The sequence below is a fragment of the Pseudomonas lini genome, from assembly GCF_030812475.1.
In the GTDB taxonomy this organism is placed as follows: Bacteria; Pseudomonadota; Gammaproteobacteria; order Pseudomonadales; family Pseudomonadaceae; genus Aquipseudomonas; species Aquipseudomonas lini_A.
On sequence record NZ_JAUSSR010000006.1, the window covers coordinates 1 to 381,054 of the forward strand.

General features: G+C 59.5%; 356 protein-coding genes, 1 other RNA gene and 5 pseudogenes. 212 read left to right on the plus strand and 150 right to left on the minus strand.

Going from position 1 to position 381,054, the window contains the following annotated elements; all coding sequences use genetic code 11:
* The 7 genes from J2W17_RS12650 to J2W17_RS12680 all read left to right on the plus strand — a co-directional run.
* Positions 1-507, plus strand: a 507-nt coding sequence (locus J2W17_RS12650) for an NAD(P)(+) transhydrogenase (Re/Si-specific) subunit beta (protein ID WP_307334118.1), incomplete at its 5' end; no start/stop codon positions are given.
* Between the two features lie 190 nt (positions 508-697).
* A complete protein-coding gene (locus J2W17_RS12655; RefSeq protein ID WP_307334121.1) occupies positions 698-2,191 on the plus strand; it encodes an acetyl-CoA hydrolase/transferase family protein in 1,494 nt (497 codons plus the stop codon).
* Between the two features lie 320 nt (positions 2,192-2,511).
* Complete coding sequence (locus J2W17_RS12660; RefSeq protein ID WP_307334124.1) at positions 2,512-2,727, plus strand: DUF1127 domain-containing protein; 216 nt, start codon at positions 2,512-2,514, stop codon at positions 2,725-2,727.
* A 376-nt stretch (positions 2,728-3,103) separates the two neighbouring features.
* Entirely contained in the window at positions 3,104-3,421 is a 318-nt protein-coding gene (locus tag J2W17_RS12665; protein ID WP_064675289.1) for a DUF2388 domain-containing protein, read from the plus strand.
* A 107-nt stretch (positions 3,422-3,528) separates the two neighbouring features.
* Positions 3,529-3,846 carry a DUF2388 domain-containing protein gene (locus J2W17_RS12670; protein WP_307334129.1) on the plus strand — a complete coding sequence of 106 codons (318 nt, stop codon included), beginning with the start codon at positions 3,529-3,531 and terminating at the stop codon, positions 3,844-3,846.
* Between the two features lie 25 nt (positions 3,847-3,871).
* On the plus strand, positions 3,872-4,192 hold the full coding sequence (locus tag J2W17_RS12675) for a DUF2388 domain-containing protein (RefSeq protein WP_307334132.1): 321 nt from the start codon (positions 3,872-3,874) through the stop codon (positions 4,190-4,192).
* The gene (locus J2W17_RS12680; RefSeq protein WP_444965461.1) at positions 4,192-6,150 is read left to right on the plus strand and encodes a DUF7844 domain-containing protein; all 1,959 of its coding nucleotides are present in this window, start codon (positions 4,192-4,194) and stop codon (positions 6,148-6,150) included. Before J2W17_RS12675 ends, J2W17_RS12680 begins: the two co-directional genes overlap by 1 nt.
* A gap of 12 nt (positions 6,151-6,162) precedes the next feature.
* Here the strand turns inward: J2W17_RS12680 and trpA are convergent, their stop codons facing one another.
* Both trpA and trpB read right to left on the minus strand, forming a co-directional pair.
* Positions 6,163-6,975, minus strand: coding sequence for a tryptophan synthase subunit alpha (gene trpA, locus J2W17_RS12685; protein ID WP_307334139.1), 813 nt, complete (start codon positions 6,973-6,975; stop codon positions 6,163-6,165).
* Positions 6,975-8,225 carry a tryptophan synthase subunit beta gene (gene trpB, locus J2W17_RS12690; RefSeq protein ID WP_307334142.1) on the minus strand — a complete coding sequence of 417 codons (1,251 nt, stop codon included), beginning with the start codon at positions 8,223-8,225 and terminating at the stop codon, positions 6,975-6,977. Before trpB ends, trpA begins: the two co-directional genes overlap by 1 nt.
* 112 nt (positions 8,226-8,337) lie before the next feature.
* Between trpB and J2W17_RS12695 the strand changes: the two genes are divergently transcribed.
* Positions 8,338-9,255 carry a LysR family transcriptional regulator gene (locus tag J2W17_RS12695; protein ID WP_307334145.1) on the plus strand — a complete coding sequence of 306 codons (918 nt, stop codon included), beginning with the start codon at positions 8,338-8,340 and terminating at the stop codon, positions 9,253-9,255.
* Here the strand turns inward: J2W17_RS12695 and J2W17_RS12700 are convergent.
* Positions 9,228-9,554: a DUF883 family protein gene (locus J2W17_RS12700; RefSeq protein ID WP_064675282.1), complete on the minus strand. Its 327-nt coding sequence runs from the start codon at positions 9,552-9,554 to the stop codon at positions 9,228-9,230. The genes J2W17_RS12695 and J2W17_RS12700 overlap by 28 nt on opposite strands.
* A gap of 153 nt (positions 9,555-9,707) precedes the next feature.
* Between J2W17_RS12700 and J2W17_RS12705 the strand changes: the two genes are divergently transcribed.
* Both J2W17_RS12705 and J2W17_RS12710 read left to right on the plus strand, forming a co-directional pair.
* Positions 9,708-9,923, plus strand: coding sequence for a dodecin (locus J2W17_RS12705; RefSeq protein ID WP_064675281.1), 216 nt, complete (start codon positions 9,708-9,710; stop codon positions 9,921-9,923).
* 123 nt (positions 9,924-10,046) lie between these two features.
* The gene (locus J2W17_RS12710) at positions 10,047-10,268 is read left to right on the plus strand and encodes a DUF1161 domain-containing protein (RefSeq protein ID WP_307334154.1); all 222 of its coding nucleotides are present in this window, start codon (positions 10,047-10,049) and stop codon (positions 10,266-10,268) included.
* A gap of 68 nt (positions 10,269-10,336) precedes the next feature.
* Here J2W17_RS12710 and J2W17_RS12715 read toward each other — a convergent pair whose 3' ends face one another.
* Positions 10,337-11,338, minus strand: a complete 1,002-nt coding sequence (locus J2W17_RS12715; protein WP_307334157.1) for an LLM class flavin-dependent oxidoreductase — start codon at positions 11,336-11,338, stop codon at positions 10,337-10,339.
* 241 nt (positions 11,339-11,579) lie between these two features.
* On the opposite strand from J2W17_RS12715, the gene J2W17_RS12720 reads away from it, so the two are divergent.
* The gene (locus J2W17_RS12720; RefSeq protein ID WP_307334160.1) at positions 11,580-12,011 is read left to right on the plus strand and encodes an OsmC family protein; all 432 of its coding nucleotides are present in this window, start codon (positions 11,580-11,582) and stop codon (positions 12,009-12,011) included.
* Positions 12,012-12,199: 188 nt separating this feature from the next.
* Positions 12,200-12,433 (plus strand): DUF1161 domain-containing protein, encoded by a 234-nt coding sequence (locus J2W17_RS12725; protein ID WP_307334163.1) that lies wholly within the window; start codon positions 12,200-12,202, stop codon positions 12,431-12,433.
* A 6-nt stretch (positions 12,434-12,439) separates the two neighbouring features.
* Here J2W17_RS12725 and J2W17_RS12730 read toward each other — a convergent pair whose 3' ends face one another.
* Both J2W17_RS12730 and J2W17_RS12735 read right to left on the minus strand, forming a co-directional pair.
* Positions 12,440-12,865: a PA0061/PA0062 family lipoprotein gene (locus J2W17_RS12730; protein WP_307334165.1), complete on the minus strand. Its 426-nt coding sequence runs from the start codon at positions 12,863-12,865 to the stop codon at positions 12,440-12,442.
* 40 nt (positions 12,866-12,905) lie between these two features.
* Positions 12,906-13,328, minus strand: coding sequence for a PA0061/PA0062 family lipoprotein (locus J2W17_RS12735; RefSeq protein ID WP_307334168.1), 423 nt, complete (start codon positions 13,326-13,328; stop codon positions 12,906-12,908).
* Between the two features lie 59 nt (positions 13,329-13,387).
* On the opposite strand from J2W17_RS12735, the gene J2W17_RS12740 reads away from it, so the two are divergent.
* Entirely contained in the window at positions 13,388-14,464 is a 1,077-nt protein-coding gene (locus tag J2W17_RS12740; RefSeq protein WP_307334172.1) for an aminopeptidase, read from the plus strand.
* A gap of 54 nt (positions 14,465-14,518) precedes the next feature.
* Here J2W17_RS12740 and J2W17_RS12745 read toward each other — a convergent pair whose 3' ends face one another.
* Both J2W17_RS12745 and J2W17_RS12750 read right to left on the minus strand, forming a co-directional pair.
* Entirely contained in the window at positions 14,519-15,169 is a 651-nt protein-coding gene (locus tag J2W17_RS12745; protein ID WP_307334175.1) for an HAD family hydrolase, read from the minus strand.
* A 44-nt stretch (positions 15,170-15,213) separates the two neighbouring features.
* The gene (locus J2W17_RS12750) at positions 15,214-15,759 is read right to left on the minus strand and encodes a gamma carbonic anhydrase family protein (RefSeq protein ID WP_307334178.1); all 546 of its coding nucleotides are present in this window, start codon (positions 15,757-15,759) and stop codon (positions 15,214-15,216) included.
* Positions 15,760-15,821: 62 nt separating this feature from the next.
* On the opposite strand from J2W17_RS12750, the gene prlC reads away from it, so the two are divergent.
* The gene (prlC, locus tag J2W17_RS12755) at positions 15,822-17,900 is read left to right on the plus strand and encodes an oligopeptidase A (protein WP_307334180.1); all 2,079 of its coding nucleotides are present in this window, start codon (positions 15,822-15,824) and stop codon (positions 17,898-17,900) included.
* Positions 17,897-18,184, plus strand: coding sequence for a YheV family putative zinc ribbon protein (locus J2W17_RS12760; RefSeq protein WP_307334183.1), 288 nt, complete (start codon positions 17,897-17,899; stop codon positions 18,182-18,184). The genes prlC and J2W17_RS12760 overlap by 4 nt, the downstream gene beginning before the upstream one ends.
* A gap of 332 nt (positions 18,185-18,516) precedes the next feature.
* Here the strand turns inward: J2W17_RS12760 and J2W17_RS12765 are convergent, their stop codons facing one another.
* Complete coding sequence (locus tag J2W17_RS12765; protein ID WP_307334187.1) at positions 18,517-18,822, minus strand: hypothetical protein; 306 nt, start codon at positions 18,820-18,822, stop codon at positions 18,517-18,519.
* A 232-nt stretch (positions 18,823-19,054) separates the two neighbouring features.
* Here J2W17_RS12765 and J2W17_RS12770 point away from each other — a divergent pair, with 232 nt between their 5' ends.
* The 3 genes from J2W17_RS12770 to J2W17_RS12780 all read left to right on the plus strand — a co-directional run bounded on the left by J2W17_RS12770 (position 19,055) and on the right by J2W17_RS12780 (position 22,697).
* Positions 19,055-20,113, plus strand: a complete 1,059-nt coding sequence (locus J2W17_RS12770) for a PA0069 family radical SAM protein (protein ID WP_307334190.1) — start codon at positions 19,055-19,057, stop codon at positions 20,111-20,113.
* A gap of 242 nt (positions 20,114-20,355) precedes the next feature.
* On the plus strand, positions 20,356-21,087 hold the full coding sequence (locus J2W17_RS12775) for a carbonic anhydrase (protein WP_307334194.1): 732 nt from the start codon (positions 20,356-20,358) through the stop codon (positions 21,085-21,087).
* An 83-nt stretch (positions 21,088-21,170) separates the two neighbouring features.
* Positions 21,171-22,697, plus strand: coding sequence for a SulP family inorganic anion transporter (locus J2W17_RS12780; protein WP_307334197.1), 1,527 nt, complete (start codon positions 21,171-21,173; stop codon positions 22,695-22,697).
* 142 nt (positions 22,698-22,839) lie between these two features.
* Here the strand turns inward: J2W17_RS12780 and J2W17_RS12785 are convergent, their stop codons facing one another.
* Positions 22,840-23,490: a hypothetical protein gene (locus J2W17_RS12785; protein WP_307334200.1), complete on the minus strand. Its 651-nt coding sequence runs from the start codon at positions 23,488-23,490 to the stop codon at positions 22,840-22,842.
* Between the two features lie 371 nt (positions 23,491-23,861).
* On the opposite strand from J2W17_RS12785, the gene coxB reads away from it, so the two are divergent.
* The 4 genes from coxB to J2W17_RS12805 all read left to right on the plus strand — a co-directional run bounded on the left by coxB (position 23,862) and on the right by J2W17_RS12805 (position 28,264).
* Positions 23,862-24,989 carry a cytochrome c oxidase subunit II gene (gene coxB, locus J2W17_RS12790; protein ID WP_307334203.1) on the plus strand — a complete coding sequence of 376 codons (1,128 nt, stop codon included), beginning with the start codon at positions 23,862-23,864 and terminating at the stop codon, positions 24,987-24,989.
* A gap of 82 nt (positions 24,990-25,071) precedes the next feature.
* Complete coding sequence (gene ctaD / locus J2W17_RS12795) at positions 25,072-26,661, plus strand: cytochrome c oxidase subunit I (RefSeq protein WP_064675263.1); 1,590 nt, start codon at positions 25,072-25,074, stop codon at positions 26,659-26,661.
* A gap of 138 nt (positions 26,662-26,799) precedes the next feature.
* Entirely contained in the window at positions 26,800-27,351 is a 552-nt protein-coding gene (locus tag J2W17_RS12800) for a cytochrome c oxidase assembly protein (RefSeq protein WP_307334210.1), read from the plus strand.
* Positions 27,352-27,376: 25 nt separating this feature from the next.
* Entirely contained in the window at positions 27,377-28,264 is an 888-nt protein-coding gene (locus J2W17_RS12805) for a cytochrome c oxidase subunit 3 (RefSeq protein WP_307334215.1), read from the plus strand.
* Between the two features lie 71 nt (positions 28,265-28,335).
* Here the strand turns inward: J2W17_RS12805 and J2W17_RS12810 are convergent, their stop codons facing one another.
* Positions 28,336-28,539 carry a twin transmembrane helix small protein gene (locus J2W17_RS12810; protein WP_008152470.1) on the minus strand — a complete coding sequence of 68 codons (204 nt, stop codon included), beginning with the start codon at positions 28,537-28,539 and terminating at the stop codon, positions 28,336-28,338.
* Between the two features lie 70 nt (positions 28,540-28,609).
* On the opposite strand from J2W17_RS12810, the gene J2W17_RS12815 reads away from it, so the two are divergent.
* Genes J2W17_RS12815 through J2W17_RS12835 form a run of 5 tightly spaced genes read left to right on the plus strand, consistent with a single transcriptional unit; the run spans position 28,610 to position 32,518 of the window.
* Complete coding sequence (locus tag J2W17_RS12815; RefSeq protein WP_307334221.1) at positions 28,610-29,350, plus strand: SURF1 family protein; 741 nt, start codon at positions 28,610-28,612, stop codon at positions 29,348-29,350.
* Positions 29,316-29,909, plus strand: coding sequence for a hypothetical protein (locus J2W17_RS12820; protein WP_307334224.1), 594 nt, complete (start codon positions 29,316-29,318; stop codon positions 29,907-29,909). Before J2W17_RS12815 ends, J2W17_RS12820 begins: the two co-directional genes overlap by 35 nt.
* 10 nt (positions 29,910-29,919) lie before the next feature.
* Positions 29,920-30,999 (plus strand): COX15/CtaA family protein, encoded by a 1,080-nt coding sequence (locus tag J2W17_RS12825; protein ID WP_307334226.1) that lies wholly within the window; start codon positions 29,920-29,922, stop codon positions 30,997-30,999.
* Positions 30,987-31,886 carry a heme o synthase gene (cyoE, locus tag J2W17_RS12830; RefSeq protein ID WP_307334230.1) on the plus strand — a complete coding sequence of 300 codons (900 nt, stop codon included), beginning with the start codon at positions 30,987-30,989 and terminating at the stop codon, positions 31,884-31,886. The genes J2W17_RS12825 and cyoE overlap by 13 nt, the downstream gene beginning before the upstream one ends.
* On the plus strand, positions 31,883-32,518 hold the full coding sequence (locus J2W17_RS12835; RefSeq protein WP_307334233.1) for an SCO family protein: 636 nt from the start codon (positions 31,883-31,885) through the stop codon (positions 32,516-32,518). The genes cyoE and J2W17_RS12835 overlap by 4 nt, the downstream gene beginning before the upstream one ends.
* 187 nt (positions 32,519-32,705) lie before the next feature.
* Here the strand turns inward: J2W17_RS12835 and J2W17_RS12840 are convergent, their stop codons facing one another.
* From J2W17_RS12840 to J2W17_RS12850, 3 genes are all read right to left on the minus strand, one after another.
* Complete coding sequence (locus J2W17_RS12840; RefSeq protein ID WP_307334235.1) at positions 32,706-33,479, minus strand: MetQ/NlpA family ABC transporter substrate-binding protein; 774 nt, start codon at positions 33,477-33,479, stop codon at positions 32,706-32,708.
* A 76-nt stretch (positions 33,480-33,555) separates the two neighbouring features.
* Positions 33,556-34,230 carry a methionine ABC transporter permease gene (locus J2W17_RS12845; RefSeq protein WP_307334238.1) on the minus strand — a complete coding sequence of 225 codons (675 nt, stop codon included), beginning with the start codon at positions 34,228-34,230 and terminating at the stop codon, positions 33,556-33,558.
* Positions 34,230-35,237, minus strand: a complete 1,008-nt coding sequence (locus J2W17_RS12850) for a methionine ABC transporter ATP-binding protein (protein ID WP_307334242.1) — start codon at positions 35,235-35,237, stop codon at positions 34,230-34,232. Before J2W17_RS12850 ends, J2W17_RS12845 begins: the two co-directional genes overlap by 1 nt.
* Before the next feature lie 271 nt (positions 35,238-35,508).
* Between J2W17_RS12850 and katE the strand changes: the two genes are divergently transcribed.
* Positions 35,509-37,650, plus strand: a complete 2,142-nt coding sequence (gene katE / locus J2W17_RS12855; RefSeq protein WP_307334245.1) for a catalase HPII — start codon at positions 35,509-35,511, stop codon at positions 37,648-37,650.
* 118 nt (positions 37,651-37,768) lie between these two features.
* Here the strand turns inward: katE and J2W17_RS12860 are convergent, their stop codons facing one another.
* The 4 genes from J2W17_RS12860 to zur are packed head-to-tail and all read right to left on the minus strand — an operon-like array spanning position 37,769 to position 40,565.
* Positions 37,769-38,485, minus strand: a complete 717-nt coding sequence (locus tag J2W17_RS12860; RefSeq protein WP_307334249.1) for a PA5502 family lipoprotein — start codon at positions 38,483-38,485, stop codon at positions 37,769-37,771.
* A 37-nt stretch (positions 38,486-38,522) separates the two neighbouring features.
* Complete coding sequence (gene znuB / locus J2W17_RS12865) at positions 38,523-39,311, minus strand: zinc ABC transporter permease subunit ZnuB (RefSeq protein WP_307334252.1); 789 nt, start codon at positions 39,309-39,311, stop codon at positions 38,523-38,525.
* Positions 39,304-40,083 (minus strand): zinc ABC transporter ATP-binding protein ZnuC, encoded by a 780-nt coding sequence (gene znuC / locus J2W17_RS12870; protein ID WP_307334255.1) that lies wholly within the window; start codon positions 40,081-40,083, stop codon positions 39,304-39,306. Before znuC ends, znuB begins: the two co-directional genes overlap by 8 nt.
* Positions 40,083-40,565 (minus strand): zinc uptake transcriptional repressor Zur, encoded by a 483-nt coding sequence (gene zur / locus J2W17_RS12875; RefSeq protein ID WP_307334258.1) that lies wholly within the window; start codon positions 40,563-40,565, stop codon positions 40,083-40,085. Before zur ends, znuC begins: the two co-directional genes overlap by 1 nt.
* 66 nt (positions 40,566-40,631) lie before the next feature.
* On the opposite strand from zur, the gene J2W17_RS12880 reads away from it, so the two are divergent.
* Positions 40,632-41,552: a zinc ABC transporter substrate-binding protein gene (locus J2W17_RS12880; RefSeq protein ID WP_307334261.1), complete on the plus strand. Its 921-nt coding sequence runs from the start codon at positions 40,632-40,634 to the stop codon at positions 41,550-41,552.
* A gap of 118 nt (positions 41,553-41,670) precedes the next feature.
* Here J2W17_RS12880 and J2W17_RS12885 read toward each other — a convergent pair whose 3' ends face one another.
* Both J2W17_RS12885 and J2W17_RS12890 read right to left on the minus strand, forming a co-directional pair.
* Positions 41,671-42,621, minus strand: coding sequence for a homoserine kinase (locus J2W17_RS12885; RefSeq protein ID WP_307334265.1), 951 nt, complete (start codon positions 42,619-42,621; stop codon positions 41,671-41,673).
* A gap of 62 nt (positions 42,622-42,683) precedes the next feature.
* Positions 42,684-42,971 carry a DUF2782 domain-containing protein gene (locus J2W17_RS12890; RefSeq protein WP_064675246.1) on the minus strand — a complete coding sequence of 96 codons (288 nt, stop codon included), beginning with the start codon at positions 42,969-42,971 and terminating at the stop codon, positions 42,684-42,686.
* Positions 42,972-43,045: 74 nt separating this feature from the next.
* On the opposite strand from J2W17_RS12890, the gene polA reads away from it, so the two are divergent.
* On the plus strand, positions 43,046-45,814 hold the full coding sequence (polA, locus tag J2W17_RS12895; RefSeq protein WP_307334271.1) for a DNA polymerase I: 2,769 nt from the start codon (positions 43,046-43,048) through the stop codon (positions 45,812-45,814).
* Between the two features lie 415 nt (positions 45,815-46,229).
* Here polA and yihA read toward each other — a convergent pair whose 3' ends face one another.
* Positions 46,230-46,871, minus strand: coding sequence for a ribosome biogenesis GTP-binding protein YihA/YsxC (gene yihA / locus J2W17_RS12900; protein WP_064680584.1), 642 nt, complete (start codon positions 46,869-46,871; stop codon positions 46,230-46,232).
* 191 nt (positions 46,872-47,062) lie between these two features.
* Here yihA and J2W17_RS12905 point away from each other — a divergent pair, with 191 nt between their 5' ends.
* The 7 genes from J2W17_RS12905 (at position 47,063) to J2W17_RS12935 (ending at position 54,382) form a co-directional block, all read left to right on the plus strand.
* Complete coding sequence (locus J2W17_RS12905) at positions 47,063-47,353, plus strand: c-type cytochrome (RefSeq protein WP_128874650.1); 291 nt, start codon at positions 47,063-47,065, stop codon at positions 47,351-47,353.
* Positions 47,354-47,399: 46 nt separating this feature from the next.
* Positions 47,400-48,011, plus strand: coding sequence for a c-type cytochrome (locus J2W17_RS12910; RefSeq protein ID WP_307334282.1), 612 nt, complete (start codon positions 47,400-47,402; stop codon positions 48,009-48,011).
* A 199-nt stretch (positions 48,012-48,210) separates the two neighbouring features.
* Positions 48,211-48,852 carry a thiol:disulfide interchange protein DsbA/DsbL gene (locus J2W17_RS12915; RefSeq protein WP_307334285.1) on the plus strand — a complete coding sequence of 214 codons (642 nt, stop codon included), beginning with the start codon at positions 48,211-48,213 and terminating at the stop codon, positions 48,850-48,852.
* A gap of 14 nt (positions 48,853-48,866) precedes the next feature.
* Positions 48,867-49,745, plus strand: a complete 879-nt coding sequence (locus J2W17_RS12920; RefSeq protein WP_307334288.1) for an endonuclease/exonuclease/phosphatase family protein — start codon at positions 48,867-48,869, stop codon at positions 49,743-49,745.
* Complete coding sequence (locus tag J2W17_RS12925) at positions 49,742-51,808, plus strand: diguanylate cyclase (RefSeq protein ID WP_307334292.1); 2,067 nt, start codon at positions 49,742-49,744, stop codon at positions 51,806-51,808. The genes J2W17_RS12920 and J2W17_RS12925 overlap by 4 nt, the downstream gene beginning before the upstream one ends.
* 102 nt (positions 51,809-51,910) lie before the next feature.
* A complete protein-coding gene (locus J2W17_RS12930) occupies positions 51,911-52,693 on the plus strand; it encodes an N-acetylmuramoyl-L-alanine amidase (protein WP_307334295.1) in 783 nt (260 codons plus the stop codon).
* A gap of 75 nt (positions 52,694-52,768) precedes the next feature.
* On the plus strand, positions 52,769-54,382 hold the full coding sequence (locus J2W17_RS12935; protein ID WP_307334299.1) for an EAL domain-containing protein: 1,614 nt from the start codon (positions 52,769-52,771) through the stop codon (positions 54,380-54,382).
* A 7-nt stretch (positions 54,383-54,389) separates the two neighbouring features.
* Here J2W17_RS12935 and J2W17_RS12940 read toward each other — a convergent pair whose 3' ends face one another.
* The gene (locus J2W17_RS12940) at positions 54,390-56,180 is read right to left on the minus strand and encodes an ATP-binding protein (RefSeq protein ID WP_307334301.1); all 1,791 of its coding nucleotides are present in this window, start codon (positions 56,178-56,180) and stop codon (positions 54,390-54,392) included.
* Between the two features lie 10 nt (positions 56,181-56,190).
* On the minus strand, positions 56,191-57,537 hold the full coding sequence (gene algB, locus J2W17_RS12945; RefSeq protein WP_307334305.1) for a sigma-54-dependent response regulator transcription factor AlgB: 1,347 nt from the start codon (positions 57,535-57,537) through the stop codon (positions 56,191-56,193).
* 436 nt (positions 57,538-57,973) lie between these two features.
* Between algB and J2W17_RS12950 the strand changes: the two genes are divergently transcribed.
* From J2W17_RS12950 to J2W17_RS12970, 5 genes are all read left to right on the plus strand, one after another.
* Positions 57,974-58,261, plus strand: a complete 288-nt coding sequence (locus tag J2W17_RS12950) for a hypothetical protein (RefSeq protein WP_307334308.1) — start codon at positions 57,974-57,976, stop codon at positions 58,259-58,261.
* Between the two features lie 80 nt (positions 58,262-58,341).
* Complete coding sequence (locus tag J2W17_RS12955; protein ID WP_003380232.1) at positions 58,342-58,506, plus strand: DUF1328 domain-containing protein; 165 nt, start codon at positions 58,342-58,344, stop codon at positions 58,504-58,506.
* A 2-nt stretch (positions 58,507-58,508) separates the two neighbouring features.
* Entirely contained in the window at positions 58,509-58,973 is a 465-nt protein-coding gene (locus J2W17_RS12960) for an inhibitor of vertebrate lysozyme family protein (protein WP_307334318.1), read from the plus strand.
* 704 nt (positions 58,974-59,677) lie between these two features.
* The gene (gltP, locus tag J2W17_RS12965; RefSeq protein WP_307334322.1) at positions 59,678-61,009 is read left to right on the plus strand and encodes a glutamate/aspartate:proton symporter GltP; all 1,332 of its coding nucleotides are present in this window, start codon (positions 59,678-59,680) and stop codon (positions 61,007-61,009) included.
* Between the two features lie 204 nt (positions 61,010-61,213).
* Entirely contained in the window at positions 61,214-62,443 is a 1,230-nt protein-coding gene (locus J2W17_RS12970; RefSeq protein ID WP_307334326.1) for a nucleoside recognition domain-containing protein, read from the plus strand.
* Positions 62,444-62,561: 118 nt separating this feature from the next.
* Here the strand turns inward: J2W17_RS12970 and J2W17_RS12980 are convergent, their stop codons facing one another.
* The 9 genes from J2W17_RS12980 to J2W17_RS13020 form a co-directional block, all read right to left on the minus strand.
* The gene (locus tag J2W17_RS12980; RefSeq protein ID WP_307334329.1) at positions 62,562-63,188 is read right to left on the minus strand and encodes an ABC-type transport auxiliary lipoprotein family protein; all 627 of its coding nucleotides are present in this window, start codon (positions 63,186-63,188) and stop codon (positions 62,562-62,564) included.
* Entirely contained in the window at positions 63,185-64,123 is a 939-nt protein-coding gene (locus tag J2W17_RS12985; protein ID WP_307334332.1) for an MlaD family protein, read from the minus strand. Before J2W17_RS12985 ends, J2W17_RS12980 begins: the two co-directional genes overlap by 4 nt.
* 1 nt (position 64,124) lies before the next feature.
* Positions 64,125-64,928 (minus strand): ABC transporter ATP-binding protein, encoded by an 804-nt coding sequence (locus J2W17_RS12990; RefSeq protein WP_307334335.1) that lies wholly within the window; start codon positions 64,926-64,928, stop codon positions 64,125-64,127.
* Positions 64,925-66,073, minus strand: coding sequence for an ABC transporter permease (locus J2W17_RS12995; protein ID WP_307334338.1), 1,149 nt, complete (start codon positions 66,071-66,073; stop codon positions 64,925-64,927). Before J2W17_RS12995 ends, J2W17_RS12990 begins: the two co-directional genes overlap by 4 nt.
* Before the next feature lie 55 nt (positions 66,074-66,128).
* On the minus strand, positions 66,129-67,157 hold the full coding sequence (locus J2W17_RS13000) for a DUF5924 family protein (protein WP_307334341.1): 1,029 nt from the start codon (positions 67,155-67,157) through the stop codon (positions 66,129-66,131).
* Between the two features lie 64 nt (positions 67,158-67,221).
* Positions 67,222-68,598, minus strand: a complete 1,377-nt coding sequence (locus tag J2W17_RS13005; RefSeq protein WP_307334344.1) for a M16 family metallopeptidase — start codon at positions 68,596-68,598, stop codon at positions 67,222-67,224.
* Positions 68,599-68,791: 193 nt separating this feature from the next.
* Positions 68,792-70,450 carry a Na/Pi cotransporter family protein gene (locus J2W17_RS13010; protein ID WP_307334347.1) on the minus strand — a complete coding sequence of 553 codons (1,659 nt, stop codon included), beginning with the start codon at positions 70,448-70,450 and terminating at the stop codon, positions 68,792-68,794.
* Between the two features lie 303 nt (positions 70,451-70,753).
* On the minus strand, positions 70,754-71,521 hold the full coding sequence (locus J2W17_RS13015; RefSeq protein ID WP_307334350.1) for a TerC family protein: 768 nt from the start codon (positions 71,519-71,521) through the stop codon (positions 70,754-70,756).
* Between the two features lie 85 nt (positions 71,522-71,606).
* The gene (locus J2W17_RS13020; RefSeq protein WP_307334353.1) at positions 71,607-72,914 is read right to left on the minus strand and encodes a CitMHS family transporter; all 1,308 of its coding nucleotides are present in this window, start codon (positions 72,912-72,914) and stop codon (positions 71,607-71,609) included.
* A gap of 316 nt (positions 72,915-73,230) precedes the next feature.
* Between J2W17_RS13020 and J2W17_RS13025 the strand changes: the two genes are divergently transcribed.
* Positions 73,231-73,632: a GFA family protein gene (locus J2W17_RS13025; RefSeq protein ID WP_307334356.1), complete on the plus strand. Its 402-nt coding sequence runs from the start codon at positions 73,231-73,233 to the stop codon at positions 73,630-73,632.
* On the opposite strand, the gene J2W17_RS13030 is transcribed toward J2W17_RS13025, so the two are convergent.
* The gene (locus J2W17_RS13030; RefSeq protein WP_307334359.1) at positions 73,633-73,959 is read right to left on the minus strand and encodes a DOPA 4,5-dioxygenase family protein; all 327 of its coding nucleotides are present in this window, start codon (positions 73,957-73,959) and stop codon (positions 73,633-73,635) included.
* Between the two features lie 84 nt (positions 73,960-74,043).
* Here J2W17_RS13030 and J2W17_RS13035 point away from each other — a divergent pair, with 84 nt between their 5' ends.
* Complete coding sequence (locus J2W17_RS13035) at positions 74,044-74,709, plus strand: NAD(P)-dependent oxidoreductase (protein WP_307334362.1); 666 nt, start codon at positions 74,044-74,046, stop codon at positions 74,707-74,709.
* 90 nt (positions 74,710-74,799) lie between these two features.
* On the opposite strand, the gene J2W17_RS13040 is transcribed toward J2W17_RS13035, so the two are convergent.
* Positions 74,800-75,750 (minus strand): choline sulfate utilization transcriptional regulator, encoded by a 951-nt coding sequence (locus J2W17_RS13040; RefSeq protein WP_307334367.1) that lies wholly within the window; start codon positions 75,748-75,750, stop codon positions 74,800-74,802.
* Between the two features lie 114 nt (positions 75,751-75,864).
* Between J2W17_RS13040 and betC the strand changes: the two genes are divergently transcribed.
* The 3 genes from betC to J2W17_RS13055 all read left to right on the plus strand — a co-directional run bounded on the left by betC (position 75,865) and on the right by J2W17_RS13055 (position 80,119).
* Complete coding sequence (gene betC, locus J2W17_RS13045; protein WP_307334374.1) at positions 75,865-77,379, plus strand: choline-sulfatase; 1,515 nt, start codon at positions 75,865-75,867, stop codon at positions 77,377-77,379.
* A 16-nt stretch (positions 77,380-77,395) separates the two neighbouring features.
* Positions 77,396-78,316 (plus strand): choline ABC transporter substrate-binding protein, encoded by a 921-nt coding sequence (choX, locus tag J2W17_RS13050; RefSeq protein ID WP_307334378.1) that lies wholly within the window; start codon positions 77,396-77,398, stop codon positions 78,314-78,316.
* 234 nt (positions 78,317-78,550) lie between these two features.
* Positions 78,551-80,119, plus strand: a complete 1,569-nt coding sequence (locus J2W17_RS13055; RefSeq protein WP_307334381.1) for a SulP family inorganic anion transporter — start codon at positions 78,551-78,553, stop codon at positions 80,117-80,119.
* A gap of 156 nt (positions 80,120-80,275) precedes the next feature.
* Here the strand turns inward: J2W17_RS13055 and aroE are convergent, their stop codons facing one another.
* Positions 80,276-81,097 (minus strand): shikimate dehydrogenase, encoded by an 822-nt coding sequence (gene aroE / locus J2W17_RS13060; RefSeq protein ID WP_307334384.1) that lies wholly within the window; start codon positions 81,095-81,097, stop codon positions 80,276-80,278.
* A gap of 13 nt (positions 81,098-81,110) precedes the next feature.
* Positions 81,111-82,025 carry an oxygen-dependent coproporphyrinogen oxidase gene (gene hemF / locus J2W17_RS13065; protein WP_307334387.1) on the minus strand — a complete coding sequence of 305 codons (915 nt, stop codon included), beginning with the start codon at positions 82,023-82,025 and terminating at the stop codon, positions 81,111-81,113.
* Positions 82,026-82,204: 179 nt separating this feature from the next.
* Between hemF and J2W17_RS13070 the strand changes: the two genes are divergently transcribed.
* Entirely contained in the window at positions 82,205-83,182 is a 978-nt protein-coding gene (locus J2W17_RS13070) for an NADPH:quinone reductase (protein ID WP_307334390.1), read from the plus strand.
* Positions 83,183-83,293: 111 nt separating this feature from the next.
* Here the strand turns inward: J2W17_RS13070 and J2W17_RS13075 are convergent, their stop codons facing one another.
* The 3 genes from J2W17_RS13075 to J2W17_RS13085 all read right to left on the minus strand — a co-directional run bounded on the left by J2W17_RS13075 (position 83,294) and on the right by J2W17_RS13085 (position 86,118).
* The gene (locus tag J2W17_RS13075) at positions 83,294-83,851 is read right to left on the minus strand and encodes an L-threonylcarbamoyladenylate synthase (RefSeq protein ID WP_307334394.1); all 558 of its coding nucleotides are present in this window, start codon (positions 83,849-83,851) and stop codon (positions 83,294-83,296) included.
* A 54-nt stretch (positions 83,852-83,905) separates the two neighbouring features.
* Complete coding sequence (gene dprA / locus J2W17_RS13080; RefSeq protein ID WP_307334397.1) at positions 83,906-85,012, minus strand: DNA-processing protein DprA; 1,107 nt, start codon at positions 85,010-85,012, stop codon at positions 83,906-83,908.
* Between the two features lie 80 nt (positions 85,013-85,092).
* Positions 85,093-86,118 (minus strand): LysM peptidoglycan-binding domain-containing protein, encoded by a 1,026-nt coding sequence (locus J2W17_RS13085; RefSeq protein ID WP_307334400.1) that lies wholly within the window; start codon positions 86,116-86,118, stop codon positions 85,093-85,095.
* A gap of 166 nt (positions 86,119-86,284) precedes the next feature.
* Between J2W17_RS13085 and def the strand changes: the two genes are divergently transcribed.
* From def to J2W17_RS13110, 5 genes are all read left to right on the plus strand, one after another.
* Entirely contained in the window at positions 86,285-86,791 is a 507-nt protein-coding gene (def, locus tag J2W17_RS13090) for a peptide deformylase (protein ID WP_064680548.1), read from the plus strand.
* Positions 86,792-86,848: 57 nt separating this feature from the next.
* A complete protein-coding gene (fmt, locus tag J2W17_RS13095) occupies positions 86,849-87,808 on the plus strand; it encodes a methionyl-tRNA formyltransferase (protein WP_307334407.1) in 960 nt (319 codons plus the stop codon).
* Positions 87,805-89,115, plus strand: a complete 1,311-nt coding sequence (gene rsmB / locus J2W17_RS13100; protein WP_307334410.1) for a 16S rRNA (cytosine(967)-C(5))-methyltransferase RsmB — start codon at positions 87,805-87,807, stop codon at positions 89,113-89,115. Before fmt ends, rsmB begins: the two co-directional genes overlap by 4 nt.
* A 22-nt stretch (positions 89,116-89,137) precedes the next feature.
* Positions 89,138-90,511 carry a Trk system potassium transporter TrkA gene (gene trkA, locus J2W17_RS13105; RefSeq protein WP_307334413.1) on the plus strand — a complete coding sequence of 458 codons (1,374 nt, stop codon included), beginning with the start codon at positions 89,138-89,140 and terminating at the stop codon, positions 90,509-90,511.
* 177 nt (positions 90,512-90,688) lie between these two features.
* On the plus strand, positions 90,689-91,003 hold the full coding sequence (locus tag J2W17_RS13110) for a tetratricopeptide repeat protein (RefSeq protein WP_307334416.1): 315 nt from the start codon (positions 90,689-90,691) through the stop codon (positions 91,001-91,003).
* A gap of 7 nt (positions 91,004-91,010) precedes the next feature.
* Here the strand turns inward: J2W17_RS13110 and J2W17_RS13115 are convergent, their stop codons facing one another.
* Both J2W17_RS13115 and tag read right to left on the minus strand, forming a co-directional pair.
* The gene (locus J2W17_RS13115; RefSeq protein WP_154849514.1) at positions 91,011-91,898 is read right to left on the minus strand and encodes a lysophospholipid acyltransferase; all 888 of its coding nucleotides are present in this window, start codon (positions 91,896-91,898) and stop codon (positions 91,011-91,013) included.
* A 40-nt stretch (positions 91,899-91,938) separates the two neighbouring features.
* Positions 91,939-92,496, minus strand: a complete 558-nt coding sequence (gene tag / locus J2W17_RS13120) for a DNA-3-methyladenine glycosylase I (protein ID WP_307334420.1) — start codon at positions 92,494-92,496, stop codon at positions 91,939-91,941.
* Positions 92,497-92,577: 81 nt separating this feature from the next.
* Between tag and glyQ the strand changes: the two genes are divergently transcribed.
* The 4 genes from glyQ (at position 92,578) to J2W17_RS13140 (ending at position 96,986) form a co-directional block, all read left to right on the plus strand.
* On the plus strand, positions 92,578-93,531 hold the full coding sequence (gene glyQ / locus J2W17_RS13125) for a glycine--tRNA ligase subunit alpha (protein ID WP_307334423.1): 954 nt from the start codon (positions 92,578-92,580) through the stop codon (positions 93,529-93,531).
* Positions 93,528-95,582 (plus strand): glycine--tRNA ligase subunit beta, encoded by a 2,055-nt coding sequence (gene glyS / locus J2W17_RS13130; RefSeq protein ID WP_307334426.1) that lies wholly within the window; start codon positions 93,528-93,530, stop codon positions 95,580-95,582. The genes glyQ and glyS overlap by 4 nt, the downstream gene beginning before the upstream one ends.
* A 10-nt stretch (positions 95,583-95,592) precedes the next feature.
* The gene (gene gmhB, locus J2W17_RS13135) at positions 95,593-96,126 is read left to right on the plus strand and encodes a D-glycero-beta-D-manno-heptose 1,7-bisphosphate 7-phosphatase (RefSeq protein ID WP_307334429.1); all 534 of its coding nucleotides are present in this window, start codon (positions 95,593-95,595) and stop codon (positions 96,124-96,126) included.
* A gap of 80 nt (positions 96,127-96,206) precedes the next feature.
* A complete protein-coding gene (locus tag J2W17_RS13140) occupies positions 96,207-96,986 on the plus strand; it encodes a lysophospholipid acyltransferase family protein (protein ID WP_307334433.1) in 780 nt (259 codons plus the stop codon).
* Positions 96,987-97,339: 353 nt separating this feature from the next.
* Here J2W17_RS13140 and J2W17_RS13145 read toward each other — a convergent pair whose 3' ends face one another.
* A complete protein-coding gene (locus tag J2W17_RS13145; RefSeq protein WP_307334436.1) occupies positions 97,340-98,872 on the minus strand; it encodes a PAS domain-containing sensor histidine kinase in 1,533 nt (510 codons plus the stop codon).
* 171 nt (positions 98,873-99,043) lie between these two features.
* Between J2W17_RS13145 and J2W17_RS13150 the strand changes: the two genes are divergently transcribed.
* The gene (locus J2W17_RS13150; RefSeq protein WP_307334439.1) at positions 99,044-99,763 is read left to right on the plus strand and encodes a response regulator transcription factor; all 720 of its coding nucleotides are present in this window, start codon (positions 99,044-99,046) and stop codon (positions 99,761-99,763) included.
* Between the two features lie 163 nt (positions 99,764-99,926).
* Here the strand turns inward: J2W17_RS13150 and gyrB are convergent, their stop codons facing one another.
* From gyrB to dnaA, 4 genes are read right to left on the minus strand one after another with little or no spacing between them, the layout of a single operon-like run.
* Positions 99,927-102,344, minus strand: coding sequence for a DNA topoisomerase (ATP-hydrolyzing) subunit B (gyrB, locus tag J2W17_RS13155; RefSeq protein ID WP_064680829.1), 2,418 nt, complete (start codon positions 102,342-102,344; stop codon positions 99,927-99,929).
* A 5-nt stretch (positions 102,345-102,349) separates the two neighbouring features.
* Entirely contained in the window at positions 102,350-103,453 is a 1,104-nt protein-coding gene (gene recF / locus J2W17_RS13160) for a DNA replication/repair protein RecF (protein WP_307334444.1), read from the minus strand.
* A gap of 20 nt (positions 103,454-103,473) precedes the next feature.
* Positions 103,474-104,577, minus strand: a complete 1,104-nt coding sequence (dnaN, locus tag J2W17_RS13165; RefSeq protein ID WP_064680536.1) for a DNA polymerase III subunit beta — start codon at positions 104,575-104,577, stop codon at positions 103,474-103,476.
* A gap of 39 nt (positions 104,578-104,616) precedes the next feature.
* Entirely contained in the window at positions 104,617-106,137 is a 1,521-nt protein-coding gene (dnaA, locus tag J2W17_RS13170; protein WP_307334448.1) for a chromosomal replication initiator protein DnaA, read from the minus strand.
* 566 nt (positions 106,138-106,703) lie between these two features.
* On the opposite strand from dnaA, the gene rpmH reads away from it, so the two are divergent.
* The 26 genes from rpmH (at position 106,704) to J2W17_RS13300 (ending at position 134,431) form a co-directional block, all read left to right on the plus strand.
* Complete coding sequence (gene rpmH, locus J2W17_RS13175) at positions 106,704-106,838, plus strand: 50S ribosomal protein L34 (RefSeq protein ID WP_003213577.1); 135 nt, start codon at positions 106,704-106,706, stop codon at positions 106,836-106,838.
* Positions 106,839-106,854: 16 nt separating this feature from the next.
* Positions 106,855-107,256, plus strand: a complete 402-nt coding sequence (gene rnpA / locus J2W17_RS13180; protein ID WP_201116479.1) for a ribonuclease P protein component — start codon at positions 106,855-106,857, stop codon at positions 107,254-107,256.
* Complete coding sequence (yidD, locus tag J2W17_RS13185) at positions 107,249-107,494, plus strand: membrane protein insertion efficiency factor YidD (RefSeq protein ID WP_074872215.1); 246 nt, start codon at positions 107,249-107,251, stop codon at positions 107,492-107,494. The genes rnpA and yidD overlap by 8 nt, the downstream gene beginning before the upstream one ends.
* Positions 107,495-107,496: 2 nt before the next feature.
* Positions 107,497-109,185 (plus strand): membrane protein insertase YidC, encoded by a 1,689-nt coding sequence (gene yidC, locus J2W17_RS13190; RefSeq protein ID WP_307334453.1) that lies wholly within the window; start codon positions 107,497-107,499, stop codon positions 109,183-109,185.
* Between the two features lie 79 nt (positions 109,186-109,264).
* Positions 109,265-110,635: a tRNA uridine-5-carboxymethylaminomethyl(34) synthesis GTPase MnmE gene (gene mnmE / locus J2W17_RS13195; RefSeq protein ID WP_307334456.1), complete on the plus strand. Its 1,371-nt coding sequence runs from the start codon at positions 109,265-109,267 to the stop codon at positions 110,633-110,635.
* 656 nt (positions 110,636-111,291) lie between these two features.
* Entirely contained in the window at positions 111,292-113,190 is a 1,899-nt protein-coding gene (mnmG, locus tag J2W17_RS13200; RefSeq protein ID WP_307334459.1) for a tRNA uridine-5-carboxymethylaminomethyl(34) synthesis enzyme MnmG, read from the plus strand.
* On the plus strand, positions 113,187-113,831 hold the full coding sequence (gene rsmG, locus J2W17_RS13205) for a 16S rRNA (guanine(527)-N(7))-methyltransferase RsmG (RefSeq protein WP_307334463.1): 645 nt from the start codon (positions 113,187-113,189) through the stop codon (positions 113,829-113,831). The genes mnmG and rsmG overlap by 4 nt, the downstream gene beginning before the upstream one ends.
* A gap of 18 nt (positions 113,832-113,849) precedes the next feature.
* The gene (locus J2W17_RS13210) at positions 113,850-114,647 is read left to right on the plus strand and encodes a ParA family protein (protein WP_128874600.1); all 798 of its coding nucleotides are present in this window, start codon (positions 113,850-113,852) and stop codon (positions 114,645-114,647) included.
* A gap of 9 nt (positions 114,648-114,656) precedes the next feature.
* Positions 114,657-115,529: a ParB/RepB/Spo0J family partition protein gene (locus J2W17_RS13215; protein ID WP_307334474.1), complete on the plus strand. Its 873-nt coding sequence runs from the start codon at positions 114,657-114,659 to the stop codon at positions 115,527-115,529.
* A gap of 148 nt (positions 115,530-115,677) precedes the next feature.
* Positions 115,678-116,085 (plus strand): F0F1 ATP synthase subunit I, encoded by a 408-nt coding sequence (locus tag J2W17_RS13220; protein WP_007948092.1) that lies wholly within the window; start codon positions 115,678-115,680, stop codon positions 116,083-116,085.
* Between the two features lie 16 nt (positions 116,086-116,101).
* Positions 116,102-116,971 carry a F0F1 ATP synthase subunit A gene (gene atpB, locus J2W17_RS13225; RefSeq protein WP_307334481.1) on the plus strand — a complete coding sequence of 290 codons (870 nt, stop codon included), beginning with the start codon at positions 116,102-116,104 and terminating at the stop codon, positions 116,969-116,971.
* A gap of 133 nt (positions 116,972-117,104) precedes the next feature.
* On the plus strand, positions 117,105-117,362 hold the full coding sequence (gene atpE / locus J2W17_RS13230; protein ID WP_002555987.1) for a F0F1 ATP synthase subunit C: 258 nt from the start codon (positions 117,105-117,107) through the stop codon (positions 117,360-117,362).
* Positions 117,363-117,416: 54 nt separating this feature from the next.
* Positions 117,417-117,887: a F0F1 ATP synthase subunit B gene (locus J2W17_RS13235; protein WP_154849492.1), complete on the plus strand. Its 471-nt coding sequence runs from the start codon at positions 117,417-117,419 to the stop codon at positions 117,885-117,887.
* Between the two features lie 12 nt (positions 117,888-117,899).
* Entirely contained in the window at positions 117,900-118,436 is a 537-nt protein-coding gene (locus J2W17_RS13240; protein ID WP_307334487.1) for a F0F1 ATP synthase subunit delta, read from the plus strand.
* Positions 118,437-118,457: 21 nt separating this feature from the next.
* Positions 118,458-120,002, plus strand: a complete 1,545-nt coding sequence (atpA, locus tag J2W17_RS13245) for a F0F1 ATP synthase subunit alpha (protein WP_307334488.1) — start codon at positions 118,458-118,460, stop codon at positions 120,000-120,002.
* 50 nt (positions 120,003-120,052) lie between these two features.
* Positions 120,053-120,913, plus strand: coding sequence for a F0F1 ATP synthase subunit gamma (gene atpG, locus J2W17_RS13250; protein WP_150799964.1), 861 nt, complete (start codon positions 120,053-120,055; stop codon positions 120,911-120,913).
* 27 nt (positions 120,914-120,940) lie between these two features.
* Positions 120,941-122,320: a F0F1 ATP synthase subunit beta gene (gene atpD, locus J2W17_RS13255; RefSeq protein WP_307334493.1), complete on the plus strand. Its 1,380-nt coding sequence runs from the start codon at positions 120,941-120,943 to the stop codon at positions 122,318-122,320.
* 45 nt (positions 122,321-122,365) lie between these two features.
* Entirely contained in the window at positions 122,366-122,791 is a 426-nt protein-coding gene (locus J2W17_RS13260; RefSeq protein WP_010465460.1) for a F0F1 ATP synthase subunit epsilon, read from the plus strand.
* A gap of 116 nt (positions 122,792-122,907) precedes the next feature.
* The gene (gene glmU, locus J2W17_RS13265) at positions 122,908-124,275 is read left to right on the plus strand and encodes a bifunctional UDP-N-acetylglucosamine diphosphorylase/glucosamine-1-phosphate N-acetyltransferase GlmU (protein ID WP_307334495.1); all 1,368 of its coding nucleotides are present in this window, start codon (positions 122,908-122,910) and stop codon (positions 124,273-124,275) included.
* Between the two features lie 240 nt (positions 124,276-124,515).
* Positions 124,516-125,292, plus strand: coding sequence for a DeoR/GlpR family DNA-binding transcription regulator (locus J2W17_RS13270; protein ID WP_307334498.1), 777 nt, complete (start codon positions 124,516-124,518; stop codon positions 125,290-125,292).
* Between the two features lies 1 nt (position 125,293).
* Positions 125,294-127,126, plus strand: coding sequence for a glutamine--fructose-6-phosphate transaminase (isomerizing) (gene glmS, locus J2W17_RS13275; RefSeq protein WP_307334501.1), 1,833 nt, complete (start codon positions 125,294-125,296; stop codon positions 127,124-127,126).
* Positions 127,127-127,246: 120 nt separating this feature from the next.
* Positions 127,247-128,149, plus strand: a complete 903-nt coding sequence (locus tag J2W17_RS13280) for a LysR family transcriptional regulator (RefSeq protein WP_307334504.1) — start codon at positions 127,247-127,249, stop codon at positions 128,147-128,149.
* Positions 128,150-128,279: 130 nt separating this feature from the next.
* The gene (locus J2W17_RS13285; RefSeq protein ID WP_307334507.1) at positions 128,280-128,906 is read left to right on the plus strand and encodes a glutathione S-transferase family protein; all 627 of its coding nucleotides are present in this window, start codon (positions 128,280-128,282) and stop codon (positions 128,904-128,906) included.
* Positions 128,907-128,970: 64 nt separating this feature from the next.
* Positions 128,971-131,001, plus strand: a complete 2,031-nt coding sequence (locus J2W17_RS13290; protein WP_307334510.1) for a pyridoxamine 5'-phosphate oxidase family protein — start codon at positions 128,971-128,973, stop codon at positions 130,999-131,001.
* Between the two features lie 111 nt (positions 131,002-131,112).
* A complete protein-coding gene (locus J2W17_RS13295) occupies positions 131,113-132,309 on the plus strand; it encodes a DUF3142 domain-containing protein (RefSeq protein ID WP_307334513.1) in 1,197 nt (398 codons plus the stop codon).
* On the plus strand, positions 132,296-134,431 hold the full coding sequence (locus J2W17_RS13300; protein ID WP_307334515.1) for a hypothetical protein: 2,136 nt from the start codon (positions 132,296-132,298) through the stop codon (positions 134,429-134,431). Before J2W17_RS13295 ends, J2W17_RS13300 begins: the two co-directional genes overlap by 14 nt.
* On the opposite strand, the gene J2W17_RS13305 is transcribed toward J2W17_RS13300, so the two are convergent.
* On the minus strand, positions 134,432-135,061 hold the full coding sequence (locus J2W17_RS13305) for a LysE family translocator (RefSeq protein WP_307334518.1): 630 nt from the start codon (positions 135,059-135,061) through the stop codon (positions 134,432-134,434).
* Positions 135,062-135,206: 145 nt separating this feature from the next.
* Here J2W17_RS13305 and J2W17_RS13310 point away from each other — a divergent pair, with 145 nt between their 5' ends.
* The 6 genes from J2W17_RS13310 to cfaB all read left to right on the plus strand — a co-directional run bounded on the left by J2W17_RS13310 (position 135,207) and on the right by cfaB (position 143,158).
* Positions 135,207-135,680 carry an Lrp/AsnC family transcriptional regulator gene (locus tag J2W17_RS13310; protein ID WP_307334521.1) on the plus strand — a complete coding sequence of 158 codons (474 nt, stop codon included), beginning with the start codon at positions 135,207-135,209 and terminating at the stop codon, positions 135,678-135,680.
* A 123-nt stretch (positions 135,681-135,803) separates the two neighbouring features.
* Positions 135,804-137,762, plus strand: a complete 1,959-nt coding sequence (gene hflK, locus J2W17_RS13315; RefSeq protein WP_307334944.1) for a protease modulator HflK — start codon at positions 135,804-135,806, stop codon at positions 137,760-137,762.
* Positions 137,759-138,790, plus strand: coding sequence for a protease modulator HflC (hflC, locus tag J2W17_RS13320; RefSeq protein ID WP_307334522.1), 1,032 nt, complete (start codon positions 137,759-137,761; stop codon positions 138,788-138,790). The genes hflK (J2W17_RS13315) and hflC overlap by 4 nt, the downstream gene beginning before the upstream one ends.
* Complete coding sequence (hflK, locus tag J2W17_RS13325; RefSeq protein WP_307334527.1) at positions 138,787-139,845, plus strand: protease modulator HflK; 1,059 nt, start codon at positions 138,787-138,789, stop codon at positions 139,843-139,845. The genes hflC and hflK (J2W17_RS13325) overlap by 4 nt, the downstream gene beginning before the upstream one ends.
* Positions 139,842-141,755 carry a cation-translocating P-type ATPase gene (locus J2W17_RS13330; protein WP_307334529.1) on the plus strand — a complete coding sequence of 638 codons (1,914 nt, stop codon included), beginning with the start codon at positions 139,842-139,844 and terminating at the stop codon, positions 141,753-141,755. Before hflK (J2W17_RS13325) ends, J2W17_RS13330 begins: the two co-directional genes overlap by 4 nt.
* Positions 141,756-141,970: 215 nt before the next feature.
* Entirely contained in the window at positions 141,971-143,158 is a 1,188-nt protein-coding gene (cfaB, locus tag J2W17_RS13335; RefSeq protein WP_307334531.1) for a C17 cyclopropane fatty acid synthase CfaB, read from the plus strand.
* Here the strand turns inward: cfaB and cls are convergent.
* The gene (gene cls / locus J2W17_RS13340) at positions 143,155-144,594 is read right to left on the minus strand and encodes a cardiolipin synthase (protein ID WP_307334534.1); all 1,440 of its coding nucleotides are present in this window, start codon (positions 144,592-144,594) and stop codon (positions 143,155-143,157) included. The genes cfaB and cls overlap by 4 nt on opposite strands.
* 131 nt (positions 144,595-144,725) lie before the next feature.
* On the opposite strand from cls, the gene J2W17_RS13345 reads away from it, so the two are divergent.
* Positions 144,726-145,247: a DUF3617 domain-containing protein gene (locus J2W17_RS13345; RefSeq protein ID WP_307334538.1), complete on the plus strand. Its 522-nt coding sequence runs from the start codon at positions 144,726-144,728 to the stop codon at positions 145,245-145,247.
* 65 nt (positions 145,248-145,312) lie between these two features.
* Here J2W17_RS13345 and J2W17_RS13350 read toward each other — a convergent pair whose 3' ends face one another.
* Both J2W17_RS13350 and folE2 read right to left on the minus strand, forming a co-directional pair.
* Complete coding sequence (locus J2W17_RS13350) at positions 145,313-146,218, minus strand: His/Gly/Thr/Pro-type tRNA ligase C-terminal domain-containing protein (protein ID WP_307334946.1); 906 nt, start codon at positions 146,216-146,218, stop codon at positions 145,313-145,315.
* 214 nt (positions 146,219-146,432) lie between these two features.
* Entirely contained in the window at positions 146,433-147,329 is an 897-nt protein-coding gene (folE2, locus tag J2W17_RS13355; RefSeq protein WP_307334541.1) for a GTP cyclohydrolase FolE2, read from the minus strand.
* A gap of 111 nt (positions 147,330-147,440) precedes the next feature.
* Between folE2 and zigA the strand changes: the two genes are divergently transcribed.
* A complete protein-coding gene (zigA, locus tag J2W17_RS13360) occupies positions 147,441-148,649 on the plus strand; it encodes a zinc metallochaperone GTPase ZigA (protein WP_307334544.1) in 1,209 nt (402 codons plus the stop codon).
* A gap of 93 nt (positions 148,650-148,742) precedes the next feature.
* Here the strand turns inward: zigA and J2W17_RS13365 are convergent, their stop codons facing one another.
* The gene (locus J2W17_RS13365; protein WP_307334547.1) at positions 148,743-149,099 is read right to left on the minus strand and encodes an NADH:ubiquinone oxidoreductase; all 357 of its coding nucleotides are present in this window, start codon (positions 149,097-149,099) and stop codon (positions 148,743-148,745) included.
* 27 nt (positions 149,100-149,126) lie between these two features.
* Between J2W17_RS13365 and J2W17_RS13370 the strand changes: the two genes are divergently transcribed.
* Positions 149,127-150,095, plus strand: a complete 969-nt coding sequence (locus J2W17_RS13370; RefSeq protein WP_307334549.1) for a CobW family GTP-binding protein — start codon at positions 149,127-149,129, stop codon at positions 150,093-150,095.
* 58 nt (positions 150,096-150,153) lie between these two features.
* Here the strand turns inward: J2W17_RS13370 and J2W17_RS13375 are convergent, their stop codons facing one another.
* Positions 150,154-150,567: a DUF3301 domain-containing protein gene (locus J2W17_RS13375; protein WP_307334552.1), complete on the minus strand. Its 414-nt coding sequence runs from the start codon at positions 150,565-150,567 to the stop codon at positions 150,154-150,156.
* 117 nt (positions 150,568-150,684) lie between these two features.
* Here J2W17_RS13375 and pdxY point away from each other — a divergent pair, with 117 nt between their 5' ends.
* Entirely contained in the window at positions 150,685-151,557 is an 873-nt protein-coding gene (gene pdxY, locus J2W17_RS13380; RefSeq protein ID WP_307334555.1) for a pyridoxal kinase PdxY, read from the plus strand.
* 49 nt (positions 151,558-151,606) lie between these two features.
* Here the strand turns inward: pdxY and J2W17_RS13385 are convergent, their stop codons facing one another.
* The gene (locus tag J2W17_RS13385) at positions 151,607-152,089 is read right to left on the minus strand and encodes an acyl-CoA thioesterase (protein WP_307334558.1); all 483 of its coding nucleotides are present in this window, start codon (positions 152,087-152,089) and stop codon (positions 151,607-151,609) included.
* A gap of 283 nt (positions 152,090-152,372) precedes the next feature.
* Here J2W17_RS13385 and J2W17_RS13390 point away from each other — a divergent pair, with 283 nt between their 5' ends.
* Complete coding sequence (locus J2W17_RS13390; RefSeq protein ID WP_307334562.1) at positions 152,373-154,136, plus strand: cation:proton antiporter; 1,764 nt, start codon at positions 152,373-152,375, stop codon at positions 154,134-154,136.
* 23 nt (positions 154,137-154,159) lie between these two features.
* On the opposite strand, the gene J2W17_RS13395 is transcribed toward J2W17_RS13390, so the two are convergent.
* From J2W17_RS13395 to uvrD, 3 genes are all read right to left on the minus strand, one after another.
* Positions 154,160-154,567, minus strand: coding sequence for an SMI1/KNR4 family protein (locus tag J2W17_RS13395; RefSeq protein ID WP_008007803.1), 408 nt, complete (start codon positions 154,565-154,567; stop codon positions 154,160-154,162).
* A 135-nt stretch (positions 154,568-154,702) separates the two neighbouring features.
* Complete coding sequence (locus J2W17_RS13400) at positions 154,703-155,575, minus strand: Tim44 domain-containing protein (protein WP_064680494.1); 873 nt, start codon at positions 155,573-155,575, stop codon at positions 154,703-154,705.
* A 298-nt stretch (positions 155,576-155,873) separates the two neighbouring features.
* Positions 155,874-158,057, minus strand: coding sequence for a DNA helicase II (gene uvrD, locus J2W17_RS13405; RefSeq protein ID WP_307334569.1), 2,184 nt, complete (start codon positions 158,055-158,057; stop codon positions 155,874-155,876).
* A 258-nt stretch (positions 158,058-158,315) separates the two neighbouring features.
* Here uvrD and J2W17_RS13410 point away from each other — a divergent pair, with 258 nt between their 5' ends.
* The 3 genes from J2W17_RS13410 to J2W17_RS13420 all read left to right on the plus strand — a co-directional run bounded on the left by J2W17_RS13410 (position 158,316) and on the right by J2W17_RS13420 (position 162,623).
* Positions 158,316-161,189, plus strand: coding sequence for an EAL domain-containing protein (locus J2W17_RS13410; RefSeq protein ID WP_307334572.1), 2,874 nt, complete (start codon positions 158,316-158,318; stop codon positions 161,187-161,189).
* A gap of 135 nt (positions 161,190-161,324) precedes the next feature.
* Positions 161,325-162,191 (plus strand): transcriptional regulator HexR, encoded by an 867-nt coding sequence (hexR, locus tag J2W17_RS13415; RefSeq protein ID WP_064680491.1) that lies wholly within the window; start codon positions 161,325-161,327, stop codon positions 162,189-162,191.
* Positions 162,192-162,410: 219 nt separating this feature from the next.
* Positions 162,411-162,623: a PA3496 family putative envelope integrity protein gene (locus J2W17_RS13420; RefSeq protein ID WP_307334577.1), complete on the plus strand. Its 213-nt coding sequence runs from the start codon at positions 162,411-162,413 to the stop codon at positions 162,621-162,623.
* Here the strand turns inward: J2W17_RS13420 and J2W17_RS13425 are convergent.
* Positions 162,565-163,527: a LysR family transcriptional regulator gene (locus J2W17_RS13425; protein ID WP_307334580.1), complete on the minus strand. Its 963-nt coding sequence runs from the start codon at positions 163,525-163,527 to the stop codon at positions 162,565-162,567. The two genes, J2W17_RS13420 and J2W17_RS13425, sit on opposite strands and share 59 nt — an antisense overlap.
* Positions 163,528-163,717: 190 nt before the next feature.
* Between J2W17_RS13425 and J2W17_RS13430 the strand changes: the two genes are divergently transcribed.
* Together J2W17_RS13430 and oadA are read left to right on the plus strand one after the other, a co-directional pair.
* A complete protein-coding gene (locus J2W17_RS13430; RefSeq protein WP_307334583.1) occupies positions 163,718-165,133 on the plus strand; it encodes an acetyl-CoA carboxylase biotin carboxylase subunit in 1,416 nt (471 codons plus the stop codon).
* An 11-nt stretch (positions 165,134-165,144) separates the two neighbouring features.
* Positions 165,145-166,953, plus strand: a complete 1,809-nt coding sequence (gene oadA, locus J2W17_RS13435; protein WP_307334585.1) for a sodium-extruding oxaloacetate decarboxylase subunit alpha — start codon at positions 165,145-165,147, stop codon at positions 166,951-166,953.
* 103 nt (positions 166,954-167,056) lie between these two features.
* Here oadA and J2W17_RS13440 read toward each other — a convergent pair whose 3' ends face one another.
* Positions 167,057-167,893 (minus strand): amino acid ABC transporter permease, encoded by an 837-nt coding sequence (locus J2W17_RS13440; protein WP_307334588.1) that lies wholly within the window; start codon positions 167,891-167,893, stop codon positions 167,057-167,059.
* A complete protein-coding gene (locus J2W17_RS13445; RefSeq protein ID WP_307334590.1) occupies positions 167,890-168,711 on the minus strand; it encodes an ABC transporter substrate-binding protein in 822 nt (273 codons plus the stop codon). The genes J2W17_RS13440 and J2W17_RS13445 overlap by 4 nt, the downstream gene beginning before the upstream one ends.
* A 111-nt stretch (positions 168,712-168,822) precedes the next feature.
* Here J2W17_RS13445 and J2W17_RS13450 point away from each other — a divergent pair, with 111 nt between their 5' ends.
* The gene (locus J2W17_RS13450) at positions 168,823-169,722 is read left to right on the plus strand and encodes a homocysteine S-methyltransferase family protein (protein WP_307334949.1); all 900 of its coding nucleotides are present in this window, start codon (positions 168,823-168,825) and stop codon (positions 169,720-169,722) included.
* Between the two features lie 129 nt (positions 169,723-169,851).
* Here J2W17_RS13450 and J2W17_RS13455 read toward each other — a convergent pair whose 3' ends face one another.
* From J2W17_RS13455 to J2W17_RS13465, 3 genes are read right to left on the minus strand one after another with little or no spacing between them, the layout of a single operon-like run.
* A complete protein-coding gene (locus J2W17_RS13455; RefSeq protein ID WP_307334592.1) occupies positions 169,852-170,523 on the minus strand; it encodes a GNAT family N-acetyltransferase in 672 nt (223 codons plus the stop codon).
* Positions 170,520-170,987, minus strand: a complete 468-nt coding sequence (locus tag J2W17_RS13460; RefSeq protein ID WP_307334595.1) for a GNAT family N-acetyltransferase — start codon at positions 170,985-170,987, stop codon at positions 170,520-170,522. The genes J2W17_RS13455 and J2W17_RS13460 overlap by 4 nt, the downstream gene beginning before the upstream one ends.
* Before the next feature lie 9 nt (positions 170,988-170,996).
* Positions 170,997-171,620, minus strand: a complete 624-nt coding sequence (locus tag J2W17_RS13465; RefSeq protein WP_307334596.1) for an FMN-binding negative transcriptional regulator — start codon at positions 171,618-171,620, stop codon at positions 170,997-170,999.
* Positions 171,621-171,710: 90 nt separating this feature from the next.
* Between J2W17_RS13465 and pdxR the strand changes: the two genes are divergently transcribed.
* Positions 171,711-173,261, plus strand: coding sequence for a MocR-like pyridoxine biosynthesis transcription factor PdxR (gene pdxR, locus J2W17_RS13470; RefSeq protein WP_307334598.1), 1,551 nt, complete (start codon positions 171,711-171,713; stop codon positions 173,259-173,261).
* 27 nt (positions 173,262-173,288) lie between these two features.
* Here the strand turns inward: pdxR and J2W17_RS13475 are convergent, their stop codons facing one another.
* The 7 genes from J2W17_RS13475 to aspA form a co-directional block, all read right to left on the minus strand.
* Positions 173,289-177,836: a dermonecrotic toxin domain-containing protein gene (locus tag J2W17_RS13475; RefSeq protein WP_307334600.1), complete on the minus strand. Its 4,548-nt coding sequence runs from the start codon at positions 177,834-177,836 to the stop codon at positions 173,289-173,291.
* 229 nt (positions 177,837-178,065) lie between these two features.
* Complete coding sequence (locus tag J2W17_RS13480; protein ID WP_307334602.1) at positions 178,066-179,181, minus strand: polyamine ABC transporter substrate-binding protein; 1,116 nt, start codon at positions 179,179-179,181, stop codon at positions 178,066-178,068.
* A gap of 13 nt (positions 179,182-179,194) precedes the next feature.
* On the minus strand, positions 179,195-180,226 hold the full coding sequence (locus J2W17_RS13485; protein WP_307334603.1) for a histone deacetylase family protein: 1,032 nt from the start codon (positions 180,224-180,226) through the stop codon (positions 179,195-179,197).
* A 278-nt stretch (positions 180,227-180,504) separates the two neighbouring features.
* The gene (locus tag J2W17_RS13490; RefSeq protein WP_307334605.1) at positions 180,505-181,503 is read right to left on the minus strand and encodes an AraC family transcriptional regulator; all 999 of its coding nucleotides are present in this window, start codon (positions 181,501-181,503) and stop codon (positions 180,505-180,507) included.
* A gap of 175 nt (positions 181,504-181,678) precedes the next feature.
* Positions 181,679-182,683: an asparaginase gene (locus J2W17_RS13495; protein WP_307334608.1), complete on the minus strand. Its 1,005-nt coding sequence runs from the start codon at positions 182,681-182,683 to the stop codon at positions 181,679-181,681.
* A 176-nt stretch (positions 182,684-182,859) separates the two neighbouring features.
* Positions 182,860-184,311 carry an alanine/glycine:cation symporter family protein gene (locus J2W17_RS13500; RefSeq protein ID WP_307334610.1) on the minus strand — a complete coding sequence of 484 codons (1,452 nt, stop codon included), beginning with the start codon at positions 184,309-184,311 and terminating at the stop codon, positions 182,860-182,862.
* Positions 184,312-184,843: 532 nt separating this feature from the next.
* On the minus strand, positions 184,844-186,268 hold the full coding sequence (aspA, locus tag J2W17_RS13505) for an aspartate ammonia-lyase (RefSeq protein ID WP_307334612.1): 1,425 nt from the start codon (positions 186,266-186,268) through the stop codon (positions 184,844-184,846).
* A 180-nt stretch (positions 186,269-186,448) separates the two neighbouring features.
* Here aspA and J2W17_RS13510 point away from each other — a divergent pair, with 180 nt between their 5' ends.
* A complete protein-coding gene (locus J2W17_RS13510; RefSeq protein ID WP_307334614.1) occupies positions 186,449-187,360 on the plus strand; it encodes a LysR substrate-binding domain-containing protein in 912 nt (303 codons plus the stop codon).
* A 55-nt stretch (positions 187,361-187,415) separates the two neighbouring features.
* Here the strand turns inward: J2W17_RS13510 and J2W17_RS13515 are convergent, their stop codons facing one another.
* Positions 187,416-188,018 (minus strand): reprolysin-like metallopeptidase, encoded by a 603-nt coding sequence (locus J2W17_RS13515; protein ID WP_307334616.1) that lies wholly within the window; start codon positions 188,016-188,018, stop codon positions 187,416-187,418.
* A gap of 464 nt (positions 188,019-188,482) precedes the next feature.
* Here J2W17_RS13515 and purE point away from each other — a divergent pair, with 464 nt between their 5' ends.
* The 4 genes from purE to J2W17_RS13535 all read left to right on the plus strand — a co-directional run bounded on the left by purE (position 188,483) and on the right by J2W17_RS13535 (position 191,051).
* On the plus strand, positions 188,483-188,974 hold the full coding sequence (gene purE / locus J2W17_RS13520) for a 5-(carboxyamino)imidazole ribonucleotide mutase (RefSeq protein WP_017341565.1): 492 nt from the start codon (positions 188,483-188,485) through the stop codon (positions 188,972-188,974).
* 11 nt (positions 188,975-188,985) lie between these two features.
* Positions 188,986-190,068, plus strand: a complete 1,083-nt coding sequence (locus J2W17_RS13525; protein WP_307334620.1) for a 5-(carboxyamino)imidazole ribonucleotide synthase — start codon at positions 188,986-188,988, stop codon at positions 190,066-190,068.
* 113 nt (positions 190,069-190,181) lie between these two features.
* Entirely contained in the window at positions 190,182-190,427 is a 246-nt protein-coding gene (locus J2W17_RS13530; protein ID WP_150800010.1) for a GlsB/YeaQ/YmgE family stress response membrane protein, read from the plus strand.
* Positions 190,428-190,514: 87 nt separating this feature from the next.
* Positions 190,515-191,051, plus strand: coding sequence for a DUF3299 domain-containing protein (locus tag J2W17_RS13535; RefSeq protein WP_307334951.1), 537 nt, complete (start codon positions 190,515-190,517; stop codon positions 191,049-191,051).
* 136 nt (positions 191,052-191,187) lie between these two features.
* Here J2W17_RS13535 and J2W17_RS13540 read toward each other — a convergent pair whose 3' ends face one another.
* Together J2W17_RS13540 and J2W17_RS13545 are read right to left on the minus strand one after the other, a co-directional pair.
* Positions 191,188-192,087: a D-hexose-6-phosphate mutarotase gene (locus J2W17_RS13540; RefSeq protein WP_307334623.1), complete on the minus strand. Its 900-nt coding sequence runs from the start codon at positions 192,085-192,087 to the stop codon at positions 191,188-191,190.
* 87 nt (positions 192,088-192,174) lie between these two features.
* Entirely contained in the window at positions 192,175-192,579 is a 405-nt protein-coding gene (locus J2W17_RS13545) for an acyl-CoA thioesterase (RefSeq protein WP_007896491.1), read from the minus strand.
* 365 nt (positions 192,580-192,944) lie between these two features.
* Here J2W17_RS13545 and J2W17_RS13550 point away from each other — a divergent pair, with 365 nt between their 5' ends.
* From J2W17_RS13550 to J2W17_RS13585, 8 genes are all read left to right on the plus strand, one after another.
* Positions 192,945-194,243, plus strand: a complete 1,299-nt coding sequence (locus tag J2W17_RS13550) for an MFS transporter (RefSeq protein WP_307334626.1) — start codon at positions 192,945-192,947, stop codon at positions 194,241-194,243.
* A 308-nt stretch (positions 194,244-194,551) separates the two neighbouring features.
* On the plus strand, positions 194,552-195,550 hold the full coding sequence (locus tag J2W17_RS13555; RefSeq protein ID WP_307334628.1) for a phosphate ABC transporter substrate-binding protein PstS: 999 nt from the start codon (positions 194,552-194,554) through the stop codon (positions 195,548-195,550).
* 222 nt (positions 195,551-195,772) lie between these two features.
* Complete coding sequence (locus J2W17_RS13560) at positions 195,773-198,055, plus strand: ABC transporter permease subunit (RefSeq protein ID WP_307334630.1); 2,283 nt, start codon at positions 195,773-195,775, stop codon at positions 198,053-198,055.
* A 69-nt stretch (positions 198,056-198,124) separates the two neighbouring features.
* Complete coding sequence (gene pstA / locus J2W17_RS13565) at positions 198,125-199,741, plus strand: phosphate ABC transporter permease PstA (protein ID WP_307334953.1); 1,617 nt, start codon at positions 198,125-198,127, stop codon at positions 199,739-199,741.
* Positions 199,742-199,923: 182 nt separating this feature from the next.
* Positions 199,924-200,757, plus strand: coding sequence for a phosphate ABC transporter ATP-binding protein PstB (gene pstB, locus J2W17_RS13570; RefSeq protein WP_307334632.1), 834 nt, complete (start codon positions 199,924-199,926; stop codon positions 200,755-200,757).
* 119 nt (positions 200,758-200,876) lie between these two features.
* On the plus strand, positions 200,877-201,638 hold the full coding sequence (gene phoU, locus J2W17_RS13575) for a phosphate signaling complex protein PhoU (protein WP_008150055.1): 762 nt from the start codon (positions 200,877-200,879) through the stop codon (positions 201,636-201,638).
* 289 nt (positions 201,639-201,927) lie between these two features.
* Positions 201,928-202,839 (plus strand): response regulator, encoded by a 912-nt coding sequence (locus J2W17_RS13580; RefSeq protein ID WP_307334635.1) that lies wholly within the window; start codon positions 201,928-201,930, stop codon positions 202,837-202,839.
* A 244-nt stretch (positions 202,840-203,083) separates the two neighbouring features.
* Positions 203,084-203,980 carry a peptidoglycan DD-metalloendopeptidase family protein gene (locus J2W17_RS13585; protein ID WP_307334637.1) on the plus strand — a complete coding sequence of 299 codons (897 nt, stop codon included), beginning with the start codon at positions 203,084-203,086 and terminating at the stop codon, positions 203,978-203,980.
* 144 nt (positions 203,981-204,124) lie between these two features.
* Here the strand turns inward: J2W17_RS13585 and J2W17_RS13590 are convergent, their stop codons facing one another.
* The 3 genes from J2W17_RS13590 to phoB all read right to left on the minus strand — a co-directional run bounded on the left by J2W17_RS13590 (position 204,125) and on the right by phoB (position 207,717).
* The gene (locus tag J2W17_RS13590; RefSeq protein ID WP_154849332.1) at positions 204,125-205,465 is read right to left on the minus strand and encodes a hemolysin family protein; all 1,341 of its coding nucleotides are present in this window, start codon (positions 205,463-205,465) and stop codon (positions 204,125-204,127) included.
* A gap of 123 nt (positions 205,466-205,588) precedes the next feature.
* On the minus strand, positions 205,589-206,875 hold the full coding sequence (gene phoR / locus J2W17_RS13595) for a phosphate regulon sensor histidine kinase PhoR (protein ID WP_307334956.1): 1,287 nt from the start codon (positions 206,873-206,875) through the stop codon (positions 205,589-205,591).
* Positions 206,876-207,027: 152 nt separating this feature from the next.
* On the minus strand, positions 207,028-207,717 hold the full coding sequence (gene phoB / locus J2W17_RS13600) for a phosphate regulon transcriptional regulator PhoB (protein WP_128874514.1): 690 nt from the start codon (positions 207,715-207,717) through the stop codon (positions 207,028-207,030).
* Between the two features lie 152 nt (positions 207,718-207,869).
* On the opposite strand from phoB, the gene J2W17_RS13605 reads away from it, so the two are divergent.
* Positions 207,870-208,256 (plus strand): COG4315 family predicted lipoprotein, encoded by a 387-nt coding sequence (locus J2W17_RS13605; RefSeq protein ID WP_307334642.1) that lies wholly within the window; start codon positions 207,870-207,872, stop codon positions 208,254-208,256.
* Positions 208,257-208,432: 176 nt separating this feature from the next.
* Here the strand turns inward: J2W17_RS13605 and ubiA are convergent, their stop codons facing one another.
* Both ubiA and J2W17_RS13615 read right to left on the minus strand, forming a co-directional pair.
* Entirely contained in the window at positions 208,433-209,323 is an 891-nt protein-coding gene (ubiA, locus tag J2W17_RS13610) for a 4-hydroxybenzoate octaprenyltransferase (protein WP_307334644.1), read from the minus strand.
* Positions 209,323-209,886 (minus strand): chorismate--pyruvate lyase family protein, encoded by a 564-nt coding sequence (locus J2W17_RS13615; protein WP_307334646.1) that lies wholly within the window; start codon positions 209,884-209,886, stop codon positions 209,323-209,325. Before J2W17_RS13615 ends, ubiA begins: the two co-directional genes overlap by 1 nt.
* A gap of 198 nt (positions 209,887-210,084) precedes the next feature.
* Between J2W17_RS13615 and J2W17_RS13620 the strand changes: the two genes are divergently transcribed.
* The 3 genes from J2W17_RS13620 (at position 210,085) to J2W17_RS13630 (ending at position 211,886) form a co-directional block, all read left to right on the plus strand.
* Entirely contained in the window at positions 210,085-210,252 is a 168-nt protein-coding gene (locus J2W17_RS13620) for a rubredoxin (protein ID WP_007954349.1), read from the plus strand.
* Positions 210,253-210,269: 17 nt separating this feature from the next.
* The gene (locus tag J2W17_RS13625) at positions 210,270-211,418 is read left to right on the plus strand and encodes an NAD(P)/FAD-dependent oxidoreductase (RefSeq protein ID WP_307334649.1); all 1,149 of its coding nucleotides are present in this window, start codon (positions 210,270-210,272) and stop codon (positions 211,416-211,418) included.
* A gap of 192 nt (positions 211,419-211,610) precedes the next feature.
* Entirely contained in the window at positions 211,611-211,886 is a 276-nt protein-coding gene (locus J2W17_RS13630; protein WP_003177201.1) for an HU family DNA-binding protein, read from the plus strand.
* A 107-nt stretch (positions 211,887-211,993) separates the two neighbouring features.
* On the opposite strand, the gene J2W17_RS13635 is transcribed toward J2W17_RS13630, so the two are convergent.
* A complete protein-coding gene (locus J2W17_RS13635) occupies positions 211,994-212,269 on the minus strand; it encodes a DUF6124 family protein (RefSeq protein ID WP_307334658.1) in 276 nt (91 codons plus the stop codon).
* Between the two features lie 515 nt (positions 212,270-212,784).
* On the opposite strand from J2W17_RS13635, the gene J2W17_RS13640 reads away from it, so the two are divergent.
* Positions 212,785-213,174, plus strand: a complete 390-nt coding sequence (locus tag J2W17_RS13640) for a helicase (protein WP_307334660.1) — start codon at positions 212,785-212,787, stop codon at positions 213,172-213,174.
* Positions 213,175-213,296: 122 nt separating this feature from the next.
* Here J2W17_RS13640 and J2W17_RS13645 read toward each other — a convergent pair whose 3' ends face one another.
* The 6 genes from J2W17_RS13645 to exbB all read right to left on the minus strand — a co-directional run bounded on the left by J2W17_RS13645 (position 213,297) and on the right by exbB (position 220,216).
* The gene (locus J2W17_RS13645) at positions 213,297-214,697 is read right to left on the minus strand and encodes an aminoacyl-tRNA deacylase and HDOD domain-containing protein (RefSeq protein ID WP_307334663.1); all 1,401 of its coding nucleotides are present in this window, start codon (positions 214,695-214,697) and stop codon (positions 213,297-213,299) included.
* Positions 214,698-214,775: 78 nt separating this feature from the next.
* Positions 214,776-216,851 (minus strand): ATP-dependent DNA helicase RecG, encoded by a 2,076-nt coding sequence (gene recG / locus J2W17_RS13650; protein WP_307334665.1) that lies wholly within the window; start codon positions 216,849-216,851, stop codon positions 214,776-214,778.
* Between the two features lie 9 nt (positions 216,852-216,860).
* Positions 216,861-217,790: a hydrogen peroxide-inducible genes activator gene (locus J2W17_RS13655; RefSeq protein ID WP_307334667.1), complete on the minus strand. Its 930-nt coding sequence runs from the start codon at positions 217,788-217,790 to the stop codon at positions 216,861-216,863.
* A gap of 279 nt (positions 217,791-218,069) precedes the next feature.
* On the minus strand, positions 218,070-218,819 hold the full coding sequence (locus tag J2W17_RS13660) for an energy transducer TonB family protein (protein ID WP_307334669.1): 750 nt from the start codon (positions 218,817-218,819) through the stop codon (positions 218,070-218,072).
* Positions 218,816-219,244 (minus strand): TonB system transport protein ExbD, encoded by a 429-nt coding sequence (gene exbD / locus J2W17_RS13665; RefSeq protein ID WP_150745142.1) that lies wholly within the window; start codon positions 219,242-219,244, stop codon positions 218,816-218,818. The genes J2W17_RS13660 and exbD overlap by 4 nt, the downstream gene beginning before the upstream one ends.
* A gap of 6 nt (positions 219,245-219,250) precedes the next feature.
* The gene (exbB, locus tag J2W17_RS13670) at positions 219,251-220,216 is read right to left on the minus strand and encodes a tonB-system energizer ExbB (protein WP_307334672.1); all 966 of its coding nucleotides are present in this window, start codon (positions 220,214-220,216) and stop codon (positions 219,251-219,253) included.
* 187 nt (positions 220,217-220,403) lie between these two features.
* On the opposite strand from exbB, the gene J2W17_RS13675 reads away from it, so the two are divergent.
* Complete coding sequence (locus J2W17_RS13675) at positions 220,404-221,261, plus strand: SDR family oxidoreductase (RefSeq protein ID WP_307334674.1); 858 nt, start codon at positions 220,404-220,406, stop codon at positions 221,259-221,261.
* A 138-nt stretch (positions 221,262-221,399) separates the two neighbouring features.
* On the opposite strand, the gene J2W17_RS13680 is transcribed toward J2W17_RS13675, so the two are convergent.
* The 6 genes from J2W17_RS13680 to J2W17_RS13705 form a co-directional block, all read right to left on the minus strand.
* Entirely contained in the window at positions 221,400-222,140 is a 741-nt protein-coding gene (locus J2W17_RS13680) for a hypothetical protein (protein ID WP_307334676.1), read from the minus strand.
* Positions 222,141-222,213: 73 nt separating this feature from the next.
* Positions 222,214-222,594: a RidA family protein gene (locus tag J2W17_RS13685; protein WP_003229509.1), complete on the minus strand. Its 381-nt coding sequence runs from the start codon at positions 222,592-222,594 to the stop codon at positions 222,214-222,216.
* A 24-nt stretch (positions 222,595-222,618) separates the two neighbouring features.
* Entirely contained in the window at positions 222,619-224,724 is a 2,106-nt protein-coding gene (spoT, locus tag J2W17_RS13690; RefSeq protein WP_307334679.1) for a bifunctional GTP diphosphokinase/guanosine-3',5'-bis pyrophosphate 3'-pyrophosphohydrolase, read from the minus strand.
* A 56-nt stretch (positions 224,725-224,780) separates the two neighbouring features.
* Positions 224,781-225,044: a DNA-directed RNA polymerase subunit omega gene (rpoZ, locus tag J2W17_RS13695; RefSeq protein ID WP_007894670.1), complete on the minus strand. Its 264-nt coding sequence runs from the start codon at positions 225,042-225,044 to the stop codon at positions 224,781-224,783.
* 166 nt (positions 225,045-225,210) lie between these two features.
* The gene (gene gmk / locus J2W17_RS13700; RefSeq protein ID WP_307334682.1) at positions 225,211-225,831 is read right to left on the minus strand and encodes a guanylate kinase; all 621 of its coding nucleotides are present in this window, start codon (positions 225,829-225,831) and stop codon (positions 225,211-225,213) included.
* Between the two features lie 12 nt (positions 225,832-225,843).
* Positions 225,844-226,707, minus strand: coding sequence for a YicC/YloC family endoribonuclease (locus J2W17_RS13705; protein ID WP_307334684.1), 864 nt, complete (start codon positions 226,705-226,707; stop codon positions 225,844-225,846).
* 268 nt (positions 226,708-226,975) lie between these two features.
* Here J2W17_RS13705 and rph point away from each other — a divergent pair, with 268 nt between their 5' ends.
* Both rph and J2W17_RS13715 read left to right on the plus strand, forming a co-directional pair.
* Complete coding sequence (gene rph / locus J2W17_RS13710) at positions 226,976-227,698, plus strand: ribonuclease PH (protein ID WP_046045041.1); 723 nt, start codon at positions 226,976-226,978, stop codon at positions 227,696-227,698.
* Positions 227,699-227,726: 28 nt separating this feature from the next.
* On the plus strand, positions 227,727-228,095 hold the full coding sequence (locus tag J2W17_RS13715; RefSeq protein ID WP_307334689.1) for a DUF4870 domain-containing protein: 369 nt from the start codon (positions 227,727-227,729) through the stop codon (positions 228,093-228,095).
* Between the two features lie 174 nt (positions 228,096-228,269).
* Here J2W17_RS13715 and J2W17_RS13720 read toward each other — a convergent pair whose 3' ends face one another.
* Positions 228,270-229,049, minus strand: a complete 780-nt coding sequence (locus J2W17_RS13720) for an exodeoxyribonuclease III (protein ID WP_007934608.1) — start codon at positions 229,047-229,049, stop codon at positions 228,270-228,272.
* A gap of 82 nt (positions 229,050-229,131) precedes the next feature.
* On the opposite strand from J2W17_RS13720, the gene pyrE reads away from it, so the two are divergent.
* Entirely contained in the window at positions 229,132-229,776 is a 645-nt protein-coding gene (gene pyrE / locus J2W17_RS13725) for an orotate phosphoribosyltransferase (RefSeq protein WP_307334691.1), read from the plus strand.
* A gap of 181 nt (positions 229,777-229,957) precedes the next feature.
* Here the strand turns inward: pyrE and argB are convergent, their stop codons facing one another.
* The 4 genes and pseudogenes from argB to coaBC all read right to left on the minus strand — a co-directional run bounded on the left by argB (position 229,958) and on the right by coaBC (position 234,325).
* Positions 229,958-230,863 (minus strand): acetylglutamate kinase, encoded by a 906-nt coding sequence (gene argB, locus J2W17_RS13730; protein WP_307334693.1) that lies wholly within the window; start codon positions 230,861-230,863, stop codon positions 229,958-229,960.
* A gap of 39 nt (positions 230,864-230,902) precedes the next feature.
* Positions 230,903-232,306 (minus strand): annotated as a pseudogene (locus tag J2W17_RS13735) (phosphomannomutase/phosphoglucomutase); the annotation flags it as partial.
* A gap of 349 nt (positions 232,307-232,655) precedes the next feature.
* Positions 232,656-233,111 (minus strand): dUTP diphosphatase, encoded by a 456-nt coding sequence (dut, locus tag J2W17_RS13740; RefSeq protein WP_307334695.1) that lies wholly within the window; start codon positions 233,109-233,111, stop codon positions 232,656-232,658.
* A gap of 5 nt (positions 233,112-233,116) precedes the next feature.
* Positions 233,117-234,325, minus strand: a complete 1,209-nt coding sequence (coaBC, locus tag J2W17_RS13745) for a bifunctional phosphopantothenoylcysteine decarboxylase/phosphopantothenate--cysteine ligase CoaBC (RefSeq protein ID WP_307334958.1) — start codon at positions 234,323-234,325, stop codon at positions 233,117-233,119.
* A gap of 136 nt (positions 234,326-234,461) precedes the next feature.
* Here coaBC and radC point away from each other — a divergent pair, with 136 nt between their 5' ends.
* The gene (gene radC / locus J2W17_RS13750) at positions 234,462-235,136 is read left to right on the plus strand and encodes a RadC family protein (protein WP_307334697.1); all 675 of its coding nucleotides are present in this window, start codon (positions 234,462-234,464) and stop codon (positions 235,134-235,136) included.
* A 136-nt stretch (positions 235,137-235,272) separates the two neighbouring features.
* Here the strand turns inward: radC and J2W17_RS13755 are convergent, their stop codons facing one another.
* Positions 235,273-236,859 (minus strand): ABC transporter substrate-binding protein, encoded by a 1,587-nt coding sequence (locus J2W17_RS13755; protein ID WP_307334700.1) that lies wholly within the window; start codon positions 236,857-236,859, stop codon positions 235,273-235,275.
* A gap of 444 nt (positions 236,860-237,303) precedes the next feature.
* On the opposite strand from J2W17_RS13755, the gene rpmB reads away from it, so the two are divergent.
* Positions 237,304-237,537, plus strand: coding sequence for a 50S ribosomal protein L28 (gene rpmB / locus J2W17_RS13760; RefSeq protein WP_003176907.1), 234 nt, complete (start codon positions 237,304-237,306; stop codon positions 237,535-237,537).
* Positions 237,538-237,548: 11 nt separating this feature from the next.
* Complete coding sequence (gene rpmG, locus J2W17_RS13765) at positions 237,549-237,704, plus strand: 50S ribosomal protein L33 (protein ID WP_007894709.1); 156 nt, start codon at positions 237,549-237,551, stop codon at positions 237,702-237,704.
* Between the two features lie 85 nt (positions 237,705-237,789).
* Here rpmG and J2W17_RS13770 read toward each other — a convergent pair whose 3' ends face one another.
* From J2W17_RS13770 to J2W17_RS13785, 4 genes are all read right to left on the minus strand, one after another.
* The gene (locus tag J2W17_RS13770; protein WP_307334703.1) at positions 237,790-238,065 is read right to left on the minus strand and encodes an I78 family peptidase inhibitor; all 276 of its coding nucleotides are present in this window, start codon (positions 238,063-238,065) and stop codon (positions 237,790-237,792) included.
* 143 nt (positions 238,066-238,208) lie between these two features.
* Positions 238,209-238,427 carry an I78 family peptidase inhibitor gene (locus J2W17_RS13775; protein WP_307334705.1) on the minus strand — a complete coding sequence of 73 codons (219 nt, stop codon included), beginning with the start codon at positions 238,425-238,427 and terminating at the stop codon, positions 238,209-238,211.
* Positions 238,428-238,543: 116 nt separating this feature from the next.
* Complete coding sequence (locus J2W17_RS13780) at positions 238,544-238,756, minus strand: hypothetical protein (RefSeq protein WP_307334707.1); 213 nt, start codon at positions 238,754-238,756, stop codon at positions 238,544-238,546.
* Between the two features lie 191 nt (positions 238,757-238,947).
* Positions 238,948-239,310: a cupin domain-containing protein gene (locus J2W17_RS13785; RefSeq protein WP_307334709.1), complete on the minus strand. Its 363-nt coding sequence runs from the start codon at positions 239,308-239,310 to the stop codon at positions 238,948-238,950.
* Between the two features lie 235 nt (positions 239,311-239,545).
* Between J2W17_RS13785 and J2W17_RS13790 the strand changes: the two genes are divergently transcribed.
* Both J2W17_RS13790 and J2W17_RS13795 read left to right on the plus strand, forming a co-directional pair.
* Positions 239,546-241,039 carry an aldehyde dehydrogenase gene (locus J2W17_RS13790; protein WP_307334711.1) on the plus strand — a complete coding sequence of 498 codons (1,494 nt, stop codon included), beginning with the start codon at positions 239,546-239,548 and terminating at the stop codon, positions 241,037-241,039.
* Between the two features lie 189 nt (positions 241,040-241,228).
* Positions 241,229-242,374 (plus strand): MFS transporter, encoded by a 1,146-nt coding sequence (locus tag J2W17_RS13795; RefSeq protein ID WP_307334713.1) that lies wholly within the window; start codon positions 241,229-241,231, stop codon positions 242,372-242,374.
* 32 nt (positions 242,375-242,406) lie between these two features.
* Here J2W17_RS13795 and J2W17_RS13800 read toward each other — a convergent pair whose 3' ends face one another.
* Both J2W17_RS13800 and J2W17_RS13805 read right to left on the minus strand, forming a co-directional pair.
* A complete protein-coding gene (locus J2W17_RS13800) occupies positions 242,407-243,972 on the minus strand; it encodes a phospholipase D family protein (protein ID WP_307334714.1) in 1,566 nt (521 codons plus the stop codon).
* A 59-nt stretch (positions 243,973-244,031) separates the two neighbouring features.
* On the minus strand, positions 244,032-245,465 hold the full coding sequence (locus tag J2W17_RS13805; RefSeq protein WP_307334716.1) for an aminotransferase-like domain-containing protein: 1,434 nt from the start codon (positions 245,463-245,465) through the stop codon (positions 244,032-244,034).
* 179 nt (positions 245,466-245,644) lie between these two features.
* Here J2W17_RS13805 and J2W17_RS13810 point away from each other — a divergent pair, with 179 nt between their 5' ends.
* Positions 245,645-245,890: a DUF1127 domain-containing protein gene (locus tag J2W17_RS13810; RefSeq protein ID WP_307334718.1), complete on the plus strand. Its 246-nt coding sequence runs from the start codon at positions 245,645-245,647 to the stop codon at positions 245,888-245,890.
* 145 nt (positions 245,891-246,035) lie between these two features.
* Here the strand turns inward: J2W17_RS13810 and J2W17_RS13815 are convergent, their stop codons facing one another.
* Positions 246,036-247,349 (minus strand): NAD(P)/FAD-dependent oxidoreductase, encoded by a 1,314-nt coding sequence (locus J2W17_RS13815; RefSeq protein WP_307334721.1) that lies wholly within the window; start codon positions 247,347-247,349, stop codon positions 246,036-246,038.
* A 147-nt stretch (positions 247,350-247,496) separates the two neighbouring features.
* Here J2W17_RS13815 and J2W17_RS13820 point away from each other — a divergent pair, with 147 nt between their 5' ends.
* On the plus strand, positions 247,497-247,850 hold the full coding sequence (locus tag J2W17_RS13820) for a YkgJ family cysteine cluster protein (RefSeq protein ID WP_064680422.1): 354 nt from the start codon (positions 247,497-247,499) through the stop codon (positions 247,848-247,850).
* A gap of 125 nt (positions 247,851-247,975) precedes the next feature.
* Here J2W17_RS13820 and J2W17_RS13825 read toward each other — a convergent pair whose 3' ends face one another.
* Positions 247,976-248,464: an Lrp/AsnC ligand binding domain-containing protein gene (locus J2W17_RS13825; RefSeq protein WP_003206849.1), complete on the minus strand. Its 489-nt coding sequence runs from the start codon at positions 248,462-248,464 to the stop codon at positions 247,976-247,978.
* Positions 248,465-248,620: 156 nt separating this feature from the next.
* Here J2W17_RS13825 and dadA point away from each other — a divergent pair, with 156 nt between their 5' ends.
* The 6 genes from dadA to J2W17_RS13855 all read left to right on the plus strand — a co-directional run bounded on the left by dadA (position 248,621) and on the right by J2W17_RS13855 (position 255,033).
* Complete coding sequence (gene dadA, locus J2W17_RS13830) at positions 248,621-249,925, plus strand: D-amino acid dehydrogenase (protein ID WP_307334726.1); 1,305 nt, start codon at positions 248,621-248,623, stop codon at positions 249,923-249,925.
* The gene (locus J2W17_RS13835; protein ID WP_307334729.1) at positions 249,897-250,250 is read left to right on the plus strand and encodes a RidA family protein; all 354 of its coding nucleotides are present in this window, start codon (positions 249,897-249,899) and stop codon (positions 250,248-250,250) included. The genes dadA and J2W17_RS13835 overlap by 29 nt, the downstream gene beginning before the upstream one ends.
* Before the next feature lie 110 nt (positions 250,251-250,360).
* Positions 250,361-251,434, plus strand: a complete 1,074-nt coding sequence (gene alr, locus J2W17_RS13840) for an alanine racemase (RefSeq protein ID WP_307334731.1) — start codon at positions 250,361-250,363, stop codon at positions 251,432-251,434.
* A 126-nt stretch (positions 251,435-251,560) separates the two neighbouring features.
* Positions 251,561-252,109 (plus strand): cupin domain-containing protein, encoded by a 549-nt coding sequence (locus tag J2W17_RS13845; protein WP_064680419.1) that lies wholly within the window; start codon positions 251,561-251,563, stop codon positions 252,107-252,109.
* 170 nt (positions 252,110-252,279) lie between these two features.
* A complete protein-coding gene (locus J2W17_RS13850) occupies positions 252,280-252,705 on the plus strand; it encodes a c-type cytochrome (protein WP_307334735.1) in 426 nt (141 codons plus the stop codon).
* Between the two features lie 405 nt (positions 252,706-253,110).
* Positions 253,111-255,033 (plus strand): acetyl-CoA hydrolase/transferase C-terminal domain-containing protein, encoded by a 1,923-nt coding sequence (locus J2W17_RS13855; RefSeq protein ID WP_307334737.1) that lies wholly within the window; start codon positions 253,111-253,113, stop codon positions 255,031-255,033.
* 128 nt (positions 255,034-255,161) lie between these two features.
* Here the strand turns inward: J2W17_RS13855 and J2W17_RS13860 are convergent, their stop codons facing one another.
* A complete protein-coding gene (locus J2W17_RS13860; RefSeq protein ID WP_020799401.1) occupies positions 255,162-255,734 on the minus strand; it encodes a xanthine phosphoribosyltransferase in 573 nt (190 codons plus the stop codon).
* A 69-nt stretch (positions 255,735-255,803) separates the two neighbouring features.
* Complete coding sequence (rep, locus tag J2W17_RS13865; RefSeq protein ID WP_307334740.1) at positions 255,804-257,813, minus strand: DNA helicase Rep; 2,010 nt, start codon at positions 257,811-257,813, stop codon at positions 255,804-255,806.
* A gap of 262 nt (positions 257,814-258,075) precedes the next feature.
* On the opposite strand from rep, the gene J2W17_RS13870 reads away from it, so the two are divergent.
* A complete protein-coding gene (locus tag J2W17_RS13870; protein WP_307334742.1) occupies positions 258,076-259,749 on the plus strand; it encodes a putative bifunctional diguanylate cyclase/phosphodiesterase in 1,674 nt (557 codons plus the stop codon).
* A 142-nt stretch (positions 259,750-259,891) separates the two neighbouring features.
* Here the strand turns inward: J2W17_RS13870 and J2W17_RS13875 are convergent, their stop codons facing one another.
* Positions 259,892-261,289, minus strand: a complete 1,398-nt coding sequence (locus tag J2W17_RS13875) for a NorM family multidrug efflux MATE transporter (RefSeq protein ID WP_307334745.1) — start codon at positions 261,287-261,289, stop codon at positions 259,892-259,894.
* Positions 261,290-261,447: 158 nt separating this feature from the next.
* On the opposite strand from J2W17_RS13875, the gene J2W17_RS13880 reads away from it, so the two are divergent.
* Together J2W17_RS13880 and J2W17_RS13885 are read left to right on the plus strand one after the other, a co-directional pair.
* On the plus strand, positions 261,448-262,368 hold the full coding sequence (locus J2W17_RS13880) for a LysR substrate-binding domain-containing protein (RefSeq protein WP_307334747.1): 921 nt from the start codon (positions 261,448-261,450) through the stop codon (positions 262,366-262,368).
* A 206-nt stretch (positions 262,369-262,574) separates the two neighbouring features.
* On the plus strand, positions 262,575-263,789 hold the full coding sequence (locus J2W17_RS13885) for an aldose 1-epimerase family protein (RefSeq protein ID WP_307334749.1): 1,215 nt from the start codon (positions 262,575-262,577) through the stop codon (positions 263,787-263,789).
* Between the two features lie 49 nt (positions 263,790-263,838).
* Here the strand turns inward: J2W17_RS13885 and J2W17_RS13890 are convergent, their stop codons facing one another.
* Both J2W17_RS13890 and J2W17_RS13895 read right to left on the minus strand, forming a co-directional pair.
* Complete coding sequence (locus tag J2W17_RS13890) at positions 263,839-265,335, minus strand: YifB family Mg chelatase-like AAA ATPase (RefSeq protein ID WP_307334751.1); 1,497 nt, start codon at positions 265,333-265,335, stop codon at positions 263,839-263,841.
* 793 nt (positions 265,336-266,128) lie between these two features.
* Complete coding sequence (locus tag J2W17_RS13895) at positions 266,129-266,593, minus strand: hypothetical protein (RefSeq protein ID WP_307334753.1); 465 nt, start codon at positions 266,591-266,593, stop codon at positions 266,129-266,131.
* A 256-nt stretch (positions 266,594-266,849) separates the two neighbouring features.
* Between J2W17_RS13895 and J2W17_RS13900 the strand changes: the two are divergent.
* Positions 266,850-267,112: pseudogene (locus tag J2W17_RS13900) on the plus strand (HigA family addiction module antitoxin).
* 4 nt (positions 267,113-267,116) lie between these two features.
* Here J2W17_RS13900 and J2W17_RS13905 read toward each other — a convergent pair.
* Positions 267,117-267,637, minus strand: a pseudogene (locus J2W17_RS13905) (BRO-N domain-containing protein).
* Between the two features lie 452 nt (positions 267,638-268,089).
* Entirely contained in the window at positions 268,090-268,350 is a 261-nt protein-coding gene (locus J2W17_RS13910) for an accessory factor UbiK family protein (protein ID WP_121733396.1), read from the minus strand.
* 414 nt (positions 268,351-268,764) lie between these two features.
* On the opposite strand from J2W17_RS13910, the gene glnK reads away from it, so the two are divergent.
* The 4 genes from glnK to sutA all read left to right on the plus strand — a co-directional run bounded on the left by glnK (position 268,765) and on the right by sutA (position 271,543).
* A complete protein-coding gene (gene glnK, locus J2W17_RS13915; protein WP_002555808.1) occupies positions 268,765-269,103 on the plus strand; it encodes a P-II family nitrogen regulator in 339 nt (112 codons plus the stop codon).
* A gap of 34 nt (positions 269,104-269,137) precedes the next feature.
* The gene (locus tag J2W17_RS13920) at positions 269,138-270,475 is read left to right on the plus strand and encodes an ammonium transporter (RefSeq protein ID WP_307334757.1); all 1,338 of its coding nucleotides are present in this window, start codon (positions 269,138-269,140) and stop codon (positions 270,473-270,475) included.
* A gap of 213 nt (positions 270,476-270,688) precedes the next feature.
* On the plus strand, positions 270,689-271,114 hold the full coding sequence (locus J2W17_RS13925; protein WP_154849247.1) for a secondary thiamine-phosphate synthase enzyme YjbQ: 426 nt from the start codon (positions 270,689-270,691) through the stop codon (positions 271,112-271,114).
* A 102-nt stretch (positions 271,115-271,216) separates the two neighbouring features.
* The gene (gene sutA, locus J2W17_RS13930; protein ID WP_307334760.1) at positions 271,217-271,543 is read left to right on the plus strand and encodes a transcriptional regulator SutA; all 327 of its coding nucleotides are present in this window, start codon (positions 271,217-271,219) and stop codon (positions 271,541-271,543) included.
* A gap of 204 nt (positions 271,544-271,747) precedes the next feature.
* Here sutA and J2W17_RS13935 read toward each other — a convergent pair whose 3' ends face one another.
* From J2W17_RS13935 to lptM, 6 genes are read right to left on the minus strand one after another with little or no spacing between them, the layout of a single operon-like run.
* Positions 271,748-272,455, minus strand: a complete 708-nt coding sequence (locus J2W17_RS13935; RefSeq protein ID WP_307334762.1) for an HAD family hydrolase — start codon at positions 272,453-272,455, stop codon at positions 271,748-271,750.
* Entirely contained in the window at positions 272,452-273,351 is a 900-nt protein-coding gene (gene xerC, locus J2W17_RS13940) for a tyrosine recombinase XerC (protein ID WP_307334764.1), read from the minus strand. The genes J2W17_RS13935 and xerC overlap by 4 nt, the downstream gene beginning before the upstream one ends.
* Before the next feature lie 2 nt (positions 273,352-273,353).
* Positions 273,354-274,079 carry a DUF484 family protein gene (locus tag J2W17_RS13945; RefSeq protein WP_307334766.1) on the minus strand — a complete coding sequence of 242 codons (726 nt, stop codon included), beginning with the start codon at positions 274,077-274,079 and terminating at the stop codon, positions 273,354-273,356.
* Positions 274,080-274,092: 13 nt separating this feature from the next.
* Positions 274,093-274,923, minus strand: coding sequence for a diaminopimelate epimerase (gene dapF / locus J2W17_RS13950; protein WP_307334768.1), 831 nt, complete (start codon positions 274,921-274,923; stop codon positions 274,093-274,095).
* A 4-nt stretch (positions 274,924-274,927) separates the two neighbouring features.
* Positions 274,928-276,175 carry a diaminopimelate decarboxylase gene (lysA, locus tag J2W17_RS13955; RefSeq protein ID WP_307334770.1) on the minus strand — a complete coding sequence of 416 codons (1,248 nt, stop codon included), beginning with the start codon at positions 276,173-276,175 and terminating at the stop codon, positions 274,928-274,930.
* 9 nt (positions 276,176-276,184) lie between these two features.
* Positions 276,185-276,370: an LPS translocon maturation chaperone LptM gene (lptM, locus tag J2W17_RS13960; protein ID WP_307334772.1), complete on the minus strand. Its 186-nt coding sequence runs from the start codon at positions 276,368-276,370 to the stop codon at positions 276,185-276,187.
* Between the two features lie 398 nt (positions 276,371-276,768).
* Between lptM and cyaY the strand changes: the two genes are divergently transcribed.
* The 3 genes from cyaY to rnk all read left to right on the plus strand — a co-directional run bounded on the left by cyaY (position 276,769) and on the right by rnk (position 278,017).
* Positions 276,769-277,101, plus strand: a complete 333-nt coding sequence (gene cyaY, locus J2W17_RS13965; RefSeq protein WP_307334775.1) for an iron donor protein CyaY — start codon at positions 276,769-276,771, stop codon at positions 277,099-277,101.
* Positions 277,102-277,105: 4 nt separating this feature from the next.
* A complete protein-coding gene (locus tag J2W17_RS13970) occupies positions 277,106-277,324 on the plus strand; it encodes a DUF1289 domain-containing protein (protein WP_307334777.1) in 219 nt (72 codons plus the stop codon).
* A 282-nt stretch (positions 277,325-277,606) separates the two neighbouring features.
* Positions 277,607-278,017: a nucleoside diphosphate kinase regulator gene (rnk, locus tag J2W17_RS13975; protein WP_307334779.1), complete on the plus strand. Its 411-nt coding sequence runs from the start codon at positions 277,607-277,609 to the stop codon at positions 278,015-278,017.
* Between the two features lie 8 nt (positions 278,018-278,025).
* Here rnk and J2W17_RS13980 read toward each other — a convergent pair whose 3' ends face one another.
* The 3 genes from J2W17_RS13980 to J2W17_RS13990 form a co-directional block, all read right to left on the minus strand.
* Positions 278,026-280,872 carry a class I adenylate cyclase gene (locus J2W17_RS13980; RefSeq protein ID WP_307334781.1) on the minus strand — a complete coding sequence of 949 codons (2,847 nt, stop codon included), beginning with the start codon at positions 280,870-280,872 and terminating at the stop codon, positions 278,026-278,028.
* 215 nt (positions 280,873-281,087) lie between these two features.
* Complete coding sequence (locus J2W17_RS13985) at positions 281,088-281,333, minus strand: TIGR02647 family protein (RefSeq protein ID WP_307334783.1); 246 nt, start codon at positions 281,331-281,333, stop codon at positions 281,088-281,090.
* Positions 281,334-281,604: 271 nt separating this feature from the next.
* Positions 281,605-281,901 (minus strand): hypothetical protein, encoded by a 297-nt coding sequence (locus tag J2W17_RS13990; RefSeq protein WP_307334785.1) that lies wholly within the window; start codon positions 281,899-281,901, stop codon positions 281,605-281,607.
* Positions 281,902-282,026: 125 nt separating this feature from the next.
* Between J2W17_RS13990 and J2W17_RS13995 the strand changes: the two genes are divergently transcribed.
* Positions 282,027-282,686, plus strand: a complete 660-nt coding sequence (locus J2W17_RS13995; protein ID WP_307334787.1) for a glutathione S-transferase family protein — start codon at positions 282,027-282,029, stop codon at positions 282,684-282,686.
* Positions 282,687-282,818: 132 nt separating this feature from the next.
* Here the strand turns inward: J2W17_RS13995 and argH are convergent, their stop codons facing one another.
* Entirely contained in the window at positions 282,819-284,213 is a 1,395-nt protein-coding gene (gene argH, locus J2W17_RS14000) for an argininosuccinate lyase (RefSeq protein WP_307334789.1), read from the minus strand.
* Between the two features lie 345 nt (positions 284,214-284,558).
* Between argH and J2W17_RS31120 the strand changes: the two are divergent.
* The 8 genes and pseudogenes from J2W17_RS31120 to rsd all read left to right on the plus strand — a co-directional run.
* Positions 284,559-284,678: pseudogene (locus J2W17_RS31120) on the plus strand (sensor histidine kinase); the annotation flags it as partial.
* Positions 284,675-285,421, plus strand: coding sequence for a LytR/AlgR family response regulator transcription factor (locus J2W17_RS14005; protein WP_128872557.1), 747 nt, complete (start codon positions 284,675-284,677; stop codon positions 285,419-285,421). The pseudogene J2W17_RS31120 and the gene J2W17_RS14005, both read left to right, overlap by 4 nt.
* Before the next feature lie 142 nt (positions 285,422-285,563).
* Entirely contained in the window at positions 285,564-286,505 is a 942-nt protein-coding gene (gene hemC / locus J2W17_RS14010; RefSeq protein ID WP_307334792.1) for a hydroxymethylbilane synthase, read from the plus strand.
* Positions 286,502-287,269 carry a uroporphyrinogen-III synthase gene (locus J2W17_RS14015; RefSeq protein ID WP_307334794.1) on the plus strand — a complete coding sequence of 256 codons (768 nt, stop codon included), beginning with the start codon at positions 286,502-286,504 and terminating at the stop codon, positions 287,267-287,269. Before hemC ends, J2W17_RS14015 begins: the two co-directional genes overlap by 4 nt.
* A gap of 16 nt (positions 287,270-287,285) precedes the next feature.
* Positions 287,286-288,428, plus strand: a complete 1,143-nt coding sequence (locus J2W17_RS14020; protein ID WP_307334796.1) for a uroporphyrinogen-III C-methyltransferase — start codon at positions 287,286-287,288, stop codon at positions 288,426-288,428.
* Entirely contained in the window at positions 288,425-289,663 is a 1,239-nt protein-coding gene (locus J2W17_RS14025; RefSeq protein ID WP_307334798.1) for a heme biosynthesis protein HemY, read from the plus strand. Before J2W17_RS14020 ends, J2W17_RS14025 begins: the two co-directional genes overlap by 4 nt.
* Before the next feature lie 280 nt (positions 289,664-289,943).
* Complete coding sequence (locus tag J2W17_RS14030; RefSeq protein WP_307334800.1) at positions 289,944-290,495, plus strand: disulfide bond formation protein B; 552 nt, start codon at positions 289,944-289,946, stop codon at positions 290,493-290,495.
* A 178-nt stretch (positions 290,496-290,673) separates the two neighbouring features.
* Complete coding sequence (gene rsd / locus J2W17_RS14035) at positions 290,674-291,132, plus strand: sigma D regulator (RefSeq protein ID WP_150798684.1); 459 nt, start codon at positions 290,674-290,676, stop codon at positions 291,130-291,132.
* Between the two features lie 76 nt (positions 291,133-291,208).
* Here rsd and J2W17_RS14040 read toward each other — a convergent pair whose 3' ends face one another.
* Positions 291,209-291,874 (minus strand): FKBP-type peptidyl-prolyl cis-trans isomerase, encoded by a 666-nt coding sequence (locus tag J2W17_RS14040; protein ID WP_307334803.1) that lies wholly within the window; start codon positions 291,872-291,874, stop codon positions 291,209-291,211.
* Positions 291,875-292,066: 192 nt separating this feature from the next.
* Here J2W17_RS14040 and J2W17_RS14045 point away from each other — a divergent pair, with 192 nt between their 5' ends.
* Complete coding sequence (locus J2W17_RS14045; RefSeq protein WP_307334805.1) at positions 292,067-293,164, plus strand: AlgP family protein; 1,098 nt, start codon at positions 292,067-292,069, stop codon at positions 293,162-293,164.
* Here J2W17_RS14045 and J2W17_RS14050 read toward each other — a convergent pair.
* Positions 293,161-293,625 carry a TIGR02444 family protein gene (locus J2W17_RS14050; RefSeq protein WP_307334807.1) on the minus strand — a complete coding sequence of 155 codons (465 nt, stop codon included), beginning with the start codon at positions 293,623-293,625 and terminating at the stop codon, positions 293,161-293,163. The genes J2W17_RS14045 and J2W17_RS14050 overlap by 4 nt on opposite strands.
* Positions 293,626-293,675: 50 nt before the next feature.
* On the opposite strand from J2W17_RS14050, the gene abc-f reads away from it, so the two are divergent.
* The 5 genes from abc-f (at position 293,676) to J2W17_RS14075 (ending at position 299,759) form a co-directional block, all read left to right on the plus strand.
* On the plus strand, positions 293,676-295,586 hold the full coding sequence (abc-f, locus tag J2W17_RS14055) for a ribosomal protection-like ABC-F family protein (RefSeq protein ID WP_307334809.1): 1,911 nt from the start codon (positions 293,676-293,678) through the stop codon (positions 295,584-295,586).
* The gene (locus tag J2W17_RS14060) at positions 295,586-296,167 is read left to right on the plus strand and encodes a mechanosensitive ion channel family protein (RefSeq protein WP_307334811.1); all 582 of its coding nucleotides are present in this window, start codon (positions 295,586-295,588) and stop codon (positions 296,165-296,167) included. Before abc-f ends, J2W17_RS14060 begins: the two co-directional genes overlap by 1 nt.
* Before the next feature lie 225 nt (positions 296,168-296,392).
* A complete protein-coding gene (gene rhtB, locus J2W17_RS14065; protein WP_150747929.1) occupies positions 296,393-297,025 on the plus strand; it encodes a homoserine/homoserine lactone efflux protein in 633 nt (210 codons plus the stop codon).
* A gap of 254 nt (positions 297,026-297,279) precedes the next feature.
* The gene (locus tag J2W17_RS14070; RefSeq protein WP_307334812.1) at positions 297,280-299,178 is read left to right on the plus strand and encodes a cytochrome c/FTR1 family iron permease; all 1,899 of its coding nucleotides are present in this window, start codon (positions 297,280-297,282) and stop codon (positions 299,176-299,178) included.
* A 125-nt stretch (positions 299,179-299,303) separates the two neighbouring features.
* Positions 299,304-299,759, plus strand: coding sequence for a YaiI/YqxD family protein (locus J2W17_RS14075; protein WP_307334814.1), 456 nt, complete (start codon positions 299,304-299,306; stop codon positions 299,757-299,759).
* A gap of 95 nt (positions 299,760-299,854) precedes the next feature.
* On the opposite strand, the gene elbB is transcribed toward J2W17_RS14075, so the two are convergent.
* A complete protein-coding gene (gene elbB / locus J2W17_RS14080) occupies positions 299,855-300,523 on the minus strand; it encodes an isoprenoid biosynthesis glyoxalase ElbB (RefSeq protein ID WP_307334816.1) in 669 nt (222 codons plus the stop codon).
* A 115-nt stretch (positions 300,524-300,638) separates the two neighbouring features.
* On the opposite strand from elbB, the gene J2W17_RS14085 reads away from it, so the two are divergent.
* Positions 300,639-301,874: a sterol desaturase family protein gene (locus J2W17_RS14085; RefSeq protein ID WP_307334818.1), complete on the plus strand. Its 1,236-nt coding sequence runs from the start codon at positions 300,639-300,641 to the stop codon at positions 301,872-301,874.
* Here the strand turns inward: J2W17_RS14085 and J2W17_RS14090 are convergent.
* Positions 301,855-302,487: a DedA family protein gene (locus J2W17_RS14090; RefSeq protein WP_064680375.1), complete on the minus strand. Its 633-nt coding sequence runs from the start codon at positions 302,485-302,487 to the stop codon at positions 301,855-301,857. The two genes, J2W17_RS14085 and J2W17_RS14090, sit on opposite strands and share 20 nt — an antisense overlap.
* 205 nt (positions 302,488-302,692) lie before the next feature.
* On the opposite strand from J2W17_RS14090, the gene hemB reads away from it, so the two are divergent.
* Both hemB and ppk1 read left to right on the plus strand, forming a co-directional pair.
* Complete coding sequence (gene hemB, locus J2W17_RS14095) at positions 302,693-303,706, plus strand: porphobilinogen synthase (protein ID WP_307334820.1); 1,014 nt, start codon at positions 302,693-302,695, stop codon at positions 303,704-303,706.
* A gap of 18 nt (positions 303,707-303,724) precedes the next feature.
* The gene (ppk1, locus tag J2W17_RS14100) at positions 303,725-305,947 is read left to right on the plus strand and encodes a polyphosphate kinase 1 (protein WP_307334822.1); all 2,223 of its coding nucleotides are present in this window, start codon (positions 303,725-303,727) and stop codon (positions 305,945-305,947) included.
* Between the two features lie 260 nt (positions 305,948-306,207).
* On the opposite strand, the gene ppx is transcribed toward ppk1, so the two are convergent.
* The 5 genes from ppx to J2W17_RS14125 all read right to left on the minus strand — a co-directional run bounded on the left by ppx (position 306,208) and on the right by J2W17_RS14125 (position 310,787).
* Positions 306,208-307,710, minus strand: a complete 1,503-nt coding sequence (gene ppx, locus J2W17_RS14105) for an exopolyphosphatase (RefSeq protein WP_307334824.1) — start codon at positions 307,708-307,710, stop codon at positions 306,208-306,210.
* Between the two features lie 218 nt (positions 307,711-307,928).
* Positions 307,929-308,666: an amino acid ABC transporter ATP-binding protein gene (locus J2W17_RS14110; protein WP_307334826.1), complete on the minus strand. Its 738-nt coding sequence runs from the start codon at positions 308,664-308,666 to the stop codon at positions 307,929-307,931.
* Positions 308,653-309,303 (minus strand): amino acid ABC transporter permease, encoded by a 651-nt coding sequence (locus J2W17_RS14115; protein WP_307334828.1) that lies wholly within the window; start codon positions 309,301-309,303, stop codon positions 308,653-308,655. The genes J2W17_RS14110 and J2W17_RS14115 overlap by 14 nt, the downstream gene beginning before the upstream one ends.
* Positions 309,300-309,980 carry an amino acid ABC transporter permease gene (locus tag J2W17_RS14120; protein WP_307334831.1) on the minus strand — a complete coding sequence of 227 codons (681 nt, stop codon included), beginning with the start codon at positions 309,978-309,980 and terminating at the stop codon, positions 309,300-309,302. Before J2W17_RS14120 ends, J2W17_RS14115 begins: the two co-directional genes overlap by 4 nt.
* A 21-nt stretch (positions 309,981-310,001) precedes the next feature.
* Positions 310,002-310,787: a transporter substrate-binding domain-containing protein gene (locus J2W17_RS14125; protein ID WP_307334833.1), complete on the minus strand. Its 786-nt coding sequence runs from the start codon at positions 310,785-310,787 to the stop codon at positions 310,002-310,004.
* Positions 310,788-311,095: 308 nt separating this feature from the next.
* Between J2W17_RS14125 and trxA the strand changes: the two genes are divergently transcribed.
* The 4 genes from trxA to J2W17_RS14145 all read left to right on the plus strand — a co-directional run bounded on the left by trxA (position 311,096) and on the right by J2W17_RS14145 (position 315,506).
* Entirely contained in the window at positions 311,096-311,425 is a 330-nt protein-coding gene (gene trxA / locus J2W17_RS14130; RefSeq protein WP_007899382.1) for a thioredoxin TrxA, read from the plus strand.
* Between the two features lie 246 nt (positions 311,426-311,671).
* Complete coding sequence (rho, locus tag J2W17_RS14135) at positions 311,672-312,931, plus strand: transcription termination factor Rho (RefSeq protein WP_007942421.1); 1,260 nt, start codon at positions 311,672-311,674, stop codon at positions 312,929-312,931.
* A 140-nt stretch (positions 312,932-313,071) separates the two neighbouring features.
* A complete protein-coding gene (ubiD, locus tag J2W17_RS14140) occupies positions 313,072-314,538 on the plus strand; it encodes a 4-hydroxy-3-polyprenylbenzoate decarboxylase (protein WP_056738783.1) in 1,467 nt (488 codons plus the stop codon).
* Positions 314,538-315,506 carry a CDP-6-deoxy-delta-3,4-glucoseen reductase gene (locus tag J2W17_RS14145; RefSeq protein ID WP_307334837.1) on the plus strand — a complete coding sequence of 323 codons (969 nt, stop codon included), beginning with the start codon at positions 314,538-314,540 and terminating at the stop codon, positions 315,504-315,506. Before ubiD ends, J2W17_RS14145 begins: the two co-directional genes overlap by 1 nt.
* A gap of 14 nt (positions 315,507-315,520) precedes the next feature.
* Here the strand turns inward: J2W17_RS14145 and J2W17_RS14150 are convergent, their stop codons facing one another.
* On the minus strand, positions 315,521-316,003 hold the full coding sequence (locus J2W17_RS14150; RefSeq protein ID WP_307334839.1) for a sn-glycerol-3-phosphate transporter: 483 nt from the start codon (positions 316,001-316,003) through the stop codon (positions 315,521-315,523).
* Positions 316,004-316,343: 340 nt separating this feature from the next.
* Between J2W17_RS14150 and J2W17_RS14155 the strand changes: the two genes are divergently transcribed.
* Complete coding sequence (locus tag J2W17_RS14155; RefSeq protein ID WP_307334841.1) at positions 316,344-317,012, plus strand: gamma-glutamylcyclotransferase; 669 nt, start codon at positions 316,344-316,346, stop codon at positions 317,010-317,012.
* On the opposite strand, the gene glpT is transcribed toward J2W17_RS14155, so the two are convergent.
* Positions 316,988-318,337 (minus strand): glycerol-3-phosphate transporter, encoded by a 1,350-nt coding sequence (gene glpT / locus J2W17_RS14160; protein ID WP_307334843.1) that lies wholly within the window; start codon positions 318,335-318,337, stop codon positions 316,988-316,990. The genes J2W17_RS14155 and glpT overlap by 25 nt on opposite strands.
* Before the next feature lie 322 nt (positions 318,338-318,659).
* On the opposite strand from glpT, the gene J2W17_RS14165 reads away from it, so the two are divergent.
* The gene (locus J2W17_RS14165) at positions 318,660-319,274 is read left to right on the plus strand and encodes an energy transducer TonB (RefSeq protein WP_307334845.1); all 615 of its coding nucleotides are present in this window, start codon (positions 318,660-318,662) and stop codon (positions 319,272-319,274) included.
* Positions 319,275-319,337: 63 nt separating this feature from the next.
* Here J2W17_RS14165 and J2W17_RS14170 read toward each other — a convergent pair whose 3' ends face one another.
* Positions 319,338-320,315 (minus strand): NADPH:quinone oxidoreductase family protein, encoded by a 978-nt coding sequence (locus J2W17_RS14170; protein WP_307334847.1) that lies wholly within the window; start codon positions 320,313-320,315, stop codon positions 319,338-319,340.
* A 150-nt stretch (positions 320,316-320,465) separates the two neighbouring features.
* Here J2W17_RS14170 and J2W17_RS14175 point away from each other — a divergent pair, with 150 nt between their 5' ends.
* On the plus strand, positions 320,466-320,873 hold the full coding sequence (locus J2W17_RS14175; RefSeq protein ID WP_307334849.1) for a flagellar basal body-associated protein FliL: 408 nt from the start codon (positions 320,466-320,468) through the stop codon (positions 320,871-320,873).
* A gap of 141 nt (positions 320,874-321,014) precedes the next feature.
* On the opposite strand, the gene J2W17_RS14180 is transcribed toward J2W17_RS14175, so the two are convergent.
* Positions 321,015-321,467: an EVE domain-containing protein gene (locus tag J2W17_RS14180; protein ID WP_307334852.1), complete on the minus strand. Its 453-nt coding sequence runs from the start codon at positions 321,465-321,467 to the stop codon at positions 321,015-321,017.
* A gap of 194 nt (positions 321,468-321,661) precedes the next feature.
* On the opposite strand from J2W17_RS14180, the gene J2W17_RS14185 reads away from it, so the two are divergent.
* On the plus strand, positions 321,662-321,817 hold the full coding sequence (locus J2W17_RS14185) for a hypothetical protein (RefSeq protein ID WP_307334853.1): 156 nt from the start codon (positions 321,662-321,664) through the stop codon (positions 321,815-321,817).
* A 35-nt stretch (positions 321,818-321,852) separates the two neighbouring features.
* On the opposite strand, the gene J2W17_RS14190 is transcribed toward J2W17_RS14185, so the two are convergent.
* The 4 genes from J2W17_RS14190 to J2W17_RS14205 form a co-directional block, all read right to left on the minus strand.
* The gene (locus J2W17_RS14190) at positions 321,853-322,458 is read right to left on the minus strand and encodes a 5-formyltetrahydrofolate cyclo-ligase (protein WP_064680358.1); all 606 of its coding nucleotides are present in this window, start codon (positions 322,456-322,458) and stop codon (positions 321,853-321,855) included.
* 85 nt (positions 322,459-322,543) lie between these two features.
* Positions 322,544-322,722: non-coding RNA, 6S RNA (gene ssrS / locus J2W17_RS14195), on the minus strand.
* A gap of 30 nt (positions 322,723-322,752) precedes the next feature.
* Entirely contained in the window at positions 322,753-323,070 is a 318-nt protein-coding gene (locus J2W17_RS14200) for a cell division protein ZapA (protein ID WP_007942435.1), read from the minus strand.
* Positions 323,067-323,276 carry a TIGR02449 family protein gene (locus J2W17_RS14205; RefSeq protein WP_307334855.1) on the minus strand — a complete coding sequence of 70 codons (210 nt, stop codon included), beginning with the start codon at positions 323,274-323,276 and terminating at the stop codon, positions 323,067-323,069. Before J2W17_RS14205 ends, J2W17_RS14200 begins: the two co-directional genes overlap by 4 nt.
* A 208-nt stretch (positions 323,277-323,484) precedes the next feature.
* Between J2W17_RS14205 and J2W17_RS14210 the strand changes: the two genes are divergently transcribed.
* The 9 genes from J2W17_RS14210 (at position 323,485) to gcvP (ending at position 335,746) form a co-directional block, all read left to right on the plus strand.
* Positions 323,485-324,045 carry a YecA/YgfB family protein gene (locus J2W17_RS14210; protein ID WP_307334857.1) on the plus strand — a complete coding sequence of 187 codons (561 nt, stop codon included), beginning with the start codon at positions 323,485-323,487 and terminating at the stop codon, positions 324,043-324,045.
* 27 nt (positions 324,046-324,072) lie between these two features.
* The gene (pepP, locus tag J2W17_RS14215) at positions 324,073-325,407 is read left to right on the plus strand and encodes a Xaa-Pro aminopeptidase (protein WP_307334859.1); all 1,335 of its coding nucleotides are present in this window, start codon (positions 324,073-324,075) and stop codon (positions 325,405-325,407) included.
* Positions 325,404-326,591, plus strand: coding sequence for a 2-octaprenyl-6-methoxyphenyl hydroxylase (gene ubiH / locus J2W17_RS14220; RefSeq protein ID WP_307334861.1), 1,188 nt, complete (start codon positions 325,404-325,406; stop codon positions 326,589-326,591). The genes pepP and ubiH overlap by 4 nt, the downstream gene beginning before the upstream one ends.
* Before the next feature lie 109 nt (positions 326,592-326,700).
* On the plus strand, positions 326,701-327,918 hold the full coding sequence (locus tag J2W17_RS14230; RefSeq protein WP_307334960.1) for a 2-octaprenyl-3-methyl-6-methoxy-1,4-benzoquinol hydroxylase: 1,218 nt from the start codon (positions 326,701-326,703) through the stop codon (positions 327,916-327,918).
* Between the two features lie 187 nt (positions 327,919-328,105).
* Positions 328,106-329,110: an extracellular solute-binding protein gene (locus J2W17_RS14235; RefSeq protein ID WP_150747900.1), complete on the plus strand. Its 1,005-nt coding sequence runs from the start codon at positions 328,106-328,108 to the stop codon at positions 329,108-329,110.
* A gap of 228 nt (positions 329,111-329,338) precedes the next feature.
* Positions 329,339-330,955 (plus strand): ABC transporter permease, encoded by a 1,617-nt coding sequence (locus J2W17_RS14240; RefSeq protein ID WP_307334864.1) that lies wholly within the window; start codon positions 329,339-329,341, stop codon positions 330,953-330,955.
* A gap of 156 nt (positions 330,956-331,111) precedes the next feature.
* Entirely contained in the window at positions 331,112-332,194 is a 1,083-nt protein-coding gene (gcvT, locus tag J2W17_RS14245; RefSeq protein WP_307334866.1) for a glycine cleavage system aminomethyltransferase GcvT, read from the plus strand.
* A 50-nt stretch (positions 332,195-332,244) separates the two neighbouring features.
* Positions 332,245-332,628: a glycine cleavage system protein GcvH gene (gene gcvH, locus J2W17_RS14250; RefSeq protein ID WP_307334868.1), complete on the plus strand. Its 384-nt coding sequence runs from the start codon at positions 332,245-332,247 to the stop codon at positions 332,626-332,628.
* Positions 332,629-332,872: 244 nt separating this feature from the next.
* Positions 332,873-335,746, plus strand: coding sequence for an aminomethyl-transferring glycine dehydrogenase (gcvP, locus tag J2W17_RS14260; RefSeq protein ID WP_307334871.1), 2,874 nt, complete (start codon positions 332,873-332,875; stop codon positions 335,744-335,746).
* A 196-nt stretch (positions 335,747-335,942) separates the two neighbouring features.
* Here the strand turns inward: gcvP and J2W17_RS14265 are convergent, their stop codons facing one another.
* From J2W17_RS14265 to J2W17_RS14275, 3 genes are all read right to left on the minus strand, one after another.
* Positions 335,943-336,260 (minus strand): DUF2388 domain-containing protein, encoded by a 318-nt coding sequence (locus J2W17_RS14265; RefSeq protein WP_010466645.1) that lies wholly within the window; start codon positions 336,258-336,260, stop codon positions 335,943-335,945.
* Between the two features lie 82 nt (positions 336,261-336,342).
* Positions 336,343-338,127: a GspE/PulE family protein gene (locus J2W17_RS14270; protein WP_307334873.1), complete on the minus strand. Its 1,785-nt coding sequence runs from the start codon at positions 338,125-338,127 to the stop codon at positions 336,343-336,345.
* A 90-nt stretch (positions 338,128-338,217) separates the two neighbouring features.
* Positions 338,218-338,556 (minus strand): hypothetical protein, encoded by a 339-nt coding sequence (locus J2W17_RS14275; RefSeq protein WP_307334875.1) that lies wholly within the window; start codon positions 338,554-338,556, stop codon positions 338,218-338,220.
* Positions 338,557-338,682: 126 nt separating this feature from the next.
* Here J2W17_RS14275 and J2W17_RS14280 point away from each other — a divergent pair, with 126 nt between their 5' ends.
* Positions 338,683-339,147 carry an Lrp/AsnC family transcriptional regulator gene (locus J2W17_RS14280; protein ID WP_064680346.1) on the plus strand — a complete coding sequence of 155 codons (465 nt, stop codon included), beginning with the start codon at positions 338,683-338,685 and terminating at the stop codon, positions 339,145-339,147.
* Between the two features lie 113 nt (positions 339,148-339,260).
* Here the strand turns inward: J2W17_RS14280 and J2W17_RS14285 are convergent, their stop codons facing one another.
* On the minus strand, positions 339,261-340,628 hold the full coding sequence (locus J2W17_RS14285; RefSeq protein ID WP_307334879.1) for a CYTH domain-containing protein: 1,368 nt from the start codon (positions 340,626-340,628) through the stop codon (positions 339,261-339,263).
* A 177-nt stretch (positions 340,629-340,805) separates the two neighbouring features.
* Here J2W17_RS14285 and argE point away from each other — a divergent pair, with 177 nt between their 5' ends.
* The 11 genes from argE (at position 340,806) to J2W17_RS14340 (ending at position 353,408) form a co-directional block, all read left to right on the plus strand.
* Positions 340,806-341,990, plus strand: coding sequence for an acetylornithine deacetylase (gene argE / locus J2W17_RS14290; protein ID WP_307334881.1), 1,185 nt, complete (start codon positions 340,806-340,808; stop codon positions 341,988-341,990).
* A gap of 226 nt (positions 341,991-342,216) precedes the next feature.
* Positions 342,217-343,515, plus strand: coding sequence for an amino-acid N-acetyltransferase (gene argA / locus J2W17_RS14295; RefSeq protein ID WP_064680343.1), 1,299 nt, complete (start codon positions 342,217-342,219; stop codon positions 343,513-343,515).
* 656 nt (positions 343,516-344,171) lie between these two features.
* Positions 344,172-345,500: an OprD family porin gene (locus J2W17_RS14300; RefSeq protein ID WP_307334883.1), complete on the plus strand. Its 1,329-nt coding sequence runs from the start codon at positions 344,172-344,174 to the stop codon at positions 345,498-345,500.
* 551 nt (positions 345,501-346,051) lie between these two features.
* Positions 346,052-347,389, plus strand: coding sequence for an OprD family porin (locus tag J2W17_RS14305; protein WP_307334885.1), 1,338 nt, complete (start codon positions 346,052-346,054; stop codon positions 347,387-347,389).
* A gap of 291 nt (positions 347,390-347,680) precedes the next feature.
* Positions 347,681-348,319 carry a peroxiredoxin gene (locus tag J2W17_RS14310; RefSeq protein ID WP_307334887.1) on the plus strand — a complete coding sequence of 213 codons (639 nt, stop codon included), beginning with the start codon at positions 347,681-347,683 and terminating at the stop codon, positions 348,317-348,319.
* Positions 348,320-348,653: 334 nt separating this feature from the next.
* Positions 348,654-349,247: an NADPH-dependent FMN reductase gene (ssuE, locus tag J2W17_RS14315; protein WP_064680338.1), complete on the plus strand. Its 594-nt coding sequence runs from the start codon at positions 348,654-348,656 to the stop codon at positions 349,245-349,247.
* A gap of 104 nt (positions 349,248-349,351) precedes the next feature.
* Positions 349,352-350,317 (plus strand): sulfonate ABC transporter substrate-binding protein, encoded by a 966-nt coding sequence (locus J2W17_RS14320; RefSeq protein WP_307334890.1) that lies wholly within the window; start codon positions 349,352-349,354, stop codon positions 350,315-350,317.
* Positions 350,318-350,342: 25 nt separating this feature from the next.
* On the plus strand, positions 350,343-351,491 hold the full coding sequence (gene ssuD / locus J2W17_RS14325; protein ID WP_307334892.1) for an FMNH2-dependent alkanesulfonate monooxygenase: 1,149 nt from the start codon (positions 350,343-350,345) through the stop codon (positions 351,489-351,491).
* 8 nt (positions 351,492-351,499) lie between these two features.
* A complete protein-coding gene (ssuC, locus tag J2W17_RS14330) occupies positions 351,500-352,282 on the plus strand; it encodes an aliphatic sulfonate ABC transporter permease SsuC (protein ID WP_307334894.1) in 783 nt (260 codons plus the stop codon).
* Positions 352,279-353,085, plus strand: a complete 807-nt coding sequence (ssuB, locus tag J2W17_RS14335) for an aliphatic sulfonates ABC transporter ATP-binding protein (protein ID WP_307334896.1) — start codon at positions 352,279-352,281, stop codon at positions 353,083-353,085. The genes ssuC and ssuB overlap by 4 nt, the downstream gene beginning before the upstream one ends.
* Positions 353,086-353,192: 107 nt before the next feature.
* A complete protein-coding gene (locus tag J2W17_RS14340; protein WP_003229256.1) occupies positions 353,193-353,408 on the plus strand; it encodes a TOBE domain-containing protein in 216 nt (71 codons plus the stop codon).
* A gap of 202 nt (positions 353,409-353,610) precedes the next feature.
* On the opposite strand, the gene J2W17_RS14345 is transcribed toward J2W17_RS14340, so the two are convergent.
* Positions 353,611-354,249, minus strand: coding sequence for a TetR/AcrR family transcriptional regulator (locus tag J2W17_RS14345; protein ID WP_307334897.1), 639 nt, complete (start codon positions 354,247-354,249; stop codon positions 353,611-353,613).
* Positions 354,250-354,474: 225 nt separating this feature from the next.
* Positions 354,475-355,851, minus strand: coding sequence for a glutamine synthetase family protein (locus J2W17_RS14350; RefSeq protein WP_054616983.1), 1,377 nt, complete (start codon positions 355,849-355,851; stop codon positions 354,475-354,477).
* Between the two features lie 278 nt (positions 355,852-356,129).
* Between J2W17_RS14350 and J2W17_RS14355 the strand changes: the two are divergent.
* The 8 genes and pseudogenes from J2W17_RS14355 to J2W17_RS14395 all read left to right on the plus strand — a co-directional run.
* Positions 356,130-356,447 (plus strand): annotated as a pseudogene (locus tag J2W17_RS14355) (gamma-glutamyl-gamma-aminobutyrate hydrolase family protein); the annotation flags it as partial.
* A 100-nt stretch (positions 356,448-356,547) separates the two neighbouring features.
* Positions 356,548-357,906, plus strand: a complete 1,359-nt coding sequence (locus J2W17_RS14360; RefSeq protein WP_064680331.1) for a glutamine synthetase family protein — start codon at positions 356,548-356,550, stop codon at positions 357,904-357,906.
* A gap of 60 nt (positions 357,907-357,966) precedes the next feature.
* Positions 357,967-359,331 carry an aspartate aminotransferase family protein gene (locus J2W17_RS14365; RefSeq protein WP_307334902.1) on the plus strand — a complete coding sequence of 455 codons (1,365 nt, stop codon included), beginning with the start codon at positions 357,967-357,969 and terminating at the stop codon, positions 359,329-359,331.
* A 196-nt stretch (positions 359,332-359,527) separates the two neighbouring features.
* Entirely contained in the window at positions 359,528-360,625 is a 1,098-nt protein-coding gene (locus J2W17_RS14370; protein WP_307334962.1) for a polyamine ABC transporter substrate-binding protein, read from the plus strand.
* 249 nt (positions 360,626-360,874) lie between these two features.
* A complete protein-coding gene (locus J2W17_RS14380; RefSeq protein ID WP_307334904.1) occupies positions 360,875-361,972 on the plus strand; it encodes a polyamine ABC transporter substrate-binding protein in 1,098 nt (365 codons plus the stop codon).
* Positions 361,973-362,041: 69 nt separating this feature from the next.
* Positions 362,042-363,184 (plus strand): ABC transporter ATP-binding protein, encoded by a 1,143-nt coding sequence (locus tag J2W17_RS14385; protein ID WP_307334906.1) that lies wholly within the window; start codon positions 362,042-362,044, stop codon positions 363,182-363,184.
* A 35-nt stretch (positions 363,185-363,219) separates the two neighbouring features.
* Positions 363,220-364,101: an ABC transporter permease subunit gene (locus J2W17_RS14390; RefSeq protein WP_373459981.1), complete on the plus strand. Its 882-nt coding sequence runs from the start codon at positions 363,220-363,222 to the stop codon at positions 364,099-364,101.
* Positions 364,098-364,991 (plus strand): ABC transporter permease subunit, encoded by an 894-nt coding sequence (locus tag J2W17_RS14395; RefSeq protein ID WP_064680325.1) that lies wholly within the window; start codon positions 364,098-364,100, stop codon positions 364,989-364,991. Before J2W17_RS14390 ends, J2W17_RS14395 begins: the two co-directional genes overlap by 4 nt.
* A gap of 151 nt (positions 364,992-365,142) precedes the next feature.
* Here J2W17_RS14395 and J2W17_RS14400 read toward each other — a convergent pair whose 3' ends face one another.
* The gene (locus J2W17_RS14400; RefSeq protein ID WP_307334911.1) at positions 365,143-365,784 is read right to left on the minus strand and encodes an HD domain-containing protein; all 642 of its coding nucleotides are present in this window, start codon (positions 365,782-365,784) and stop codon (positions 365,143-365,145) included.
* Positions 365,785-366,123: 339 nt separating this feature from the next.
* Between J2W17_RS14400 and J2W17_RS14405 the strand changes: the two genes are divergently transcribed.
* A complete protein-coding gene (locus J2W17_RS14405) occupies positions 366,124-367,089 on the plus strand; it encodes a GlxA family transcriptional regulator (protein WP_307334913.1) in 966 nt (321 codons plus the stop codon).
* Between the two features lie 306 nt (positions 367,090-367,395).
* Here J2W17_RS14405 and J2W17_RS14410 read toward each other — a convergent pair whose 3' ends face one another.
* A complete protein-coding gene (locus tag J2W17_RS14410; RefSeq protein ID WP_307334916.1) occupies positions 367,396-369,807 on the minus strand; it encodes a penicillin acylase family protein in 2,412 nt (803 codons plus the stop codon).
* Between the two features lie 111 nt (positions 369,808-369,918).
* Positions 369,919-370,500 (minus strand): DUF6436 domain-containing protein, encoded by a 582-nt coding sequence (locus tag J2W17_RS14415; protein ID WP_307334917.1) that lies wholly within the window; start codon positions 370,498-370,500, stop codon positions 369,919-369,921.
* Positions 370,501-370,597: 97 nt separating this feature from the next.
* On the opposite strand from J2W17_RS14415, the gene J2W17_RS14420 reads away from it, so the two are divergent.
* Entirely contained in the window at positions 370,598-371,545 is a 948-nt protein-coding gene (locus J2W17_RS14420; protein WP_307334919.1) for an alpha/beta hydrolase, read from the plus strand.
* 120 nt (positions 371,546-371,665) lie between these two features.
* Here the strand turns inward: J2W17_RS14420 and J2W17_RS14425 are convergent, their stop codons facing one another.
* A complete protein-coding gene (locus J2W17_RS14425) occupies positions 371,666-372,418 on the minus strand; it encodes a DUF2059 domain-containing protein (protein ID WP_307334922.1) in 753 nt (250 codons plus the stop codon).
* A 108-nt stretch (positions 372,419-372,526) separates the two neighbouring features.
* Here J2W17_RS14425 and J2W17_RS14430 point away from each other — a divergent pair, with 108 nt between their 5' ends.
* Positions 372,527-373,159, plus strand: coding sequence for a 2OG-Fe(II) oxygenase (locus tag J2W17_RS14430; protein WP_307334925.1), 633 nt, complete (start codon positions 372,527-372,529; stop codon positions 373,157-373,159).
* 2 nt (positions 373,160-373,161) lie between these two features.
* On the plus strand, positions 373,162-373,641 hold the full coding sequence (locus J2W17_RS14435; RefSeq protein WP_307334927.1) for a DUF523 domain-containing protein: 480 nt from the start codon (positions 373,162-373,164) through the stop codon (positions 373,639-373,641).
* A gap of 149 nt (positions 373,642-373,790) precedes the next feature.
* Here the strand turns inward: J2W17_RS14435 and J2W17_RS14440 are convergent, their stop codons facing one another.
* On the minus strand, positions 373,791-374,378 hold the full coding sequence (locus tag J2W17_RS14440) for a transporter substrate-binding domain-containing protein (RefSeq protein ID WP_307334929.1): 588 nt from the start codon (positions 374,376-374,378) through the stop codon (positions 373,791-373,793).
* Positions 374,379-374,513: 135 nt separating this feature from the next.
* Between J2W17_RS14440 and J2W17_RS14445 the strand changes: the two genes are divergently transcribed.
* Positions 374,514-374,939: a DUF4399 domain-containing protein gene (locus J2W17_RS14445; protein WP_307334931.1), complete on the plus strand. Its 426-nt coding sequence runs from the start codon at positions 374,514-374,516 to the stop codon at positions 374,937-374,939.
* Positions 374,940-375,060: 121 nt separating this feature from the next.
* Here J2W17_RS14445 and serA read toward each other — a convergent pair whose 3' ends face one another.
* Positions 375,061-376,290, minus strand: coding sequence for a phosphoglycerate dehydrogenase (gene serA / locus J2W17_RS14450; protein ID WP_307334933.1), 1,230 nt, complete (start codon positions 376,288-376,290; stop codon positions 375,061-375,063).
* Between the two features lie 205 nt (positions 376,291-376,495).
* Between serA and J2W17_RS14455 the strand changes: the two genes are divergently transcribed.
* From J2W17_RS14455 to J2W17_RS14470, 4 genes are all read left to right on the plus strand, one after another.
* Entirely contained in the window at positions 376,496-377,890 is a 1,395-nt protein-coding gene (locus J2W17_RS14455) for an FAD-binding oxidoreductase (RefSeq protein WP_307334935.1), read from the plus strand.
* Between the two features lie 37 nt (positions 377,891-377,927).
* The gene (locus J2W17_RS14460) at positions 377,928-378,593 is read left to right on the plus strand and encodes a fumarylacetoacetate hydrolase family protein (protein WP_307334937.1); all 666 of its coding nucleotides are present in this window, start codon (positions 377,928-377,930) and stop codon (positions 378,591-378,593) included.
* Positions 378,594-378,851: 258 nt separating this feature from the next.
* Entirely contained in the window at positions 378,852-379,781 is a 930-nt protein-coding gene (locus tag J2W17_RS14465) for an SdiA-regulated domain-containing protein (protein ID WP_307334939.1), read from the plus strand.
* A gap of 216 nt (positions 379,782-379,997) precedes the next feature.
* Entirely contained in the window at positions 379,998-380,915 is a 918-nt protein-coding gene (locus J2W17_RS14470) for an SdiA-regulated domain-containing protein (RefSeq protein ID WP_307334940.1), read from the plus strand.
* The last annotated feature ends 139 nt before the right edge of the window (positions 380,916-381,054 follow it).

Genomic DNA, 381,054 nt, shown 5'->3' on the forward strand with positions numbered 1-381,054 from the left:
GCTGACGACGCGACCTTCCTGCTGACCAACGCCGACACCGTGATCATCGTTCCGGGCTACGGCCTGGCGGTCGCCCGGGCGCAGCACGCGCTGAAAGAGCTGACCGAGAAGCTGACCCATCGCGGCGTGACCGTGAAGTACGCGATCCACCCGGTTGCCGGCCGTATGCCGGGCCACATGAACGTGCTGCTGGCCGAGGCCGAAGTGCCTTACGACCAGGTGTTCGAGATGGAAGACATCAACTCCGAGTTCGGCCAGGCCGACGTGGTGCTGGTACTGGGCGCCAACGACGTGGTCAACCCGGCGGCGAAGAACGATCCGAAGTCGCCGATTGCCGGCATGCCGATTCTCGAAGCGTTCAAGGCCAAGACCATCATCGTCAACAAGCGCTCCATGGCCAGCGGCTATGCCGGCCTGGACAACGAACTGTTCTACCTCGACAAGACCATGATGGTCTTCGGCGACGCCAAGAAAGTCATCGAAGACATGGTCAAAGCCGTCGAGTAATAGCTGCTTCAACGCAATACCCAAAACCCCGGCCCTTATCAGGCTGGGGTTTTTTATTGCCGTTGAAATGATCCGCCAACCCGACCAAAGGCTCTAAATCAGGGGTCGGCATTCGACCATGGTAGCGGGACGGATTTTTTTCAAATCACTAGACTGCACACCTTGCTTTCGTTGCCCGAGATAAACCTCCATGTACCGTGATCGTATTCGCTTGCCTTCGTTGTTGGACAAAGTGATGAGCGCCGCTGACGCAGCCGCTCTGATTGAGGACGGCATGACCGTCGGCATGAGTGGTTTCACTCGCGCCGGCGAAGCCAAGGCCGTGCCCCATGCATTGGCCGAACGCGCCAAGCTGACCCCGCTGAAAATCACCCTGATGACGGGCGCGAGCCTGGGCAACGACCTCGACAAACAACTCACCGAAGCCGGGGTGCTGTCGCGACGCATGCCATTCCAGGTCGATAGCACGCTGCGCAAGGCGATCAACGCTGGCGAAGTGATGTTCATCGACCAGCATCTTTCGGAAACCGTGGAGCAGCTACGCAACCAGCAGCTCAAGCTTCCGGATATCGCGGTGATCGAGGCCGTGGCGATCACCGAGCAAGGCCACATCGTGCCGACCACTTCAGTCGGCAATTCGGCCAGCTTCGCGATTTTCGCCAAACAGGTCATCGTTGAAATCAACCTGGCACACAACCCGAATCTGGAAGGTCTGCACGACATCTATATTCCGACCTATCGCCCGACTCGCACACCGATTCCGCTGGTGAAGGTTGACGACCGGATCGGCAGCACCGCCATCCCGATCCCGGCGGAAAAGATCGTTGCCATCGTAATTACCAATCAGTCCGACTCGCCTTCCACCGTGTTGCCGCCGGACGTCGATACCCAGGCTATCGCCGACCATCTGATCGACTTCTTCAAGCAGGAAGTGGCAGCCGGACGCATGACCAACAAGCTTGGCCCGCTGCAAGCCGGGATTGGCACCATCGCCAATTCGGTGATGTGCGGTTTGATCGACTCGCCCTTCGAAGACCTCACCATGTACTCCGAAGTGCTGCAGGACTCGACCTTCGACCTGATAGACGCCGGCAAACTGAGCTTTGCGTCCGGCAGTTCGATCACGTTGTCGGCGCGTCGCAATACCGACGTTTTCGGCAACCTGGAGCGCTACAAGGACAAACTGGTCCTGCGCCCGCAGGAAATCTCCAACCACCCGGAAGTGGTGCGTCGACTGGGCATCATCGGCGTCAACACCGCGCTGGAATTCGACTTGTACGGCAACGTCAACTCCACCCATGTCTGCGGCACGCGGATGATGAACGGGATCGGCGGCTCAGGCGACTTCGCGCGTAACGCGCACCTGGCAATCTTCGTTACCAAGTCGATCGCCAAGGGCGGCGCAATCTCCAGCGTGGTGCCCATGGTCAGCCACGTCGACCACACCGAGCATGACGTCGACATCCTCGTCACCGAGGTCGGGCTGGCCGACCTGCGCGGCCTGGCACCGCGGGAGCGGGCTCGCGTCATCATCGACAACTGCGTGCACCCGGATTATCGCCAGGCGCTGGATGATTACTTCACAGCTGCATGCGCATTGGGTGGCCATACCCCGCATATCCTGCGCGATGCACTGAGCTGGCACATGAACCTCGAAGAAACCGGGCGCATGCTTGCGGTCTGACGGGTTACAGATAGCGGCTGACGCAATGACAGTTTCGCCAGCCCGCTATTGCCAAGCCATTATGTGTTTAAAACTGTACTGCTGTACCGGTCTTTTCCTACAGTTTTCCCTTACCTTTCCATACCAAAAGTGCAAATATGCACCATATTAGTGCAGATAGGTACAGTTGCCTCAATTTCGACCAGTACACTGCCTATTAACAGTTAACTGGTCCCTCACAATACAGGTGAACTGTATCTACAGGGACTGGCCAAACAAGAGGATCATTGGCATCAGTTAAACCACTACCTAATCCCGCCACGAGCGGAAGGATGCTTACCATGGAACGTACACTCAGTTCCGAACTGTTCTTCGAAGACACCAGCGCAAAAACCCAGACTTCCATGCCGTTGCGCGTTCTCGCCAACCTGATGTTGTGGCAGCGCCGCATCTCCAGCCGCCATCAATTGGCTCGTCTGGATTCGCGTCTGCTGGCTGACGCCGGTATCAGCGAATCGCAACGCTACGAAGAGCTGAGCAAGCCGTTCTGGCGCTAAGTAGCGTCGCTGGCTCTGACCCTCAGGGTCCACCGCCAGCAACCCGAATTGAATAAACAAGACCCGTCGTGGGAAACCGCGACGGGTTTTGTCGTTTCAGGACGTAGAAAAGCAATACCAGTACAGTTACTATTAATATAATATTAACCGATACACTTTGCAGGAGCTGTCGAAGGCGGCGATCTTTGATCTGGCATACAAGATCAAAAAGATCGCAGCCTTCGGCAACTCCTACACCTATCGTTTCTACTATGGGCTGTTCGAATCCATCCCTGACAGCCTAATATCTAACCAGAACGTGGCGAACGCGGTATCACAGGCGTCTGATCTTCAGACACTGCGCCATCTCCCAATCGGTTCACCAAGGAGTTACATCATGTCCCGTCTTCGCTTGCTCAGCGCTGCAGCCCTGCTTGCCGTGGCCGCCAATGCCCACGCCACCAGCTTCATCGTGACCACCGATGCCGTCGTCGGCGCACTCAAGGCCACGTCCGATGCGACCTCCGATGTCACTTCTTCCTTCCGCGATGACAAGATCGTGCGTGCTGCCCGCGACGACGCCGCCAGCTTCGTGGCCAGTGAAGGCGCCATCCGTGGGGTGAAACTGGAAAGCGCCCTCGACCACATCCGTCAACAGGCGCCTCAACTGAGTGCCACGGATGCGCAGCTGGCCCAGGCCATACTGACGATCTAAGCGACGTCGCTCACTTGGGACACTCGCGTAGTGTCCCAATGTTTCAAGGCTGGCTCTAGACCGGGCGTTGCGCTAGCCTTGAGACTCGCTTTCAGCTACCGAGCCTCATGCGTTTTCTTTCAAATCTGTTGATCACTCCGTTGTTTGCGACAGCTTGCTGGGTGGGCCCGGCCCATGCCTACGACGCCTTCAACCTGTCGACACAAGGCATCGTCGTCACCGGCTACGCCACCACCATGGTGTCCGCCGCTCCCTTCGACCGCAAGTTGCTGCTCGCCGCACAGGATGACGCTGCTGCGTTCGTTGCCAGTGACGGCAAACTGCGGGGCGCGCAACTGGAGGCTGCCCTGGTCTACCTGCGCAGCACCCAACCGAAACTTCATGCAAGCGACCTTGAACTGGCGCAGGCAATTCTCGTCCAATAGTTATCCTTATCTGCGGAGTCGTTCCATGCGTAGCCCCCTGATTGCTGCTGCCCTTGGCCTGTTGTTGTTGGCCGATGTGACCCAGGCGCACACCTTGGTCGCCACCAGTAACATCATCATCGATGCCTCCCGGCGCACCATTGATTTCACATCAGACACCACCACGTCCATTCGCGATTCGAAAATCATCCGCGAAGCCCACGACGATGCCGCCAGCTTCGTTGCCAGCGAAGGTGAAATTCGTGGAGCACACCTGGAAGCTGCCTTCGACACATTGCGCACCCGCGTGCCGGAAGCCCGGGACGCCAGTGACCTGGTGCTCGCCGAAGCCATCCTCGCACTGTGATGTCGCTTGGTGCCTGGCTGTTGGCCGGGGTCCTGTTGCTGCTTGGCAACACGGCCCAGGCTGGCCTGCAATTACAGCTCAAGACCCAAGGGTTGAGCCCCGCACAACAGCAGGCCAGTCAGGCGCTGCTCGATGAAGCCATGCAGGCATTGCCGCCGCGCTTCATCGAGCAACTCGACCGCAAAATCGATGTCGGCTGGACCGATGAGATGCCAGGCGACGCCTACGGTCAGGCATCCCTGGTGTCCGAACTCGACTTGAACCGCAACTTGCTCGCCGGCCTCACCGATGGCAGCGCTGCGACGAAAAAAACCTATCGCCCCCACGGCACTGTGCGCAGGGAATTGCTGGCCACGGTGTTGCACGAAATCACTCACATCTATGACCGGGCGCGCCTGTGGCCCGACGCCGAACGCACCCTGATTCAGCGCTGCACCCGTCGTATCAGCAGTTCGGGGCTGATCGGCATGCCCGACGAATGCCGCGGTCAGGCCGATCGACGCTTTACCCTCAGCGACGACCCGCGGCTACTCGACCTCGCCGGCTGGCCGCAGTACGTCGGCCGCCGTGGCGAGCGCGAACAATACAATCGACAAATTGCCCGCAGCCCGGACATCTACGAGACGAGCAGTCCCAAGGAGTTCGTTGCGGTCAACATGGAGTATTTCCTCCTCGACCCGAGCTACGCTTGCCGCCGTCCTGCGCTGTACCGCTACTATCAGGAACATTTCGGCTGGGCGCCCGCCGCCAAAGATACCTGCGGCAAATCCTTTGCATTCCTCAACGCCGGCAACGACTTCGCCAAACAACCTCTGGGCCAGGTCGACCCGGAACGGGTGTACGCCGTCGACTATCTGCTTGCCGAAGCCAATCAGAATTGGGTCAGCCGCTGGGGCCACAGCATGTTGCGCCTGGTGATCTGCGCCCCCGGTCGACCACGCGGACCGGATTGCCGGCTGGATCTGGATCAGCATCTGGTGCTGTCCTACCGCGCCTTTGTCGGTGATGTACAGCTGTCGAGCTGGGACGGCCTGGTGGGTAAATACCCGTCGCGCCTGTTTGTCCTGCCGCTGGCTCAGGTGATTGATGAATACACCAAGACCGAATTGCGCAGCCTGGCCTCGGTGCCGCTGAACCTTTCACGCAACGAAATCGAGAACGTGGTGGAACACGCCGCCGAGATGCACTGGAGCTACGATGGCAACTATTTCTTCCTGTCCAATAACTGTGCGGTAGAAGGCCTGAAACTGTTGCGCAGCGGCACCAACAATGCACAGCTGGTCGGGCTGGACAGCATCATGCCCAACGGATTGCTGGAAGTGCTCAAGGGTCGTGGACTGGCGGATACCAGCGTGCTGGACGATCCCCGCGAAGCGCTGCGCCTGGGCTATCGCTTTGACTCCTTCCGCGATCGTTATCAAGCGATGTTCGAAGTGCTAAAAAAGCACTTGCCGATCAAGCAGGAGAAAGTTGAAGACTGGCTGGCATTGAAAGCCGACGAACGCCGGCAATGGATTGACCGGGCCGACTTGCGCACCAGTGCGGCATTGCTGTTACTGGAGCAAGCCGCCTTCCGCCAACAGTTGGTATTGGCCCAGGACGAAGTAAAACAGCGCTATCTGGGCGCCCGGGAATTGAAGAACGGTGGCATGGACAAAGCCAACGCGACCCTGCAGCAGATTCTCGCCAACAGTGGCTTCCTCAGCCGACCGGCAGAGCTGCTCGGTACGGGCGGTTATGGTTTGCCGCAGCCAAATGAATGGCAACGCCTGGAATCGGAAAGCAGCCTGCGGCAGAAACAGCTTCAAGCGCTGACCGGCGATCTGGACAAGGAAGTGAGGGCGCTGCTCGAACCGAGCCGGGCGGCCGAGATGGCCGCCAATGAAGCCAACCTGAAGCAGGTTGGCGAACATTTGAGAAAATTGCACAAAGCGTCGGGAGGGCTGGAGTTGCCTTGAGGCACATTACCTTCAGCTAACGCGGGCCTTTCGCACGCCGTCGGCAAGGGCCGCGCACAGGCTCAACACGCCATCGACCGCCTGGGCCGGCGTCGTGGCATCGGCGATATGATCGATCAACGCCGAGCCCACCACCACACCATCCGCCAGGCGAGCGATGGCAGCCGCTTGCTCCGGTGTACGGATGCCGAAACCGATGCTGATCGGCAGATCGGTGTGGCGACGCAAGCGGGCAACCGCTTCTTCGACATGTTCCAGCGTCGCCGCGCCCGCGCCGGTCACACCGGCAACGGAGACGTAGTAAACGAAGCCGGAACTGCCGTTCAGAACGGTTGGCAGACGCACGTCATCGGTGGTCGGCGTGGTCAGCCGGATAAAGTCCAGACCGGCAACCTGGGCCGGGTCGCACAGTTCGCCGTTATGCTCGGGTGGCAGGTCGACCACGATCAGCCCATCCACGCCGGCTTCTTTGGCATCGGCAATAAAGCGCAGTACGCCGTACTTGTGAATCGGGTTGAAGTAACCCATCAGCACCAGCGGTGTGTCGGTATTGCCTTCGCGGAACTCGCGAACCATCTGCAGGGTTTTCGCCAGGTTTTGTTTGGCGCCCAAGGCACGAATGTTGGCCAACTGGATCGCCGGGCCATCGGCCATCGGATCAGTGAAAGGCATGCCCAGCTCGATCACGTCGGCGCCAGCACCGGGCAAGCCTTTGAGAATCGCCAGGGAAGTGTCGTAGCTCGGGTCGCCGGCGGTCACAAAGGTCACCAGGGCGGCACGGTTCTGTTCCTTGAGTTCGGCAAAACGCGTTTGCAGGCGGCTCATCAGTGTTTCTCCTGCTTGGACTGTTCTTGTTGAGACTGCTCTTTTTGAGAGTGTTCCATGTGGTGCATCACGGTTTGCATGTCTTTGTCGCCACGACCGGACAGGTTGACCACCATCAGGTGATCTTTGGGCAAGGTCGGAGCGCGCTTGAACACTTCGGCCAGGGCATGAGCGCTTTCCAGCGCCGGAATGATCCCTTCCAGGCGGCAGCATTTGTGGAACGCATCGAGGGCTTCGTCGTCGGTTACCGAGGTGTACTGGACGCGGCCGATGTCATGCAACCAGGCGTGTTCCGGGCCGATGCCCGGATAGTCGAGGCCGGCGGAAATCGAGTGGGCGTCGATGATCTGGCCATCGTCGTCCTGCAACAGGAACGTCCGGTTACCGTGGAGTACACCCGGCACGCCACCGTTGAGGCTGGCGGCGTGCTTACCGGTTTCGATGCCGTGACCGGCGGCTTCGACGCCGATGATTTCGACGCTGTTGTCGTCCAGGAACGGGTGGAACAGGCCCATGGCATTGGAACCACCACCGATGCACGCCACCAGGCTGTCCGGCAGACGACCTTCCTGGGCTTGCAGCTGGTCACGGGTTTCCTTGCCGATGACGGCCTGAAAGTCGCGAACCATCGCCGGGTAAGGATGCGGACCGGCGACGGTGCCGATCAGGTAGAACGTGCTGTCGACATTGGTGACCCAGTCACGCAGCGCTTCGTTCATTGCATCCTTAAGGGTGCCGGTCCCGGCCACTACCGGAATCACTTCAGCGCCCAACAGCTTCATGCGAAACACGTTGGCTTGCTGGCGCTCGATGTCGGTGGTGCCCATGTAGATCACGCAATCGAGGCCGAAACGAGCGGCCACGGTGGCCGTCGCCACGCCGTGCATGCCGGCACCGGTCTCGGCAATGATGCGCTTCTTGCCCATGCGCCGTGCCAGCAGGATCTGGCCGATGCAGTTGTTGATCTTGTGCGCGCCGGTGTGATTGAGCTCTTCGCGCTTCAGGTAAATCTTTGCGCCACCGCAGAACTCGGTCAGACGCTCAGCGAAATAAAGCGGGCTTGGACGACCGACATAGTCGCGCTGGAAGTAGGCCAATTCCTCTTTGAATGCAGGATCTTCCTTGGCCGCTTCGTATTCACGGGCCAGGTCAAGAATCAACGGCATCAGGGTTTCAGCGACGTAGCGCCCGCCGAACGCGCCGAACAGGCCGTTGGCGTCGGGGCCGTTGCGCAGATTAGTCTGGGTCATGGGTCGCTCCAGTTGAATGCGTGAGATGACAATGGGCTTAACTCTACCCCTCACACCTCTGGCTGAAAACCGATAAGATTGCCATAACCTGTCAGGAAAACTCACAGATACCATGAGCCATGACCTTCCCCCGCTGAACGCACTTCGCGCTTTCGAAGCCACTGCCCGCCTGAACAGCGTCAGTCAGGCCGCGGAACAGTTGCACGTCACCCATGGCGCGGTCAGCCGTCAACTCAAAGTACTCGAAGAGCACCTCGGGGTGAGCCTTTTCGTCAAGGAAGGACGCGGCCTTAAACTCACAGATGCCGGGATTCGATTGCGTGATGCCAGCGCTGAAGCGTTCGAGCGTTTGCGTACGGTCTGCGCAGAGCTGACGCAAAGCACCGCTGATGCGCCGTTCGTACTTGGCTGCTCGGGCAGCTTGCTGGCACGCTGGTTCATTCCGCGCCTGGGAAGACTGAATTCAGACTTGCCGGATCTGCGCTTGCATCTATCGGCCGGAGAAGGCGATCTCGATCCTCGTCGGCCGGGGCTCGATGCCCTGCTGGTGTTTGCCGAGCCACCCTGGCCGGCGGACATGCAGGTCTACGAGTTGGCCAGCGAGCGGATCGGCCCGGTGATGAGCCCGCGATTCGCCGGTTACGAAAGACTGCGAGAAGCACCGGCCACAGCGCTGCTGGACGAGCCATTGCTGCACACCACCTCTCGCCCGCAAGCATGGCCCAGCTGGGCGCAACAAAATGGAATCGACGCCAAAGCGTTGAAATCAGGTCAGGGGTTCGAGCATCTGTATTACTTGCTGGAAGCGGCAGTAGCGGGGCTGGGCGTGGCGATTGCCCCTGAACCGCTGGTGGCCGAGGACTTGAAGGCCGGCCGCCTGGTCGCGCCCTGGGGCTTCAGCGAAACCCCGGCGCAACTGGCGTTGTGGCTACCCAAGCGCGCCGCGGACGGGCGCGCCAGGCAGTTGGCGCAGTGGCTAAAGAACGAACTGCGCCAAACCGATCATTCGCCTCGTTTGAACAGCAGATAAGCTGCGAGCAAACCCAGCGCACCCACAGCCACACCCGCGGTAGTCCAAGGGTGTTCCTGGGCGTAGTCCCGTGTGGCGATTCCGGTTTCGCGGGTTTTGACTTTAACTTCTTCGTACGCATCGCTGAGCAGATGGCGCGAATGCTTCAGCGCGTTTTCGGCGTTCGTTTTCAACACTTTAAGGGTTTTACGCGACTCGTCCGAGGCGTCGTCCTTAAGGCTTTCCAGAGACTTGAGCAAACTCTCGATCTCGGCTTCCATGCTTTGCAATGAGGCTTTACGTAAAGAAGTGGTGGCCATGGTGGCTCTCCTGCATTGGTTGAGTTGCGTGTGTTGGTTGGGACTTCAGCGGTTCGAGAAAGTGCAGTAAATCTGAACTTCAACGTCGTATTAGCCGACAGAAGTAATAAGAAAATCACTGCTAGGCTGTAATCAAACCCTGAGGAGAACGCCATGACAGATCATCACACCTACAAGAAAGTCGAGCTGGTCGGCTCATCCGCCAGCAGCATCGAAGACGCCATCAACAACGCCTTGGCCGAAGCAAATAAAAGCCTCAAGTACATGGAATGGTTCGAGGTAACCGAAACCCGCGGGCACATCAAGGACGGTAAGGCTGCCCATTTCCAGGTCACGCTCAAGGTCGGGTTCCGGATTGCGAGCAGCTGAGTTTGAGCTAGTCTTCTGAACTGGCTCGCTGGCCGAGTGCCATAGGGATTGGCAATGCGCTACACAAGAACATCCGGCTGATAGCCGGATGCCCCCTATTGATCCGACCAGAGAATGCGACAGATGAAGAAGTTTATTTTAGTGGTAGTTTTGCTGACCCTTGGGAGTACAGCCTTCGCTCATGGCAAGTCATGTGAAGAACTGAAAGCCGAGATCGCCGCAAAACTTGATGCCAAGGGTGTTGCTGGTTATTCCCTGGAAATCGTCGATAAAGGCACTGGTGCTGATGGGAAAGTCGTCGGCACGTGTGAGAAGGGTACCAAGGAAATTGTCTACAAGAGATAGCTGATGCCCACGAAAAATAGGAAAGCCGACGCAATGACGTCGGCTTTTTTGTAGGCGCCGCTCGAACGTCAGCCTTTCATGACCTGCGCCAACAGCTCATAGGAATGCACACGATCGGCATGTTCGTAGAGGTCACAGGTAAAAATCAGCTCATCCGCCTGGGTCTGCTCGATCAGCACCTCCAGTTTGGCGCGAATCTTCTGCGGGCTGCCGACCATGGCCAGGCCGAGGAAATCGCCTACCGCTTCCTTCTCATGCGGCAGCCACAGGCCGTCCATGGTTTTCACTGGTGGCCGTTGCACCAGGCTTTGGCCACGCATCAACGCAAGAATCCGCTGGTAGACCGAAGTCGCCAGATAGTCGGCCTGTTCGTCGGTGTCGGCGGCTACCAAGGGTACGCCGAGCATCACGTAGGGCTTGTCCAATACCGCGGAAGGCTTGAAGTGGTTGCGATAGACGCGAATTGCCTCATGCATGAAGCGCGGTGCGAAATGGGAGGCGAAGGCGTAGGGCAAACCGCGCTCACCGGCCAGTTGGGCACTGAACAGGCTCGAACCGAGTAACCAGACCGGAACGTTGGTGCCGGTACCCGGCATCGCGATAATTCGCTGGTCTGGGGTACGTGGGCCGAGGTAGCGCATCAGTTCGGTCACGTCTTCGGGAAACTCGTCGGCGCTTCCGGAGCGCTCACGGCGCAACGCGCGAGCAGTCATTTGATCGGAACCGGGAGCGCGGCCCAGGCCCAGATCGATCCGGCCCGGGTACAGACTTTCAAGCGTGCCGAACTGCTCCGCGATGACCAGCGGTGCGTGGTTGGGCAACATCACACCGCCCGAGCCGACTCGAATGGTCGTAGTGCCGCCGGCCAGATAACCCAGCAGTACCGAGGTCGCTGAACTGGCGATGCCATCCATATTGTGGTGTTCAGCAACCCAGAAGCGGTTGTAGCCGAACTTTTCGACGTGCTGCGCCAGGTCCAGGGAATTGCGCAGCGACTGGGCTGCACTGCCATTCTCTCGCACAGGCACCAGATCGAGGGTCGAGAACTTGATATCGGACAGTCGTTTCATAAGTCTGCTTCTCCAATTGAGGGTGCAGGTTTTTCTTACAAACGAAAACCTGCCGAATCCATAAGCGTGCTTCATGCAATGAGGGCATATACCCGAGTTTCAATAGCACGGTTGGAATTCCTGCAAAATGAGGCATCAAATTAGAATGCGATGAACTTTGCACCACCGTCTATCCTCAGAACCCTAGCAACCGAAAACCACGAAGGCGCGACGATTCGCGCCGGATCTTGAGGAGGCAGACATGGCTATCACGAAAAAAGCATCGGCTCATTGGGAAGGCGACCTGAAAACCGGCATCGGTTCGATTTCCACCGAAACCGGTGTACTCAGAGAAGCACCCTACGGCTTCAAGGCGCGTTTCGAAGGCGGCAAGGGCACCAACCCGGAAGAGCTGATCGGTGCGGCACACGCGGGCTGCTTTTCCATGGCGTTTTCAATGATTCTCGGCGATGCCGGTCTCAAGGCTGACAGCATCGATACCAATGCCGAGGTCACGCTGGACCAGGTGGAAGGTGGCTTTGCGATCACGGCGGTGAAACTGATCCTCAAGGCTAAAATCCCCGGAGCGACTCAGGCGCAGTTCGAGGAATTGAGCAACAAGGCCAAGGAAGGTTGCCCGGTGTCCAAGGTGCTGAATGCGAAGATCAGCCTGGATGCGACGCTGGTCGGCTAGATCTCTGTTGCATGACAAAAGATCGCAGCCTTCGGCAGCTCCTACAGGGGTTGAGTGAATCTGTAGGAGCTGGCGGAGGCTGCGTTTTTTTCGTGCTGACACAAGTCTGACTGGCGAAAATGTGGTCGAATAAATGACAGCAGTAAAAACGCATCGATGTGCGCGCTGCCTTCGAAGGAGCTTCAACCATGAAACGTATTGCCTTGGCGATTATCTGTACTGCGCTGGCCACATCGGCCTTCGCGGCACCGAAATCATGTGAAGAACTCAAGGCCGAGATCGAGGCCAAAATACAGGCCAATAACGTCTCGTCCTACACCCTGGAAATTGTCACCAACGATGAAGTGCACGATCAGAACATGGTCGTTGGCTCGTGCGCAGGCGGCACAAGGAAAATCATCTATCAGAAGAACGACCGCTGATTCACCTCACATGAGGCAATAGGACTCTCGGTCTTCAGCGACGATTTCACGCTTGGCGTTGTACAGGCGAGCACCGGGAGTGAACGCGATCGAACGGCCTTCCAGCACATAACGCTGACCGGCTTCGAAATGATCGTAACGGATGGTCAGGTAACACAACCGTTCCGTGGGACCGCTCATCATACTCAAGCCCCCACCCCCTCCAGGCACTTCGAAGTCGAATCGAACGATCAGCTCATGGCTGCCGGGGGTAACCTGGAAAAAACGCCCGTCGCGCAATCGCTGCTTGTCCAATCGTTCAGCCATCAACAACTTGTCGTTGGGGAACGGTGTCGAAAATTCGACCCAGGCCATCTGCGGATTTACCTCCGGCAATGGGCTCTGGCAGCCGGCAACGACACTTGCAGCCAGTAATAGCATTGACCTGCGCATGATGAATTCCCTTGGATGGGGGCCTTCAGCATAACGCCGATCAGGTGCGTTGGCAGCCAGCCGGTGTCCCTTGGCCAATCACTTTTCGCTGTTGATCATAGAGCTTTGCCCACGGCCGGAAACCGATATTCCCCGCTTGCAGCTGATACCGCTGGCCTGCGTTGAAATCCTTGAATTTCACGTTCAACTGACAATCACGCCACAGCGGTTCGGCGTCGGGACCGATGTTGGTTGGCTGAACCGGAAACTGGTAACGCACCGTCAGCTCATGGCTACCGGGATGGACCTCGAAGTAGCGCTTGTCGGCAGCGGTTTTGTCATCGACTTCCAGCGCTTGCAGTGCTGTATCTTCTTGCTTTGAATCCAGGTCGATCCACGCTTGGGCCGGATCATGGCGAGGTAATCCGAACCCGGCACAACCTGTCAGTAACAACAGGCTTCCTGTCAGCATCAACGTGCGCATAGCGGAGCTCCAGTCAGGCAGGATAGTCTTGTGGGCAGACTCTCCTGGGATGATTCATTTTGATCAGGCCGCTTCCAAGCCTTGGGTTACTTGATCGCGTTTTACGCATTTTGTTTCCGGGCGTGTTGTTTTTGTTGCTCAACGGTTGCGCCAGCGTCAGCTATTACGGCCAATTGGTCAGTGGTCAGCTACAACTGCTACGGGCGCGGGAGCCGGTTTCCAGCGTGATTGCCGATCCCGGTCGCGATCAGCAATTGCGTGCGCGACTGGCTCAATCACAGAAGGCCAGGACATTCGCCAGCCAACATCTGCACCTGCCGGACAACCAGAGCTATCGTCTTTACGCTGACATTGGTCGGCCGTTCGTAGTCTGGAATGTATTTGCCACGCCGGAGTTTTCCCTGACGCCGCAAAACCATTGTTTCCCCATTGCCGGATGCGTTGCCTATCGCGGTTACTACAGTCAGAGCGCGGCCCGCGGCGAAGCGGCCTTGCAACGACTGCAAGGTATGGACGTGTCAATCGGCGGTGTCGAGGCCTATTCGACGCTCGGCTGGTTCAACGATCCGATCATCAGTTCAATGATGGGTTGGGGCGACGAGCGGCTGGCGACTTTGATCTTTCACGAACTGGCGCATCAGCGCCTGTATGTGAAGGACGACACCGAGTTCAACGAGTCTTTCGCCTCTTTCGTCGAACAGGAAGGCACTCGCCAATGGCGCGCAGTCCGAGGCCTGGCGCCGGAAGACGGCGTACAGATGAAGCGACGCGAGCAATTCCTTCAGTTGATCCTGGACACTCGCCGGCAGCTCGAATGGCTGTACGCCCTGCCACTGCCCGCCGACCAGATGCGTCATCGCAAGGCGGTAACGTTCGAGCGCTTGCGCGGTGAGTATCGACTGCTGCGTGACACCCAATGGGCTGGGGACCATCGCTACGATACCTGGATCAATGCGCCGATGAGCAATGCCCGGCTATTGCCGTTTGGGTTGTATGACCAATGGGTGGCGGCGTTTGCCGGATTGTTCCGGCAGGAAGGCGGGGACTGGGTGAAGTTTTATGCCGCAGCCGAGAAGCTGGGGGCTCTGCCGGCTGAAAAGCGCAAGGCGGCGTTGGAGGGTTTGGCTAAATCATAAAGCTTCAGTGGCTGAACGAGCCTCTTCGCCGGCAAGCCGGCGAAGGCAATTTAACTACCGCTGCAAAAATGCCTGATGCAACTCATCCAGCGTTTCGAAGTGATAGGCCGGCGCTTCGGCAATCAGCTCTACACGGCTGCCAAAACCATAGCCCACCGCCGCGGCATCCAGACCATTGCTCCGCGCGCCGATCAGGTCGTGTTTACGATCGCCGATCATCAAGGTGTTGCCCGGATCCAGGCCTTCTTCGGCCAGCAGATGAGCGATCAGCTCGACTTTATTTGTACGGGTCCCGTCCAGTTCGCTGCCGTAGATCACCTTGAAGTGTTTCGCAAAGTCGAAGTGCCTGGCGATTTCCCTGGCGAAGATCCAGGGTTTTGACGTCGCGATGTACAGCGCTCGCCCCTGTCCGCCGAGGGTTTCCAGCAACGGCGTGACGCCGTCGAAGACTCGGTTCTCGTAAAGGCCGGTGACCTTGAAGCGTTCGCGATAGAAGTTGACCGCTTCCCAGGCCTTGGGCTCGTCGAAATCGTAAAACTGCATGAACGCCTGCAATAACGGCGGGCCGATAAAGTGTTCGAGTTTGGTCAGATCGGGTTCATCGACCCCCAATTTGCTCAGGGCAAACTGGATCGAACGGGTAATGCCCTCGCGCGGATCGGTCAGGGTGCCATCAAGGTCGAATAAAACGGTCTGGTAATGCATGAAGATTCCTGGGCAATGGCGGGACGCTTTCCGTTAACAGGCACTTAGATCTGGTCGTAGCCTTCGGCCAGATGCAGGTCCTTGAGCTTTACGTAATTCGCCGCGCTATAGGTAAAAAAGGCTTTTTCCTTCACGGTCAGCGTTCGGATCTGTTTCACCGGGCTGCCCACGTAGAGGAAACCGCTTTGCAGGCGCTTGCCGGGCGGTACCAGGCTGCCGGCGCCGATGATGACGTCATCTTCCACCACCGCGCCATCCATCACGATGCTACCCATCCCGATCAGGACCCGGCTACCTACGGTGCACCCGTGGAGCATGACTTTATGCGCGATGGTCACGTCCTCGCCGATCAACAACGGGAAGCCATCGGGGTTGAACGGGCCCGCATGGGTGATGTGCAGCACACAGCCGTCCTGAACGCTGGTACGCGCGCCCACACGGATGCGATGCATGTCGCCACGGATCACTGTCAGCGGCCAGACCGAACTGTCTTCGCCGATTTCGACGTCGCCGATCACCACCGCCGATCGGTCGACAAAAGCGCCTTTGCCAAGCAGCGGCGTGTGGTTCTGATACTTGCGAAGGGTCACGATAGGCTCTCTCTCTTTTGCTGATAGCTGCGGTCGACGTCGATTGTAATTAAGATGGTGCGATGTTTCTTCCAGCCAAGGTGCCAACCGTGAGCGTGAACAACCCTCTTTTGCAGCCCTACGACCTGCCGCCGTTCTCGGCGATCCGTGCCGAGCACGTGCAACCGGCCATTGAACAGATCCTGGCTGACAACCGCGCCGCCATTATCGAGATCCTCAAAACCGAGGGCAAACAACCGACCTGGGCCGGCCTTGTGCTGGCAATGGACGAGCTCAACGATCGCCTCGGCGCGGCCTGGAGCCCCGTCAGCCACCTGAATGCGGTGTGCAACAGTCCAGAACTGCGTGAAGCCTACGAGTCCTGCCTGCCCGCGTTGAGCGCCTATTCCACCGAGCTTGGCCAGAATCGCGAACTGTTCGAGGCTTTCGAAGCCCTTGCCAACAGCCCGGAAGCCGCCGGCTTCGACGTGGCGCAGAAAACGATCCTGGAACACTCCCTGCGTGACTTCCGTCTGTCGGGTATCGATCTGCCTGAAGCCCAGCAAAAGCGGTACGCCGAAGTGCAGAGCAAATTGTCGGAGCTCGGCAGCCGCTTCTCCAACCAGTTGCTCGACGCCACCCAGGCCTGGACCAGGCACGTCACTGACGAAGCTACCCTCGCCGGCCTGACCGATTCGGCCAAGGCACAAATGGTCGCCGCGGCTCAGGCCAAAGACCTGGATGGCTGGCTGATCACTCTGGAATTCCCGAGCTACTACGCAGTAATGACCTACGCCCAGGATCGCAGCCTGCGCGAAGAAGTCTACGCGGCCTACTGCACCCGTGCGTCGGACCAAGGCCCGAATGCCGGTCAGAACGATAACGGCCCGATCATGGAAGAAATCCTCGACCTGCGTCAGGAACTGGCCAGACTCCTGGGTTTCGCCAGCTTTTCGGAGTTGAGCCTGGCCACCAAAATGGCCGAATCCAGCGATCAGGTCATCAGTTTCCTGCGCGATCTGGCCAAGCGCAGCAAGCCTTTCGCCGCCCAGGATCTGCAACAGCTCAAAGCCTATGCCGCCGAACAAGGCTGCCCGGACCTGCAAAGCTGGGACAGCGGTTTCTACGGCGAAAAACTTCGCGAGCAGCGCTACAGCGTCGCTCAGGAAGCCCTTCGCGCCTACTTCCCGATCGACAAGGTGTTGAGCGGCCTGTTCGCCATCGTCCAGCGTCTGTATGGCATCGAAATCGCCGAGCAGAAAGATTTCGACACCTGGCACCCCGATGTTCGCCTGTTCGAAATCAAGGAAAACGGCCAGCATGTCGGTCGCTTCTTTTTTGACCTCTACGCCCGCGCCAACAAACGCGGCGGTGCCTGGATGGACGGCGCCCGTGATCGTCGCCGCACCGCAGAAGGCGTTTTGCAGAGTCCGGTGGCCAATCTGGTGTGCAACTTCACCCCGGCCGACAGCGGCAAGCCGGCCCTGCTGACCCACGATGAGGTGACTACGCTATTCCACGAATTCGGTCACGGCTTGCATCACCTGCTGACCCGGGTCGAGCACGCCGGCGTATCCGGCATCAACGGCGTAGCCTGGGATGCGGTCGAGCTGCCAAGCCAGTTCATGGAGAACTGGTGCTGGGAGCCGGAAGGTCTGGCGCTGATTTCAGGTCATTACGAAACTGGCGAGCCACTGCCTCAGGACCTGTTGGAAAAAATGCTCGCGGCGAAGAACTTCCAGTCCGGCCTGATGATGGTCCGCCAGCTTGAATTCTCCTTATTCGACTTCGAACTGCATGCCACCCATGGCGACGGCCGCAGCGTGCTGCAAGTGCTCGAAGGTGTGCGCGACGAGGTCTCGGTGATGCGCCCGCCGGCCTATAACCGTTTCCCCAACAGCTTTGCGCATATCTTCGCCGGCGGTTACGCGGCAGGCTATTACAGCTACAAATGGGCTGAAGTGCTCTCGGCCGACGCCTTCTCGAAATTCGAAGAAGACGGCGTGCTCAACGCCGACACCGGTCGCGCGTTCCGCGAGGCGATCCTGGCACGCGGCGGCTCCCAGGAGCCGATGGTGCTGTTCGTCGATTTCCGGGGACGGCCACCATCGATTGACGCACTCTTGCGCCACAGTGGCCTGAGTGAGGTCACAGCCGCATGAGTGAGGGTCCTGTGATCACGAAAAAACGCTTTATCGCCGGGGCTGTCTGCCCGGCGTGTAGCACGCCGGACAAGTTGATGATGTGGAACGAAGACGAGGTCCCGCATCGCGAGTGCGTGGCCTGCGGTTATTCCGACACGCTGAATGAACAGGGTCTGTCGGTGCCCAAGGAGCTGGGCACCCGGGTAAACACCTCCGCCCTGAAGGTGCCGGATGCCAAGGTTCAGCCCGTGCAGTTCTTCCCGAACCCGAAGTTGAAGAAAAAGCCGGAAGAACAGCGTTGAGTCAAACCACCTTCCAGTCCTGAACAAACTGGAAGGTGGTATCTATTTGCCGCCTTTACTCCGCAGTTCCTTTTCAGGATGACCTGACCAAACAGCTGTCTGAAAAGGAAAAAGCCATGCCCAGCACGGCAAATTGCACTCGCAACACTGGCATTCTTAAAAACCTGCGCAATTCTTCCCCTTGGATGGAACCTTGCGCAAGATCTGTTCGTTTTCGGAGCGTTTGTTCAGCATCAGGATCAATGAGCAAGAGGTATTCGAACGGTGGCACGCCAGCGCCTTTCTATGTATGCAGCTAAAAAAACCCCATAGAGAATATTAGATATGCGCCCTCAGGGATTAATTATTTTCGAATAAGCTTTCGCCAGTCCTACCAGAATGGCTTTGTCCTGGGCATCGATAGTACCGTCGCCGTCAATGTCAGGGGTTGCTTTCATGGTAAAGGTCACGCCACCATCATTCGATACGGCCTCGCGAGTGTAGTTGCAGTCGAAAAGATAATAGAATTCTCCCCCTTTTCCGGGGTCGTAAGCTTCCTGTTTTCGAGCAAACTGCATGGAAACCCTGATTTCTTTCGGGCTGACGATAGAGGGACCCGCGAGTTGAAGAAATATGCCACGCTGATTATAGTTCGACATTAATTAAATCCTTTTAATAATGAGTTTTACGGCCACGCCGTGTAAAGGGATGGTACTGATGAATCTTCAAATAGCGCCACGGGCAAAATATTGCTCATCGTTACATGAAACTTTGAGAATTAACTTAACAAGAACAACTGACTGAAAATGAATACATCCAAGTGCCGAACGGCACTGGCGGCTTTCACTGGGCTCCTATACTGTATAGACATACAGCTAAAGGACCGCATCGATGGCTACTCCCCTACCTCCCCGCGGTCGCGGCACCGCCACCAATCCGCACAACCGCTTCGCCCAGAACCGCTCGGTGGCCGAGGATGACGGCTGGTATCAGGAAGCGCCGCTGACCCAAGGCACCGAGGTGCGGATCGAGACGGCGAAATCCATCATCACCCGCAACAACTCGCCGGACTTGCCATTCGATCGCTCGATCAACCCCTATCGCGGGTGCGAGCACGGTTGCATTTATTGTTACGCGCGGCCCAGTCACGCCTATTGGGACCTGTCACCAGGGCTGGATTTCGAAACAAAGCTGATCGCCAAGACCAATGCTGCGGATGTGTTGGAGGAACAACTCTCCAGGCGGGGCTATCAGTGTGCGCCGATCAACCTGGGCTCCAACACCGATCCCTACCAACCCATCGAGCGCGAACACAAGATCACTCGCAGAACCCTTGAAGTACTGCTGCGTTACCGCCACCCGGTAACCATCATCACCAAAGGTTCGCTGATCCTGCGCGATCTGGACCTGCTGGCCGAGCTGGCCGAACAACGGCTGGTGGCGGTGATGATCAGCCTGACCACCCTGGACGACGAGCTCAAACGCATCCTCGAACCCCGTGCGGCGGCGCCCAAGGCCCGATTGCGAGCCATTCGGGTGATGCGTGAAGCGGGAGTTCCGGTGGGTGTGTTGTGCTCGCCGATGATTCCAATGATCAACGACAGCGAACTCGAAAGCCTGCTTGCCGAAGCCCATGGAGCCGGCGCGCAAAGTGCGGCCTACATGATGTTGCGCCTGCCCCTCGAAGTGGCGCCACTGTTCGAAGAATGGCTGGCAGCCCACTATCCTCAGCGTGCAGCTCATGTCTTGAGCCTGATCCGCCAGAGTCGTGGCGGCGAGCTCTACGACAGTCGGTTCGGCAGCCGGATGCGCGGCGAAGGTCCGTTTGCCGACCTGCTGGCGCAACGTTTTGCCAAAACCATCAAACGCCTGGGGCTCAACAGGCGGGACGGTTTCGATCTGGATTGCGCAGCCTTCTGTCCGCCAGGGCGCCAGATGTCATTGATTTGAGGACAATTGGCCTATGGTTTAATAGAAGGGACCGGCCTCACATACCTTGGTCACGTTTTTTGTGACCTGGAACACAGGTACTAGAGCGTTTCATTCAGTTTCAATTAAGTTTCGGCGGCTACCTTGTTCATCGAGTGACTGACGGGTCGAGAGCCGACCTGGATGTTTTTGAAACAGCCACTGGCTTCACATCGGATAACACGGGAAAATTCCCCGACTGACTCCGCCAAAGAGGATGAATCATGAGTGACAAGGATAAACAGCCGTTGGCTGCGTCGGCTTCAGCCCAACCGGAGGCGGAAACCGCCGATGCAGCGCTGCAGCATATCGTTGACGGCTTTTTGCATTTTCATCACGAGGTTTTTCCACAGCAGGAAGAACTCTTCAAGAAACTCGCCACGGCCCAGAGCCCCAGAGCGATGTTCATCGCCTGCGCCGATTCGCGCATCGTTCCAGAGCTGATCACCCAAAGCGCCCCTGGCGATCTGTTCGTGATCCGTAACGTCGGCAATGTGGTTCCGCCGTATGGGCAAATGAATGGCGGTGTTTCCACTGCGATCGAATACGCGGTACTGGCCCTCGGCGTGCAGCACATCATTATTTGCGGACACTCCGACTGCGGGGCCATGCGTGCGGTACTCAACCCGCAAAGCCTGGAGAAGATGCCTACGGTCAAAGCCTGGTTGCGCCACGCCGAAGTGGCGAAAACCATGGTCCAGGAAAACTGTCATTGCGCTGACGAAGCCGAAAGCATGCACGTTCTCACCGAAGAGAATGTGATCGCGCAGCTGCAGCATTTGCGCACTCATCCGTCGGTGGCCTCGCGCATGGCCAACGGCCAGCTGTTTATCCATGGTTGGGTCTACAGCATCAAAACCAGCGAAATCAAGGCTTACGACGCCGATAAGGGTTGTTTCCTGCCGCTCGATGGCAGTCATCCAATTCCCGTGGCGACGCCCAAAGCGCGCTTTTAACTCCTCCTAAGTGTGGTTTAGCCGAGGCTGCCGATCGAGCAGCCTGGCTTTGCCATGCCTGAAAAAACTTCAGGAGAATCACCATGCGTGCTGCGCAACTGAAAGCTGTTCTGCCACGGGAGCTGCTGGCTTCGGTGGTTGTGTTTCTTGTGGCTTTACCCTTGTGCATGGGTATCGCTATTGCTTCGGGGTTACCGCCCGCCAAAGGTTTGATCACCGGAATCATCGGTGGCCTGGTGGTGGGTTGGCTCGCTGGATCACCTTTGCAAGTCAGCGGTCCGGCGGCAGGCCTGGCCGTTCTGGTGTTCGAACTGGTGCGTCAGCATGGCATCGCCATGCTCGGGCCGATCCTGCTGCTCGCAGGTTTTCTGCAACTGGTGGCAGGGCGTTTGAAACTGGGCTGCTGGTTTCGGGTAACGGCGCCAGCGGTGGTCTACGGCATGCTCGCCGGGATTGGCGTGCTGATCGTGCTGTCACAGATTCATGTGATGCTCGACGCCGTTCCCAAACCTTCCGGACTGGACAACCTGGCAGCCTTTCCGGCCGCTGTAGCCCAGGCCTTGCCGTCGTTTGGATGGCAGGCGGGGGTGCTCGGCCTGGCAACCATTGCAGTGATGTATCTGTGGGAAAAGTTCCGCCCGCACACCCTGCGCTTCGTTCCCGGCGCCTTGCTCGGCGTCGGCCTGGCAACAGTCGCCAGCCTGGTACTCGCATTGCAGGTCAAGCGCGTTGAGGTCCCGGCCAACCTGGCAGAAGCCATCGACTGGTTGAAACCTGCGGACCTGCTCAACCTGGCGGATCCCGCGCTGCTGATCGCAGCATTTGCAGTGGCCTTCATCGCCAGCGCCGAAACCCTGCTTTCGGCCGCTGCGGTGGACCGCATGCACAGTGGAGAACGTTCGGACTTCGATCGGGAACTGTCCGCACAGGGTGTCGGCAACATGCTCTGCGGTCTGCTCGGGGCGCTACCGATGACCGGCGTGATCGTGCGCAGTTCGGCCAACGTTCAGGCTGGCGCCACCACACGTTTTTCAACGATTTTCCATGGCCTGTGGTTGCTGGGCTTCGTACTGCTGCTTTCGAGCGTGCTGCAAAGCATCCCGGTGGCGAGCCTGGCCGGGGTTCTGGTTTATACCGGCTTCAAGCTGGTCGACCTCAAGGCGTTCCGCGGTCTCGGTCGTTATGGCCGGATGCCGATGTTCACCTACGCGGCGACCGCCTTGGCAATCATCTTCACTGATTTGCTGACCGGCGTGCTGATCGGCTTCGGCCTGACCTTGGCCAAGCTTGCCTGGAAGGCCTCACGCCTGAAAATCAGCCTGATCGATCTGCCCCGGGACGGCGAAATGGAATTGCGATTGACCGGTGCAGCCACCTTTCTCAAGGTGCCGGCGCTGACACAAGTGCTGGGGACCATTCCCGCGGGTGCAACGGTGCATGTGCCGCTCAATAACCTGAGCTACATCGATCACTCGTGCCTGGAGTTGCTTGAGGAATGGGGACGGGCCAATGCGGCCAAGGGCTCGAAACTGCTGATTGAGGCGCGGGGGTTGAAGCGCAGGTTGGAGGGGCGCTTGCGCACTACGTCCGGTGTAGGCTCAGCTACATAAATCGCCCTTTGTAGGAGCAGCCGGTCGACGCTCGATTGCTCGCGATGGATTCAAGAGCGCCGCGTTTAGCCAGTAAAAAACGCGTTATCGTTAACGACCATCGCGAGCAAGCTCGCTCCTACAGGGGCATGAAGATATTGCGTCAAGCTGCCGGTTGATCCAGCTCCAGGCCCACGCCCAGCTGGCGCGACAGGCATGGCCAGCGTTTCCATGCAGCACCGGTGTCCGGGCTGTTGAGTTTCTCTCGGTAGGCTTCCACCGACTCCAGCGCGAAACTCTCTTCGTTGAGCATCTCGTCGACGGCGTGATGCACCGCCTCATCCAGTTGGTTGGCGAATTCCTCACCGATCAAATGATGAGCAATCAGGTTGGCAACAGTCATGTCCAATGGGATCAGTGGCTGACCAAAATGCTTGATGTACAGGTCATTGACCTCTTCGACCAGGCGGTGCGCCAGATAGGCTTCATCCAGCAGGCTGTCCAGGCCAACGTGACCGGCCATGATCGCGGGGGGCTGAAGGAAGAACTGTTCGGCGATTTTCAGCACCGGCTTGATCTGCGATTCGATGCCCGCTTCCCTGGCGACTTCATTGGCTGCATCCAGCAGGTCCGGTACTTGCTCGATATACGCGGCCACAAAACGCGTCATCACGCCGTTGGCATCGACCTCTGGCAATTGGATGGCGGAGTGAAGGTGTGGCAGTTGGGTTTCCAGCTGACGAGTCAGCAGGCCGGTTTCGGCTTCGTGCTGTTGGGCTTTTTGGATCTGCTCGCGCAATGCGGCGGTGTTCATGAAAACTCCAGGGAACAAAGGCAATGAAATAGGGAAGACATAACTTAGCTGTCGTAGAAAAAATGCTAAGACGCATTTTTCATAAATGTTTCATCCTTGAGACATCTCAGTTATATCTAAGTGTGACCACTCGTCTGCATCCTTCTCCATTCGTACCCTGGAACGCAAGTCCCAGCTGTTTCACTCGATTTACGCCGCCACGTTGCGAGGTGGCAGTCGCTGTCTATACTCGGGTTGGAATGGAGTTAGCTGATGACGCCCGACTGCACACGCAGCAAGGCCTGGCAATTCAAGTTCGTAGTCTGAAAAAGCCGCTCCCTTGCCGCAGGTGAAAGCCGGCGGGATAAAAAGAACGATAAGGGGAACCCGCAATGATGCGACATCCACAAGTCTGGATGGGCCTCCTGTTGTGGTCGATTTTCAGTCCGGCACACGCCGCATGGACTGTGAATATGGCGCCTGGAGCGACTGATATCAGTCACGCAGTATTTGACCTGCACATGACCATTTTCTGGATTTGTGTAGTGATCGGCATCATCGTCTTCGGGGCCATGTTCTGGTCGATGATTCTCCACCGCCGCTCGACCGGGCAGGTGGCCGCAAAATTTCATGAAAGCACCACCGTCGAAATCCTCTGGACCATCGTGCCCTTCCTGATCCTGGTGGCCATGGCGATTCCGGCGACCGCAACCCTGATCAAGATGTACGACGCCACTGAACCGGATATCGATATCCAGGTCACGGGCTATCAGTGGAAGTGGCACTACAAATACCTGGGCCAGGACGTCGAGTTTTTCAGCAACCTGGCCACGCCCGCCGATCAGATTCACAACAAGGAAGCCAAGGGCGAGCATTACCTGCTTGAAGTCGACAAGCCCCTGGTGCTGCCGATCGGCGCCAAGGTGCGCTTCCTCGTGACCTCTGCCGACGTCATCCACTCCTGGTGGGTACCGGCTTTCGCGGTCAAGCGCGATGCGATCCCGGGGTTCGTCAACGAAGCCTGGACCCGGATCGAGAAGCCCGGCCTCTACCGCGGCCAGTGCGCCGAGCTGTGCGGCAAGGACCATGGTTTCATGCCGATCGTGGTCGAGGTCAAGGAAAAGGCCGATTACGAAAAGTGGCTGGGCGAGCGCAAGGCCGAAGCCGCGCAGCTTAAAGAGCTGACCAGCAAGGAATGGACCCTCGACGAACTCAAGGAGCGCGGCGACAAGGTCTACCACACCACGTGTGTGGCCTGTCACCAGGCCGAAGGCCAGGGCCTGCCGCCGATGTTCCCGGCGCTCAAGGGCTCGAAAATCGCCACCGGACCGATCAAGGATCACCTGAACATTGTCTTCCATGGCAAACCTGGCACGTCCATGGCTGCGTTCGGCAAGCAGCTCTCGGAAGTCGATATCGCGGCGGTCGTGACCTATGAACGTAACGCCTGGGGCAACAACAAGGGCGACATGGTCACGCCAAAAGAAGTGCTGGAGCTGAAACAGGCGGAAAGCAAATGACCCGGCCTATTGCGCATTCAAGGAACCGGTCGGGGCATCGCGCCCCGGCCCGCCCAGCCCATCTGTTTGCAGGAGACAGGCCATGAGCGCCGTTATCGATGACCACGGTCATGCCACCGACCATGCCCACGGCCCCGCCAAAGGCCTGATGCGCTGGGTGCTGACCACCAACCACAAGGATATCGGCACGCTGTACCTGTGGTTTGCATTCTCCATGTTCTTGCTCGGCGGTTCGTTCGCGATGGTGATTCGCGCCGAGCTGTTCCAGCCGGGACTGCAAATCGTCCAGCCGGAATTCTTCAACCAGATGACCACCATGCATGGTCTGGTGATGGTGTTCGGTGCGGTGATGCCGGCCTTCGTCGGCCTCGCCAACTGGATGATCCCGTTGATGATCGGCGCGCCGGACATGGCCCTGCCGCGAATGAACAACTTCAGCTTCTGGCTGCTGCCGGCGGCCTTCATCCTGCTGGTATCGACCTTGTTCACCCCCGGTGGCGGGCCGAACTTCGGCTGGACGTTCTACGCCCCGCTGTCGACGACCTACGCCCCGGAAAGCGTGACCTTCTTCATCTTCGCCATCCACTTGATGGGGATCAGTTCGATCATGGGCGCGATCAACGTGATCGCGACCATCCTCAACCTGCGCGCCCCCGGCATGACGCTGATGAAAATGCCGCTGTTCGTCTGGACCTGGCTGATCACCGCCTTCCTGCTGATTGCAGTGATGCCGGTGCTGGCCGGATGCGTGACGATGATGCTGATGGACATCCATTTCGGCACCAGCTTCTTCAGTGCGGCCGGTGGTGGTGATCCGGTGCTGTTCCAGCACGTGTTCTGGTTCTTCGGTCACCCCGAGGTGTACATCATGATCCTGCCGGCCTTCGGTGCCGTCAGCTCGATCATTCCGGCCTTCTCGCGCAAACCGCTGTTCGGCTACACCTCGATGGTCTACGCCACTGCCAGTATTGCGTTCCTGTCGTTCATCGTCTGGGCGCACCACATGTTCGTGGTCGGCATCCCGCTGGTGGGCGAGCTGTTCTTCATGTACGCCACGCTGCTGATCGCGGTGCCTACGGGGGTCAAGGTGTTCAACTGGGCGAGCACCATGTGGCAAGGTTCGCTGACCTTCGAGACGCCTATGCTGTTCGCGGTGGCGTTTGTGATCCTGTTCTCCATCGGCGGCTTCTCCGGCCTGATGCTGGCCATCGCCCCGGCGGACTTCCAGTACCAGGACACCTACTTCGTGGTCGCGCACTTCCACTACGTACTGGTGCCAGGGGCGATCTTCGGGATCTTCGCCTCGGCCTACTACTGGTTGCCGAAATGGACTGGCCACATGTACGACGAAACCCTCGGAAAGCTGCACTTCTGGTTATCGTTCATCGGCATGAACATGGCCTTCTTCCCGATGCATTTCGTGGGACTGGCGGGAATGCCCCGGCGGATTCCCGACTACAACCTGCAATTCGCCGACTTCAATATGGTGTCGTCGATTGGTGCGTTCATGTTCGGTGCCACGCAGATTTTCTTCCTGTTCATTGTGATCAAGACTATTCGTGGCGGGGAGCCTGCACCGGCCAAACCGTGGGATGGGGCCGAGGGGCTGGAGTGGAGCATTCCGTCACCGGCGCCGTATCACACGTTCACCACGCCGCCGGAAGTGAAATGAACACGCCCAACCTTGTAGGAGCAAGCTCGCTCGCGATGGTCGTCAACGATAACGCTGACAGCCTGATACCCCGCAGCGTTCTCAGGTTTTTCGCGAGCAAGCTCGCTCCTACAGGGTTTGGCGTAGAGGTTGGAAGCCATGGCTGATTCGATTTCGATGAAAAAGCTGGTCACTCGCCTGCTGTTGGTGGTGGTGGCGATGTTTATCTTCGGCTTTGCCCTGGTGCCGATCTACGACGTGATGTGCCAGGCGTTCGGCATCAATGGCAAGACCGCCGGGCAGTACGAGGGTGAACAAACGGTCGATACCTCGCGGCAAGTGCGCGTGCAGTTCCTGTCGACCAACTCCGCCGACATGTCCTGGAATTTCTACCCCAAGAGCGACGAGCTGACGGCCAACCCGGGGGCGGTGAACGAGATGATTTTCATCGCCCACAATCCGACCGACCGCCCGATGAGCGCCCAGGCAGTACCCAGCATCGCGCCCAGCAGCGCGGCGGCGTATTTCCACAAGACCGAATGCTTCTGCTTTACCCAGCAAGTGCTGCAGCCCGGTCAACGGATCGAGATGCCGGTACGGTTCATCGTTGATCGCGACATGCCCAAGGATGTGAAGCACCTCACGCTGTCCTACACGCTGTTCGACATCACCGCCCGACATCCACCGGTGGCTGTAAATACTGGCGGCTGAGCGTGCCCGATAAGGAGAACAATAAATGGCAACTCATGAGCATTATTACGTTCCGGCCCAGAGCAAATGGCCGATCATCGCCACGGTCGGCATGTTCGTCACGGTGTTCGGCCTGGCCACCTGGTTCAACGACCTGAAGGCAGCGCGGCCGGACTCCCATGGCCCCTTGATCTTTTTCGTCGGGGGCCTGTTGCTGGCTTACATGTTGTTCGGCTGGTTCGGGACAGTGATCAAGGAAAGTCGCCAAGGGTTGTACAGCGCGCAGATGGATCGCTCGTTCCGCTGGGGCATGAGCTGGTTCATCTTCTCGGAGGTGATGTTCTTCATCGCTTTCTTCGGCGCATTATTTTATGTGCGCAACGTCACAGGCCCGGCGCTGGGCGGTGAAGGTGTCAAAGGCATCGCCCACATGCTGTGGCCGGCGTTCGAATTCACCTGGCCGTTGCTGAACAACCCTGATCCGAAACTCTTCCCGGCACCCAAGGACGTGATCAGCCCCTGGGGTCTGCCTTTACTCAATACCGTGCTGCTGGTGAGTTCCAGCGTCACCGTGACCATCGCCCACCACGCTTTGAAAAGGGGCCATCGCGGCGCGCTTAAAGTCTGGCTGGCAATCACCGTGCTACTGGGCTGCGCGTTCCTCGGCTTCCAGGCCGAAGAATACATCCACGCCTACCATGAACTGGGCCTGACCCTGGGTTCGGGCATCTACGGCGCGACCTTCTTCATGCTCACCGGATTCCACGGTGCCCACGTGACCATCGGCACCATCATCCTGTTCGTGATGCTGATGCGGATCATGCGTGGGCACTTCGATAACGAGCATCAGTTTGGCTTCGAAGCGGCGAGTTGGTATTGGCACTTCGTGGACGTGGTATGGATCGGGCTGTTCGTTTTCGTCTATGTGCTCTGAAGACAGAGGCAAGCTTCAAGCGGCAAGCCTCAAGTCTGGAGCGCTTGAAGCTTGCAGCTTGTGGTTTGTAGCTACCACGGAACGTGGGACACCAGCTGGCCGCTGAAGAACCCCCAGGCAATCAAGCCGACGGTGATGGCGGCCAGAGCGACACGAACACTCAAGGCAATGACGAGGCGGTTCGAGCTGCTGTCGTCCTTGACCAGAAAAAACAGGCCGCTGAACAGGCTGACAACCGTGGCAATCAGCATCAGGACGATGGCTGCTTTGAGCATGGTGAAACTCCGGGGGAAAGGCGATGCACTTGAGTATAGCTATCGCGATTATCGACTTTCTGGCAATGCCATGAAGCGCTTCCGGCCGGGCATCGTGCCGACCCTGGTGGTCGCGCTGTTGCTGCCCATGCTGGTTTCACTCGGGTTCTGGCAGTTGAGCCGGGGCGCGGAGAAAAGCGCGCTTTTGCAAAGCTATGCCGAACGCCGGCTCGCTGAACCGATGGCCAGTACCGAGTTGCAACACACCCAGGATCCGGCCTTCCGCCGCGTTCGCCTCCACGGCCAGTTCGATGCCGCGCACAGCCTGCTGCTGGATAACCGCCAGCGCGACGGCAAGGTCGGCGTCGAACTGCTGCAACCCTTTCAGGATCAGGCTACCGGACTGTGGCTGCTGGTCAATCGCGGCTGGCTGCCGTGGCCGGACCGGCGCACCCCACCGCAATTCATCACCCCCAAAGAGGCATTGAGTCTCGACGCCTGGGTCTATGTCTCCCCCGGCGCCACTTTTCAACTTCACGCCGACCCGAACGCCACGACCTGGCCACAGCTGGTGACCGCCGTCGAGCCGGCCAGGCTCTGGACCGCGCTGGACCGTGACGGTTTTGCCTATGAACTACGCGCAGAAAGCGGCCCCGCGACTTACCAGGCCGATTGGCCGGTGGTGGCCATGGGGCCGGAAAAGCATCTGGCTTATGCCGTGCAGTGGTTCGCGATGTCGATCGCCCTGTTCGGCCTGTATCTCTATCTCGGCTGGCACAACGCAAAGGAGAAACACCATGGGAGCGGCCATGAATCCACCCAACATGTCTGAGGCGAAAACCCCACCGAGTCGGCGTAAGGGTCGCTTACAGTTGTTACTGATCCTGCTGGGGGTGATCGGCCCGATGATCCTTGCCACCGGCATGTACAAATTTCAGTTCTGGGTGCCGGAGGGCCGCAGTTATCACGGCGAGTTGATCGGCAACGGCCAGACCCGCGCGGACATCGGTGTGCAAGCGCAGGAGGAGCGCTGGCAGCTGCTGGTTACCGCCCCCAAGGCGTGTTCGGTCGATTGCCAGCAGCTGGTGTACCTGGCGCGGCAAGTCCAGATCGGCCTCGGCCGTGATGCCGGGCGCGCCAGTCACGCCCTGGCCGTGGCGCAACCGCTGAGCAGCGATTACGACGCCAGGCTGACGCGCGAGTACCCGCAACTGCAACGCTACCCCATGGACCTGACGACTTTCAGCAAGACGGCCGGGGACGCAACCGTGCCGCAGCTGTGGATCATCGACCCTCACGGCAATCTGGTGCTGCGCTACGACCCCAAGGTCAAAGGCAAAGACCTGCTCAACGACCTGCGCCATCTATTGAAACTGTCGAACATCGGATAAGGGCATCGTCATGGCCAAACCTGGATTTCGCCTCGCGCTGTTTGCCACCTTGCTGGCACTGATTGTGGTGTTGCTCGGCGCCTATACCCGCCTGACCCACGCCGGCCTTGGCTGTCCGGACTGGCCGGGGTGCTACGGCTTTATCAGCGTGCCCAACAGCGAAGCCCAACTGGCCCATGCCGAGCTGCACTTTCCCGATGCGCCTGTCGAAGCCCACAAGGGCTGGAACGAGATGGTCCATCGCTACTTCGCCGGCACTCTCGGATTGTTGATCTCGGTGTTGGCCGGCCGTGCCTGGGTACATCGGCGTCATCCTGGGCAACCGGTGAAGTTGCCGCTGTTTTTATTAGCCGTGGTGATTGCCCAGGCGGCATTCGGCATGTGGACGGTGACGCTCAAGCTCTGGCCGCAAGTGGTGACCGGGCACTTGCTCGGCGGCTTTGCGACCTTGAGCCTGTTGTTTCTGCTGACCTTGCGCCTGTCCGGCGTATTGCCGGCGCTGACGGTACCGCGTCGGTTGCAGTACTGGGCGACCGCCGGGTTGCTACTGGTCATCGGACAGATCGCTCTCGGCGGCTGGGTCAGTTCCAACTACGCGGCGGTAGCCTGCATCGACTTTCCGACTTGTCACGGGCAATGGTTGCCGCCTGCCGACTTTGCCAACGGCTTTCACCTGACTCAGCACATTGGCCCCAATTACCTCGGCGGACAACTGGACAGCGATGCCCGCACCGCGATTCACCTGACTCACCGTATCGGTGCCCTGCTGGTAACGCTGGTTTTGCTCGGGCTGGCATGGCAACTGAAGATGGTCGGCATGACGCGCCTGGCCGGGCTGGTACTGACAGCCCTCGCCGCACAAATCACCCTTGGTATCAGCAACGTGCTGTTTCACCTGCCACTGCCGGTGGCGGTCGCTCACAACGCCGGCGGCGCGGCACTCTTGCTGACATTGGTATTGGTCAACTATCACGCGCGGACCAGTCTGGTTCGGGTCAAGCAGCAAACCCCTGCACGCTGGCGCTTCAGCCCGCGTAGACATTCGGCCGGGCCCATAACAATAAAAGGAGAGATGCCATGGCGATTCTGACCGGCGAACGTCATCGCCAGGCAATCTGGCGCGACTACCTGGAGCTGACCAAGCCGAAAGTGGTGGTGCTGATGCTGATCACCTCGCTCGTCGGCATGTTCCTCGCGACCCGCGCAGGGGTGCCATGGACAGTGCTGGTGTTCGGCAACCTGGGGATCGCCCTGTGTGCCGGCGGTGCGGCGGCGGTCAACCACGTCGTGGACCGCCGGATCGATGCGGTCATGGCGCGCACTCATAAACGGCCATTGGCCGAGGGCCGGGTATCACCGGCTGCCGCACTGACGTTTGCCCTGGTCCTTGCGGTGCTTGGCCAAGCCATTTTGCTCGCCTTCACCAACCCATTGACCGCGTGGCTGACCCTCGCGTCATTGCTCGGTTATGCCGTGGTCTACACCGGCTTCCTTAAACGCGCGACGCCGCAGAACATCGTCATCGGCGGACTGGCCGGCGCCGCCCCGCCCCTGCTCGGCTGGACCGCCGCCACCGGCCACGTCAGCGCCGAACCCCTGTTGCTGGTGCTGATCATCTTCGCCTGGACCCCGCCGCACTTCTGGGCCCTGGCCATTCACCGCAAAGAGGAGTACGCCAAAGCCGACATCCCGATGCTGCCGGTGACCCACGGCGAGCACTACACCAAGGTCCACATCCTGCTTTACACCTTTGCGCTGCTGGCCGTTAGCCTGATGCCTTATGTGATCCACATGAGCGGCATCCTCTACCTGATTTGCGCACTGGGCCTGGGCGCGAGGTTTCTGCAATGGGCCGTGGTGCTGTACCGTGGCACTCGGCCGCACGCGGCGATCAACACCTTCAAGTACTCTATCTACTACTTGTTCCTGCTGTTTATCGCGCTGCTCGTAGACCACTACTTACTGTTGAACCTATGACTCGAACCCAGAAAACCGTCTTCATCCTCGTCGCCCTGATCGCGCTGGTCCTGGGGCTGACCATCAACAAAGTCCTGTCCGGCAAAGGCCAAGGGGACCCGACGGCACTGATCGATGCCGGGATCATCCTGCTGCCGCAAAGCCGCAACCTGCCGGATGTGACGATGACCGACCAGGACGGCAAGCCAGTGTCGGTCAACGAGCTCAAAGGCAAATGGTCGCTGCTGTTCTTCGGCTACACCTTCTGCCCGGACATCTGCCCGACCACCCTCGCCCAGCTGCGCCAGATCAAGAGCGAACTGCCGCCTGAGGCCGTGGACAAGCTGCAGATCGTGCTGATCAGCGTCGACCCGAACCGCGACACGCCCAAGCAGCTCAAGCAATACCTGGGCTACTTCGATCCTCAATTCATAGGGCTGACGGCGTCATCGGTCGAAGACATTCAGAAGCTGGCCAATGCGGTGAGCATCCCGTTCATTCCGGCAGACACCAGCAAGCCCAATTACACCGTCGATCACAGCGGCAATCTCGCGGTGATCGGGCCGGACGGGACGCAGCGCGGGTTTATTCGGGCGCCGTTGAATAATGTGAAGTTGGTAGCGCAGTTGCCGGTGATGCTTAACCGCAAATAAAAGCGCCACAAACCTCTGTAGGAGCGAGCCTGCTCGCGATGGTCGTTAACGATAACGCTGGAGGCCTGACACCCCGCGTTATCGTTGGCGACCATCGCGAGCGGGCTCGCTCCCACAGGGGGCCGTGTTTCAGGCATAAAAAAATGGGGCGCATTCAATGCGCCCCATTTTTCGTTAAAGCCTCAGATCAGAACGCCGGCACTACCGCGCCTTTGTACTTCTCGAGAATGAAGGCTTTCACTTCTGGGCTGTGCAAGGCAGCGACCAGCTTCTTCATCGCTTCGCTGTCCTTGTCGTCCGGACGAGATACCAGGATGTTCACGTACGGCGAATCGCTGCCTTCGATAACCAGCGCATCCTTGGCCGGATCGAGCTTGGCCTCCAAGGCGTAGTTGGTGTTGATCAGCGCCAGGTCGACCTGGGTCAGCACGCGGGGGATGGTCGCGGCTTCCAGTTCGCGAAATTTCAGGTCCTTGGTGTTTTCGGTAATGTCCTTCACAGTCGACAGGATGTTGTTCGAATCCTTCAACTTGATCAGGCCGGCCTTCGCCAGCAGCAACAGCGCACGGCCGCCATTGGTGGCATCGTTCGGGATCACTACGTTGGCGCCGCCTGGCAGTTCGGTCAGCGCCTTGTACTTGCTGGAGTAGGCACCCAATGGCTCCAGGTGGACGCCGGTCACGGCCACCAGGTTGGTGGTCTTGGCCTTGTTGAATTCATCGAGGTACGGCTGGTGCTGGAAGAAGTTGGCGTCCAGACGCTTCTCGGCCACCTGCACGTTCGGCTGGATGTAGTCGGTGAACACCTTGACCCTCAGGTCCACGCCTTCCTTGGCCAGGGCCGGTTTGACGAATTCGAGGATTTCCGCGTGCGGGACCGGGGTGGCAGCAACGGTCAGTGTGTCGGCAGCGTGGGCGGAAAAGGCTGCAACGGCAGCGAATGCGGCGAGTAGTTTTTTCATTCAGCTAACTCCATGTGAGACGCCTGTCTTCGGCGCCTGCCAGCGAATGGCCGGCTCATGCATTTAATTAAAAAGCTTATTTACGAGAAAAGTGTACGACCAGCTTGTCGCCAACGGTTTGTAGCACTTGCACCAGCACCAGCAGCAACACCACGGTGACCACCATCACATCGGTCTGGAAACGCTGGTAACCGAAACGGATCGCCAGATCGCCCAGGCCGCCAGCGCCAACCACACCGGCCATCGCCGTGTAGGACACCAGGGTAATGGCCGTTACGGTAATCGCCGCGAAGATGCCCGGGCGAGCTTCCGGCAGCAAAGCATTGGTGATGATCTGCCGCGTCGTCGCGCCCATCGCCTGAGTCGCCTCGATGATGCCGCGATCCACTTCACGCAAAGCGGTTTCCACCAGTCGCGCGAAGAACGGCGTGGCGCCTACCACCAGCGGTGGAATCGCACCGGCGACCCCCAGCGAAGTGCCGGTGATCAATACCGTGAACGGAATCATCACGATCAACAGAATGATGAACGGCAGCGAACGCAGGATGTTCACCACCAGCGACAACATTGCATAGACGCCCTTGGCTTCCAGCAATTGACGCGGGCTGCAGAGGAACAGCAATACGCCCAACGGCAGGCCCAGCAGCACGGTGAACAACAGCGAACCGAAGAGCATCAGCAAGGTATCGCCGGTGGCCAGCCAGATCTCGAACCAGTCGATATTGGCGAAGAAACTTGTCAGGACTTCCATTAGCGCAGGACCTCCATGTGGACGTCGGCTGCGGTGAAGTGAGCGAACGCCGCTTCCATGTCGCCGCCGGTCACGGCCAGGGTCAATTGCCCGTAGGGAACGTCTTTGATGCGGTCGATGCGCCCGGCCAGGATGCTGTAGTCGACACCGGTTTCCCGAGCGACGGTCCCCAGCAATGGCGCGTAGGTCGCTTCGCCCTGGAAGGTCAGGCGCACGATGCGACCCGGTACGTGAGCGAAATCATCGCGCTGTTCACTTTCATCGATCTGCTCGTCTTCTTGCACAAAGCGTTTGGTCGTCGGGTGCTTGGGATGCAGGAACACCTCGGCCACCGAACCTTGCTCGACGATCACCCCGGCGTCCATCACCGCCACCTGGTCACAAACCCGGCGGATCACGTCCATTTCGTGGGTAATCAGAACGATGGTCAACTTCAGCTCGCGATTGATCTCGGCCAGCAATTGCAGGACCGATGCGGTGGTCTGCGGGTCAAGAGCGCTGGTCGCCTCGTCGCACAGCAGGATTTTCGGCTTGGTTGCCAAGGCACGGGCGATGCCGACGCGCTGCTTCTGGCCGCCAGACAATTGCGCCGGGTACTTTTTCGCGTGGTCCGACAAGCCCACTCGCGCCAGCAATTCGGCCACACGCCGATCGATCTCGGTGCGGGACAGTTCACCGGCCAGCGTCAGTGGCAGCGCGACGTTGTCGGCCACGGTCTTGGACGCGAGCAGGTTGAAGTGCTGGAAAATCATCCCAACCTGCTGACGGAAGCGCCGCAGGCTGTTGGCATCAAGCGCGGTGACTTCTTCGCCATCGACAAAGATCTTGCCGCCGCTGGAGTTTTCCAGGCGATTGATCAAGCGCAGCAGGGTACTTTTTCCCGCGCCGGAGTGGCCGATCAGGCCGAATACCTGACCGTTTTCAATCGTCAGACTGGTCGGGTGCAGGGCGGGAATATCCTTACCGGCGACGCGGTAGGTTTTGTGGACGTTTTGAAACTCGATCACGTAGCGAACCTTGTGGGGCGCGTTAGAAAAGGATCAGCGGATAGCCGGGCGCGCATTTTAGCCTGTCTGTATAGAGGTTCTTAGCATTTATTTCGCTTTCATCCTGTCATTTGGCAATAACGCGATCAAAGGTAAGAAAAAAGGAACGGCTAAAAATGTCACCAGTCACTAATTAAGCAACTCGAAAACGCCCCCGGTAGCCGTGCCTGGGGATATCGCCCAAGAGTCCTGGTTACGACGGACGGGAATTGAAACGAGGAGTTTACGACTGATGAGCACTAAAAAGCCTGCCGCCCCCAAAAGCGCACTGGCCGGGACCGATACCCTGGACCGCGGCAACACCAACGCCAAGCTCGAAAGCCTGGAAAAATTCCGCTCCGATGCCACTGAACAGGCCCTGCGCACCAATCAGGGGGTGAAGGTCTCGGACAACCAGAACACGTTGAAAGTCGGCGACCGCGGGCCGTCGTTGCTGGAAGACTTCATCATGCGTGAAAAGATCACGCATTTTGACCATGAGCGCATTCCCGAACGCATCGTGCATGCCCGCGGGACCGGTGCCCATGGTTACTTTCAGTCATACGAAAACCATTCGGTGCTGACCAAGGCCGGCTTTCTGCAAGACCCCGCCAAACAGACCCCGGTGTTCGTGCGCTTTTCCACGGTGCAGGGCCCTCGCGGGTCGGGCGATACCGTGCGCGACGTACGGGGTTTCGCCGTGAAGTTCTTCACCGACGAAGGCAACTTCGACCTGGTGGGCAACAACATGCCGGTGTTCTTCATTCAGGATGCCATCAAGTTTCCGGATTTCGTGCACGCGGTGAAACCCGAGCCCCACAACGAGATTCCCACCGGCGGTTCGGCTCACGACACATTCTGGGACTTCGTATCGCTGGTACCGGAATCGGCGCACATGGTGATGTGGGCCATGTCTGACCGGGCGATTCCGAAGAGCCTGCGCAGCATGCAGGGTTTTGGCGTGCACACCTTCCGCCTGATCAACGCTGAAGGTAAATCGCGCTTCGTCAAATTCCACTGGCGCCCTGCCGCCGGGACCTGCTCGTTGGTTTGGGATGAAGCGCAGAAGCTCGCCGGCAAAGATACCGACTACCATCGTCGCGATCTGTGGGAGTCGATCGAGATGGGCGATTACCCGGAATGGGAGCTGGGCGTGCAGGTAGTCGAAGAGGAAAACGAGCACACCTTCGATTTCGACTTGCTCGACCCGACCAAGATCATTCCTGAAGAAACCGTACCGATTACCCCGCTGGGTAAAATGGTGCTCAACCGCAACCCGGACAACTTCTTCGCCGAAACCGAGCAGGTCGCGTTCTGTCCCGGGCATATCGTGCCGGGAATCGACTTCTCCAACGATCCACTGCTGCAAGGGCGACTGTTTTCCTACACCGATACGCAGATCAGCCGACTTGGTGGACCGAATTTTCACGAGATCCCGATCAACCGTCCGGTTGCACCCTTCCACAATGGTCAGCGGGATGCGCTACACCGCACCACCATCGACAGGGGCCGTGCCTCCTACGAGCCGAACTCCATTGACGGCGGCTGGCCGAAAGAAACCCCGCCCGCCGCACAAGACGGTGGCTTCGAAACCCATCCGGAGCGCATCGATGCGAACAAGATCCGCCAGCGCAGCGAATCGTTCGGCGACCACTTCTCCCAGGCGCGGCTGTTCTTTCACAGCATGAGCAAGCACGAGCAAGAGCACATCATTGCCGCTTACAGCTTTGAATTGGGCAAGGTCGAGCGTGAGCACATCCGCGCGCGGGAGGTGAATGAGATCCTTGCCAACATCGATCTGGAGCTGGCCAAGCGCGTCGCGCAGAACCTTGGCCTGCCAGCGCCGAAAGCCGGAACGGTCGATGTACCGAAAATTTCCCTGGATCGCTCGCCGGCCTTGAGCCAGGCCAACTTGCTGCCGGGCGATATCAAGACTCGAAAAGTCGCGATCCTGGCGGCCAATGGCGTCGACGGTGCGGCGATCGATGCGATGAAAGCGGCGTTGAAGGCTGAAGGCGCACACGCAAAACTGCTCGGCCCTACGTCGGCACCGGTGACAACTGCCGATGGCAAGGCGCTGCCGGTGGATGCGTCGATGGAAGGTTTGCCATCTATCGCGTTCGATGCGGTATTCGTGCCCGGTGGCGCGGCGTCGATCAAGGCGTTGAGCACTGATGGCGTGGCGTTGCATTACCTGCTTGAGGCATACAAACACTTGAAGGCGATTGCGTTGCATGGCGAGGCCAAGCAGTTGCTGGATGTGTTGAAGCTGGAGGTGGATGCGGGATTGATCGTGGAGAAGGATGCCGCCAAGTTGACCAAGCCGTTTTTTGCCGCGATCGGGCAGCATCGGGTGTGGGATCGGGAGCCTAAGGCCAAGGCGATTCCGGCTTAAGGTTTTGTATCGATAGAGAGGACGCCTTCGCGAGCAGGCTCGCTCCCACAATGATTGGGTTGACCACCTATCTGTGGTCACCCCATAACCTGTGGGAGCGAGCCTGCTCGCGAAGCTTTTAGGGCTTACGCGGGCTCAGAACGATCTGCGCCGGAATGTTACGCAAAATCTGCTTTTCCAGATTCAGATCAAACCCCGAATCCAGCTTCTTCACCCGCTTGGTCAGCAAGGTGGCCAACCAGGGATAATCCTGGGTGCGCGGCGCCTGAATGCTGACGTCGCACTGATAATTCACCACATCGGCTGCGATGGCATCCAGTTGCCGACGAAGTTTTGTCATGTCCGTAAGGTTAAGCGCCACCGTGGTGCTTTCCGCCGTCGGGTCGATGACTTTGGCCTGCGGCTTGGCTTCGGCCGCCATGAGCGCCGCTTCAGCCCTGTCCAGCTCCGCTTTGCGGGCATTGACGATCGCGTTGTTGACCCCACCGGTCAGCGCTGGAGCCTTGGGCATCAACACCCGGGCGCGACTCAGGGCAGTGGCGGCAGCGTTCACATCACCTTTTTGCAGCACGATCTGGCTGCGGCGCAGATAGGCTTCGGCCAGTTGGCGCTGATATTGCTCAAGGGACTGATCGTTGGGCGACTCGGCCTGCAAGGCGGCCAGCTGACCTTCCGCAGTGGCCAATTCGCTGCTGGCGAGGCTTTGTTCCAGCTGTGCAATGGCCGTTGCCCGGGCATCGGTAGGCTCGGTGGCCGCCGGTGGCGTGCTTTGGCAAGCGCCCAGCAGCAAGGAAAATGCGACAAGGAGCAGATAACGGGAGGCGAACGGCTTCATTCCTGCGACTCTCTATTTGCGCAAAAAACGAGCAAGTCTACACCCCTCGACGGGGCAGGACAAAACTCAGCAGAAACAGTGCGGCGGCCACCACCACAATCGACGGGCCCGCCGGAGTGTCCTTGAACCACGACAGCGCCAACCCGCCACAGACCGCGAGCATGCCCAGCAGGCTCGCGCCCAGTGCCATCTGCTCCGGTGACCGGGCGTGACGCTGCGCCGCGGCCGCCGGAATGATCAGCAGCGAAGTGATCAGCAATACACCGACGATCTTCATCGCCACCGCAATGACTACGGCGATCAACAGCATCAGGGCCAGGCGCAACGCCGCGACCGGCAATCCTTCCACCTTGGCCAGCTCTTCATGGACCGTGATCGCCAACATTGGCCGCCACAACGTCACCAGCAAGGCCAGCACCCCCGCACTGCCGCCGAGTATCCAGGCCAGGTCGGTGGGACTGATCGCCAGCAGGTCGCCGAACAGATAGGCCATCAGGTCGATCCGCACTTCATGCATGAAGCTTAGTACCACCAGGCCTAAAGAGAGGGTGCTCGGTGCGAGAATTCCCAACAGCGTGTCGGACGCCAGCGGCTGGCGCTGTTGCAAGGTCACCAGCAACACGGCCAACAGCAGACAACCTGCGGTAACCGCAACAGTCGGGCTCACATCCAGCAAAAAGCCCAGCGCCACGCCGAGCAGTGCGGCATGGGACAGGGTGTCGCCGAAATAGGCCATGCGCCGCCAGACCACGAACGATCCCAATGGGCCTGCGACCAGCGCCAGGGCCAGACCTGCAAGCAGGGCGTAAAGCAGAAAATCAGCCATGCTTGCAGCTATCTCCGTGAACGTGGGCCGTCGAAGCCGCGGTGACCACTGAACCATGCAGGTCATGGGCGTGGTCGTGATGGTGGTGGTAAATCGCCAGGCTTTGCGCGTTTTTGCCGAACAGCTCGACGAAAGCCGGGTCGCCGCTGACCTGCTCGGGATGTCCGGAGCAGCAGACGTGACGATTCAGGCAGACCACTTGGTCGGTAGTGCTCATGACCAGGTGCAAATCATGGGACACCATCAACACCCCGCAACCGTGACGGTCGCGCAACCGGGTGATCAGGCTGTAGAGCTCGGCCTGACCGGCGACGTCCACGCCTTGCACCGGCTCGTCGAGCACCAGCAGTTCCGGCTCACGCAGCAATGCCCGGGCCAGCAGCACGCGCTGCATTTCACCACCAGAAACACTTTGCACCGGGCTGTCGATCACCTGCTCGGCGCCAACTTCCTTGAGCGCCGCCAAGGCGCGGGCGCGATCCACCCCCGGCACCAGGCGCAAAAAACGCAGCACCGAAAGCGGCAGCGTCGGATCGACGTGCAGCTTTTGCGGCATGTAGCCGACCCGCAATTTAGGCTTGCGCCAGACGCTGCCGCTGTCCGGCTTCAGCAGGCCAAGCACGGCGCGCACCAAGGTGGTCTTGCCCGCGCCATTTGGGCCGATCAGGGTCACGATCTGCCCCGGCTCGACGCTCAGCTCGATGTTATCCAGCACGTTTTGCCCGGCGAAGGTGACGGTGACCTGTTCGAGGCGGATCAGCGCGTTGCTCATCAAGCCCCCTGGCAACCTGAACAGAGACCGACCACTTCCACGGTCTGGCCTTCGACGACGAATCCGACGTCTTTGGCGCTGCCGATGATCGCGTCGCTGATGGATGCTTGTTCAAGTTCAATGGCGGCATGGCATGCGCGGCAGATCAGGAACTGACCCTGGTGAACATGTCCCGGGTGGTTGCAACCGACGAACGAGTTCAACGAGGAAATACGGTGGACGAGGCCGTTTTCCAGCAGGAAATCCAGCGCGCGGTACACCGTAGGCGGGGCGGCGCGGCGGCCGTCCTGCTCGCTGAGCACCGCAAGTATGTCGTAGGCACCCAATGGCTTGTGGCTCTGCCAGACCAGCTCCAGCACTCGCCGACGCAAGGCAGTCAGGCGCAGCCCCTGGCGTGCGCACAGGGCATCGGCCTCGGACAATGCGCTATGAACGCAGTGAGAGTGGTCGTGGGGACGGCTGGCGATCGGTGTTTTAGGCATGAGCGGCGACGAGTTTTGTGAGAGACGTTATTATGTTACCCGTTCTCGCCTCTTCGAGTGGTCATCGTGTCCCGACTTTTTTCTATCTTTGTCGCATTTATCTCAACTTTTCTGCTGATCGGTCCGGCCCGGGCCGACGTCAAAGTCCTCACCAGCATCAAGCCGCTGCAACTGATCGCCGCGGCGGTGCAGGATGGCGTGGCGATTCCCGAAGTGCTGTTGCCGCCCGGTGCCTCGCCGCATAACTATGCCTTGCGCCCATCCGACGTGCGGAAGGTGCAATCGGTGGATCTGCTGTATTGGATCGGTCCGGACATGGAAGGCTTTCTGCCTCGGGTGCTCAATGGTCGCACGCTGCCCAGCGTCTCAGTACAACAATTGCCTGGCCTGAAACTGCGCCACTTCGCCGAGGATAACCGCTCTCACACCGAAGAAGCCGACGAGCATGACCACGATCACCGTCCCGGCAGTCTGGATGCGCATCTCTGGCTGTCGTCGGTCAATGCCCGCGTGATCGCAGCGAAAATGGCCACCGACCTGAGTGCTGCCGACCCGGCCAATGCGGTCCGCTACCAGAGCAATCTGAAGGCCTTCGATGAACGTCTGGATGCGCTGGATGTGCGGTTGAAGAAACGTCTGGCCGGCATTGAAGGCAAACCTTACTTCGTGTTCCACGAAGCCTTCGACTACTTCGAGGACACCTATGGCCTCAAGCATGCCGGCGTGTTCAGCGTCGCCGCCGAGGTCCAGCCTGGCGCCCAGCACGTCGCGGCGATGCGCACGCGGTTGCAGGAAGTCGGCAAGACCTGTGTGTTCAGCGAACCGCCGCTGCGTCCACGGCTGGCGGAAACCCTGGTGGCCGGCTTGCCGGTGAAACTGGCGGAGCTGGATGCACTGGGCGGGTATACGCCAGCGACCGCTCAGGGGTATGAGCAGATGCTGGAGAAGTTGGGGAGTGATTTGGCGGGGTGTCTGGAGTCGTTGTAACCCGGACATTTGTATCGCCGCCTTCGCGAGCAGGCTCGCTCCCACAGTTGACCGATGTGAACACAGATTTTTTGTCCACTGAAGATCCCCTGTGGGAGCGAGCCTGCTCGCGAAGCTTTTAAAGGGCGAACGGCAACGGTGTATTGACCTTTTGCCGCTGCGCCAACCGCTGCTCAAACTCCATCGGATCGTGTATCAACACATCCTGCCCGGCAAACGACTCGGCTGCGATCAACCGTGACAACCAGAATCGCACACAAGCCACCCGCAGCATGGTCGGCCACAGCTCGGCCTCTGCAGCGGTGAACGGCCGCAACGCAGCATAAGCGCCCAGCAACGCCCGCGCCCGCGGCCCGTCGATTTTCCCGTCCTCGTCCGAGCACCAGTCGTTCAAGGCAATCGCCACGTCGTAGAGCATCGGCCCCGAGCAGGCGTTGTAGAAATCGATCAAACCGGTCAGGTGCGTGCCTTCGAACATCGCGTTGTCGCGAAACAGATCCGCGTGGATGTTGGCGCGCGGCAGGGCCAGGATTTTGGTTTTCTGCCGGGTGATTTCGTCCAGCGCCCGCTGCAACAGATCGCTCTGCCCGGCAGTCAGGTGCGACAGCAACTGAGTGCCCTCCTCCTGCATCCAGTCCAGGCCGCGATCGGTCTTGCGCTTGATCATGTTGGCCTGGGTCGCCAGGTGCAGATGAGCCAGCAGTTCGCCGACCTGAGTGCAATGCTGAGCGTTGGCCTCCTTGATGTGCTTGCCGGCCAGACGCGGTTGCAACAGCGCCGGTTTGCCGGCCAGCTCGCGCAAGGCCACGCCGTCTGTGGTGCGCAGGGCGTAGGGCACCGGCAGGTCGGCGTCGTGGAGCACGTCGAGCAGCTCGATGAAGAACGGCATCTCCTGCACCGGGCCGCGCTCGACCAGGGTCAGGACAAATTCGCCCTGCTCCAGGCTGATAAAGAAATTGGTATTTTCGCTACCGGCGGCAATCCCCTGGAAATCAAGCAGGCGGCCGAGCCCGTATGGGGCGAGAAAGGTTTCCAGCTCGGGCCGAGCCAGCGGGGTAAACACAGACATGGTTAAAAACTGCCAGTACGGGCGCCGCGGTTGAGCCAGCGCCAATTAAAGTTAAGAACGGTTTACCACTCGAATATTTTCCAGGACGGAATCAACATATCCGGCTGATCCGATCGAATGAAATTTCCGTCCGAGCCATCGGCGCGCACCAGGAAATAGGGTTTACCGCCTTTCGGGGTCACCTTGATGGCATACAAAAAGCCATTTTGCCGATATTCCTGAATGGTTTTGTCGCCTTCAGTGCGGATTGTTACATCCGGGTCTGCCGAGGGCGCGTCGTCCGCCGCCATGACGGTCAATGGGGTGACTGCAAACAAGCCAGCCAACAGCAAGCGATTTAGTGTGCGCATGATAACCTTGTCCCTTTGTCGTCAACGGTCCCGCTATTCTAGCGCCGGACCCGCCGAAAAGGTTGATCCTGCTCATGAGCCAAGCCCCCCTCGTCCTGGTGGACGGTTCTTCTTACCTGTACCGCGCGTTTCACGCCCTGCCACCGCTCACCACATCCAAAGGCCTGCCGACCGGTGCGGTCAAAGGCGTGTTGAACATGCTCAAGAGTCTGCGCAAGCAGTACCCGGACAGCCCGTTTGCCGTGGTGTTCGACGCCAAGGGCGGGACTTTCCGCGACGAAATGTTCGCCGAATACAAGGCCAACCGTCCGAGCATGCCCGATGACATGCGCGTCCAGATCGAGCCATTGCACGCCAGCGTCAAGGCCCTGGGCTTCCCGTTGCTGTGCGTGGACAACGTCGAAGCGGACGACGTGATCGGCACCCTGGCCCGCAGCAGTGCAGCCGCCGACCGCCCGGTGGTGATCTCCACCGGCGACAAGGACATGGCGCAACTGGTCGACGGGCACATTACCTTGGTCAACACGATGACCGGTAGTGCGCTGGACGTGGAGGGCGTGAAGGAGAAATTTGGTGTCGCTCCCGAGCAGATCATCGATTACCTGGCATTAATGGGCGATTCGTCCGACAACATTCCGGGCGTTCCGGGCATCGGCCCGAAAACCGCTTCCGGCTTGCTGGTCGGTGTGAACGGCGGCCTGACCGAACTTTACGCGCAACTCGATATCGTGCCGACCTTGCCGATACGCGGAGCCAAAACCTTGCCGGCCAAGCTCGAAGAGCACAAGGAGATGGCGTTTCTCTCTTACCGGCTGGCGACGATCAAGATCGATGTGCCGCTGGATATCGGCCTGGACGACTTGCAAATGGGCAAGCCGGACCACGACAAACTCGCCGAGCTCTACACCCTGCTGGAATTCAAGAGTTGGTTCGAAGAGAACCAGCGCGACGCCAAGCGCTCGGGCCAGGACATTGTCGAGGTCGTCGATGAGCAGCCGGGAACCGTCGAGGCGAAATACGAAACCATCCTCGACCAAACGCGTTTCGAGATCTGGCTGGACAAACTCGCCAAGGCTCCGCTGATCGCTTTCGTCACCGAGACCAATGGCAGCGATGCCCAACACTCGCAACTGGTGGGCCTGTCGTTTTCCGTGGCGGCCAACGAAGCAGCCTACATTCCGCTGACCCATTCCTACATGGGCGTGCCGGAACAACTGGATCGCGACACCGTGCTGCTGGCGCTGAAACCGTTGCTGGAAAACCCGAATAAACTGAAAGTCGGCCAGCACGCCAAGTTCGAAACCAACATCCTGGCCAATTGCGCCATCGGTGGCGATCAAAGCAACGGGATAATTGTTCAAGGTATTGCCTTCGATACCATGCTTGAGTCCTACGTCCTGGACTCGACGGCCACCCGTCACGACATGGACAGCCTGGCGCTCAAGTACTTGGGCCAAAGCAAGACCGACATTCACGAGATCGCGGGCAAAGGTGTCAAGCAACTGTCCTTCGACCAGATCTCTCTTGAGCTGGCGGGCCCGTATGCCGCCGAAGACGCCGATGTCACCTTCCGTCTGCACCTGGCCTTGCAGGAAAAACTGGCCGCCACGCCAAGCCTGGGCAACGTGCTGAACGACATTGAAATGCCGCTGATGCCGGTACTGGCCCGTATCGAACGCCAGGGCGCGCTCGTGGACGCCAACCTGCTGGGCATCCAGAGTGTCGAGCTGGGCGAGAAACTGGTCGCCCTGGAGCGGGAGGCCTTTGCCATCGCCGGCGAAGAATTCAACCTGGGCTCGCCGAAACAGCTGGGCGTGATTCTTTATGAAAAGCTCGGTTTGCCTGTTCTCAGCAAAACCGCCAAGGGCCAGGCCTCGACGGCCGAAGCGGTGTTGGCCGAGCTGGCCGAACAGGACTACCCGCTGCCCAAGGTGTTGATGCAGTACCGCTCGCTGAGCAAACTCAAAAGCACCTACACCGACCGCTTGCCGGAGCAGATCAACACTCGTACCGGTCGCATCCATACGTCTTATCAGCAAGCCGTTGCCGCCACCGGACGCTTGTCGTCGATCGATCCGAACCTGCAGAACATTCCGATCCGCACCGCCGAAGGCCGGCGGATTCGTCAGGCATTCGTCGCGCCAAAGGGCTACAAACTGCTGGCCGCGGACTATTCGCAAATCGAACTGCGGATCATGGCTCACCTGGCCAAGGATGAAGGCTTGCTGTACGCCTTCCGCAACGACCTGGACGTGCACAAAGCCACGGCAGCGGAAGTCTTCGGGGTCGAACTGGAAGCGGTCACCACCGACCAGCGGCGTAGCGCCAAGGCGATCAACTTCGGTTTGATCTACGGCATGAGCGCCTTTGGCCTGGCCAAGCAGATCGGCGTCGATCGCAAGCAGTCCCAGGCTTATATCGACCGGTACTTCACCCGTTACCCCGGCGTGCTGGAGTACATGGAACGCACCCGCGCCCAGGCCGCCGAGCAAGGGTTTGTCGAAACCATCTTCGGTCGTCGCCTGTACCTGCCGGAAATCAACGCGAAAAACCCGGCTCTGCGCAAAGGTGCCGAGCGCACGGCAATCAACGCTCCGATGCAAGGCACCGCAGCGGACATCATCAAGAAAGCCATGGTCGCCGTGGATAACTGGCTGACCTCGTCAGGCCTCGACGCCAAAGTCATCCTGCAGGTACATGATGAATTGGTACTTGAAGTGCGCGAAGACCTGATTGACCAGGTGCGTGAGGAAATTCGCGTACACATGAGCGAAGCCGCGCAACTGGATGTGCCGCTGCTGGTCGAGGTGGGTGTGGGCAATAACTGGGATGAGGCGCACTAAAAGCGCCGTTCTGTAGCAGCGCGCTTGCTCCGGGCGGCGTTCCGACGATGGACTCAAGAGCGCCTTCTGTAGGAGCGAGCTTGCTCGCGATGGACTCAAGAACGCCGCGTTTAGCCAGTAAGCACGCGTTTTCGTTAACGACCATCGCGAGCAAGCTCGCTCCTACAGGGGGGACCATAGTCCGGAAAATGCGCGGGCTTATTTCCAATGGTTTTTTATCCTTTCAGGAACTAAACCCGTGAAACGCCACTCAGAGTTACTGAATGGCTGGTGAAGCCCTTCGATGCTCCTATGTTGTGTTAAGTGTTGGCAGATATCTGGACCCCGCCCTAGCGGTCCGGAGCTTGAACCCCGGAACTTCCCCCTCCCCATAGAAGTCCGGGGTTTTTTTTGCCCGCGATTTGACCTGTCGACTTTACTCGGCAACCTCGGCGCCCTTGTCCGCCAGTTCCATCCAGCCTGCCAACACAGTGTAGGCGTCTTCCAGGCCCATGCGTTTCGGTGCGGAAAACAGCTGGATCGTCACGGCATCGCCCCAGCCTTTGCGAATCTCCGCCTGGACCTTGAGCAACGTGTTTTTCGCCGCGCCGTAAGTCAGCTTGTCCGCTTTGGTCAGCAGAATGTGCATCGGCATGCCGGCGGCAACGGCCCAGTCGAGCATCAGCAGGTCGAAGTCGGTCATTGGATGACGGATATCCATCATCAGAATCAGACCTTTCAAACTTTCGCGGCCGCCCAGATAGGCTTCCAGGTGACGCTGCCAGTGCATCTTCAACGGGATCGGTACTTTTGCATAACCGTACCCCGGCAGGTCGACCAGACGGCGTTCATCGTCTAGCTTGAAGAAGTTCAACAGCTGCGTGCGTCCCGGGGTTTTCGAGGTTCGCGCCAGGCTGGCGTGCGTCAAAGTGTTCAGCGCGCTCGACTTGCCGGCGTTGGAACGCCCGGCGAAGGCCACTTCAAAGCCTTCGTCGTCGGGACATTGATCGACTTTGGCGGCGCTGAGCATGAAGGTGGACTGTTGGCACAGGCCGAGGATGGGGTTCTTGAATTGCATGGGATTTCCGATGTGGGCGGCGCCGGGAATGGACGCGGCAAGCGGTGTCGTTTCCGTTTCAGTGACGCCAGTATATAATGCCGCAGATTTTGTGTGCGCTTTGTCCCAGCGTAGGATGAAGTTCACGAGGGCGATTGACCTTGATTGCGCATTAGAACGCACAACGCTCTCAACCCTGAAAAGGTCGTTTTATGACGAAATGGCTGCTAGCTGCCGGTGTCTTGATGCCGCTTTACAGCGCTCAGGCTACACAGGATCCGGAAGCTGTGTACAACCGTGTTTGTGGTGCCTGTCATTCCGGCCAACTACCCATGGCGCCCAAGAAGGGCGATCAGGAAGCTTGGACGCCGAGGTTGGCGAAAGGTATGGAGACGCTGGTGCAACACGTGACCCAGGGTTTCAAGGCGATGCCGCCGCGTGGTTTGTGCATGGACTGCAGTGCCGAGGATTACCGAGCCATCATCCAGTGGATGAGCGAGTGATTCCGGTCCATAACTCTTCAACCCTTAGCCGTAGTTGGATTAGCTGATGAACAAATTGATCGTGAGTCTGCTGTTGACCGTGGGGATCTCCGGCGTAGCCCATGCTGCAGGTGATGCAACTGCTGGTCAGGCGAAAGCCGCAGTATGTGGCGCCTGTCATGGCCCGGATGGCAACAGCATGGCGCCTAACTTTCCGAAACTGGCGGGCCAGGGCGAACGTTATCTGAACAAGCAGTTGCACGACATCAAGTCCGGTAAGCGTGTCGTACTGGAAATGACCGGCCTGCTCACCAACCTGAGCGATCAGGACCTGGCCGATATCTCCGCCTACTTTGCCAGCCAGAAAGGCAGCGTTGGCGCCGCCGACCCGAAAGTCGTGTCTCGCGGTGAAGCCTTGTTCCGCGGCGGCGACCTGGCCAAGGGCCTGCCATCCTGCACCGGCTGTCACTCGCCAGACGGCAAGGGCAACGCAGCCGCCGGCTTCCCTCATCTGGGCGGTCAACATGCGCAGTATATTGCCAAGCAACTGACCGATTTCCGCAAGGAAGAAGGCGGCCGGGCCAACGATGGCGATACCAAACCGATGCAAACCATCGCCAAGAAGCTGAGCGACGAAGATATCGCGGCAGTCTCCAGCTACATCCAGGGCCTGCACTGAGACCGCCGAGGGGACGTTGCGAGGGATGCACATCTCTTGCAATGTTAACGCTCGATTAATCTGTCGATGCAAGTATAAAAAGGGTGGCCTTGGCCGCCCTTTTTTGTGGCCGCTGCCGTTACACTACAGAACTCAAGCCCGCCATGATCTGTCTGAAAACAGGTCGCGCGAGGTGACCCCATTTGTCCAGGAGTAAAGCATGCGTAATCTGATCATCAGCGCCGCATTCGTCGCTGCCAGCCTGTTCGGCATGACTGCCCAAGCCACTGAAGCCCCCGCCGCCCCCTATGTCGAACTGACCAATCCGGTTCCGGTCGCCGTGCCTGGCAAGATCGAAGTGGTGGAGCTGTTCTGGTATGGCTGCCCGCATTGCTACGCGTTTGAGCCGGTGATCAATCCCTGGGTTGAGAAATTGCCTTCCGACGTGAATTTCGTGCGCATTCCAGCCATGTTCGGTGGCCCGTGGAACGCACACGGCCAGCTGTTCCTGACCCTTGAAGCCATGGGCGTCGAAGAAAAGGTTCACGCTGCGGTGTTCAACGCCATTCAGAAAGAGCACAAGAAGCTGGTCGACAAGAATGAAATGGCAGACTTCCTGGCCACCCAGGGCGTAGACAAGGACAAGTTCCTCGCCACCTTCGACTCGTTCGCGATCAAAGGCCAGATCGTCAAGGCCACTGACCTGGCCAAGAAGTATGAAATCACCGGTGTTCCGACCATGATCGTCAACGGCAAGTACCGCTTCGACGTAGGCTCTGCCGGCGGCGCCGAGCAGGCATTGCAACTGGCAGACAAACTGATCGACAAAGAGCGAGCGGCTAACAAGGCTGCCGCCAACTAAGCGCGGGGCCTGCCATGCGCCGCTGGGGTACTGAACGCGCCGTTGGCCTGCATGATCCGCGGGTCAACGAGCATCATCTGGAATCGACGGGCCTGCCCGCAGACAGCCGCCTGCGCTTGCTCAGTTTCAATATCCAGGTCGGCATTAGTACCGAGCGGTACCGGCACTATCTGACTCGAGGCTGGCAACATCTGTTGCCGCACACCGGGCGGGCCGACAACTTGCAGAAAATCGGCAATCTGCTGGGTGACTTCGATCTGGTCGCCCTGCAGGAAGTCGATGGCGGCAGCCTGCGATCGGGCTACGTCAATCAGGTCGAACACCTGGCTCAGCTCGGTGCGTTCCCTTACTGGTATCAACAACTCAATCGCAACCTGGGTCGCCTTGGCCAGCACAGCAATGGTGTGCTCAGCCGCCTGCGTCCGTGGGCGATTGAAGATCATCCGCTGCCGGGCCCCAAGGGTCGCGGAGCGATTCTGGTGCGTTTCGGCGAGGGTCCGGAAGCGCTGGTGGTGGTCATGATGCACCTGGCGCTGGGGGCTCGCGCCCGCAGCATGCAACTGGCCTACATTCGCGAGTTGATCGGGAACTATAAGCACCAGGTGCTGATGGGCGACATGAACACCCATGCCAGTGACTTGCTGCAAAACTCACCGTTACGCGATCTGGGCCTGCTCGCACCACAGCTGGAAGCGACCTTCCCCAGCTGGCGCCCGCAACGCTGCCTGGACCATATTCTGCTGAGCCCGACCCTGACCCTGGAAAAGGTCGAGGTGCTGGCACACCCCATTTCCGATCACCTGCCGGTTGCGGTAGAAATTCGTCTGCCCGGTTCGCTCACGGCCGATGCATTGCCCGCGCTGAGTCCTGCCCATCGCGGACCCCATGAATGAGCGACGAAACACAGCGCTGGAAAGAGAAATACCTGAAAAGCGTCGAACACCAGGAAAAGCTCGAGCGCCGATGGGACGCCCGGCTCGACTTGTTGCGCCGTGGACTGGTGCGCAGCACCTTGGCGGCCGAAGGCACCGACCGCGCCGTTGACGAGTGCATGAAGGAAATGCGCGAAGTCATACGCACCAATGAGATGGATGCCGGCCTGGCCGCCCTGCTTCCACGGCTGGAAAAAGCCCTGCTCGACTCTGAGCAACGCCGCGAAACCCGGGTCAATCAGACCGGTGCCTCACTGGCCGCGCTGGTAGCGCAACTGCAAACATTGCCGCTGCCCCGGGAAGTCAGCCGCCCCCTCAAGGATTTCGCCAGACGGCTGGATGCACGGGTCAGTCAGGCGCGTGAGATTCCTTTGCTGCTCAGTGAGCTGAGCGGCCTGCAGGGCAAGGCCCTGAGTCAGCTTGAAAGCCCGGCAGAACCCGGTCGCCCTGGATTGCTGCAACGGTTGTTTGGCAGTCGTGAAGCAGATGAAATGGCGCCACAGATTGCCACCCTCGTCGCGCAGGTGCCCGCACTTGCGCCCCAGGCAACCGAATCCGTTACGTTGTCAGTAATTCCGCAAACAACTGTCGCGCGCCCGATCCATGGGTCCCAGGTATTGCTGTCTCCCGCACGCGCTGTCGCTCAGGCACCCGGTGCAATAGAAGAGTCAGCTGAAGCAACAACTTCTCCTTCAGCCCTGACGATCGTTCCTCCGGCTCTTGAGCCACTGCCCGCGCGTGAAATCCCGGCAGAAGCATCAGCTCAAGGGGACCATGAACAGCCCTTGGCGCCCAGTCCGTCCGCTTTCGCGCCGGCGGAGCATTCCTTACCGGCGACCCATTCGGGCGAACCGGCCACGACAGCAATTGCGCAAAGCCTGCCCTGCCCCGCAGTCACGACCCAAGCAATGATCGTCGTCAATCCGGAGCAAGCCGAGCAAGATAGCCTCTATGCACTCCCGGATTCGCCCGAGCCTTCCTACAGTTCGGTTGCCCAGCATATCGAGCACACGCTCCTGGGGTTGCTTGACGACCTGCCCCTTCCCGAGCGTCATCGCTCCCAAGCGGAAGCGATGCGTGATCGCCTTCGAAATGGTTTGAACTGGTACGAACTGCTGCCGATTCTCGATGATCTGGCCACGTTGATGCTGGCGATAAATGATAGCGGCCAGCACGAATTCGAAACTTATCTGCAGCAGCTCAACGAGCGCCTCGAGTTGTTCCAGCGCAACTTGCAAGCCGCCAGTGACGGCCATGCCGACAACCGCTCTGCCGCACGCGAAATGGATACGCAGATCCGCGACCAGGTCGACGGCTTACAGAGCAGCATGCAGGAAGCCGCCGATCTTGAGGGCCTCAAGCGTGCCCTGGAAAACCATCTTGAAGGTCTGCTAGGCACCATGGACCATCACCAGAAGCAGCGTGACGAGCGCGAACAGGAAGTAGCGGCGCGCCTGCAAAGTCTGGCCGAACGAGTGGCCCACATGGAACAGGAAGCCCTGGGCTACCGTGAACACCTCGAAGAGCAGCGTCAGAAAGCCCTGATCGACCCACTGACAGGCCTGCCCAACCGCGCAGCCTGGAGCGAACGGCTCGACCTTGAAATCAGCCAGTGGCAGCAACACGGCAATTCCTTGTCGTTGGCAATGCTTGATCTCGATCATTTCAAGCGCATCAACGACAACTATGGTCACCTGGCGGGCGACAAGGTACTGAAAATCATCGCTGGGGTGCTGCGCAAGCGCCTTCGCGAGACAGATTTCATCGCCCGTTTCGGCGGGGAGGAGTTTGTACTGCTGATGCCCGCTACAGGAGCGGTGGCCAGCGCGAAACTGCTGGAAAAACTACGAGCTTTCATCGAGGCCTGCCCTTTTCATTTCAAGGGTGAGCCAGTGACCATTACCCTTTCCATCGGCTTGACCGCGTTCAAAGCGGGCGAGCATAGCGATCTGGTGCTGAAAAGAGCCGATCAAGCGCTATACAGGGCAAAACACGCCGGTCGGAACCAGGTGCAAATCGGTTAGGCTCAATTGTTCCATTTTGTTTAAATCACTACGCCGTCCGTCTTCGCGCAAAACAGTACGTTACACTGTTGCATAATTGTCCTTTGCGTACTGCCTCCCGTGATGAAATTTTTTGCCCTTATTATGTCGCTGGGCCTTTTAGCCGGTTGCGCCAGCGGCCCCCGGTACGACACCAGTCATGTCTCGGTCAACCACGACAGCCGCATTCAATTTGTCGTGCTGCATTACACCTCCGCATCGCAGGAGCGCTCGCTACAGCTGCTGACCCACGGCGAAGTCAGCAGCCATTACCTGATCGGTGACGACAAAAAGGCCACCATCTACAAGCTGATGGATGAAAAAATGCGGGCATGGCATGCCGGCGAGAGCGAGTGGCAAGGCCGAACCTGGTTGAACTCCAGCTCCCTTGGCATCGAAATCGTCAATCCCGGCTTCAAGGACACTCCAAACGGCGAGCGTCTCTGGTATCCCTATAGCGAAGCCCAGATCCAGTCCCTGATCGTGTTGCTCAAGGACATCAGCGGGCGTTACGCCATCAGCCCGCGCAACATCATCGGCCATAGCGACATCGCACCGTTGCGCAAGCTCGATCCGGGACCGCTGTTCCCCTGGAAACGCCTGGCATCCGAAGGTTTGGGAGTCTGGCCGAACGAGCAGGCCGTGGCGCGCCAGCAAGCGCAATTCACCGTCCAGTTGCCGAGCATCGGTTGGTATCAGGCGCAATTGGCCCGCCTGGGTTACTCCACGCCGCAGACTGGCGAACTGGATGTGGCGACGCGCCATGTGATTGCAGCCTTCCAGATGCATTTCCGACCGACCCGCTTCGATGGCACCCCGGATGCGCAAACCGCGGCACTTCTACACGTTTTGAATCAGACAAAATAATGACGCCCGCCCGACGGTAAGGGCTTTTTCTCAATCAGCAGCTATAACTCATTGGTAATTCTTCGGATGTACCCAATGCCTGCTGCTCGAGACACATTACGTAGATGGTTCTATCGCCCCTGGTTTTTGGCGATGCTTGCTGCTGCCTTGAGCGCAACCCTGCTGATGACAGGCAGTCTGTTCGTGGCCATGCATCAGGTGGAGCAGAGCGAAAGCGAGGAGATGAACGCTCAGGGCGAACGCTTCCTGGCCCGACTGGAGCAGCTTTTCGGCCAATTGCGTGAAAGCCTCGACGACCTCGAAGCACAACCGCTACGGGGCTGCGATGACGAAATGATCGCGACCTTGCAGCAAGTCAGCTTCAATTACCGTTTCGTTTACGAAGCGGCTTACCGGGACGAATCGCGGATCTGCTCCAACCGTCCTCGCCAGGAAGGACTCTCGCTGCTACGGCCGCCGGATATCAAGGGCCCCACCTATAGCTATTGGCTGAACACTACTACCGAGCCCGATGAAAACCGTGCCGCGCTAATGCTCGGGCGGGGCAATTTCCGCGTCGCGACCTCTCGCGGGCATTTGACCGACATGGTGGACCTATCACCTGGAAGCAGCTTGCTGGTGGTACTCGACCACGGCACGCGGGCAATACCGGTGCTGGGTGTGTCGCAGGCCTGGCCCCCCACCGAACCCTGGCCGCCGAAAAGTCCCGATGCGCTGCAAGTCACGCACACCCGCTTGATTTACCGCATGCCCACCAACAATCCGGAATACCAGCTTGTCCTGATTACCCCGCGTACCGGCATGCATGTGCCTGCGGTCTGGTGGTGGCTGTTGCCGGCCAGTCTGGCGTTGGGTATCTGCGTGGGTTTTCTGGTGTTTCTGCTGGTCAAGCAGCGACAGTCGATGGACGCCGAACTGACTGGCGCCATTCGGCGAGGCGAGTTGCAGGTCTTGTATCAACCGATTTTCGACCTCGACAGCCGTAATTGTGTCGGGGCAGAAGCCTTGCTCCGCTGGCGCAGACCGGATGGCACCCTGACCAGCCCCGACCTGTTCATTCCGATGGCCGAAAACACCGGTCAGATCCGCCAGATGACCGACTTCGTCCTGCAACGCCTGCTTGAGCAGCTCGGTCATTTGTTGCGGGCCAATCCGCAGTTGTACATCTCGGTCAACCTCGCAGCCTGCGACGTCATGGTGCCGCGTATCGGCCAGGTGATGGCGCGCCTGCTTCCGCTACATCGGGTCGCGGCCAAGCAGATCGCCTTCGAGGTCACCGAGCGGGGATTGATCGACGTGGTGGTGGCCCGGGAAAACCTGCAGGCCTTGCGCGATGTCGGGCATCAGGTGCTGATCGACGATTTCGGCACAGGCTATTGCAGCCTCGCCTACCTGCAAACCCTGCCGGTGGATTGCCTGAAGATCGACAAGGCGTTCATCGACGCTCTGGGTCATGATGCCGCAAGCAGCGGCGTGGCACCGCACATCATCCACATGGCCCAGGCCCTGCATCTGAAAGTGATTGCCGAGGGCATCGAACATGAAGCGCAAGCGGCGTTTCTGAGCAGCGAGGGAGTGAAATACGGTCAGGGCTGGCTGTTCGCCCATGCGTTGAGTGCAGTGCAGTTCATCGAACTGATTACCCGTGGCCGGCGGTTAGCGGGCAGACGCCTGGATGACGAAGCGTAAAAGCCACTTACACCGACAGTGCCATATAGAACTGAGTGCCCTGCCCCGGCCGCGAATAGACGCCCATTCGTCCGCCGTGCAGTTGCACGATCTCCTTGCACAGCGCCAGGCCGAGCCCGGCGCCGCCCTTTTTACGACCGACCTGGACAAAGGGCTCGAAGATCCGCCCCTGCTGGCCATAGGCAATGCCTTCGCCGTTGTCTTCAACGCTGATGATCACCCGCTCCCCATGCCGCCTGGCCTGCAAACGTATCTGCCCCTCGGTGCCGGTATGGCGCAAGGCGTTGTCGATAAGGTTATCCAGTACCCGGTCCAGCTGAGGCTGATCGGCCTGTAGCCAGGGCAATGGCCCCAACACTTCCACCGACAGGCTGATGCCCTTCTCTACTGCCACGCCGGCATAACGTTCCCTGGCCTGTTCCAGCAAGTTATCGATGGAACACGGCGCCAGCGTGAGTTTCTGCAATCCGTTCTGATAGCGAGAGAAATTCAGCAGGTCATTGATCAACTGCATCAAGCGCTGCATCTCTTCATTCACAGTGTCCAGCAAATCGGCTTCGCGGGAGTCCCGGGGGAAATGCGCGCGCTCGCGGAACAGGCCGAACGCCATATGCATACCGGTGACCGGTGTGCGTAATTCATGGGAAGCGCGCAACACGAACTCGCTGCGCACCCGTTCAAATGCACGCTGCTCGGTGACGTCATGCAACACCATCACGGCGCCGAGAATATGACCCTGAGTGTGGCTGACAGGCGTCAGGCTATAGGTCAACAATCGCGACTCACCGTCGACCTCGATGCTCAAGTCTTCCGGCGCCCGCTCCAGGGTTCCGCCACGCAACACCAGTTGCAGCTGCCCATCAAGCTCGGGGCGCTCCAGCGCGGTGCCCAGCCCCTGGCCGAGCCGATCGATGTCCCATCCCAATTGACGCTGCGCCACGGGGTTGAGGTGTTCCAGATGGCCTTCGCGGTCGATCATCAACAAGCCGTCGTCGATGCTGTCGAGTACCGCCTGCAAACGCTGCTGACCGGCGAGCAGTTCGTCGACATTGGTCGCTTGATGCTCGCGCAAGGCTTCGGCCATGATCCCGAAGCGTTTGGTCAGCTGGTTCATTTCCTCTGCCGAAGAAATAGGCAGGGTCACTTCGAAATTACCTTGGCCGATGTTATCGGCCGCCTGGACCAAGGCCTCGATCGGTGCTCCGAAGCGCCGGGCAATGGCGTGTGCGGTCACGAAACCGATGATCAGCACCGCCAGTCCCACCAGCCCGAGCAGGCCAGCCACCAGCAGCGCTCGCTCCCGAGCCTGGCGCTCGATGGCATTGATGTTATCCAGTGCACGCTTGTGTTCGGCGATCAAGCCATTGCGCAGCGCATTGAATTTATCTGAGAGTTCACCGCTGCCACTCAAAACGCGCGACGTCTCAGGCGACTTGTCGTACGCCTCCAAGAAGCTCTGGTAGTCAGCCTTGGCCTGGGCAAAGCCGTACTGAACATCATTGCCGGAATCGGACAAAGCGATGCCTTCATCAAGCAACCGATAATAATGCTGCCTGGACTGCTCGAATGCAGCAGGATCTGGCCGCTCGCTGAGCATGATGATCAACTGGTCACCAAGGCTCTGGCGCAATTTCAACCCCAGGTCGAGGGTGACGAAGTTGTTTCGGATCAGCGCTTCCTGAGTAGCCGCCATCTGCATCACGCTGATCAGCCCGAGCAAGAGCCCGAGCAACGCTACGGTGATCAGTGCGGAAATGCTCAGGAACAGCCGAGTACGCAGCTTCATCGCCAGTTTCATCGGCCGAGGCTCACAAATTGTACTGCTTGCGTTTGCGGTACAGCGTCGAGGCATCGATACCCAACGTCTTGGCAGCCTGGTCCAGGGTGTCGGCAGTGGCAAGAACAGCGCCGATATGCGCTTTTTCCAACTCATCCAGACTCAACGCGGCACCGATGCGGGGCGCGTTGGTCAGCGGAGTTTCGGCCATGCCCAGGTGGCTGATCTCTACCCGCTCTTGCGGACAGATAATGCTAGCCCGCTCCACGACGTTGCGCAGCTCGCGGATGTTGCCCGGCCAGCGGTAGCTGAGCAGTGCTTCACGAGCCGCGTCGCTGAAACCCCGCGCCGGACGTGCGTATTCCTTGACGAAGCGAGCCAGAAAACGATCGGCCAGGTTCAGGATGTCTTCCCTGCGTTCCCGTAAAGGTGGCAGGTGCAAGGTGATTACGTTGAGGCGATAGAGAAGGTCTTCACGGAAACGGCCATCGCGCACCATGTCCTCCAGATTGAGGTTGGTGGCCGCGAGAATTCGCACATCGGCTCGGCGGGTGACCGGGTCGCCGACTCGCTCGTATTCCTTGTCCTGGATAAAACGCAGCAATTTTGGTTGCAACGTTAGGGGAAAATCGCCGATCTCGTCAAGAAACAGCGTACCGCCATCGGCCTGATTGACACGCCCCAAGGTACTTTCGCTGGCGCCGGTAAAGGCACCACGGCTGTGACCGAAGAGCTCGCTTTCCATGAGTTCGGCAGTCAGGGAGGGGCAGTTGATCGTGACGCAGGATTTCTTTGCGCGCTTGCTCCACCCATGAATGGCCTGGGACAGCTCGCCTTTACCTGTACCGGATTCGCCAAGAATCAAAATGTTGGCATCGGTGCTGGCGACCTGGCGGGCAGTTTCGAGCACCACTTTCATCGCCGGGCTGTGGGAGTCCAGACCATCCTTGGGTTTGCGCACTTCACCTTCCAGGGCTTCCAGACGAGCCGACAGCTGTCGCACTTCCAGTTGCTTGGCGGTGGCCAGGCGCAGTTGGTCGGGACTGCAAGGTTTGACCAGGTAATCGGCGGCACCGGCCTGGATCGCGTCTACCGCAGTGTCCACCGCCGAGTGCGCGGTAACGATGACCACACGCATCCACGGCGCTTGAATGCGCATTTGCGCCAAGACATCGAGTCCATTGTCTTCCCCCAGTCGTAAATCGAGGAAGCACAAGTCGAAGACCTGACGTTGCAACAAGGCATCGGCCTGTGCAGCGCTGTTGGCGGTCGCCACGCTGTAGCCTTCATCTTCGAGGCAATAGCGAAATGTACGCAGGATGGCGGATTCATCGTCCACCAGCAGAATGCGGCCTTGGTGCTCAGTGGCTGATTCCATTTTCCTACGCTCCTTAATGAATGATCTTTAATTAGTCCCGGAAAAATCGGGCAAGTTGCATGGTTGATTCTGGTCGATTCCGACTACAACAGGGTAGCTCTCTCCTTACCCTACGGCTAATCGCCTGATTTTGTTGTTTTTTTATCAGATAGCCGGTCTACAGGCGGACCACTGGTCATTTTTCTGACAGCCATGCCCTTCAGGCAATTCAAAAAACCTGAAAATTCCTACGCAGCGATCGTGCATTACGCCCGACCGCAGAAAGACCATCGTGCAGGATGCGTCCGACCCGATTTTGTCATCGCTATTAACTTATTGATTTAATTCAGTTTTTTTCTTTAGAAAAGCTGGCATGCAGGCTGCAATGACTGAGTTATCCAGGGCATTCACCTCGTTGCCCTAAATAAAATCACCACAGTGTGGGAGGAGCTTCAGGATGAGTCGCCAACGTGCCGCCCAATTGCGTATCTCGCCACTGCATATCCAACAAGGTTTGTTTGCTGTCCTGGCGCTGTTGATCACATTGATCGGCGGCCAGCAGTTTCAGCGTTGGGAGCAGAACTCGCAGCAGGAAGCGTCGCGCGTGTCGATTCAGCATCCGGTCCAGACCCATTTCAGCGCAGCCAGCAGCAGCCAGGCTGACCTCGCGCCGATGCGAATGATGGATGTCGACCAGGCCCAGCCTTTGGACGAGATGCCTCGTCAGGAACGCTGGGTGTTCTGAATAAATGAACTTGGCGCGCTCTGCGCCGGGAAAAGCACCACAAGCATTACCTCTAAAATAGAAGCGTAAGGAGAATCACCATGTTGAGCTGGGCAATCACATTCTTGATCATTGCCATCATCGCTGCAGTACTGGGCTTCGGTGGTATCGCGGGCACCGCCACGGGTATCGCCAAGATTCTCTTTGTCGTGTTCCTGGTGATGTTCGTTGTTTCGTTCTTCTTTGGCCGTCGCGGTCGAGGCTGAAAATGAGCGTTTCCTTCAAGTCACTGGCAGCCGCCCTGCTTCTGGGCGGTAGTGCCATGGTCATGGCCGCCAATGATGGCCAGACGCGCGCCAACGAACTGCTGAGCGCTGACCCTCAATACCGTGAAACCTGGCAAGACGTGGTTGAGAAAGAAGAACGCCTGCCCGACTGGGTGATGAATCTTTCCGGCGATGCCGAGCAAATGACAGCGGTTGAAGAAGACGGTGACCAGTATCTGGTAGGGCCGTTATGCGAATCCCAGGCCAAATGCCTGAATAATCGATTAATTGTGGCCGTCAGCTTCGACAAAAAGCATGCCTACGCTATGCTGGTTGAAGTACCTGCGGGATTGCCGGCCGACAAGTCGCCGACGCGCCATGCGACGTATCGCTTTCTGGGAAAACCAGACCAGGGTATGCAGGAAATGTTGAAGGAACAGCTGAAGAAAGATCCGAACTGGTACTGATTTTGAGATATGAGAGAAGCCACACTGCTTCTTTCCAAATGCGCTACCCGAGAACGGTAGACGCATGACCAAGGGGTCGGGATGTTCTGCCTGTTTCAGGGGCGGAGTGACCTACGGGTACATGGGGTGCCTGCGCAAGGGCCGGGTCAGGCAAAAAGCTGCGACGCAAGTTCGCCGATCAATCATGCTCGACGGACTTGCGAAGAGCTTCGCTGGACAACTTTTGCATTGCGTCAGGTTTCTTTCGCTTACCTGATAATCCACGCCACAAATCCTGCAACTTTCCCCAGTCAGCCTCCGCACGACCGTACATCGAGAAATATAATCGGACTTGTGCCGCTTATTTTCTCCGCGCACAGACGGAATTCTTCAGAAAAACCCTCTCGCCTCGCTGATTAAAAAACACTCAATCGTCCCTGAAATGGCAGGTTCGCGGCACTTTTGACTGCGCAAATGTCGTATTCGAACCGGTTGGGACGAGAGTTTCAGTGAAAAAAACTCATGCCGATTCGGCATAGGGTAGGCGTTTACGGCATTAGACGCCGCTCCCTTGCATCGGAATAGTTGCGCCTTTTTTCGCCTGCCAGAGAGCACTAACAAGCGCTCCGGGGCACCTTATACGGGGGCAGGTGCACAGGACTTTTTCGCCACAAGCGTTCCAGTTCCTGCATCGGTCTGAGTCAAACGCAAGTAAGGGTAAAGATATGAAGAAGGCAAAGCTTAGCCTCGCCTGGCAGATCCTCATCGGTCTGGTATTGGGGATTGCAATCGGTGCGCTGCTCAACCATTTCGGTGCCGAAAAGGCCTGGTGGATCAGTAACGTTCTGCAACCGGCAGGCGATATCTTTATCCGTCTGATCAAGATGATCGTGATCCCGATCGTGATTTCCTCGTTGATCGTCGGTATCGCGGGTGTTGGCGATGCGAAGAAGCTCGGCAGCATCGGTCTGAAGACCATCCTCTACTTCGAAATCGTGACCACGATTGCCATCGTCGTCGGCCTGGTCCTGGCGAACCTGTTCCACCCGGGTACCGGCATCGACATGAGCACGCTGGGTACTGTCGATATTTCCAAGTACCAGGCCACAGCCGCCGAGGTGCAGCATGAACACGCGTTCATCGAAACCATCCTCAACCTGATCCCGTCGAACATCTTCGCGGCTGTCGCCCGTGGCGAGATGCTGCCGATCATCTTCTTCTCGGTGTTGTTCGGCCTCGGCTTGTCGAGCTTGAAACCCGATTTGCGCGACCCGCTGGTGAGGCTGTTCCAGGGCGTTTCGGAAAGCATGTTCAAAGTCACCCACATGATCATGAACTACGCCCCGATCGGCGTTTTCGCACTGATCGCGGTGACCGTGGCCAACTTCGGCTTCGCTTCCCTGCTGCCGCTGGCCAAACTGGTGCTTCTGGTTTACTTCGCCATCGCCTTCTTCGCCTTCATGGTGTTGGGCTTGATTGCTCGCCTGTTCGGTTTCTCTGTGATCAAGCTGATGCGCATCTTCAAGGATGAGCTGGTGCTGGCCTACTCCACCGCCAGCTCCGAAACCGTGCTGCCACGTGTCATCGAGAAGATGGAAGCCTACGGCGCACCGAAAGCGATCTGCAGCTTCGTGGTGCCAACCGGTTACTCGTTCAACCTCGACGGTTCGACGCTGTACCAGAGCATCGCGGCGATTTTCATTGCCCAGTTGTACGGCATCGACCTGTCCATCAGCCAGCAATTGCTGCTTGTGCTGACGTTGATGGTCACCTCCAAAGGCATCGCCGGTGTACCGGGTGTGTCCTTCGTGGTGCTGCTGGCAACGCTGGGCAGCGTGGGTATTCCATTGGAAGGCCTGGCGTTCATCGCCGGTGTCGATCGCATCATGGACATGGCCCGCACCGCACTGAACGTTATCGGCAATGCGTTGGCCGTATTGGTCATCTCCCGTTGGGAAGGCATGTACGACGACGCCAAGGGCCAGCGCTACTGGAACTCCCTGCCGCACTGGCGCAGCAAGGAAAAGCTGCCGGCTGGCGAAACCTCGAACAGCTGACACAAAACCCTGTGGGAGCGAGCCTGCTCGCGAAAGCGGTGTGACATCCAACATTGATGTCGCCTGATACGACGCTTTCGCGAGCAGGCTCGCTCCCACAATTGGCCCGCGTATATAGCGCTTAGCAAACCCCGGAGAAATCCGGGGTTTGTCGTTTCTGGCTACCCCGCTATCATTCGCCGCATTCTTTGGGGGATTTAACTGATGCTCAATGGCCTGTGGCTCGGCTTCTTCATCGTGGCAGCCGTATCGGCGCTGGCGCAGTGGTTGATCGGCGGCAACGCCGGGATCTTCGCGGCGATGGTGGAAAGCATTTTCGCCATGGCCAAACTGTCGGTCGAAGTCATGGTCTTGTTGTTCGGCACCCTCACCCTCTGGCTGGGCTTCCTGCGGATCGCCGAGAAAGCCGGGATCGTCGAGTGGCTGGCCAAGGCACTGGGCCCATTGTTCCTGCGCCTGATGCCGGAAGTGCCGGCCGGTCACCCCGCCATCGGCCTGATCACGCTCAACTTCGCCGCCAATGGCCTGGGCCTGGATAATGCCGCCACGCCAATCGGCCTCAAGGCCATGAAGGCGCTGCAAGAGCTCAACCCCAGCGCTACCATCGCCAGCAATGCCCAGATCCTGTTCCTGGTGCTTAACGCCTCTTCCCTGACCCTGCTGCCGGTGACGATCTTCATGTACCGCGCCCAGCAAGGTGCGCCTGATCCGACGCTGGTGTTCCTGCCTATCCTGCTGGCGACCAGCTGCTCGACGCTCGTGGGTCTGTTGTCAGTGGCGGTCATGCAACGTCTGCGCCTGTGGGACCCGGTGGTGCTCGCGTACCTGATTCCCGGCGCCCTGATACTGGGTGGCTTCATGGCGCTGCTGGCGACGCTCTCGGCGACCGCCCTGGCCGGCCTGTCATCGATCCTCGGCAACCTGACGCTGTTCGGGTTGATCATGCTGTTCCTGGTGATCGGCGCGTTACGCAAGGTAAAGGTCTACGAGGCGTTCGTCGAAGGCGCCAAAGAAGGCTTCGATGTGGCGAAGAACCTGCTGCCGTACCTGGTGGCGATGCTCTGTGCGGTCGGCGTGCTGCGAGCGTCCGGGGCGCTGGATTTTGGTCTGGACGGGATTCGGCATCTGGTGGAGTGGGCCGGTTGGGACACGCGCTTCGTCGATGCCTTGCCGACCGCCATGGTCAAGCCGTTTTCAGGCAGTGCGGCCCGGGCGATGCTGATCGAAACCATGAAGACGTCCGGGGTAGACAGCTTCCCGGCGCTGGTCGCGGCGACGATTCAGGGCAGTACGGAAACGACGTTCTATGTGCTGGCGGTGTACTTCGGTGCAGTGGGCATTCAGCGCGCACGGCATGCGGTGGGATGTGCGCTGCTGGCGGAGCTGGCCGGCGTTCTTGGCGCCATCGGGGTGTGTTACTGGTTCTTCGGCTAACCGCGAACCCCTTGTGGGAGCGGGCTTGCTCGCGAAAGCGGTGTGTCATTCAGTATTGATGTCGATTGACACAACGCCTTCGCGAGCAAGCCCGCTCCCACAGGGTTCAGTGCTGGACTCAGGGTCTTTGTGGCAGAGCCGCTTTATGCCCTTGCTCAACCACCCAGGCCACCACCTGTGCCGTCAACCGGTCACTCGCCTGGCCAAACCCGGCCACCACCGCCGGCACCTTCACATCGCTCAACGGCTGACGCACTTCAAAGCGCCGGCTGGCGAGGATCCGCTGGTCATGACCGCGTACCAATAGCGCATCCAGCCGCACCACCACGCTTGCCGTGCGGTCCTGGTATTCCGTCTGGAACGCCTGCAGGTTGCCGCCCAGCTCCAGGTCCGCCTGGAAATTACTGTCATCGGTGCTCAGCAGCGACACCCGACCGTCACGCTGGAAACCATCGAGCAGACGATTACGCAGCAGCACCGGCGCCGGGTCGCTCCAGCGTGAAGCCTTGTAGCTGCTGATCAGGTCACCCTGCGGGATCACTGCGATGTTCGGGCTGTTCAATGCCTGGCTGGCCTGCGGCTTTGTCAGGCGAAGCGACCAGGGTTGCGGCATGCCTTGATAGCCTGGGGCGCTGCTTTGGGACGTCGGTAGCCGATAGACATCGGACGGCTCGGACTTGGGCAGGATCGAGCAGGAAGCTGTCAACGCAAATGCGGCGAGGACGGCGAGGCGGCTCACTTTCATGGCGTGAATTCCTTGTTCTTGTCGTTGCCGAGCAAATAACCACTGGGGTTGGCTTCCAGGCGCTGGGAAATGGCCCGCAACGACGTCAGGGTATCGCGCAATTCACGCACCGCCGGCGCCAGGCCGTTGAGGCCCTGCATCCCGCTGTTCAGCGAATCCTGATTGTTGGTGAGCAGCTTGTTGATCGTGGCGCTGCTCTGTTCCAGCGATTTCATGGCTTGTTCGGCACTGCCGAACATCTGTTTGCCCTGATCGCTGATCAAGCCGTTGGCATTGCGCATCAGCGCGGCGGTCTGCTCTAGCGTGGCCGTGGCCTGCTTGCCGATGGCACCTAGTTGCTGCATGGCCTGGCGGATGTCGCCGCGCTGATCGGCGAGGGTGCCGGTGGTTTGCTCCAGGTGTTCAAGGGTCTTGCTGACGTGCTCGACATTCTCCGAAGAAAACATCTGATTGGCGTTGTGCATCAGCACGTTCACGCCAGCCATCAGGTCGGTGCTGTCGTTGAGCAGCCGGGCGATAGGTGAGGGCGATGCAACGATCGTAGGTAAATCACCGTTCTTGCCCCTGAGCGTCGGACTCTGTGGCGTGCCACCGCTGAGTTGGATGATCGAGGTCCCGGTAATCCCGGTCAGCGCCAGTTTGGCCTCGGTGTCTTCCTTGATCGGTGTATCACCGCCCAGGCGGATGCGCGCCAGTACCCGGCGCGGATCTTTCGGGTCCAGGCGCAATGTCACCACGTCGCCGACCTTGATCCCGCTGTACTGCACGGCGCTGCCCTTGGACAAACCGCTGACCGCCTCGTTGAAGACGATTTCGTAGTCCTTGAACTCGGTGTCGACGCTGGACTTGGCCAGCCACAACCCGAAGAGCAGGGCGCCTGCCACCACAAGCACGGTGAACAGTCCGATCAATACATGATGGGCTCGGGTTTCCATGTCAGACCTCGTTTAGCTGTTGAGCGGCGGTCAGCGCCGCGCGGCCGCGAGGGCCATGGAAGTATTCGTGAATCCATGCATCGTCTGTTTCCGACACGACATCGATGGCATCGGCCACCAACACTTTCTTCTGCGCCAGCACGGCGACCCGGTCGGTGATGGTGTAAAGCGTGTCGAGATCATGGGTCACCAGAAACACGCTCAGGCCCAAGGCATCGCGCAGGGTCAGAATCAATCGATCGAATGCCGCCGCACCGATCGGATCAAGGCCGGCGGTGGGTTCGTCGAGAAACAGGATGTCCGGGTCCAGCGCCAACGCCCGGGCCAGCGCCGCACGCTTGATCATGCCGCCGGACAGCGAAGCGGGATATTTGTCCGCCGCCGACAGCGGCAACCCAGCCAGGGCGAGCTTCACCGCCGCCAGATGCTCGGCGTCGTCGCGGCTCAGTCCAGCATGCTCGATCAGGGGCAAGGCCACGTTCTCGGTCACGGTCAGCGAAGAGAACAGGGCGCCTTTCTGAAACAGCACGCCAAAGCGCCGTTCGACCAGCGAGCGCTCGTGTTCGGCCAGCGTCGGCAGGTTCTTGCCGAAGACTTTTACCACGCCTTCACTGGGCTGACGCAAACCGACGATACTGCGCAGCAGTACCGATTTACCGCTACCGGAACCGCCCACCACGGCGAGGATCTCGCCCTTGTACAAGTCCAGGTCCAGGCCCTCGTGCACACTCTGGCTGCCGAAACGATTGCACAGCCCACGGACTTCGATCACCGCCTCGGTGGGCGCTCGGGGAATTCGACTCACCAGCCCATCTCCATGAAAAACAGTGCGGCCACGGCATCGAGCACGATGACCACGAAAATCGACTGGACCACACTGGACGTGGTGTGGGCGCCGACGGATTCGGCGCTGCCGCTGACCTTGAAGCCCTCAAGGCAACCAATCGCGGCGATGAGAAACGCGAAGATCGGCGCTTTGACGATCCCCACCAGAAAATGCTGAACGCCAATATCGGTTTGCAGCAGCGACAGGAACATCGCCGGTGAAATATCCAGCGACACGGCGCAGACCACGCCGCCACCGATAATCCCCGACAGCATCGCCAAAAAAGTCAGCATCGGCAGCGCCACCAGCAGCGCCAGGACGCGCGGCACCACCAGCAGTTCCATAGGGTCGAGACCCAGGGTCCGGATGGCGTCGATTTCTTCGTTGGCCTTCATCGAGCCGATTTGCGCCGTAAAGGCACTGGCGGTGCGCCCGGCCATCAGGATCGCGGTCAGCAACACACCGAATTCGCGCAGGAAGGAGAACGCCACCAGGTCCACGGTAAAAATACTCGCGCCGAAACTCGCCAGCACCGTCGCCCCGAGAAACGCCACCACGGCACCCACCAGAAAGGTCAACAGGGCGACGATGGGCGCAGCATCCAGGCCAGTCTGTTCGATGTGCGCCACCATCGGCGTCAGGCGCCAGCGCTTGGGGCGGAACAGACCGCGGCCCATGGTTTCCAGGATCAGGCCGACGAAGCCCAGCAATTGCAGGGTGTCCTGCCAGACCGTTGCCACCGCGCGGCCGATGCGGGTCAGCAGTTGAATGCCGACGCTGGTTTGCGGCGCCTTGATCGGGACGCAGAAGTCGGTCAGCGAGCAATAGACGGTTTGCAACAGGGCGCGGTCGGCAGAGGACAGGGTGCAATCGGGATGCTCGGCCGACTTGCCAAGACGCTCGGACCCAAGCAGCTCCACCAGTAACGATGCACCGGCGGTATCGAGCGCGCCGAGGCCGTTGAGGTCAATGTGGGTACTGTCGTCGTAGCGGCCCTGCAGTTGTGCGCTCAGGCGCTTGAGATCGGTGTAATGGGCGAGCGTCCAGTCACCCGTAATCTGCAATAGAGCAGGGGTGTCAGAGGTGTCCAGTCGGGCATTGCCGGCCACTGTGCTGCTGGTCATAAGCTCCATGCTTGTTCGGCTGTTACGCAGGCCTATGTTAATAGCATGAACGGCCTTACTTTTCTTTGACCGGTGTGCTGTCCGTGATCTCGAAACGCAACACCCCGATCAACTGGCCGTCTTCGGTCAACACCCGAACCTGCCACTTGCCCGCCGGGTTGCCGGGGAAATTCTGTTTGTGGGTCCAGGCCCGGTAGCCTTCCTTGCGCCCGCCGTGAATATCCAGGGCGATGCGGTCGACCTCTTTGCCGTTGAACTGCCAGACGTGATAAATCCGCTCGTCCAGACCGCGCGGGGCATTGATCGCGGTGTAGGCGTACAGGCCGCCGCCGCGAATCTGCTCGGCGCTGACTTCATCGAGGCTGTCGCCGGGGGTGCGATCCTGCATCTGCGTGCTGATCGCCACATCGGTCATCCACAGCGTTGCCGGTGGCACCCACGATCGCAGCACCCAACCGACGCCGCCGATGCCCAGGGTGATGCTGAGGATGGCCAACGCGTTACGCACGGTCTTGATCGGGAAAATCGACGCCAGGCTCGGGAAAGACAGCACGACCGCGGTGCCCAGGGCCAGCTTGAAACTTTGCGAGGTGGTCAGGTGCAGGATGACGGGCAGGGCGGTCAGCAGTGCCGCGAACAACGTTAGCGTATGCAGCGCCAGGAACGCCCAGCGGCGCGGGGCCAGCCATTTGTAGTAGAGCGGGTCGATGATGGAAATCAGCGCGGCAATGCCCAGCATCCCGGTAAAGAATAACTGGCCGCTGTTCCAGGTGGTGGTGATCAAAAAGAAGGGCAGGACGAAGAACAGGCTTTCCTGGTGAATCATCTGCGTTGCGTAACGCAGCAACGGCTGGGGAATCTCGCGGTTGAAGATCCTGGTGAACAGCTTGGTCAGGCTGTTTTCCAGCATCAGCCAGATCCAGCTGATCAGCATGATGACGGTGATCCAGGTCGCCAGGCCTTGCTGCCGATCCACCAGCATGAAGCTGCCGACCCCGGAAATGAAACCGCCGAGCGCAATGACCCCCGGATAGCGCTTCATCAATTCCAGGATGCGCTGTACGAAAAGGGTCAGGGTAGGCATTCGGCTCTTCGCATTAGTCGTGGGAAAACTCCTCGATAGGGTACCCGCTCGCCACAGGGAATGGTTACTTTCTGCGATGAAAGCGCAACGCCAGTATCGCAGCGACCAGTAACCCTAAAACCCCGGCAATCGACCACATGAACTGGTCATCGCTCAGCAACGGTTTTTCGATCCGCAGATAGCCCGGCTGCAACAGCAGTTCACGCATGGCCTTGTTCACCTCTGCCAGCGTCACCCCTCGCAATTCCTTGGCCGGGTCGACGAAACGGCCGTCCTCGTAACTGCCAAGGGCACTCCAGTAATAATCGGCCAGTGCGCTGTTGCCTTGCACGGCCCAGGCCTGGCGGGCGATGGCCGCCTGCTTGAGACGGTTGAAGGTGTCGGCATCCAGTCCGTCCTTGAGCAACCCGGCCTTCAGCTCATCCAGTACTTGAATGGCCTGGGGCACGTCTTCGCGGTCGAGGTCTGCGTTCAGGCTCATGAAGCCGACCCCGCCAAACACCTCGCGCTCGGCGGAGGGGCCGTAGGACAAGCCATTGACCAGGCGCAATTGGCGATAGAGCGCCCAGTCCAGGTAATCCTTGAGCAAGTCGAAAGTCTGATCGTGCTGATTCTCCTGCACCGGTTCCGGTAAAAGCCAGTGCAACTTGGCGGCACCGCCGACGAAACCGTGATTGAGCGTGCGCTCATGGGCGGCGCTGATCTTGATCTCTGGCAGGGGCGGGTGATCGGTGGGATCGACCGCCACAAGCGCACCGTAGGTTCGCTCCAGATAAGCCGGCAGCAAGCGGTCGAGGTCGCCGACCACGATCAGGCTCATGTTATTGGGCGCGTACCAGGCCTTGCGTACCGTCTCCAGTTGCTCGCGGGTCAGGTAATCGACCTCAGGCCGCTCCGGGCATTTGAGACCCAGTTCCACGGCCAGCTGATTACTCGCCGTATGACCCAGATCCTGGCGATCCAGCCAGCGTTGCAGGTGGGTGTAGTGGCCACCGTCTTCGCGCTCGACCACTTGTTTGGCGGCATTGATCGAGTTGTCGTCGATCCGGGTCTGGGTCAACAGCGCCAACAGCAAGTCGAGGACCTTGCGCTGGTTCTTCGCCGGGGCCTCGATGACGAATGTGGTATCGGCATTGCTGGTGAACGCATTCCACTCGCCGCCCAGGGCCTGCATGCGTTCCTCCAGGCCGCCTTCGCCAGTGGCATCGATGCCGGTGAACAGCAAGTGTTCGAGCAGGTGCGGCAGCTCCTTGTCGGCACAGCCGAAATCATCGATACCGACGCCAACCACCAGGCGAATCGCCACATGCCCGCGTTCGGTGCCGGGCTTGAGCAGCAATTGCAGGCCGTTGGGCAGGGTATAGCCTTCAACCTGGAAGCGATCCAGGGCAAACGAAGGGAGTGAACCGAGCAACAGACAGGCGAACAACAGGCAACGCATAGCTAGCTTCCAGGCAATCAATCGGAGATCCGTGTCGTCCTTCGGACCGCCTTCGCGAGCAAGCTCGCTCCCACAGGGTTCGGTGGTGTTCACTCATTTTGTGCAACACAGCTGACCCTTGTGGGAGCGGGCTTGCCCGCGAAGGCGGCCTTGAGGCTGAATCAATGTACTGACTGACCACTGTGCCAGACGTTCAAGGCGAATGCGTGATGTCTGCCAAATCATCGACGACCAGCGCACCGGTGTCCGTCGTTTCCAGCACCACATAAGCGCTGCTGCAGAACAGCGAGTTCAGCCGCTTCATGTCCGCGATCAGCTCCAGGTGCAGCGAACTGGTCTCGATACTCTGCACGATCTTGCGTTGCAATCGGCTGACGTGAGCATGGGCCAGACGCCGCTCCTGGGCGCGAAAGCGACGCTTCTCACGCAGCAGCTGGCGGGCACTTTCCTTGTCGGCACTGAGGAACACCGACAACCCGAGGCGCAAGTTGGAAATCAACTGGCTGTGCAGCCCGGCCAATTCTTCCAGCCCAACCTCGGAAAAAGACCGGCGTTGCGAGGTTTTCTGCTGCTGGACCTTGCGCAACATGCGTTCGATCAGGTCGCTGGCGAGTTTGAGATTGATCGCCAGCTCGATGATTTCCGCCCAGCGCCGACTGTCCTGGTCGCTGAGGTCTTCCCGTGGCATTTGCGCCAGATAGAGCTTGATGGCGCCGTAGAGCGACTCCACATCATCGGTCAGGCGACGCATTTCCTGGGTGACGGCCGTTTGCTTGCCGCGCAGCACGTCGAGCATGGCTTCAAGCATGTTGTCGATCAGATCGCCGATGCGCAGGGTTTCCCGGGCGGCGTTGGCCAGCGCCAGGCTGGGGGTGACCAACGCCGTCGGGTCAAGATGCCGTGGTTTGGCGGTGCCGTTGACTTGCGGCCGTTCAGGCAGCACCCACGCACAGAACCTGGCCATCGGTCCGACACTGGGCAGCAGGATCAGGCAGCGGGCCGTGTTGTAGAGCAGGTGGAAGCCGATGACCGTTTCCTGGGGGCTGAAGTCCAGGCCATCCATCCAGTGCGCCAGGGGATCGAGTACCGGAATGATCAGCAGCAGGCCGATCAGCTTGTACAGCAGGCTGCCCAACGCCACCTGGCGGCCAGCCGCGTTCTGCATGCTGGTGCTGAGGAAGGCGAGGATGCCGCTGCCGATGTTGGCACCGATCACCAGTCCGATGGCCACGGGCAGACTGATCACCCCGGCACCGGCCAGGGTCGCCGTGAGCAGGACGGCGGCCAGGCTGGAGTAGGAAATCATGGCGAAGAGCGCGCCGACCAGGGCATCGAGCAGGATGTCGCCGGTCAGAGAGGCGAAGATCACTTTCACCCCTTGGGCCTGGGTGATCGGCGCGGCGGATTCGACGATCAGTTGCAGCGCCAGGATGATCAGCCCCAGACCGATACTGACGCGGCCCATTTGCCCCAGTCGGGTCTGTTTGCGGGACAGGAAGAAAATCACCCCGAGGAAGATCAGCAGCGGCGACAGCCACGACAGGTCCAGGGTCAGCACTCGCGCCATCAGCGCGGTACCCACGTCGGCGCCGAGCATGGTCGCCAGGGCAGGGGTCAGCGCCATCAAGCCCTGACCGACAAAGGATGTGACGAGCATGGCGGTGGCGTTGCTGCTCTGGACCATGGCCGTCACCACGATCCCCGAGATGAATGCCAGCCAGCGCCTGGACATGTTCTGGCCGATGACGTGGCGCAAGTTGGAACCGTAGACCCGCAGGATGCCGGTTCGGACGATGTGCGTGCCCCAGATCAACAAGGCCACGGCGGATAACAAATTGAGCAGGGTGAGCATGCAGGCCCCCTGTGGTGGTAGCGCCCCAATGGGGCAAAGTTGACGGTGCCGCGCTTTTTTCTACGTTCTGTACTTAAGCTGTAGTTGGCTAACGGTCTGGGCGCCAGCATCGCATAGCTAAAGAAGTGATTGAAACAAAACTGTCATAAAAACAGTTTGATGCGGATATGAAAAAAGGGCCCGAAGGCCCCGGATTTCATGTGGGAGCGAGCCTGCTCGCGAAGGACTCAAGAGCGCCGCGTTTAACCAGCAAACACGCGTTATCGTTAACGACCATCGCGAGCAAGCTCGCTCCCACAAGGGTTACTGACCCGGAACATCCTTGCGCAGTTTCACTGGATCCTGCTGTTTGCGCTTCTTCGCCATCGCGGTGCGCATCTTGATGTTGATCGTCTCCACCGCCAGCGAGAACGCCATGGCGAAGTAGACATAGCCTTTTGGCAGATGCACATCCAGAGACTCGGCAATCAACACGGTACCGACCAGCAACAGGAACGACAGCGCCAGCATTTTCAGCGAAGGGTGCTTGTCGATGAACTCGCTGATGGTGCGCGAGGCAACCATCATCACCAGCACCGCAACGATGATCGCTGCAACCATGACCGGTACGTGGGAAACCATGCCCACCGCGGTGATCACGGAGTCCAGCGAGAACACAATGTCGATGATCGCGATCTGGATGATGGTGTAGAGAAAATTGCCGCCCTTGCCTGAAGGCTCATCGCCGCTTTCGTCTTCGCCTTCCAGCGCGTGGTACATCTCCTGGGAGCTTTTCCACAACAGGAACAGACCACCGAAGAACAGGATCAGGTCACGCCCGGAAATTCCTTGGCCGAACACTTCGAACAGGTCGGCGGTGAGGCGCATGACCCAGGTGATCGACAGCAACAACAGAATCCGCGTGACCATGGCCAGGGCCAGGCCGAAAATCCGGGTGCGCTGCTGCATGTGTTTGGGCATGCGGCTGACCAGGATCGAAATCATGATGATGTTATCGATACCCAGGACGATTTCCAGGGCGGTCAGGGTAAAGAAGGCAACCCAGATTTCAGGGTTGGTCAGCCATTCCATGTGTATTCCTTTGAGCGATTGTTAAACCAGGCCGGGCCCGGACTTCAAAACCACGAAGCCTGACCCGTCATGGTGAGTCTTGGGCTTATAGAGTGCTGAACAGCGGAAAAATCCCCATCAGCAATGCGGCGACCAGTATGCACAGGCAAACCAGCACTGCCCACTTCAAGGTGAACCGCTGGTGATCACCGAAATCGATACCAGCGAGGGCCACCAACAGGTAAGTCGACGGTACCAGCGGGCTCAACAAGTGGACGGGCTGACCGACGATCGAGGCACGTGCCATTTCCACCGCGGTAATTCCGTAGTGACTCGCGGCCTCGGCAAGCACCGGTAACACACCATAATAAAACGCGTCGTTGGACATGAAGAACGTGAACGGCATGCTCACCAACGCGGTAATTACGGCCAGGTACGGGCCGAGAAAGTCCGGGATTACCGATAACAGGCTTTTCGACATCGCGTCGACCATGCCGGTGCCCGAGAGGATACCGGTGAAAATGCCCGCGGCAAAGATCAGACCGACCACGGCAAGCACGCTACCGGCATGGGCCGAGATGCGGTCCTTCTGCTGTTGCAGGCACGGGTAATTGACGATCATCGCGATACTGAAGGCCACCATGAACAACACGGGCAGCGGCAACAGGCCGGCGACCAGGGTGCACATCAGGCCCAGCGTCAGGGCGCCGTTGAACCAGATCAGCTTCGGACGCCGGGCATCCGGGAACTGGGAAACGCTGATTTCGCTGTGGTCGATTTCATCGCCCACCAGATGCAATTCACCCAGACGGGCACGTTCACGTTTACCGTAGAAGTAGGCAATCGCCAGGATCGCTACGACACCGGCCAGCATCGCGGGCACCATCGGCACAAAGATGTCGGACGGATCGACGTGCAGCGCACTGGCCGCGCGAGCGGTCGGGCCGCCCCAGGGGGTCATGTTCATCACACCACCGGCGAGGATGATCAGACCGGCCATGATCCGCGGGCTCATGCCGATGCGGCTGTAGAGCGGCAGCATGGCGGCCACGCAGATCATGTAAGTGGTGGCGCCGTCACCATCGAGGGACACCACGAGCGCCAGCACGGCGGTGCCGACCGACACTTTCAGCGGGTCGCCCTTGACCAGCTTGAGGATCTTGCGCACGGCCGGATCGAACAGGCCGGAGTCGATCATCAGGGCAAAATAGAGGATGGCGAACATCAGCATCACGCCGGTCGGTGCCAGCTTGGTGATGCCTTCGAGCATCATCGGGCCGATCTTCGGCGCGAACCCGCCGAACAGGGCGAACAGAATCGGGATGATGATCAACGCGATCAGCGCGGACAGGCGCTTGGTCATGATCAGGAACATGAACGTGATGACCATGGCAAAGCCAAGGAAAGTCAGCATGGGGATACTCCAGGCATAGCGCGGCTAGGGAATGGGCGAACCGGTTGGGTCAGCGCAGAACGGGGAGCACGAGACGTATGGGTGGAGTGGCGGCGAAGCGGCGAGTAGTAGAAGACATCAGGATCACCATTGTTGTTGTTAAATGGGCTGTGCGAGCGATAAAAACACTGGCATTGGCCAACCGGTCTGTTGCCGGCAGTGAAGCGATCCTAATCGGGGAAGCTTTCACCGAGCTTTCGCGGAGAAAAGCAATGACCGGATGTGTAACCGGTCGTCGGACCGAAAGCGTCGGTCAATACGCAGGAGGGGGAAAGTCATGAGCGAACTTCACACCGGTGGCTGCCACTGCGGGCAACTGCGCTATCAATTCAGCGGAGCGTTGCACGACATCGCCCACTGTCATTGTTCAATCTGCCGGCGGGTCAGCGGTGCGGTTGTGACCACCTGGATCACCGTGCCGGCATCGGTCTTTCAATGGCTGACCGGGGAGCCAGCGCGGTACGACTCTTCCTCGACCTGCGCACGATACTTCTGCCGCAACTGTGGCGCGCAGCTGGCGCTGGTGACACAGCTCAGTGCGGACACGATCGACGTGACCATCGCCACGCTCGACCACCCCGAACAGGCCCCGGCCGAGCGCCACATCTGGACCGACAGCCGTCTGCCATGGCTGCATCTGGACGAGCACTTGCCGTCTGAGCCAGAAGAAACACTCTGATCAAAAAATAGACAGGTCCAGCGGACGGATCGCGCCCATCCAGATCGCGTGCTCTGTATGGTCGAGCAGATCGTTACCGGTGTCCGGGTGCAGAAATACCACCAAGCCCTTGCGGTTGAGTGCCAACCACGGCAGCACGTCGCCGATGAATTGTGGCTCGAAAGCCAATTGGCAACTCCAGTCCGGGTGCGGGCCAACCGGGCGTTCGTGGACCCGCCCCATTTTCACCGGGAATAACGTCGCCGCTTGCTCACACAAGGCGCGCGCCAGCTCGATCGTGTCAGCGTTAAAATAGACATGTGCGTGGTAACCCTTGACCTGTTGCATATGGAACCCTCTGAAAACCCGTTCGAACCCTCACCGTCCCTTACAGGTCACACGCCATATACGTAAGAAACAAGGACCGCAGCCATGAAAAATGCCGAAACCCCGGTGGTGAAAGTGGTGCTTTATGGTGCCATGAGTAGCCTGGGCAGTGCGCTGATGGCTGAAATGCTGCGGCGCCAGCATGAAGTGATCGCCATTCTCGATGACCTGACCGCGCTCGCGCCGCGTCCGGGTTTACGCACCAAGACCGGGGATCTGTTCGATGCCGAACGCGTGAAGCAAAGCGTGGCCGGGAGCTCGGCGGTCATCTGCCTGCTGGATGCACCGGGTTTGCCGTTCAACAGCGAGCATGTGGAAAAAACCATCGTGCCCGGGCCCGTCGAACAAGTGCTGGCAGTGGATGCATTGATCGCCGGTATGCAGGCGAGCGGTATTGCCCGGCTGTTTCTGGTGGGTGATTTCGAGTTGCTGGATGATCCGGAGATCGAGGATCAACTGGAACGCCATGCCGCCGAAGAAATCCGCGAGGCGCTGCAAAGCAGTTCTTTGCACTGGACGCTGGTGAATGCGCCGCGCGGAGTAGCGGGGTTGACCATTGAACATTTCAGCCAGGTCAGCAGCAGCCTCGAACCGGGTCTGGCCGAGCCGCTGACCCGGTTGAACCGTGTCGCGGTCGGGATCGCCGATGAGTTGCACCTGAACCTGCATATTGGTGAGCATGTGAATTTCATTGCAGCGTCAGAACCCTGAAAGATCGCCGTCTGCGGCAGTTTCAACATTTAAATGCCTTCCCCTGTAGGAACCGGCTTGCCGGCGAAGGCGTCCTCACAGGCGCTGCTTTCACACGGCAATCGATGGCAAAGGCAACCCATTAAGCGATTGCGCACTGCTGGCCTGCTCGGCCATCAACCAGTCCACGAATTGTTGAATCAGTGGCCCCCGCCGTTTGCGCTGGGGCAGAACCACGTAGTAACCCAATCTGGAAATCACCGTTTCCGAAATCGGCCGGCACAACAAGCCTTGCGCCAACAAGTTATCCACAAGGTGGCGCCAGCCGATCGCCACGCCCTGTCCACCAATAGCCGCTTGAATCAACAATGTGTAGTTGTCGAAACGCAATTGCCCCGGTGCTGGCGCCGACGAGATACCCAGCTCGCGAAATACGCCGCTCCAGTCGAACCAGTTGCTGCTGTTTTCGCCACGCAAGTGCAGCAGAGGGAACTCCAGCAAGGTCTGAACCGGCAAGGGCAGGGGGCGATCCTTCAATAGCAGCGGACTGCACACCGGAAACACCTCCTCGCTGAACAGCCAATGGCTTTCACCCTGTTTGAAGCGGCCATCGCCGAACAACACCGCCACATCGATATCGGTGCGCAGCATGTTGAGGCTGCGTTCGCTGGTCACCAGGCTGACATCGACCTGAGGGTTGGCGGCGTGAAATCGATGCAGCCGCGGCATCAGCCAATAGGCGGCGAAAGCAAAATCGGTGGCTACCTGCAACACCTCGTGCTGTTGCTGTGCGCTGATCGCGTTCAATCCAGCGTCTATATTCTGTAACCCCGCCTGAACTTGCTGAAAAAGTATCGACCCCGCCTCGGTCAATTCAATACCGCGATAGATCCGGTCAAACAGCCGCGTCCCCAGTTGATCTTCCAACCGTTTGATCTGCTGGCTGATGGCCGGCTGCGTAGTGCCGAGCTCCACCGCAGCAGCCGTAAAGCTATGCTGCCTGGCTGCGGCCTCGAACGCGCGCAGCAAATCAAGAGACAAATCACCAAGGGCGTCATACATAAGCTGTGCTTATCCTAGTCATTGCCGCGCATGGGCTTTACCACAATCTGCATGGACTCCATGCTCAATCGCAGCACTCTCGCATAAATATTCACTATGGAATGCCGCGATCACATGAAGCGCAAGAATATTCTTTTCATCATGGCCGATCAGATGGCCGCGCCAATGTTGCCGTTCTACGGTCCCTCGCCCATCAAATTGCCCAATCTGAGTCGCCTCGCCGCCCAGGGCGTGGTGTTCGATGCTGCGTATTGCAACAGTCCGCTGTGCGCGCCGTCGCGGTTTACCCTGGTCAGCGGTCAGTTGCCGAGCAAGATCGGCGCCTACGATAACGCGGCCGATTTCCCCGCCGATGTACCGACGTATGCCCACTACTTGCGTCGCCTCGGGTACCGCACTGCATTGTCCGGCAAGATGCACTTTTGCGGCCCGGACCAGTTGCACGGTTATGAAGAGCGCCTGACCAGCGATATCTACCCCGCCGACTATGGCTGGTCGGTGAACTGGGATGAACCGGATGTGCGCCCGACCTGGTTTCACAACATGTCGTCGGTGCTGCAAGCCGGGCCGTGTGTGCGCACCAATCAGCTGGACTTTGATGAAGAGGTCGTGTTCAAGGCCCAGCAATACCTGTTCGACCACATCCGTGAGGATGGCGATCAGCCATTCTGCCTTACTGTTTCAATGACTCACCCGCATGATCCGTACACCATACCCAAAGCGTTCTGGGATCTGTACGACGACGCCGACATCCCATTGCCCGAAACACCGGAGCAGGCCGAACTGGACCCGCATTCCCAACGTTTACTGAAAGTGTATGACCTGTGGGACAAACCATTGCCTGTGGATAAAATCCGCGATGCGCGCCGTGCCTACTTCGGCGCATGCAGCTATATCGACAGCAACGTCGGCAAACTCCTGCAAACCCTCGAAGATACGGGCCTGATCGACGATACCATCATCGTATTCTCCGGCGACCACGGAGACATGCTCGGTGAGCGGGGCCTCTGGTACAAAATGCATTGGTTCGAGATGGCTGCGCGAGTACCGCTGTTGATCAGTGCGCCCGGGCAATTTGGCGCAGGTCGGGTCAGCGCAGCAGTCTCCACCGCCGATCTGCTGCCGACCTTCGTCGAATTGGCTGGCGGTTCGCTGGAACCAGGTTTGCCTCTGGACGGACGCTCACTGGTTTCACACCTGCAAGGGCAGGGCGGTCACGACGAAGTCTTTGGCGAATACATGGCTGAGGGCACCATCAGCCCGCTGATGATGATTCGTCGCGGCGCTTATAAATTTATCTACAGCGAAGACGACCCTTGCCTACTCTTCGACGTACACAACGACCCGCGCGAACAGGAAGAGCTCAGCCAGTCGCCCCAACACTTGCAACTGTTCGAGGAATTTCTCGCCGAAGCGCGCGCCAAATGGAATATCCCGTTGATCCACCAACAGGTGCTCGCAAGCCAGCGTCGTCGGCGTTTCGTCGCCAAAGCGCTGACCATCGGCAAGCTGAAGAGCTGGGATCACCAGCCGCTGGTGGACGCCAGTCAACAATACATGCGCAACCACATCGACCTTGATGATCTGGAGCGCAAAGCGCGTTATCCACAACCCTGCCAAAACCAATAATGTTAAGGGGAAGTCCATGCAAAAGTTATCCACAGCACTGACGGTCGGGCTACTGGCGCTGGGCAGTGCCTCGGCGTTCGCCGAGCAAGGCTGCGACACCGTGAAGATGGCCGACCCTGGCTGGAGCGACATTGCCGCGACCAACGCCATCACCGGTTTTCTGCTGGACGGCATGGGCTACAAGGCCAAAGTCGACACCCTTGCGGTGCCGATCACCTTTGGCGGGCTCAAGGATGGTCAGGTTGACGTTTTTCTCGGTAACTGGATGCCAGCGCAACAGGGCTTTTACGATAAGTTCGTGGCCACCGGCGATGTCACTCAACTGGCAAAAAACCTGGAAGGCACCGAGTTCACCCTTGCCGTCCCCGATTACGTCTGGGACGCGGGTGTGCATGACTTTGCCGACCTGAACAAGCACGCCGACAAGTTCGAGAAGAAGATCTATGGCATCGGCTCGGGCGCTCCGGCCAACATCTCCTTGCAGGAAATGATCAAGAAGAACGACTTCGACATGGGTCAATGGAAGCTCGTCGAGTCCAGCGAGCAGGCGATGCTGGCCGAAGTGTCCCGCGCGGTGAAAAAGCAGAAGTTCGTGACCTTCCTTGGCTGGACCCCGCACCCGATGAACGTGCAGCTGAAAATGCATTACCTGAAGGGCGGCGAGAAGTATTTCGGCGACACCGGCAGCGTCTACACCCTGACCCGCAAAGGTTATGCACAGGCCTGCCCGAACGTTGGCAAACTACTCACCAACCTGAGTTTCACCCAGGAGATGGAGAACAGCATCATGGCTGAGGTGGTGAACAAGAAAATCAGCAATGCCGCTGCGGCCAAGGCCTGGATCAAGGCCAATCCGGCGGTGCTGGATAAATGGCTGGATGGGGTGAAGACCGTGGATGGGAAGGATGCCTTGCCGGCCGTGAAAGCCAAGTTGTAAGCATTCCTGACTTCCCTGTGGGAGCGTTGCTGGCTCGCGAAGGGGCCATCAGACCTGGCATTCATGTCGCCTGACACCCCGCATTCGCGAGCAAGCCCGCTCCCACAGGACCGCGCATTTCCCTGTAGGAGCGAGCCGGCTCCCGGCGGCGTTCCGACGATCGATTTTTGCCCTTGCGCCGTAGCCACTGAAACACCACCCTGACGCCTTCTGCAGTCATCACCGAGAGGACCCATGGCCTTCCCCAGCCGCCATTCACTCTTCCCCTTCCTGACATGGCTGCCCCGGCAGACCCGAGCCAGCGTCGGCCGTGACCTGATCGTTGGCCTCAGCGGTGCAATCCTGGCCTTGCCACAATCCATTGCCTACGCCCTGATTGCCGGTCTTCCACCGGAGTATGGCTTGTACGCCGCGATCATCCCGGTGCTGATCGCCTGTCTATGGGGTTCGTCCTGGCATCTGATCTGCGGTCCTACGGCGGCCATCTCCATCGTCCTGTACGCCAGCGTCAGTCCCTTGGCCGTTCCCGCGTCAGAAGACTACGTCACGCTGATATTGGTACTGACGCTGCTCGCCGGCATTTTCCAGTGGCTGTTGGGGTTGCTACGTTTTGGTGCCTTGGTGAATTTCGTTTCACACTCAGTGGTGCTGGGCTTCACTCTCGGCGCGGCAGTGGTGATTGCCATCGGTCAACTGCCGAACCTGCTGGGACTCGACGTGCCCAACCAGGCGACAGCGTTGGACAGCTTCCTGATGCTGTTCAAGCACCTGGGTGAAGTGGATAAACCCTCCCTCGCGTTGGGGCTGGCGACGGTAGCGGTGGGCGTGCTCCTGAAATTGCTGCTGCGCCGCTGGCCGACCCTGTTGATCACCCTGATCCTGAGCGGGCTGCTGGTCTGGCTCTGGCCAGCCATGTTCGGTCACGTGAAGTTGGTCAGCGCATTCGTCGGACGCCTGCCGCCCTTCAGCCCGTTGCCGCTGGACCTGGACCTGATCCTGCGCCTGCTGCCCAGCGCGGTGGCAGTCGGAATGCTCGCCTTGGTGACGAGTCTTTCGATTGCCCGCTCCTTGTCGGCCCGTTCGCAGCAACTGCTCGATGCCAATCAGGAAGTCCGCGCCCAGGGATTATCGAACATGGTGGGGGCGTTCTTTTCCGGCTCGCTGTCAGCCGGCTCTTTCACCCGCTCGGGCCTGAGCTACGAGGCCGGCGCCTGCTCGCCGCTGGCCGGGGTTTTTTCGGCGCTATGGGTGGCGCTGTTTGCCGTCTTCGGCGCGAACCTGATCGCGCATATCCCCATCCCGGCCATGGCCGGCAGCATTCTGTTGATCGCCTGGGGTCTGGTGGACCATCGCGGGATACGCGCATTGTTGCGGGTCAGCCGCGCGGAGTTTCTGGTCATGGCGCTGACCTGTATCGCCACGCTGCTGCTGGAACTGCAGACGGCGATCTATGCCGGTGTTCTGGCTTCGCTGTTTTTCTACCTCAAACGCACTTCGCAGCCGCGGGTGCAGCATTGGCGCGACGGGGATGAAGACATTCTGCGGGTCGGCGGGTCGATCTTTTTCGGCGCCAGCCATTACCTCCAGGTGCGCCTGCAGCGGATGCACGGCGTGCGTGTAGTGATCGAGGCGCAGCAGATCAACTTCATCGACTATTCGGGTGTGGAAATGCTGCACCAGGAGGCGCGGCGGCTGTTACAACAGGATCGAAGCCTGACCCTGCGTGGGGCGCGACCACCGGTGGTGGAGGAGTTGAGAAAACTGGAAGGCGCGGAGAAATGCCCGATCCGGTTTGAGGATTGAAAGACCGCTCGCTCCTATGGGGATTGGGGCGAACATAAATTGCGTGCCCGACGGCGATCAAAATGTAGGAGCTGGCTTGCCAGCGAAAGCGATCTATCAGTTAATACAGATGTCGACTGATAGATCGCCTTCGCTGGCAAGCCAGCTCCTACAGGGTTACCCGGCGAGTTGGCGGCGGAGTTCGGCCAGCACCGGCGCCGTGTCCGGCCGCACACCACGCCACAGAAAGAAGGCTTCCGCTGCCTGTTCAGCGAGCATCCCCAAGCCATCCATCGCCACCGCCGCGCCATGCTCACTGGCCCAGCGGCAAAACGAGGTCGGTTCCTTGCCGTACATCATGTCATAGCAAACCGTCTTGCCCGGCTCGATCAAACTGCTGGCAATCGGTGGTACATCGCCCGAGAGGCTCGCAGACGTTGCGTTGATGATCAGGTCCACCGGCTCCTGCAACCAATCGAAACCACTGGCCGACACCGGTCCGAGATCAGCGAACAGTTCCGCCAGCAACTCGGCTTTTTCCACCGTGCGATTGGCGATGATCACCGATGCGGGCTGTTCGGCCAGCAACGGCTCCAGCGCACCGCGCACCGCGCCACCGGCACCCAGCAGCAGGATACGTTTGCCCTTGAGACTGAACCCGGCATTGACTGTCAGGTCCCGCACCAGTCCGGCGCCATCGGTGTTGTCACCCAACAGAGTGCCATCAGCCAGTTTGCTCAGGGTGTTCACCGCGCCGGCCCGTTGCGCCCGCTCCGTCAGGCTGTTCGCCAGGCGATAGGCGTCTTCCTTGAACGGCACCGTCACATTCGCCCCGCGACCTTCGCGGAAAAATGCCTGGGCGCAGCCGGAAAAGTCGTCGAGTGGCGCCAGCAAGGTGCCGTAGTCGAGTTTCTGCGCCGTCTGCTCGGCGAACAGACGGTGGATCAATGGCGACTTGCTGTGGCCAATCGGGTTACCGAATACAACGTAGCGATCCATCAGTATTCCTCGTTCAGGCGTTCGCCAACCAATCGCGGTCTTGCAGGAAGTATTCGGTCAGGCGCGCTTCTTCGCTGCCTGGCTCGGCTTTCCAGTCATAAGCCCAGCGAACCTTCGGCGGCAGGGACATCAGGATCGATTCGGTGCGTCCACCCGACTGCAGGCCGAAGAGCGTACCGCGGTCGTAGACCAGGTTGAATTCGACGTAACGGCCACGCCGGAACTCCTGGAATTCGCGCTGTTTTGCACTGAACGCAGTGTTTTTTCGGCGCTGCACGATCGGCAGGTACGCGTCGATGAATGCATCACCAATGGCGCGCATAAAGGCGAAGCTGGTGTCGAAATCCCACTCGTTCAGGTCATCGAAGAACAGACCGCCGATACCCCGTGGCTCGTGGCGATGCTTGATATGAAAGTAGCTGTCACACCAGGCCTTGTAGCGCGAATAAACGTCCGGACCGAACGGCGCGCAGGCCTGCTCGGCGACGCGGTGCCAGTGCACGCAGTCGTCTTCATTGCCGTAATAAGGCGTCAGGTCGAAGCCGCCGCCGAACCACCAGACCGGTTCTTCACCTTCTTTTTCAGCGATGAAAAAGCGCACGTTGGCGTGGGAGGTCGGCACATGCGGGTTGTGCGGGTGGATCACCAGCGATACGCCCAGGGCCTGGAAGCCACGGCCTGCCAGTTCTGGTCGATGGGCGCTGGCGGACGGTGGGAGACCGCTACCGAAGACGTGGGAAAAATTGACGCCGCCTTTTTCGATGACCGTGCCATTTTCGATGACCCGGGTACGACCGCCACCGCCGGCAGGCCGGGTCCAGGCATCTTCGACGAAATGTGCACCGCCGTCTTCGGCTTCCAGCGCAGCGCAAATGCGGTCTTGCAGGTCGAGCAGGTAGGCTTTTACGGCCTCGGTGCGGGTCGTCATGTCATCACCTTGAATCGGGCAAAGCTACGCGGCGCTCCATCGGAGCAGGGGCCGGCGCAAATGGGCGCGTAGCATAACATCGCAGGTGCCCCCTTCGCAGTTGACGAAGATCAAGCTTGGGCGTTGGATAGGGCGCTTGACGCAACAATTCCAGAAGCCAAGACCCAAGGAGAGTTCTGATGGCAAAGCGTATCCAGTTCCGCGCCCATGGCGGCCCCGAAGTACTCGAGTATGTCGATTACCAACCCGCAGAGCCCGGGCCGCAGCAGGTTCGCGTGAGCAACAAGGCCATCGGCCTGAACTTCATCGACACCTATTATCGCAGCGGTCTTTATCCGCCACCGTCCCTGCCATCGGGCCTGGGCTCCGAAGGCGCGGGTGTGGTCGAGGCGGTGGGCAGCGAAGTCACCCGGTTCAAGGTCGGTGATCGCGTCGCTTACGGCAGCGGCCCGCTAGGTGCCTACAGCGACGTTCATGTATTGCCCCAAGCCAATCTGGTGCATCTGCCAGATGCGATCAGCTTTGAACAGGCTGCTGGCGTGATGCTCAAGGGCCTGACCGTGCAGTACCTGCTGCGCCAGACCTACGAACTCAAGGGCGGCGAAACCATTTTGTTCCACGCGGCGGCTGGTGGTGTCGGCTCTTTGGCGTGCCAATGGGCCAAGGCCTTGGGCGTGAAGTTGATCGGCACGGTGAGTTCCCCGCAGAAAGCCGCTCTGGCCAAAGCCAACGGCGCCTGGGCCACCATCGACTACAGCCACGAAAACGTCGCGCAACGGGTGTTGGAATTGACTGACGGCAAAAAAGTCCCGGTGGTGTACGACGGCGTCGGCAAGGACACCTGGCTGACTTCGCTCGACAGCGTTGCTCCACGTGGCCTGGTGGTGAGCTTTGGCAATGCGTCAGGCGCGGTGGACGGGGTGAACCTGGGAATTCTGTCGGCGAAGGGCTCGCTGTATGTGACCCGGCCGACCCTGGCGACCTACGCCAATACTGCGCAAAACCTGCAGCGCATGGCGGATGAACTGTTTGAGATGATCATCAGCGGCAAGTTGAAGGTGGACATCAGCCAGAAGTATCCGTTGGCTGAGGCGGCGAAGGCGCAGACCGAGTTGTCGGCGCGGCGTACGACAGGTTCAACAGTGCTGTTGCCTTGAGGGCCTCTTCGCCGGCAAGCCAGCTCCTACAGGAACCAGGTCGCTCACATGTTCTGTGTACGACTCGGACCGGTAGGAGCTGGCTTGCCAGCGAAGAACGATAACGCGGTCTTAATCCGGGCGAATAACATTTCCAGTCGCCACGTCTCGAATAACGCTCGGATTCTTGCGCCCTCCCAGATTCCCACCCAGAATCAGATCAAGCTGCCCCCGGAAATACTGCTCGATACGAATCCGCGTCCGCGCCGCCGGCCGCCCCTGAGGATTGGCCGAAGTGGACACCAGCGGCCCCACCAACGCGCACAAATCCCGCACCTGCGGATGATCGCTCACCCGTAGCGCCACCGTTTCGTGAACACCCGTGATCCACTGCGGCAACATATTCTGATGCGGCACCAGCCATGTATTCGGTCCCGGCCAGGTGCTGGCCATGCGGTCCATCCACAATTCCGGGAAGTCTTCGAAAAGAAAGTCGAACTGGCGGATGTTATCGGCGACCAATATCAGACCTTTCTCCACAGACCGTCCCTTGATCAGCAGCAGACGGTCGACCGCTGCTTCGTCCCAAGGGTCGCAACCCAGGCCCCAGACCGCTTCGGTTGGATAGGCAATCACCGCGCCCGCGCGAACGGCTCGTGCGGCTTGTTGCACACGCCAACTATTGACCATGAAAAACTCTCCGGAATAAGGCTCTGCGCAGTTTACCTTTCTTCATTATAAAACCTAGCTCACCCGCGCAAACCAGCGCCCGTTTTCGCAAACCGCACGGCCCTCCATTTCCAGTTCCGTCAGCGCCACCAGCACTGTCGGCAAAGCCCAGCCGCTGGCGTCTGCCAGCGCCTCGCTGGTGTGGGGCGCTGCGTGGAGCAGCATAAGCAGTGGATGTACTGCAGCAGGCGAGGGCGTCTCGGTGGATAAGGGCAACCGTTGCCAGCCGCGCAAGGCTTCGAGTATATGCTCGATGGTTTCCACCAGCACCGCGCCGTCGCGGATCAATTGATGACAACCGCGGGCGCCGGGATGATGAATCGACCCGGGAATCGCATAGACCTCTCGACCTTGCTCTGCCGCCAGCCTCGCGGTGATCAACGAACCGCTGGCGACACTTGCCTCCACCACCAGTACCCCGAGGGACAAACCGCTTATGATCCGATTGCGCCGCGGGAAGTTGCTGGCGCTGGGACCGGCGTCCAGCGGGAACTCCGAAAGCACCGCGCTGCCCGATGCAATCATCGCTTCAGCCAACCGTCGATTGCGCTGTGGATAAAACTTTTCAAGTCCCGTGCCAAGTACCCCGACCGTTCGCCCGCCCACATCCATTGCCGCCTGATGCGCAGCGGCATCGATGCCCAGCGCCAGACCGCTGGTGATAACAAACCCGGCGCTCGCCAAGCTGCGGGAAAATGCGGCGGCAGTGTCCATGCCCGGCCGGGAAGCGCGACGACTGCCGACCATCGCCAGTTGCGGTTTTTCCAGAATTCCCGGATCGCCTGCGACGAATAACAGCGGCGGCGCATCGCTGATTTCAGCGAGCAACGCCGGGTAGTCGGGCTGGTCCCACATCAGTAAATGCTGGCCCGAACGCTCTAGCCAGGCCAATGCATGACTGGCGCCGTCGCGAATTTCACTGGCGCGCCTGGCCTCCGAGCAGGCAAGAGGCAGGCCCAGCGCACGCCAGGCACTGGCTGGCGCGCTGATGGCTTTAGACGCCGAACCGAAAGCCTCGAGCAATTTCTTGAAACGCGCAGGGCCCAGTTCCGGCAAACGATGCAGACGTAATCGAGCTTCCAGTTCCGCGGGGGAAACCGGTGAAACACCAGGTAGCGACATGGATCATCCTTGATCGTTATAGGCCCCTTTCAAAGGGGAACAAGCTGTGGATAACTCTGTTGGTAACTTGTGAAGCCTGCTTACGGATTTCGCACTTTATCCATCACCGCCAGCGAGCGGGAAGCGTTGAGCACCAGCCCGTAACTGAGCTTGTCGTAAGTGCGGAACACCATCAGCAGACCTGCACGTTCATCAGGAATCTTCACCGGTTGACCGGTGATCCGGTCCCGTACCGTTTCGCCGGTTTTCATCACGACCAGCACGTTACCCTCGGCGAGACCATCACGCTGGCCCTTGTTGAGCGTGACCACATCCAGTGCGCCGATCTGGGTAACCCCGCGTGGCACGTCGATGATCAAGCCATTGATTTCGGTTTTTGGCGAACCGGGCATGAAGGTCGAGTTGATGGATCGCTCCTCGCTGCTGAACAAGCGATCGCCGAGCCGAACTTCCTGCGTAGTGCGTTGCAGCGCCAGGGTGGCGACGTCGCCTTCGGTGGCCACAATTTCGCCACCGCCGATATCGTCGGCATTGATCCCCAGGAACTCCTTGCTCTCGGGGTCGGTATAGACCTTGCCCTGACGGAAGATCCCATAGACCGGCTGATCCGGATCGAAGTTGCCGCGAGCGAAAATGCGATCACCTGTGCCACTGAGCACCCGCTCGGCATCGCCTGCGACGATATACGGCGCCTTGTCGAAGTCCTCGACCTTGTCGACGATGCGGTTGCTCAGCAGAAAGCTGTTGATCGCTTGCAGTGGAATGCTCGGGATGGCGTCGGCCACCGGGCTGCTGCGGATACGTGGCGAGAGCTTGATGGTGCCCCGGGAAGCACCGCGATTGAGGGTCAGCCGCGGCTGGCCGTTGATATAGACCAGCGACAACGTATCGCCGGGATAGATCAGATTGGGGTTTTCGATCTGCGGATTGGCCTGCCAGAGCTCGGGCCATTTCCACGGTTCACGCAGGTATTTTCCCGATATGTCCCAGAGTGTGTCCCCCGTGACAACCGTGTATTGCTGTGGAAAACCTTCCCTGAGTTGCACTTGCCCGTGCGCAAAACCGGCCGAGGCCAGAAGGAGCAAGGCGAGTAGTGATTTCCTCATGCGGTGAATCCCTTTATTATGTGCGTTCGCGTGAAACGCCAGAGCCCTCGTGGCTCGCTTCCGGCTTGCTTATGCAAGGGAGCTACGTTTTACAACGGTAGCCGGCATCTTCGGACCCGCCAGGCCATCGACCCGACTTTACCTCACACGTGCAGCAATTGAGCTTATGGCCATTTTAGACATCCTCGAATTCCCCGATTCGCGCCTGCGCACTATCGCCAAACCAGTGGCCGTAGTGGACGACGAAGTGCGTCAATTGGTCGACGATATGTTTGAAACAATGTATGAAGCGCCAGGCATCGGCCTCGCCGCGACCCAGGTCAACGTGCATAAACGTATCGTCGTCATGGACCTCTCCGAAGACCGCAGCGAACCGCGGGTGTTCATCAACCCCGAGTTCGAAACCCTGACCGACGAGATGGAACAGTATCAGGAAGGGTGCCTGTCGGTGCCGGGCTTCTACGAAAATGTCGATCGTCCGCAGAAGGTCAAGGTCAAGGCCCTGGACCGCGACGGCCAGCCTTACGAACTGATTGCCGAAGGCCTGCTCGCCGTGTGCATCCAGCATGAATGCGACCACCTCAACGGCAAATTGTTCGTCGATTACCTGTCCACGCTCAAACGCGACCGAATCAAGAAAAAACTGGAAAAGCTTCATCGCCAGAACGCTTGATGCCCTTCTTTCAAAGGCTTGCTGCGGCAAGCCTTTTTCTTTTCAGAGATCGCTCCCATGACTGAGCCACTGCGCATTGTCTTTGCCGGCACCCCGGAATTCGCCGCCGAACACCTCAGGGCCCTGCTCGACAGCCCTTACGAGATCGTCGCGGTCTACACCCAGCCGGACCGTCCGGCGGGCCGTGGTCAAAAGCTGATGCCAAGCCCGGTCAAACAGCTGGCTCTGGAACACAACCTCCCGGTGCTACAGCCGCCGACCCTGCGCAATGAAGACGCCCAGGCCGAACTGGCCGCGCTGAAACCGGATTTGCTGGTGGTGGTCGCCTACGGCCTGATCCTGCCGCAAACAGTGCTGGATATTCCGCGCCTGGGTTGTATCAATAGCCACGCTTCCCTGCTGCCACGCTGGCGAGGTGCGGCACCGATCCAGCGCGCCGTCGAAGCCGGCGACAGTGAAAGCGGCGTGACCGTGATGCGCATGGAAGCCGGACTCGATACTGGGCCGATGCTGCTCAAAGTCACTACCCCGATCACCGGTGAAGACACCGGCGGCAGCTTGCACGACCGGCTGGCGAAAATGGGCCCATCCGCCGTGGTCCAGGCGATTGCCGGCCTCGCCGCTGGTACGCAGGAAGGTGAAGTGCAGGACGACAGCCTCGCCACTTACGCGCACAAATTGAACAAGGACGAAGCGCGCATCGACTGGAGTCGTCCGGCGGTTGAGCTGGAACGCCTGGTTCGCGCCTTCAATCCGTGGCCGATCTGCCACAGCACGCTCAATGGTGAGGCCCTGAAAGTCCTGGCTGCAAGCCTGGCTGAAGGGCAGGGCGCCCCGGGTGAAATCCTCGGCGCCAGCAAGGATGGCTTGATCGTCGCCTGCGGCGATCAGGCGCTGTGTCTGTCCCGTCTGCAATTGCCCGGCGGCAAAGCGCTGAACTTCAGCGACTTGTTCAACAGCCGTCGTGAGAAGTTCGCCGTCGGCACCGTCTTGGGTCAAGCGGCGGACGCTCAATGAACCCGCGTCTTGCCGCCGCCAAGGCACTGGCTGCAGTTCTTAACGGAAAAGCCTCACTCAACAGTTCTCTGCCGACACAAATGGACAAGGTCGAAGACCGTGATCGCGGCTTCACCCAGGACCTGGCGTTCGGCACCGCCCGCTGGCAGCCGCGTTTGTCGGCGCTGGCGGCAAAGTTGTTACAGAAACCGTTCAAGGCAGCCGACGCCGATGTCGAGGCGTTGCTGCTGGTCGGTCTCTATCAGTTGCTCTATACCCGGGTTCCGGCTCACGCGGCCATTGGCGAAACCGTCGGGTGCGCCGACAAGTTGAAAAAACCCTGGGCCAAGGCGCTGCTGAATGCTGTTTTACGCCGCGCCCAGCGGGAAAGCGAAGCGTTGCTTGCTGAACTGGAACACGATCCAGTGGTGCGCACCGCTCACCCGCGCTGGCTGCAAAAATCCCTCAAGGCCTTTTGGCCTGATCAGTGGGAAGCCATTTGTGCGGCAAACAATGCGCATCCACCAATGATTCTGCGGGTCAACCGTCGCCATCACGCGCGCGACGCCTACCTTGGGCTGCTGAGCGAAGACGGCATCGCTGCCACGCCGTGCGTCTATAGTCAGGATGGCATCATCCTCGACGCCGCAGCCGACGTGCGCAGCCTGCCAGGTTTTGCCGAAGGCTGGATCAGCGTGCAGGACGAGGCGGCGCAACTGGCCGCCGATCTGCTCGACCTGGCGCCGGGCCAACGGGTGCTGGATGCCTGCTGCGCCCCGGGCGGCAAGACCTGCCACATCCTTGAAGTCGAGCCCGAACTGGCTGGCGTAGTGGGCGTTGATCTGGAAGCCAAGCGCCTGGTGCGGGTACGCGAGAACCTCGCACGCCTGGGCCTGAGCGCGGAACTGATCGCTGCCGACGGCCGCGACACTACAACTTGGTGGGATGGCAAACCCTTTCAGCGCATTCTGCTGGACGCGCCATGCTCGGCCACTGGTGTGATCCGTCGTCACCCGGACATCAAGTTGACCCGCCAGCCCGATGATATCGCCGCATTGGCGGTGCTTCAGGGTGAGTTGCTGGACGCCATGTGGATAACCCTGGAAGTGGGCGGCATCCTGCTTTACGCCACCTGTTCCACGTTACCGACCGAGAACACCGAAGTCATCGAGGCCTTCCTCGCTCGCACGCCGGGCGCTCGTGAACTGGATATCGCCAGTCAGGCCGGCATCAAGCAGCCCCATGGTCGCCAGTTGCTGGCCCAGGAAGGCGGCCATGACGGGTTCTATTACGCCAAGCTGATCAAGATCGCCGCCGCACGCGGTTAACCGGGTTTAAGGGAGTGACTGGATGAAAATCATCATCCTCGGCGCAGGGCAGGTCGGCGGTTCGCTGGCGGAACACTTGGCCAGCGAAGCCAATGACATCACCGTAGTCGACACCGACGGCGATCGCCTGCGCGACCTCGGCGACCGATTGGACATCCGCACGGTGCAGGGCCGCGGCTCGCTCCCGACCGTGCTGCGCCAGGCTGGCGCGGATGACGCCGACATGTTGGTGGCCGTGACCAGCAGCGATGAAACCAACATGGTGGCTTGTCAGGTCGCTCACACCCTGTTCCACACGCCGACCAAAATCGCCCGGGTCCGCGAAGCGGCCTACCTGACGCGCAATGATCTGTTCGACAACGAAGCGATTCCGGTGGACGTGCTGATCAGTCCGGAGCAAGTGGTCACCAACTACATCAAGCGCCTGATCCAGCATCCAGGCGCATTGCAGGTGATCGATTTTGCCGAGGGCAAAGCCCAGCTAGTGGCCGTCAAGGCTTACTACGGTGGTCCGCTGGTGGGCCAGCAACTGCGGCAATTGCGCGAGCACATGCCGAATGTCGAAACCCGGGTCGCGGCAATTTTCCGCCGTGACCGACCCATCCTGCCCCAGGGCGATACGGTGATCGAGGCGGACGACGAAGTCTTTTTCATCGCGGCCAAGGCGAACATTCGCGCGGTGATGAGTGAAATGCGCCGTCTCGATGAGAGTTACAAGCGCATTGTCATCGCTGGCGGCGGGCAGATCGGTGAGCGCCTGGCGGAGGCCATCGAAAGCCGCTACCAGGTGAAGATCATCGAGATGAGCCCGACGCGCTGCCGCCATCTGTCGGACACCCTCGACAGTACCGTGGTGCTGCAGGGCAGCGCTTCGGATCGGGATCTGCTGATGGAAGAGAACATTGCCGACGCCGATCTGTTCCTCGCCCTGACCAACGACGACGAGGCCAACATCATGTCGTCATTGCTGGCCAAGCGCCTGGGCGCGAAGAAGGTGATGACGATCATCAACAACCCGGCGTATGTCGACCTGATCCAGGGCGGGGACATCGACATCGCGATCAGCCCGCAACTGGCGACCATCGGCACGTTGCTGGCCCACGTGCGGCGCGGCGATATCGTCAGCGTGCACTCATTGCGTCGCGGGGCGGCGGAGGCCATCGAGGCCATTGCCCACGGCGATGCGAAGTCGAGCAAGGTCATAGGTAAATCCATCGAGAACATCGGCCTGCCGCCAGGCACCACCATCGGCGCAATCATCCGTGACGAAGAAGTGATCATCGCCCACGACGACACCGTGATCGCGGCGGGCGATCATGTGATTCTGTTCCTTGTGGATAAGAAGCATATCCGGGATGTGGAGAAGCTGTTTCATGTGGGACTCAGCTTCTTCTGATCAGGGATTTGCGGTGGCCGGGCGGGCCTCTTCGCCGGCAAGCCGGTCTCGCTCCCACAATGAGTTTTTGCCGTACATATGCGTTCACTAAGGATCTACTGTGGGAGCGAGCCTGCTCGCGAAAGCTATCTTTCAGCGAAACGTCCCTTCCTGATTCTCCTCAACAAGGAATCCACCATGCTCGAATCCCTGGAAAAAATGCTCGCCAAGGGTGTGGATAACGCCTTGCTGCGCTTCGGCCTGGGCAAGGGTTACCTGGATCTCGGGGAGAACGCCAAGGCCGCCGAACATTTCCAGCGTTGTGTCGAATTCGATCCGAAGTATTCGGCAGCGTGGAAATTATTGGGCAAGGCCCATCTGGCGCTGGCGGATTATCCGGCCGCGCGCCAGGCCTGGGAACAAGGCCTGGCAGCCGCCCGCGTCCATGGCGACAAGCAGGCGGAAAAGGAAATGACGGTGTTCCTGAAGAAGCTCGAGCGTCAGGCGCACTGATCAGAGGTCAATACCAACGCTCTTCACCCGGCGGACGCTTCTTGAAGCGCTTCATGCTCCACATGTACTGGCTTGGATAAGCCCGGACATAGCGCTCGACCACCTGACTCATGGCCGCACAGGAGGTCTCGGTGTCGGTGCTGTACATGGCTTCCGGCGCGGCTTCGAGAATCACCTTGTAACCCGAACCGTCCGGCAGCCGCAGGGCATGCAGGAACACGCCGACCGCTTTGCCACCGGCGAGCATGTTCGGGACGAATTTGCTGGTCAGTGCCTGAGTAGCGAAAAACGGCACGAAGATCCCGGCCGATTCGGCGGGTTCCGGATCGGCGGGAATCCCTACCGCCCCGCCTTTGCGCACTTCCTTGATCACGCTGAGGATGCCTTCCTTGGTGGACGCGGCAACACGATTACCCAACTGCACCCGCTGCTTGCGCAGCAAATCATCCACCGCCTTCAGCTTGGGCGGACGATAGAAAATGATCGGTTTGCACTGATTGCAATAGAAGTGGTTCAACACCTCCCAGTTGCCCAGATGGCTGGTGATACCGACGACACCTTTGCCGGAGGCGAGGGCGTCCTTCAATACGTCGAGACCCTCGACTTCACGTACCAGATCGATCGAGCGCTGAGCCGGCCAGATCCAGGCGCAGGCGCTTTCGGTCAGGGACTTGCCGATATCTCTCAGACTCTGGCCGACCAGCCGCTCCCGTTCAGCCGGATCCATGTCGGGAAAGCACTTGGCAAGATTGATCCGCACCACGTCGCGGGAACGGTTGGGGGTTTTCCACATGACCCAGCCAATGGCCGAGCCGACGGCCTGCACGGCCCGCCACGGGAGCAGGGCAAACAGCCGCAGAGCGCCAACCAGCATGGCGCCTTTAAACTTTTCCACAGGTCACTCCTGATCTTGTGCTGTGCGCGAGGCGGCCATTCTAACCGCCGTTCACCAAACTCACGTAGCGATCGCAATCCCGGGTGTGGTCCATGACCATGCCCGAAGCTTGCATCAGCGCGTAGCAAATGGTCGGGCCGACGAACGTGAAACCAGCCTTTTTCAGGCCTTTGCTCATCTCAACGGCGGTCGGCGTCACGGCCGGCACTTCGGTTCGATCCTTGAAATGATTGATCACCGGCGTGCCACCGACGAACGACCAGAGAAACGCCACCGGGTCCTCCAGCGCCAGCCAGGCCTGGGCATTGCGTCGGGCCGCGTTGAGTTTGAGGCGATTGCGGATAATCCCCGGATCGAGCATCAATTGATCGATTTCCGCGTCGCTCATCTGCGCTACGCGCTGGACATCGAAGCCGAACAATACCTCGCGATAACGCTCGCGTTTACGCAACACCGTGATCCAGGACAGGCCGGCCTGGAACCCTTCGAGCAAAAGCAACTCGAATAATCCCTGCGCATCGCGTAGCGGCGTACCCCACTCCTGATCGTGATAAGCCATGTACAGCGGATCTTCGGAACACCAAAAGCAGCGTGGCATAAGGCTCCAGGGGGCGTGCGCAGGACCGAATCGGGTATACTCCCGCTCTTTAAATCGCAGCCCAAGAAACAGGTGAATTTCGTGAGCCAGCCTACGCCAGCCGTGCGTACCTTCCAAGACTTGATCCTCGCCCTCCAGCAATACTGGGCCGAGCAAGGTTGTGTGGTACTTCAGCCCTACGATATGGAAGTAGGCGCCGGCACTTTCCACACTGCCACGTTCCTGCGCGCCATCGGCCCGGAAACCTGGAACGCCGCTTATGTGCAGCCCAGTCGTCGCCCGACTGACGGCCGCTACGGCGAAAACCCCAACCGTCTGCAGCACTACTACCAGTTCCAGGTGGTGTTGAAGCCCAATCCGGACAACTTCCAGGAACTGTACCTGGGCTCCCTCAAGCACGTCGGCCTGGACCCGTTGGTCCACGACATCCGCTTCGTCGAAGACAACTGGGAATCGCCGACCCTGGGCGCCTGGGGTCTGGGCTGGGAAGTCTGGCTCAATGGCATGGAAGTGACTCAGTTCACCTACTTCCAGCAGGCGGGCGGCATCGAGTGCTACCCGGTGACCGGCGAGATCACCTATGGTCTTGAGCGCCTGGCCATGTACCTGCAAGGTGTCGACTCGGTCTACGACCTGGTCTGGACTGACGGTCCGTTTGGCAAAGTGACCTACGGCGACGTGTTCCACCAGAACGAAGTGGAGCAGTCGACCTACAACTTCGAACACGCCAACGTCGAGAAGCTGTTCGAACTGTTCGATTTCTACGAAAGCGAAGCCAAGCGCCTGATCGAACTCGAGCAGCCGCTGCCGTTGCCGAGCTACGAGATGGTGCTCAAGGCATCCCACACGTTCAACCTGCTGGATGCGCGCCGGGCGATTTCCGTGACTGCGCGTCAGCAATACATTCTGCGTGTACGCACCCTGGCGCGTTCCGTTGCGCAAGCCTACCTGCTGGCTCGCGCCAAACTGGGCTTCCCGATGGCGACCCCGGACCTGCGTGATGAAGTATTGGCCAAGCTGGAGGCTGCACAATGAGTGCTCAAGATTTTCTGGTTGAACTGGGCACCGAAGAACTGCCACCCAAAGCCCTGAACACCCTGGCCGATGCGTTCCTGGCCGGTATCGACAAGGGCCTGCAAGCCGCCGGCCTGAACTACGAGACCAAAACCGTCTACGCCGCACCGCGTCGTCTGGCTGTGCTGATCACCTCGCTGGCGACCCATCAGCCAGATCGCAGCATCAACCTCGACGGCCCGCCACGCCAGGCCGCGTTCGATGCCGAAGGCAATCCGACTCAAGCGGCATTGGGTTTCGCCAAGAAGTGCGGCGTCGACCTGAGCGAAATCGATCAGAGCGGCCCTAAACTGCGCTACAGCCAAAGCATCGCCGGCAAGCCGACCGCGAGCCTGCTGCCGACCATCGTCGAAGATTCCCTGAACGACCTGCCGATTCCAAAGCGCATGCGCTGGGGCGCCCGCAAGGAAGAGTTCGTGCGTCCGACCCAGTGGCTGGTGATGTTGCTCGGTGACCAGGTCATCGACTGCACCATTCTCGCCCAGACGGCCGGCCGTGATTCCCGTGGTCACCGCTTCCATCATCCGCAAAGCGTGCGCATCACCTCGCCAGCCAACTATTTGAGCGACCTGCGAGCCGCTTACGTGCTGGCCGATGCCAACGAGCGTCGCGAGCTGATCAGCAAGCGCACAGAAGAACTGGCGACCAGGCAGGAAGGTACTGCTATCGTTCCGCCCGCCTTGCTCGACGAAGTGACCGCGCTGGTTGAATGGCCGGTACCGCTGGTGTGCTCGTTCGAGGAACGTTTCCTCGACGTGCCGCAAGAAGCGCTGATCACCACCATGCAGGACAACCAGAAATACTTCTGCCTGCTGGATGCCGACGGCAAGTTGCTGCCACGCTTCATTACCGTGGCCAACATCGAAAGCAAAGACCCGCAGCAGATCATCGCCGGTAACGAGAAAGTGGTGCGCCCACGCCTGACCGACGCCGAGTTCTTCTTCAAGCAAGACAAGAAGCAGAAACTCGAAGACTTCAACCTGCGCCTGCAAAACGTGGTGTTCCAGGAAAAACTCGGCAGCGTCTACGACAAGGCCGAGCGCGTTTCCAGACTGGCCGCGTTCATCGCGCAGCGCATCGGCGGCAACGCAGCCTGGGCCTCCCGTGCCGGCCTGCTGTCCAAGTGCGACCTGGCGACCGAGATGGTCGGTGAGTTCCCGGAGATGCAAGGTGTCGCCGGTTACTACTACGCCCTGAACGACGGCGAGCCGGAAGAAGTCGCCCTGGCGCTGAACGAGCAATACATGCCCCGCGGTGCCGGTGCTGAATTGCCGACGACCCTGACCGGTGCGGCCGTGGCTATCGCTGACAAGCTCGACACCCTGGTGGGCATTTTCGGCATCGGCATGCTGCCGACCGGTAGCAAAGACCCATACGCCTTGCGCCGTGCCGCGCTGGGTGTGTTGCGGATCCTGATCGACAAGAAGCTCGAGCTCGACCTGAACGACGCCGTGGCCTTCGCAGTGAATGCATTCGGTACCAAGGTCAAGGTGGCCGGCCTCAATGACTCGGTTCTGGAATTCATCTTCGACCGTCTGCGTGCCCGTTACGAAGACGAGGGTGTCGATGTCGGGACTTACCTGTCGGTACGTGCCCTCAAGCCGGGTTCGGCGCTGGACTTCGATCAGCGCGTCCAGGCGGTAGAGGCCTTCCGCAAACTGCCGGAAGCTGCTGCCCTCGCGGCGGTGAACAAGCGCGTTTCGAACCTGCTGAGCAAGGTGGAGGGCTCGGTTCCTGCGGTCGTGGAAGCCAAGTACTTCGACAATGCCAACGAGTTCTCCCTGTATTCGGCGATCCAGCAGGCGGACCAGGCTGTGCAGCCGATGGCCGCGGCGCGTCAGTACAGCGAATCCCTGGCCCGCCTGGCCGCCTTGCGCGAGCCGGTGGACGCGTTCTTCGAAGCCGTGATGGTCAATGCCGACGATGCCAGGGTGCGCGCCAACCGTTATGCGTTGCTGGCGCGTCTGCGCGGACTGTTCCTCGGTGTCGCCGACATTTCGCTGCTGGGCTGAGGGATAGCTGTTGAAACTGCTGATTCTCGATCGGGACGGGGTGATCAATTATGACTCCGACGCTTACATCAAGTCGGTGGAGGAGTGGATTCCACTCCCCGGTTCAATCGAAGCCATCGCGCAGTTGAGCAAAGCCGGCTGGACGGTGGCCGTGGCCACCAACCAGTCGGGCATCGCTCGCGGCTATTACGACATCGCCACCCTGGAGGCCATGCACGAGCGCTTGCGCTCGCTGGTGGCAGAGCAGGGTGGTGAGGTCGGTCTGATCGTCTACTGCCCGCACGGGCCGGACGACGGCTGCGATTGCCGCAAGCCAAGACCCGGAATGTTGAAAACCATCGCCGCGCATTACAACGTAGCGCTGACTGATCTTTGGTTCGTTGGCGATTCCCTTGGTGACCTGGAAGCCGCCAGAGCCGTCGATTCTCAGCCAGTTTTGGTGAAGACCGGCAAAGGCGAAAAGACTTTAGGCAAGACCCTGCCAGCGGGCACCTTGATTTTTGACGATCTGGCGGCGATTGCCGCAGAACTTATCCACAATTGAGCGCTTCTGATATTCCTGGCCAAGGATTGATCGGGAGTGCGCTTATATAGACGGGCAATGCCCGCACGGTAAACGTCGCCATGTCGATACTGCAGGCCATCAGAACCTTCCTCTTTTACCTGCTGCTGGGCACCAGCTCGTTGCTCTGGTGCAGCCTGAGCTTTTTGATCGCACCTTTTTTGCCTTTCAAGGCGCGATATCGCTTTATCAATGTGTATTGGTGCCGCTGCGCCTTATGGCTGAGCAAAGTATTCCTGGGCATCAGTTATGAAATAAAAGGTGCGGAGAATGTGCCCGACCAGCCCTGCGTGATTCAATCCAATCACCAGAGCACCTGGGAGACTTTCTTTCTCTCGGCCTATTTCGAACCGCTGAGCCAAGTGCTTAAGCGTGAACTGCTCTACGTTCCGTTCTTCGGTTGGGCGATGGCCATGCTGCGACCGATTGCCATCGACCGCGACAATCCTAAAGCTGCGCTCAAACACGTGGCGAAGAAGGGCGATGAATTGCTCAAAGATGGCGTGTGGGTGCTGATCTTCCCGGAAGGAACGCGGGTGCCTTATGGCACCATCGGAAAATTCTCCCGCGGTGGCACCGCTTTGGCAGTCAATGCTGCGCTTCCGGTGCTGCCGATTGCGCACAATGCGGGCAAATTCTGGCCGAAAACCGGTTGGGCGAAAAAGCAGGGCGTTATCACCGTGATCATCGGTGCGCCCATGTACGCCGACGGCACCGGACCGCGCGCCATTGCCGAACTGAACGATCGGGTCCAGGCGTGGAACGAGCAGATGCAACGGGAAATGGGCTCGCTTCCGCCTGCTCCGCAAGCCCCGGCGGCCAGTGATCAAATGGCAGTTTGAGATTCTGTGGATAACCTGTGTATCGTTTTGCTTACAAATGCCAAATTTGGCCAGTATCTTTTTGATTTATATACATATTTCCTAAACACATAAAACGTCGGAAAAGGTGCATAAGTTTTTTCGGGGCGTAAAAAAACCGGCTGATATAGCCGGTTTTTTTATGGAGAAATGGCAGTGTACGGCCGTACCGGAGGAAACCCTATCAGAACTGCTAGTGTTGGTTTTTTGGGGCATTTGTTAGGGTGCTGAACAAAGATTCCCGCTTCAAGTCGGCGGTTCAATCAGACCTGGATGAGGAGTCTTCCGATGCCCGTTTCCCGTCACACTCCCTGCGCGTTCCACCCTATTTTTTATCACTCCTTTAACAACGGAAAATGCAGCCTGAACCGTGTGCCTTGACCCACCACACTTTGACATTCAATCCTTGCGCCATGTCGATCCATCACTGCCTTGACCATCGACAGCCCCAACCCCACGCCATCGATGCCGTGGGCTGAAGACAGTCGCCGATACTGGCTGAACAGTTCGGGCAATTCCTCTGCCGCGATGCCTTTACCTTGATCAATGATTTCGCATGTCAGCCAGCCATCAGCGCAGTTGACCTGCAAAACGATTCGGGTGCCGGGACCGCTGTACTTGATGGCGTTCTCCAGCAGATTGAACAAGGCTCGGGTCAGCAACGCCTGATCGGCCATGATCAAGCTTTCCTGCGCTACATCATCCAGGTGATGGACCATTTCGATCTGCTTCAACTGCGCAATGGTCAATGTCTGGTCGAAGACATCCAGCACCATCATCGCAAACAGGCTCGGCTGAAACTGATACGCCTCTGACTCGGCCTTGGCCAGTTGTACGAAACCGTCAGTCAAATCCAGGGCTCGACGCACCTGGCACTCGATCTGTTCGAACAACTGGCTGTCCCCGACGGATTGATGTCGGTGTACGTCCAGCAGGGCGAGAATTGCCGAATGAGGCGCCCGCAGATCGTGGGACAAAAAGCGCAACAGCACACCGCGTTGTTCCTCGGCATCACGCTCAACGCTGAGGTCGGTCAGGCTCAACAACCAACCGATAGGCGTTTCTCCGTCAACCGGCAGCAACGCAGCGCGCTCCAGACGAAGGCTGCGTTCTTTCACGTCCCTGAACTCCACCAGCGGCAAAGTCGACAAGAGCGGCCGAGGGCCGTCGACCAGTTCCGGATAGCCAAGCTTGGCCAATTGTTCCAGAACGTCGTCGCCCACCAGGTCGGCGCCGAACAGATCCCTGGCTTTACGGTTCCCCAGCAAAATTCGGCCATGAGGATCACTGATCAAGGTGGCGACAGGCAAATACTCGAGGCCATCGGCGATAAAGCGGCGGGTATCACGGGTTCGCCCCATCGCTTGTTCCAGCGCCATGATCTGTCCTTGCAGAGGATCGTCCGTCGGAAATTGGGCACGACGGCGCTCCGGAAAGACCTTTGGCTCGCTGTCCAGCCGCTCCAGTTCCCAGCCAAAATAGGTCAGCACCACACTCAACCGCCGCCAGTTCCAGATCAGGTAACCGAACAACATGCCCGCCAGACTCGCTGCAGGAGACCACCACCAGTCCAGTTTTGCCAGTCCTATGCTCATCAGCAGCGCACAACTCATGCCCGCCAAGGTCAACCAGAGCGCCAGCCTCGGACGGAGCAATAACAAACCCAAGACACAGGCCACCAGACAAATGGACAACAACGCACCCCACGCGCCTGATCCATTTCGGTGACTGGTCTCGGTATTAAATGAAAGAAGGCCCGTCAGGGGTAGCAAAAGCAAGCTTATCCACAGCCATTCGCGAACCAGTTGCCGGAACAACCTTTGGACTTGAGTCGGCTCACGACTTTCCCGGCGGCGTTCATTATTCATAGGCAATACTGTCGTAATGGTTGTAGGGAATTTCGTTCATGGGTCACAGTTCCCGGAGGAGGGTGCTTGAAGAATCATAGCGGACACGACCAACGGAAAGCTGCTTACTTTCACTCTCCAACCGAACGTGTATTGTCAGATAACATGCTGGCCGCCAAAGGAATAACGTACATGCGTGTCGCGATACTGGATGACGAACCGGCAGAACTGCGCAGGGTTGAACAGACTTTGCGGCAGATGGCCGAACCGGGTGAACCTGCCTGGTCATTGCACAGCTTTGAGCAGGGAGAGGATCTGCTACGCCAATTGCGGCGGGAAACTTTCGACCTGCTTATTCTCGATTGGCAATTGCCAGGCTTCAGCGGCCTGTCGCTGTTGCGCTGGACCCGCGAGCACATGGACGCACCGCCCGCCGCGATCATGCTGACCAGCCGCGACGCCGAAAGCGATATCGTCCAGGCGTTGAATGCAGGCGCCGACGATTACGTCAGCAAACCGTTTCGACCCAATGAACTGAAAGCCAGAGTGGCGGCAGTGTTGCGTCGGCATAGCCAGCAACGTGCGGCAGCGAATGAAGTGCTGAGCTTCAATGACCTGGTGTTCGATGATGCCGAGTTGACTGTAAGCCGCGCCGGAAAACCGATCGGGATGACTGAGCGGGAATACCGACTGGCGCGTTGCCTGTTCAGTAACCTGGGACGGCCGCTGTCCCGGGAGTATCTGTATGAGCGGTTCTGGACCCATGAAGAGATGGTGTCTTCCCGACCACTGGATACTCACATTTATCGCCTGCGCAACAAGCTTGGGTTGACGGCAGATCGCGGTTGGCAATTGTTGACGATTTACGGGTATGGGTATCGGTTGGAGAGTGTGGCGGCGGCAAGCGACTGAAGATCAAAAGATCGCAGCCTTCGCCAGCTCCTACTGGAGCGCGTTCATCCACGGATGTCGCGACGAACACGGTCAACGTAGGCGCTGCCGCAGGCTGCGATCTTTTGATCAAAAAAAAAGGCCAACGCGTGAGCGTTTGCCTTTTTATTTACAAGCAGCTGGATCAGAAATCCAGGTTGGATACCGCCAGGGCGTTGCTTTCGATGAAGTCACGACGTGGCTCGACCGCATCACCCATCAGGGTGTTGAAGATCTGATCCGCGCCAATGGCGTCTTCGATGGTGACTTTCAGCATCCGGCGCTGGCTTGGGTCCATGGTGGTTTCCCACAGCTGATCCGGGTTCATTTCACCCAGACCTTTGTATCGCTGGATGGTGTGACGCTTGGTGCTCTCAGCCATCAGCCACTCGAGCGCTTCCTTGAACTCGGTGACCGGCTTCTTGCGCTCGCCACGCTGGATATAGGCGCCGTCGTCCAGCAAGGTGCTCAGTTGAGCGCCCAGAGAAACAACCGTCTTGTAGTCGTTGCTGCCGAAGAAGTCGCGGTTGAAAGTGACGTAGTTCGACAAGCCGTGGGAGATCAGTTCGACCTCAGGCAGCCAGACATTACGCTCACGGTCTTCACGCAGGCTGGCTTTGTAGACCAGGCCAGACTTCTCGACGGTACGCAGGCGCACTTCATATTGGGCCAACCAATCCTGCATGGCGGCGTGATCGGACAGTTGCTCCATGCTCACCGCAGGCAAGTAGATGAAGTGCTCGGTCAGTTCCTGTGGGTACAGGCGTGACAGACGCTTGAGGGTCTTCATCACCAGGCGGAAGTCATTCACCAGACGCTCGAGCGCTTCACCAGAGATACCCGGTGCTTCTTCGTTCAGGTGCAGGCTCGCATCTTCCAGGGCCGACTGCGTCATGTACTCTTCCATGGCGTCGTCGTCTTTGATGTACTGCTCTTGCTTGCCTTTCTTGACCTTGTACAGCGGTGGCTGGGCAATGTAGATGTAGCCGCGCTCGATCAGCTCCGGGAGCTGACGGAAGAAGAAGGTCAGCAGCAGGGTGCGGATGTGCGAACCGTCGACGTCAGCATCGGTCATGATGATGATGTTGTGGTAGCGCAGCTTGTCGATGTTGTACTCGTCACGGCCAATGCCGCAGCCCAGCGCGGTGATCAAGGTGCCCACTTCCTGGGAAGAGATCATCTTGTCGAAGCGCGCCTTCTCGACGTTCAGGATCTTGCCTTTCAACGGCAGGATAGCCTGGGTTCTACGGTTGCGCCCCTGCTTGGCGGAGCCGCCAGCAGAGTCACCTTCCACGAGGTACAGTTCGGAAAGGGCAGGGTCTTTTTCCTGGCAGTCAGCCAGTTTGCCCGGCAGGCCGGCAATATCCAGCGCGCCTTTGCGTCGGGTCATTTCACGGGCTTTACGCGCCGCTTCACGAGCGCGAGCCGCGTCGATCATCTTGCCGACGACCAGCTTGGCTTCGTTCGGGTTTTCCAGCAGGAAGTCGGAGAAGTACTTGCCCATTTCCTGTTCGACCGCGGTCTTCACTTCGGAAGATACAAGCTTGTCTTTGGTCTGCGAGCTGAACTTCGGATCAGGCACTTTTACCGAAATGATCGCGGTCAAGCCTTCACGGGCATCGTCGCCGGTGGTCGCGACCTTGTGCTTCTTCGCCAGGCCTTCCGCTTCGATGTAGGTATTGAGGTTACGCGTCAGGGCCGAACGGAAACCCACCAGGTGAGTACCGCCGTCGCGCTGAGGAATGTTGTTGGTGAAGCACAACAGGTTCTCGTTGAAGCTGTCGTTCCACTGCAAGGCGATTTCCACGCCGATGCCGTCTTCACGCTGGATGTTGAAATGGAATACCTGGTTGACCGGGGTCTTGTTGGTGTTCAGGTATTCAACGAACGCTCGCAGGCCACCTTCGTATTTGAACAGCTCTTCCTTGCCGCTACGCTCATCCTTGAGGACGATGCCGACGCCGGAGTTGAGGAAGGACAGTTCACGAATCCGCTTGGCCAGGATGTCCCAGCTGAAGTGGATGTTCTTGAAGGTCAGATCGGAAGGCTTGAAGTGGATCTGAGTACCCGTGGTTTCGCTTTCGCCAACGATTTTCATCGGCTCTTTCGGAACACCGTGGATGTAAGTCTGTTCCCAGATCTTGCCGCTACGGCGAACGGTCAGAACCAACTCTTCGGACAAGGCGTTTACAACCGACACACCTACACCGTGCAGGCCGCCGGATACTTTGTAGGAGTTGTCATCGAACTTACCACCAGCGTGCAGCACGGTCATGATGACCTCGGCTGCCGAAACGCCTTCCTCTTTGTGCACATCTACCGGGATGCCACGACCATTGTCGCGAACGGTGATGGATTCATCCGGGTGAATGATGATGCTGATGTCATCGCAGTGGCCGGCGAGAGCTTCGTCGATCGAGTTATCGACCACTTCGAAAACCATGTGGTGCAGACCGCTGCCATCGTCGGTGTCACCAATGTACATACCGGGACGTTTGCGTACGGCATCCAGGCCTTTCAGCACTTTAATGCTCGTTGAGTCGTACGTATTTTCTTCGCTCAATGCCTTCACTCCCGATGGTCGTGGGTCTGGGTGATACGGCCCTGTTCCACGTGGAACAAAGCGACTGGCGTTTCCGTCTGCCAGCCTTCCCTCAATAATTCGTGATCTACACAAGTGATAAACACCTGGCAGCGTAAGTCTTCCAGCAAGCGGCAAAGCGCGCGACGGTGGTGCTCGTCCAATTCGGACGGCAGGTCATCCACCAGATAAATACACTGACCGCGTCGGGCCTGGCTGACCAAGTGCCCCTGGGCAATCCGCAATGCGCAAACCACCAACTTCTGCTGACCGCGAGACAAGATGTCCGCGGCATTATGAGCACCTAGTCGAAGGCGCAAATCAGCGCGTTGTGGTCCGGCCTGGGTATGACCCATTTGCTGATCCCGCTGCAGGGAACCGGCGAGTACGGCACTCAGCTCGCGGTCTTTATCCCAACCTCGGTAATAGCTGAGCGTTAAGCCCTCGAGCTCAACCAATTCGCTCAAGGTCTGTTCAAAGACTGGTTTCAAGGCTTTGATGTAAGCGCGGCGGTATTCATCAATTTCAGCGCTGGCCTGGCACAATTCCCTGTCCCAAACCGCTTGCGAAACGGCGTCAAGTGTACCATGCCGCAGCCAAGAGTTTCTCTGGCGCAAGGCCTTCTGCAAGCGCTGCCAGGTGGACATGAAGCGCGGTTCCACGTGGAACACACCCCAGTCGAGAAACTGTCTCCGAATCTTCGGCGCCCCCTCCAATAGCCGGAAGCTGTCGGGGTTGATCAGCTGCAGCGGCAGGATTTCCGCCAACTGCGCCGCGCTGCGGGCGTTCTGTCCATCAATACGGATCTGGAACTCACCTTGTCGGTCCCGTGAGATGCCGAGGGCACTGTGCCCGCCCTGAGCCAACTCCACCTGCCCAAACACCGTGCAGGCGAGCTGCTCATACTGGATGACCGGTAATAAGCGGGTGCTGCGAAACGAACGGGCAAGCCCCAGCAGATGGATGGCCTCCAGAACACTGGTTTTGCCGCTGCCGTTGGCGCCGTAAAGAATGTTGATGCGGGGAGAGGGGGAGAAGGTCACCGGGTGCAGATTGCGCACCGCGGTGACCGAGACGCGACTTAAGGACATCTAGCTTCTGCTGAGCATGATTACAGACGCATCGGCATGACAACGTAGGCCGAGTCGTCGTTGTCGGACTCTTGCACCAGCGCGCTGCTGTTGGAGTCGGACAGGATCAGTCGAACTTGCTCAGTGGTCATCACGCCCAACACGTCGAGCAGATAGCTCACGTTGAAGCCGATTTCCAGAGGGCCGCCGTTGTACTCGACACCCACTTCTTCTTCCGCTTCCTCCTGCTCCGGGTTGTTGGCCTGGATCTTGAGCTGGCCATTGGCCAGTTGCAGGCGAATACCACGGTACTTCTCGTTGGACAGAATCGCGGTACGGCTGAAGGCTTCACGCAAGGCCTGACGATCACCCAGCACCAGTTTGTCGCCGCCTTTTGGCAGAACGCGCTCGTAGTCGGGGAATTTTCCATCGACCAGTTTCGAGGTGAAGGTGAACTCCCCCGTGGTGGCGCGGATGTGATGTTGGCCCAGGACGATGCTGACGATGCCGTCCGGCTCGGTCAGCAAGCGCGCCAGCTCGAGGATACCCTTGCGCGGCACGATGACCTGGTGGCGATCCGGCTGACCGATATCGGCCTGCATCGAACACATGGCCAGACGGTGACCATCTGTTGCCACGGCGCGGATGATGCCGGCAGACACTTCCAGCAGCATGCCGTTCAGGTAGTAACGCACGTCCTGCTGGGCCATGGCGAAGCTGGTGCGTTCGATCAGGCGACGCAATTTGCTTTGCTCCAGGCTGCAGGTCAGCGAGCCAGGGCCTTCTTCCACGGTAGGGAAATCGTTGGCCGGCAGGGTCGACAACGTAAAGCGGCTACGGCCGGCCTTCACCACGAGCTTCTGCTCGTCGACCTTGATATCGATCAGCGCGTCGTTCGGCAAGCTTTTGCAGATGTCCATCAGCTTGCGCGCAGGCACCGTGATGGAGCCCGGATCTGCGGGTTCTTCGAGTTGTACACGACCGACCAGCTCGACTTCCAGGTCGGTACCGGTCAGCGACAGTTGCTGGCCTTCGACAACCAGCAGCACGTTGGAAAGCACCGGCAAGGTCTGTCGGCGCTCGACGACGCCCGCGACCAGTTGCAGGGGTTTCAACAGGGCTTCGCGTTGAATGGTGAAATGCATGGTCTAGTCCCTTGCCTTAATAAGCTGCGCTGGTGTTCATCAAGTGGTCAGTGTACGCAGCAGGTTCTTGTAGTCCTCGCGGATGTCCGCGTCGGATTCCTTGAGTTCGTTGATCTTGCGACAGGCGTGCAAAACAGTCGTGTGGTCGCGGCCACCAAACACATCGCCGATTTCCGGCAGGCTGTGGTTAGTCAACTCTTTGGACAACGCCATGGCAACCTGACGCGGACGAGCGACCGAGCGTGAACGACGCTTGGACAGCAGGTCGGAAATCTTGATCTTGTAGTACTCGGCGACGGTGCGCTGAATGTTATCCACAGAGACCAGTTTATCTTGCAGTGCCAACAAGTCTTTCAGGGATTCGCGAATCAGCTCGATGGTGATGTCGCGGCCCATGAAGTGCGAGTGGGCGATCACGCGTTTCAGCGCGCCTTCCAATTCACGAACGTTGGAGCGAATTCGCTGGGCAATGAAGAACGCCGCATCGTGTGGCAGATCGACTTTGGCCTGGTCGGCCTTCTTCATCAGGATCGCCACGCGGGTTTCCAGCTCCGGCGGTTCGACGGCCACCGTCAAGCCCCAACCGAACCGGGACTTGAGGCGCTCTTCGAGGCCTTCGATTTCTTTAGGATAGCGGTCACTGGTAAGAATGACCTGCTGTCCACCTTCAAGCAGGGCGTTGAAGGTGTGGAAAAATTCTTCCTGGGAGCGTTCCTTGCGGGCGAAGAACTGAATGTCATCGATCAGCAGCGCGTCCACCGAACGGTAGAAGCGCTTGAACTCGTTGATCGCGTTCAATTGCAGCGCCTTGACCATGTCGGCCACGAAACGCTCCGAATGCAGGTACACCACCTTGGCATTCGGATTCTTCTTTAACAGGTGGTTACCCACAGCGTGCATCAAGTGGGTTTTACCCAGGCCCACCCCCCCATAAAGGAAGAGCGGGTTGTAACCGTGCTTGGGGTTATCCGCTACCTGCCAGGCCGCAGCCCGGGCCAGTTGGTTGGACTTGCCCTCGACAAAATTCTCGAAGGTAAAGGTGCGGTTCAGGTAGCTGGTGTGCTTGAGCGCACCTTCGACCTGGACCGTGCGCTGTTCGGAGCGGACCGGGGCCTGTTGAGAACTCGCACCCGCCATAGGGTCGAAACTGTCCCGGGATGGCTCCTCACTGACTTCGGCTACTTTCTGCGTCGAACGCTTGGTCGGTAGGGATGCCGGCGCGGGAGCCGGGGCGCTGGCAGGCGCTTGAGCCGCCTGTGCCTGGGACGCAGCAGCAGCCAGCGGCGCATTGGGAGCGGCACGTGGAGCCGAACTGCGTTTGCTACCTATTAATAAGGAGAGCGCAGGCGTCATGCCATTGCCATGCTCGTCCAGCAGCTCGAGGACGCGGCCCAGGTACTTTTCGTTTACCCAGTCGAGAACAAAACGGTTCGGTGCGTAGACACGCAACTCGTCGCCTTCGGCTTCGACCTGTAGCGGACGGATCCAAGTGTTGAATTGTTGGGCAGGCAGCTCATCGCGCAAAAGCTCCACGCACTGCTGCCATAGTTCCACTGACACGGATATCCCCTAAGTCGAAAGCCGGTGAGGCAAAAACAAGCGGCCATTGTAGCGACCAGACGCCTACTTATCCACACGTAGGTTGTTCACCGCAGAAGAAGAATCGGAGTTTTACAAATAAAAAAGACGACCAATGGTCTGTGCATAAGCCCTGTGGATAACCGCCCCTAAGGTCGTTGCACAAGTGGGGGCGAAACTCGGTGGATAACCAGCCTGTGGATAACAAGGCCTTTCACACACAGCTTATCCGACAGCGCAGCACAGGCTGACCACTGTTTTCCACCGTAGTTGTCATCCTCTGTACAACGCGGCGTAGAAGGCCTTAAGGCAGTTATCCACAGATGATGGAGGCCCTAGCTTTTATAAGCTTTACAGAAAAGCTTTAAATACTTTCCTTCTTTATTTCTATATCTAGCGAAGGGCTGACACCGGCAAAACCCCTGGAGATCTATTTATAAGGAAACGCTGGTTGGAAATTGACCTAGAGGCTTGCTTTCTCTAGAATCCCCGGTCTCTTAAAACGGGGGCCATTCCGGCCCGTTGTGGACGAATCAGGTAACACGACAATGAAACGTACTTTCCAACCAAGCACCATCAAACGCGCTCGTACCCACGGTTTCCGTGCTCGCATGGCTACCAAGAACGGTCGTGCCGTCCTGTCGCGTCGTCGCGCCAAAGGTCGTGCGCGTCTGGCAGTTTGATAATCCGGCACTGGAGGTGAGTCAGGACTTCAGTCGGGAAAAGCGCCTGCTTACCCCCCGGCATTTCAAGGCAGTCTTTGACTCCCCTACCGGCAAGGTTCCGGGGAAAAATCTCCTGCTCCTTGCGCGCAACAACGATCTTGATCACCCCCGTCTCGGGCTGGTAATCGGGAAAAAGAGCGTGAAGCTCTCCGTCGAGCGCAATCGCCTCAAACGTCTGATGCGCGAATCGTTCCGTCTGCACCAGGACTCACTGGTCGGCTGGGACATCGTTATCGTCGCGCGCAAAGGTTTGGGTGACGTAGAAAACCCCGAATTGATTCAGCATTTCGGCAAACTCTGGAAGCGTCTGGCACGTAGCACGCCGGTACCAGCAGTCAAAGCCGAAACTGTAGGGGTAGACAGTCCCGATGCGTAAACTGGCACTCGTTCCGATCCAGTTTTATCGCTATGCCATTAGTCCCCTGATGGCCAGTCACTGTCGTTTCTACCCCAGTTGTTCCTGCTACGCGTATGAAGCCATAGAAAATCATGGCCTTCTGCGCGGTGGCTGGCTGGCCTTTCGTCGTTTAGGTCGCTGTCATCCGTGGAATCCCGGTGGTTATGACCCGGTTCCATCTATCCCTACCTCCCGTTCTTCTTCGATGGCCGAGTAATCATGGATATCAAACGCACGATCCTGATCGTCGCCCTGGCAATCGTGTCCTACGTTATGGTTCTTAAATGGAACCAGGACTATGGCCAGGCTGCCCTGCCGACTCAGAATGTTGCTTCCAGTACTACCGCACCGGGTCTACCGGATACGGCGACTGGCAATAATGCTTCTGTCAGTGACGACATCCCCCGCGCCGCAAGCGATACCAGTGCAACTGCACCTGCTGAAACACCAGTAGCGGCAAGCAAAGACCTCATCCAGATCAAAACGGATGTGCTCGACCTGGCAGTCGATCCACAAGGTGGCGATGTTGCCCAGCTGAAATTGCCGTTGTATCCACGTCGTCAGGACCATCCGGAAATTCCGTTCCAGCTGTTCGATAACGGCGGTGAACTGACTTACCTGGCGCAAAGCGGTCTGATCGGTACCAACGGCCCGGATGCAAACCCGGCCGGCCGCCCGGTCTACTCCTCGGAGAAGAAGACTTATCAACTGGCTGAGGGTCAGGACCAATTGGTCGTGGACCTGAAGTTCAGCAAGGACGGCGTCAATTACATCAAGCGTTTCACCCTGAAACGTGGCCTGTATGACGTAACCGTTTCTTATCTGATCGATAACCAGAGCGCACAGCCCTGGTCCGGTGCGATGTTCGCGCAACTGAAGCGTGACGCCAGCGGCGATCCTTCCTCTACCACTGCCACCGGTACCGCGACTTACCTGGGCGCTGCCCTGTGGACAAGTAACGAACCGTACAAGAAAGTGTCCATGAAGGACATGGACAAGGCGCAGCTGAAGGAAACGGTCAGTGGTGGTTGGGTTGCATGGTTGCAACACTACTTCGTGACCGCATGGATTCCGGCCAAGGGCGAAAACAACGTCGTCCAGACCCGTAAAGACAGCAAGGGCAACTACATCATCGGTTACACCGGCCCCGCAATGAGCGTCGCGCCAGGTGCAAAAGCCGAAACCAGTGCCGTTCTGTATGCGGGTCCGAAAAGCCAGGCAGTGCTCAAAGAGTTGTCCCCAGGCCTGGAACTGACCGTCGACTACGGCATTCTGTGGTTCATCGCACAGCCAATCTTCTGGTTGCTGGGACACATCCACGCCATCGTCGGTAACTGGGGCTGGTCGATCATCTTCCTGACCATGCTGATCAAGGGGATTTTCTTCCCGCTGTCGGCAGCCAGCTACAAATCCATGGCGCGCATGCGTGCAGTGGCACCGAAACTGGCAGCGCTGAAAGAGCAGCATGGCGACGACCGGCAGAAAATGTCGCAAGCCATGATGGAGCTGTACAAGAAAGAGAAGATCAATCCGCTGGGTGGTTGCTTGCCAATCCTCGTGCAGATGCCGGTTTTCCTTTCGCTGTATTGGGTTCTGCTGGAAAGCGTTGAAATGCGCCAGGCGCCGTTCATGCTGTGGATTACCGACTTGTCGATCAAGGATCCGTTCTTCATTCTGCCGATCATCATGGGCGTAACCATGTTTATCCAGCAGCAGCTGAACCCGACGCCTCCGGATCCGATGCAGGCCAAGGTGATGAAGTTGATGCCAATCATCTTCACCTTCTTCTTCCTGTGGTTCCCGGCCGGTCTGGTTCTGTACTGGGTAGTGAACAACGTGTTGTCGATTGCCCAACAGTGGTACATCACGCGTAAGATCGAAGCGGCTATGAAAAAAGCCGAGGCGTAACTTGCTCTGTGGATAACCACTCAAAACGCCCCCTAGTGGGGCGTTTTGCTATCTGTCACTTTTGTCTGGATACCGGTTTATGAGCGTACCTCGTGAAACCATCGCCGCCGTCGCCACCGCTCAAGGTCGCGGCGGTGTGGGCATCGTCCGTATTTCCGGGCCATTGGCGAGTGTTGCGGCCAAGGCTTTCAGCGGTCGAGAACTCAAGCCAAGGTTTGCCCACTACGGACCCTTTTTCAGTGAAAACGCTGAGGTCCTGGATCAGGGCATTGCCCTGTATTTTCCGGGACCGAACTCATTTACTGGCGAGGACGTGCTGGAACTCCAGGGCCATGGCGGTCCGATCGTTCTGGATATGCTGCTTAAACGCTGCCTGGAACTGGGCTGCCGCCTGGCCCGACCCGGTGAGTTCAGCGAACGCGCTTTCCTCAACGACAAACTGGACCTGGCCCAGGCCGAAGCCATCGCGGACTTGATCGAGGCGAGTTCGGCCCAGGCGGCACGCAATGCCCTGCGTTCCTTGCAGGGCGCATTTTCCGAGCGTGTGCACAACCTCACAGAGCAACTGATTGGCCTGCGGATCTATGTCGAAGCAGCCATCGACTTTCCCGAAGAGGAGATTGATTTCCTCGCCGATGGCCATGTACTGAGCATGCTCGACAAGGTACGTGATGAGTTATCCACCGTATTGCGCGAAGCCGGACAGGGGGCGCTGCTGCGCGATGGTATGAACGTGGTGATTGCCGGTCGACCCAATGCGGGTAAATCCAGCCTGTTGAACGCGCTGGCCGGTCGTGAAGCGGCGATCGTCACCGAGATTGCCGGTACCACGCGGGACATTCTTCGCGAACATATCCACATCGATGGCATGCCGTTGCATGTGGTCGATACCGCAGGTCTTCGAAATACCGACGACCAGGTGGAAAAAATCGGCGTCGAGCGGGCATTGAAGGCCATTGGCGAAGCTGATCGCGTATTGCTGGTGGTCGACGCCACCGCACCCGAGGCACTTGATCCATTCGCGTTGTGGCCTGAATTCCTGGAAACCCGTCCGGACCCGGCGAAAGTCACGCTGATCCGCAACAAGGCAGACCTGACCGGCGAAGCGATTGCCATGGAGGTCAGCGAGGATGGCCATGTCACCATCAGCCTCAGCGCCAAATCTGCCGGCGACGGGCTGGAACTGCTGCGTGACCATCTCAAGGCCTGTATGGGCTATGAACAGACCTCCGAGAGCAGCTTCAGCGCTCGCAGGCGTCACCTTGAAGCGCTACGCCATGCCAGTGCTTCCCTGGAACACGGCCGTGCACAGCTGACCTTGGCGGGTGCCGGTGAACTGCTGGCTGAAGATTTGCGCCAGGCCCAGCACGCTTTGGGGGAAATCACCGGTGCGTTCAGCTCCGATGACCTGCTTGGGCGGATCTTTTCCAGCTTCTGCATCGGTAAGTAGGAGCGAGCTTGCTCGCGATGGTGCTGAGGGCGACGCGTTTATCCAGCAAACACGCGTTATCGTTTACGTCCATCGCGAGCAAGCTTGCTCCTACAAGGGTCAGCGTTCGCTTAACTGACTGGCATTAGCCATTCGGGCCTGTCTGTTTCTCCCATCTTCTTAAATTTTCTTCCAGTGCCGAGCAGATTCTTTCTGCTTGAGCGGATTTTCCGCGCCCGTGATTTACTTATTCAGCGAATTTCTGTGGATTAAGCCCTGTGAATAACCGCCACTAAGGTCAGTTGATAACAGGGCCTGAAAACTGCGAATAACCGTCCCTGTGGATAAGCACCCGTTTAATCCACAGGCTTAAACCGGTTATCCAAGGGCCTCATTGGTACATGACCACAGGGTTTTGATCCTCTGTACATACCGATTTTAAAGGGCTGTGTAGATCTATCCACAGAAAGGTGCCTCAGTAGAAATAAACATAAAAACAAAGATTTAATAAATTTCTTTCTTTTTAATTTCTGTTAAGCCGACTTTTCCACAGCTGGTTAAATTTTGTGCAAAGGGTTCTTTAGAAAGGGCGAAGTCCCTATACTTGCCGACCAGGTCCAAAAACCTGTGCTCAAACTATTTCTGATTACCTGACTGAAGCAGGCACGAGGTGCGTGGTGGATTTCCCTTCCCGTTTTGAAGTGATCGTCATCGGCGGCGGTCATGCCGGTACCGAGGCAGCACTGGCGTCAGCACGCATGGGGGCAAAAACCCTGTTGCTGACGCATAACGTGGAAACCCTCGGTGCCATGAGTTGCAACCCTGCCATTGGCGGGATCGGCAAAAGCCACCTGGTCAAGGAAATCGATGCCCTGGGCGGCGCGATGGCCATGGCTACCGATAAAGGCGGTATTCAGTTTCGCGTGTTGAACAGCCGCAAAGGCCCGGCCGTACGAGCGACTCGTGCTCAGGCCGACCGGGTTCTGTACAAGGCCGCTGTCCGCGAAGCCCTGGAGAACCAGCCGAACCTGTGGATATTTCAACAAGCCGCCGATGACCTGATCGTCGAGCAGGAACAAGTGCGCGGTGTAGTCACCCAAATGGGTCTGCGTTTCTTCGCCGATTCCGTGGTGTTGACCACTGGCACCTTCCTCGGTGGACTTATCCACATCGGCATGCAGAATTTTTCCGGCGGTCGCGCCGGTGATCCGCCATCGATTGCCCTGGCTCACCGTTTGCGTGAATTGCCGTTGCGCGTCGGTCGCCTGAAAACCGGTACACCGCCGCGCATCGACGGTCGTTCCGTGGATTTCTCCGTGATGACCGAGCAGGCAGGTGATACGCCTATACCGGTGATGTCGTTCATGGGCTCCAAAGAGCAGCACCCGAAACAGGTCAGCTGCTGGATTACCCACACCAACGCCCGCACCCACGAGATCATCGCCGCCAACCTCGACCGTTCGCCGATGTATTCCGATGCAGGGTCGATCGAAGGGATCGGCCCGCGGTACTGCCCGTCGATCGAAGACAAGATTCATCGCTTTGCCGACAAGGAAAGCCATCAGGTCTTCATCGAACCCGAAGGCCTGACGACCAACGAGCTGTACCCGAACGGGATATCCACATCCTTGCCGTTCGACGTGCAGTTGCAGATCGTGCAATCGATCCGCGGCATGGAAAACGCACACATCGTGCGGCCGGGCTACGCCATCGAGTACGACTACTTCGACCCGCGTGACCTGAAGTACAGCCTGGAAACCAAAGTCATCGGCGGTCTGTTCTTCGCCGGGCAAATCAACGGCACCACCGGTTACGAAGAAGCCGGCGCCCAGGGTTTGCTGGCCGGAGCCAACGCCGCACTGCGTGCTCAGGGCAAAGACGCCTGGTGCCCGCGTCGGGACGAGGCATACATCGGGGTATTGGTCGATGACCTGATTACCCTGGGTACCCAGGAACCGTACCGGATGTTCACTTCCCGCGCCGAATACCGCCTTATCCTGCGTGAAGACAACGCCGACCTGCGCTTGACCGAAAAAGGTCGCGAACTGGGTCTGGTGGACGACGCGCGTTGGGCGGCGTTCTGCACCAAACGCGAAAGCATAACGCTGGAAGAGCAACGCCTGAAAAGTACCTGGGTTCGCCCAGGCACCGAGCAAGGCGATGCGATTTCCGAAAAGTTCGGCACGCCGCTGACCCACGAATACAACTTGCTCAACCTGCTGAGCCGTCCGGAAATCGACTACGCCGGTCTGATCGCCGTGACCGGTGGCGGCGCGGAAGATCCACAAGTGGCCGAGCAGGTTGAAATCAAGACCAAATACGCCGGTTACATTGATCGCCAGCAGGATGAAATCGCACGCCTGCGGGCCAGTGAAGACACAAAACTGCCTGTGGATATCGATTACACGAACATTTCCGGTCTCTCCAAAGAGATCCAGAGCAAGCTTGGTGCGACCCGTCCAGAAACCCTGGGCCAGGCGTCGCGTATTCCAGGCGTCACTCCCGCGGCGATTTCGCTGTTGATGATTCATTTGAAAAAACGCGGCGCTGGCCGTCAGTTGGAGCAAAGCGCTTGAGTTCGTCGGTCACCGCGCAACACGCAGAAGAGTTATCCACAGGTGCTCGCCAGCTTGGTGTGACCCTGTCAGACACCCAGCATGGACAACTTCTGGGTTATCTGGCCCTGTTGATAAAATGGAACAAGGCTTACAACCTGACCGCCGTTCGCGATCCGGACGAAATGGTGTCCCGACACCTGCTCGACAGTTTGAGCGTGATGTCTTTCGTCGAAAACGGTCGCTGGCTGGACGTTGGCAGCGGCGGCGGCATGCCGGGGATTCCATTGGCCATCCTGTTTCCGCAGTCCCAAGTGACGTGCCTGGACAGCAATGGCAAGAAAACCCGCTTCCTGACCCAGGTCAAACTCGAACTCAAACTGGACAACCTGCAAGTTATCCACAGTCGCGTCGAAGAGTTTCAGCCTGCACAAGCCTTCAACGGGATCATCTCCCGGGCGTTCAGCAGCATGGAGAACTTCAGCAACTGGACTCGTCACCTCGGCGACACCGATACGCGTTGGCTGGCAATGAAGGGCGTTCATCCGGCCGATGAGCTGGTAGCATTGCCGGCAGACTTCCACCTCGATAGCGAACACGCCCTGGCCGTACCTGGTTGCCAAGGCCAACGCCATCTGCTGATACTGCGCCGCACGGCATGATTGGGAACACAAGCAAGAATGGCTAAGGTATTCGCGATTGCGAACCAAAAGGGTGGTGTGGGTAAAACCACCACCTGTATCAACCTCGCAGCTTCCCTGGTCGCTACCAAGCGACGGGTGTTGTTGATCGATCTCGATCCACAGGGCAACGCCACCATGGGTAGCGGTGTGGATAAACACGGCCTGGAAAACTCGGTCTACGACCTGTTGATCGGCGAATGTGACCTGGCGCAGGCCATGCACTACTCCGAGCACGGTGGTTACCAGCTGTTGCCAGCCAACCGCGACCTGACCGCCGCGGAAGTGGTTCTGCTGGAAATGCAGATGAAGGAGAGTCGCCTGCGCAGTGCGTTGGCGCCGATCCGTGAAAACTACGATTACATTCTGATCGACTGCCCGCCGTCGCTGTCGATGCTCACGCTTAACGCACTGGTCGCTGCCGATGGGGTGATTATCCCCATGCAATGCGAGTACTTCGCCCTCGAAGGCTTGAGCGACCTTGTGGACAACATCAAGCGCATCGCCGAGCTGCTCAACCCGAACCTGAAAGTCGAAGGCCTGTTGCGTACCATGTACGACCCGCGCCTGAGCCTGATGAACGATGTGTCGGCGCAGCTCAAGGAACACTTTGGCGAGCAGCTCTACGACACGGTCATTCCGCGCAACATCCGCCTGGCCGAAGCGCCAAGCTATGGCATGCCGGCGCTGGTGTACGACAAGACTTCGCGAGGCGCGATTGCCTATCTGGCATTGGCGGGCGAGATGGTTCGACGTCAACGCAAAAACTCACGCACCGCCGCCGCCCAGGCAACTTAAGGAATCCCCATGGCCGTCAAGAAACGAGGTCTCGGACGTGGACTGGATGCACTGCTGAGTGGTCCGACTGTCAGCTCGCTGGAAGAACAGGCGGTGCAGGCAGATCAACGTGAGCTGCAGCACCTGCCCCTGGACCTGATCCAGCGTGGCAAGTACCAGCCACGGCGAGACATGGATCCTCAGGCGCTGGAGGAGCTGGCGCAGTCGATCAAGGCCCAGGGCGTGATGCAGCCGATCGTGGTTCGTCCGATCGGCAGCGGTCGCTACGAGATCATTGCCGGCGAACGTCGCTGGCGCGCCAGCCAGCAGGCCGGCCAGGAAACGATCCCGGCGATGGTGCGCGACGTACCGGATGAAACCGCGATCGCCATGGCGCTGATCGAAAACATCCAGCGCGAGGACCTCAATCCGATCGAAGAAGCGGTGGCGTTGCAGCGTCTGCAGCAGGAATTCCAGCTGACTCAGCAACAAGTGGCCGAAGCGGTGGGCAAATCCCGCGTAACCGTCGCCAACCTGCTACGCTTGATCGCGTTGCCGGAAGTCATCAAAACCATGCTGTCCCACGGCGACCTGGAAATGGGTCATGCCCGTGCTTTGCTCGGTTTGCCGGAGATTCAACAGGTTGAAGGGGCGCGACACGTTGTCGCACGAGGACTGACCGTTCGCCAGACTGAAGCGCTGGTTCGCCAGTGGTTGAGTGGCAAACCGGAGCCTGCTGAACCGGTAAAGCCGGACCCGGATATCGCCCGGCTCGAACAGCGTCTGGCCGAGCGTTTAGGCTCTGCGGTGCAGATTCGTCACGGGAAAAAGGGGAAGGGGCAGTTGGTGATCGGTTACAACTCCCTCGATGAGCTTCAAGGTGTACTTGCACACATTCGCTGAAACATTTCCTCATGTAGCGTGCAGGTGGAAATCACTACCTGACAGTTGAATAGGGGCAGAACCGCCCCTATACTCTGCGCGCATTTTGTCGGCACAAATTATGCCAAGTTATTGAATTACGGCAGCCGATCATTGGGGAGCAAAAACGATGGAGAGCCGCACGCCAAACCGCTTGCCATTCCATCGCCTGGCAGTTTTTCCGGTCTTACTGGCTCAATTTGTCGTTTTGGTACTGGCCGCCTTGGCGCTTTGGTACTGGCATGGAGTCGTAGCCGGGTACTCAGGACTCTGCGGAGGCCTGATAGCCTTGCTGCCCAATGTTTATTTCGCTCACAGGGCATTTCGGTTTTCCGGCGCCCGGGCAGCTCAAGCCATCGTCCGGTCTTTTTATGCCGGTGAGGCGGGCAAACTGATTTTGACGGCAGTGCTCTTTGCATTGACGTTCGCAGGTGTGAAGCCATTGGCGCCGCTGGCTGTATTCGGCGTCTTCGTGTTGACCCAACTGGTCAGCTGGTTCGCGCCCCTGCTGATGAGAACAAGACTTTCGAGACCTTAGGGCGTTTGAGGCAACCATGGCAGAGACAACCGCTTCGGGCTATATCCAGCACCACTTGCAGAACCTGACCTTCGGGCAGCTACCTAACGGCGGCTGGGGTTTTGCCCACACCGCAGCAGAAGCCAAGGAAATGGGCTTCTGGGCTTTCCACGTCGATACCCTCGGCTGGTCGGTCGCGTTGGGTCTGATCTTCGTTCTTCTTTTCCGCATGGCGGCAAAGAAGGCGACGTCGGGTCAGCCTGGTGCTTTGCAGAACTTCGTTGAAGTATTGGTCGAATTCGTCGATGGCAGCGTGAAAGACAGCTTCCATGGCCGTAGCCCGGTAATTGCGCCGCTGGCACTGACCATCTTCGTCTGGGTCTTCCTGATGAACGCCGTCGACCTGATCCCGGTCGACTGGATTCCTCAGTTGGCCATCCTGATCACTGGCGATGCACACATTCCATTCCGTGCCGTATCGACCACTGACCCGAACGCTACCCTGGGCATGGCCCTGTCGGTGTTCGCGTTGATCATTTTCTACAGCATCAAGGTCAAGGGCATCGGCGGCTTCATCGGCGAATTGACCCTGCACCCGTTCGGCAGCAAGAACATTTTCGTTCAAGCCCTGCTGATTCCGGTGAACTTCCTGCTGGAGTTCGTGACGCTGGTCGCCAAGCCGATTTCCCTGGCACTGCGTCTGTTCGGCAACATGTACGCCGGCGAGCTGGTCTTCATTCTGATCGCTGTGATGTTCGGCAGCGGTCTGCTCTGGCTTAGCGGCCTGGGCATTGTTCTGCAGTGGGCGTGGGCAGTGTTCCACATCCTGATCATCACCCTGCAGGCGTTTATCTTCATGATGCTGACCATCGTTTACCTGTCGATGGCGCACGAAGAGAACCATTAAGACCAGTCTCGACTGGTCTGATGTCCCACCTGGTCAAACGGGTGGGTGCCCGAACAGGGCTATGAAACGATTTGTTTTACCGCTTTAAAATCTAAAAAACCTAAACCATACGACGTAAAAGTCGGGAGGAAAGATGGAAACTGTAGTTGGTCTAACCGCTATCGCTGTTGCACTGTTGATCGGCCTGGGCGCACTGGGTACCGCAATTGGTTTCGGCCTGTTGGGCGGCAAGTTCCTGGAAGGCGCCGCGCGTCAGCCAGAAATGGTTCCAATGCTGCAAGTCAAAATGTTCATCGTTGCCGGTCTGCTCGACGCCGTAACCATGATCGGTGTTGGTATCGCTCTGTTCTTCACCTTCGCGAACCCATTCGTTGGTCAACTCGCTGGCTAATTACTCACCTTCGAGTAATTGGTGTGATGTGCAACGAACGAGCGAGGTGTTGGCGTGAACATTAATGCAACCCTGATTGGCCAGTCCGTTGCGTTCTTCATTTTTGTACTGTTTTGCATGAAGTTCGTGTGGCCTCCGGTCATCGCGGCTTTGCACGAACGTCAGAAGAAGATCGCGGATGGACTGGACGCTGCCGCCCGAGCAGCTCGCGACCTGGAGTTGGCCCAAGATAAAGCGGGTCAACAACTGCGCGAAGCTAAAGCTCAGGCAGCCGAGATCATTGAGCAAGCCAAGAAACGCGGTAACCAGATCGTCGAAGAGGCTGTTGAAAAAGCCCGTATCGACGCTGAACGCGTGAAGGTTCAGGCTCAGGCCGAGATCGAACAGGAACTGAACAGTGTCAAAGACGCGCTGCGTGCCCAATTGGGTGCTCTGGCTGTCGGCGGCGCCGAGAAGATCCTGGGTGCCACAATCGATCAAAACGCGCACGCGGAGCTGGTAAACAAACTGGCTGCTGAAATTTAAGCGAGGGCGATCATGGCAGAATTGACCACGTTGGCCCGACCTTACGCTAAGGCAGCCTTCGAGCACGCCCAGGCCCACCAGCAACTGGCCTCTTGGTCAGCCATGCTCGGCCTGGCTGCAGCAGTGTCGCAAGACGACACCATGCAGCGCGTGCTCAAGGCCCCGCGACTGACGAGCGCAAACAAGGCCGCCACGTTTATTGACGTGTGCGGCGACAAGTTTGATGCCAAGGCACAGAACTTCATTCACGTCGTTGCCGAAAACGACCGTCTCCCGCTATTGCCGGAGATCGCCGCTCTGTTTGACCTGTACAAGGCTGAACAAGAGAAGTCGGTAGACGTTGAAGTCACCAGTGCTTTTGCATTGAACCAAGAACAGCAAGACAAACTCGCCAAGGTTCTCAGTGCACGACTCAACCGGGAAGTGCGCCTGCAAGTCGAGGAAGACAAATCCCTTATCGGGGGCATTGTCATCCGCGCCGGCGACCTGGTAATCGATGGCTCGGTTCGCGGCAAACTCGCGAGCCTTGCCGAAGCATTGAAATCTTGAGTTTGAAGGGGCAGCAGAGCAATGCAGCAACTCAATCCTTCCGAAATAAGTGAAATTATCAAGGGCCGCATCGACAAGCTCGATGTGACCTCCCAAGCCCGTAACGAAGGCACAGTCGTCAGCGTATCTGACGGTATCGTGCGGATTCACGGTCTGGCCGACGTCATGTACGGCGAGATGATCGAGTTTCCGGGCGGCGTCTTCGGTATGGCTCTCAACCTGGAGCAAGACTCCGTAGGTGCCGTGGTATTGGGCTCCTACCAGTCTCTGGCTGAAGGCATGAGCGCCAAGTGCACCGGCCGCATCCTCGAAGTTCCGGTTGGTAAGGAACTGTTGGGTCGCGTTGTCGACGCACTGGGTAACCCGGTTGACGGCAAAGGTCCGCTGAACAACACCGAGACCGATGCGGTCGAGAAAGTTGCTCCAGGCGTGATCTGGCGTAAGTCGGTAGACCAGCCTGTACAGACTGGCTACAAGGCTGTCGATGCCATGATTCCTGTCGGCCGTGGCCAGCGTGAGCTGATCATCGGTGACCGTCAGATCGGTAAAACCGCTCTGGCGATCGACGCGATCATCAACCAGAAGAACAGCGGCATTTTCTGCGTCTACGTGGCAATCGGTCAGAAACAATCGACCATCGCCAACGTGGTTCGCAAGCTGGAAGAGAACGGCGCGCTGGCTAACACCATCGTCGTCGCCGCGAGCGCTTCGGAATCTGCAGCACTGCAGTTCCTGGCACCGTACTCCGGTTGCACCATGGGTGAATTCTTCCGCGACCGCGGTGAAGACGCGCTGATCGTTTATGACGATCTGTCCAAGCAAGCAGTGGCTTACCGCCAGATTTCCCTGCTGCTGCGCCGTCCACCAGGTCGTGAAGCTTACCCAGGCGACGTGTTCTATCTCCACTCCCGTCTGCTGGAGCGCGCATCCCGCGTTTCGGAAGAATACGTAGAGAAGTTCACCAACGGCGCAGTGACCGGCAAAACCGGTTCCCTGACCGCACTGCCGATCATCGAAACCCAGGCTGGCGACGTTTCCGCGTTCGTTCCGACCAACGTGATTTCCATCACCGACGGTCAGATCTTCCTGGAATCGGCCATGTTCAACTCCGGGATCCGTCCTGCTGTGAACGCCGGTGTTTCGGTATCCCGTGTGGGTGGTGCCGCTCAGACCAAGATCATCAAGAAGCTCTCCGGTGGTATCCGTACCGCTCTGGCTCAGTACCGTGAACTGGCGGCATTCGCCCAGTTCGCTTCTGACCTGGACGAAGCGACCCGTAAGCAACTTGAGCATGGTCAGCGCGTTACCGAGCTGATGAAGCAGAAGCAATACGCACCAATGTCGATCGCTGACATGGCGCTGTCGCTGTATGCCGCTGAGCGTGGGTTCCTGACTGACGTTGAAATCGCCAAGATCGGCAGCTTCGAACAAGCGCTGATTGGTTTCTTCAACCGCGATCACGCCGATTTGATGGCGAAGATCAACGTGAAGGGTGACTTCAATGACGAAATCGACGCTGGCATGAAAGCCGGTATCGAGAAGTTCAAGGCCACCCAAACCTGGTAAGCCGCAGCGGGAGCCGCAAGGCTCCCGCTTGCTAACCTGATAGGTGTTACATGGCAGGCGCAAAAGAGATTCGCAGTAAGATTGCGAGCATCAAAAGCACGCAAAAGATTACCAGCGCCATGGAAAAAGTGGCGGTCAGTAAAATGCGCAAGGCACAAATGCGCATGGCTGCTAGCCGTCCTTATGCGGAGCGCATCCGCCAGGTTATTGGCCATCTGGCCAACGCCAACCCGGAATATCGCCACCCTTTCATGATCGACCGCGAAGTAAAGCGTGTCGGTTATGTCGTGGTGAGCAGTGACCGTGGTCTGTGTGGTGGTTTGAACACCAACCTGTTCAAGGCCCTGGTCAAGGACATGGCGGTAAACCGCGAAAACGGCGTCGAGATCGATCTGTGTGTGGTAGGTAGCAAGGGTGCGGCTTTCTTCCGCAACTTCGGCGGTAACGTCGTTGCAGCTATCAGCCACCTGGGTGAAGAGCCGTCGATCAATGACTTGATCGGCAGCGTCAAGGTGATGCTGGATGCCTACCTGGACGGCCGTATTGACCGCCTGTCCGTGGTGTCCAACAAGTTCGTCAACACCATGACGCAGCTGCCGACGGTGGAGCAATTGATTCCGCTGGTGGCAACCCCGGAAAAGGAACTCAAGCACCACTGGGATTATCTGTACGAGCCGGACGCCAAAGAGCTGCTTGACGGCTTGATGGTCCGTTACGTGGAGTCGCAGGTCTACCAGGCGGTGGTCGAGAACAACGCGGCTGAACAAGCTGCGCGGATGATCGCGATGAAGAACGCTACCGACAACGCCGGTGATTTGATCAGCGATTTGCAGCTGGTCTACAACAAGGCGCGTCAGGCTGCGATCACCCAAGAGATCTCGGAAATCGTCGGCGGCGCTGCCGCGGTTTAACGGTTCAAATATTCAGAGGATCCAGCTATGAGTAGCGGACGTATCGTTCAAATCATCGGCGCCGTTATCGACGTGGAATTTCCACGCGACAGCGTACCGAGCATCTACAACGCGCTGAAAGTTGTAAGCGCGGCTGAAACCACTCTGGAAGTCCAGCAGCAGTTGGGCGACGGCGTGGTTCGTACCATTGCGATGGGTTCCACCGAAGGCTTGAAGCGCGGTCTGGAAGTCACCGACTCCGGCGCGGCCATCTCCGTACCGGTCGGTAAAGCGACCCTGGGCCGGATCATGGATGTTCTGGGCAACCCGATCGACGAAGCTGGCCCGATCGCCACCGAAGAGCGCTGGGGCATTCACCGTCCTGCGCCATCCTTCGCTGAGCAAGCGGGCGGCAACGACCTGCTGGAAACCGGCATCAAGGTTATCGACCTGGTTTGCCCGTTCGCCAAGGGCGGTAAAGTCGGTCTGTTCGGTGGTGCCGGTGTAGGCAAAACCGTAAACATGATGGAACTGATCCGTAACATCGCCATCGAGCACAGCGGTTATTCCGTGTTCGCCGGTGTGGGTGAGCGTACTCGTGAGGGTAACGACTTCTACCACGAGATGAAGGATTCCAACGTTCTGGACAAAGTGGCACTGGTTTACGGTCAGATGAACGAGCCGCCGGGTAACCGTCTGCGCGTAGCACTGACCGGCCTGACCATGGCCGAGAAGTTCCGTGACGAAGGTAACGACGTTCTGCTGTTCGTCGACAACATCTATCGTTACACCCTGGCCGGTACTGAAGTATCCGCACTGTTGGGCCGTATGCCTTCCGCAGTAGGTTACCAGCCGACCCTGGCCGAAGAGATGGGTACTCTGCAAGAGCGTATCACTTCGACCAAAAACGGTTCGATCACCTCGATCCAGGCGGTATACGTACCGGCGGATGACTTGACTGACCCGTCGCCAGCGACCACCTTCGCCCACTTGGACGCCACCGTCGTTCTGTCCCGTGACATCGCCTCCCTGGGTATCTACCCGGCGGTCGATCCACTCGACTCGACTTCGCGCCAGCTGGACCCGAACGTGATCGGCCAGGACCACTACGATACCGCTCGCGGTGTACAGTACGTTCTGCAGCGTTACAAAGAACTGAAGGACATCATTGCGATCCTGGGTATGGACGAGCTGTCGGAAGCCGACAAGCAGTTGGTAAACCGTGCTCGTAAGATCCAGCGTTTCTTGTCGCAGCCGTTCTTCGTGGCTGAAGTCTTCACCGGTGCCTCGGGTAAATACGTTTCCCTGAAAGACACCATTGCTGGCTTCAAAGGCATCCTCAACGGTGACTACGACCACCTGCCAGAACAAGCGTTCTACATGGTCGGCGGCATCGAAGAAGCGATCGAGAAAGCCAAGAAACTGTAATCCCGGCGCCCGGCAACGGGCGCTAATTTAGGTTGAGGCAATCAGATGGCTATGACAGTCCATTGCGATATCGTCAGTGCGGAAGGGGAAATCTTTTCCGGCCTGGTCGAGATGGTGGTTGCGCACGGTGCACTGGGTGATCTTGGTATCGCCCTGGGTCACGCGCCGCTGATCACTAATCTCAAGCCGGGTCCTATCCGCTTGATCAAGCAGGGCGGGGAAGAGGAGGTGTATTACATCTCCGGCGGTTTCCTCGAGGTTCAGCCGAACATGGTCAAGGTTCTTGCCGACACCGTGCAACGTGCTGCCGACCTGGACGAAGCCTCCGCTCAGGAAGCCGTTAAGGCTGCCGAGAAGGCCTTGCATGAGCGGGGCGCGGAATTCGATTACGGTTCTGCTGCCGCACGTCTGGCCGAGGCTGCAGCTCAGCTGCGCACCGTCCAGCAGATCCGCAAGAAGTTCGGCCACTAAAAGGCCATCGCTTATTGCGCGATTGATTAAAAAGGGTAGCCTCGGCTACCCTTTTTTCTTTTCCGACATTCATCACTTGGTCGCAGCCGCTGACCACCCAGGATTGGTAGCCAGTCATGTCCCTAGAAATCGTTATCCTCGCTGCCGGTCAAGGCACTCGCATGCGTTCGGCATTGCCAAAAGTCCTGCATCCAATTGCAGGCAATTCGATGCTCGGCCACGTTATCCACAGCGCCCGGCAACTTGATCCCCAGCGCATCCACGTCGTGATCGGCCATGGTGCCGAAGCGGTGCGTGAACGCCTGGCCGCCGATGATCTGAATTTTGTCCTTCAGGACCAACAGCTCGGCACCGGCCATGCCGTCGCTCAAGCCGTACCCTTCATCGAATCCGACACTGTCCTGATTCTCTATGGTGACGTGCCGCTCATCGAGGTCGAAACACTCCAGCGCCTGCTGACGAAAGTAGCGCCACAGCAGTTGGGCTTGCTCACCGTGGAACTGGACGATCCTACCGGCTATGGCCGTATCGTGCGCGATGCCGCGGGCAAGGTGACGGCCATCGTCGAACAAAAAGACGCCAACGAAGCCGAGCGAGCGATCACCGAGGGCAACACCGGCATCCTGGCCCTGCCTTTCGCAAAACTGGGCGACTGGATGAACCGTCTCTCCAACAACAATGCCCAGGGCGAGTATTACCTGACCGACGTGATCGCCATGGCGGTCAGCGATGGTCTCGTGGTGGCTACCGAACAGCCTCACGATGCGATGGAAGTGCAGGGTGCCAACGACCGCAAGCAACTCTCCGAACTTGAACGTCATTATCAATTGCGCGCGGGTCGCCGTTTGATGGCCCAGGGTGTGACGCTGCGAGACCCGGCACGTTTTGATGTGCGCGGTGAAGTGACCGTCGGTCGCGACGTGCTGATTGATATCAACGTGATCCTTGAAGGCAAGGTCGTCATCGAAGACGACGTCGTGATCGGACCGAACTGCGTGATCAAGGACAGTACTTTGCGCAAAGGCGTGGTGATCAAGGCCAACAGCCATATTGAAGGCGCAATGCTTGGTGAAGGCAGCGATGCCGGTCCGTTCGCCCGAATTCGTCCGGGTACGGTCCTGGAGGCTCGGGCACATGTGGGTAACTTCGTCGAGCTGAAAAATGCGCATTTGGGTGAAGGCGCCAAGGCGGGTCATTTGACGTACCTGGGCGATGCCGAGGTCGGTGCGCGCACCAATATCGGCGCGGGTACCATCACGTGCAACTATGACGGCGCCAATAAGTGGAAGACCGTGTTGGGTGAGGATGTGTTCATCGGTTCCAACACCTCGTTGGTGGCGCCTGTGGATATCTCTTCCGGTGCAACCACTGGGGCGGGATCGACCATTACGCAGAATGTGGATAACGCGCAGTTGGCTGTAGGACGAGCGCGTCAGAAGAACATCGACGGATGGAAGCGGCCGGAGAAAATCAAGAAGAGCTAAGTTATCCACAGCGCATAAAGTCTAATTCGCGGGCAAGGTTCATTCTGTAGGTCTAAAGTTATCCACATTGGTTTTATCCACAAATGTGAATAGTTTAGGTGTGTAGAAACGAGTCTTGCCCGCGATGCGTTTATCCACAGAGCTTTTATCCACAGGTCTTCTGTCGTTTCCCACTTGACGAAGTTTCGATAATGGGTTTTGATTGCTTCCGCTATCTTTCGAATCGAAACTTAACTGCCCATGTCGAAACGCAATACACCTCAACGCCGTCACAATATTCTCGCTTTGCTCAACGAGCAGGGCGAAGTCACTGTGGATGAGTTGGCCAAGCGCTTCGAGACTTCGGAAGTTACGATTCGCAAGGATCTGGCTGCGCTTGAAAGCAATGGCTTGCTTCTGCGCCGCTATGGCGGTGCCATCACCATGCCTCAGGAACTGGTGGCCGATCTCGGTCAACCGATCTCCAGCTATAAGCAGGCAATCGCTCGCGCAGCCGTTTTGCGAATCCGCGAGCATGCGCGAATCATCATCGACAGCGGCAGTACGACGGCGGCGATGATCCCGGAACTCGGCCAGCAACCGGGCCTTGTGGTGATGACCAATTCGCTGCACGTTGCCAATGCCTTGAGCGAACTCGAACACGAGCCGGTGCTGTTAATGACCGGTGGTACCTGGGACCCGCATTCCGAATCCTTTCAGGGGCAGGTTGCCGAGCAGGTACTACGCTCTTACGACTTCGACCAGCTATTCATCGGAGCCGATGGCATTGACTTGGTACGCGGCACGACCACCTTCAACGAATTGCTGGGACTGAGCCGGGTCATGGCCGAGGTCGCCCGCGAAGTAGTGGTGATGGTGGAGGCCGACAAGATAGGCCGCAAGATTCACAACCTGGAGCTGCCGTGGAGCAGCGTTCATACCCTAATTACCGATGATCGCCTGCCGCTTGAGGCACGTGATCAGATTCAGGCCCGCGGTATCAATTTGATTTGCGCGCCTGTCAGTCAGGAGAAATAGCATGTGCGGAATTGTCGGCGCAGTCGCTGAACGTAACATTACTGCCATCTTGCTTGAAGGCCTCAAACGCCTTGAATACCGCGGTTATGACAGCGCGGGTGTAGCGATTTTCACTAACGGCGGAACGCTTGAGCGCACGCGTCGTCCGGGTAAGGTCAGTGAGTTGGAGCAGGCCCTGGAAAACGAACCTCTGGCCGGTCGGCTGGGCATCGCCCACACACGCTGGGCAACTCACGGCGCACCTTGCGAACGCAACGCTCACCCGCATTTCGCCGGTGATCTGGCGGTGGTGCACAACGGCATCATCGAGAACCACGAAACCCTGCGCGCACAGCTCAAGGATTTGGGTTACGTCTTTACCTCGGACACCGACACCGAAGTCATCGCCCACCTGCTGGAGCACAAACTCAAGGAGTTGGGCGATCTGACCGTGGCCCTCAAGGCGACTGTCAAGGAACTGCACGGCGCCTATGGCCTGGCGGTGATCAGTGCTCAACAACCGGATCGACTGGTCGCAGCCCGTAGTGGCAGTCCGTTGGTGATCGGCCTGGGCATGGGAGAAAACTTCCTGGCCTCCGACCAATTGGCGTTGCGTCAGGTCACTGATCGTTTCGTATACCTTGAAGAAGGTGATATCGCCGAAATTCGCCGCGAAAGCGTGCAAATCTGGGACGTTGACGGTCAGGCCGTCGAGCGCGAGTCCGTGCAGTATCGCGACGGTGCCGAAGCCGCCGACAAAGGTGAATTCCGCCATTACATGCTCAAGGAAATCCATGAGCAACCGGCCGTGGTGCAGCGTACCCTGGAAGGTCGCCTGAGTCAGAATCAGGTGTTGGTCCAGGCGTTTGGTCCACAGGCCGCCGAATTGTTCGCCAAAGTGCGTAACGTGCAGATCGTCGCGTGTGGCACCAGCTACCACGCCGGCATGGTTGCCCGTTACTGGCTCGAAGAGTTGGCGGGTATCCCTTGCCAGGTCGAAGTCGCCAGCGAATTCCGCTATCGTAAAGTCGTCGTGCAGGCCGACACCCTGTTCGTGACCATTTCCCAATCCGGAGAAACCGCCGACACCCTGGCCGCTCTGCGTAACGCCAAAGAGCTGGGCTACCTGGCGAGCCTGGCGATCTGCAATGTCGGTATCAGTTCGCTGGTACGTGAATCGGACCTGACCCTGTTGACCCAGGCCGGTCGCGAAATCGGCGTGGCCTCGACCAAAGCCTTCACCACTCAGTTGGTCGGCCTGCTGTTGCTGACGCTGTCCCTGGGTCAGGTGCGCGGCACCTTGGCCAGCGGTGTTGAAGCCACTCTGGTCGAAGAACTGCGTCGCCTGCCGAGCCGCCTGGGTGAAGCCCTGGCCATGGACAGTACCGTGGAAAAAATCGCCGAACTGTTCGCCGAGAAGAACCACACGCTGTTCCTCGGTCGTGGCGCACAGTTCCCGGTCGCAATGGAAGGCGCGCTCAAGCTCAAGGAAATCTCCTACATCCACGCCGAAGCCTATCCCGCTGGCGAGCTGAAACACGGCCCGTTGGCGCTGGTGGATAACGACATGCCAGTAGTGACCGTTGCGCCAAACAACGAACTGCTGGAGAAGCTCAAGTCCAACCTCCAGGAAGTCCGCGCCCGTGGTGGCGAGCTGATCGTCTTCGCGGACGAGCAGGCAGGCATGACCAATGGTGAAGGTACTCACGTGGTGCAGATGCCGCACATCCACGACATCCTGTCGCCGATCCTCTACACCATTCCGCTGCAGTTGCTCTCGTACTACGTGGCGGTGTTGAAAGGCACTGACGTCGACCAGCCGCGCAACCTGGCGAAGTCGGTGACGGTGGAGTAAGTTATCCACAACCCCCGGTAGAGCCAAAAAGATCGCACCCTTCGCAGCGCCAACAGGAAGTACCCCTGTAGGATCTGTCGAAGGCTGCGATTTTTTTATTTTGGATAAGGACATGCCCTTATGGACCGGTTCCAGGAAATGCAGGTTTTCGCTGCTGTCGCCCAGGAGCAGGGCTTCTCGGCGGCGGCGCGGCGTTTGGGCATGTCGGCCGCCAGCGTCACCCGGGCGGTGGCGGCGCTGGAGAAGCGCATTGGCACGCGACTACTAACCCGCACGACTCGCAGCGTCCATTTGAGCGAAGCCGGCCAGCGTTATCTCGAAGACTGCCGCAGGATTCTCGCCGAGGTGCAGGAAGCCGAGGATTCGGCGGCGGGCAGTCACACTCAACCTCGTGGGCAATTGACGATCACCGCGCCAGTGTTGTTCGGCGAATTGTTCGTCACTCCGTTGATGGTGGATTACCTGAACCGGTATCCCGAGGTCAGCATCAACGGCGTGCTGGTCGACCGGGTGGTGAGCATGGTCGAGGAGGGCATTGATGTCGCCGTGCGCATCGGTGAGTTGCCCGACAGTAACCAGCACGCGATTCGCGTGGGTGAAGTGCGGCGGGTGATTTGCGGATCACCAGCGATCCTGATGGCCCAGGGTCGGCCTCGACACCCTCAGGATCTTGCTCTGGCGCCGGTTATTGCCACATCCGCTATCGGTCAACTGAGAAGCTGGCCTTTTCTTGACGCAGGAGAGCCCTTGAATGTTCGCCCGGAACCGCGGCTGGTGGTGACGGCGAATCAGGCGGCCATTACCGCGGCGTGTCTGGGGCTGGGTTTCACCCGGGTCCTGTCTTATCAAGTCGCCAGCAAAGTCGCGGCGGGTGAATTGGAAATCGTATTGGCGGAATTCGAGTTGCCGCCATTGCCCATCCATGTGGTGTATCAGGGCGGACGCAACGCTCCGGCGCGGATTCGCAGTTTCGTGGATTTTGCAGTGAACGCCTTGCGGGAACATCACGCCTTGCAGCACTGATGCATTATTGCTTTGGCTGAAATAATGGATTGCGTTTTCTGGTTATTCTATTGCTTTGGTTGCGAGTGGAAGATAGCGGACATCGGCGCTGATCGGTCCTGAACAGCGCCACTACCCTGCGGAGTCAACCATGCAAGCGATCAAACTCTACAACTTCCCCCGGTCCGGCCATGCTCACCGTGTGGAGTTGATGCTGTCCCTGCTGCAACTGCCGACCGAGCTGATTTTCGTCGATCTGGCCAAGGGCGCGCACAAGCAGCCGGAGTTCCTGGCGCTCAATCCTTTCGGTCAGGTTCCGGCGATTGATGATCAAGGCGTGGTACTGGCGGATTCCAACGCGATTCTGGTGTATCTGGCGCAAAAATATGGCAACGGTCGCTGGCTGCCAACCGACCCGGTCGGTGCCGCCAGGGTTCAGCGCTGGTTATCGTTCGCCGCCGGACCTCTCGCTTTCGGTCCTGCCAGGGCCAGGTTGATCACCGTGTTCGGTGCGTCTTACAACGCTGAAGAGGTGATCGCTTACTCGCACACCTGGCTCAAGGTCATCGATCAGGAACTGGCCAATTCGACTTATCTGGTCGGCAGCGAGCCGACCATTGCCGACGTCGCGGCGTATAGCTACATCGCCCATGCACCTGAAGGCAATGTGTCCCTCGACGACTACAGCAATGTGCGGGCCTGGCTGGCGCGCATAGAAGCCTTGCCCGGTTTCGTCGGAATGCCGCGCACCGTCGTCGGCCTGCAAAAAACCGCCTGATGCCCGTGGCCCGCTATTGAAAGGGTCGTTCATGCTGCGTCGATGGCGCAGGGGAGATGCCGTTATGGACCGTTCGCCTTGGCATGCCGGCGAGAAACAGTTGCAGGCCCGCGTGGGTGTTGCCGAGCGAATGGAGACGCTCGGTCGCAGGGTGATTCGCAGCGAGATGCCGGATCAGCACCGCACCTTTTATCAGCAACTGCCATTCATGCTGTACGGCACGGTGGATGCCGATGGCAAACCATGGGCCAGCATTCTTGAGGGCGAGCCGGGCTTCGCTCACTCGCCCAAGCCCGACACGCTGCAATTCAGCCGCCTGCCAAGCGCCGACGATCCAGCGCAATTGAGTCATGGCGCGGCGATTGGCTTGCTGGGCATCGAATTGCACACCCGACGGCGCAACCGCATCAACGGTCGCATTCACACAATGACGGCCGGCGGCTTCGATGTCAGCGTGGAACAGTCCTTCGGCAATTGCCCGCAATACATTCAATTGCGGCAGTTTCGCTCGGTGCCACTGGCCGATCCTTCGACCCGCATCGCCCGGCATCTCGACGGGCTGGATGATGCGGCCCGAGCCATGATCGCCGGTGCCGATACTTTTTTCGTCGCCAGTTACGTGGATGTCGATGGTCAGCGTTCGGTGGATGTTTCGCACCGCGGCGGTCAGTCCGGTTTTGTCCAGGTGGAAGGTAATCGCCTGACCATTCCGGATTTCGCCGGCAATCTGTTCTTCAACACTTTGGGCAACTTGCTGCTCAACCCGCGCGCCGGCTTGCTGTTCATCGATTTCAACTCGGGCGATCTGCTCCAGCTCAGCGGGCGCACCGAAATCATCCTTGAAGGCCCGCAAGTCCAGGCCTTCCAAGGGGCCGAGCGCCTGTGGACATTCGAGGTGGAAAGTGTCGTCCGGCGCCCGGCAGCGTTGTCTTTGCGCTGGCGCTTCGATGGCGTTTCACCCACCAGTTTGCTGACAGGTACATGGGAGCAGGCCCGGGCTCGTCTGCAAGCCCAGGCCCTTGGCGACCAATGGCGGCCGTTGCGGGTGGTGCGGATCGAATCGGAAAGTCACCATATCCGCTCGATCTATCTGCAGCCCGCCGATGACGCCGGATTCCCGGTGTTTCAGGCCGGGCAACATTTGCCGCTGCGATTCACTATTGCGGGCGAGGTGCATATCCGCACCTACAGCCTGTCGAGTGCGCCGTCCGATGATTTTTTGCGCATCAGTGTGAAGCACGAAGGTCTGGTTTCTTCGTTTTTGCATGAACAGGTTCGTGTGGGTGATCTGCTGGAGGCCCGCGCGCCTCAAGGGCATTTCACCGTGGCGCCCCATGAACGCCGGCCACTGGTGTTGCTCGCGGCGGGGGTCGGTATCACGCCGCTGCTGTCGATGCTGCGCGAAGTGGTTTACCAGGGCCTGCGCACCCGTCACATTCGCCCGACCTGGTTTTTCCAGGGTTCGCGAACCTTGGCCGATCAGCCGTTTCGGGCGGAACTGAATCGCTTGCTCGACGGTGCAGGTGACGCAGTGAGGGTGCTGCGCCTGCTTAGTCAGCCGGAACCCGGGGCGCGTGAGGGCGAGGACTTTGATCTGAGCGGACGAATCGACATCGCGTTGCTCAAGACCATTCTCGAAGTGGAGGACTACGATCAACTGGATTTCGTCCTCTGTGGTCCGGGCAATTTTACCCAGGGGCTATACGACAACCTGCGGGATCTGGACATCCGTGATGCCAGGATTCACGCCGAAACCTTCGGCCCCTCGACCTTGCGTCGCAAGCCGGATCCTGACGCGGTGGTCATCGATCAACCAGCAGCGGCCATTACGCCGGTACCGGTAGTGTTCCAGCGCTCGGCCAAAGAAGCACGCTGGCAACCCGATGGCGGCAGTTTGCTGGAGTTGGCGGAAAGCCGTGGGCTGCGCCCGGAATTCAGCTGTCGGGGCGGTTCCTGCGGAACCTGCAAGACTCGTTTGATCAGCGGCCAGGTCAATTATCCCCAGCCGCCGGCGGAGGTACCGGACGAAGGTCAGGTACTGATTTGCTGCGCAATTCCCGCCCAGGGTTCGCAACCTTTGGTGTTAGATATCTGATGAGCCTCTGCAGTGAGCATTTGCCCATCGGACGGGGCCTCAGTAGGGTAGGGGCAAGAACGACAAGGGGCCATGAACGGCCCTTTTCGCATTTCAGGGATAAGGCTGTTAATGGCTTTTTTGACTCGATTGATCGTGTTGCTCGCAGCGGTGGAATTGCTCAATGGTTGCGAGCGACAGGACGTTCCGCCACTGGACCAGCAGCTCTACGTCTGGCAACGACAATGGACCCCGGCCCATGAAGCCGCCCTCAAGGACAGCCGCGCGGACTTTTCGACCCTGCGGGTACTGGCCCTGCAAGCGTTCCCGCAGGCGGGCTGGAGTCGAGCGCGCATTGATCCGGAGCTGCTCAAAAGTGACGGCAGACCGTTGATAGCGGTGGTTCGTCTCGATGGTCAGCTCAAGTCGCTGGATCAGCACGAAGTCGCCGAGCAGATTCAACGGGTGCTCGACGATTGGCAAGGGAAGGGACTGAACCTCTCCGGCGTTGAAATCGACCACGATGCAGGCAATGCCCGATTACCGGCCTATCGGGAGTTTCTTCTGCATTTACGATCGGTTCTGCCAGCGTCACTGCCATTAAGCATCACTGCCTTACCTTCCTGGCTCGACAGTCCCGCGTTGCCGGCGCTCTTATCCACAGTCGACAGCAGCGTGTTGCAGGTGCATGCGGTCAGCGATCCACGCAGTGGCTTGTTCGATCCCGATCAGGCCAACAAGTGGGCCAAGGCCTGGGGCCGCATTACCGCGAAACCTTTTTATCTGGCGCTGCCAGCCTATGGCGTAGCGTTGTTGCCGGGGGACAACGGCGCACCGGTCGTGGAAAGCGAAGTGCCCCTTGAGCGGGGTGGCATGCGTCAGGAATTACTGGCCGATCCGCAGCAACTGAGCCAACTCGGCAGGCAATTACGCCACGATCCTCCGGCTCACCTGACGGGCCTGATCTGGTTCCGTCTGCCGCTGACCAACGACCGCCGGGCATGGAGCCTGACCACCTTGCGCGCCGTGGCACGCGGCGATGCACTCGACAGTCAGCTGACGCTGAAACTCTCAGCGAAAGAAGGACTTTACGACATCAGTCTCGGTAATCAGGGCAACCTCGACGCCGCCTGGCCCGAACGCCTGACCTTGGCGGTACAGGGCTGTGACGGCGCCGATGCCCTGGCCGGCTACGCGTTGCAACAGAGCCCGGATCTGCTTACCTTCACGCGCCTGCGTGGCGGCCGGATAGCGGCCGGCGATCAGCGCGCCATCGGTTGGGCGCGCTGTACAAATATTGATCAAGGAGCTTCGAATGTTCACCCGTAACTGGCCCCGTCACCTGCTGTGCCTTAGCCTCAGCTTGCCGCTGGGTTCGGCGCTGGCCTGCGGGCCAGACTTCCCGATGCGCCTGCTGGATAACCGGGGTCAGTCGCTGGCGGAGCTGCCGGAAGGCAACTTCATCTTCGAAATCAATCGCCTCGGGCATGCGATCGCCGGGCTCAAGAACGTCACGGGCGCCACCCTCAATCCGAATGTCGGCTACGGCGATGCGCCCGATCATGCCGAACAGCGGGACAACGCAGAGCAGGCCGGTTTGACGCCAGAGCAGCAAGCCCGGGCGAAACAGCTGCGTAGCCTGGCCGATGCCGGGCAGGTCGAGATTCAAGGCGCAGATCTGCCGGATGAGTTCAAACTCTACCTGGCAGGTGCCGTGGCGTTCAATGCGGGTGACTATGGGCTGGCGCTCGAGTACTTCCAGAAGGTCCTGGCATTACCAGTTGACGAGAGAAGATTGCGCAGCACCTGGGCCGCTTATTCATCAGGTCGGGCGTTGTTTGCCATGAGCTCCGAAGCGGGGTCGGGTCCCGATTCGCTGGATCAGGCGCGAAAGGCATTCGAGCAAACTCGTCAGCTGAGCATCGATGGCTTCAGCGATCCACTAGAGCTGGGCGTCGCCAGCCTTGGCGAAGAGGCCCGGGTAGTGCGCAGTGCGGGTGACTGGAACCGCGCCATCGAACTCTATGCCACGCAAAACCTCCATGGTTCGGCGGTGGGCTACACCTCGCTCAAACTGTTGATGAACGATCTGGCGGCGATGCCCGAAGATCAACTGGCTCCGTTGCTCAAGGGCAAAACGGTGCAGCAACTGGTCACGGCATCGTTGATCAGTCGGATGGGCTGGTCATTCGGTGATCAGCCGCCGAACGAATCGAAGCTGATCAAACTGTTGCAAAACAGCACTCGGGGTAGCCTCGAGAATGCTGATCGTCTGGCGGCGGTCAATTATCAGCAGGGTGACTACGCCAGTGCCAAGGCATTCCTTGAACACGCGGGCGATGGCGGTCTGGCCTGGTGGCTGCGGGCGAAACTGGCGATGCGCGATGGCGATAAGACTGCGGCCGCCGCAGCGTATGCCAAGGCCGCCCACGCCTTCCCGCAGAATGAATCCTGGGGTGAACGACGTACCCCGGATTGGGATTACGAAACCCTGCAGCCAAAATGCCGGGTCGAAGGTGAAAGCGCGATCCTGGCGTTACAGCGTGGGGATTACCTGCAAGCTTTCGATCAGCTCTATCGCAGCAACGACATTTATTGGTTCGACGCGGCAACGGTTGCCGAGCGGGTGCTGACCCTCGATGAGCTCAAGCAATACGTCGACACACATGTGCCAGCGCCAGCTGCGCTGACCCGGCAAGAGCGCGATAACTATGTGCCGTTGCCGGTGGCCGCCAAATTGCGCAATTTGCTGGGGCGGCGGTTGCTGCGTGAAGAGCGCTACGAAGAAGCGCTAGCGTACTTTGATAACGCCGAGTTGCAGGCCAAGGCGAAGTGGTATGGGGAGTTGCGCAACGATGCAGAATCAAAATGGTGGCCTACCAAACGGGCATTTGCTTATTACCATGCCGCGACAGTGGCGCGTTTTGATGGCATGGAGCTCCTGGGGTACGAAATGTCTCCCGATTACGCGACATTCGGCGGTAATTACAGCCTGGAAGCTCCCGAACTCAAAGTCGGACCGCTGATGGCCGAGGGGGAGGTCAAGCGACAGCAAGCCTCGGTGGCGCAGCCTGACGAGCGTTTCCATTATCGTTTTGTCGCCACGGCACTGGCGAGCAAGGCCGCGGATTATTTGCCCCACAGCAGTCAGGCTTTCGCGGCAGTGCTGTGTTTGGCTTCGTCTTGGGGCACCGGCGTCCAGGAGCAACGCGCGTTCTACCGCCGTTATGTCGAGGAAGGACCCTATGTGCCTTTTGCTGGCGATTTCGGGCATATATGCGAGTATCCGGACTTCCAGAATGCCGACAAACGCTATGTGACTCAAGTCATCGACGCTGCGCGTTCCGTACTGCGCCCCTATAAGAATCCATTGCAGTTTGGCGGCGTGATCGCTCTCACCGCAGCAGCCCTGGTGCTGATCAATCGTCGCAAGCGCAAAGCGATGAGGTAATCAGGCCTGTTGCACGAAGGTCAACCGCACCGCGAAACCGATCAGCAGGCTACCGAACAGCCACTGCTGTAACCGCTGGGCCGATGGACTGCGTTGCAGCCAGCGGCCCAGCGCGGCGCCGGCCAGAGCATAAGCGCTGTCGAACATAAGACCGACACTGACCAGCACTACGCCCAAGGTCGCAAACTGTGAGAGTACCGGCCCCGCCTCAGGATTGATGAATTGCGGCAACAGCACTGAGCAGAACAGCAGTGCTTTGGGGTTAAGCAGGTTAGTGAGCAAACCGCGCTGGATTGCTGAGCGCCATCGAAGTTTGTCGCAGCTGCGGCCTGCATGGTTCAGGTCGGGCAGTAGAGTGGTTCGCAGGCACTGAATGCCGATCCACAGCAAATACGCGGCCCCGGCCAGGCGGACGATATCGAACGTCCAGGGCGCTGCTTTAAACAGCGTCGCCAGCCCGAGCGCCGCCAATGCCACATGGCAACCCCGGGCAATGCCCAAGCCTACCGCCGTCGCCAGTGCCGCGCCTTTGCCCTGACGGGCGCCGGTCTGCAACAGCAGGATCATGTCCGGGCCAGGTAGCAGATAAACCACCGCCAACGCCATGAAAAACAGCCAGAGTCCTGCCACCTTGCACCCCATTCGTGGTCTATTCGGTACGCTCAGTCTAGGGCTGAAGGGCAGGGCAGGTGCATGCGTAGTTTGCTTATAAACCCACTGGATTTAGCATAATCTGTCACTGTAAACGCGATATTCCATTGGGATCTGCCAAATTATGAAACTCGACTCCTATGACCGCAAGATACTCGCAGCGCTGCAACGGGACGGTCGCCTGAGCAATGTGCAACTCGCCGATGAGATCGGGCTGTCCGCATCGCCCTGTTTGCGCAGGGTGCGGATGCTCGAAGACGCCGGGGTGATTCGCGGCTATCAAGCCACGCTTGATCGTGATGAAGTCGGGCTGGGGCTGACGGTGTTTGTCGGGGTCAAGGTCGAGCGCCACACCGATGAACAGGCGGAATCCTTTCGTTTGGCCGTAACGGCATTGCCGGAGGTGATTTCGGCATTCCTGGTATCGGGGGAATCGGATTTTCTATTGCAGGTAGTGGTGCCGGATTTGCGTGCCTATGACCGTTTTCTCACTGGGCGCCTGTTGAAGCTGCCAGGGGTGAGTGACATCCGCAGCAACTTTGCGATTCACACGGTGAAGACCCCGGGTGCGTTGCCGTTGGGCCATTTGCCCGCCTGAATCGTTAAAAATTGCCCGCTGCCCCAGCGCCGGCGTAATCCCGGTATGTCGAAACAATACAAAAATTTCACCCATTTCGTTATATCGTAACGAATTGAAGTGAAAGCTGAACACTGGGGTGGTATGCAAGTCGATCTGGATGATGATGGAGCTGAGATTGCCGGGCTGCCGCGCTTTCAGCAGGCAGTTTTTCAAGGCCGGCGCTTGCGACAGCTCGCCATCGGCCTGGGAGCGCTGGCGGGGACAGGGCTGGTGCTGGCGTTTTTTGTCGGGCTGTTCGCGCCGCAGTCTCTTTGGGCGGCAGTGCTGACCCATCAAAGCGCAGGTTTGCTGGTGCTGGTTGCCGGGCTTCAGTCCGCCTGGTGGGTGACGCAGTGGCGCGCCCAAGCGATGAATCCGTCAGTGCCGGCGGCGGTTATTGAACAAGCGATAAGCCCGAACGGATGGTACGAACGGCTGCTGGATCGTATTCATCAGCGTTGGCTGAGGACGCTCATGCAGATTGGCGCGCCGACGCTATGGTTGGGCGGGTGGGCGCTGTTGACGCTGTTCAGCATTGAACAGGCGTGGAACCTTGAGTTGCCGCCGGCTGCTCTCGGCTTCTCAGCCAGTATCGGTGCCGCACTGTCGTTGTTGCTGGCCTTTGGTTTGCTGGTGCTGGAACGTCAACTGACCCAGGAAAACGTTGGCCAGTGGCCCGAAGCAGGGCCGTTGGCGCAGTTGACGCGTGTAGCAATCAGCTGCCTGTTGTTGAGCGCGCTGTGCCTGCTGTTCGCCAACGAGACCTCAATCTGGCCAGCACGGCTGGCCGTCCTGATCGGCTTGCTACCGGGGCTTGTCGCTGTCGAAATGCTATTGCGCGCCGTATTGTCATTGTTCAGCCCCAGGCAGGAACGACTCGAACCGGTGATGCTGGCGCGTAGCTTCATGGCCGACATGCTGCGCTGGCCACCACAACCCTTGCTGGCGCTGCAGCACGAACTACACAACCGTTTCGGTATAGATCTGCGGCAGATCTGGGCGTTCACCTACATGCGTCGGGCCTTTTTGCCAGTGCTGGCGGTGGTCTCGTTTGTGGGTTGGTCGCTCACCGGCATTCACGAAATCCCCCTGCACGGGCGAGGCATCTACGAGCGCTTCGGCAAGCCGGTGGAGGTCTTCGGTCCTGGTTTACACGCGGGTTTGCCTTGGCCCCTGGGCCGAGTGCTGAACATTGAAAACGGCGTGGTCCACGAGTTGGCCACCAGTGTGGGCGAAGTGGCACCAGCGGTCATTGCCGAACCCGCCGAAGGCCCGGCGCCGGCGATTGCCAATCGTTTGTGGGACGCGAGCCACGTGAATGACAAATCCCAGGTCATCGCCAGCAGCCGCGCCGACAAGCAGAGCTTCCAGATCGTCAACATGGATGTGCGTTTCGTCTACCGCATCGGCCTGAATGACCAGGCGGCTCTTGCGGCGACTTACAACAATGCCAATGTACCGACCCTGATACGCAGCACCGCCAGCCGGATCCTGGTTCACGACTTCGCGTCACGCACCCTCGACGGTTTGCTCGGCGAGGACCGGGTAGGGCTTGCCGAAGAAATCGGCCGGGCAGTGCAAGCCGATCTGCAGAAACTCGACAGCGGGGTGGAAATTCTCGCTACCGTGGTCGAGGCGATTCATCCGCCGGCGGGGGCAGCCAACGCCTATCACGGGGTGCAAGCGGCACAGATTGGTGCCCAGACATTGATCTCGCGCGAACGCGGTGCGGCAGCGGAGGCCACCCATCAGGCACAGCTGCAGGCCAGCATCGCCCGCGATCAGGCAACAGCCAGCGCACATGAAATCTACGCCACCGCCCAGGCGGCGGACCTGAAATTTAGCGCCGAACAAAAGGCTTATGCCAGCGCCGGCCAAGCCTTTGTGCTGGAACAGTACTTCAGTCAACTGTCCCGAGGTCTGGGCACCGCTCAACTACTGGTGCTCGATCATCGTCTTGGCGGCAGCAACCATGCGCCGACGATCGACCTGCGTACCTTCACCCTGCCGGCTGACCCTGTGCAGCCGAGTCAATCCGCTCAACCAGGAGCTGCCCATTGAGCCAGTCGCACACGCACGATGACCACAGCGGTCACGATCACGGCCATGGCGGGCATCACTATGGACATCACCACCACCACGGTGATCCGCAACAAGCTGGCTCGTTTCCGTGGCGACGCATGGGCTGGGCTGCGCTGCTGGTGGCGTTCGCCACTGCGGCCGCGAGCCTGGTGCAAGTGCGCTCCGGGGAGGCAACGGTGATCACGCGTTTTGGCAACCCGTCACGCGTGTTGCTCGAGCCCGGTCTTGGCTGGCGTTGGCCGGCGCCGTTCGAAGCGGCCATTCCGGTGGATCTGCGGTTGCGCACCACCTCCAGCGGTTTGCAGGATGTGGGCACACGGGACGGTTTGCGCATCATTGTTCAGGCTTACGTGGCGTGGCAGGTGCAAGGTGACCCGGACAATGTTCAGCGCTTCATGCGCGCTGTGCAGAATCAGCCGGACGAAGCCGCGCGGCAGATACGCACCTTTGTCGGTTCGGCGCTGGAAACCACGGCCAGCAGTTTTGACCTGGCCAGCTTGGTCAACACCGACGCCAATCAGGTGCGCATTGCCGATTTCGAAACGCAGCTACGTCAGCAGATCGATCAACAACTACTGACGACCTATGGTGTGCGGGTTGTGCAAGTTGGCATCGAACGCCTGACCTTGCCCTCGGTAACCCTCACAGCCACAGTCGATCGCATGCGCGCCGAGCGTGAAACGATTGCCACCGAACGCACGGCCATTGGCAAGCGCGAGGCGGCTCAAATTCGTTCCGCGGCGGAACGGGATGCGCGAATCCTCCAGGCCGATGCGACAGTCAAGGCGGCCGAGATTGAAGCACAATCCAGGGTCGAAGCCGCCCAGATTTACGGTCGTGCGTATGCCGGATCGCCGCAGCTGTACAACCTGTTGCGCTCGTTGGACACCCTGGGCACCATCGTCACGCCCGGTACCAAACTGATTTTACGCACCGACGCCGCGCCCTTCAGGGTGCTGGTTGACGGCCCGCCGACCGTCGAAAACAAGCCTGGGTCGCAGCCATGAGTTTGGTTCCACGTGGAACAAATGAGCTGAACAGCCCTTGGATTCAGGCAGGGCGATTGGCTTTCCTTGCCCTGTATGGGGTGACGATTCTCGCCGCACTGGCTTGGGCATTTTCCAACGTGCGGCAGATCGATCCGCAAAATCGTGCAGTGGTCATGCATTTCGGCGCTCTCGATCGCGTGCAGAATGCCGGGTTGTTGTGGGCTTGGCCGCGTCCGTTTGAGCAGGTCATTCTGTTGCCAGCGGCAGACCGGGTTGTCGAGCGGAGAATTGAAAATCTATTGCGCAGTGATGCTGCCATGCAGGCAGATCGGGTCGCTACGTTCGCTACGCCTCTCAGTGATGCGCTGGCCGGCTCCGGTTATCTTCTGACCGGTGATGCGGGTGTGGTTCAACTGGATGTGCGGGTGTTCTACAAAGTCAGCGAACCCTATGCCTTCGTCCTGCAGGGTGAACATGTGCTACCGGCCCTGGACAGGCTCGTCACACGAAGCGCCGTCGCACTCACTGCAGCCCGAGACTTGGACACCATTCTGGTTGCAAGACCGGAGTTGATTGGGGCGGATAACAAAGCGGCCGAAAGACGCGAACGTCTGCGTGGCGATCTGGTGCAGGGCATCAACCAGCGCTTGGCGCAATTGACGGCGACAGGGCAGGGGTTGGGTATCGAGGTGGCACGCGTCGATGTGCAATCCAGTCTGCCGGGACCAGCGGTCAATGCGTTCAATGCGGTTCTGACGGCAAGTCAGCAGGCCGACAAAGCGGTGGCCAATGCGCGCACCGAAGCGGAGAAATTGACCCAGACCGCCAACCAGCAAGCCGACCGCACCCTACAGGTCGCCCACGCCCAAGCCAGTGAACGGCTGGCCAAAGCCTCTGCCGACACCGCCACCGTAATGAGTCTGGCTTCGGCGCAACAGCAGGGCCGCGATCCGCAAATGCTGCTGCGCATTTACCGTGAGCGAATGCCGAAAATCCTCGGTCAGGCCGGATCGGTGACTACGGTCAATCCGCAAGACGATTCCCGCCTGATCATTCAGGGAGCTGCCCAATGACTGCCCCGACTACCGCCGAACCGAGTCTGTTGTCTTCGGCTGAACAACGTAGCGCCGCCCGCCAATTGACCCTGGCGATGCTTGCCCTTGGTTTGCTGATCCTGGGACTGATCTGGCGTTGGTTATTGCCACAGCAAACAGGCGTCAGTCAGCTGCTGTTGGGATTTGCTTCGTTACTGGTGGCCGTGCCGGTGATGCGATCCGCGTGGTATAGCCTGCGTTACCCGAGTCTGCACGGCATCACCGATCAACTGATCGCCCTGGCCATGCTCGGCGCCTGGGCCACCGGCGATCTGCTGACCGCTGCATTGCTGCCGATCATCATGATCTTTGGCCATGTCCTGGAAGAGCGCAGTGTGATCGGGTCACAGGAGGCGATTCGCGCGCTTGGCCAGCTGACACGCAGCCATGCGCGAAGGGTTCAGGCGGACGGTTCGATCGTCGAAGTCGATAACGGCACGCTCGAGAGAGGTGATGTCGTCGAGGTGCGTGCGGGTGATCGGGTGCCAGCGGACGGGCGGGTTCTATCCGGTCAGGCGAGTCTCGATACTGCGTCCATTACCGGTGAGTCGGTGCCGCTGGAAGCGGCTGTCGGTATGCAAGTGTTCGGTGGCGCGATCAACCTCGATGGCTTGTTGCGCATAGAAGTGACTCGCACCGGCAACGAATCGACTCTGGGCAAAGTTATCGCGCTCATGCAAAACGCCGAGCGATCCAAGCCACCGATCACACGTTTGCTGGAGCGCTATGCCGGCAGCTACATGGTTCTGGTACTGCTACTGGCAGCCGTGACCTGGTTCGTGACCAACGATGCCCAGGCGATGCTCGCCGTGTTGGTGGCAGCCTGTCCTTGTGCGCTGGTGCTATCGGCACCGGCCACGGCGATTGCCGGTGTCGCCGTTGCGGCCCGTCACGGAATTCTGATCCGCAGTTCGGCGTTTCTGGAAGAGTTGGCAGACCTGACTTCGCTGGTGGTCGACAAGACAGGAACCCTGACCTTTGGCACCTTGCGTTTGCAATCCATCGACAGCCCGCTGGAGGATCGCAACCACGTCCTGCAATTGGCTGCCAGTCTTGGTTCTGCCAGTAGCCACCCCGTGAGCCGCGCGCTTGCCGGCTTGGTCACCAAAGAGCATTTTCTATTGCTCTCGGATATCCGCGAGCGTCAGGGCCTGGGTGTTGTGGCAATGACCGAGCAGGGCGAAGCCGCATTAGGTCGGCCGGAGTTGTTCGCTCAGTTGGGCATCGAAACATCGGCTGTTCCCGACCATGACGGCCCGATTGCCGGGCTGGCACTCAATGGTGAATTTCTCGCCTGGCTGTTGTTGGCTGACAGCGTCAAACCCGAGGCGCGCTTTGCCTTGAGCGAGTTGCGTGAGCTCGGATTGGGTCGGCAGTTGTTGCTCACAGGTGATCGACACAGCGTCGCGCACACCTTGGCGCTTGATGTCGGTATCAGTGATGTCGAAGCGCAAGCCTTGCCCGAGGACAAACTCAATCGCGTACTCAAAGAAATCGGCAGTGGCTTTCGGCCGATGGTGGTGGGGGACGGTATCAACGATTCCCTGGCGCTCAAGGCTGGCGTCGTCGGAGTGGCCATGGGTGCGGGAGGTGCGGACATCGCGCTGGCTTCGGCCGACATCGTACTGATCGGTAGCGACCTGAGGCGCCTCGGCACCTGTGTGCGTTTGAGTCGCCAATGCCGGCGCACCCTGCAGGTCAATGTGATCATTGGCCTGGGCTGGACCTTGGCGATCGTCGTGTTCGCTGCATTCGGCTGGCTGGGTGCGGCGGGGGCGATGATTGCTGCGTTGTTGCACAACCTGAGCACCTTATTAGTGTTGGGCAATGCGGGTCGGTTGCTGCGTTTTCAGGAACCATTGCTCAAGCTGAAGGACGACGTTGAATGAAGCGGCTGGCGACGCCTCTAAACCGGGTGCTGTGAACTTTTTAGAACTGTGTGTGGAATTTGTAGTCATCTGGTTGAGGGCATAGCACTTTATGTACTCTCGGCGGCTGGATGGGGCGTCGCGAGTTATAGGTAACGGCTATTAATTCGATAGCCAGCTATTTTTCCAGGATGGTCTACCCTCTCATCAGACGTCTGAAAAAGGGGGGCTCTCCCATGCTCGCGCAACTTCCGCCGGCCTTACAGAATCTGCAACTACCCTTACGTTTGCGACTCTGGGACGGCCATGAATTCAACCTGGGACCGACGCCCAGCGTCACGATTGTGGTAAAGGACCCACAAATGGTTACCCAGTTCACCCATCCCAGTCTCGACGCGCTCGGAGCGGCGTTTGTCGAAGGCAAGCTGGAGCTCGAAGGTTCCATCAGTGACGTGATCCGCGTCTGCGATGAATGGAGTCAGGCGTTGTTGGATGAGGACGAAAGCAATCAGCCGGTTCGTGCCGTTCATGACAAGGAAACCGATGCCAAGGCGATTTCCTACCACTACGATCTTTCCAATGCGTTTTATCAGCTGTGGCTCGACAGTGACATGGCGTATTCCTGCGCCTATTTCGAGACCGGTAGCGAGACCCTTGAGCAAGCCCAGCAAGCCAAATTCCGTCATCTGTGTCGCAAGTTGCGCCTGCAGCCCGGCGAGTATCTGCTGGATGTCGGTTGCGGCTGGGGCGGGTTGGCGCGATATGCGGCCCGGGAATTCGGCGCGAAGGTATTCGGCATTACGCTCAGCAAAGAGCAGTTGGCCTTGGCCCGTGAGCGGGTGAGCGCCGAGGGCCTGGACGATCTGGTGGAATTGCAGCTGCTGGACTACCGCGATTTGCCCCAGGACGGCCGCTTCGACAAAGTGGTCAGCGTGGGTATGTTTGAGCATGTCGGTCACGCCAACTTGCCCCAGTACTGCAAAACCTTGTTCGGCGCGGTGAAGGAGGGCGGCCTGGTAATGAACCACGGGATCACCGCCAAGTACACCGATGGCCGTCCAGTGGGGCGCGGTGCCGGTGATTTCATTGGGAAGTACGTATTCCCCAACGGAGAGTTGCCGCACTTGTCGATGATTTCGGCCGAGATCAGCGAAGTGGGGCTGGAGATTGTCGATGTCGAAAGTCTGCGCCTGCATTACGCGCGTACTCTCGATCATTGGAGCGAACGACTCGAAGACAATCTGGAGGCCGCGGGTAAATTGGTGCCTGAGCAGGCACTACGAATCTGGCGATTGTATCTGGCGGGATGCGCCTATGCCTTCGCCAGGGGCTGGATCAATTTGCACCAGATCCTGGCAGTGAAGGCCCATGCCGATGGCAGCCATGAACTGCCATGGACCCGTGACGACATCTACAACCCCTAGAGTATGGGTGAAATAAGCCGGGCGATCCGCATGCCGACCTGTTGCAGACGGCGGGTCTCCCGACTTTCTTCTTTGGCGATTTCGTGGGCCTGGGCAAAGTCATCGTCAAGCATGTGCCCCACGTCCAGGGCAAAAGCGCTGTCCACTGTCAGTAGCATCACTTCGAAATTCAGCCGGAAGGACCGGTTATCCATATTCGCACTGCCGACGGCGCTGATTTCGCTGTCGATCAACACCACTTTCTGATGCATGAAGCCAGGCTGGTAGCGGAACACCCGCACACCGGCACGCACCGCTTCGAAGGCATAAAGGCTGGAAGCGGCGTAGACGATCCGGTGATCAGGGCGCGATGGCAGCAGAATACGTACATCCACGCCACGCAGCACCGCCAGACGCAATGCGGCGAATACCGCCTCGTCAGGGATGAAATACGGACTGGTGATCCAGACTCGTTCGGTGGCCGCATGGATGGCTTCGACGAAAAATAACGAACAGGTCTCGTAGGCATCAGCCGGGCCACTGGCGAGCAATTGGCAGAGCACCCCGTCGTCAGGATAAACGTCGGGCAAAATCAGCGGTGGCAGGGAGCGGGCCGCCCAGAACCAGTCTTCAGCGAAGGATTCCTGCATGCAGGCTACGACGGGGCCCCGCACTTGCACATGGGTATCGCGCCACGGTGCCAGAGGTGGCTTTTCTCCCATGTATTCATCACCGACATTGTGCCCGCCGACGAAGCCCAGAATTCCGTCTACGACCACGATCTTGCGATGGTTGCGGAAGTTGACCTGGAAACGGTTGAGCCAGCCACTGCGAGTGGCAAACGCCTTGACCTCGACCCCGGCATCGCGCAACGGCTGCACGTAACTGTGGGGCAAGGAGTGGCTGCCAATTCGATCATAAAGTAGATAGACCTTCACGCCTTCAGCCGCTTTTTTAAGCAGCAAGCTGTGCAGACGTTGGCCAAGGCGGTCGTCGTGAATGATGAAAAACTGGATCAGCACTGCTTGCCGGGCGTGGCTGATAGCTTGAAAAATGGCATCGAAGGTGGCTTGGCCATTGATCAGCAAGCGCACCTCATTGTTGGCCAGGCATGGCATGCGCCCCAGTTTCGGCATCGCCCTGAGTGACGCGTAGGCGTTTGAAGCGCGCGCAGTCAGTGCCTCTTCGACCCAGGGTCGCCAGTTCATCTCGGCGATGGCTTTGCGCATTTCCTCGTTGGCCTGGCGCCGGGCCTTGATATAGCCATCGAAGGTGCTGCGGCCGAAGACCAGATACGGGATGAGCGTCAGGTAGGGAATGAACACCAATGACAGGGCCCAGGCGATCGAGCCTTGGGCGGTCCGAACGGTCAATACGGCATGGATCGCGGCGATCATGCCTAACGAGTGCAGAAGGGCGATCAGGTAACCGAAAATATGCGGTCCGAAATAATCCATGGGGCAGCTTTGCTCCTGAAGATTCAATGTTTAACAGACCATGTTCCGTGCAGAATGTCGCTAATTAATTGGCCCATGAACCGAAGCCCGTGGCTGACGTCTAACGGCCACTACTGATCAGGAGTTACTCGATGAACGTTCGTCTGCTGGGTTTGGCCGTGGTGTTTGGTTTGGCTCTTCCTGTGGCCGCTCAGGCGCAGATGCTGCAGCCGGGATTGTGGGAATTAACCTCGAGCAACATGAAAGTCGATGACCAGAACCTGCCCGATCTGCAATTGATCCTTGGGCAGATTCAGAGCCAGATGACCCCTGAACAGCGCGCACAACTGGAGAAGCAAGGCATAACCATGGGTGGTAAAGGGATTCGGTCTTGCCTGACGCCTGAGCAGGTCAAGACAGACAATATTCCGCTGACGGATCCGCAATCGGGCTGCAAACAGGAAATTACCGAACGTACGGGTAACCAGTGGAAATTCCGCTTCAGCTGCCCGAAGGCGCAAGGTGCGGGCGTTGCTACCTTCCTCAGTGATCGCGAGTTCACCACCAAGGTCAACGGCACTTTCAATGCTACCGGCATTCAGCAAAAGGGTAGTCTCGACACTCGCGCCGTGTGGTTGGGGCAGGATTGCGGAACGGTTAAACCCAGAGCTTAAAAACTTCGCTAGCAGGCTCGCTCCCACAGGGATCGTGTGGGTGGGCTCTGCTCGTGGTAACTCGCTCAGGCTCTCCCGAGGCCTGTTGATCTCAACCATTCACATACCGACTCGACCGCCATCCTGCCGAAATCTTCCCCTGTGTGGCTACGCACACTGACAAACCCGCCCTGCTTTTCCTTCTCGCCGATCACCACCAGATACGGTACGTGCTGACTGTGTTCGCGAATCTTGTGGCGAACCTTCTCGTTACGTAGATCTGCCCTGGCTCGCACGCCACTTCGGCGCAATGCCTCGGTCACCGACTGGGCATAATCCAGCTGACGATCATCCATGCTGACGACGATCACATGCGGCGGTGTACGCCAATGTTCCAGTTCCTGTTGGCAGGACCAACAAGTGCCGTAAATCCGTTGTGGCGAAGTACCGCTGATATGTTCCAAGGCGAACGCCTGCAACACTTTGGTGGCGGGAACATGCGGGCCCACCGTCACACATTCGAAATCCCCGAGCAGGTACGGTGATAGGCTTTCGACAGGTGTTGACTGCAATGAAGGATCTCGACGGCGGATCGGATGATTGGTTGCCGCCAATGTCTTCATGCGCGCTTCGATGCTGGCAAGGTCGACCAGAGTCAAGGGCCGCTCGTAGACAAATTCATAGAAGAAGCCATCACCCAACGCCGATCCAGTCTGTAACTGCGCACTCGGGTAAAGCTGTTTGACCGCCATGGACAACATCAGCGCGCATGAGCGGCGCAGGATCTCCAGGCCATCGGGTTCCTGCGGTGTGACGATACTGATTCGGGCATCCGCCTCGATCATGAAGGCACAATCCACCAGCACACCGTTTATTCGACCCGCCACAGCGGCTTTGGCCAACCCGACGCCAATGCTCGCGGCAACCTCGTACACGGACAGGGGTTGATCGTATTCACGCATTGAACCATCAGTCAAAGTGATCTGGATCATGGTCAGTGTCTCGAAGGTTTCGATCACATGCGCTAGCGAATAAACGCTAGGGGCAAACCTCTTAGCTGTCATTAAGACCTTGGTCGTGCGGGCGATTTGCTTGTACAGCGGACGTGCAGTTTCGCTGATCACTGCGTTGCCAAAAAAGAATAGCGGTTTTATCAACGTAGGCAGATTTCGCGATTAGCGGTAGATCAAAAAGGTTTTTTCCGGATCATTCGGCCTGCCAGTTCCAACGGCTTTCGGCGACGGCATCATGGGCGTGCAGGCTTTCGGCGTGGATGACCTGGATGTGAAACGCGTTAATCCCAGCCGAGCGTTTTAATGCCACATTCAAACGTCGGGCGGCATCTTCGCAGAACATCAGGTTCTGACCGTTGGCCAAAGCGAAGGCTTGTTCGTCGGCTCGTTTCACGGCGCTCTGGACGGCAGTGCCGAGCGCTGCTTCCACGTCGTTGATGGTCGCGATCAGTGGTAGCTCGTTCAAACGGTCATCTAGACGAAGGCGCAATTTGGCAACGCTACGCTGGCTATGGGGCGTCGCAACGATGCCTTTGGTAGAGCCAAGCCATGCCAAGACATCAGCGTGTTGCAATGCCTTATTGGCAAAATCATCAACGAATTGCTGCTGGATCAATTGTCGGGACAAGGCCGCTGAGCATGGGCAGGTTGAAGAGTAGGGAACGTCGATTTTTAGTTCCACGTGGAACATCGCGTTTTTAAGTTGCGCATTGATGCTGATTGGATAGTTTTTCCAGCCCGACAATGGGCTGACTAAAGCCGATCTTTTCAGCAGCAAATCGGTGTGAATTCTCAGATAAGCGCTGGTGGACAGCCCCTCATGACTGTCCAGAAAGCGCTGCAAAACTTGCCGTAGCAACCCGGGTGTGAGGTTTTCCTGGTCGAGCATTTCCAGCGCCAGGTACAGCCGCGACATATGAATGCCACGCACCTCGCCATCATCCAGACTCACGCCAGCATCGGCCTTTGCGCCGAGGCGTTGGCCATCGAATGAAACAGGAAGAGCAATGTCACGCATGCCCACCCACTCCAGTGGCAGGGCTTGATGTAAGGCCTGCGCGGCAATATCCGGCAGAGTCAGCGCGTTCATGAGCAGGTCCATCGTGGAAGTCGAACTCATATGTTATGTTATTACATTAACTGCAGCCACGCCTTTTTCAAACCCGACGATTTGATCGGGTATGCCCTGTGAGGAATTCTGATGCCCAACCGCCTTCCCGTAACCGTCCTGTCCGGCTTTCTCGGCGCCGGCAAAAGTACATTGCTTAACTACGTGTTACGTAACCGCGACAACCTGCGAGTCGCCGTGATCGTCAACGACATGAGCGAAATCAACATCGATGGCAGCGAGGTCCAGCGCGACGTCAGCCTCAATCGCGCTGAAGAGAGGCTCGTAGAAATGAGCAATGGCTGCATTTGCTGCACGCTACGTGAGGACTTGCTGGAAGAAGTGAGCAAACTCGCCAAGGAGGGTCGGTTTGATTACTTGCTGATCGAATCGACCGGTATTTCCGAGCCCTTGCCGGTGGCGGAGACGTTCACGTTCCGCGACGAAGACGGACAGAGCCTGGCTGACATCGCCCGGCTCGACACCATGGTCACGGTGGTTGATGGCATGAATTTCCTGCTCGACTTCCAGGCCGCCGACAGTCTCGCGTCCCGTGGCGAGACATTGGGCGATGAGGACGAACGCTCTATCACCGATCTGTTGATCGAACAGATCGAGTTCGCTGACGTGATCCTTATCAGCAAGATCGACCTGATCAGCAGTCACGAGCGTCAGGAGCTGATCGCAATTCTTGAGCGGCTCAATGCCCAGGCGGAAATCATCCCGATGGTGATGGGGGAAATCCCCTTGGAGAAGATTCTCGACACCGGTCGCTTCGACTTCGAAAAGGCCGCCCAGGCGCCTGGTTGGCTGCAGGAGCTGCGCGGCGAACACGTGCCGGAGACCCAAGAGTACGGCATCGCCTCCAGCGTCTACCGAGCACGTAGGCCCTTTCATCCGCAGCGTTTCTTCAGCTTCATCGACCGGCAATGGGTGAACGGCAAACTGCTGCGCTCCAAGGGCTTCTTCTGGCTGGCCAGCAAACACATGGATGCCGGTAGCTGGTCCCAGGCCGGTGGGTTGATGCGCCACGGTTTCGCCGGACGCTGGTGGCGTTTCGTGCCGGAAACCCAGTGGCCGCAAGACGCAGAAAGCACAGCCGGGATCATGAAAAACTGGACAGCCGCCGTCGGCGATTGCCGGCAGGAACTGGTGTTTATCGGCCAGAACATCGACTTCGCACAACTCACCGCGGATCTCGACGACTGCTTGCTGAGCGATGATGAAATGGCGTTGGGTGCCGAGGGTTGGAGTCTGCTGGCCGATCCGTTCGGCCCTTGGCATGACGAGGAGGCTGCGTGATGTTGGCGCTGGCTACGGCCTCATCCATCGCTCACTACTGCCCCCGGCGGGAACGTCGCTTGATCCTCACCCTCGACTGGCTGAGTTAGCGGCTTATGGCTTGAGCCAGGTGCCCTGGCTCTGAGCTTCGCAAAACGGCTGCAAGTACGCCGCATCGGTGGCCACGCCGTAATAGTGAATGTCCTGGCGGTAAGGCATATTGGCGACTTGGGCGTTGCGGCAAACGCCAAAGGCACCGGTTGGGCATTGGTCGACGTACTGCACTTCGACTTTCTGCCCGGGCAGGTTTGGTTGACAGAATCCGTCAGCGAACAGTTTCTCCGGGATGGTGCGGTTCTGCTGGCAGACTCTGACGTCGAGTCGTTCAGTCGTACTATGTACCACACATGCTTGAGCCAACACTTCGCCTGAAACGAGTGCCAACAGCAACGACAATCCTATCAACCGCATTCTTTGCCACCTCAGAAAATACCGACCATGTTGCAGAACATCCCGACCCATGTCATCGCCGGCCCATTGGGCGCCGGCAAGACCAGCCTGATCAAGCACCTGCTGGCACAACGGCCGCCAAACGAGCGTTGGGCGGTGCTGATCAACGAATTTGGCCAGATCGGCCTCGATGCTGCTTTGCTGACCCGGGACATCGAAGGTATAGCACTGGGTGAAGTGGCCGGGGGCTGTTTGTGTTGCGTCAATGGTGCGCCGTTTCAGATCGGGCTCGGGCGCTTGCTGCGCAAGGCGCGGCCGGATCGACTGTTTATCGAACCTTCCGGGTTGGGGCATCCGGCGCAATTGCTCAGGCAGTTGGGTGAGGCGCCCTGGCAAGGAGTGTTGGCCGTTCAGCCTTGTGTACTGGTGCTGGATGCCCAGGCGCTTGCTGTCGGCAAGCCGCTGCCGGCGGCTCAACAGGAGGCGCTGAACAGCGCAGGGTTGTTGCTGTTGAACAAGTCCGAAGATCTCGACGCCGGTGATCGGCAGCGTATCGCCGCGCAACTGCCGGCACGTCGGTTGTACTGGACGCAGCAAGCCGTATTGCCGTTGGGTGAATTGCCGGGGCTTGAAACCCGGGCTGTAGCAGGGGTGGATAACTTCAGTGTGCCTAAGGGGCTGGCGCAGATGCCGGCGGTCTGGAGTGATCCTGCATTACCGATTTGCCTGAGTCAGGAACAGGAGGGCGGTTGGAGCATTGGCTGGCGTTGGCACCCGAGTCAGGCATTCGAGGCAGCGCTTGTTGGTCGATGGCTGGAAAGCCTTGCCTGGCGGCGGGCGAAGCTGGTTATCCACAGTAACGAGGGTTGGGTTTCAGTGAATGCGCTGGATAACTCGGTGCTGCAATGGCGGCCCAGTGAGTGGCGTCGGGATTCGCGGATCGAGTTGATTTTCAGTGAGCCGCAGGATGTTGATTCGCTGCAAAGGGCTTTGGCGGAATGTCGTTTGAGATCTTGAGATCAAAAGATCGCAGCCCGGGAATTTTTTCGGAATTCAGGAGCCCGCGCTGTTTGATTTATGGGCGCCACTTGGTGTGTTCCTGCCGCCATTGGCTCAGCTCGATGACCTCGGCACGCGGCTTCACGACATCGACCACCTCAGGCGTTTCGTCGAATGGCATGGGGTAGGGCGCCAGTTCGATCTGTGCGCTGTGGGCGCCAAACTGGGTGATCGTCCCGTTGTGACGGGTTTCGCCGGTTACGGTGAATTCGAAGTTGTACACACGGGCCAGACGCCGCCGATCGTTGGCGTCTTTGATAAAGGCGATTTTTTTCAACGCCACGTTGCCGTCCAGCAACTCGATTCCGAGTTTGCTGCAATGCTGCATGACCCGCTCCAGCGCCTGCTCGCGCAAGCCATGATTATGCCATAGCCACGCGCCGCCAGTGGCAAGCAGCATCAGCACGAAGATATTTCCGAGGGTCAGCATTCAAGGGTGCTCCAACAAGATAGTGTCAGCTTAACTGCGTCGCCGGCCTGTCGTACAGGCTGTGTTTCGTCGCATACTGCGCCGCTCGAATTTCAATCGTTTTACGGAACTCACCGCATGAAACGTACGCCCCATCTGCTCGCCATCCAGTCCCACGTGGTGTTCGGCCACGCTGGCAACAGCGCCGCTGTTTTCCCTATGCAGCGGGTCGGGGTGAATGTCTGGCCACTCAATACCGTGCAGTTCTCCAACCACACCCAATATGGCCAGTGGACCGGCGACGTGCTGGCCCCGCATCAGATTCCCGAGTTGGTGGAAGGGATCGCAGCGATTGGTGAATTGGGCAACTGCGATGCGGTGTTGTCCGGTTATCTGGGCAGCGCGGCTCAGGGACGGGCCATTCTGACGGGGGTGGCGCGAATCAAATCGATGAATCCCAAGGCGCTGTATCTGTGTGATCCGGTGATGGGGCATCCGGAGAAAGGGTGCAGCGTACCGGCGGAAGTGAGCGATTTCCTGTTGGAAGAAGCAGCCGCCGTGGCGGATTTCATGTGCCCGAACCAGTTGGAGCTGGACAGTTTTTCGGGGCGCAGGCCGCAGTCGCTGTTCGATTGCCTGGCCATGGCGCGAGCGCTGCTGGCGCGAGGACCGAAAGCGGTATTGGTCAAGCATCTGGCCTATCCGGGCAAGCCGGCGGACGTTTTTGAGATGCTGTTGGTGACGCATGAAGGCAGCTGGCACCTGCGTCGTCCCATGCTGGCGTTTCCCCGTCAGCCAGTGGGTGTTGGCGACCTTACCTCCGGTCTGTTTCTGGCGCGCGTCCTGTTGGGCGACAGCCTGGTGGCGGCGTTTGAATTCGCTGCTTCGGCTGTGCATGAAGTGCTGCTGGAAACCCAGGCCTGCGCCAGTTACGAGCTGGAACTGGTGCGGGCCCAGGACCGCATTGCTCATCCGCGTGTGCGGTTCGAGGCGATGGCGATCAGTCTCTGATTACGCGCCGCACCCATTCTAAAGAACACCATCAATCTGACTCTGCAGCTCAGGCGTCGTCCTTGATTTCCTGATAACGCTTTTCCAGTTCCTGCCGAATCTGCCGACGCTGCTGGGCCTGCATGAAACGACGCTTGTCTTCGCTGTGCTGCGGTTGCAGCGGCGGGACTGGGGCCGGTTTGCGCTGGTCATCCACCGCGACCATGGTGAAGAAACAGCTATTGGTGTGGCGCACGGAGCGCTCGCGGATGTTCTCGGTCACCACCTTGATGCCCACCTCCATCGAGGTGTTGCCGGTGTAATTGACCGAGGCCAGGAAGGTCACCAGTTCGCCGACATGAATCGGCTCGCGAAAAATCACCTGATCCACCGACAAAGTCACTACATAGCGGCCGGCATATCGGCTGGCGCAGGCGTAGGCCACTTCGTCGAGGTACTTGAGCAGGGTACCGCCGTGAACATTGCCAGAAAAATTGGCCATGTCGGGGGTCATCAATACCGTCATCGACAGCTGGGCGTTTCCGGGTTCCATAGCGTTCTCACGGATCAAGGCAGTTTTGGGAAGGTCGCACCTCTGCGGGTGCGTCATCGGTTTTTTCAAACCACAGTTATCGGGAGGCCGGGCGGAGGATCGCCGTCACGCCTCAACGATCTGTTTCCATATATTGCACCGCCTTTCTCTCGGAAGTCGCGGTGTTACCCTTTGAGCGCCTACGTCAAAGACAATTCCTACATCTAAATCGGATTTTTCCCCTGCTCAATCAGGCCTTTCCCAGGCTGATGCTTGAGCAATCGTTACCCAAGGAGCCCACACCATGCACGCCATCAGTTTTATCCAGGACCTGGCAGTGATCATGTTGGTCGCGGGTGTGGTGACCGTGCTGTTTCATCGCTTCAAACAGCCCGTGGTTCTTGGCTACATCGTCGCCGGCTTCATTATCGGCCCGCACACACCGCCTTTCAGCTTGATCCACGACGAAGAAACCATCAAGACCCTTGCCGAGCTGGGGGTGATCTTCCTGATGTTCTGCCTGGGCCTGGAGTTCAGCCTGCGCAAGCTGTTCAAAGTGGGGGCCACGGCGTTCATCGCAGCGTTCCTGGAAATCGTGCTGATGATCTGGATCGGCTACGAGATTGGTCGCTGGTTCGACTGGAACACCATGGACTCGCTGTTCCTCGGGGCGATTCTGGCGATTTCCTCGACCACCATCATCGTCAAGGCCCTGAATGACCTGAAGATGAAGAACGAGCGCTTTGCCCAGCTGATCTTTGGCGTATTGATCGTCGAAGATATCCTGGGCATCGGCATCATCGCCTTGCTGTCGAGCATCGCGGTCAGCGGTACGGTCAGCTCCGGTGAAGTCTTTTCCACGGTCGGCAAGCTCTCGCTGTTCATGATCGTGGCGCTGGTCATCGGCATCCTGCTGGTCCCGCGACTGCTGGCTTACGTGGCCAAATTCGAAAGCGACGAGATGCTGCTGATCACCGTGCTGGGGCTGTGTTTCGGCTTCTGTCTGCTGGTGGTCAAACTCGAATACAGCATGGTGCTCGGGGCATTCCTGATCGGCGCAATCATGGCGGAATCCCGGCAATTGCTGAAGATCGAACGCTTGATCGAGCCCGTTCGCGACCTGTTCAGTGCCATCTTCTTTGTAGCGATCGGCTTGATGCTGGATCCGATGATCCTGCTGCAATACGCCTGGCCCATCGCAGTCATTACCGTCGCCGTGGTACTGGGCAAGATGCTGTCCTGCGGCCTCGGCGCTTTTATCGCCGGTAACGACGGACGCACCTCTCTACGGGTCGGGATGGGTCTTTCACAAATTGGCGAATTTTCCTTCATCATCGCCTCGCTCGGCATGACCTTGCAGGTCACCAGTAACTTCCTTTATCCGGTAGCCGTTGCGGTTTCGGTACTCACTACGCTGATGACGCCGTACCTGATTCGCGCGGCCGACCCGTTGTCGATCAAGCTGGCGGCGGTGATGCCGCAACGCCTGAGTCGGGTGTTGGGCATGTACGGCGAATGGTTGCGCAGCATTCAGCCCCAAGGCGAGGGCGCTCTGCTGGCATCGATGATTCGGCGGATCCTGTTGCAGGTGGGGGTCAACCTTGCGCTGGTGATTGCGATCTTCTTCTCGGGCGCCTACTTCGCCGAGCGCATCTCCGCCTACCTGCAAGACTGGATCAGTGACCCGAGTTGGCAGAAAGCGTTGATCTGGGGTGGGGCGCTGCTGTTGTCGCTGCCGTTCCTGATCGCCGCCTATCGCAAGCTCAAGGCGCTGTCGATGCTATTGGCGGAGATGGGCGTGAAGCCGGAAATGGCCGGGCGCCACACGCAGCGAGTGCGTCGGGTGATCGCCGAAGTGATCCCGATTCTCTCGCTGCTGGTGATCTTCCTGCTGTTGGCAGCCTTGTCGGCCAGTATTTTGCCGACCAACAAGTTGCTGGTACTGATAGTCGTCGTAGCGGCCGCCGTGGCGGCGCTACTGTGGCGCTGGTTCATCCGCGTGCATACGCGCATGCAGGTGGCCTTGCTGGAAACCCTGGACAACCACAAGGATTCGCCGGGGCATTGACCACCGGGGGCGCGTCAGACGGCTCAGCTTTCCAGCCAGACGTCCCGCGCCCAGTGCCATACCGATTCCCAGGTTTCTTCGGCAATCAGTTCTTCCTCGGCCAGCCACAGCACCACGGTGCCGTCTTCTTCGACCAGGTAGTAGTTATCGCCGTCCTGGCAGATCGGGATCATGCTGCGATCGACGCCGGCATCCCAGGCGTTGGCGGCAACGTCCGGCAGGTAGGTGTGGGATTGCGGGTCGGTGACGGTCACCGGTTCCAGGCTGCCGTAGACCACGTCGCTGACGGTCAGCAGAAACTCCCTGAAGACAAACGGGATGTCGATGAACAATTGTTCCTCGATTTCCACGATCTGGTCTTCGTCGGGCAATTCCAAGGGGACCGGTACCGGTTCGTTGGCTTCACGCAGTTGTTCGATGATTTCTTCCACGTCCGGGATCCTCTTGCTGATGGCGCGGTTCATATGAGGCGGTTTATACAGTAGCTCGCTATAGATGCAACCGCGAAATAGAAAACCCCGGCCGGGGCCGGGGTTTTTATTGCGACACGTTTAACGCAAGCCGGTTCAGCCGTTCTGGCGGATACCTGCGACCAGCCAAGGCTGGTTTTCGCCCTGCGGACGTTCCATGTTCCAGCTTTCGCTGAACACTTCGCCCTGGTCGAAGCGCGAGTTCTTCGACACACCGCTGAATGTCAGGGTGGCGATGGTCTTGTCTGCGCGATCATCCACGCCATCCAGTTGGACGTTGAGGTTATCGATGTAGGTGGATTGGAAACCTTCGCCCAGCTCCGCACGTTCGCGCTTGAGGAACTCAAGCAGTTGCGGGGTCACGAACTCGGAGATCTTGTCCATTTCGTTGGCGTCCCAGTGCTGTTGCAGGGACTGGAAGTGGTTGCGGGCCGCTTCAATGAAGTTCTTTTCATTGAACCAGGCCGGGGCATTGATTACCGGACGAGCGGCGACAGGTGCTGCCGAACCGCCGAAGATCGAACCCATGGCTGCCGGTTTCTGCTCGAACGCTTCACGCTGCATCGGCGCGCCAGCCGGAGCCAGGTGCTCCTGCTGCTTGCGGCGACGAGCGGCGATGAAACGGAAGACCAGGAAGGCGATGACCGCCATGATCAGGATGTCGAAGATCTGCATGCCTTCAAAGCCGCCACCCATGAACATGGAGGCCAGCAGGCCACCGGCGGCGATGCCGGCCAGAGGGCCGAGCCAGCGCGAAGCACCGCCGGCCTTGGCGGCAGCGCCAGCGGCACCGGCGGCACCCGCAGTGGCGGCAGCACCGCCCGCGGCAGAAGAAGGAGCCATTTGGCTGGTCTGGTGAGTCGGCGCAGCGCCGGAACTCTTGCCGCCACCAAAGCGCTTGGCGTTGGCGTCGAGGCTCATCGTCAGGCCGATGCACAACGCCATGGCGATGCTAAGAAAACGTTTCATAAAGGGAATTCCCATTTGTGGAAGGCACGCGCGCCATGTTGCACAGGTGAAGTGTTACTGGCTAGCGGCAGATTGTTTCGGGCTTTTGCCTGACAGGTTTTGTTCAGCTTCAATCAGTGCAATAAGACCTGTTTACTTTGGTCTGTAGGAATTGTGATTTGGTTCGGTAGGAATGAATTCTGTAGGAGCGAGCTTGCTCGCGAAGGTCGTCAACGGTGACGCTTTCACTCTGAATGAAAGCGTTGTCCTGACGTTTTTCGCGAGCAAGCTCGCTCCTACAGTAAGCCGATCGCTGGCGTCAGATCGCTTCCAGCTTGGCGTAGCCGAGCATCAACCACTTGCTGCCTTCGCTGAAGTTCACCTGGACCCGGGCCTGGGCCCCGGCACCTTCGAAGTTCAGGATTACGCCGTCGCCGAATACCGAATGCCGAACGGTCTGGCCCAGACTGAAGCCGGTGTCCGGGATCTCGCTCCCGCCGAACAGGCTACTGGAGCTCTGCTGCTGGCCGCCGCCGAACGGACGGCTGACGCTGTTGGACAGGCGCACTTCCTGAATCAGGCCTTTCGGTATTTCCCGTACGAAACGCGACACCTTGTTGTAGGTCTCGCTGCCGTACAGGCGTCGGGTTTCGGCATAGGTCATCACCAGGTTTTGCATCGCACGGGTGATGCCTACATAGGCCAGGCGGCGCTCTTCCTCGAGACGGCCGGGTTCTTCCAGGCTCATCTTGTGCGGGAAGAGACCTTCTTCCATGCCCACCAGGAACACATAAGGGAATTCCAGGCCTTTGGCGCTGTGCAGGGTCATCAACTGAATGCTGTCTTCGTGCTCGTCGGCCTGGGTATCGCCCGCCTCCAGTGACGCATGACCAAGGAACGCGGCCAATGGCGACAAGTCTTCGTCTTCTTCAGCATTTTCGAAGTTGCGCGCGGCGCTGACCAGTTCCTCAAGGTTTTCTACCCGGGCCTGGCCTTTCTCGCCTTTCTCCGCTTCGTGGTAGGCGATTAACCCCGATTGCTCGATGACGGTCTGGGTCATCAAGTGCAGCGGCATCTCCATACACTTGGCGGCGAGGTTTTCGATCAGCTCGATAAACGCGCCCAGAGCGCCGGCGGCACGTCCGGTCAGCCCCTTGTTGGCCACCAGCTGACGCATGGCTTCCCACATCGACACATCACTATGGCGCGCGTGGTCGCGAATGGCTTCAACGGTTTTCTCTCCGATGCCACGGGCCGGAACGTTGATCACCCGCTCCAGCGCCGCATCGTTGCCTCGACCTTCCAGCAAACGCAGGTAGGCCATGGCGTTCTTGATTTCGGCCCGCTCGAAGAAGCGCTGGCCGCCATAGATGCGGTAGGGAACGCGCTCGCGCAGCAAGGCTTCTTCCAAAACGCGCGATTGGGCGTTGGAGCGGTACAAAATCGCGATATCACTGCGCGCCAGGCCGGTTTTCAGCGCGCTTTCGATGGTTTCCACCACGTAGCGTGCTTCGTCGTGTTCGTTGAAGGCCGCGTATAGATTGATCGCTTCGCCTTCACCGCCATCGGTCCACAGCTCTTTGCCCATGCGTCCTGCATTGTTGGCGATCAGGGCGTTGGCAGCCTTGAGAATCCCGGCGGTGGAGCGGTAGTTCTGCTCCAGGCGAATGGTCTGGGCATCCGGAAAATCATCCGAATACTGATAAATGTTCTCGATTTTCGCGCCGCGCCAGCCGTAGATGGACTGATCGTCATCGCCGACCACCATCAGGCTGTCGCCGCCCTTGGCCAGCAGACGTAGCCAGGCGTACTGCACGGCGTTGGTGTCCTGGAACTCGTCCACCAGGATGTGCCGGAAGCGCTTTTGATAATGGGCGAGCAAACCCGGGTGATCGCGCCACAAGTCGAGGGCGCGCAGCAGCAGTTCGGAGAAGTCGATGACGCCAGCGCGCAGGCACGCGGCCTCGTAGGCTTCGTAAATGCTGCGCATGGTTGCCAGGAACAAGTCGCCGCTGGCCTGGATGTGTTGTGGACGCAGACCTTCGTCTTTCTGCCCGTTGATGAACCACTGGGCCTGACGGGCCGGCCAGCGTTGCTCGTCCAGGCCCAGCTCGCGGATCACCCGCTTGACCAGCCGCTGCTGGTCGTCGCTGTCGAGAATCTGGAAGGTCTGGCTCAAGCCGGCTTCCTGCCAGTGCGCCCGCAACAAACGGTGCGCCAGGCCGTGGAAAGTGCCGACCCACATGCCGGCCGGGTTGATACCCATCAGCTGCTCGATGCGATGGCGCATCTCGGCAGCGGCCTTGTTGGTGAAGGTCACCGACAGGATCGAGTGGGGCGAGGCGTTTTCGACCTGGATCAACCAGGCGATACGATGCACCAGCACTCGGGTTTTACCGGAACCAGCACCGGCCAGGACCAACTGACGACCCACAGAGGCAGCTACGGCCTGGCGTTGGGCATCGTTGAGGGAGTTCAGCAGAAGGGAGAGATCATCGCGCATTGGGGCATTCTAGGGGGCTGCGGCACACCGGGCAAACCCCGCTTTGCTTTAAGCGATGAAAGTCATGGGCAGGACGACCGGTCGGTAATCGGCTGCAGGCGTCGGCGAGACTCGCCGGGACGTTTTTACGGCGGGAAAAGCAGCGGGTATTTTTACCTGTTTTCTGACCCGGGGCAGTTTGGTCCGGGCAGTTGCTTGTGTATGCTCCGTGCACGTTTCGGGCTCATGCTCATCATTATAAGAACAAGAACTTTGCCTATGACCCTCAGCTTCGACCTGTCGGGCCCCGCCGTGGAGCCTCGGGTTATCCGGAAAAAGTACGCCATGGAAATGGCGGTCGAGCGCACGCGCCTGCTGTATCAAGGCTCATTGCTGCCCACTCTGTTCATGCTGATCAATGGCCTGGTCTGCGCCTGGTTGCTCTGGAGCCCGCAGCGCTATGTCCTGGTCAGCGTCTGGCTGGTGTGGTTATTGTCGTTGGTGGCGTTGCGGGTGATTCAAGTCGCGGCCTTCGATTCCGCGATTCCCAACCGCCAGGCCCATCCGGTTTGGCGGCGAATGTTTTTGCTGGGTTCGGCCCTGACCGGCCTGACCCTGGCCGGCGCCGGCATTGCCCTGGTCCCAGCCGACAACTTCATGCAGCAGGCCTGGGTGTTCGGCCTGATCGGTGCCGCTGCGCTCTCGGCCAGTGTGGCCTATGCGGTCAGCCTGCCTGCCTTCCTGTCCTTTACCTTGCCCTGCCTGTTACCGGCGATCGGCTATCAGTTCTGGGGCGGCGATGAACAAGGGCAGGGGTGGGGCTGGTTCGGGCTGATTCTGCTGGGCGCGTTGAGCGTGGTCGCCTGGCAAGTCAATCGGCTGATCGATAGCGGGCTGTTGCGGCGCTTCCAGAATCAGGCACTGATCGAGCACTTGCAGCAGGCTCAACGCAATAGCGACTTGCTCAATCACACGCTGGCCATGGAAGTCGACCAGCGCCGTCGAGCCGAAGACGAACTGCGTGCGATTCAAACCGGACTGGAAAGCCGCATCGCCCAACGCAGCCTGGAACTGGACGCCGCCAACCAGTCCTTGAGCAAGAGCGAAGCGCGACTGGCGCTGGCGTTAAAGGCCAGTGAGCTGGGGTTGTGGGACTGGAACCTGCAAACCGATGAAGTGCACCACACCCACCTCCAGGAGCTGTTCGGCCTTGAGCCGGAGTTTGTGACGGCGATGTTGCGCCATCTGAAGCCGCGGCTGCACCCCGATGACTTGCCGTCGCTCAAGCGCGCCCTGGTCGAGCATTTGAAAGGTCGCAGCGAGGATTATCAGGTTGAGTACCGCGTGCGCCACGGCGATGGTCACTGGGTGTGGATCGAGGACCGTGGCCGAGCCGTTGAGCGCGCCGAAAACGGCCGGGTGATCCGAATGGTCGGCACCCGCCGCGACATCAGCGTCAGCAAGGGGCTGGAGGCGCAGCGGCAATTGGCCGCGACCGTGTTCGAAGCGGCCAGCGAAGGCATCGTTATTTTCGACCCGAACTACTCGCTCATCGCAGTCAATCAGGCGTTCAGTCGAGTCACCGGCTATGACCGCGAGGACATGCTCGGGCGCAACGTGGTCGACTTACCCTGCAGTCGTGACGTCCGCCGGCACTATGCGACGATCCATCAGGCGCTCGAGCAACACGGGACCTGGCAAGGCGAGCTGGTGGAAACCCGCAAGAATGGAGAGCTGTATCCGCAATGGCTGCAGTTGAATGCCGTACGCGATACTCGGGGAAACGTGAGCCATATAGTGGGCTTCTTCGCCGATATATCGGCGAGACGGCAGTCTGAAGAGCGCATGCGCTATCTGACCCATTACGACGAACTTACTGGCCTGGCCAACCGCTCGCTGTTTCGCGAACGGTTAAGCGAAGCTCACCAGCGAGTGCGCCAAGGCAGCTACCGCAGTCTGGCGTTGCTTCATATCAACCTGGATCGTTTCAAACTGCTCAACGACAGCTTCGGCCATGAGATCGCGGACCAATTACTGCAGAAAATGGCTCGGCGTCTGGTCAACGCGCTGCCGGAGGCCGACACCATTGCGCGTTTGTCCGGCGATGAGTTCGCCGTGTTGTTCAATGCCTACGGCAACCTGTCGAGCCTGGTGCGGGTGGCAACGCGACTGTCGACCAAGTTGCGCTTGCCGATGACCGTCGAGGGGCACGAGTTGGTAGTGAGCGCCTCAATGGGCATCAGTCTGTTGCCCGACAACGCCAGGGAAATTGCCGCGCTGGTCAGTCAATCGAACATCGCCATGCAACATGCCAAGCACTTGGGGGGAAATAATTTCCAGTTCTACACCGACAGTTTGCAAGCCAGCACGCTGGAGCGCTTGCAGTTGGAAAATCAGCTGCGCAAGGCCATCGAAGAAAAGCAATTGAAAGTGTTTTACCAACCCAAGCTGTGTTTGGCCACGGGCCGGTTGAACGCTGCCGAGGCGCTGGTGCGCTGGGATCATCCGACCCTGGGGAGCGTTCCGCCAGGGGATTTCATTGGCTTGGCCGAGGAAGCGGGCCTGATTGGCCCTATTGGCGAATTCGTGTTGCGACAGGCCTGCTGGCAAGCTTGCGAGTGGCAACGTCAGGGACTTGCGCCAATTCGAGTGTCGGTCAACCTGTCGGTGCATCAACTGCGTCAGGGCAAAGTGGTCAGCCTGGTGCGTCAGGTGCTGGAAGAAACCGGCCTGGCGCCGCATAACCTGGAGCTGGAGCTCACCGAAAGTCATTTGCTGGACAGCGTCGAGCACATCGTCGCCACCTTCCAGCAGCTGCGCAATCTTGGGGTGAAGCTGGCGATTGACGATTTTGGCACCGGTTATTCGTCCCTGAGCTACCTCAAGCGCATCCCGGTGGATTACGTGAAGATCGACCAGGCGTTTATCCGCGGCCTCGGGGAGGGCTCCGCGGATGAGGCGATCACTCGGGCAATCATTGCCATGGCTCATGGCTTGTCGTTGAAGGTCGTCGCTGAAGGGGTCGAACGGCCGGAGCAGCTCGAGTTCTTGAAGGCTGAGCGCTGTGATGAAGTGCAGGGCTATCTGGTCAGTCGGCCAGTCGAGGCCGATGGCCTGCTGCAACTGCTACGTGCGGACGCGAACCCCTTGTAAGGGCTACATGGAGCGCATAGGGCGTGAAATGGGGACATCGAGTTACGCATTGAACGGGCAAAAAGCCAATTCTTGTAGTATAACTACAAGCTTGCTACATCACCGGCACCTGCCGATAACAAAGAGTCGACCCTTTTGAATCTGCTGCAACATATTGCCCAGTCACGCCACCTGTTACGCAAGTCGGAGCTCAAGGTCGCCGACCACGTCCTGCTTGACCCGGCGGCGGTGATGCACAGTTCCATGGCCGACCTGGCCCACAGCGTGGGCATCAGTGAGCCGACGATCGTGCGGTTTTGCCGCGCCATCGGGTGCTCCGGCTTTCAGGATTTGAAGCTTAAGCTGGCGCAGAGCCTGGCGGCGGGGGCAAGCTTCGGGCAGTTCGCGATCCATGAAGACGATTCGGTCGCCGACTACAGCCTGAAAATCTTCGACACCACCCTGCACACCCTGATGGAAGTTCGCGAGCGCCTCGATCCAGTGGAATTGCAGCGGGCCGTGTCGCTCATGTCCCAGGCCCAGCGTGTGGAGTTCTACGGCTTTGGAGCGTCGGGTGCGGTGGCGGCAGACGCCCAGCACAAATTCTTTCGTTTGCTGCTGACCGCTGCGGCGTATTCCGACCCGCACATGCAGGCGATGTCGGCGGTGACCCTGAAGCCGACGGACGTGGCGATCTGCATTTCCCAGTCCGGGCGCTCCAAGGACCTGTTGATCACTGCCAATCTGGTACGCGAAAGCGGCGCCTCGCTGATCACCCTGTGTCCGAGCCAGACGCCGTTGGCCGAGCTGTCGACGGTCAATCTGGCGATCGATGTGCACGAAGACACTGAAATCTATACGCCGCTGACGTCGCGTATTGCCCACCTGGTGGTGATCGATGTATTGGCGATGGGCGTGGCAATGGCGCGTGGGCCAAGCCTGGTCAACCACCTCAAGAGCGTCAAGCGCAGCCTGCGCAGTTTGCGGCTGTCGCCCAAGTCGGTGAAAGCCCTCGACGACTGACGTCGTCATAAGGTCGTTCCGACCTTAATCGCGAGCAGGCTCGCTCCCACAGGGGACCGCGTCCGTCAGGACACCTCGGTCAAAAATGTGGGAGCGAGCCTGCTCGCGATGGCGTCCTCAAAAACGCCGAAGATTCACATCCCTGTAACCCACCCGCCGCCAAACCGTCATCCCCCGCGCCCATCCTGTAACTCCCGTCATCGCCTTGGGAGACTCGAAATGGCCCAGCCCTACGAAGAACGCAACAGCGCCGTCAGAACCCGTCGTCAGCAGGAAGACCAGCGCCGCATGGAATTTCGCCGCGCCATCGAAGATCGCTGTGAACGCCGTCAGCTTCTGGCCGAGATCGGCGATTTTCCCGACGATCTGGAACTCAACTTCTGGCAGGCAGCGCCCGTAGCTTCCCGTCGAAACGCTCAACCAGGGCGCTGATCTGCAGCCGCTCGCTGCGGATAAACGCAAGGAATGAGTGCGCCACCGGCGACAGCCGTTTGGCCTTGGCCTGTACCAGGCACCAGCTGCGATACAGCGGCAGTTCTTCGACCGGCAATTCGATCAGGCCGCCGGTCGCCAATTCAAGGTTCAGGGCGTGGCGCGTCAACAGCGCCACGCCCAGACCCGCCAACACACACTCCCGTTGTGCTTCAGCTGACGAGACCTCCTGGGTCTGGTTGAAGTGCACACGTTTCTCCTTGAAATACTCTTCACAGGCCAGCCGCGTCCCGGAGCCATTCTCGCGCAGCAACAATGTGTAAGGCTCGAGATCCTGCAAGCGAAGAGGGCCCATGTGACACAGCGGATGATCCGGTGGTGCCACGGCGACAATAGGGTTGTTGAGGAACGGCAGGAATTCCAGTCCCATATCCTGCGGCACCATGGACATGATCACGAGGTCATCGCGATTATCGGAAAGACGTCGAATCACCTGGCCACGGTTGACCACTGTCAGTTGCAGGTTGACCTCCGGATGCTGGCGTTTGAATGCAGCAAACAGATGCGGCACGAAATACTTGGCGCTGGATTCCACTGCCAGTTTCAGTTGGCCCTGCAGCGAGCCTTGCATGTCCGAGAGCTGCATATCCAGGTTTTCCAGGCGCCCGAAAATGTCCCGACTGGCGCGCTGTAAAGCTTCGGCCGCTTCCGTCATATAGAGTTTTTTGCCGACGTAGTCGAACAAAGGTTGGCCGATCAGCTCCTCGAGTTGACGGATCTGCAGGCTGACGGCAGGTTGTGTGAGGGACATTTCTTCGGCTGCGCGGCTGTAGGACCTTAAATCACAGACCTCGTTGAAGATTTGCAATTGACGCAATGTCATACGCATCAAGGACTTACGCATAATTCAAGGTCTCTTCCCGCCTATTGATACGCCAACTATAAGTCTTTACTTATGTCTGACCCAATAATTAATCATTTTTGTTAATCCCTTGCGGGGGCTAGTGTGTGGCTGCGACTAAATCGAAACATTTGGTCACGCGTCGACCTGGCATAGCAGGTCGTGGGTACCACCGGCTCAAGGGAACCTCCAAGTGATAAAAAAGATCCTGATCGCCAACCGTGGTGAGATTGCCGTACGAATCGTGCGTGCCTGCGCCGAGATGGGCATTCGCTCGGTCGCGGTCTATTCCGACGCCGACCGTCATGCCTTGCATGTGAAGCGTGCGGATGAGGCTCACAGCATCGGTGCCGATCCGCTGGCCGGCTACTTGAATCCGCGCAAGCTGGTGAACCTGGCCGTGGAAACCGGCTGCGATGCCCTGCACCCAGGCTACGGTTTCCTTTCGGAAAATGCCGAGCTGGCAGATATCTGCGCCGAGCGCGGAATCAAGTTCATTGGTCCGTCGGCTGAAGTGATTCGCCGCATGGGCGACAAGACCGAAGCGCGCCGCAGCATGATCAAGGCCGGCGTGCCGGTCACGCCAGGCACTGAGGGCAACGTTTCGGGTATCGAAGAAGCACTCACTGAAGGTGAACGCATCGGTTACCCGGTGATGCTCAAGGCCACTTCCGGTGGTGGCGGCCGCGGCATTCGCCGTTGCAACAGCCGCGAAGAACTCGAACAGGCGTTCCCCCGCGTAATCTCCGAAGCCACCAAGGCCTTCGGTTCTGCGGAAGTGTTCCTGGAAAAATGCATCGTCAATCCGAAACACATCGAAGCGCAGATCCTCGGCGACAGCTTTGGCAACGTGGTTCATCTGTTCGAGCGGGACTGCTCGATCCAGCGCCGCAACCAGAAGCTCATCGAAATCGCCCCGAGCCCGCAACTGACTCCGGAACAGCGAGCCTACATCGGCGACCTGTCGGTGCGTGCGGCCAAGGCCGTGGGTTACGAAAACGCCGGTACCGTGGAGTTCCTGCTCGCCGAGGGCGAGGTGTACTTCATGGAGATGAACACCCGGGTGCAGGTGGAACACACCATCACCGAGGAAATCACCGGCATCGATATCGTTCGCGAGCAGATTCGCATCGCGTCCGGCCTGCCGCTTTCAGTGAAACAGGAAGACATCCAGCACCGCGGGTTCGCGCTGCAATTCCGGATCAACGCCGAAGACCCGAAGAACAACTTCCTGCCCAGCTTTGGCAAGATTACCCGTTACTACGCGCCCGGCGGTCCCGGCGTGCGTACCGACACGGCGATCTACACCGGTTACACCATTCCACCGTTCTATGACTCCATGTGCCTGAAACTGGTGGTCTGGGCGCTGACCTGGGAAGAGGCGATGGACCGTGGCTTGCGAGCCCTGGACGACATGCGTCTGCAAGGGGTCAAGACCACCGCCGCGTATTACCAGGAAATCCTGCGCAACCCGGAATTCCGTAGCGGCCAGTTCAACACCAGCTTCGTTGAAAGCCACCCTGAACTGACCAACTACTCGATCAAGCGCAAACCCGAAGAGCTGGCCCTGGCCATCGCCGCCGCCATCGCCGCCCACGCAGGCCTGTGAGGAATACTCCAATGACTAAGAAAATCCACGTTACCGACACAATCCTGCGCGACGCCCACCAATCGCTGCTCGCCACCCGCATGCGCACCGAAGACATGCTGCCGATCTGCGACAAGCTCGACAAAGTCGGCTACTGGTCGCTTGAGTGCTGGGGTGGCGCGACCTTCGACGCCTGCGTACGCTTCCTGAAAGAAGACCCGTGGGAGCGCCTGCGCCAGCTGCGTGCCGCGTTGCCTAACACTCGCCTGCAGATGCTCCTGCGTGGCCAGAACCTGCTGGGCTACCGCCACTACAGCGACGACGTGGTCAAGGCCTTCGTCGCCAAGGCCGCGGTCAACGGCATCGACGTGTTCCGCATCTTCGACGCCATGAACGACGTGCGTAACCTGCGTACCGCCATCGAAGCGGTAAAAGCGGCCGGCAAACACGCCCAGGGCACCATCGCCTACACCACCAGCCCGGTGCACACCATCGACGCGTTCGTGGCCCAGGCACGGCAAATGGAAGCCATGGGTTGCGACTCGGTGGCCATCAAGGACATGGCCGGCCTGCTGACCCCGTACGCCACTGGCGAGCTGGTCAAGGCGCTGAAAGCCGAACAGTCGCTACCCGTGTTCATTCACTCCCACGACACGGCTGGCCTGGCAGCGATGTGCCAACTCAAGGCCATCGAAAACGGTGCCGACCACATCGACACCGCGATCTCCAGCTTCGCCTCCGGCACCAGCCACCCAGGCACCGAATCGATGGTCGCGGCGCTTAAAGGCAGCGAGTACGACACCGGCCTGAACCTGGAACTGCTGCAAGAGATCGGCCTGTACTTCTATGCCGTGCGCAAGAAGTACCATCAGTTCGAAAGCGAGTTCACCGCCGTCGATACTCGCGTGCAAGTCAACCAGGTACCGGGCGGGATGATCTCCAACCTGGCCAACCAGTTGAAAGAGCAGGGCGCCTTGAACCGCATGAGCGAAGTGCTGGCGGAGATCCCGCGCGTTCGCGAAGACCTCGGCTTCCCGCCGCTGGTGACCCCGACTTCGCAGATCGTCGGCACCCAGGCATTCTTCAACGTGCTGGCCGGTGAGCGCTACAAGACCATCACCAACGAAGTGAAGCTTTACCTGCAAGGCGGCTATGGCAAGGCGCCGGGCACCGTGAACGAAAAACTGCGTCGACAGGCGATCGGCAGCGAAGAAGTGATCGACGTCCGTCCGGCTGACCTGCTCAAGCCGGAAATGACCAAGCTGCGTGCCGAAATCGGCGCCGTGGCCAAGTCTGAAGAAGACGTGCTGACCTACGCCATGTTCCCGGACATCGGGCGCAAGTTCCTCGAAGAACGTGCAGCCGGCACCCTGACGCCGGAAGTTCTGCTGCCGATTCCGGAAGCGGGCGGCGTTTCCTCCGCCGGTGGCGAAGGTGTGCCGACCGAGTTCGTCATCGACGTCCACGGCGAAACCTATCGCGTCGACATCACCGGTGTCGGCGTCAAGGCGGAAGGCAAGCGTCACTTCTACCTGTCCATCGACGGCATGCCGGAAGAAGTGGTGTTCGAACCGCTTAACGAGTTCGTCGGCGGCGGCAGCAGCAAGCGCAAGCAAGCCACGGCACCGGGCCACGTCAGCACCACCATGCCAGGCAATATCGTCGACGTGCTGGTCAAGGAAGGCGACATGGTCAAAGCCGGCCAGGCCGTACTGATCACCGAAGCGATGAAGATGGAAACCGAAGTCCAGGCAGCCATCGCAGGTAAAGTCACCGCCATCCACGTGGCCAAGGGCGACCGGGTGAACCCGGGCGAAATCCTGATCGAGATCGAAGGCTGATTCAACAGCCTCGATTCAACGCTTTAGACCTCGGGGGAGCATGTGCTCCCCTTTTTTTATTTATTCGACTCAGCCCCTGCAGGAGCAGCCGTTGGCTTTTAACCTAGCTACGGCTCAAATACGCCTTCCCATAATGCCGCTCCATCCGCGCCTGAATCAGCTCCAGCCCGATCGACATCAGCCAATAAATAATCGCCGCCGTCGTGAGCATCTCGATATAGCGATAGCTCGAGCGCCCATACGATTGCGCCAGGAACATCACCTCCCAAACCCCCATCACCGAAATCAGTGATGAGTCTTTGAGCATGGAGATGAACTGGTTGGTGGTGGGCGGGATGATGGTGCGCATGGCCTGGGGCAGGGTGACGCGCCAGAAGATCACGGTTTTGCCCATGCCCAATGCCAGCGACGCTTCGCGTTGGCCATGGGGGACGCCGAGGATGCCGGCGCGGAAAATTTCGCTCAAGTAGGCGCCGTAGTTCAGCGACAGAGCGATGATGCCGGCGGCAATGGCGCCGGGCACGATACCGAGTTGTGGCAGGCCGAGGTAGATCAGCAGAATCTGAATCAGCAGCGGTGTGCCGCGAAAGAACGAGGCATAGAAGCTCGCGATACCGAACGCCACCGCGCTTTTCGACAGCCGCGCCAAAGCGGTAATGAAGCCCAGCAGCGACGACGCCACGATCGAGCACAGGCACAAGAACAACGTCAGCGCTGCGCCTTGCAGGAAGCCGTTGGGCGCCAGTTGCAGGCCGATCAGGTTCGGCAGTTTGTCGAGGATGATCGAGAACTTCAGGTCGAAGCTCAGGAAGAAACTCGCGAACAAGCCGAACATCGCCGCCCAGGTCAGATACAGCCGGGTACGGAATCCGAAAATCCTTTGCAGGAATGACTCAGCCGCTGGTTGCGGCGGCTGAGGTGGTTTGGGGAAAGAAGTCATTTGCTGATGTCGGCGCCGATCCATTTTTGCGACAGCTTGCTCAAGGTACCGTCCTGTTTCAGCTGGGCAAACACATCACGTACTTTGGCGTCCCACTGGGCGTCGCCTTTTTCGATGGCCACCGAGTTCGGCTCCGAGTACAGCGGCTCACCGGCGAGCTTGAAGCGCTGGTCTTGATTCAGGCGTGGTTGCGCGGTCACCAGATTGGTGAGAATCGCGTCCAGACGTACGCCAGCGCCCAGGCCCAAATCCTGGAACGCGACGTTGTCGGTGTCATACGGGGCGATCTGCACATTCTCGAACGGGTACTGTAATTGGGTGTATTCGGCGCCTTCGATCACCAGGTTTTTGTTCAGGTAGCTTTCATAGCTGGAGGCGCTGGTGAGGCCGACTTTTTTGCCGCTCAGGTCCTTGGCGCTGTGAATGCTGTCGTTCTTGGCGTTGACCACAATCACCGCAGGGGAGGCGTAGTACTCGACCGGGAAGTCGAAGACTTCAGCGCGGGCTTTGCTCGGGGTCATGGAGCAGATGCAGATGTCATAACGCCCGCTCCAGCGACCGGCGGCGATCACATCCCAGGACGGCGTTTCGAGGCGCAGCCTGACGCCCAGCTTGTCCGCCACGGCCTTGGCCACATCGACGTCGAAACCGTCGAGCTGGTTTTGATCGTTGAGGAACGAGAAGGGCGGATAGCTTTCCATCAACACGCCCACCAGTTCTTTCTTTTTCTCGATGCGATCCAGGGTAGCGCCCGCAAAGGCTTGGGTAGAGGCAGCCAAAATCGTCAGGCCCAGGGCCAGCAGTGGTTGAAATTTCACAGTTGATCCCTGAAAAAAAGAGGTTGTTATTAACCGGGTGGTGCGTATTAAATAGTTATAAGAAAGAGTCTGATAGTGAGTTATTTTCATAAGCTTATGAGTGAAAAGAATATGGGCGCAGGCAGCACGGTAATTCTGGATGGCGGCATGGGTCGTGAGCTGCAACGCCGAGGGGCGCCGTTCAGGCAGCCTGAGTGGTCCGCGCTGGCTCTAAGCGAAGCGCCGCAAGCGGTGGAAGCGGTGCACGCAGCTTATATCGAAAGCGGTGCGAACGTGATCACCAGCAACAGTTATGCGGTGGTGCCGTTCCATATTGGCGAAGAGCGTTTTGCCGCTGAGGGCCAGGCGCTCGCGGCATTGGCCGGCGAACTGGCCCGTCGTGCAGTCGATGCGGCAGGTAAACCGGTGCGCGTGGCCGGTTCATTGCCGCCGTTGTTCGGCTCCTATCGCCCGGACCTGTTCGATGCTGCGCGGGTGACTGAACTGTTGACGCCTCTGGTCGATGGCCTGGCGCCTCACGTCGACCTGTGGCTGGCCGAAACCCAGAGCTCGATCGTCGAGGCACGGGCGATCCATGCCGGACTGCCGAAGGACGGCAAGCCGTTCTGGCTGTCGTTTACCCTGAAGGATGAAGACATTGACGAAGTGGCGCGTTTGCGCTCGGGTGAACCGGTCGCCGAGGCTGCTGCAGTGGCGGCCGAGTTGGGCGTCGAGACCTTGCTGTTCAATTGCAGTCAGCCGGAAGTGATTGGTGCGGCGATCGATGCGGCGCGGGAAACCTTTGAACGCTTGGGTGTGAAGATTCACATCGGCGCGTACGCCAATGCCTTCCCGCCGCAGCCGAAAGAGGCCACGGCCAATGACGGTCTGGACCCGTTGCGCGACGATCTCGACCCTCCGGGTTATCTGCAATGGGCGGCCGATTGGCAACAGCGCGGGGCCAGCCATTTGGGCGGTTGCTGCGGGATCGGGCCGGAGCATATTGCGGTGCTCGCCCAGAAACTGGCGTGATGTCAATCGCCGGCAAGCCGGTCTCGCTCCCAATGGATCTTCATGGAACACGTAATTTGTGTTCGACAACGATCCAGGGTGGGAGCGAGGCCGGCTTGCCGGCGATGGCGTCCGCCCGGGCGCTGAAGATTACTGGCGGCACTGCACCAGCGTTTTCACCTGCCCCGATTCCGTCTGGTTCTCATCGGACAGCCACCGCTCGAACCCCGCGCCAATCGCTGGCCATTCCGAGTCCAGAATCGAATACCACGCGGTATCCCGGTTCTGCCCCTTGACCACCATGTGCTGACGGAACACCCCTTCAAAGCTGAATCCCAGCCGTTCGGCTGCGTACTTGGAGCGGGCATTGCCGTTATTGCATTTCCACTCCAGGCGCCGGTACCCCAGATCAAAGGAGTGCCGGGCCAGCAAATAAATCGCCTCGGTGCTTTTTGGCGAACGCTGCATCGGCGCACCGAAAGTCACGTGGCCGATCTCGATGCGGCCCTGTGACGGGACGATCGACATGAGGCTGAGGATGCCTTGCACCTCGCCGCTGGCGCGGTCGATTACGCTGAAGAAGTAGGGATCGCTGTTGGCCGCATGATTGTTCAGCCAGCCATCGAAAGCACTGCGCTCCGGGAATGGCCCATACGGTAGATAGTCCCAAAGCTTCGGATCGGCGCCCGGGCCTTCCAGGGCATTCCACAAACCGTCGCCGTGGCGTGCCGGATCAAGTTTTTCCAGGCGGATAAAGCGCCCTTCGATCGTTTGAACCGTCGGTGCCGGGACGCCTTTCCAGTCCGCGAGTGAAGTCGTCATGCTGTGCTCCTTGAACCTTGAATGGCTTTGCGAAACTGGATGAAACCAGGCCGTTCGGCGATGCGCTCGTAAAGCTGGATCGCGGTGGCGTTGGTTTCGTGGGTCAGCCAGTGGACCTTGCAGCAACCGTCCTCCCTGGCTGTGGCGTATACGTACTCAATCAGCTTGCGGCCGACGCCGGTGCCGCGGGATTGCGGCGTTACCAGCAAGTCTTGCAGGTAGCAGGAATTTTCGATGCTCCAGTTCGAACGATGGTAAATGAAGTTCACCATCCCTACCGCTTCGTCACTGGCCCAGGCCAGCGCCGAGTGGGTCGGTTCGCCAGGGTCGAGCATGCGCTGCCAGGTACTTTGGGTGACAGCCTCGGGCAGTTCGGTGTTATAGAAGCGCAGATAGGCCTGCCACAACGGCAACCAGGCAGCATGGTCATCGGCGCTGACCTGGCGAATCTCGATCTGACTCATGTTCGTTCCTTAACGCATCAAATGGGCGAGGGCCAGGTCATGCGCATCGGGGCTGGCGGCGAGCCCCTCGCGCACGCCGGCGATGTCGGTGGTGCTGCGGTTCTGGCTGAGTTTGCGCTTGCCTTCCAGGCGCTCGATCGGCAAGGCAAAACCGACGATGGCCTTGAGCATCCCGTCAATGTAGTCCGCTGGCGCGTCCGCGACCTTCCACGGATTGTTGCGACCTGCTTCATGACGATCCGTCAGAGCGCTGACCAGGTTACGCAGGCGAATGGCGTCGGTGAACACCTCGGCCGTGCCGTAAGCATGCACGGCCACGTAATTCCAGGTCGGCACGACCTTGCCGTGCTCGGCTTTGCTCGGGTAAAACCCCGGGCTGACGTAGGCATCGGCACCGGCAAAAATCACCAGCGCTTGAGCGCCATTCTGCAATTCCCGCCATTGCGGATTGGCCCGGGCGAAGTGGCCAAAGAGGGTGCCGTTCGGGCCTTGGTCGGGGCGAAGCAGCAGTGGCAAATGACTGGCCTGCAGACCTTGCTCCCCATGGGTAACCAGCACGGCAAGGCGGGTGCCGAGTATCTGCTGCTGCAATTCATGCAAATCGTTGATGGCAAAGTTGCTTGGCGTGTACATGGAGATTTTCCTTGGCGAATGTGTTCATCCTAGGCAGGCTATTGGTCTGTTGTAAGAGCCATTAATGACCAATTTCATAGGTCCATTACCATGACCAGCGAATCGCTATCCTTGTCGTTCAATCCTGCGGGTATCGAACTTGATCGCCGTCAGGGCTTGAGCCGTCAGTTGTATCAAGCGTTACGGGTACGCGTGCTCGACGGCAGGTTGGCCAGTGGCACGCGATTACCGGCCAGTCGCGATCTGGCGGCGGCATTGGCGATTTCCCGCAACAGCGTGGTCCGGGCCTATGATCAGCTCTACGCCGAGGGCTTTATCGAAGGGCGTGTTGGCGACGGCACTTATGTCGCGCAACTGCCTCAAGCGATGCTGCCGGCGAAAAAACTATCCACAAAAATATCCACAGGGTTGTCAACAGGGTTATCCACATCCTTATCCACAAATCGGCTGGATTTACCTGTGGATTTATCCAGCAAAGTTATCCACAGAGGTGCCTTGCAAAGGGTAGAAAGGAATCATTTGGCAACGCCGCCGAGTGGTCCGCCCCGGGCTTTTCGGGTCGGCGTTCCGGCCTTTGATCTGTTTCCGTTTGAGGTATGGGCCAAGCTGAATGCGGCTTTCTGGCGCAAACCGGATTTGCAGCAGCTGTGTTATGGCGATCCGGCTGGGGACCAGCGCTTGCGCGGTCTGATTGCTGCGTATTTGCGCAGCTCCCGGGGCATGCAGTGCACGGCTGAGCAAATAGTGATCACCAGTGGCGCGCAGCAGGGGATCAGCCTTTGTGCACAGCTGCTGGTGGAGCCGGACGACGGGGTGGCGATCGAGAATCCGGGGTATCGGGCGGCGGGCCATGCGTTCGCAGTGGCCGGTGCGCGATTGCATGGGATAGCGGTAGACAGTGAGGGTATCGACTGCACCGAGCTGGCGGAACTCGGTGATTGTCGTCTGGCTTATGTCACGCCGTCACATCAGTACCCGACCGGGGTGGTCATGAGTCTGGCACGTCGCCTGGAACTGTTGGCCTGGGCTGAACGCACCCAAGGCTGGATTGTCGAGGACGACTACGATGGCGAATACCGCTACAGCGGGGCGCCATTGGCACCCTTGGCGGCGCTCGATCGGCAGGGGCGGGTGCTGTACGTCGGGACCTTCGGCAAAGTTGCCTTCCCGGCATTGCGCCTGGGTTATCTGGTGTTGCCGCCAGCATTGGTGGACGCGTTCTCCCAACGTCGTGCGGTGGATGTACGGCATTCCGAGGTCAGCACTCAGGCGGTGATGGCCGAGTTCATGGCCGCCGGGCATTTCCAGCGACACATTCGGCGTATGCGGCGTGCGGCGCTGAGCCGACGAAACACATTGCTGTCCGGTTGGCCTCAGGGTATCCCCGGTATCGGTAGCCTGCCGAGTGTTGCGGCAGGGCTGCACTTGACGGTCGCGGTCGAGTCTGCAGCCCTTGAACAGGCGTTGATCGAAAAAGCGGCCAGCGTCGATGTTGAGATCAATGCCCTGAGCAGCTACTGGTTACCGGACTCGCAAAAACCGGAGGACCAGCGCGCCGGACTGGTTCTAGGTTTTGCGGCGGTGCCCGAAGGCGACATCATCGAAGCACTCGGGCGTCTGGACAGGATCTGGCACACCTGAATCGTGCACCACCCGTCAGGGCTGCAATCAGTTTTCGGCTGCAGGCTCCAGATCAAAAAACAGCTTTCGTAAATCCGGATCTTCGATCTTGCGTAACACCCCATCAATGGGCTCGGCAGTGACGAGTATTTTTCGTTGTTCATCCGTAAGCGTTTTCAAATAGCTCTCGGAAATTTTCAAGTGTGCGGTGGTGGGTGTGTCCCGAGGGCTTTCCAAGGTCTTGTAATGGAAATGGGCTACCCATAGTTCCTGATCTTTATTGGTCTTGTCGAGAATCCGGTATTCCTGAAAATAATCGCCCAGTTGCCTGGTGAGGATTCGGCCTTTGTCCCGACGCAATTCGATCTGAGCGTTCTCATGCATCCATCTGAAGATGGCCTGAGTCGGCTTCCTCATTTTGTAGAGACTGGCCCGCACGCTTTTGCCCGCTTCGCGCAAAGTCTTTGCTGCTGTAAGCAAATCCCGAGGTAAACCGGTCACAGGATATTGCTTCGTGCGAGCCAGAACTTCCTTCACGCTGTCAGCGCTTTGCGTAAGTTTGCTGGCTTGTTGGTCGAATAAATCCTGCATGTCCGCAGGGATACGCGAAGGTCGAAAGGCGTCTTTTCGGGTTTGTTCGATAAAACGAGGCGCGTCCTCTACCAGGTTGAAACCGTTCGAGATGATGTCGACGTCGTCTGACGCCAAAGATGGCCTTGCGGGATTTTTCAGAGTGAGTTCACCAAGAGACTCCTCGATAGTGGGTGGGGTTTCACTGCTGGTCTGTTGACGTGGTCGGGTCTTTTTAACCTTGACCTTGGGGCGGGGGGCTGACCGTCCCGACGGCCCGGCAGGCTCTTTCACCTTGGTGGGTTGTGCTTTTTCCAACACGGACGAGCGCAGCTTTTGAGCATTTTTCGCGAATTGGTCAATGAGGCCAATCAGGTGGCCAAGTTGGGTATGCTTAAAATGGCCTGGGTAAATTTCTGGCAGTTCCCGAAACCGCTGATCGACATCGGCAAAGGTTTCGATTAACTGACTAAGCTCTTCAACCTGCTGTTGTGGGCTGCGTTCGTCTGGAGTTTTCTTCAGGAGCTTTGCAATCCGGTGAGCAGCCTTGGCGCCTCTGACGATCAGATCACCGACATCACCACGCGCCTGCGTCATGGTCGCGCTGGCCTGTTCCTCCAGACAAAGTTCCTGGGAGATGCCGATTTCGTTGGCTCTGATTTCCCATTCGGTGAAAGCAGGCGCCAGCTTGCGGAGTTCAATCGCTCGCTCGATTCCTGGCATCCCGAGCGCATCCATGATGTCGAGTTCTTCTCGTGAAAGCGCAAGTTTCTCGGCCATCACCTGGCACACGTCTGTCAATCGCTGCACTTGGTTAACATGGATGTCCCGTGACGCTACATCGATCGTGACCTCAGACTGCAAACCATGGGTCAACTGCAAGTACTCTCTTTTTTTTACGAAGAACCATAACGAAAGATATTTCTCTAACTCGGTATGCATGCGCAACGATTCGCAGATGTAACTCGACCCACCACCCAGCGCATGCCATTCCCTCAGTTGCTCCAGGGCTTGGCGATAAGCTGCGATCATCTCATCGGTTTTTTCCACGAACACGACTGACAATCGATCGCGGGTCTGTGGCGTGGCCGCGGAAAATTCTGCCTGAGCCCTGGCGACGGCGTTCTTTTTCTGCTCTTCGCTGCCTTCAATGTCCGGATCCTGCGGTCTGGCTTTTTTTGCCTTAAACAGGTCTCGTGCTTCTTTCAGTGCCGTTCTGCGATCTCGATTCGCATCTCGTAACGTTTTAAGTTGATGTTTCGGTCCACCACCTTTCAATCGCCAGCGCAGATCAAGCACCCACCGTCCATCATGATCACTGGCAAGCAACGGCCCATATTTTGTAGGGTTATCGGGATCGACTATTTGCACCTGGTCGTCCACGGTGACACTGACGTTGAACCAGCGTTTGCCGACTTTGGCATAGGTTTTATGATCAAAATGATGTAAATGCCTTGGAATGGCGTTGTCCTTGCTCGAATCCTCGGTATCAAGGCCGGGCGGGGTGACGTTGAAAGCGTCCAGATAGGCCTTGAGTTCCGCTGGTGCGCGCCGGGGGACTGACCCGGGTGCAGCCACCTGAGAATCATGCGTCGGTGGGAGTTCGCCTGAATGGACGGTCGTGTCCAGCGTGACAGCAATGGTCGCAGGGGCTGGATCCTCATGCTCTGCCAGCGATTCGCGGGCGATACCGGGCTTGCTCAATATCGTCTTGCGCCGCATCACCGCGTGATGGCTGAGCAGAATGCCCACGGATAACAGGATATCCGCCTCGGATCGCCACTGGTTAAAGCTGTCGCCTTTTTCATGGGCATCAAGGGCTTGTTGAATTTGCTCGATAACCTGCCACGCCCAGACAGCGGTGCCGACGGCGCCACTGAGGAAGTTGCTCGCGACGTTGAATAATGCCCAGCCGCTGTCTTTGAGCAGTGTCCAGCGCCGTTCGGCATTCGATTGGGACTGGCGGTCCGCAAGGGTGACCAGCGCCTGGGCATTTTTTCTGAACAGTGCGGTGTGGGTGTCCCCGGTCATTTCCCGGGTTTCCAGTACCACTCGCCCGAACTGCTCTGCCCTGATGAAAGGGTTGACCAGCTGTTCAGCTGCCAACCATGGAGACGGCAATCCCACCGGAAAAACGTACTGGGAGTATTCAAAGCTCAGCGTTTTGGTTTCAAGCCAGGCAAGTACCGAGTCGCGCAGCTCTCCGGGCTGGTGCAAGGCGTAAAGCAGATTCTGCCGCGAGGGAAACTGCATCAACGGCACATCTTGCATCGGCCGGTAAAGCAGACAGGTCCCCCTGGTATCATCCCGAGGGCTGATTACGAACATGTTGGTCACGGTGTCGCTGGCGCTGATCAAACGGTGTTGCGGCTTCAGCGTCAGGGGATAGATAGCGATGGGATTGGCAGGGCCTGGGGCCGTATTCATCCAATTGCAAATGTATTGATAGCCTTGCTCGGTAACCCCCGACTCTTGTTTTATCTTCTCTTCCAATGCCTTGAGCGGTAACAGCCAGCGTAGTTGATCACGATAGAAGTGCTCCTGACGTTGGGATGTGACGGGGTCATCGATCAGCGTTTTCTTGATCAGTGCCGGGTAGGCACTGCCGACGTCCACGTTGGCCGCTATGCGGGTGAGGAATTGCGGCGTCAGCCAGTCAGGAATCTGCGCACCATTGTTGAATGATAGTGTCGCCCTATACGGTGCGTCGTTCTCCAGCGCGAACCCGGCCAAGTTTTCGGTGTGCTGATCAAGAGGGTTGGGCAGGGTGAAGTTATCGACGGTAAAGCTGTTGGTCACCTTGATTTCCAAGGCGTCCCACGGCAGTGCCGCGGCACCCACTGCACTTTTATCAGTGATGATCGCGTCACGCATCGATTGGTGAGCAAATTGACTGATGGAGGGTATTTCGGTTCTGGCGATCCTGTACCTGGCCTTGCGGTACAGTTTCCCGAGGGCGGTAATGTAACGACGGTAATCATCCATGTCGTTGGCGGGTGCATTGCGCAGCCAGTCAGGGATTGCCGCGTCCAGTTGCTTGAAACGTGATTGATCGAGGGTGTCCAGCCCCTTCCCGGGCTCCGGTACTTCGGTGTAAGCCTCGGCCTGTCTGATTTGATCGATGCTGTCTATTTGCGATGACACCAATGCCCAGGCCATATGATCGAAAACATTGCCATCGGGCTCGAATAATCGCCACTCCAGTGACCCCCCTATCGGCCGCTGATCGAGCCGCTCAGGTAGGGTACTTCCGAGTTTCTCCAGCGAGTCGAACGACTCGTAGCCACGCTCGATCGTGTACATGACGATGAGCTGGCGCTGGCGGTAAGTTGCCTTGATCACCAGTGCGCCGCCGACCAGAAGATGCCTGGGTATTTCATTTTCAACGACGTCGATATCGATCAGGCACGCCTGAATGGCCGAAAAGTCGGTATTGGTGTTTTTCCGTGACGTTCTGTCCGGGTCGGCGAAGACTTCCCGGGCCATGGCGCACTCCTCTGCGTTCCAGCCGTTAACCTGTTTTACATTGAGCGCTTTTCGCAGCGAGTCGGAAAGCTTTTGCCAGCGGGGAAGTTCATGCACCTGCTGATTCCAGAAGCTCAGCTGACGGTCCTGAAATTCAATGAATAACACCGCGATCGCCTCGTTGAGCGTCAGGGCTATCTCCTCGATGCTCACCGCGAGCTGGACCGGGTCATCGGCTTGCGGCTCAAGCGTGAGGAAGTGATCCCCTTCGATATAGTTCACAGTCGTTCCGTAAAGACCGTGACGTACCACCGCATGGGTCAGCGATTCGTAATAGATCGACCCGGTCTCAACCTCATCGTCGATCACTTGCCATTGCGGGCTGCCGACGACGGCTTTGTCGGGGTCGATATCCAGGTCGGTGTATTTTTCTTTCAGCATTTGATGCAGCAAGTGCGAGGCGACCTCGCTCAGTGTGGGACCGTGGCTGGTCTGATTGACCAGGTCGCTTTTTTCCACCAGTGGCTCGGTTATGCCGCTGTCGATGGTGTTGTCTGTCATGGTTGTTTTCCTTCGATGCAGGGATCAGGACGAACACGTCAATCCTGGAAATGGCATCGAAGGTAGAGGTCTGCGATTGAAGGAGGGTGGTAACGGGTTACCGCACAGATGAAACATTCACACGAAAAATGCCTGAATGCAGCGATCGAGGCGACGGTCAGTGACTTGAAATACTTGTCCCTGACTTGAAAAACAAACCTCCTGCCAGCAGCAGGAGGTTTCCAAGGACTTATGTCCCTGATTTGATCTTGGTCCAGGCCCGGGTTCGCGCACGTTCGGCATCCCGGGGCAGCGGTTGCAGGGTGTACAGCGTACTCATCGCCGTTTCGGTCGGGTACAGGTTGGGATTGTTGCGGATCGCCGGATCGACACTCTCTGTGGCGTCCTTGTTCGGGTTCGGATAGCCGACGAAATCGCTGACCGGCGCAATCACCTGGGGTTGCAGCAGATAGTTGATGAAGGTGTAGGCGTCTTGCGGGTTTTTCGCGCCTTTGGGGATGGCAAGCATGTCGAACCAGATCGGTGCGCCTTCTTTGGGCAGGCGCATGTCCACAATTACGCCATTCTTGGCTTCCTTGGCACGGTTGGCGGCCTGGGAGAAGCTGCCGGAGTAACCGACGGCGACGCAGATGTCACCGTTGGCGATGTCGGCCATGTACTTGGACGAATGGAAGTAGGTGATGTGCGGACGAATCTTCATCAGCAGCGCTTCAGCCTTGGCGTAGTCCGCCGGCTTCTTGCTGTTGGGGTCCAGTCCAAGATGTTGCAGGGCCAGCGGGAGGATTTCCGACGGCGAGTCGAGCAGGGCCACACCACACTGCTTGAGCTTGCTGATGTTTTCTTCCTTGAAGATCAGGTCCCAGCTGTCCACCGGGGCGTTGTCGCCCAGGGCCGCCTTGACCTTGTCCGGGTTGAAGCCGATCAGGATGGTGCCGTACATGTAGGGCACGGCGAATTTATTGCCCGGGTCGTTGGCTTCGATCAGCTTCATCAGCTTGGGATCGAGGTGGTTCCAGTTCGGCAGCTTGCTGCGGTCCAGGGGCTGGAACACGCCGGCTTCAATCTGTTTGGCGAGGAACACGTTGGACGGCACCACCACATCGTAGCCGGAGTTGCCGGTCAGCAACTTGGCTTCCAGTGCTTCGTTGGTGTCGAAGATGTCGTAGACCAGCTTGGTCTGGGGGTTCTGGGTCTTGAAATCTTCAAGCGCCTTGGGCGTGATGTAGTCGAACCAGTTGTAGACGCGCAACGTTCGTTCTTCAGCATGAACGGCGCCACTGAGCACCGTGGCGCACAACGCTGCGGGTAAGAGCGAAGGAGAGATAAAACGCTTGAGTCGGTTCATGGTTCCTGTTTCCTCATTGAGCGCTTTCAAAGCCTTCGAGAACGTTCACGGCATTGATGCCGATTTCCTCTACCGCATAACCGCCTTCCATCACGAACAATGTCGGCTTGCCGAGGCGTGCGATGCGTTCGCCCATCGCCAGGTAGTCCGGGCTGTCGAGCTTGAACTGGGAAATCGGATCGTCCTTGAAGGTGTCCACGCCCAGGGAAACGACGATGATGTCCGCACCGTACTTTTCGATCTCCTTGCAGGCCTGCTCCAGGGCGGAACTCCAGCTGTCCCAGCCACTGCCCGCGGGTAAAGGGTAGTTGAAGTTGAAACCTTCTCCCGCGCCTTCGCCCAGCTCATCTTCATAGCCGAGGAAGAACGGAAACTCGGCTTCCGGATGCCCGTGGATCGAAGTGAAGAGCACGTCGCTGCGCTGATAGAAAATCGATTGGGTGCCGTTGCCGTGGTGGTAGTCGACGTCGAGGATTGCGACCTTTTTGTGGCCTTGATCGAGGAAGGCCTGAGCGGCGATGGCGGCGTTGTTCAGGTAGCAATAACCTCCCATCAGATCACTGGCAGCATGATGACCAGGTGGACGGCACAGGGCGAAGGCACTGCGGGCGCCGCGCTGGATTTCAGCCTGGGCAGTGAGGGCCACTTGCGCTGCGCTGTACGCCGCTTGCCAGGTCCCGGCCGTGATCGGCGCGCTGCCGTCGAAGCTGTAATAGCCGAGCTGGCCGTGCAGGCTGGTGGGGATGATCGGGCGCAGGGTGCGGGCAGGCCAGGTATAGGGCAGCAAGTCGCCATCGGTCTTGAACGCGGTCCAGCGTGCCCAGGCACCTTTGAAGAAATCGAGGTAATCGCGGCTGTGGATGCGGGCGATCGGGTCGAGGCCGAAATCCTTCGGCGCTTCGACAGGGCCCAGGTTCTGCTTTTGCACCCGTGCCAGCACATGGTCTGCCCGCGAGGGCATTTCGAAACACGGCTTGAGTTGCCCGTCGATCAATTCGCAACGGCCATGGTGGAGGTGGTGATCATCCGAGTAGATCGTCAGCATTTTCTTGTTCTCCGCAGGCTGATTCGGTTGAACAACAGTCTTGCGGTGCGGGGCGTATCAGAGAACGGCAGAAAAGGCCAAAAGGGGATCGATATGGCCAAAATAATTGACCGAAATTCGCCCCTTACAGTTGTGCGGGAGTGCTCCCCATGAGGCTTGGAATGCTAACCCTGTGGGAGCGGGCTTGCCCGCGAAGGGGTCGGCACAGCAGAAATCAACGTCGCCTGACACTGCGCTATCGCAGCGATGCGGCGATCCGACAAGCCAGCTCCCACAAGTTATCGATGAGGCCTGAACTGACTCGGCGCCACGCCGCTCCAGCGCACAAACGCATGACGAAAGCTTGCGGTCTCGCTGAAGCCCAGCGCTTCGGCAATCTGGTAAATCGGCATCTGGTCCTCACAGAGCATGAGCTTGGCCTGTTCGAAGCGCAATTCGTCGAGCAACTCCTGATAGCTGCAGCCAAGCTCCTTCAGGTGCCGACGCAACGTGCGCGCCGAACAATTCATCTGCTCGGCCAATCCCTCCAGCCCCGGCGCCGCATTCAGTTGCGCCCGAAGTAATTGCCGAATTCGTCCTAGCCAGGCCTGACGTCCAGTGAACTCAATGTTCTGTTTGCGGCAGCGGTCAGCCATGGCCTGATGGGTGATGACATCGGCAAGCGGCAGGGGTTGGTCAAGCCAGCTTTTGGCGAACGCGAAAGCATTGTCCCGGGCCTCGAAGTGCAGCGGGCAATCGAAGTGTTGCGCATAAGTGGCTTCATAGTCGGGCGCGACATGTTCGAAGCGCGCAGCCAGCAGTGGCAACGGATGGCCGAGCAGGTCATCGCAGATGGTCTTCAACGACACCAGGCAGAACTCGGCGTTGAATACGGCCAGCGCCGGATTTTCGCGATAATCGGCGGCCACGAACCAGATGCGCTCGCCATCGTCCTCAAGGCCCAGTTCGAAAAGTGTTCCCAGCAGCGCCGGATAACGCATCGCCAGACGTAACGCGTCACCGAAGGTGGCACTGGTGAGCAGGGCATAGCCGAGCATGCCGTAGGAGGAAACGTGCATCCGCCGGCCCAGTTCCAGGCCGATGTCACGCTTGAGCGCGACGGCGTTGGCACAGACCTGCATTTCCTGGTTGGTGGTAATGCGCGTGTCTGCTCGGTTCAGGTCAGCGGCGCTGATGCCGCTGCCCGCCAGTAGCGCCTCGCTGGACAATCCGTCGGCCTTGAAGGCGTTGAGCACCAGGGAGACGGCGTTGAGGGTGGTGAGGTGGGAGTGAAGCATGGTTGGCTTCCAGCCTTGGGGTGGTTGGAACGCAGCAAGTTATATGCCGAGCGAGAACCTGTAGGAGCGAGCCTGCTCGCGATGGACGTTAACGATAACGCGTGCTGTCTGGATGAACGCGCCGCCTTCAGGTTCTTCGCGAGCAGGCTCGCTCCTACAGGGTTACGTGGTGGGGTCAGATGAGTTCGCCGCAGAGGTCGATTTCGACCAGGCGCCGTACTTCAGCGGTGTCGAGTCCGGCGCCGAGCAATCCGTGCAATTTGCCGAACGCTGCCTCACGGGTCATGCCCCCGCCCGACAGCACGCCGGCGCCACGCAGGCGGCTACCCGCCTCGTAAACGTCCAGCTCAACACCACCTTCATGGCACTGCGTAATTGCAACCACCACCACACCGTTGTCTCGTGCTCGAGTAAGGGCGGCGAGAAACTGCGGATTGTCGCTCGGCCCCGTTCCGCTGCCGTAGCACTCCAGCACCAGACCTTGAATGCCGCTGTTCAACACGCCCTCAAGTTGCTCGGCATCGATACCGGGGAACAGTGGCAACACGGCGACTTTCGCCAGCTGCTTGCTCTGGTTGTAATTCAGCTGCGTTGGCAGCGAAGTGGCCTTCACGCCGCCGCCTTGACGCTCAAGTCGCTTGAACGGATGACGACCGAAACTGCGCACCTTCGCGCAACGGGTCGGGTCCAGCAGTTCGCCGTGGAAGTACAAATGAACACCCGGAGCCAGGCCCTGGCCCAACGCAACCAATGCCCCGCTGAGGTTTTCCCAGGCATCGCTGTCGGTCACGCCGGCCGGCAGCATCGAGCCGGTGAAGACTACGCGGGCGTGCAGCCCGAGTAACTGAAAACCCATAGCCGCAGCGCTGTAGGCCAATGTGTCGGTGCCATGCAGGATCAGCACGCTGTCGCAACCTTGTGTATCGATAGCGTCGACCACCGCTTCGTGCAGTTGCTGCCAATACGCAGGGCTCATGTTGGCACTGTCGATCAGCGGTGACATCTCGCGAAAGCGCCATTGCGGCACCACCAGATCAGGCTGGCTGGCCAGGTACTCGCGCATCCTCACGTCGAAACCGGACGACGGGGCCAGGCCGTGGGCACTGGCTTGCATACCGATGGTGCCGCCGGTGTAGAGCACCATGACGTGCCGGGCTGCGGGATAAGTCGAGGAATTCATGGAGGTTCTCCGAAACTGTGGGAGTGAGACCGGTTTGCCGGCGGAGGCAGCGATGCGGTCTTGAGCTCGAGCCAAAAATGGCAGCCTCATCAAGGTGCCATAGCGTACAACCGAGCATGAGGCCGGGCGTACGCGGTGTCACGCCGGGCGCAGAGGATGCGCCCGGTTTTGACCTGTCAGCGTTGCGCTACGGTCACGCCTTGCGGCTCGGCTTCGGCCTTGATGGCAGCCGCTGGCGGGTTGGCTGGCCAGGCTTTCAGGTCCAGGTCCAGGTCCGCAAATTTGCTCGAATCGAACACCGGCGTCTTGATGCCCGCAGCCCGCTGGTCATCGTAGTCACGCAGGATACGCATGCCGACCTTGAACAGCAGGAACAACGCAATCAGGTTCACGAATGCCAGCATGGTCATGGTGATGTCGGCGAAGGCGAACACGGTGCCGAGGTTTTCGATGGCACCCCAGAAGATCAATACCAGTACCAGCGCGCGATAACCGATCAGTGCCTTGCGGTTCTCGCCGATCAGGAAGCGCAGGTTGCTTTCGCCCAGGTAGTAATTGTAGAGAATCGAGGTGAACACGAACAACGCCAGCGCTACGGAGATGAACATCCGGCCCCAGTCACCGACCACGGCAGCCAGAGAATTCTGGGTCAGAGCAATGCCGTCGCCTTCGAAGCCCGGGGTGTAGAAACCCGACAGCAGGATCAGCAATGCGGTGCAGGTGCAGATCACAAAGGTGTCGAGGAATACGCTGAACGCCTGAACCACACCTTGTGCGACCGGGTGCTCGACCGAGGCTACAGCTGCCACGTTCGGCGCACTGCCCAGGCCTGCTTCGTTGGCGAACACGCCGCGCTTCACGCCCATGATAATGGCGCTGCCGATCAGGCCGCCGAACGCCTGGTCCAGACCGAAGGCGCTTTTGACGATGGTCATCAGCATGCCCGGAACCTGGTCGAACTGCAGCACGATCACGTAGATGGTCACGCCGATGTAGACCAGGGTTTTCACCGGTACCAGCAGGTCAGCGACCTTGGCGATCCGCTTGATACCGCCGATGAACACCAGGCCCAGCAATACCGCCAGGCCAAGTCCGGTGTACGTGGTGTCAAGACCGAAGGCATTGTTCAGCGAGTGGGTTACTGCGTGGGCTTGCAGCCCGTTGAAGGCAAAGCCGAAGGTGATCAGCAGCAGGAACGCCATGATCATCCCCAACCAGCGTTTCTGCAGGCCGTGCTGGATGTAAAAGGACGGGCCGCCACGGAACTGGCCTTCGGAGTCGCAACGTTTGTAGAGCTGGCCGAGGGAGCATTCGAAGAAGCTGCTGGACATGCCGACCAGCGCGGTCACCCACATCCAGAATACCGCTCCGGGCCCACCAAGGGTCACGGCGATGCCGACACCCGCGATGTTGCCCGCACCGACGCGGCCGGCGAGGCTGAGCATCAAGGCCTGGAACGAGCTGAGCTGGCCAGCGCTGCTTTTGAGGCTGTCGCGGAACACCGCGAACATGTGAAAGAAATGGCGGAACTGAACGAAACGCGAGCGGATCGTGAAGTAGCTGCCGAGCCCGACGATGAGCACGATCAGTACTTTCCCTGAGAGGAAGTCGTTAATGACTTCGAGCATGGATTATTCCTCGCTGTTTTTTGTTTAGGCAAATGCTGGGCGGTCAGAAACATCGCGTTACACCGCTGTGCGCGTGGCACAGCAGGTGAGGCGCGTGTTCGTCCCGGTTCCATTTCGCAGGTTTGTTATTAGTTCGGGTTTCGCATGGGTTTGGGCCTCGTTACCGACGACCGCTCATGCGAAGAGGGGCGGCACTATACCTAGGAGAGTGCCGTCCGTCTGCACAGTTGAGGTGCAAGCGATGGAGCGAGGTGTTTTGCAACGTTATTTGGGGTGACCTTGAGGGCCTCTTCGCTGGCAAGCCAGCTCCTACAGGGGCTGGGGTGAACGCAATATTTGTGAGCGCCAACCAACCCTGTAGGAGCTGGCTTGCCAGCGAAGAAGCCAGCATGAACACCACAAAATCCGGTTAAAAAAAAGGGCTTGGGGGAATAAATCCCCAAGCCCTCAAAAGGTGAGAGGTGTCTAGTCCCTCGACCTGGTGAGCGTGGCTCCCGTGCTCTTTATCAAGAGGCAGGAGCCGGGCGTTTGGTCAGGCCTTCAGTGGCACCAGACGCGGAGCGATCATGTTTTCCGGGCGCAGGATGTCGGCGAGCATTGCGTCGTCGAGCAAACCTTCTTCGCGTACCAGTTCCAGCACTCCGCGGCCGCTTTCCAGGGCGATGCGAGCGACGCGGGTGGCGTTTTCATAGCCGATGTACGGGTTCAGTGCGGTCACCAGGCCGATCGAATGTTCGACCAGCTCACGGCAACGCTCTTCGTTGGCAGTGATGCCGACGATGCAGTGCTCGCGCAGCATGTCCATGGCGCGTTGCAGCAGACGGATCGAGTCGAAGATCTTGAACGCGATCAGCGGCTCCATCACGTTCAGTTGCAGCTGGCCGCCTTCGGCCGCGATGGTCAGCGCCAGGTCGTTACCGATGATCTGGAACGCCACCTGGTTAACCGCTTCCGGGATAACCGGGTTGACCTTGCCGGGCATGATCGAGCTGCCTGGCTGGCGCGCCGGCAGGTTGATTTCATTGATACCGGTGCGTGGACCGCTGGACAGCAGGCGCAGGTCGTTGCAGATCTTTGACAGCTTGACCGCGGTGCGCTTGAGCATGCCGGAGAACAGTACAAACGCACCCATGTCGGACGTGGCTTCGATCAGGTCGGCGGCCGGAACCAGCGGTTGACCGCTGATCAGTGCCAGGCGTTGAACGGCCAAGTGCTGGTAACGCGGATCGGCGTTGATCCCGGTACCGATCGCGGTGCCACCGAGGTTGACTTCGGTCAGCAGTTCCGGCGCCAGGGTCTTCAGGCGTGCCAGGTCTTCGCCCAGGGTGGTGGCGAAGGCGCGGAATTCCTGACCCAGGGTCATCGGCACGGCGTCTTGCAGCTGGGTACGACCCATCTTCAGTACGTGGCTGAATTCCTGACCCTTGGCGGCGAACGCCTGGATCAGGCTGTCGAGGCTGGCCAGCAGCGCGTCGTGGCCCAACAGCAGACCCAGACGGATTGCCGTCGGGTAGGCGTCGTTGGTCGACTGCGCCATGTTCACGTCGTTGTTCGGGTGAAGGTACTGGTATTCGCCTTTCTGGTGACCCATGGCCTCCAGGGCAATGTTGGCGATCACTTCGTTGGCATTCATGTTGGTCGAAGTGCCAGCGCCGCCTTGAATCATGTCCACCACGAACTCTTCGTGGAAATCGCCGCGGATCAAACGGGCACAGGCTTCGCTGATGGCAGCGTGCTTGGCTTCGCTCAGGTGACCCAGCTCACGGTTGGCGTCAGCGGCGGCCTGCTTGACCATGGCCAGGCCGACAACCAGCTTCGGGTAATGCGAAATCGGAACGCCGGAGAGACGGAAGTTGTTCACCGCTCGCAGGGTCTGGATGCCGTAGTACGCTTGAGCAGGTACTTCGAGTACGCCAAGCAGGTCTTTTTCTGTGCGGAAAGATGCAGCGGAGGACATGATAAGAATCATCTCGATATGGACCCGGTCTATGCCGGAACACTGCAAATGCTAGGCTTGTGAGGGATTTTGGGCCAATGCTATTAAACACTGGCCTATGCATATTCGGCATAATGACAGTGTGACGTCGAGTGAATGGCGAGCGTGTGACCTATTTTGGTGCGTGTCCGGGAGGGCGTGATGAATCTGGAAAGTAAATGGCTTGAGGACTTCAGCGCCTTGGCCGCCACCCGCAGCTTCTCCCAGGCTGCCGAGCGCCGCTTCGTGACCCAGCCGGCTTTCAGTCGGCGAATTCGCAGCCTGGAAGCCGCGCTCGGCCTGACGTTGGTCAACCGCTCGCGCACGCCCGTGGAGCTGACAGCGGCCGGGCAACTTTTTCTGGTGACCGCGCGGACGGTAGTCGAGCAGCTCGGCGAAGTGCTGCGCCATTTGCATCACTTGGAAGGCGGGCAGGGCGAGGTGATGCAGGTTGCGGCCGCTCACTCGTTGGCGCTGGGATTTTTTCCGCGGTGGATCGCGCAGTTGCGTAACGAGGGCTTGAACATTGCCACGCGGCTGGTGGCGACCAACGTGGGTGACGCCGTGCACGCCCTGCGTGAAGGGGGCTGCGACCTGATGTTGGCGTTCTATGACCCGGACGCTGCGATGCAGATGGACCCGGAAATCTTCCCGTCGCTGCACCTCGGCCAGACCGAAATGCTCCCGGTGTGCGCGGCTGATGCCGACGGCAAGCCGCTGTTCGACCTGGAAGGAGAAGGCAGTGTGCCGCTGCTCGCCTATAGCGCCGGTGCCTTTCTCGGGCGTTCGGTGAACTTGCTGCTGCGTCAGCGCGCGTTGCGTTTCACCACCATCTACGAGACGGCCATGGCTGACAGTCTGAAAAGCATGGCACTGGAAGGGTTGGGGATCGCTTGGGTGCCGCAGCTCAGCGTGCGCGCCGAACTGGCGCGCGGTGAGCTGGTGATTTGTGGCGGCCCGCAATGGCATGTGCCGCTGGAGATTCGTTTGTATCGCTGCGCATTGGTGCGAAAGGCGAATGTGCGATTGTTGTGGCGCAAACTTGAAGGCGGGGTGGCCAGCGCTAACCTTTAAGCTGATGCAGGCAGAGGCGTTTATATTGCGCCTCTGCGATGATCAGGTTGAAACGTTAATCTTTGTCGGCCAGATAGCTCTTGATATTTTGCCGGTTGGCGTGGCTGAAGGTGTACGTATTGGCTTTGAATTTGTCATTCGTTGGTGCCATGTAGGTGTCGGCGATCCAGCCATTGAACTGAACCTCAGAGTCTTCATGTTTCGCGCCCAGCAAGTGCCCCATTTCATGTCCGACAACTTGATAGCCTGTCAGTGACGCGATTGCAAATTGCCCAGCCCTGTTCGACGACCAATTAAGTGCAACTCCTGCGTGTGCATCATTCAGCTTATCGCGGGTGACCAGAATGATTTTGGTTAGCGCACTATAAACCTCTGTGTTTAATCCTTCTTCGTTCATTTCATGAAGGAGCTTATAACCCAGGGTTTGCCATCTTTGCAGAGTTCCAGTCACATCTTCGCCTTTGTAATCAAAGTTGCAATAGGGCTCGCCGCCAGCAAAGACGACACAGACTTTTCGTTCGATGAAGCTTTCCAGTTCAGTTACGAAAGGTCGGAAATAATCAGCGTAAATTGTCTTTCTTGTCGATTCCGGTACGTCCGAATGAATAACGGCAATAATGATAAGATCTTTTTTTTGTGTCTGTTCAATCAAAGTCATCCTTGAATCCTTTTTAATTGGTTTTGTAATGCCCACCCAGGTTTTAGAAGCATGATGGTCTCATTGTGGAGTTGGGAAGGGTGTGCGGCTAAAAATGAAATTAACTAGCCTATTACGGTTTGGCGAGTGAACGTGTATTTCATGCTGTTGCGTCATCCTGAGTACTGTCCCGCATATCACCTTTCCAGGTTTTGGAAGTGTGGATGAACGTGCATTCGGATAACTGAATTACTCTTTCCGTATCGGTCATTGTTGGCTGACCTGTGAGTCAGTAAAATCGCCGGGTTTCGGCAAATGACAGATGGTCGCACCGGGGGCTGTTTATCCGGCTCATTACGGTATACTGCGCGGCCTTTGGCCGGCTCGCCCGGCCCTAATTCGTACACTCAAGCCACGCCGGATCTCCCGCGTGGCTTGTTGTTTTTTGACGCGCCTGCGGGCGCCCAGAGAGAAGAGGCACGACGATGAGCGCACTGGTTGGCGTGATCATGGGCTCCAAGTCCGATTGGTCCACCCTTAGCCACACCGCCGATATGCTGGAAAAGCTCGGCATCCCCTACGAGGTGAAAGTGGTCTCTGCCCACCGCACCCCGGACCTGCTGTTCCAGTACGCTGAAGAGGCCGAGGCGCGGGGCATCGAGGTGATTATCGCCGGTGCCGGCGGCGCGGCGCACTTGCCAGGCATGTGTGCGGCCAAGACCCACCTGCCGGTGCTGGGCGTGCCGGTGCAGTCCTCGATGCTGTCGGGCGTGGACTCGCTGCTGTCCATCGTGCAGATGCCTGCAGGTATTCCGGTCGCGACCCTGGCCATCGGCAAGGCCGGCGCGATCAACGCAGCCCTGCTCTCGGCGAGCATCCTGGGCGCCAAGCACCCGCAGTTTCACGCGGTGCTGAAAACTTTCCGTGCTGAGCAGACAGACAGCGTCCTGGAAAATCCAGACCCACGCATCGCCTGAGGTTGTTGACGATGAAGATCGGTGTAATCGGTGGCGGCCAGTTGGGTCGCATGTTGGCGCTGGCGGGCACCCCGCTGGGCATGAACTTCGCTTTCCTGGACCCGGCGCCTGACGCTTGCGCAGCTGCGCTGGGCGAACACCTGCGAGCCGATTACGGCGATCAGGACCACCTGCGTCAGCTGGCCGATGAAGTCGATCTGGTGACCTTCGAGTTTGAGAGCGTCCCTGCCGAGACCGTGGCATTCCTGTCGCAGTTCGTCCCGGTCTACCCGAGCGCCGAAGCCCTGCGCATCGCGCGTGATCGCTGGTTCGAGAAGAGCATGTTCAAGGACCTGGGGATTCCAACCCCGGCGTTCGCCGACATTCAATCCCAAGCCGACCTGGACGCCGCCGTGGCTGCCATCGGTCTGCCGGCCGTGCTCAAGACCCGCACCCTGGGTTACGACGGCAAGGGCCAGAAAGTCTTGCGCAAACCTGAAGATGTGGTCGGCACTTTCGCGGAACTGGGTAGCGTAGCCTGCCTGCTGGAAGGCTTCGTGCCGTTCACCGGTGAAGTCTCGCTGATCGCCGTGCGTGCTCGCGATGGTGAAACCCGGTTCTATCCGCTGGTGCACAACACCCACGACAGCGGCATCCTCAAACTGTCCGTGGCCAGCACCGATCACCCGCTGCAAGCCCTGGCTGAAGACTACTCCAGCCGAGTGCTCAAGCAGCTGAACTACGTCGGCGTGATGGCGTTCGAGTTCTTCGAAGTCGACGGTGGCCTCAAGGCCAACGAAATCGCCCCGCGCGTGCACAACTCCGGGCACTGGACCACCGAAGGCGCCGAGTGCAGCCAGTTCGAAAACCACCTGCGGGCCGTTGCCGGTCTGCCGCTGGGTTCGACGGCCAAGGTCGGCGAGAGCGCGATGCTCAACTTCATTGGCAAAGTGCCGGACACAGAGAAAGTCCTGGCTATCGCCGATTGCCATCTGCATCACTATGCCAAGGCGTTCAAGGTCGGTCGCAAGGTCGGCCACGCCAACCTGCGTTGCGCGGACCGCGAAACCCTGGCTGCGCAGATCCTCAAGGTCGAAGCGCTCATCGCCGAATAGTTTCATGTGGCAGCGGCGGAACCATTCAGGTGCCGCCGTTCTCTCATGGCAGGATGCCAAAGTCTGACTAGGCTTTCGCTAGGACACAGCCATTCGACTCAGAGGGAAATGCCATGGGAATTATCGGAACCATCTTTATCGGCTTGATTGTCGGCCTGCTGGCGCGGTTCCTGAAACCGGGCGATGACAGCATGGGCTGGATCATGACCATCCTGCTCGGTATCGGCGGTTCGCTGGCGGCCACTTATGGCGGCCAGGCACTGGGCTTCTACCAGGCCGGCGAAGGCGCAGGCTTCCTTGGTGCGCTGGTGGGTGCCGTGATATTGCTGGTGATCTACGGCATGATCAAAAAGAACTGATTGAGCGACAAAGCCCTCTCTGTCAAACGCGCGGGGAGGGCTAGAATGCTCGGCGTTGCACCGTCCTCTCCATTGCCGAGCACCAACATGCGCTGTCTTTTGCTGACTTTCCTGTTACTGGGCGCGGGCCTTGCCCATGCCGGCGAACTGCCGGAAACCGACTGGCTCGACCTGATGCCCAAGTCGGATCAGAACGCCCTCGAGGCCATGCCTGAAATCGACCACGACTCCCCCGAAGCCAATGGCACCTTCACCGAAAAGGGTGGCATGAAGCAAAGCAAAGGCTTGCCGGCGGTAATGTACTCGACCAAAACCGTACCGTCGATGAACGACAAAGACATCCGCCTCGGCGGGTATCCGGTGCCACTGGAGTCCGACGCCAAGGGGCGCAGCACGCTGTTCTTCCTGGTGCCGTATCCGGGCGCCTGCATCCACGTGCCACCACCGCCGCCTAACCAGTTGGTGCTGGTGCGTTATCCCCAAGGCTTGAAGCTGGAGGATATCTACACGCCGCTGTGGGTGACGGGCACGCTAAAGGTCGAGAAGGTCAGCAACGACCTGGCTGACGCGGCGTATGCGCTGGATGCGGCGAAGGTGCGGGTGGTGGAGGAATCAGATTTGTAACGGCCATTCTGGCCAGGCACAAACCAAAAATGTGGGAGCGGGCTTGCTCGCGAAAGCGGTGTAACAGTCAACGATGATGTTGAATGTTATGGCCTCTTCGCGAGCAAGCCCGCTCCCACATTTTGGTGTTGCGGTGCTACAGGGATTTGCTGGCGATACTCACACCCAGGGTATGACTCGCACCCGGCGCCAACGTCACCACATCATCCATCACATTCGCCGTTTCAATGCACAGCATGCGCTGCCAGCCATCGTCGGCCATGTCGCTGAACGCCGCGGCGCGATCGATCCAAGGGTTCCAGATCACCGCCGAGCGCGAACCGCTGCTGGTCAGTTCGATGCGGCGTTCCCAGGCGGGATCGACAATGCTCAGCTTCGCGGGAGTATTCAGATAGATGCGGTCGGTCTCGCCGGCAAATCGCAAATCACCGGACTGACTCACGGTTTTCCAGTCGTCCAGCGTCTCGATGTAGCTCAAGCCATCCAGGCCTTCGACATGCACGTTGCGCACATCGCTGACCGCGAAATAGCTGTGCAGCGCCTGGCTGATGCTGACTTGGCCGAAGCCCTGGTTATGACTGGTCAGGCTGATGTGCAGTTGCTCATCCAGGCGAATGCTCAGTTTCAAATCCACCTGATGCGGCCAGCCTGGAAAACCGCCTTCGGGGCAGGGCAGGAGAAATTCCACGTTCAGGCTTTCGCCTTCCGCTTCGATGCCCCCCAGTTCCCAGTCCATCGTCCGGACCAGCCCGTGAGCGGTCGCCGGTTCGCTACTGAAGCGCATTGCCTGGACACTCTGCGGGTTGCGCGAAAAATTACCGAACCATGGCCAGCACACTGGCACGCCAGCGCGGATACTTTTGCCTGTCTTGAACACCGCCTCGTCGTTGAGCCAGATCAGCGGCGGCTCGCCAGCGACTTGGTAGCTGAGAATGTGCGCACCTTGCTGGGCCACCAGCAGTTCGGCCTGCCCGTGGCGGATGCGCCAGCAGTTCAGTTCATCCAGTTTCACGGCTTCAACGTTGGGCGTTGTCATGGAACAGCTCTCGATCAGGAACAATGACTGCTATGGACCGCAAAACGGTCACCGCGTTTAACGGCTCCGGTTTTACGAGCGCCGTGTTTAACGAGCTCTGGGCGGAACCGAGCGCGTGCGGCCGCTGCCATCGATAGCGACGAATACGAATACCGCTTCAGTCACTTTACGCCATTCGCTGGACAACGGATCGTCGCTCCAGACTTCGACCATCATCTGGATCGAACTGCGGCCGATTTCCAATGCCTGGGTATAGAAGGAGAGCTGAGCGCCCACCGCCACCGGCACCAGAAACGCCATGCGGTCGATCGCCACGGTAGCAACGCGACCGCCCGCGACCTTGCTGGCCATGGCGGTACCGGCCAAATCCATCTGCGCCACCAGCCAGCCGCCGAAAATATCGCCAAAGCCGTTGGTTTCGCGAGGAAGTGCAGTGATTTGCAGGGCCAGGTCGCCTTGCGGAATTGGATCTTCTTGTTCGAGCTCTATCATGCCGGGGGTGCCTCTGACCCGTAACTCTCATTGGTACTTCAAGGTGAATAGCCGTCTCAAGGAAAAACGATTCATCCCCGAACATACTACGTTCGTCACGTTTTTCGTAAGGCGCCTAAAGGGAAACTCTGCGAAATCGCCTATGAACCCCGGCAGGCGTTTTCGCACAGCAACCCTTGCAAGTTGTCGCAAGATTGCGAGTATATCGGTCGGTAGACTCCGAGACGACCGTCTGGTTCTCATTTTGACCGGCAAATAAGCACATCCATGTGCTTTTTCGAACAATTTGCTATCGTGCCGGACCTGCCCGAGCCTCTGCCAGCGTTGTGGGGGTTGCAGATCCGACTATAAGAGAAGCCCTTGCCATGACCACAGCGCCGTCGAACATCGCGCAACCCACACAATCTACACGTCCGTTGACCCGCAGCGACTACAAAACGTTATCGCTGTCTGCCTTGGGCGGTGCGCTGGAGTTCTACGACTTCATCATCTTCGTGTTCTTCGCCACGGTGGTGGGCAAGCTGTTTTTTCCGGCGGACATGCCCGAATGGCTTCGTCTGATGCAGACCTTCGGCATCTTCGCCGCCGGTTACCTGGCGCGGCCGCTGGGCGGCATCGTCATGGCGCACTTCGGCGACCTGCTGGGCCGCAAGAAGATGTTTACCCTGAGCATTTTCATGATGGCGGTGCCGACCCTGATCATGGGTTTGCTTCCAACTTATGCGCAGATCGGCATGTGGGCGCCGATCCTGTTGCTGCTGATGCGAGTAATTCAGGGCGCGGCCATTGGCGGTGAAGTGCCTGGCGCCTGGGTCTTCGTTTCCGAACACGTGCCCCAGCGGCACATCGGGTACGCGTGCGGCACGCTGACCAGCGGTCTGACGGCGGGTATTCTGCTGGGCTCGTTGGTCGCCACGGCGATCAACAGCCTGTATACCCCGGTGGAAGTGGCGGATTATGCGTGGCGGATTCCGTTCCTGCTGGGCGGTGTGTTCGGCCTGTTCTCGGTTTATCTGCGCCGCTGGCTGCACGAGACGCCGGTGTTTGCCGAGCTGCAACTGCGCAAGGCACTGGCAGAAGAAGTGCCGTTGCGCGCGGTGTTGCGCGACCATCGCGGCGCGATCCTGATTTCGATGCTGCTGACCTGGTTGTTGTCCGCCGCGATCGTAGTGCTGATCCTGATGACGCCGACCGTCCTGCAGACCGTCTACCACTTCGCGCCGACCACGGCGCTGCAAGCCAATAGCCTGGCGATCGTTTTTCTGAGCGTTGGCTGCATCATCGCCGGCGCACTGTCGGACCGGTTCGGCGCCGGCCGGGTCTTCGTGTTCGGTTGTACGGCGCTATTGATCACCTCCTGGACTTTCTACCATAGCCTGGCCGCGCATCCCGACTGGCTGTTCCCGCTGTACTCCCTGACCGGCTTGCTGGTCGGCACCATCGGCGCCGTGCCCTATGTGATGGTCAAGGCCTTCCCGCCCGTGGTGCGTTTCAGTGGCCTGTCGTTTTCCTACAACGTCGCCTACGCCATCTTTGGCGGCCTGACGCCGATGATCGTCAGCCTGCTGCTCAAGGAAAGCCCGATGGGACCGGCTTATTACGTGGCGGTGCTGTGCGGCGTGGGGATTGTGGTGGGCGGGTATCTCTGGAAGAAGGGCCGCTAAGCCCATTGCCAGTTAAGCGAATGCGCCCCCTGTAGGAGCGAGCTTGCTCGCGATGGTCGTTAACGATAACGCGGGTTTACTGAGTAAACGCGGCGCTCTTGAGTCCATCGCGAGCAGGCTCGCTCCCACAGGTTGAACGCTGAGCCGGCTCCGGGCGGCGTTCCGACGATAAACGATAACGCGGTATCCCTTCAAAAAATCCGAATGCTGGCCTTTCATCCAATTGTCATATTTCAGCCATAGAGTGTTCACACGGCCTGCTGATACTTGGCCCCGACTTAACACACCCTATCTGCTAGGAGTAAGGCATGAAACTGAAGCGTTTGATGGCGGCAATGACTTTTGTCGCCGCTGGCGTTGCAACTGCCAACGCGGTGGCCGCTGTTGACCCGTCGATCCCGAGCTACACCAAGACCACTGGTGTGTCGGGCAACCTGTCCAGCGTCGGTTCCGATACCCTGGCCAACCTCATGACCCTGTGGGCTGAGAACTACAAAAAAGAATACCCGAACGTCAACATCCAGATTCAGGCCGCCGGTTCGTCTACCGCGCCACCTGCGCTGACTGAAGGCACCGCTAACCTGGGCCCGATGAGCCGCAAGATGAAGGACAACGAGCTGCAGGCCTTCGAAACAAAATACGGCTACAAGCCAACCGCGATTCCGGTCGCCGTGGACGCCTTGGCGGTGTTCGTGCACAAGGACAACCCGATCCAGCACCTGACCATGGAGCAGGTCGACGCGATTTTTTCCTCGACACGTCTGTGCGGCGCTAAAGCCGACGTGAAAACCTGGGGCGATCTGGGTGTGACGGGCGACCTCGCCAACAAGCCGGTCCAACTGTTCGGTCGTAACTCGGTATCGGGCACGTATGGCTATTTCAAGGAAGAAGCCCTGTGCAAAGGCGACTTCAAGCCAAACGTTAACGAACAGCCTGGCTCGGCTTCGGTTGTGCAGTCGATCAGTTCTTCGCTGAACGGTGTCGGCTACTCGGGCATCGGCTACAAGACCGCCAGCGTGAAAACAGTGGCCCTGGCCAAGAAAGGCAGCACAGAGTTCGTTGAAGACACTGAAGAGAACGCCCTGAACGGCAAGTACCCGCTGTCGCGCTTCCTCTACGTCTATGTCAACAAAGCGCCGAACAAGCCTCTGGCCCCGCTGGAAGCCGAGTTCGTGAAGCTGATCCTGTCCAAGCAGGGTCAGGAAGTTGTGGTGAAAGACGGCTACATCCCGCTGCCAGCCAAGGTTGCCGCAAAAGCACTGGCTGACCTGGGTCTGCAGGAAGGTAACAACGTAGCAAAAAAGTAAAACCCTAGGTCCGGGGTGAACCCCCGGGCCTGTGTAGGAGCCGGCTTGCCGGCGAAGGGGTCAGCACATTCAACATGGCTGTTGACTGATCCACTGCCTTCGCCAGCAAGCGGGCTCCTACAACCCCCAATTTTATGTCCGCTGCCAGTTCCCACAGGCGGCGGATTTGTTGCGTCACTGCACTGTCATCTTTCTGTCATACAGGATCGCTAGGGTGTGCGAATGAACGATCTGGCCAATTCCCCCATGACTACAAATCCCCCCAAGCGAATTGACTTCAATACGCCTGAGTTGCAGCGCAAGCGCCGTATCCGTGCGCTTAAAGATCGCCTGACCCGCTGGTACGTCCTTATAGGCGGCCTCGCAGTCCTGGGCGCGATCACGCTGATTTTCTTCTTCCTCGGCTACGTCGTCCTGCCCCTGTTCCAGGGCGCAGACCTGACTGCCAAAGACGCCATCACCCCTGCCTGGATGCAAGACGCCGGCAAGCCATTGATGATCTCCCTGGAAGAACAGAACCAGGTCGCCATGCGGGTTTCCGACAAAGGCCAGGCACTGTTCTTCGACATCGACAGTGGCGCCGAGCTCAGGCGCGTCGACCTGCCGGTTCCGGCGGGTGCCAGCGTCACGTCGATCGGTGAAGACCAGCCAGGTCATCCGCTGGTCGCCGTGGGCTTTTCCAACGGCCAGGCCCTGGTGTTCCGTCACACCTATAAAGTCACTTACCCGGACGGCAACAAGACCATCTCGCCCGCCATCGAATACCCCTATGGCGAAGCCCCGATTACGCTGAACGAGGCGGGCGGGGCGCTGGAGCACGTCAGCCTCAACGCCACCGATACGGCCCTGATGCTGGTCGGTTCAACCGGTGCGCAACTGAATGTGTTGTCGCTGACCAGCGAAGAAAACATGATGACCGGCGAAATCACCAGTGAGCAGAAGCGCATCGATCTGCCGCAGATGACCGAACCGGTGAAGAACATTTTCGTCGACCCGCGTCAGCAGTGGCTGTACGTGATTAACGGTCGTGCCCAGGCCGATGTGTTCAGCCTGCGCGACAAGAGCCTCAACGGTCGCTACAAGTTGCTCGATAACGGCGATGCCGAAATCACCGCCAGCACCCAACTGGTGGGCGGTATCTCGCTGATCCTCGGCGATTCCAAAGGCGGCCTGGCCCAGTGGTTCATGGCGCGCGACCCTGATGGCGAATCGCGTCTGAAGCAGATCCGCAGCTTCCAGATGGGCACCACGCCGATCGTTGAAATCACCGCCGAAGAACGTCGCAAAGGCTTCATCGCCCTCGACGCCTCCGGCAAGCTCGGCGTGTTCCACAGCACCGCCCATCGCACCTTGCTGGTAGACCAGGTGGTCGAAGGCCAAGGGATCTTCGGTCTGTCGCCACGGGCCAACCGGGTCATCGTGGAAGCGGGCGGCCGGATTCAGCCGTTGTTGCTGGAGAATCCGCACCCGGAGGTTTCCTGGAGCGCGCTGTGGAGCAAGGTCTGGTACGAGAACTACGACGAGCCTAAATACGTCTGGCAATCGACCGCCGCGAACACCGATTTCGAACCCAAATTGAGCCTGGCGCCCCTGACCTTCGGTACGTTGAAGGCCGCGTTCTACGCCATGCTGCTGGCCGCGCCACTGGCTGTTGCCGCTGCAATCTACACCGCGTACTTCATGGCTCCGGGCATGCGCCGCAAGGTCAAGCCGGTGATCGAGCTGATGGAAGCGATGCCGACGGTGATCCTCGGTTTCTTCGCGGGCCTGTTCCTCGCGCCTTATGTTGAAGGGCATTTGCCGGGCATCTTCAGCCTGCTGATGTTGCTGCCGATCGGCATCCTGGTCGCCGGTTTCGTCTTCAGCCGCTTGCCTGAGTCCATCCGCCTGAAAGTGCCGGATGGCTGGGAAAGCGCAATTCTGATTCCAGTGATTCTGTTTGTGGGCTGGTTGTCGCTGTACATGAGCCCGTACATGGAAACCTGGTTCTTCGGCGGCGACATGCGCATGTGGATCTCCCACGACCTGGGCATCACCTACGACCAGCGCAACGCATTGGTGGTCGGTCTGGCCATGGGTTTCGCGGTGATCCCGAACATCTACTCCATCGCCGAAGACGCCGTGTTCAGCGTGCCCCGCGGCCTGACCCTGGGTTCCCTGGCGCTCGGTGCCACGCCGTGGCAGACCATGACTCGGGTGGTGCTCCTCACCGCGAGCCCGGGCATCTTCTCGGCATTGATGATCGGCATGGGCCGCGCGGTCGGTGAAACCATGATCGTGCTGATGGCCACTGGTAACACCCCGGTCATGGAAATGAACCTGTTCGAAGGCCTGCGCACCCTGGCCGCCAACGTCGCGGTGGAAATGCCGGAGTCGGAAGTCGGCGGCAGCCACTACCGCGTGCTGTTCCTCTCGGCGCTGGTGCTGCTGCTGTTCACCTTCGTCATGAACACCCTGGCGGAGCTGATTCGTCAGCGTCTGCGCAAGAAATACTCGTCGCTTTAAGAAAGGTAGAAGTCTGTGAAACAGAACTCCCTGAATGGATGGTTCAAGAGCGGCGCCCCTGGCGTCTGGATGAGCGGTGGTGCGGTGGCCATCGCGGTCATCATGACCATTGGCCTGCTCGCGGTGATTGCCGTGCGCGGCCTGGGTCACTTCTGGCCGGCGGACCTGATCCACGCCAGCTACGACGTGCCGGGCCAGGCCAATCACCTGGTCGTCGGCGAGGTGGTGCAAAAAGAACAAGTGCCCCGCGAGCGCCTGAAAAGCGCTGGCCTGCCGGTGCCCGATCAGGGCCCGGAGTTCATGACCCGCGAGCTGATCAAGGTCGGCAACCGTGACCTGAACGGCACCGACTTCACGTGGATTGTCGGCGAGTGGTTGACCAACCAGAAAACGCCGCCGGAACTGATGGCCATTGAACGTCGTGAGTGGGGCAACTTCTACGGCTACCTGGTCAACGTCAAACAGGACGGCAAGGTCATCGCGGAAGGCGAAGCTGCGTGGCCTGAGTTGCAGGCCCGTGTCGCTCGCGTCAACGAGCTCGCGGCACAACTCAAGACCCTGGAGAAGTCCGATATCGGTGCTATCAACGCCGGCCTCGAACGTATCCGCCTGCACGGTCGCAAACTGGAACTGGCCGGTAAACTCGACGCCACCGCGCAAGCGGACATGGAGTCCGAGCGCGCCGAACTGAATGCACGTTATCAGGACATCGAAGCGCGTCTTGCCGACCTGCACGCCCAGTTCAACCGCGACAGCCTGACGGCCCGCGATGCCAACGGCAAAGAGATCGAAATCGGCATCGGCAAAGTGGTCCACGCCTATCAGCCGAACGCCATGGGCACGTTCACCAAGATCGGCTTCTATTTCGGCAAGGTCTGGGAATTCCTCAGCGACGACCCGCGTGAAGCGAACACCGAAGGCGGGATTTTCCCGGCGATTTTCGGCACCGTGATGATGACCCTGATCATGGCGATGATCGTGACGCCGTTCGGCGTACTGGCGGCGGTTTACTTGCGTGAATATGCCAAGCAGAACGCCCTGACCCGGATTATCCGAATCGCGGTGAACAACCTGGCGGGTGTTCCGGCCATCGTTTACGGTGTGTTCGGCCTGGGCTTCTTCGTCTATGTGCTGGGCGGCTCGGTCGACCGGTTGTTCTTCCCTGAAGCATTGCCGGCGCCTACCTTCGGTACGCCGGGCTTGCTCTGGGCGTCCCTGACCCTGGCTCTGCTGGCGGTGCCGGTGGTAATCGTCGCCACCGAAGAAGGCCTGGCGCGGATTCCTCGCACCGTGCGCGAAGGCTCGTTGGCCCTCGGTGCGACCAAGGCGGAAACCTTGTGGAAGATCGTGCTGCCGATGGCCAGCCCGGCGATGATGACCGGCATGATCCTCGCCGTGGCGCGCGCCGCCGGTGAAGTGGCGCCGTTGATGCTGGTGGGCGTGGTGAAACTGGCGCCGTCGCTGCCGCTGGACGGCAACTACCCGTACTTGCACCTTGACCAGAAGATCATGCACCTGGGTTTCCATATTTATGACGTCGGCTTCCAGAGCCCGAACGTCGAAGCCGCACGGCCACTGGTGTACGCCACGGCGCTGCTGCTGGTGCTCGTGATCGCGACATTGAACCTGTCGGCCGTCTACATCCGTAACCACCTGCGCGAGAAATACAAAGCGCTGGATAGCTGATCGCCGCCGACCCTGTAGGAGCTGGCTTGCCAGCGAAGCTTTTGGCGTCAGTGAGTACGCCTTCGCTGGCAAGCCAGCTCCTACAGGGGGCCGGCGCCAGACAAAGATTTTGAGTAAGCCGCTGGCCTGAACAACAGGCCAAAGGTTCAACGAACCGAATTTGTCAGCACAGGGAGCCTCCCATGCAGCACGAAGCACATACCCACGGCATCAACATGTCTGCCCTGGGCCGCGACAACCAGAGCCTGAGCCTCGAGCAGGAAACCGTAGCCATCGAAGTGCCGGGCCTGAGCCTGTTCTATGGCGATAAACAAGCGCTGTACGACGTCAGCATGAACATTCCGAAACAGCGCGTGACCGCCTTCATCGGCCCGTCCGGCTGCGGCAAGTCCACGCTGCTGCGCACCTTCAACCGCATGAACGACCTGGTCGACGGCTGCCGCGTTGAGGGTGCGATCAACCTCTATGGCAACAACATCTACCGCAAGGGCGAAGATGTGGCCGAGCTGCGTCGTCGCGTCGGCATGGTGTTCCAGAAGCCGAACCCATTCCCGAAGACCATCTATGAAAACGTGGTTTACGGCCTGCGCATTCAGGGCATCAACAAGAAACGCGTACTCGACGAAGCCGTTGAATGGGCGTTGAAGGGTGCGGCGTTGTGGGACGAAGTCAAAGACCGCCTGCACGAATCGGCACTCGGCCTGTCTGGTGGTCAGCAGCAACGTCTGGTGATTGCGCGCACCATCGCCGTGGAACCGGAAGTGCTGCTGCTCGATGAACCCTGCTCGGCACTCGACCCGATCTCCACGCTTAAAGTCGAAGAGCTGATCTACGAGTTGAAATCGAAGTTCACCATTGTCATCGTGACCCACAACATGCAGCAGGCCGCGCGGGTTTCCGACTACACGGCGTTCATGTACATGGGCAAACTGGTGGAATTCGGCGATACCGACACCCTGTTCACCAATCCGGCGAAGAAGCAGACCGAAGACTACATTACCGGTCGCTATGGCTAGCAGGGCAGCCGCAAGCATCAAGCTGCAAGCGGCAAGAAACATGCGTGCGATACCAGGACTTATACATAACTGCTTGAAGCTTGCAGCTTGAAGCTTGCAACTTTCGCGGAGCGAAACAGATGATTAGTAAAGAAGGCCTTACCCATCACATCTCTGCGCAGTTCAACGCTGAGCTGGAGGAAGTGCGCAGCCATCTCCTGGCCATGGGCGGGTTGGTGGAAAAGCAGGTCAACGACGCAGTCACCGCACTGATCGAGGCCGACTCCGGCCTGGCCCAGCAAGTTCGCGAGATTGACGACCAGATCAACCAGATGGAACGCAACATCGACGAAGAGTGCTTGCGCATCCTGGCCCGTCGGCAACCGGCGGCGTCCGACTTGCGCCTGATCATCAGCATCTCCAAGTCGGTGATCGACCTCGAGCGCATCGGTGACGAAGCGACGAAGATCGCCCGTCGTGCCATTCAATTGTGCGAAGAAGGCGAAGCGCCACGCGGTTACGTCGAAGTGCGCCACATCGGCGACCAGGTGCGCAACATGGTTCGCGATGCACTGGATGCCTTTGCCCGTTTCGACGCCGACCTGGCGTTGTCGGTGGCGCAGTACGACAAAATCATCGACCGCGAATACAAGACTGCATTGCGCGAGCTGGCCACCTACATGATGGAAGATCCGCGCTCTATCTCGCGGGTTTTGAGCATTATCTGGGTGCTGCGTTCGCTGGAGCGGATCGGCGACCACGCGCGCAACATCTCGGAACTGGTGATTTACCTGGTGCGCGGCACCGACGTGCGTCACCTGGGCCTCAAGCGCATGAAAGAAGAAGTTGAAGGTACCAGTGGCGAAACCGCTAATGTTCCGGGAAAAGCTGACGATAAGTAAGATTACCGAGAAAAGCGCCCGGCCCTTTGGCCGGGCGTTTTTGTTTGGGGATTTACCTGGTTGACAGCAGCGCCCCGCGAACGAAAAGTCCCGGCGTGACTGCAATGCTGTTCTGTAGGGGCGAGCTCCGCGGCTTTCCGACGATGGACTCAAAAGCACCGCGTTCTGTAGGAGCGAGCTTGCTCGCGATGGACTCAAGAGCGCCGCGTTTAAACATTAAACGCGCGTTATCGTTAACGTCCATCGCGAGCAAGCTCGCTCCTACCCGGGATTTTAAAAGGGGTAGTGGATGAGTAAGGTCAGTGTGTTGGTCGTGGACGACGCGTCGTTCATTCGTGACCTGGTGAAGAAGTGCCTGCGCAATTACTTCCCGGGCATCCGCATCGAAGAGGCGGTCAACGGCAGGAAAGCCCAGTCCTTGCTGTCACGGGAGGCATTCGACCTCGTGTTGTGCGACTGGGAAATGCCGGAAATGTCTGGCCTGGAACTGCTGACCTGGTGCCGCGAACAGGACACCCTCAAGACCCTGCCATTCGTGATGGTGACCAGCCGCGGCGACAAAGAGAACGTCGTCCAGGCGATCCAGGCCGGGGTTTCCGGTTACGTCAGCAAGCCCTTTACCAACGAGCAGCTGGTGACCAAGGTCAGGCAGGCTCTGAACAAGGTCGGCAAGCTCGATACCTTGATGAAAAGTGTGCCGAGCAAAATGAACACGGGCTTCGGCAATGATTCCCTGAATGTATTGACGGGCGGCTCGCCCGCCGTGGCTGCGCCATCTGCCGTCGCGTTGGCGCCAACCGCAGCGTCTCGCGGCTTGCTCAACAGCCCGCCGGTCAAGGCGCCAGTGTCCTCGGGCGCCGGCGGCAGTCGTGGCCAGGGTCAACTGCGTCTACCCAATGGCATCGCGCAGTGCGTGATCAAGGCCTTGAGCCTCAGGGAAGCGCTGCTGGTCATCAAGCGCACCGACACCTTGCCGCAAATCCTCGACAGTGCCGTGCTCGATCTGGAACAGGGCGATAATGCCGAGACCGCGCGCCTGAACGGCTACCTGCATGCCATCGTCGCCCATGAGCACAAGCATGACAGCGAATGGCTGCAACTGACGTTTCGCTTTGTCGACCAGGATGCGCAGAAGCTGGATTACATCTCGCGGTTGATTGCGCGGGGTACGGTGCACAAGCAATTCATACCAGGCGCTTGATAAGCGTCGCCTGTCAGTCCGCCTTCGCGAGCAAGCCCACACTGGTTATGTGTCGATCACTCAAATATGGACCGACGCCGATCAAATGTGGGAGCGGGCTTGGTCCGGGCGGCGTTCCGACGAAGGGGCCATCATATGCACCACACATCCGTCAGGCTGGCCATTTTGAAACATCTGCCCACTACCCGGGTCCATTGCAGCTGCTAGGCTCATCCCCCAGGCCTTACTCGATAGATTCTTGCCCATGCTCGCGCGCCTGCTGTTTTTCTGTGGTCTTTTCCTGGCCTCCACCTCGGTTGTGGCCATGACAATCTACAAGTCCAAAGACGCCAATGGCGTGGTCTCCTACAGCGACCGCCCCACGAAGGGCGCGCAGGTGTTCGTGTTTCGCGATCGGATGGTCGAGCACCTCGAGCGTCAGGTGTACCTCGACATCAAGAAGCAGAAGGGCATGGACAGCGTTTATGTACGCAACGACCTGTATGCCCCGGTCGAGATCGAATTGAGCTTCGCCGGGTTGAACAACGTCAGCGGCGCACCGAGCCGGCCGATCCGCCGGGTAATGCCGGCACGCAGCAACATTCGCCTGGCGCTGCTCACCGCCACCCAGGCCGGGAAGCCTCTGGTGTATGCCCCAAGGTTCCAGTATTCCCTGGGCGACCCCTCAGGAACCACCATGGCCTATCGTTATCCGCTGCCCTGGCGTGGCGGGCCGTTTCGCTTGAGCCAGGGGGCCAATGGTCAATACAGTCACTTCGGTGCCAAGAGCCGTTACGCCATGGACATCGCCATGCCTGAAGGCACGCCGATCATCGCGGCCCGGGGCGGGGTGGTGGTGAAAACCGAGAACAACCAGACCGGACGCGGCACCGACCCCTCGGGCAATTTCGTGCGGGTGCTACACGACGACGCAACCATGGGCGTGTACCTGCACCTCCAGCAAGGGTCGGTGAGCGTTCGCGAGGGGCAACGGGTCGGGGTGGGGAGTGCGTTGGCGCTATCGGGCAATACCGGCAACAGCAGCGGGCCGCATTTGCATTTCGTGGTGCAGCGCAATACCGGGATGGGGCTGGTGTCGATTCCGTACCAGTTCAATCAACCGGTGGGGGCGCTGCCCAACTTTGCGTTGGGCAAGCAGTGAGGTGTTGCCTGTTCTAACGCCTTCGCGAGCAAGCCCGCTCCCACATTGGTTTTGTGTCGATCACATGAAATTGGCTCGACGCAGATCAAGTGTGGGAGCGGGCTTGCTCGCGAAGGGATCGATGCGATTTGAGCCCGGGACGGCTTAATCCAGCATCAACACCTTGGCCAGCACAATCTTCGGCCCTTTCATCTTCTTGATGATGATCCGCAAACCTTCGACTTCCAGCACTTCTTCCTCTTCCGGCACCCGTTTCAGGGTTTCGTAGATCAACCCGGCAAGGGTTTCGGCTTCGATGTGGTCCAGGTCGATGCCCAGCAACCGTTCAACCTTGAACAGCGGTGTATCGCCCCGCACCAGCAGCTTGCCCGGCTGGTAAGCGAGGATCCCGCGTTCGGCCTTGCGGTGTTCGTCCTGAATATCGCCCACCAGCACTTCCAGCACGTCTTCCATGGTCAGGTAGCCGATGATGTTGCCATCTGCTTCTTCGACCAAAGCGAAGTGCGAGCCACCCTTGCGGAACTGCTCCAGCAACTGCGACAACGGCAGGTGGCGCGACACGCGCTCCAGTGGCCGCGTGAGTTCGGCGAGGTTGAACGATTCGGGAATGTGGTCCAGGGCCGCCAGTTCCAGCAGCAGATCCTTGATGTGCAGCAGGCCGACGAATTCCTGGCGATCGCTGTCGTACACCGGATAACGGCTGAACTTGTGGCGACGGAACATCGCCAGGATTTCCTTGAGCGGTGCGTTGAACTCCAGTGTCACCAGGTCTTCCCGGGAGTTGGCCCAGTCGACCACTTCCAGCTCGCCCATTTCCACGGCGGAAGCCAGGACGCGCATGCCCTGGTCGCTCGGGTCCTGGCCACGGCTGGAGTGCAGGATCAGCTTCAGCTCTTCGCGGCTGTAATGGTGCTCATGATGCGGGCCGGGCTCACCCTGGCCGGCGATCCGCAGGATCGTGTTGGCGCTGGCGTTGAGCAGGTAAATCGCCGGGTACATGGCCCAGTAGAACAGGTACAGCGGCACTGCGGTCCACAGCGACAGCAGCTCGGGTTTGCGGATGGCCCAGGATTTCGGCGCCAGCTCGCCAACCACGATGTGCAGGTACGAAATGATGAAGAACGCGGTGAAGAACGAGACGCCCTTGACCACTTCGGCGGACTCCACGCCAACGGCGCTCAGTACCGGCTCGAGAATGTGGGCGAACGCCGGTTCACCGACCCAGCCAAGGCCCAGGGAGGCGAGGGTGATACCCAGTTGGCAAGCCGAGAGGTACGCATCGAGCTGACTGTGTACGGTGCGCAGAATGTGTCCGCGCCAGCCGTTCTTTTCCGCGATGGCCTCGACCCGGGTCGAGCGCAATTTCACCATGGCGAATTCCGCCGCAACGAAAAAGCCGTTGAGCAAAACCAGGATCAGAGCAAAAAGAATCATGCCGAAATCGGCGAAGAGTGTCGCGAGGGTCAAGCCAGGGGATGGGTCCATGATGGGGTTTTGCGGGTTCCGTGTATTCAAAAAGGGGATGGATGCGGAGCCTGAAGGGCAGGCACAAGTCAGCCAATGTAGCGGCTGACTTGTCGATTGCCTAGTGGCGCGTGCTGGCCGGTATCAGTCGGCGGCGCTGATGACCCGGGATTTGCTGACCTGGCCCGGCGCAAAATGGCAAGTAAAGGTGCTGCCATGGCCCGGCACGCTGCTGATTTCCATCCGCGCGCGGTGACGCAGTAGCACGTGTTTGACGATGGCCAGCCCGAGCCCGGTGCCGCCGGTGTTGGAGTTGCGGCTGGAGTCGACGCGGTAGAAGCGTTCGGTCAGGCGCGGCAGGTGTTTGCTGTCGATGCCGATCCCGGAATCCTGCACGCTCAGGTGCGCGCCTTGCTCATCGCCCCACCAGCGAATGCGGATATTGCCTTCGGCCGGGGTGTATTTCACCGCGTTGAACACCAGATTGGAAAACGCACTGCGCAATTCGGCTTCGCTGCCCTTGAGCAGGATGGTCGGGTCGGCTTCCAGGGTGATGTTCTGGTTTTTCTGGCCGGATAGCTGCTGAGCATCGCTCTTGATCGATTGCAGCAAGCCGTCGATCGCCACCGGCTGGTTATCCGACGGATAGTCAGTGGCTTCCAGCTTGGCCAGCAGCAGCAAGTCATTAAGCAAGGTCTGCATGCGTCCGCCTTGTTGCTGCATTTGCTGCAAGGCGCGGGACCAGCGCGGGTTCACTTCCTCGACATTGTCGAGCAGGGTTTCCAGGTAACCGCAGATGACCGTCAGCGGCGTGCGCAGCTCGTGGGAGACGTTGGCGATGAAGTCTTTGCGCATCTGCTCCAGCTGATGGATGCGCGTCACATCGCGCACCAGCATCAGGTGTTCGTTGTTGCCATAGCGGGTGATGTACAGCTGAATGCGCAGGCGATCATTGATCGGCGAGGGGATTTCCAATGGCTCGGCGTAGCTGTCCTGTTCGAAGTATTCCTTGAAGCGCGGATGGCGCACCAGGTTGGTCACGGGCTGACCGCTGTCTTGTGGAGTCTTGAGACCGAGCAGGGTTTCGGCGGCGCGGTTCCACCATTCGAGATTGCCGTCGCTGTCGAGCATGATCACCGCGTCTTTCAATGCAGCGGTGGATTCCTGGACCCGGTCGATCACCGCTTGCAGGCGCCCGCGAACCCGTTGGTCGCGGCGTTGCAGGTGGTAGATGCTGTCGAACACTTCACCCCACAGGCCATAGCCGTCGGGCGGTGCTTCGTCGGGTTTGTGCAGGCGCAGCCATTCGTGCAGACGCAGCAGTTGCTTGAGGGTCCAGGCCAGGTACAGGCCCAGGCCCGCTGCGAGGCTCCAGCCGTAATAGCCGGAAATCAGGCCGATCACCAGGCAGGCGGTGACCAGCAGCAGCATGTGGCGGATCAGGGTGCCATGCCAGTTTTGGTTCACTTGAAGCGCGTCCTTGAAGAAAAACAGCTTCCAGCCTCAAGCTTCAAGCAGCAAGTTTGAGCGGCTTGGCTTTAGCTTGCCGCTTGAAGCTTGAAGCTTGCAACTTGTAGCTGCCGTTATGCTTTGGTGGAAAACCGGTAGCCGGTACCGCGCACGGTTTGTACCAGATTTTCATAGGCATCGCCGAGGGCTTTGCGCAGCCGCCGGATATGCACGTCGACGGTACGCTCTTCGACATAGACGTTGCCGCCCCAGACCTGGTCCAGCAATTGACCGCGGGTATAGGCGCGTTCCTGGTGAGTCATGAAAAACTGCAGCAGGCGGTATTCGGTCGGGCCCATCTCCGCGGGTTTGCCGTCGATGGTCACGCGGTGGCTGATCGGGTCCAGCAGCAGGCCGCCGATTTCGATCGGCGCTTCACCGTCGGTAGGCCCGGCACGGCGCAACACGGCCTTGAGGCGCGCCACCAGTTCGCGGGGGGAAAAGGGTTTGGTGATGTAGTCGTCGGCGCCGACTTCCAACCCTTGGATCTTGTTGTCCTCTTCGCCCTTGGCGGTGAGCATGATGATCGGGATGTCCCCGGTCAGCTCATCGCGCTTGAGGCGGCGGGCCAGTTCGATACCGGATGTGCCCGGCAGCATCCAGTCCAGCAGAATCAGATCCGGCTTGCGGTCGACGATGATCGCGTGGGCTTGTTGCGAGTTTTCCGCCTCCATGCAATCGTAGCCGGCCATTTCCAACGCAACGGCGATCATTTCGCGAATGGGTGCTTCGTCGTCGACGATCAGAATGCTCCTGCCAACCATGCGTTAATCCTCTTGTCATTTAACTGTCTTGCGCCGCATTAGATAACGGAATTATTGCAGTCGTGTGACAGTATTTTAGTCGCCCGGCGATTGTCATGATCCTGGACTAAGCTCTAAGTCCGAATCCTGACAACCACAAAAGGAAGGTTTCCATGAAGCACATCGCTCAATCCTGGAAGGCATTGCTGGTCACTGCTGCGCTAACGCTGCCGACAATGGCCTTTGCTGCCGACCCGGGCATGGTTAAAGACGGCATGTTGGTCGACCACAAGGGCATGACGTTGTACACCTTCGACAATGACACAGGCGGCAAGTCGGCTTGCACCGGCAAGTGCGCAGAAAACTGGCCACCGCTGAAAGCCACCACGGCCGATAAGGCTGAAGGCAAGTGGACCATCATCAAGCGTGACGATGGCACGATGCAGTGGGCGTTTGATGGCAAGCCGCTGTATTACTTCGTGCAAGACAAGAAACCAGGAGACATGACGGGCGACAAGAAAATGGACAAGTGGCACGTCCTTCAAGGGCCGAAGATGTAAGCGCCCTGAACCTGTAGGAGCAAGCTTGCTCGCGATGGACGTGAACGATGACGCGGGCTACCTGGAGAAACGCGTCGGCTTCATCGCGTTTATTCAGATCATACGCGTTATCGTTAACCTCCATCGCGAGCAAGCTTGCTCCTACAAAAAGCGGTCAAATGAAGGTGCTATCCGCCTCAACGCAACCCGTAATCCAGCACAATCCCCACAAAAATCGCCAACCCGGCCCAATGGTTGTGCAAAAACGCCTTGAAGCAACGCATCCGGTCCTTGCCGCGGGTGTACCAGAACTCCCACGCAAAACAGCCCGCCGCCGCCAGCAAGCCCAGATGAAACCAGCCACCCAGCTCGAATTGCGAACCGGCCAGCAGCAGGCAACCCAGCGCCAAACCTTGCAGGGTCAAGATGATGACCCGGTCCGCCTCACCGAACAGAATGGCCGTGGATTTCACGCCGATTCTCAAATCGTCATCGCGATCGGTCATGGCGTAATAAGTGTCGTAGCCCACTGTCCACAGCAGGTTGGCGATCCACAGCAACCACGCCGCGGCGGGCAGTTCGCCGGTTTCGGCTGTGAACGCCATCGGCATCCCCCAGGAGAACGCCGCGCCCAGCACGACCTGCGGGTAATAGGTGTAGCGCTTCATGAACGGATAACTGAACGCCAACGCCAAGCCACCCAACGAGAGCCAGACCGTGGCCGCGTTGGTGCAGAGCACCAGCAGGAAGCTCACGCCCATCAGCAGGGCAAAAAATACCAAAGCTTCTCTGGAACTGATCTTGCCGCTCACCAATGGCCGCTGTTCGGTGCGCTTTACATGGCCATCGACCTTGCGATCGGCCCAATCGTTGATCACGCAACCGCCCGCGCGCGTCAGCACCACGCCGAGGACGAAAATCACCACATTGGTCAGGGACGGCGAGCCTTTCCCTGCAATCCACAGCGCCCACAGCGTCGGCCACAACAGCAGGTAAATGCCGATGGGCTTGTCCATGCGCGTCAGCTGAATGAAATCCCAGGCCCGAGGATTCACGCGATTCAAGGACTTGAGCAGGCTCTGGTACATCAGCAATTCTCCGGATGGGCGCGGGCGGCGTGCCACAAGGTTGGCAGGAAAATCTCGGCCACCAGCACGCTCAGGGCGCCTCGGTCGAAGCGCGAACGGCGGCCCCATAGTCCGGGCGCTCGGGCGTCTGCCGGCAACCACTCCTGAGGATAGTGGCAAACCTCGATGGCCCGGCGCTGGAACGCCTGATCGCAAAACAGCAATTCACCCAGGGAACGACTGCCCAGTTCGTCCATGTGCAAACCGTCCCCCTGCAACGCACTGCGCGACGCCACGCTGCGGGCAAATACCCAGGCTTCGCCATGCCCGCGCAGATACACCTCACGTATCCAACCCTCGCTGCCTTCAGCCAGGTCCAGCGCGGCACATTCGTCGGCGCGCAACGGCCGCCAGCCTTCGAACAACGGCGTGACACTGAAGCCGTCATTCGACAGACGGGTCAGCCGTCGGGTCAGCGAACCTTCATCGAACAGCCAGTCGAGGACAGACGTGTCGGGGAGGGGAACCAATCGGCTTTCGGGGAGCCAGAGCGGCGTCGCGCAGGGGGATTTTGAGTGTTGCACAGTGAGTCATTATTGGCGGCAAATGAGGCCGCGAGCTTACCATGTCAGTCGGCGATTTTGATTGATCCGCCCCTTCGTTGCGCCGAAGGCTTGCATCTGTCGGGCCCGATCAGTACAAAACGCCCCTGAGCCGGACGGCAGCGCTCCAACCATCGACCGTTCGCGCCGGCAAAAGCCTGAATTTGAGGATGTACCTGAATGAAAAAGTGGCAATGTGTGGTCTGCGGCCTGATTTACAACGAAGCCGACGGCTGGCCGGATGACGGGATTGCGCCGGGAACACTGTGGCAGGACGTGCCGGAAGACTGGCTGTGCCCGGATTGCGGCGTGGGCAAGATGGATTTCGAAATGATCGAAATCAACTAAGACTGGAGGAGTAAGGAATGAACGCACCTGTCGTGATCGTCGGCACCGGGCTGGCGGGTTATAACCTGGCCCGGGAGTTTCGCAAACTCGATGGCGAAACTCCGCTGCTACTGATTACCGCAGATGACGGACGCTCCTACTCCAAACCGATGCTCTCCACCGGCTTCGGCAAGAACAAGGACGCCGATGGCCTGAGCATGGCCGAGCCGGGCACCATGGCCGAGCAGTTGAAGGCCGAAGTGCGTACCCACACCCGTATCAGCGGCATCGATCCGGGTCACAAGCGCCTGTGGATCGGCGAAGAATCGGTGATCTACCGCGACCTCGTGCTGGCCTGGGGTGCGGAAACCGTGCGCGTGCCCATCGAAGGCGATGCAGCTGATTGCGTGTTCCCGATCAACGACCTGGAAGACTATGCCCGCTTTCGCGCGGCAGCCGCGGGTAAGCGTCGGGTGTTGTTGCTCGGCGCCGGCCTGATCGGTTGTGAATTCGCCAATGACCTGATCCTGGGTGGTTATGAGGTGCAACTGGTTGCACCCTGCGAGCAGGTGATGCCGACCCTGCTGCACCCGGCAGCCGCCGCGGCGGTCCAGGCCGGCCTGGAAAGCCTCGGCGCACGCTTCCATCTCGGCCCCGTGCTCAACCGTCTGCAGCGCGTCGCTGACGGGCTCGAAGCGCATCTGTCCGATGGCCAGGTCATTCCTTGCGATGTGGTGGTGTCGGCCATCGGCCTGCGCCCGCGCATCGACCTGGCAGCTGCGGCCGGTGTGCAGGTCAATCGCGGGGTGGTGGTCGACCGCCATCTGAAAACCTCCCACGCCAATATCTACGCGCTGGGGGATTGCGCCGAGGTCGATGGGCTGAATCTGCTGTACGTCATGCCCCTGATGAGTTGTGCGAGAGCGCTGGCACAAACCCTCGCCGGAAAGCCGGTCGCCGTGAGCTACGGCCCGATGCCGATCACCGTGAAAACACCGGTCTGCCCCTTGGTGGTATCGCCGCCGCCACGGGGTACGGAAGGCGTCTGGACGGTCGAAGGGCAGGGGGCCGACCTGAAGGTTTTATGCCGCGATGCCGATGGAAAGCTGCTGGGTTATGCCCTGACAGGCGCGGCAGTGATGGAGAAACTGGCACTCAACAAAGAGCTTCCACCACTGCTGGCGTAAATACCGGTCGTTCTGTCGGAATCACCCCGCTTTTGCCCCTACAAAGGTCGCGCCGAGACTGGCGCGGCCCTGCCGTGCGTGCCATCCTCACTCCTGTCTGCCGCAGAGTAGAGCATCTGCGGCACCTTGGGCGCTGTTCCAACGAGAACGGCACGGACATAACAACAAAAAACCGTCAAAGGGGCTTCACTAATGCGTAAACCAGAACTCGCCGCCGCCATCGCGGAAAAAGCAGACCTCACCAAAGAGCAGGCCAATCGCGTCCTCAATGCCGTTCTCGAAGAAATCACCGGCGCTCTGCATCGCAAGGACAGCGTCACGCTGGTGGGCTTCGGGACCTTCCTGCAACGCCACCGCGGTGCACGCACGGGCAAGAACCCGCAAACCGGTGAGCCAGTGAAAATCAAGGCCAGTAATACCGTTGCGTTCAAGCCGGGCAAGTTTTTGAAAGATAGTGTTAATCCATAATTGCGGCGGGCTCCCTGCTTAGGGAGAGCCGTATTGAAAGAATGGGCATGCCGAGTGAGTCGGGTGCCCATTTTTTTTGCGTTTTTTTGTTGGGGCTTCGCTTGTTTCTATGTTTCGAACGGGGGCTCCACCGGTTCCGTTGAGTCGATGTGATCCAGTGCTCGTTCCACCAGTAGATGCACACCGTCGGCCATTCTGCTGATCGCCAAGGCAACGGAACGGCTTCGGCCTTCTACGTCGTCGGCCAGGTAGGCGGCGATGGCGCTGATGGACAGCAGGTCTTCGGAGGCGTTGGCCAAGAGGGCTTCGGTTTGGATGTCTGGAGAAACGGTGAAAAGATGGCCGTTTCGGGGATTCGGGGGATTGGGTGTTGGTTTGATCATTGGAGTAGTACCGATATTAAGGAGCTAACACCAATTCGCTTGCACTTCGAAAGAGGTGGCAGCTGTGTATAGGTGTGCAAGACCGGAATCGGCAAACCGGCAGACCCGAAGGTCTCCCACACACAGCCGCCATAACAATCCGCGAGCATAGAAAAACGCTCGATGAATAGCCATAAACGATTGTGCCGATTCAGGACTTGCACGTCCGAGTCACTGATTTTTCGGTGACGAACAGAGGTTATCGACGAAAACAAGGATCGGGTAGTTCATGGAAGGCACCGCGTATTGCAGGAAATTTCCGAAAATATTGAGAGGGACTAGATCAAAAGATCGCAGCCTGCGGCATCTCCTGCAGGGAGGTCGAGGTCGTCGCTCCTTCGGTGCGTTTTGTCTGTGACTTGGTAGTCATCGGCGTCAAAAAATGGGGCATCTTCCTCTATCGGAAACGATGGTGGCGTTCTCGCTTGGAACCGCTACACTGCGCCGGCCGTTCATTTTCCATTGAGGCTGTGCGTATGAAATTTCGTTTTCTTCTGTGGGTTTTGGGTTTGATGATGGGTAAGGCCAGCCGAACTAATCCTGCGTTCCAGCAGCAGTTGGGTGATAAGGATCTGGTGTTCCAGCTACAGACTCTGGATGGCAAAGTGGCGCGGCATTTCCGGGTGAAGGATCAGCGCATTACCAGCAAGTCCGGTGTGCATGCCGAGCCGGCATTTGCGATTGCCTTTAAAGATGCTGCCTATGGCTTTGCCACAATGCAGGCGAAGAACAAGCAGTTGGCATTCATGACGGGGATTCAGGACAAGTCGATTCAGATCAAGGGCAACCCGGCGCTGGTGATCTGGTTTCAGGGGTTGACGAAGTATTTGAAGCCGAGGAAGGCGAAGGCCAAAGCCAAGGTTTGAGGTGGCCAGTTAGACCGAGGTGAATTCATCGCGGGCAGGCCACGCTCCCACAGGTTTTGCGTCGTTACCAAAAGGGTTGAACGATGCGATCCTGTGGGAACGAGGCTTGCCCGGGATGCTTTTCAGGGGTGGCTGAATTGTGAAGCCAGCTCACGCAGCAGCACTTCAGCCTCCAGCACTTTGCTGACAACGTCGTTGGCTTTGTCGCGGCTGATGCCCAGGCGTTCCAACAGGGCGTCGGGGATTTCTTCGACCGGGCCTGCGCCGACGCCGCGGCTGCGCAGCAGGCGCACGGCCAGGCAAACGAGGTTCGGGTATTCGGCGCAGGCGCCGTCATAGCTCGGATCGTGCTGGAAGCGCAGGGCGGTGGTCAGTTCATCCGGCATGTCCCAGTAGCGCATCAGCCACGCGCCGATCTGTTCGCGGCTGATGCCCAGCAGGTGTTGTTCCACAAAACTGTGGCCCAGGTGCGGGTTGACCTCAAGATGGCGGCAGATCAGCGAGAAATGCGGCGGGAATACGTGGGCCAGCAGCAAGTAACCGAAGTTGTGCAGCAGGCCGGCGAGGTAGGTCAGGCCGGCTTCCGGGCGCTGGGCGCGGGGCATGGCGCGGGTCAGGCCTTCGATGACGGCGGCGGTATAGATCGACTGCTGCCAGTACGGCGTGGTCTGTCGCGGGTGATCCTTGGGCAGGCTCAGGGTTTTGCCCAGGGCCAGGCCCAGCGCCAGGTTGATCACCAGGTCGAAACCCAGCACCCGGACGATGGCGTCTTCCACCGAGCGGATTTTGCCCGGCGAGGCGTAGTAGGGAGACGCCGCCCAACTGACGACTTGCGCGGCCAGGGCAGGGTCGGTTTCCACGACGCCGGTAATGTCGTCAATGGTGGCGTTGGGATCGACCCGTAGCTTGATGATTTTCTGCGCGGTCGTGGCCAGGGGCGGAATTTCGATGGTCTCTTCCAGACGTTGCTGGATGCGCCGTGCCGTGAACGCCTGGACGGCCCGGGTGATTTCCTGGCGGTCATCGTCGGGCCGGTCGAGGTTCGGGCGGATGCTGGTCAGGGTTTCGCCGAAGTTGGCGGCGCTGGCCTTGGTCAGCAGGGTCTTGAAGTCTTCGCGGGTGACCTCAAGCCATACGCCTGGCTCCCCCGAGTCGATCAACAATGTCGGCTCGCGCAGCAGGCTTTCTTCGTACAGGCACGGCGAACTGGTCAGCGCCGGCAAGCCGGGCAGCAGGCTCAGGTTGTGTTTGCCGAGCATTTTAACCCGACGTTCGGTGGACACGGCGGTCAGGCGGCGACCTGTGAGTTCGGCCAGGCGGTTGAGGTCCAGCAATTGGCTTTGAGGGAACAGCACCATGAGCGGTCCGACTGTATCGTCGAGCAGAACCACCTGCACTTTGCGCGCGGCGTTCAGGCCGTGGTGGTCGAGGACTTCATCAAAGGCAATGCCCAGCTTGCCCAGCAACCGCCGAATTGCAGACGGCGTATGCGGGATTTCGGGGGCGAGGGCAGCGTCAGTCATGGCGTGGATCCGTTCTCGAACAGTTGCAGGAGTATAGCCATCATGTGTAACACGCCGGACCGGAAACTGCGACGCTGCTCACACTTGGCCGTATTGCTGCCCGTGACGCAGCCAGCGGTCGAGCAGCGGGCTGACGTGATCGGGCCAGCGCTCCAGCAGCGCCTGCGCAGCGTCGCGCACTGCAGGCAACAGGTCGGCGTCGCGCATCAGGTCGGCGACTTTGAATTGCAGCAGGCCGGTCTGGCGCGTGCCGAGCATTTCGCCAGGGCCGCGCAGTTCAAGGTCTTTTTCGGCGATGACAAACCCGTCGTTGGTTTCGCGCATGATGCCCAGGCGCTGACGACCGATCTGTGACAGTGGTGGGTGGTAGAGCAATACGCAATGGCTGGCGGCACTGCCCCGACCGACGCGCCCGCGCAGCTGGTGCAGTTGGGCGAGGCCGAGGCGTTCGGGGTTTTCGATGATCATCAGGCTGGCGTTGGGCACGTCGACGCCGACTTCAATCACAGTGGTTGCGACCAGCAGTTGCAGGTTCGCGGCCTTGAATTCGGCCATGACGGCGGCTTTCTCGGCGGGCTTCATGCGGCCGTGGATCAGCCCGACCTTCAACTCGCCAAGGGCGGCGGTGAGGTCTTCATAGGTGGTTTCGGCGGCTTGGCAGGTCAGCTCTTCCGACTCTTCGATCAGCGTACACACCCAATAGGCCTGGCGCCCTTCGGCACAGGCGCCGCGCACCCGTTCAATGACTTCGACCCGTCGGGTGTCGGTGACCAGCACCGTGTTCACCGGTGTGCGACCGGGTGGGAGTTCGTCGAGGATAGAGGTGTCGAGGTCGGCGTAGGCGCTCATGGCCAGCGTCCTTGGAATCGGGGTGGCGGTCATGATCAGCTGATGCGGGCACATCCGCCCGCCGACGCCTTTCTGCCGCAACGCCAGGCGCTGTTGCACGCCGAAACGGTGCTGTTCGTCAATGATCGCCAGTGCGAGGTTCTTGAACTGCACTTCGTCCTGGAACAGCGCGTGGGTGCCGACCACCATGGGTGTGCCACTGGCGATCTGTTCCAGGGCAGTCACGCGGTTCTTGCCCTTGAGTTTGCCGGCAAGCCACGCCACTTCGATGCCCAGCGGTTCGAGCCAGCGCTTGAAGGTGATGAAGTGCTGCTCGGCGAGGATTTCGGTGGGTGCCATCAGCGCCACTTGATAACCGGCTTCCAGCGCCTGCAAGGCGGCGAGGGCGGCGACCACGGTTTTACCCGCGCCGACGTCGCCCTGAATCAGCCGGAGCATCGGTTCGTGCTGACTGAGGTCGTAGGCAATTTCGTTGCCGACCCGTTGCTGGGCGCCGGTCGGGGTAAAGCCCAGGTTGGCCAGGTATCTGGCCGGCAGTTTCGTCGCTTTCGGCATCGCCGGCGCACGCAAGGAGCGCATGCTCTCGCGCAATCGCTGCTGGGACAGTTGATGCGTCAGCAGTTCCTCGAAGGCCAGACGGTGCTGTGCCCAGTGATGACCCAGGGCGAGCTCGTCGACATCGGCATCGGCCGGCGGGTGATGCAGGTAGCGGATCGCATCGGCCAGCGGCGCCAGTTGATAGTCCCGCGCCAGTTCGGTCGGCAGCCAGTCGGGCAGGCTGGTCGGGCCGAGCATCGTCAGGGTTTGCATGCACAGTTGGCGCAGGCGCTGCTGTGTCAGGCCTTCGGTGAGTGGATAGACCGGGGTCAGGGTTTCATCCACGGGCGGCGGCTCGTCGCCGGTGATGGCGCGGTATTCCGGGTGGTAGATCTCCAGCCCCGACGCCCCGGGCCGTGCCTCGCCGTAGCAGCGAATCCGCGTGCCACGCTTGAGGCCTTCTTTCTGGGCATTGCTGAAATGGTAGAAGCGCAGGCTGAGCCCGCCGGTGCCATCCTGCAATCGCACCACCAGGCTGCGGCGTCGGCCCATGACCACGTCCGCGCCGCTGACGGTGCCTTCGATCACGGCGTCTTGTCCGGGCCGCAAGTGGCCGATCGGCACCACGCGGGTACGGTCCTGGTAACGCAGTGGCAGGTGAAACAGCACGTCCTGGAGATTTTCCAGGCCGACCTTGGCCAGTTTTTCCGCCATGGCTTCGCCGACACCCTTGAGTGCGGTCACCGACACTTGCGACAACTCGGTCATGGCTGCGGCTTAACCGGCAACTACCGGCGCTGGCGGCTTGGCCACCGAGCACAGGCGAATGGAGTCAGCGAGGATCTCGATGGCTTTGGGCCGCGGGAAGCTCGCGCGCCAGGCGATGGCCACGGTGCGGAACGGCACCGGGGGCGACAACGGGCGCACTTCGATCACGCCGGGTGCGTAGTGATGGCTGTCCACGGCCGAGAGCGGCAGGATCGAGATGCCCAGGCCGGAAGCGACCATGTGGCGAATGGTTTCCAGCGAGCTGGATTCCACTGTGGTGTGCTTGGCGCCGTCGTTGCCCTTGGCCAGGGTCGGGCAGGCTTCCAGCACCTGATCGCGGAAACAGTGGCCTTCGCCGAGCAGCAGCAAGCTCTTGTCGTTGAGCAGGGCGGCATCGATGGAGTCCTTTTGCGTCCACGGGTGCTGGGCCGGCATCAGGACGTAGAACGGCTCGTCGTAGAGCGGCAAGGTCAGCACGTCGGCTTCGTTGAACGGCAAGGCGATGATGATCGCGTCGAGCTCGCCGTTGCGCAGTTTGTCGCGTAGCACGTGGGTGAAGTTTTCTTCGATGTACAACGGCATCTGCGGGGCGACCCGGTGCAGTTGCGGAATCAGGTGCGGAAAAAGATACGGGCCGACCGTGTAGATGGCACCGACTTTCAGCGGCGCGGTCAGCTGGTTCTTGCCAGCCTGGGCCAGTTCGCGGATGCCTTGGGCCTGTTCCAGGACTTTCTGCGCCTGGGCCACGATGCCTTCGCCGACCGGAGTCAGGCGCACGGCGCTCTTGCTGCGCTCGAAAATCAGCACACCGAGTTCATCCTCGAGCTTTTTCACGCCGACCGACAACGTCGGCTGGCTGACATGGCAACGCTCGGCCGCATGACCGAAATGCTGCTCTTGGGCGAGGGTAACGATGTAGCGTAATTCTGTGAGGGTCATAACAAGCGTCCATGAAGTTGCGGGCCAAGCATACCGGCTGCAATCGATAGACGCACGTTATCAGACTGGGGGTGTTGCGTGACACTGGGCAATGCGGTTTTGCCGCTGGCAGACCGCAAAAAAGCACCTTGCGGTGCCTTTGGTGATTCGAGTCTTGCGGCTGGCGGATAACCTTGTGGGAGCGGGCTTGCCCGCGATAGCGGTGTGACATTCAACAAAGATGTTGGATGTTCCGGCCTCATCGCGGGCAAGCCCGCTCCCACAGGGTTTGTATTGCGTTTAACGCCGGCGTTTTTCCAGCGAGTAAACAAAGGGTGCAACAATTTCGATGGCGCCGTTGGTCAGCATGTCGGCCGGCGGCTTGGGCAGCGGCTGGGCGCGGCGGATCATTTCCAGGGTGGCCCGGTCCAGATCGGCGTTGCCGGAGCGGCCCACCAGTTCGAACGACAACACATTACCTTCGCCATCCACGACAAACCGTAGACGGTTCAAGCCTTCCTTGCCACGCGCCTGGGCGCTGGCCGGGTATTTTTTGTACTTGGCCAGGTGGGCGAGCAGGGTGCCTTGCCAGCTGGCCTTGGCCGCTTGCTGCGCCGCCGAGGGTCCCGGTGCCGGTTGTGCGGATTTCTCCGTCGGTGCCTGGGTCGGTTGAGTGTCGGCCGGTTTTTCCTCGGAAGGTTTTTCCTTCGGCGGCTCCGGTTTTTTCTCCACAGGCTTGGGCGGTTGAGGCTTCGGCTTGGGTTTGACCGGCTTTGGCACGGCAATCTCGGCCTTCGGCGCTTCGGCCAGTTTCGGGATCGGCAGTTCTTCCACCGGGGCGGGTGGCTGTGGCGGCGTTATCACCTTGGGCGGTGCCGGCGGTGGCGGGGCCGGAACCGGCGCCAGCTCGACCATCATCGCCTGTGGCGGCAGCTCGATCGGTGGGCGTGACGTCCAGTTCAGTGCCAGCGCAATGGCCAGCGCATGGACGCCCAGCACCACGGCCAGGCTCCCGCTGTAACGCGTCAGCTTATGGCGCGTCGTGATCATTTCTTGGCTGCCGTCTCGAGTCCGACCAGGCCGACCTTCAGGTAGCCGGCGGAGCGCAGGTTGTCCATCACGCTCATCAGGTCGCCATAATCCACGCCCTTATCGGCCTGGAAGAAGATCGTCGTGTCTTTCTTGCCCTTGGTCCTGGCGTCCAGCGTAGCGCCGAGCGCTTCAGCCTTCACTTCCTCTTCGCCGAGGAACAGGCGTTGATCAGCCTTCACGCTGAGGAACACCGGCTTTTCTGGCCGTGGCGCCGGTTTGGCGGTGGAAGCGGGCAGGTCGACCTTGATGTCCACGGTGGCCAACGGGGCGGCCACCATGAAGATGATCAACAGCACCAGCATCACGTCAATGAACGGCGTGACGTTGATTTCGTGGTTCTCGGCCAGATCGTCGTCTGCGCCTTCTTTCAAATGCAGGCCCATGGCCGATTACCCCACTTTCACCATGTGCGGTTGCGAGCTGCGCTCAGGCTGGTGATCGAGGTCGCGGCTGACCAGCAGCAGGACTTCTGCCGACGCGTCGGATACCTGCGCCTTGTAACCGGCGATGGAGCGGGCGAACACGTTGTAGATCACCACTGCTGGAATCGCGGCCACCAGACCCAGAGCCGTCGCCAACAACGCTTCGGCAATGCCGGGTGCCACGACCGCAAGGTTGGTGGTCTGGGTTTTGGCGATGCCGATGAAGCTGTTCATGATGCCCCACACGGTACCGAACAGGCCGACGAACGGTGCAGTGGAGCCGATGGTGGCGAGCACCCCGGTACCGCTGCTCATGTTGCGACCGCAGGCTGCAACCAGGCGCTCGAGGCGGAAGGCGACGCGTTCCTTGATGCCTTCTTTCTCGCGGCTGTTGGTCGACAGGCGCATCTCTTCCAGCGCATCGTGGACCAGCAGGTTGGCGAGGGTGCCAGCCTTGGTGGCGGTCACGCTGGCCTCTTTAAGGGTGGTGGCTTTTTTCAGGTGGACGATCTCATTGCGCAGACGACGCTTGGCGCCCATCAACTCGAAGCCCTTGGCGATCCAGATGGTCCAGGTGACGATCGATGCGATGGCCAGGCCAATCATCACGATTTTCACGATGATGTCGGCGTTCTGGTACATGCCCCATGGCGACAGGTCGTGGGCCATGCCGAGGGTGTTGTCGGCTTCGAGGACTTCAGGGACGTCTTCGGCGGTGGCATCTACAGCTTGGGCCGGGTCAGTTGCGACTGGTGTCGCGGCAGCGGGTGCTTGATCGGCAGGGGCCGCAGCCGTAGCGGCAGGGGAAGCTGGCGCTTGTGCGTCAGCGAAAGCGGCGGTTGGCGCCAGCATCAGGCTAAGCAGCAGGGCGGCCACCGCGCTCCAGGCGCGAGGTCGTTTGGTTGGCGAAGCGGGGAATTGATTGCGTGTCATGCTGGCCGGACCTGAGAAAGAAAAAGGTAAATGTTCTTCCAGGCCTCGTGAGGCCGAGAACAAAAGTGGTGGGCATTATTGCAAGTAATTCTTGTTAACAAAAGTAATACAGTAACTTTTTTTCCTGCATTACTAGCCGCTCGTCCATTGCCGGCGCTAGTCTGTGGCTTTGCGAAGGAGTTTTCTGATGTCCGCGCCCACTGTTTTGATCGCCGGCTGCGGTGATGTCGGCAGTCGTTTGGCCACGCAATTGCTGGCCGAACGATGGCAAGTTTATGGTCTGCGGCGCAGTGTTTCGCGGTTGCCGGCCGGGGTCATCGGTGTTGCCGGTGACTTGTTCAGCGAGCAGTGCCCGGCTGACTGGCCCACCGGTCCGCTGGATTATCTGGTGTACAGCGCTGCCGCCACCGACCACGACGAAGCAGGCTATCGCGTCGCCTATGTCGAGGGATTAAAGCATGTGCTGTGTTGGCTGAAGCAGCATGGCCAGCAGCCAAGGCGGGTGTTGTTTGTGTCCAGCAGCAGTGTTTACGGTCAGCAGGAAGGGGAGTGGGTGGATGAGCGTTCACCGACCATTGCCGCGGGCTACTCCGGTCGTTTGATGCTGGAGGCAGAGCAAGTGGCGCTGCAGAGCGCGATCCCCGCCAGCATCGTGCGCCTGACCGGCATCTATGGTCCGGGCCGTGAGTGGCTGCTGACCCAGGTTCGTCGAGGGTATCGCGTGGCGATCGATCCGCCGTTGTATGGCAACCGGATTCACGTTGACGACGCGGCGGGGCTGTTGGCGTTTCTGCTGGAGGCGGATCGACGCGGTGTGATGCTGGACGATGTTTATATCGGCGTGGACGACGCACCGGCACCCCTGGCGCAAGTGGTGGACTGGTTACGTGAATATCTGGGTGTGACGGAGTGGGCTGAGGATGCGAGCGTGCGTCGTACGGGCAGCAAGCAGTGCAGCAATGCCCGGATAAAGGCATTGGGCTGGACGCCGAAGTATCCAAGCTATCGCGAAGGCTATGCCGCGATTCTCGAAGGCCGCTGCTGAACTCCGGGCACTCGAAACACCTGTAGGAGCCGGCTTGCCGGCGAAGACGGTGTATCAGTCAGCAGTGATGTTGAATGTTACGGCCCCTTCGCCGGCAAGCCGGCTCCTACATTGTCATGCGTTGGCTGTGAGATCGGGTTACTGCTTTTCCAGCAACCACTTGCGCTCACCCGGCGTGAACTGAGGCATCTCGTCAGCCTGCGCCGTGTTCACGGCCTGCAGAATCTCCAGCTCTTTGCCCTTGCGCGCAAAGATCCAGGTATTGCCCTGGCCGTTCAGTTGCAACCACATGTTGTCGTTGCCGCCACTCATCGAAGCGCAATCACCGGCCAGGCACAGGGCATAGCGATCCGCCCCCGGCAAACCGGCAACCTGGCCGTCGGCCTGGAATTGCACGGTGTTGCCTGCACTGGGCCCGTTGATGACTTTCCAGCTGCCACCCATATACGAGGAATACAGCGCGCGCTCGAAACTGGCGCCAAGTGGTGCGCCCGCCGGCACCTGAACCTGTGCGCGGTCGAAGACCTGCTCCGGCTCGTTCTCGCTGGCGGCCTGGCTCAATTGTTTGCCATCGCGCTTGAGCTCACTACCGGCGCTGCCATAAAAGTCGACTTTCCAGGCGCCGGACTGTTCGCCCAACAGCTTGCCGTCGACATTTTCAAAACCGTTGGTATAGCGGGCCTGACTGGCCTTGGTGTTCACGTCCCACTCCAGGTTCGGACCATAGGCCTGGAGCGCTTCACGCAGGGGGCCGCCTTTGGATGCAGCATCGATCGCCACCTGGTTGATCCAGGTGCCGCTGATGTCACGATCGGCGGGGTTGCTGGCACATCCGCCCAAGAACAGGGCGATCAGCGAGAGAGCAAGCGCTTGGCGCATGGTGGAATCCTTTCTGAACGCTTTTTTCTGCAGCATCAGCAGCGCAGCCCATCGAGGGCTGCGCCGTATGCATTTACTCGATGACCAGGATGGCATCCATTTCAACCTGCGAACCCTTCGGCAGGGCAGCGACACCGATGGCGGCGCGGGCAGGGTAAGGCTGGTCGAAGTACTTGCCCATGATCTCGTTGACCTTGGCGAAGTGGCTCAGGTCGGTGAGGAAGATGTTCAGTTTGACGATGTCCTTGAACGAACCACCGGCGGCTTCGGCCACGGCCTTCAGGTTCTCGAACACCTGGACGGTCTGGGCTTCGAAGCCTTCGACCAGTTCCATGGTTTTCGGGTCAAGAGGAATTTGACCCGACATGTAAACGGTGTTGCCAGCCTTGATCGCCTGGGAATAAGTACCGATGGCGGCCGGGGCCTTGTCGCTGGTGATAACAGTCTTGGTCATGAATGACTCCTTGTAATGAATGGGCTACGCGCGCATGCGGGTGATGCGGATTACCCCGGTCAGGGCGCGCAGTTTCTTGATCACACGGGCCAGGTGCACGCGGTCGTGTACGCTGACCACCAGTTGGACCACGCTGATGCGACCATCGCGTTCGTCCATGCTGATTTTTTCGATATTGCCGTCGGCCGCGTTGACGCTGCTGGCCAGCAAGGCGATCAAACCGCGCTGGTGTTCCAGCTCGACGCGCAGTTCGACGTTGAATTCGCCGGTGACATCCTTGGCCCACGAGAGCTGGATGCATTTTTCCGGGTTGTGACGGATTTCGCTGATGTTGCGGCAGTTGTCCAGGTGCACGACCATGCCTTTGCCCGCGGACAGGTGGCCGACGATCGGGTCGCCCGGGATCGGCGTACAGCACTTGGCGTAGCTGAGCACCAGGCCCTCGGTACCACGAATCGCCAGCGGACCTTCCGGGCTGGGCAACTGTTCGCCTTCGCCGAGCAGGCGACGGGCGACGACATAGGCCATGCGATTGCCCAGGCCGATGTCTTCGAGCAGGTCTTCGATCAATTCCAGGCGGTACTCGGTCAGCATCGCCTTGACGCGCTCGGCCGGGACTGTGTCCAGGGAGCTGTCGAAACCATTGAGGACCTTATTCAGCAGGCGTTCGCCCAGGCTGATGGATTCGGAGCGGCGTTGCAGTTTCAGCGCATGGCGGATGTGGGTCCGCGCCTTACCGGTCACCACGAAGTTCAGCCATGCCGGATTCGGCCGTGCGCCAGGCGCGCTGACGATCTCGACCGTGGAGCCGCTTTGCAGCGGTTCGGACAGCGGTGCGAGACGACGGTTGATCCGACAGGCAATGCAGCTGTTGCCCACATCGGTGTGCACCGCGTAGGCGAAGTCCACCGCCGTGGAGCCTTTTGGCAGCTCCATGATCCGGCCCTTGGGGGTGAACACGTAGACCTCGTCCGGGAACAGGTCGATCTTCACGCTCTCGATGAATTCCAGCGAGTTGCCAGCGCGTTGCTGCATCTCCAGCACGCCTTTGACCCACTGGCGAGCGCGGGCGTGAGTGCCCTTGGGCTGCTCGTCGCCGCTGGATTTGTACAGCCAGTGCGCAGCGATGCCGTTGTTGGCCATCTCTTCCATTTCACGGGTGCGGATCTGGATCTCGATCGGAACACCGTGCATGCCGAACAGCGTGGTATGCAGCGACTGGTAACCGTTGGCCTTGGGAATCGCGATGTAATCCTTGAACCTCCCTGGCAATGGCTTGTACAAATTATGCACAGCGCCCAGCACACGGTAGCAGGTATCGACCTTGTCGACGATGATCCGGAACGCATAGACGTCCATGATCTCGTTGAAGGCCCGACGCTTGCCGCGCATTTTCTTGTAGATGCCGTAGAGGTGTTTCTGACGACCGCTGACCTCGCCCTGGATGCCGTCGATGGCCAGGCAGTGGCTGAGGGATTCTTCGATCTTGTTGACGATTTCCTTGCGGTTGCCCCGGGCGCGCTTGACCGCCTGGTAGATCCGCGCGGAACGCATCGGGTGCATGGCCTTGAAGCCCAGGTCCTCGAATTCTATGCGGATGGCGTGCATGCCCAGCCGATTGGCGATGGGTGCATAGATTTCCAGGGTTTCCTTGGCGATCCGCCGGCGCTTTTCGCCGGACAGCACTTCCAGGGTGCGCATGTTGTGCAGGCGGTCGGCCAGCTTTACCAGGATCACGCGTATATCGCGCGCCATGGCCATGGCCATTTTCTGGAAGTTTTCCGCCTGGGCTTCGGCTTTGGTCTCGAAATTCATCTGGGTCAGCTTGCTGACCCCGTCGACCAATTCGGCCACGGTTTCGCCGAACTGCGCTTGCAGCGCTTCCTTGGCAATCCCGGTGTCTTCGATCACGTCATGGAGCATGGCCGCCATCAGGCTCTGATGGTCCATGTGCATGTCGGCAAGAATATTCGCCACCGCAAGAGGATGCGTGACGTACGCCTCACCGCTACGGCGGCGCTGGCCGTCGTGGGCTTGTTCGGCGTAGAAGTACGCTCGGCGGACCAGGTTGACCTGGTCCTTGCCGAGGTAGGTCGATAAGCGAGCGGCGAGGGCGTCTATGCTCGGCATGATAATTCCTGCCGTTCGTTGTGACCCCGCGCCGTGCTACGTCGACCAGGCATGGCTTAGACAGCCTCGTTGGACTCGTCCTCGAACGCTGCGAACAGCGGTTCGTCTTCGACGATTTCAGCATTGGCGATGAACTCGTAGCTCATCAGGCCTTCAGCGATTTCACGCAGCGCTACCACGGTAGGCTTGTCGTTTTCCCACTGAACCAGTGGCTCTTTGCCGCCGGTGGCCAGTTGACGGGCACGTTTGGTGGACAGCATGACCAGCTCAAAACGGTTTTCCACGTGGTTCAGGCAGTCTTCAACAGTTACGCGGGCCATGGTATTCCTCGGAGCGAATGCAATATGCGCGCTGCCCGGTTGGGCGAGCGGACTCGACAGTTTAAAAAATCACCAGCGTTTAGGGAAGCGCTGATTTTTTACCGGCCTCTTCAACGCGCTATAAGTGCCAATGTAAAGCCGTTGAAGCACTTTTGGGAAGAGCTGTTCAGCCGAGCAATTCGGCCAAAAGTTTTCCATTGCGTTGTTGCTGACGCTTCTGATGCAGCTGATTGGCACGGAAAATCGCCTGCAAATCACGCAGTGCGTGGGCGAAATCGTCGTTGATGATCAGGTAGTCGTAGTCGACGTAGTGGCTCATTTCGCTGACGGCTTCGCGCATCCGGCCTTCAATGATCTCGTCACTGTCCTGGCCGCGATTGGTCAGGCGCTGGTGCAAGGCCTCCAGGGACGGCGGCAGAATGAAGATCGAACGGGCCTGGGGCATCAGCTTGCGCACTTGTTCGGCACCCTGCCAGTCGATTTCCAGAATCAGGTCGTGGCCTTCGTCCAGCGTCTGCTGCAGGTGGCTTTGCGAGGTTCCATAAAGGTTGCCGAACACTTCGGCACGTTCGAGGAAATCCCCGTGCTCGATCATCTTCACGAACTCGCCGCGTTCGACGAAGTGATAGTTCACGCCGTTCACTTCGCCGGGGCGCATGGCGCGGGTGGTGTGGGAGACGGAGACGCGGATCTCCTGGTCAGCGTCGGTCAGGGCCTTGACCAGGCTGCTCTTGCCCGCGCCCGAAGGGGCGGAAATGATGTACAGGGTGCCGGTGCTGTGGGTCATGTCGGGGTTGCCTTACTCAATATTCTGTACTTGTTCGCGCATCTGCTCGATCAACACCTTGAGGTTGACCGCCGCCTGGGTACTGCGCGGGTCGAAGGCTTTGGAGCCCAATGTATTGGCTTCGCGGTTGAGCTCCTGCATCAGGAAGTCCAGGCGCCGACCGGCCGCGCCGCCGGCCTTGAGCACCCGGCGAACTTCGATGATGTGGGTGCTCAGGCGATCCAGTTCTTCGGCGACGTCGCTCTTCTGGGCGAGCATGACCATTTCCTGTTCCAGGCGCTGCGGGTCCATTTCGGCTTTCATGTCGGCAAAACGGTCGAGGACTTTCTGACGCTGGGTCGCGAGCATCTGCGGGACCAGTACACGCAGGGTCACCACATCTTCTTCAATGGACGTCAGGCGATCATTGATCAAGCGCGCCAGCTCCGCGCCTTCACGCTCGCGGCCAGCCTTGAGCTCTTTCAAGCCTTCGTTGAACAGCGTCAGCGCTTCGGCGCTCAAGGCTTGCGGGTCGGTGGCGTCGCCCACCAGCACGCCGGGCCAGGCCAGCACTTCCAGCGGATTGAGTGCGGCCGGATTCTTGATCAGGCTGGCGATGGTCTCGGCAGCCGCGACCAATTGCGCCGCGCGCTCACGGTCCACTTGCAAGGGTTTCTCGGTGTTTTCTTCGGTGAAGCGCAAGGTGCATTCGAGCTTGCCGCGGGAGATTCCCTGGCGCAGCGCTTCGCGGACCACGCCTTCGAGGTCGCGAAACGATTCCGGCAGGCGCAGATGCGGCTCCAGGTAGCGGCTGTTGACCGAGCGCAGTTCCCAGCTCAGGGTGCCTTGGGCACCGGCTTTCTCGACGCGGGCGAAGGCGGTCATGCTGTGCACCATGGAGGTACCTCGCAATTCAGGTTCAGGCGTCACCAAAGGTTTCGCTTACCTGATCAATATGAATTTAAGCCCAGAGGCAACAAAGGCGCAGGATTGTAGCGCAGTGGGGCGGATGCGCCCAAACACACCGTGTCACAAAGAGCTGCAGGCCGTCGGCTATGCTCTATTGCGGGCCTTCAGTCGTCGGCTGGAATTTTTAGAAGTGCCCAGGCGCGGCCCGCGGCTCTATAATGCTCGGCAGTTTTCCGTCCCCGTACAGGTATGCCCTATGAAACGTCCAAGTGGTCGCGCTGCCGATCAGCTCCGCTCGATCCGCATTACCCGCAACTACACCAAACACGCCGAGGGATCTGTACTGGTCGAGTTCGGTGATACCAAGGTCATCTGCACCGTCAGCGTCGAAAACGGCGTGCCGCGGTTCCTCAAAGGTCAGGGCCAGGGTTGGTTGACCGCCGAGTACGGCATGCTGCCGCGCGCTACCGGCGAGCGTAACCAGCGTGAAGCGAGCCGTGGCAAGCAAGGCGGCCGTACCCTGGAAATCCAGCGCCTGATCGGTCGCTCCCTGCGCGCTTCGCTGGACATGTCCAAGCTGGGCGACGTCACCCTGTACGTCGACTGCGACGTGATCCAGGCCGACGGCGGCACCCGCACCGCGTCCATCACCGGCGCCATGGTTGCACTGGTCGACGCCTTGAAAGTGATCAAGAAACGCGGCGGCCTGAAAGGTGGCGATCCGCTCAAGCAGATGATCGCTGCTGTTTCGGTCGGCATGTATCAGGGCGAGCCGGTGCTCGACCTCGACTACCTGGAAGACTCGGCTGCCGAGACTGACCTGAACGTGGTGATGACCAGTACCGGCGGTTTCATCGAAGTCCAGGGCACCGCCGAAGGTGCGCCGTTCCAGCCTGAAGAGTTGAACGCCATGCTGGAACTGGCGAAGAAAGGGATGAGCGAAATCTTCGAACTGCAGAAGGCTGCACTGGCCGACTGATCGAACCCGATCCAGGCAGGAGGACGTTATGAGTGACGAGCAACAGCTGCTTCCCACGCCGAGCAAAGAGGTTCGGCAATGGGCGATGTTTTGTCACCTGTCCGCCCTGCTGGGGATCTGGATTCCATTCGGTACGCTGATCGGGCCGCTGATTCTGTGGCAGATAAAACGCGAGATGGACCCGTTTGTCGATGCGCAGGGCAAAGAGGCGCTGAACTTTCAGATCACCGTCGCGATTGCTTCCGCCATTTCCATCTTGCTGATGGTGGTGGTCATCGGGTTCTTCCTGATCGGACTGGTGGCGATCGGTGCGCTGGTGCTGACGATCATCGGCGGTGTGAAGGCCAATGAAGGGGTGCCTTACCGGTATCCCTTTACCTGGCGGCTGATCAAGTAGCCACGACGCAGATCCATTGCGGGAGCGAGCCTGCTCGCGATAGCGTCCCTTCGGCCACTGAATAGGGTGACTGACACGACGCCATCGCGAGCAGGCTCGCTCCCACATTGAAAACTCAGCGCGCACAAAAAAGCCGACAGTGATGTCGGCTTTTTCGCATGTGCGATAAAACGCTTAAATGGTCAGCGTCCAGTCGTAGTCCACGATCAGCGGTGCGTGCTGCGAAAACCGCGGCTGCCGTGGCAAACGTGCGCTGCGTACAAAGCGGCGCAGGCCCGGGGTCAGCAACTGATAGTCGAAACGCCAACCGAGGTTGAGCATTTCTGCCTGTTCGTTGTCCGGCCACCAGCTGTACTGGTCACCTTCACGGCTGACTTCACGCAGGGCATCGACATACCCCATATTGCCGACAATCTCGTCCATCCAGGCACGTTCAGGTGCCAGGAAGCCCGGGGATTGCTGGCTGTCGCGCCAGTTCTTGATATCCAGCTTCTGTTGCGCCACGTACAGCGAGCCACAATAAATGTACTCGCGCCGCTTGCGTCGCTGTTTATCCAGATAACGGGCGAAATCGTCCATTAGCTTGAACTTCTGGTTCAAGTCTTCATCGCCGTTCTGCCCTGAAGGGAGCAGCAAGGTCGCGATGCTGACCTTGTCGAAATCGGCTTGCAGGTAGCGCCCGTAGCGGTCGGCCGTCTCGAAGCCGAGACCGCTGATGACTGCCTTCGGTTGCAACCGCGAATACAAAGCCACGCCACCCTGGGCGGGAACTTCGGCTTCGCAGGCATAAAGGAAGTAGCCATCCAGTTGGAAGGCTGGATCGTCCAGTTCAAAGGCGGAGGCGCGGGTGTCCTGCAGGCAGATGACGTCGGCATTCTGTGCTTGCAGCCAACTGAGCAACCCTCGCTCCACTGCAGCCTGAATACCATTGACGTTCACACTGATGATCCGCATAAATGGCCCCAAAAATCGCGTGCGTGTATGATACACGGCGTCAACCTAATTAGCTAAATCCGTGGTATTTGGGGTTTTTTTCATGCAAGCGTATCAGCGCGATTTCATTCGTTTTGCCATCGATCGCGGCGTTTTGCGCTTCGGCGAGTTCACCCTGAAGTCCGGGCGCACTAGTCCTTACTTCTTCAACGCCGGCCTGTTCAACTCAGGAAAGGCCCTGGCGCAGCTGGGTCGTTTCTATGCGGCAGCCATCGTCGAGAGCGCCATTCCCTTCGACGTACTGTTTGGCCCGGCCTACAAAGGCATCCCCTTGGCGGCGACCACTGCAGTGGCCCTGGCCGAACACCATGAGCGTGATTTGCCATGGTGCTTCAACCGCAAGGAGGCCAAGGCCCACGGCGAAGGCGGCAGCCTGGTGGGCGCGCCATTGACCGGCGACGTGCTGATCATCGACGACGTGATCACCGCGGGTACCGCGATCCGTGAAGTGATGCAGATCATTGCTTCCCAGGAGGGTGCCAAGGCGGCGGGCGTGCTGATCGCCCTGAACCGACAGGAGCGTGGCAACGGCGAGTTGTCGGCGATCCAGGAAGTGGAGCGCGACTTCGGCATCCCGGTGATCAGCATTGTTTCGCTGAACCAGGTGCTCGAGTTCCTGGCTGACGATCCGCAGCTCAAGCAACACCTGCCGGCAGTTGAAGCCTACCGCGCACAGTTCGGCGTCTGATTCTGTAGGAGCCGGCTTGCTGGCGAACCATGCGACGCAGGGTGTCAGGTATGCCGCTTTCGCTGGCAAGCCAGCTCCTACAGGGATGTCGGCGAATGGGCCGCCGCCGGTTTGTCAGATGTGCCGCGCAAAAAAAGACCCCGCTCAGCCAGGCTGAGCGGGGTCTTTTTGCAGGTGTTGCTTACGGACGCTTGCGGTTACTGATCAAGGTGCCCACACCAGTATCGGTGAAGATCTCCAACAGAATCGCATTCGGTACCCGGCCATCGATGATCAGCGAGCTGCCCACGCCGCCCTGTACCGCTTCCAGCGCGCAACGGATCTTCGGCAGCATGCCACCGTAGATGGTGCCGTCGGCGATCAGTTCGTCGACCTGCTGGGTGGTCAGGCCGGTCAGGACCGTACCCGCCTTGTCCATCAGGCCGGCGATGTTGGTCAGCAGCATCAGCTTTTCGGCTTTCAGCGCTTCGGCGACTTTTCCCGCCACCAGGTCGGCGTTGATGTTGTAGGACTCGCCGTTGGCGCCGACACCGATTGGCGCGATCACCGGGATGAAGTCGCCTTTGACCAGCAGGTTCAGCAGGTCGGTGTTGATTCCGACCACTTCGCCCACCTGGCCGATGTCGATGATTTCCGGCTGGGTCATCTCCGGCGTCTGGCGGGTCACGGTGAGCTTTTTAGCGCGAATCAGCTCGGCGTCTTTACCTGTCAGGCCGATAGCGCTGCCGCCATGACGGTTGATCAGGTTGACGATGTCCTTGTTGACCTGGCCACCGAGGACCATTTCCACCACGTCCATGGTCTGCGCATCAGTCACGCGCATGCCATCGATGAAGTGGCTCTCGATCGACAAGCGCTTGAGCAGGTCGCCGATTTGCGGGCCGCCGCCGTGAACCACCACCGGGTTGATACCGACGGCTTTCATCAGCACGATGTCGCGGGCGAAGCCGGTTTTCAGCTCCTCGCTTTCCATCGCGTTGCCGCCGTATTTGATCACCAGCGTCTTGCCGACATAGCGGCGGATGTAAGGCAGCGCTTCGGACAGGACCTTGGCGGTGTTGGCGGCGGCTTCGCGTTCGAGGGTCATTCAGGGCTCCGGCACTTCGATAAAGGGCGCTTCAATAAATCAAAACGGTAGTTGGAGATCAGGTGCAACACGCTTCAACTGGACTTTGAACACGTCCTTGATGCGCTGCAGTTCAGCCTCGTCATCGGCCTCGAAACGCAGCACCAGCACCGGCGTGGTGTTGGAGGCGCGAACCAGGCCCCAGCCTTTGGCGTAGTCGACTCGCACGCCGTCGATGGTGGTCAGGTCAGCGCCTTCGCCCCACTTCGCATCGTGCAATGCATCAATGATGCTGAATTTGCTCTCTTCGGTCACATGGATATTGATTTCCGGCGTAGAAATATCGTTCGGGAAGGTCGCAAACAACTCTTCCGCGGTGGATTTTTCCTTGCTGAGGATCTCCAGCAGACGCGCGGCGCTGTAGATGCCGTCGTCGAAACCGAACCAGCGCTCCTTGAAGAAGATGTGGCCGCTCATTTCGCCGGCCAACAGGGCCCCGGTTTGCTTCATTTTCTTTTTGATCAACGAGTGACCGGTCTTCCACATGAGCGGACGACCGCCATATTCCTTGATCAGTGGGGTCAGGCGGCGGGTGCATTTGACGTCGAAGATGATTTCCGCGTCCGGGTTGCGCGCCACGACATCGCGGGCGAACAGCATCAGCAGGCGGTCGGGGTAAACGATGCTGCCGGTGTTGGTCACTACGCCGACGCGGTCGCCGTCACCGTCGAAGGCCAGACCCAGGTCGGCCTTGGTTTCCTTGACCTTGGCGATCAGGTCGACGAGATTTTCTGGCTTGCCCGGATCCGGATGATGGTTCGGGAAGTTACCGTCAACCTCGCAGAACAGCGGGATGACTTCGCAGTTCAGGGCTTCGATCAGCTGCGGGGCGATAACGCCAGCCGCGCCGTTGCCGCAGTCGACAACCACCTTCAGGCGCCGGGCGAGCTTGATGTCCTGGACGATTTCGGTGTTGTAGCGATCGAGGATCTCGACCTGGGTGATGGTGCCCTGGCCGCTGCTCAGGTTGTTGGTCTTGAGGCGATCGTGCAGGGCCTGGATCTGTTCGTTGGCCAAGGTATCGCCAGCGATGACGATCTTGAAGCCGTTGTAATTCGACGGGTTGTGGCTGCCGGTCAGCATGACGCCGGATTTGCCTGCCAGTACGTTGGCGGCGTAATACAGCGCAGGGGTTGGCACCAGGCCGACGTCGCTGACGTGGCAACCGCTTTCCGCCAGGCCCTTGATCAGTTGTTCTACCAGTTCCGGGCCGGACAGGCGACCGTCGCGGCCAACCGAAACATTGGGTTCGTTCTGGGCCAGGCTCTGGGAGCCGATGGCGCGACCAAGCCAATAAGCGGTTTCAGCGTTCAAGAATTCCGGGACGGTGCCGCGAATATCGTAGGCGCGGAAGATGCTGTCGGGGAACTTGGGTGCGACGTTTGCCGGGGTGCTCATTACTGGGAATGCTCCATCTTGAAAGTGGCTGGACCTGCCGGTGAAAAACTCGCCGGCTGGCTCAAACTGAAGGGTATGACGGTGTTTTCAGCAGAGAGTTCGTGGTGTGTAAAGGCCATGCCACCTGCATTTGCAAGGAAATCACCGGCCAATCCCTTGATTTTGAGCCGTAAACCTTCCAGATGAATTTTGTACAAATTTCAGAAAACATTGCCCCTGTGGCGAGGAGCTTGCTCCCGCTGGGCTGCGAGCGGCCCCAGGATTTTGTGGGCGCTGCGCACCCAAGCGGGACGGTGCGGCGTTCCGACAAGCTCCCTCGCCACACAAATCCCTCACCCTGGGTATCGCGTGCTGATCAATGGCTGCCGGAATGCCCGAAACCACCGGTGCCGCGCTGGGTTTCGACGAACTCATCGACCATCTCGAAGTGCGCTTGAACCACCGGCACCAACACCAGCTGAGCCAGGCGTTCGCCGACCACGATGTTGAAATCGGACTGACCACGATTCCAGCACGACACCATCAACGGGCCCTGGTAATCGGAGTCGATCAGACCGACCAGATTACCCAGCACGATGCCGTGCTTATGACCCAGGCCGGAACGCGGCAGAATCAGCGCTGCCAGGCCCGGGTCGCCGATGTACACCGACAGGCCGGTAGGGATCAGCAGGGTTTCGCCCGGCTTGATGACGGTGTCTTTTTCCAGCATGGCGCGCAGGTCGAGGCCGGCGGAACCGGGCGTGGCGTACTGCGGCAGCGGGAATTCGGTACCGATGCGGGGATCGAGGATCTTGGCTTGCAAAGCGTGCATGTAAATTAAACCTGGTTCAGACGTTCGGAGATAAAAGTGATCAGCTGGCGGGCAATCTTGCTCTTGCTGGTCTGGGCGAAAAGTGTGGCGTGTAACTGGCGGTCGATCACGCTGCAGGCGTTTTCTTCGCTGTTGAAGCCGATACTCGGGTTGGCGACGTCATTGGCGACGATCAAATCGAGGTTCTTGTCCTTCAACTTGCGGGCAGCGTAGTCGAGCAGGTGTTCGGTTTCGGCGGCGAAACCGACACTGAACGGACGGTCGGGGCGGGTGGCAATGGAGGCCAGGATGTCCGGGTTACGCACCATCTGTAGCAACAAGCCGTCGCCGTTCGTAGGATCTTTCTTGAGTTTCTGTGGGGCGACGACTTCCGGACGGTAGTCTGCGACTGCTGCCGAGGCGATAAACAGGTCGCAGGGGATCGCGGCTTCACACGCGGCGAGCATGTCGCGGGCGCTGACCACGTCGATGCGGGTGACGCGATCCGGCGTCGGCAGGTGCACCGGGCCGGTGATCAGCGTCACACGGGCGCCGGCTTCTACCGCGGCTTCGGCCAGGGCAAAGCCCATTTTCCCTGAGCTGTGGTTGGTGATGTAGCGCACCGGGTCGATGTTTTCCTGGGTCGGGCCGGCGGTGATCAGCACGTGTTTGCCAGTCAGCGCCTGACGCTGGAAGCAGTCCGCTGCGCACTGGGCGAGTTCGATGGCTTCGAGCATGCGGCCCAGGCCGACGTCACCACAGGCCTGGCTGCCGGAGGCCGGGCCGAAGACTTTGATATCGCGGTCTTCGAGGATTTGCAGGTTGCCCTGGGTGGCCGGATCGCGCCACATCGCCTGGTTCATCGCCGGAGCAACGGCGACCACGGCGTCGGTGGCCAGCACCAGTGTGGTCAGCAGGTCATCGGCAATGCCTTGGGCCAGGCGGGCCATCAAGTCCGCGGTGGCGGGGGCGATCAGCACTAGGTCGGCCCATTTGGCCAGTTCGATGTGGCCCATGGCGGCTTCGGCCGCGGGGTCCAGCAAGTCGAGGTGGACCGGGTGCCCGGAGAGGGCCTGCATGGTCAGCGGGGTAATGAACTTACTGCCGCCGCGGGTCATGACCACGCGTACTTCGGCGCCCTGGTCGATCAAGCGGCGAACCAGATCGGCGCTTTTGTAGGCAGCAATGCCACCGCCGACGCCCAGAACGATGCGTTTCCGATACAGCCGCTGCATAGGTCTGCCTTTCATTTCGTTGATGACTGCATGGCGATACCCCCTCCCCAGGGATGAAATCGCCCGCAAAAAAGATGGGCTACGATATCACAGCGACCGCTACGGAACAGCGGCGCCCATATTCCAGGGAGGTGCTATGAGTATTCGTGATTGGCCCGCGGCCGAGCGGCCGCGGGAGAGATTGCTTGAACTGGGGGCGGCGAGTCTTTCGGATGCCGAACTGCTGGCCATTTTTTTACGAACCGGCGTGGCCGGCAGAAGCGCGGTGGATCTGGCGCGACACCTCTTGAGTCAGTTTGGCAGCCTGCGCTCGCTGCTGGAGGCCGATCAGGCAGCGTTCAGCAGCCAGTTGGGGCTTGGGCCGGCAAAATTCGCTCAGTTGCAGGCGGCACAGGAAATGGGCCGGCGGCATTTGGCCGAGCGAGCGCGCCAGAAACCGGCGCTGGAAAATCCGCAGGCGGTTCGCGATTACTTGAAGTCGATGCTCCGCCACGAGCCGCATGAGGTGTTCGGCTGTCTGTTTCTGGACTCCAGGCATCAAGTGCTGTCCTTCGAGGCATTGTTTCGCGGCTCGATCGACAGCACAAGCGTCCACCCCCGGCAGGTGGTCAAGCGTGCCCTGGCCCACAACGCCGCAGCATTGATCCTCTGCCACAATCACCCGTCGGGCAATACCAGCCCCAGCCAGGCCGACCGCACGCTGACCAAGCGCCTGCAGGAGGCGTTGGAGTTGATCGATGTGCGGGTACTCGACCATTTCATCATCGGCGATGGCGATCCGCTGTCCATGGCTGAGTATGGGTGGCTGTAGCGGGAAGCCCGACAAACACAAATTCCCTGTGGGAGCGGGCTTGCTCGCGAAAGCGGTGTGTCAGGCGACATTGATGTCGACTGACACGCCCCCTTCGCGAGCAAGCCCGCTCCCACAGGATTTGTGGCGACGCTGATTATTTGAGGGTGACCTTCGAGTAATCCTGCCGACCAAACGGGCTGACCGAGTACCCCTCGACATCCTTGCGCGTCAGCGCGAACGCAGTCGGGTGAGCCAGCGGCAACCATAGCGCCTGCTGCTGGATCTGCGCCTGGGCCTGTTCGTACAGCTTGGTGCGCACACCTTGCTCAGTGGTGGTTTTGCCGGCGCTGATCTGCTTGTCCAGGTCCTGGTTGCAGTAGCGGGCGAAATTGGTGCCGGACTTGAGCGCGGCGCAGGAAAACTGCGGCGTGAGGAAGTTGTCCGGGTCCCCGTTGTCACCGGCCCAGCCCATGAACAGAAGGTCGTGTTCACCAGCCTTGGCGCGGCGAATCAACTCGCCCCATTCGATCACCCGAATCTCGGCCTCGATACCGATCTGTGCGAGGTCCGATTGCAGCATTTGCGCGCTCAGGCTCGGGTTCGGGTTGAGCAGGCTGCCGGAAGGCCGGGTCCAGATAGTGGTCTTGAACCCGTCCTTGAGGCCGGCCTTGGCCATCAATGCCCGCGCCTTTTCGACGTCATGCGGGTAGCCCGGCAAACCTTTGGCGTAACTCCAGGTGTTGGGCGGGTAGGGGCCATTGGCGGGTTCGGCGGTGTCTTCGAACACAGCCTTGACGTAGTTGGTCTTGTCGAACGCGAGGTTGATCGCCTGGCGCACTTCGGGCTTGTCCAGCGGTGGATGCTGGCTGTTGATGGCGACGAACGCGGTCATGAATGCGTCAGTCTTTTCCACTTTCAACTTGGGTTCCTTCAGCGCCGACTGTACGTCCAGAGGCTTGGGCGACAGCGCGATCTGGCACTCGTTACGGCGCAGTTTCTGCAGGCGCACGTTGGCATCCGGGGTGATGGCGAAGATCAGCGGGTCCACTGATGGCTTGCCGCGGAAGTAGTCCGGGTTGGCCTTGTAGCGAATCGCGGCATCTTTCTGGAAGCGCGTGAAGATGAAAGGGCCGGTGCCGATCGGCTGGCTGTTGAGCTTCTCCGGAGTGCCGGCCTTCATCAGCTTGTCGGCGTATTCGGCCGAATAGATCGAGGCGAAGCCCATGCTCAGGGTCGGAAGGAACGTCGAGTCGGGATGGTCGAGGGTGAAACGCACGGTCAACGGATCCAGCGCGTCGATCTTCTTGATCAATGCCGGCAATTGCATCGACTGGGCATGCGGGAAGCCGCTCTGGGCCACTTTGTGCCACGGATTTGCCGGGTCGAGCATGCGGTCGAAGCTGAACTTCACGTCTTCGGCGGTCAGGTCGCGAGCCGGATTGAAGTATTCGGTACGGTGGAATTTCACTTTCGGATGCAGCTTGAAGACATAGCTCAAGCCATCGGGGGTGACTTCCCAGCTGTCCGCGAGGCCGGCGACCACTTTGCCGCTGGCCGTATCAAAGTCCACCAGACGATTCATCAGCACATCGGCCGAGGCGTTGGTGGTGGTCAGCGAGTTGTATTGCACCACGTCAAAGCCTTCAGGACTGGCCTCGGTGCAGACACTCAAGGCCGCAGCCATGGCTTGTGGGCTCAGCAGAAGCGGGACTAGCAACAGCGGTAGGGCAGCGAGGCGCATGGTCGGATTCCTTTACAGATCGAAGGCCCATCTGCAAGTGCAGTCTGGAAAAGACTTACCCTAGTGGGCTCTTTTGCAAATGACTATCCCCTTTTTCATTTTAAGGGGAGTATGTGCGATTGATTGGTGCGCGCGCGGTTGGCAAAACACTTGATTGGTGGCTCCGCAGATTTTCTGCGACGAGCGGTCGCTATCGACGACAGCCTTTGTCTTGGGCGCTCGGAGCCCGAAAAAACCGGTTTTTATCAATTCAAGGCACACTGAATGTTGTTGCGCTCCAGTCTTTCTGGTATAAAGCAGCGCTCTTTTCTAGGGGCCCGGTTCCTTCACTGTAGGTGTAGCCGGTAAGACCTCTAAAGAAACGCGGCGCCTGGCGCCAAATGACTGAGAGATTAAGCGGCCAACCCATGCCGGGTTGGGCATGTGGTTTTAGAGGGCTGAGGCATGTCGAGAGTCTGTCAAGTTACCGGTAAGGGTCCGGTGACTGGGAATAACATTTCCCACGCAAACAACAAAACCCGTCGTCGTTTCCTGCCGAACCTGCAGCATCACCGCTTCTGGGTTGAAGAAGAGAAACGTTTTGTGCGTCTGCGCGTATCTGCCAAAGGCATGCGTATCATCGACAAGCGCGGCATCACTGTCGTGTTGGCCGAAATCCGCGCCGCTGGCAAGATCTAAGGGAGCTAATCATGCGTGAATTGATTCGTTTGATTTCGAGCGCCGGTACTGGTCACTTCTACACTACCGACAAGAACAAGCGCACTACTCCGGACAAAATCGAGATCAAGAAATTTGATCCGGTTGTTCGCAAGCACGTGATCTACAAAGAAGGCAAAATCAAGTAATTGATTTTTCCCTCTTACAAAAAAGGCCCGTATCGCGAGATACGGGCCTTTTTTGTTGCCAAATGAATAGGGTTACAGAGAGGGATCAGCCACAGGAAATCCTGGTGATCTTCAGATCGAGATCGGTAATGATTCGCAAGCGGCGGGGATCAAACTCTTGCGTGACCGGATTGACGATAACCCTGGCCGCGCGCGCCTCCACCCGTGCCTGCTCCCTGACAGCCTGAGTCAGATAGACGCCGATGAAATCCTGTGCCCGCTGCGCATTGCATTGCTGCGCCGACTCTTCGGCATGCGCCGACGTCAGGGTGGCTGCAAAGGTTAGACCTGCCAGCAGGCTGATGGTAAAAGATCGATTCATGTTAATTCGCTTCCTTGTGAATGATGAGGTTAGGCCTCTATTTTTCCGAGGCCCCAGACCAGCATCCAACATGGTCGACGAATAGACGCGGTAATTATGTATTTCGCTCGACTTCAAACGGCAGTCGAATAGTGATGAAGTTTTTAGCCGCACTGAATGCTGACGATGATTTTGTCGGCATCGGTCAGCAGGCTGATACGACGAGGGACCCGTTTGCGATCTGAGACAAATCCTGGCCCGGTGACGCGGACCGGTGCGCCATCTGCCCTGGTGCGAACTTCTTCGAGTAATTCGGGAGTGTATTTCTGGCCAATGGTGTATTGAGCGATCGTAACGTCGCATTGATCTGGATTCTCAAGCATGTTGCCTCCTTGCCCTACGAAAAACCCGATGCAGGGCATCGGGCGTTTCGTGTCGCTATAGTTCTCTGGTCACGTCACTGCGCCTCAGGGCTGTGCAGCATGCGGCGCAGTGCAAATCAGTTACCCATGGTGACATGGGTGATGATGTCGTTTTCGACCAGAAAATTGATGCGCGCCGGATTGTAGTCCTTGGTCATGATGAACCCGATGCCTCTCGGGCGTACTGCCAAGCCGGTCTTGTTGGCGACTTCTGCACGCAGCTCCTCGGAGTATTGCCGACCGACGTACTGGGTTGCGGTGTCCAGGTGTTGTTTCAAATCAGTGGTCATGTATTGCTTCCTTGCGATAGTGGAAATGATCGAATGTGCTCCCGTCATCCGTCATGGATGGCGTAGGAAAATACTGGAATAACGGCGATCATTTTTCACCTGTTGGACTGTGTCGCGATATTTTCCCATCGTGCGGTCAATAAAAAGCCCATCGGCAGGGATGGGCTTTCGATGGCCTGAATCGCCGGCTCTCAGGTTTTTTGTTCGAACGCCACGTAGATCTTGCGGCACGGCTCCAATACCTCCCAGGTGCCCCGAAACCCGGCCGGAATGACGAAGCGATCGCCCGCGCGCACGGTCTTGCTGTTGCCGTCGTTGTCGCGCAGCACTGAAACGCCCTGAACGATCTCGCAATACTCGTGTTCGGTGAAGTTCACATGCCACTGACCGACTGCACCTTCCCAAACACCAGCGTTCAGCTGACCGCATGGGCTGTTGTAGTGGTTGTAAACCACTTGCTCGGGATCGCCCTTCAGGATTTTCGCTGGATCCGGTTTATAGCGCTCGGCCTTGGTATCGGCCTGGCTGAAGTCGACGATGTCCTGGATGCTCATTGTTGTAATCCCCCGTGAATGCGGCCGAGTTTGGAAGGTTCAAAGTCTATGTTTATTAAAATGAACATCGCAAGGCCGTTTGCGCGCCTTATGTCAAATATATTGAAACATGAGGTGTGGCTGGTTTAGGGTGACAGTTACCTGGGGGCCGAAAAGCAGGCTGGCCGGGAAGCATTCCTGAGGTCGCCCGCAAAAAATGCGGGGCGCTCGTATTCAACAAGAGGAGGACACTCATATGACCACCCTGACTCGTGCCGATTGGGAGCAACGGGCTCGCGATCTGAAGATCGAAGGCCGCGCCTACATCAATGGCGAATACACCGATGCCGTCTCCAGCGAGACGTTCGAGTGCATCAGCCCGGTCGATGGCCGTCTGCTGGGCAAAATTGCCAGCTGTGACGCCGCCGACGCCCAGCGCGCTGTTGAAAACGCTCGCACCACGTTCAATTCCGGCGTCTGGTCGCGCCTGGCACCGACCAAGCGCAAGGCCACCATGATCCGCTTCGCCAGCCTGCTCAAGCAGCATGCCGAAGAGCTGGCGCTGCTTGAAACCCTGGACATGGGCAAGCCGATCAGCGATTCCCTGTACATCGACGTTCCCGGCGCGGCGCAAGCCCTGAGCTGGAGCGGTGAAGCCATCGACAAGCTTTACGACGAAGTGGCCGCGACTCCGCACGATCAGCTCGGCCTGGTCACCCGCGAGCCAGTCGGTGTGGTTGGCGCGATCGTGCCGTGGAACTTCCCGTTGATGATGGCCTGCTGGAAACTCGGTCCGGCGCTCTCCACGGGTAACTCGGTGATCCTCAAGCCGTCCGAAAAATCGCCGTTGACCGCTATTCGCATCGCTGCGCTGGCCGTCGAAGCCGGTATTCCGAAAGGCGTGCTGAACGTCCTGCCAGGTTACGGTCACACCGTCGGCAAGGCCCTGGCCCTGCACAACGACGTCGACACCCTGGTGTTCACCGGGTCGACCAAGATCGCCAAGCAACTGCTGATCTACTCCGGCGAATCGAACATGAAGCGCGTCTGGCTCGAAGCCGGCGGCAAAAGCCCGAACATCGTGTTCGCCGATGCGCCGGATCTTCAGGCGGCCGCCGAGTCGGCTGCCAGCGCTATCGCCTTCAACCAGGGCGAAGTCTGCACCGCCGGTTCGCGTCTGCTGGTCGAGCGTTCGATCAAGGACACTTTCCTGCCGCTGGTGATCGAGGCATTGAAAGCCTGGAAGCCGGGCAATCCGCTGGACCCGGCGACCAACGTCGGCGCCTTGGTGGATACCCAGCAGATGAACACCGTGCTGTCCTACATCGAATCCGGCCACACCGACGGTGCCAAACTGGTGACAGGCGGCAAGCGAATTCTTCAGGAAACCGGTGGCACCTACGTTGAACCGACGATTTTCGACGGCGTCAGCAATGCGATGAAAATCGCTCAGGAAGAGATCTTTGGACCGGTGCTGTCGGTCATCACCTTCGACACTGCCGAAGAAGCGATCCAGATTGCCAACGACACGCCGTACGGCCTGGCCGCTGCGGTATGGACCAAGGACATCTCCAAGGCGCACCTGACTGCCAAGGCACTGCGCGCCGGTAGTGTGTGGGTCAACCAGTACGATGGTGGCGACATGACCGCGCCGTTCGGTGGCTTCAAGCAGTCCGGCAACGGTCGCGACAAGTCCTTGCACGCGTTCGACAAGTACACCGAGCTGAAGGCGACCTGGATCAAGTTGTAAGCCAGTGAGGGAGGCCGGCTACCAACCGGGCTCCTGAGCGACGCAGATCCCTTGTGGGAGCGGGCTTGCTCGCGAAGGCGCCGTAACAGCCAACTCTGCTGTTGGATGTGATGGCCCCTTCGCGAGCAAGCCCGCTCCCACATTTGTTTTATGCGTCTGTGAAAAATAATATCCACAGGAGTGTGGAACATGCGTTGGGCGACTTATTTCGCCGTGTTGGCGTCTGTCTTGAGTGTCGGCCTGGCCCTGGGTGTCAGCATGCCGTTGGTGTCGTTTCGCCTGGAAGGCTGGGGTTACGATTCGTTCGCCATCGGCGTGATGGCTGCGATGCCGGCCATTGGCGTGCTGCTGGGCGCGAAGATCTCCAGCCATCTGGCCGCACGTCTCGGTACGGCCAACCTGATGCGCCTGTGCCTGTGGGCGGGGGCATTGTCCATCGGTTTGCTGGCGCTGCTGCCCAGCTATCCGGTGTGGCTGGTGCTGCGGCTGATGATCGGGGTGATCCTGACCCTTGTCTTCATTCTCGGTGAAAGCTGGATCAACCAGCTTGTGCTGGAAGAGTGGCGCGGGCGATTGGTGGCGCTGTATGGCAGCAGTTACGCATTGAGTCAGCTGGCCGGGCCGTTGCTGCTGGGCGTGCTGGGCACAGAGCATGATTACGGTTTCTGGGTCGGCGTTGGTTTGCTGACCGCGGCACCGTTTCTATTGCTGGGTCGCAGCGGAGCACCGGCCAGCGAAGCTTGCAGCGTGACCTTCAGTGACTTGCTGGGCTTTTGCCGTGGCCTGCCGGCGATTGCCTGGGCGGTGTCATTGTTTGCGGCATTTGAAGCGATGATCCTGACCTTGTTGCCGGTCTACTGCCTGCGTCAGGGCTTCACCACCGACATTGCTCTGGCGATGGTCAGCACCGTGGTGGTGGGCGATGCCTTGCTGCAGTTGCCGATTGGCGCATTGGCGGATCGCTTGTCGCGGCGCACGCTGTTCACCGGCTGCGCGGTCGTGTTGCTGGTGTCGAGCCTGGCGATCCCGTTGCTGATCGACACGCTGCTGATCTGGCCTTTGTGGGTGTTGTTCGGTGCCAGTGCCGGCGGCCTGTTCACCTTGTCCCTGATCCTGATCGGCGAGCGCTATCGCGACGACGCACTGGTGCGGGCCAATGCGCATATTGCGCAGCTGTGGGGGATCGGTTGCCTGATCGGCCCGTTGGCGGCCGGTGCCGGCAGCCAGTGGATCAGCGGGCATGCGTTGCCGTTGCTGATGGCGGCCGGGGCGTTTGGATTGGTGATTCTATTGTCTCGGCAAGGGGCGTTTGGCGCGGTCGCCGAGCCTGCTTGACGCAAAACTGCCAGTCAGCCGCTCCCACAGGGTTACAACATGCGCTCCAGCCCGACCGCGGTACTGAACCAGGAGTTGAACCGGCGCCACCAGCTCCCCGGTTCTTTGGTCAATAGGTGCATTTTGCCGTCGTCTTCCGTCACCCAGACGACCCGGTCATTCTCCAGCTTCACCTGATAGCTCAGCGCCGGCGCCATACCCTCCAGTGCCGCTTTTTGCACGTACGCGGCCAGTTCCGGACTGTCTACCAGTACGCCAACCTCTGTGTTCCACAGCACCGAGCGTGGATCGAAATTGAACGAGCCAATGAACGATTTCTGTTGGTCGAAAATCATCGCCTTGCTGTGCAGGCTGGAATCGGAACCTCGGAAAGACCTGCCGTAAAAAACAGGCCCGCTGCCGCCACCTTCGCCGGGCTGACGGCGCAATTCATACAGCTTCACCCCATGCTCCAGCAACGCCTTGCGATAGGGCGCGTAGCCGCCATGCACTGCCGGTACGTCGGTGGCTTCAAGGGAGTTGGTCAACAAGCTCACAGACACGCCGGCATCGGCCCGGCCGGTGAGGTAAACCAATCCCGGCTGGCCGGGCACGAAATACGCCGAAATCATGATCAACTCTTTGCTGACACCCTCAAGCGCGGGCGCCAATTGCGTGGTCAGCAGCAAATGCGGATCGGGTTCACCCTTGGACAGTACCTTGCTGGGTGCATCCCATAACGCCTGGTTCCAGGCCCAAATCAATTCGCGGCGCCAGATATCCATCCGAGGATTGGTGGTGAAGGTCATCAGTTGTTGATACAGCGCATGATTCTGTTTGCGCGTCTCTTCCAGCGATTCTTCCAGTCGGGTGCGGCTGTTCTGCAGATCCTTTTGCGTCGGTTTGCGCGACAGAAACTCATCGATCGGTTTGCTCAGCGCGCTGTTCCAGTATTGATCGAAGCTGTGTCCGAGTTGTTCGGCGACCGGACCGATGCCGAGCATGTCGATGTCGGTAAAATTCAGGTTAGGCTTGGCATCGAAATACTCGTCGCCCAAATTGCGTCCGCCCACGATCGCCGCGCTGTTATCCGCAAGCCATAACTTGTTGTGCATGCGCCGGTGTTGCAACGACAGGTCGAACAGCCGGCCCATGGCTCGCGTCACGCCCGTGGCACGGCCCAGGTGCAACGGGTTGAACAAGCGGATCTCGATCTGCGGATGCGCCGCCAGCGTGCCGATGGTCCAGTCCAGGCCGTCGCTGGTGGTGTCGTCGAGCAGGATCCTCACCCGCACGCCGCGGTCGGCAGCCTTGAGCAGTTCCTCCACCAGCATCCGGGTGCTGATCCCGTCGTGGACAATGTAGTACTGCAGATCGAGACTGCTTTGAGCGTTGCGAATCAGTTCGGCGCGGGCAGTGAAGGCTTCACTGCTATTGGACAGCAAGCGAAATCCGGATTTGCCTTCATGGGAAGCAGCCTGAGCCTTGATCGAGCGTCCGAACGCCGAATCGCTGGCCGGCAGCGCCTGGCTCGGTTCGCGTTGAACGTCGAAGCTGGCGCAACCGCCAAGCAAGGAAGTGAGAAGGAGAAGAGCGAGCAGGGGCTGTCTGAATCTCACGTAGGATTGTTCCGATTGGCGGTCGTTGTCGGCATAGGACGCTGATTCCCGGAGAAAGGTCAGTCGGTGAAGCTGTCTGTTTCCGCCAACAGTTTGATTGCTGCAGCGCCGACCTTGCGCACCGCCTCTTCAATCTGCGGTGTTGGTTTGGCAGCGTAGTTCATCCGCAGGCAATTGCGGTACTTGCCCGAAGCGGAAAATATACTCCCGACGGCAATCTGTACGCCTTGGTCGTGCAAGGCGCGATTGAGTTTCAAGGTGTCGAAGCCTTCTGGCAGTTCAACCCACAGCATGAAGCTGCCTTGCGGACGACTGGCTCGGGTGCCCGCCGGAAAGTAGCGGGTGACCCAGTCGATCATCGCATCGCGATTGCGTTGGTATTGGCTGCGCATCCGCCGTAAATGCGGTTCGAAGTGTCCAGCCTTGAGGAATTCGGCGATGGCGATCTGCGGTTGCGGCGCGGTGGAGCCGGTGCTGATGTATTTCATGTGCAGCACCCGTTCCAGATAGCGCCCCGGTGCTACCCAGCCGATGCGCAGGCCCGGCGCCAGCGTTTTGGAAAAGGAACTGCAGAGCAGGACGCGGCCGTCCTCGTCGAAGGACTTGATCGTGCGTGGTCGTGGATAGGTATAGGAAAGTTCGCCATATACATCATCCTCGATGATCGCCACGTCAAAGCGCTGTGCCAGTGTCAACAACGCGCGTTTGCGCGACTCCGGCATGATGTAGCCCAACGGGTTGTTGCAGTTTGGGGTCAACTGTATGGCCTTGATCGGCCATTGTTCCAACGCCAGTTCCAGCGCGTCGAGGCTGATCCCGGTGAGCGGGTCGGTAGGGATTTCCAGGGCTTTCATGCCCAGGCCCTTGAGGGTCTGCATGGCGCCATGAAAGCTGGGCGAGTCCACCGCCACGATATCCCCCGGCTCGCAAATGGCCCGGATGCTGGTGGACAGCGCTTCGTGGCAACCGGTGGTGACCACCAGGTCATTGGCGCTCAACTGGCAGCCGGAGTCGAGCATCAGGCGGGCAATCTGTTCGCGCAGTTCGAGGGTGCCGTGGATATTGTCGTAATACAGGCCGGGCATGTCCTGCCGTCGACTGAGCCGTGCCAGGCCGCGCAGCAGCGGTTTCATGGTCGGCGTGGTGATGTCCGGCATGCCACGACCCAGTTGCACCACGTCCTTGCGAGGCACCGCGCGAATCAATTCCAGGACCTGATCCCACTGGGAAATATCCACTGGCCGCTGCGCCGGGCGGCCAATCGCCGGCAGCTCTGGCAGCGCTCGACTCACCGGCACGAAATAGCCCGACTTGGGTTTCGGCATCGCCAGGCCGCTGTCTTCCAGCATCCGATAGGCTTGCTGCACGGTGCTCAGGCTGACGCCGTGCTCGACGCTCAACGCCCGCACCGACGGCAGCCGGTCACCCGGGCGATAGAAGCCCTGTTCGATACGCGTGCCGAGCAGCTCGGCAAGATTGACGTAAAGGGTCATGGCGGTGTCTCGGTGTGGATCATTCGGTAAACCCATACAGATGAGGCAAAAAATTGTCATTCAGTAGGTAAATCAGCAAATCTGTATGGAGTTAATAGATTTCTGTTGCATCTGTAATGCTTTTCGCCGCCCACGCATCATGAAAGCTCTGGCTACCCAAGTAAACAGGAGCGATCAACATGAACGGCTTGAGCGATGTGCGGCTGACGTTATGCAGTCAGGAACTGGTGGCAGGGCAAAAAAACGGAGCATGCGCAGCGGTACCGCGCAACGCACCGTCCGGCCTGGGTCGCTGGGGTCTGTTCTGGCATCGTTTGCACACACGCAAGGCATTGCTCACGCTCACGCCGGAGCAGCTCAGGGATGTAGGGTTGAGTCGCGAACAGGCGCGGGAGGAGGGGCTTAAGCCGTTTTGGCGGATCTGATTCCTGCGGTGTTCTTGAGGACGCCTTCGCTGGCAAGCCAGCTCCTACAGGGGACCGCGCGTGACAGAAGATCTGTGACCCACACGCAACCCCCTGTAGGAGCTGGCTTGCCAGCGAAGGCGCCCGCAAAAACGCAACAAATCCCTCAGACCAACTCTTTCATCCGATGCCACAACATCCCCAGCGCCAATAACGGCGAGCGCAAATGCTTGCCGCCGGGGAAAGTAATATGCGGCACCTGGGCAAACAGATCGAACCCGCCACTGTGCTGCCCGCTGATCGCCTCTGCCAACAACTTGCCAGCCAAATGCGTGGCATTCACCCCATGACCGGAATAGGCCTGGGCGTAATACACGTTCGGCTGATCCTTGAGCCGGCCAATCTGCGGCAGGCGATTGGCGCCGATGCCGATCATCCCGCCCCATTGATAGTCGATCTTCACCCCGGCCAGTTGCGGGAACACTTCCAGCATCTTCGGCCGCATGTAGGCGGCGATGTCCTTCGGGTCGCGTCCTGAATAATGACAAGCGCCGCCGAACAGCAAACGTCGATCCGCCGAGAGTCGGTAGTAATCCAGCGCCACGCGCTGATCACAGACCGCCATGTTTTGCGGCAGCAGCGAGTGGGCCAGTTCTTCGCTCAAACGTTCGGTGGCGATGATGTAACTGCCGGCGGGCAGCACCTTGCCGCTGAGTTCGGGGTTGAGATCATTCAGATAGGCGTTGCAGCCCAGCACCAGCGTCTTGGCGCGAACCGAGCCCCGGGTGGTGTGGACCTTGATCTCGGGGCCGTAGTCGATACGGGTGGCAGCCGAGCGTTCGAACAGTTTCGCCCCCAGTTGCTGCGCGGCGGCCGCTTCGCCCAAGGCCAGATTGAGTGGATGCAAATGCCCCGAGCCCATGTCGACCAGGCCGCCCACGTAACGGTCGGAACCCACTATCGAGTGCATTTCATTGGCTTGCAGCAACCGCGTTTCGTAGCGGTAGCCGAGGCTGCGCAATTCTTCAGCGTCTTCGGCAAAGCCTTCCAGTTCACGAGGCTTGTTGGCGAGATCGCAGTAACCCCAGGTCAGGTCGCAGGGGATGTTAAAACGCTCGACCCGCTGGCGGACGATTTCCACCGCTTCCAGCCCCATGAGTTTCATCTGACGCACGCCGTGCGCACCGATCACGTCAGCGAATTGATCGAGGCCGTGGCCAACGCCGCGAATCAATTGCCCACCGTTGCGTCCGCTGGCGCCCCAGCCGATTTTATGAGCTTCGAGCAGCACCACGCTGAGCCCGCGTTCGGCCAGTTCGAGCGCCGTGTTCAACCCGGAGAACCCGCCGCCGACCACGCAGACGTCCGCCACCAGATCGCCTTGCAGCACCGGGTAATCAGGCTGCGGCAGACGGCTGGCAGCATAATAGGACGCCGTGTGCTGATGGCTTGGGACAGGTTGCTGAGCACCGGCATTCATGTGCATGACCTTGATTCGGATGTATGGAAAATTTGACGGAGCATAAGCCTGACACTCCGGTACGGGCAACATTGGTCGGTTGTGGCTGTCTGGATCGAGGCTTTTGCGTCAGAATCCCGGTCTATTCCGCATTCGGTCAACGCTTCGATGAGCTGCAACAGCCAGAAAATCCGCACGCTGCGCCAGCAGATTCCCTCGTTCGAGTGCGTACCCGGATGCCATGACTGCTGTGGGCCGGTGACCACCTCGCCGGAAGAAATGTCCCGCCTGCCACGCAAGACCCGGGCCGAGCAGGACGCGGCGATGGATGAGCTCAATTGCGTGCACCTGGGGCCCGACGGCTGCACGGTGTATGACGAGCGGCCGTTGATCTGTCGGCTGTTCGGCACTACCAAGACCTTGCCTTGCCCCAATGGGCGAGGGCCGGTGGAGCTGATTCATCCAAGAGTCGAGAAACAGATTCATGAGTACATGGCGTCGACCCGGCAGGTGCTTGTCTAGGGGGAAACCGAGTTGCCTTCATTCGCGAGCAAGCCCGCTCCCACAGTTGAAATGCATTCCATTGTGGGAGCGGGCTTGCTCGCGAAAGCGTTCGTTCAGGCAACAAACCCCTCTGAGTCAGACCCTCAATCCGGAATCGGCAGATTCAAGCTCTCTTTCACCTCTTCCATCACGATATAGCTCTTGGATTCCCGCACATGGGGCAGTTTGAGCAGAATATCGCCCAGCAATTTTCGGTACGAAGCCATCTCGGAAATCCGGGCTTTCACCAGATAGTCGAAATCCCCCGACACCAGATGGCACTCCAGCACGTGAGGCAGTTTCAGCACCGCGCGGCGGAACTCCTCGAAAGTGTCGCCGGATTTGTAGTCGAGACTGATCTCGACGAACACCAGCAGACTCCCCTTGAGGTGCTGCGGATTGAGTCGGGCGTTGTAGCCCATGATGATCCCCTCGCGCTCCAGCCGCCGGACCCGCTCGGTACAGGGCGTGGTCGAGAGCCCGACCTTTTCCCCCAGCTCGGTAAAGGAGATCCGCCCGTCAGCTTGCAGGATCCGCAGTATGTTGCGGTCGATCTTGTCCAGCTCACGTTTGGTCTGAGTGTTGGTACGCATAGGGGATGCGCCTCCGTAAAAAGGGTTTTTGCCGAGAATTGTCGCCAAATATAGGCATTTATATAGTGAAAAGCACTGGCTAATCTTTTTTACACTGCCCACATCTACGGTCTGAACAACAAACGTCAGCGGCAAGCCGCGATGAGGGATATGAAAATGCGCGTTATGGTCTTGGGTAGCGGCGTCATCGGTACCACCAGTGCTTATTATCTGGCGCGTGCCGGGTTTGAAGTGGTGGTGGTGGACCGTCAGCCGGCTGCCGCCATGGAGACCAGTTTCGCCAATGCCGGGCAGGTATCGCCGGGTTATGCCTCGCCGTGGGCGGCGCCAGGGGTGCCGCTCAAGGCCATCAAGTGGCTGTTGCAGCGCCACGCACCGCTGGCAATCAAGGCCACTGCCGACATCGATCAATACCTGTGGATGGCGCAGATGCTACGTAACTGCACGGCCAGCCGCTATGCGGTAAACAAGGAGCGCATGGTCCGTCTGTCCGAATACAGCCGTGACTGCCTCGACGAGTTGCGCGCCGAAACCGGCATTGCCTACGAAGGTCGCAGCCTCGGTACTACTCAGTTGTTCCGCACCCAGGCGCAACTCGACGGCGCCTGGAAAGACATCGCCGTGCTGAAAGAATCCGGCGTGCCGTTCGAACTGCTCGACCGCGCCGGCATTGCCCGCGTCGAGCCGGCGCTGGCCAGCGTCACCGACATCCTCGCCGGTGCTCTGCGCCTGCCGAACGACCAGACTGGCGACTGCCAGATGTTCACCACCCGCCTGGTCGAAATGGCGACCAAACTGGGTGTGGAATTCCGCTTCGACCAGGATATTCAACGCCTCGACTACGCCGGCGACCGCATCAATGGTGTCTGGATCGACGGCAAGCTGGAAACTGCTGACCGCTACGTCCTGGCCCTCGGCAGCTACTCGCCGCAACTGCTCAAGCCGCTGGGCATCAAGGCGCCGGTGTATCCGCTCAAGGGTTATTCGCTGACCGTGCCGATCACCAACCCGTCGATGGCCCCGACTTCGACTATCCTCGACGAGACCTACAAGGTCGCGATCACCCGTTTCGACAACCGTATCCGCGTAGGCGGCATGGCTGAAATCGCCGGTTTTGACCTGTCGCTGAACCCGCGTCGGCGCGAAACCCTGGAGATGATCGTCAACGACCTTTATCCTCAAGGCGGCGATCTGACCCAGGCGAGTTTCTGGACCGGCTTGCGTCCGACCACACCGGACGGCACGCCGATCGTTGGCGCCACACCGTTCAAAAATCTGTTCCTGAACACCGGTCACGGTACGCTTGGTTGGACCATGGCCTGCGGTTCCGGTCGCTTGCTGGCTGACCTGATGGCGAAGAAAACGCCGCAAATCAGCGCCGAAGGCCTCGATATTTCTCGTTACGGCAACAAAACCCAGGAGTCCGCAAAACATGTCAATCCAGCGCCAGCTCACCAATGAGCGCATGAGCCAGATCGTTGTCCACAGCGGCACCGTTTATCTGGCAGGGCAAGTCGGCGACGACATGAGTGCCGGGATTGAACAGCAGACCCGTGAAACCCTCGCCAACATCGAGCGTTTGCTGGACTTGGCCGGGACCGACAAGAGCCGTCTATTGTCGGTGACGATTTACATGAAAGACATTGATGCGCACTTCGAAGGCATGAATGCGATCTGGGACAAGTGGCTGCCAAAAGGCGTCGCACCGGCCCGCGCCACGGTGGAATCGAAGCTGTGCGAACCGCAAATCCTGGTGGAGCTGTCGGTTGTAGCCGCTCTGCCGTAACTGCGTTAAAGCAAGTCGCCAGGAACTATCCCTCTCCCGGCGCTGCAGGTGGCTTATGCCCTCAGCCAGCGCCGGTTTTATTCCCATTGACCGACCAGAAGTCTGCCGCCATGCGCCCTGCCCGTGCCCTGATCGACCTTCAAGCCCTGCGTCACAACTACCAGATCGCCCGTGAAGTCACGGGTTCCAAGGCCCTCGCCGTGATCAAGGCCGATGCCTATGGCCATGGAGCGGTGCGTTGCGCCCAGGCACTGGAAGCCGAGGCGGACGGGTTCGCCGTGGCCTGCATTGAAGAGGCCCTGGAACTGCGCGCCGCTGGCATTCGTGCGCCGGTCCTGCTGCTTGAAGGTTTTTTCGAAGCCGATGAACTGTCGCTGATTGTCGAGCATGATTTTTGGTGTGTGGTGCATTCGCTGTGGCAGCTTGACGCCATCGAGAAGGCCGCATTGAGCAAGCCGATCACGGTCTGGCTCAAGCTCGACTCGGGCATGCACCGGGTCGGTCTGCATCCGAAGGATTACCAGGCGGCCTATCAACGGTTGCTGGCGAGCGGCAAGGTCGCGAAGATCGTGCTGATGAGTCACTTCGCCCGCGCCGATGAGCTGCACAATCAGGCCAGCTCCGAGCAAGTGGCCGTCTTTGACGCCGCGCGCCAGGGCTTGTCCGCCGAGGTCAGCCTGCGCAATTCGCCGGCGGTGCTCGGTTGGCCGCAGATTCCGAGCGACTGGGTGCGTCCGGGCATCATGCTCTATGGTGCTACTCCCTTCGTAGAAGCTAATGCCGTGGCATCACGCCTGCAACCGGTGATGACCCTCGAATCGAAAGTGATTTGTGTGCGTGAGCTGCCAGCCGGCGAGCCGATCGGTTATGGCGCGAAATTCGTCACGCCCAAACCGATGCGGGTTGGCGTGGTGGCCATGGGTTACGCCGATGGATACCCGCGACAGGCGCCGACCGGTACCCCGGTAATGGTCGCCGGCCAGCGCAGCCAATTGATCGGAAGGGTTTCGATGGACATGCTCTGCATCGACTTGACCGATGTGCCGCAAGCGGGCCTCGGTTCGACCGTGGAGTTGTGGGGCAAAAATATCCTCGCCAGCGACGTGGCCAAGGCTGCTGACACGATTCCTTACCAGATCTTCTGCAACCTGCACCGGGTGCCGAAGCTCTATTCCGGGGCTTAGCCGAGGGCGCCCCAGACCGAAAGTCGCCTTGCCGCACAGGATTCAGGCCAAAGTGTTGTAAATACTGAACGCTGTCGCCATGATAACGCTCAATATTCCAATAACCTGAATCCTGGAGGCGCAAGCTTGGACGTCGGTGAACGACTGCAATCCATCCGTAAGCTCAAAGGCCTTTCCCAGCGTGAACTCGCCAAACGGGCGGGCGTCACCAACAGCACCATTTCGATGATCGAGAAGAACAGCGTCAGCCCCTCGATCAGTTCGCTGAGGAAAGTGTTGGGCGGGATTCCCATGTCGATGGTCGAGTTCTTTTCCGAAGAGATCCTGCAGGAAAAACCGACTCAGATCGTTTACAAAGCCAACGAGCTGATCGACATTTCCGATGGGGCTGTGACCATGAAACTGGTCGGCCGGGCTCACCCGAGCCGGGCTATTGCGTTCCTCAATGAAATCTACCCGCCAGGCGCCGACACCGGTGAAGAAATGCTCACCCACGAGGGCGAGGAAACCGGGATTTTGCTCGAAGGACGACTGGAGCTGGTGGTCGGGCTAGAAACTTTTGTGCTCGAAGCCGGCGATAGCTACTACTTTGAAAGCACCAAGCCCCACCGTTTTCGCAATCCGTTCGATGCGCCGGCGCGACTAATCAGCGCAGCTACACCCGCGAACTTTTAACAAAAGAAGCGCCCTGCCAGCATGGCGCAGGTGCCCGGACTGTTTTTCCACTGCACAACAAGACCCCTTCGACTTTGGGGTTGTTTCAGTGTGGCGGGCTTACCGTTATACTTGCGCCCGCCTGCGAACCGTGGCCGTGGGCGTGACTAGCCACCATTGAGGGTGAACGCGTGAATCTAATTATGAAAATGCTGGCTGCACCAGCAACCGTATTGGCCCTATGGGCAGTCAGCGCTCAAGCTGCGACGAACGATGACATTGCAAAACGCCTTGAGCCAGTCGGCAAAGTCTGTGTACAAGGTCAAGAGTGCAAGGGGATGGAAGTGGCCGCTTCTGCGGGTGGTGGCGATGCCAAGACGCCTGACTCGGTGATTGCCAAGCATTGCAACGCTTGCCACGGCACCGGCCTGTTGGGCGCGCCGAAAATCGGTGATGCCGCAGCCTGGGGCGAACGCTCCAAGAAAGAAGGTGGCGTCGACGGATTGCTGGCGAAAGCGATCTCGGGCATCAATGCGATGCCACCCAAAGGCACTTGCGCCGATTGCTCCGATGCCGATCTCAAGGGCGCCATCGAGAAGATGTCCGGCCTGAAATAAGGTTTCATCTTCAAGGAAAAGCCGCTTACAAACGAATGTTGTTGTAGGAGCGAGCTTGCTCGCGATGGGCTCAAGAGCACCGCGTTTAACCGGAAAGTACGCGTTATCGTTGACGACCATCGCGAGCAAGCTCGCTCCTGCAATAAACAGCATGCCGCTTGCGAGCGGCTTTTTTGTGCCTGCGATTTGCCCTTGGGACTATTCTTTGCAGCAAAGGCCCGGCTCGCCATAATGCGGTCCACTGTAGGAGCGAGCCTGCTCGCAATGGACTCAAGAGCACCGCGTTTAACCAGCAAATACGCGTTATCGTTGACGGCCGTCGCGAGCAGGCTCGCTCCTGCAATTGACCGCATTCGCTTGGGCGAGCCGGTCCAACCCCATTCACGGAACGTAAGGGAGGATCAGATGGTGCAGCTGTGTTCTATCGAGAAGGCGGTCGATGATGTGTTGGCACGGTTGCCAGCGCATATCCACCTGGGCCTGCCCTTGGGCCTGGGCAAACCCAATCACTTCGTCAATGCGCTGTTTCAACGCATTGCACAACTGCCCGAACGGCAGCTGACCATTTACACCGCCCTGTGCCTCGGTCGCCCTGCGTTAGGCGATGGCCTGCAAAAGCGCTTCCTCGAACCCTTTATCGAACGGGTATTCGGCGACTATCCGGAATTGGATTTCCTTGCGGGTCTACATAAGGACAACTTGCCACCCAACATTCGAGTCCAGCAATTCTTCCTGCAGCCCGGCAGCCTGCTCAACAGCGCACCGGCGCAGCGCGATTACGTCAGCAGCAATTACAGTCACGCCGCCCGGGACATCAACGCCGCGGGCTTGAACCTGGTGGCGCAGTTGGTGGCCAGCCACACCGAGCATCCCGACCGCTTGAGCCTGAGTTGCAACCCGGACATCACCCTCGATCTGCTGCCGATGATCGCCAAGCGCCGTGCGGCGGGGGAGACGGTCCTGCTGTTGGGACAGGTGCACAACGACTTGCCGTACATGCCTGGCGACGCGGAAATGGGCATCGATGCCTTCGACCTGTTGATTGACGAGAAAGACAGCACGACGCTGTTCTCCACGCCGAACATGCCGGTGGGGTTTCAGGATCACTTCATTGGCCTGCACGCCAGCACGCTGGTGCGCGATGGAGGTACCTTGCAGATCGGTATCGGCGCCATGGGCGATGCCCTGACCGCCGCGTTGCTGGCGCGGCAAGCTGACACGAACGGATACAAGGCATTGCTCGCGGACATCAATCTCAGCCAATGGGCGCAACTGATCGATCGCGAAGGCGGCATCGAACCCTTTGCCAAAGGCCTTTACGGTTGCAGCGAAATGTTCGTCAACGGCTTGCTGGTACTGGCTGATGCCGGGATCGTGCGGCGCAAGGTTTACTCCGATGTGCCGACCCAGCAACAGGCAAATGCCGGCACCCTGGATGAGGCTGCGCAAACCGACGGCATCTCGGTGCACGGTGGCTTTTTCCTCGGGCCGCGTAGTTTTTATGAGCGTTTGCGCGAGTTGCCCCAGAGTACGCGGCTCGAATTCAACATGACCCGCATCAGCTACATCAACGAGCTCTATGGGCAGGAAGAGCTCAAGCGTCTGCAGCGCCTCGATGCGCGCTTTATCAATACCGTGTTCACCATGACACTGTTGGGTGCCGGGGTGGCGGATCAGCTGGAAGACGGGCGGGTGCTCAGCGGTGTGGGCGGGCAATACAACTTTGTCGTCCAGGGCCATGCGCTGGAAGGCGCGCGGTCGGTATTGCTATTGCGCAGCTGGCGCGAGTCAGGTGGGGACGTCAGTTCGAACATCGTCTGGGAATACGGTCATTGCACGATCCCGCGGCACTTGCGGGACATCGTTGTGACCGAATACGGCATCGCCGATTTGCGCGGCAAGACGGATGCGGCGGTGATCGAGGCGTTGCTGAACATCAGCGACTCACGCTTTCAGCCGGGGCTGATCGAGCAGGCGCAGAACGTTGGCAAGCTACCGAAGAACTTCCGCCTCGATCCACGGTTTGCGGATAACAATCCGCAGCGTCTACAGGCGATTCAGGCGCAGCACCCGAATCTGTTTCCTGAGTATCCGCTGGGGTGTGATTTCACCGAGGTGGAGCGGGATGTGTTGCGGGCGCTGAACTGGTTGAAGAGCAAGTTCAAGCTCACGGAAATTCTGGAGTTGGGCAAGGCTGCGCTGGATGCGCCGGAGCCGTCGGCGTATCCCGGGCATCTGGAGCGGATGCAGTTGACCCATCCGGATGGGCTGAAGGAGGATCTGTTTCAGCGGCTATTGCTCACCGGCCTCAAAGCCACCGCGCAATAAAAGCCAACACAAAACCCTGTAGGAGCTGGCTTGCCAGCGAAGGCGGCGTAACTGCCAACTTGGATGTTGAATGTTATGGCCTCTTCGCTGGCAAGCCAGCTCCTACAAGGGGGGCGGTATCCCGAATTTTATTCGATGAAGGTCACGACGCCGCCGGCCAGCGACTGCACGCGAGCCAGGGATTCAACCCGATAACCCTGCGCATCCAGTTCCGCACGCCCACCCTGGAACGACTTCTCGATTACGATCCCCAGGCCCGCCACGGTCGCGCCGGCCTGTTTGATGATCGAAATCAGCGCTTGCGACGCCTTACCGTTGGCCAGAAAGTCATCGATGATCAGCACGCGGTCGCTGCTGGTCAGGTGGCGCGGGGAGATCGCCACGGTGCTTTCGGTTTGCTTGGTGAACGAGTAAACGGTCGCCGACAGCAGGTTTTCGGTCAGGGTCAGGGACTGATGCTTGCGCGCGAAAATCACCGGCACGCCGAGGTTCAGACCGGTCATGATCGCCGGGGCAATGCCCGAAGCTTCGATGGTGACGATCTTGGTGATGCCCGAGTCCTTGAACAGCGTGGCGAATTCGTCGCCGATCAGCTTCATCAGGGCCGGATCGATCTGATGGTTCAGAAAGGCGTCGACTTTCAGGACCTGGTCGGAAAGCACGATGCCTTCTTCGCGGATTTTCTTGTGCAGTGCTTCCACAATAGCTTCCTCAGTTGGCGCAACGGGCGCCTGGCTCGTAAAAAGTGCTTGGTTAAAAAGTAGTCAATTCTAGCGCTTTAACATCGCGCGTATATCCGCCAATGCGGTATTGCCGCGAACGGCTTTGACTTCAACGGGAGTGTCATCATTACCTTCCCAAGCCAGGTCGTCCGGCGGTAGTTCATCGAGGAAACGGCTCGGTGCGCAGTCGATGATCTCGCCGTATTGCTTGCGCTTGGCGGCGAAGGTGAAGGCCAGGGTCTGACGCGCACGGGTTATCCCGACGTAGGCCAGGCGGCGTTCTTCCTCGATGGTGTCGGCCTCGATGCTGGAGCGGTGCGGGAGGATTTCCTCCTCCATGCCCATGATGAACACGTAGGGAAACTCCAGGCCCTTGGAGGCGTGCAAGGTCATCATCTGCACACCTTCGGCGCCGTCTTCCTCTTCCTGCTGACGTTCCAGCATGTCGCGCAGCACGAGCTTGCCGATGGCGTCCTCGACGGTCATCTCGCCTTCTTCGTCTTTCTCCAGCGTGTTCTTCAGCGCCTCGATCAGGAACCACACGTTACCCATGCGGTAATCGGCGGCCTTGTCGCTGGAGCTGTTGGTGCGCAGCCAGTTTTCATAGTCGATATCCATGACCATGCTGCGCAACGCCGAGATCGGGTCCTCACCGGCGCACTGCTCGCGGACCTTGTCCATGAAGCGCTTGAACCGCGACAGGCGATCGGTGAAGCGGGCATCCAGGTGTTCGCCCAGGCCGATTTCATCGGTGGCGGCGTACATCGAAATTTTTCGCCCGGTGGCGTAGTTGCCAAGCTTTTCCAGCGTGGTCGAACCGATTTCCCTGCGTGGGACGTTGATCACCCGCAGGAAGGCATTGTCGTCATCCGGGTTCACGATCAGGCGGAAGTAGGCCATCAGGTCTTTCACTTCCTGACGTCCGAAAAAGCTGTTGCCGCCGGACAACCGGTAAGGGACCTGGTGATGCTGCAACTTCAGCTCGATCAACTTGGCCTGGTAGTTACCGCGATACAGAATTGCGAAATCGCTGTATGGCCGATCGGTGCGCAAGTGCAGGCTGAGGATTTCCACGGCCACGCGCTCCGCTTCGGCGTCTTCGTTGCGGCAGCGGATCACGCGGATCTCGTCGCCGTGACCCATTTCACTCCACAGCTGCTTTTCGAATTCGTGCGGGTTGTTCGAGATCAGCACGTTGGCGCAGCGCAGGATGCGGCTGGTGGAGCGGTAGTTCTGCTCGAGCATGACGACTTTCAGGGACGGGTAATCGTCCTTGAGCAACATCAGGTTTTCCGGGCGGGCGCCGCGCCAGGCGTAGATCGACTGGTCGTCGTCGCCTACCACGGTGAACTGGTTGCGGGTGCCGATCAGCAGCTTCACCAGCAAATATTGGCTGGCGTTGGTGTCCTGGTATTCGTCCACCAGCAGGTAGCGGACTTTGTTCTGCCACTTTTCCAGGATGTCGGCGTGTTCCTGGAAGAGTTTTACCGGCAGCAGGATCAGGTCGTCGAAGTCCACCGCGTTGAACGCCTTGAGCGTGCGCTGATAGTGGGTATAAACGATGGCGGCGGTCTGTTCCTTGGGGTTGCGCGCATTTTCCAGGGCTTCGGGTGGCAGGATCAGGTCGTTTTTCCAGGAGCCGATCATGTTCTTGATCTCGTCGACACCGTCGTCGCCCGAGTATTCCTTCTGCATGATGTCGGTCATCAAGGCTTTGACATCGGTCTCGTCAAAGATCGAAAAGCCAGGCTTGTAGCCCAGGCGAACATGTTCCTTGCGGATGATGTTCAGGCCCAGGTTGTGAAAGGTGCACACCGTCAGGCCGCGGCCTTCGCCGCCCTTGAGCAGGGTGCCGACCCGTTCTTTCATCTCGCGCGCGGCCTTGTTGGTAAAGGTCATGGCGACGATGTACTGGGCGCGAATGCCGCAGTTCTGGACCAAGTGGGCAATCTTGCGCGTGATCACGCTGGTCTTGCCGGAGCCCGCGCCGGCGAGCACCAAAAGAGGGCCGCCGACGTAGCTCACGGCTTCTTGCTGCCGGGGATTGAGTCGGGACATACGAAATCAGGGAGTCGTTTGCGAAATGGGCCGGCATTTTAACAGGCTCAGCGAATTGTGCTGCTCTCTCCGACTTGTGACGCAGCACGCTTTCTCCAATTGCCGGTTTTGTTACTTTCACGCAGGATGCGCGCGGAATTTGCGACTCATGTTCGAAATTCGAATTCATGGCCGCGTGTGACAACAGATGTCATTTGGTCATTGGTGACCGGCGCTGCATAATGCCCGCCGCCTACATCACTGCGAAGTTTAGGGAGCCAGCTTGTCTACGCCTGTCGAACCCTTGCGTTTGCTGCTGCTGGCCGAAGAGCCGGGGTGGGCGGCGTTGTTGCGCGAGTGCCTGGCTCCGATGGGGAGTTCGGCCGTGCTGATCAGCGCGCCGAGCTGGGAGTCGGTCAGCCGTCTGTTCGATGACAGCCGCAGCGCGGTGTTACTGACGATTCCGGCACTTCAGCCTCTACCGGGTCGTTGCAATCTGCCGACGGTATTGCTGCTTGAACATGAGCCGTTGACGCCGCCCGACGGTGTGAGCGACTGGCTGGTGCGCGATCTGCTCGATCCGGGCATGCTGCGCCGTTGCCTGCGCCATGTGCGTGAGCGCGATGTGCTGGAAACCACGCTACGGCGCCTGGCCGAGCAAGACCCGTTGACCGGCATCGCCAACCGCCAAGGGTTCCAGACCTTGCTGGCAGCGCGGCTGGCGGAAAACGAAGGCCGCGGCCTGGCGCTCGGCCACCTCGACCTCGACAACTTCCGTCATGCCAACGACTCCCTCGGTCATCAGGCCGGTGACCGATTGATCCTGCAAGTGGTCGCGCGGCTCAAAAGCCAACTCGAAGCAAGCGACCGACTGGCCCGGTTGGGCAGCGATGAATTCGCCTTGTTGATCGACACCCGTCGCGCGCCCGAACGCGCCGAGTGGATGGCCGAACGCATCACCGAAGCGCTGGCCGAGCCCTATTGGGTCGACGGCGAAAGCCTGTTGATCGGTTCCAGCCTCGGTATCGCCCACGCCCGGGCCCAGGCCGGTGCCGACCCGTTGATGTGGCACGCGCACATTGCCATGCAGCAGGCCAAGAGCACTCAGGGCTGCACCTTTCACGTTTTCAACGAACGCATCAATCGCAATGCCCGCAACATGGCTGACCTCGAAAGCGAGCTGCGCCGGGCCTTGCGTCGCGATCAGCTGGAGTTGCACTACCAGCCGCGGCTGAACCTCGAGGACGGGCGCATCGTCGGCCTCGAAGCCCTGGTGCGCTGGCGGCACGCGGAACGGGGCTTGCTGCCACCGAGCGAATTCGTGCCGCTGGCCGAGCAAAGCGGTCTGATCGTGCCCCTGGGTTACTGGGTGATTTCCCGCGCCCTGCGCGACATGCAGGCGCTGCGCGAACGGGGTTTGCCGGCATTGCACATGGCGATCAACCTGTCGTTCCGGCAGTTCCAGGACAGCCAATTGCTATCGACCTTGAGTCGGCTGATAGCCGAGCGCGGCGTCGAGGCGCAGTGGCTGGAGTTCGAACTGACCGAAACCGCGGTCATGCGTCGCAGCGATCTGGTGAAACAGACCATGGATGCCCTGGGGCGCCTGGGCGTACGCTTCTCCCTCGATGACTTCGGCACCGGATTCTCTTCGTTCGTGCACCTCAACAGCCTGCCGATTGCCTTGCTGAAGATCGACAAGAGCTTCGTCGGCGGCATGGAGCAGCGCGAGGAAAATCGCAAACTTGTGCATGCGATGATCAACCTGGCACACAACCTCAATCTCGAAGTGGTCGCCGAAGGGGTGGAAACGCTGGAGCAGCTGGAGTTGTTGCGCGGATTTGGTTGCGATCAAGTGCAGGGGTATCTGATCAGCAAGCCCTTGCCGTTGGCGGGGTTGGTTGAGTATTTGACGTTTGGCGGCAGCCAGCAGTCGATGATGGATGTGGGGATCTGACGGCCACCGCAACCCAGAGGGTCATGGCGGTGTGAGGGCCGCCACAACCCCTGTAGGAGCTGGCTTGCCAGCGAAGGCGGTAGGTCGACCTATGTTGAATGACACACCGCTTTCGCTGGCAAGCCAGCTCCTGCAAGGGATCTCAGTCGGCCTGGGCGATTTGGAAGTTGGCCCCTGACGCAGGCTCGCGCCGAATCATCCGCTTCATCTTCCACTCAAACGCCAATGTCAAACTCACCGCCGCGCACGCCAACCCCAGCGCCAGGCCCCACCAGACACCGGTCGGCCCCCAGTTCAAATGGAACGCCATCCACCAGGCGGCCGGTGCACCGATCAACCAATAGCAACCCAGCCCCACCAGGAACGTGGTCTTGGCATCCTTGAGCCCGCGGATGCAGCCCATGGCGATGGTTTGCGTGCCGTCGAACAGCTCGAACCATGCCGCCACCGCCAACAGACTTACCGCCAGGTCGATGACCTCGCGAAATGCCGGGTCGTTGTGGTCCAGGAACAGCCCGATCAATTGATTCGGCAGCAGCCAGAAAACCATGGCAAAGCCCAGCATCGCCGCCGCCCCGAAAGCAATCCCGACCCGACCGGCCAGCCGCGCGCTCAACAGGTGCCCCGCCCCGTAGTGCTGGCCGATGCGCATGGTGATCGCATAGGAAAGCCCCGCCGGAATCATGAACGCCACCGAAACGATCTGCAGGGCGATCTGGTGCGCCGCCAGTTGCGTACTGCCCATGGTGCCCATGCACAGCGCCGCGAAGGCAAACAGCCCGACTTCCACCGCGTAGGTGCCACCAATGGGCAGGCCGAGGCGCCACAATTCCTTCAAATACTGTCGGTTAGGCCGCGACAGGCCCTGGCGCAGTGGATAAGCGTCGTAGGCCCGATGCCGACGGATGTGCAGCGCGAGGGCCAGCGCCATGAGGTTGGCAACGATCGCCGTCACCAGGCCGATGCCCACCAGCCCCATTTTCGGCAGGCCGAACATGCCGGTGATCAATGCATAGTTGAGCAGGAAATTGGCCACCGTGCCGGCAAGGCTGATGACCATCACCGGCGTCGCCCGGCCGATGGCGCTGGTGAAACCGCGCAGGGCCATGAAGCTCAGATAGCCGGGCAGGGCGAACGGCAGGATCAACAGGAACTGTCCGGCCGCCTCGACGTTGGTTTCGGTCTGGCCGAACAGCAGCAGCACCGGTTTGAGGTTCCACAGCAGCACACCCGCCACCAGCGCCATCAACCAGGCCAGCCACAAGCCGGCCTGGGTCAGCCGGGCCGCGCCGACGATATCGCCAGCGCCCTGACGGATCGCTACCAGGGTGCCAACCGCCGCAATGACGCCAATGCAGAAGATCGACACGAACGAATAACTGGCGGCACCAAGGCCACCGCCAGCGAGAGCCTCGGGACTCAGGCGCGCCATCATCAAGGTGTCGGTGAGGACCATCAGCATGTGCGCCAACTGCGAGGCAATCAACGGCCCCGCCAGCCGCAGGATGGCCCAGAGTTCAATGCGCGCTGGATGCTGCATGGTCATCACGCTCGATTGTCAGAGTAAGCAGTAAAGCGTCGATTCTCGGCGCTTTGCAGGGATTTCACAAAGGGATAAAAAGGATGGGTGGCATGATTAAAACTCATGCTAAGAAGTTTCTGTTAGCTTCGTCTCATTACGCTGTAGGAGTCTTCCTGATGTCCCGTCGTCTTCCTCCCTTGTATGCCCTTCGCGCATTCGAAGCAGCGGCACGGCATAGTTCATTCACCCGTGCCGCCGAAGAGTTGTCGATCACTCAGAGTGCAGTCAGTCGGCATATCCGTACGCTCGAGGAGCATTTCGCCTGCCGGTTGTTCCATCGCAGTGGGCGCAATCTGCAATTGACCGAGTCCGCGCGGCTGATCCTGCCCGGCATCCGCGAAGGTTTCACGGCCCTGGAGCGAGCCTGCAATACGCTGCGCGCCGAAGATGACATCCTGCGCATGAAAGCCCCCTCCACCCTGACCATGCGTTGGCTGCTGGCGCGGCTCAGCCGTTTCCGGCATCTGCAACCGGGCAACGAGGTGCAACTGACCAGCGCCTGGATGGACGTCGACTCGGTGGACTTCAATCATGAACCGTTCGACTGCGCCGTCATCCTCAGCAACGGCAATTTTCCTCCTGACTGGGAGGCCAGTTTCCTGTTCCCGGAAGAGCTGATTCCTGTCGGCGCGCCGAATCTTCTGAACGATCAACCGTGGGATCTCGCCCGCTTGGCCACTGCCGAGCTGCTGCACCCGACACCGGATCGTCGTGACTGGCGCAATTGGCTGGAGCGCATGGGCCTGGCCGACCAGGTGTCGCTCAAGGGCGGGCAGGTGTTCGACACATTGGAGCTGGGCATGATCGCCGCCGCCCGAGGCTACGGCGTGTCCATGGGTGATCTGTTGATGGTGGCGGAGGACGTTGCCCAGGGACGGCTGAGCCTGCCGTGGCCGACGGCCGTCGCCAGCGGTGAGAATTATTACCTGGTCTGGCCGAAAACCCGCCCCGGCGGTGAGCGTTTGCGCCGCCTCAGCGATTTCCTGCAGGGCGAAGTGCGGGCGATGGAGTTGCCGGACGTCGAGCGTCTGGGCTGAATCGATGCGGTTTTGGTGGTCACACATCTTCAGTTCGCCGCAATTCCCTGTGGGAGCGAGCTTGCTCGCGATGGGATCGCCTCAGCATTCAGGGTTAACTTAAAGCTTCGAATCGACAGGCGATTTTTTTAGTCTGGTGTATAGAGCTTGATGAATCGTTTCAGCAAGGCTATAAAAATGGCACAACTCCAAGAAAGGCTCCTGCCATGACTCCGCTCAAATTCCTGATTAGCCTCGGCGTACTGTCCGCCGCCTCCCACGCCATGGCCTGGGACTACGTCCTGCTCGACACCGACAAGGCCGCCCAGAGCTGGCAAATCACCAGCAAGCAACTCGGGGTAAAAACCGAAAAACCCTTCAGTGTGACCCTGCGCACCTTGCACGGCGGTCGGCAGGAGGGCGTCAGCATCGTCGACATCGATAACGGCACGATGAAACTCTCGGTGGTGCCGACTCGCGGCATGAACGTCCTGCAGGCGTCTGTAGGCAACGTGCGCATGGGCTGGGATTCGCCGGTCAAGGAAGTGGTCAATCCGTCCTTCATCGAACTCAACGGCCGTGGTGGCCTGGGCTGGCTGGAAGGCTTCAACGAACTGGTCACCCGCTGCGGCTACGAATGGGTCGGCCACCCCGGCATGGACAACGGCGAACTGCTGACCCTGCACGGTCGCGCCGCTAATATCCCTGCGAACAAAGTCACCCTGCACATCGACGAAAAACCGCCGTACGCCATCACGCTGCGCGGCGAGCTTAAAGAGCAGGCGTTCAAGAAAGTCGACTTCTCCGTCGCGACCGAATTGGTTACCGAACCTGGCAGTGTGAACTTTAGCCTCAACGATACCCTGACCAACAACGGCGACTATTCGAAGGAATACCAGGCGCTGTACCACAGCAACTTCAGCACCCCATTCCTCGAGCAGGGCGCCCGCTTCGTCGCGCCGGTGAAACAGGTATCGCCATTCAACGACAAGGCCAAAGGCGATCTGCCGGACTGGCAAACCTACCGCGCACCGACCAAGGACTACGATGAAACGGTTTACAACGTGGTGCCCTATGCCGATGCCAAGGGCGATACGCTGACCGTGCTGCACAACAAGGCGGGTAGCCTGGGTGTCTCGGTCGGTTTCAACACTCAAACGCTGCCCGTGTTCTCCCTGTGGAAAAACACCGATACCCAAGGGCAGGGCTATGTCACGGGTCTTGAGCCGGGAACGAGCTTTTCCTACAACCGCCGGTATCAACGGCCACTGGGTCTGGTGCCGACGATTGGGCCGAAGGAGCAGAAGCAGTTCCGGATCAGCTATAGCTTGTTGGGGGATAAAGGTGCCGTGGATCAGGCTTTGAAGCGAGTGAACGAGATTCAGGATGGGCGGGAAACCGAAGTGCGGCAGACGCCGTTGGTGGATCTCACCAAGGGATGACACCTGGACCATTCGATATCTCGGTTCGCTGAAGGCTTCCTCGACTGAACTATTCAGGGCTCGACGGCCTGTATTGAAGCGCCTCAGCCAAATGTTCGCGTCGAATGCCATCGACTTGCTCAAGATCCGCCAATGTGCGCGCGACCTTGAGCAGCCGGTGGGCGGCTCGTAAGGACAAGGTCAAGCGCTCGCAGGCGGTTTCCAGCCAGTTTTCATCGGCTGTGGATAACTTGCAGTGTTTGCGCAGGCCTGGCAGATCAAGGAATGCGTTCGCACAGCCCTGGCGTTTATGTTGCCGCTCTCGTGAGTTAGCGACCAGTTCTGCGGCAGTGGCCGAGTCGTCACCTGGCTTGGATGTGGGATTCAACGCCGTGGCTTCGCGGGCGACGGTCAGGTGCAGGTCGATACGATCCAGCAACGGGCCCGACAGCTTGTTGCGATAACGCTGGACCATGTCCGGCGTGCAGGAACAGCGACCACTCGGTTCGCCAAGATATCCACAGGGGCAGGGATTCATCGCGGCGACCAGCTGAAACCGCGCCGGAAAGCGTACGCGGTCCCTGGCGCGGGCGATCACGATGTGGCCGGATTCCAGTGGCTCCCTCAATACCTCCAATACCTTACGGTCAAATTCCGGGAGCTCATCGAGGAACAGCACGCCATGGTGGGCAAGGGTGATCTCGCCGGGTTGAGGTTTCGAGCCGCCACCCACCAGCGCCGGGCCGGAGGCGGAGTGATGGGGTTGGCGAAACGGTCGCTGCGGCCAATGGCTTAACGGCACACAACTGGCGACCGATTGAATCGCCGCGACTTCCAGCGCCTCGCTTTCTGCCAATGGCGGCAACAACCCCGGCAGACGACTCGCCAGCAGTGTTTTGCCCGTCCCCGGAGGCCCGCTGAACAACAGGTTATGCGCGCCCGCCGCCGCAATCAGCAACGCACGCTTGGCCGCGAGTTGGCCCTGCACTTCGTTCAAGTCGGGATAAGGCTTGCTGGCATGCATCAAGCCATCCGAGATGTAAGGCTCGATGGGCGTATGACCATTGAAATGCGCAACGGCTTCCAGCAGATGATCCACCGCAATCACCTTCAACCCCGACGCCAGACACGCCTCTTCGGCATTGGCCCGCGGCACCAATAATGTCCGTCCAGCCTTGCGCGCGGCCAGTGCCGCCGGCAGCACACCACGAACCGCCCTCACTGCACCGGACAGCGCCAATTCCCCAAGACATTCCACATCGTCCAGCGTCAGCGTCGGCACTTGGACACTGGCCGACAGGATCCCCAGGGCAATCGCCAGATCGAACCGCCCGCCGTCCTTTGGCAAATCGGCGGGAGCGAGATTCAACGTGATACGCCGCGCCGGAAATTGCAGACCCGAATTGATGATCGCGCTGCGCACGCGGTCCTTGCTTTCCCTTACGGCTGTTTCGGGTAAACCGACCATCGTCAGGGATGGCAAGCCGTTGGCCAGATGGACTTCCACGGTGACGGCGGGGGCATCCACGCCAATTTGGGCGCGGCTGTGGACAATGGAGAGAGACATGGTCGTTCCTTGAGCTGACACGAGGACCGCTTCCTGCGGTTTTTTAAGGGTAGTCGAGTGGGAATGCAGTGCCTAAGTAGAGGTTTACAAGACGTATCAGTGACCCGTTTGCAGTACGTCAATTGGCATTATTTAGTCAATGAATTAGTCAGCTATTCGTTGAATAGACCCTCTGCAATTGATAGAATCTGGCCTAGGGCTCTTATAGAGCAGGGGTGTTGAGGTTCACTACGATATTGCCTCAATACTGTGGATGTGCAGGATTCGTGGATCCTGTGGTAGCGGCAACCGGCAACAATGGTTGGCTTTCGACCCCTTCCGAGAGAGGTTTCTCGGACGTGCTAAGCGAGCGCTGCGACTACCAGCCCTGAATACATTGCAAAAAGGCGCCTATGGCGCCTTTTTGCTTTCAGGGTGCCCACATTCATTGCACCCGATTGCGAGTTCATGATTCATTTGTCCTCCGTATTGCTGTCCAGTCAGCTGCACTAGGTGATGGATTGGCAAGCTCCGAAATGGGGCGTTTCACGGAAGATTTACACTTGAAATATTGACTAGAGGTTGGCATTAACGGATCATCATTTTTGAGGACTGCAACTGCGCATTCGTCGGGACTGGGCACCAGCTAAGGCCCCCCCGCATTTTTGGCAGCAGAGAAAGCTGGTTTCTCTGAAGTAGTGACGACGGGCTCGCCTGTCGGATTCTGAACCCAAGGTCGCAAGGCTGGGAGCTAAAGAATCGCTGCGACTACTCCTCAAAATTATCTAAAAGGCGTCCGTTGGACGCCTTTTTTTTATTTCTGATTCGGTATTACTCGTGGTATCTGTCCGACTAGCGTTCCATGTGCACGTTTTTGCGGATACCAAGTCACTACGTAATAACCAAAGCCAGTGACGCGTTCGTGTCTCGGCTCTAGGATCAGTGTTCCCATGGATGTCCTCAATACTGCGATCCGATTTCCGCCGCGCGGCTCTTTGAACTCGCAGTAGATCTGTGCTCCCGGAGCGATCATTTTCGACAGAAGAGCTGCAACCTCGTCGATAGTCTGACAGCCATGTTTGAGTAAGTCGGCCTTATGGGCTTCCCACACGTGTCTCACGCCAAAACCGCTGTTCATTCGGCGATGAATACCTACACGCAGAAAAATCTCCCCTCCAGGCAAGCCGAATTTCGGCATGTTGGGAATAGTGCCAAAGCTAAAACCGCCATCTGGGTGTGGGACTAACGCGTTTTCTTTGAGTTTGAGCAATTCAGACACAAACGAATCCAGAGCCAGAATGGCGGTTGTATAGTGCCGGCCCTGAGGTGAAGTGATGGGTTGGCGAAACGCTCATCTAAGACCAAGGTGAAAAGCGTAAAGGAATCGATGCGTACTGATAAATCAGGCCATGGAGCTATTTTTTGTAGGACCGTTCCTGGATAGATGAAGGACGCCAGTGAAAGGATGGGATGGGCTTGCCTGATGAAAGTTGCCGCTTATGATCACGGATAAATACAGCCTTTAGGAGGCGTAAATGTACGGGATTGGAATGCGCCCGATTCACCCTGGTGAAATTCTCAGTGAGGAGTTTCTGAAGCCTTTGGGCATTACTACCGCGGCTTTGGCTCGCTCGCTTAACGAGCTGAGGCTGAAATTAGCGACGTTGTGGGGCAGCAGAGCGGTGTCAGTGCTGGTCTGGCGAAGAAGCTATCCATGCATCTGAACACCACGCCCGATTTCTGGCTGAATCTGCAATCGACCTATGATTTGCGCACAGCCCGAATCAAGCGTGGTTGAACGGTCAAAGCGATTGCAGCATCCGCGAAGCTCGCTTCCACCACGGCTTATCGACTGTATGTCTTGGCTCCTCACGGTCAGGCAGTATGTACGGTACGTCTTGCAGTCGAATCCACGGCTGATTATTCCAGTGCAGCAAACGCAATGACATCTCGGGCCAGTTCAAACGACTCAGAATCGGGCGTTCGGTTGAGGTGGGGTGCTGGGCGTCTCTGAGGGCTGGCACCACATCGTGGGTCAGCCATTCGCGCAAGGCTCGGTATTCGGGGCAGTAGTGATAGACAAGCAGCGCGTAGACGCCGGATTCGCTGATCAGCAGGGTGTTTTCGATGCGGCCGTGGGTGAGTGTTTTTGCGGTTTGGCGTTGGTCGGGGTCGAGTTTCGGAGGGTTCGTTCGTCGAGGAAGAGGCGCAGCAGTCGGCCGAGGTCGCGGGCGCTGAACCAGGGTTGGTTTTGCAGGAGGAGGGCGTGGAGGTGGAGGTTGTGGCGGGTGAAGACGTGGGGGACTAGATAGTTTTCGTCCATCGTGCAGTTCTCGGGTTCGAATGAAGAAAACTGCCTCTGATCGTCGCCAAACGAAAAGGGTGGCAGCTGTGCGCGGATTGGCGAACCGGTGAAGCCCGAAAACCGGCAGACCCGAAGGTCTCCCACGCAAAGCCGCCATAATTCGAGATGGGAATAATTCCCTGGTTCGAACGTGGTCGCGGTGCGTCGGGGCTTTCCAGGTCGCCAAACCCAGTGCTGAACATTCAGCATTGGGTGAGCTTAGGAACCTGGGCTTTGCGGCGCAATCGGACGGCGGTGGTGATGTTTGTAGGACGTTGCTGAGATGGTTGCGGGGCTTGGGATCAAGAGATCGTCCGAACACGGCCCGAACCTTTGGCAGTTCCTACAGGGGTGGTCTAGCCAATGTGGGGTGGCGGATGACCGAGGTGACCCAATTCGCGAGCAGGCTCGCTCCCACAGGGATTGTGGTGCTACTCGGTTGGCGGGTTGAGCTTGGCTTCCAGCTCGGCCACTTTCGCTTCAAGACTCTCCAGCCGTGCCCGGGTTCGTGCCAGTACGACCATCTGGCTATCGAACTCTTCTCTGCTCACCAGATCCAGTTTGCTGAAACCGCTTTGCAACAAAGCCTTGAACTGGCTTTCGATTTCGCTTTTCGGCAGTGGGTTGTCGCCGCTGAAGAGGCGGGAGGCGGTGCCGCTCAGGGCGTCGAGGAAGTCTTTGGGCGCGAGCATGGGAAATGTCCTGGAAACAATGGCAAGCAGTGTATCACGCAGTGTCTATAGTCAATCCCGACTGCAAGGATGCACGCTTTTCGCGCATGCGGACGGACGGCATCGCACTGTTGTTGTGCGTATTCCGCGGACCCTTCTGGCACAGGGTCGGGTGGTTGCGATCAAGCCATTGAATTCATGGGTTTTTGTGGAGATGGCAAGCTTTCTGCTTAGTCGGTAGTGACCCATGCACTGATGCAGTCGCTGTGACGAATGCAGTGCGCCGAGCGAAACGGGGAGTTTCGCAAGGAGCGGTTAGCTGGCGTCGGACGGGCAGGTAAGGCCGACGATGCGTTACAAAGCCAGGCACTGCGCTTAGACTTGAGTCGGGTTTGTTTTCCTGGGGCAAGTCCACCAATTCGGGAGAGAGTTTTCATGAAGCTAGTCACTGCCATCATCAAGCCGTTCAAGCTGGACGACGTACGCGAGTCGCTGTCCGAGATCGGCGTGCAGGGCATTACCGTTACTGAAGTCAAAGGCTTCGGGCGGCAGAAGGGTCACACCGAGCTGTATCGCGGCGCGGAATACGTGGTCGATTTTTTGCCCAAGGTGAAAATCGATGTCGCCATTGACGACAAGGATCTGGATCGGGTTATCGAGGCGATAACCAAGGCGGCCAACACCGGCAAGATCGGTGACGGCAAGATCTTCGTGGTCAATCTGGAACAGGCGATTCGCATCCGTACCGGCGAAACCGATACCGACGCAATCTAAGCCGCCACAAACCCAACGCCCCAGGAGAAACAATATGACTCTGCGTAAATTCGCAGGGCTAGGAGCCCTGTTGTCCCTCGTAATGCCCAGCCTGGCCATGGCGGCAGACGAAGTGGCGGCCCCAGTCCTCAATTCGGGTGACACTGCCTGGATGCTGACCTCGACAGCCCTCGTGCTGTTCATGACCATTCCCGGCCTCGCGCTGTTCTACGGCGGCATGGTTCGGTCGAAAAACATTCTTTCCGTGATGATGCAGTGCTTCGCCATTACCGGTCTGATCAGCATTCTGTGGGTCATTTATGGCTACAGCATCGCGTTCGACACCACCGGCATGGAGCAGGGCGTCGTCAACTTCAACTCGTTCTTCGGCGGCATGGGCAAGGCGTTCCTCGCCGGTGTCACGCCTTCGAGCCTGACCGGTCCCGCGGCGCTGTTTCCCGAGGCGGTCTTCATTACCTTCCAGATGACGTTCGCCATCATCACTCCGGCGTTGATCGTCGGTGCTTTCGCCGAGCGGATGAAGTTCTCCGCCATGCTGATCTTCATGGGCATCTGGTTCACCCTGGTGTACGCACCGATCGCGCACATGGTCTGGTCCGGCAACGGCGGCCTTATGTGGGACTGGGGCGTGCTCGACTTCGCTGGCGGCACCGTGGTGCATATCAATGCCGGTATTGCCGGTCTGGTCTGCTGCCTGGTGCTGGGCAAGCGCAAAGGCTTCCCGACCACCCCGATGGCGCCACATAACCTCGGTTACACGTTGATGGGCGCTGCCATGCTGTGGGTCGGCTGGTTCGGTTTCAACGCCGGTTCCGCTGCAGCGGCCAACGGCACTGCCGGCATGGCGATGCTGGTCACCCAGATCGCCACCGCCGCTGCCGCAATGGGCTGGATGTTTGCCGAGTGGGTCACCCACGGCAAACCAAGCGCACTGGGTATCGCCTCGGGCGTGGTAGCAGGTTTGGTCGCCATCACGCCGGCTGCAGGCACCGTGGGCCCGATGGGCGCGCTGGTGATCGGTCTGGCGGCGGGCGTGGTGTGCTTCTTCTGCGCCACCACCCTGAAACGCAAACTCGGCTATGACGACTCCCTGGACGCCTTCGGCGTGCACGGTATCGGCGGTATCCTCGGCGCGATCCTGACCGGTGTATTCGCCGCTCCGGCCCTGGGTGGTTTCGGCACCGTGACCGATATCGGTGCACAGGTCTGGATCCAGCTCAAGGGTGTGGGTTTCACCGTGATCTACACCGCGATCGTCACCTACATCATTCTCAAGGTGCTGGACGCCGTCATGGGTCTGCGTATAACCGAAGAAGAAGAGGCTGTCGGCATCGATCTGGCACTTCACAACGAGCGCGGCTACAACTTGTAAGAACGCGCATAAAAATTTGCCCGGCTTGCCGGGCATTTTTTTGTCTGGAGTTTGTCAGTGAAGGAACAGCTGAAAGGTTTTTTCGTACAAGTTTCGAGGCGTTTACGCAGCGGGTTTTTGTGCGGCCAATGGCTTACATGATTGAAGGAATATTAGGGCCTTTGTTTTTTCCCAGAGCGCGCTAGAATGCGCCCCGAACGTGCGGAGAACTGTATGTGGCAACAGACTCTGATTACCTTGAGGGCGAGGCCCCGGGGCTTTCATCTGGTAACGGACGAGTTACTCGCCGGCCTGCCTGAAATAAAGGCATGTCGGGTCGGTCTGTTGCATTTGTGGCTACAGCATACCTCGGCGTCGTTGACCATCAATGAGAACGCCGATCCGGCGGTACGTCGCGACTTCGAACGATTTTTCAATCGTCTGATCCCACAAGGAACGGACGACTATGAACATAACGACGAAGGCCTGGACGACCTCCCGGCGCACTTCAAGGCCAGCGTGCTTGGCTGTCAGGTCAGCTTGCCGATTCAGGCAGGCCGATTGGCGCTAGGGACCTGGCAAGGCGTTTATCTGGGCGAGCACCGTGATCATGGCGGTGCCCGTAAAGTCCTCGCCACCTTGCACGGTGAAGGGGAATAGGCCGTTGGACATCAACGGCGGTTGAATTTTTTCCGGCAGCCGTCGACAGACGGCAAAGCTGGGCTATAACTAATCTGCTTTTCGCAAGTCATGAGGTAGAACATGAGCGACGATGATCTGGAAAACGACGACCTCGAAGTAGGCGACGACGACGAAACCGAAGAAGGCCTTGAAACGGCGGCAGAAGACGTCGCTGAAGACGACGATGGCGGTGATACGCCCATCCCGACTGCCAAAGGCAAGGCCAAGGCTGCGGTGTCGGTCGATGAGCTGCCAAGCGTCGAAGCCAAGAACAAGGAACGCGATGCCCTGGCCAAGGCCATGGAAGAGTTTCTTGCGCGCGGCGGCAAGGTGCAGGAAGTGGAGGCTAATGTGGTCGCCGATCCTCCCAAGAAGCCTGACAACAAGTACGGTAGCCGGCCTATCTGAGCGCCTGCCTTGCTTGCTGAAAAAGCCCGCCGTCGCTGCGGGCTTTTTCATGGGTGGACAACTGCCAGAGCCTGGCGCAATCCCTTGTAGGAGCTGGCTTGCCGGCGAAGGCGGTGTGTCAGTCGATACATGTATTGACTGGGAGGCCGCCTTCGCCGGCAAGCCAGCTCCTACAGGGGTTTGCGGTGTTAGTTGGGTTGAGTTTCAGGCCGAGCCGGCATTCCACCGTGCCAGCAACGCCGGCAAATCGCTCAGGCTGCGAATCTCCGCGTCCGGCAAGCGATCCGCTTCCCAGGCTTTACCCGTCGGGTTGAACCAGATCGCCCGCAACCCCGCCTGCTGGGCACCCGCGATGTCATCCCCCGGATGGTCGCCAATATGCACCGCCGTGTCGGCGGTCGCGCCACCGCGCTGCAACGCCTCATGAAACAGACGCGCATCGGGTTTGGCGATGCCGATGTCTTCGGCGCACAGGGCAAACTTGAAGTAATCGGCCAGCCCTAATCGGCGCACATCGGCGTTGCCATTGGTGACCACGCCCAAGGCGTAGTGCCTGGCCAGGGTTTCCAGTGTCGGTTCGACTTCAGGGAACACTTCGATCTGATGCCGAGCATGCAGAAACACTTCAAAGCTCTTGTCCGCCAGGTCTGAAGCCTGACCATGGTCGTAGCCGGCCTCTTCCAGCGCGTGAAACAGCACCCGCCGACGCAGGGCGCTGATGCGGTGCTTGAGGCTCGGTTCACTGCTCAGAATCCGTTCACGAATGGTCCACAAATGCTCCACCGGTAGCGCGCCCAGATTGGGTGCGTGCTCGGTCAGCCATTCACGCAAGATGGCTTCGGCGCTGACGATCACCGGCGCGGTGTCCCACAGGGTGTCGTCGAGGTCGAAGGTGATCAATTTGATGGTCATGAATCATCGCCTTTAATGCGTTTGGCCCGTGGATGGGCGCTGTCGTAGACCGTCGCCAAGTGCTGGAAGTCCAGGTGGGTGTAAATCTGGGTGGTCTTGATGTCTGAGTGGCCGAGCAGTTCTTGGACCGCTCGCAGATCCTGTGAGGATTCCAGCAAATGGCTGGCAAAGGAATGCCGCAACATGTGCGGGTGCAGATTTTGCCCCAGCTCGCGTTCGCCAGCAGCCTTGACCCGTACCTGAATCGCCCGGGGGCCGAGGCGACGGCCTTGCTGGCTGACAAACACGGCGTCGTCCGGCGGATTGGCCATGGCTCGCAACGGCAGCCACTGTTCCAGTGCTTCGCGCGCTTTCTTGCCGACGGGCAACAACCGCGTCTTGCTGCCCTTGCCGAGCACCTGGACCATCCCGTCGGCCAGATCCAGCTGATCGAGATTGAGCCCGGTCAGCTCGGAAAGGCGCAGTCCCGAAGAATAAAACAACTCCAGGATCGCCTGGTCCCGACGCGCCAGAAAATCATCTTCCACCGCACCTTCCAGCAATTGCAACGCGCGGTCGGTATCGAGGGTTTTCGGCAAGCGGCGTTCGCCCTTGGGCGGTGCCAGACCGTTGGCCGGATCGTGGTCGCAAAGACCTTCGCGGTTCAAATAGTGATACAGCCCGCGCACCGCCGAGAGTAGCCGCGCCAGGCTGCGGGACGATTGGCCCTGGGCGTGCAAACGGGCGATCAGGCTGCGCAGGCGCTGGATATCCAGGGCGGCCCAGCTGTCGATGTTCTGTTTGACGCACCAGACCAGCACTTTGTCGAGGTCGCGACGGTAGGCGTACAGCGTATGGGGGGACACCTGTCGCTCACTGCGCAAGTGTTCGCAGTAAGCGTCCAGTTGCCGTTCCACGATCAGCGCACCGAGCGCAGGGAGCTGCTGACCCGTGGCAGCACGCGGCCCATGACTTCGGCGATATAGCTCAAAAACAGCGTGCCCACCGAGCTCTTGTAGTGCTGCGGATCGCGGCTGGCGATGGCCAGGACGCCATGGATGCCTTGATGGCTGATGGCGACGACCGCGGTGGAGCCGATCTGCTTGCGTTGTTCTTCGCCGAACAGGAAATCCAGTTCATGCTCACGCAGGCTGCCGCTGATGCTCTTGTCTTCCGAGAGCAGGCCGCCGATGGCCGTCTGTGCCTCTTCATGGGTCACCCAGCGGCCGACCGGCATCGGGTTGTCACCCAGCAGGATCAAGCTGACAAAGGGCACCTGGAAGTCCTGGCGCAGGCTGTCTTCGACGCTGATTACCACGTCTTCGAGGCTGGTGGCGTCCATCAGCGCGAGAATCAGGCGGCGGGTCTTGTCGAACAGACGGTCGTTGTCGCGGGCCACGTCCATCAGGTGCGACAGGCGATGACGCAACTCGATGTTGCGGTCGCGCAGGATGGTCATCTGGCGTTCCACCAGCGACACGGTGTCGCCGCGCTGGTGGGGAATGCGCAAGGCCGGGAGCAGTTCTTCATGCTCGACGAAAAAATCCGGATGAGTCTCCAGGTACGCGGCAATCGCCGCCGCCTCAAGGCTTTCGGAAGGGGATTCGTCGGGCTGTAGGGCGGGAACCTGAGGCTTATCTTTCATGGATTTGACTCTCTCAAAGACGCACTTGTCCTTCATAAACGCGTACTGCCGGGCCGGTCATCATCACCGGTTGGCCGGGGCCTGCCCATTCAATGGACAGGCGCCCGCCTGGCAGGTCGATCAATAGAGGCGAATCCATCCACCCCTGGCTGATCGCGGCCACTGCGGCAGCACAGGCGCCGGTTCCGCAAGCCTGGGTTTCCCCGGCCCCGCGTTCCCAGACGCGCAGCTGCGCACGATTGCGGTCGATGACCTGGAGAAAACCGACATTGACCCGCGATGGGAAGCGCGGATGGTGTTCGATTTTTGGTCCCAGCTCATGCACCGGTGCGTTGTTGATATCGCTGACCCGCAGTACCGCATGGGGATTGCCCATGGACACGGCGGCCAATTCGACTGCAGTACCTTCGACATCAACCCGATAACTCAGGGCCTGTTCCGGTGCGTCGAACGGAATGTCGGCCGGCACCAGACGCGGGGCGCCCATATTGACCCCGATCTGCCCGTCGCTGCGGATATCCAGTTCGATGATGCCGCTTTTGGTTTCGACCCGGATCTGCCGTTTCGCGGTCAGGCGCTTATCGAGCACGAAGCGGGCGAAACAGCGGGCACCGTTGCCACACTGTTCCACTTCGGAGCCGTCTGCGTTGAAGATCCGATAACGGAAATCCACGTCCGGGTTGCTTGGCGCTTCGACGATCAGCAACTGGTCGAAACCGATTCCGGTGTGCCGATCTCCCCATTGCTTGGCATGCTTGGGTAAAATATGCGCGTGCTGGCTGACCAGGTCGAGGACCATGAAGTCATTGCCCAGGCCGTGCATCTTGGTAAAACGCAGCAGCATGGTATTACTCCGGCAGCAGGCTTTCGCCAGCGAACAACTCGGCTACCGTCTCGCGGCGACGCACTTCAAATGCCTGATCACCGTCCACCAACACTTCGGCGGCGCGGCCACGGGTGTTGTAGTTGGAACTCATGACAAACCCATAGGCACCGGCCGAGTGCACGGCCAGCAGGTCGCCTTCTTCCAGGGCCAGCTGACGATCCTTGGCCAGGAAGTCGCCGGTCTCGCAGATCGGTCCGACGATGTCGTAGGCACGGGCAGCGGTAGTGCGCGGGCGTACGGCGGTGACGTCCATCCAGGCCTGATACAGGGCCGGGCGGATCAGGTCGTTCATGGCCGCGTCGACGATGGCGAAGTCTTTGTGTTCGGTGTGCTTGAGGTACTCGACCTGGGTCAGCAGTACGCCAGCGTTGGCGACGACGAAACGGCCCGGCTCGAACACCAGCGCCAGGTCACGACCGTCGAGACGCTCGCGCACGGCCTTGATGTAATCGGCAGCCAGCGGCGGCTCTTCATCGCGATAACGCACGCCCAAACCACCACCGAGATCGATGTGGCGCAGGTAGATACCGCACTCGCCGAGGCGGTCGACCAGGGCCAGCAGGCGGTCGAGGGCATCGATGAACGGCGGCAGGGTGGTCAGTTGCGAGCCGATATGGCAATCGACGCCGACCACTTCCAGGTTAGGCAGCTGTGCGGCGCGGATGTACACGTCTTCGGCGTCGGCGATGGCGATCCCGAACTTGTTTTCTTTAAGACCGGTGGAAATGTACGGGTGCGTACCGGCATCGACGTCCGGGTTCACGCGCAGCGAGATCGGCGCGCGTACGCCCAGCTCGGCGGCGACCACCTGCAGGCGCTCCAGCTCATCGGTGGATTCGACGTTGAAGCAATGCACGCCGACTTCCAGGGCGCGACGCATGTCGTCACGGGTCTTGCCGACGCCGGAGAACACGATCTTGTCGGCGCTGCCGCCAGCGGCCAACACGCGCTCCAGCTCGCCACGGGAGACGATGTCGAAACCGGCGCCCAGACGCGCCAGGACATTCAGTACACCCAGGTTGGAGTTGGCCTTGACCGCAAAGCAGACCAGGTGTGGCGTGCCGGCCAGTGCATCGGCGTAAGCCAGGTACTGGGCTTCGATGTGGGCACGGGAGTAGACGTAAGTCGGCGTGCCAAAGCGTTCGGCGATGGCAGACAGGGCAACACCTTCCGCGAACAGCTCACCGTCACGGTAGTTAAAAGCGTTCATGATGTTCCCTTATTGGTAGACGTCGTGCTTGTGAGCTTTGGACGCAGGCTGCTGTTGCGATGTTTTGGCTTGCTCGACAGGGTCCTGGTTCTCATCAGGCAGGTATAGCGGGCCTTTTTGACCGCAGGCCGATAACACGCTGGCAAAAGCGACGAGCGAAGCGAGCGCAACAAGGGAAGAGATCAGGCGCTTCATGGCGAAATCCTTGAAAATGCATTAATTGCGCCGGAGTATACCGGCCACCCGGCAGCTTGCCTATGTAACGCAGCTCCCGTCCGGCGGGGCTTGGACGGATGCCGGCCAGTCAAATGCAATCCCCTGTAGGAGCTGGCTTGCCAGCGAAAGCGGTGGTTCAGTCAACGAACAGGTTGGATATGCCGGCCTCTTCGCTGGCAAGCCAGCTCCCACAGTGACCGTGTCAGACAGTTTTAATGATGTTGGATGTGCCGGCCCCTTCGCCGGCAAGCCGGCTCCTACAGGTCCGTGGTTGATGTACCCATATCGGCGCTTGATCGTTATCCTTTGCAATCCCCGGGGCTCGCCCGTATCTTGCGGCGCTTGAGCGTGATCAGACATTTTTTGAGGTTGCCGCAATGAGTTTGACCGAAGCCCGTTTCCACGATCTGGTCGATGCCACCCAGCAAACGCTGGAGGATATTTTCGACGAGAGTGACCTGGATCTCGATCTGGAGAGCTCCGCCGGTGTGCTCACCGTCAAGTTCGAGAACGGCAGCCAGTTGATTTTCAGCCGCCAGGAACCGTTGCGTCAGCTGTGGCTGGCGGCAGTGTCCGGCGGCTTCCACTTTGACTATGACGAAGAGAGCGAGCGCTGGATGTGCGACAAGAGCGAAGAGCAATTGGGCGAAATGCTCGAGCGCATCGTCAAGCAGCAGGCTGACGTCGAACTCGATTTCGAAGGTCTGTGAGACCGTGACCAAGGCTACGCCCGTTCGTGCACCCAAACCGCTCTACAGCAATGTCAGCCCGGCGGTGCCTTCGCCGTGTAGCGGTGTGTGTCGGCTGGATGAGCAGAAGGTCTGTCTTGGATGTTTTCGTCATGTCGAAGACATCCGCGAATGGCGCTCGGCCGATGATGATCGTCGGCGCATCATCTGCGCCCAGGCCACCCAGCGCAAATCCTGCGCCTGACGCATAATCTATGGGAGCGGGCTTGCTCGCGAATGCGGTGTGACAGACAAAAATGATGTCGACTGATACACCGCATTCGCGAGCAAGCCCGCTCCCACAGGGTTTCTACTTCGCCCGCCTGCAATTTCCCCCAGGCGGGGCCGTGGTCACCGCTGGCTTGTATATTTATTGAGCTGTGATAGTGTCCGGGTACGCCTCAACCCATCGAGGTTCGTGAAAACCCCGCCTTCTTCTGGCGGGGTTTTGCTTTTTTCGTGCAGAAGAAAGGAGTCTGCCCTGATCATGACCGCACCTTCCATCACCCTTACCCGTCTGGACGTACAACGTCTGGAGCGCCTGATCGACAGCCTGGATGACACGCTGCCGGGCGTTGTCGCGCTGCAAACCGAACTGGATCGCGCCGATACCCTGGTTGGTCACGATGAAGTGCCCGCCGATGTCGTGACCATGAACTCCCGTGTGCATTGCCGCGAAGAGATCAGCGGCAAGGATTACCACCTGACGCTGGTCTACCCCAAGGATGCCAATGCCGACGAAGGCAAGATTTCCATCCTGGCGCCGGTAGGCAGCGCATTGCTCGGCCTCAAGGTTGGCCAGCATATCGATTGGCCGGCTCCGGGGGGCAAGACCCTCAAGCTGACCCTGTTGGAAGTCGAATCACAGCCTGCCAATGGCGGTGACTTCCCTGAATGACACGCCACTCAGATCTGCTCGAGCGCTTCATTCAATGCACGCTCCAGATCGGCCTTGTAGCGCAGATACAGATTGCTTGAACGCTGGCCATCACCGAGCAGACCGGACAAGTCCAGGTCGGTGATGTAGCAACGGTATCGCGCGCGCTCGCGCCGCTGCCCGACGATTTCCCTGGCGACCACACTGAATAGCTGGTCGCCATGTTCCAGCTCTGAAAACTCCCGTTGATTGCAATACAACGTGATCTGCACCGGCCCAGGTGCGGCATTGCCGACGATTGCCTGCACGTCATAGAAATATTCGTTGACCGAGGTTTGCGGTGCTGGTCGGGCTTCGACCCGACGGGCCCGCACGGGGCCCGATGGCATCAGCTGGAAATACAAGGTATCCAGGCTCAGGGGCCGGGCAGCGTCGATCGGCAGCAAGGCGTCGCGCCGGTACTGGATCGATTGCAGGAATCTCTGCAACGGTACCAGCAGGCTTTGCTCATCGTGGTAGGGCACACGTTGGTGCCACAGGGCATTGAATTCATCCAGTACGTACAGGTGGGCGTAAAGCTCGCTGACCCGATAGAACACTTGAACGCATTCGGGCTGCCCCATCGGTAATACCAGCGACAGATCCTGGTCTTCTAGCGCCATCGGGTCCAGATGCAACGGGCTGTAGCAGGTGAGGTCTGCGCCCAGGTATTCGACCAGCGCCGGCAGCGAGGCGAGGGCGACGTGCTTGACATGGCCGGGCACCAGTTCCAGTACATGGAAATGCTGCTGGACCTGAATAAGATAGCGATGATTGAGTTCACTCAGCAGCAGGTTTTGCGCGGTGTCGAGAATGTCTTCAACCCGCCGGGCGATGAATTGCGCGCGGTTGTGGCAGAAGCAATGAACCCGCAGTCTGGGCAGTTGCCGCCCCTTCGGCAGATTGTTGAGATAATCGCGTACGCAAGCAAGCAAGGCATGGGGGCCATCGAAACGGCTGACCAGTACCTCGTTCCAGCTGTTGAGCGTGACCTGGTCCAGGGTCAGTACCAGATTTTCCCGAACCCCGGCATAACTCAGGGAATCGGTGCGCCCGGTGGTCATCAGGATATTCAGGTCGCGGTGGTGCTTGAGCGGATCGATGCCGACGTTTATCAGGATCAGCACCTCGCTGGGCACACTCGCGCGCAATAGCGGTTCTTCGGCAACGGCCGCCAAGGGCATGGCGATGCTCTGTTGCAGGCTGCCGAGCAGGTTGAACAGTTCGAACTCGCTCAGGTCGCTGCTGCCGGGATGCAAGGCCAGGCGGGTGCTGCTGTCGATGACGCCATTGCGGTGGCACCAGGTCAGCAGTTCCAGCAATTGACGGCTGCGCTTGATCGGCGCGAAATGCTCCCACTCGTGGGTGGTCAGGCTGCCGTTATACAAACCCCAATGAGTTTGTCCTGGCGCGTTCCTGTTCGGCACCTGCACCAGGGTCAGGGTGTCTTCGGCCAGGTCCGGGGCGATGCCCGGGTTGATGAACTCGACCTTGTTCGCCTTGCGCTCGAAGGCCGCATACAGCCGTCTACCGAGCACATTGAGCTCGCGTTTATTGATCAGGCTGACGGTGTGTTCGTTGCGGGCGAACCGGGTCAGGAAGCGATAGCTGTAATTGAGCTCATTGACCAAGGCTCCGTGCTCCGAGCCAACCTGGCGGACTTTCCACTGGCTGCGGCTATCGAGCAGGGCCAGCTGGCGCTGATCCCAGTGCCATTCATGGGCCAGGCGCTCAAGCAGCGCGCGTTGCCAGCTCGCGCTGCGACTGCTGTTGCCGGTGAGCTTGCGATTCACTTTCAAATACAATGCGCGCCGTACCAGCTCCAACCGTTCCGGCTCGTCACGGGCGCCAAGGTATTGCTCGAGACGTCGGTAAACCATGACGTAGGGATCCAGCTCGTCGAGGTCGAGCTGGTTGGCGAACACGGCGTGTTTGAAGCGCAGGCTCAGGCAATGGACTTTAGGGTGCTCGCTGGCATAGACCTCGGTCAGCAGCAGCTTGAGCAGCGACTTGTACGGCGATTCGATGCCCTTGAATAGCTGCCATAGACCGGCGCCGATGAATTCGCCGGGGGGAATGTGCGCCAGATGCCCCAGGTCCAGGGTTTCGTCGGCCCGGATGAAGCGTTTGGAAAGCAATGCGTGGGTGTAATCTTTGTAGGCAACCTCTTCATAAACCGGTACCAGCCACCAGATTGGCGTGCGTCCGGCCAGCCAGATCGCGGTGCGGTAGAACTCGTCCAGCAGCAGATAGTGCTGGGTGCTGCCACAGTCTTCGGAACTCAGTTGATGATCGCGTTCGCCGAGCACGAAGCGGGCCGGATCGATGAGGAAAAAATGCGCCTCGGCGCCCTGGCCGACGGCCCAGGTTTCGAGCAGCTGGCACTTTTTACGCAGCTCGGTCAGATCGCTTTCGCTCAAATCCGGTGCGTGACAGACCCAGACGTCCATGTCGCTCTGATCGGCCTGGGCCAGGCTGCCGAGGCTGCCCATCAGGAACAGGCCGTGAATCGGTCGGGGCGGATTGCTGCCGTGACGCGGTTTATAAGAAAACGAGCGGGTCAGGCGCTGGGCTTCGGCGAGGACGTTGGCGTCCGGTTCGTAGTTCGACAATCCGGCCGGCGTATTGCCCGAAACATAACCTGGCAGCAGCGGATGATTGACGTGAAAAAACAGCGGCAGCAGGGTCAGCACGCTTTGCTGTCGGGTTGATAGCCCGCTCATGGCGCGCGCCATGCGGCCCTCGTTCAGCTTCAGGAACCGTGCACGCAGTTGGCCAAGTACCTTGCGGTCGATGCCTTCTTCCAGGTCGGGGCGGATCTCATGGGGGTGGGTCATGTCAGCTCAAACCGGCTCGGAGAGTCCGGACGTGGAAGGCCTCAGGATGAAGGGCAGTTTAGCGCCTCGGCCCCGGGACTTTTAAGCTGGTTTCTGGTTTTTCTGACGTCAGATTTCTATCGTCGGGCACGACGGGTAGCTGACAGGTATCCGTGCCGGTCACGAAGGGTGCCCGCGGAACCCGTAGCACGGGTTTCCGTGGGCGATGCGGTAACTCAGGCTGTTTCCGGGACACTCAGAATAGTCAGAACGGTTTGTATATTTTGCGCGGCGTCACGTCCCAGGCTGGTCAGGTAACCGCCATCGGGCTGGTCGATCAGCTCTTTTTCGTGCAGGCGTTTGGCAGCGTCAATGTGTTTCGGGGCAGCGGTCTGATGAATTTTCAGACCTTCCTGGGAACTGTCCAGGTTGAAGAGGGCGAGGACTTCCAGTTCGGCAACCAACTCAGGGGTAAGCGACATAAGGACTCCAGACTTTCTAGGAATTGGACGACAGCGCCCCTAAGGTGAGCCCACTTGCGCGGCATGTCCAGTGCTCGCGACAGGGTTTTTTTGCCTCGGGATACATTCCCCGGTGGGTGCTGCTGGCTGCGAGCCAGTTTCTGTAGGAGCGAGCTTGCTCCGGGCGGCGTTCCGACGACGGCCGTTAACGATGACGCGCGAAACCCGATGCCCCGCGGCGCTCTGGGGTTTTTTCGCGAGCGAGCTCGCTCCTACAGGGGAGCAGGGTGGGTTACTTCTTTTCCGGCGGCAACTCTGGCAGAGCACGCAGCGCCGTTTCGTACCATTCGGTGTTGAACGCACGGTCTTCTTCGAGGATCGCGTCTATTTCCACCGCCAGGACATGGGCCATCAGGTTGAGGATTTCCTCGCGCTCGTAACCCACCAGGGTCAGCTTGTTGAAGGTCGCCTTGGCCGCTGGCGGATTGTCGCTTTCGATCTGGTTTTCGATGGCTTCGACCAGGGTGTTTTCGGCAAACTCTTCCTCGTCGATATCGTCTTGGTTATTGTCGGGGTTTTGCTCGCTCATGGCAGGCTCCTCAAGGAAAGACGGCCAGTTTACCTGCATTCAGCGCTGTGATGCTGCTGGCGAGAAGCGCCCAGGCGTTCTATAACTGGCGCTGCCAACCCCTTGCACGGCCTGGAGGCTATGTGATGCTCAAGCTTTATGGATTTTGTGTCAGCAACTACTACAACATGGTCAAGCTGGCGCTGCTGGAGAAGGGACTGCCGTTTGAAGAAGTGCCGTTTTATGCCGGCCAGAGCCCTGAAGCGCTGGCGATCAGTCCGCGAGGCAAGGTTCCGGTGCTGCGCGACGAGCAAGGTTTTATCAATGAAACCAGCGTGATTCTGGAGTACATCGAGCAGAGCCAGGACGGCACGCCGCTGCTGCCGAGCGATCCTTTCGAGCGGGCGCAGATTCTGGCGCTGGCCAAGGAAATCGAGCTGTACATCGAGCTGCCGGGACGTGCCTGTTATCCCGAAGCGTTTTTCGGCATGACCGTGCCGGACGCGATCAAGGACAAGACCAAAGCCGAATTGCTGCTGGGCTTTGCCTCGCTGGGCAGGCACGGCAAATTCGCCCCTTACGTGGCAGGTGACAGCCTGAGTATTGCGGATTTGTATTTCCTGTACAGCGTGCCGCTGGCCTGTGCGGTGGGGAAGAAGCTGTTCGATATCGATCTGTTGGCTGAGATGCCGGCGGCCAGGGCGTTATTGGAGCGGCTGGAGCAGAATCCGAACGTGCAGCGGATCGCGGCGGACAGGGAAGCGGCGATGCCGGCGTTTATGGCGATGGTCGCGTCCAGGAAGTAGGTTTTGTAGTGATCTGAAAGTCAGTCATCGCGAGCAAGCTCGCTCCCACATTAGATTGATGGTGAGCACCAAATCTGTGAACACCCCAGATCCACTGTGGGAGCGAGCTTGCTCGCGATGCTTTTTGACTGCTTAGCGGCTGGCGAGCAATTGCTGGCCGCGAGCCACAGCCTGTTTCACCTGCGCCGGCGCAGTCCCGCCGATATGGTCGCGGGCGTTCACCGAGCCTTCCAGGGTCAGCACTTCAAACACGTCCTGATCGATCTGGTCGCTGAACTTGCGCAGCTCTTCCAGGCTCATTTCCGCCAGGTCCTTGCCGCTTTCCACGCCATACTTCACCGCATGGCCAACAATTTCGTGGCAGTCACGGAACGGCAGGCCCCGACGCACCAGGTAGTCGGCCAGGTCGGTGGCGGTGGAGAAACCGCGCAGGGCCGCTTCGCGCATCATTGCGTGCTTGGGTTTGATCGCCGGGATCATGTCGGCAAAGGCCCGAAGCGAGTCGCGCAGCGTGTCGGCGGCGTCGAACAGCGGTTCCTTGTCTTCCTGGTTGTCCTTGTTGTAGGCCAGGGGCTGGCCTTTCATCAGGGTCAGCAGGCCCATCAGCGCGCCGAACACGCGGCCGGTCTTGCCACGCACCAGCTCGGGCACGTCCGGGTTTTTCTTTTGCGGCATGATCGAACTGCCGGTGCAGAAACGGTCCGGTAGGTCGATGAACTGGAACTGGGCGCTGGTCCACAACACCAGTTCTTCGGAGAAACGCGACAAGTGCATCATCGCGATGCTTGCCGCCGAGCAGAACTCGATAGCGAAGTCGCGATCGGACACGTTGTCCAGCGAGTTGCCACCGACCGCGTCGAAGCCCAGCAGTTGCGCGGTGTATTCGCGATCGATCGGGTAGGTCGTGCCGGCCAGTGCGGCGCTGCCCAATGGCATGCGGTTGGTACGCTTGCGGCAGTCGACCAGGCGCTCGTAGTCACGGCTGAGCATTTCGAACCAGGCCAGCATGTGGTGCCCGAAAGTCACCGGCTGCGCGGTTTGCAGGTGAGTGAAACCGGGCATGATGCTGTCGGCTTCGCGCTCGGCCTGTTCCAGCAAGCCTTGTTGCAGGCGGGTGATTTCGCTCAGGATCAGGTCGATCTCGTCGCGCAGCCACAGGCGGATGTCGGTGGCGACCTGGTCGTTGCGGCTGCGACCGGTGTGCAGCTTTTTACCAGTCACGCCGATGCGGTCGGTCAGGCGCGCCTCGATGTTCATGTGCACGTCTTCGAGGTCGATGCGCCAGTCGAACTGGCCGGCCTCGATTTCACCCTGGATGATCTTCAGGCCATCGGTGATGCTGTCGCGCTCGGCATCGGTCAGCACACCGACCTTCGCCAGCATGGTGGCGTGGGCGATCGAACCCATGATGTCGTGGCGATACAGGCGCTGGTCGAAGGTGACGGAGGCGGTGAAGCGGGCGACGAAGGCGTCGACGGGTTCACTGAAGCGGCCGCCCCAGGACTGATTGGTCTTGTCAGTGCTCATGAATTCGCTCGTATCGGCTGAAGAAAGATGGCGTTGAAAGCTGTCGCGGATAATAACAGGGTTGCCAATCCTGTCGCTGACACCGGTCGACAGGTTTTTTTCCTGATGCGTCGGCCCATACTCAAGGCAAGCCGTACGTAGATTGCGCAACGATATTTTTCAATTGAGCAATATCGTCGCGGCAACCGTCTACAGTTGGACAGTAGGGATCAGCGCACTTCCGGGCGCTGCAGCTGCCTATAAAAAGAGGGGGTGTTCATATTGTGTATCAGAAAACCCTGTGGCGATGCCTCGCCAGTGCGGGCCCGGGCCGCCAAATGCACGCCAGATAAAAATTTAGCCGTCCGACCGGCGGCACTTTTTGGCCCTCGCGCTAGTCTTAGCGTGGATCGCGGTGACGGACGTCACTTCACCTGTCTACGTTATCCTTGTGCGAGACTCACGCAGGAATCCAGCGCAATATGAATGTCCTGATCGTTGATGACGAACCCTTGGCCCGCGAGCGCCTGAGCCGAATGGTCGGCGAACTCGAGGGATACAGTGTCCTGGAGCCCAGCGCTACGAATGGCGAAGAGGCGTTGGCACTGATCGACAGTCACAAACCGGATATCGTGTTACTCGATATCCGCATGCCGGGCCTCGATGGCCTGCAAGTGGCTGCCCGATTGTGCGAACGTGAAACCCCGCCAGCCGTGGTGTTTTGCACAGGGCCCGATGAATTTGCCGTGGAAGCCTTACAGGCAAGTGCCGTAGGCTATCTGGTGAAACCTGTGCGTACAGAACAGTTACATGAAGCGTTAAAGAAAGCCGAGCGACCCAATCGTGTCCAACTCGCCGCCTTGACCCGCCCGGCTGCCGAGAGTGGCAGCGGGCCTCGCAGCCATATCAGCGCCCGTACCCGAAAAGGGATCGAACTGATCCCCTTGGGTCAGGTGGTCTACTTTATTGCCGATCATAAATACGTGACCTTGCGCCATGAAGGCGGCGAGGTGCTGCTTGATGAGCCTCTCAAGGCCCTCGAAGATGAATTCGGCGACCGTTTCGTGCGCATTCACCGCAATGCGCTGGTGGCCCGTGAGCGAATCGAGCGCCTGCAACGCACGCCCCTGGGACATTTTCAACTGTTTCTCAAAGGCTTGAACGGTGACGCTTTGATCGTCAGCCGCCGTCATGTGGCGGGCGTTCGCAAAATGATGCAACAGCTGTAATTCGCCGGTCTCAGGCGAACTTCACACCCGATTGCCGGACATCCGGGGCCAGGGAGGGCAGGCGTTAGCTGATACAAGTCAAAGTGGATTTGGCTGAGCTGTTATTATCGGCCGTATCTATTCAGTACGGATTGATTGATCCATGTCCTCTCGCGAAATCCGCATCGCCACCCGCAAAAGTGCTCTCGCCCTGTGGCAGGCCGAATACGTCAAAGCCCGTCTGGAAGAGGCTCATCCCGGACTGCTCGTGACCTTGGTACCCATGGTCAGTCGTGGCGATAAACTGCTCGACTCGCCCTTGTCGAAAATCGGCGGCAAGGGTCTGTTCGTCAAGGAACTGGAAACCGCGCTGCTGGAAAACGAAGCCGACATCGCCGTGCATTCCATGAAGGACGTGCCGATGGACTTTCCCGAAGGCCTTGGTCTGTTCTGCATTTGCGAGCGCGAAGACCCGCGCGATGCATTCGTCTCCAATACTTACGCGAGCCTGGATGAGTTGCCTCAAGGCAGCATTGTCGGCACCTCCAGCCTGCGCCGCCAGGCCCAGTTGCTGACCCGCCGCCCCGACCTGCAAATCCGCTTCCTGCGGGGCAACGTCAATACCCGGCTGGCCAAGCTCGATGCCGGCGAATACGACGCCATCATCCTCGCCGCCGCCGGCCTGATTCGTCTCGGCTTCGAAGATCGCATCACCTCGGCCATCAGCGTCGACGACAGTCTTCCGGCCGGTGGCCAGGGCGCGGTGGGGATCGAATGCCGCAGCGTCGACAGCGACATCCACGCATTGCTGGCGCCGCTGCACCATCAAGACACTGCCATCCGCGTCACTGCCGAACGTGCCCTCAACAAGCACCTCAACGGCGGCTGCCAGGTGCCGATCGCCTGCTACGCCATACTCGAAGGCGACCAGATCTGGTTGCGTGGCCTGGTGGGCGATCCAGGCGGCGGTCTGCTGCTCAGTGCGCAAGCCCGTGGGCCACGCAGGCATGCCGAAGCCCTGGGCGTGCAAGTGGCCGAAGACCTGCTGAACCAGGGTGCCAACGACATCCTGAAGGCGGTCTACGGCGAGGCAGATCACGAGTGACCGGCTGGCGCCTGTTACTGACGCGTCCTGCGGATGAGTCAGCGGCGCTGAGCAATGCTTTGGCGCAAGTGGGGATTTTCAGCAGCAGCTTGCCGCTTTTGGAGATCGAGTCGATTCCTGTCTCTGACACAATGCGTGAGGTGATCCGGGATCTGGAGCGCTATTGCGCGGTGATCGTGGTCAGCAAGCCGGCTGCCAGGAAGGCGGTGGGCTTGCTTGGCCAGTATTGGCCACGACCCCCTTGCCTGCAGTGGTTCAGCGTGGGTGCGGCGACCGCGCAGATCTTCCAGGCGCGCGGGGTGGACGTCAGCTTCCCGGTCGAGGGCGATGACAGCGAAGCCTTGCTTGAACTTCCCCGGCTGCGCGAGGCTATCGCACGGGCCGATCCACGGGTGCTGATCATGCGTGGGGAGGGTGGGCGCGAGCTGCTGGCTGAGCGTTTGCGCGAGCTAGGTGCTAGTGTCGACTACCTGGAGTTGTACCGGCGAAAACTGCCGAACTATCCCCCAGCAGCGCTGCCCGAGCGGATTCGGGCGGAACGCTTGAATGGGCTGGTGGTCAGCAGTGGACAGGGTTTTGAGCACCTGCGGCAGTTGGCGGGCGATACCTGGCCGCAATTGGCGCGGTTGCCGTTGTTTGTTCCAAGCCCCAGGGTTGCCGAGCTGGCATGGGCCGCCGGGGCTGAAAAAGTTGTGGATTGTCGTGGCGCCAGCGCCGCGGCTTTGCTAACGGCGTTGCGGGAGCATCCCGAACCCGTTCTCTAATGCAAAGGATGGATACGTGAGCGAAACAGCCTTGCCTAAAGATGATGTCCAGCCAGTGCTCGATGCACCGGTTGAAACGCCTCCACCTGCTCAAGTGCAGCACCGAGGCAATGGCCTGGCAATGGTCGCGCTGCTGCTGGGCGCCGCCGGTGTTGCCGTGGGGGGCTGGGGCGTCTGGCAGGTGCGTCACCTGCAAGCCAATAACCAGCAGCAACTGGATCAGGTGCAGGCGTTGAACGATCAGGCGCAAAGCCTGAAGCTCAACGAACAGCGCCTGACTGCGCGCCTTGAACAATTGCCCGCAGCCGACGAGCTTGCAGCTCGCAGTCGTCTGGTGGTCCAGCTCCAGGGCGACCAGCAGCGCCTGAACCAGCGACTGGAAACTGTCCTCGGCGCCAGCCGCAAGGATTGGCGCCTGGCCGAAGCCGAGCATTTGTTGCGTCTGGCCAGCCTGCGTCTTTCCGCGCTGCAGGACATCAGCAGCGCTCAGGCCCTGGTGCAGGGTGCCGATGAAATTCTCCGCGAACAGAACGATCCGGGTTCCTTTGCCGCGCGCGAACAGGTTGCCAAAACGCTGGTAGCGTTGCGTAGCACTGAACAGCCGGACCGCACCGGGCTGTTCCTGCGCCTGGGGGCGCTGCGCGACCAGGTGATCAACCTCACGGAACTGGCGCCCGAGTACAAGGATCGTGGCGAATCCCTGCTGGGACTGACCGCCGATGGCGACGGTGCCAGTCGCTGGGCGCAATGGTGGGATCAGATCTCGCGCTATATCCGCATCGATTTCAATGCCGACAAAAACGTTCGTCCGTTGCTGGCAGGGCAAAGCCTGAGTCAGGTGCGCCTGGCCCTGAGTCTGGCCCTGGAGCAGGCGCAGTGGGCCGCACTCAATGGTCAGTCCGCCGTATACACCCAGGCGATGGTCGAGGCGCGGGATGTGCTCAAGGGCAACTTCAACCCGGACAACCCTCAGAGCAAAGTAATGCTTGAGCAGGTGGGTGAGTTGAGCAAGCAGCCGGTGAGTGTGGTCACGCCGGATCTGACCGGTACGCTGAGCGCGGTCCAGGGGTATCTGGAACGGCGTAATGTCAACGCCGAGGATTCCGTCAAACCGATGGCCAAACCTGCCGCGAGCACCGAACCGGAGGCCACGCCATGAAACGCCTCTACGTGATCGTGTTCCTGGTCATCGCCGCCGCCGCGGCACTGGGGCTGGCGATTGCCGAGCATTCCGGCTACGTGCTGATCGCCTACAAGAGCTTTCGTTTTGAGTCGAGCCTGTGGGCGACCCTGGCCCTGGTCGCCGTGCTCTGGCTGGTGTTCTGGGGAATCAAGGCGTTGGTCGAACTGGTGATGACCTCCAGCGGCGTGGTCAACCCCTGGTCGCGGCGCAATCGCAGTCGCCGGGTGCAAGTGGCGATCGAACACGGGCAGCTGGATCTGGCCGAAGGGCGCTGGGCCAGTGCGCAGCGTCATCTGCATCGGGCTGCCGAAGCCGAGCGCCAACCGCTGCTGTACTACCTGGGCGCTGCCCGCGCGGCGAACGAGCTGGGTCACTACGAGGAAAGCGACAAGCTGCTGGAGCGCGCCCTCGAACGACAGCCTCAGGCCGAGCTGGCAATCGCCTTGAGTCACGCTCAATTACAGACGGATCGCGGCGACACCGACGGCGCCCTGGTGACCCTGGAGGCCATGCGCGCGCGTCATCCGCGTAACGTCCAGACCTTGCGCCAGTTGCATCGCCTGCATCAACAGCGTGGCGACTGGTCGGCGGTGATTCGCCTGCTGCCGGAACTGCGCAAGGACAAGGTCCTGCCACCGGCCGAACTGGCCGAACTGGAACGCCGGGCCTGGGGGGAAAACCTGTCCCTGGCTGCGCAGCAGGAAGCGGACGGAACGGTAGGGTTGCAATCGCTCAACCGCGCCTGGCAGCAGCTCACCTCCGAGCAGCGTCAGGAGCCGCAACTGGTGCTCGCCTATGCCGAGCAACTGCGGCAACTGGGGGCCCAGGTCGAAGCCGAAGAGGTCCTGCGCGTAGCTCTCAAACGCAACTACGACAGTCATCTGGCGCGCCTGTACGGGCTGGTTCGCGGCAGTGATCCGGCACGTCAGCTGCACACTGCGGAAGGCTGGCTCAAGGATCATGCGGCCGACCCGAGCCTGTTGCTGACCCTGGGGCGCCTGTGTCTGCAGAGCAGTCTATGGGGCAAGGCCCGGGACTACCTGGAAAGCAGCCTGCGCATGCAGCGCAATCCGGAAGCCTGCGCGGAACTGGCGCGATTGCTGGCGCAACTGGGCGACACTCAGCGCAGCAATCAGCTGTTCCAGGAGGGCTTGGGCCTGTTGGATGAGCGCCTGCTGGCGGCGCCGTTGCCGGTACCGGTCCACGCTTGATGCCTTCCGGTTCACACCATCGTGCAGCGATGGCTGACAGAAAACCTGCGGCGGGTGAACTCGCCGCAGACAAACCCCTCTCGCAGGGTGCGTCTTTGGTGAGCGAATTTTTACCTTTTAGTCCGTCGGCGGAATAATCCTACAAGGGACTACACCTGATCCTCTCGCTTCTGTCGGAAATTCCCCAAACATCTGCTGAACTGTCCCTGCCGACGTGCCTTGTAAGGCTAGCGCGCTTTACTCTACCGTAACCGCCTGTCTCCACTGTTACGGAAAAGCCATGTCTTTGGCCTGCTCACGCTCCTTGTTTTTCATGGCTTTCATTGCAGGCGCCCTGGCCCTGGGTGTTTCCTATTACCTGGAATATTCAGTCGGCCTCCATCCTTGCGGGTTGTGTCTGTTGCAACGGATTTGCCTGGCGCTGCTCACGGGGATCTGCCTGATGGCTTCGGTGCATGGTCCCGGACGCTTCGGTACCTTCATGTATTGGCTGCTCGGTCTTTGTTGCACGCTGGCAGGTACTTTCACTGCATTGCGGCAGGTACTGTTGCAAAGCGAGCCGGTGCATCAGCTTTCAAACTGCGTTCCCAATCTGGCGGACCTGTTCGCCACCAGGCCCTGGATGTTCGTGGTGCAGCAGATGTTCGAAGGCACGACTGAATGCGCGTACATTTCCTGGACATTGTTCGACCTGAGCATTCCGGAGTGGAGCCTGCTGTTCTTCGTCGGGATGATGATCCTGGGGGTTTGCCAGCTGTTGCGGCTGGTCTGGGTCGCGTGTCGGCGACCGCTCAGCGGCGAGTCGTCGCACCGGGCCCTGGTGGGTGATTAAACACTTGTATGAACTTTATCTCCTGCGTACCTTGAAGCCATTGTCGCGCGGGCATAATCTGGCCCGCACGTGTCATTGGAATTATGTTGCTCGAATGACGCTCTGCCTGGCCGACACTTGATGTTCAAGCTTGCGACAGGTGTAGGGCAGCATGACCCACAAGGGAAGAGAGACCGCCATGCTCGAAAGTTGTCAGAATGCTCAGGAACGTTGGGGTGGAGTTCATCTGCTGATCGACCGCTGGTTGCAGGAGCGTCACGAACTGGTTCGGGCCTATGATGATCTCGGCGCCAAGCCTGAGGCTCTGGGTGAAAACCGAAAACCGCTGCAGGAATTCTGCGGAGTGCTGGTCGACTACGTGTCTGCCGGGCATTTCGAGATCTACGAACAGCTGACGGGGGAAGCCAAGGCTTTCAACGACAAGCGCGGCCTGGAACTGGCCGAGACGATCTATCCGCGCATCGATGTCATCACCGAGAAGTTGCTCGCATTCAACGACCTCTGTGATGCAGGTAAATGCGTCGCCGAGAAGTTCAAGGAGTTGGGTGGCCTGTTGCACGAGCGCTTCGAACTGGAAGACTGCCTGATCGAAGTGCTGCACACGGCTCACAAGGAAGAGGACCCGGTTCAGGCCTGAACCCTTTTCCAGGACCTGCCTTGCTGCAAGATGTTGAAAACGGTGCGCCATGCGCGCCGTTTTTCGTTTCGGCCGTTCAGCCCGTAGCGCCGCGTAATTCGACTTCGAACACCAGCGGCGTGAACGGCGCGATCAGGTCGCCAGCACCGTCGGCACCATAGGCTTGGGCCGATGGAATCACCAATCGCCACTTGGCGCCGACCGGCATCTGTTGCAAGGCACTGCGCCATCCGCTGATCACGCTGTCGAGACTGAACCACTGCGGCTGACTGTTCTGATCGAACACTGAGCCGTCGGGAAGCCGACCGACATACATCACCTGGACCTTGCCGTTTGGGCCGGCTTTTGCGCCGGTGCCTGGAGTCAGTTCCGTCAGCAATATTCCGTCTGCCAATTCGCGAACCCCGGGTTTGGCTTTTTCCCCGGCGAGAAAGCGCTGTTCATTTTCGAGGGCGACTTCGCTTTGCGGCATGGCGGGTCGCTCGGCAACCTGGGCTTCGTGCTCGGCAAGAATCTGTTCGATCTGCTCATCTCTGAGTGCCAGGGGTTTGCCTTGATAGGCTTGCTGCAATCCGTCGACCAGCGCTTGAAGTTGCAGATCGGGGACCTCTTGGCGCAAGCGTTCGCCAAGGCTTGCGCCCAGGCTGTAGGCAAGTTCTCGGGCGTCGTTTTCCGTGGATTTTTCCGCGGCCTGTGCCACGGAAAAAAACACGCAAAGAGATAAAAAAAGGAAACGCGACATGGGCACTCTCCGACCTGAGATGCGATGGATTATGCCAGTGTGAATGCGCTTGACGGTGAACTGGTTTGACGCAGGCGCAGAACATTTTCCATCCCGAGCAACGCAGTGCTTTGGTTACTGTCAACATGCCCTAGCGGCGGTAGCAGCAGAGGTCTAGTATGGGCCGCACCCACGTCAGCCAGGAGGTAAACCATGTCGGCCACCAAGAAGCCTGTAAATACTCCGTTGCACTTACTCCAACAACTCTCGGGCAGCCTGCTCGAGCATTTGGAAACCGCTTGTTCCCAAGCCTTGGCTGATGCTGAAAAACTGCTCGCCAAACTGGAAAAGCAACGCGGCAAAGCACAGGAAAAACTGCACAAGTCCCGCACCAAAGTGCAGGACGCTGCGTCGGCCGGCAAGGCCAAGGCGCAGACCAAAGCCAAGGACGCAGTGAAGGAGCTCGAGGACTTGCTCGACGCCCTCAAGGATCGTCAATCCGAAACCCGCAGCTACATCCTGCAACTCAAGCGCGATGCTCAAGAAAGCCTGAAACTGGCCCAGGGTGTCGGTCGTGTACAAGAGGCTGTCGGCAAGGCGTTGTCCCTGCGTTCCGCCAAGTCCGCTGCGGCACCTGCGAAGAAAGCCGCTGCCAAACCGGCTGCTGCAAAAGCATCGGCCAAGCCTGCTGCGGCTCCTGTTAAAAAAACCGCCGCCAAGGCACCGGTGAAGGCCGTAGCAAAACCAGCCGCTAAAACGGCGGCGAAAAAACCGGTGGCTGCCAGCGCTGCGAAACCAGCTGCCAGATCCACGGCTGCCAAACCTGCCGCTGCGAAAACAACGGCTGCCAAACCTGCTGCAAGAACCGCCGCGGCGAAACCGGCCGTGGCGAAAACCGCCGCTGCAAACCCTGCTGCTAAAACTGCCACTGCGAAAACTGCCACCAAGCCTGCTGCCGCTAAAACCGCTGCCAAGCCGGCTGCAAATCCAACTGCAAAAACAACTGCAAAAACAACTGCAAAAACAACTGCAAAAACCGCTGTCGCCAAGCCAGCGACTGCCGCAAAAACTGCCGCGGCCAAACCTGTAGCTGCCAAGCCAGCTGCAAAACCAGCCGCCAAGCCTGCAGCCAAAGCAGCCGTGAGAAAACCGGCCGCCACGGCCAAGCCGATCCCTGCGCCCGCTGCCAAGCCAGTGACGCCAGAGCCGTCTGCTTCTGCAGCGCCTGCAGCAACCAACTCGACCACCTCGCCTGCGCCAACGCCAGCCGCTTCGTCGAGCACCAGCAATACCCCAACCAGCGCCTCCTAAGCGCCGGTTGCCGCGACGCGCAGCTGATGCAGCGCGTCGCGGTCCAGGTGGGCGGCGCCTGCCGTCACACCTTCCAGCCAGGCCGATAGATCGGTCACCCCACACTGCGGCCAACTGTGTGCCGTTCTCTCCAGCCGCAATAGCAGGTGTCGCTCGGCTTCGAGCTCCAGTGCCTTCACCTGTTCGCGCAATGCATTGAGTTCGATGTCTGAAGCGGCAGCGGTTTTCCATTGCATGCGCAATGCCCGCAGCGGCTTTACAACATCGGCGTCCCATGGCTCGGCCAGGTTGCGAAGCAGCCGCAATCGTTGCTCGTTGCAGGCAACACCTTGCTGTCCCAGCCACAGCCCACACAGCAGCAGGCACACATTGGCGCCCGTCGACTGCAATTCCAGGCACGCGGTTTCGACGCCGGGACGGGCGTAGGTGTCAAGGGAAAAGCTCCACAGGTCAGGGGACATCGTGCTACTCGCGCCAGTTGCGAGCGAAGCTGGTAGACTCCGCCGCCATTATGATCCGACTTCAGAACCTGACTTTACAGCGTGGCCCGCAACGTCTGCTAGAAGACGCCGAGCTGACTCTGCACGCCGGCCACAAAGCCGGCCTCATCGGTGCCAACGGCGCCGGCAAATCGAGCCTGTTCGCCTTGCTCCTGGGTGACCTGCATCCGGACTCGGGTGATTGCTTGCTGCCGGCGGACTGGCGCATCGCCCACATGCGCCAGGAGATCGACACCCTCGATCGGATCGCGGTCGACTACGTGCTCGATGGCGACCTGCGCCTGCGAGAGGTGCAACGCGACCTCGCCGCCGCCGAAGCGGCGCATGACGGTGCCGCTCAGGCCCGCCTGCACGCCGAGCTCGACAGTGCCGACGGATACACCGCCGACGCCCGGGCGCGCAAGCTCCTGGCCGGTTTGGGCTTCACCAACGATCAGATGGATCGACAGGTAGGAAGTTTCTCCGGTGGCTGGCGGATGCGTCTGAATCTGGCGCAGGCTTTGATGTGTCCCTCGGACCTGTTGCTGCTCGACGAACCGACCAACCACCTGGATCTCGACGCCATCATCTGGCTTGAAGAGTGGCTCAAAAGCTACCCCGGCACCTTGATGCTGATTTCCCACGACCGCGACTTCCTCGATGCCGTGGTCGATCACGTGGCTCACGTCGATCAACGCAAGATCACCCTGTACCGCGGTGGTTATACCGCGTTCGAACGCGCCCGTGCCGAGCGTCTGGCCCAGCAACAGCAGGCCTACGAGAAGCAGCAGGCGCAACGTGCGCACATGGAAAGCTACATCGCCCGCTTCAAGGCCCAGGCTACCAAGGCCCGTCAGGCCCAGAGCCGGATCAAGGCGCTGGAGCGGATGGAAGAGTTGTCTGCCGCCCACGTCGATTCGCCGTTCGACTTTGTCTTCCGCGAGTCGACGAAGATCTCCAGTCCGTTGATCGACCTGTCCGATGCTCGCTTGGGTTACGGCGACAAAACCGTGCTGGAGAAGGTCAAGCTGCAATTGACCCCTGGCGCGCGAATCGGTTTGCTCGGCCCCAACGGCGCAGGTAAATCGACCCTTATCAAGAACCTCTCCGGTGAGCTCGAACCCCTGGCCGGTCGACTGACCCGCGGCGAGAACACCGTGGTCGGTTACTTCGCCCAACACCAACTGGACTCCCTGGATTCCAAGGCCAGCCCGTTGCTGCACCTGCAGCGTCTGGCGCCGACCGAGCGCGAGCAGACCCTGCGTGACTTCCTTGGCGGTTTCGACTTCCGTGGCGCGCGGATCGACGAACCTGTGCTGAATTTCTCCGGTGGCGAGAAGGCCCGCCTGGCCTTGGCGTTGATCGCCTGGGGCCGGCCGAACCTGTTGCTGCTCGACGAACCGACCAACCACCTGGACCTGGAAATGCGCCTGGCGCTGACCATGGCGCTGCAGGAGTTCACCGGTGCGGTACTGGTGGTCTCCCACGACCGTCATTTGCTTAAAAGCACCACCGACAATTTCTACCTGGTGGCGGACGGCAAGGTCGAGGAATTCGACGGCGACCTGGAAGACTACACCCGGTGGCTGGTGGAGTACCGCCAGCGCAATGCCCCGGTCAGTAATACCCCGGTCAATCCGGACAAGACCGACAAGAAAGCCCAGCGCCAGGCCGCAGCGGCGCTGCGCCAGCAACTGGCCCCGCACAAGCGCGAGGCTGACAAGCTCGAAGCCGAGCTGGGCAAGCTGCACGAGAAACTGGCGAAAATCGATGCCGGCCTTGGCGACAGCGACATCTACGAACCGGCGCGCAAGAACGATTTGCGTGATCTGCTGGCTGAACAGGCCAAGCTAAAGGTGCGTGAAGCCGAACTGGAAGAAGCCTGGATGGAAGCCCTGGAATTGCTCGAAAGCATGCAGGCGGAGTTGGAGGCGCTGTCTTGATGGAGGCCTTCAAGCTGCCGCTGTCGGCCATGTGGATCGAGCCGCTCTGGCTCTTCGGCCAAATCCTGCTGATTCTGTTGGCGGGCTACATCGCCCAGCGCTTCGTCGCCAAGTGCCTGACCCGCCTGGGCGAGCGCTATCCATTGCCGCCGCAACTGCTGATGCCGCTGCGCGGCGGGCTGCGCTGGCTCATCATGGGCAGTGCGCTGATCTTCGTCCTGGAACGCCTCGGGGTCTCGGCCACGGTGCTCTGGACGGCGTTGTCGGGCTTCGTCGCGGTGGCGGCGGTGGCGTTCTTCGCCATGTGGAGCGTGCTCTCCAACCTGCTCTGCGCCATCCTGATCTTTACCGTAGGTCCATTCCGCATCGGTGACGTGGTCGAACTGGTGGACACCACCGACAAGCTCGGGGTCAAGGGGCGGGTGGTGGCGATCAATCTGCTTTACACCACGTTGATCGAGGCTGAAGAACTCGGCACCGGTAGCGCGATGGTGCAGGTGCCCAACAGTTTGTTCTTCCAGCGTTCGGTTCGGCGTTGGCGGGGTAGCGATGTATTTCCTTCGAATGGGTTCGGGAAATAGATTTTCTGTCGCCTGAAGCACTGCTTTCGCGAGCAGGCTCGCTCCCACAGTTAGACCGAGTCGTTAATGAGCACGCGGTCACCTGTGGGAGCGAGCCTGCTCGCGAAGGGGCCCTATAGCTGCAAACGCCGGTCGGCAGGCGCTACATTGTGCAAAAATCGATAGTCACTAGCTCAAAGCCGCATTAGCTTAGACATCTGTCACGAGTCCGAGTCGAGGTGAGCAATGGAGCTTCAAACATGGCTGGCGTTCTTTGCCGCCTGCTGGGTGATCAGCCTTTCCCCTGGTGCCGGCGCCATTGCGTCGATGTCCAGCGGCCTGCAATACGGTTTCTGGCGCGGCTACTGGAACGCCCTGGGCCTGCAATTGGGCCTGGCGGTGCAGATCGCGATTGTCGGCGCCGGGGTTGGCGCCATTCTCACCGCGTCGGCCACGGCGTTCTACGCGATCAAATGGTTCGGCGTGGCCTATCTGGTTTTCCTTGCGATCAAGCAATGGCGAGCGCTGCCCAGCGACATGAGCGATGACGCGGCCGTGCGGCAGATCGGCAAGCCGATGGCTCTGGTGTTCCGTGGTTTTCTGGTGAATATCAGCAACCCCAAGGCGCTGGTGTTCATGCTGGCGGTCTTGCCGCAGTTCATCGACCCTCACGCACCGCTGCTGGCTCAATACCTGATCATCGGTGTGACCATGGTCTTTGTGGACCTGATTGTCATGGCTGGCTACACCGGGTTGGCGTCCAAAGTGCTGCGGATGTTGCGCACACCCAAGCAGCAAAGACGCATGAACCGTACATTTGCCGGCCTGTTCATTGGCGCGGCGGCGTTCATGGCGACGCTGCGTAAAGTCGCTGTCTGATTTCTGTCGGCCACAAAACTTTCAATTTAACACCCTGTAGGAGCGAGCTCGCTCGCGATGGACTTCAACGATAACGCGTTTCTTTTGAATGGACGCGTTGCCCTTAAGACCATCGCGAGCGAGCTCGCTCCTACAGGGTTCGTTTTTTATTCGTTTAAATTTTGCAGGCGTAGCGATATCAGCGAACAAAGCTTGAGTGAATCGCATTGGAAGTGAACAATGTGTTACTTCGTATTTCCAATTGAGATGCATTCATGACTGCCCCGTCCCGTTTTCTGGCCTGGCTGGTATTGCCGTTGTTGGCGCTGTGCAGTTTCAATCTGCTGGCCGACACCGTGGAAGGCGCGCCGCAAGCGCTGCATTTGCTCGATTATATTGGCGCGGACTACCCACAGACCGTGCAAGCGGGCAAGGTCATCGACGAGTCCGAATACCGCGAGCAACTGGAATTCATCCAGGTGCTGCAAGGCTTGATCGTCGCGCTGCCGGTCAAGCCGGAGAAGGCCGGGCTCGAGCAGGGTGTCGGAACGCTGCGCACTGCGATCGCAGCGCGCCAGGACGGCGCGGACGTGGCCCGCCAGGCACGGCAACTCGGCGCGAAGCTGGCGGTGGCCTATGAAGTCAGCCAGGCCCCGATCATCACCCCGGACCCGACTCGCGGAGCGCCGCTGTATGCCCAGCACTGTTCGGTCTGCCACGGCGATACGGGTGCCGGCGATGGTCCCGCGGGCGTCGGCCTGACACCGCCGCCAGCGAATCTGCGTGATGCCGCGCGCCTGGATCACCTGAGCCTCTATGCGATCTACAACACCTTGGGCCTGGGGGTCGAAGGCACCGATATGCCTGCCTTCGCCGATCAACTGGACGATCGCCAGCGTTGGGATCTGGCGACCTATGTCGCCAGCTTCAGTGCCGATCCGGCTGCCGCCCAAGGTGCGAAGGCCTACAACATCGCGGATCTGGCGCGCCAGACGCCGGCAGAAGTGCAGGCCGTCGACGGCCTGCAAGCCGCGGCGACCTTCCGTGCGCAGCGCGCTCAACCGCCCCAGGTCAAGCGTGGCCCGGCGCAATTGCTCGACTACACCGCCGAGACGCTGGACAAGAGCCTCGCCGCTTATCGTGCCGGCGATCGCGATCAGGCCTATGACCTGTCGGTGGCGGCGTACCTGGAAGGCTTCGAACTGGTCGAAAGCTCCCTGGACAACGTCGACGCCAACGTGCGTAAAGACACTGAAAAATCCCTGATGGCGTACCGTCAATCGTTGCAGGACGGACTGCCCGTGGCCCAGGCCCAGCTGCGCCTGGACGCGGCCAAGGCCAAGTTGCAGCAAGCCGCCGGCCTGTTGGGCAGCGATGGCTTGAGCTGGTCCCTGAGTTATATCTCCGGCTTGCTGATCCTGCTGCGTGAAGGACTGGAAGCGATCCTGGTGCTGGCAGCGATACTCGCGTTCCTGCGCAATACCGGCCAGCAATCGGCGGTGCGCAGCGTCAACGTCGGCTGGGGCCTGGCTTTGCTGGCCGGCCTCGGGACCTGGGCATTGGCAGCGTACGTGATCGATGTCAGCGGCTCGCAACGCGAGTTGCTCGAAGGTGCGACGGCACTGTTTGCCAGCGTCATGGTGCTGTGGCTCGGCGTGTGGATGCACGACCGACGCCATGCTGCAGCCTGGCAGGATTACATCAAGAGCAGCCTGGTGGGCGGCGGCGGACGTTTCGGCTTTGCGACCCTGGCGTTCTTCTCGGTCTATCGCGAACTGTTCGAAGTGATCCTGTTCTATGAAACCCTGTGGTTGCAGGCCGGCCCTGCGGGTCATGACGCAGTGCTGGCCGGGGGGGCGACAGCGCTGGTGTTGCTGGTCGGTCTGGCCTGGGTGATCCTGCGCGGCTCGGCGAAACTGCCGCTGTCGTTGTTCTTCAGCATCAACGCCGGGCTGCTGTGCGCGCTGTCGGTGGTGTTTGCCGGGCATGGCGTGAAGGCATTGCAGGAAGCCGGGATTTTCGGCACGCGGCCGGTGCCGTTCTTTGACTTCGACTGGCTGGGGATCCACGCGGATGCGTATTCGCTGAGTGCGCAGGTGGTGGCGATCCTGGCGATCATCGTGTTGTACGGTCGTAGTTGGGTGGCTGAGAAGCGGCGGGAGCAGGTTTCTTAAACAGCATTCGCTGCGCTCATCATCGCGGGCAAGTCGGACCGCCGCACCGCCGCTCACACAGGGTTTAGCGTTAACCTTGTGGGAGCGGGCTTGCCCGCGATGCTTTTCAATAGAGGAAAAATATGATGCGTGTGTGGATCGATGCTGACGCCTGCCCCCGGGCCGCCAAGGATCTGGTGGTGAAGTTCGCACTCAAGCGCCAGTTCGAAGTGGTGCTGGTGGCCGGGCAGCCGCAGATCAAGCCGGGCCTGGCCTTGGTGAAGCTGATCGTGGTGCCCAGTGGTCCGGATGCGGCCGATGACTATCTGGTGGAGCACGCGGTGCCCGGTGAGCTGGTGATTTGCAGCGATGTGCCGCTGGCGGACCGCCTGGTGAAAAAGGGAGTTGCGGCGCTGGATCCACGTGGCAAGGAATTCGATTCCCAGAACATGGGCGATCGACTCGCGGTGCGCAATCTGTTCACCGACTTGCGCGAGCAGGGGCAGATGAGCGGGGGACCGGCACCTTTCGGCGACCGCGAGAAGCAGGCATTTGCCAATGCGCTGGACCGAATCCTCACCCGACTTTCGCGCCCCCTGTAGGAGCTGGCTTGCCAGCGAAGAGGCCATCACATCCAACATTGATGTCGCCTGACACACCGCCTTCGCCAGCAAGCCGGCTCCTGCCGTAATTCATGTCAGGCGTCGTTTTCGTGGGTCAGTTCGAGCACGCGGTCGACCAGTTTGTTGATGCCGGAAGCCGCCTCGCCAATCGATTGCGCCAGCATGTACGCCGGCGTGCTGACCAGCTTGCGCGCCTTGTCTTCGACGATTTCAGTCACCGCGCACTCTGCGTGTGTCGCCCCCATCTTGTTCATCGCGGCGGCCGTGTCGGCATCGTTACCGATGGTGCAGGTCACGCCCGGTCCATAGATCTTGGCCGCCAGCGCCGGCGAAATGCAGATCAGCCCCACCGGCTTGCCCGCTTCGGCAAAGGCTTCGGCCAACGCCAGGACTTCCGGTTGCACGGTGCAGCCGGCACCTTCGATGGCGAAGTTCGACAGGTTCTTGGCCGAGCCGAACCCGCCAGGAACGATCAGCGCATCGAACGCTTCAACGTCCGCTTCACGAATATCCTTGATGTTGCCCCGGGCAATTCGCGCCGACTCCACCAGCACATTGCGCGACTCGGGCATTTCTTCGCCGGTCAGGTGGTTGATCACATGTAACTGCGCAATGTTCGGTGCGAAACACTGCACCTGGGCGCCACGCTGGTCGAGACGCAGCAGGGTAATCACGCTCTCGTGGATCTCGGCGCCGTCGTAGACGCCACAGCCGGAAAGGATCACTGCAATTTTTTTGCTCATGGGCTTTTCTCCAGATTCATGGCGTTAAATGTCCACTAATTTGTCACTCGTTGCCATAGGGATAATTCGCGATTACACATAGGATCTGTCCTCAAGACACCGATCAGGGCGCGTCATGGACTTCATTCTGTATGCGGTGCCGTTTTTCTTCGTACTGATCGCCATCGAGCTGCTCGCCGACCGTCGGCGCGGCGTGAGCAATTACCGGGTGGCCGACGCGATCAACAGCATCAGCACCGGCGTGCTGTCGACCACCACGGGCTTGCTGACCAAGGGGGTCGGCCTGGTCACCTACGCATTTGCCCTCGAGCATCTGGCGCTGTTCGAACTCGCGGCCGACCGTGTCTGGGTCTGGGTGTTCGCCTTCGTCCTGTACGACTTCTGCTACTACTGGCTGCATCGCCTGGGCCACGAGCGCAACATCCTCTGGGCCGCGCATTCGGTGCATCACCAGAGCGAGGACTACAACCTCTCCACCGCCCTGCGCCAGACCAGCACCGGCTTTCTCCTGAGCTGGATCTTCTACCTGCCCATGGCCGTGCTGGGGGTGCCGCTGCTGGTGTTCGTCAGCGTCGCCGCATTGAACCTGCTGTATCAGTTCTGGGTGCATACCCGGCACATTCCCAAGCTCGGCTGGGTCGAGTGGTTTTTCGTCACGCCGTCCAATCATCGGGCTCACCATGCACAGAACGCTCTCTACATGGATCGCAACTACGGCGGGGTGTTCATTATTTGGGACCGTCTATTTGGCTCGTTCCAGGAAGAGGACGACAATGAACCGGTGATTTTCGGCGTGACCACGCCACTGGCGAGCTGGAATCCGTTGTGGGCCAACGTGCAGTTCTACGTGCAATTGTGGGATGACGCACGGCGAGCCGGGAGCAGTTGGGACAAGTTGCGGATCTGGTTCATGCGCACCGGTTGGCGGCCGGCGGATGTGGCGGCGAAGTACCCGATGAACAAACCGGACCTGAGTCGGTTTCGCAAATTCGAGGTGCCGCTGGACGGCCGTCAGCAGCTTTACGTGGCGTTGCAGTTTTGCGTCTACATCGCGCTGGGCAGCTACTTGATGAACCTGGAGCAGCATCTGCCGACGACCGCTCTGGTACTCGGCTGGAGCGCCGTGGCGCTGGGTTTGTTCGTGTTGGGCGTGGCCTTGGAGAATCGCCCATGGGCGTTGAAGCTGGAGCTGCTGCGACTGGCATCGAACCTGCCGCTGGTATGGCTGGCGCCAGTGGTCGGGCTGTGGCCTGCCAGTGCGGTGGGCTGGGTCGGGTTGCTCGGTTACAGCCTGCTCAGCGTGATCGGTCTCTACTGTTGCAGAAACCGCTTCACTCGACTGGCGTCTTAGGGCCGTCGATTTTGGCCTGTTCGGCTTTCAGGGCTTGCTCGTCGGCGTAGATTTTTTTCGCCAGACGGGCATTCTTGAAGCGCCGCCGTAGCCACAGGCAAAAGCCGACGACAAGCAGCGCGCCAAGCACCCACAGCTCGTACTTCTTGACGCTGCCGAGCATGCCTTCGAGTACTGCGCCGAAGTGGTACGCCGCAGCCGCCAGTGCGGCAGCCCAGATCGCGGCACCGATCCCGTTGAGCAGCAGATAACGTCCCGGCGGATAGCCCGACAGGCCGATCGCCACCGGCATCACCGTGCGCAGTCCATAAACGAAGCGGAAACTCAGGACCCAGATGTCCGGGTGCCTGCGGATATGTTCCAGCGCCCGGTCGCCCATCAATTGCCAGCGCGGTTTGCGTGCCAGCAACTTGCGGCCGTGCTTGCGCCCCAGGAAATACCACAGCTGATCACCGGCATAACTGCCGAGGAATGCCACGATCATCACCACTTTGAGGTCCATGTATCCGCGGAACGCGAGGAAGCCTGCGAGTACCAGAATGGTTTCGCCTTCGAAAAACGTGCCGAGAAAGAGGGCGAAGTAGCCGAATTCCTGAAGAAATTGTTGGAGCATTGTCTGGATGCTGGCGAAATGAACGCGCAGCCTAACCCTTCGTGCACATTCATGAAAGTGTCCAAATGTGTCTCGACGTGAACATTTCCTACAAGGAGAATGGAATGCGACTACATGTCACAGGTGCACATAACTGTAATACGACGGTCATAATGGTCGCTTATAACTGTCACGCTCGCCTCCCGCGCGGGCTCAGGAGTCTGCCGTGAGCTTTACCCCCGCCAACCGTTTGTTTCCTGCAACCCGTCTGCGACGCAACCGTCGTGATGATTTCTCTCGTCGACTGGTCCGTGAAAACGTTCTGACTGTCGACGACCTGATCTTGCCGGTGTTCGTGCTGGACGGTGAAAACCGTCGCGAGGCGGTGGCCTCGATGCCGGGCGTCGAGCGCATGACGGTTGATCTATTGCTCGAAGAAGCGGCCAAGTGGGTCGAGTTGGGCATTCCTGCAGTGGCCCTGTTCCCGGTGACGCCAGCGGAACTCAAATCTCTGGACGCCGCCGAAGCCTGGAACCCAGACGGCATTGCCCAGCGCGCCACCCGCGCATTGCGTGCGCAGTTTCCTGAATTGGGGGTGATCACCGACGTTGCCCTGGACCCGTTCACCACTCACGGTCAGGACGGCATTCTCGACGAAGAAGGCTACGTGCAGAACGACATTACGGTCGATGCACTGGTCAGGCAGGCCCTGTCCCACGCCGAGGCCGGTGCCCAGGTGGTGGCCCCGTCGGACATGATGGACGGTCGCATCCAGGCGATCCGCGAAGCCCTCGAGCTGGCCGATCACGTCAATGTGCGAATCATGGCCTACTCGGCGAAGTACGCCAGCGCCTATTACGGCCCGTTCCGCGATGCCGTGGGTTCGGCGCTGAACCTGGGCAAGGCCAACAAGGCCTCTTATCAGATGGACCCGGCCAACAGCAATGAAGCCCTGCACGAAGTGGCGGCGGACTTGTCAGAAGGCGCGGACATGGTCATGGTCAAGCCAGGTATGCCGTATCTGGACATCCTCTATCGGGTCAAAGAAGAATTCAAAGTGCCGACCTTTGTCTATCAGGTCAGCGGCGAATACGCCATGCACATGGCAGCGATCCAGAATGGCTGGTTGAGCGAAGGGGTTATTCTCGAATCCCTGACCGCTTTTAAACGTGCAGGCGCTGATGGCATCCTGACTTACTTTGCCGTCCGTGCCGCTCAATTGTTACGAGAGCAACAATAGCCCTCCCAGGAACATTCCATGACTACCGAAGGACTCACTGAAGTCGCCGTAAAAGAGGCTCAACCTGTGGTGGAGCAAATCGCCGAAACCCCGCCGGAGCTGGAGCCTGCTCCCGCTGCGGTGGTGGCCGAGCCTGCTGCGACGACGCCGGCGATCGCCATTCCCGGCCTGGATGACAGCAGCCTTTACATCCATCGCGAGCTATCGCAGCTGCAGTTCAATATCCGCGTGCTGGAACAGGCGCTGGATGTGTCCTACCCGTTGCTGGAGCGGCTGAAGTTCCTGCTGATCTTCTCCAGCAACCTGGACGAGTTCTTCGAAATCCGTGTGGCCGGCCTGAAGAAGCAGATCACCTTCGCCCGTGAGCAGGCCGGCGCGGATGGCCTGCAACCGCACCAGGCCCTGGCCCGCATCAGCGAACTGGTGCATGGTCACGTCGACCGCCAATACGCCATCCTCAACGACATTCTGTTGCCGGAACTGGAAAAACATCAGGTCCGCTTCATCCGCCGGCGTCACTGGACCACCAAGATCAAGACCTGGGTTCGCCGTTTTTTCCGCGACGAGATCGCCCCGATCATCACCCCGATCGGCCTCGACCCGACCCACCCGTTCCCGTTGCTGGTGAACAAGAGCCTGAACTTCATCGTCGAGCTTGAAGGCATCGACGCCTTCGGCCGCGATTCCGGCCTGGCGATCATCCCGGCACCCCGTCTGCTGCCGCGTGTCATCAAGGTGCCGGAAGAAGTCGGCGGGCCTGGCGACAACTATGTGTTCCTGTCGTCGATGATCCATGCTCACGCCGATGACCTGTTCCAGGGCATGAAGGTCAAGGGCTGCTACCAGTTCCGCCTGACCCGTAACGCCGACCTTTCCGTCGACACCGAAGATGTGGAAGACCTGGCCCGCGCCCTGCGCGGCGAGTTGTTCTCCCGCCGCTACGGTGACGCGGTGCGTCTGGAAGTCGCTGACACCTGCCCGAAACACCTGTCCGACTACTTGCTCAAGCAGTTCAACCTGCACGAGACCGAGCTGTATCAGGTCAACGGTCCCGTCAACCTGACCCGACTGTTCAGCATCACTGGCCTGGACAGCCAGCGCGAGCTGCAATACCTGCCGTTCACGCCGCAGATTCCGAAGTTGCTGCAGAACAGCGAGAATATTTTCAGCGTGGTCAGCAAGCAGGACATCCTGCTGCTGCACCCGTTCGAGTCGTTCACCCCGGTGGTCGACCTGTTGCGCCAGGCGGCCAAGGACCCGCACGTCCTGGCGGTGCGCCAGACCCTGTACCGCTCCGGCGCCAACTCGGAAATCGTCGATGCGCTGGTCGACGCCGCGCGTAACGGCAAGGAAGTCACCGCGGTCATCGAATTGCGCGCACGCTTCGACGAAGAGTCCAACCTGCAACTGGCCAGTCGTCTGCAAGCGGCGGGTGCCGTGGTGATCTATGGCGTGGTCGGTTTCAAGACCCACGCCAAGATGATGCTGATCCTGCGTCGCGAAGCCGGGGAAATTGTCCGTTACGCCCACCTGGGTACCGGCAACTACCACGCCGCCAACGCCCGCCTGTACACCGACTACAGCCTGCTGACGTCCGACGATGCCTTGTGCGAAGACGTCGGCAAACTGTTCAGCCAGTTGATCGGCATGGGTAAAACCCTGCGCATGAAGAAGCTGCTGCATGCGCCGTTCACGCTGAAGAAGGGCATGCTCGACATGATTGCCCGCGAGACTCAGTTCGCGCTCGACGGCAAACCGGCGCACATCATCGCCAAGTTCAACTCGCTGACCGACCCGAAGATCATCCGCGCGCTGTACAAGGCCAGTCAGTCCGGAGTGCGTATCGACCTGGTGGTGCGCGGCATGTGCTGCCTGCGGCCGGGCATCGCCGGGGTTTCGCACAACATCCACGTGCGCTCGATCATCGGGCGTTTCCTGGAACACACCCGGGTCTTCTACTTCCTTAACGGCGGCGAGGAGCAGATGTTCCTGTCCAGTGCGGACTGGATGGAGCGCAACCTCGACAAGCGCGTCGAGACTTGCTTCCCGGTGGAAGGCAAGAAGCTGATCATGCGGGTCAAGAAGGAGCTGGAGCTGTATCTGACCGACAACACCCATAGCTGGAGCCTGCAGGCGGATGGTCGCTACATCCGCAACACGCCGACCGGCAACCAGAACCCGCGCAGTGCGCAGGCGACGCTGCTGGAGCGTTTGGGCAGCCCGATTCTGCCAGTGCGTTAACCCTCACGGGGCATAAAAAATGGCGATCCCTGCGGATCGCCATTTTTATTTCCATCGCCCCCTGTAGGAGCTGGCTTGCCAGCGAAGGCGTCCTTACATTCACCACAATGCTGAAGGCCTTGACGCCTGTAGGAGCCTGGCTTTTCGGATCGCCGCACCGGAGCGAATGGACTTCAAGTCTCGCGTCGATTTCAAGGACGCCTTCGCCGGCAAGCCGGCTCCTACAGGGGAGGCGTGTTTGGCGAAGGTTTTGCGGTGGTTCAGCGCACGTTAAGCACAAAACCGACCCGCGTCAGCCACTCCGCTTCCAGGCCGAAGTCGGCCTGGGTCAGCTGGTTTTCGTCCAGCCAGTTTTCCGGGAACAACACATCCAGGCTGTCGCCGTTGGCATGCAGCTCGACCTGGGGCATTTGCTGGGTGCCGCGGATGTGATGGAACAGGATCGCAAAGCGCAGCAGCACGCACAGGCGAATCAGCTTGATGCCTTCATCGCCGAACTCGGCGAACTTGTCCCGGGGAATATTGCGTCGGTGACCGCGCACCAGCAGTGCGAGCATCAGCTGGTCTTCGCGGGAGAAGCCCGCCAGGTCCGAATGCTCGATCAGGTAGGCGCCATGCTTGTGGTAGTGATAGTGGGCGATGTCCAGGCCCACTTCATGAACCTTGGCGGCCCAGCCCAGCAGTTCGCGCCAGATGCCGTCATCCAGGTCCCAATCCTCGGCCACCTGATCGAACGCGTGCAACGCCTTGCGTTCGACCCGCGCCGCCTGTTCCAGGTCGACGTGATAACGCTCCATCAGCGAGCTGAGGGTGCGCTCGCGGACGTCTTCGTGGTGATGTCGACCCAGCAGGTCATAGAGCACACCTTCGCGCAAGGCGCCTTCGCAATGGTCCATGCGTTGCAGTTCGAGGGCGTCGAAGATGGCTTCGAGAATCGCCAGGCCGGCCGGGAAGATCGCCCGACGGTCAGGCTTGATGCCTTCGAAGTCGATCTTGTCGACGTCGCCGAGCTTGAACAGCTTGCGCTTGAGCCAGGCGAGGCCTTCGGCATTCACTTCACCCGTGCCATGCCCGCCGGCCTTCAACGCCAGGCCGATGGCCCGGATGGTGCCCGAGGAGCCGATGGCTTCATCCCAGGTCAGGCGGTGCAGGGCGTGTTCGATGCTCATGATTTCCAGCCGCGCCGCCGTGTACGCCTGGGCATACCGGGCCGGAGTGATCTTGCCGTCCTTGAAATAACGCTGGGTGAAGCTGACGCAGCCCATCTGCAGGCTTTCGCGCAGCAATGGCTCGAAGCGCTGGCCGATGATGAATTCGGTACTGCCGCCGCCAATGTCGGCCACCAGGCGCTTGCCCGGCGTGTCGGCGAGGGTGTGGGACACGCCGAGGTAGATCAGGCGCGCTTCTTCACGGCCAGAGATGACTTCCACCGGGTGGCCGAGGATTTCTTCGGCACGACGGATGAATTCGCCGCGGTTACGGGCTTCACGCAAGGCATTGGTGCCCACAATCCGCACGGCACCCAGGGGCATGCCATTGATCAGTTGGGCGAAACGCTTAAGGCAATCGAGCCCGCGTTGCATGGATTCTTCGCTGAGCTGGCGCTCTTCATCGATGCCGGCGGCCAGCTGAACTTTCTCCCCCAGACGCTCGAGGATACGGATTTCGCTGTTCTGGGCCTTGGCCACGACCATGTGAAAGCTGTTGGAGCCCAGGTCGATTGCGGCGATCAGGGACAGATTCTTGGCTTGGGATTGCGGCATGGTCAGGGGGTCTCGGTCGATAACCCCGACATCGTGCCACGATCAAACGCTGGCGCCAACGCGCAGAGTTCAAAGCATTGATCCAACACAGTCATGTCGGTGACCGCTACGCGGTCATTCGCGAGCAGGCTCGCTCCCATAGGGATTGCATGTCTACCCAAAATCCATTGTGGGAGCGAGCCTGCTCGCGAAGACGGCCTCAGGGCGCTGAATATCTATCAGCCCGCCGCTTCCGCGGTCCCGATGAAATTCGCCAGCTCCGCCGTCTGCGGATTGGCAAACAAAACCTTCGGATCGCCCACCTCATGCACCTTGCCCTGATGCATGAACACCAACTTATCCCCAACCTCCCGGGCAAAACGCATTTCATGGGTGACCATGATCAAGGTCATGCCTTGCGCCGCCAGCTGCCGAACCACGCTCAGCACTTCATTGACCAGTTCCGGGTCCAGCGCCGAAGTAATCTCGTCACAGAGCAAAACCTTCGGCGACATCGCCAAGGCCCGGGCAATCGCCACCCGCTGTTGCTGCCCACCGGACAGCCGGTCCGGAAACGCATCGAATTTTTCCCCCAGCCCGACCCGTTCCAGCATCTCCCGCGCCAATTCAGCGGCTCTGGCTTTGGGCACTTTCTGCACCACCTGCGGTGCAAGCATGACGTTTTCGCCCACGGTGAGGTGCGGGAACAGGTTGAACTGCTGGAACACCATCCCGACTTTCTGCCGCAGGCTGCGCAGGTCGGCGCGGGCGGCGTCGAGGTATTCACCGTCGACTTCGATCACGCCGTCGTTGATCGACTCCAGGCCATTCAAGGTGCGCAGCAAGGTGGATTTGCCCGAGCCGCTGCGGCCGATGATCGCCACCACCTGGCCTTCCTCGACACTCAGGTCGATGCCTTTGAGCACATGGTGGTCGCCGTAATATTTATGTAGGGCCGAAACTCTAAGCAGAGGCATGCAGTTTCCTTTCCAGATAGCGCGCACTGAGGGACAAGGGGTAGCAGAGCAAGAAGTAACCAAGGGCGACAAGGCCATAGACCATGAACGGTTCGAAGGTCGCGTTGGCGAGCATGCCGCCGGTCTTGGTCAGTTCGGTGAAGCCGATGATCGAGGTGACGGCGGTGCCTTTGACCACCTGCACCGAGAAGCCCACGGTTGGCGCTACGGCGATGCGCAGCGCTTGCGGCAGGATTACATAACGCAGTTGCTCCAGCGGGTTGAGCGCCAGGCTTGCAGAGGCTTCCCACTGGCCGTTGGGAATCGACTCGACACAACCGCGCCAGATCTCCGCCAGGTAGGCGCTGGTGAAGAGTGTCAGGGCGATCGCTGCCGCCATCCACGGCGAAATATCCACCCCGGCCAACGCGACGCCAAAGAACACCAAAAACAGCTGCATCAACAGCGGCGTGCCCTGGAACAGTTCGATGTACGTGCGGGCGAAACTGCTTGGCAGGGCTTGTTTCGAAATGCGCATGACCATGATCAGCAAGCCGATCAGCCCGCCGCCGACAAACGCCACCAGCGACAGCGCCAATGTCCACTGCAGGCCCGCAAGCAGGTTGCGCAGGATGTCCCAGAAAGTGAAATCGCTCATTGGCTGGTCCTCGCGCTGTTTCTTGAAATGAACCGGCGACCGATCCAGTTCAGCAACTGGCGGATCAATAAAGCCATGCACAGGTAAAGCAGGGTGGTCAGGGCGTATGTTTCGAAGGCGCGGAAGTTGCGCGACTGAATGAAGTTGGCGGCGAAGCTCAGCTCCTCGGTGGCGATCTGCGAACAGACGGCCGAGCCGAGCATGACGATGATGATCTGGCTGCTCAGGGCCGGCCAGACCTTGCCCAGCGCCGGCAACAGGACCACGTGGCGGAAGGCTTCGAAGCGGCTCATCGCCAAGGCAGCGGCGGCTTCCAGCTGACCGCGAGGGATCGCTTGAATGCCGGCGCGGATGATCTCGGTCGAATAGGCCCCGAGGTTGATCACCATCGCCAGCACCGCCGCCTGCCATTCGGAAATCTGTACGCCCAGGGATGGCAGGCCGAAGAAGATGAAAAACAACTGCACCAGGAATGGCGTATTGCGGATCAACTCGACATAGACGCCGAAAATCCCGGAGAACGGACGAATGTTCCACGCCCGCACCAGCGCCCCGACAATACCCAGGCCAACCCCGAGCACCGCGCCGATGGCCGTCAGTTCAAGGGTGAACAGCGCTCCGCGCAGCAACAGATCGGTATTGTGCACCACTGGAATGAAGTCGAACTGATAGGACATATTCTGTCTCCCCTGCGGCGATCAGAGATCGGCCGGCAGCGGCTCTTTGAGCCAGGTTCGGGCGTTCTTCTCCAGCGCGCCATCGGTCCTGGCGGTGGCGAGGATCTGGTTGACCTTGCCCAGCAGCGCCGGCTCGTTTTTGTTTATGCCGACATAAACCGGCGAATCCTTGAGCTTCACTTTCAGCGCCGGCACCCGTTTCGGGTTGCGTTCACTGATCGCCACCATCACCACGTTGCCGCTGGCGATCAGGTCGACCTGCCCGGCGAGGTAGGCGGCGATGGTCGAGTTATTGTCTTCGAAGCGCTTGATGGTCGCGCCTTCGGGAGCGACCTTGCTCAATTCGATGTCTTCGATGGCGCCCCGGGTGACGCTGATGGTCTTGCCCTTGAGATCGTCCAGGCCTTTGATGTCGGCATCCGGCGGGCCGAATACGGCGAGGTAGAAGGGTGCGTAGGCGCTGGAGAAGTCGATGACCTTCTCGCGCTCGGGGTTCTTGCCAAGGCTGGAAATCACCAGGTCGACCTTACCGGTGGTCAGGAACGGGATGCGGTTGGTGCTGTTGACCGGGGTCAGCTCGAGTTTGACCTTGAGCTGATCGGCCAGCAGTCTGGCGGTGTCGATATCGAGGCCGCGAGGTTTCATGTCCGGGCCGACCGAGCCGAACGGCGGGAAGTCCTGGGGCACGGCCACCTTGAGGACGCCGCGTTTGACCACATCTTCCAGACCGTCGGCGTGGGCGGGCGCCTGGCTCAGTATCAGGCCGGCAAACAAGGCAGCGAGGAGGGCGCGGTAGCGCTGGGTCATGGCAAATCTCCGAATCGGCAGGGAAAACCTTCTGCGGATCGATAGAGCACGGGCCATGCCAGGATTCGTTTTGAGGAAGGAAGGCCGTGGTTTTGCGGGCTTTGCCGGGTGTCAGGGCCGACCTGCGGGGTTGGTTTTGCACCTCAATGGTGCATCTTTGAAATGGCATTCCACAGTGTGTCTGAAATTGAGCTATACCCAAACTCATGTGCCGCCATAGCGAGACTCAATCACCTGCAGCTTCCTGAACACAGGAAGGGCGGCTATGATGGGCCACGTTTTTTATTGCTTATAACCCGGAGACATCCATGAGCAGCGATCTTATCAAGCACGTCACCGACGCTAACTTCGAAGAAGAAGTACTGAAGGCTGCTGGCCCTGTGCTTGTTGACTACTGGGCTGAATGGTGCGGCCCTTGCAAAATGATCGCCCCGGTTTTGGACGAGATCGCCGGCACCTACGCTGGCAAGCTGACCGTTGCCAAACTGAACATCGACGAAAACCAGGAAACGCCGGCCAAGCATGGCGTGCGCGGGATCCCGACGCTGATGCTGTTCAAGAACGGCAACGTCGAAGCGACCAAGGTCGGCGCACTGTCGAAGTCGCAGCTGGCGGCTTTCCTCGACGCCAACATCTAAGCGTCGTTATAAAGTGTTTGAAAAGGCCCCGCACTTTGCGGGGCTTTTTCGTTATACAGGGCTAGACGCTCCGAAACTCAGGTGGTACATTCGGCCCCGCACTGGTTTCTCCAATGCCCCCTGCTAGCCGTCGCCGACGCACTCCTTTTCGAATTAGTACGCGATCCTGTCGCCTTCTCTGCGGCGCGGCCTCATTAAGCCAAAAGCTTAATTTCCCCCCTCCATAAATGATTACGTCATTCCTATATGAATCTGACTGAACTCAAGCAAAAGCCGATTACCGAACTGCTCGAATTGGCCGAACAGATGGGCATAGAAAATATGGCCCGTTCGCGCAAGCAGGACGTGATTTTCTCCCTGCTCAAAAAGCACGCGAAAAGCGGCGAGGAAATCTCCGGTGATGGCGTGCTGGAGATTCTCCAGGACGGCTTCGGCTTCCTGCGCTCCGCTGACGCTTCCTATCTTGCCGGCCCGGACGACATCTACGTCTCGCCGAGCCAGATCCGTCGCTTCAACTTGCGTACCGGTGACACCATCGTTGGCAAGATCCGCCCTCCAAAGGAAGGCGAGCGTTATTTCGCACTGCTCAAGGTCGATACGATCAACTACGATCGTCCCGAGAACGCGAAGAACAAGATTCTCTTCGAGAACCTGACCCCGCTGTTCCCGACCGTGCGCATGAAGATGGAAGCCGGCAACGGTTCCACCGAAGACCTCACCGGTCGCGTCATCGACCTGTGCGCCCCGATCGGCAAAGGCCAGCGCGGTCTGATCGTTGCACCGCCGAAAGCCGGTAAAACCATCATGCTGCAGAACATCGCAGCGAACATCGCACGTAACAATCCTGAAGTTCATCTGATCGTATTGCTGATCGACGAACGTCCGGAAGAAGTGACCGAAATGCAGCGCACCGTGCGCGGCGAAGTGGTTGCCTCGACGTTCGACGAGCCGCCAACCCGCCACGTGCAGGTTGCCGAAATGGTGATCGAGAAGGCCAAGCGCCTGGTCGAACACAAGAAAGACGTGGTGATCCTGCTCGACTCCATCACCCGTCTGGCGCGTGCCTACAACACCGTGATCCCGAGCTCCGGCAAAGTGCTCACCGGTGGTGTCGATGCCCACGCCCTGGAGAAACCGAAACGTTTCTTCGGTGCAGCGCGGAACATCGAAGAAGGCGGTTCGCTGACCATCATCGCCACCGCGCTGGTTGAAACCGGCTCGAAGATGGACGAAGTGATCTACGAAGAATTCAAAGGCACGGGCAACATGGAGCTGCCGCTGGATCGTCGAATTGCTGAAAAACGAGTGTTCCCTGCGATCAACATCAACCGTTCCGGCACCCGCCGCGAAGAGTTGCTGACGGCCGACGACGAGTTGCAACGCATGTGGATCCTGCGCAAGCTGTTGCACCCGATGGACGAAATTGCAGCCATCGAGTTCCTGGTCGACAAGCTGAAAACGACCAAGACCAACGATGAGTTCTTCCTGTCGATGAAACGCAAGTAAGTCGAGCAGGCCAGGAAGCCGGGGAAACCCGGCTTTTTGCTATCTGATTTTTGATGAACCGGCAGTTCGTGGTTCTGAATAGAGGGGTTCGGCGCTAAACTGCCTGCCCCCGAACGCCACGGCCAAAACGAGGCTCACGCATGCAGTATCGCGACTTGCGCGACTTTATCAGCGGTCTGGAAAAGCGCGGCGAACTCAAGCGCATTCAGGTACCGGTGTCCCCTGTGCTGGAAATGACCGAGGTCTGCGACCGCACCTTGCGTGCAAAAGGTCCGGCCTTGCTGTTCGAAAAGCCCACGGGTTATGACATCCCGGTGCTCGGCAATCTGTTCGGCACCCCCGAGCGCGTGGCGCTGGGCATGGGTGCGGAGGCCGTCAGCGAACTGCGCGAAATCGGCAAGCTGCTGGCGTTCCTCAAGGAACCCGAGCCGCCAAAAGGCTTGAAAGACGCCTGGTCCAAGCTGCCGATCTTCCGCAAGATCATCGCCATGGCACCGAAAGTCGTCAAGGACGCGGTCTGCCAGGAAGTGGTCATCGAAGGCGACGACGTCGACCTGGCGATGCTGCCGGTGCAGACCTGCTGGCCTGGCGATGTCGGCCCGCTGATCACCTGGGGTCTGACGGTCACCAAAGGTCCGAACAAGGATCGCCAGAACCTCGGCATCTACCGTCAGCAAGTGATCGGCCGCAACAAGGTCATCATGCGCTGGCTGAGCCACCGTGGCGGCGCGCTGGATTACCGCGAGTGGTGCGAGAAGCATCCGGGCCAGCCGTTCCCGGTGTCCGTGGCATTGGGCGCTGATCCTGCGACCATTCTTGGCGCGGTGACTCCTGTGCCGGACAGTCTTTCCGAATATGCTTTTGCAGGTCTGCTGCGCGGCAACCGCACCGAGCTGGTGAAGTGCCGTGGCAACGACTTGCAGGTCCCGGCGACCGCCGAGATCATCCTTGAGGGCGTAATACATCCGGGCGAAATGGCCGATGAAGGCCCGTACGGCGACCACACCGGTTACTACAACGAGGTCGACAGCTTCCCGGTATTCACCGTGGAGCGCATCACGCACCGGATCAAACCGATTTACCACAGCACCTACACCGGGCGTCCGCCGGATGAGCCGGCGATCCTCGGCGTGGCGCTGAATGAAGTGTTCGTGCCGATCCTGCAGAAGCAGTTCCCGGAGATCACCGACTTCTACCTGCCGCCTGAAGGCTGCTCGTACCGCATGGCCATCGTGACCATGAAGAAGTCGTATCCCGGGCATGCCAAGCGGGTAATGCTCGGTGTCTGGTCGTTTTTGCGACAGTTCATGTACACCAAGTTCGTTATCGTCACTGATGACGACATCAATGCGCGGGACTGGAACGACGTGATCTGGGCCATCACCACGCGCATGGACCCCAAGCGCGACACGGTGATGATCGACAACACGCCGATCGACTACCTCGACTTCGCCTCGCCGGTTTCCGGCCTGGGTTCGAAGATGGGGCTCGATGCCACGCATAAATGGCCCGGCGAAACCACTCGCGAGTGGGGCCGGGTGATCGTCAAGGACGAAGCCGTGACCCAGCGGATCGATGCCATCTGGAATCAGTTAGGAATAGATTGATGCGTGTAACCTTGCAGCCCTCCGGAGCAGTGCTTGAGATTCTGCCCGGCGAGCGGATTCTCGATGGCGCGCGGCGCCTGGGTTATGAATGCCCACAAAGCTGCCGCAATGGCAATTGCCATGTGTGCGCCGCGTTGCTGGTGGAGGGGCGGGTCGAACAGGCCGGCAATGTGCGCGACCATGGCGAGTTGTACACTTGCATAGCCGAGCCGCTGGAAGACTGCATCCTGTTGTGGGATGGCGTGCTCGCGCTGGGAGAACTGCCGGTGCGCAGCATGTCGTGTCAGGTCATTGAATGCAGGGACGTCGGCGGCGACACCTTTCGCGTGCGCCTGCGGGCACCGGCCGGCAAGCCGCCGCGCTATCACGCAGGCCAGTACTTGATGATCGAGCGCGAGAATGGCGAGAAATCGGCATTCTCCCTGGCTTCCGCTCCCCACGGCGGGCGCGATCTGGAAGTTCATGTATTGGCGCGCGAAAGCAGTGCGCTGAGCCTGATCGAACAGCTGCAACGCAACCCGATGGTGCGGATCGAGATGCCGTTTGGTGATACCCATCTGGCAGAGTTGCCGGATGGCCCACTGGTGCTGATCGGCGCGGGAACCGGCATGGGTCAGATTCATAGCCTGATTGAGCATTGCCGCGCGACGGGCTTCAAGCATCCGGTGCATCTGTATTGGGGTGTGCGGCGTCCTGAAGATTTTTATGACATCGAACATTGGGACGAATGGCTGAAACTGCCCAACCTGTTCTTGCACAAGGTCGTCAGCGATCAATGCGCCTGGCAGGGTCGCTGCGGCATGTTGCATGAAGCGGTGTGTGAGGATTTCCCTGATCTCAAAGCCCTGCATGTGTACGCCAGCGGCTCGCCGGCGATGGTCTACGGCACGCTGGACGCCCTGGTCGAAGCGGGAATGGATGCACACCAGATGCGCGCGGATGTGTTCGCTTACGCGCCACGTTCCTGAGTGTCCCGGGCTGCCTAAAAGCGCAGCCCGGTGGTTATCATCGCTGCATTGGTTCCCAGCAGTACGACCTCGGCACCGATCGCGCCGAAATGCACCCCTACGGATGGAATGATCACCGGCGCTGCCCCAAGGCGATTGAGCGGTACTTTTTTCCGATATTCGCCTTTGTAGCCTTGAAGTAACCCGCCGGAGAGTTTCAGGTAAACCGGATAGTCGGAACCCTGATATCGCTTGCCCGCGTACGCATAATACGAGCGCTGGCGGTACGAGTTGCGAAACGTTGTCGCGCCAAAAATCGTCCCGGAGGCCAGGTTGCGTTCCAGACCCAGCAGGCGCTGTCGGTTATTGTGCTCGGGAGTCGGCGAATAGTGCCGGGTGTAGACACTGGTCTGCGCATACCAAAAGCCCTTATCTGCGGTGTGCGTGGCGATATCCAGAGCCAATGCGTGACTGGCCTGGATCAGCACGAACAGGCTATATATCCATGAATACTTCATTCCTGACTCCCGGGAGGCGGATGAGCGCGCGCCTCAGTGGAAGCTGTTATACGTGGGCGGTCCCATCGCTAACCAGATGATTAATCTGAAAAATCGGTAGGATATTTCTTTAAATTTGAAGTACCGATTCCTCTCGAAAGCTTATGCTTATTTCATTATGGTATTTAAAGTGCTTTCAAAATGGGATTAGGCTATATGGATGAAAGCTGATTAAACGATTTAAGGCGCTATTGAAAGAGATACAGCCCTTAATACTTTTTGTTTCAAATTTACTGCTATATCTTCTAATAGGTCGAAGTTTTTACATTTTGTAACTCCGTGAGGCCGAACACCTGATCCCATGAGCGCTATTGAAACTGCATTCTTGAATTCGCCTTATCCGCCGCGGCTCGATCTGGGACCGCAGCTTACGCACGAACAACTGCTCAGCTCGATGCAAACGACCATGGAGCGCCACAAGGGCGGACCGGTATGGCTGTTCGCCTACGGCTCGCTGATCTGGCGGCCTGAGTGCCCGGCGGTGGAGCGAGTGCGTGGCCGCGTGCACGGTTATCATCGTGGTCTGTACCTGTGGTCCCATGAACATCGGGGCACGCCGGAAGTGCCAGGCCTGGTGTTTGGCCTGGACCGCGGTGGTTCTTGCAGCGGGTTCGCTTATCGTCTGCCCGAAGATCAGCTCGAAGCCTCGTTGTATGCCCTTTGGCAACGCGAAATGCCGTTCCCGTCCTATCGTCCACACTGGCTCAACTGCCGTCTCGAAGACGGAAGCCAGGTTCAGGCATTGGGATTTGTGTTGGAACGGCACCTGCCCAGCTATGCCGGCAACTTGCCGGATCATGTGCTGAGTCATGTGTTCGAAAACGCTTGCGGGCGTTACGGCACCACCCGCGATTATGTCGAGCAGACCGCCAACGCCCTGCGTAGCCACGCCATGCCAGACCGGAATCTGGAGGCGCGGCTCAAGCGCTGTAAATCATCGGCCGATCAGGCGAGTGCTTCGCGGCTCTGACTGGCGACTTGTTTGTGCCACAGGGTCGGGGCGAGGAAGGCCATCGCCAGCAGGCACGCGCCGATCAACAAGACGAAACCGCCGTCCCAGCCGAAGTGGTCCACGGTGTAGCCCATGGCTGCACTGGCCGCGACCGAACCTCCCAGATAACCAAACAGTCCGGTGAAGCCCGCCGCTGTACCGGCCGCTTTCTTCGGCGCCAGTTCCAGTGCCTGCAGGCCGATCAGCATGACCGGGCCGTAGATCAGGAAGCCGATCGAGATCAAGGCGATCATGTCGACGGTCGGGTTACCCGCTGGATTCAGCCAGTAAACCAGGGTCGCCACGGTGACCAAGGCCATGAACACCATGCCGGTCAGGCCACGGTTGCCGCGGAAGATCTTGTCCGACATCCAGCCGCACAGCAGTGTGCCCGGAATACCCGCCCACTCGTAGAAGAAATACGCCCACGAGGTTTTATCCACGGTAAAGCCTTTCGCTTCCTTGAGGTAGGTCGGTGCCCAGTCCAGTACGCCGTAGCGCAACAGGTAGACGAAGACGTTGGCCAAGGCGATGTACCAGAGCATTTTGTTGCGCAGTACGTATTTGACGAAGATTTCCTTGGCGCTGAATTCTTCTTCATGGCTGGCGTCGTAGCCTTCCGGGTAATCGTTCCTGTACTTCTCGATCGGCGGCAGGCCCACCGATTGCGGGGTGTCGCGCATGGTGACGAAAGCAAACACCGCCACCGCCAAGGCGACCGCCGCCGGCACGTAAAACGCCGCGTGCCAGTCATTGAACAAACCCATGCCGAGCAGGAACAACGGACCGATCAGGCCGCCGCCGACGTTATGTGCCACGTTCCACAAGGACACCACGCCACCCCGTTCCTTCTGCGACCACCAGTGCACCATCGTCCGCCCGCTCGGCGGCCAGCCCATGCCTTGGGCCCAGCCGTTGATGAACAGCAGGATGAACATGATGGTCACGCTGGATGTCGCCCAGGGCGCAAAGCCGAAAATGAACATCACACCAGCCGATACCAGCAGGCCGAAGGGCAGGAAGAATCGCGGGTTGGAACGGTCGGACACGATGCCCATCAAGAACTTGGACAGGCCGTAGGCGATGGCGATCGCCGACAGTGCCAGGCCCAGCTCACCCCGGGTGTAACCCTCTTCGATGAGGTAGGGCATGGCCAGGGAGAAGTTTTTGCGCAGCAGGTAATAACCGGCGTAGCCAATAAAAATCCCGGCGAAGATCTGCCAGCGAAGGCGGCGGTAGGTGTTGTCTATTTTTTCTTCAGGCAATGGAGCCTGATGTGCGGCAGGACGAAAGAAAGCAAACATTCAAAGCTCCAGATTTCTTGTTTTGACTGCGGATGCGAATGTTACAGTTTCGTTACCGAAAATAGCACCGCTTCGCAGTGGTCAAACAGCGGAAATTTTGGCGCCCGTATGTTCTCTTACGAACATGTCGCTCAGGCGTAAGTGAAGGACGTTGTAGGAAGGATTACCGCTTCCATCCTTCGGGCCTCATCTGTCCGGATGAGCACTGGTTTTTGGGAAGCGTCCTTCGTTCAAAGAAGAAGTTGCGGCGTTTTGCTTTAGGTCGCTGCTACGTAAGCTTTGTCAGGGAGTTTTGGTGTTTCAATCATGGAAGGGAGGGGTTATGCGGCGGTTTGCGTTTGTGTTTTTGCTGGGTTTATCCGTTGATATCAGGGCAGGGGAGTTCTTTCTGATACCGGAAAACAACCCTAAGCCGATTTATCCTGCAGCGCTTCTGAGGGCTGGCATAACCGGCAATGTTCGAGTCGAGTTCACCGCCAATGCCGATGGTTCGGTGAGCGAGGTGAGGATCCTGGAGAGCGATCATCCTGATTTGGCCGAAGCAGGCCGAGTCGCGATTGAGCAGTGGCGGTTCAGGCCCTGGACGGTCGATGAGGACAAACCTGCCAGGCAGGAAATTATTGCGCCTCTGGTATTTGGGCTGGATCTCGACTCGCCGATTCATACCAATCAGTGGCTGAAGAAGCTGAAATGTCGCGACGTCAATGAGCTGCTGCTCAATGTCCCGGAGAATGCATGGGTTGATTCCACGCCGTTTCATTACACCCGGGCCTATCTGTCGAATGTATTTCACATCACTCAATTGCCGAAGGAGCAGCGTCTGGAATGGATCGCCAACCTGAATAAGCGTGTGCCGACCATTGTCAGGAGCTGCCGCAGCGGCCCGGTGCTTAAATACATGAGCTTGCTGCCGGAGGAGATTCGGCAACTGTTGTAGCTCCCCGACTCGTCATGAGGCGGTCTGGATAACTCGTTCGAGGTCCAGACCGTTCCACTGGATTCAGCGAACCTGCACCACCACCTTGCCAACCGCCTTGCGCTGGCCCAGATCATTGATCGCCTGCGCCGCATTGCTCAGCGGATACACCTGCGACACCAGCGGTTTCAGCTTGCCCTCGGCAAACCAGCCAAACAGTTGCTGGAAGTTTGCCGCATTGTCCTGAGGCTGACGCTGGGCAAACGAGCCCCAGAACACGCCGACCACGGCGGCACCTTTAAGCAGGGCGAGGTTCACCGGTAGTTCTGGGATACGTCCGCTGGCGAAACCGACCACCAGCAGGCGACCATTCCAGGCGATGGCGCGGATGGCCTGGTCGAACAGGTCGCCGCCCACCGGATCGTAGATCACGTCGGCGCCCTGGCCGTCGGTCAGGCGCTTGATTTCGTCCTTGAGGCTGGTTTCGCTGTAGTTGATCAGCTCATCGGCGCCGGCCGCCTTGGCCACGGCGAGTTTCTCCGCGCTACTGGCGGCGGCGATCACCCGGGCACCCATGGCTTTGCCGATTTCCACCGCCGCCAGGCCGACACCGCCGGAAGCGCCGAGCACCAGCAGGGTTTCGCCCGGTTGCAGGTTGCCGCGCTGCTTGAGCGCGTGCATCGAGGTGCCGTAGGTCATGCTGAAGGCGGCGGCGGTTTTGAAGTCCATCGACGATGGGATCGGCAGCACGTTATAGCCCGGCACCGCGACCTCTTCGGCAAAGCTGCCCCAGCCGGTCAGGGCCATGACCCGATCGCCGACTTTCAGGTGCCCGACCTTTTCGCCCACCGCACTGACCACGCCCGCCGCTTCGCCGCCAGGAGAAAAAGGAAAGGGCGGTTTGAATTGGTATTTGCCCTCGATGATCAGCGTGTCGGGGAAATTCACCCCGGCGGCGTGCACTTCCAGCAGGATTTCATTCTTCTTTGCGACAGGGCTGGCGACGTCTTCCAGCACCAGCGATTCGGCGGGGCCGAAGGCTTTGCACAGCACGGCTTTCATCAGGGCTATTCCTTTGGGAGTGATGGCCGATAAGTGTAGGTGTGTGAATTGAAGGGTCAACGAGCATGCCCCGCCCTGATAGGCCGCCATAAGCTTGTGCTGGCGCGGCGGGTCGATATGCTAGGCCGCAAACCGGATAAGGAGCGAAGTGTGAAAGCGTGGATCATGTTGTTGCTGGCCCTGTCTCTGCCCGTGGCAGCGGTGGCTGAAGAAGCCAAGGAAGGAGAAGCGCCGAAGGTCAATTACATCACCTTGAGCCCGCCGTTCGTGGGGAACTATGGGCTGGACGGTACGCCGAAGCTCAAGGTCTACAAGGCTGACGTGGCATTGCGGGTGACCGGGGATGAGGCGGCCAAGCTGGTGAAGGCCAACGAGCCGTTGATTCGTAATCAGCTGGTGTCGCTGTTTACGCAGCAGAGCGCCGAGGCGATGAATAATGTCGAGGCCAAGGAGAAGCTGCGTCAGGAGGCCTTGAAGCAGACCCGGCAAGTGATGAGTGATGAGACCGGCAAGCCGGTGGTTGAGGATCTGTTGTTCAACAACCTCATTATTCAATAAGATTTTCACTGTCCTGGCGGGCCTCTTCGCGAGCAAGCCCGCTCCCACAGGGATTTTTGCAGGTACAGGATTATGTGTTCACAACAGAAACCTGTGGGAGCGGGCTTGCTCGCGAAGGCAATCCTGCAGTCACCGCATGATTCAAGGCCGTAATGCAATCACCGCCGCCCATTGCTCAGGAGTCACCGGCATCACCGACAGTCGCGAACCTTTCTGTACCAGCGGCATCTCCGCCAACGCCGGCTGCTGCTTCAGGTAGTCCAGCTTCAACACCCTGCTAAACGTTTCCACATGCGCGACATCAATCGCGCTCCAGGCATTTTTCTCTGGCGTTGCCTTCGGATCGTAGTAATGACTCTCCGGCTCCAGCGCCGTCGGGTCCGGATACGCGGCTTCGACAATCTTGCCGATCCCGGCAATGCCCGGTTCAGGGCAGCTGGAGTGGTAAAAGAAAAACTCGTCGCCCACCGCCATGGCACGCAGAAAATTACGGGCCTGGTAATTGCGAACCCCGTCCCAGCGCGCTTTGCCGAGCTTCTCCAGATCCTTGATCGAGAGTTCGTCGGGCTCGGATTTCATCAGCCAGTAGGCCATGGTTTTGCTCCTTGCGAGATGAGTGGGCAAGTTGTCCGGCAATTTTATGACAAACCGACGGTCGGTTGACGCCAGCGTTTGCGTGTCGGTTCACGTTGTCGCAAAATGCCGCCCTTCTCAGCTAGACGCTGCTGCACGGCCTACAACGGAAACCGCTGCTGTCATCGTGTTGATGTGCCTTTGGGGGGCAATCGATGAAACGCAAACCGGATTTACTATGGATTTTGGTGATTTTGTTCGGCCTGGGCGTCGTGACCACCGGCTACGCCCAAAGCCTGTGGAACAACACCCCTGATGCACCGATCGAGCTCACACAGCAACAACAGCAGCCGTCAGCCTTCAAGCGCTGAAGCTGTCTGGCCGACGCCGCTGATCGCAGTGGCGTCTAGCCCGCGTAATACCAGGCCTTGTCCGTCACCGTTCCCTGCAACGGTACATCCCAGCTCGCTTGAGCCAGTCGTTCTACCTTCTGACATTCATGGGCCAGCCCCAATAACGTCGGCTTGCGCCAGTTTTTGCGCCGCGCCAGGTACGCCAGACTGCGATCGTAGAAGCCGCCGCCCATGCCCAGGCGTCCGCCGACGTCGTCAAACCCGACCAATGGCAGCAGCACCAGGTCCAGCGCCCAGACTTTGCGTTGGCGGGCGAGGTTATGCCGGGGTTCGAGAATGCGGAAACGATTGGGTTTGAGCTTTTCGCCCGGGCGAATTCGCTGGAACACCATTTTGGTTCGCGGCCAGGCACTGAGCACAGGCAGATAAGTTGCCTTGCCTCGACGTTGTGCGGCCCGCAGCAACACGCGTGGATCGATCTCACCATCGTTAGGCAGGTACAGGGAGATGTGTTTGGCGCGCCTGAACAAAGGCTGCTGGGCCAGTTGTTTGTACAGCCCGCGAGCAGCCTGGCGCTGTTGACTGGGGGTCAATGCGCGGCGGGCCTTGCGCAGCATGCGTCGAAGTTGCGGGCGGGGCAGCAGCGCAGGTTCGGTCATGAGTTTTGGCTTCGGCAGATCGAGTACGTAAAGCGTACCCGAAAAAAAGCCGATGCCGGTATTGGACCGGCATCGGACAGGAATCAGGCTCCCCGGATGAACCGCTGCTGACTTAGCCCTTGAACCCGAAAGTTCAAGGTGGAAGATGCAGTAGGCTTTAAGGCTTTCCGTCTAGCGGACATGCACACCAGCCCAACGTGCAACCTCCAGGGTAGTGCGAATCGGCTCAGGGACGTGGTCAACTGGCAAGCACCCCAGGGAGTGATGCGAGTATACCTCAAGCGGTGAGACGAATCAGCCCTTGGTGACATCCGGATCGGTGGCAAGCACCAGATCGACGCGATCCAGCAGGTCGCGCACCTGTTCCCGGGTCGAGCCGCTGGCCTGCACATCCGGTCGTTCTTCCTTGTGCAGGAGATCGTGGGTGATGTTCAGTGCGGCCATTACGGCGATGCGATCGGCACCGATGACTTTGCCGCTGCTGCGGATTTCGCGCATCTTGCCGTCCAGATAGCGGGCAGCGCTTACCAGATTGCTGCGCTCTTCCTGGGGGCAGATGATCGAATATTCTTTATCGAGGATCTGCACGGTAACGCTATTGCTTGAACTCATGAGTCTTGCTCCAGGGCCTTGAGGCGCGAAATCATCGACTCGACCTTACGCCGGGCGATTTCATTTTTTTCAATGAGGTGCGCGCGTTCCTCGCGCCAGGTCTTTTCCTGAGCTAATAGGAGTCCGTTTTGACTCTTAAGTTGCTCGACTCGGCTAATTAGCAGCTCGAGCCTGGCCATCAGCGCTTTCAAGTCGTTGTCTTCCATTGTCTTCACTGTCTGATGGGGGTTGGACTGTAGGAGCGAGCCTGCTCGCGATAAGCCCGAGAACGCCGCGGGGTGTCAGGTATCCAGCGTTATCGTTGGCGACCATCGTCGGATCGCCGCCCGGAACAAGCTCGCTCCTACAGGGGTAGTCGATGTAGGATACAAGACCTTCATTCTAGACATAGCGCCGTTTGGCGCCTAGCTGCCCATGCCCATTCAGAATTCTCCGTACCAAGCCTTCGCCACACTGCTGACTGCCAGCGGTCATCCCGTCTCGCCTGCCGAATTGCATGGCCTGTTGCTCGGCCGTAGTTGCGCCGGTGCCGGTTTCGATGCCGAAGGCTGGCTGGTCGATGCCGCCGAGCTGCTCGAAAGCGAACCGCAAGATAATGTCCGCAACGCCTTGATCGGCTTGCAGGAGATGGTCAAGGGCGAGCTCACCGGCGACGACGTGACCGTCGTTCTGCTGCTGCCGACCGATGACGAGCCACTGACCGACCGCGCCGCCGCACTGGGCCAATGGTGCCAGGGCTTCCTCAGCGGGTTCGGCCTGAACTGCCGTGACAGCAGCATGCTGAGCGCCGAGGCCACCGAAGTACTTCAGGATCTGGCGGCTATTTCACAGGTGCAAGACGCCCTGGAAGAGTCCGACGACGGCGAGAGCGATTACATGGAGGTCATGGAATACCTGCGCGTCGCGCCGCTGCTGTTGTTCACCGAGACCAAAAAGCCGGACGCACCGGTTGCCGCCAAACCGTCATTGCACTGATCGCAAGCCAGGAATAGCCATCTGCCCATGATTCATATCCCGAAATCGGAATACAGCCGTCGCCGCAAGGCCCTGATGGCGCAGATGGTACCCAACAGCATCGCCATCCTGCCCGCCGCCGCGGTAGCCATCCGCAACCGCGACGTCGAGCACGTCTACCGCCAGGACAGCGATTTCCAGTACCTCAGCGGTTTTCCCGAGCCCCAGGCCGTCATTGTGCTGATGCCCGGTCGCGAACATGGCGAATACGTATTGTTTTGCCGTGAACGCAACGCCGAGCGAGAACTGTGGGACGGTCTGCGAGCTGGCCAGGAAGGCGCGATCCGAGATTTCGGCGCCGACGACGCGTTCCCCATCACCGACATCGACGACATCCTGCCGGGCCTGATCGAAGGTCGCGACCGGGTGTATTCGGCCATGGGCAGCAATCCGGAATTCGATCGGCACCTGATGGACTGGATCAACGTGATCCGCTCCAAAGCACACCTGGGCGCTCAGCCGCCGAACGAATTCGTTGCCCTGGATCATCTGCTGCACGACATGCGCCTGTATAAATCGGCGGCAGAGGTGAAGGTGATGCGCGAGGCTGCTCGAATTTCCGGCCAGGCCCACATCCGCGCGATGCAGGCCAGCCGGGCCGGGCTGCATGAGTTCAGCCTCGAAGCCGAGCTCGATTACGAGTTCCGCAAGGGCGGGGCGAAAATGCCGGCCTACGGGTCGATCGTCGCTTCGGGGCGCAACAGTTGCATCCTGCATTACCAGCAGAACGATGCGGTGCTCAAGGACGGCGATCTGGTGCTGATCGATGCCGGTTGCGAGATCGATTGCTATGCCAGCGACATCACCCGCACCTGGCCGGTCAACGGCAAGTATTCACCCGAGCAGAAGGCGATCTACGAGCTGGTGCTGGCGGCTCAGGAAGCCGCCTTTGCCGAAATCGCCCCGGACAAACACTGGAACCAGGCCCACGAAGCCACGGTCCGGGTGATAACCGCGGGTCTGGTGAAGCTGGGCCTGTTGCAAGGTGACATCGATGAATTGATCGGCCGCGAAGCCCATAAAGCGTTTTACATGCACCGCGCCGGTCACTGGTTGGGCATGGATGTGCACGACGTCGGCGAGTACAAGGTCGGCGGTGAATGGCGCGTGCTGGAAGTGGGCATGGCGCTGACCGTGGAACCGGGCATCTACATTGCCCCGGACAACCAGAACGTAGCGAAAAAATGGCGCGGCATTGGCGTGCGCATCGAGGACGATGTAGTGGTCACCAAAACCGGCTGTGAAATCCTGACCCATGGCGTACCGAAAACGGTCGCCGAGATCGAGGCCTTGATGGCCGCCGCACGGACACACGCGGCATGAGTCGAGTCAATCTGGCAATCATCGGTGGCGGCCTGGTCGGCGCCAGCCTGGCGTTGGCCTTGCAAGCCGGGGCCAAGGCCCGTGGCTGGAAGATCGTGCTGATCGAACCCTTTGCGCCGGGCGACACCTACCAGCCAAGCTACGATGCCCGTTCTTCGGCGCTGTCGTACGGCGCTCGGCAGATTTATCAACGGCTGGGCGTGTGGCAGGAAATTTCCCGCCGGGCAGAGCCGATCAAGCAGATTCATGTCTCCGATCGCGGACGTTTCTCCACCGCGCGCCTGTCGGCGATGGAAGAGGGCGTACCGGCGCTGGGCTACGTGGTGGAAAACGCCTGGCTCGGCCAATGCCTCTGGCAAGGCCTGGACAAGGATGTGATCAGCTGGCGGTGTCCGGCGGAGGTCACGCGCATGGAGCCGCTGATCGATGGCTATCGCCTGGTCCTCAACGATGAAACCACCCTGGAATGCGACCTTGCGGTGCTCGCCGATGGCGGCCGTTCCGGTCTGCGCGAGCAATTGGGGATCGGCATCAAGACCCGTCCCTATAACCAGAGCGCGCTGATCGCCAATGTCACGCCGAGTGAAGCGCACAACGGCATGGCCTTCGAGCGCTTCACCGATGAGGGGCCGATGGCGTTGTTGCCATTGCCGGACAATCGCTGCGCGTTGGTCTGGACCCGTCTGGGCATGGACGCGAAACGGCTGGCGGCGCTGGATGAGCGAAGCTTCCTCAGCGAGTTGCAGGGCGTGTTCGGTTATCGTCTCGGCGCCTTGAAGCAGGTTGGTGTAAGGCATCTGTATCCGCTGTCATTGATCGAGGCCGAAGAGCAGGTACGTCCGCATCTGGCAATTCTGGGCAACGCCGCTCACAGCCTGCACCCGATTGCCGGACAAGGTTTCAACTTGTCGCTGCGCGATGCCCAGGCCTTGGCCGAAGCGCTGTTGACCAGCGAAAACCCGCCTGGCAACTTCGCTGGCCTGCAGGCCTACCGCGAGCGTCAGCGCCTGGATCAAAGCCTGACGGTGGGCTTCTCCGACCAGGTCACACGCTTGTTCGGCAGCACCCAGCCGCTGGTGTCCCTGGGGCGCAATATCGGCCTGCTCGGCCTCGATTTGCTGCCACCGGCCAAGCGCTGGTTCGCCCGGCAGGCCATGGGCCTGGGTACGCGACCTGATGTCTAAGCATTTACAGATCGATTTTCACGACGGCTTTGGCACAGGGTTGGCCCAAGTCGAGAAACCCCTTTACGTGCGGCTCAGGTCGCAAGCGAGGCAGGCTTAAAGCATGGAAATGCGCGCAGATCTGTTGATTGTCGGGGCCGGAATGGTCGGCAGCGCCCTGGCGCTGGCGTTGCAAGACAGCGGGCTGGAAGTCTTGCTGCTGGACGGCAGCCCGATGAGCGTCAAACCCTTCGACGCACAGGCGCCGTTCGAACCGCGGGTGAGCGCGCTGTCGATCGCCAGCCAGCGAATCCTCGATCGCCTGGGCGTCTGGGATGGCATTGTCGATCGGCGCAGCAGTCCTTACACCGACATGCATGTCTGGGACGGCAGTGGTACCGGACAGATCCATTTCTCGGCGACCAGCGTACATGCGCAGGTCCTGGGCCATATCGTCGAGAACCGCGTGGTGCAGGACGCCTTGCTTGACCGCCTGCACGACTGCGATCTGGGAATGCTGGCCAATGGGCGTCTGGAGCAGATGCGCCACTCCGGCGACGACTGGTTGCTGACCCTGGCCGATGGCCGCACCTTGCGCGCGCCGTTGGTCATCGCCGCCGATGGCGCCAATTCGGCAGTGCGGCGCCTGGCTGGCGTAGCGACCCGCGAGTGGGATTACCTGCACCACGCGATCGTCACCAGCGTACGCTGCGCCGAACCGCATCAAATGACTGCCTGGCAGCGTTTTACCGATGACGGTCCATTGGCCTTTCTGCCGCTGGAGCGTGACGGTCGGCAGGACTGGTGCTCGATTGTCTGGTCGACCATGCCGAGCGAAGCTGAACGTCTGATGGCGCTGGCCGACGCAGACTTCTGCAAGGCACTGGAGCGTGCGTTCGAAGGTCGGCTTGGCGCGGTGCTGAGCGCCGATCCGCGCCTGTGCGTGCCGCTGCGCCAGCGCCATGCCAAGCGCTATGTGGCTGAAGGCCTGGCGTTGATCGGCGATGCAGCTCACACCATTCACCCATTGGCCGGGCAGGGCGTGAACCTCGGTTTCCTCGATGCCGCCGTGCTGGCCGAGGTGCTGCTGCAAGCGGCTGGCCGTGGCGAGCGACTGGCGGATGTGAAAGTGCTGAGTCGTTACGAGCGTCGGCGCATGCCGCATAACCTGGCATTGATGGCGGCGATGGAAGGCTTCGAGCGGCTGTTCCAGGCTGACCCGCTGCCGGTGCGCTGGTTGCGTAATGCCGGGTTGAAGATGGTTGACCAGATGCCGGAGGCCAAGGCGTTGTTTGTGCGTGAGGCGTTGGGGTTGATTGGGGATCTGCCGGCGTTGGCCAAGGCCTGAGATCTTCATTGATGATGGCCCCTTCGTCGGAACGCCGCCCGGGGCAAGCCCGCGAAGGCGTCGGCACATTCACTACACATCTCAAACTATGCAACATCTGGTTACTCCTCTGCCAACTGTTCGATTGAGAAGGCAAATGTGAGTCCTTATCATTTGTTCTCATTTTTTCAATCAAGAGACCACACCCATGTTGGCACCCAAGCGTCTACTGACCGCACTGGCCCTGACCCTGATCGGCAGCACCATCGCCCAGGCTGCCGACGAGGTAGTGGTTTACTCCTCGCGCATCGACGAGCTAATCAAGCCGGTGTTCGACGCCTACACCGCGAAAACCGGCGTGCAGGTGAAGTTCATCACCGACAAGGAAGCGCCGCTGATGCAGCGGATCAAGGCCGAGGGCGAGAATGCCACCGCCGACCTGCTGCTGACCGTCGATGCCGGCAACCTCTGGCAGGCCGAGCAGATGGGCATCCTGCAACCCTTCACCTCGAAAACCATCGATGCCAACATCCCGCTGCAATACCGCTCCTCCGCCCATGCCTGGACCGGCCTGAGCCTGCGGGCGCGGACCATCGCCTACTCCACCGATCGGGTGAAGCCCGGCGAGCTCACCACCTACGAAGGTCTGGCGGACAAGAATTGGGAAGGTCGCCTGTGCCTGCGCACGGCGAAGAAGGTCTACAACCAGTCCCTGACCGCCACCATGATCGAAGTCCACGGCGCCGACAAAACCGAGAAGATCCTCAAGGGCTGGGTCAACAACCTGTCCACCGACGTGTTCTCCGATGACGTGGCGGTGCTCGAAGCGATCAATGCGGGCCAGTGCGACGTCGGCATCGTCAACACCTACTACTACGGCCGTCTGCACAAGCAGAAGCCTGACCTGGCGGTGAAGCTGTTCTGGCCCAACCAGGGCGACCGTGGCGTGCACGTCAACCTGTCGGGCATCGGCCTGACCAAACATGCTCCGCACCCGGAAGCGGCCAAGGCGCTGGTCGAGTGGATGACCACGCCTGAGGCGCAGAAGATCTTCGCCGACGTGAACCAGGAATTCCCGGCCAACCCCGCCGTTCAGCCATCCGCTGAAGTGGCGAGCTGGGGCAAGTTCGTCGCCGACACCTTGCCTGTGGAAATTGCCGGCAAGCGTCAGGCTGAAGCGATTCGCATGATGGATCGGGCTGGCTGGAACTGACTCCACTGTGTCGAGAAAGCTTCCCTGTGGTGAGGGGGCTTGCCCCCCGTTGGGTTGCGGAGCAGCCCCAATATCAGCTACTGCATTTCTCCAGACAAAACGCGTCGGGAGATTTTACGACCGCTTCGCAGTCGAACGGGGCGATGCGGCGTTTCCGACAAGCCCCCTCGCCACAAGGTAAGATTGCTGGCTTCATGGCCAGTGGCCCGCATTTTTTAGAGAATTTCCTTGGCCCACCCCGCCCAACGACGCTGGTATCCCCTGGTCTTCGCCATCGCTGCGCTGGTGCTGCTGCCCCTCAGCGTCTTGCTGTTGTCCTGGCAAACCATCGACCAACAGATCTGGTCCCACCTCTGGGATACCCAGATGTCGCGCCTGCTGGGCAACACCCTGACGTTGGTGCTCGGCGTCGGTGTCGGCGTCACGGTGCTGGGCGTGAGCCTGGCCTGGCTCACCAGCCTCTGTGAATTCCCCGGTCGACGTTGGCTGGACTGGGCCTTGATGCTGCCGTTCGCGATCCCCGCTTATGTGCTGGCATTCGTCTTTGTCGGTTTGCTGGATTTCGCAGGCCCGGTGCAAACCTTGCTGCGCGAATGGTTCGGCACCGGCATGAGATGGCCGCGAGTACGCTCCACCGGCGGGGTGATTGTGGTGCTGGTGCTGGTTTTCTATCCCTATGTGTACCTGTTGGCGCGGACTGCGTTTCTGGCTCAGGGCAAAGGCTTGATGGAGGCGGCACGGGTTCTGGGGCAATCGCCGTGGCAGGCATTCTGGCGGGTGGCCTTGCCGATGGCTCGCCCCGCGATCGGTGCGGGCGTGGCATTGGCGCTGATGGAAACCCTGGCCGATTTCGGCGCGGTGTCGGTATTCAACTTCGACACGTTCACCACCGCCATCTACAAAACCTGGTACGGCTTTTTCAGTCTCTCGACCGCCGCGCAACTCGCCAGCCTGCTGTTGCTGGTGGTGATGGTGGTGTTGTATGGCGAGCGTCGCGCGCGTGGGGCGAATCGGGCGAGCAACGAGCGACCTCGGATCAAGGCGTTGTATCACCTGCGTGGCGTCAAGGCGCTGGCCGCCATGACTTGGTGCGGCCTGGTATTCGCCTGTGCTTTCGTGATTCCAATGTTGCAACTGGTGGTGTGGTTCTGGCAGCGCGGGCGCTTTGATCTGGATGAGCGTTACGCCGGGCTGATCGTCCATACCTTGTACCTGGGTGGCATGGCGGCGCTGATCACCGTCGGTGTCGCCCTGGTGCTGGCGTTTGCTCGTCGGCTGGCACCGACCCGGGCGATACGTTCGGGTGTCAGCCTGGCCAACCTTGGATACGCCTTGCCCGGATCGGTGCTGGCAGTGTCGATCATGCTGGCGTTCAGTTATCTGGATCGCGAGTTGGTGATCCCGTTCTCGAATTGGCTCGGTGGCGCAGGTAAACCCTTGCTGCTCGGCAGCCTGTCGGCCTTGTTGCTGGCCTATCTGGTGCGGTTCATCGCCGTCGCCTATGGGCCACTGGAAAGCAGCCTGGCGCGAATACGGCCATCTTTGCCCGAAGCGGCACGTAGCCTTGGCGTGAGCGGTCCACGACTGTTTTTCAAAGTGTATCTGCCGTTGTTGCTGCCCGGCACCTTGAGTGCCGCCCTGCTGGTGTTCGTCGACGTGCTCAAGGAAATGCCGGCAACCCTGCTGATGCGCCCGTTTGGCTGGGACACGCTGGCGGTGCGCATCTTCGAAATGACCAGCGAAGGGGAGTGGGCGCGGGCGTCGTTGCCGGCACTGACGCTGGTCCTGGTGGGCTTGCTACCGGTCATCGGATTGATACGGCGTTCGGCGCATCAAAACAGCTAGGTGTCAGTCCTACACCTTGAGGCTACAATGCGCGGCATTCGGTGCGGTCCGTCCTACGGACCTGGTAGCTGAAATCGGCTGAAAGCCTTTTATTTCAAGGCGTTCAGTTCGTGCAGCACCGGCCCGCACCTTCGCCACGCCCGGAAGGAGAAACCCATGGGACAGCGTACGCCTCTGTACGACCTTCATCTCGCCCTCGGCGCGAAGATGGTCGATTTTGGCGGTTGGGATATGCCTCTGCATTACGGCTCGCAAGTCGAGGAACACCATCAGGTGCGCCGCGATTGCGGGGTTTTCGATGTATCCCACATGACCGTGATCGATGTCAGCGGCCCCCAGGCCAAGGCCTGGCTCCAGCATTTGCTGGCCAACGATGTCGAGCGTCTGCACAGCCCCGGCCGTGCCTTGTACAGCACCATGCTCAATGAGCGCGGGGGGATCGTCGACGACATGATCGTCTATCGCCTCGAAGTCGGTTATCGGCTGGTGGTCAACGCCTCCACCCGGAATCAGGACCTGGCCTGGATGCAGGCCCACCTCGGTGACTACGATGTGCAACTCAATGAGCGCTCGGAGTTGGCGATGCTGGCCATTCAAGGTCCCCAGGCCCGGCAAAAAATCGCTGAACTGGTGACTCAGTCTCGTGGCAACCTGATCCAGCTGCTCAAGCCTTTCGAAGGCCAGCCCGACGGTGACTGGTTTATCGCGCGCACCGGTTATACCGGCGAAGATGGTCTGGAAATAATTTTGCCGGCCGACCAGGCGCCAGGATTCTTCAACGACCTGGTAGGGGCGGGCATTTCTCCCATTGGCCTGGGCGCGCGGGATACCTTGCGTGTCGAAGCCGGCATGAACCTCTACGGTCAGGACATCCATCAAGACATTTCACCGCTGGCCTCCAACATGGCCTGGAGCATCGCCTGGGAGCCGGCCACACGTCAGTTCATCGGTCGCACTGCCCTGGAAGCCGAGCGGGCCGGTGGCGTACAGCATAAACTGGTCGGTCTGGTCCTTGAGGAGCGCGGGGTTTTGCGCGCTCATCAGGTGGTTCGCATCGCCAATGTTGGCGAAGGGGAGATCACCAGTGGTAGTTTCTCTCCTACGCTAAGCAAGTCGATAGCACTGGCGCGCGTGCCGATGGCTACCGCCGACCGCGCTGAAGTGGAAATCCGTGGCAAATGGTACCCGGTCCGAGTGGTCAAACCGACCTTCGTACGCCATGGCAAAACCTTGATCTAACCTTTTCTGGCGGGCAACGACCGCTGACATTTTTCTTGAGGACACAGAATATGAGCGATATCCCTGCCGACCTGCGCTTTGCCGAAAGTCACGAATGGGCCCGCCTGGAAGCCGATGGCACCGTCACCGTGGGCATCAGCGATCACGCTCAGGAAGCCTTGGGCGATGTGGTGTTCGTTGAGCTGACCGAAGTCGGCACAGTGTTCGCTGCCGGTGATCAGTCCGGTGTGGTGGAATCGGTTAAAGCTGCATCCGATATCTATTCTCCGGTTGCCGGTGAGGTGATCGCGATCAACGAAGAGCTGAGCGCTAACCCGGAGCTGCTCAACTCCGAACCGTACAGCGCGTGGATCTTCAAGCTCAAGCCAAGCAACACCGGCGATCTGGACAAGCTGCTCGATGCGGCTGGCTACAAGGCTGCTATCGGCGAGTAAGCCTCAAGCGACCTCCCGAAGCCCCGACTCGTCGGGGCTTTTTATTATCTGCCGGATACCTTTGTAGGAGCGAGCTTGCTCGCGATGGTCGTCAACGATAACGCTGTGAGCCTGGTACCCCGCGGTGCTCTCAGGTCCATCGCGAGCAAGCTCGCTCCTACAAGGGTTCGCTGTCGGCAGTGGCTGCTATGCTGGTTTGACCGTGTTGCATCGACGTCGAGCGCCAGTCAAGAGAGAGCCCGTCATGTCCCAATTGCCGTCCTTGAGCCAGTTACGCGACCCCAATGCCTTTCTTCGCCGCCACCTCGGCCCCGATGCCGCCGAGCAACAGGCCATGCTCGACAGCCTCGGCCTCGGCAGCCGGGTCGAACTGATCGAGCAGACGGTGCCACCGGGCATCCGCCTGAACCGGGTGCTGGACCTGCCCCCCGCGCTCGACGAAGAAGCCGCGCTGGCCAGGCTTCGGGGTTACGCCGAGCAGAACCAGGTCTGGACCAGTCTGATCGGCATGGGCTACCACGGCACCCTCACGCCGTCCGTCATAGTGCGCAACGTGCTGGAAAGTCCCGGCTGGTACACCGCCTACACGCCCTATCAACCGGAGATCGCCCAAGGGCGGCTCGAAGCGCTACTGAATTTCCAGCAATTGACCATCGACCTCACGGGCCTGGACCTGGCCAACGCCTCGCTGCTGGATGAAGCCACCGCAGCGGCGGAAGCCATGGCACTGGCCAAGCGAGTCGCCAAGTCCCGGAGCAATCTGTTTTTCGTTGACGAAAACTGTCATCCGCAGACGATTTCAGTGGTGCAGACCCGTGCCGAAGGCTTCGGTTTCGAGCTGATCGTCGACGCCGTGGATAACTTGAAACAGCACCAGGTGTTCGGCGCGCTGCTGCAATACCCCGATACCCATGGCGAGATCCGCGATCTGCGACCCTTGATCGATCACTTGCATGCCCAGCAGGCCCTGGCCTGTGTCGCGGCCGATCTGCTGAGCCTGCTGTTGCTGACCCCGCCGGGTGAGTTGGGCGCCGACGTGGTGTTCGGTTCATCCCAGCGCTTCGGCGTGCCCATGGGCTACGGCGGGCCCCACGCGGCGTTTTTTGCCAGTCGCGAGGAGTACAAGCGGGCGATTCCCGGGCGGATCATCGGCGTGTCGAAAGATGCTCGCGGCAACGTCGCGTTGCGCATGGCCCTGCAAACCCGCGAGCAACACATCCGCCGGGAGAAGGCCAATTCGAACATCTGCACCGCCCAGGTGCTGCTGGCCAACATCGCCAGTTTCTACGCGGTCTACCACGGCCCGGAAGGGCTGAAGCGGATTGCGCAGCGGGTTCATCGGTTGACCTGCATCCTCGCCGAGGGCCTTGCGCGACATGGCATTACCCGGCTCAACCAGCATTTTTTCGACACGCTGACCCTGGAGGTCGGTGGCACCCAGACGGCAATCATCGAAAGCGCCCAAGCCGTGCAGATCAATTTGCGCATTCTCGGGCGTGGGCAGTTGGGGCTGAGCCTTGACGAAACCTCTGACGAAAACACCGTGGCGAAGTTGTTCGATGTATTCCTCGGTGCCGATCATGGGCTCAACGTCGATGAACTGGATGCCGAAACCCTGGCGTGCGGCATTCCTGACGGGCTGCTGCGGACTTCGCCTTATTTGCGGCACCCGGTGTTCAACGCACACCACAGCGAAACGCAGATGCTGCGTTACCTCAAGCAATTGGAAAACAAAGACCTGGCGCTGAATCAGTCGATGATCCCGCTCGGCTCCTGCACCATGAAACTCAATGCCACCAGCGAGATGATTCCCATCACCTGGCCGCAGTTCGCCAACCTGCACCCCTTTGTGCCGAAAGAGCAGGCGGTGGGTTATTCGCTGATGATCGAGGAGCTGGAACGCTGGCTCTGTGCAATCACCGGTTTCGACGCGATCTGCATGCAACCCAATTCCGGTGCCCAGGGCGAGTACGCCGGATTGCTGGCGATCCGCAAGTATCACGAGAGCCGCGATCAAGGCGCGCGGGATATCTGCCTGATCCCATCCTCGGCCCACGGCACCAATCCGGCGTCGGCGCAAATGGCCGGCATGCGGGTGGTGATCGTCGAATGCGACGAGGCGGGTAATGTCGATCTCGATGACCTGAAAGCAAAAGCGGCTGCGGCGTCGGACAAACTCGCCTGCCTGATGGCGACTTATCCTTCGACCCACGGCGTGTACGAGGAAGGCATCAGCGAAATCTGTGAAGTGATCCACCGCCACGGCGGCCAGGTGTACATGGATGGCGCCAACCTCAATGCGCAGGTCGGGCTTGCCCGGCCTGCGGACATTGGAGCCGATGTGTCCCACATGAACCTGCACAAGACCTTCTGCATTCCACACGGCGGCGGCGGCCCGGGCATGGGGCCGATTGGCGTGCGCGCTCACCTGGCGCCATTCGTGGCCAATCACCCGGTGGTACCGATCGAAGGGCCACTGCCGGAGAACGGCGCGGTCAGCGCAGCGCCCTGGGGCAGCGCGAGCATTCTGCCGATCAGCTGGATGTACATCGCCATGATGGGCCCGCAATTGGCGGATGCCAGCGAAGTGGCGATCCTCGCCGCGAATTACCTGGCGCAGCATTTGTCCGGCGCTTTTGCGGTGCTCTATACCGGGCGCAACGGAAGGGTGGCCCACGAATGCATCCTCGACCTGCGGCCGCTCAAAGTGTTGACCGGAATCAGTGAAGAGGACGTGGCCAAGCGCCTGATGGATTACGGCTTCCACGCGCCGACCATGTCGTTCCCGGTGCCGGGGACGTTGATGGTCGAACCGACCGAGAGTGAATCGAAGGCCGAGCTGGACCGTTTCATCAAAGCGATGCTGAGCATCCGCGCGGAAATCAACGAAGTGCAGAACGGCAACTGGTCGGCCGAAGACAACCCGCTGAAACGTTCGCCGCACACCTTGGCTGACATCACCGGGGTGTGGGAGCGGCCTTACAGCATCGAGCAGGCGGTGACGCCGGATGCGCACACCAAGGCGCACAAATATTGGCCGGCGGTGAATCGGGTGGACAATGTCTACGGCGATCGCAATCTGTTCTGTGCGTGTGTGCCCGTGGACGAATATCGCTGAAATACACACACACACATGAACGCACCCTACCTGTAGGAGCGAGCTTGCTCGCGATGGACTCAAGAGCACCGCGTTTAACCAGTAAACACGCGTTATCGTTAACGACCATCGCGAGCAAGCTCGCTCCTACAGGGGTTTTGTGTTGGGCAAAAAAAATGCCGCTCATGGGAGCGGCATTTTTGTTCAACCGTAAGTCTTATTCCGACGCGACCGCATTCTTCGCCAGAATCGCATTGGCCAACTCCATGTCCGTGGCCTGCAGGCCCGGGTTGTCGGCGCGGACCTTCTGCATCGCCGCTTCCAGATACGGACCGCGGATGCCGCCGTCGCTGGCAACGAAGCTGCCGGCATCGTCCTGGGCGGCAACGATCAACTTGTGATCCTTGAAGGTCAGGTAAGTCGAGCCGGTGGTTGCACCGGAAGAGATGACGTTACGCCAAAAGCTATCGGCCATCGCCGAACCTACAGGAAGGGACAGCAATGCGATGGTAGCGACAGCAAGTTTGAGACGCATATTGGGTGACTCCACTGGGTTAACTAGCGGATTTGATTGCCAATCACCCCGTCGAGTTCCATGACGCCCTTTTTCCTCCCGGTTATTTCTGTTCACTCTGGGGCGTCACCCGCAGCACTTCTTCGATCGTCGTCAGGCCTGCCGCCACTTTCTGCGCCCCGGACAGCCGCAAACTGCGCATACCTTCCTTGAAGGCCTGGCGCCGTACCGCCATCAGGTCGGTGTCGGGGTTGATCAGTGCCTTGACCCCGTCAGTCAGTTGCATGATTTCGTAGACCCCGGCCCGCCCGCGGTAACCGGTGTCACGGCATTCCAGACAGCCGATGGCGCGTTGGGCGTTGCCGGGCAATGGTGCTTGCCAGGGTCTGGTCAGGGTCTGCCAGTCTTCTTCACTCAAGGTCAGTGGCGCCTTGCAATGCGGGCACAAGGTCCGGACCAGCCGCTGGGCCATGACCCCGAGCACGGTGGCCTTGATCAGGTAATGGGGCACGCCGAGTTCCAGCAGGCGGCTGATGGCGCTGGGCGCATCGTTGGTGTGCAACGTCGAGAGTACCAGGTGCCCGGTCAGAGCCGCCTGGATCGCCATTTCCGCGGTTTCCAGGTCGCGGATCTCGCCGATCATGATGATGTCCGGGTCCTGGCGCATCAGCGCGCGCACACCGGCGGCAAACGTCAGGTCAATGTTGTGCTGCACCTGCATCTGGTTGAAGGCCGGCTCGACCATTTCTATCGGGTCTTCGATGGTGCAGAGGTTGACCTCCGGCGTCGCCAGCTTCTTGAGGGTGGTGTAGAGCGTGGTGGTTTTGCCCGAACCGGTCGGTCCGGTCACCAGAATGATGCCGTTGGGCTGGCTCGTCATGTCCTGCCATCGGCGCAGGTCCTCGACTGAAAATCCAAGCTGGTCGAAATCCTTGAGTAACACCTCCGGGTCGAAGATCCGCATGACCATCTTTTCGCCAAACGCGGTCGGCAACGTCGACAGCCGCAGCTCGACTTCACCGCCGTCCGGGGTCTTGGTTTTCACCCGGCCATCCTGGGGTTTGCGTTTTTCCGCGACGTTCATTCGCCCCAGGCTCTTCAGGCGGCTGACGATGGCCATGGTCACTTGCGGCGGGAATTGATAGACGTTGTGCAGCACGCCGTCGATGCGAAAGCGCACCGTGCCCTGCTCGCGCCGGGGCTCGATGTGGATATCGCTGGCCCGCTGCTGGAACGCGTACTGGAACAGCCAGTCGACGATGTTGACGATGTGCGCATCGTTGGCGTCCGGCTCCTGGTCGCTGGCGCCGAGGTTGAGCAACTGTTCGAAGTTGCCCAGGGTATTGGTGTGCTGGTCGGCATTGGTCGCGCCGCTGACTGATTTGGCCAGGCGGAAAAACTCCACGCTGAAGCGCTGGATGTCCACCGGGTTGGCCACCACGCGCTTGATGGGCAGTTTCAACACGTGGGTCAGGTCCGCTTCCCAGCCGTTGACGTAAGGCTGGGCGCTGGCCACGGTCACCGCCTCCCGATCGACGGAGACGGCGAGAATCTTGTGGCGCTGGGCGAAGGCATAGGACATCAGCGGGGTAACGGCCGCGACGTTGATTTTCAGCGGATCGATGCGCAAGTAAGGCTGGCCGGCCTGCTGCGACAGCCATAGGGTCAGTCTTTCCAGATCCAGGTGTTTGCCGGGCCGGCTGAGGTCATCCAGATGCTGGCTGGCAATGAATTCCAACGGGTGCATCTGGCCGCTGGCGGCGTGACGGCGTCGGGCATTGAGCGCGTGCTCGGCCGAATCCTGGCTGATAAAGCCTTGGGCAACCAAATCGCGCAGTAACTCATTGAGATCCAGCCAGCGGTCCTGAATGGCAAGTTGAACGGACATGCGGGCTCCTCGTGAACAACAGTTCGCAAAGGATAGTCGCGGACCCGCAAACCGTTGGGCCACTACCCGACGAAGCCGTGTCAGGTTTTTTCAGCCCGCCGCCTGAGTCGCTGCAATCCACGCACAATCAGCTACCTGCAGATCCACCGAGCAGACGCTGATCAGGTTACGCAATTTGTCCGCGATCACCTGGGCGCGGTGCCAGCTCAGACCGTCGATGACGATGTCGATCGACAGCAGGTCGTCCCTGCGCTGCACGTTGACCTGCTGCGGCGTCAGGCACTGCAAGGCGAACAGGTTGAGCGCCCTGCACAGCAGGTCCGGCTCGGCTTCGGCCAGCAATTGATAATGCACGCGGCAGTGCGCGTTGTTGATGCTCCACACATCGGTTCGGGTGGGCGGGGTGGCTACAGCTTCCAGATGCGGCATGGTCGGACTCCAAAATCACTGGAGGAATTTTTACATTCGTTGACCGGCATTTCTTATCTATGATGGGGCTTATTTTAGATTCTGCGAATCGATCAATCCATAAACGTCCAAATTACGGGTTCATTTATGCACAGCCAGCTGGACAGTTACGACCGCAAGATTCTCGCGCTGCTGCAAGAGGACGCTTCGCTGTCCAGCGCGCAGATCGCCGAACAGGTGGGACTGTCGCAGTCGCCGTGCTGGCGGCGGATTCAGCGGATGAAGGAGGAAGGAATCATTCGCGGCCAGGTCACCTTGCTCGATCGCAAAAAGATCGGTCTGAATACGCAGATATTTGCCGAAATCAAACTCAACGCCCATGGGCGTTCGAACTTCACCGGGTTCACCGAGGCGATTCGTGGTTTTCCCGAAGTGCTGGAGTGTTATGTGCTGATGGGGTCGGTGGATTTCATGTTGCGGATCGTCACGGCGGATATCGAGGCGTATGAACGCTTCTTCTTCGAGAAGCTGTCGATGGTGCCGGGAATTCAGGAGGTCAATTCGATTGTGGCGTTGTCGGAAATCAAGTCGACGACGAGTTTGCCGGTCTAGGGTTTTGTGGTGTATGTGCGGGCCTCTTCGCTGGCAAGCCAGCTCCTACAGGGTTTCGGTGATCCCCTGTAGGCGCTGGCTTGTCGGATCGCCGCACCGCAGCGAAGGCGGTCTTACAGGCGCAGCAGCATCTTCCAGGCACGATTCTGATACACCGCAATCGCCTGCTGCTTGCGTGCATCCAGCGATTCATCGGTGATCGGTTCGTTAGCCAACAGAGCAAGCTGCTTCAGCTCGCCATACAGGCGATCCATTTCCGGGATGTCCAGCACGCCACGGGCATGGTGCAGCCAGGCCTGGATGCGTTCGATGCGCGGCAGTTGTTCGGCCAGATCTTCTGGCTGCTGCTGATAACGCTGCAATTGCAAGGATGTCGCTTCTTCACCCAGCAGACGCGGCAACCAGCTGCCCAACTGCGCAGCGCCCTGGCGATTGCCGCGCACGTTGCGATCGGCGGCCCAGGTGCGGGCCAGCAACCAGCGCGAGGTGTTCAGGGAGAACAGGCCCCAACGCGGATCTTCCAGCTCTTCGAGAAATTGCTCGGGTGCGGCCTTGCGCACGTCTTCGTCGTCCAGACCGGCTTGTACCAGTGGACGCCAGTCTTCGAGCAAGGCGTCCAGCGCGATCCGCAGATCGTGCGTCGACTGACGCGGAGCGGCCTGACCCAGGCTGCTGAGCAACGCGCGCAGTTCCGCCAGGTTCTCGACCCAGTCCTGCAACAAGCGCCAGTGACCATTGAAGCGGTACTGCTCGGCCAGGCGCTGGCTGCTGCCGAGCAAGTGCCAGCTCAGCGCGGAAAATGCGTCGTCCAGCGGGGTTTCGGCGCTGATCTGCGGTGCGGGCAGGCTCAACGAATAGCTGTGGGCGTCGTACAGGCGATAACCGCGCTCGGCCTTGCTGATGTCACATGGCATCAAGGGCAGGGTCGCGGCCAGTTCGGCGGCCAGTTCCAGCAGCGCGGACGGCTCGCCTTCGCGCAGCTCCAGCTCCAGCTCGCAGATCTCTTCTTTCTGCTTGCCGACGATGACGTGGCCCAGGTCCAGCGCGGCTTCGATGACCACTTTGGTCTTGCCACGGCCCCAGGCGATTTCAGCGCGTTCGCGAACGAAGTCGGTGGTGAAGATCGGCTTCAGGGTTTTCTTGTCAAGTTCGGCCAGCGCTTCAGGCCAGCATTCGCCGTCGAGCTTCTTCACGTCGAGCTTGGCTTTGGGCAGGCTCCAGTCGTATTCATTGCGCTCGGACAGACCGGCAATGCTCTGGCCACGGGTCTTGAGGGTCTGGATCACTTCTTCGCCATCGCGGCGCAGGCGCAGGGCAACCTTGGCGCGGGCCAGGTCGCGCTCAGGCGTGTCGAAGTACTGGTTCATCAGTTCACGGCGTTCCCAGCCACTTTTGTTGCGTTTTTTCAGGAGCGGGTGCTCACGCAGGGCGGCGAGGGTTTCGCGGCTGACGCGGAGTTTGATTTCGGTTTCTTTCTGCATGGCCGGAAAATCCAGGATCGGGAGCGCAGCCGGGGGGAATGTGTGGCTGCCAAGGTCGTGCAGTGTACAGGACTGATTCAAGATAGGGTCTGTTGACGCTTGGTGGCGGCCGCGACGGTTTATTCCTGTCACCGGATGGCTCTATGATGGACTTCAATTCGGGAGTTGGAGTCAGCGATGCCTTTGCCGTCCATGAAAGATCAGTTCGCTGCGCTGATCGCCGCACCGTCCGTCAGCTGTACCCAGGCCAGCCTCGATCAAAGCAACCGTGCGGTGATCGACTTGCTGGCGACGTGGCTGGGCGATCTGGGTTTCGCCTGCGATATCCAGCAGGTCAGCCCAGGCAAATTCAATCTGCTGGCCAGTTTCGGTTCCGGCCCCGGTGGCCTGGTCCTGGCCGGCCACAGTGACACCGTGCCGTACGATGCCGCGCTGTGGCAGACCGATCCGCTTAAACTGACCGAAGTCGACGGCCGCTGGGTCGGGCTGGGCAGCTGCGACATGAAGGGCTTTTTCGCCCTGGTCATCGAAGCGGTCATTCCACTGCTCGAACAACCGTTCAAACAGCCGCTGCTGATTCTCGCCACCTGTGATGAAGAAAGCTCGATGTCCGGGGCGCGAGCCCTGGCCGAAGCCGGGCGACCGCTGGGCCGTGCCGCAGTGATCGGCGAGCCGACCGGGCTGAAGCCGATCCGGATGCACAAGGGCATCATGATGGAACGCATCGACATCCTCGGCCAGAGCGGTCACTCCTCGGATCCGCGCCTGGGCCACAGCGCCCTCGAAGCCATGCACGATGCCATCGGCGAACTGCGCGGGCTGCGCCTGTTATGGCAGCGCGAATACCGTAACCCGCAGTTCAGTGTGCCGCAGCCGACCATGAACTTCGGCTGTATCCATGGCGGCGACAACCCCAACCGCATTTGCGGCCAGTGTTCGCTGGAGTTCGATCTGCGGCCGTTGCCGGGTATGGACCCCAAGGTCCTGCGCGCGGAGATTTTGCAGAAACTCAGGCCCATTGCCGAGCGGCATCAGGTGAAGATCGATTACGCGCCGCTGTTTCCCGAAGTGCCGTCCTTCGAGCAGGCCGAAGATGCGGAATTGGTCCGGGTCGCGGAAAAGCTCACCGGTCATCGCGCCGAAGCAGTGGCATTCGGCACCGAAGCACCTTATCTTCAGCGCCTTGGCTGCGAAACGCTGGTGCTCGGCCCTGGCGATATCGCCTGCGCCCACCAACCGGGGGAATACCTGGACATGTCACGTTTGCAGCCTACGGTGCATCTATTACGTCAACTGATTGAACATTACTGCCTTACACCTGCTCAAAAACCAGCGCCGGCCGACCGGATGCAAAATCTGTAGGAGCCGGCTTGCTGGCGATGCAGACGCTGCGGTCCTTCAGGTGAACCGCGTCATCGTTCATCGCCGGCACGCCGGCTCCTACAGGTTTAAATTGCCAGGGTTCCAACCCGTATTCATGAGGAGAGCGCGCGTGTCGCCAACCCTGTTCCGACGATAACCATCAGCCCGCTGTGCGTTGTTCCGTTTCGCCCATTTTTTGGCTGCTATTTATTACAGGCCCAGGTTCATGCCCGAATACGTCAATTGGCTTCGTCACGCTTCGCCCTACATCAATGCCCACCGCGATTGCACCTTTGTCGTCATGCTCCCCGGTGACGGCGTGGAACACCCGAACTTCGGCAATATCGTCCACGACCTGGTGCTGTTGCACAGCCTGGGCGTGCGACTGGTGCTGGTTCATGGTTCCCGTCCGCAAATCGAAGCTCGCCTGGCCACCCGCGGCCTGACCCCGCATTACCACCACGGCATGCGCATCACCGATGCCGCGACCCTTGAATGCGTGATCGATGCGGTCGGCCAGTTGCGCATCGCGATCGAAGCACGGTTGTCGATGGACATGGCTTCGTCGCCGATGCAGGGCTCGCGCCTGCGGGTGGCCAGCGGCAACCTGGTGACGGCGCGGCCGATCGGCGTACTGGAAGGCGTCGACTATCACCACACCGGCGAAGTGCGTCGGGTCGATCGCAAGGGTATCAACCGCCTGCTGGACGAGCGCTCCATCGTGCTGCTGTCACCGCTGGGCTACTCGCCGACCGGTGAGATCTTCAACCTCGCCTGCGAAGACGTCGCCACCCGCGCGGCCATTGACTTGGGTGCGGACAAGCTGCTGCTGTTCGGCGCCGACCTGGGCCTGATCGATGAAAACGGTCGCCTGGTTCGTGAGTTGCGTCCACAACAGGTACCGGCGCATTTGCAGCGGTTGGGCAACAACTATCAAGGCGAACTACTGGATGCCGCCGCCGAGGCCTGTCGCGGTGGCGTCGCCCGCAGCCATATCGTCAGCTATGTCGAAGACGGTGCACTGCTCACCGAACTCTTCACTCGTGACGGTGGCGGTACGCTGGTGGCCCAGGAGCAATTCGAAGTGGTGCGCGAAGCAGCCATCGAAGACGTCGGTGGTTTGCTGGATCTGATCAGTCCGCTGGAAGAGCAGGGCATCCTGGTACGTCGTTCCCGCGAGGTGCTGGAGCGTGAGATCGAGCAATTCAGCGTGGTCGAGCGTGAAGGCATGATCATCGCCTGTGCGGCGCTGTATCAGATTGCCGATTCGGATGCCGGGGAGTTGGCCTGTCTGGCGGTGAACCCGGAGTACCGCCATGGCGGGCGCGGCGATGAGTTGCTGGAACGGATCGAAGTCCGCGCTCGGGCGCAGGGGCTCAAAACCTTGTTCGTACTGACGACCCGCACCGCTCACTGGTTTCGCGAGCGCGGTTTTGTGCCGAGCAGTGTCGAGCGTCTGCCGTCAGCGCGGGCGTCGCTGTACAACTATCAGCGTAACTCGAAGATCTTCGAAAAAGCCCTCTGACGGGGCCCGCCCCGTCCTCGACGCAGTACCCCCTGTAGGCGCTGGCTTGCCAGCGAAGGCGGCGCAACAGTCAACATAGATGTTGAATGTAATGGCCTCTTCGCTGGCAAGCCAGCTCCTACAGGGGGTACTGCGTCGTTCCTTCACAAATCTGCGCTGGCATACGGCGAATAATGCGGTAACGCCGTCTCGACTTTCCCCTGTTCGCTACCCGTTGGTTCGCATCGCAGCATGCACTGGCGGAGAAAATGCTAGCGATACAAAAACTGTAATAAATCGACCGGATAGTGCGCGTTTGATCGATATGGCATCGCCTTTCGGGAAGGATCGGTTTCCGAATTGTGGCAAAGCTTTTCGATCTAAAAAAATTATTACAAATACCCTTAAGGAATTAGCGTAGTGGGTGACCGCTCTATTTCAAGGGTGGGCTATATTTCTAAAAGTACAAAAAAAGTTTTTTAATAGTTCTTTTTTGGGCTTATGACGAACTCATGACCGCTGAATGATAAAAAAACGGGGATTAGACTATGGTCGTAGACACACACAGTTACGATTGACTTGTGAGTCACGGTCTGGCGCTAATCGCGCATCTTAGGATCCCGGGCACATGACCCGGGACCAGGACTACAAGAATTAGAAACGAGAGGAGCGACACAATGAACAAGTCCACCTTGGCTCTGGCCGTGGCCGTAGGGGTTTTGGCGCAGCAGGCAGGCGCCGCGGGTTTCATCGAAGACAGCAAGGCGTCCGTCAGTTCCCGCACCATGTACTACAACAACGATAATCGCGATGGCGGCGCGGATCAGCGCGAGACCGCTGAAGGCCTGAAGTTCGATTATCTGTCCGGCTTCACCCAAGGTACCGTCGGTTTTGGTTTTGACGCCCAGGCACTGCTCGGTATCCACCTCGAGGGTGGCCGGGGTCATCACCCGGACAACAACTCTTTCTTCCCAAGCGACACCGACGGTTCGGCATCGGACACGTACAGTCGCGTGGCCGGTAACGTCAAGGCGCGCTTCTCGAAGACCGAGGCCCACTATGGTGGCGCCCTGCAACCCAACATGCCGATCCTGGTAGCGAACGACAGCCGTCTGCTGCCCCAGACCTTTGAAGGTGGCACCATCACCTCGAAGGAAATCGACAACGTGACCTTCAACGTCGGCCAGCTCGAGCACGCGGCGGGTCGCGCCTCGTCCAACACCACCGGCCTGGCAGTGGCTGGCGGTACCGAGGAAAGCAACCAATTCCGTTATGCCGGTGCGGACTGGAAGGTCACCAAAGACCTCACGCTGCAGTACTACCATGCGAACCTGGAAGACTACTACAAGCAGCACTTCCTCGGCCTGGTACACGTTCTGCCGATCAGCGCCAACCAGTCCTTCAAGTCAGACCTGCGCTATTTCGACAGCAGCTCAGACGGCAAGAATGGCGATGTGGGCTACCGGTTCAGTAACAACGGTGGTTACGCCAAGACTCCGGGTGAGGTCGATAACAAGACCTGGAGCGCCATGTTCACCTACACGCTGGGTCCTAACGCTTTCCTGGTTGGCCACCAGCGTGTCAGCGATGACGGTGGCTTCGTTTATCTGAACCAGGGCAACGTGGTCGATGGCAATGGTCGCAACGAAGGCGCGGGTGGCGCGAGCTTCTATCTGTTTACCGATGCGATGATCAACGGCTTCGTGCGCGCGGGTGAAAACACCACCTTCGGCCAGTACACTCTCGACTTCGCTTCTCTGGGTGTTCCTGGCTTGAAAACCTCGGTTGCCTACCTGCACGGCGATAACATCAAAGCGGCCAACGGCACCAGCGGCGATCAGTCCGAATGGGAACGCGACTTGCGTGTGGACTATGTCATCCAGCAGGGGCCTCTCAAAGGTTTCGGCACGACGCTGCGCCATGGTACCTACCGTGGCAGCGATACCGGTATCGCCGACCAGGACCAGACCCGTCTGATCTTCAACTACACCTACAGCTTCATGTAATCGATCCTGCGTAAAGCCTCAACCCGTCGAGCGTAATGCTGTTGCAGGAGCGAGCTTGCTCGCGATGGTCGTCAACGATGACGCGTGTTTGCTGGTAACACGCGGTGTTCTGAAATCCATCGCGAGCAAGCTCGCTCTTGCAACAGCATTGCGTCCAGCAGGGTGAGGCTTTTTTTTGCCAATTTTTTCATATATCAAACTAATATAACTAGCTAATTTTTTATTCTTTTTAGTTTTTGTTTCCAGACCTTAAAGTGGCTTCAGACGCTCATGGAAGAGCAACACCTGCCTCGGAAAGAGCAGTTATCGTCCGTAATTTCGTTTGTTCAGCAAGCTGGCTTCCAGGCGGATTCCTATATCCAGGCCGGACGAAGACTGCGGCTATATATTCCAAAATGGAATGAAAAATAATGAAATAAATATTTTTGTGTTTATCATGCCGGCCCAAATCGCGGCGGTCAGACCGTGTAGCGCTAATTGCGCGTCCAGGATCCGGGCATTCGAACCAGGACCAGGAACCTGAAAAAAATTAGAAACGATAGGAGCGAAACATGAACAAGTCCACCCTGGCCCTGGCTGTGGCCTTAGGGGTTTTGGCGCAGCAGGCAGGCGCCGCAGGTTTCATCGAAGACAGCAAGGCAACATTGGGGCTGCGCAACTTCTACATCAACACGGATAACCGTAACGGCCCTGGTGCCAACAAAAACGAGGAGTGGGGCCAAGGCTTCGATCTGCGTTTCATCTCCGGCTATACCCAAGGCACCGTAGGCTTGGGTGTCGACGCCATCGGCCTGTTGGGCGTGCGTCTTGACTCGGGTGGCGGCACTAACGGTGCAGCCAACGGCGCGGCCTACGGTGGCACTGTTTTCCCAAGCGAATCCAACGGCGAAGCGGTGGATAACTTTTCCAGCCTGGGTCTGACGGCCAAGGCGAAGATCTCCCAGACCGAACTGAAGCTGGGGACCCTGCAGCCAAAACTGCCGGTTATCGTGACCAACGACGGTCGCCTGTTGCCGCAAACCTGGCAGGGTGGCCAGATCACTTCCGGCGAGATCAAGGACCTGACCCTGATTGGTGGTCAGATCGAGCACGTCAAGGGGCGTAACTCCAGCAGCAATGAAGAACTGAGCATTGGTGGCGCCAACCCGCGTATCGCCAACAGCAACAAATTCATCTACGGCGGCGGTGACTACAAAATCACCAAAGACCTGACGGCCCAGTATTACTACGGCAATCTGGAAGACTTCTACAAGCAGCACTTCCTGGGTCTGGTTCATAATTGGGCCATCGGCCCGGGCGTGTTGAAGTCTGACTTGCGCTACTTCAACAGCGCCGATGACGGTGCCAACGGCAATACGCCGGCTTACTACAGCAACGGCAACTACACCGGCGTGCCAAGTGGCAAAGGCAAGGTCGATAACAACCTGTACAGCGGTCTGTTCCTGTACACCGTTGCCGGTCACACCTTCGGTGCTGGTTATCAGGTCAGCAATGGTAGCAGCGACTTCCCTTGGCTGAACCAGGGCGACGGTTCGTCGAACTACACCATCACTGACATGCAGATCCAGAAGTTTGGCCGTGCCGGCGAACGCACCTGGCAGGCGCGCTACGCCTACGATTTCGCCAAGGTCGGTGTGCCTGGCTTGACCGCCGGCCTGGTGTACTTACGTGGCGACGATATCGATACCGTCAACGCAGCGGGCGTGCAAAACAACTCCAACCGTTCCGAGTGGGAACGCGACCTGACCGTGGGTTACGTCGTGCCTGCGGGGCCGTTGAAAAACGTTGGCTTCATGTGGAAAAACGCGACATGGCGCACCAACATCCCGGGCGTTCGCGACCAGGACGAGAACCGCCTGATCCTCAGCTACTCGCTGCCGCTGTTGTAATAGCACCTAAGTAACTGATGTAAAAAAGCCCCGTCCGGCATCACGCCGGGCGGGGCTTTTGTGTTTTCGATTCAGGCTCATCCCCGTGAGCCTTCATCGAAATCCCTCTTTTTGCAGCGACTCAAGGCCTTCTCGAACCTTGCCGCGGATGGTCGTGCGGAAGCTGGAGCAAGTCCAGTGAACAGAATTTTAATATTCTATTGTGTTCTAAATAAATCGATATTTATTCTTTTTAATAGATAAAAAATACAGGCACAGTGGGCTCAACCAGCACTCATCAGGAGCAGCACCATGAGCCTCAGACTGGGCGACATCGCCCCCGATTTCGTACAGGATTCCAGCGTCGGCACCCTCCGTTTCCACGAGTGGCTGGGCGATAGCTGGGGTGTGCTGTTTTCCCACCCTGCGGATTTCACGCCAGTGTGCACCACCGAGCTCGGGTTCACGGCCAAGCTCAAAGACGAGTTCGCCCAGCGTGGGGTCAAGGCCATCGCGTTGTCCGTGGACCCGGTGGATTCGCACCACCGGTGGATCGAAGACATCAACGAAACCCAGAACACCATCGTCAATTTCCCGATCCTGGCCGACGCCGATCGCAAGGTGTCGGACCTCTACGACCTGATCCACCCCAACGCCAATGACACCTTGACCGTCCGTTCGCTGTTCGTGATCGACCCGAACAAAAAGGTTCGGCTGACCATCACTTATCCGGCGAGCACCGGTCGCAACTTCAATGAAATCCTGCGGGTGATCGATTCGCTGCAGCTCACGGATAACTACAAGGTGGCGACCCCGGCGAACTGGCAGGATGGTGATGAAGTGGTGATCGTGCCGTCACTCAAGGACGAGGATGAAATCAGGACGCGCTTTCCTCAAGGTTATCGCGCGGTGAAGCCGTATCTGCGACTGACGCCGCAGCCGAACAAATAATGCTGTATGGCCGACATCGCTATCGCGGGCAAGCCCGCTCCCACAGGGTTTCGGGTCTACCACAGAATCTATGATCCACCCAAACCACTGTGGGAGCGCCCGCGAAGGCGGCAGACCGGCCAGTGCAAAATTCAAGTTATCAATAAAGCAGGGGATTTCAGGCCGTTTCGACGGCCTGTTTTTTTGCCTGGAGAAAAATACCCCATATAGATCTTTAACGAATAACTAAATGAATAAATATGATTTATGGATATATAAATCACCTGTTAAGGTCACTCCATCCAAGCGAGACCGCAAACCGCGAATCGCCAACACCGTCCAAGGAATCGTCTGAATGCTGGTTGTCTCACTCGGTGGCAGTCCCAGCCAACGCTCCCGTTCCGGGGTGCTGCTGGAACGCGCTCAACGTTGGTTGCAGGAGCAAGGTGTGGAAGTGGTGAGTTACCAGGTACGGGACTTCCCGGCCGAAGACTTGCTGCACGCACGGTTCGACAGTCCGAAGGTGATCGACCTGCTGCAACAGATTGAAAATGCTGATGGGCTGTTGATCGCCACCCCTGTCTACAAGGCGTCGTTCTCCGGCGCATTGAAAACCGTGCTGGACCTGCTGCCCGAGCGCGCTCTGGCTCACAAAGTGGTTTTGCCAATGGCCACCGGCGGCAGCATCGCCCACATGCTGGCGGTGGATTACGCCCTAAAGCCGGTGTTGTCGGCATTGAAGGCTCAGGAAATGCTCCATGGAATTTTCGCCGTCGACAGCCAGATCGCTTATGGCGAAGGCAGTGCCCAGGCGCAACTGGCGCCCGAGCTGGAACAACGATTGAGCGAATCGCTCGAGCTGTTTTTCAGCGCCATGGCACGACGGCCAAAACCGATCGACCCGAACCTGTTGAATGAACGTCTGTTGAGTGCTCGCTGGAGCATTTAAGCCGGCACTTAATAAGCCACACCTGAATTTGAAGTACTCACCTTACTGGCCCGCTAACGGGCAAGCAGGTGCAGCCAAAACCCAACTGCAAAAAGGAGAGCGCCATGCGCACTGTCATTTTGCGTCGTGGTCTGGTCGCTCTGTTTGCTGCGGCTGTGTCCTTCGGCGTCATTACTCAAGCTCAGGCCGAGACTTTAAGGATCGGTTATCAGAAGTACGGCACTTTGGTGCTGCTCAAAGCCAAAGGCACTCTGGAAAAACGCCTCGCCGCCCAAGGCGTGGACGTGCAATGGACCGAGTTCCCCGGCGGCCCGCAGCTGCTCGAAGGCCTGAACGTCGGCTCCATCGACTTCGGCGTCACCGGCGAAACGCCACCGGTATTCGCCCAGGCGGCCGGCGCCGATCTGCTCTACGTCGCCTATGAACCACCGGCGCCGCACAGCGAAGCGATCCTGGTGCCGAAGGACTCGCCGATCAAATCGGTGCAAGAGCTCAAGGGCAAGAAAGTCGTCCTGAACAAAGGCTCCAACGTGCACTACCTGCTGGTCCGTGCGCTGGAAGACGCCGGCCTCAAATACACCGACATTCAGACCGTGTTCCTGCCACCGGCCGATGCCCGCGCCGCGTTCGAGCGTGGCAGCGTCGATGCCTGGGTGATCTGGGACCCCTACCAGGCCGCCGCCGAACAGCAGTTGCAAGCCCGCACCCTGCGTGATGGCCAGGGCATCGTCGACAACCATCAGTTCTACCTGGCGACCAAACCCTACGCGCAGAAAAATCCCGAGGTGATCAAGACCCTGGTGGAAGAAGTGCGCGCGGTCGGTGAATGGTCCAAGGCCAATCCCGAAGATGTGACCAAACAAGTCGCGCCACTGCTCGGCCTGCCGGCGGACATCACCCTGACCTCGGTGAAACGCCAGGGTTACGGCGCGCTGTTCCTGACTCCTGAAGTGGTCGCCGCGCAACAGAAAATCGCCGACAGCTTCCATCAGCTCAAGCTGATTCCCAAGCCGCTGAGCATCAAAGACGTGATCTGGACGCCACCGGCGGCCGTTGCCAAAACGCAGTAATTCGATTTCCTAAGGAGACCACTCCATGAGCCTCAATATTTTCTGGTTCCTGCCTACCCATGGCGACGGCCATTACCTTGGCACCGCCGAAGGCGCTCGCGCCGTCGACCACGGTTACCTGCAGCAAGTCGCGCAAGCGGCGGATCGTCTGGGCTTCGGCGGGGTGCTGATCCCTACCGGGCGCTCCTGCGAAGATTCGTGGCTGGTGGCGGCGTCGCTGATTCCGGTGACCCAGCGTCTGAAATTCCTCGTCGCCCTGCGCCCCGGGATCATTTCCCCGACGGTGGCGGCGCGTCAGGCTGCGACCCTGGATCGCCTGTCCGGCGGCCGCGCGCTGTTCAATCTGGTCACCGGTGGCGACCCGGATGAACTGGCCGGTGACGGTTTGTTCCTGACCCACGAAGAGCGCTACCAGGCTTCGGTGGAATTCACCCGCATCTGGCGCCGGGTGCTGGAAGGCGAAACCGTCGATTACGACGGTCAGCACATCAGCGTCAAGGGCGCCAAGCTGCTCTATCCACCGATCCAGCAACCGCGTCCGCCGCTGTACTTCGGCGGTTCGTCGGAAGCGGCGCAAGACCTCGCGGCAGAGCAGGTGGAAATGGTCCTGACCTGGGGCGAGCCGCCTGCAGCCGTGGCCGAGAAGATTGAACAGGTACGCGCCAAGGCCGCGAAGCTCGGGCGCACCGTGCGCTTCGGCATTCGCCTGCATGTGATCGTGCGTGAAACCAATGCCGAGGCGTGGCAGGCGGCTGATCGCTTGATCTCGCACCTGGACGACGAAACCATCGCCCGTGCCCAGACGTCTCTGGCGCGCTTCGATTCCGTCGGCCAGCAACGCATGGCGGCGCTGCATGGCGGCAGCCGTGACAACCTGGAAGTCAGCCCCAACCTGTGGGCCGGTGTCGGCCTGGTGCGCGGCGGTGCAGGTACGGCGCTGGTGGGCGATGGTCCGACCGTGGCCGCCCGCGTGAAGGAATACGCGGACCTGGGCATCGACACCTTCATCTTCTCCGGTTATCCACACTTGGAAGAATCCTACCGTGTCGCCGAACTGCTGTTCCCGCACCTGGACATCGAACGGCCGGAGATACCGAAAAGCGCCGGTTACGTCAGCCCCTTCGGTGAGATGGTCGCCAATGACATTCTTCCCAAAGCCGCGTCTCAGAGCTGAGGCGCACCATGAAGAAACTTATCCATAGTCTCGCGCCCTGGGCGTTGCCGGTGTTGCTGCTGGCGGTATGGCAGTTGTCGGTGTCGGCAGGCTGGTTGTCGACGCGAATCCTGCCCGCGCCCGTTGCCGTCATCGAAGCCGGCGTGAGCCTGGTCCGCAGCGGTGAAATCTGGACTCACCTGGCCATCAGTGGCTGGCGTGCGGCGCTGGGTTTCGCCATTGGCGGCGGCATCGGCCTGACCCTGGGTTTCATCACCGGCCTGTCGAAATGGGGTGAGCGCCTGCTCGACAGCTCGGTGCAAATGATTCGCAACGTGCCGCACCTGGCGTTGATTCCGCTGGTGATCCTGTGGTTCGGCATCGACGAGTCGGCGAAGATTTTCCTGGTCGCACTGGGCACCTTGTTCCCGATCTACCTCAACACCTATCACGGCATCCGCAACGTCGACCCGGCGCTGGTGGAAATGTCCCGCAGTTATGGCTTATCCGGTTTCAGCCTGTTCCGTCAGGTGATCCTGCCCGGTGCGCTGCCTTCGATTCTGGTCGGTGTGCGCTTCGCCCTGGGCTTCATGTGGCTGACCCTGATCGTCGCGGAAACCATTTCCGCCAGCTCCGGCATCGGCTACCTGGCGATGAATGCCCGGGAGTTCCTGCAGACCGACGTGGTGGTGCTGGCGATTCTGCTGTACGCGGTGCTTGGTAAACTTGCCGACCTCGCGGCCCGTGGCCTTGAACGTGTGTGGTTGCGCTGGCATCCGGCCTATCAGGTTTCCAAGGGAGGTGCCGCATGACCGCTCAACAACCTCCACGCCTGCTGCGCGGTATTCCGCTGGCGGTACGCAAGCTGCAAAAAACCTTCGGTTCGCGGCAAGTGTTGCGCGAGATCGATCTGCACATTCCTGCGGGTCAATTCGTCGCGGTCGTCGGTCGCAGCGGCTGCGGCAAAAGTACCTTGCTGCGTTTGCTAGCCGGTCTCGACAAGCCCACGGGCGGTGAATTGCTGGCCGGCTCCGCAGCGCTGAGTGAGGCGCGGGAAGACACCCGGCTGATGTTCCAGGAAGCGCGCCTGTTGCCTTGGAAGAAGGTGATCGACAACGTCGGTCTCGGGCTCAAGGGCAACTGGCGGCCGCAAGCCCTGGAAGCGTTGGAAGCGGTCGGCCTGGCGGATCGCGCCAATGAGTGGCCGGCAGCCTTGTCCGGGGGGCAGAAGCAACGTGTGGCCCTAGCCCGCGCGCTGATCCACCAACCGCGCTTGCTGCTGCTGGACGAGCCCCTGGGCGCCCTGGATGCCCTGACCCGCATTGAAATGCAGCAACTGATCGAACGCCTGTGGCAGAAGCACGGTTTTACCGTGTTGCTGGTGACCCACGACGTCAGTGAAGCGGTGGCGATTGCCGATCGGGTGATCCTGATCGAAGACGGAGAAGTCGGTCTCGATCTGCACGTGGAATTGCCACGACCTCGGGTTCGCGGCTCCCATCGGCTGGCGGCGCTGGAAACTGAAGTCCTCAACCGCGTGCTGGCGCTGCCCGGCCAGCCGCCGGAGCCGGAACCTGTTTCACCATTGCCTACGCAATTGCGTTGGGCGCAATAAGAGCAGCGGCAAGTTGCAAGCTTCAAGCTGCAAGAAGAGGCAGAGCGCTTTTACTTGAAACTTGTAGCTTGCCTCTTGCAGCTCATTTCGACCTCAGGAGAAATCATATGACTATCAAAGCCATCAACGTTCGCAACCAGTTCAAGGGCTCGATCAAGGAAATCGTATTGGGTGATGTCCTTTCGGAAATCGACGTGCAAACCGCTTCCGGCATCGTGACGTCGGTGATCACCACGCGCTCGGTGAAAGAGCTGGAGCTGGTGGTGGGCAGCGAAGTGATCGCGTTTGTGAAATCCACCGAGGTGTCGATCGCCAAGTTGTAAGCGCGTGCATTGCACCCAACCCCGGAGGGCTCGAGCCCTTCGGGGTTTTTTGTGCGCGTGAACCAGTGGGTTCGGTGGTGCGCCCTTCGCGAGCAGGCTCGCTCCCACAGGGAGTTGTGTTATTCGCGAATGCCATGTTCGCTTGAGATCAAATGTGGGAGCGAGCCTGCTCGCGAAGAGGCCGGTGAAGCCGACGAAGATCTCAGGCAGGAATAACGCGCTTGGGCAAATGCGGCGGCAAATACAACCCCAGGTACGCATCAAACACCCGCATCCCTTCCTCCGCCATGCGCGGCGTGATCTGCCCATGCTGCTGCACCGAGCGCGCATACACCCGATCCCCCAGTTCCATGGCCAACGCAAACACATCGACATCACTCGGCAGCCTCGGCAGCTCAAAATGATGATCGAACAGCTTGTGCATCAGGTCGCCCAGCTCGATGTCATGCTGGCGGTCGGCCTGGGTGACTTCGGTCAGGCCGTGCTGGGCGAGGATCAGTTGGCGGGCTGCGGCGTCTTCGCTGTAGATCTCGAGCATGCGTTGCTCCACCAGCCGCGACAGGTCGCGCCAGCCGCTGAGGGCGTTATGGTCGATGGGGGCTTGCAGGCACGCGCGGAAGGCGGCGTGGACATCGGCGGTCAGGGCTTCGAGCAGGGCCGGGACGCTGGCGAAGAAGTGGTAGACCGAGGAGGGCGGGATCTGCGCGCGTTCGGCGACACTGTAGATCGACAGACTGGCCACGCCCTCGGCAGCCAGCAGCGTGCGGGCGGCATCGAGTATCGAATCGATTCGGGCCTGGCTGCGGGCGCGGGGTTTGCGTGGGGTGGCGAGTCGGGTCATTGAAGTCTCCTGCGGGGGCAGGGGGCATTGTACGAGCAGGGTTGTGTGTTGTCTTCTCGGCCGCCTTCGCTGGCAAGCCAGCTCCTACAAGGATCGCGTCGATACCATGTATTTGTGTTCAACACGCTCCCTGTAGGAGCTGGCTTGCCAGCGAACCGCCGAAGGCGGCCATAAAAAAACGCCGCAAGCTGTGAAGCCGGCGGCGTTGTTTTCTACTGCAACCGCTTAAACGGTATGCAGGTACCAGTTGTACTCAAGATCGGAGATGGAATGTTCAAACTCTTCCAGCTCACTCTCCTTACAGGCGACAAAGATATCGATGTATTTCGGATCGATATACTTGGCCATGACTTCGCTGTCGTCCAGCTCGCGCAGTGCATCGCGCAGGTTGTTCGGCAGGCTTTGCTCGTTCTGCTCGTAGCTGTTGCCTTCCACCGGTGCGCCTGGCTCGATCTTGTTGGTGAGGCCATGGTGCACGCCCGCCAACACCGAAGCCATCAGCAGGTACGGGTTGGCATCGGCGCCGGCAACCCGGTGTTCGATGCGCACGGCATCGGAGGAGCCGGTCGGTACGCGGATCGCCACGGTGCGGTTGTCCAGGCCCCAGCACGGCGAGTTCGGCACGTAGAACTGTGCGCCGAAACGCCGGTACGAGTTGACGTTCGGGCAGAGGAAAGCCATCTGCGCCGGTAGGGTCTCGAGCACACCGCCGATCGCGTGACGCAGTGCGGCGTTCTGCTCGGGATCCTCGCTGGCAAAAATATTCTTGCCGTCTCTGTCGAGAATCGAGATGTGGACGTGCAGACCGTTGCCCGCCTGGCCTGGATAAGGCTTGGCCATGAAGGTGGTGTCCATCTCATGGTCGTAGGCGATGTTCTTGATCAGGCGCTTGAGCAAAACCGCGTAGTCGCAGGCCTTGATCGGGTCGGCCACGTGGTGCAGGTTCACTTCGAACTGCGCCGGGGCACTTTCCTTGACGATGGCGTCGGCAGGGATGCCTTGCTCTTTCGCACCTTCCAGAATGTCCTGGAGGCAGTCGACGTATTCGTCGAGGTCGTCGATCAGGTACACCTGAGTCGAATGCGGACGTTTGCCGGAGATCGGCGAGCGCGGCGGCTGTGGGCGGCCGTTCACGTTCTCCTGGTCGATCAGGTAGAACTCCAGTTCAAACGCGGCGCAGATGGTCAGGCCCATCTCGTCAAACTTGGTAACAACTTGACGCAGGACTTCACGGGGATCCGCGAAGAAAGGTTCACCTTCGAGTTCGTGCATGGTCATCAGCAGTTGCGCGGTAGGGCGCTTCTGCCAGGGCTCGTTGCACAGGGTGTCGGGGATTGGATAGCAGATTCGGTCAGCATCGCCGATGTCCAGGCCCAGGCCGGTGCTTTCCACCGTCGAGCCATTGATATCCAGAGCAAATAGAGAGGCCGGCAGGTTGATGCCTTTCTCGTAAACCTTGTGGAGACTGGTGCGTTCAATGCGCTTGCCGCGCACCACACCATTCATATCCGCAATCAGAAGGTCAACGTACAGAACCTCAGGATGTTCCTTAAGGAACGCGTTCGCTTCGTTAAGCTGAACGGCACGCGGGGGTACCGACATGATGCAACACCTTTGTTGTTAAAAATATCAATCATTGATCTCTTCGGTTTCCAGTCAACCCGAACGGCATGCCGAAGTCAAGTCAGGCCTTTTTTGCCCTGAAAAAGCGCTCTCAGGGCTTTTTTGAGGCAGTTTGGGGCGTTTTTATGCCTTTGAGCGCTTTGCCGTCCGCGGGCTTGAGCAGGCCGTGTTGTATTTTTTACGGGGGTGTTGTGTAAAAAAATGAACAAGGCTAAGCTCGATTCAAACCCATAACAGCAATAATACCGGGGTGCTTCATGTCTCGCCTGCCGTTAATCGGCGTCACCCTCTGCCCCGGGCAGATCGGTCTGCATACTTATCACATCAGTGGCGACACGCATGTCCACGCCGCAGCCTCAGCGGCCAAGGGCGTGCAGGTAATTGTTCGATCCTTGCCGGATGTGTCTGCCCTGTCCGATATTCTGGACGGCCTGCACGGCATTCTCTTTTCCGGCGCTCTTTCCAATATAGAACCCTTTCACGCTGGCGGCTCGGCTAATGTGTCGGGTCCTGCTCATGATTCTGCACGGCCATTCACGCGTTCGTTGATCCACGACATTGTCGAGGTGGGCCTTTGTGCGCGGTCATTGCAGTGGCAATCTGTACCCAGCGACGCCGATGCGTCAAACAACGCCTGACTTATAAGAGTCAGGAAACTCAGCCTAAGAGGCATTTATGAGTCACAACCTCGACCAGCTCACCGATTGGTTGAAAGACCACAAGATCACAGAAGTCGAATGCATGATCGCCGACTTGACCGGGATCACCCGGGGCAAGATTTCGCCGACCAACAAGTTCATTGCCGAAAAAGGCATGCGCCTGCCCGAGAGCGTTCTGTTGCAGACCGTGACCGGCGACTATGTCGAAGACGACATCTATTACGAACTGCTCGACCCGGCGGACATCGACATGATCTGTCGGCCGGACGCGAATGCGGTGTTCCTGGTGCCCTGGGCCATCGAGCCGACCGCCCAGGTGATCCACGACACCTATGACAAGCAAGGCAACCCGATCGAGCTGTCGCCGCGCAACGTGCTCAAGAAGGTCCTGAAACTCTACGCCGACCATGGTTGGCAGCCGATCGTGGCGCCGGAAATGGAGTTCTACCTGACCAAGCGCAGCGAGGACCCGGACTATCCGCTGCAACCGCCGATTGGCCGTTCCGGCCGCCCGGAAACCGGTCGCCAGTCCTTCTCCATCGAGGCGGCGAACGAGTTCGATCCGCTGTTCGAAGACGTCTACGACTGGTGTGAATTGCAAGAGCTGGACCTGGACACGTTGATCCACGAGGACGGCACCGCACAGATGGAAATCAACTTCCGTCACGGCGATGCCCTGTCCCTGGCCGACCAGATCCTGGTGTTCAAGCGCACCATGCGCGAGGCGGCACTCAAGCACGACGTGGCGGCCACCTTCATGGCCAAGCCGATGACCGGCGAGCCGGGCAGCGCGATGCACTTGCACCAGAGCATCATCGACATCGAGACCGGCAAGAACGTTTTCTCCAATGCAGACGGGACCATGAGCCAGCTGTTCCTGAACCACATCGGTGGCTTGCAGAAACTGATCCCCGAGCTGTTGCCGCTGTTCGCCCCGAACGTCAACTCGTTCCGCCGCTTCCTGCCGGACACCTCGGCACCGGTGAACGTGGAGTGGGGCGAGGAGAACCGCACCGTGGGCCTGCGGGTTCCGGATGCCGGGCCGCAAAACCGTCGGGTGGAAAACCGCCTGCCGGGGGCCGACGCCAATCCGTACCTGGCCATCGCCGCGAGCCTGCTCTGCGGTTACATCGGCATGGTCGAAGGCTTGAACCCGAGTGCGCCGGTGGTGGGGCGCGGCTATGAGCGCCGCAACCTGCGCCTGCCACTGACCATCGAGGACGCGCTGGAGCGCATGGAAAACAGCGCGACCATCGAGAAATACCTGGGCAAGAAATTCATCACTGGCTACGTCGCGGTCAAGCGGGCCGAGCATGAAAACTTCAAGCGCGTGATCAGTTCATGGGAGCGGGAATTCCTGCTCTTTGCCGTCTGATGCGCCGGGCGCGGCGGGAAATTGCCGCGCCCTTCACTGCACAATCTTAGGAGAATTCGCATGACCAGCAACAATCCGCAAACCCGTGAATGGCAAACCCTGAGCAACGACCACCACCTTGCCCCGTTCAGCGACTTCAAGCAGCTGAAAGAGAAAGGCCCGCGGATCATCACCAGCGCCAAGGGCGTTTACCTCTGGGACAGTGAAGGCAACAAGATCCTCGATGGCATGGCCGGCCTGTGGTGCGTAGCGGTCGGCTACGGTCGCGACGAACTGGCCGATGCCGCCAGCAAGCAGATGCGCGAACTGCCTTACTACAATCTGTTCTTCCAGACCGCTCACCCGCCGGTGCTGGAGTTGGCCAAGGCTATCGCCGACATCGCCCCTGAGGGCATGAATCACGTGTTCTTCACCGGTTCCGGTTCCGAAGGCAACGACACCATGTTGCGCATGGTCCGCCACTATTGGGCGATCAAGGGCCAGCCGAAGAAGAAAGTCATCATCAGCCGCAAGAACGGCTATCACGGTTCCACCGTCGCCGGCGCGAGCCTGGGTGGCATGACGTACATGCACGAGCAGGGCGACTTGCCGATCCCGGGCATCGTCCACATCGCCCAGCCTTACTGGTTCGGTGAAGGTGGCGACATGACGCCGGACGAGTTCGGTATCTGGGCAGCCAATCAGCTGGAAGAGAAGATTCTGGAAGTCGGCGTCGACAACGTCGGGGCCTTCATTGCCGAGCCGATCCAGGGTGCCGGTGGCGTGATCATTCCGCCAGACACCTACTGGCCGCGCATCAAGGAAATCCTCGCCAAGTACGACATCCTGTTCGTGGCGGACGAAGTGATCTGTGGTTTTGGCCGCACCGGTGAGTGGTTCGGTACCGATTTCTACGGCCTCAAGCCCGACATGATGACCATCGCCAAAGGCCTGACCTCGGGCTATATCCCGATGGGTGGCCTGATCGTGCGCGACGAAGTGGTGGCGGTGCTCAACGAAGGTGGCGATTTCAACCACGGCTTCACCTATTCCGGGCACCCGGTCGCTGCTGCGGTGGCCCTGGAAAACATCCGCATCCTGCGCGAAGAAAAAATTGTCGAGCGCGTCCATACAGAAACGGCACCCTATTTGCAGAAACGTCTGCGGGAACTGAGCGATCACCCGCTGGTGGGGGAAGTGCGCGGAGTCGGTCTGTTGGGGGCCATCGAACTGGTTCAGGACAAGGCCACTCGCAAACGTTACGAGGGCAAGGGCGTTGGCATGATCTGCCGCACGTTCTGCTTCGAAAACGGCCTGATCATGCGCGCCGTGGGCGACACCATGATCATTGCTCCGCCCCTGGTGATTACACCGGCTGAAATCGATGAGTTGGTCACCAAGGCACGCAAGTGTCTGGACCTGACCCTGAGTGCGTTGCGGGGCTAAGTGCTAGGCTCTGAGCGGGGTGTGCAGTGTGCACTTCGCTCAGTGCAAACAAAGGATGGGTCTTTCCTTGAAAGCCTGCCTTGGATCTTGCCAGACTATCGCTTGTCCGGGCGCCCGGGGAAAGGCCGCCGGCTCTTGGTTAACAAGAACGTGGTCAAAAAGAAAAATTGGAGCATTACCCATGAAGGCATTAGGTATGAAGATTGCTGGCAAGACCCTCCTCGCCATGTCCCTGATGGGCGTGATGGCGGGTGCAGTTCAGGCGGATGACAAGGTTCTTCACGTATACAACTGGTCCGATTACATCGCACCGGATACCGTCAAGAAGTTCGAAGCCGAATCGGGCATCAAGGTGGTCTACGACGTATTCGACAGTAACGAAACCCTGGAAGCCAAGTTGCTGGCAGGCAAGTCCGGTTACGACATCGTCGTACCGTCGAACAACTTCCTGGCCAAGCAGATCAAGGCCGGCGTTTACCAGAAGCTGGACAAGTCCAAGTTGCCCAACTGGAAGAACCTGAACCCTGACCTGCTTAAAGCCGTTTCGGTGAGCGACCCGGGTAACGAACACGCCTTCCCTTACATGTGGGGTTCGATCGGTATCGGCTTCAACGCCGAGAAGGTCAAGGCGGCACTGGGTGCCGATGCGCCGACCAATTCCTGGGACTTGCTGTTCAAGCCTGAAAACGCCGCGAAGTTGAAGTCGTGCGGTATCAGTTTCCTCGATTCGCCCACCGAGATGATCCCGGTGGCGCTGCACTACCTGGGCTATCCAACCGACAGCCAGGACAAAAAACAATTGGCTGAAGCCGAAGCATTGTTCCTGAAGATTCGTCCTTCGGTGGGCTACTTCCACTCGTCCAAGTACATCTCCGACCTGGCTAACGGCAACATCTGCGTCGCCGTCGGGTACTCGGGCGACATCTACCAGGCCAAGGCTCGCGCCGCTGAAGCCGGTGACAAAGTCAAAGTCAGCTACAACATTCCGAAAGAAGGTGCAGGCAGCTTCTATGACATGGTCGCCATCCCTAAAGATGCCGAAAACGTCGACGGCGCCTACAAGTTCATGACCTTCCTGCAGAAGCCGGAAATCATGGCTGAAATCACCAACGCCGTACGCTTCCCGAACGGTAACCAGGCGGCGACCGCCTTGGTCGATAAAGACATTACTGCCGACCCAGGCATCTACCCGCCAGCGGACGTGCTGGCCAAGCTGTACGCGATTGCCGACTTGCCGGCCGCCACCCAGCGGATCCTGACTCGCAGCTGGACCAAGATCAAATCCGGTAAGTAACCCTCTGTAGGAGCAGCCGGCCGACGCGAGCTTGCTCGCGATGAACCTGAGAACCCTGCGGGGTGTCAGGCGCACAACGTTATCGTTGACGACCATCGCGAGCAAGCTCGCTCCTACAGGTAACTGTATAAAAGTTTTGCTGGAACGGTTTTTCGAGGGTAAGTTGCGCGCCGGTTTTGTTGCCAGGCAGCCATGGCTGTCATGTAACGCGGGGCAACTTGGGCCCAACTCATTTTAGAGGACCTCCACTTGCCTATTTTTTCTTTGTTGCGCAATGCCTTGCTGGTCGGCGCCGGACTGACGATGGCCGTCGGTGTCCAGGCGGCCGGCACCGTGCATATTTATAACTGGTCGGACTACATCGGCGAGACCACCCTGGCTGACTTCGAGAAAGAGACCGGAATCAAGCCGGTCTATGACGTGTTCGACTCCAACGAAACCCTGGAAGGCAAGTTGCTGGCCGGGCGTACCGGGTATGACGTGGTGGTGCCATCCAACCACTTCCTTGGCAAGCAGATCAAGGCCGGCGCATTCCAGAAGCTCGACAAGAAGCAGCTGACCAACTTTTCCAATCTCGACCCGGTATTGCTCAAGCGCCTGGAAGAGAACGATCCGGGCAACCAGTACGCCGTGCCGTATCTGTGGGGCACCAACGGCATCGGCTACAACGTCGACAAGGTCAAGGCGGTACTGGGCCTCGACAAGATCGACTCCTGGGACGTGGTGTTCGAGCCGGAGAACATCAAGAAGCTGCACAGCTGCGGCGTCGCGTTCCTCGACTCCGCCGATGAAATGATGCCCACCGTCCTCAACTACATGGGACTCGACGCCAACAGCACCAATCCCGAGGATTATAAAAAGGCCGAAGCCAAGTTGCTGGCGGTGCGCCCTTACGTGACTTACTTCCACTCCTCCAAATACATCGCCGACCTGGCTAACGGCGACATCTGCGTTGCCATCGGGTTCTCCGGCGACATGTTCCAGGCCAAGGCCCGGGCAGCAGAAGCCGGCAAAGGCATGAACATCGCCTACTCGATTCCTAAAGAGGGTGGTGCGCTCTGGTTCGACATGCTGGCAATTCCCAAGGATGCGGCCAACGCCAAGGAAGCCCACGCGTTTATCAACTATTTGCTGAAACCGGAGGTGATTGCCCAGGTCAGTGATTATGTCGGCTACGCCAACCCGAATCCCGGTTCGGACAAGTTGATGGAACAGTCGATTCGCACCGACGAGTCGGTTTATCCACCGCAGGCAGTCCTCGACAAGACGTACGTATCGATCGAGTTACCGCCGAATATTCAGCGTTTGATGACCCGCAGCTGGACCAAGGTCAAGTCGGGTAAATAGCTGCAAGGCTCAAGCTATCCAGGGTTCGCTCATCTGGGCGACCTGCAAATTTTGTTGGGAGTTTCGTAAATGGCAGTTGCCTCCGGCGCCTATAAGAAAGCCCTCGAGGGCGACCAGTCACCTAAACAGGTGCTGGTCAAAATCGACCGGGTCACGAAGAAGTTCGACGAGACGATTGCCGTGGACGATGTGTCCCTGGAAATCAAGAAGGGCGAGATTTTCGCCCTGCTCGGCGGTTCGGGATCGGGCAAATCGACCTTGCTGCGCATGCTCGCAGGTTTCGAACGGCCCACGGAGGGGCGCATTTTCCTCGATGGCGTAGACATCACCGACATGCCGCCCTACGAGCGGCCGATCAACATGATGTTCCAGTCCTACGCCTTGTTCCCGCACATGACCGTGGCGCAGAACATCGCCTTCGGTCTCAAGCAGGACAAGCTCCCCGCCGCGGAAGTCGACGCGCGCGTGGCCGACATGCTCAAGCTGGTGCAGATGAGCCAGTACGCCAAGCGCAAGCCGCATCAGTTGTCCGGTGGCCAGCGTCAGCGGGTAGCCCTGGCGCGCTCCCTGGCCAAGCGACCGAAGCTGTTGCTGCTCGACGAACCGATGGGTGCGCTGGACAAAAAGCTGCGCTCGCAAATGCAGCTGGAGCTGGTGGAGATCATCGAGCGGGTCGGCGTGACCTGCGTCATGGTGACCCACGATCAGGAAGAGGCCATGACCATGGCCGAGCGCATCGCGATCATGCACCTGGGCTGGATCGCCCAGATCGGCAGCCCTATCGACATCTACGAAACCCCGACCAGCCGCCTGGTCTGCGAATTCATCGGCAACGTCAACATCTTCGACGGTGAAGTGATCGACGACGCCGAAGGTCACGCGACCATCACCTGCAAGGACCTGGACCGCCAGATCTACGTCGGCCACGGCATCAGCACCTCGGTGCAGGACAAATCCGTGACCTACGCGATCCGTCCGGAAAAACTGCTGGTGACGCCGATTATGCCGACCTGCGAATACAACTGGTCCAGTGGCAAGGTGCACGACATCGCCTACCTCGGCGGTCACTCGGTGTTCCACGTCGAGTTGCCGAGCGGCAAGATCGTCCAGTCTTTCGTCGCCAACGCCGAGCGTCGCGGTCAACGCCCAACCTGGGGTGACCAGGTCTACGTGTATTGGGAAGACGACAGCGGCGTGGTACTTCGCTCATGAACATGCGCAAATTCAAAAGCCGTCTCAATCGAATAATTCCCGGTGGCCGCCAGTTGGTCATCGGGGTTCCCTTCATCTGGCTGTTCCTGTTCTTCATGCTGCCGTTCTTCATCGTGTTGAAGATCAGCTTCGCCGAAGCCGACGTGGCCATTCCGCCGTACACCGAGATTTACAGCTACCTCGACCAAAAGCTGCAGTTGCTGCTTAACCTGAGCAACTACGCGATGCTGGCCGACGACGAGTTATACATCGCCGCTTACCTCGGCTCGTTGAAGATGGCGCTGATCAGCACCGTCCTCTGTTTGCTGATCGGCTACCCGATGGCCTACGCCATCGCCAGTGCCCGCAAAGAGATGCAAACGGTGCTGGTGCTGCTGATCATGATGCCGACCTGGACCGCGATCCTGATCCGCGTTTATGCGTGGATGGGCATCCTCAGCAACAACGGTCTGCTCAACGGCTTCCTGATGACCATGGGCTGGATCGACGAACCGCTGCAGATCCTCAACACCAACCTCGCCGTGTATATCGGTGTGGTGTATTCGTACCTGCCCTTCATGATCCTGCCGCTCTACGCCAACCTCGTGAAACACGACAACAGCCTGCTGGAGGCCGCGTCCGACCTGGGTTCGAGCACCTTCAACAGCTTCTGGAAGATCACCATTCCCCTGTCCAAGAACGGTATCGTCGCCGGTTGCATGCTGGTGTTCATCCCGGTCGTGGGCGAGTTCGTGATCCCGGAACTGCTAGGTGGTCCGGAAACCCTGATGATCGGTAAAGTGCTGTGGCAAGAGTTCTTCAACAACCGTGACTGGCCGGTGGCCTCTGCCCTGGCGGTGGTCATGCTGCTGATCCTGATTGTGCCGATCATTCTGTTCAACCGTAGCCAGGCCAAAGAAATGGAGGGCAAGGAATGAAGCGCTTCCGTTTCTCAAGTTTCATGCTGATAGCGGGTTTGCTGTTTATCTACGCGCCGATGCTGATCCTGGTGATCTACTCGTTCAACGCCTCGAAACTGGTGACGGTCTGGGGTGGCTGGTCGATCAAGTGGTACGTCGGATTGATGGACAACACCCAACTGATGGGCTCGGTGGTGCGCTCGCTGGAAATCGCCTGCTACACGGCGGTGGCGGCGGTAGCACTGGGTACGCTGGCGGCGTTCGTGCTGACCCGTATCACCCATTTCAAGGGGCGTACGCTGTTCGGTGGCCTGGTCACCGCGCCCCTGGTGATGCCGGAAGTGATCACTGGTCTGTCGCTGTTGCTGCTGTTCGTGGCGATGGCACAGATGATCGGTTGGCCCCAGGAGCGTGGCATCATCACCATCTGGATCGCCCACACCACGTTCTGTGCGGCGTATGTGGCGGTGGTGGTGTCGGCGCGCTTGCGTGAGCTGGACCTGTCCATCGAAGAGGCGGCAATGGATCTCGGGGCGCGGCCATGGAAGGTGTTCTTCCTGATTACCATCCCGATGATCGCGCCATCCCTGGGGGCGGGCGGCATGATGTCGTTTGCCCTGTCGCTGGATGACCTGGTGTTGGCGAGCTTCGTGTCGGGGCCGGGTTCGACGACCTTGCCGATGGAAGTGTTCTCGGCGGTGCGCCTTGGGGTCAAACCCGAGATCAACGCCGTGGCCAGCCTGATTCTGCTGGCGGTATCGCTGATGACGTTCCTGGTCTGGTTCTTCAGCCGCCGTGCCGAAGAAAGTCGCAAGCGTGCGATCCAGCAGGCGATCGAGGAAGGCGCCGCCGACTCCTGGAGACAACCGGACGCGCGTCGCGCGCAGCAGGCGCCGGAAGCGGTTTGAGCCTGATGTCGGGTTGTCCACCCTGGTGTGGCCAACCCGATCCCCCTGTAGGAGCGAGCTTGCTCGCGATGGACGTTAACGATGACGAGGACTTCCTGGATGAACGCGGCGCCCTGACGTCCATCGCGAGCAAGCTCGCTCCTACAGGGTTCTAGGCAACCCACGGCGATTTGCGGATGATCTCGACAAAATTCATCGGCTTGAACCCCGCCTCACTGTCCACCAGCACATCCGCATTCACGGTGCCGAACGTGGTATCCGGCTTGTGCTTGAAGCCATTGGCAAAGGCACACAGGATGCATTCCTTGAACCCGTCACCCCGTGGATGCGCATGCACCACCGCCTCACGCTGCGCGGTCGGGAACGCGGCATAGTCGATACCCAGCACGTCCATTTCTACCCCGGCCGTGACCAGCGCCACGTTGGGACGCAGGTGTTGCGGCACGCCCGGCGTGGTGTGCAGGGCAATCGACAACCACACCTGCTCGATATCGTCGTACGATAAACCGTAAGGCTGCAGGAACGCTTTGGCGGCGTTGGCGCTATCGACTTCGAAGCGCTCGACGTCACTGCGATGGCCTTCCACCAGGCCCAGGTCATGGAACATCGCACCGACGTACAACAATTCGGGGTCGTAGGCCAGTTGCTTGCGCTCACCGCTCAGGGCGCCGAACAGGAACACCCGGCGCGAGTGGTGATACAGCAGATCCGGCTCGACGTCGCGAATGTATTCGGTGGTGGCCCGGGCCAGGGCGCTGTCGGGGATTTTGATACCGGCGATGGTGCTGCTCATGGGGGCTTTCCTCGTGCAGAACGCCGTGGCGGCGCTGATGGATCAAGTCTGTTCCGGGACCCCGAACCGGACAATCGATCCATGGCTGCGATCCTTGCCAATCAACAGCCATATCGCGCCACCTCGCTTGTTGCGCGCGGATTGGCTAGGGTTGGCGGAGTCGGTCGATCAAACGCAGTCCCTGTGGGAGCGAGCTTGCTCCGGGCGGCGTTCCGACGATGACGGAGTTACATTCAACATCAATATTGACTGACACTCCGCTATCGCGAGCAAGCTCGCTCCCACAGGTTTTGTGTTTGCCGTCATTGCGGCGTCAATCCATTGAAGGCGGTTTGAACCATGCAAAAAACCGTTGCCATCGTGGTCTTCACCGGCGTCCAGTCCCTGGACGTCACCGGCCCCATGGATGTGTTCTGCGAAGCCAATCGCTTCCTGGCGCCGCAAGATCACTATCGCCTGGAAGTGATCGGCGTCGAGCGCGGGGTGATAGCGTGTTCCAACGGTTTGTCGCTCAATGCCCATCGGCATTTCAGCGAGGCGTTGCAAGCTTATGACTTGCTGCTGGTGGCCGGTGGGCCGCAGTTGCCGTTTATTAGCTTCGGTGCGGCATTCGATGCCTGGCTGCGCGATGCCAGTGCGTCGGCGCAACGTTTTGGCTCGATCTGCAACGGCGCCTTCATCCTCGCCCGGGCCGGCTTGCTCGATGGAAGAACGGTAACCACCCATTGGGGCGATGCGGTGGCACTGGCAGCGTTATGCCCTTCGACCCGGGTCGAGGCCGATCGCCTGTATGTGCAGGATGGCGAGCTGTACACCTCGGCCGGGGTCACGGCGGGGATCGATTTGTCGTTGTTCCTGCTGGGGCGGGATCATGGGCCGGAAGTGGCCCTGAGCGTGGCCAAGCGGCTGGTGGTCTTCACCCAACGCTCGGGTGGCCAATCGCAGTTCAGCCCATTCCTCACACCCCATGCTGAACCTACCTCGGCAGTGGCGCTGGTGCAGCATTACGTGCTGGCCAATCTCACCGGCGACCTGACGATTGCCGACCTGGCCAACGCCGCCAACATGAGCGCCCGCAACTTTTCCCGGGTGTTTGCCAGGGAGGCGAAAGTCACCCCGGCGGAATTCGTCGAACGGGCCCGGGTGGATGCGGCCCGGGTACTGCTCGAGAGCACCCATTCGCCGCTCAAGACCGTGGCCTATCAATGTGGCTTTCGCGATGCCCAGCATATGCGCAGTGTGTTCAACCGCCGGCTTGGGGTGACACCGCAGCAGTTCAGGATGAATTTTGCGGCGGTGGTGTGAGCTGACAGTGTTGGTGCCTGTCAGGGCCTCATCGCCGGCAGCCGGTCTCGATCCCACATTCTGATCTGCGGTGGACACAAAAATCGTATGCGCCGCCGATCCCCTGTAGGAGCTGGCTTGCCAGCGAAGACGGCAGCCCAGACAACCAAAATCTACTGCGCAGCCCGCGCCACCGATCCCTTGTGGGAGCGAGCCTGCTCGCGAAGACGTCACCCCAGACAACAAAAATCTACTGCGCAGCCCGCGCCACCGATCCCTTGTGGGAGCGAGCCTGCTCGCGAAGACGTCAACCCAGACAACAAAAATCTACTGCGCAGCCCGCGCCGGCAGCAGCTTCAACGTGCTCCTGGTATTGGCCGTCACTTCCTCCTCATTCAGATACGCCTGGAAATACTCCCCTTCGATATACGCCTCGGCCTGGTCATCAAAATGCCTGTCAAACGGCACACCACTCTGACCAACCGGGTTGACGGTCAGGCTGTGGGCCGGGTCGGCGAAGTCGATCAGGCGTCGGGTCGACGGCCCGTAGGTCACCGGCCACGGTGCCGGGCCGATCTTTGAGGAGAGGTTGTTCGGTACTTCGTGCGCACCGGGAGCGGCGAACGGGCCGACGTTGAAGACCCGGTCCAGCGGCTTTTGCTGCCCCAGTGGATGGCCATGGGTCAAGGTGTGCGCCTTGCCCCACTGCCATTGCGCGACATCCGCACCCAGGGTGGCCTTGAGGTGCGCGAGGCTCGCTTGCCAGGCCACCTTGACCGTGTCGGCGCGGGTTTCCTTGCCCAGGGTGTTGCGGTTGTCCCACCACGGCGAGTCGGCGGTTGCCGCCAGACGCGGCAGTGCAGCGTCGATCACCCGGGTCGAGAGCAGCGTTTCGAAGAAATCATTACCCAGCTCATCATGCATCGCCGCGTCAGCCAGGTTGAACAGGAACTGGTTGAACAGCGTCGCGCTGGTGGACTCAAGCGGGTAATCACCTGTCCACCGGGCCAGCTGCTCCACCAGCTTGAGTTCGGCCGGATCGCTCACCACTTCGCGCAGTACCGGCAACAACGGCGCGAGCAAGCGTGGCCCGTAGGCGGTGGTCGTGCCCAGCTGCAGCTTCTGGCTGGCGGCCAGATCCCACTTGATGTTTTTGTCGCTGAGCTGGCGATTGAGCTGCTGACCGCGATCGGCCAGGTTGTAGTAACCGGGAATCTCCATCCCGGTGGGCGATGTCGGTTGGAAATTGGCCGAGACGATATAGCCGCGTGCCGGGTTCTCTTCCTGCGGGTTGGCGCTGAACGGGTGGAAGCCTTCCTTGTCCGCTTCGGCGGTGCTGCCGTCGAGGATGAACCACGGCCGCACACCCGCCGGACGTTTGGGCAATTGCGCGGCCGCCCACCAGCCGATATCGCCCTTGGCATTGGCCCAGACGATGTTCAGCCCCGGCGCCTGGACCTTGGCGGCGGCACTGCGCGCCTTGGCCAGGGTGTCGGCGCGGTTGAGCTGGTAGAAACCCTCGATGATCGGATTCTGGCTTTCAAGAAAGCCCCACCACATGGCGATCGGTGTTTTGCCGACGCTGTTGCCAAGTGCATCGTTGACGATCGGACCGTGGGGCGACTGACGCAGCACCAGCGTCACCGGCGCCTGGTCTTTGACCGCGATCTGCTGTTCGCTGCTCACCATGTCGACCCACTTGCCGCGATACCACACCTGATTCGGGTTCTGCGGATTGACCTTCTCGGCGATCAGATCCAGGTCATCGTTCTGGAACATGGTGATGCTCCAGCCGAAGTCGCGGTTCATCCCGAGGGAGGCGAACGGCATCAACGCCTGGTAGTGACCGTAGAGCTCGAAGCCTGGGGCCGATAGCTGCGCTTCGTACCACACCGACGGCGCGGAAAAGCGGATATGCGGATCACCGGCCAACAGCGGCTTGCCACTCTGGGTACGACTGCCGGAGACCACCCAGGCGTTGCTGCCCTCGAATTGCGGCAGGCCGTTGTCGGCCAGTGCCTGTTCGCTGAGGCGGGCGAGGGCGTTGAGATCTTTCCAGTCGGCGCTGGCCAGGGACGGCACGGTGCCGCCGGGCGTCTTCGCCAGCACGCCTTTGGGCTGCCAGTCGAGATCGAAGACATTCAGGTAGTTGGCTCCCAACTGATCGCGCACGTAAGTCAACAAGGGCTCGGTGCGAAACGCCGCGGCAAAACTGTAGGCCATGTACCCGGCGATGCTGATGGTGTCCTGGGCGGTGAACGGGCGCTTGGCAATGCCCAGTACATCGAACTCCACGGGTGTTGCATGGCTGTCCTGATACTGGTTGATGCCGTCCAGATAGGCTTGCATGGCGATGAAGGCCGGTGACTGTTGGTCCATGTTCGCCAGGTAGGTTTCGGCCCGTTCGCGGATGCGCAGGCTGCGCATCAGCTTGTCGGTATCGAGCAGTTTCGGGCCCAGCACTTCGGCCAGTTCCCCGCGAGCGAGGCGACGCAGGACTTCCATCTGGAACAGCCGATCCTGGGCGTGCACGTAGCCGAGGGCGCGATACAGGTCCGGCTCGTTTTCCGCGCGGATGTGCGGGATGCCGCGCTCGTCGTAGCGCACGGTGACCGAACCTTGCAGGTGTTGCAGCTCGACCATGCCCTGGCGTGTCGGCTGCTTGCTGTAAACGTACCCGCCGGCGCCCGCGGCGAGCGCGACAATCAGCAGGGCGAGGACGGACAGGCTACGTTTCATGGTGATTCCTTGTTGTTATTGGGTGGCAGCTGTTCCCTGGCGCCACTGTTTAACACGGCTCGGCGAATCGGCCCATCGCCCTAAGGAGGGATTCGTATTGCGGGGTTTTTCCTACTTCGTTGGATCGACAGGCCACGGGCAATAACACCCAACGGCCAACGTGTGCGTGGCATCGACTGTTCTGCCCTGGTTCAACGCCTGCAGGATAGGCTCGATAAAACTGTTACTGGAATTGCAGGTCAGGCCTTCGCTGTACGGGCCGAAGTACGCCAGTTTGCCGCTGCGATCCCAGATCGCCACGGCCGGGCTGGCGGGGATCTGTTCGGCGCCCGGCAGGATGCTGATGGCTTTCAGACTGCTCAAGGTGCTCGGCAACTGTCCGTGGCTGCCGGGCTTTTGTACCGCGTAGAACTCCACGCCCTGGGGTCCATACTGCTCGACCAGTTCGCCCAGGTGTTGTTGATTGCCGACGTTGCACGGGCAGGCCGGGTCCCAGAAGTGCACCAGGCGGATGGCGCCGGGGCCGGCGAGATTATCGGGCAGGCGCAACGGGTCGCCGGAAAACACGGCGGTGTGCGAACTGAACGCGCGCAGGTAGCGTCCCTGAAACCAGTCATAGGCGGCCCAGAGCACAGCGGCACACACCAGGGCGAGCAGGCAGGCAAGCAGGGGGGCGCGGTAGGGCGAACGCATGGGTTTCAATCCTCGAAGATCGCCCAGCTTGCCATGCTTGCCGCGACAGATGAATATCGCAGGTCCATAAACGCCGTTTCATGTGCTGGAATCGTCCATGTCTGCCACTTTCGACCCCGATCATCTGCGTGCCAGTTTGCAGCCCCTGGCTGAGGCGCGGCCGCTGTCGGAGGAAGCGTTGGCCTACCAGCGTTTCTACGGGCTCGATTTTCCGGGGCGCCACCTGCGTAGCGGCCTGGGTCGTTTCGAGGTGGATGGTTATGAGGTGGTCTGCCAGTTCTGGTGGCCGCAGCAGGCCAGGGCGACGCTGTTTTTGTTCCACGGCTTTTATGACCACACCGGGCTTTACCGACATGTGATCGAGTGGGCGCTGGACCAGGGGTTCGCCGTGATTGCCTGTGACTTGCCAGGGCATGGCCTGTCCAGCGGTGAGCGCGCGAGCATCAAGGATTTCGCCGAGTATCAGGACATGCTGCAAGGCTTGTTCGTCGAGGCGCGCTCGCTTGATCTGCCGCAACCTTGGCACCTGTGCGGGCAAAGCACCGGCGGTGCGATCGTGATCGATCATGTGCTCAATGCGGGGGCAAGCAGTCCGGCGCAGGGGCAGGTGATCCTGCTGTCGCCGTTGGTAAGGCCACGGGCCTGGGGCTGGTCGCAAGTGAGTTATTACCTGCTCAAGCCTTTCGTAAAGGCCATCGCCCGACGCTTCAGCGAGAACTCCAACGACCCGGATTTCTTGCCGTTTTTGCAGGCTGATCCGCTGCAGCCGCTGCGTTTGCCGACCGCCTGGGTCGGTGCGCTGGCGCGATGGATCAAGCGCATCGAAGCCGCGCCGGGCAGCACGCGGCGGCCGCTGATTGTGCAGGGGCAGGCGGATATGACGGTGGATTGGCAACATAACCTTGCGGTGTTGAAGGCCAAGTTCGATCAGCCGCAGGTGTTGATGCTGCCTGAGGCGCGGCATCATCTGGCGAATGAGACGCTGGCGTTGCGGGGGGAGTATTTCGGGTTTTTGAGCAAGCGGGTCAAGGGCAGGAATCTTTAGCGTCAGTTCGGGCCCCATCGCGAGCAAGCTCGCTCCCACATTAGACTGTGCTTGTCTGAACAACGCATTCAACTGTGGGAGCGAGCTTGCTCGCGATGGGGCCCTTGCAGGCGCTAAAGATCATTGGCGAAGCGTGGAAGTATCCTGCCCCACCGCCAACCCCGCCCGAATCGCCGCCAACGCCGCCTTGTAATAAGCCTGGCCTTCCGCCGACTCGGCAAAGGTGGCGAACTCCTCCAGCTCGTTATCCGACAGATCACGGTAGACATACAGCAGCGTGTTGTTCAAATCGCTGCCGATCTGGTCCATCAGGCGCTGGCGCTGCCCGTTCAACATGCCTTGCGCCTGACCACCGCCGAGCAGGCCGGGGATCATCGAGCTCAGGCTGTCGGCTGCGACACCGGCAATCGCCAGGCTGACTTCGGCACCGGCCTCGCGAGCGGGCAGCGCCTGGGCCAGGTGGCCGATGATCAGCAGGCGGCTGTCGCTGGCCTGGATCTTCGGTAAGCCCTTGGCGTTTTTGGCCAGTTGGTCGCGACGGGTCGCCAGCAATTCGGCGGCTACTATTTTTTTGCCCAGGGGCGACTGGAAAAACGTCAGCGCCGGTTTTGGATCGGCGAGAGTCTTGCGCAGTTGTGCTTCGGCGCGCTGGTCCACGGCCTTGGGGGCAAAGCGTTGATTGCTGTTGTTGACCAGTGCCTGGAACACCGCAGGCGGCAGGCTGTTCTGGTAGCGCTGTTGAGCGGCCGAAAGAGCGTCGTTGAAATGCGCGCGTTGTTCTGGCCAGCCGGCGACCTTGTACAACTGGTCGTGGCCGTCTGCCCAGGCGGGCATAACGCAGAACATCAGCAGTGAGAAAAGCAAACGACGCATAGGGGCTCCTGTCGGCAGGCGACTATTCTCCGTGGGGCATGGGTACTTGTCGAGAATTCGTATCAACCCGCTGCGTGGCTCTGTCGGATTTCCAGGCACAGGAATACTATGCGCGCCATGCAAATACCCTCTGATCACCCGCTGCTGTTACGTATCGTCGACGACCTGGCCGAGCACGGCTGGTCGCAGCAGAATATTTTCCTGCCACTGGGTCTGACCCAAGAACTGGCGGCCGAGTGCCGTAAACGTGCGGCCGAGGGTGAACTGGCCCCGGCCGCCGTGGGCCGCGGGCCGACATCGGAAGTGCGCGAGGGCATTCGCGGCGACCATATCCAGTGGATCGAGCCCGGCCAGGCACAGGCTTGCGACAGCTATCTGGTGCTGATGGACAGCCTGCGCGAGGCGATGAATCGCGGCTTGTACCTGGGCCTGGAGGATTTCGAAAGCCATTTCGCCCTGTATCCGCCCGGCGCTTTCTACCTCAAGCATCTCGACCGCTTCCGCGACGATGACAGACGCATGGTCTCGGCGGTGGTTTACCTCAATGACGCCTGGCTGCCCGAGCACGGCGGTCAGTTGCGCATGTACCTGGATAAAGGGGTCGAATACGATGTGGTGCCTGTCGGCGGATGCCTGGTGGTGTTCCTGTCGGGAGAGGTGCCGCACGAAGTCCTGCCCGCGATGCGCGAGCGCCTGTCGTTGACCGGCTGGTTCCGGCGTCGCGGCAACGAGCCGTTCTGATCATGCAGAAAATTCTGGTAAGCCGCTGTCTGCTGGGTCACCGCGTACGTTACGACGGCGGGGCCAGCGGTCCGTTCGATCAGCTCCAGCAGTGGCTCGACGAAGGTCGGGTTGTTCCATTGTGTCCGGAAGTGGCCGGTGGGTTGCCGACGCCCCGGGCGGCGGCGGAAATTCCGGGTGGGCAGGGTGGTGAGGTGCTCGATGGTCATGCGTCAGTGATCACCACCGAGGGCGCGGATGTCAGTGCCGAGTTTCTCGCAGGGGCTTATCAGGCGCTGGAGCTGGTGCAACGGCACGGGATCCGCGTTGCCGTGCTCAAGGCCAACAGCCCGTCTTGCGGGAATCTGTTGACCTATGACGGGACATTCAGTGGGGTGAAGGTTAGCGGCGAGGGGGTGACGGCGGCGTTGCTCAAGCGCCATGGTGTGCGAGTCTTCAGCGAGCTGGAACTGGCTGAAGCAGCCGCCGCACTGAAAATCTGATGCCCCACACAAAACCCCTGTAGGAGCGAGCTTGCTCGCGATGGTCGTTAACGATAACGCGTGTTCGCTGGTTAAACGCGGCGCTCTTGAGTCCATCGTCGGAACGCCGCCCGGAGCAAGCTCGCTCCTACAGGGGACCGTCAGTGGCTTCAGGGTTTCGGGGCCACACCCGCCTCAGCGCCAAACCATTTCTGTTCCAACGCCTCCAATCGCCCATCCGCCTTGATCCGCTGCAGCGCATTCTCCAGGCTGGCGTGAAACGCCGGGTTGCCCTTCTGGAATGGAATTGCCAGGCCCACCTCCGGCGCGGCTTTGGGTTTTTCTTCCGTCAGCGACTGCACCAACAGAATCGAACGCGGTTGCTCGTCTTTCTGCGCGATCAATTGCGCTTTTGTATGAATGTAAGGTGCGCTGAAGTCGAAACGATCCTTGAGTTCCGGGGTCATTGCTATGTGGTTGATGGCAACGTCGTACTTGCCGCTTTCGACACCGGCCAGCATGTCGCCGGAATCGGTAATGACGAAGTCGGACCGCACATCCAGTTCCTGGGCCAACAACTGACCCAATTCAACTTCGAAGCCCGTCAGTTTGCCGTCGTCCTTGAAATTGAAGGGTGGTGTATTAGCCTCAAGGGCAATGCGCAATTCGCCACGGTCGTTTACATCGTCAATCAGTTCGGCATGAGCCAAGGGGCTCAAAAGGGGTAGCAGGCAGATCAGGCCAGGCAAAAAACGCATGGTCACTCCTTTGAATTCATTATCGCGATGCTCTGGGTCGGGCTCGCTTTGCTATGGTTGTCGAGAGCCTTCGACAACGAATGGCCGTGAAGTTGTCATGGCCGCGCCGATTTTATGGAAAAACTGGAGAACAGAATGAAAACCTTTATGTCACGAGCAGTATTGGCGAGCCTGCTGATGGGGGCTTCGATGCTGGCAACCGCTGCCACACCGGCGCCCAAAGGAGCAGAAGTGTCCATCGTTTCTCCCAAAGATGGTGCCACGGTTGGGCAGACCTTCGTCGTCAAATTCGCCGTCAAGGACATCTCGCTGGCGCCAGCGGGTGATGTCACCAAAAATACCGGTCATCACCACTTGCTGATCGATGTCGACAAATTGCCAGCCGCCGGTGCTCCGATTCCAACGGATGCCAACCATATGCATTTCGGCAAGGCGCAGACTCAGGCTGAAATAAAACTGGCACCGGGCAAGCATACTCTGCAGCTTGAACTGGGTGACAGCGGTCATATCCCGTTTGATCCGCCGATCGTTTCCGAAAAAATCACCGTGACGGTGAAGTAACTTTTCACCCGGCATGAAAAAAGGGAGACCCTCGGGTCTCCCTTTTTTCAGCTGCAAGCTATAAGCGTCAAGCTAAGGCAAGCGTACTTGCCGCTTGAACTTGCCGCTTGTAGCTGCTCCTTTAGAACAATACACGGCAACGAATGGTGCCGTTGATGTGCTGCAGCTTCTCTTGGGCCATTTCCGAGTAATCGGCATCGACGTCGATCACGACGTAACCGACTTTCTCGTTGGTCTGCAGGAACTGACCGGAAATGTTGATGCCGTTTTCGGCGAAGACCTTGTTGATCTCGCTGAGCACACCCGGGATGTTTTCGTGGATGTGCAGCAAACGGTGCTTGCCAGGGTGAGCCGGCAGGGCCACTTCCGGGAAGTTCACCGACGATACCGAAGTCCCGTTGTCGCTGTACTTGACCAGTTTTTCTGCCACTTCCAGACCGATGTTGGCTTGCGCCTCGGCAGTGGAACCACCGATGTGCGGGGTCAGGATCACGTTGTCCAGGCCACGCAGCGGGCTTTCGAACTCTTCTTCGTTGGAGCGTGGCTCCACCGGGAACACGTCGATGGCCGCGCCGATCAGGTGCTTGTCCTTGATCGCGTCCGCCAGGGCGTCCAGCTCGACCACGGTGCCGCGAGCGGCGTTGATCAGGATCCCGCCCTTCTTGATGGCACGGATTTCCTTCTCGCCGATCATCCACTGGGTCGCCGCGGTTTCCGGAACGTGCAGGGTGACGATGTCGGACATGCCCAGCAATTCCGTCAGGCTCGCCACCTGGGTAGCGTTGCCCAGAGGCAGTTTGGTCACGGTGTCATAGAAGTACACCTGCATGCCCAGGCCTTCCGCCAGGACCGACAGTTGGGTACCGATCGAGCCGTAACCGACAATGCCCAGCTTCTTGCCGCGGATTTCGAAGGAGTTGGCTGCGCTCTTGATCCAGCCGCCACGGTGGCAGGAGGCATTCTTCTCAGGGATACCGCGCAGCAACAGGATCGCTTCGGCCAGCACCAGCTCGGCAACGGAACGCGTGTTGGAGTATGGCGCGTTGAATACCGCAATGCCGCGTTCACGAGCCGCGTTCAGGTCAACCTGGTTGGTGCCGATGCAGAAACAACCTACAGCGACGAGCTTCTTCGCATGATCGAAGATCTCTTCGGTCAGTTGAGTGCGCGAGCGAATGCCGATGAAGTGAGCATCGGCGATCTTTTCCTTGAGCTGGGCTTCCGGCAGAGAACCTGTGAGGTACTCGATGCTGGTGTAGCCCGCCGCCTTGAGGACGTCGACAGCCGATTGGTGGACGCCTTCGAGAAGAAGGAACTTGATCTTGCTCTTATCGAGAGAAGTCTTGCTCATCTGCGTAAACCTGTATCCCGGAGAAAATTGGCAGGGAAGTAGCCAGCAGACGCTGACCCGAGCGGCATGACAGCCGTCGCCGCGGAACAGCCGTTGGGCACTATAGCGCGGGGTCGGTATGCTAGCATAAGCGCCCCGCTAAACACCCATTCCTGCGACGTGAAGCGTTCTCAGGATGACCATGAATTGTTCGAGAGTTCTGTCGATGACCAATCCTGCCCTGATTGATGAGCTGAAGACCCTGGTTGAGCCTGGCAAGGTGCTGACCGACGCCGACTCCCTGAATGCTTACGGCAAGGATTGGACCAAGCATTTCGCCCCGGCTCCGTCGGCCATCGTCTTCCCCAAGACCACCGAGCAGGTTCAGGCCGTCGTGCGCTGGGCCAACGCGCACAAAGTGGCGCTGGTGCCGTCCGGTGGACGCACAGGGTTGTCCGCGGCTGCCGTGGCGGCGAACGGTGAAGTGGTGGTGTCTTTCGACTATATGAATCAGATTCTCGACGTGAACCTGACAGACCGCACCGCCGTCTGCCAGCCAGGCGTGGTCACCGAGCAATTGCAGAATGTGGCTGAAGAAAAAGGCCTGTACTACCCGGTGGATTTCGCTTCCGCAGGTTCCAGCCAGATTGGCGGCAATATCGGCACCAATGCCGGCGGGATCAAGGTCATTCGCTACGGGATGACCCGTAACTGGGTGGCGGGCATGAAAGTCGTGACCGGCAAAGGGGACCTTCTGGAACTGAACAAGGACCTGATCAAGAACGCCACCGGCTACGACCTGCGTCAGCTGTTCATCGGCGCTGAAGGCACCCTCGGTTTTGTGGTCGAAGCGACCATGCGCCTGGACCGTGCGCCGAAAAACCTCACCGCCATGGTCCTGGGTACCGCCGATTTCGATTCGATAATGCCGGTACTGCACGCCTTCCAGAGCAAGCTCGATCTGACCGCGTTCGAATTCTTCTCCGATAAAGCCTTGGCAAAAGTCATGGGCCGCGGTGACGTGCCGGCGCCGTTCGAGTCCGATTGCCCGTTCTACGCACTGCTGGAATTCGAAGCGACCACCGAAGAAGTGGCCAACCTGGCCCTGGAAACCTTCGAACACTGCGTCGAGCAGGGTTGGGTGCTTGACGGGGTGATGAGCCAGAGCGAGACCCAGTTGCAGAACCTGTGGAAGTTGCGCGAGTACATCTCCGAAACCATCTCCCACTGGACGCCGTACAAGAACGACATTTCAGTCACTGTGTCGAAAGTCCCGGCGTTCCTGAAGGAAATCGACGGGATCGTCGGCGAACACTATCCGGACTTCGAGATCGTCTGGTTCGGCCACATCGGCGACGGCAACCTGCACCTGAACATCCTCAAGCCGGAAAACCTGAGCAAGGACGAGTTCTTTGCCAAGTGCGCGACCGTCAACAAGTGGGTGTTCGAAACCGTCGAGAAGTACAACGGCTCGATTTCCGCCGAGCATGGCGTGGGCATGACCAAGCGTGATTACTTGACCTACAGCCGTTCGCCCGTTGAGATCGAGTACATGAAAGCCGTCAAAGCGGTGTTCGACCCGAACGGGATCATGAACCCGGGCAAGATTTTCGCTGTTTGATTCTTCAAACTTTAAGAGCACGAATCAGGAGTCGGTAATGAGCTATCAGCACCAGTATGTCGACGGTACGCGCATTCACTTCCCGTTGGGGAAGGTGGTGTGCATCGGCCGCAACTACGCCGAACACGCCAAGGAACTGGACAACCCGGTACCAACAGAGCCGTTGCTGTTCATAAAACCGGGCAGTTGCGTCGTGTCGCTGGAAGGCGGCTTCAGCATTCCTGCCGAACGTGGCTCGGTGCATTACGAAGCGGAAATCGCCGTACTGATCGGCAAGCCTTTGTCGACCAGGCCGAGCCGTGAAGAAGTGCTCGACGCCATTTCCGGTTTCGCCCCGGCCCTGGACCTGACCCTGCGCGACAAGCAGGCCGAGCTCAAAGCCAAGGGCCTGCCCTGGGAAATCGCCAAGTCCTTCGACGGGGCGGCGGTGATTGCTCCGTTTGTGTCCGGCAGCACTTTTGCCGACCTGACCGACATCGGCATTCGCCTGACCATCAATGGCGAAGTTCGCCAGGATGGCAACAGCAAGGACATGCTCAATCCGATCGTGCCGATGATCCAGTACATGGCTGGCTGCTTCTCGCTGCAGGCCGGTGACGTGATCCTCACCGGTACACCGGTGGGCGTCGGCCCGCTGAACGTCGGTGACGAACTGGTCCTGGAACTGCCGGGCGCCAGCAGCTTCACAAGCAACGTCCGCTAAATCGACGCATCCCCCCTGTAGGAGCGAGCTTGCTCGCGATGGTCGTTAACGATAACGCGTGTTTACTGATTAAACGCGGCGCTCTTGAGCCCATCGCGAGCAAGCTCGCTCCTACAGGGGATCGCGCCCGCGCGGGGCTTTCCCGCCATTTCCCGTTTTTTTCACATCTTGTCAGGATAATTCCGGGGCGTGCGGCGCCTGAGCCGAGCCCATTTGTGCTATTACCCCTTGGCCTGAATTTCTGGAACGCTTCCCTTGATGCCGACCCAACCGCAGACCGCCCTCAAACCTGCCCGCCGCTCGCGCTTTTTCATGCGCTGGTATTCATGGCTGTTGCTCGCGGCTGCAGCCGCGTATGGCCTCGCATTCGCGATGCATTGGGATGACCGGGGCGTGCTCTGGGTCCTGGAACGTTTCGAAAGCCCTGCCGAGCGCCAGGAGAGCATCTGGTTGCCGGACTACCGCGCAGTGATCGACGCCAAGGTGCTGCCGGGCATGGAAAAGGACGAGGCTTCGGACCTGACCTACGATTCGCAGACCAACACCCTGTTTTCGGTCATGGGCAAAAATCCCTTCCTGGTCGAGCTGACCTTGCAGGGTGATGTCTTGCGCAAAATGCCCTTGGTGGGCTGGAGCAACCCGGAAGGTGTGACCGCGATGGGCAACGGCCTGCTGGCCATGGTCGATGAACGCAATCACCTGCTCTCCATCGTCAAGGTCGATGCCGACACCCGCGAACTGAATATCGCCGACTTCCCGAAATACGACCTCGGCCCTTCGAAAAACCAGAACAAGGCCTTCGAGGCAGTCGCCTGGGATGCGCGCAAGCGGCAGTTGCTGCTGGGTGAAGAACGTCCACCGGCGCTGTTCGGCTGGAACAGCGATGGCAGCCAGACCCTCACGGGCGACAAGCAGAAAATCGCCAGTGATGAATTGGATATCCGCAACCTGTCGGCCCTGGCCATCGACCCGCGCACCGGTCACACCCTGGTATTGTCCGCCGATTCTCACCTGTTGCTGGAATTGGACGAGAAGGGCGAGCAAGTCAGCTTCATGACCCTGCTGGGCGGTTTCAATGGTTTGAGCAAGACCATTCCGCGCGCAGAAGGCGTCACCATGGACGAGGCTGGCACCCTGTATATGGTGAGCGAGCCGAATCTGTTCTATCGCTTCGAAAAGCAGAAATAACGCCCTTGTAGGAGCGAGCTTGCTCCGGGCGGCGTTCCGACGATGGACTGGAAGCTGACGTGATCCATCAGGAAGTACGCGTTATCGTTCAACCCCATCGTCGGAACGCCGCCCGGGGCACAGGGACGGGTTGTGGTGCAAGGCCACTGGCCATTAAGCTTCAATTCAGACTGCCGTGGTATTTCATCCGCCAGTCTTGAATCCGAGCTAACTTGAATGCGCCGACTTGCCCGTCCCAAACCCCTGATACTGATGTTCCTGGCGATAGCGCTGAGCGTGCTGGTTGCGTTCGGCCAATACCTGCGCCTGTTCGAGCGCGCCTGGTTCAACATGCATACGCTTTGGCAACCGGAGAGCACGCAATCCATCGGCCTGGATCGTTATCAGGTCACGCTGGAGGCGCGCGTCATCGAGGGCCTGGACGACGATGTATCCGCACTGACGTTCGATCCGGTGCGCAAAAGCCTGTTCACGGTCACCAACAAAAATTCCGAACTGATTGAATTGTCCCTGGACGGCCGGATCATCCGGCGCGTGGCGCTGGTCGGCTTCGGCGACCCGGAAGCGGTGGAGTTCATCAGTGCCGACACTTACGTGATCACTGACGAGCGTACGCAACGCCTGATCAAGATTCATCTGGAACAGGACACGACCTTCCTCGACGCGCAAGATGCCGAACAGATCACCCTCGGCGTGCACATGAGCAGTAACAAGGGCTTTGAGGGGTTGGCCTATGACTCGGTGGGCAAGCGACTGTTCGTGGCAAAGGAGCGCGACCCGATGCTGATCTACGAAGTGCAAGGCTTCCCGCATTACAACCCGGAAAAATCCTATGCGGTGCACGTGGTCAATAATCCCAAGCGTGATGCCGGGATGTTCGTGCGGGACCTGTCGAGCCTGCAATACGACGAGCGCAGCGGCCACTTGCTGGCGTTGTCCGACGAGTCGCGGCTGATTCTGGAGCTGGATGTGGACGGGCGACCGCTGAGCACCATGTCATTGAGCAAGGGGCGCCAGGGGTTGCAGAAAACCGTGCCGCAAGCGGAAGGGATTGCAATGGATGACGACGGCACGATGTACCTGGTGAGCGAGCCGAACCTGTTCTACGTCTTCAAGCAACCACCACAACCCTGAAGCTCAAACGCGCCCCCCTGTAGGAGCTGGCTTGCCAGCGAAGAGGCCAGCACATTCACCACAGATGTTGGCAGTGACACCACCTTCGCCCCTGTAGGAGCTGGCTTGCCAGCGAAGGGGCCAGCACATTCACCACAGA

Excerpts from the sequence above, each read along its gene's own strand:
- J2W17_RS12655 (WP_307334121.1), top strand. The coding sequence starts at position 698 with ATGTACCGTGATCGTATTCGCTTGCCTTCGTTGTTGGACAAAGTGATG.
- J2W17_RS12660 (WP_307334124.1), top strand. The coding sequence starts at position 2,512 with ATGGAACGTACACTCAGTTCCGAACTGTTCTTCGAAGACACCAGCGCA.
- J2W17_RS12665 (WP_064675289.1), top strand. The coding sequence starts at position 3,104 with ATGTCCCGTCTTCGCTTGCTCAGCGCTGCAGCCCTGCTTGCCGTGGCC.
- J2W17_RS12670 (WP_307334129.1), top strand. The coding sequence starts at position 3,529 with ATGCGTTTTCTTTCAAATCTGTTGATCACTCCGTTGTTTGCGACAGCT.
- J2W17_RS12675 (WP_307334132.1), top strand. The coding sequence starts at position 3,872 with ATGCGTAGCCCCCTGATTGCTGCTGCCCTTGGCCTGTTGTTGTTGGCC.
- J2W17_RS12680 (WP_444965461.1), top strand. The coding sequence starts at position 4,192 with ATGTCGCTTGGTGCCTGGCTGTTGGCCGGGGTCCTGTTGCTGCTTGGC.
- trpA (WP_307334139.1), bottom strand. The coding sequence starts at position 6,975 with ATGAGCCGCCTGCAAACGCGTTTTGCCGAACTCAAGGAACAGAACCGT.
- trpB (WP_307334142.1), bottom strand. The coding sequence starts at position 8,225 with ATGACCCAGACTAATCTGCGCAACGGCCCCGACGCCAACGGCCTGTTC.
- J2W17_RS12695 (WP_307334145.1), top strand. The coding sequence starts at position 8,338 with ATGAGCCATGACCTTCCCCCGCTGAACGCACTTCGCGCTTTCGAAGCC.
- J2W17_RS12700 (WP_064675282.1), bottom strand. The coding sequence starts at position 9,554 with ATGGCCACCACTTCTTTACGTAAAGCCTCATTGCAAAGCATGGAAGCC.
- J2W17_RS12705 (WP_064675281.1), top strand. The coding sequence starts at position 9,708 with ATGACAGATCATCACACCTACAAGAAAGTCGAGCTGGTCGGCTCATCC.
- J2W17_RS12710 (WP_307334154.1), top strand. The coding sequence starts at position 10,047 with ATGAAGAAGTTTATTTTAGTGGTAGTTTTGCTGACCCTTGGGAGTACA.
- J2W17_RS12715 (WP_307334157.1), bottom strand. The coding sequence starts at position 11,338 with ATGAAACGACTGTCCGATATCAAGTTCTCGACCCTCGATCTGGTGCCT.
- J2W17_RS12720 (WP_307334160.1), top strand. The coding sequence starts at position 11,580 with ATGGCTATCACGAAAAAAGCATCGGCTCATTGGGAAGGCGACCTGAAA.
- J2W17_RS12725 (WP_307334163.1), top strand. The coding sequence starts at position 12,200 with ATGAAACGTATTGCCTTGGCGATTATCTGTACTGCGCTGGCCACATCG.
- J2W17_RS12730 (WP_307334165.1), bottom strand. The coding sequence starts at position 12,865 with ATGCGCAGGTCAATGCTATTACTGGCTGCAAGTGTCGTTGCCGGCTGC.
- J2W17_RS12735 (WP_307334168.1), bottom strand. The coding sequence starts at position 13,328 with ATGCGCACGTTGATGCTGACAGGAAGCCTGTTGTTACTGACAGGTTGT.
- J2W17_RS12745 (WP_307334175.1), bottom strand. The coding sequence starts at position 15,169 with ATGCATTACCAGACCGTTTTATTCGACCTTGATGGCACCCTGACCGAT.
- prlC (WP_307334180.1), top strand. The coding sequence starts at position 15,822 with ATGTTTCTTCCAGCCAAGGTGCCAACCGTGAGCGTGAACAACCCTCTT.
- J2W17_RS12760 (WP_307334183.1), top strand. The coding sequence starts at position 17,897 with ATGAGTGAGGGTCCTGTGATCACGAAAAAACGCTTTATCGCCGGGGCT.
- J2W17_RS12765 (WP_307334187.1), bottom strand. The coding sequence starts at position 18,822 with ATGTCGAACTATAATCAGCGTGGCATATTTCTTCAACTCGCGGGTCCC.
- J2W17_RS12770 (WP_307334190.1), top strand. The coding sequence starts at position 19,055 with ATGGCTACTCCCCTACCTCCCCGCGGTCGCGGCACCGCCACCAATCCG.
- J2W17_RS12775 (WP_307334194.1), top strand. The coding sequence starts at position 20,356 with ATGAGTGACAAGGATAAACAGCCGTTGGCTGCGTCGGCTTCAGCCCAA.
- J2W17_RS12780 (WP_307334197.1), top strand. The coding sequence starts at position 21,171 with ATGCGTGCTGCGCAACTGAAAGCTGTTCTGCCACGGGAGCTGCTGGCT.
- J2W17_RS12785 (WP_307334200.1), bottom strand. The coding sequence starts at position 23,490 with ATGAACACCGCCGCATTGCGCGAGCAGATCCAAAAAGCCCAACAGCAC.
- coxB (WP_307334203.1), top strand. The coding sequence starts at position 23,862 with ATGATGCGACATCCACAAGTCTGGATGGGCCTCCTGTTGTGGTCGATT.
- ctaD (WP_064675263.1), top strand. The coding sequence starts at position 25,072 with ATGAGCGCCGTTATCGATGACCACGGTCATGCCACCGACCATGCCCAC.
- J2W17_RS12800 (WP_307334210.1), top strand. The coding sequence starts at position 26,800 with ATGGCTGATTCGATTTCGATGAAAAAGCTGGTCACTCGCCTGCTGTTG.
- J2W17_RS12805 (WP_307334215.1), top strand. The coding sequence starts at position 27,377 with ATGGCAACTCATGAGCATTATTACGTTCCGGCCCAGAGCAAATGGCCG.
- J2W17_RS12810 (WP_008152470.1), bottom strand. The coding sequence starts at position 28,539 with ATGCTCAAAGCAGCCATCGTCCTGATGCTGATTGCCACGGTTGTCAGC.
- J2W17_RS12815 (WP_307334221.1), top strand. The coding sequence starts at position 28,610 with ATGAAGCGCTTCCGGCCGGGCATCGTGCCGACCCTGGTGGTCGCGCTG.
- J2W17_RS12820 (WP_307334224.1), top strand. The coding sequence starts at position 29,316 with ATGGGAGCGGCCATGAATCCACCCAACATGTCTGAGGCGAAAACCCCA.
- J2W17_RS12825 (WP_307334226.1), top strand. The coding sequence starts at position 29,920 with ATGGCCAAACCTGGATTTCGCCTCGCGCTGTTTGCCACCTTGCTGGCA.
- cyoE (WP_307334230.1), top strand. The coding sequence starts at position 30,987 with ATGGCGATTCTGACCGGCGAACGTCATCGCCAGGCAATCTGGCGCGAC.
- J2W17_RS12835 (WP_307334233.1), top strand. The coding sequence starts at position 31,883 with ATGACTCGAACCCAGAAAACCGTCTTCATCCTCGTCGCCCTGATCGCG.
- J2W17_RS12840 (WP_307334235.1), bottom strand. The coding sequence starts at position 33,479 with ATGAAAAAACTACTCGCCGCATTCGCTGCCGTTGCAGCCTTTTCCGCC.
- J2W17_RS12845 (WP_307334238.1), bottom strand. The coding sequence starts at position 34,230 with ATGGAAGTCCTGACAAGTTTCTTCGCCAATATCGACTGGTTCGAGATC.
- katE (WP_307334245.1), top strand. The coding sequence starts at position 35,509 with ATGAGCACTAAAAAGCCTGCCGCCCCCAAAAGCGCACTGGCCGGGACC.
- J2W17_RS12860 (WP_307334249.1), bottom strand. The coding sequence starts at position 38,485 with ATGAAGCCGTTCGCCTCCCGTTATCTGCTCCTTGTCGCATTTTCCTTG.
- znuB (WP_307334252.1), bottom strand. The coding sequence starts at position 39,311 with ATGGCTGATTTTCTGCTTTACGCCCTGCTTGCAGGTCTGGCCCTGGCG.
- znuC (WP_307334255.1), bottom strand. The coding sequence starts at position 40,083 with ATGAGCAACGCGCTGATCCGCCTCGAACAGGTCACCGTCACCTTCGCC.
- zur (WP_307334258.1), bottom strand. The coding sequence starts at position 40,565 with ATGCCTAAAACACCGATCGCCAGCCGTCCCCACGACCACTCTCACTGC.
- J2W17_RS12885 (WP_307334265.1), bottom strand. The coding sequence starts at position 42,621 with ATGTCTGTGTTTACCCCGCTGGCTCGGCCCGAGCTGGAAACCTTTCTC.
- J2W17_RS12890 (WP_064675246.1), bottom strand. The coding sequence starts at position 42,971 with ATGCGCACACTAAATCGCTTGCTGTTGGCTGGCTTGTTTGCAGTCACC.
- polA (WP_307334271.1), top strand. The coding sequence starts at position 43,046 with ATGAGCCAAGCCCCCCTCGTCCTGGTGGACGGTTCTTCTTACCTGTAC.
- yihA (WP_064680584.1), bottom strand. The coding sequence starts at position 46,871 with ATGCAATTCAAGAACCCCATCCTCGGCCTGTGCCAACAGTCCACCTTC.
- J2W17_RS12905 (WP_128874650.1), top strand. The coding sequence starts at position 47,063 with ATGACGAAATGGCTGCTAGCTGCCGGTGTCTTGATGCCGCTTTACAGC.
- J2W17_RS12910 (WP_307334282.1), top strand. The coding sequence starts at position 47,400 with ATGAACAAATTGATCGTGAGTCTGCTGTTGACCGTGGGGATCTCCGGC.
- J2W17_RS12915 (WP_307334285.1), top strand. The coding sequence starts at position 48,211 with ATGCGTAATCTGATCATCAGCGCCGCATTCGTCGCTGCCAGCCTGTTC.
- J2W17_RS12920 (WP_307334288.1), top strand. The coding sequence starts at position 48,867 with ATGCGCCGCTGGGGTACTGAACGCGCCGTTGGCCTGCATGATCCGCGG.
- J2W17_RS12925 (WP_307334292.1), top strand. The coding sequence starts at position 49,742 with ATGAGCGACGAAACACAGCGCTGGAAAGAGAAATACCTGAAAAGCGTC.
- J2W17_RS12930 (WP_307334295.1), top strand. The coding sequence starts at position 51,911 with ATGAAATTTTTTGCCCTTATTATGTCGCTGGGCCTTTTAGCCGGTTGC.
- J2W17_RS12935 (WP_307334299.1), top strand. The coding sequence starts at position 52,769 with ATGCCTGCTGCTCGAGACACATTACGTAGATGGTTCTATCGCCCCTGG.
- J2W17_RS12940 (WP_307334301.1), bottom strand. The coding sequence starts at position 56,180 with ATGAAACTGGCGATGAAGCTGCGTACTCGGCTGTTCCTGAGCATTTCC.
- algB (WP_307334305.1), bottom strand. The coding sequence starts at position 57,537 with ATGGAATCAGCCACTGAGCACCAAGGCCGCATTCTGCTGGTGGACGAT.
- J2W17_RS12950 (WP_307334308.1), top strand. The coding sequence starts at position 57,974 with ATGAGTCGCCAACGTGCCGCCCAATTGCGTATCTCGCCACTGCATATC.
- J2W17_RS12955 (WP_003380232.1), top strand. The coding sequence starts at position 58,342 with ATGTTGAGCTGGGCAATCACATTCTTGATCATTGCCATCATCGCTGCA.
- J2W17_RS12960 (WP_307334318.1), top strand. The coding sequence starts at position 58,509 with ATGAGCGTTTCCTTCAAGTCACTGGCAGCCGCCCTGCTTCTGGGCGGT.
- gltP (WP_307334322.1), top strand. The coding sequence starts at position 59,678 with ATGAAGAAGGCAAAGCTTAGCCTCGCCTGGCAGATCCTCATCGGTCTG.
- J2W17_RS12970 (WP_307334326.1), top strand. The coding sequence starts at position 61,214 with ATGCTCAATGGCCTGTGGCTCGGCTTCTTCATCGTGGCAGCCGTATCG.
- J2W17_RS12980 (WP_307334329.1), bottom strand. The coding sequence starts at position 63,188 with ATGAAAGTGAGCCGCCTCGCCGTCCTCGCCGCATTTGCGTTGACAGCT.
- J2W17_RS12985 (WP_307334332.1), bottom strand. The coding sequence starts at position 64,123 with ATGGAAACCCGAGCCCATCATGTATTGATCGGACTGTTCACCGTGCTT.
- J2W17_RS12995 (WP_307334338.1), bottom strand. The coding sequence starts at position 66,073 with ATGACCAGCAGCACAGTGGCCGGCAATGCCCGACTGGACACCTCTGAC.
- J2W17_RS13000 (WP_307334341.1), bottom strand. The coding sequence starts at position 67,157 with ATGCCTACCCTGACCCTTTTCGTACAGCGCATCCTGGAATTGATGAAG.
- J2W17_RS13005 (WP_307334344.1), bottom strand. The coding sequence starts at position 68,598 with ATGCGTTGCCTGTTGTTCGCCTGTCTGTTGCTCGGTTCACTCCCTTCG.
- J2W17_RS13010 (WP_307334347.1), bottom strand. The coding sequence starts at position 70,450 with ATGCTCACCCTGCTCAATTTGTTATCCGCCGTGGCCTTGTTGATCTGG.
- J2W17_RS13015 (WP_307334350.1), bottom strand. The coding sequence starts at position 71,521 with ATGGAATGGCTGACCAACCCTGAAATCTGGGTTGCCTTCTTTACCCTG.
- J2W17_RS13020 (WP_307334353.1), bottom strand. The coding sequence starts at position 72,914 with ATGCTGACTTTCCTTGGCTTTGCCATGGTCATCACGTTCATGTTCCTG.
- J2W17_RS13025 (WP_307334356.1), top strand. The coding sequence starts at position 73,231 with ATGAGCGAACTTCACACCGGTGGCTGCCACTGCGGGCAACTGCGCTAT.
- J2W17_RS13030 (WP_307334359.1), bottom strand. The coding sequence starts at position 73,959 with ATGCAACAGGTCAAGGGTTACCACGCACATGTCTATTTTAACGCTGAC.
- J2W17_RS13035 (WP_307334362.1), top strand. The coding sequence starts at position 74,044 with ATGAAAAATGCCGAAACCCCGGTGGTGAAAGTGGTGCTTTATGGTGCC.
- J2W17_RS13040 (WP_307334367.1), bottom strand. The coding sequence starts at position 75,750 with ATGTATGACGCCCTTGGTGATTTGTCTCTTGATTTGCTGCGCGCGTTC.
- betC (WP_307334374.1), top strand. The coding sequence starts at position 75,865 with ATGAAGCGCAAGAATATTCTTTTCATCATGGCCGATCAGATGGCCGCG.
- choX (WP_307334378.1), top strand. The coding sequence starts at position 77,396 with ATGCAAAAGTTATCCACAGCACTGACGGTCGGGCTACTGGCGCTGGGC.
- J2W17_RS13055 (WP_307334381.1), top strand. The coding sequence starts at position 78,551 with ATGGCCTTCCCCAGCCGCCATTCACTCTTCCCCTTCCTGACATGGCTG.
- aroE (WP_307334384.1), bottom strand. The coding sequence starts at position 81,097 with ATGGATCGCTACGTTGTATTCGGTAACCCGATTGGCCACAGCAAGTCG.
- hemF (WP_307334387.1), bottom strand. The coding sequence starts at position 82,025 with ATGACGACCCGCACCGAGGCCGTAAAAGCCTACCTGCTCGACCTGCAA.
- J2W17_RS13070 (WP_307334390.1), top strand. The coding sequence starts at position 82,205 with ATGGCAAAGCGTATCCAGTTCCGCGCCCATGGCGGCCCCGAAGTACTC.
- J2W17_RS13075 (WP_307334394.1), bottom strand. The coding sequence starts at position 83,851 with ATGGTCAATAGTTGGCGTGTGCAACAAGCCGCACGAGCCGTTCGCGCG.
- dprA (WP_307334397.1), bottom strand. The coding sequence starts at position 85,012 with ATGTCGCTACCTGGTGTTTCACCGGTTTCCCCCGCGGAACTGGAAGCT.
- J2W17_RS13085 (WP_307334400.1), bottom strand. The coding sequence starts at position 86,118 with ATGAGGAAATCACTACTCGCCTTGCTCCTTCTGGCCTCGGCCGGTTTT.
- def (WP_064680548.1), top strand. The coding sequence starts at position 86,285 with ATGGCCATTTTAGACATCCTCGAATTCCCCGATTCGCGCCTGCGCACT.
- fmt (WP_307334407.1), top strand. The coding sequence starts at position 86,849 with ATGACTGAGCCACTGCGCATTGTCTTTGCCGGCACCCCGGAATTCGCC.
- rsmB (WP_307334410.1), top strand. The coding sequence starts at position 87,805 with ATGAACCCGCGTCTTGCCGCCGCCAAGGCACTGGCTGCAGTTCTTAAC.
- trkA (WP_307334413.1), top strand. The coding sequence starts at position 89,138 with ATGAAAATCATCATCCTCGGCGCAGGGCAGGTCGGCGGTTCGCTGGCG.
- J2W17_RS13110 (WP_307334416.1), top strand. The coding sequence starts at position 90,689 with ATGCTCGAATCCCTGGAAAAAATGCTCGCCAAGGGTGTGGATAACGCC.
- tag (WP_307334420.1), bottom strand. The coding sequence starts at position 92,496 with ATGCCACGCTGCTTTTGGTGTTCCGAAGATCCGCTGTACATGGCTTAT.
- glyS (WP_307334426.1), top strand. The coding sequence starts at position 93,528 with ATGAGTGCTCAAGATTTTCTGGTTGAACTGGGCACCGAAGAACTGCCA.
- J2W17_RS13140 (WP_307334433.1), top strand. The coding sequence starts at position 96,207 with ATGTCGATACTGCAGGCCATCAGAACCTTCCTCTTTTACCTGCTGCTG.
- J2W17_RS13145 (WP_307334436.1), bottom strand. The coding sequence starts at position 98,872 with ATGAATAATGAACGCCGCCGGGAAAGTCGTGAGCCGACTCAAGTCCAA.
- J2W17_RS13150 (WP_307334439.1), top strand. The coding sequence starts at position 99,044 with ATGCGTGTCGCGATACTGGATGACGAACCGGCAGAACTGCGCAGGGTT.
- recF (WP_307334444.1), bottom strand. The coding sequence starts at position 103,453 with ATGTCCTTAAGTCGCGTCTCGGTCACCGCGGTGCGCAATCTGCACCCG.
- dnaN (WP_064680536.1), bottom strand. The coding sequence starts at position 104,577 with ATGCATTTCACCATTCAACGCGAAGCCCTGTTGAAACCCCTGCAACTG.
- rpmH (WP_003213577.1), top strand. The coding sequence starts at position 106,704 with ATGAAACGTACTTTCCAACCAAGCACCATCAAACGCGCTCGTACCCAC.
- yidD (WP_074872215.1), top strand. The coding sequence starts at position 107,249 with ATGCGTAAACTGGCACTCGTTCCGATCCAGTTTTATCGCTATGCCATT.
- yidC (WP_307334453.1), top strand. The coding sequence starts at position 107,497 with ATGGATATCAAACGCACGATCCTGATCGTCGCCCTGGCAATCGTGTCC.
- mnmE (WP_307334456.1), top strand. The coding sequence starts at position 109,265 with ATGAGCGTACCTCGTGAAACCATCGCCGCCGTCGCCACCGCTCAAGGT.
- J2W17_RS13210 (WP_128874600.1), top strand. The coding sequence starts at position 113,850 with ATGGCTAAGGTATTCGCGATTGCGAACCAAAAGGGTGGTGTGGGTAAA.
- J2W17_RS13215 (WP_307334474.1), top strand. The coding sequence starts at position 114,657 with ATGGCCGTCAAGAAACGAGGTCTCGGACGTGGACTGGATGCACTGCTG.
- J2W17_RS13220 (WP_007948092.1), top strand. The coding sequence starts at position 115,678 with ATGGAGAGCCGCACGCCAAACCGCTTGCCATTCCATCGCCTGGCAGTT.
- atpB (WP_307334481.1), top strand. The coding sequence starts at position 116,102 with ATGGCAGAGACAACCGCTTCGGGCTATATCCAGCACCACTTGCAGAAC.
- atpE (WP_002555987.1), top strand. The coding sequence starts at position 117,105 with ATGGAAACTGTAGTTGGTCTAACCGCTATCGCTGTTGCACTGTTGATC.
- J2W17_RS13240 (WP_307334487.1), top strand. The coding sequence starts at position 117,900 with ATGGCAGAATTGACCACGTTGGCCCGACCTTACGCTAAGGCAGCCTTC.
- atpA (WP_307334488.1), top strand. The coding sequence starts at position 118,458 with ATGCAGCAACTCAATCCTTCCGAAATAAGTGAAATTATCAAGGGCCGC.
- atpG (WP_150799964.1), top strand. The coding sequence starts at position 120,053 with ATGGCAGGCGCAAAAGAGATTCGCAGTAAGATTGCGAGCATCAAAAGC.
- atpD (WP_307334493.1), top strand. The coding sequence starts at position 120,941 with ATGAGTAGCGGACGTATCGTTCAAATCATCGGCGCCGTTATCGACGTG.
- J2W17_RS13260 (WP_010465460.1), top strand. The coding sequence starts at position 122,366 with ATGGCTATGACAGTCCATTGCGATATCGTCAGTGCGGAAGGGGAAATC.
- glmU (WP_307334495.1), top strand. The coding sequence starts at position 122,908 with ATGTCCCTAGAAATCGTTATCCTCGCTGCCGGTCAAGGCACTCGCATG.
- J2W17_RS13270 (WP_307334498.1), top strand. The coding sequence starts at position 124,516 with ATGTCGAAACGCAATACACCTCAACGCCGTCACAATATTCTCGCTTTG.
- glmS (WP_307334501.1), top strand. The coding sequence starts at position 125,294 with ATGTGCGGAATTGTCGGCGCAGTCGCTGAACGTAACATTACTGCCATC.
- J2W17_RS13280 (WP_307334504.1), top strand. The coding sequence starts at position 127,247 with ATGGACCGGTTCCAGGAAATGCAGGTTTTCGCTGCTGTCGCCCAGGAG.
- J2W17_RS13285 (WP_307334507.1), top strand. The coding sequence starts at position 128,280 with ATGCAAGCGATCAAACTCTACAACTTCCCCCGGTCCGGCCATGCTCAC.
- J2W17_RS13290 (WP_307334510.1), top strand. The coding sequence starts at position 128,971 with ATGGACCGTTCGCCTTGGCATGCCGGCGAGAAACAGTTGCAGGCCCGC.
- J2W17_RS13295 (WP_307334513.1), top strand. The coding sequence starts at position 131,113 with ATGGCTTTTTTGACTCGATTGATCGTGTTGCTCGCAGCGGTGGAATTG.
- J2W17_RS13300 (WP_307334515.1), top strand. The coding sequence starts at position 132,296 with ATGTTCACCCGTAACTGGCCCCGTCACCTGCTGTGCCTTAGCCTCAGC.
- J2W17_RS13310 (WP_307334521.1), top strand. The coding sequence starts at position 135,207 with ATGAAACTCGACTCCTATGACCGCAAGATACTCGCAGCGCTGCAACGG.
- hflK (WP_307334944.1), top strand. The coding sequence starts at position 135,804 with ATGCAAGTCGATCTGGATGATGATGGAGCTGAGATTGCCGGGCTGCCG.
- hflK (WP_307334527.1), top strand. The coding sequence starts at position 138,787 with ATGAGTTTGGTTCCACGTGGAACAAATGAGCTGAACAGCCCTTGGATT.
- J2W17_RS13330 (WP_307334529.1), top strand. The coding sequence starts at position 139,842 with ATGACTGCCCCGACTACCGCCGAACCGAGTCTGTTGTCTTCGGCTGAA.
- cfaB (WP_307334531.1), top strand. The coding sequence starts at position 141,971 with ATGCTCGCGCAACTTCCGCCGGCCTTACAGAATCTGCAACTACCCTTA.
- cls (WP_307334534.1), bottom strand. The coding sequence starts at position 144,594 with ATGGATTATTTCGGACCGCATATTTTCGGTTACCTGATCGCCCTTCTG.
- J2W17_RS13345 (WP_307334538.1), top strand. The coding sequence starts at position 144,726 with ATGAACGTTCGTCTGCTGGGTTTGGCCGTGGTGTTTGGTTTGGCTCTT.
- J2W17_RS13350 (WP_307334946.1), bottom strand. The coding sequence starts at position 146,218 with ATGATCCAGATCACTTTGACTGATGGTTCAATGCGTGAATACGATCAA.
- folE2 (WP_307334541.1), bottom strand. The coding sequence starts at position 147,329 with ATGAACGCGCTGACTCTGCCGGATATTGCCGCGCAGGCCTTACATCAA.
- zigA (WP_307334544.1), top strand. The coding sequence starts at position 147,441 with ATGCCCAACCGCCTTCCCGTAACCGTCCTGTCCGGCTTTCTCGGCGCC.
- J2W17_RS13365 (WP_307334547.1), bottom strand. The coding sequence starts at position 149,099 with ATGCGGTTGATAGGATTGTCGTTGCTGTTGGCACTCGTTTCAGGCGAA.
- J2W17_RS13370 (WP_307334549.1), top strand. The coding sequence starts at position 149,127 with ATGTTGCAGAACATCCCGACCCATGTCATCGCCGGCCCATTGGGCGCC.
- J2W17_RS13375 (WP_307334552.1), bottom strand. The coding sequence starts at position 150,567 with ATGCTGACCCTCGGAAATATCTTCGTGCTGATGCTGCTTGCCACTGGC.
- pdxY (WP_307334555.1), top strand. The coding sequence starts at position 150,685 with ATGAAACGTACGCCCCATCTGCTCGCCATCCAGTCCCACGTGGTGTTC.
- J2W17_RS13385 (WP_307334558.1), bottom strand. The coding sequence starts at position 152,089 with ATGGAACCCGGAAACGCCCAGCTGTCGATGACGGTATTGATGACCCCC.
- J2W17_RS13390 (WP_307334562.1), top strand. The coding sequence starts at position 152,373 with ATGCACGCCATCAGTTTTATCCAGGACCTGGCAGTGATCATGTTGGTC.
- J2W17_RS13400 (WP_064680494.1), bottom strand. The coding sequence starts at position 155,575 with ATGAAACGTTTTCTTAGCATCGCCATGGCGTTGTGCATCGGCCTGACG.
- uvrD (WP_307334569.1), bottom strand. The coding sequence starts at position 158,057 with ATGCGCGATGATCTCTCCCTTCTGCTGAACTCCCTCAACGATGCCCAA.
- J2W17_RS13410 (WP_307334572.1), top strand. The coding sequence starts at position 158,316 with ATGACCCTCAGCTTCGACCTGTCGGGCCCCGCCGTGGAGCCTCGGGTT.
- J2W17_RS13420 (WP_307334577.1), top strand. The coding sequence starts at position 162,411 with ATGGCCCAGCCCTACGAAGAACGCAACAGCGCCGTCAGAACCCGTCGT.
- J2W17_RS13425 (WP_307334580.1), bottom strand. The coding sequence starts at position 163,527 with ATGCGTAAGTCCTTGATGCGTATGACATTGCGTCAATTGCAAATCTTC.
- oadA (WP_307334585.1), top strand. The coding sequence starts at position 165,145 with ATGACTAAGAAAATCCACGTTACCGACACAATCCTGCGCGACGCCCAC.
- J2W17_RS13440 (WP_307334588.1), bottom strand. The coding sequence starts at position 167,893 with ATGACTTCTTTCCCCAAACCACCTCAGCCGCCGCAACCAGCGGCTGAG.
- J2W17_RS13450 (WP_307334949.1), top strand. The coding sequence starts at position 168,823 with ATGGGCGCAGGCAGCACGGTAATTCTGGATGGCGGCATGGGTCGTGAG.
- J2W17_RS13455 (WP_307334592.1), bottom strand. The coding sequence starts at position 170,523 with ATGACGACTTCACTCGCGGACTGGAAAGGCGTCCCGGCACCGACGGTT.
- J2W17_RS13460 (WP_307334595.1), bottom strand. The coding sequence starts at position 170,987 with ATGAGTCAGATCGAGATTCGCCAGGTCAGCGCCGATGACCATGCTGCC.
- J2W17_RS13465 (WP_307334596.1), bottom strand. The coding sequence starts at position 171,620 with ATGTACACGCCAAGCAACTTTGCCATCAACGATTTGCATGAATTGCAG.
- pdxR (WP_307334598.1), top strand. The coding sequence starts at position 171,711 with ATGACCAGCGAATCGCTATCCTTGTCGTTCAATCCTGCGGGTATCGAA.
- J2W17_RS13475 (WP_307334600.1), bottom strand. The coding sequence starts at position 177,836 with ATGACAGACAACACCATCGACAGCGGCATAACCGAGCCACTGGTGGAA.
- J2W17_RS13480 (WP_307334602.1), bottom strand. The coding sequence starts at position 179,181 with ATGAACCGACTCAAGCGTTTTATCTCTCCTTCGCTCTTACCCGCAGCG.
- J2W17_RS13485 (WP_307334603.1), bottom strand. The coding sequence starts at position 180,226 with ATGCTGACGATCTACTCGGATGATCACCACCTCCACCATGGCCGTTGC.
- J2W17_RS13490 (WP_307334605.1), bottom strand. The coding sequence starts at position 181,503 with ATGCTTCACTCCCACCTCACCACCCTCAACGCCGTCTCCCTGGTGCTC.
- J2W17_RS13495 (WP_307334608.1), bottom strand. The coding sequence starts at position 182,683 with ATGAATTCCTCGACTTATCCCGCAGCCCGGCACGTCATGGTGCTCTAC.
- J2W17_RS13500 (WP_307334610.1), bottom strand. The coding sequence starts at position 184,311 with ATGCTCGAAGTCATTAACGACTTCCTCTCAGGGAAAGTACTGATCGTG.
- aspA (WP_307334612.1), bottom strand. The coding sequence starts at position 186,268 with ATGTCCTCCGCTGCATCTTTCCGCACAGAAAAAGACCTGCTTGGCGTA.
- J2W17_RS13510 (WP_307334614.1), top strand. The coding sequence starts at position 186,449 with ATGAATCTGGAAAGTAAATGGCTTGAGGACTTCAGCGCCTTGGCCGCC.
- J2W17_RS13515 (WP_307334616.1), bottom strand. The coding sequence starts at position 188,018 with ATGACTTTGATTGAACAGACACAAAAAAAAGATCTTATCATTATTGCC.
- purE (WP_017341565.1), top strand. The coding sequence starts at position 188,483 with ATGAGCGCACTGGTTGGCGTGATCATGGGCTCCAAGTCCGATTGGTCC.
- J2W17_RS13525 (WP_307334620.1), top strand. The coding sequence starts at position 188,986 with ATGAAGATCGGTGTAATCGGTGGCGGCCAGTTGGGTCGCATGTTGGCG.
- J2W17_RS13530 (WP_150800010.1), top strand. The coding sequence starts at position 190,182 with ATGGGAATTATCGGAACCATCTTTATCGGCTTGATTGTCGGCCTGCTG.
- J2W17_RS13535 (WP_307334951.1), top strand. The coding sequence starts at position 190,515 with ATGCGCTGTCTTTTGCTGACTTTCCTGTTACTGGGCGCGGGCCTTGCC.
- J2W17_RS13540 (WP_307334623.1), bottom strand. The coding sequence starts at position 192,087 with ATGACAACGCCCAACGTTGAAGCCGTGAAACTGGATGAACTGAACTGC.
- J2W17_RS13545 (WP_007896491.1), bottom strand. The coding sequence starts at position 192,579 with ATGATAGAGCTCGAACAAGAAGATCCAATTCCGCAAGGCGACCTGGCC.
- J2W17_RS13550 (WP_307334626.1), top strand. The coding sequence starts at position 192,945 with ATGACCACAGCGCCGTCGAACATCGCGCAACCCACACAATCTACACGT.
- J2W17_RS13555 (WP_307334628.1), top strand. The coding sequence starts at position 194,552 with ATGAAACTGAAGCGTTTGATGGCGGCAATGACTTTTGTCGCCGCTGGC.
- J2W17_RS13560 (WP_307334630.1), top strand. The coding sequence starts at position 195,773 with ATGAACGATCTGGCCAATTCCCCCATGACTACAAATCCCCCCAAGCGA.
- pstA (WP_307334953.1), top strand. The coding sequence starts at position 198,125 with ATGAGCGGTGGTGCGGTGGCCATCGCGGTCATCATGACCATTGGCCTG.
- pstB (WP_307334632.1), top strand. The coding sequence starts at position 199,924 with ATGCAGCACGAAGCACATACCCACGGCATCAACATGTCTGCCCTGGGC.
- phoU (WP_008150055.1), top strand. The coding sequence starts at position 200,877 with ATGATTAGTAAAGAAGGCCTTACCCATCACATCTCTGCGCAGTTCAAC.
- J2W17_RS13580 (WP_307334635.1), top strand. The coding sequence starts at position 201,928 with ATGAGTAAGGTCAGTGTGTTGGTCGTGGACGACGCGTCGTTCATTCGT.
- J2W17_RS13585 (WP_307334637.1), top strand. The coding sequence starts at position 203,084 with ATGCTCGCGCGCCTGCTGTTTTTCTGTGGTCTTTTCCTGGCCTCCACC.
- J2W17_RS13590 (WP_154849332.1), bottom strand. The coding sequence starts at position 205,465 with ATGGACCCATCCCCTGGCTTGACCCTCGCGACACTCTTCGCCGATTTC.
- phoR (WP_307334956.1), bottom strand. The coding sequence starts at position 206,875 with ATGCTGCTGCTGGTCACCGCCTGCCTGGTGATCGGCCTGATTTCCGGC.
- phoB (WP_128874514.1), bottom strand. The coding sequence starts at position 207,717 with ATGGTTGGCAGGAGCATTCTGATCGTCGACGACGAAGCACCCATTCGC.
- J2W17_RS13605 (WP_307334642.1), top strand. The coding sequence starts at position 207,870 with ATGAAGCACATCGCTCAATCCTGGAAGGCATTGCTGGTCACTGCTGCG.
- ubiA (WP_307334644.1), bottom strand. The coding sequence starts at position 209,323 with ATGTACCAGAGCCTGCTCAAGTCCTTGAATCGCGTGAATCCTCGGGCC.
- J2W17_RS13620 (WP_007954349.1), top strand. The coding sequence starts at position 210,085 with ATGAAAAAGTGGCAATGTGTGGTCTGCGGCCTGATTTACAACGAAGCC.
- J2W17_RS13625 (WP_307334649.1), top strand. The coding sequence starts at position 210,270 with ATGAACGCACCTGTCGTGATCGTCGGCACCGGGCTGGCGGGTTATAAC.
- J2W17_RS13630 (WP_003177201.1), top strand. The coding sequence starts at position 211,611 with ATGCGTAAACCAGAACTCGCCGCCGCCATCGCGGAAAAAGCAGACCTC.
- J2W17_RS13635 (WP_307334658.1), bottom strand. The coding sequence starts at position 212,269 with ATGATCAAACCAACACCCAATCCCCCGAATCCCCGAAACGGCCATCTT.
- J2W17_RS13640 (WP_307334660.1), top strand. The coding sequence starts at position 212,785 with ATGAAATTTCGTTTTCTTCTGTGGGTTTTGGGTTTGATGATGGGTAAG.
- J2W17_RS13645 (WP_307334663.1), bottom strand. The coding sequence starts at position 214,697 with ATGACTGACGCTGCCCTCGCCCCCGAAATCCCGCATACGCCGTCTGCA.
- recG (WP_307334665.1), bottom strand. The coding sequence starts at position 216,851 with ATGACCGAGTTGTCGCAAGTGTCGGTGACCGCACTCAAGGGTGTCGGC.
- J2W17_RS13655 (WP_307334667.1), bottom strand. The coding sequence starts at position 217,790 with ATGACCCTCACAGAATTACGCTACATCGTTACCCTCGCCCAAGAGCAG.
- J2W17_RS13660 (WP_307334669.1), bottom strand. The coding sequence starts at position 218,819 with ATGATCACGACGCGCCATAAGCTGACGCGTTACAGCGGGAGCCTGGCC.
- exbD (WP_150745142.1), bottom strand. The coding sequence starts at position 219,244 with ATGGGCCTGCATTTGAAAGAAGGCGCAGACGACGATCTGGCCGAGAAC.
- exbB (WP_307334672.1), bottom strand. The coding sequence starts at position 220,216 with ATGACACGCAATCAATTCCCCGCTTCGCCAACCAAACGACCTCGCGCC.
- J2W17_RS13675 (WP_307334674.1), top strand. The coding sequence starts at position 220,404 with ATGTCCGCGCCCACTGTTTTGATCGCCGGCTGCGGTGATGTCGGCAGT.
- J2W17_RS13680 (WP_307334676.1), bottom strand. The coding sequence starts at position 222,140 with ATGCGCCAAGCGCTTGCTCTCTCGCTGATCGCCCTGTTCTTGGGCGGA.
- J2W17_RS13685 (WP_003229509.1), bottom strand. The coding sequence starts at position 222,594 with ATGACCAAGACTGTTATCACCAGCGACAAGGCCCCGGCCGCCATCGGT.
- spoT (WP_307334679.1), bottom strand. The coding sequence starts at position 224,724 with ATGCCGAGCATAGACGCCCTCGCCGCTCGCTTATCGACCTACCTCGGC.
- rpoZ (WP_007894670.1), bottom strand. The coding sequence starts at position 225,044 with ATGGCCCGCGTAACTGTTGAAGACTGCCTGAACCACGTGGAAAACCGT.
- gmk (WP_307334682.1), bottom strand. The coding sequence starts at position 225,831 with ATGACCCACAGCACCGGCACCCTGTACATCATTTCCGCCCCTTCGGGC.
- J2W17_RS13705 (WP_307334684.1), bottom strand. The coding sequence starts at position 226,707 with ATGGTGCACAGCATGACCGCCTTCGCCCGCGTCGAGAAAGCCGGTGCC.
- rph (WP_046045041.1), top strand. The coding sequence starts at position 226,976 with ATGAAACGTCCAAGTGGTCGCGCTGCCGATCAGCTCCGCTCGATCCGC.
- J2W17_RS13715 (WP_307334689.1), top strand. The coding sequence starts at position 227,727 with ATGAGTGACGAGCAACAGCTGCTTCCCACGCCGAGCAAAGAGGTTCGG.
- J2W17_RS13720 (WP_007934608.1), bottom strand. The coding sequence starts at position 229,049 with ATGCGGATCATCAGTGTGAACGTCAATGGTATTCAGGCTGCAGTGGAG.
- pyrE (WP_307334691.1), top strand. The coding sequence starts at position 229,132 with ATGCAAGCGTATCAGCGCGATTTCATTCGTTTTGCCATCGATCGCGGC.
- argB (WP_307334693.1), bottom strand. The coding sequence starts at position 230,863 with ATGACCCTCGAACGCGAAGCCGCCGCCAACACCGCCAAGGTCCTGTCC.
- dut (WP_307334695.1), bottom strand. The coding sequence starts at position 233,111 with ATGCACGCTTTGCAAGCCAAGATCCTCGATCCCCGCATCGGTACCGAA.
- coaBC (WP_307334958.1), bottom strand. The coding sequence starts at position 234,325 with ATGCAGCGGCTGTATCGGAAACGCATCGTTCTGGGCGTCGGCGGTGGC.
- radC (WP_307334697.1), top strand. The coding sequence starts at position 234,462 with ATGAGTATTCGTGATTGGCCCGCGGCCGAGCGGCCGCGGGAGAGATTG.
- J2W17_RS13755 (WP_307334700.1), bottom strand. The coding sequence starts at position 236,859 with ATGCGCCTCGCTGCCCTACCGCTGTTGCTAGTCCCGCTTCTGCTGAGC.
- rpmB (WP_003176907.1), top strand. The coding sequence starts at position 237,304 with ATGTCGAGAGTCTGTCAAGTTACCGGTAAGGGTCCGGTGACTGGGAAT.
- rpmG (WP_007894709.1), top strand. The coding sequence starts at position 237,549 with ATGCGTGAATTGATTCGTTTGATTTCGAGCGCCGGTACTGGTCACTTC.
- J2W17_RS13770 (WP_307334703.1), bottom strand. The coding sequence starts at position 238,065 with ATGAATCGATCTTTTACCATCAGCCTGCTGGCAGGTCTAACCTTTGCA.
- J2W17_RS13775 (WP_307334705.1), bottom strand. The coding sequence starts at position 238,427 with ATGCTTGAGAATCCAGATCAATGCGACGTTACGATCGCTCAATACACC.
- J2W17_RS13780 (WP_307334707.1), bottom strand. The coding sequence starts at position 238,756 with ATGACCACTGATTTGAAACAACACCTGGACACCGCAACCCAGTACGTC.
- J2W17_RS13785 (WP_307334709.1), bottom strand. The coding sequence starts at position 239,310 with ATGAGCATCCAGGACATCGTCGACTTCAGCCAGGCCGATACCAAGGCC.
- J2W17_RS13790 (WP_307334711.1), top strand. The coding sequence starts at position 239,546 with ATGACCACCCTGACTCGTGCCGATTGGGAGCAACGGGCTCGCGATCTG.
- J2W17_RS13795 (WP_307334713.1), top strand. The coding sequence starts at position 241,229 with ATGCGTTGGGCGACTTATTTCGCCGTGTTGGCGTCTGTCTTGAGTGTC.
- J2W17_RS13805 (WP_307334716.1), bottom strand. The coding sequence starts at position 245,465 with ATGACCCTTTACGTCAATCTTGCCGAGCTGCTCGGCACGCGTATCGAA.
- J2W17_RS13810 (WP_307334718.1), top strand. The coding sequence starts at position 245,645 with ATGAACGGCTTGAGCGATGTGCGGCTGACGTTATGCAGTCAGGAACTG.
- J2W17_RS13815 (WP_307334721.1), bottom strand. The coding sequence starts at position 247,349 with ATGAATGCCGGTGCTCAGCAACCTGTCCCAAGCCATCAGCACACGGCG.
- J2W17_RS13820 (WP_064680422.1), top strand. The coding sequence starts at position 247,497 with ATGAGCTGCAACAGCCAGAAAATCCGCACGCTGCGCCAGCAGATTCCC.
- J2W17_RS13825 (WP_003206849.1), bottom strand. The coding sequence starts at position 248,464 with ATGCGTACCAACACTCAGACCAAACGTGAGCTGGACAAGATCGACCGC.
- dadA (WP_307334726.1), top strand. The coding sequence starts at position 248,621 with ATGCGCGTTATGGTCTTGGGTAGCGGCGTCATCGGTACCACCAGTGCT.
- J2W17_RS13835 (WP_307334729.1), top strand. The coding sequence starts at position 249,897 with ATGTCAATCCAGCGCCAGCTCACCAATGAGCGCATGAGCCAGATCGTT.
- alr (WP_307334731.1), top strand. The coding sequence starts at position 250,361 with ATGCGCCCTGCCCGTGCCCTGATCGACCTTCAAGCCCTGCGTCACAAC.
- J2W17_RS13855 (WP_307334737.1), top strand. The coding sequence starts at position 253,111 with ATGGTGCAGCTGTGTTCTATCGAGAAGGCGGTCGATGATGTGTTGGCA.
- rep (WP_307334740.1), bottom strand. The coding sequence starts at position 257,813 with ATGTCCCGACTCAATCCCCGGCAGCAAGAAGCCGTGAGCTACGTCGGC.
- J2W17_RS13875 (WP_307334745.1), bottom strand. The coding sequence starts at position 261,289 with ATGCAGCATCCAGCGCGCATTGAACTCTGGGCCATCCTGCGGCTGGCG.
- J2W17_RS13880 (WP_307334747.1), top strand. The coding sequence starts at position 261,448 with ATGTCCCGTCGTCTTCCTCCCTTGTATGCCCTTCGCGCATTCGAAGCA.
- J2W17_RS13885 (WP_307334749.1), top strand. The coding sequence starts at position 262,575 with ATGACTCCGCTCAAATTCCTGATTAGCCTCGGCGTACTGTCCGCCGCC.
- J2W17_RS13890 (WP_307334751.1), bottom strand. The coding sequence starts at position 265,335 with ATGTCTCTCTCCATTGTCCACAGCCGCGCCCAAATTGGCGTGGATGCC.
- J2W17_RS13910 (WP_121733396.1), bottom strand. The coding sequence starts at position 268,350 with ATGCTCGCGCCCAAAGACTTCCTCGACGCCCTGAGCGGCACCGCCTCC.
- glnK (WP_002555808.1), top strand. The coding sequence starts at position 268,765 with ATGAAGCTAGTCACTGCCATCATCAAGCCGTTCAAGCTGGACGACGTA.
- J2W17_RS13920 (WP_307334757.1), top strand. The coding sequence starts at position 269,138 with ATGACTCTGCGTAAATTCGCAGGGCTAGGAGCCCTGTTGTCCCTCGTA.
- J2W17_RS13925 (WP_154849247.1), top strand. The coding sequence starts at position 270,689 with ATGTGGCAACAGACTCTGATTACCTTGAGGGCGAGGCCCCGGGGCTTT.
- sutA (WP_307334760.1), top strand. The coding sequence starts at position 271,217 with ATGAGCGACGATGATCTGGAAAACGACGACCTCGAAGTAGGCGACGAC.
- J2W17_RS13935 (WP_307334762.1), bottom strand. The coding sequence starts at position 272,455 with ATGACCATCAAATTGATCACCTTCGACCTCGACGACACCCTGTGGGAC.
- J2W17_RS13945 (WP_307334766.1), bottom strand. The coding sequence starts at position 274,079 with ATGAAAGATAAGCCTCAGGTTCCCGCCCTACAGCCCGACGAATCCCCT.
- dapF (WP_307334768.1), bottom strand. The coding sequence starts at position 274,923 with ATGCTGCTGCGTTTTACCAAGATGCACGGCCTGGGCAATGACTTCATG.
- lysA (WP_307334770.1), bottom strand. The coding sequence starts at position 276,175 with ATGAACGCTTTTAACTACCGTGACGGTGAGCTGTTCGCGGAAGGTGTT.
- lptM (WP_307334772.1), bottom strand. The coding sequence starts at position 276,370 with ATGAAGCGCCTGATCTCTTCCCTTGTTGCGCTCGCTTCGCTCGTCGCT.
- cyaY (WP_307334775.1), top strand. The coding sequence starts at position 276,769 with ATGAGTTTGACCGAAGCCCGTTTCCACGATCTGGTCGATGCCACCCAG.
- rnk (WP_307334779.1), top strand. The coding sequence starts at position 277,607 with ATGACCGCACCTTCCATCACCCTTACCCGTCTGGACGTACAACGTCTG.
- J2W17_RS13980 (WP_307334781.1), bottom strand. The coding sequence starts at position 280,872 with ATGACCCACCCCCATGAGATCCGCCCCGACCTGGAAGAAGGCATCGAC.
- J2W17_RS13985 (WP_307334783.1), bottom strand. The coding sequence starts at position 281,333 with ATGTCGCTTACCCCTGAGTTGGTTGCCGAACTGGAAGTCCTCGCCCTC.
- J2W17_RS13990 (WP_307334785.1), bottom strand. The coding sequence starts at position 281,901 with ATGAGCGAGCAAAACCCCGACAATAACCAAGACGATATCGACGAGGAA.
- J2W17_RS13995 (WP_307334787.1), top strand. The coding sequence starts at position 282,027 with ATGCTCAAGCTTTATGGATTTTGTGTCAGCAACTACTACAACATGGTC.
- argH (WP_307334789.1), bottom strand. The coding sequence starts at position 284,213 with ATGAGCACTGACAAGACCAATCAGTCCTGGGGCGGCCGCTTCAGTGAA.
- J2W17_RS14005 (WP_128872557.1), top strand. The coding sequence starts at position 284,675 with ATGAATGTCCTGATCGTTGATGACGAACCCTTGGCCCGCGAGCGCCTG.
- hemC (WP_307334792.1), top strand. The coding sequence starts at position 285,564 with ATGTCCTCTCGCGAAATCCGCATCGCCACCCGCAAAAGTGCTCTCGCC.
- J2W17_RS14025 (WP_307334798.1), top strand. The coding sequence starts at position 288,425 with ATGAAACGCCTCTACGTGATCGTGTTCCTGGTCATCGCCGCCGCCGCG.
- J2W17_RS14030 (WP_307334800.1), top strand. The coding sequence starts at position 289,944 with ATGTCTTTGGCCTGCTCACGCTCCTTGTTTTTCATGGCTTTCATTGCA.
- rsd (WP_150798684.1), top strand. The coding sequence starts at position 290,674 with ATGCTCGAAAGTTGTCAGAATGCTCAGGAACGTTGGGGTGGAGTTCAT.
- J2W17_RS14040 (WP_307334803.1), bottom strand. The coding sequence starts at position 291,874 with ATGTCGCGTTTCCTTTTTTTATCTCTTTGCGTGTTTTTTTCCGTGGCA.
- J2W17_RS14045 (WP_307334805.1), top strand. The coding sequence starts at position 292,067 with ATGTCGGCCACCAAGAAGCCTGTAAATACTCCGTTGCACTTACTCCAA.
- J2W17_RS14050 (WP_307334807.1), bottom strand. The coding sequence starts at position 293,625 with ATGTCCCCTGACCTGTGGAGCTTTTCCCTTGACACCTACGCCCGTCCC.
- abc-f (WP_307334809.1), top strand. The coding sequence starts at position 293,676 with ATGATCCGACTTCAGAACCTGACTTTACAGCGTGGCCCGCAACGTCTG.
- J2W17_RS14060 (WP_307334811.1), top strand. The coding sequence starts at position 295,586 with ATGGAGGCCTTCAAGCTGCCGCTGTCGGCCATGTGGATCGAGCCGCTC.
- rhtB (WP_150747929.1), top strand. The coding sequence starts at position 296,393 with ATGGAGCTTCAAACATGGCTGGCGTTCTTTGCCGCCTGCTGGGTGATC.
- J2W17_RS14070 (WP_307334812.1), top strand. The coding sequence starts at position 297,280 with ATGACTGCCCCGTCCCGTTTTCTGGCCTGGCTGGTATTGCCGTTGTTG.
- J2W17_RS14075 (WP_307334814.1), top strand. The coding sequence starts at position 299,304 with ATGCGTGTGTGGATCGATGCTGACGCCTGCCCCCGGGCCGCCAAGGAT.
- elbB (WP_307334816.1), bottom strand. The coding sequence starts at position 300,523 with ATGAGCAAAAAAATTGCAGTGATCCTTTCCGGCTGTGGCGTCTACGAC.
- J2W17_RS14085 (WP_307334818.1), top strand. The coding sequence starts at position 300,639 with ATGGACTTCATTCTGTATGCGGTGCCGTTTTTCTTCGTACTGATCGCC.
- J2W17_RS14090 (WP_064680375.1), bottom strand. The coding sequence starts at position 302,487 with ATGCTCCAACAATTTCTTCAGGAATTCGGCTACTTCGCCCTCTTTCTC.
- ppk1 (WP_307334822.1), top strand. The coding sequence starts at position 303,725 with ATGACTACCGAAGGACTCACTGAAGTCGCCGTAAAAGAGGCTCAACCT.
- ppx (WP_307334824.1), bottom strand. The coding sequence starts at position 307,710 with ATGCCGCAATCCCAAGCCAAGAATCTGTCCCTGATCGCCGCAATCGAC.
- J2W17_RS14110 (WP_307334826.1), bottom strand. The coding sequence starts at position 308,666 with ATGCCTCTGCTTAGAGTTTCGGCCCTACATAAATATTACGGCGACCAC.
- J2W17_RS14115 (WP_307334828.1), bottom strand. The coding sequence starts at position 309,303 with ATGAGCGATTTCACTTTCTGGGACATCCTGCGCAACCTGCTTGCGGGC.
- J2W17_RS14120 (WP_307334831.1), bottom strand. The coding sequence starts at position 309,980 with ATGTCCTATCAGTTCGACTTCATTCCAGTGGTGCACAATACCGATCTG.
- J2W17_RS14125 (WP_307334833.1), bottom strand. The coding sequence starts at position 310,787 with ATGACCCAGCGCTACCGCGCCCTCCTCGCTGCCTTGTTTGCCGGCCTG.
- trxA (WP_007899382.1), top strand. The coding sequence starts at position 311,096 with ATGAGCAGCGATCTTATCAAGCACGTCACCGACGCTAACTTCGAAGAA.
- rho (WP_007942421.1), top strand. The coding sequence starts at position 311,672 with ATGAATCTGACTGAACTCAAGCAAAAGCCGATTACCGAACTGCTCGAA.
- ubiD (WP_056738783.1), top strand. The coding sequence starts at position 313,072 with ATGCAGTATCGCGACTTGCGCGACTTTATCAGCGGTCTGGAAAAGCGC.
- J2W17_RS14145 (WP_307334837.1), top strand. The coding sequence starts at position 314,538 with ATGCGTGTAACCTTGCAGCCCTCCGGAGCAGTGCTTGAGATTCTGCCC.
- J2W17_RS14150 (WP_307334839.1), bottom strand. The coding sequence starts at position 316,003 with ATGAAGTATTCATGGATATATAGCCTGTTCGTGCTGATCCAGGCCAGT.
- J2W17_RS14155 (WP_307334841.1), top strand. The coding sequence starts at position 316,344 with ATGAGCGCTATTGAAACTGCATTCTTGAATTCGCCTTATCCGCCGCGG.
- glpT (WP_307334843.1), bottom strand. The coding sequence starts at position 318,337 with ATGTTTGCTTTCTTTCGTCCTGCCGCACATCAGGCTCCATTGCCTGAA.
- J2W17_RS14165 (WP_307334845.1), top strand. The coding sequence starts at position 318,660 with ATGCGGCGGTTTGCGTTTGTGTTTTTGCTGGGTTTATCCGTTGATATC.
- J2W17_RS14170 (WP_307334847.1), bottom strand. The coding sequence starts at position 320,315 with ATGAAAGCCGTGCTGTGCAAAGCCTTCGGCCCCGCCGAATCGCTGGTG.
- J2W17_RS14180 (WP_307334852.1), bottom strand. The coding sequence starts at position 321,467 with ATGGCCTACTGGCTGATGAAATCCGAGCCCGACGAACTCTCGATCAAG.
- J2W17_RS14185 (WP_307334853.1), top strand. The coding sequence starts at position 321,662 with ATGAAACGCAAACCGGATTTACTATGGATTTTGGTGATTTTGTTCGGC.
- J2W17_RS14190 (WP_064680358.1), bottom strand. The coding sequence starts at position 322,458 with ATGACCGAACCTGCGCTGCTGCCCCGCCCGCAACTTCGACGCATGCTG.
- J2W17_RS14200 (WP_007942435.1), bottom strand. The coding sequence starts at position 323,070 with ATGAGTTCAAGCAATAGCGTTACCGTGCAGATCCTCGATAAAGAATAT.
- J2W17_RS14205 (WP_307334855.1), bottom strand. The coding sequence starts at position 323,276 with ATGGAAGACAACGACTTGAAAGCGCTGATGGCCAGGCTCGAGCTGCTA.
- J2W17_RS14210 (WP_307334857.1), top strand. The coding sequence starts at position 323,485 with ATGCCCATTCAGAATTCTCCGTACCAAGCCTTCGCCACACTGCTGACT.
- pepP (WP_307334859.1), top strand. The coding sequence starts at position 324,073 with ATGATTCATATCCCGAAATCGGAATACAGCCGTCGCCGCAAGGCCCTG.
- ubiH (WP_307334861.1), top strand. The coding sequence starts at position 325,404 with ATGAGTCGAGTCAATCTGGCAATCATCGGTGGCGGCCTGGTCGGCGCC.
- J2W17_RS14230 (WP_307334960.1), top strand. The coding sequence starts at position 326,701 with ATGCGCGCAGATCTGTTGATTGTCGGGGCCGGAATGGTCGGCAGCGCC.
- J2W17_RS14235 (WP_150747900.1), top strand. The coding sequence starts at position 328,106 with ATGTTGGCACCCAAGCGTCTACTGACCGCACTGGCCCTGACCCTGATC.
- gcvT (WP_307334866.1), top strand. The coding sequence starts at position 331,112 with ATGGGACAGCGTACGCCTCTGTACGACCTTCATCTCGCCCTCGGCGCG.
- gcvH (WP_307334868.1), top strand. The coding sequence starts at position 332,245 with ATGAGCGATATCCCTGCCGACCTGCGCTTTGCCGAAAGTCACGAATGG.
- gcvP (WP_307334871.1), top strand. The coding sequence starts at position 332,873 with ATGTCCCAATTGCCGTCCTTGAGCCAGTTACGCGACCCCAATGCCTTT.
- J2W17_RS14265 (WP_010466645.1), bottom strand. The coding sequence starts at position 336,260 with ATGCGTCTCAAACTTGCTGTCGCTACCATCGCATTGCTGTCCCTTCCT.
- J2W17_RS14270 (WP_307334873.1), bottom strand. The coding sequence starts at position 338,127 with ATGTCCGTTCAACTTGCCATTCAGGACCGCTGGCTGGATCTCAATGAG.
- J2W17_RS14275 (WP_307334875.1), bottom strand. The coding sequence starts at position 338,556 with ATGCCGCATCTGGAAGCTGTAGCCACCCCGCCCACCCGAACCGATGTG.
- J2W17_RS14280 (WP_064680346.1), top strand. The coding sequence starts at position 338,683 with ATGCACAGCCAGCTGGACAGTTACGACCGCAAGATTCTCGCGCTGCTG.
- J2W17_RS14285 (WP_307334879.1), bottom strand. The coding sequence starts at position 340,628 with ATGCAGAAAGAAACCGAAATCAAACTCCGCGTCAGCCGCGAAACCCTC.
- argE (WP_307334881.1), top strand. The coding sequence starts at position 340,806 with ATGCCTTTGCCGTCCATGAAAGATCAGTTCGCTGCGCTGATCGCCGCA.
- argA (WP_064680343.1), top strand. The coding sequence starts at position 342,217 with ATGCCCGAATACGTCAATTGGCTTCGTCACGCTTCGCCCTACATCAAT.
- J2W17_RS14300 (WP_307334883.1), top strand. The coding sequence starts at position 344,172 with ATGAACAAGTCCACCTTGGCTCTGGCCGTGGCCGTAGGGGTTTTGGCG.
- J2W17_RS14305 (WP_307334885.1), top strand. The coding sequence starts at position 346,052 with ATGAACAAGTCCACCCTGGCCCTGGCTGTGGCCTTAGGGGTTTTGGCG.
- J2W17_RS14310 (WP_307334887.1), top strand. The coding sequence starts at position 347,681 with ATGAGCCTCAGACTGGGCGACATCGCCCCCGATTTCGTACAGGATTCC.
- ssuE (WP_064680338.1), top strand. The coding sequence starts at position 348,654 with ATGCTGGTTGTCTCACTCGGTGGCAGTCCCAGCCAACGCTCCCGTTCC.
- J2W17_RS14320 (WP_307334890.1), top strand. The coding sequence starts at position 349,352 with ATGCGCACTGTCATTTTGCGTCGTGGTCTGGTCGCTCTGTTTGCTGCG.
- ssuD (WP_307334892.1), top strand. The coding sequence starts at position 350,343 with ATGAGCCTCAATATTTTCTGGTTCCTGCCTACCCATGGCGACGGCCAT.
- ssuC (WP_307334894.1), top strand. The coding sequence starts at position 351,500 with ATGAAGAAACTTATCCATAGTCTCGCGCCCTGGGCGTTGCCGGTGTTG.
- ssuB (WP_307334896.1), top strand. The coding sequence starts at position 352,279 with ATGACCGCTCAACAACCTCCACGCCTGCTGCGCGGTATTCCGCTGGCG.
- J2W17_RS14340 (WP_003229256.1), top strand. The coding sequence starts at position 353,193 with ATGACTATCAAAGCCATCAACGTTCGCAACCAGTTCAAGGGCTCGATC.
- J2W17_RS14345 (WP_307334897.1), bottom strand. The coding sequence starts at position 354,249 with ATGACCCGACTCGCCACCCCACGCAAACCCCGCGCCCGCAGCCAGGCC.
- J2W17_RS14350 (WP_054616983.1), bottom strand. The coding sequence starts at position 355,851 with ATGTCGGTACCCCCGCGTGCCGTTCAGCTTAACGAAGCGAACGCGTTC.
- J2W17_RS14360 (WP_064680331.1), top strand. The coding sequence starts at position 356,548 with ATGAGTCACAACCTCGACCAGCTCACCGATTGGTTGAAAGACCACAAG.
- J2W17_RS14365 (WP_307334902.1), top strand. The coding sequence starts at position 357,967 with ATGACCAGCAACAATCCGCAAACCCGTGAATGGCAAACCCTGAGCAAC.
- J2W17_RS14370 (WP_307334962.1), top strand. The coding sequence starts at position 359,528 with ATGAAGATTGCTGGCAAGACCCTCCTCGCCATGTCCCTGATGGGCGTG.
- J2W17_RS14385 (WP_307334906.1), top strand. The coding sequence starts at position 362,042 with ATGGCAGTTGCCTCCGGCGCCTATAAGAAAGCCCTCGAGGGCGACCAG.
- J2W17_RS14395 (WP_064680325.1), top strand. The coding sequence starts at position 364,098 with ATGAAGCGCTTCCGTTTCTCAAGTTTCATGCTGATAGCGGGTTTGCTG.
- J2W17_RS14400 (WP_307334911.1), bottom strand. The coding sequence starts at position 365,784 with ATGAGCAGCACCATCGCCGGTATCAAAATCCCCGACAGCGCCCTGGCC.
- J2W17_RS14405 (WP_307334913.1), top strand. The coding sequence starts at position 366,124 with ATGCAAAAAACCGTTGCCATCGTGGTCTTCACCGGCGTCCAGTCCCTG.
- J2W17_RS14410 (WP_307334916.1), bottom strand. The coding sequence starts at position 369,807 with ATGAAACGTAGCCTGTCCGTCCTCGCCCTGCTGATTGTCGCGCTCGCC.
- J2W17_RS14415 (WP_307334917.1), bottom strand. The coding sequence starts at position 370,500 with ATGCGTTCGCCCTACCGCGCCCCCCTGCTTGCCTGCCTGCTCGCCCTG.
- J2W17_RS14420 (WP_307334919.1), top strand. The coding sequence starts at position 370,598 with ATGTCTGCCACTTTCGACCCCGATCATCTGCGTGCCAGTTTGCAGCCC.
- J2W17_RS14425 (WP_307334922.1), bottom strand. The coding sequence starts at position 372,418 with ATGCGTCGTTTGCTTTTCTCACTGCTGATGTTCTGCGTTATGCCCGCC.
- J2W17_RS14430 (WP_307334925.1), top strand. The coding sequence starts at position 372,527 with ATGCGCGCCATGCAAATACCCTCTGATCACCCGCTGCTGTTACGTATC.
- J2W17_RS14435 (WP_307334927.1), top strand. The coding sequence starts at position 373,162 with ATGCAGAAAATTCTGGTAAGCCGCTGTCTGCTGGGTCACCGCGTACGT.
- J2W17_RS14440 (WP_307334929.1), bottom strand. The coding sequence starts at position 374,378 with ATGCGTTTTTTGCCTGGCCTGATCTGCCTGCTACCCCTTTTGAGCCCC.
- J2W17_RS14445 (WP_307334931.1), top strand. The coding sequence starts at position 374,514 with ATGAAAACCTTTATGTCACGAGCAGTATTGGCGAGCCTGCTGATGGGG.
- serA (WP_307334933.1), bottom strand. The coding sequence starts at position 376,290 with ATGAGCAAGACTTCTCTCGATAAGAGCAAGATCAAGTTCCTTCTTCTC.
- J2W17_RS14455 (WP_307334935.1), top strand. The coding sequence starts at position 376,496 with ATGACCAATCCTGCCCTGATTGATGAGCTGAAGACCCTGGTTGAGCCT.
- J2W17_RS14460 (WP_307334937.1), top strand. The coding sequence starts at position 377,928 with ATGAGCTATCAGCACCAGTATGTCGACGGTACGCGCATTCACTTCCCG.
- J2W17_RS14465 (WP_307334939.1), top strand. The coding sequence starts at position 378,852 with ATGCCGACCCAACCGCAGACCGCCCTCAAACCTGCCCGCCGCTCGCGC.
- J2W17_RS14470 (WP_307334940.1), top strand. The coding sequence starts at position 379,998 with ATGCGCCGACTTGCCCGTCCCAAACCCCTGATACTGATGTTCCTGGCG.